Genomic DNA, 461,373 nt, shown 5'->3' with positions numbered 1-461,373 from the left:
TGACTGACCGATCTTCATCATGAATACCGTCTTTATGAAGATCGGGGAAAATTTTTAGTTGATTTGGATCAAAGTACGAGTCTGGCCGATTGTCTACCAACTTAGAGTACGTATTAAAATATAAAGGGCTAAATCTTTCATTATTAGAATTACAGATCCGGCAATATTCTATGTCTGCCTCGTCCATTATCTCGTCCTGCCATTTGATAATATGTTCTAACTCCTCTTTTGACACAATGTCCTCCTTAATGGTGCTAATTGCCTCGCCAACAATTTTGTAAAACCGACTACCTGCATTATTAAATTCATCAACAAGGTCAGGATGCAAATGTTTTTTTCCCTCCTTATTCTCACAAAAATCATCGGTATTGTATGAGATGAACATACTTTGCTCAATTTTGTTGCTTTTTACGTACTCCAAAAAGCTAAAAAGGATAACGGCATCAGCGAAGCTGTTCCTCATTTTAAAAGGGGCTTTCTTTGCTAAGGCATACTTTCCCGCCTTGACAAAAACACTGTCACTAATCTCAATTACAACACATCGTTCCCGAAAAAGCTTGTCGATTATACCGATGTTATTTGCAACTGCCTCCTCAACTTTCTCTCTACTTGTCTTAAAGCCGCTAACCAAATCAGCAAATTTATCAATATGATCATCAACTTTGTCGAACAAAAAGTTTTGGATCTTCACTTGTTTCTTGTCGCCAAACAGTTTAAGAATTCTCTTCAAATCCGATGTTACATCATTAAAATGCTTTAAAATTCCTTGCTTGACAGTTTTATCCTTATGTGTATTCCACTCATCTTTGACTGTTATGGGAAGAAGTACAGTTATGTTGGCTTTTTCGACCTCATGAACTATGTAGTGCAAAATCCTTACTGGTTCAGTCCCATTGGCAAGATAAATCCAAGTATTTGTATCGAGTGTAATATGATACATGAATTATATGGAATTAAAATAAGATATAATTGACAGTATTGCATGATCTTTCGCACCAAACATTTCACGGATCCTAGAAATCGCAAAATTAAATTTGAGTATTATCGGATTTACCCTTCAATATATCGTTAATCGCATCACGCTCATATAAAGTATTGGCACAAAATTCGAACATATCACCATCGTTACAATCAATTGATTTATGAACCTTCGTAGGAATATATAACAACTCTTTTATAGTTTCAGATATAGGATCAATATCCCATATTAATTCCTTGGTTACATCAAAGTGGCTGTCATCTAGACTATTCCAAACATGGGCAACTGCTATGACCGACTTATCATTTTGGATTGATATTAACACTCCCTCTATAATATCAACGTTTTCATTCGCTTTGGCTATCAAACAAGAATTTATGAAACACTCACCAGATTTAAACGTTGGATTACTAATAATGACGTTAGCAGGAGTTTTTCCTACGTTAAAATATTTCATTCTAATATTCTATTTAAACTATTGTCGAATAATCCGTTGCGATCATCTAGTAGTAAGTCGATAATTATTTCAATCTTCTAAATATCGAAATGATTGCGGAGGAAAATTAATATTAAAATCCTTCTTCAAACACAAAGGTTTTGGGTATTCAAAGGTTTCTGCTACGCGTATGGCAAATCCGACTTCTCTTTCGCCAAAATACTCATCAAAATATTCCTCTGAAATTCCTGAATCTTGTTTGGTCATTTTCCACAATGTTTTTGGACTCTTTGAAATAATATAACTAACCTCAAATTCTCCTATCACTTTTTGTACGGGATATGATGCATACACCACAATAGTCTTTATATTCTTATCTTTATAAATCGCCTTTCGAAATTCATACTTTTTAGTTCCGGCAAATATCTTTTCAGCGAACTGCGGCTTAATCGACAATAATACTTTCATCTGTGTTGGTTTTTTCAATTATTGATAAAAAATGATCGGTGCTAATCTTTTCAAAGCCGCGTGGAACATTATAAATACTAGATATTACTCCAATTTCTAACAACTGTTTTAAATTAATTCTTTTTGGAAACGAATAAGTGTATAGAAAGTTCACGATAAATGGCCTACTATTCTGTTTATGGTTCCATTGAGCTCTTAGTTGATCGTCTGTAAAAACACTTCGTTTTCGGCATAATCTAACAAAATCGTTTTCGTCGGCGATGTTTGTTACGACCGACTCAACAATCCCTATTGTGCTTATCACACTTGTGTATAACTTCGGATCAGTGTCGCCAGTGCGGTAAAATATAATATTATCTCCAACTTTCAATGACCGATTTCTTCCTCTTGACACGTACACTTTGCTTATGGAATTCCTATGTGGCTCATTCTCAACAAATTCAAGTGGGCTTTCAGTCTTTAATATTGAATCTGGAAGCAAATCAGTATGATAAGATCCATAGATAGGGATAATGTATGTATCTGAGCGCACACTGATATTTGGGTAGGAACGCTTCGGGTTTTTTGAATCATAGGCTTTCGAAAAATTTCTTACGTAAACATTTTCTTCGCCTGATCCTGACTTCTTTGTGCCCCAATGATCAAATCCCCACTCTTTCAGTAATTCTATCAACCTTTTCTGTTCCTGGGTATTTTCAAAAATGGTGACGTAAATCTCTTCCACCCTTTGACTTACAGCATTATCAAATATGATCTTTAAGAAACGCTCACCAAGTTTGAATCCATTTAGTGTAACCTTAAATGTCCCAATTTTCAAGCGTCTCTTCCGGGGAAATTCTGGCGTTATATCCTCATAATTTTCGCTTTTTTCTTCCACTTTAAGGAAAAGAAAGGCCATAACCTGATCTTCCTCGTAACATATATAAGCGATCTCATCAGATTTTTTCCCAAACCATTTATCAAACCCGTCATAGTCTCTTCTGAAGGAATCAAAAAAATGATCATTTATATCAATATTGCCGAAATATTCCTTTTTGACGGCCAGCACTTTATAATTTACAAAGTCAGGATTTTCACTGTTCATTTTTTCGAGGTATCGTTCGATAGTAAATATTTTGTTTGCTATCTCTTCTCCCAGCTTTTTGCCCTTTTTATGGATGTTCTTATCCTCAGTGATCAAAATATCCACGCGGTCAGCTAACAGCTCGTTGAGCAATTTTGAATCATTAATGTCATTATCTGTCTTATCTGACTGACTCATAATGTCTTGAATTCTCGCATCCAGCGGCGCGAGAGTTTTTAACAAATAGTAATTGTCAAGCTTCACAGACATCGTTTTAACAACATTCTCATCTTTATGGGTCTGAATTTCTTGAACTGTCAGTGGGTGAATTGACTTTCGATGACCAAACTTGTCAAACCAACCGAATAACTTTCCTATTCCCGGGTTGACTATCTTGCTTGTTTCTCGGTGAATAACAATATTGGTGTCTAATAAAACTCTCATTGAATATTTAGAAGGATTTCGTGAATGTCAGATCTATTATCCGCGGGATGGATGTGAATTGGTATGCTTAACTTTGCTGACAATATTTTAGCATACTCAATTTCCTCTTGCTGCATTTCAGCCAGATTGGAATCAATATACTGTCGATTGTCTCGCTGTTGAAGCCTAGTCGCTATTACTTTGGGATCATTCACTACTACAAGAAAAGCAGCAGGGTTCATTTGAACAAAGGTAGACTCGGGTATTCTTGTAACTATGCCACTGGCGTCAAACAAACAAAAATGCCCGTCGAGAATATAAGTCTTATTCTCTTCAATAATATTTTTCAGTCCTGTCACAAGTCTATCCTGCGTAAAACTTACGTTCTCGACATTCTTGTTTTCTACACTGGTTGAGATTTCCTTCCAGCGGAGAACTTCACTGGCAGAAAGATATTCTATTCCAAGGATTTGAGCTTCCGGAATACATAATGTACTTTTCCCGACACCATGAATCCCGCCAACAAAGATGATATTTTTGAACATTGCAGAGGGTTTTCTGCCATCAAGTCATATCTTCTGACTTTTTACTTAAAACTTCAAATCCATTTATTATTCGGTAAGAATTCGAAAATATTCGGTTAAATACTTAGTTCAAGAATTACGTGCTCGCTATCTAATCCAAATTGTCCTCCGTAAAGAATATGTTCGATTCTCCTCTCCAACTCTCTACCCAGATAGGAATTTTTAGCTAAATCGTACTCTTGAAGTACTATCCTATCCCCAATCTGAAAATCTCTGTCATTCAGCCTAATTTCATAATTTTTCAGTCCAGAAGCGCTTCTGTTAAAGTGTTCAGTAAGACATTTCAGGTAATGGGTCGTCATCGTTGTTGTTAGTATTGGTAAAATCATCGAATACAAAGCTACCACTCTTAGAGACATGAATCGCAAAAAATTGTCGATCATCGGCAGACAAAAAAAATACATTTAATAGGTTCCAAATGTGTTATTCAGCTTGCGATATAATTGTACTATTCCACCAAACACCTTCAACATCAGAAGAACTTACTCCTCCACACCAGTTCCGCTAAACTATTGACACACAACCTGCGTTTATAACTTTGAGCGACTAATACAGCCGCTTCAAAATTTAAAACATCTCCGTTCATTTATAACTTTTACAACAAACAAATGAACAGCATGCCGAACGGAGATATAAACACAGCAATCATGATAAGATTAAAAAATTCCCTCAGAGAAAATAAGAAGCAAGCGCGAGGAAACGGATTGACAAAAAACCGTTACTCCGTTCTTTACACACTAAAAGGCCAGTATCAGCATGTTGGATGTTCGTCGGAGGAAGAGGCGCAGCAGGTGCTGGGGATGTTGATGACGGATGGGAACCGTATTCCGGTTGGAATTTATGATGCTCACGAGGATTCTTTTGAATGGGAGATCATTGGTCAGTATTTGCATAGCCAGGATTTGATGAGCGATCCGGAAAAACGTTTGCAAGAAGTCCTGACGGTTTCACGTTCACTCCGCAGAAGAGATTCTAGCTGGGAGCCTGGTTACCTGCAAAAACCTAGCTTTTTTGCTTGAACAAAATATCATAACGTGCGGCGTAATTGTTTACGCCCACGTTAAAACCATTATAGCACACAAGGATTAGTTATTTTAGCTGTCTGCTAGGCATTCCGCGGAAACCAATTTTCTATTTTTAAACCATCCAAGCGCACAAAATCTTTTCCGTTATCGGTGATCAAAACCAATTTGTATTGAATAGCGGTGACGCCAATTAATAGATCAAACTCGTCATTGATAGGCTTACCTATTTTTCTGAGCCGGACTTTCTCTTTTGCGTAAAGGCGAATTGAACCAAAGATTGGAATAATGGAAAGGCCAGCGACAAAGGCATCTACGGCCTTGTGGGATTTTGTAGGATTCGCACTATTTTCCGCGCCAAAACGGAGTTCAAGGATTGTGATTTCTGAGATAAAACAGTTTTCTCTGCCTTTCGACCGTATAATTTCGTCAAGGTTAAGCTTACCTCGGAGGAAGAAAATGCAGATATTTGTGTCCTGCAGATATTGCATCAGAAACCCAGATCCTTCTTTCTAAATTTTCGGCTGGCTTTGATTTCAGCTGCAATTTCTTCCGGAGATTTTTCTGCCGAAAAGGCTCCAAAGGATTTGAAAAACTTTTCATCCTTTTCATTACTTTCCGTATCGAGCGACTTTGTAAGTGACTCAATCAGTTCCCTTTTGCCAGAAGAACTAAGTCCTTCGAACAAGCCTGAATATGTTTTCACAATATGTCTGTCTGTGTAGCTCATCATAACGCAAGTTATGAAATTTGACTATCAAGAGGCAACATTCGAAGCAAAAAGTGTCTGCCTAATGTAATTCGTATAAAATTAAAAGTGCAACACCACCAAAGCCACAATCGCCGGCAATGCCTGCACGTAAAATATCTTTCGGCTTGCTGTAACGGCCCCATAAATGCCGGCGACGATTACGCAGGTCAGGAAGAAAATGGCAATGTGGAATGCCCAGTGACCTTCGAGAAAAAAGTACCAAATCAGGCCCGCTGCGAGGAATCCATTGTACAGTCCCTGATTGGCTGCTAATGTTTTTGTAGGTTTAAACAATTCCGGGGCGAGGGAGCCTTTGAATATTTCCTTCCCTTTGGTTTCCCAGGCGAACATTTCAATGTAGAGAATGTAAAGATGTTCGAGCGCCACGAGGCCGACGAGGATTTTGCCGAGGATTTCCATGAAGGATTGGGTTAGATTTATGACTTTTTATTCTCAATATTAACGAAAAAAGAGCTGACCATTCTAATGTAGGAATTGGCCAGCTCTTTTCTTATTTCAATGTCTGATTGCTATTTCAAGCCCTTCCCAGTAGCAGCCCAGTAAATCCCGCCATATAGGTGGTCGAGAAACGATTGATCTGAGTAAACCAAACCAATGTGGCCCAGGCCGGTGTAGAATGCGCGGCCGCCGTCGTAGTTGTGATACCAGGACATAGGGTGTTCGGCGCCCATGCCGGTGCCTTGATTGGTTTTTGGATCGTAGGATTTTTCGTCCAGGGTGATCAGGATTTTAAGGTCGTCGGCGTTGTATGGTTTTTTGTATTCATACCATTCGTCGGTCCAAAGCAGCCGTTTTGGGAAGCGTTCCAGGCCTGGGAAATTGCTGTCCTTTACGTCCAGAAATGCTGTTTGCTGTGCAGGGTGGGTTTTGAAATACATCCCTACCAACTTGCCGTACCAGGCCCAATCATACTCTGTATCAGCTGCGGAGTGGATCCCTACATAGCCTTTTCCGCTTTTAATGTATTTTTCAAATGCCGCCTGCTGCGCGTCATTCAGCACGTCGCCGGTGGTGTTCAGGAAGATAACGGCTGCGTAGTTGGCCAGGCTTTTGTCGTTAAAAACATCTGCGTTTTCCTGCCAGTCGACCGAAAAATTGTGGCGGGAAGCCAGATTGCGGATTCCGGACACGCCTTCGTGGATGGAAACGTGGTGAAAACCAGCTGTTTTGGTAAATAATAAAACTTTAAACTGCTGCGCCTGGGCGTATGCCGCGCTCACGATGACAAGAAGCAGTGGCAGTAATTTTTTGAACATAATGTTTTGAGATTCGTTGTTTAAACGGGGAATTTGTAATTACTATTAAAACAAAAAGCGCACCGAATATACTTTCAGCGAGCGGTCAAATCTTTCCAGACAATGCGCGTGTCGTAATCCGTATAGTGCACATATTTCCGGTTTTGCATCCATAAAAGCACATTTTTGTCGCCTTTCTTTTTATAGCGCGGGATAATAGGACGAACATTGTCCAGCTCTGAATTTCGGGTAACGGGCGTTATTTTCCAGGTTTTACCAAGATCGCGTGTTTCGCCTTTTGAGATCTCAAAGACATTACCGACCTCGTGCGAAAAATAAACAATGGAAGGATCCAGCGGATCAATTGTCAGGCCGCCGGAGTAGTTTTCTTCGCGCTCCTTTTTGCCTTCGAGCGTTTGTGGAAACCACTTTCCGGAGTCGATCAGATGATGGTCGTTCCATTTTTTACCATCAAAAACGGTGTAGTAATATTGATGATTTTCATTAGTAGGATAGCGCGTGTAAGCGACTACGGGCCTTCCTTTTGGATCAATCACCATGTCGAATATCCAGGCTTTGCCCGTTTCGGGTGTGGCTTTGTAAACAACTGTGGCATCGGACGGATGAAAGGGCAGCTGATCAATGTCCGCAATCTTCGTGCCGTCTGCGCGCCAGAATGCGCCTTTTTCGTAATAACAATAGTAAACCGAATTCAGCGGCTCTGCGTTGGGGTGGCCATCTGTGAAAAGAAGATGGATCTTTGATTTGCCATCGGAAAAATATTTGACGTAAGGCCGGTTATTGGTGTCCAAAGCCTTGGAAGTGATCACCACCTTGGGGTCAGACCAGGTTTTACCATTGTCAGTTGATGTGATAAAATTGGGCTTAAAGCCTATCCAACGGCCAAAACTATAAATCTTATTGTTTTCTGCACTTAACAGGAACGGATTGGCATATGTGTAAGTCTCGCGCTTAAATCTGGCGAGTAATTCGGGCGTTTGCGGTTTGAAAATAACGGAATCAGAGAATGTTGTGATATCCAGAGGTTTCAATGTCCTGTTCTGAATCACACCCATGCCGTCTTTGCTTCCGCCGTGCCAGGTGTATTGGGTCAAAATGCGGTTGTCGGGGAGTTGCAGGAATGCTGGATTGTCGTGATCGTCTATTTCCAGCTTGGTATAAAGCGTTTTCTGAGCGGTTTTTCCGGATTTCAGATTCAGGGACGCGGCAACAATATCTCCCGACTTCGTGACCCAGCCTGTGACAATCTGGCCGTTTTTATCATTTGTATAAATGGCCCGCGGATCGCTGAACCAGCACCAGGCACCGTCTTCGGTCAATGTGGACACGTTCTGCGCATTGAGCTTGACCGACAAGCACACAAATGCCAGTAATAGGAGGCGGATTTTCATCTTTTATTTTTATTAAACAACTTAAACAAACGCTTGTCTCTTCATATCCTTAAAAGCCCACTCTGCCATGGCCTGGATCACGGGTTGGAGGTCCCGGCCAGAATCGGTGAGCGTGTAAGTTACAAAAGGAGGCACAACCGGCCGTGCTTCGCGGATAAGTAATTTGTCATTTTCGAGCTGTTTGAGATGCTGGATGAGCATTTTTTCGGTAATGTGCGGCATCTCCTTCTTGATCTCCGAATAGCGCTTGCTGCCCGCCAGTAAGTGATACAATATAATGGGTTTCCAATGTCCACCAATCTTGTTCATCACATAAGTGACCGGGCATTCCTGCATCACGATTTCCCGGTTGGCATTGTACGTCGAGCTTTCTTTGACCTTTGTCATGGATACATACTTTGGGGTAAGTACTTGTAGAAAAGTAAGTACAAATATAGCTTTGCAACATCATTAAACAAAAAAACAACATGAAATATATCATCACAGGATCACTCGGAAATATCAGCAGACCCGTTACAAAAAACCTGGTTGCTGCCGGACACGACGTAACTGTTATCAGCAGCAGCGCCGCCAAAAAATCAGAAATCGAATCCCTCGGCGCAACAGCCGCTATTGGTTCTTTGACTGACTCAGCATTTTTGAAAGACACATTTCAAAACGCAGAAGTGGCTTACCTGATGATCCCAAGCGATTTCGCCCTTACTGATTATGCCAAATTCCAGCTAGAAGTGGCTGACAAATATGTGGAGGCACTAAAAGGCAGCAACATTAAGCACATCGTGCTCCTCAGCAGCCTGGGTGCACAAATGCGGAAAGGTGCAGGTCCGATCGATGCATTGGGTTATCTCGAAGAGAAATTGCTGGCACTGCCAGGCCTGCATGTAAATTTCCTCCGCCCCTCCTACTTCTTCTCCAACCTGTTCAGCCTCGCCGGCATGATCAAGCACGCGGGCATTGCAGGCAATAATTTCGGAGACACGGATGAAAAGCTGGTTCTAACCCATACCGACCACATTGCTGAGGTTGCAACAGCAGCATTACTAAACCCCACCGAAGAGATTACCGTCACCAACATTGCCAATGACGAGCGCCATCCAAGCGAAATTGCTGCAATCCTGGGCAACGCAGTCGGTAAAGAAAACACGCCCTGGATCACATTCTCAGACGAAGACGCCTACAACGGAATGCTCGGTGCGGGCCTGAACGAAAGCTTCGCGAAACTCTACAAAGAAATGGGCCAGGCTCTAAGAAGCGGGCAAATGCAGGAAGAATACTGGAAAAACCGCCCCGAGCAGCTGGGCAGCTACAAACTGGAAGACTTTGCGAAGGAGTTTGCCGGGGCGTATGCGGGAGCTTAGTAATACTTAAAAAAGCGCCTGAAATCCTGGAAGCAGTAACACAAAAAGCGACCCTGAACATCCCAGGGTCGCTTTTGCATTTTAAACTAGATATTACTTCCCTATCATTTCCCCATCCGCAACCGCGTCTGTGCTCCGCCATCTGCGTCTTTTAATGCTATTTTCAAACCTCCATCTTTTACCGCGCTACGGTCGATGACCAGGGTAACTTGGTGGATGCCCGGGGTTAGGTTGGTTGTAATGTTGTCGCCAGACATTTTTACGGGTTTGTTGGCGATGTAGGCGGTGACTCCGTTTGAGATGTTTGAGGTTAATGTTACGCTGCCTTTTGTTAAAACTTCAATTTCAAAACGGACAACGCTGAACGATTTACCGGCCGTGGTTTCCACAACGGGCACTTCGTCGAGTGGCAGCTCTCCTGAGACTTTGCTGTAAACGGGTGCGTATATGACCTTTGAACTCTTTGTTACAGTAAATGCACCTTCGCTCATTCTGTTGGCAGTTTGTTTATCAGCTGTGACACTTTCCCAGCGTCTTACGAACCTGGTGTTGGGCACGCGGAAGTCTCCGGATTCTCCCATTTTTGTTAAGAAGCCGACTAAATTGATAAACTCAGTCTGGTCGAGGCTGGCGGTGAGGCCGGGAGGCATGAGGGAACCCGGGACTTTTTCCATCACTTGCAGCTGGCTCTTGGCAATGGAAACCTCCTTGCCCGTCACGTCACGTATAATCACCTCCGATGCACCGTCGCTGGCCAGGTAACCCAACATTTCGGAGCCATCTTTCTTCACGACACGTTTCAGGTCATAACCTTCTTTGATCGATAAATTTGGATAAAGAATGGAGCGGATAATGGTTTCAGGAGGTGAGCTGGTTCCCAAGCTGCTCAAATCCGGCCCGATCAGACCACCTGCGCCACCAATGGCATGGCAAGTTGTGCAGCTTGCCTCAGCCCTGCGGAAAATTTGCTCCCCTTTCGCGGGATCTGCCTTTTCCCGCACAAGTTTGGCAAGGCCAGCGATTTGGTCATCATTCAGGTCCTGTGGCATTTTCTGTGTCGGCATTGAGCCGCCTGAGGCTTCCAGTGCTTTTTTGAGTGCAAGCATCTCATCAATGTTCTGACGCGTCCATCCGGCGCGCGTTTGTACAAGGCGGCGACCGGCTTTGGCCGTGGCTTCCGGAATTTTCTTGGCAGCTATCGCGTCAGCTAATGCGGCAGCTCCGGGGTTGGTTGAGATAAATGCCATAAAAAGATCGCTCATATCGGTGTCGGCTGGCAATGTCCGCATCAGTTCTGATCCGATGCGTGCTGCCTCTTTGGGATCCAGTTTGGCCAATTGCGCCGCGGCGATCATACGCACTTCCGGCGCATTCCTTGCACCGGTCATATCCACTGTTAGTTTTGTCGCCTTTTCCTTATCAATGGCTGTTAATGAGGCCAATGCTGCCTTTTTCGTACTTGGCGTGCCTGACTGGATCAGGCCGGTCAGACGCTCATTCAGCTGCGTCAACTTCCAAAGACCGATCAACCGGATTGCGCTCAGGCTTACGGCTTCGTCGTCGTTACCAATGAAATCCGCGATTCGCTCGGGTGATTTGTCAGGTTTCACATTCCGCTGGCCAGCAGCATCTTCCAATGCGGCCAGCTGGGCAGCAGCGTTTTTATCCTTGCTGGTCAGTGCCAGATCCAGCAGCATATTAAGGTCAGACGGCTGCCCCAGCCTTGCAATGCTGGTGAGCACATCTTTCTGATATTCCTCCGGAACCTGGCCTTTTTGATAAAGCTGCACCAGCAGCGACGCTGCCTCAGGACTTGTTGCCGACTTCAATGCATAAGCCGTTTTCTTGGCATCGCCCAACAAATTCGGTTCCGTTTTCATTTTAGCAAGCCACATCGGCTCCAATTCTCTCACCGTTTGCCATAATGCAAAATCCAGAAATTCATCCATTTGCCCGTCCAGAACAGATAATGCATTTTTTGCGGCATCAGCCGTTTTGGTCTTACGCAACGCAATCACCGCTTCCATTCTCACCTGTGCATGTTCATCTTTTACTGCCTTAGCAAGCAATGCAGGCACATTCTGCACTTTTGGAAACCATAATTCCAACGCACGCAATGCTGCTGCACGCGCGTTATGACTTTTTGCATTCAGCAATTCAAGTAAAATCGGCTGGTTAAATGTTTCAAGCGTCTGATAAACCCAAAGCGCTTCCAGCAGATTGTGCTCGTAATTCGCATCATTTTTATCCAAACCTTGCACCCATTTTTCCAAAGCGGGCACCACTTCTTTGGCGCCTTTTGCCTTCAAAACCTGCTTAGCCTGCAAGCGTGTCCATTCTTCGGGTAATTTTAATGATTCCAGCAGCTCCGTGGTGCTTGCTTTTGTTAATTGCGGCTTGGTAACCAGCGGACGGTTTTTTGCGACGATCCGCCAGATGCGGCCATGCTGCTGATCGCGGCGTGGGTCGTGAAAATCCACTTCTCCATGCTGGATGATTGGGTTATACCAGTCGGCCACGTATATCGCGCCATCGGGACCCACATTGATATCCACCGGACGGAACGCCACATTGTCTGTCCACATCAGGTCGTCTGCCTGTTTTGAAGCGTAACCTGCGCCTTGTTCCTCGAGTTTGAAGCTATTGATCCGGTTGGCGCGGAAGTCGTTGGTGATCATTCTGCCTTGCCATGTGTCGGGCAAATGTTTTCCTGAAACCACATCCAGACCACTGTGTTTAGGCTGACCGGGATTAAGGCCCCGCATAATGCGTGCTGCGCCTGGCGCTGTCACAAATGTTGCTCCCGGAAACCCGTAGTTAATGCCCTCTCCGCCTGCTCCGTCCGTAAGAAACGATTGTCCCCAACGGTCAAATTGCAGTCCCCAGGGGTTAACCAGCCCTCTCGCATACACTTCCATGTCCAGGTTACGTGTGTTAAGCGCCCATACGCCGCCGCCTTCCAGACGTTTTATACCAAAGGGCGTTTCTACGTGGCTATAAATGTAGATCGACTGGTTGAAATACATTCTTCCTTCCGGTCCCCAGCGGAATGTATGGATCAAATGGTGCGTATCACCCGTTCCGAAACCGTTCAGCACGCGGCGCTTTTTGTCTGCTTTGCCATCGCCGTCCGTATCCGAAAAATGCAGGATCTCGGTTGAATTGGCCACATATACACCACCGTCACCCGGCAAAATTCCGGTGGGCTGGATAAGTCCTTCGGCAAAAACGGTTGACTTGTCAGCCTTGCCATCGCCGTCCGTATCTTCCAGAACAAAAATCTTATCATTAGCCGACTCACCCGTTTTTAAATGCGGGTAAACTGTGCTGCTCACCACCCATAGACGCCCTTCCGCGTCCCAGTTCATCTGAATAGGCTTGGCCACCATCGGGTCGGAGGCAAACAATGTGACCTCGAAGCCATCCGCAACCTTGAAGGAAGCGAGTTCTTTCTGAACATCCGGATCGGGATCTTCTTTAACGTTCTGAACCTTATTGGAAGAGGTTGTCAGCAGGATCGTTGCCATAAGCGTCGCTCCATATAGTAACTTGGTTGCTTTCATATTTTTGTAGGCAGCTAGCACCGCCCTTATATCTTTGTAAGTATATCTAATAGTTTGTCAGCCCGAGCGGAGCCGGGGCTAATCCATTTTTCTCAACTCATACACCACTTCCTTCGGCTCGCTGTTGAGGATGATCTGGCCTTCGAGCCATTTGATCAGGATGTTTTGCTCTTCGAGACCTTTCACATGACGGCCTTGTTCGTAACGGCGGAAACCAATGATGTAAGTCTGGTTCAAAGGACGATATTGAAAAAAGTGTAATTCGTTCTTTTTCAATATCATATTACGGATTTCAGCAACCTTGGCAAATTGAGGGCCTTGCTTTATCTCAACACCTTTTTCCCAATCCTTCGCTGACGCCGATGCTACCTGATCGTTTTCTGAAAACAATGCGTAGTAGCCCTTTTTCAAACCTGATATCCTGACTGTCCGGGCATTATCTGTGATCCAGTCAGCGGATTTGGGTGAAGGCAGTGGCAGATATTTGTTGTCAACCGCAAATCTCGCCAAAACACCCTCCTTATCCGGGGTTAATGATCGACCATTCGAAACGTCCGCTTTATTGTTAGCGATACTGACGGCTGTTGAGGCTTTTGCAGCGTCCAGGCCCAGCGCTTTTTCAAGTGTCGTGGCCAGATGGTAGTAACCCAGCTCATTCAGATGCACTGTATTTTCAATGATAGAATCCTTTTTACTAGCGTTCAGGATCGGGTTGTAAATGTCGATAAACTGCTTTTTGCGCTGCGCTGCTACTTCCGAAATGGCTTTGGAATACAATTCCAGATCTGCATTGCGCTGGCCGATGCGTTGCGCCGTGTCGCTGGAAACGACCGGGATCGTGGATAGCAAAATAGCCTGTGCACCAAGAGCTTCGATCTTGTCCAGAAGCTTGTTCAAACCTTCTTTGAAGTGCGGCAAGCCTGCCTGTCCGTCCTGCGCTTCCACGCCGCCGTAACCCAGGAAAACAACCGTTGGCTGGGCCTTGGTAATGTCCTCCATCAAATGTTCGTAAGGCGTGGGCGGGTTGGTATAAGTGCTTCTTCCCTCTCCCCAAACATTATCGCCCGTCCAGCCCAGGTTCCTGAATGTCACGCCCTTATCTGCAAAACGTGTGGTCAGGGCGAGTTCCAGATAACCATACTGAAAATCGTTTTCAAAAATGGAACTGCCCAGGAATACGACCCGGTCGCCGTCTTTCAATGTAAAGGCTGTTGCGGGTTTTGTCTGGGCGTAAAGGGAAGGGATTGGTAATGTACTGAACAGGAATAAAATATAGCCAAATACAGCGGCTATCCGGGTCTTTCTCATGCATTCTGGGTTTAGGATTATTATTTTATAATCTATAAAGTAGAATGCGGAGATAAGTTAACCGTTGAGGGGCATAAATATATGCCCGCACAGCTTTCCAACGACCGTCGAAAGTCTGGCTGTGCGGGCATTGCATTGAGGATCAGTTGAATGACTGCCTGAATTCCAGCGGGGATAGCGCCGTCTTGCGTTTGAAGATTTTGTTAAAAGACTGCGGATGCTCGAAACCCAGCTGATAGGCGATCTCGGCAATAGAAAGATTGGTGGTGCTCAAAATGCCTTTTGCCTTCTCAATAAGCTTGTTATGAATGTGTTGCTGCGTATTAAGTCCTGTGTAAGTGCGCAGCATATCGCTCAGGTAATCGGGCGAGACATTCAGTTTTAAGGCTACATCTTTCACAGTCGGCAATGCCAGATTTGCGTTGTTGCTGAAATGTTCGTCGAGCAATTCTTCGAGCTTTACGAGCATGTCGTTATGCGCGGCTTTACGCGTGATGAACTGCCTATGATAGAAACGATCCGCATAGTTAAGCAGCACTTCTATTTGCGAAATGATAACGCGCTGGCTGAAATTATCAATGTTGGCTTTATATTCCTGTTCAATATTTTCCAGAATGTTATAAATCACATTCTCCTCTTTTTTGGATAAATAAAGCGCCTCATTCACAGCATAGGAGAAGTATTTGTAATTTTTGATCTCCTTTGCAAGCGGGTAGCCCAGGAGGAAATCTGCATGGAACATCAGCATAAACCCCGAGCAAGGCCTGTCGTTCCGTTCCTCCCAGCAAAGCTGGCCGGGCGAAATAAAGGACAAGACGCCCTCATCAAAATCATAATAACTCTGCCCATAACGGACCTTGCCCTGAAAGTCCTTCTTCACCGCGATCATGTAAAAATCGAGCACACAACCGTCGCTGAGGTCGATGGGAGAATTGTAGATCTCGTCAAAGCGCACAACGCTCACCATCGGGTGCTCTATTTCCTTGATGCCATACATGCGATGGAGTTCACCAATGGAGCTGATTACCAGCGGACTATTCCTTTGCTTTTTCATATGTTATTCGTCAATCCAGCCCATTCCGGCTTCGTCGTAACGTGCGCCTGTAACACCCAGCGGCACAATGCTTTCCAGATTTGCAACTTCCGCTTCTGTTAATACAATGTTTGCGGCCGCAATGTTCTCTTCAATGTATTTAACGCGCTTCGTTCCAGGAATCGGAAGATGCCCTTTTGCAATGACCCATGCAATGGCAAGCTGCGACGCGGTAACGCCTTTTTCCAAAGCCATCTTTTCGATCGCATCGGCGAGTTCGAGGTTTTTGTAAAATTGCTCTCCCTGAAAACGCGGGATCGAACGTCTGAAATCATTGGCAGGGAAATCGTCCGGGCTTTTGATCCTTTCACCAGAAATAAATCCACGTCCTAGCGGCGAATAAGCGACGAAACCAATGCCTAACTCCCGCAAAGTATCCAAAATTCCGGCTTCTTCCACCGTTCTTTCAAACAAAGAATATTCTGTTTGCAATGCTGTGATCGGATGCGTAGCATTTGCTTTCCGAAGGGTTTGAGAAGAGACCTCTGAAAGGCCCAGATAACCCACTTTTCCTTCCTTAACCAGCTGTGCCATAGCGCCAACTGTGTCTTCGATAGGCACTTCGGGATCCAGGCGGTGCAGGTAATACAGGTCAATGTAATCCGTTCCCAGATTTTTCAACGAACGCTCAACGGCTTTCCTGACATAATCCGGCTTTCCATTGAATTTCCAGGTAAGCTGCTCATTGTCATCAATTTCAAAACCAAATTTCGTGGCGATAATGTAACTATCCCGGTTGCCATGAATCGCTTTTGCAATGAGCCTTTCGTTCAATAGCGGGCCGTAAAGATCGGCGGTGTCCAGGAAATTCCCGCCTAGTTCCAGAGAGCGGTGAATGCTTCTGATCGCCTCACCTTCGTCTGCTTTTCCGTAAATATCAGCGCCCGCAATCTGCGTCATGCCCATGCAACCCAGTCCTATATTGGGCACTACCAGGCCCTGGCTTCCTAAATTTACTGTTTTAATGTTCATCTTTTTTTGCTTTTAGTACAATACAAAACTACCGTAAACTAAAAATCGGGCTGTATCCAAATCAGGGAAGGTTGTATCCAAAAGCCGGGACGCCATTTTTACATGAATTTTCCGACATTCGTCCCTTGTCAACCGATACACTGCATACATTATACAGCATGAGATACTGCTATGTTTTCCTGATCATTCTCGTTATGAAATCCACTGCCGCACACGCCCAAACGGAAGCGCCCATCCAATCGCTGAACCATTATGTGACCTTCCTGGACAAATCGTCCGAATCGCTCATCACACGTTTTAAAATGCTGGCCGGCTACCAGGACGCAGTAAGCCGGTATAGCAAAAGGCCCGTTTCGGAGCTGAGATTATCCTCTTCGGGACCATTGGAAGATTATTATTTCAAAAAAGCAATGACCGTAAATGGCTTGCCGGCCGCGGAAATGGATCATTTGAACAAAAAAGCAAAGGAGATCTGGGATTTGCTTAATGAGGTAGACGTTGCTTTCAAGGAGCTGGAAACGCATGTGCGCCTGAAAGCCTATCAAAAAGATAATCTCAAACAATCCGATGAATATGTAGCTAAAATCCAACCTTTATTTGAACGCTTCGGCCATGAGAAAGATGCCCTTTACAAGCAAGTGCAACACATTTACGAAAATCACCAATCCTCCTCCGCGACGGACCCGTATTTGGTTACCGAAAAAGCAATGGAGCAAGTGATCCTCAGTCAACGTGCACTACTCGATTCATTACCCTACAATTTAAAAGAAGAAACACCTGCCGACTGGCCGGTAGAAACGATCCGGCAAAGCATGCTGGCCGACGAAGAATTTCTCGAAACCATTTATAGCACCTTGCACATGCTCGAGTATCCGGCTGATGATATGTTAATCGCATTCAAAGCGGCCATCCTTTCGATGCAATCATTAAAAGGCAGGGCAGTTGATGACTACACGTTTTCGGCAAAGCAATCGGCCGAGCATGGAAATCGCTATTATGTGCTGCTCATGAACCAGTTTAATCAGGACCTGCTGGCATTTCACAAATCTTTCGTCACTTACAGCCTAACCAAACGCAGGCTGCTTTACTATCCGGCGTTCAGCCCGGCATTTGGAAAACAAAAAGTGTTGAAAGAAGATAAAAATACGTCCGGCACAGCTCCGTTTGAAGACCAGCCGCTCCTGTCTTTTAAAACAAAAAGGGCGACCGGGCCTGCGCCGCCAGCATTGCTTCGGACATTGAATGATTACATTGAATTCGTGAATGAGTCGCTGCGGCAGATGCATTTGCTGCAGCTGACGCTTCGCCAATATCAGTCTTCTGCTGAGTATTACCGCAATCCGGTAAAGAGCAGTTCGCGCGCCAGCCTGGAATATTCGCACGAGAAATTTATAATTCCCACCTCCGCATATGCCTTGCTGATGACGGCCAGCAAATCCGTTCCCGAGCCCTACCGCGCTTCTATTAATACACAAACAGAAGTGCTCATGGATGTGCTGAAAGAAATGGATGGTTTGAGCATTGAACTGATCGCTTATACAACCGAAAAGCAATATCTGAAAGACCAGTTACAGCGTTCGGATGCCATTCTGGATCGCTACCTTACACTTTTCGACACATTCGATAAAAAGAAAGAACAGCTTTATAATGACGTTCGCCGCATTTATGAAATGTATCCGCATGCGGACCCCGCCAGTTCATGGATTGTTGCCGGGAAGGCATTGCAGGCAGCCATGGACGATGATCGGGATGTTTTGTTTGGTATAAAGGCATGGCTAAGACACGAAACCGCAGACATTCCTTCGACGGCCAAAATCGAAGATCATATGCAGCAGCTGATCAAGGACGAATATGAGAATCTGAAGGGATTACGGCGATACGGCCGCAGCAATGGCCTTTGCCCCTACTCTCCTTACGAAGATCTGGCGGCGAATTCGGGTCGCTTTGCAGAATTGACCCAAAAGCTGACGAACGTTTCGCCGGGAGTGAAGCGAAATCCTTTTGAGTCGTTTTATTATTTCTATAATAATGAGCTGGTTTATCAATACAACAAGTTTGTAGAATTGGCCAAAGGAGGTTTGCTCAAAGTAATTAACCAGCCGGATCTTTTTGTTTTTTCAAAATTGGATCAGTCAAAAAAAGATCAATCCAGTGCGACAGTTCCGGCAAAAACGATGGCACCGGAGCCTGTTGTTACCCGCTCTCTGGACGGCTATGCGGCAAATAACATGGTGCTTTTGCTGGATGTGTCTTCTTCCATGAACTCACCTTACAAAATGCCGCTTTTGAAACGTTCTATCAAATCCCTCCTGACATTGCTACGGCCCGAAGACCAGATTTCAATTGTGCTTTATTCAGGAAAAGCCCGCGTGGTCCTGAAACCAACTTCCGGCGCTCAATCCGCTGAAATCGCCCGGATGATCGATTTGTTACAATCTGATGGGGATACAGACGGCAATGAAGGGATTAAGCTGGCATACAAAACGGCCAACAAACAATACATTCGTGGCGGTAGTAACCGGATCATTCTGGCTACCGATGGCGAATTTCCGGTAAGCGACGAAGTAATGCAAATGATCAGCCAAAATGCCCGGCAGGACCTTTATTTAACAATTTTCACATTTGGCAGACACGCCAACATTGGTCAGAAACTTAAAAAGCTTAGCCAGGCAGGTAAAGGAACATATGCGCACGTGACCGAGGAAACGGCTGATCTGCAACTTATTATTGAAGCGCAAGGCAAGCGGCTTGCTACTGAGTGACCCGCGCTGAACCGCAATTTGAGCCTGTGAACATTTACTCATTACCGAGCGCCTCCACCGGATTGCCAGTTGCCGCCTTGTAGGTTCTGGTGCTGATAATCAGCCCGCCTAGCAACAAAAGGACGCCGAAGCAAAGGCCTAATGTTTCGAAACCAATGCTGACATGGTAGGCAAAGTTGAATAAAAATGCATACCCAGCCAGATATCCGAGTGGCAATGCAATGGCGCCAGCAATGGTGAGCAATTTTACGAAATCGCGGGACAAAAGCCAGATGATCTGTGCGACTTCTGCGCCCATCACTTTTCGGATGCCCACCTCCTTAATGCGGGTTTGGGTGTTATAGGTAACCATTCCGAGAAGTCCGAGGCAGGCGATCGAGAAAGCAATGCCAAGCAGTAAAGCCATGAAGCTGATGTCGTCCATGTGCGCGTGGCGCTCGTACAGGAAGTCGTCAAACCATTTTCCCTCGAAAGTTTCGTAGGGTTTCAGTTGCTTAAAGATGCGCTTTGTTTCTTCCAAAACCCTATCCTTCGAACCAGGTGTCACTGCCACGTGCATGTAACGCAAGCCGGACGTTTGCGGGCGAATGATTAGCGGCCGGATATGCCAATTGAAGCTGGTAAAGCGGAAATCTTTAACCACACCGGCAATCTGAACTTCTGTGCTGTCATTGAGCCAGATCGATTTGCCAATGGCCGATCTGTTATCTAAAAGATTAAACTTTTTGACCGCTTCTTCATTGATCAGTATGTGCCTGCCGGATGCTGATTTTTTCGATAAATCCTGTCCTGATACCAATGTTAATTGCAGTGTTTTGGTAAAATCGGGTGCCACGTCGCAGATAAACGAAGGAATCGTCTGCTCATCTCCACGTTTCATTCTAATTCGCTCCGTGGCGCCGTGATGGCCGAATGGTTCAGATATGCCCGAAACGTGTTCTACGCCGGCCAGCTTGCTTACTTCGTTGGATAATCTTTCATATGAAATGCTGTTTAACGGAATGTTCAGTACGTTTTTTGTCCGGAATCCGTAATCGCCGGTTGCCATGTAATATTGCTGTCGCATCATGGTCACGAGCGCGATCATCGCGAGTAACGAAATACTGAATTGTAAGACAATCAATGTCTTACGGAGTGAAATTCCACGAATCACTTTCAGGCCGTTGCGGCTGCGGAGCACTTCGGCAGGCTGGAAATTGGAAAGGACTTTGGCGGGGATCATGCCTGCCAGTAACCCTGCTGCAATGCTGAAAATGATAAAGGCAGCCCAAAGTTTCCAGTCCCAGACCACGCCTCCAATCAGCCATTGCTGTACAAATGCCATCGGCTTCACGAGTTCGAGCATCATATAAGCAAGCATGAGCGCGAGCAAGGAAAGGATCACCGACTCCGCCATGAACTGGCCTAAAAGCTGCCAGCGAAGCGCGCCGGAAGTTTTCCGGATCCCAACCTCACGCGCGCGACTCATGGACCGGGCTAATGTAAGGTTAATGTAATTGAATGCAGCCATCAGCAATGTTACCAGCCCGACGGCCATTTCGAGCATCAGTCCGCTGATCTGAGGCTCATAAGTGCTGTTCATTAACTCCTCCATAGCCGGAGAAATATCGGTGAGTGGTTGTGCACGAAAATCAAGAGACTTTATGCCACCGGGGGCCAGTTTAGCACTTTCCCGCTTGCCGACGGACGGCAGCGTTTCTTCCAGCTGGCCTTCTGCAATGCCCTCTTTTAACAAGATATAGGTGTAACTTTTGCCGAAATCATTCCAGCCTTTTCCCTCATCGAAAAGGCTCATTTTGTCTGCCGGCAGCGCAAAGAGGATATCAAATTTCAGATGGCTGCGAAAAGCGGTGTCGGGAACTACGGCCGTAATCACGGATGGTGCGATCCCCTCCTGCTCCAAAACCTGCCCAACCGGATCCTGTGTGCCAAAAATCTTTTCCGCCGTCGCCTGACTGATCACAGCCGTACCCGGCGCAGCTGGGAATTGTCCTTTCAAAACAGGATAGCCAAACATTTGAAAAAACGATACATCAACAGCGAAAGTGAGAAAATCCAGCCGCTTATCGTTGCCTTTCACTTCGGCATAGGTCCTGACAACGCGTGCGGCGTTCTCTACAAAACCGTAATCCTTTTTTAGTGTTTCTGCCAGCGGCAATGGTGTTGTTGCGAAGGCGGTCTTGTCGTTTTCATTGCTGATCACATCTGTGATAATCCGGTAAATGCGTTCGCCTTTCGGATGAAAATGATCGTAGTCCAGCGCTCCTTTGATATGGGCAATGGCAAGAAAACAGACCATCAGTCCCGAAGCCAGGCCGAATATATTGATGAAGGAAAAAAGCCGGTGTTTCCAGATGTTTCTTACCGCAATTTTGAAGTAGTTCTGTAACATATGATCGGTTTAGGTCAAGGATGTTATTTGTTTGCAAAACATTTGTTCCATTGCCAGCAGGTGCCTTTTCAGCTTCCAATGCTATATTTTGCTATGCTAAACTGTACGCTTTCGGACGGAAGATGTTCGTTTTATGGTAACACGGTAAATAATTGAAACCAGCCGGTGACACATTCGTTTTGCTTTTTGATAGCCTAAATTCCTTGTTGTGGCATCATAAATGCTTAGGTCAATGAGGCGCGCTTCCTTTTACATTGTTTACTTTCTGATCCTGTTCATTTTCACAGAGCTTATATTGAGATCCGCTCTGGCGTTTTTGGGCTATCCTTTTTTAAGGCCTTCTGATTTTCTCTACAAAAAGTTCTATACAAATATGGATGTCCTGAATTCCATGAAGATCAGAAATAATGATGAAATCAAAGATGTGCTGATTCTCGGGGGATCCGTGATCAGCACGGGATATCTTAATCTGGAACCCAGGCTTGACTCACTTTTAAAACAAAAATATGGAAGCCATGCAAAATTCGCATTTTACAACATAGCAGCTCCTGCCCACACCGCGCTGGATAATCGGATCAAGTACGATCTGCTGGACAAGCAAAAGTTTGATCTCGTCATTTATTACGAAGCCATTAACGACAGCCACGCGAACAACATTCCGCCAATAAATTTCAAAGAAGATTACGCGCACATTAAATGGTATGACGACATTTACCTGCTTTTAGCCCACCCTGAGATCAATGTAACCGTTATTCCCTACTTGTGTGATAAGGTGATACATTATGTGAATGATAAGGTTAACCATAAGATTTATCTCAGTCAATATGGTGTGGATCCGGCGTTTGCAAAGTTTGGAGCCCGGGTACGGAGCGGGCGGGTGTATGAGCGTAACCTGAACAGGATTATCGGGAAAGCGCGCAGCAAAGGCGAGAAACTAATTCTTTTGAGTTATGCCTCTCATTTTCCCGCCAACTATCCGCTTAAAGGCGATACAAGCGATGTGAAGCACTTTGCCAAATGCAACTTCGCGACCCCTGTTACCATGTGGGGAAGTCCTGAAAATGTTAGAAAGGGAGTGGACAGGCACAATCAGATACTCCGGAAATTAGCCCAAACTTACTCTGTAACACTCATGGACATGGAAAAGCGCCTGCCCGCTGACTCTTCGTTATTTTGCGATGTCTGTCATTTGAGCGAAGCCGGTGCGACGCGCTTCGCGCAGGAACTTGCCGCATTTATGATTAAGGAGAAATTACTCGAATAGCCGGGGATAATGTTCTAAACCCTGAGCGAACCGCGGAAACCCCTTGCTGCATAATAAGAATCGGCGCCGTTATGGTAAATAAAAACGCGGTCGAAACGTCGGTCACCGAAGATTGCGCCTCCCAATTTTCTGACGTTAGCAGGCGTTTTCAACCAGCTGGATGTTTTCAGATCGAACTTGCCTAATGCCTGCAATTGCTGATATTCTTCTTCTGTCAGCAGTTCCACACCCATTTCGGAAGCCATATCCATCGCGGTGTTTTCGGGTTTGTTGGCTTTTCTCGACTCCCAGGCTGCCCGGTCGTAACACAGGCTTCTCCGGTCTTTGGGGGTTTCAGGCGAACAATCAAAGAAAATGAATTCGTCTGACTTTTTATCGTAACCTACTACATCCGGCTCACCACCAGTCACTTCCATTTCGTCCAGCACCCAGAGCTTTTCAGGATCGGCTTCCAGTTTTGCCTTGATTTTATTCCAATCCAGACCTTCGTGGCGGCTTTTATTCTTTTCAAAACGGACTTTTAATGTTTCCAGTAATTCGCTGGTCTGTTGCTCGGATAACTGTTTTTTATCTTTCATAGTAGTTTTAAATGCCACGGATGCACGGATGCACACGAATTTTTGAATATTAAAGCGATGATAATTTATATTCTAATTTCGGTTGGGGGAAATAACTTATCTGATGATACGTGTTAATTTATTGCCGGCAGCTTCCGCGACGCTGGCCTGAAATACCAGGAAACAACTGTCAGGACAATTAATAATATGGGTCCGAAAAATTCCTTAGCACCGTCGCCAGCCGCCATGTGAGAAAAGACAGCACCGGACATGGTGAAGAAGAAGCCTGCATATGCCCATTCTTTGACCAATGGCAGCCTGGGAAGCAGCACTACAACCACACCAAGCATTTTCCACACACCAATGATCGTCAGAAAATAAACCGGATAACCCAGATGCGTCATCATGTCCACTTCCTCTTTGAGTTTGATGATCTGCACAGCACCGCTGGATACCATGCCTAATGAGAGCCATACAGTTGCAATCCAGTAAATAATCTTGTTTCTCTTTGTCATGATAGGCTTATTTTAAATGATATACAACTTCCTGCAATCTGTTGTGCGCCATATTAATACCTTGTGCGAATGGCATTTTCAAGGTTTGGTCGCGCAGCGCTACTGTTTTATAGACCAGATGCATGGTCAGCTTGCTGGTTTCGTGTGTGATCTTTTCGAATTCCAGGAATTCGAGCTGAACGGCAAACTGGAACGGAGAGCCCGGCGTATTTTCCATTTCAAATGTCCGGGTAATTCTTTGGTTGGGAATATATTCCGGAAACACACCATTGGCCCTGAATACAACATTGCCCTGCGCATCGGATGTCTCGAACTCGTAGGCGCCATGTTTCCTGTTCTCCATTTTCACCACTTTTGTTCCCATCCATTGCGCTACGATCTCCGGCTCCGTGTAAGCTTTGAAAAGTAAATCCAGCGGCAGATCAAACTCCCTGGTGATGAAAATTTCCTGCTTGCCGTCTTCGGCGTGAACCTTGGTTTTGCGTTCCATATCATTTATTTGATTGATAATTTTTCATAATCGCTTCCAGCTTGTTAAACCGGTCGTCCCACATATTGCGGAACGGTTCGATGAAATCGGCCACTTCTTTCATCTTCTTTGCATTAATGTGATAGTAAATCTCCCGCCCATTCTGGTGCTGTTCGAGCAACTCACATTCGGTAAGAATTGCCAAATGTTTGGAAACCGTAGGTCTGGCCGTATCGAAATTGGCCGCAATGGCGCCAGCTGTCATGGTCTGCGTCGCAACCAAAAGAAGGATGGCCCTTCTCGTCGGATCTGCTATGGCCTGGAAAACATCTCGTCTTAAATTCATTGTGTAGCTATTTGGCTACGAATTTAAGTGTAGTCATTTAGCTACGCAAATTTTTCATTAAATTTTTTTTAAGCCTGCTTTGTTGTTAGCTTCCGTCGCTCAAACTATCACTCTATTAATGATGGATTACTTCTATCAGCTTACTTTTTTGAACAAATACAACATTATTCTTGCCGGGCTTCTGCTAATTCTTGGTTTTACAGGCTGCAAAACATCAACAAAAGGGGATCATGAACAAGTTATGGACGCATGGATTGATAGCCTGGACCGCGATTCTCGCAAGATTGGGATTAAAAAATGCATCGTGACATTTGACTCGCTAATGACCACAATTGACGATCAGACGTTAAGTGACCGCATGCGCTACTACAAATTCATGAAGGTCCTCAGCCACAGGGATTCAACATTGACGGAAAATGCGCTGAGTTACACGGATAGCTTACTACAACTGTTTCCGACTGCGCAGATCCGCCAGCAATTTCCTGCTGAATACTCCAAAGCATTGCTTTTGAAAGGGGATGATTTGTTAAAACAGAAAAGATTTTACCAGGCCTACCGCAACTATTATCACGGCAAATCCTTTTTGACCAGTCTCGGCGAAACGTGTGAATGTGCCCGATATAGCAGCCGGATCGCCAGCATTTCCTTTAAAGAAGAAAACTATTACCAGGCCATAGAATATTGGAAACATGAACTGAAAGAGTTGGCTGAATGTAAGCAGTCGGGCAATTTTCAGCTTGAATTTATTGAGATGCAAGGCAGCCTGAGGAACATTGGGATAGCGCATCTTTACCTTAATGAGCCGGATATTGCCTTGCAATATTTTCAGCAAGCCAGTGACTTTATTAATAAACACTCGTCAGAGTTTCCAAAAGAACAGAACTATATCCGGTTCGCGCGGATTGTGATGGTAAGGAACGAGGCGGAGGCCTATTTCTTAAAGGGCGATATGGAAACTGCTGAAAAGCTCATCAAAAAATGCCTGATGCATGACCCGGAAATTGACTGGTCATTAGAAGTAGAACAGGAATCGCGGCAGTTGCTTACCAGAATTTTTATTAAGACCAAAAAATTTGACAAAGCCGCAGAGGAGCTTACAATACTGAAAAAGTTGCCGGGCGCATTGAATCATCCTGCTAATGTGATTCTTTATCAAAAAATGGAAGCCTCTATCTTGTTTGGACAAGGAAAATTTGAAGATGCAGGAAAGATGCTCATCGCAGGTATGGAAGCCGACCGGGTGATGAAATTGAAAAAGAATGTGGAAAACAGAAGCGATGTAGGGCAACTGCTGCAACAAATCCAGAATCAACACGAAGAAGAGCTCGTCGAGGAACAAGATACGCGTAAGGCTCTGCTGCTCGTATTCAGCATTTTGCTATCTGTCACCCTGGCGGTGATTGCCTACCTGATATGGCGCATTGCCCGAAAAAGTTTAAATAATTTGCGCGCTGTTACTGATTTGAACAAAGTAATCACGCAAAGCAACATCGTATTGCAAGACACCGTAAATGCGCTGGAACAAGCTGAGATTGAGAATGAACACGTTTTGAAGATCGTCGCACACGATTTGCGCAACCCGATCGCGGCCATTACTTCCGCTTCTCAACTTGTGTTTTGGGATGAAAAGCCAACAGAAGAACAAACAGAACTCATCACTAGCATTCAACAATCGGCCGGTAAGGCCAATACGCTGATCAGTCAGATTCTCCAATCCAGCTCTGATCGCAAACGGGTTGCGAAAAGTGAGGTTGCATTACAGGAGATCGTCCAGTCCTGTATTGATATGCTCAGCCACAAAGCCATTGAAAAACAGCAAAGGCTGGATTATCATTATGAGCAGGTTATGGTGCCGGTTGACAGGGAAAAGATCTGGCGCGTATTCTGCAATCTTCTTAGTAATGCCATCAAATTTTCACAAAAAGGTGGGACGATCCGTATTAATCTTAAAAAACAGGATGAAAAGGTCCTGTTAACCATCGAAGACAATGGGATAGGCATACCGGAAAGCCTGAAAGACGAAGTATTTTTGCCTTTGGGCAGTGCTAACAGATCCGGGACGGCTGGTGAGCAATCGTATGGAATCGGACTTTCCATATGCAAGCAAATTGTAGAAGCGCACGATGGCCGGATCTGGTTTGAATCCGGGAAAGAGCGGGGAACTACGTTTTTTGTGGAATTGCCAATTTGATTTACAAAACATAAAATAAATAAAAAGGGTCGTCCCGGCTAACCGGCACGACCCTACCTTTATAAAAAGCTAGCTGGATAATAACCAGACTGGCTTACTTGGCCAGATCAAATCTGTCAAGATTCATCACTTTTGCCCATGCCGCCACAAAATCCTTTGCGAATTTGGCACCTGCGTCGGCACTTGCATATACTTCTGCAACAGCCCTTAACTCAGAATTGGAACCGAAAACAAGATCCGCGCGGGTTGCCGTCCATTTAGGCTGCCCTGTGGAGCGATCGCTTCCGAGATACACTTCCTTATCCTCTCCCATGGCTTTCCAGGAAGTGTTCATATCCAAGAGGTTGACAAAAAAGTCGTTGGTTAACTTACCCGGACGTTCTGTGAACACACCATTTTTGGAGCCGTCGAAGTTGATGCTCAATGCGCGCAATCCACCCACCAGAACGGTCAGCTCCGGTGCTGTCAATGTCAGCAGTTGTGCTTTGTCAATCAGCAATTCTTCCGTTGAAACCGCATAAGTTGTGCCCCGGTAATTACGGAAACCATCCGCAGTAGGTTCAAGATAACTTACTGATTCAATGTCTGTTTGCTCCTGAGAAGCATCCATGCGGCCGGGTGTAAAAGGAACCGTAACGGCATGACCCGCTTCCTGAGCCGCCTTTTCCACAGCTGCCGATCCTGCCAAAACGATCAGGTCCGCCAGGGACACTTTCTTGCCGCCCGTCTGCGTGCTGTTAAACTCGCCTTGAATGCTTTCCAAAACGCTAAGCACTTTCTGCAATTGTACGGGATTGTTCACTCTCCAGTCTTTTTGCGGGGCCAAACGAACGCGTGCACCATTGGCACCGCCGCGCTTGTCGGAACCGCGGAATGTAGAAGCCGAGGCCCAGGCTGCGGAAACAAGTTCAGAAACCGTCAGACCTGATGCAAGGATATTCGATTTCAGAGCGGAAATGTCGCCGGCATCAACCAATGTATGGTCCACCGCCGGAATAGGATCTTGCCAGATCAGCACTTCCTCGGGCACTTCCGGTCCCAGGTAACGCGCACGCGGACCCATATCACGGTGCGTAAGCTTGAACCACGCACGGGCAAATGCATCTGCAAATGCGTCCGGATTTTCCAGGAACTGTCTTGATATTTTTTCGTACTCGGGATCCAGCTTTAATGCCAGGTCCGTGGTCAGCATCGTCGGAGCGTGCTTTTTGCTGCTGTCATAAGCATCGGGGATAATGTCGCCCGCATTTTTGGCAACCCACTGGTGCGCACCTCCCGGGCTTTTTGTTAGTTCCCATTCGAATGCAAACAGGTTTTCAAAGAAATTGTTGCTCCACTGCGTAGGTGTGGTTGTCCAGGTTACTTCCAATCCGCTGGTAATCGTATCCGCGCCACGGCCCGAACGGAAGCTGTTGCTCCATCCTAATCCCTGTGCATCTACATCCGCCGCCTCAGGCTCGTTGCCCACGTGATCCGAAGGTGCGGCGCCGTGGGTTTTACCAAAACTGTGTCCACCAGCGATCAGTGCAACCGTTTCCTCGTCGTTCATTGCCATGCGGCCGAATGTGTCGCGAATATCTTTTGCTGCTGCAATAGGGTCTGGATTTCCATCCGGCCCTTCCGGGTTTACATAAATAAGGCCCATATGCGCGGCGCCAAGCGGTTTTTCTAGCGTACGCGAGTGGATTCCTTCTCCTGGATTCTCGTCCGATGATACAACACCATGTCCTGCAACGCCTGCTACACCTTTTGCATAACGGTGATCATTGCCCAGCCAGGTAGTTTCCGCTCCCCAGTAAACGTCTTCATCGGGCTCCCAAACGTCTGCACGACCGCCTGCAAAGCCAAATGTTTTAAAGCCCATGGATTCCAGGGCGACATTACCCGTAAGAATAAGCAAATCCGCCCAGGAAAGCTTCTGTCCGTATTTTTGTTTGATAGGCCAAAGCAAACGACGCGCTTTATCCAGACTCACATTGTCCGGCCAGCTGTTCAGCGGCGCAAAACGTTGCTGTCCAGAACCACCGCCTCCGCGGCCATCGAACACGCGGTAAGTTCCTGCACTGTGCCAGGCCATCCGGATAAAAAGCGGCCCGTAATGTCCGAAATCCGCTGGCCACCAGTCCTGTGAATCCGTCATAAGCGCTGTCAGGTCCGCCTTTACAGCTTGCAGATCAAGACTTTTGAAAGCTTCCGCATAATCAAAGTCTGCTTCGAGCGGGTTGGTCTTGGACGAATGCTGGCGCAGTACACTCAGCTTCAATTGGTTAGGCCACCAGTCGCGGTTTCTGGTGCCACCGCCGGCAGCATGACTGTCCATAGAGCCGTTCAGAAACGGGCATTTGTCAATGTTATTCAGGTCCTTATCCATTTTATGAGGTTATAGTTGAAAAATCTCACGCATCTTAACTTGTGATTGGCAAGTTATGCTTTTGGAAAGGATAATCACAATCGATTAATTCTATAAATTAATAGGAAAAATCTATTCTATGATTTAGTCTTCAAGCAGGAAAACAATTTCTGTCTGCCATTTTTCAGGATTCGGTTCCAACTCCGGATCGACCAAATAGAATTCCGTACGTCCACCCCACTCCGTTCTGCCGCCCTCTGTTGCCGACTTTTCGACAAGTCCCTGCTCCTTAATGTAATTTTCCAGCGCGACATGCGCCTGCATCATATCTTTAAAGTCTCCCGTATAAATGATGCTTGCATAATTTCCCGCTGGAAAAACACCGGCGTGAACGTAACCATCGCCCTCAACAGTCTCGTTTACAGGAAAACCAGCCTCACAATCCATCTCGCCGGATCGGGCCATTGATTTATAAAGAAAAAAATCCGGCCCGGCGGCTTTAATGCCGCGATCCTCCATGTATTGCTTGACCACGGGAATCAACGGCGGCAGCACATCCGGGATCTGCTGCATTTGAATGGTTTCTGCAATGGCCAGGTAATGCAGTTCACCACGGCGCTGAATGGTAGGTTCTGAAAGCATGATGGTTTCTATCGTTTGTTTATCCTACAAATTTACCTATCCATTTATGACCACGAAGGGCTAATCACGACAAATAAAAGGGCAAATCGCGACAAAAACCCTGTTCGCCAGCGGCTTACTTTGCGCATTCTAGATTTAGGACACTCGTCGCCGACATTCAATTCCTGATAACGTCTCAGTTAAAAGACTGCCGGAATTCCATTGGAGAAAAATTGGTTTTTGTTTTGAAGAGTTTGCTGAAAGATTGAAGATGTTCAAACCCCAACTCGTAAGCGATCTCACTGACAGACAGGTTAGTAGTGGAAAGCTTCTGCTTCGCCAGTTCGATCAGTTTGTTGTGAAGATGCTGTTGCGTATTCTGGCCGGTCAGCGATTTAAGCAAACTGCTCAGGTAACCTGGTGAAATGTTGAGGTTTTCAGCAATGTACGTAACGCTCGGCAGGCCTTTCTCAACAAGCGCACCGCTGGTAAAATAATGGGTAAGCAAGTCTTCGAGCTTGGACAAGATCTCGTGGCTGGTAACCTTCCGCGTGATGAACTGGCGCTGGTAGAACCTTTCCGAATAGGTCAGCAATAATTCCAGCTGCGCAATGATCACGCTTTGACTGAACCGGTCAATATTGCCCTGATACTCCTGTTCAATGCTCTGCGCGATTGTGTTAAGCATTGTTTCTTCCTTGTCTGATAAAAACAGTGCTTCGTAAACCGAGTAGTTAAAAAACTCGTATTGCTTGATGGTTTTGGCCAGGGGGGTGTTCCATAAAAAGTCCGGGTGGATCAGGATCATCCATCCTTCGCGTTTGTAGCTCCCACTTCCTTTCTCAATTTCCACCCCAAAAACCTGGCCTGGCGACATAAAGAAAAGCACACCCTCATCAAAATCCTGAACCTGCTGGCCGTATTTGAACTTAGTATTTGTCACCCTTTTCATGGCTATGGAATAAAAGTCATAGATCATACTGAATGCATCTTCGGCCATCGGCTTGCTCAAATCCTCCATGTGCACCAGGCTGATCAGCGGGTGAGTCGGCTTAGGCAGGCCCGCGGCACGGTGGTATTCAGTAATCGTATGAAAATGAAAAAGCTGTTTACTGTTCATAGCACTGATAAAGTTCGGGATTATTTGAGTTGCAAACCGCCTGTAACTTAGTTTTTCGTATAAATTCCGCTTTCAATATCGGCAAGCAAGGTCGAATGCGTCGGATGCCAGTTCAATTGCTCCTGCGTGCGCTTGCTTGATGTCGGGCAATCGATAGCCGCCATATGAGCGAACCAGCCAAAATGTTCGCCCGCTGCCTCATGGGCAACCGACACGACGGGCATATTCAGCTGTTTGCCAATTGCTTCCGCTATGCTTTTAACCGGAATCGCCTCTTCCGCAACACCATGAAACCGGGCAGCAGCATCAGATGTGCCATGCTCCAAAGCAAGTCTGTACAGCGCAGCCGCATCAAACCGGTGAACCGCATTCCATCGGTTTAGCCCGTCGCCAACATAAGCAGAGACTCCTTTTTCACGCGCTATATTCACCAAAAAGGATACAAAACCATGACTATCATCTTCGCCATGTACCGAAGGCGATAGGCGGATAACCGCAGTATTAACGCCCAATGCCGCTACGGCATCTGCCGCTTGTTCGGACGCCCGCGGCCAGGCCGGATCGACCGGCGCGATGATATCTTCGGTGGCTACCCTTCCCGGACTTACCAGTGCGGAACCGGACGTTATGATAAAAGGTCTGTCGGAACCCGCCAATACATTACCAATCGTTTCAATCGCCACACTATCCGCCCGACAAACTTCCGCAAGCCGCGTAAAGTCGTGGATAAAACCCGCATGGATTACGCCGTCGGCCTGCGCCGCACCGCTGCGAAGGCTATCAAGATCTTCCAAATCGCCCCGGTGAACTTCCGCACCAGCATTAATAAGCTTTTGAGACGAAGCCTCCGAACGGGCCAGTCCCAAAACCTGATGCCCCGCTCCTATTAATTTCCGCACAATGGCTGTGCCAATGAAGCCCGTGGCTCCCGTAACAAATACACGCATAACTGATCTTTTTTGTTTATGCAAAGATCGCTGGCGCCAGTCGCCCACATTTAGCCAAATCTGCTTTTGATTTAGCCAAAAAGCGGTTGTTGGGATTATGGCTAGGTTGGCGGGCCGTATTGGTTCAGGGAGGCTTGCAGATCTTCGAACTAACCGAATTACTCACCAAAAATTTGTAGAAAATTGAATCTTTTGGCATATCCGGCAAAGAAAAAAGCCTGCTAATCTGTTGATTTGCAGGCTTTTGATGCTTTTTGTTATTTCTTCAAGTGATCCCGCTGGGATTCGAACCCAGGACCCATACATTAAAAGTGTATTGCTCTACCAGCTGAGCTACGGAATCCTATTAGTGATTTTGACTGTTCACTTTCAGTTTTTTGCTTTACTTGTAGAAAGGCCCAGGACCCATACATTAAAAGCGGACGCCGCGCGGTGTATTGCTCTACCAGCTGAGCTACGGAATCGGTTGGTTATGTTTTGCTGCTAAACCTCAGCTTCTTTCCTCCTGTCCTGTTCCTCAATCGTGGTGCAAAGGTACACTTTAAAAATATCCTTCCAAATCATAGACAAAAGTTTTTGTTCCACACAAATTTTAAGAGGAACTAACGGTCTGTTTACAAGACAAATGACAGCTTAAAAAAAAATTTCTGAGCTGTTCTAAATTTGTAATAACCGGAAAAATAGGCTCCCGGGCTGCCAGTGCAGATTACAGGCAAAAATAATACGTAGCTGAGCTGGAACTTTTTATTTAAAGGTTGTTATAACTTCTTAATATTTTAGTTTTCCCTCTTGCTACTAACAAAATAATTACTACATTTCGACAGATTATACTTCTACAAACGTATTCTATTCGTCATATTAATTATTTCCAAAAGTCATTAACTACTCTTTTTCAACTAGTTGCACCCTCCAATCACAAGATTTTCAATATTGGGTTCGCCCCTTCAACTGAAAACGCCAAAACTCCATTTCCCGGAGTCCTCTCTTGTGCTTTTTTTAACTAACCCATTCATTTAATTCTTCAAACATTTACTTTTTAAACATTGATGAAACTTTTACAGAAGTTAATTTTCGCGAGCGGGTTGCTCGGCCTCATGGCGGCGACCTCGGATGATGCGTTACGGAAAAATCAATTGGCTGTAGCATCACAGGTTTATTGCGGGATCAAACCCGGGACAAATGAGCCTTTAAAGTGGACGCACGACGAATTCCTGGGTAATGTGGGTGGAAAGCCGGTTTACACGATTATCCATCAAAACAGGATTTACATCAGATGGGACGGTAACCCGGACCAAAGCCGTAAGAATGAGGCTTTTGAAAATACAGCCATTCTGCTGCACATGGACAACAACAAGTTCCCTAATAACACGGAGGGAAACCGGGTTGTTAACACGTGTATCAACTCCATTGACCCTAGTACGATGGGTAACAACTATCTGGGCACGCAGCAGGGAAATATGATTCCTTGTAACAATAAGCCTATCACAGATGGCTTAATGCTTGGAACGTATAAGGGTGGTGATGGTGTAAGAACATTTCAATATGCGATCATCAAGGATGGTTTGCTGCGTGTGAACTTTCACCGTGAAACAAACGGATACAGCAGGGATGCAATTTCAATGGGTTTGATCCGTCAGACGCTCGAAGGTGAGAACGGAAGTTTTATGAACCCCAATATGGGCTTTTCATTGAACTATAACGAGGTCCTCAGCTGCTTCTGGAACGAACTTCCTAAAAACCCTGATTCGGTAGTAAACCCTGAGCCTAACTGTCCCGGCGGCCCTACTCTGGGAACGATCACCAACATTTCGCAAACTGCTTTACGCTTTTCGTACTCAGGCAACGGCATTCCAAATATCGACTGGAGAATAAAATCTGGTAATAATGTTCTGAGATCTGGTAAAACAGGAAATCTGTCTTCTACAAATGTTGATATTTCATTCGGCTCAATGGCAGCCGGAAATTATACTTTGGAAATTGAAGGTGGTGATTGCGCATCATCAGTTAGCTCGCAGGCATTTACGATAAACCAGGCTAACTGCCCAAGCGGACCATCTATCTCAAATGTCAGAAACGTCTCTCCTACCGGCATTACAGTTGATTTCAATGGTTCAGGCGTTCCTAACTTGACATGGCGCGTGAAACAAAGCGGTAATGTTGTTAGAAACGGAAAAACAGGTAATCTAAGCTCAAACTCGGCATCGATCTCTTTTAACAGTCTGGGTGCAGGCACTTACTCGATTGAAATCGAGGGTGGTGATTGCCTTTCTTCTGTTAGTACTTCTAATTTCACTGTCGTTCCCGGAAGCTGCCCTGGCGGTCCTTCATTGGGCACGATCAGCAACATTTCGGCATCTGGTCTTCGTTTCCAATTTGACGGTAACGGCGTTCCTAACATTACCTGGAGAATCAAATCCGGCGCGGATGTAGTTCGTAATGGTAAGACTCCCGGCTTGACTTCTTCATTGGTTGATATTTCATTTGCAACACTTGGCGGCGGAAATTATACTTTGGAAATTGAAGGTGGTGACTGTATTTCAACAGTAAGTTCTAAAACGTTCTCAATCGGCTCGACAAACTGCGCAAGCGGACCGTCTATCTCTGGCATTACGAATGTCTCAGCTACCGGCTTGACATTCAATTTCAACGGCGTAGGCGTTTCCACAGTAACATGGCGCGTGAAACAAAATGGCAATACGGTAGCAAGCGGAAAAACGGGCACTTTGAGCTCCAATTCAGCAGCTATCACATTCGGAAGCCTTGGAGCTGGTGGTTACACATTGGAGATTGAAGGCGGCAATTGTACTTCTGCTGTTAGTTCATCTAATTTCACGGTGTCAACACCAAACTGCGCAAGCGGCCCTGCAATTTCAGGTCTCAGGAATGTTTCGGCATCTGGCCTGACTGTTGATTTTAATGCCGTGGGCGTTTCAAATATCACATGGCGTGTTAAGCAAAGCGGTAATGTGATCAGAAACGGCAAGACGGGTAATTTGGGATCAAACTCTGCTGCTTTGTCGTTTGCTACATTAAGTGCAGGCACTTATTCTATTGAAATTGAAGGTGGTGACTGCGTATCTACGGTAAGCTCTTCAAACTTTACGATTAACCCAGGCACTTGCCCTGGCGGTCCTACATTGGGCACGATCAGCAACATTTCGGCATCTGGTCTGCGCTTCCAATTTGATGGTAACGGCGTTCCTAACATTACCTGGAGAATCAAATCCGGTGCAGATGTGGTTCGCAACGGCAAAACGCCTGGCTTGACTTCTTCACTGGTTGACATTTCATTTGCAACCCTTGCAGGCGGAAATTATACTCTGGAAATTGAAGGCGGTGACTGTATCTCAACAGTAAGTTCTAAAACATTCTCAGTAGGCTCGACAAACTGCGCAAGCGGACCATCGATCTCTGGAATCACTGGTGTTTCTGCTACTGGTTTGACATTCAATTTCAATGGTGTGGGCGTTTCTACGGTAACATGGCGCGTGAAGCTAAACGGCAACACAGTGGCTAACGGAAAAACCGGAACTTTGAGCTCGAATTCAGCAGCTATCACATTCGCAAGCCTTGCAGCGGGTAACTACTCACTGGAAATTGAAGGTGGTAACTGTACTTCCGCGGTAAGTGCTTCAAACTTTACGATTGCTACACCAAACTGCGCGAGCGGCCCGGCAATTTCAGGTCTCAGGAATGTTTCGGCATCCGGCTTGACTGTTGATTTTAATGCCGTGGGCGTATCAAATATCACATGGCGCGTGAAGCAAAGCGGAAACATTATCAGAAATGGTAAAACAGGTAATTTAACATCAAATTCTGCTGCATTATCATTTGCTACATTGGGTGCAGGCACTTACTCTCTGGAAATTGAAGGTGGTAACTGCGTATCTTCGGTAAGCTCTTCGAACTTTACTATCAATGCAGGAACTTGCCCAGGCGGTCCTACATTGGGCACGATCAGCAACATTTCTGCATCCGGCCTGCGTTTCCAATTTGACGGCAACGGCGTTCCTAACATTACCTGGAGAATCAAATCCGGTGCAGATGTAGTTCGCAACGGTAAGACTCCTGGCCTGACTTCCTCACTCGTTGACATCTCATTCGCGACACTAGGCGGCGGAAATTATACATTGGAAATTGAAGGTGGTGACTGCGTATCGACTGTCAGCTCTAAAACATTCTCCATCGGCTCGACTAACTGTGCAAGCGGACCATCGATCTCCGGCATCACGAATGTTTCTGCTACTGGTTTGACATTCAATTTCAACGGCGTGGGCGTTTCTACAGTAACATGGCGCGTGAAGCTTAGCGGCAATGTAGTAGCAAGCGGAAAAACGGGCACTTTGAGCTCCAATTCAGCAGCTATCACGTTTGCCAGCCTTGCAGCGGGTAACTATTCTCTGGAAATTGAAGGCGGCAACTGTACTTCTACGGTTAGCACTTCAAACTTCACAGTTGCAACACCAAACTGTGCTAGCGGGCCTTCAATTTCGGGTCTTAGAAATGTTTCGGCATCTGGCTTGACTGTTGATTTCAATGGTGTAGGTGTTCCAAATATCACATGGCGCGTGAAGCAAAGCGGTAATGTGATCAGAAATGGTAAAACAGGTAACTTAACCTCAAATTCTGCGGCGTTAACATTTGCTACACTGGGCGCAGGCACTTATTCGCTAGAAATCCAGGGCGGTGACTGCGTATCTACGGTGAGCACTTCAAACTTTACTATCAATGCAGGAACTTGCCCAGGCGGTCCTACATTGGGCACGATCAGCAACATTTCGGCATCCGGCCTGCGTTTCCAATTTGACGGTAACGGCGTTCCTAACATTACGTGGAGAATCAAATCCGGCGCAGATGTAGTTCGCAATGGTAAGACTCCTGGTTTAACTTCCTCGCTGGTTGACATCTCTTTTGCAGCACTGGGCGGCGGAACTTATACTCTGGAAATTGAAGGTGGTGATTGTGTTTCGACTGTTAGCTCGAAAACATTCTCTATCGGCTCGACAAATTGCGCAAGCGGCCCGACAATCTCAGGCATTGCTAATATCTCAGCTACCGGTTTGACGGTTAACTTTAATGGTGTAGGCGTCTCATCTGTCACATGGCGGATCAAGCAAGGCGGAGCAATAGTGGCAAACGGAACAACTGGAAATCTTTCCAGCAACTCTGCTGCGATCACCTTTGCAGCGCTTAATGCAGGCTCTTACTCACTTGAAATTCAAGGTGGCAATTGCGTATCAACAGTTAGTTCAAGCACATTCAATGTAACCACGGTTGATAACCGCCTTCCATGCGAGTACGGACCGATTTTGAAATCTGTCTACAACCAAACTGAGACTGGCCTTATATTTAACTTCCATGGTAACAATGTTTCCAGCATCGACTGGAAGATCATGCAAGGAAATACGGTAATGCGTTCTGCACGGGTCAATCTGACCAGTGATCGTCCGCAGATCAGCTTCGCTGCACTTGAAAGAGGTGACTACACGCTTCAAATTGAAGGCGGTTCTTGCAAATCAACTGTTCAGACGATGGCATTTAAAATCGATGCAGTGCTTCCGATCTACATTGCCAGGTTTGCTGCTGCACCAGCGGAAGAAGGCGTTGAGCTTTCATGGAATGTGACTGACGAGCAGAATGGTAAAGGTTTTGAAGTGATCCGTTACGACAACCAAGTGAAGGTTCCGAATGTGATCGGCGAGTTGCCTTTGTCTGACAAGCGTGTTGGAGAATACAAATTCGTTGATAAATCACCGGTTTACGGCAACAACTATTACCAGCTGAAAATGGTCGACCGGGATGGTAAATTCCTTTCCAGTCGCATTGTTACAGTTCGTTATGAAGCTATTACGGGAGCATTTGTATCGCCTAACCCGGTTAAAGACGTTGTTAATGTTGAGTTTATTTCAAAATCTGCCGGAAAAGGAAGAGTTGAAACTTACAACATCAGCGGTATCAAACTGAATTCGGCTGAACAGGATGTGGTTGAAGGAAAAAATACTTTGCCGCTGAATGTAACAGGCTTGAATGAAGGTCATTATTTCCTGAAAGTATACTATGGCAATCAGGAGATGAACATGCGGTTCTTCAAGGTTCGCTAGTAATTTAATGTTTTGAGAAAAAGGGATGTGGCTCGCTGTCACATCCCTTTTTTGTTTGGTAAATAATTGAAAAAAATACTTACAGCAATGTCCTGTTCGTCCATACTCATTTGTAATGGGGATGTAAATTATTTATCATTAACCATAAATTGAGAACAACATGGAAGAGTACATTGTAATTATGCGGTTGGATTTGTTGACCAAGGAAGCGCAGCCCTCGCCCGAACAAATGGAAGGCTACATGAAGCAATATCATGACTGGGTTGGCGGCATTGCGGCCCAGAACAAATTCAGCGGCGGAAAGGGCTTAGCTGTCGAAGGGAAGGTGCTTAAACCAAACAATGTGATGACCGACGGGCCGTTTGTCGAAATAAAAGAATCTGTTGCGGGCTTCATCATCATTAAAGCAGCCAGCCTCGACGAGGCCATTGAAATGGCACAAGCCTGCCCGATCCTGCATGGTGAAGGCAATAGTGTTGAAGTCCGGAAAATCATTTCTGTGCACGAAAGCTAAAACAATGCCCGACCACGGACCCGTCATCCCACATTTGTTCAGGACCGAATACCGGAAAATCGTGTCCGTGCTTTGCCGGCATTTCGGGTTTCGGGAGATTGAGGTGGCCGAAGATATTGCTAGTGAAACGTTTCAGGCAGCCATGCAAGCCTGGGGCATAGAAGGCCTCCCGCCTAATCCGGCGGGATGGCTTTATAATACCGCTAAGAACAAAGCCAAAAACCACCTCCATCGGGAGTCCATTTTCCGGGATAAAATCGCGCAGGAACTGCAAAAGACCGCGCAACAATCGGACAGCACCGACATTGACCTTTCATTTCAAAACATTACAGACAGCCAGCTTCAAATGATGTTTGCGGTTTGTCATCCTTCCATCTCCCACGAATCGCAGATCTGCCTCTCGCTCCGCATTCTTTGCGGGTTTGGAATCGACGAAATAGCGAGCGCTTTTATGACAAATAAAGAAGTGATCAGCAAACGCATTTTCAGGGCGAAAGAAAAATTGCGCGAAGCTAAAGTGGCTATCGAAATGCCGCCTTTACCGGAAATTGAAGCCAGGCTGGAACCGGTTTTGAAAACCATTTACCTGTTATTTAATGAAGGTTACTATTCAGTTAACCAAAACAATACATTAAGAAAGGACTTGTGTCTTGAAGCAATCCGCCTTTGCACCATGCTGATCGAGCATCTCGAAACCAACAAACCGAAAGTAAATGCACTGCTGGCGCTGATGTGTTTTCATGCTTCGCGCTTCGATGCGAGAATGAATGACAACGGCTCCCTGATTCTTTATGACGATCAGGATTCAAGCCTTTGGAACACAGACCTGATCAGTAAGGGTGCTTATTTTCTAAAAATGGCCGGGAAAGGAAATGATTTGTCCAAATATCACCTTGAAGCCGGCATCGCCGCCTGGCACACGCAACAGGCAGACAGCCGTGAAAAGTGGGACGGGATTCTGCATCTATACAATCAGTTATTACAGCGCGAATACTCCCCTATCACGGCGCTCAACCGCACCTACGCTGTTGCAAAAGTCAGGGGAAAAGCGGCCGCAATCGCAGAAGCAGAAAAATTGCAGATGCCTGAAAACCACTTCTATTTTGCCCTACTGGGAACGCTTTATACGGGTCTGAATGATCAAAAAGCAATGATGCACTGGCAAACCGCATTGTCCCTTGCAAAAACAGAAAGCGACAAAGAAGCAATCCGCAAAAAACTGGCTGATTAAGCGAAGAGTCCTTGATTGCCCTAATGAAACTGCCCAAATGGAATTACTCCAATCGAATTGCAGCAATCGAATTACTCCAATCAAATTGCGGCAATCGAATTGTCGCATTGTACCCTCTAATTCGTCGTATTTACACTGCGTCCGTCGGCTGGATGTGCGGTAGATTTGTATCAACAAAAACAAACTCAATCATCAAACATTTACTGTCATGAAAACGACCCGCATTATTTTCTGGATTTCAACAACATTGATCTTTTTGTTTGAAGGCGTCATGCCCGCGCTCACTTCCCATACTGAAATGGCGCGCGAAGGAATCCGGCATCTGGGTTACCCTGATTATTTTGGCCCGATGATCACAGCCTTCAAAATTGCCGGCACAATAGCATTAATGCTGCCGCAAGTTCCGCCGCGCCTAAAAGAATGGGCTTATGCCGGTTTCGTCTTCGACTTCCTCTGTGCAAGCATCAGCATCACCGTCGTAGACGGATTCGGCTTCAACTCCATATTCCCGCTGATCGTTCTAGCCGTTCTCATGGTGTCATATTTCACTTATCACAAACTTCAAGCCCAGCAACACGGCACGCATGCGTTTTGATGCGCTGCATTTGTCTATAAACTAAATTAGAAAGGAACACTCCTTTCTAATTTGCCTTATAAAATGAAATCAATGTAAATACAAAGGCTGCAAACGCGCAGCAAGTGCGGACGGTATGAAGATTATTCCATGGCTGTTCGAACAATAAGCGGTGTCTGGCAATCTCGCTACTAGTCGCTGTACTAATATCAAAGTTAGCCAGTGCGTCATTCAGTGGCACATTTCCGAAAATAGTAATTCCTAAAACGCCTACGACATAAATGCAGGTTGCCGTTAACAGCATTTTGAGTTGAAAAACATGTTGTAAGGAATAGCTAAGCCAGCTCGCCAGGATCAGCACCAGAACTGAACCCATGAACGAAGCGAAAAATGCAGGATTCAGGATCGCTTTGTTAATCTGCTGCATTGCACGCAAATATTCCGCATCAGGCAATTTATTCAACCCCAAATTAACCGAGCAGGAATAGGAATAGAATAAACCAGCAGATAACCCCGTCAATAACGCAGAAATAACCAGGCTAGGGAAGTAAATGAAGTTCATGTGTTAATGGAATAGCAAGATGTAGTCATCATTTTTTAAACATGGGCAAAGTTAGCATCCTCATTCTCATTACAATAGAACAACTCCGACATTGAACGACGAAAGTCTCCATAAAAAACACTCAAAAAACATTTCCAGAGCCTTGCGGCATATCATTTAAATAGTACTTTTGCAAAATCCTCGGCCAGGTGGTGAAATTGGTAGACACGCTACTTTGAGGGGGTAGTGCCTTCGGGTATGGGAGTTCGACTCTCCTCCTGGTCACAACCTGCGCTGCATTCCGGCGCAGGTTTTTTTATGGCATTCCTTTTTAAAAAATTAGCATATATTTACTATTAATTGGACGACCCCTGATTTTTCTTAATAGTTTGAAGGACTACTACCACATGAAGGTGATTACGCTGCTTGGCGTTGTTGGGCTGGTTTTTGCTTCCCAGTCTGTCTGCTACGCTCAGTGCCTGACCAAAGTGAGCCGATCCACGAACAAGACGGAATATTATCAAGTTGTTCAGCTGGTGGATAAAAAGGAATATCTGAGCTTGTCGCGCACTGGAGAAGAGAAGATTTTTACCTATCACAATGAAGAAGTAGAACTCATTTTTCACGTTCAAATGTTCACGGAAATAAGGTTTACAACCAAGAGTGGCACTTTTTCACTTTTTACAACCACTTCCGACCGCAATTTCTGGAACAAGTCATTTATGCTTTCATCGCCGGTTACGCCGCAAGAACTGGAGAAAATGAAAGGCACATCCAAGATCGAAATCATCCTTCCCGAGGAGCGCAAGATTTATACATTCAGCCCCAAAAGCAATCAGATCCTCAACAAGGCATTAGCATGCGTGCTTTAATCAGCATTTATTAATGATCTGATTTTCAGATATAAAACAACTCCTTGTTTAACCTGGAAACGATGTAGTTGAAATCGTCTGGATTGGAAGCAAAGTCCATTTGGTTCACATCAATTTCAATGATTTTGCCATGATCGTAATTTTTGACAAAATCATCGTAATAATGGTTGAGCGCAGTCAGGTAATCGGTTGAAATGTCGGCTTCGAAGTCCCTGCCCCGCTTTTTGATTTGCGAAACCAGCTTGGGAATGTCTGCTTTGAGGTAAATCAACAGATCCGGTTGCGAAACAGTCCGGATAATGGATTCAAAAAGCAAAAGATAAGTCTGGTAATCCCGCTCGGTCATCACGCCGGACTCATGCAGATTTCTTGCAAAAATAAATGCATCCTCGTAAATGGTCCTGTCCTGAATAATGGTCGAGTAAGTGGTTTCGCGTATTTTCTGAACCTGTGCGAAGCGGTTATTGAGGAAAAAGATTTGCAGGTTAAATGCCCACCGATCCATATCCTGGTAAAAATCAGCGAGATAGGGATTGCCTTCTACGGCTTCGTACATGACGTCCCACTTGAAATATTCACCCAGCCTTTGGGTTAATGTCGTCTTGCCTGCGCCGATGTTGCCGATGATTGCAATGTGCATAATGTGAACGGAGTAATGCCTGGGAATGCGTTGGTTTCAGTAAAAATATAGAAATCATTTCAATAGTTTGCTTCGTGCAAAAGTCCAATTCGCGCATTTTCGTTAAAGTGTGTTTCTTCGTATATTTGCAGCTGATTTGGGGGAAAGAGCTGCGTGGACATATCTTTTTCCTCTTTGGAATACATCAACTAATGCAACAATGAAGCCTTTCAAGGTAATTTTATATTATTTCTATGCGTCCATCGAAGACACGGAAACGTATCGCGATGAGCATCATTTGTTCTGCGTGCAGCACAATCTTCTGGGCAGGATCATCATTGCGCCGGAAGGTTTGAACGGAACCGTTTCAGGCACACCGGAAGACTGTGAGGCATATATGAATTACGTGCGTTCCGACAGCCGGTTTAAGGATGTGCAGTTTAAAGTGGAAGAGCATGATAAAGTGGCTTTTCAAAAATTGCATGTTCGCGTGAAGGACGAAATTGTCAATTCCGATCTGGGTGTTGATCCGCTGGTCCGCACGGGTAAGCATTTGGAACCTTCTGAATTTAAGGAAATCCTTAATGATCCGAATGTGGTGCTTGTGGATATGCGCTCGGATTATGAGCATGAATTGGGCAAATTCAAGGGTGCGATCACCTTTGATATGCATAACCTCCGCGAGCTGCCCGATCACATTCACGAGATCGAACATTTGAAAGATAAAAAGATCGTCACCTATTGCACGGGCGGCATTAAATGCGAGAAAGCAAGTGCATATCTGCTCGAACAGGGTTTTCAGGACGTATATCAGTTACATGGCGGCATTATCCGTTACGGGCTGGAAGAAGGCGGGGAAAATTTTGATGGTAAATGCTACGTTTTTGACAACCGCATTGCCGTTGAGGTTAATAAAGTCAACCCAACCGTTATCTCCCGATGCTACATCTGCGACGAACCTTGCGACCGCATGATCAACTGCGCCAATGCAGAATGTAACACGCACGTGCCGGTTTGTCACAAATGCGGTGAAGAAATGGAGGGTGCATGCTCACCTGAATGTAAGGCGCACCCGGACAAACGCACGTATGACGGAACGGGATATTATGTGAGCAACAGCAACCATTACCACCCGCTGCAAGGCCTGAAAAGTCAAAAGAAGAACATTAAAAAAATGAAACTGGCCCACAGAACTGAACCGGCTCAATAAGTCAGTTCAGTTCTTTTTCCAACACATAGTCGTTCATCCAATAAGGACCAATGGGAATGTCCTCCTGGCCTGTCACCGAAAAGCCCATTTTTTCATAAAATCCCTTTGCCTTATTGTACCGGTTGACATTTAAACCTAATTTTTTCCCACCGGCCGACTTTACATAATTTTCAACCGCAGCCAGGAGATATTTTCCGGCACCCGTTCCCTGCGTGGAAGGAAGTACATATATTTTATGTAACTTAAACTTTTCCCGGCCTTCTTCGGAAGCGGATGCAAAACCTTCCGGCTTGCCGTCGTTTAGCAAGATCAGGAAAGAATGCTGCTCAACGGTAAACTGACGTTCGAGAGACTCCGGGGAATATATTTTTTCAAACATATAGTCAATCTGTTCTCTCGTAAGTATTTCACTATAAGTTGCTTCCCAGGTCTGTTCCTGGATTGCGATGATGGTCGGGATGTCGGCTGTGGTTGCAGGCTTTATTGAGAATGATGGCATAATGCTTAATTTTGGCTCATAGCAGTTACAAATAAATCTTTTTTCAACCTAAAAACCGCATTACTTCATTCGCCAGTCAGAACTTTTCAACCCCTTAATGTGACCGGCGATAAGTAGAATTATATGAGACCCCTTATTTTAGTTACAAATGACGACGGCATAACGTCCAAAGGAATCCGGACATTGGTTGAAGTGATGCAAACCATTGGAGAAGTGATCGTTGTTGCGCCAAACAGCCCGCAATCCGGGATGGGCCATGCTATCACGATTGGCGAACCGCTAAGACTTTATTCCACCCATATTTTTGAAGGCGTTGTTGAATATGAATGTTCAGGAACACCTGCCGACTGCGTAAAACTGGCTAAAAATTACGTTTTGCAGGATCGCAAACCGGACCTGGTCGTTAGTGGGATCAACCACGGAAGCAACAGTTCGATCAGCGTGCTTTATTCCGGGACCATGTCCGCAGCCATTGAAGCTGCGATAGAAGGCATTCCGGCGATTGGGTTTTCATTAACGGATTACCGGGAAGATGCGGATTTTGATCATGCCATTCCATTTATCAAATCCATTACTGAAGAGGCGCTCAAAAACGGCATACCAAACGGCATCGCACTGAACGTTAACATTCCTGAGAAGACCGACCTGCCTTTAAAAGGTGTAAAAGTTTGCAGGCAGGCGCACGCAAAATGGCAGGAAAAATTTGATTACCGCGTAGACCCGAACGGAAGAGGTTACCTGTGGATGGCAGGAGAATTCGTGAATTTCGACACCGAAAAGGAGGATACCGATGTCTGGGCACTGGATAACAACTACATTTCGGTTGTGCCGTGCCAATATGATCTGACAGCGTATGAGGCAGTAAAACAGCTTTCGACCTGGGATTTATAATTTTAAAATTCAGCTATGGCATTAGTAGGGAGTTTATTAAAAAAAGGAATTCATATCAGCAACATTGTTGCTAACCGCAGAAAAGCAAGTCTTCACATTCAGCAAAAAAAGACGCTGGCGAAATTGCTGGCCAAGGCGCGCTACACAGAGTTTGGAGAAAAATACAATTTTGACGAGCTGCTTTCATCCATATTGTTCAGTGAAAAGGGCGCTTATTACGAATTATACAAGAAAACAGTTCCGGTTTACGACTACAACAAGATCTTCAACGAATGGTGGCACCGTTCGCTTGAAGGCGAAAAAGACATTTGCTGGCCTGGGCAGATCAAATATTATGCATTAAGTTCAGGAACTTCCGAGGCTGCTACGAAGCACATTCCGGTCACAAAGGCCATGTCGCGCGCGATCCAGAAGACCAGCATCCGCCAGATCCTTTCGTTGGGACATTATAAGGATCTTCCCAATGATCTGTACGAAAAAGGCTTCCTGATGCTCGGCGGCAGTACAAATCTGAATAATCAGGACAAACATTTTGAAGGCGATTTGAGCGGCATCACGGCCAAGCAGATTCCCTATTGGTTCAGACCTTACTATAAACCCGGGGAAAAAATCGCGGCGCAAAAAGATTGGGGCTTGAAACTGGAAGAAATCACAAAGCAGGCGCACGAATGGGACATTGGCTTCATTGTGGGCGTTCCGGCGTGGATCCAGCTTTTGATGGAAAAGATCATTGCGCATTATAATGTAAAGACCATTCACGATATCTGGCCTAATTTGCAGGTTTTCGCGCATGGTGGTGTCTCGTTTGAGCCTTACAGAAAGGGTTTCGAAAAGCTGCTGGCAAGGCCATTGATCTACATTAACACGTATCTTGCCTCCGAAGGATTTATCGCCTACCAAACCCGCCCGGGCGCACAAGGCATGGAGCTGGTTTGTGACAATGGGATTTTCTTCGAGTTTATTCCTTTCAACGAAAAAAACTTTGACTCAGAAGGTACCTTAATGTCTGATCCTGAGACATTAATGATTGATCAGGTTGAAGAGGGCAAAGAATATGCATTGCTGTTGTCGACATGCGCTGGATCATGGCGTTACCTGATCGGTGACACAGTAAAATTTGTGGACAAATCGAAAGGTGAAATTGTCATTACAGGACGCACGAAGCATTATCTAAGTCTTTGCGGGGAACACCTTTCGGTCGACAATATGAACAAGGCCGTCGATCTGGTTTCGGATGAGATGGGGTTAACGGTTAAAGAATTCACAGTTTGCGGCATTGAATACGGTTCTATGTTTGCGCATCATTGGTATATCGGCGTAGAAGAAACGGATGTGAATGCAGAAGAGCTCAAAACCAGACTGGACGCCAAATTAGCAGAGCTTAATGATGACTATGCTGTGGAAAGGCGTCATGCATTGAAGGAAGTGTTTGTTACTGTGCTGCCGAACAAAGCTTTTTACGACTGGATGAATTCCAAAGGCAAAATGGGCGGCCAGCACAAGTTTCCGCGTGTTTTCAAGAATTTCCTGATGGACGATTGGAAGGGATTTTTGCAAAAGAACGGCTACATAACGGAACTTCCCTCGCATTAACGCAGAAAATTGACATAAGCAATCTGGCAGGCGATCAGGATAAAAACGACGCCTGTCACTTTGTTAAATATCGTGACCACTTTTGGCGTAAAAACGCGTTTCAACCTGTGCGCGAAGATCGCAATGCCACATTCCACGAGGAACACAGCTACCACACTCGCCGCAAAAAAAACAAGCACCTGGTGATAATTGTAATGCAGATTGGTACGGATATAGGAAGCAATGGTGACCCAGCTGATGAAATTCACCGGATTCAGCCCATTCAAGAAGAAACCAGTCGTAAAATAGTAAAGCAAATTGCCGAACCGGGTTGTCGGATAGGCGATTTTCGGCTGGCCTTTAATCAAATTTGTCAGCCCGAGTGCGATCAGGAAAAATACGCCTGCACCAGCCATCCACTTCTTGAAATCGGGAATATCGGGCAGTAATGCAGTTCCGTAAATAGCGAAGAAAACAAAAATAATGTCGCAAACGAAAACGCCCAGTGCGATCTTCACGCCGGTTTTATAACCATTATCAACACTGTTTTGGACCAATGAGAAAAACACGGTCCCAAAAGTCAGGCATAATCCTATTCCCGTAAGCGTTCCATAGTAAAGCGATTCCAGCATATCAGATTCCCTTCAGTCTGGCGGTCATTAAAATGGCGCATACAGACAGCGAATCAGTAATTTCGGAACGCATGCACATATCGACCGCTTCCTGCAAAGACACTTTCCGCACTTGCAGATCTTCGGTGTCCTCAGGTTCTGCTTCCTGTTGCGTCAGTTCTTCGGCGATGAACAGGAAACCTTCTTCATTGGTGGCCGAATTGGAAGTATGAATGCGCGCAAGCTTGGTCCATTTTTCAGCCAGCAAACCGGTTTCTTCTTTCAGCTCCCGCTTGGCCGCGTCCAGCGGATCTGCATTTAAAGCGCCGCCGCCTTCCGGAATTTCCCAGGAATATTCATCAATTGCATAGCGATATTGGCCTACCAGATAAATGTTGCCCTCAGCATCCAGTGGAATAACGCCAATGGCTTGATTCTTAAATTTTACCAGCCCATAAATGCCCTTATTTCCCGACGGGTTGATCACATCGCGATGGCTCAGTTCGAGCCACGCATTTTCGTAGACAGTTTCGGTTGAAAGTGTTTTCCAATTATTTTCTGTGGTTATAACCCGCATTTTCTTAGTATTTTTGGCCTCTGAATTTCAAATCGCAAATGCAAATAAACCAAAATAAGCTTAAACAACGTCTCATACTGCTGTCTTTTATAGCCAGCATCATCCTGACGGGTTTGAAATTCTTCGCTTATTATCTCACCTCCTCCAACGCCATCCTGAGCGATGCGCTGGAATCGATCATTAATGTTATAGCGAGTGGTTTTGCGTTTTACAGCATTTATCTTTCGGCGCAGCCCAAAGACAGGAACCATCCATACGGACACGGCAAAATAGAGTTTTTCTCCGCTGGTTTTGAAGGTGCATTGATCATGATCGCTTCGCTTTTTATCATCATCGAAGCGGTGAACAGGATCCTGGATCCCGCTCCTATTGAAAACCTGCTTCAAGGTTCCGGGTTTATACTTTTTACCATCATTGTCAACACTGCTATCGGTTATAAGCTGTTAACCGAAGGCAGGAAAATGAATTCGCTGGCACTTACCGCCGATGGACGCCATTTGATGACGGACAGCATCAGCAGTCTGGTCCTGATTGTGAGCGTCGGACTCATTATGCTAACTGGCTACGTCTGGATTGATAGCGCTGCTTCCCTCCTGTTCGGTTTATTTCTTGCTTATAACGGCTTCCTGCTTGTTAGTAAATCCGTAGCCGGGCTTATGGACGCTGTGGATGACGCGTTGTTGGAAAAAGTAGTGCAGACATTAAAGGATAATAAAAAAACAGAATGGATCGACGTGCACAACCTGCGCGTGCAGCAATACGGCTCTGACCTGCACATTGATTGCCATTTGACATTGCCATATTATTGGGAACTGCAGAAAGTGCATGAAACAATTCATAATTTTGAAAACATACTGAAAGACAGCCATACCGGAGAAACCGAGATTTTCGTTCATGCAGACCCGTGCTTATATCAATGCTGTTACTTTTGCCGGGTCGAAAACTGTCCCGTTCGGGCGCATGCATTTATCAAGGACATTGACTGGGACGCAGCAAGTCTGGTGAAAAATGAGAAGCTGTATAATGAAGCAAGAATTCACATTCCATAATAAATATAAATCTAAATTCTAACCAAAATGTACGTTTCTCGTCGCAATTTCCTTAAAAAAGCCGGTGCTACGGCCTTCGCAGCAACCGCTTTTTCCGACTTACTAATGGCAGATCCTGCCAAAAAACTATGGTTCGATATTTCACTCGCAGAATGGTCTTTGCACAAAGCACTTTTCAAAAAAGAACTGACTAACCTCGATTTCCCGGCATTGGCGAAAAAAGAGTTTGGCATTTCTATCGTGGAATATGTAAACCAGTTCTTCAAAGACAAAGCGGAAGACAAAACATATCTGAATGATTTGATCCAAAGACAAAAAGACAACGGCGTAACTGCGCATTTGATCATGATCGACGGCGAAGGCGGCCTGGGAGAATTGGATGCTGCGGTTCGTAACAAGGCCGTTGAAAACCATTATCGCTGGGTGGAAGCTGCGAAATATCTGGGTTGCAAAACCATCCGCGTAAATGCATTTGGAAAAGGTAGCTTTGAAGAAATAGCAAAATCTGCCGTAGACGGGCTTGGTAAGTTAGGGGAGTTCGCTGCGAAAACAGGAATTAACGTAATCGTCGAAAACCACGGAGGGTCATCATCCAACGGACAATGGTTGTCGGGCGTAATGAAGCAGGTTAACCTAAAAAATGTAGGAACATTGCCAGACTTCGGTAACTTCTGCATCACCAGAAAAGACGGCGGCTGCGCAGAATCATACGACAGATATCAGGGAACGAAAGAGTTGATGCCCTACGCAAAAGGCGTAAGCGCAAAAACATATGACTTCGACGAAAAAGGAAACTGCATTGAAACGGATTATACAAAAATCCTGAAAATCGTTAAAGACGCAGGCTTCAAAGGAATCGCTGGGATCGAATATGAAGGAAGCAAGCTTTCTGAGTATGATGGGATTAAAGCGACTAAGGCGTTGCTTGAGAGAGTTGGACCAACGGTTTAGTAGGAGGTTTTGAGTCGACTGACTTTGTCATCGTGAGTGGACCAACCCTGTCCCCTGAGCGGAGCCGAAGGGACGTGTAGGATGCTTGCTGGCATGCTGCATGTCCCTTCGGCTCCGCTCAGGGTGACAGGGCTGGTCTTTAAGGAGCTAACGAATCACATCCCCAAATAACTTAAAAACTCCTTCTTAGTACTCTCCTCCTGAAACTTCCCGCCATAAAACGCGGTAACAGTGGAGCTTCCCGAATCCCTTATTCCGCGGGACTGAACGCACATGTGCTGCGCATCAATTACAACTGCCACATCTTCCGTTTCCAAGGCTAATTTCAGCTCAGTAGCAATCTGCACGGTGAGGCGTTCCTGAACTTGCGGACGTTTTGCAAAGTATTCTACAATGCGGTTCAGTTTGGAAAGTCCGATCACTTTACCGCTTGAAATGTATGCAACGTGCGCTTTTCCGTAAATGGGGACGAAATGGTGTTCGCAGTTGGAGAACACCGATATATCTTTTTCGACCAGCATCTGGTCATACTTATATTTGTTTTCGAACAAAGTGACCGCCGGCTTATTCTTTGGATCAAGGCCGCTGAAAACCTCTGTGATAAACATTTTGGCAACCCGTTTCGGTGTGCCTTTCAGGCTGTCATCGGTCAGGTCCAGGCCCATGATTTCCATAATGTGGCGGAAATGCTTTTCAATCAGCTCCATCTTCATGTCGTCCTCCATTGCAAAGGCATCTTTACGCAAAGGTGTGTCGATCGAAGAAAATACATGATCGTTTCCAACTTCCTCAACCTCAACCATTTCAGTCGACGGGATATTCGACAAAGTTCCGTTCTGTTTCATATAATCTAACTTTCAGGTCAAGGCCTGAGTCAATTTTTGATCTTAATATGGTATAAATAACGATCGCGATATTTTCCGCGGAAGGGTTGAGTGATTTGAATTCTTCGACGTCGAGATTAAGGTTTTTATGGTCAAAACGATCGAGCACAAATTCTTTTAAAACAGAACTGAGTACTTTCATATCCAGCACATAACCGGTTTCAGGATCAACTTCCCCCGTCACCTGAACGATCAGCTCATAATTGTGCCCGTGAAAATTGGGATTATTGCATTTGCCAAACACGCTCTCATTCTTTTCAGCCGACCATTCCGGATTATGAAGACGATGAGCCGCATTGAAATGTTCCTTCCGGAACACCGCCACCTTTTGAGCCATATGATGATTTACTTAAAATAAAATTCGCTTTAAATGTCGTTACAAAGTATGTGTCCAACACACTTAAAGCCTTCGAGCCTGGACGTAATGCTCTTTCTGGGGTCACTTGTGTTGGGTTAACGCTTTGCAATTCCAATTTGTTCATTTTTTAAAATAATCGTCACCACTTGCAGGAATTTCCATTTCATCTGAATTAATAAAAAAAATTAAAAAATACGGTTATTGAATGTAAATTGCGATCTTGGAAACCATTGTGCCGATGGCAGGCCAACCCCATCCTGAACCTTTAAATGGACAACGTCATGAATAGACGCGACTTTATTCAACAAGCCTCAATGGCCGGACCCGCCATCGGGATATTGCCGTCATTGTATTCCAACGAAGCGAAAGCGGCTGACAAAGTGCGGCTGGGGTTTATTGGTGTAGGACTTCGCGGCCGCAGTCACCTTGAACAGGCACTTTTTCGTCAGGATGTGGAAGTGAATGCAATCTGCGACATTGACCCGGCTGCCATCAACGCTTCCCTGGCACAAATCAAGAAATCGGGAAGAAAAGCGCCGGCGGTTTATGGGAAAGGTGACGAGGACTTTCTGAATATGGTTAAGCGCGATGACCTGGATGGGATCCTGATTGCAACGCCCTGGCAATGGCACGTTCCTATGACGCTGTCTGCCATGAGAGCTGGAAAGTATGCAGCGGTTGAAGTTTCTGCCACGGTCACTTTACAGGAGTCGTGGGACCTGGTGGACACATTTGAAAAAACCGGCTCGCACTGCATGATCCTCGAAAACGTGTGTTACCGCCGGGATGTCATGGCGATATTGAACATGGTTCGCAAGGGAATGTTTGGCGAAATGACCTATGCGCATTGCGGTTACCAGCACGATCTGCGGTCTGTTAAGCTGAATGACGGCAAAAGCAATGGCGGTGTAGGCGTAGAATTTGGTGAAAAAGGATTTTCAGAAGCCAGATGGCGCACCCAACATTCCGTCGACCGCAACGGCGACATTTATCCAACGCACGGCCTGGGCCCGGTGGCGCACTGGATGGACATTAACCGCGGCAACAAATTCTCTTACCTGACTTCCACGGCCACCAAATCGAGAGGTTTACACAAATATATCGTTGATCATGGCGGTAAAGATCATCCTAATGCCAAAGTCAATTTCAAGCTCGGCGACATTGTTACGACCGTAATCCAATGCCACAACGGCGAAAATATAGTGCTCGTTCATGACACCAATTCGCCGCGCCCCTACTCGCTCGCTTTCCGTGCGCAGGGGACCAACGGCATCTGGATGAACGACGGACACAGCATATATATAGAAGGTGTTTCTCCAAAAGAACACACCGCCGAACCTGACAAGGCCTATCTCGACAAGAACGACCATCCGTTATGGGCAAAATATGCGAAAGATGCAGAAAGCGCAGGCCACGGCGGCATCGATTATTTCGTATTAAGAGGCTTTATTGAATCTATTAAAAGAAAAACCGCACCGCCCATTGACGTGTACGATGCGGCCACATGGAGCGCCATCAGCCCATTATCAGAAATGTCCATTGCAAAAGGAAGCGCGCCCATTGAAATTCCGGATTTCACCCGGGGCAAATGGAAAACCAACAAGCGCATTTTCGGACTGAATGACGAGTATTAACAGCTATTTTTCATTTTTAAACTGCATAACCCTTACCAATTAATTTAAACCTAAATGGACAACAAAAAAAGCTACCTTGGCCCTCTCTTTATGATTGGCGTTATATTCTTTGTGATGGGTTTCATCACCTGGGTAAACGGCACATTAATTACCTTTTTCAAAAAAGCATTTTCCCTTGATAACACCAGTTCCTACCTGGTAACATTCGCCTTTTTCATTTCCTACACGATCATGGCGATCCCCTGTTCTTATGTTGTAAAAAAGACGGGTTTCAAAAACGGAATGTCGCTGGCCCTGCTTGTGATGGCGGCGGGAACGCTGATCTTCATTCCAGCCGCTGAAATGGCTTCCTATCCGGTATTCTTGGTGGGACTTTTCACGATCGGGATCGGTCTGACGGTTTTGCAAACATCTTCCAATCCTTATGCAACGATCCTGGGACCACGCGAAAGTGCTGCTCAGCGGATCAGTATCATGGGAATTGCAAACAAATCGGCAGGGATCCTGAGCCAGGTGATCATCGGTAAATTGCTCTTATCCGGTGCAAGTTCAACAGACCCACAGGAAGAGCTTGACAAAGTGGTTGTTCCTTATCTCGTTTTGACCGCGATTCTGGTCGGTTTGGCGATTTTGATCCGCATGTCCAAAGGCTTGGTGGAAGTAAGTGAGGAAGAGGAAGCGCCGGTTGGATCAGCACCGGTTGTAGAAAAAACGAGCGTTTTCCAGTTTCCTAACCTTGTGTTGGGCGTGATCGCATTGTTTTGTTATGTAGGTGTTGAAGTAATTGCGGGGGATACGATCATTAATTATGGTGTTTCGCTCGGTTTCGCAGAAGAAGAAGCGAGGCTTTTTGGAACATATACATTGGGTGGGATGATGTTTGGCTATGTTCTGGGCATTGTTTTGATTCCTAAATATGTATCTCAGCAGGCATATCTGATGTTTTCGGCCGTTCTCGGAATGGTAGTAACCATTGCTGCAATCTTTACAACGGGCTTTGCATCAGTGCTTTGCATTGCAATTTTAGGTTTTGCCAATGCGGTGATCTGGCCTGCACTATGGCCTTTGGCATTGAGCGGACTGGGTAAGTTTACCAAAATAGCGTCTGCATTACTGGTAATGGGGATTTCCGGGGGCGCGGTGATGCCATTGGTTTACGGCGGCATTGCGGATTCAATCAAAAGCACGCAGCAGGCTTACTGGATCATGGTTCCGTTGTATATTTTTATCCTTTATTTCGGTCTGGTAGGCCATAAAAAGAAAAGCTGGTAGTTCATGAAGATTTCGACTCCGGGCCGTATATGTTTATTTGGTGAACATCAGGATTATCTTGGATTGCCTGTCATTGCAGCGGCCATTTCCCGCCGGATCAGCATCGACGGGCGCTATCGGGATGATGACAAAATCATCCTGCATTTGCCCGATCTTGGGCTGAAGGAGGAGTTTTCTCTAAACGATACATTTCCATACGTGGTGCAGCGGGACTATTTCCGCAGCACCATTAATGTTTTAAAACGAAAGGGTTTAACTTTTTCAAAAGGTTTTGAATGTGTCATACACGGCAACATTCCGATCAATTCCGGAACGTCGAGCTCATCGGCGTTGATCGTTTCCTGGGCGCATTTTCTGGATAAAATGAGCGATAAGCCGGTTGGTTTTTCTCAAAAAGAATTGGGAGAAATTGCCAATGCAGCCGAAGTGCTCGAATTTGGCGAACCCGGCGGCATGATGGACCATTATTCTACGGCCATCGGCAATGTGATTTACCTGGAATCAACACCCGTCATTCATGTTGAAGCGCTAACACCGACCTTGGGAACATTCGTTTTAGGTGATTCTCTGGAGGCAAAAGACACATTAGGCATCCTCGCACGCTGCCGTTATGGAATGGAAGATGTGATCAAAAAAGTCACGAACTACGACCCTGAATTTTCCATTTTTAGCACGCCTTTTGAAAAAGCTGCTGAATACCAATCAAAGCTGACCGACGATGAGCTGAGCCTTTTAAAAGCCAATCTCGAAGACCGCGACATACTTCTGGAAGGTAAAGTGCTGTTAACACAAAGCATTAATAGTCCTGTTAATGAGGAGTTTGACAAACATTTTGGCGGACTTTTATATAAACATTACAAAAACCTGCGCGACCATAAAAGGACGTCAACGCCCAAGATAGAACGCATGATGAATGCAGCTTTATCGGCGGGTGCATTGGGCGGTAAGATCAATGGCTCGGGCGGTGGCGGCTGCATGTTTGTATATGCGCCCACGAAAGCTGAGGAGGTGGCCGAAGCCATCGAAAAACAAGGCGGAAAAAGTTACATCATCACAGTTGATTCAGGAACGCGGATCGAAAACTGAGGCATTAAAATGCACGATTGTAATTCCGATTGTGTTTTTGTTTTAAGACCTTTGCCAATATCATAACAACTCCATGGCAGTAGTTACAGCTTCTGAAAAAACGACAAATCTTTACTGTCCTTCTCTGACAGCATATAAAAGACGCGAAACGATCACCATTAATATCGGCGACCTGCCTATGGGTTCCGACTATCCCATTCGCGTTCAGTCGATGACGACGGTGGACACGATGGATACGCAAGGATCTATTGATGAGGTGATCAGAATGGTGGATTCGGGTTGCGAATATGTGCGTATTACGGCGCCCAGTGTGAAGGAAGCGCAAAATCTTGAAAACATCCGGAACGGCCTGCGCAAGCTCGGTATTAATGTTCCGCTCATTGCCGACATACATTTCACACCCAATGCAGCCGAACTGGCAGCAAGGATTGTAGAAAAAGTAAGGATCAATCCTGGAAATTACGCCGATCGCAAGCGTTTTGAAGTTATTGACTACACCGATGCTTCCTATGCCGCGGAATTGGAACGGATCCGTGAAAAATTCATCCCGCTGGTGCGCATATGTAAGGAATATGGCACAGCGATGCGCATTGGCACAAATCACGGCTCGCTTTCAGACCGGATACTGAGCCGTTATGGCGACACACCGCTGGGTATGGTGGAATCGGCGCTGGAATTTCTACGGATCTGCGAAGAATTCAATTATTTCAACATTGCGCTTTCCATGAAATCCAGCAACACGCAGGTGATGGTGGAAGCATATCGGTTGCTTGTGCAGCGTTTGGACGAAGAAGGCTTAAAGCCTTATCCGTTGCACCTTGGCGTAACAGAAGCAGGCGAAGCGGAAGATGGCCGGATCAAGTCGGCTGTCGGAATTGGCACATTACTGGAAGATGGGTTAGGCGATACGGTCCGTGTTTCATTAACGGAAGCCCCTGAAAAAGAAGCACCTGTGGCTCGTGCATTAATCCAGCGTTATGTTAACAGAACACCTCACGATTTCATCGAGCCGGTTGAATCTTGCCCTATCAATCCATTTCAATACACAAGAAGGGATACAAGAGAGGTTTATAATTTCGGACATTTGAATGTGCCGCGTGTGATTGCGGATTATTCCAATATCGAAGTTACCCAGCTCGAAAACTTGAAAAGCATCGGACATTTCTTTTTGCCAGTGCCGGATAAATGGGCTATGAACGATCAGGGAGCTGATTTTATATATTCCGGAAAAAACCCTATTCCGTTCATGCTGCCAAACGGTTTGCGTGAGATACTGGATTTTGAGCAATGGCAACAACATGAAAATGCTGCAAACAAATTTCCGCTTTTCGAGGCAGAACAATGGCTTGAAACCGATAAGACACTCGTTTCAACGCAGTTGAATTTTATCAAAGGCACCATACATTCACTGAATGATGCGCTGCTGGAAAATGTCAGAGAGGCGACCAACATTGTCCTGCTGATACACACCGACAACGCACATGCAATGCCGGAACTGCGCCGGTTCTTTTATAAGCTGGTTGAAAAGGGAATTAAAATCCCGGTAGTCGTCCAGCGCGAGTACGCAACCGATTCGGGCGATGAGCTTACATTATATTCAGCTACGGACGTTGGTGGTTTGCTCGTCGATGGTTTTGGCGATGGCGTGTTGTTACAGCCATCTTTCCCAATGCACATCAATCACACAGACAAGCTGAAAGTTGCCGCCTCGTTCAACAGCATAGCATTCGGCATTTTGCAAGCCGCCAGAACCCGGATGTCGAAAACAGAATACATTTCCTGCCCATCCTGCGGACGAACGCTGTTTGACTTACAGGAAACAACAGCCATGATCCGAAAGCACACCGAACATTTGAAAGGCGTGAAAATCGGCATTATGGGCTGCATTGTAAATGGACCAGGTGAAATGGCCGATGCGGATTACGGATACGTGGGTATGGGAAAAGACAAAATTGCTTTGTATCGTGGTCAGGAAGTGATCAAAAGATCAGTAACTGCGGCGAAAGCAGTAGAAGAATTGATCGGGTTAATTCGGGAAGACGGTCGCTGGATCGAGCCGGACGAGCGTGAAATATTGGTTTAGCAGGGTTGGTAAAGATAGAAACAGCAAAATTTATGAAAAGATACTTTCAATTAGGCGACGTGTTTGGTTACTTCTTTCGCGTCTTCAAAAAAAGGGATCCTAATGCCCCCGATTCCTTTAACCTCCGCATGATGCATGGTATTAACCGCATCTCCATCGTCATGTTTTTGATTTGCGTTATCATTATGATCGTTAGAGCATTAACAAGATGAACCTGGAATCGCTGAGAGACTTTTGCCTGCAACTTCCAGGCGTAACAGAGGAACTGCCCTTTGGCCCGGATACACTCGTATTCAAGGTAAAAGGCAAAGTATTTCTCCTTACCCCCATGGACTCAGCGTCCCACCAGTTCAACGCCAAATGCGATCCCGAAAAAGCAGAAGAGCTAAGAGAAAAATATCCGGACGTAAAGCCCGGATATCATATGAATAAGAAGCACTGGAACACGGTTTACGTCACCGGTAACATTCCTAGTGAGACGCTGTTTGGCTGGGTGAAGGACTCTTATGATTTGATAGTTAAGAGTTTGCCGAAGAAGGATCAGGTGGGGCTGGCCTTATGACTTGCAGGCTGCCATCGTGCTAGCCCTTCGGCTCCGCTCAGGGTGACAGGGGCAGTAGCGAGCTGCGAAGCCACTTTGTAAGTCTGAGCAGACCGGGCCGCCGGGCGGCCGAAGACACATCCACAATGCCCTGTCAGTCTGAGCGGAGCCGAAGACACAATCGCCAAGCCCGAGCGAACCGCAACGCCCTGTCAGTCTGAGCGGACCGGGCAGCCGGGCGGCCGAAGACATGACCGCAACGCCCTACTTCGCAGCCTTCATCTCTTCATCGAGCTTCTTGCTCAATGTCTCACAAACCCCTTCAATCGCATCTGCCATTACATTATCATTCGTAGCAGTCAGCAACGTATCCGCGATGCCGCTCATGAGTTCGATGTAGAAGCGTTTCATTTCGAAAACTTCCATATCCTTGGTCCAAAGGTCAATTTTTAATGTGCCTCTGTGGTAATGATCCCAAACGGCGATGGCGATGGCGCGGGTGTCGTTGATGCCTTCGTTGGGGTTGTCTGTCGCATTCCAAAAAATCTTTTCCGGTATGTTCTTGTCGTCGAGTTCAACACTAAAATGTATTTCCGATTTTTTCATATGAGGTGTTAATATTTAGACAAAAGTAACCAATTGAGGAAATTTATAGTTCTGAAAGATTACTTTGCTGCCTGCTTGAACACCTTTTTCAAAAGATCGGTAACACGTGCTTTCGGGTCTTCGCGGATTTTCTTCTCTTCCTGTGCGATCAAAATGTATAACCCGTCGATAGTCTTTTGCGTAGCATAACCTTTTAAATCCGGATTCACTTTCTTCACCAGAGGAATTTTGTTATAAGTGTCAACGATTTCCTTGTAATAGTCCGTCGCCTTGTTCAGATTGAGCGTAGAGTCTACAACAGGGAAGAATGTTTTATACAAATCCTCATTCGTCGTCTTCTTCAAATATTGCGTTGCCGCATCGTCCTGGCCTTTTAATATGCCCAGGGCATCAGGGACGGTCATGGACGTAATGGCCTTTACAAAAATAGGCTTTGATTTCTTTGCGGCATCTTCTGCTGCGCGATTGAGTGATAATGTGAATTTATCCACCTGATCTCCCAGTCCCATCTTCCTTAAAGTCTCTGCCACTTTCTGCGCTTCCGGAGGGACGGCAATTTTGATCAGCTCATTTTTGAAAAAACCATCCACTTTGGAAGCTTCCGCAGAACCATTACTAATCCCGACATTCAAGGCCTCTTTCAAACCCGATACGATTTCATTTTCGCCAAGTCCATCCGATTTCCCGCTCACCTTATCAAGCACTTTTCCTAAGTTGAACTGGGCCTGTGAATTAGTAGCTGCCAGGAGTGAAAATATTAATATTGCTAAGATTTTGTGATTCATTATGATTGTGTTTGTTAAATTCCGACTACGCCTTAAACGTACTCAATAACGATTAATTTTACTTATTTTTGGGAAAATAACGGTCTTAATCAACCAATTTCAAACTATGGCTCCCATAATCCGGGCTGAAATTTTAACGATCGGTGATGAAATCCTTTTTGGACAAATTACGGATACAAATACGCAATGGATTGGCTCTCAACTGACTGATATAGGCATTCGGCCGGTTAGAAAGACTTCGGTTGGAGATAACAAAGCCGACATACTGGATGCCTTTTCGGCAGCCAGCCAGCGGGTGAACGTTATTATTGTGACCGGAGGCCTCGGCCCTACCCGCGATGACATTACCAAGCATACATTTTGCGAATATTTTGGGACTGAACTTGAAATCAACCAGGAGGCACTGGAACTGATTACGGCGTTTTTTGCAAAACGCGGACGCGCCATGACTGAGCTCAACATCCAGCAGGCTGCACTTCCCAAAAATTGTACCTACATTCCAAATCTTTGGGGAACCGCGCCGGGAATGTGGTTTGAAAAAGACGACGTAATTTACGTTTCGCTGCCCGGCGTGCCGTACGAGATGAAGAGCCTGATGGAGTTTGAGATCCTCCCCAGGCTGAAATCAAGATTTGTTTCAAACATTATTCAACATAAATCGGTACGGACGATCGGCATAGGAGAATCTTTTCTGGCCGAAACGATCGCACCTTGGGAGGACGTTCTTCCTGAACATATAAAACTGGCATATCTGCCTCACTTCGGGCAGGTTAAGCTGCGCCTGACAGGCACCGGAACAGTCCAGGCCCGGCTGGATGCCGACCTTGCAGAGCAGGTTGCGTTACTGATGCCGTATATTGAAGAATGGGTTTTTGGATTTGATACGGATGAACTGGAAACAGTGATCGGATCGTTACTTGTTCAGCACAACGCGACAGTAGGAACGGCGGAAAGCTGCACGGGCGGTTTTGTTGCCAACCAAATCACGAGTGTGCCTGGCGCTTCGCAATATTTTCAGGGTTCGGTGGTGAGTTACAGCAATGAAGTCAAAATAAATGTGCTGGGTGTTTCACCTCAGACATTGGAAGCATTCGGGGCGGTAAGTGAGCAGACTGCGCGAGAAATGGCCGAGGGCGCCCGCAAAGTGCTAAACACCACATTCGCGATTTCCACAACGGGCATTGCCGGACCGGATGGAGGCACGGCCGAGAAGCCGGTTGGAACCGTCTGGATTGCCTGCGCAACGCCGGAGGAAACATTCACCCAATTACTTACCTTGCGCAACAACCGGAAGATCAACATTGAACTTACCGCTTCTTATGCACTGAATTTGTTGCGCAAAACCATTTTGAAAACCAATCTTGCCGTCAAAGGCTGAGAAGAACATTAATATACATTCGGCAACAAAATAAGCTGCCGCGAATGAAAGATACCAGTTATGAAAATAGTTGAAATGGTAATGCCTCCAATGGGCGAAAGTATTATGGAATGCACTGTCCTTCATTTACTTGCAAAAGCAGGTGATAAGGTTTCGGTGGATGATTCGATATTGGAGGTTGCCACGGACAAAGTGGATACGGAAGTCCCCTGCCCTTTTTCCGGCGTGCTTACGGAATGGCTTGTTGCTGAAAACGACGTTGTGCCCATAGGAAGCCCGGTTGCAAAGATTGAAGTGGAGAATGATGTGGATGAAAGCGATCAGCAGCCAGTGGATCAACCTGTCCATGAGCCCTTTAGCGCCGCATCGGAGGTGGAAGCAACGGCGGCTGTATTGGAAAAGGAATATGAGGAAGTGCTTACCAAAAAAGCACAGCCTGCGCTGGAATATGCCAAAAATAGCCCGGAAAACAATGCATTCTATTCCCCGTTGGTTCTGAGCATTGCGCGTGAAGAGCACATCACGGAAACGGAGCTGGCCACCATTCCGGGAACGGGCATGGAAAACCGGGTCACCAAAAACGATATTATTTCCTTTCTGGATAACCGCAAAAAGTCTCCTGCAACGGCAATGCCAATTGCAACTTCACTGAACGGCAGCAACGAGATCATTGAAATGGACCGGATGCGGAAGATGATCTCGCAGCGGATGGTTGAGTCGAAGCGAATTTCGGCGCATGTTACTTCCTTTATTGAAACTGATATGACGCCGGTGGTTCAATGGCGGGAGCATACGAAAGCTGAGTATAGAAGGAAAACGGGCGACAGCATCACTTTTACGCCTATTTTGATTGAAGCTGTCGTAAAGGCGATCAAAGATTATCCGATGATCAATATTTCAGTGGATGGCGACCGGATCATTAAGAAGAAGGAAATTAACATTGGAATGGCCGTAGCTCTGCCGGATGGAAACCTCATTGTCCCGGTTATCCATCGCGCAGACCAGTATGATCTGCCTGGATTGGCAAGAAAAGTAAATGATCTCGCCAAGAGAGCGCGGGAGAACAAGTTGAAGGCAGACGATCTGGCCGGCGGAACTTACACGATTTCCAACATTGGCGCATTTGCAAATCTGATGGGCACGCCGATTATCGTTCAGCCGCAGGTTGCGATCATGGCTTTTGGTGCAATAAAAAAGAAACCGGCCGTGATTGAAACGCCGCAAGGCGATTTGCTCGGCATTCGCAGCCTGATGTTCATCTCACATTCGTATGACCACCGCGTTGTGGACGGCTCGCTGGGTGGACTTTTCTTGAAACGCGTACACGATTATCTTGAAAATTTCGATACGCACAGAACTATAATGTAATGCTCAGACTCACCTTGGACATGGATGATGTGATGGCGAACACCCACAAGAAGCTCGCCAACATTGTTCACAATGATTTTTCAACGGTATATAATGAAGAACAGCTGAGAAAAAGCGCTTTCAGAGATATTTTACACCCCAAGCAACTTGTAAAGCTGCATAAGATCATTGATACGCCTGGCTTTTTTGCCGATATTGAAGTGATGAACGGGGCGGTTGAAACAGTCTACAAGCTGTCAAAGTTTTACGAAATATTTGTGGCCACCGCATGCATGGAATTTCCGACGTCGTTCAACGATAAATTTGCCTGGCTAAAAAAGCATTTCCCGTTTATTCCGTGGACTAATGTTGTGTTCTGCGGTTATAAAAGCATTATCCAGTCCGATTACCTGATTGACGATCACGTGCGAAACCTGAATGCGTTCAAAGGCACGGGCATCCTTTTTACAGCGCCGCATAATGTTAAAGAAACCTCATATAAGCGTGTTTCCAATTGGAAGGATGTTTCTGAATTATTCCTACCCATCGCATGAAGCTACTACTTATTGAAGACGAACCGAAAACGCTGCAATCCATTAAACAAGGGCTGGAAGAAAACGGATATGAAGTGGACATTGCCTATGACGGCCTGATCGGCAGGCAGCTGGCCAAAAATAACACTTATCAACTCATTATCAGTGACATTATCATTCCCGGGATCAACGGGATAGAGCTTTGCCGGGAGATCAGGACGTGGGGTGATGAAACGCCTATTTTAATGTTAACTGCGTTGGGCACGACAGATGATAAAGTCACGGGTCTGGATGCCGGCGCGGACGATTACCTGGTCAAACCGTTCGAATTTAAAGAGCTTCTTGCCCGGGTGAGGGCATTAACGAAGCGTGGCACAACCGTTTCTCATACCGCGCAGCTTCTGAAATTTGCCGATCTCGAAATATCGTTGGACGCGAAAACGGTTTATAGGTCAGGAAATAAGATCAATCTCACGGCAAGGGAATTTAACCTGCTCGTTTACCTGATCCGTAACCAGGGCCGGGTCATTTCCAAAGTGGAGATTGCTGAGCAGGTTTGGGATATTGGTTTTGATACGGGCACCAATGTCATTGAAGTTTATGTAAATTATCTTCGGAAAAAAATCGATAAGGATTATCCTGTCAAGCTGATCCACACCCAGTTTGGTATGGGCTATGTGCTTAAAGTAGAGTAAATTATGCAGATCCGCACCAGACTTACAGTTCAGTTTTCCCTGCTGGTGAGCGGAATCCTTCTGATCACTTTTCTGGCGATATACTTTTTTTCCTATTACAATGTTAATGAGGACTTTTACGATCGGTTAAGGTCCAAAGCCAAGTCGCAAGCCGAACTTTTGCTGAAAGTCCCGCAAGTAAATACCGAGGTTCTGAAAGCGCTGGATGAAACCAACCGCGATTTGATCTACGACGAAAATACATTCATTTTCGACGAAAAGAACCGCCTCATTTACAGCAACCCAACCAGCCCTCAGTCCAAATCCATTCACGTATCCAACTTCTGGCTGGACGAGATCCGGAAGGCAGGACAGATCCGCTATACGGATGGCGATTATAAAGTTGTAGGGTTGTATTACAAATATCCGTTTAATCGGGCCGTGGTTTTGTTAGGGGCAAAAGATTTGTACGGACAGGCCAATTTATCCAATTTAAGCACCCTACTCACGGTTTTGTTCTTTATCGTGACCATTATCGTGGCACTCGTTGGCTGGATTTTCTCGAAACGTGCATTAAGGCCAATTTCCAAGGTGATGAATGCGGTCGAAAGAATTTTGCCTCAAAAACTCGACACCAGACTGGACGTTCCGAACCAGAAAGACGAAATTGGCCGCTTAACGACAACATTCAACAATCTTCTTGACCGAATCGAAACTGCATTTCAAATGCAAAAGATTTTCGTGGCTAATGTTTCGCACGAGCTTAAAAATCCTTTGACCAAGATCCGCTCGCAGCTGGAAGTCAGCATGCTAAAAGAACGAAATACCGCCGATTACCAGCTTACTATTCAATCCGTTTTGGAAGACATTCAGGAGCTGGCGCAGCTATCGAATACATTGTTAGAACTTGCGAAAGTGAGCGAGGATCAAAAAGATCTGCTCACAGAAATCATTCGCGTTGATGATCTTTTACTGGATTGCCGACTGGGCCTCGCACAAGCAAACCCTTCCTACAACATTCAGCTCAATTTCGACGAGTTGCCCGAAGACGACACCTGGCTTGAACTGACCGGAAACTCGACATTATTGAAAACCGCGTTCCTGAACCTGATGGACAATGCGTGCAAGTTTTCGGAGAACAATACAGTAAATGTGAATCTGAAAACATCTGCCAGGAGGTTGACGTTAAGCTTTTCAGATAATGGGAAGGGAATTCCGAAAGAAGATCAGAGTCTGGTTTTTCAGCCATTTTACCGCAGCGACAACACGGCAAACATTAAAGGATATGGAATCGGGTTGTCACTGGTGGAGCGGATTGTGAAGCTGCATTCGGGCAATGTTAACATTTTCTCCAATCAACCGAAGGGCACAACATTCGTTGTAACATTTTCGAAGCTCTAAGCAAATTCTAACTTTTTATTAACGCCCTTTTAAGTATTGTATGATTTATTTGTATTGTCTTAATAAGACATGCCGATAAAACGGCAGTTAAAAAGGATTTCATTTTTTGTGGTGTTAATAAGCAAACTTGGCAGGTGTATCTCACACCTGCCAAAGTTTTTTTGTGGCCCTCTGGTCTGTTCGGTCTACCTAGGGAGCAAGCGTTAGGAATTTCACTTCGACTCCGCTCAGTGTGACAGGAAAAAAAAATCCACTCAGTGTGACAGGAAAAAAACTCCGCTCAATGTGACAATCATCTGTCACACTGAGCGGAGCCGAAGTGAAAGTAGCAAGATACTTACCTAGTTCTTCTTTCGTATCTCAATAATCTTCAACTTATTCAACATCTTGATCACCGGATAAGTCGGATCAACTTCATACCATCTTGATCCGAAATTAATCGAATTAGGTCTTTTATGATGATTATTCTGGAATAACTCACCCATCATCAAGAAATCGAAGATGAGAGAATTCTTTGATTTGTCTTCATTATCGAAGTTCTGGTAACCATATTTATGACCACTCCAGTTTACGATTGCGCCGTGGATCGGGCCCATTAGGAAGTGGATCGGCAAAAGGAAGAAAAACGCCCAGTGCATATCCAGATAAATGTAAGCCAAAATGTAAAATGCGGTATACAACAACGCCCATCCAGAACGTGAAAGCCACGAATCTCCCAACTTTTCAATAAAGCGCCATTCCGGATAATTCCTTTCGAATTGGGATTCAATTGCACGCTTGCGGCTTAGCACTGCATTATAAATATTCTTCGTTTCCCACATCATCGTAAACACGTTTTTGGTATGGTGCGGCGAGTGCGGATCTTTTTCCGTGTCACTGAAAGCATGGTGCATGCGGTGAAGAATCGCGTAGGCTCTCGGACTTAAATAGGAAGACCCCTGGGAAAGATAAGTCAGTAAATAGAAGAACCGCTCCCATGGCTTGCTCATAATGAACATTTTATGCGCAGAGTAACGGTGTAGGAAAAAGGTTTGACAAAAAAGGGATAAATACCAATGTACAACAAAAACGATAAGGACTATATACATGGAACGAGATGAAATGATATTATTTTAAACTTTGTACAAAAGTAAGGCTAAGCGCTTACAAAACCGAAATTCAGAAAACTAATTTGGAATTATTTTATATTACCTGCGCCTGTATTTAGAGAATCATGAAAGCATAACTAAGCAGGTTAGCGCCCATTTGCAGCGCCTTTCTTCGCATTTCCTCAGGATCATTGTAAACACTCTGGTCTTCCCAGCCATTGCCCAGATCTGTTTCGTAACTGTAATAACAAACCAAGCGTCCTTGCCAGATAAGCCCGTAACCTTGCGGCTGCTTGCCATCGTGCTCATGAACTTTCGGCAGCCCTTCCGGAAACAGATATTTGATCCGGTAAACCTGGTGGTCAAAAGGCAATTCGACAAATGAAAGCTCAGGAAAAACCTTTTTCATTTCCCGTCTCACAAACTGATCGAGGCCATAGTTGTCATCGATGTGCAGAAATCCGCCCGAGAGCAGATAATTGCGAAGGTTTTGAGCCTCAGCATCGTTGAAAACAACATTGCCGTGGCCCGTCATATGCACAAACGGATAAGTGAAAATGTCTGCGCTACCCACTTCCACCACGTCTTCTGTGGGGTTAATGTTCATTTTCAGCTCCGTATTGCAGAATTTGATCAGATTCGGAAGAGAGGTTTTATTGGCATACCAGTCGCCACCGCCGCCGTATTTAAGTTTTGCAATCTTTAATGATGATTGCGCCAATGTTACCGTGCTTATCAGAACGAATGTGACCAGCCCTAAAAACTTTCCAAAACGCACTACTGATCGGTTCATATGCATTGATGCTTTTATAATATGTTCTGTGCCAGATTAATGGCATGGCAGCCCGCTACGGCCGCTGTTTCTGTTCTTAAACGGGTTGGGCCGAGAGAAACCGTTGAAAATCCGTGATCAAATGCCAGCGAAACTTCCTTTTCACTGAAATCTCCTTCCGGACCTATTAATAAAGTGGTTCCCTGGCCTTTTTTTACTTTACTAAAAACGTGCTCAACCCTATTATGATCTGGCACATAGGCAATTAATTTTACAGAATCTTTCACATCCTTCACAAACGCTTCATATTTATTGCCCACCGTGATGATCGGCAGATAATGTTGCTGTGACTGTTTCATCGCAGCGGCAGCTATCCGGTTCAGCCTTGTGAGGTTTACGACGCGGTTGATCGTGTCTGTATTGGTATGTTCGGTGATTACAAAATCAATGCGCTCAACGCCTATCTCGGTCATCTTCTCCACCATCCACTCATTGCGCTCAGCCTTGCGCGTGGGCGCGATCACCATATTTACGGCGAAGGGTCGTCTTTCGATCTGCTGTGATTCCAAAACTTCGTAACCCGCCTTTCTGCCCTGAACATTCAACACGCATTTCTGCAATGTGCCTTTGCCATTGGTAACATATATAATGTCACCGGAGCCGAGCCTCAGCACTTTGGAACTGTGCCTGGCCTCTTCTTCATCCAATTCAAAAATTTTCGAGTCGGGCTGGTAAAATAGATGCATCTGAAAAGTAAATAGGAATTAAGATAAGAGAACCGTCGAACATTATCAAAGCGACGCTCAAATTTACGTGTATGATGCACATAACCATCAAGGCAGCCTTATATTATTCCGCGAATGCAGAAAAACGTGATTTTTGCATTTTGGCAACATTTCGACATGAACTATGTCTGATTGACACGTGGATTTACAGTTTTTGCAAAAATATTCTCCGGATGCATCCATTTATAATTTCACCCGTTTTATGAGAATAGTACATCTTTTACTGACAATACTACCACAAACCCAATAATATTCTGTGTATGGTTAATTTTTCTTAGTTTTTATTTTTTGGAAATACATTTTTGCATTAATATTGTGCCGTTATAATAATTCGTCACCACTTTATCTAGTACTATTATGTCAAAATCCAAGCTGGAATATATTTGGTTGGATGGCTACAAGCCGACCCAAAGTTTACGTAGCAAAACCAAAATTGAAAGCGATTTCAGTGGAAAATTGGAAGATTGCAGCAACTGGTCATTTGATGGTTCATCTACTGAACAGGCGCTTGGCGGTTCTTCTGACTGTTTGTTAAAACCAGTTTATATTTGCCCGGATCCATTGCGCAGAGATGCTTATCTGGTTATGTGCGAAGTGCTTAACGCAGATGGAACTGCTCACGTATCCAATGGCCGTGCGACAATTGAGGATGATGACAACGATTTCTGGTTCGGTTTCGAGCAAGAATATTTCCTTTGGGATGTTGATACAAACAAACCATTGGGCTTCCCGGCAAATGGTTACCCTGCACCACAAGGACCATACTATTGCTCAGTAGGCGCGCAGAATGCATTTGGCCGTGAGATCATTGAGGAGCACCTTGACGCATGTCTTGATGCAGGCCTTAATGTTGAAGGTATTAATGCAGAGGTTGCAGCAGGACAGTGGGAATTCCAGATTTTCGCAAAAGGCGCGAAAGAAGCTGGTGACCAGATCTGGCTTGGCCGTTATTTGCTTGAAAGAATTGGTGAAAAATATGGTGTTGCTATCAACTGGCATTGCAAGCCCCTGGGCGAGCTTGACTGGAACGGAAGCGGAATGCACGCTAACTTCTCAAACTCTGCTTTGAGAACGGCTGGAAGCAAAGAAGTTTTTGATAAGGTTTGCGAATCTTTCCGTCCTGTTGTTAAAGAACACATTGACGTTTACGGTGCTGACAACCACCTTCGTTTGACTGGAAAGCACGAAACTGCTTCTATCCACGATTTCAGCTACGGTGTATCTGACCGCGGTGCATCCATTCGTATCCCTGTTCTTGTTCCTCAAAAAGGATGGAGCGGATATTTGGAAGATCGTCGTCCAAACTCAGCTGCTGATCCTTACAAAGTAGCAGCACGTATTATCAAGACTGTTAAATCTGCGCTATAATACTTGCAGAACCGATATAATGTTAAATGAAAAAACCGCCCAATTGGCGGTTTTTTCATTTAAGACCAATCCCGGAGGGATGTAATATCGGTAGCCGCAACGCGGCGTCAACGGCGATTGCATGGTTAATGCAAAAATCCCGGAGGGATGTAATATCGGTAGCCGCAACGCGGCGTCAACGGCGAATTGCATGGTTAACGCAAAAATCCCGGAGGGATGTAATATTGGTAGCCAAAAACGCTATGATATCTGCAGAACCGATATAATGTAAAATGAAAAAACCGCCCAATTGGCGGTTTTTTCGTTTAAGATCAATCCCGGAGGGATGTAATATCGGTAGCCGCAACGCGGCGTCAATGGCGATTGCATGGTTAATGCAAAATCCCGGAGGGATGTAACGTCTTGCATGATGTTACATCCCTCCGGGATTTTTTGTATTCGGTTGAACTTTGTTTGCTACCGATGTTATATCCCTCTGGGATTTTTTATTCGGTTGAACTTTGTTTGCTACCGATGTTATCCCTCCTGGATTTTTCATTCGGTTGAACTTTGTTTGCTACCGATGTTATATCCCTCCGGGATTTTTATTCGGTCACATTAATTGCTACCAATATTACATCCCTCTGGGATTTTTTATTCGGTCACATTATTTGCTGCCAATATTGCGTTGCCTGCGGCTAATCAATCCTGCTCTTCGCTTCCGGAGAAGGAATAGAGCGTTGGATCTAACTGGATGCGGCCGGCGTTAAAGCGGAGGATGAAATCGTTGATGGTTTTATCATTGATCTCTGTTTTGTTCAATCCCACTTCCAGACCGATTCCATAGTCAAACGTTTCGTCCGTTTCGATGTGCTCGCGGACGGTTATTTCCTCATTTTCTTCGATCTCCTCGATGAATTCGGTCAGCATTAATTCTGCCTCCTCGTCTTGCTCATCGTCACAAACGTAATCGTCCGGGCGCTCGTCGAGGGAAACGTAGTTGGGCATCACTTTTTTCAGCCTTTCCAAAGCAGCATCGTACACCAATGTCGAATGGTGCAATCTCAATGTATAGATCAGCGCGTCGTAGATGACTTCTTTTTCATTATACATTCCTACAAACTGAACGTGCGCGTGTTCGTTGTTGTCTTCTTCATCATCTTCCAGCTCGTCCTCAACATGTATAAAGCTTGATCGCTCCGCCTTACATTCTTGTTTCAGCACTTCAATTTCTTCTGGATCAAATCCCGGATTCATAGTCTCGATAGTTTATTGAATAAAGCGTTTGCTTTAAAATTATTCCAAAAATAACATTTCACGGTATTTTGCCAAAGGCCAGTCTTCATCGTCGATTAATAATTCCAGTTTATCCACGTGATATCTGATCTCTTCAAAGAAACCTTTTACTTCCGAGCCATACATTTTAGCCCTTTCAAAAAGGTCGTCAATGTTGTTGGCAGTCTTGCGCTGATCCGTCATTTCCTGCACCAGCTTTTTGATGACGACAATGTGCGTCGAAATGTCTTTGATGATTTCCTTGATAGGCGCAGCCTCTTCCAGCATTTCCAGATCCGTCAGCGACCGGGCGGTTTGCGCGAGTTTGAACTGATATTTTACAACCGTGGAAACGATGTGGTTCAATGCAAGGTCGCCGATGACACGCGATTCGATCTGCAATTTTTTGACATAATTTTCCAATTCGATTTCATAGCGTGCATGCAACTCACGCGAGGTAAGCACGCCCATTCTTTCAAATGCGGCAATAGTGCGTTCGGTTTTATACGCATGCAAGGCCTCGTAAGTCTCGCGGATATTGGTAAGCCCCCTGTTTTTGGCCTCCTCCACCCATTCCTCAGAATAACCGTTTCCTTCGAAAAGAATGTTTTTGGATTCTGTAAAATAGCGTTTCAGGATCTCTACCGTTGCTACTTTCTTTTCCTCCCCTGCCGCAAGGCGTTCATCCATTTCTTTTTTGAATTCCAGCAACTGGTTTGCTACGATGGTGTTCAAAACGATCATTGGCGACGCGCTGTTTTGCGAGCTTCCTACGGCGCGGTATTCAAATTTATTTCCTGTAAAACAGAATGGCGAAGTGCGGTTACGGTCCGTGTTATCGCGCTGCAAATTAGGGATGCGGGTGATTCCCAGTTTGTAATAAAAATTTTCCCCTTTTTCAAGCGTGATTTCGCCTTTATTCACCAGTTCTTCAAGCATATTCGTCAGCTCGTTTCCTAAGAAAACAGACACAATCGATGGCGGCGCTTCGTTGGCACCCAGCCTGTGTTCATTACCGGCAGAAGAAATAGAAGCACGGAGCAAATCTGCGTGATCGTGAACAGCTTTGACCACATTCATCAGGAATGTTAGGAAGCGCAGGTTTTCTTTTGGCTTGGAGGTCGGTGCGAGCAGGTTAATGCCTGTGTCCGTAGACAGCGACCAGTTGTTATGTTTCCCGCTTCCGTTAATTCCGGCAAACGGTTTTTCATGAAAAAGCACCTGGAAATTATGCTTGTCGCCCACTTTCTGCATTAGATCCATCAATAATGCATTGTGGTCGATGGCAAGGTTTACTTCTTCAAATGTTGGGGCACATTCAAACTGGCCCGGTGCAACCTCATTGTGTCGCGTCCGAACGGGAATGCCCAGTTTCAATGCTTCAAATTCGAAATCCACCATAAATGCATTCACCCGAGGTGATATCGAACCAAAATAATGGTCGTCCAGCTGCTGGCCACGCGCGGGGCTGTGTCCAAAAACGGTCCTGCCGGCCATTAACAGGTCGGGACGGGCATAGTATAGTGCTTTATCAACCAAAAAATATTCCTGCTCAATGCCCAATGTTGGCGTTACTTTATCCACGTCGCGGTTGAAAAACTGGCAAACCGAAGTGGCAGCTTTGTCCAACATTACCAGCGATTTCAGCAATGGCGCCTTGTAATCCAGCGCTTCCCCTGTGTATGAGATAAAAACTGAAGGGATACACAATGTCTTCCCTCCTGCCCCATTATCCATTAAAAACGCTGGGGAGCTTGGGTCCCACCCCGTGTAACCGCGCGCTTCGAATGTTGCACGCAAACCGCCGCTCGGAAAAGACGATGCGTCCGGTTCCTGCTGTACCAATGCGCTGCCTTTGAATTTTTCGACGGCTTTTCCGTCTATCGTCAGGTCAAAAAATGAATCGTGCTTTTCTGCCGTCGTTCCGGTGAGTGGCTGGAACCAGTGCGTATAATGCGTTGCCCCTTTGGAAACTGCCCATGATTTCATTGCCGCCGAAACCTCATCTGCAACCTCCCGGTCAATCGTCGAGCCGGAGCGTATTGCATTGGAAATCTTGGTGTACGCCTCAGCGGAGAGCAGTGTTTTCATTACATCATCGCTGAATGTGTTACTACCATACAAGTCGGTAATTTTTTCTGATGGAGGGGAAAGTGAGGGGGCAACCCGGCCTTGAGCAATTTCAAACGCTTTGGAACGAAAAGTCATTTTATTTCTTGATTTATATTAATTCTGCCCAAAATTATTTATTTAAAAGTACGAACAACAATTCCGGGCGACATTTTCACATTTAACCTCATTCCATACGGCAGGTTGGCGCATTTTTCAGAACTTTGCAGATTCTCTCTGACACAATGCGCAAAAGATTAGAATTTATTGCCCTTTACGGGATCACCTGGATCATACTCTTCCAGTTTTTCCGGATCATATTTCTCGCTTATCATTTTAAGAAAACCCTTGAACTGCCTCCTTCTCTTTGGGTCAGCAGTGCCGCCCACGGATTACAAATGGACATTTCCTTTGCCGGCTATATATTGCTCATTCCCACGTTACTGGTCATGTTTACGGCCAGGAAATGGCGCTGGTTTGCCAAAACCCTTTCTATATACAGCTTCGTCGTCTCATTTGCAATCGTTTTGCTCGTTGTTACCGACCTGGAACTGTTCAGGGCATGGGGATTCCGCATTGACGGCACATCCTTACATTACCTGAAAATGCCCACGGAAGCCATGGCATCCATGGGTGCCGCGCCGGTGGTTCCGCTGCTAATGCTGTTTGTGTTGCTCTTTGTATTAGTCTGGAAGCTGTTGCAAACGATTATCAGGCGAAGCACTTCGGCCTTTCGGCAAACGGGTTTCATTTATACCATTCCGGTTTTTCTGGTTTTAACTGCCAGCCTGATCATTCCTATTCGCGGCGGTCTTCAGCTGGCGCCTATGAACGAAAGCGCTGTGTTTTTCAGTGATAAAAGTTTTGCAAATTATGCCGCCGTGAATGTTCCATGGAACTATATGAGCTCGCTGATCAATGCGACTTATCAAAAGAAAAACCCTTTCAAATACTACGAAGGAAAGCAGGCCGACGACATGGTGAAAACGCTGTATCACGCCGACAGCACTTCGGAATGGGTTGTTAAGGAGGGAAAAATTAATGTGGTGGTGATCATTTGGGAAAGCCAGACAGCCAAGATCGTTGGCAGCTTGAATGGTATTAAAAACGTGACGCCGCAGTTTGATCAGCTTGCGAATGAAGGACTGCTCTTTACAAGAATGTACGCAAGCGGAAACCGCAGCGACAAAGGAATGGTCGCGATTTTGAGCGGCTATCCGGCTCAGCCAACCACTTCCATCATTAAGATTCCGAAAAAAACGGCAACGCTGCCGTCATTGCCTAAAATGTTTCATAAAAACGGCTGGTCCACTTCCTTTTATTATGGAGGAGAAACCGAATTTGCCAACATGAAATCCTATTTTCTGCAGCAGGAATTCGACCGGATCATTGATAAAAATGATTTTGACAAAAAGGACATGAATTCCAAATGGGGCGCACACGACCACATTGTTTTGAACCGCTTACTGGACGACCTGGACAAGCAGAAAGAGCCTTTTTTCTCCACGCTTTTCACATTAAGCAGCCACGAGCCGTTTGAAGTTCCGGTCAAAACCGCCATCCCTGGCAATGATCCCGAACATTTGTTTTTAAATGCGCATCATTATACGGATGCCTCAATCGGGGATTTTATAAAAAAAGCAAAAACAAAATCCTGGTGGGATCACACGCTGGTGATCATTATCGCCGACCACGGTCACCCGCTTCCGGAAACAGACAAATCAAAACCCGCCGAATTTCACATTCCCATGCTCTGGCTGGGCGGGGCGCTGGAAAAACAAAGTGCAAAAGTGGATTCGCTCTGCTCGCAAACGGACCTCGCCGCGACGTTATTGAACCAGTTGCATCTACCTTCGGGTTCTTTCGATTGGAGCAACGATATTTTTGCTAAAAACCGCACGCCATTTGCCTACTTCGCATTCAACAATGGTTTAGGCTGGATGAAACCGGGCGGGTTTTTGGTGCGGGACAACATTGGTGGCAACATTACCGAGAAATCAGGGGCGCTGACGCCGGAAGAAGAAAAATTGGGAAAAACATATTTACAGTCTTCTTTCAACGATTATTTAAAGCGTTGAAACTAAAAGGTGTAATTTTGCAGAATATTTGAAAACAATGAAAAAAGTCGCTTTCTATACATTAGGCTGTAAACTGAATTATTCCGAAACATCGTCCATAGGAAGGATGTTTGAACAAAAGGGATATCAAAAGGTTGAGTTTAATGAAACACCTGATATTTTCATCATCAACACATGCTCCGTTACAGAGAACGCGGATAAAAAATGCCGCAAGATTGTCAGGGAAGCCCAGAAGATCAATGCGGATGGTTATGTGGCCATCATCGGTTGCTATGCGCAATTGAAACCAAGGGAAATATCTGAAATTCCGGGTGTAGACGCTGTTTTGGGTGCAGCAGAGAAATTTCGCCTGGTCGAACTTATTGACACATTTGAAAAGACGCCATTGGGCCAGCCTGCTCAGGTGATTGCGTCTACCATCGACCATGCCATTGAATATCACACGTCCTATTCCCTGAATGACAGAACGCGGACGTTTCTCAAAGTGCAGGATGGCTGCGATTACCCTTGCTCCTACTGCACCATTCCATTGGCCAGAGGCAAAAGCCGTTCCGACAGTATAGCGAACATTGTGAATGCTGCGCGGGAGATTGCCGCCAGGGGCGTGAAGGAAATTGTTTTGACAGGCGTCAATATTGGTGATTTTGGTATACAAAATGGCGAACGGAAAGAGACATTTCTGGATCTGGTGAAAGCATTGGACGAAGTGCAAGGCATTTTACGTTTCCGCATTTCGTCTATCGAACCAAACCTGCTTACGGATGATGTCATTGAATTTGTGGCTCGCTCCAAACGTTTCGCGCATCACTTTCATATTCCGTTGCAATCGGGTTCCAACACCATTTTGGGGTTAATGAAGCGTCGCTACAAACGCGAACTTTATGCAGAGCGCGTTGCGAAAATCAAATCGCTAATGCCTGAATGCTGCATTGGCGTGGACGTTATAGTAGGCCATCCTGGCGAAACGCAACAGCTATTTGAAGAAAGTTATCAGTTTTTGAATGAGCTGGATGTTTCCTATTTACACGTATTCACCTATTCGGAAAGAGAAAATACGGCGGCTTTAAGCATCAGGCCGGTTGTTGCCAAGAATGTAAGAGCGGATCGCTCGAAAATGCTGCATATTCTGTCAGAAAAGAAAAAGCGCTTCTTCTATGAGCAGCAAGTCGATAAACAGGGATTGGTTTTATTTGAAGACGAGATTCAGAACGGTCAGATGCTTGGTTTTACAGACAACTATGTGCGGGTCGCAGTGAAATATGATCCGTTACTCATTAATGAGACAAAAGCCGTGCGATACGACCACATTAATGATGCAGGCTTGATGGAAGTGACGGAATCGGAAGAAGAAGTTTTGATCCATTCCTGAATATTAGGTCATAACAAAATCCTTATAAACAACAAAAGCCCGGAACATTCCGGGCTTTTGTTGTTTATAACGTTGAGAAAAATTATGCTTCTACAAGAAACTCGTCATGCTGACTTACATCCAATCCAGCTTTTTCGTCTGATTCAGATACACGTAGCGGCAAGATAAGGTCTGTGATTTTAAGCAATAGCAAGGAACCTCCGAATGCGAACACAGATACACCTACCAAAGCAATCACGTGGTTGATGAATAATGTTGTTTCGCCGAAAGCAAGACCTTGATCCGTAACCAGTGAGTTAACACCGCTTGTTGCGAACACGCCTGTCATCAGCATACCAACCATACCGCCTACACCGTGGCAAGGAAACACGTCCAATGTATCATCCAAAGTAGAACGGGTGCGCAGGTGAGCAACGTAGTTACTGATCACCGCAGCAATTGTTCCGATGAAAAGAGAAGCAGGAACCGTTACGAAACCAGCAGCAGGCGTGATAGCCACAAGACCTACAACCGCACCGATACAGAAACCAAGCGCTGACACTTTTTTACCTCTTGCAACATCAAACAAAACCCATGAAAGACCAGCGGCACCAGCAGCAGTGTTAGTAGTAGCGAAAGCAGAAACGGCCAATGGAGAAGCTGAAAGCGCAGAACCTGCATTGAAACCGAACCAACCGAACCAAAGCAGACCTGTTCCCAAAAGAACAAAAGGAATGTTAGCAGGAGGCAAAACATGATCTTCCAATAATGACTTACGTCTTTTCAGATACAGTGCGCCAGCCAAAGCAGCCCAGCCGGCAGACATGTGAACAACAGTTCCACCCGCGAAGTCAAGCACGCCCATTTTGAAAAGGATGCCATCTGCATGCCAGGTCATGTGTGCCAATGGAGAATAAATAAAGATGCAGAACAAGATGATGAACAACACATAAGAACGGAAGTTTACGCGCTCAGCCATAGAACCCGTTACCAGTGCAGGCGTGATAACCGCGAACTTCATCTGGAACATTGCGAACAAAGCAAAAGGAATTGTGCCCCAAACCGGACCATCCAATACGCCTTTGAACATGAAGTGCGTCATTGGGTTACCAATAAACCCGCCGATGTCGTCACCGAATGCAAGACTGAAACCAATAACAACCCAAAGGACACTGATAACACCCATTGCGATGAAGCTTTGAAGCATTGTCGAGATAACGTTCTTGTTATTCACCATTCCGCCGTAGAAGTAAGCCAGACCGGGGGTCATGAGCAATACAAGCGCAGCAGACACAAGTAACCAGGCGGTGTCACCGGAATTGATCCCCTCAGTAACGATCTGAGTTGGAACATTGGGAATGAAGGCGCCGAGAATGCTGATGGCCAGCAGGATAATCAGCGGAATGAAATTACGTTTTTCCATTTTAGTAAATTGTTATTATGGGTAGATTAAGAAGGTATGTGATTGAATTAGAATTTGTAAATGAATGCTAGTCCGAAGGTAGTCTGACTGTTTTTTGTAAATGAGCCGTTTTCGTCTTCAAACTGCTGCAATTCGTTTGCACCGCTAACTTTTGGATAAGCATCCAGACGGAACTCAGGTTTTACAAGGATATGTCCGTCAGCGAGGCTGATGTTTCCTGTTAAAGTAATGGAGTTGACACTTGTTCCCATGCCGGCAGGTGTAAGCAAGCCGCGCACGCCGCTGTCATTGTTGAAGTATTCGTAACGCGCACCGATTCCGAAATTGTCAGTTAATGCAGTGTTGGCATAAACAGCTACACCACCCCAGGTCTCTGTGTCGGCAGGTCCGCCTGCACCCTGGTAATCTCCCTTTTGGCTTCCGTAAGCAGCATTTAATCCAAGCAGGAATTTCTCAGTGATCTGGAAGCTTGTAGTCAGGTCAAAAACCTGGTAGAAAGCAGATGGCTCTTTGAATGTAACCGAATCCGGATTAGCCTCGTTGCTTCCGATGTAGTTCACATATACGTTCCAGTTTGCGACAGGCTGGAAGTAAAACTGACTAATGATCCCTTTTTTACGGTTGTTATCTCCTAGTCCGTCCACATTGTTCACTACCCCTACCATTAAAGAAGCCTTGTCTGAAAAAGCATAAGTTGCTTTCAAACCGGCGTGGTAGAATGGTCCGTTGTTGAAAAGGTTAGACAGCGAGTAGTTGAAGTTGGCCGGTGCGTCGATCACTTCATATCCGATGTTGGTTCCGAATTGTCCGGCCGTCATCGAAAATTTGTCTGTGAATTTGTAAGTAAAATAAGCCTGCTTGATAGCGAGTGCGGTGCTGAACAAAGCATTTCCATAATTACCCATGTTTGCATTAGGACCGAATGTCAGGTCAACAACGGCTTCTGACTTCGCATTGGTGTAAGCAACTCTTGTTTGTACAAGTCCCAAAGAAAACTGACCTGAACGCTGATCAAAAACCCGTGCATTGCTTCCTCCCATGTTAGAACGTGAAGCGGGTTTATTGAAATTGGCCATGTAATAGGAATCAAGATATCCCGAAAACGCAAACGCGCCCTTCGCATCCTCCTCATCCTTCGCCTCTGTAACCATTAATGTATCAGCCTTGGCAGCTTTCTTGTCTTCATTTGACTTTGCAAAACCCAAAAATGATACCATCAAAGATAATACTGTACAATAGACTTTTCTCATAATTATATTCTGTTTAAGTTAATATCACTATCCGGCTCGATTGATGAATCAAATATTATATATAAATTGTATTAATCAAATAACAGAACCAAAATTTATCTAAAAAAACACAATTATCACATTTTTCTACCCAAAATTCTTGTTTTATGAACATAAAATGAAGCGTTTTGCAAAATTTAATTAATAATTTTAATTCTGTAAAAATATAGATATACAGAATTTTATAAATTACGCTACACCGGATTTACATTGCTTTTTTATGATAAAAGTGCCATTTTCATTTGGTCAGGGCACAAAAAAAGCCCCGCTGTGGGCGGGGCTTCAAAATCTTATTTGGTTAGCAGTTGCTACTCACCATGCATCCATGCCTTTTTAGCAAGTAAAGTGTCTTCTTCCTCTTCGTTATCAGGATCCGGAACGCAGCAATCAACAGGGCAAACCGCTGCACATTGCGGCTCTTCATGGAAACCTACGCATTCGGTACATTTATCTGAAACTATATAATAGAATTCGTCAGAAACCGGCGACTGCTTTTCCTTACCGCTTACAATGGTTCCATCGCCGAAATCCACCTCGTCCAGACTTGTCCCATCTCCCCAGGTCCACTCCACACCTCCTTCATAAATTGCTGTGTTAGGGCACTCTGGCTCGCACGCCCCACAATTTATGCATTCATCGGTTATCATTATAGCCATATCGCCGGATTGTTTATATTTGTTGCTATTTCTTCTGTTTAGAGTAACAAATATAACTATTTATAGTTTCCCAACAATCAGAAAAATAAAAACGAATACCTAATTTAACTTTTCAGCGTTCAGTCAGAATGATATCGAGAGCCCAGCGGATCAATGCATTTATATATCTTGGAAAATTCATCACAAACCCTCAACACGAACCGGTAATTGAAGAGTGGATCGCCCGCGCCAACAGCAGGAACAACTGGTTCACCCCCGAAAACGTAGCACGTTCCCTTAATGCGATCGCCCACCAATTTCTAAATCCGGACAAGCTGAATGCCTGGACCGCACAATATCCGGAGCCCGTATCTTTTCAAAAAATAGGCGTTGTAATGGCCGGCAACATTCCGGCAGTGGGATTTCATGACGCATTATCCGTCATCATCAGCGGACATATATTAATGGCGAAACCGAGCTCAGACGACCATATGCTTATTCATGCCCTGCTGGATAAGCTTATGGAGATTGAACCTGGACTTAAAGAACACATTCAATTTGTAGAGCGGCTCAATGATGCAGATGCTTACATTGCCACCGGAAGCGACAACACGGCGCGTTATTTCCATTATTATTTTGCCAAAAAACCCAACATTATCCGCCGAAACCGGACATCCGTAGCCATCCTGACCGGTAAGGAAAGTACAGAGGAACTGGCGGCGCTCGGCCGTGATGTGCTGCAATATTTTGGCCTGGGATGCCGCAATGTTTCCAAGCTTTTTGTTCCCATCGGATATGATTTTACCAAGTTTTACGAATCCATTCAAGACCTGGATAAAACCTATTTGCATCACCACAAATACTTCAACAACTACGAGTACAACAAGTCGATCTTCCTGGTGAACCGGGTGCCGCATTACGATAACGGTTTCCTGCTGCTGACGGAAAGCAAAGCGCTCGTTTCCGCTATCAGCGTGTTGCATTACGAAACATATGAATCACTTACGGATATTGAGGCGCCATTGAATGACCAGGCGGAAAAGATCCAGTGCGTGGTGACCAATGCCGATATCGCATTGCCAGGACTGATCCCATTTGGTAAAACGCAGGAGCCGGGTTTGTACGATTATGCGGATGCTGTCGACACCATGGCGTTTTTAGCAGAATTCTAATTTTCTGTTTTCTTATTAAAGCAAGCGATTCTTCTCCGAAGCCCACCTCAGAAAACCGGGGAGCGCTTCGGACCAGGTTTTGAGGTTATGCTCGCCAAAAGCGATCTCAGTGTAAAATACATCGCGGTTCCAGGCGCAACCTTTCTTTTCCAGCTCGGCAATACATTCCAGCGTATCCTGAATCGAATCAATGACGCCGTCACCATCGCGATCGTCGTATTCATCCAGCGAACCACATTGAAACCAGAATTTCAGATCCGGTTTAATGCTGGCAATACGAAGCTGCGCGTGCATGATGCGGTCGGAATCGCTGTAATCGTCATTCAACGCTCTTCTTCGCCACCACAATGCACCTGAAAATATGCCTGCTTTGGCAAAAATCTGCGGATTGTTCCAGACAATGTCCAAAGCCATCAACCCGCCCAGCGAAAACCCGCCATAAGCAATGCGTTCTTGCGAAATGTTGTACTCCGCATGTAAATGCGGGATTAATTCTCTGACTACAAAGTCCGAAGTGGCATTCGCCCTGTCTCCCCGCCCTGCATAGTCCGCCTCAGCGGCAACACCATATTCAAAAATGCGGTTTTCATTGGCATGGATACCCACAACCAGTACAGGATCGAATTCCCCGCTCGACTGCAAATCTGTCAGGATCGATGCCATCCCAAGTCCTTCAAAATCCTGGCCATCATTGAATAAGATCAGCGGATAATGCTTCGAGCGATCATAATCTGCGGGCAGAATGATAGTAATCACCACCTCTCTTTCCAGAAAGACAGAAAATACATTTTTGACAATGGTATGAACAGGATTGGTGTCGAAACTCAAATCAGCGCGATTAAAATAGTTGTAATAAGAGCGCGCAAGTTAATAAATGCCCATAATTTGCTTCCGTTAATTTGTTTTGTATATTTCAATATCAATGGTTTTACCTAAATAACCTCCTTTTGGAAGAGAAGCATATCACCTATTATTCGCATCATCTGGACAGGAATGTGGACATGCTTGTCTATGGTAACTGGGGCTATCCGCTCCTGCTCTTCCCTACTACGCTCGGGCGCTATTACCAGGCCAAAGACATGGGCCTGATCGAAGCGGTAAGCGGATTGGTGGAATCTGGAAAGTACAAGATATACTGTGTGGACTCCATTGATGCAGACTCCTGGTATGCCAAACATTTAAATCCGCAATACAGGGTGCTGAACCACATTCAGTATGACAAATTCCTGCATAATGAACTGGTTCCCTATATAATGAGTGAGTGCCATGTCGGCAAAATCGGTGTGGCCGGATGCAGCTTTGGCGGGTTTCATGCTGCAAATTTTGCATTCAAACATCCCGACCAGGTTGCCTATATGATCAGCATGAGCGGCGCATTCGACATCCGGAGCTTTACCGATGGCTTTTACGACGACACGGTTTACTTCAACAACCCTGTTGATTTCATGCCGAACGAACAAGGATGGCGCTATGGCCATATGAAAATCGTTTTGGGGACTTCGGACTGGGATATTTGTCTGGATAGTAATTTAAAGATGTCCAAAATCCTCAATGACCAGGGCATAGAACATTGGCTCGATATTAGAGGGTGGGAAAAACATGATTGGCCGCTGTGGAACAAAATGTTCCCTGACTACCTCTCGCGGATTATGTAAATACAAAACAAAAACCGGATATGAAAAAAATTGGCATTTTGTTTGGAATGGAAAACACTTTCCCGAACGCATTTATTGAAAGAGTGAATAGCAAAGACAGCGGCTTCATCGCAGAAGCCGTGACGATTGACAAAGTAGTACAAGCCGATCCGACCGAGTACGCGGTGATCATTGACCGGATCTCACAGGATGTGCCTTTTTATCGTGCATATCTGAAAAACGCCGCATTATCCGGCACGGCGGTCATTAATAACCCTTTTTGGTGGAGTGCCGACGAGAAATTTTTTAATAACGCACTGGCCCAGAAGATTGGAGTTCCTGTGCCAAAAACGGTGCTGATCCCTTCCAAACAGCGCCCCGAAAACACAACCGAAACCTCCTTCCGCAACCTGGCATTTCCGATGGCCTGGGAAGAAATATTTGAATACATTGGCTTTCCAGCCTATATGAAACCGCACGACGGAGGTGGATGGAAAAGCGTTTATAAAGTGGTTAATCCGCACGATATGTGGCATAAGCACGAGGAAACGGGCCAGTTGGTGATGATGTTGCAAGAAGAAATCGAGTTTACCGATTATTTCCGTTGCTACTGCATTGGCCAGAAAGACGTGCTGATCATGCCTTATGAACCCAGAAACCCACATCATCTACGCTACGCAGCCGAAATGAAGGCAACCGGCGAAGAAGGGGAAAACTTATTGGCAACAATTAAAGACTATACATTAAGATTAAACATTGCGCTGGGCTACGATTTCAACACCGTAGAATTTGCCGTGCGGGATGGCATCCCCATCGCCATCGACTTCTGCAACCCTGCCCCGGATGCCGACATTTATTCCGTAGGCCGCGATAACTTTGAATGGGTGGTAGAAGCTGCTGCCAACCTGGCCATTGAAAAGGCCAAAGCCCATGTGCCCGGCCAAACCAACCTGACCTGGGGAACATTTATTAAGGATGCAATAGGTGCTCCCGCAAGCACAGGCGCTCCTACAAGCATAGGTGCTGCTGAGAACACAGGCGCTTCTGCAATCAATGACGCTCCTGCAGACAGCATTCCGGTAAGCGATACTGCATCCGCAGAGACTCCGCTGGCAGCGCCGGCTTCTGCCAAAGAAGTGAAGGTGAAAGCCATTACGCCGAAAAAATCGCCAAAGCTTGTGGAGGACAAAGGCAACCAGCCCGTTCCGAGCGAGCCGACCCCGAAAATTCCTACCAAAAAAGCGGCTGCTACCAAAGCACCTGCCGCCAATTCTAAATTGAAAAAACCTTAAACTAACCACATACGCACGCTTTATGGCCACTTTCACGCTGGGAATTGAAGAAGAATTTCAGACCATCGATCCTGTCACGAGGAATCTCCGGTCACATATGTCAAAGCTTGTTGAGGACGGAAAAATTACGCTGAAAGAGCGTGTGAAAGCCGAAATGCACCAGGCTGTTGTGGAAGTAGGCACCAACATTTGTCATAACATTCAGGAGGCGCGTGAGGAAGTTACCTATCTGAGGAAGATGATCCTGGACCTGGCCGACAAGCAGAATCTGCAGGTGGCCGCCGCCGGAACACATCCGTTTGCAGACTGGGTTGAACAGCTCATCACGCCCGACCCTCGTTATGACGAAATCATCGATGAAATGCGCGACGTAGCACGCGGCAACCTGATTTTCGGGTTGCACGTGCACGTTGGGATTGAAAATCGGGATGAAGCCATTCAGATTATGAATGCGGTGCGATATTTCTTGCCGCATATTTATGCATTGTCAACCAACTCGCCGTTCTGGTGCGGTCGTAACACAGGTTTTAAGTCCTACCGGTCCAAGGTTTTTGATAAATTCCCCCGAACCGGCATACCAGATTCGTTTTCAAGCGCAGCCGAATACGACGAATATGTCAATCTGCTGATCAAGACCAAATGTATTGATAATGGTAAAAAGATCTGGTGGGACATTCGCGTCCATCCGTTTTTCGACACCATTGAATTCCGCATGTGCGACGTGCCAATGCGTACAGATGAGACCATTTGTCTGGCTGCCATTATGCAGGCGCTCGTCGCTAAAATCCATAAATTGCATCGAATGAACCTGACATTCAGGCCCTATCACCGCATGTTAATCAATGAAAACAAGTGGCGGGCCGCCCGTTATGGCATCCACGGCAAGCTCATCGACTTTGGTAAACAGGAGGAGGTGGAATACAAGATGCTGGTCGTTGAGCTGCTGGAATTTATAGACGATGTTGTGGATGAGCTGGGAAGCCGGAAAGAGATCGACTATATCCATCAAATAATGGCCATGGGAACGGGAGCTGACCGTCAACTGGCTGTTTTTGAGCAAACTGGAAGCATGAACGCGGTGGTGGATTACATCGTTTCTGAAACCAGAATCGGGTTAGATTGAGGCATCTTTTTTCTGCTCGCGGCGAACTATTAGCGGGTCAGGTTGTTAACCATATTTACCCTATTTATTAAAAATAATGCTAACGGCTGACGTTAAATAAGCAGCTTTTTAAGATGAACGATAACAAAAAACATTTCCGGATTGCCATTCTGGATATGTACGATGGCTTCGAAAATGAAGGAATGCGTTGTATTAAAAAAATTATAACTGCATTCGGTGAGCAGGAATCCTTGGACGTTGCCTACACTGTTTTCGACGTCCGGCAAAAATTGGAGATTCCCGGAATGGATTTCGACGCATACATTTCAACTGGCGGCCCCGGTAACCCTTCGCCGGTCGGCGCGGCTTGGGAGAAGAAATTTTTTGGATTTTTGGATCAAATGCTGCGGTTCAATGCCAGCCGGCATAACAAGGTCAAAAAACACCTCTTCCTGATTTGTCACTCATTCCAGATGGCCTGCATTCACTGGCAATTGGCGAGCGTGAGCAAGAGACGGAAAACTTCCTTCGGCACATTTCCTGTATACAAATCTGCTGCTGGGCGCAAGGATCCTCTTTTATCAGCGTTGGCAGATCCGTTCTGGATCGTTGATTCACGCGATTATCAGGTTACACAGCCTAACCAATTCGCTTTTGATGATCTGGGCGCTAAGCTGCTTTGCTTAGAAAAAATCAGACCGCATGTGCCGCTGGAACGTGCTATAATGGCCATCCGTTTCTCCAAAGAGATCGTAGGAACACAGTTTCATCCGGAGGCAGATGCCGAAGGCATGCTCCGATACTTTTTACGTGAAGACAAAAAAGCCGCCATCATCGCCAATCATGGCGAAGCAAAATACAATGATATGATCATGCATTTGAATGATCCGGATAAGATTATGATGACTGAATCTGTGATCATTCCCGCGTTTCTTAAAAATGCTTTGAACAAAACTTTTCTGCCTGCCTATGCATAAGCAAGCACGCAAAGCATTCAATGACTCTTTCACGGAGGATAAATATGAAAAATTCGTAAAGTCATTCGAGCTCGATTTCCCCGGGCAACTTGATTTTCGCGTAGCCGAAACGCCGATTTTCGTTCCGAAAGATTTGCTTGAGAAGATCAACATCGCTTCGGAGCAAATTATCAAAACATTGCGCTCTCCCGAATTTGTAAAACAAACAGAAAGGGCCGTTCCAGTCGACCAAGCTGTGCCTAATGAGAATGGGCACACATCTTTTCTGGCTATCGACTTCGCCATTTGTAAAGATGATACGGGAAATCTCGTTCCGCAATTGATTGAATTACAAGGCTTTCCTTCCCTATTCGGCTATCAGGCTTACTTGTCCGAAAACTTCAAAAAGCATTTTGACATTCCTGAAAATTTCGGCTACTGCTTCGGCGCCGATTCGTATGCAGCTTATGTTGAGAAATTGAAAGAGCTGATCCTGGCTGGTGAAAAACCTGAAAATGTCATTCTCTTAGAGATCTTTCCGGAAAAGCAAAAGACGCGCGTCGATTTTGCGGTAACAGAAGCAATGCTGGGCATCAAGGCTGTTTGTTATACCAAATTAATTAAAGAAGGAAAAGATCTATTTTACGAAGACAATGGCAGAAAAATCCAGGTTAAAAGGATCTATAACCGCCTTATATTCGACGATTTGCTTAACTATCCCGACCTGCGAACGAGTTACCGTCTTACGGACGATGTAAATGTAAGCTGGGTGGGTCATCCCAACTGGTTTTTCAGGATCAGCAAATTTTCGATTCCCTTTCTCCAAAGTCCATACATTCCGGAAACACGTTTTGTAAGTGATTATAAAGGCAATTTTCCTGCTGACCTGGGAAATTACGTTTTAAAGCCACTTTTTTCATTTGCTGGCTCAGGCGTACAATTGCACATTACAAAAGCAGATTTAGCATCATTGCCAGATCCGGAAAACTATATTTTGCAAAGAAAAGTGACCTACGAACCAGTCATTCAAGCGCCGGATGGGTTGGTTAAATGTGAAGTCCGCATGATGTACTGCTGGAATGACAATGCGGAAAAACCGGAATTGTTCATCGCGTTAAGCCGGCTGAGCCGGGGCGAAATGATCGGGGTCCGCTATAATAAGGATTTCACGTGGGTTGGCGGAAGCGCAGCCTTTTTCGAAAAGTAAATTAAGTTTTATAAAATTAAACAATAAAATACTTTTCAAAAGTATTGAACATTTAGAATGCATATATCCCACCGTCAACACTTCTTTGATCACCTCGCCCAGACATCCGATTACCCGCTTGCCCTGGAAATTGTGAAAGCCGAGGGCGTCTATATGTACGGCCCGGATGGCAGGAAATACATGGACCTGATTTCCGGAATCGCGGTCAGCAATGTTGGTCACAGGCATCCGAAGGTGTTAGCAGCTGTCCATGAGCAACTTGAAAAACATATGCACTTGCTTGTGTACGGAGAATATGTACAAAGCACGCAAGTGCAGCTTGCAAAGGCACTTACTGAAACATTACAATTATCGAGCGCAAATCCTTCGCCATATGGCTTGATTGATAATGTATACTTTACAAATTCCGGGACGGAAGCAGTCGAAGGCGCGATGAAACTGGCCAAACGATTTACCGGTCGTGATGAATTTATTTCTTGCTTTAATGCTTATCACGGGGCTACGCAAGGTGCATTAAGTCTGGCCGGAGCAGAGTTTTTCAAGCGAAATTTCCGCCCGCTGCTTCCCGGCATTACGCACATTCAGCATGGTTTTTTGCCCGATATTGAAAAAATAACAAATAAAACGGCCGCGGTTATCATTGAAGTCATTGGCGGAGAATCTGGGGTGCGTGTGCCGGGTGATGACTATTTTCCGGCACTTCGAAAAAGATGCAATGAGACAGGCGCGCTTTTGATTTTTGATGAAATTCAGTCAGGATATGGCCGTACGGGAACGTTCTGGGCCTTTGAACAATTTGGTGCCTACCCTGACATCTTGCTCAGTGCCAAAGGAATGGGTGGCGGCATGCCGATTGGTGCATTCATGGCTTCTCAGGAAATTATGCGTGTTTTCAAAAACAATCCAATACTTGGCCACATTACCACATTTGGCGGCCATCCGGTAAGCTGCGCGTCTTCGCTGGCGGCACTCCAAGTAACATTAGAGGAAGGCCTGGCAGCGTCCGCCGTTGAAAAAGGAGCACTTTTCAAAGCATTGCTGGTCCATCCGGCCATAAAGGAAGTAAGGGGAAGAGGATTGATGCTCGCGGCGGAAATGGAATCATTCGCAAAATTGAAGGACACCATTGATCGCTGCATTGAACGCGGCGTAGTTACCGACTGGTTTTTGTTTTGCGACAACGCCATGCGCATTGCCCCGCCGCTTACCATTACCGAAGACCAGATCCGCGAAGCTTGCGACGTAATATTATCCGTTTTGAACGATAGCAACATATGAACTACTCAGTCGAAAATCATTTTCTAAAAATTTCCGTGCAGGAAAAAGGCGCAGAACTTTGCCAGATCCAGTCAGCCATTACAGGGAAAGACTTTTTATGGGACGCCGATCCGGACGTTTGGGCGAGTTATGCCCCTGTGCTTTTTCCCGTAATCGGAGCGATTAAGGATGGTTTTGTAAATTACAAAGGCAAGCAATATGCAGTCCCGCGCCACGGTTTTATCAGAAATAATGCGGACGTAAAACTTGTCGACCAAACAAACGACAGCCTGACATTTGGACTTAAATTCAGTGAAACAACATTAGAAATTTACCCATTTGAATTTGAATTCCGCATTACTTACAGCCTGCAAGAAAAGCGGATTATTGTCAATCATGAAGTGATCAATCATGGAAATGACGAAATGTTATTCTCGCTGGGTGGACATCCCGCATTTAAATGTCCTATGCATGACGATGAGGTTTACGAGGATTACTATCTTGAATTCTACGCTGTTGAAAATGACGCAACCTGGCTGTTAGAGAAGGACGGCCTGGTCGGCAACACCACAAAGCCTGTTTTCGAAAACACCAATATCCTTCACTTAAACAGACATTTATTTGATAATGATGCGCTGATTTTCAAACATTTAGTTTCAAAACAAGTAAGTCTCCGAAGCACAAAATCCGCACAAGTTATCACCCTGCATTACGACGACTTCAAATATCTTGGCATCTGGGCAAAACCCGGCGGCAACTTCGTTTGCATCGAACCCTGGCTAGGGATAGCCGACAGCGCCGACTCGGACCAGAACTTTGAAACCAAAGAAGGCATTTTAAAGCTGGCTGCCGGCAACAAGTTCGAAGCGAAGTTTGAGATCGAAATTAGCGAATAGACTGATCGCTACAATTTCAACGCCAGAAGCTCACTGCCCAGTTGGTGCAGTGCAGCTTCAATCTTTTTCGCTTGCGCGGGACGGGGCTTTTTCAAACCGGAAGCATAGTGGTTTAAGAGCTTTTCATTGATTCCAGTCAAGCGCGCAATGCCCGTTTGGCTAAAAATGCCTTTGTAATATTGCAAAAAGCTGCCTACATCCAGCCGCCACTCAATTTCATACTCGCCTTTTAAGGCAGCTGGGATATTTTTGTCATCAAAAGTCTTGATGATCTCAATGCATTCCATCACTGACTTCTTAACATCTTCGATAGTCTCCCCGCCACCATTGATGCCTTTTACATTCATAGAATGCGCACCGTAAAAATCTTTACTTCGCCCTATGAGCACCTTAATGATTTTCATCTTTTTTGTATGTCTAAGCCCATAATTTTGATTGCCGCCAAACGCGTAGGCTCCGCCATCTCTTTGGAACCGTGATTGGCCACAGCATAAGTAACGCCGTCTTTTTTATAAAGACAATGACTGCCTCGCGTCCTGACAAGCAACCAGCCATTACGCCGTATGATACGGTGAAACTCTGAATATTTCATTGATAGTGTGAGCAAAGTGTTGAATCCAAAGGTATATAATTATATACCATTTCCAAACTAGTGCTCACAAAAAAAGCTTCCGGATGGAAGCTTTTAGTCTTTCTACAAAACGCTTACTACTAAACAGTAGCCTCGATTTGTGCGTTTAATTTATCTTCCAAAGTTGTTTTTGGCACAACACCTACAACTTTATCTACTAATTGTCCGCCTTTAAAAATCATCAATGTTGGGATACTGCGAATACCGAATTTAGCTGGTATCGAAGAGTTCATATCCACATCCATTTTACCAATAACTGCTTTGCCCTCGTATTCGCCAGCCAATTGTTCTACAACCGGTCCGATCATCTTACAAGGACCGCACCATTCAGCCCAAAAGTCAACAAGTACTGGTTTATCTCCTTGGATGAGATCTTCAAAGGTGCTATCGGTAATTTCAAGTGCTTTTCCCATGTCGAAAAAATGTCTAATGTTTTTTTATAAATCTGATATAATAAGGATTATAAGTAACTAAAAGTTCCTGATTCTCCCTGCATCAGGTTAGTTTAAAAAGAATTTTACCCCATGAAATCCATTGAGCACTTTGAACAGTTCATTCGTAGGCGCAACCCGGTAACCGCGCGACACCATTTCCACTTCCAAATGCGTTTCGGGATCTACAACGGTCATATTTACCGCGCACGCACCTGGGTGATTACCAAAGGTTTCGTTAAGCAAATGAATAAACTGTGCGTCAATCTGATCCAATGTCAGGTTAATACGGATCTTGCGGCACATCTTCTCACGGATTTCGGTCAGCAGCTGGATCTGAGAAATTTTAAATTCAAACTGATCTTCCTGTTTCCAGCGGTTCTGCACCTTGCCTTTAATGTATAGGAACTGGCCAACCTGTAAGTAATTTTTGAAACGAATGTAATCCTCTCCACCCAAAAGCATTTCCATCGACCCGCGGTAATCCTCGATCTTGAAGATCATAAACAAGCTGCCATTCCGCGACATGCGTTCCTGCGCACTCGTTACAATTCCTCCCACATTGATTTCCTTTCCAAAGTATTTCGGTGCCCGCTCATTTTCACCGATCTCCATCACCTTGTCTACCGTGCAGTTACAGAAGTTGTCAAGCTCTACCCTGAATGTATCCAGTGGATGTCCGGAAATATAAAAGCCAACCACATCCTGCTCGTAACGCAGCTTCGCCAGATCATCCCAAGGCATAACCTCGGCTGCCTTCGGCTTAGACATCAATATTTCATTTCCACCAAATGCACCAAAAAGCGACGACTGTGCCGAGGCCTTTTCTGCATGATAATTATTGGCGTAACGGATCAATTTTTCAATAAATGTTCCTGACTCTCCCGGCTCGGTTGCAAAATACTGCGCACGGTGATATTCTGGAAAACAGTCGAATCCACCTGCATAAGCCAGACTTTCTATCGTCTTCTTATTAACGGTTCGCAGATTGACGCGAATAATAAAATCAAATATATCTTTGAACGGCCCGTTCTGATTCCTCTCCTCAATAATAGATTCCACTGCGGCGTCGCCGCTTCCCTTCACACCTGCCAGTCCAAAACGGATCTCACTTTTCTTATTCGCATTGAACTGCCTGTCGGACTCATTAATATCCGGTCCTAAGACCTTCAATCCCTGCGCTTTACATTCCTCCATGAAGAATGTGATCTTTTCAATGTTGCCCAGCGAGCTCGTCAATACAGCAGACATGTATTCTGCGGTATAATGCGCTTTCAGATAGGCTGTCTGGTAAGCAACGAAAGCGTAGCATGTCGAGTGGGATTTGTTAAATGCATAAGATGCGAAAGCCTCCCAGTCCGTCCAGATCTTTTCGAGCTTTTTGGTGTCCAGGCCTTTCTCCGCGCCGCCTTTCATGAAGTCGCCCTTCATTTTGTTCAGCGTTTCTATCTGCTTCTTACCCATTGCTTTACGCAATGTATCAGCTTGTCCTTTGGTGAATCCGCCCAGCTTTTGGGACAGAAGCATTACTTGCTCCTGGTAAACCGTAATCCCGTATGTATCCGCCAGATACTCTTCCAGTTCCGGCAAATCATATGTTACTTCCTCCAATCCATTTTTACGGCGGATGAAGTTTGGAATGTAGGCGATCGGACCCGGGCGGTATAATGCGTTCATGGCAATCAAATGCTCGAAACGATCGGGGATCAGGTCGCGCATGTATTTTTTCATCCCATCGGATTCGAACTGAAAAATCGCGTTGGTTTCGCCTCTCTGGAACAATTCAAACACTTTCGGATCGTCCAGCGGAATGTCGTCGATCACTATATCAACATTATGGTTCTGCTTGATCAGCCGCAATGCTTCCTTAATGATCGTCAGGTTACGCAGACCCAAAAAGTCCATCTTAATAACCCCCGCATCTTCAATAATCTTCCCCTGATATTGCGTAATCAGGAAGTCGGAATCCTTGGATGTGCTTACTGGAATGATTTCAGTTAAATCACTTGGAGCGATAATGATCCCTGCTGCGTGAATTCCCGTGTTTCGCACAGTTCCTTCCAGCCTTCTTGCTTCTTGTAAAACGCTTGCCTGCAAGTCGTTGCCTAGTGCAATAGCGCGCATTTTCTTCACATTATCCAACTCCTCAGGCGCAATTCCTTCTTTCTTCGTCAAACTCCCCTCTCCTTCCAGCGGCGCTGTAAAAATCCGGTTAAGCGTCATATTATAAGTAGGCTTGTCCGGAACGAGTTTCGCGAGCATATTAGCATCTGCAAGCGGCAGGTCCATCACACGCGCTACGTCCTTGATCGCCGATTTGGCGGCCATTGTGCCGTATGTTACGATTTGCGCAACCTGGTTATAGCCATATTTTTTAACCACATAATCGATCACTTTCTGACGGCCTTCATCATCGAAATCCGTATCAATATCAGGAAGTGAAATACGGTCCGGATTCAAGAAACGCTCGAAAAGCAGGTCGTACTTGATCGGGTCAATGTTGGTGATCCCTGTACAATAGGCCACCACCGAGCCAGCTGCCGAACCACGTCCTGGACCAATGAAAACGCCCATTTTGCGGCCTGCATCAATAAAGTCAGCCACAATCAGGAAGTAACCTGGAAAACCCATGTTCCGGATCGTTTGCAGCTCAAAGTTCAGGCGGTCTTCTATCTCAGGCGTTATCGTTCCATATTTGAACTTCGCCCCTTCGAATGTCAGGTGTTTGAGATATTCCCACTGGTTTAACACATCGGCCGTAAGCTCCTTTTTACCAAACATTTCCGACAAAGTATGCGTCTTAAATTCTTCGGGAATCGGGAAATTAGGCAGCAGAATATCTTTCCGCAGATCCAGGGCTTTTATTTTATCTACAATTTCATTCGTATTGTCCAGCGACTCGGGCAAGTCGTTGAACAGCTTCATCATTTCGCTGGTGTTTTTGAAATAAAACTGATCATTGAAAAACGCGAAACGCGAGCCTTTCGGAATGCCTTTATCATCGTCAAAATCCTTTGCCGAAGGCGTGCTTTGCTTATCACCCGTATTGATACACAGCAAGATATCATGCGCATTCCAGTCTTCCTGATCCACATAATGCGAGTCATTGGAGGCGATAATCTTAACATTATATTTCCTGGCAAATTTAACGAGAACCTGATTCACAATTAATTGATCGCGGATCTCATGGCGTTGCAATTCCACATAGAAATCGTCGCCGAACAAATCCAGCCACCATTTAAATTCCCTCTCCGCTTCCTCTTCACTCTTTTTTAAAATGGTCTTCGGAATAATAGCTCCGATGCAGCAAGTCGTGGCAATAAGTCCCTTATGATACTTGACAATCAGCTCTTTATCAATACGCGGATACTTGCCATACATTCCCTCTATAAAGCCGAGCGAACACATTTTAACCAGGTTTTTGTATCCCTGTTCGTCTTTCGCCAGCAGCAACTGGTGATGCCGGACGTCCTTTTTATCTTTTGTAAACTGTCGGATATGCCGGTCTTCCACCACATAAAATTCGCATCCTACAATCGGCTTAATGCCCTGCTTATTGCCTTCCGCCACAAATTCGAACACGCCAAACATGTTTCCATGGTCCGTGATGGCAACGGCAGGCATATTGTCTTCCTTGGCCTTTTTGAAAAGCTTTTTTATATCCGCCGCACCGTCGAGAAGTGAAAATTGGGTGTGGCAGTGCAAGTGTGAAAATTGCATACGCTAAGATGTAAATTGGAATTGTGGACTAATCAGAAAGGCAGGCACTCAAATTCAGGACTCCGCAGGCTGTTCATATATAACATAATTCATATAATCCGTAAAAGGTTTAAGGATCGAAATGCCTTTTACGACCATTTTTCCAAAGTCCTTGGAAGCCACTTCTTTATCTGTGAAAGTGTGAGAGAAAAAAAGTTGCTTCTGTTTCAGGAGCTCAATCTCCGGATGATCTTTGGCGTAACCTTTTGGCGTCGTTTTCAAAGCCTCGCCTTCGATGTTCGGGTAATAGGCATGAAATTCTTTGTCATGGATAATCTGCTTCAACTCATCCGCATTGTAATCGATCTCCTGACGAAATCTGGCCAGCTGCTCGGGTGTGGTTTCCCACATGCCGCCGCCCAGAAACGTCTTGTTACCTGGCTGTATTTGAAGATAATAGTCAATTTTCCCGGAACCCTTGCCACCCGGGCCGATGCCCGCGCTCAGGTTATTTTTATATGGTGCTTTGTTTTTTGAAAACCGGATATCGCGGTTGATCCTGAAAATGCATTCTTTGACTTGCAAATTGCCCAGATCCTGAAACTTGCCTACTTCCTGGATCAGGTAAGCGACCAGTTGCTCCAAATCCGCCTTTGCCGCATCGTAATCCTTTCTATTTTGCTGGAACCAATCCCTGTTATTATTTTCGGCTAGTTGACTTAAAAAGTGAAGTGTTTTGGATTCCATCGTATCTTGGTGAAGCTATAAAATTCAAATTTACTACGTTTTGTGATTCAATTTAACGAATTTTGACAAATTAGAAATTGCAAAATCTCTTAAAAACTGATAATCAGGAGAAAGCTATGAACCGTCCATTTTTATTGAAGGAGTATACAAAAAAAACCGCTGTCGTTGTTCCAAATGAAGAATGGGAGCAATTACAAGCTAAGTTGAGGAAGCAAAAGATACTTGATTCGCTAGCCCGGGGATTGAAGGAAGTGAAACTCATGAAGGAAGGGAAATTACCAAAACCTCACATCAACGATTTATTCAAAGATTAGCACATTTATCAATGATTGAAATCACTTACACACACGAATTTAGACGAGAATACAAAAGGCTAGCAAAAAAATATCCGTCTCTATACACAGACATTCAAAAACTTATCATAAATCTGACGGAAAACCCAACTACTGGAAAGCCGCTTGGTTCTGAAATTTTCAAAATCAGATGGCCAGTAAAAAGTAAAGGGAAAGGCAAAAGTGGAGGAATTAGGATAATTACACATTTCATGTTCACTGACAACGAGTTAGTGTTAATTACCATTTACGATAAGTCCGAAAAAGAAACGATTCCTATTAAGGAAATTCGTTCTATAATTGATTCAACAAAATAATACCAGTAACAAACTATAAATGGCCAGAATCCTAACAGGCATCCAAAGTAGTGGAAGGCCCCATCTGGGGAATATTTTGGGAGCTATCGTTCCCGCTATTGAACTTTCAAAAAACCCTGACAATGAATCCTTCTTTTTTATCGCGGACCTTCATTCGCTTGTTTCTATTAAAGATGGGAAATTAAGACATGAATATGCACGTGCTATTGCGGCAACCTGGATAGCATTCGGTTTCGATTTTGAGAAAAACGTTTTTTGGAGACAATCCAGGATTCAGGAACACACGGAATTAGCCTGGTATCTCAATTGTTTTACGCCGTTTCCAATGCTGGCGAATGCGACGTCTTTCAAAGAAAAATCGGAGAAATTGGCAGATGTGAATGCTGGCTTGTTTACTTACCCGGTTTTGCAGGCTGCGGATATTTTGCTTTACAATGCGAACATTATCCCGGTAGGAAAAGACCAGAAGCAGCATCTGGAAATGACAAAGGACATTGCCACACGCTTCAATCAGATCGCAGGAGAGGAGATGCTGGTGTTGCCCGAACCGCAAATTGACGAGCGCATCATGACGATCCCGGGCGTCGACGGCCAGAAAATGAGTAAGTCTTACCACAACTACATTGATATATTCGTTCCGGAAAACGAGCTGAAAAAATCGATTAAAAAGATTGTTTCTGACTCCACGCCCTTGGAAGAACCAAAGGATCCCGAAACAGACATTACATTTAAGCTGTACAGCCTCATCGCCTCCGAAAGCGACGTTGCCACCATGCGTCAGAACTATCTGAATGGCGGTTACGGCTACGGGCACGCCAAACAAGCATTATTGGAATGTATGCTGGAAAAATTCGCTGAGCCGCGCCGCATTTTCAACTATTATATGGAAAACGACCAGGAGCTGGAAGCCATCCTTGTAGCAGGCGAGACGAAAGCGCGCGCTATTGCGCAGGAAACGATTGTGAAAGTCCGCAAAGTTCTCGGTTTCAGCTCATGACAGAAAGCGTTGACATGCTGATCAATTCCGACCAGGATCTTTTTCTCTGGTTGAACGGTCAGCATGTACCCTGGCTCGACACTTTAATGTATTGGATCACATACAAATACACGTGGATTCCCATGTACATTGTCCTGATTGCAGTCCACTTAAGAAAGGATTGGAAAAAAGGACTGGTAGAGCTCGCCGTTGTGCTGATTGCAGTGATCATTGCTGATAAGATCACTTCCGGGTTTATGAAGCCTTATTTCGTTCGGTACAGGCCTTGTCACGAACCCGAATTGCAGGGTTTGGTGCATCAGGTCACGGGTTGCGGCGGACTTTATGGTTTTGCATCATCGCATGCTTCCACAAGTTTTGCTGTGGCAATGACCTGGTTTGCTTTTTTAAGGACAAAGTTGCCGTACATGTGGTTCCTGTTCATCTGGGCCGCTATTTATTCGTATAGCAGGGTCTATGTTGGCGTACATTATCCCGCAGATATTGTGATCGGCTGCATGATCGGCCTGACGGTCGGGTGGCTTTGTTTGAAACTTTACCATACTTTTTTGACCAGATATTACCGTATCTGATCGATTTTATTTAATTTTGCGCAAATTTCAGTTTGGCCAATGGGTTCATTTAATACAGTAAAAATATTTTCGGGAAGTCAATCCGAATATTTGGCCAAAGACATTGCCAGGTATTATGGCAAGGAGCTGGGAGGTTATACATTAAGGAAATTCAGTGACGGAGAGCTTTCGCCCAGCTTCGAAGAATCGGTTAGAGGGTGCGACGTTTTCCTGATCCAATCCACTTTTCCTCCGGCTGACAATCTGATGGAATTGCTTTTAATGGTGGATGCCGCACGTCGCGCTTCTGCTCATTATGTGACTGTGGTAATTCCTTACTTTGGTTACGCTAGGCAGGACCGGAAAGATAAGCCACGTGTGGCGATTGCTGCGAAAGTGGTTGCTAACCTGCTTACTTCTGTTGGCGTGGATCGTCTGATGACAGTTGATTTGCACGCAGGACAGATTCAGGGCTTTTTTGACCTCCCTGTTGACCATTTGGAAGGAACGTCTATTTTCGTTCCCTACATTAAATCCCTGAACCTCAAAAACCTGCTGATTGCATCGCCGGATATGGGTGGAGCAGCCAGAGCGCGTAATTTTGCGAAGTTTTTAAATGTTGATATGATCCTTTGCGATAAGCACCGGAAACGGGCGAATGAAATCGCAAGCATGCAGGTGATCGGGGATGTGGAAGGCATGGATGTTGTACTGGTGGATGATTTGATTGACACCGGTGGCACACTTTGCAAAGCTGCTGAATTGATTATCGAAAAAGGGGCCAATTCTGTGCGGGCCATTAGTACCCACGCGATTATGTCGGGTAAAGCGCACGAAAATATTGCCAATTCTGTTTTGGAAGAGCTGATTATCACTGATACGATTCCTTTGAAGCAACAGAATGATAAAATACGCGTGTTGTCGGTTGCAGAATTATTCGCAAAAGCCATCGGGCGTATCCGTGATCATGAATCTATTAGTTCTTTGTTTATAAATTATCAGTAAATTTTTTTATTTTTTATCTTCTTAATTAAATATTCTTATGAAAACGCATGAGATTGTAGGGTTTAAAAGAGCGAATCTCGGCAAGACGGAAGCGACCGAACTACGTTCACAAGGTTATGTTCCGTCTGTGCTGTATGGTGGAGCTGAGCAGGTTCATTTTTATGCACCGGCTATGTTGTTCCGCGAGTTGCTTTTCACACCGGATATTTTTAATGTTACGCTCAATATCGAGGGTACTCTATATAATGCCATTTTGCAGGAAAGACAATTTCACCCTGTTAACGACTCATTGATCCACGCGGATTTCTTGCAGATCGTTGACGGCAAAGAAATTAAAGTTGACGTTCCCGTTAAATTGACTGGTACATCATCTGGTGTTATGAAAGGTGGTAAAATGAACCAAAAATTGCGTAAATTGCGTGTACAAGGTTTGGCTGAGAACATTCCAGACTACGTAGATGTTGATGTAACTGAGCTGGATTTAGGAAAATCTGTTAAGGTTGGTGCAGTTAAGGCTGAAAATTTCGTTATATTAACAGCCGCAAGCAACCCGATTGCTTCAGTTGAGATCCCACGTGCACTGAGAGGTACACTTGGTAAGTAAGTATTTTATTTTTCATGGCTAATAGATGCAAACGTGCCGACCTTTGGTCGGCATATTTGTTTATAGCCACTTCCGTTTTGACTGTGACAGCCGCTGTTTGGTTTGTTGAGAGTCGCTGTTTTCGTCAGATCGAGCTCCGGATTTGTTCAATCAACACTTCATTAATACGCACGTAACTCTCATGTGTCCAGCCTGCTATGTGCGGCGTGAGCACTACATTATCTGAGGCCCGCAGGTAATCGAATGTCTCCTGTTGCGCATCCGTCAGTTTGCTGATCTTTTCATTTTCCAACACATCCAGACAAGCACCCAGGATCTTACCGGACTTTAATCCATTGACAACTGCGTCAAGGCTCACAGTTTCGCCCCGTGAAAGGTTTACTAAGTAAAATGGTTTGGAAATATTGTTTACAAAATCATCATCGACGATATAACGCGTAATCTCAGTTAATGGAATGTGCAGGCTTATAACGTCCGCTTGCCGCATAATCTCTTCCAGACTGGATTCAGTGGCGTAGGCGTCGCTGTAATTGTCACGATATTTGTCATACGCAAGCACGCGGCAGCCAAATCCGCTCAGTCGCCGGGCAGTGGCAGCACCATTGTTTCCGTAGCCAATAATTCCCACGGTTTTTTTCATAAGCTCCACGCCTCTATTCCCTTCCCGGTCCCATATTCCGCTGCGAACCTGGCGGTCGGCCCGTAATATGTTGTTAAAAAGGGCAAGCAGCATTCCAACTGCATGTTCAGCCACGGCATCGCGGTTCCCAGTTCCGGCGTGGAAAACTTCTATGTCGCGTTTTGCAGCGGCTTCCAGATCGATGAGGTCGAGCCCTGCTCCTGCCCTGGCTATAAAGCGCAGCTCGGTGGCCGCAGCAAGCATTTCTTCGTCAACATTCGTCTTGCTGCGGATCATGAGCCCTTCGTAACCCGCAATGTTGTCTAATATATCTTCCCGGCGGAATTCCGGGTGATAGGAATAATCCCAGCCTTCATCCCGTAACATTTCAAAAAGCGAGGGATGCATAGAGTCTGCGATCAGGATTTTCATAGGAGCACGGGATTTTTTGTAACTTGCCGGTCAGACATTGCGCAAAAGTAATACAGAATTACTCAGAAGAACAGTTACAACAGCATTAAACCTACATGAGCGATCAAATCAGCGATAAACCTGTTATAGGAATTACATTAGGCGATTACAACGGAATCGGGCCGGAAGTTATACTCAAAGCACTAGAAGGGAATCAGTTAGCAAAATTGTGCACACCCATCATTTACGGATCGTTGCGCGTGCTCAACCAGTATCGCAATCTGTTTGAAATGAAAGAATGGACTTTACACGGCATTCAAAAAGCAGATCAGGCCAATCCGAAGCTTACCAACGTCATCACTTGCTGGCACGACCATCAAACCGAAATCCAACCAGGAAAGATAACCCCAGAGGCAGGACAAGGATCTTTTGCATCATTGAAAAGAGCCGTCGAAGACCTGAAAGAAGGAAAAATCCAGGCGCTGGTAACAGGGCCGATCAATAAGGACAACATTCAGAGTGAAGATTTCAAATTTCCGGGTCATACGGAGTTTCTGGCGCAGTCTTTCGGCAAAGAAGATGCGTTAATGTTCATGGTCTCCGGCGAACTTCGGGTTGGCGTTCTGTCTGGGCACATTCCGCTTGACAAGGTCAGCACTAATGTTACAACCGAGAAGCTGACGGCTAAAATTGAGCAGATGCTGCAATCGTTGAAAGGCGATTTTGGAATAAAAAAACCCAAACTGGCCTTACTGGGGCTTAACCCGCACGCAGGGGAAAATGGTTTGCTGGGAAACGAAGAAATAGATGTCATTACGCCCGTAATCAAGAATTTTAAAGAAAAAGGCAACCTTGTTTTCGGTCCTTTCCCGGCAGATGGCTTCTTTGCTGCCGCTACTTACAAGCAGTACGACGCCGTCTTGGCCATGTATCACGACCAGGGTTTGATTCCTTTTAAAACCCTTGCATTCAATGAAGGTGTGAACTTCACAGCCGGGCTTTCGGCGGTAAGAACTTCACCGGATCATGGAACGGCCTACAACATTGCAGGCAAAAATATAGCAGAACCCGGCTCATTGCTTCAAGCCATTTACCTGGCATGCGACGTTTCCAGGTTCCGGGTGGTGAACGAGGATATTAATAAGCATGCATTAATTTCAAAACCACAACAATCTGAAAGCCAGCATCCTGCCAAGTCCGGGGGAAAGCAGCGGTTTAATAACTAACACTCGGCGGCCAGCTTACGGGGCGGTGCTTTACATCCATTTTACCTAGATCAAAAACCAATGTTAAAATCAATGACCGGATACGGTGTATCCAACATCGAATCCGATTCCATAAATGTTACGGTTGAAATAAAAACGCTGAATTCTAAGTTTCTGGACATTTACTGCCGCATTCCAAGGCAGTTTTCTGAACGCGAAATCGAGATCCGCAACTTGCTCACCCAGTCGCTTGAACGTGGTAAGGTTGAGTTTACATTAACAGTTCAGCCGGTTGGAAAAACAGTTGCTTCAACTTCTGTTAACAGAGCGCTGGTAAACGCCTACTATACAGACCTTTCTGATACTGCGTCAGCCATTGGGTTCAGTCCGGATTTTACGGAATTGTTCCGCATTGCGTTGCAAATGCCTAACGCTTATAATAACGAAACGGTTGATGATTCCAGCAAAGAAAATGACTGGACGCAGATTAAAGTGGCTGTGATGGAAGCGATCCGCAAATGCTCGGTTTTCAGGGAGCAGGAAGGCAAAATGACCTCTGACAAGTTCACAGAGTATATTAACACCATTCAAACTTTGCTGAACAGCGTTTCCGAGCAAGACAAATTAAGAATTCCGGCTGTTCGCGAGCGGCTTGAAAAGCAGATCAGGGAGCTTCTCGCGGATGATAACTTTGATACCAACCGATTTGAGCAGGAGCTGATCTATTATGTAGAGAAATTTGACATTTCAGAAGAGAAAATCAGGCTTGCCAACCACCTTACCTATTTCACAGAAACATTGCAATCGCCTGAAAGCAACGGTAAAAAGCTGAACTTCATAGCACAGGAAATTGGCCGTGAGATCAATACAATCGGCTCGAAAGCGAATGATGCTACGATCCAGCATTTGGTTGTTCAAATGAAGGATGAGCTTGAAAAGATTAAGGAACAAACCATGAACATTATCTAACCGGTGCCGGATAGCATACTGCCGTTATCTTTTTACGCTGCTTATGACACGCGCTCGCTGGCAGAGAAATTACTGGGCTGCGAGCTCGTTCATGAGAGTCCGGATGGCGTTACCAGCGGGATTATCGTAGAAACCGAAGCTTATCTTTCCGATGATCCAGCCTGTCACGCATACAACAGGCGCACGGCGCGTACGGAACCGATGTATGGGGTTGCGGGCACGAGCTACGTATATCTGATCTACGGTATGTACGAATGTTTTAATGTGGTCAGCAACCACGAAGGCATCGGCGAGGCAGTGCTGATCCGCGCGTTGCAGCCAGTAAAAGGCATTGAGCTGATGGAATTGCGCCGGTCGCTGATCCCCGGCAAGACGGCCCCGAAAATCCGCACAAAGCAGTTGAAAGTAAATGAGTTGTGCAAAGGACCGGGAAATCTGGCAAGGGCCATGGGCATAGAAAGGTCGTTGCACAACAACATATTATTGACTGGCGCGCCGCTGTACATTCAGGATCGGGAAGTGCAGGATCTTGAAATCGGATCGTCTGTACGCATTGGAATCAATGTCGGTAAGGAGTTGCTTTACCGGTTTTATATAAAAGACAACCCTTTTGTAAGTAAATTGTAATTTTTTGCGGGAAATATACCACATCCCTCACTTTTAAGGCCCGATAGTCCTGCGCTTTTATAATTACTTTTTATCTTTGGATCTCTAATCTACACTCGACGACCTATATGAAAATCTACACTTGCTGCTTCTGGTGGCCCATTTTACCCGTAGCGGCAGTTTAGTCTATGGGTAATTTATACAGACTATTAACGATCCTGTCTTTGGCAACGCTGGTAAGCGGGAGTCGTTGTACTTCTGTTTCTGACCATAATGATAGTGTTGGTGCAAAGAAAGACGTCGTTGAAGCTGTCCCCGTCGAGGGTTTTGCAGAAGATACCGTCCTGATCTTAAAATACCACCAGTTCGCGAAAGAGTATTTGTTTCAGGATGCTGAAAAGGCCATGTTTTATTCCAAACATGTGTTGAGACTTTCACAGAAACACCGGTGGAGCAAAGGTAAAATACTCGCTTACAACTTATTAAGCACTTACTATCTGATGGATGGCAGTTATGACGTGCTCCGGGAGCTCTCTAACGAAACCATGTCGCTGTCCAAAGACCTGCCGTTTTACACAGCTTACTCAAAGTATTTCCTTGCCGAAAGCTATTCCGAATACCGGCAGTGGGATTCCGCACAGATAAATTACCGGCAGGCCATCGCCATTTTTGAAGAGCTTGGCGAGGATAGCTCGGCTGCGACTTGCATCAATGCGCTGGGAAATTCTTACCGGGAAAAAAGCTTGTTTGCAGAGGCGATCCCTTATTATGAGCAGGCTTATGCGCGTTTTGACAAGATGGACTCGGATTGGGGCCGGGCTACGGTGCTCCAAAACCGGGGTTACCTGCACGTCATCCGGAAAGAACGCGAACAAGCGGAGGATTTGCTGAAACGCTCGCTTGTGCTGTTTCAGAAAATAAACAACCGTTACGGAGAGCTTAATGTACTGAATGATCTGGCCAACATCTATTGCCTGAGCAATCAGAATGAGCTGGCGATCACGACTGCCGCGCGCGCCCTGGATTATTCGACAATATTCCACTCTTCGCAGCAGACCAACTGGGCGTTACTATCGCTCGCGCGGGCTTATAAGAACAAGAAAATGTTCCGGGAAGCGCTGGATTACATGGAAAAGGTGATCTTCAACCGGCGTATGCTTCACACGGAATATGTTCAGAGACAGTACACCATGTTCCAGCTAAGCTATGACAATCAGATCATGGACTCGCAAATTCAGAATAAGATCATTGCCGAGCAGCGCACTGTGCAGCGGTTTCTGATTGGTTTTTCATGTCTGATCATTGCATTTGCTGCATTTCTCTGGTTTAACAACAAGAAACTGCGCAGGAAGAATGCGGAGATCAGCGAAGCGATGGCGCGTGGGCAAGCGATTGAGCGTAAACGTGTTGCAGCCGAACTTCATGACAACCTGGGCGGAACGCTTGCCTCATTGAACTGGTATTTGTTTGGTATTGATAAAAAAGTGCTTTCACCGGAAGAGCAAAAAATCTACGAAAGCGTACATCAGATGGTAGGCGCAGCTTACCGGGAAGTACGCAGCCTGTCACACAACCTGATGCCGCCCGAACTGGAAGAACACGGACTCGTGATGGCAATGCACCGGCTGATCGACAAGATGAACGAGAACAAGAATATTGAATTCAGTTTTAATGTTTCCGGCATGTCGCATCGTTTGAATAACAAGACGGAATTTGAGCTTTACAGCATTGTTCTCGAACTCACCAACAACATTATCAAGCATTCCGGCGCGAACAAGGCAAGCATTAACCTCACCGAAAACAAGAACATTCACCTGACGATCATTGACAATGGCAATGGCATGGTGGAACCTTCGCGGCAAGGTGTAGGACTCAAAAATGTGAAGAACCGAGTAGAAAGTCTGCGCGGGAAAGTGCAGATCATCAGTCAGCAGCCCAAGGGACTGAAAGTTGACATTGAAATCCCGAAGACCCTGATTTAACGAACAAGAGCATCCCCATCTATGAATATCTTGCCAAAAGTAGAAGAATTTATTAACGCATTTGAACAGAGTATTTCAAACAATTCCTTTATAAAGCTCTCCCTCGGGAATTACAAGGGATCTGAGGAGAACCTGAAAAACATTTATGTGAGAAGGGTTCTGATAAAAAAAGAAGAGAAGTTCAGTTTTACTTACCGATATAAAACAAGGGACATTGTCAAAAATTATAGTCTGGACGAAACCAGAACACTTTTTGAAACGCTTGTTGCAAAGGACTTCCACGTTGGCACACTCTTCACCGAAGCAGAAGAATTGCAGTTCGAGATTTTGAAAAACAACAAAATTACCCTTAAAAAGAAAGTTACCGATACAAAGGAAGTGCCTCTTCCTGAACACGATCACAGCAAAAGCAGGCTGATCAGCAGCGAGAATAAAAGCTATTTGCATGAGCTGAACATTACCGACAAAGACGGGAATGTCTTCAAAAAGGCGCAGGACAAATTTCGGCAGATCAATCATTACATTGAAATTCTCAGCGCGCTGATTAAAGAAATACCTACCGATAAGCAGCTTAATGTTGCCGATATGGGCTCAGGAAAGGGTTATCTCACATTCGCGCTTTACGATTACCTGAAAAACGTCCTGCATGTCGACGCGCATGTTACGGGTGTGGAATTCCGGCAGGACCTTGTGGCATTATGCAACGAGATCGCGCAGCATTCAAACTTTGAAAATCTGCATTTTGAGGAAGGGACAATTGAAAATTTTGACAGCAAGGACGTCAATCTTCTCATTGCGCTTCATGCATGTGACACAGCCACGGACGATGCCATCTTCAAAGGCATTTCCGCCGGCGCAGACCTGATCGTCGTCGCGCCTTGTTGTCACAAACAGATCCGCCGGGAAATGGAAAAAAGCAAAACCGGGAACGATGTTCAGTTTCTTACCCGATACGGGATATTCCTCGAACGGCAGGCTGAGATGGTTACGGACGGGATCCGGGCAATGATCCTGGAATACTTCGGATATAAAACCAAAGTTTTTGAATTCATTTCTGACGCCCACACACCGAAAAACGTCATGATTGTTGGCACAAAAGACAAGCGCAACATGCCCGATCAGCCGGGAATACTTAAAAAGATTCAAGAGGCCAAGCAGTATTTTGGCATTGGTTACCATCATCTCGAAAAAATTGCCGGTTTGCAAAGTCACTAAATGTCAATTGGATCGTCTTTTGTAAACATCTTCAAAGCCGGATATATCTCGTGAAAAGTCTCACTTTCGCTTCCCTGTCCGTATATTTGCACCTTTTTGTGGAACTGACTAATTTATTATGTGGAATAAAATAGCAACTTACATTATCCGCTACCGGCTTTTGTGGGTTGCACTGGTATTTGTTTCAACGGTTTTCATGGCATATCAGGCCAGCAAGATCGAACTCTCTTACAATTTTGCACGAATATTGCCTTCCAACGATCCGGTTGAAAAAGAATATCAGGATTTCAGGAAACTCTTCGGAGAAGACGGCAGCGTGATGGTGATCGGCTGGCAGGATCCGCAGCTTTTTGAGATCAATAAATTTCGCGACTGGTGCAAGCTAACTCAGCGCATTAAGGACACCGAGGGCATCAAAAATGTGCTTTCACTTGCAAATGTCTATAAGATCAACCGGAATGACAGCCTCCGAAAGTTTGACGTCGCGCCGGTTATCAAGCAAATTCCATCCACGCAGGCCGAGGCGGACAGCATTCAGAAAGAAATTGCCAACCTGCCGATTTACGAGGGACTGGTCCTCAATAGTAAAACCAATGCAACGCTCATCGTTGTAACATTCAACGACAAAGAACTGAATTCAAAGCGCAGGCTTACTATTGTCAGCGACATTGAAGCAATGGCCGAAGAATTCGGGACGAAATATCAGGCGGATCTGCATTATTCCGGGATGCCTTATATCCGCACAGTAAACATGAAAAAGATCTCCGGCGAAATGGAGTTATTCATGGGACTGGCAGTTTTTGTGACATTACTGATCCTTTGGGCGTTTTTCAGGTCGCTCAGACTAACATTGTTATCCATTGTTGTGGTGCTGATCGGGGTTGTGTTTTCTGTCGGGATTTTGCACGTTTTTAATTACAAAATCACTGCCCTTACCGGCCTTCTTCCTCCGCTTTTGATCGTAATTGGTGTTCCTAACTGCGTTTTTTTAATCAATAAATACCAGGCAGAGCTCCGATCGCATAATAATAAAGACGAAGCTTTGCTCGAAATGATCCGGCAGATCGGCTTGTCGACGTTCCTGGCCAACATGACCACCGCGATTGGATTTGGCGTATTTTACTTTACAAACAGCATTTTGCTTGTCGAATTCGGCGTTGTGGCGGCGATCAGTGTAATGGCTACTTATGTGCTTTGCCTGCTGCTTTTGCCGATCACATTGCATTATATGAGCGTTCCGAAAGCGCGCCATCTGAAACATCTCGATGGAAAATGGGCCTCCGGTTTCCTTCGAAAAATCGATTACCTGGTGCACAATCGCCGTAAGGAAATTTACATGGCGATGGTTTTGCTGATCATCATTTCGGCTTTTGGAATGACGAAAATAAAGACCATCGGTTACGTTGTTGACGATCTTCCCAAGAAAGATGTCGTTTACACGGATTTAAGATTCTTTGAGAAAAACTTCAATGGTGTGCTGCCGTTTGAAGTGATGATCGATACCAAACAGCCAAACGGAATTTTTGCTGACCAGGCCGAAGTGCTTTATAAAATAAAGGCATTCCAGAATGAGATGGCGAAGTTCCCTGAGTTTTCCAAACCGCTTTCGGTGGTGGAAGCTTCAAGGTTTTTATACCAGTCTTACCGGGGCGGCAATGCTAAATATTATGCATTACCAGGCGTTTTAGAACTTAATAAGCTTACTGGTTACGTGCAGGACCAGCAGGGCGCGGCGAAGCAGTTGAATGCATTTTTGAGTAAAGACAAAAGCGTTACACGTGTCAGTTTTCAAATGGCCGATGTTGGTTCTGAGCGCATTAAGGAGCTGATGCAAAAAATCCGCCCCAAAGTGGATTCCATATTTAGTCCTGAAAAATACAAAGTGAGCCTTACAGGTCATAGCCTTGTTTTCCTTAAAAGCAATGATTATCTGCTTAGTAATCTGTATGAAAGCTTGCTGATCGCGATCGTTCTGATCGCCATTGTCGGCATGGTGCTTTTCAGGTCCATCCCGATCATTTTGCTTTCCAAGCTGCCTTGTTTGATCCCATTGGCCCTCACGGCCGGGATTATGGGTTATTTTGGCATTTATTTCAAGCCGACCACTATTTTGATTTTCAGCATTACATTCGGCATTGCGTCGGACGGAACTGTCTATTTCCTGACGCGATATCGCGAGGAGTTGCATAAGAACGGCCTTACGCCGTCACAGGCTGTAACGCAATCTCTTTTCGGAACCGGGCTTAGCATGATTTACACGGCGGTGATCTTGTTCTGCGGATTTTCTATTTTTGCAGCATCCAGCTTCGGAGGAACGGCGGCGATGGGTGTGATGGTTTCCATAACCCTGCTGGTTGCCATGTGTACAAATCTAATTCTGCTGCCCGCATTACTGCTTTCCATCGCCAAACGGCAAGGAAAGAATGTGAGGCCTACCTAATGTCCGGGTTTACAAATATCCCTTTAAGAAATTCACAATGACCTTATAAACAACAAAGGCTGCTCACATGGGCAGCCTTTGTTGTTTATACTATTTTCTCGAAACTCTGATCCATCCATTCTTCCGGAATGTCGTCGAGCGCTTGTTTCAGCTTATCGGCCCAGATGTCTGAAATCTGTTCCAGATCTTTCTTTTCATAACGATGTTCAACAATTTTGAAGCTGTCCTTTTTGTAAAGGACCACGTCAATGGGAAAATCGACATCATTATTACTAACGCGCGTCGAGTCAAACGAGAGGAAACCAGCTTTCAAGGCCTGCTTCATCGTCGATTCGCCGTTCAACACGCGGTTCAGGATGGCTTTTCCCTGGCCGGAGTTTCCGATGATCACATAGGGTGAACCTTCGTCGAGTTCCACCCAGTTCCCTTCGGAATAAAGCAGAAACAGTTTGTGATCCGTATCGTCCTTCAATTGCCCACCAACGATGGTGTTCAGGTTAAATTTCAATCCTGCACGTTCCAGCGACGCCCTATCCTCTTCTGCAACACGCTTAATCTGCTCTCCAAACGCATTCACAGCTTTGTAAAGCTTATTGTAAACAACGCCTTCGCTGATCAGCTCTTCGAAATAATGCACCGCCTTGTCCCGCACGGAACGCAATCCGCTGGTCATGATAAAAAGCGAATAATTATCCTTTTGCGTTACATACATCTTCTTTTTTACAGTCGTATTGGTGCCAGCTGTAATGCGGGTGTCGGCCAATGCCACAAGCCCTTCTTTTACTTTTATCCCTAAACAATAAGTCATTATCTGCTAAAATTAAATCGCCCGAATCACCGTTCTGAAATGGTCATAAGCGGCTTCAACGAGATTAAATACGCTCAAAAGTACCAAAATGACCGATGGCACGGGCAAAAAACATACATTTAATGGCGATTTTTTTGAATGGAACCACTCCAAAGCACTCCTGTAAACAAACGATCGAGATGAAGCTTCTTCAAATATTCTTTTTATACACCGCGCTGCTTACCGGTTGCAGCAAAAAAGCGGATCCCGGTAATGCATATAATCCGGGCAGTACCGAGCCTGGTGCAAAAATGCTTGCCTTAGGCGATTCCTATACGATCGGGCAGAGTGTTACGGAAGCCGAGCGTTGGCCGATTTTATTGGTTAAAAGCTTGAAAGAGAATGGAATTCAGTTTCGTTCACCGGACATTATTGCCACCACAGGCTGGACGACGCGGGACCTTATTTTTTCAGTTGATAATGCCAAACCCGCGACGGATCATGATCTGGTTTCGCTGATGATAGGAGTCAATAACCAGTTTCAGGGCAAAAGCATTGACGAGTACAGGACCGAATTTCGCACTTTGCTAACCAAAAGCATTGCGCTAGCCAGCGGCAAAGTGGATCACGTTTTTGTGCTGTCGATTCCGGATTGGGGCACAACGCCCTACGGAGAAAGTGACCGTGCGAACATTACCAAAGAAATTGACGCGTTCAATCTGGTTGCAAAAGAAGAGTGTGATAAGTTGAAAGTCATTTTCATTGATATAACCCCCATTTCCAGGCAAGCATTAAAGGACCCTACCCTGCTGGCGCGTGATAACCTTCACTATTCTGGCAAAATGCACCAGCTTTGGGTTGATAAGGTTGTGCCGCTGATCAAGTCTAGGATATAAATACACTTCAAACTAAAAACCTCCGCTTTATGAAGGCGAAGGTTTATGCACTATATTCCAAAATTCTATAACCTTTAATTACGCTTCTTGCAAGGCTTTCAGCCTGATCACCAAGCCGTTCATCTGATCATTGCAGCGGAGCTGGCAGGCCAGGCGGCTGTTTGATTCGGCGTCCGGCAAGGTATCCAGCGTTTCCAGCTCATTGTCGTTCAGTTCGGGCAAACCTTCTCCTCCTTCCAGCACGGCAATGTGGCAGGTTGCACACAGTCCCATTCCGCCGCACGTCGCCTGAATGTCGTATTCATATGCTTTAAGCATTTCCATCAGGTTTAGTCCCATATCCACAGGCACTTCCAGCTCCTGACGGTCTCCGTTGTTATCTTCTACTTGAATATTTATCATGGCTAAAAAGCGTTAACTCCGTTGACAGTTGTGTATTTAAAACTTAATTTCTGATCCGGATACACATATTTAAATGCGCTCTGCATCATAATGGCCGCCTCGTGGAAACCGCAGAGAATCAGTTTTAATTTGCCCGGATAAGTGTTAATGTCGCCTATGGCATATATACGCGGGACGTTGGTGGAGTAATCCAGTGTGTCGACTATAACGGCCGATTTTTCAACACCCAGATTCCAGTCGGCAATCGGGCCGAGCTTGGGACTTAATCCAAAAAGCGGGATAAAATGGTCGGTAGGAATGGTGGTTACGTTCTTATCATTGCCTGTAATCGAAATTTCTTTCAGAACACCATTTCCGCCCAGGCTGCTTACCTGGGATTGCAGGATTAAGTCGATCTTTCCTTTTTCGGCAAGCTCAAAAACCTTTTCGGCTGAATCCGGCGCGCCCCGGAATGTGTCTCCTCTATGAACCAGTGTTACGCGTGAAGCAATGTCGGCAAGGAAAATGGTCCAGTCCAGTGCAGAGTCGCCGCCACCCGCCAGCACCACATTCTGGTTGCGGAACTGTTCAGGTTTTTTGACCATATAATGCACGCCTTTGCCTTCGAAATATTCCAGTTTTTCAACGGCTGGTTTTCTGGGCTCAAAGCTTCCGAGGCCAGCTGCAATCACCACAACTTTGCAATGCACAGCAGTTCCCTCATTCGTACGGACAATATAACTTTCATCTTCCTGCTTTTCAAGCGCTTCCACGCGCTCGCCCAATGTGAACCCAGGCTTGAACTCCTCGATCTGCAACATCAGGTTTTTAACTAGATCTTCGGCGATAATGCCCGGCGCACCAGGAATATCGTAAATAGGTTTTTGAGGGTAAATTTCGGCAAGCTGGCCTCCTACTACGGGAAGCGCATCAATTAAGTGGCAGCGCATTTTCAGCAAACCCGCTTCAAAAACTGCGAACAAACCGACGGGACCGGCGCCTATTATGCAAATATCTGTGGTAATCATGAACGTGATGAGATTGAACTTTGGAATAATTTAATGTTCCAAAATTACCTCCTCACCGCATGTTATGCCAATCACATTTGCTTATCCACCATAACCAAAAGTTATTGGTCTGCGCGTTTTGTTATCAGAAACTGCAACATGTTAGGTTGAATTTCAATGCGGACCTCAGCGGGGTTTTCGAGCTTGATGCGCTCATCATCAATATGCATATCCTTACCTTCCCAGCGCAGCGTAATATTCTTTGCCCTTACAGTCGTGAAGTCAAACTCCTTATCCTCGCCATTGATCAGCGCCAGAATGTATGTTTCCAACTTCTTCCTTTGCGTTTCCGGGATCATGACGATTTCCAGCTCTCCGTCTCCCGGATCCGCCGCAGGTGCCAGAACCAGATTGGGGCCGATAGACCTGATGTTCATGACTTCCACCATCAGGTATTTACCCGAATATGAAACGCCATCTGCTTCCACCCTGCATTCCTTTGCATCGTAGTTCAGCACAACATCGTAGAGGACCGCCAGTGCCGCTTTCAGCTTTTCCTCCACCGTATCACCGATCTCATCCTCTATTTTCTCCATCACTTTCATCAGGCGCGGAAATACGCCGTAGCCAAAGCCCTCCAGGAAAAAACGGTCGTCCTTTAAGCCGTATACTTTACCAATGTCAAAAGGCTGCAAATGCACCTCGTGCCAGCGTTTTGCAATTTCTTTGGGTTTGCCGCTGATCTGCAAAGCCGTAGCAATGTTATTGGCCGTTCCATGCGGCAACAGTGCAAGCGGATATTGCTTGTCCAGCCGCTTCCGGGCCATAAGCGCTTTGGCAACGCGCCTTACAGTACCGTCGCCGCCTGCAATGATAAGAAAATCTGTCTCTGTTTTGAACTGGTCCCAGCCTTCCTCTTTTACAGAGGAATATTCGCAATTAAAACCTTCCGCCTCAATCTGTTTCACTAGCTGCTTTTCGGAAAAATCATTATCCCCGGCTGTGGGGTTATGCAAAAGGTTTGCGTTTTTCATAGAAAGTATTTAGGATAACCTACCAGGCATAAAAAACATACCAGGCATAATTTTATTACCCTGAACCCTAAAAAAGATATCATTATGAAAATCCTGGTGACAAACGACGATGGAATATACAGTCCCGGACTCGCTGCCCTGGCAAAAATTGCGGCGCGGTTTGGAGAAGTTAAAGTGGTAGCCCCCGATGTGGAACAATCATCTATGGGCCACGCGATTACAGCTTCCCGGCCACTTTCTTACAAAAAATCCCCGATCGAATTTGACGGCATCGACGCCTGGCGCGTCAACGGAACGCCCGCAGACTGTGTGGCGCTGGGCCAGCACTTATGGGACAAGCCGGATGTGGTGCTTTCGGGCATCAACATGGGGCCGAACCTGGGAAACGCCATGTGGCATTCCGGAACGCTCGCTGCCGCCAAACAAGCCGTATTATTTGGCATGAAGGGAATTGCCCTCAGCACGCCAACCGATAAGGAGCCTGATTTCGACGCATTAGATCCTTTTGTTGAGAAAGCACTGGCCCTTTTATTTCAAAATGAACATTTGAACCTGGTGAATGTCAACTTCCCGCATGATCCGCAAGGTGTGCGCTGGACAAGGCAGTCGGTAAGGCTATACGACAACCAGATCGTGCCTGCGCTTGATCCTATGGGTCGGAAACATTACTGGTTTACGGTAATTCCAATGGAGCCCGCAGAGGAAGGAACGGACCGTTGGGCGATTGAAAACAATTTTGTTTCCATCACGCCGCTCCGCCTCGACCTCACCAATGAGGCCGACCTGGAAAAAGCACAAAAGGACTATCCTGTCAACTAGTTAAATGTTTCGATAAAGTTTCTGAAAAATACATTCTCCCGTCGCTACAAGCCAGCTTGTTAGTGGCGGGAGTCTTTTTTATTGGCCGCCGCACAATGATTTTAAGGGGTAGAATGATTAAAAAACAGTCTTCTTTTCGAACAAACAGTTTTTACATCCTGAATCCGAAAAAATCGATTTACCTCTCACTATGGAAAAATCCAAAATTGGCAATTACCGTTGGGTCATTTGTGCATTGTTATTCTTCGCCACCACAATCAATTACATCGACAGACAAATCCTGGGCTTACTGAAACCCACGCTCGAAGTGGAGTTCAACTGGACCGAAACTGACTATGCGAATATTGTCATGGTATTTGCCGGATGTTATGCCTTGGGTTATATCATTTTTGGAAATTTCATCGACAGGATCGGTTCTAAATTAGGATATTCTATTTCCATCATCATTTGGAGCATTGCTGCCATTGCGCACGCATTTGTCAAAAGCACATTCGGTTTTGGAGCGGTTAGGGCACTTTTAGGCCTTGGGGAAGCCGGTAACTTTCCGGCTGCTGTAAAAGCGACAGCCGAATGGTTTCCCAAGCGCGAACGCGCATTGGCAACCGGTATATTCAACTCCGGAACGAGCATCGGCGCCGTTGCAGCGCCCATAATGGTTCCCTGGTTACTTGGCGCTTACGGCTGGCAGGAAGCATTTCTGATTACAGGTGCGCTGGGTTTCGTGTGGCTGATATTCTGGTGGTTGTTCTATGAAATCCCTTCCAGACATAAGAAAATCAAAACGCCTGAATTTGAATACATTCACAGCGATAGCGAAGACATTGCTACACCGGATCAAAAACCGATCAAGTGGGCCAAGTTGGTCCAACTTCCCCAGACATGGGTTTTTATCAGCGGAAAATTGCTCACCGATCCCATCTGGTGGTTTTTCCTCTTCTGGCTTCCCTCCTACTTTGCTACCACGTTCGCACTGGATCTTAAAAAACCAAGCTTGCATTTGGCAGTCGTATATACGGCAACAACATTCGGCAGCATTGGCGGCGGTTATCTTTCGTCCTATCTGATCAAAAAAATGGGCTGGGCACCATTGCGGGCGCGGAAAACCACATTGCTGGTCGTTGCAATCGCTGTATTACCGATCATTCTGGCACAATTTGCGACTGATATCTGGGTAGCCGTGGGCATTATCAGCATTGCGGCAGCAGCGCACCAGGCTTGGAGCGCGAATATTTTTACGATTGTTTCCGACATTTTCCCAAAGCGCGCGGTAAGTTCCGTCGTGGGAATCGGCGGCATGGCCGGGTCCATTGGCTCCACGCTGTTTCCATTGCTGGTGGGTTCTTTACTGGACTATTATAAGGCAGCGGGGAACATTGGTGCAGGGTACAATATTTTGTTCATTATATGCGGCCTGGCCTATCTCGTAGCATGGCTCATCATTCATTTCCTTACCAAAAATATGAAACCGGTTGAAGAAGCGTTAAGAGATTGATTGTTTGGTTCTTCCAACCTGCTATATTTAATTTCATCATTACTGCAAAGAGGTTATTCATTGAAATGAAAAAGTCCCGATTCTATATTCTTTTCCTGACAATTTCGGTCACATTGTTTTATTGTAAGTCCAATAAGCAAACCGGCTCACAGCAGGTCGTTACCGAAAAAGTGGAAAAAGAAGTGCCTGCCAAGGCTGAGGTTTCAGCATTGTCACCATTTATTTCACCCGAAAAGACCATTGCAAAAATGCAGGTGGAAGATGGTTTTGAAGTAAAACTGATCGCCGCCGAGCCGCTCGTAAGTGCGCCCGTTGCCATGCAGTTCGACGACAAGGCCAGAATGTGGGTCGTGGAAATGACGGGTTATATGCCCGACACCATCGGTACAGGCGAAGATATTCCGAACGGGAACATTGTGATCCTGGAGGACAAAAACAAAGACGGCGTGTATGACGACCGCACAGTAGTGATCGATTCCCTTGTGCTTCCACGCGCGATCTGTCTTATTGAGAATGGCATACTCGTGGCAGAACCAACCAGCCTTTGGTTTTATGAGATTAAAAATGATAAGGTCGGAAAAAGAACATTAGTCGATCCGAAATACACCGAAGGCGGTAATGTTGAGCACCAGCCTAACGGGCTTTTCCGGGCGCTGGACAACTGGATTTACAACGCCAAATCAGACAAGCGTTACCGCAAGCGCGGCAACAAATGGGAAATTGAACATACGCATTTCCGCGGCCAGTGGGGCATCAGCCAGGATAATTACGGACGCCTTTATTATAACAACAATTCGCAAAACCTGATCGGCGACTATTTTCCGGCAGGACTTGGTGCTTCCAACAAAAACCAGAAGAATGTGGCAGGTTACAATGAAAAATGGGTGGCCAATAACCGCGTTTTCCCATTGCATCCTACACCCGGCGTGAACCGCGGCTACATGAAAAATGTCCTTGACGACAGCCTGCGCCTGACCAACTTCACTGCAGCAGCAGCGCCAGTAGTTTACCGCGGCGACCTGTTTGGCGACAGCTACGCATTTAACGCATTCGTTCCCGAACCTTCGGCAAACCTCATTAAAAGGAATGTACTCAGCGAAAACGGCTATGTTGTTAAAGGAGAACAGGCATACAAAAACAAAGAATTCCTGGCGAGCACAGATGAGCGTTTTCGCCCGGTAAGCCTGTACAATGGACCGGATGGCGCCATGTATATTCTGGACATGTATCGCGGCATCATCCAGCACAAAACTTATCTGACGCCCTATCTGAAAGACCAGATTGGCAAGCGAAGCCTTACACAGCCACTTTCCAGCGGACGTATTTATAAAATTGTCCCGAAAAACGCAAAGGCTAAACCGGTAATGATTCCCTCGGGCGCCGATGACCTTATAAAATTGCTGGGCCATGCCAATGGCTGGGTAAGAGACCGCGCACAACAGAAGCTGATCGACGGGAAATATAATCAGACCGTTCCTGCCCTGCGTGCCGCTATTAAGCAGACAACAAATCCGCTGCTCGCTATTCATGCATTATGGACATTAGAAGGCCTTAATTCCCTTAAAACTGAGGAGGCTTTGGCATGGCTTAGACAGGCTGACTGGAAGTTCCGGATGCAAGGGCTTGCCGTTTCGCCAGCCTTGATGACGCCCGGTTCCTATCAGCAATTTGCTTCGGCATTCAATACTATGGTGGATGCTAATGACACATTAGCAGCACCTTACATTGCGCTTGCAGCAAAAACCATCCAACCATTTGACACAACCGCTGCCCGCGGACTGCTTACCAAGCTGGCTGCGAAATATCCGAACAACCGTTACGTCAGCGACGCCATTATCAGCAATTTACAGGATCAGGAAGAAAGTTTCCAATCCGAAATTTCCGCTTCCCTATCCAATCCCGACTTTCTGTTGAACAAGCAATTGCAACGGGTTATCAGCACAGTCCAGAGCGCGCGCGGCAACCGGAATCCCGACATGCTGAAAAAGGAATTTCCCAAAGGCGAAGCATTGTTCACATCCATTTGCCAGACCTGCCACGGCGCAGATGGCGCTGGGATCAAGTCGCTCGCTCCGCCATTGAACCAGTCGGAATGGGTTACGGGGAATAAGGACAAGCTCATTTCCATCATTCTTTATGGCTTAACCGGTCCTGTTAAAGTAAATGGCCGCGTGTACCAGACGCCCGAGGTAAGCGGCGATATGCCCGGCATTGGCTACGATAAGGATATGCCTAGCGAAGACATTGCTCAGCTGCTGAGTTTTATCAGAAAATCATGGCGCAATGATGCGGACAAAATCACTACTGAGGAAGTTGAAAAAACGCGCCAGAAGTTAACCGGGCGTGAAAAAGCATTTACGGAAAGTGAGCTGAACGGAATATAGGCGGTTAAGGCAGAAAGCACTAAGTTTGTTCTTTTAAAATAAACAAAAGAGCTGACCGCCGAAAGCTCAAATTCACGCATGTCATATTTCACAACACCTTCCCGCGTTATTATCACTTGTCACAAACGCCTTGCGCCCTATCTGGAACAAGAGGTTAAGAACCTTGGATTTGATATCGAGGAAGCATTTGTTACCGGATTACGGATCAAAGCATCTATCAATGAGTGCATTAAGCTAAACCTTAATCTTTATTGCGCAAGCCAGGTTTTGTATAGTCTGGGTTCATTCACAGCGCACCATCCCGATGACGTTTACCGGTTTCTGCTGCAAATGCCCTGGGAGGATATCATTGCCGACGAAGGATATTTTTCCGTCACCAGCAATGTTCAGAACCCGACCATCAACAACAGCATGTTCGCGAACCTGCGTGTTAAAGATGCCATCGTAGACCGTTTCCGCGATAAAAAAGGCACGCGACCAACCACAGGTTCGGATTTGATAGGCACGGTGATCCATTTATTTTGGAAGAATGATTCTGCTGAAATTTTCATAGATACGTCCGGCGACTCGCTTGCCCGGCATAGTTACCGCAAAATTCCGGGCAGGGCGCCCATGCTCGAAGCGTTGGCCTCCGCCACAATTCTGGCCAGCCGTTGGGACCGGAATTCGACTTTCATTAATCCGATGTGCGGGTCGGGAACATTGGCCATTGAAGCTGCTTTGATCGCTACTAACAGCCGCCCGGGCCTGTTCAGGGATAACTTCGCATTTATGCACGTGCTTGGCTACGACCGGGAAATATATTACGCTGAGCAAGATAAGCTGGAACAACAGATCAGGGAAGTGCCTGGCTTACGGATCATTGCAACAGATTACAGCAATGTGGCCATCGCCAATGCAAAGAAAAATGCCATCGCAGCCGGCGTAGCCGAACTCATAGACTTCGAATGCTGCGACTTTGCCGATACAGAAGTGCCGAAAGAAAATAAAGGCGTATTTTTTATTAATCCCGAGTACGGCGACCGGCTAGGCGAAATCGCAGAGCTGGAAGAAACATATGCGCGTATTGGCGATTTTATGAAACAAAAGTGTGGCGGATATTTCGGATACGTATTCACCGGAAACCTGGATCTTGCGAAAAAAATCGGGCTGAAAGCCAAGCGCAGAATTGAGTTCTACACCAGCACAATCGACTGTCGTTTACTGGAATACGAACTTTACGAAGGAACCCGAAGAGAATTTAACAAGGAGCCCGCACCGCTGGCATAGTTTTTAAAATGTAAGGTGCATAACCAAATAAAGATTGTCATGAAACAGTCACAAAATTCGGGATCGATGCAACAATCGCAGAGCAACCGCAAGCCTGACAATAAAGACAATATCGATAGCAGGCATAAGGAAGAGGAAATGGTTAAAGGAGACCATATTACAAATAATCACAAAGAGGAACATAGCAATTCAAAACAGCAAAAACAACAGCAATAGCCGCTGCACAAATGCAGTTTTGTGAAAGTAGGCCAGGATTCATTCCTGGCCTTTTTTGCAATATATCATTTCAAATGTCAATATAAATATGATCGTTAATTATCAGGAAAATGGCTGGCAGATCATCTCTCAGCGCGCGCACGGTCTGCTTTCCGGGCAAATCTGCTTTCACTGGAAACAGGACCTAAGGCCGGAACGATGGCTGGAAACGATCATTGCCACAACAGAGCATGACGACGCATTCAATGAATTCTTAAACGACAACATGCTCCTGAATGAAAATGGCGGGCCTGTGAACTTCAAGATGCGGAAATTTGATGAGGACAAATGTGAAGAACTCCTGCAACTGGCCATGTCCAAAAGCCGTTACATTGCTTTGCTTACATCACAGCATTTGCAATTTTTATACGAAAAAGAAACTGACAAAAAGATCGCTGCATATTGTGCCAAACTAAAAACATACGATCGGAAATGGCTTAAAGAGGCACAGCTGGATGCGAAAGAGATCAAAACAGCTTACGCTATCCTCGAATGGTGTGATGCATTTTCTTTGTTGCTATGCCAAAACCTGGTTCCGCCCGAAGGCCGCAAAATCGAGATCAGCGCCGGGCCGGATCAGCAGAACTATGAGCTTTGGTCGCCTGCCGAAAACGAACTCAGCGTTACACCGTGGCCATTTGATGTGGACAGTTTTCAGATTAATTTTGAATCAAAAACAATGACACAACTGCAATTTAACAATGTGGAAGAGTTTCGGGAGAAATTGAAAGACGCGCCGCTCACATTCCATACTTACATGATTGCGAAACACTGATCACACTTTGCATCTTATTCAATTTTAAGCTCAACCATTCGTTCATTAGCTGATTATCGGTTAAACTTTGCCGGTAATGCAGCACATTCTTATGAGAACCGCCTTTTTTTGTGTCATTCTTTTGATTGCCACCATTTCCTGCGACTGGATTGGCAACACACCCAGCTTCGGTGACGATTTTATTACTTACACCATTAAAGCCGGTGACCATGAGGTCGAGAAAAATGCTAATACGCCCTTCACAGCCAGCTCAATGCGTTTTCAGGTCGTTTTCGGCAGCTCCTGCATTTATCAGACAGCCATTCCTGAAAACCAGTTTGACATCAATAAGCTTTATGGCTTTTCTGATTGCAGCTCCCAACATCAAAACAATAGTGCAAGATTCGGCTGGAACTGGTTGGAGGGCAACATACACATCTATGCTTATACCTACGCAAATGGCATCCGGGAAGTAAAAGACCTGGGTACTGCGGAGCTGAACGAGACCAACAGCTTCAAAATAGCCTTGGAGGATAACGCTTACATATTTTCTTACCATGGGGTGGATACAAAAATGCCACGCCACTGTTCAGGCGGCGTGGGCATTGCTTATAAGCTCCTTCCCTATTTTGGCGGCGACGAAGTGGCGCCGCATGAAATAAAGATTAAAATACGGAATTTGTAAAAATAGCAAAGCTCTCCGGCGGCAGCATAATCAGTCGCTCAGCCGGTGGCTCGGTAACATTCCCCAATCCATTCCAAACTTCGTCTGAGGACGCGATCAGTTTCTTCCATCCGCCTGCCTGCTCTGGTAACCACATTTCACGCACCGTTTTAGAAAAATTCAGGACGGCAATAATCTGCTGTTCCGAAGTCCAGCGACGAAGGGTAATCGTTTCATTTACCGTGTTCGGCTCGACCTCCAATGCTTTGCGATCATTGCTGCGTAATGCTGGCTGTGATTTTCTCAGACGAATCAGCTCTTTGTAAAACTGCAACATCGTCTTATGCTGTCCTTCTTCAGGCAGTGACCATTGGAGTTTGGAGTTATTAAAAGTTTCCTCAGACATCGGGTCCGGAGCTTCGCCATCCAGATGGAATGCTGCGAACTCCCGCTTCCTGCCTTTTCTGACAGCTTCCGCTAGTTCAGGATCGGTATGGCTCACAAAATACTGAAATGGATTGCTCTCGCTGTATTCTTCGCCCATGAAAAGCATCGGCAGATAAGGGCTCACAAAAACAGCGCCGGCCAGCAATTTCTGCATTTCAAACGAGACAAGCTGACTTGTACGCTCACCCAGCATCCGGTTTCCTACATGATCGTGATTTTGAGAAAAAACCACAAATTGCTCACCGGGATGCCCGTCCGCCTTCACACCAAACTTACGCTTGCGATGTTCAGAAAACCCTCCGTCATATACGTAGGCATCTTTATACGATTTAGCCAGAGATGTTATAGGCTCAAAATCAGAGTAGTAACCGCTTCGCTGCTGGCCCGAGGAAACGCGCAATGCGTGGTGAAATTCATCTATCCACTGTCCGTCCATTCCGTAACCGCCATTTGCGATTGGCTTAATGTAACGTGTGTCATTCAGGTCCATCTCCACGATCAGGTAATGACTTTTTCCAGTCTGCTTAGCCAGCTCATCAACTTGCGTCCTCATTTCCTGCAAGATATGGACAGGACTCATGTCCTTTATGGCATGAACCGCATCCATCCGCAGCGCATCAATGTGGAAATCCCTGAACCACATCAGCACATTTTCGACAAAATATTCCCGGACACCATCGCACCAGGAAGAGTCAAAATTGAGCGCATCGCCCCAGGGTGTGTTGTATTTATCCGTAAAATAAGGGCCGTACTGCGGCAGCACATTGCCTTCCGGGCCAATGTGATTGTAAACGACATCCAAGATAACGGCGATTCCTTTCTCATGGCAGGCATTTACAAGATGCTGTAATGCCTCCGGCCCGCCATAGGAATCGTGGACACAATAAGGAAGAACCCCATCATAGCCCCAGTTACGCGCGCCTGCAAATTGCGAGACAGGCATGATCTCAATCGCATTAATGCCGAGTTCAACCAGATAATCCAGCTTGCTTTCCATTGCTGCAAATGTGCCTTCTTCTGTAAAAGTCCCGGTATGGAGCTCATATATAATGTAATCTTTCAGCGCCGGTTGCGGCAGGTCCTTATCGGTCCATTTGAAATTACGAATGTCGTAAGCAGCGGAAGGTCCGTGAACGCCCTGAGGCTGCCATAGGGATGCGGGATCCGGCTGTGGCTTATCTTTTACTACAAACTGGTAGAGATTACCCGATTTCAGCGCATCGGTCCTCAGCAGCCAGTAACCCATTTCCTGCTTTTTTAGCGGAAGCTGCTCCTGTGTGTTTTCCAGAAGCAGTGAAATCTCTTCTAATTCGGGAGCCCACACAACCACTTGCGCTTCACCGAATTCGTTGAACCGTACACCCGGTATCAATTTTTCGTTATCACTCATATTTTCTGTTGTTCCAATGCATGTTTAAATACAATGATCGACCTGCTATCCACCGTTACCGATGTATCTGGTCCGAATTTTTCGCCTTCTTCGTTCACTGTGCCTTCACTCGTATCAATTACTTTTCGCCATTCCGTTCCGTATTTTTTGGGAGGCAGCGTGTATTCAACGGGTTCATAATGCGCATTGAAGATCATATAAAAGCTATCATCATAAATCGGCTCGCCCTTTTTATTTACGTGGCGGATCCCCTTACCATTCAGGAAAACGGCCAATGACTTGGCGTAGTCGTGGTTCCAGTTTTCTTCCGGCATTTCGCTTCCATCAGGCAGGAACCATGCAATATCCTCCAATCCTTTTCCCTTAATCGGTAACCCGCGGAACCAGTCCCTTCTTCTGAACGAGCGGTGCGCCTTACTGAAAGCAATTAGCTTTTGCGAGAATGTCAATAATTCGTTATCCGCCTTGTCCCAGTTGAGCCACGATATTTCATTGTCCTGGCAGTAGGCATTGTTATTCCCGCCCTGGGTCCTGCCCCATTCGTCGCCGGCAACCAGCATAGGAACACCTTGCGATAAAAACAGGGTTGTCAGGAAATTACGTTTTTGTTTGTTTCTCAATGCATTCACTTCCGGGTCATCGGTTGGTCCCTCTATGCCGCAATTCCAGGAACGGTTATGGTCGTCCCCGTCATTGTTATTTTCGCCATTGGCTGCATTACGTTTGTCATTATACGACACAAGGTCATTCAATGTAAAACCGTCGTGTGCGGTGATGAAGTTAATACTCGCGGTTGGCCTGCGGTATTCCCCTTTGTATAAATCCGAACTTCCCGTAAACCGTTCTGCAAATTCGGCAAGCATACTGTCGGCGCCACGCCAGTAATCGCGCATGCAATCGCGGTATTGCCCGTTCCACTCGGCCCATCCGATCGGAAACTTACCTACCTGATAACCATTGAATCCAATATCCCAGGGCTCAGCGATAAGTTTCACCTGTGAAATGATCGGATCCTGGTGAATGATATCGAAAAATGCGCTCAACCTGTCCACTTCATGCAATTCCCTGGCAAGCGTAGAAGCCAGGTCGAACCGGAAACCATCCACATGCATTTCGGTGATCCAATAACGCAGGCTGTCCATGATCAGGCGCAGCACGCTCGGAAGCCGGGCATTCAAGGTGTTACCGGTTCCCGTGTAATCCATATAGTAACGGCCTTCCATAAGCCGGTAATAAGACAAATTGTCGATTCCCCGGAACGATAAGGTCGGCCCCATTTGGTTTCCTTCACCAGTATGGTTATAAACCACATCTAAAATCACTTCGATGCCTGCCTTATGCAGCTCCTTTACCATATTCTTGAATTCAACCACTTGCTCACCCAGCGTCCCGGAACTGCTGTAACGCACATCTGGCGCGAAGAAACCAATGGAATTGTAACCCCAATAGTTGGTCAGTTCACGCTCTTTCAGATGCCGGTCGGCAATAAAATGGTGAACCGGCATCAGCTCAACTGCATTTACGCCGAGTTCTTTGAGATATTTGATGGTGGCCGGATGCCTCATAGCAGCATACGTTCCCCGTATTTCCTCAGGAATCTGTTCATTCAACACCGTAAACCCTTTTACGTGCGTTTCGTAAATGATCGTATCATGATATGGAATCTCGGGTGCCTGTACGCCTTCCCAGTCAAAACCCGGATCGATCACCACCGATTTAGGAATGTAGGGAGCGCTATCCAGCTCGCTGAAACTGAGATCTTCATTTTCATCACCAATCACATAGCCGAAAAGCGCGTCATGCCATTGGATTGTTCCGGAAATGGACTTTGCATAAGGATCGATGAGAAGTTTATTGGGATTAAATCTGAACCCTGCTGTGGGGACGAAAGGTCCGTGGACACGGTAACCGTATAATTGACCAGGCTTCAAACCAGGCACATAGACATGCCACACATGGTGTGACGCTTCTTGTATTTCAATTTTGATATGCTCCCGTTCGCTCTCCTGGCTCTCGAAAAGGCAAAGCTCAACCCCGGTGGCATGCTCGGAATATAATGCGAAATTAACTCCTTCACCATCATATGTAGCGCCCAGTGGATAGGGTTCGCCCGGGTATACTATGACATTAATATGTTCGGATTTTTTGACAACGGTATTATTGGATACTTTTTTCATTTTTTAAATTTTTATTACAAATTTCCCTTTCGGCCACGCGGAAAAGCCCGCCTGAACACACATTACGCAGACCATCTTCGCCGGAATTTTTGTTTGAGAACACAATTTGCTATAAAATTATGCCAGTACGGCACTGATGGATTCGGGAAAATATTCCACAAAGCCTTTAATTTGAAGGATAACAATGATGATATGGACAAAAACACGCCCTTCATTCATCCCATGATCACCATTCAGAAATGGTCAGAAGAACTCAAAAGAATTGTGAGTGAAGCATAGCATTGAGAAAATGCTATTATTCAATAAATAGTGCCTTTTAATGCGAATTTGGTATGATTTTTGTGTTAAATCTATAATATCGATTACCTTACATTGAATTTTTTGACTTGTTGCTATCACTCTATCTTAACTAATTGAATTACAGCGTATACACATGCAGGTTTAATTTAAGGATACTAGATCACTTCACAGCTGACATTAGCAAGGATTTGAATGGATAGTTTTTTACCCATATTATGATTCTGATTGTCGACGACAGGCCCGAAAATATACTTCCACTTAAAAAAATCCTGGAACTGCACGATTTCAAAACGGATAGTGCAGAGTCAGGAGAAGAGGCATTAAAAAAAATACTGAAAAACAGCTATTCTGTGATCATTATGGACGTCCAGATGCCCGGCATGGACGGCTTTGAGGTTGCCGAAGCAATTTCGGGTTTTGGGAAAGCAAAGGATACACCCATCATTTTCCTTTCTGCTGTTAACAAAGAGAAGAAATTTATTACCAAAGGCTATTCTTCCGGCGGCATTGATTACCTCACCAAGCCCGTGGATGCGGATATTTTGCTGCTTAAAGTAAAGACTTTCTACAAACTTTATGAACAGCAGCAGGAGCTGAAAGCAATTCAGCATTCACTTCAATATGAAATTGAAATAAGAAAAAAAGCCCAGGAAGAACTCGCCGGACGAATGGAGGAGTTGCGGGTTATACTTGAATCGCTTCCACAGATCGCGTTCACCATTGGTGTGGATGGAAAAATAGAATTCGTAAATGAACATTGGTTTCAGGTGTCGGCGGACGCAAACGTATTTCCCGAATCGCATCCCGAGGACAACCTGTATGAGCGCTGGGAAACATCATTCAGGAACGGACAGGAATTTACCGGCGAAGCAAGGTTAAAACATTTAGAAACGCAGGAATACAAATATTTTCTGATCAAAATCATCCCAATCCTTCAAAATGGGCTGACTATCCGCTGGGTAGGCACATTCACAGACATCCACCAGCAAAAAATGGCAAATGAGCTGCTCGAACACAAAGTTGAACTCCGCACGAAGGAGCTGCTTGACAAAAACTCGGAACTCGAAACGACGAACCACGAGTTGCAGCAATTTGCCTGGGTTGTTTCACATGACTTGAAAGAGCCATTGCGTAAAATACAGACTTTCAGCCATTTGGTAAAAGACAAGTATTTGAATGAAAATGCGGAGGCCGTTTCGTATCTCAACCGGTCCATCAGCTCGTCGGCCAGAATGTCCCGCCTGATCAGTGACCTGCTCGATTATTCCAGGCTTTCGGTTAAAGCCCGCTTCCAGCCCACGGACCTGAATTCTTTACTGGATGATTTGCTTTCCGACTTCGATGAAATCATCCTGAACAAGAAAGCAGAGATTAGGATCAGCAAGCTGCCCATTATCGATACCATACCGAGCCAGATTCGTCAGGTTTTCCAAAACCTGATCAGTAATGCGCTCAAATTTTCCAAAGAAGGAATTCCGCCGGTCATAAACGTGACATCCACGATCATTGCCGACAAGCACGTGGACGCAGATGAGCACTATGAAGGGCAATATTGTAAAATCGTGATCGAAGATAACGGCATCGGGTTCGACGAGAAATTTCTGGACAGGATATTCGTCATTTTCCAGCGGCTCAACAATATGAACAGCTACGAAGGGACGGGAATCGGGCTGGCGATTGCCAAAAAAATTATGGACAAGCACAATGGCGTCATCTCCGCAAGAAGTGCGGAGAACCGCGGCGCCCAATTTATTCTCATCCTGCCTCTCGTCCAGGAGCAGGCTTTAAACGATAACAAAACTGAAAAATCAGCTATAAGCGCAGATGAAAAAAACCTCTAACTCGATAATTCAGCAATTACAAATTGTATTCTCCTTTTCCATTCTGCTGCTTATATTCAGCCTTTTGGCCTCCTATTACAGCACTCAGAAGCTTATCAATAATTCAGAACTGGTTAACCACACCAACCAGGTCCTCATAGAAGCTGAATCCATTATCTCTTTCGTTAAGGATGCGGAAACGGGCCAGCGAGGATATCTGATCACCTCAGAGGCAACATTCCTGGACCCTTATAATGATGCGTATGCAAAAACAACCAACAGCTACAATAACCTTAGCGAACTAACCGCTGACAACCCGGCACAGCAAAAAAACCTGCGGGAAATTAAAGCATTGTACGAAGCCAAATTCGGGCAAATGCAATACATTATTGACCAGACACGCCGGAACAGCAACTTTGCAGACGATCAAAACGGTCGGCTGCGTGAAATGATCAAAGGAAAAAAGATCATGGACGACCTGCGGCTGACCACAGAACGTATCAAGTCTGAAGAAAATAAAATTCTCCAGACCCGCCTGGAACAGCAGCAGATCTACATTCAATATACGCCTATCCTCCTCATTGTGGCCGCATTGATCTCCATTCTGATTACGGTTTTTGCATATATGCGCATCAAGAACGATATGGACAAGAGACTTGCTTTGCAGCTTTTAGAAGAGGAAAAATACAGAACCACAGAACGCAGGATTAACCGGATAGAACAGATCACAAGACAGGTTTCGGAAGGCGATTATGCCGTAAGATCCCAGGATGAAAGCGATGACGACATTGGCCGCATTTCAGCCGCACTGAATAAAATGACTGCTTCGCTCGAACAGACATTCAATGATCTGAACACCAGGAACTGGATGCAAACCGGAATGGTGGAGATCAGCGATGCGATCCGCGGCGAACGAATTTTGAAAAAACTGGCGGCGAACCTCATTGAAACGATTACGCGCTATTCCAAAGCCCACCTCGGCACGATCTATATCCAGGATAACGACTGGAACTTCAAACTAGCTAGCAGTTATGCCGTGGAGAATGCACCGGAAAACATCACTCCCGGCGCCGGCCTCGCTGGACAGGTGATCCATAGTAAAAAGCCGGTCGTAGTGTATGATGTACCCGAAAATTACCTGAAAGTAACTTCGACGCTCGGCGAAACCAAGCCAGCTGCGCTGGCGATCCTACCGCTTATTTACGCCTATGAATGCATCGGGGTGATAGAATTGGCTTTTCTTTCCAAACCGGACAAGCTTGAAATCCAGTTTTTGGAAGGCAGTCTGGAATCCATCGCTACGGGCGTTAACTCAGCATTGGATTACCTGAGATTGCAGAACTTCCTGGAAGAGACACAGGCCCAGTCGGAGGAATTGCAGACGCAGCATAATGAGCTGGAAAATCTGAATGCCGAGCTCGAAGCACAGTCGCAGAAATTGCAGGCATCCGAAGAAGAGCTGCGCGTGCAGCAGGAAGAACTGCAACAAACCAACGAAGAACTGGAAGAACGCAGCGGACTGCTGGAAGAAAAAAATGCAGAGATACAAAAGAAGGCCGAGGAACTGGAATTGACGACGCGTTATAAGTCCGAATTCCTGGCCAATATGTCCCACGAGCTGCGCACACCGCTAAACTCTATTTTACTACTGAGCCGGTTATTGTCCGAAAATGACGAGAAAAACCTGAGCACTGAACAAGTGGAATACGCAACCGTGATCCAATCTTCAGGAAACGGATTGCTCGGGCTGATCGACGAGATCCTGGACCTTTCTAAAATTGAGGCTGGCAAAATGGAGCTGGACTATGTTAATGTTACGGTAAAGGAAATTGTGGACGATCTGAAAGGTTTGTTCGCCCCGGTTGCTCGGGAAAAAGGACTTGATTTCGTGGTTGACATTGAAAACGGTGTTCCCCTGGTGATTGAAACGGATAAGATGCGTTTGGAACAAATACTTAAAAATTTGATTTCCAATGCGTTGAAATTCACTTCACAGGGTTCCGTCCGCATTGATATCAAGCGCAAATCCGGCTCGGAGAATATGCTCAGCTTTGCGGTAACAGATACGGGCATAGGCGTGGCGCCGGAGAAGCAACTGCACATTTTCGAAGCATTCCAGCAAGCCGACGGTTCTACAAAAAGAAAGTACGGCGGAACCGGACTGGGGCTGTCCATCAGTCGTGAGCTTGTTAAACTGCTGGGTGGTGAGATTGAACTATCAAGCAAATTAAATGAAGGCAGCGTTTTCACCCTCTCCATTCCTGTTGCAAAAGCTTTTGCCGGAAACAGCACCGAGCCAAAAACGTATTTCCTGAACCACAGCGAAGAAGCATTAAAGACCAAGCCGGAAGGAAACGATGCACGTTTCATCAGCACGGTAATCCCGGCCAGCATTGCCGACGACCGCGACAACATTCAGGCCACAGACAAAACGATCCTGATCGTGGAAGATGACACCATGTTCGCCAAGTCCCTGCTCGATTACACCCGGAAGCAAGGCTATAAAGGAATCGTGGCCGTTCGCGGAGATGAGGGGCTGGAATTGGCACAAACCTTCAAACCGATGGGTATTTTGCTCGACATTCAGCTTCCTATCCTGAGTGGCTGGGAGGTCATGGACGAATTGAAATCCAAGCCGGAAACAAGGCACATCCCGGTGCACATTATGTCATCGCACCGCATGAAAAATGAAAGCCTGCTGAAAGGCGCCGTGGACTTCATTGACAAGCCGGTTGCCTTCGAGAAGATGGAAGAGATCTTCAAAAAGATTGAATTTGTAGTCAGTAAGCAGAGCAAGAAAGTGCTTATCGTGGAAGATAATTCCATGCATGCCAAAGCGCTTGCTTATTATTTGTCCTCTTTCAACATTAACTCCCAATTGAAAAGCGACATTGACGAAGGGCTGCAAGCTTTGCAAAATAATGAGGTCGACTGCGTGATCCTGGATATGGGCATTCCCGACAAGAAAGCCTACGAAATGCTGGAAATGGCAAAAATGAATCCAAGCTTCGAACATATCCCTATTATCGTATTTACGGGGAAAAGCCTTTCGATGACTGAAGAGCTGCGTATCAAGCAATATGCAGATTCCATTGTAGTAAAGACTGCCCACTCCTACCAGCGTATGCTGGACGAAGTTTCGCTTTTCCTGCATGTGGTTGAAGAGAGCAAAAAGGCTCCGCAAAAAGCTTCGGACAGGCAGAAACTGGGCGGCCTAAGTGAAATCCTGCAAGGTAAAACGGTGCTGATTGCCGACGACGATGTGCGGAATATCTTCTCGCTTTCCAAATCTTTGGAAAACTATAAAATGAATGTGCTAACGGCACTTGACGGAAAAGAAGCATTGCAGCGGCTGGAAGAAAACCCGGACGTGGACGTGGTGCTGCTGGACATGATGATGCCGCAGATGGATGGCTATGAAACCGCCAGACGTATCCGGGAGAATTACCAGTGGCGCAACCTGCCGGTAATTGCCGTAACGGCCAAAGCAATGACAGGTGACCGCGAAAAATGCATTAATGCCGGCGCGTCCGACTACATAACTAAGCCTGTGGACATTGACCAGCTGATGTCACTATTGCGCGTGTGGCTTTATGAAAAATCCTGAACCTGGGAGATGGCTTAAGATCCGGATCCAAAGAAAATGACCTTCCATATGAATAAGAAAAAAGTGCTGATTATCGATGACGATTCCAGGAACATATTCGCCCTGAAAGCCACATTGAAATCCAAATCCTATGATTGCATTTCCTGCACGGGCGCTGCCGAGGCATTAGAATTGCTTAGGACAAATGAACCTGTCGATGCGATCCTGATTGATATGATGATGCCCGAAATGGATGGTTATGAAGCTATCCCATTGATTAAGAACATAGAAAGCAGAAGAAATACGCCTGTGTACGCAGTGACCGCGCAAGCCATGGTAGGCGACCGCGAAAAATGCCTCAAAGCTGGTGCGGACGATTATATCTCCAAACCGATCAACGTCGATAGATTATTGCAGGTTTTAAAAGACATTTAGACGAAAATGATTGAGGACGAGGAAGTTGAGATACTGCTGACAGACTTATTGGACATTTATGGCTACGACTTCACGAGCTATTCCAGGGCGTCCCTGAAAAGACGCATCGTGCGGCTTGTCTCAATTGACAAATTTCCGAGTTTTGCCGAGTTCCGATACAAGGTCAGGACGGATGAAAATTACCTGAAAAGGTTTGTTGAAGAAATTACGGTGAATGTGACAGAGATGTTTCGCGACCCCAGTTTCTACAAGTCGCTACGGGAAGATATTTTGCCGGTTCTTGGCACAAAACCATTTATAAGAGTATGGCATGCAGGCTGTTCCACTGGTGAGGAAGTATTTTCAATGGCCATTTTGCTAAAAGAAGCCGGACTGTTGCGGAAATCGCTGCTATATGCGACCGACCTTAACCCAAGCGTGCTGGAAAAAGTGCGGAAAGGGATTTTTCCAATGCACCAAATGAAGCAGTATTCGGAAAGTTACATTGAATCGGGCGGCCTGAAAGACTTTTCGGAATATTACACAGCCAACTACGGACAGGCGAAATTTGATAAAGAACTGTCTGAAAAAATCATCATTTCCACGCATAATCTGGTGTCGGACAGCTCTTTTAATGAGTTTGACCTGATACTATGCCGGAATGTGCTCATTTACTTTGACAAAGACCTGCAAGACAGGGTTTTGAAGCTCTTCGATGCCAGCCTGGGAACACTGGGATATCTCGCATTGGGAACAAAGGAAACATTAAAATTTTCGGTGATACAAAACAAGTATAAGCAGCTTAACCGGGAAAAAATATGGAAGAAAGTGATGTAAAAAAACCTGTCAAGGCGCTGCTGATCGGAGGATCTGCCGGAAGCTTGCAGGTGCTCTTCCATCTGCTTCCGTTGTTGAACAAAACGCTTCCGTTCGCCATCATTGTGGTGCTCCATCGACGCCATTCGGCAGATTCATCACTTTCTGAGTTACTATCTACAAAAACTGCATTGCCTACCCATGAAGTAGACGACAAAGACGTGATCCTGCCAGGGCATATATACCTCGCGCCAGCGGATTACCATCTGCTGATCGAAAAGGGTGAGACTTTTTCACTGGACTATTCAGAAAAGGTCAATTTCAGCCGGCCTAGCATAGACGTTACATTTGAATCTGCGGCGGAAGTATATGGTTCTTCACTGGCTGCATTGTTATTGTCGGGTGCTAATGAGGATGGGACAAAAGGTCTTTTAGCTGTGAAGAAAACAGGGGGAATCACCCTCGTTCAAAACCCGGAAACAGCCCAGATGCCCTACATGCCGAACTATGCCTTGATGCACGCCGTAATTGACCACGTGTGCGACATTCCACAAATGGCACATTTCATTAACACCTTGCACTAAGCTCGGGCCGGTTGTCCGGAAAATTGGCACGGGTTTTATGGGCGATCGTTGATCTGTACCACAAAACATACCATCAGTCTTTCTTTCTGAGCTGATTTCTCGCGTAATTTGTGTTAATCCAAAACTTCAACACCATGGCAAAGCCAAATAAACTATATAGCGTCCTTTTCAATAAATGTCCAAGATGCGGTGTGGGCGATTTTTTTATTTCCAAAAGCGCCTATAACCTTAAAACCTTTGACAAAATGAATAAGCACTGCCCCCATTGTGGCGAAAACCTGGTTCCCGAGCCCGGCTTTTACCAGGGCGCGCTGTACATGAGCTACTCTTTTTATGTAGCCTTTATGGTGATCTATTTCCTGATCTTCGTCAACTTTTTCGAGGAATATCTGGACTACTTTTTAATGTCGATTATTCCTGTATTGATCATCCTGACACCCTATTTTTACCGGTTGGCGCGGCGTTCGTGGCTGGCTTTATTCATCAAGCCAGCGAATCAGGAAACCGTTAAGCGCTAGGCTTTAACGGAGTGATTGGCAGACTCAGCCCGAAATGCTTCCGGTGTCATACCGGTTTCTTTTTTAAAAAAGCGGGAAAAATAAGAGTTGTCATTAAAATTAAGCTTGTAGGCAATCTCGGACACTGTAAAATCCAGATTGATCAATAATCGCTTCGCTTCCAGCGCAATGCGGTTTCGGATGACCGCCCCTGCTTGCAGGCTTAAATGTTCCTTGCTCAGCGCATTCAGGTGATTGGGCGTAACATGCAGCATTTCAGCATATTCACCCGGCTGCCTGATTTTGATGAAGTTTTTCTCAACGAGTTTTTGAAAGTTTTTGATCAAAGGATTCTGCTGGTTTTTGACCTCTTGCTTTTTCTCTTGCGCCTGGCCCTGTTCGAGCAGAAGGAAAATGTGCAGCAGTAAAACCCTGATGATATCTTGCCGGAATTTGGCCTTCTTTACCTGCAACAACAGGTCTTCAAATAGTCCCACAACATTCTTCTGAATATCATACGGAACGGTGATGACGCTATTGTTGCTGTCCCCGTCAAAAAACGAAAAAGATTCCAGATAATCAGGTTTTAGCAGGAACGAACGGAAAAAAGCCTCGGAAAAATTCACGACAAATCCTTCCATTTCGCCCTCAAAATGCCAGGAATGCACCTGACCCGGTGTCATGAAATAGATCTGTAACGGGTTTACTTCAAAGTGGTTGAAATCAATGGTATGAAAGCCCCCGCCCTTCGTAAAAAGGACCAGATGGTAAAAGCCATGCCGGTGCGGGAATACCAGGTTCTGGTGCTCCGCCAGGTAATCCTCAAACCGGCTGATCATTACATCATTCTCCTTATACTCAGATAGCGGGCCAATGTCAAGCCGCGGGAAAGTTGTCTGCATGCAAAAATAGATCGGACATTATCTTCCCCGCAATTTAACAATATAGTGTCTCACTGCCGACCAATCTTAACAACTTTCCTGTCCTGGTGAACGGATGACATATTATCGATCATATCGGCGCAGGTAAGATCCCAGGAGATTGTGCTCAAAAACTTGTCAACATTTCCTAACCATTCCTTTTTATCCTGCATAGCAATCCAATACGCAATCGCTTCCACGAAATCCTTGCTGTTGTTGCCAATAGACACCAGGTTTTTGGTTCCATATGGATTTACGACATCGCGGATGGGTGTGGATACAACCGGCTTTCCGGCGCACAGATATTCGGGCGTTTTTGTCGGGCTGATAAATTGCGTGGATTCGTTCAGCATGAATGGCACCAATGCGACGTCCCATCCGGAAAGATAAGCGGGTAACTGCTCATAAGATCTCGCTCCCAGATAATGAATGTTGGCCTGACGCGGCAATGTAGCCGGGTCAATTTTCACTACGGGACCGATGAGGATAATGTTCCAGTCGGGCCGTTCTGCGGCGATGTCGCGAATGAGATCAATGTCAAAACGCTCGTCGATCACGCCATAGAAACCAATCTTTTTTCCTTTGATCTTCGCCTGATCGGCTGGCTCATAGTTTCGTTTTCTCGCCTGTCCGAAATGCTTTTTATCAATGCTGCTCGGGAACGGATAAATGTTTGCGTGCTGATGGCGTTTGGATTCAAACAGAGAATGTCCTCCCGTGAAAACAACATCTGCCCGCGTCATTAATTCCTTTTCCAGGCTTTTCAAGGATTCCGGTGCAAACTTGAATGCCGAAAGCTCGTCCATGCAATCGTATACGGTAAGGCCCGGAGACAGATGCGATGAAAATTCAAGCGCCATGGGTGTGTAATACCAGAAGATGAATTCGTCAAGCTTTTTATTGATGAAAAATACCCGGATCAGTTCCCGCAGCTGTGCGTTCACCTCGTCCTTGGTAAGACCATCGGCCAGGTGCGGCACGCAGACCCAGAGTTCCGGAAGGCGCTGGGAAAAAGTTAGATATGGAACATCGGTCTTACCGAATATCGGCTCCTCCAAAAAGTAAACCGCAGCAATGTCCGAAAACCGCGTGAGCAAATGCTGTGGACGTTGGTAACAAAATCCCATCTGAGATGAGAAAAACAAAGCAGGTTTCTGGGGAGCGAATCCTGCTCCTCATCTCCCGCCAGGGTCAGGTGCTGCAACTGTTTTGCGGAAAAATCGTTGCTGATTGGGGTATCGATCATTATACAAATGTGAATGTTGATGAATGTGCGATCCGCTTTCTTTTTCTGTAAAAATCCAGATACTAAAACGAACCAGAATGTGCCCGTAACATAAATTACTATGCCAGAAGCTTTGCTGGAAAATCGCCCGGTCATAAAGCGGAACGTGTTCAACTATACGCAATACAGCCCGGATAGCGGGAAAAACTGATTTTTTCTGTAATATTATATGAGCAAACTGAACCCGTTGCCGATGCCCAAAACCTTTACCCTCCTGCTTCTTGCGTCCCTTCTGATACTTGCTTTCAACCGAAGAACAGCGTCTGGTAAAATAGGTGTGGAGCAAAGCATTGCGCGGTTCAGGGTCGATTCCAAATCTTATGCATCAAGCCTGGCAGATTTCAAACAAGCCGTTGAGGATATGGTCCCCGGTGCGCCTGAAACAACTGCTAATGTCAAGACCAAATTGATATACAGCAGGTTGGCTTACAAACGGATCGAATATTTTCTCGAACATTTTTTCTACACTTCATCCCGGATTTACAACCGCGCACCCAAAAACGAAATTGAAGAACCCCATCTGGAATACATGGAACCGGCCGGTATGCAGTATATGGAGGCTATTTTATTTGACAGCATTACAACCGATTCCAAGAAAGAATTGCTGGTTCAGGCGGAGTTGCTGACGAATGCAGCGAATGACCTGCACGCATTACTATATAAATTTGAAACTACTGACAAGCAATTGCTCGCCGCCGTCCGCCTTGAATTAATCCGCATAATCGCACTCGGCATATCGGGTTTTGACGCACCCCAGTTGAAGAGCGGCATATGGGAATCTGCGTCTGCCATGGAAACAATTGCCCTCACATTGAAACCTTACCTGGACCACAGCAAGCAGGACAGCGTGAGGCATTATCTTGAAAGTTCGGTCCGCTTCCTCCGCGTTAATGAAGAATTCGATTCATTTGACCGGCTGAAATTCCTCACCGGGAATGCGCTGCCGCTCCAAAAGCATCTAAACCTGATGATCCGCGAAATGGGCCTGGACACGGCAGCGCCCGGGATGTTACGCTATAATGCGCCGCATATGTTCAGCCCCGGGGCGTTACAACCGGCCGATTCGGTGCGAGATGAGGGTTTATCTGCAAAGCGGGCTGCGCTTGGGAAAAAGCTGTTTTTTGAAACACGGCTGTCCGGCAACAGTTCCAAAAGCTGCGCATCCTGTCATAATCCTGCCAACTATTTTACAGATGGCCTTCCAAAAAGCATGGGCATTAAGGCGCATACAGTCGGAAAAAGAAATGCCCCTTCGCTATTTTATGCAGCAGCGCAGCATAACCAGTTCTGGGACGGACGCGCGAAAACACTGGAAGCGCAAATTGAAACCGTAATGCGCGATTCGTCCGAAATGAATGCGAGTCCGGCGGGTAGCATGCAAATGTTGCTCAAAGACAAGTCGTACAAACTTTTGTTTAAAAAGGCTTTTCCAAACACAAGCAAAAAGAAGCGGGATGAGCAGCAGATTTTTTCAGCACTGGCGGAATTTATCAAAACATTAAATCCCTATGCATCCGATTTTGACCAATATATAGCAGGAAACCGGCAAGCCATGACCGACTCCCAGATCAGCGGATTCAATTTGTTTATGGGTAAGGCCCAATGCGGGACCTGCCACTTCGCGCCCCTGTTCAATGGTCTCATCCCACCTTTCTACGCACTGACAGAATTCGAGATCATCGGCACAACAGCCACAGACGATTTTTTGAAGCCGAAAAAAGACACGGATAATGGTCGCATGGATATCCGCGCGACGCCTTATTACGAAGCCGCATTTAAAACACCGACGGTCAGGAATGCTGCGGTAACCGGCCCCCACATGCACAACGGGGCATTTACATCGCTCGAAAAAGTAATTGATTTTTACGACAAAGGCGGCGGCGCAGGGCTCGGGCTGGACATTCCCAAGCAAACACTTTCAAAGCTTCCGCTCAATCTCACAGATCAGGAGAAACAAGACATTATCGCTTTTATGCATGCCTTAACCGACAAAATATGAAGAAATATTTACTCCTCATTGTACTCATTTACATGGTGCCATATGTGCAGGCGCAGACCGCGTTGCTGCGTGGACCATACCTGCAATCGGCCACGTCCACCAGCATGGTCATACGCTGGCGCACGGACATAGCGACCACGAGTACGGTTCGTTATGGCCTTTCATCTGCTGCATTGACCATGCTGGTTAACCTTGCCGCAAAAGAAACGGAGCACGAAGTAAAATTGTCGGAACTGGATCCGGCCACTCGTTATTATTATGCGATTGGTTCTGGGACTGAGACCCTCGAAGGTGGTGAAGACAACTATTTCGAAACTGCGCCAGAACCGGGTACAAAAGGAAAATACAGATTCGGGGTGCTGGGCGACTGCGGGACAAATTCAGCCACGCAGGACATGGTGCGTGAAAGGATTTCCAGTTATCTGGGGCAAAATTACATGAACGCGCTGCTGCTGCTCGGCGATAATGCATACGCTTTTGGAAAAGACGCCGAGTATCAATCCAATTTTTTTAATCATTACAAAAGCAACTTCCTGAAAAAGAACCCGGTTTTCCCCACTCCGGGAAACCACGATTACAACAACGACAATTCGGACCGCCAGAAGGATCATAATGTTCCCTATTACGACATTTTCACTTTGCCCACCCAAGGTGAAGCAGGCGGTGTAGCGTCCGAAACGGAGGCTTTCTATTCCTACGATTACGGCAATGTGCATTTTCTGTCCCTCGATTCCTATGGAAAAGAAGACCAAACGACGCGCTTGTATGACACGCTCGGCAGGCAGGTCCAGTGGATCAAAAAGGACCTGGCGGCTAATCAGAACAAGGATTGGATCGTTGCCTACTGGCATCACCCACCCTATTCCCAGGGCTCGCGAAATTCGGAAACCGAACTTGATATGATTAAAATCCGTGAAAATTTCATCGGCATCCTGGAAAGGAACGGCGTTGATCTTATCCTTTGCGGGCATAGCCACGTATACGAGCGCTCGCGGCTTATGGAGGGACATTATGACAAAGCAGACACGTTCGATCCGGCAAAACATAACGTCAGCAACTCCTCTGGCCGATATGACGGATCACAAGAATCTTGTCCTTATTTAAAGAAATCGGGGATCAATAAGGGCACCGTATATGTGGTTTCGGGCTCGGCCGGACAGCTGGGATCGAAAGCGGCCGGTTTTCCCCACAAAGCCATGTATTATTCGGACGCAGAACGCTCGGGCGGCATGGTGCTGGAAGTGGAAGGAAACCGCCTCGATGCCAAGTGGATCGGCGTTGACGGAATAATTTATGACCAATTCACTATTGAAAAAGATGTAAACAATGAGACGACCATTGAAGTTGATGCCGGAGAAAGCATTGAATTAAAATCTTCCTTCATAGGCGAATACGTTTGGAACAACGGTGCCAAAACATCCTCCATAACCGTTTCCCCGGACAAGACAACTGATTATAATGTAAAGGACGCCCAGAATTGCATTACTGATGTATTTCATGTGAAAGTAACGCTTGCCGACCCCGTTAAGCTCATTAGTTTTTCCCGCGAAGCGGACGCTGCGAACGTGGTTACCCTGTCCTGGGCGACCGAGTTTGAAAATGCGTTTTCACATTTTCTGATCGAGCGAGCACAGGATGACCTCAAATGGGCAGAAGTAGGCCGCGTGCCCGGCGGGCCTACTTCTACCACCATCAAGAATTATAGTTTCAAAGACGAGCAAAGCCCAAAACTTGATCTGAACCAGTCGATTTATTACCGCCTTAAAATGGTGGCGCTCGATGGCCGGATTTCCTATTCACGTATTACGAGCATTCGTTTGCAGGAAATCATTCTTGCTGTAAATCCCAATGCAAAACCGTTCGACATAGAAGTGATTCCGAACCCTTCCTCGGCTCGGCAAATGCAGGTCAAGCTTTCCGAAAGAGCTTCATTGAAAGCCGAAATGCAATTGATGGACGTTTCCGGAAGGATCCTGGTTGAGAAAACAATTACCCTAACAGAATCGCCCGCGCCCTTCTTGCCGGATAATGTTGCTGCCGGGACCTATTTATTGAAGGTCACCGTAAATGGCCGGAGCGTTGTGCGTAAGCTGGCAGTTTACTAGTCTGGTTGTAGCAGAGAATGGTAAGCTGCTTCCATTTCCTTGATTGCAATCGCAATGTCGGCGGATGTGGTGCGGTAATTAACAAATGCCGCACGCACTGCGCTCTCGCCATCTAACATTGTCGGGGTCATAAAGACCTTACCATTCTGGTTCAGTTTTTCCAGGAAACCAGCCACCTCATTCGATTTTTTCAGGCGGAAACTGACCACATTAAGCCTTACGGGCGCTGCCAGCTCGAAAAGTTCGCTTCCTATAATATAATCACCCAGCTCATGTGCGCGAGCAATGCTGTTTTCCACGATCCACCGAAATCCGGCCCGTCCGTAAGCCGTCAGCGAAAACCATGCGGGTAAAGCACGGAACCGGCGCGAGTTTTCGGGCAAACGATTCAGGTAAGAAAAATTCTCGAAAGTGTCTCCCAAATACGGTGCATTACTATTCTGGAAAGTCTCCACCTGCAATCGATCATGTTCTTTCCGCACCAGGATCACGGCACTGTCGTAAGGCACATTCATCCATTTGTGACAATCAATGGTAATGCTATCGGCCTGCTCCCAGCCTTTAAGCAAGTGAATGTGTACTGGCGAACAAGCCGCAAAGCCACCAAAAGCAGCATCAATGTGCAGCCAGAAATCGTACTTTTTCTTCAATGCAATGATCGCAGCAATGTCATCAAAATCTACTGTATTAACGGTTCCGGCGCTGCAATTCACGATGGTCGGTTTTCCTTTATTCTCATTTAATTTCGCTTCCAGATCCGAAATGTCCATCGCCTCCCGGCCCGACAATGCATTGACCTTCACCAGATTATTGCTGCCAAATCCCAGCATAGCAATCGATTTGATCACCGAAGAATGCGGCGTTGCGGCCATTACAACAAGGCCAGACGACATCCCTTCTTTGGAAATATCAATCCCCAATTTCTTACCAGCCCACTGCCTGCCCACAGCAAGGCCCGTGAAATTGGACATGGTCGCACCCGTGACAAAACCGCCGTTGAAATCCTCAGGCAAGTTGAACAGCTGGCATAACAAACGGATCGTTTGCTTTTCAACGATCGCAGAAACATCGCCTGTTCCGCTCGTGCTCTGTGTGTTTTGATCAAAAACAGCTGTCAGCCAGTCACCCGAAATGGCAGCTGGGGTCGCACCTCCGGTAACGAAGCCCCAAAATCTCGGCCCCGAACTTGCCACCATCAGTTTCTGATATTTTTCTTTGAACCGTTCCAGGCTTTTCTCAACGCCTAATCCATTCGTCCCCAAAAGTTCAGCATCGGCTTTCTGATCTTTTACATAGGTAGGCAAGTCACTCAGTTGCGAAAAAAAATCAAGACTTGTGTTCTTGACATTCTCTAAAATCTGATCCAGCTGCGCCAGATCTTCCTGTAATTCAATGTTCATATTAATCGTTATAATGCGCTTTTACTATTGATTTTTCCGGTTTTATCAAACTGCTTAAAGTGTCGAGATCCATCTTCGGTGATAATTGATCTGGCCCAAGTGGTAAGATAAATGGGTTAGTAAATGGGTAAGGACCAAGGCTATGGTTTGATTAGCAAACATATCCAGTACATTCCGGGGATATTCGGCATCGAGCTGCGCATCCGAAAGGCTATCCACGGATTTCACTACTATGGGAAGCAGTTCATCCAACTCAACGAGCAATTCTGTTTGTGTAAAAAGTCGCTCAGTAAACTCTGCGTCGCGGTTCCTCACATAATGCACCTGGCCGAGTGCAAGCCCCACGTAGGTTCGCAAATTCCCGATCAAATGCTGGCAAAGGTTGCCGCCCGTATTGATCGTCCCAGGCAACCGGACCCATAGTGAATCATCGGAAGGATATTGTTGAATTTCGTCCCGTAATTTTTTAAGGTCTCGTTCGAAAAGTTGGACAAGGATCTCAGTTTTCATAGCTAACAGTTTTATTAATGTGCAGCGTAATGTAACAAACATTCCGGATAAGGCACTTATGGAGGCCATTCGCGCCCGGCTATCGCGTGGGCTGGTGCATTCCGGCGAATTTTCGGGATAAAGTACTCACCAATAAGATCACACAAACCGTTTCCTCGGCAACCCCCACACACGCTGCTATCGGAAATTTCTTCGAAACAGGCCGTTATGAAAAGTCAGGCGAATAATGCCTTAAGTATATCCAGCACGCCTTCGGAAGTCTCGGCGTCCAGGATGCCGATCTTCTTGCTGAGCCTCACTTTATCAACGGTCCTGAGCTGATCCAAAGCGATCTGCCCGGCTTTATTTGCTACGGAACAGGCAATGCGTGTAGGGTATTTTTTGATGGTGGATGTAAGCGGTGCTATAATGACCTTGTTGAGCGACCGGTTGACTTCGTCGGGAGAGATCACGACGCACGGCCGCGATTTCTTTATTTCACTTCCGACGGTAGGATCAAGAGAAACAAGATAAATTTCAAATCTTTTGATCACCATGTCCACTCGGCGTCATCGAATTCATTGGAAAACCCCTCCATCAAATCTTCCTCACTCCCTTTATTAGCCAACTCAAATTGCTGTTCCCAACCCGCGCGCGGACTCTGCATGGCAGGTTCAATGACAATGGAATTTCCTTTGACCTCCACATTCACAAGGTCCTTGATATCGCACTGTTCCATCATGTTTTTTGAAAGGATAACGCCCTGGGAATTTCCGATCCTACGCACTCTGACCAACATATTCCAAAGTTATAATATTGTTATAACAAATCAAATTGTCAACTGAAATTCAGCCGGATGCAAAAAATCCGGTGTTCTGCTGACCGGATCAAACGCATCAATTCCACTGCAACAACATTGCAATTAGCTGATTTTCAGGACTTGTAACCCTGTTGCACGGTGTTAGCGCATATATTTGCTATGTTGTTATCGAATGCCGGTTACAAATGATTGCGATAACGCAAACACCTTTTGATTATAATGCAATGAAGATTGACACAGATAAAAAACATATACATCAGGATAGCAAGGATTGCTGTTCGGCAGATATGCCGGTTTTGATAAACCATAAAAAAGAACATTCTCACGCAGCACATGACGGGCATGACCACGGGGATAACGATGACCACGACCACGATCATAGCCACGACCATGGCAGCGGCTCAGATGCGGGACTGCTGAAAAGCCGCTGGATGCTCTGGGTGAGTTTGGCCATCTTATTTGGTTTTCTTTTTGCCACGTTTATTTTAAAAATCGAGGTTGACCGGAATGCTGAGATCGTCCTCATGCTGACTGCATATGTGCTGGCTGGAAACAAAACCATTGCAACTGCCTTCCGTCGCGTGATGCGCGGCGACTTTTTCAATGAATTTACATTGATGACCATTGCGACCATCGGTGCTTTCTATATAGGCGAATTCAGCGAAGGCGTTGCGGTGATGATCTTTTACGAGATCGGAGAATTGTTTCAGGATCTGGCTGTTAGCAGGTCCAAGCGGTCAATTAAGGCGCTTCTGGACATCCGGCCCGAGCAGGTTACTGTCATCCGCGATGGTAAAGATATTCAGGTTGCTCCCGGTTCTGTGGCCGTTGGCGAGACGATTGTCGTGAAAGCGGGCGAAAAAGTGGCTTTGGATGGCACATTAAAATCGCTTAACGGCACATTCAACACAGCCGCTCTTACCGGCGAATCCGTTCCCGACCAGAAAATTCAAAATGAAGCTGTTCTGGCTGGAATGATCAACACGGAGAAGTCGGTTGAAGTGGAGGTTACAGCGCTTTTTAAAGACTCAAAACTTTCGCGGATCCTGGAAATGGTGCAGGAAGCAACCGGGAGAAAAGCGCCTACTCAATTGCTGATAAGCCGGTTAGCAAAGATTTATACGCCTATCGTTTTCCTGTTGGCATTGCTGATCATCCTCCTGCCCTACTTTTTTGTAAGCAATTACGTTTTTGACCAATGGCTTTACCGGGGCATGGTGTTCCTCGTGATCGCATGCCCTTGTGCGCTGACAATTTCAATTCCGCTGGGCTATTTCGGCGGGATCGGGCTGGCGTCCCGCAATGGAATTCTTGTAAAGGGAGCGAATTTCCTCGATGTCATTACAAAAATTGACACGCTGGTTTCGGACAAAACAGGCACATTGACCAAAGGAGTTTTCAAGGTGCAGAAAGTAGAGACCATACTGAATATCAATAACTTTCTTACCAAAACGGCTTCGCTGGAAAGTTATTCCACCCATCCTGTGGCAAAGGCCGTCGTTGCGCATGCTTCCGGTCTCAGATTGATTAAACCAACCGACGTCGAAGAGATTTCGGGTCACGGTCTCAAAGGGAAAATCGGCGAAGACTTAATGCTGGCCGGAAACTTGAAATTGCTGGACAAATTCCAGGTCGCTTATCCCAGTGAGCTAGCCAGCATTGCCGAAACCATTGTCGCCGTAGCGATTAACAATGCCTATGCCGGCTACATTACCATTTCCGACGAGATCAAAGAAGATGCGTTGGAGGCGGTTTCAGAGTTGAAAAAGCTTGGAGTTGAGATGATTATGCTTTCGGGAGATAAGGAAGCGGTTGTTTCGCATATCGCCGGACAGCTGCAAATCGGTCGAAGTTATGGAAATTTACTGCCCGAGGACAAGGTCCGGATTGTGGAGCAGCTGAAAGCGGAGGGCAGGCACATTGCCTTTGCGGGCGACGGCGTGAATGATGCCCCTGTGATTGCACTGGCCGACGTGGGCATTGCTATGGGCGCTTTGGGCTCAGATGTGGCAATTGAGACGGCCGACATTGTGATCCAGAACGATCAGCCTGTAAAAATTGCTTCCGCCATCAAAGTCGGGAAGATTACCAAAAGCATTGTATATCAAAACATTTCGGCCGCCATGGGCGTCAAAGTGCTCGTGATGATCCTCGGCGCCGGAGGAATTGCAACATTATGGGAAGCGGTTTTTGCAGATGTTGGCGTAGCTTTGCTGGCGATCCTGAACGCTTTCAGAATACAGGGAAAGAAAATTTAGGCAAAAAAAACACATTCAATGAAGTTTCTGGCCATCCTGCTGTCTGCCTATATGCTCCTGCTGGCGCTGCTTCCCTGCGGCGACGAGGTGGAATGCATGGACGATGACCGGTATGAAACGGCTTTCAACAATAACACGCAGCAGGATCACGAAAATCACTCGGAAAATTGCTCACCATTCTGCATTTGTGCGTGCTGCGGGCAGGTTTTGAATGTGTTATCAACGCCTTATTTTGCATTGCAATCGCATGTTCGGGCTGCATTTCAAACCGCTTTTTACAAAGATCCCTATTTCGAAATAATCCCCATTGCCATCTGGCAGCCGCCCAAGCTGGTTTAAATCAGTAATAACAATCCTTTTTTTTTTACTTTGATTTAAATCTCACAATGCAGAAATTTTTCTTGCTTGTGCTGGTTGTGCTATATGCCGGCCGAATTCAGGCACAAGATAAAACCGATACAACGTCTGTTTACCAAACAGACAAAACCCAGGAAATGGAGGAAGTCACTATCTCCTCCACCCGCAGCTCTCGCACAATCCGCGACATTCCTACCCGCGTGGAATTCATTGCCGGCGAAGAACTGGACGAAAAAGCAAACATGAAACCAGGCGACATCCGCATGGTGCTCAGCGAAAGCACGGGCATTCAGGTGCAGACCACTTCGGCCACAAGCGCCAACGCCAGCATTCGTATCCAAGGCCTGGACGGCCGGTATACACAGATTTTGAAGGATGGCTTCCCGCTTTATTCGGGCGCTTCGAGCGGGTTGGGCTTGCTGCAAATTCCACCGCTGGATCTCAAACAAGTGGAGGTGATCAAAGGTGCCGCATCTACATTATACGGAGGTGGCGCGATTGCCGGTCTGGTAAACCTGATCTCGAAAACGCCCAAGGACGAGCAGGAACTGAGATTTCATTTGAATGGGACAAGCGCAGGCGGCTTTGACGCCAATGGTTTTTATTCCAAAAAATTTGGGAAAACGGGTGCCACCATCTTCGCTGCGCATAATCGCAATGCAGCCTATGACCCTTCCGGAAATGACTTCTCAGCCATTCCGAAATTTGAGCGTTTTACATTCAATCCACGTTTTTTTGTGTATCCCAATCAGAACACAACGATCAGTCTGGGTGTGAACACAGCATTTGAAAATCGGATTGGCGGGGATATGCATTTGATTAAAAACCAAAACGAGCCGGGTCACACCTATTTCGAAAAGAACAAAACGGAGCGCATCAGCACGCAGTTTTTGTTCGATCACATCTTTGGAAACCACGAGCACTTTATCGTGAAAAACAGCGTCAGCTATTTCAACAGAAAGCTTACGACGCCCGGGTACACATTTGACGGAACGCAATATTCGACATTCACGGAAGCGTCCTATGCCAATCATGGTGAAAAACTGGAATGGATCGCGGGAGCCAATTTGTGGACGGACCAGTTCAAAGAAAAGATGCCTGTTAATGCTCCAAAACGCGACTATAACCTCAACACATTCGGCGCATTTGCACAAAATACCTGGAAAGCAGCTGAATGGATGCATGTGGAAACCGGTTTGCGTGCCGATTATGTGATGGATTACGGCGTGGCTTTTCTGCCCAGGATTTCGGCATTACTGAAATTTTCGCCTGCCTTTAATTCCCGGATCGGTGGCGGCATGGGCTATAAAGCGCCCACAATTTTCGCGGAAGAGAGCGAACGAATTCAGTATCAGCGTGTTTCAGGAATTGATAAAGACAGAAACCGCCTCGAACACAGCTATGGCGGAAACTGGGATCTGAATTATCAGACCATGCTATTTAATGACCAACTGAGCCTGAGCATTAACCAGTTGTTCTTTTATACTTACATTAACAAGCCCCTGATTCTGAAACCGGACCGCGACGGAGGATATCTGTTTCAGAACATTAACGGGCACATCGACACGCGTGGAACGGAAACCAATTTAAAACTGGGTTACAGCGACTTCAAACTGTTTCTTGGCTACACCTATACGGATGCCAGAATTTCAGAAAACGGCCGTCATCAGCAGAATTTCCTGACGCCCAAACACAGGATTAACTCTGTGTTGTTTTATGAAGTAGAGGAAAAATGGAAGGCCGGATTGGAAGCTTATTATTTTAGTAAACAAAAACTAAGCGACGGCAAAACCGGCAAAGAATATGTTATCCTCGGTTTCATGGTGGAGCGACTGTGGGAACGATTTTCCATCTACATTAATTTTGAAAATTTCCTCGACGCACGGCAAACGCGCTTCGACAGCATCAACTCAGGTTCAATCACTAATCCCGTTTTCCGCGACATTTACGCACCATTAGACGGTTTTGTATTCAACGGCGGCATCAAAATTAATTTGTAAAAAACCCAGGAAAAGGAGTTGGAAAGCCGCTCCTTTTCCTGGTTATTACTTCATGCTTTTTGCCTGATCCTACGACCTGAATTAGAGTAATTTTTTAACCAAAAACCCTTTTCTCAATTCCAAAAGAACATAAAAAGTCAATCAACGATAAACAAAACCGCGAGGAACGATGTCCAGAACCGATGCATTATCCCCTGAACAACTTCGGGAAGAACTAGTAGAAAACACGCAGAACCAAGCCGTTGGCGATACTTTGCTTTTTGAGAATGATAAAGTGAAAGTATGGCACATTAGCCTGCAGCCTGGCGAGCGCATCCATTATCATCGTCACAACTACGATTATTTCTGGACGGTTTTACAGGACGGCCAGGGCGTTTCCAACCAGGAGGACGGCAGCCAGGTAAGTTTTACATTCAAAAAAGGGCAAACCTCTTTTCAAAATATCATTGAGCAGGGCAGCTCCATTCATGATCTAAAAAATACCGGCACCGGCGTTCTGGAATTCATTACTACGGAATTAAAGTAACGGTTAGGTTACACAACGTTAACCGGCTTAATGCCTGCAATTTTTTCGAGCGCAACTGTTACGCGCTCAATGCGGTCGACATTGCCGCGACTACTGTCTGACACTGCCTGGGCGACGGAGGTTAAATAATCTCCGCCCAGCTTGGTGTTAAAAAAGGGATCGCGGGAGGCTAACACGCCGCGCCAGTTTTTGCCAACAACATTTCTTGACTTGATGAACCGGAGGAGCAGGCGCTCTTTGATTGTCATACAACCGTACTCTTTCACCCTGGTCTGGTGTTTTTCCATTTGATACAGCGATAATGTGTGAGAGTATACTTGCTTTTTTGTAATTTGTGCGTTACTGAAAGCGATATACAAAAGTACAATAAAAATATATTATTATCAAATTAACTGCACTAAATTCTAAATAAATGATTAGTATAGGCCAAAGAATAAAGCAGGGTCGCGAAAAATTAGGTTTGAGCCAGGAACAGCTGGCGCTAATTATGGCGAAAAAAGGAAAGGGAACGATTTCAAATTGGGAAACAAATAAGAACGAACCCTCCATTGCTGAATTCAAAAAACTGGCAGAACTATTCAGCACAACCGCAGCCTACCTCATCGGTGAAAGCCCCCAGTTTGAAGAGCCTCAGGAAAATTATGTGATGGTGAAAAAAGACGATCTGATCGAACTGCAAAAGAAGGCCCTGGAACGGGAAGCTGAAAAAAATAAAGAATTGCTCGACCTGTTGGAACAAGCACGAAAATCAGAAGAAAATGAGGCTTAACCGAGCCCCATTTTTTCTTGAAAAAGCGTTTTGAACCCTGCTGCGCACACGAGGCTGAGAAAAATCAATGCAATCCACAAAACATTATAGCCCCAATGCGCCGCAATGTAGGCACCTGCTGCCGGGCCGATAATCTGCGCAACCGACTGGGAAACGGAATAGGCGGCTGAGTATTTCCCTCTGTTAAATTCCGAAGCGCGGGCAAGCACGAAAGTGCTGATATAAGGCAATGCGAGCATTTCCCCGATCGTAAAAAACAGCACCGCAGCACCCGCCAGAATGATCGGCGTAATCACCGGAACAACCAGCATACTGAAAGCCAGTGCACTGAATAGTGTTCCAGCGATCATATAGTATGAATCCGGACGTCGGTTTGCCAGATTCTGGATCAGGACCATTTCAAAGAGCGCAATAATCAACCCGTTCATTCCCAGCAAGATGCCGATCGTTGCTTCATGAATGTGCATCTGTTCTTTCCAATACACCGGCACCAGCCTGAATAACAGCACAAAGCAGATCATATACAACATTACAATCACCATAAAGCGGACAAACAGCATGTCTTTCCACGGCGATGGCCCCGATTTGGCATTGCTATCCTCACGACTAACAGAGCGAACCAATTTTGCATTCGGGAGCAAAAACAGGATTAATACGCCAGCCATTGCATACACGATTCCGTCCACCCAAAACAGCAAGCTGTAATTAATGGCCGCCAGGATTCCACCCACAGAAGTGCCGAAACCAAAGCCAATGTTCGTTGCAAGCCGGTTCAATGCATAAGACCGTGTAAGATTTTCCGGAGAGGAATAAGCGGCAACCGCCGTGCTGTTCGCAGGCTTGAAAGCCTCCACGAAGAAACTGAGCAACACAATCAGAAAACAAAGAGCAGTGAAATCGGTGACCATTCCGAAGAGAATGAAGAGTATTCCGCTGATAATGAGGCAAACTATTTGTACGGGCCGGAAACCCCAGATGTCCGTCAGGTAACCGCCCGCCATGCCGCCGAGAACGGAACCCGCACCAAATAAGGTGATGACCAAACCTGCGTCCGCAATGCTGCGATGCAGGCTTTGGGTAATGTACATACTCATGAAAGGGACTGCCATGTAGCCGCAGCGGTTAACCAGAATGACCAGACTTAGCAACCAGGTTTCCCGGCTTAATCCGCTAAATGAGACGCGATAACTTTCAATGATCTTATTCAGCATACTTTATTTTCAAGGCTAATTGGCTCACAAATTTCCCAATAAATTCCTGATTATCTCAACACTTTCTTCCAATTCCTGTGCATTGGAAGAGGCAAAACCGAGCCGTATAGCGCTGCCCGGTGGCTCGTCGTAAGCATTTCCCGCCGGAATTCCGGATGTTCCACTGGACATATACAAATCTTTTTGCAGCGCTTTCTCCGCAAGTTTGACAAGGTTAATGTTAGGATCAAACTGCGTCCAAACCGCCATACCGCCATCGGGAACCTGGAACGTTACGTGATCGCCGAGCTGGCTCCGCAGCAGGTCACAGAATAAGTCTCTGCGCTGCTTGTATATCCGCACCGACTTGCGTAAATGCCTTTGAATGACGCCTGTATGCAGCAATTCTGCAATGGCATTTTCCAGCATCTGGTCCCCCTGCCGGTCGATGATCCGCCTCAATTTGGCCAGGTGGGAGATTACATCCGCCGGCCCGACCAGATAACCGATGCGGAAAGCGGGTGAAATTGTTTTGGTAAAAGATCCGCAATACATAACCATTCCTGCCGGATCTGCGCCTGCAAGGGGCATGAGTGGCTTGCTTAAATAATGAAAATCGCAATCGTAATCGTCCTCAAATATGATAAAACCATATTGCTCGGCCAGTTTCAGCAGATTAAGGCGCCGGTCGGCACGAAGCGCGACGGTGGTGGGATAATGGTGATGCGAGGTCACATAAACCAGCCTGATCTTTTGTTTTTGACACATTTGTTCCAATGCGGCCACATCTATCCCGTGTTCATCCGCAGGCAGCCGCAGCACATTCGCACCGGCCTGCGTAAAATTCATATTAGCGCCAAACCACCCCGGTGCGGAAACCACCACATTATCCCCAGGTTCCAGCAGGGCCGTACTCACGAGATACAAACCCATGATCACTCCCCGGACGATCAATATGTTGTCGGGTGAGGTTTTCATCCCGCGCGTCTCATTGAGGTAGGCAGAAAGCTCTTCCCTGAGCCAGGAAGCACCTTTTGTATCACCATAACCCAACCTTGCATACGGATTCGCGCCTAATAGCTGGCTGCGGTAAGCCCTCGATAGGTCTTCCAGCGGTGCAAGCCGGGGATCGGGAAAACCATCGTCCAAATGCAAGCGCGTGCTATTGCGAAGGACCGCCCGGTCGAGGTGCGGTGCCTGCTTGAAATGAAAACCTGCTTTCGAAGCAGGCATAATGGCCTTTTCCGCATGCATGTCCTTTTTGGCTGATTGGATTTCGGGCAAATGTTTGGCCACAAATGTTCCGTTCCCAGTGTGGCTTTCCAGCCAGCCCTGCGCCAGCAATTCGTCATACGCCTGCACCACGGTTCGTCGATGCACCTTCAATAATGTCGCCAATTGCCTGGTACTAAGCAATCTGTATCCTGTTTGCAATGTTCCGTTACGGATCAGCGCCATGAGTTGGTTGGCAATTTGCAGATATACGGGCTGCTTGCTGCCCTTTTCAACATGCAGCAAAGTGGAGAGAACCTGCACCATAATTGGACCACTTAATTTCTAAATATTGGACTCTTTCGAGCAGCCAATTTCAGCATATTTTTGTAAAAAACAAAAACACATGAGCACTCCTCCATCCCATCTTTTACCCAGCAGATTACCCAAAAGATCCACTTCCGACAATGAGGTGATCTACACGATTCTTGATGAAGCGTTATTCTGTACGATCAGTTACGCCGTTGACAATCGCCCCTTTTCTATTCCAACTGCCTTTGTGCGCTATGAGGACAAAATCTACATTCACGGCTCAGTAGGCAGTCATTTTATCAGGGAGATCGAGAAAGGGATTCCGGTTTGCATTACCGTTATGCTCACCGACGCGCTTGTTGTGGCGAAGTCTGCGTTCAGTCATTCTGTGAACTACCGCTCGGTTATAATATTTTCGAATGCCGAAAAAGTGGATGACTGGGATACGAAAAAAGCTGCATTTGAGTGGCTTACGACAAAGATCGTCCCGAACAGCTGGGATTATCTCCGTCCGATGAAAGACAGCGAAGTCAGGAAGACAACTGCATTAGCATTCTCATTGGAAGAAGCCTGTGCCAAAACGCGGTCGGGCATGCCTAAGGACGAAGAGGAGGATTTGGAGCTTCCGATCTGGTCGGGCCTCATTCCCATCCAGACGAAATATCTGGCGCCGGTCGCGGACGAGCTGAGCCAGAACATCCCGTTGCCAAAACATTTGGCTTAACCCATGCAACCTTGGGCAAATTTTGCGCATCTTTCGGTCAGATTGATACCAGATGAACCCAAACATTGCAAACCATGACAGGAAAGGAAATTTTTGACCGTTGCCAGTTGGCTGCCCTAAAAAACGGACTAGGTTCCCAGGAATTTCATTACGGGAATGTTTTATACCAAGCGCTTCAACTGGAAGGAGAAGAAAAAGTCTTTCAACTCCTGGAACAGGCCGAAAACACAGGGAAACGAGTTGGTTTGGGCTATTCTTCGGACACCTTTGAAAATTCGAACGATCCGGACATGGCAATTTTGGTTTGATTCGAGCATTTGTTCCCGCATATTAAGAACAGAAAAATCCTCCTGAACCCAGAAGGATTTTCTATTCACATTCACCAAAAAAACACTTATTTTTCAATCACTACTTTACGCGTACTTACGGAACCGTCAGCATGGGTGATCAATAAAATATAATTCCCCGCCGCAACATTCCGGACATCAATTTCCGTAACCGGAGCCAACGAGCGATAAACCGACCGGCCCGTGACCGTCAACATTTGAACACTTTTTATCTTATAAAGATCATCCGACTTCAACATCAACCGATCCGATGCCGGATTAGGATATACGTAAACTAATTCCCCTTCCCTTTCCGCCATCGTCTCCCCGACCTTCCTCCTTACGGTCTCCGACATATCATCCACAACATTCTCCGGAACCGGCGCAGCGCTGTTACCCGAAAGGTAAGCTGGCAAATAACGCCAGGGACCATAAAGCTGGCCGGTTAGTGCCAACGCCGGATCATATTTCACCCGCACACGCACCTTGGTCGAAGTCCCTTGCTTTGCAATCACACTTTTCATCTCAACCCCCGTCAACCCCAAACTCGCATAACCAATCCAAGAGCCCGAGGACATCGTACTATTCGTAATCACATTATTCGCCCCCTTAGAAAAACCCTGGCCTTTAGCCTTTGTCTCCCACACGAGTTTCCCTTTGTTTGTGCCAAGGAAAGATTTAGCATAAAAACCTACGCCGAAGTTGTTTTTAGCTTTTTGGGATTGGCTGATGGGGGTTGTGAGGTCGGAGTTATAGAGGCGTAGGTTGTTTTGGAGGTTCTTGTTGCCATAATAAATCAGAGCGTGACCATTGCCACTTATATAAGAGCATGCACTTAGTAAAATGTCACTGTAGCCATCCCCATTCACATCACCAGCAAAACTCACAGATTCCCCAAGCATTAGGTCTGTTTGATTCGACTCAAAATAAACTTTATTATCGTCACTAATGCCTATTGATGAACCAAAATGCAAGACAACCCTACCCTCGTTGGATTGGCCATTGTCAAATTGAACTATACCTACGAGAATATCACTGTAACCATCACTGTTGACATCTCCTGCCGAGGAAACCGCCCAGCCCATGTAAGAGTCACTTTGATTACTTTCAAGAATTATGTCTGGGATATCTTTAAGTGGTATTTGCGATCCATAATACACAAATGCGGCCCCTTCCTCCTTTTGACCATTCGAATAGTGGGGAACTCCAACTATATAATCACTTAAACCATCACCATTGACATCACCACCGCTCGATACCGACACACCCATATGTGCGTTAACAAGATTGCCGTAGACAACTTTGTCTGGGACGATACTAACTCCTTGAAATGTTCCCTTATAGACAAAAGCCGCTCCTTCATCAGACTTTGTTCCATCAAAAAGGTATGCCCCCACAATAACATCGCTAAACCCATCTCCATCTAAATCACCAGCGCAAGCTACTGAAATGCCAAATTCTGCCTCTGCCTGTTTGCTTTCAAGGACACTTTTTGATTCTGAGGTGATTCCTGCACTAGATCCATAAAACACAAACGCTGCGCCTGAATTAAATAACTGTTTAGCATCGTAAAGATATGACCCTACGATAATGTCTCCAAAACCATCGCCATTAACATCACCAGCATCAGCCACTGAGACTCCAAATTGGGCAAAATTTTGATTCACTTCTAACTGGACATAATTATTGGTATTAACTCCTAATTTAGAGCCATAAAAAACAAATGCTCCACCTTCTGCGTCCTGGCCATTCTTAAATCCGGGTGCACCAACAATGATATCTCCGTAACCATCACCGTTGACGTCACCAGCTGATGAGACAGAATGTCCAAAGCTGGAATTTGCTTGACTTACTTCTAAAAGAGTTTTTTGGTTATAATCTATTCCTTTCTGTGAGCCAAAATATACCAGGACAATTCCTTCATTACTTTGTCCATTGTCAAAATAAGGAGCTCCAATAATTATATCGTCAAAGCCGTCGCCATTGATATCTCCGGCGTTGGCAACGTCTTTACCGAATAGTGAACTTTCTTGATTCCCTTCTAATTTCACCGAAGCAACATTTTCAATCCCATCCGCCATCCCCTTCCAAACAAACGCCGCCCCTTCATCCATTTGCCCCTTATCAAAGCTATACGCCCCAATGACAATGTCGCTGTATCCGTCGCCATTTACGTCCCCGGCGCTGGCTACTCCGGTGGCGCTTCCCAGGAAGGCTTCGGCTTGGTCGCCTTCGAAAGTGCTGGAAGGTGTGTTTTGGATTCCTGTTGGTGAACCCAGGTGCAGAAAGACGACACCTTCATTGGTTTGGCCTTTATCGTACCTGGATGCTGTTAATAGCAGGTCGCTGAAACCATCGCCATTTACGTCCCCGGCATTGGCAACGGCCGCGCCCAGTTGGGCAGCTCCTTGATTGGAATAAATGATGGACGCAGGAGCGATAATTATGCCATTGGCAGAACCTTTATAAATGAAAGCAGCACCCTCATCGCCAAAATTTTTGTCATAAGCACTTGCACCGACCACCAGATCGCTGTAACCGTCGCCATTGATGTCTCCCGCACCCGAGACCGATATGCCAAACTGTGCGTTGGTCTGGTTGCCTTCTAGAATTGTATTTGCATTGTTGCTAATGCCAAGGGCCGAGCCGTGATAGATCAATGCAATTCCTTCGTTTGTATGGCCTTTATCATATGTATAAGCGCCGATTACGATGTCACTATATCCGTCGCCATTCAAGTCTCCAGCCCCAGCCGTTGCGTGGCCGAACTGACCGCTGGCTTGATTGCCTTCCAAGGTCATGGCTGCGATCGGGTTAACGCCGCTCGCCGAGCCGTGAAAGATGAATGCAGCGCCTTCGTCTGCTTGTCCTCCATTTTCGAATAATGGAGCGCCAATTAACAGGTCGCTGTAACCGTCCGCGTTGACATCACCAGCAAGCGATACGGACTTTCCGAAACTGGCATCGGCCTGATTGCTTTGCAAAACAGTAGCATTTACGACGATCCCATTGGCGGAGCCGTGGTAGACAAAGGCCGCACCTTCATTGGTTTGCCCCTTGTCGTAAAATCGGGCACCTATTACAACGTCGCTGTAACCGTCCTTGTTCACATCGCCGGCAGTGGAGACGGCATACCCATATTGTGCTTCGTTCTGGTTGCCTTCCAGGATTAACGCCGGGTTCGGAACCGGGCCGCTTGCTGAACCATGATAGATAAATACAACGCCTTCGTTCGTATGGCCTTTGTCAAACATCGGCGCGCCAACCAGCAAATCGCTGTACCCGTCGCCGTTTATATCCCCTGCGCTTGAAACGGCATAGCCCATCCACGCGCCGACCTGGTTGCTTTCGAATGCGGCATTGGCATTTGCTGGGTTACCGTTCACGACAATCGGGTCAATGGTGACCGGATAAGTAGCATCCTCTACTGCTACGCTCAGCATTACCAGGCCATTTTTGTAGCTTAATGTTGCGGGCAGTGTATCCCCTTTCGCATCCCAGCATTTAATATCTTTATAAATCAAACTGCTGACAACCTCGCTTCTCTTATTTTCGGCATAAAATTGCAGCTGGTTATTTTGAAGATCTTTGACTTTTAAGCCTTTGGCGGATAGCCTTACTTGAAGTTCTCTGGTCGCTTTTGGTGCGGAACTGATGATGAAGTTCTGGCGTACACCTTCCTCGTTATTTATGAACTCTTCGGTAAAGCCGTGATGCCTGATCTGCAATTTGTTATCTGTGTGGTGAAGCGCTGCATCAGTTTGAGGCCCTAGAATTTTTTGACCGTCTGCGTAAATGCCTTCGTTGATGAGTTTGAAGGAGAAGTTATGACCCGCCGAGTCAACGCGGTTGTTCACCGTCAGCTCGCCTGGCTTATAGTAAGCGCGCAGGCCCTGCTTGCGGTTAGGGCTTTGTAGTGATTTTTTTTCGTCGTCAAAAGAAATGTTGTATTCCCGTTTTGCCAGGCTTTGCTGAATGTTGCTGACGGTGCTGTCGTGGACGACATTGCTTTGGTCTGGGATATTCTTTGCTTTGATTTGCGTGGGAAGGTCCGGGATATGTGCGCCTGTTATCAGCTCGCTCATTTTCAATATGTAAGCCGCGGCCCAAAGCATAAATAGTATGAGATAAAGGCCCTTTTTGTAATGCTGTTTCATATTTTGAATCCTAGGGTTTACAAATTTGCAGGCGACATCAAGTCCCCATTTCGCAAATCTTAGTAAACCAAAATTTTCATCAACAAACCAATGAATGAACGGTGAAGTCTATTGAGCAGAAGGCAGTGGCTTGGTTTTTTCAGCTCATTTTTAAACAATAAAAAACACTATGAATACGGAACAGGACATGAAGAGAGATCTGGAAGAACGAATTCTTTCAAAACGGCAGCAGATTGAATTTGAACGGAAAAATTTGAGTCTTGCGACCGAATTTTCGCAGGAGAACAGGGAAAATCCGGAGGTGATGGAGGAATCAAAGAATTTTGACGATCCTGCTGAGAGCGTTTTGGATAGCGATGAAGTAAAAGCGCTTAGAACAGCTGAAAGGGACTTGAATGAATTAATTAAGCAGCTTCAAGAGCTTAATAAGAGTTAAAAAGATTCGAGCTTTTCTTCCAGGAATGTTTTGTTGCGAACGAGTTCAGAAACGACCTCGCTCCACTTTCCCGGATCGTTTTGAAAAGGATCGTAATTAATATGAAGGCGGCCAACCACGCCGAATAAATTGGAGGATTTAACACGCAATTTAGAAACCAGTCCCAGCACATTGAAGACATCCAGAATCTGGTGCGCAGTTGTATATGAATAACTGTGCGTGGTGCAAAAAACAAGTGCTCCGTCTTTGTAATGGCACTCAATATGATTTTTCATGGCTCTGATCAAAAGTTTTTTCTAGAATCAAAATATCATACCACAAAGTCTGGAAACCGGTGCACAGTTGCATATTTGCCGATCTTAAAACTAGATGGACATTTTTTGTAGAATTTCTTAAAAGCTGTGGAAAAATGATGGGCATGCTCATATCCCAGTTTATGGGCTACTTCTTCCACAGATAGCGAACAGTCCAGCAAAAGTTTGCGGGCATATTCCATTCGTTTTTCACGCAGATAATTAAAAATAGTCGTCCCAAAAAGCAGTTTGAAGCCTTTTTTTAGCTTAAACTCGTTGAGAATACAAATGCGGCTTAGCTGCGTCAGGCTTAGTTCATCCAGGAAGTGAGCGTCGAGATAGGCTCTCAGATGATACAATTTTTCTGCTTCATCGGGCTTGATATCTTCATGGACGAAATCGGAATTCCGAAACTGGCTGATCTGGTGACCAAGCAATTCAAGCGTTTTTGATTGGATCAACAGATTCCGGAGCGGGCCTGCCGACTGGCAGTTCCTCACATCATTAACCAATAGCTGCATGGTAGGCGTAAGCTCAATCGTTCCCTTCACGCCGGAAAAAGGCTTGTTCCGAGCCAGATTATTTAAAACTTTTTCACTCCATGCATCATCGCAGCCAATGATATCGGCGAAAAAAGCTTTGTTAAAACTTATGTGAAACATTTCCAATTCTGCATGCGCCTCGACATGGTTGATATCCCCGTCATTAGGCGAAAAAACGAGGTTATGCGTTGCGGGACGCATTTTCAGTTCCTGGTTCAAACCCTTAAAATGGGTATTCAGCTTTCCCCGCATATGGAAATTGATGTTAACATTATCGCCTACATCATTTCCTTGAATGCAAATCTCCTTATTGGTGCTCCAACGCAGATCCATCACATGCATGTGCGGGAAAAGCGCATTCTTAAACCGAAGTGTTCCTACTTTTTCTTCCCGGAAACAAATGAAACCGTCACCCTGCGAAGCATAATGATCTGCTCCGACATATTGCGGCTTGGGATAATTATTGAATTCAAGAATGTCAGTTGAGTTAAGGACATAAGCACCCATTTCGCGCGTTTTACAGGTTTAGTTTGTTTCGTTTTTTAACCAAAACAAAAATAACCCGTTTGACCACACCCGCTCATTTCAAGTTACTGAACGGAGGCAAAAAAGCGTCGTACCATCCTGTTAAGCCTATACAACCTAATTTCCGGTCGCCACAGGACGGTCATTGCGCGACCATTCGCTCCACGACCCCACGTAAAGTGCCGCGCCATCCATACCCGCATCGGTGAGTGCCAGCAATGTATGACAAGCCGTCACACCGGATCCGCAATGCACGATTATATTCTTCGGATCCCGTGAACCCAATGCACTTTTATATTTTTCGGCCAATTCTTCGCTCGGCAAAAAATTTCCGTCCTTATCCAGGTTTCCGGCAAAAGGAATGTTGACAGCACCGGGAATATGCCCGGCAACAAGATCAATCGGCTCGCTTTCACCTACATACCGATAATTTTCACGAACATCAATCACCATATAGTCAGGATTTTCCGCTGCCTCGGAAACTTCATCGGCATCCGCACGGCGCAATCGATAATCATCGAATGGATATCTTGATGCAGCAACCGGGCTCGGAGATTCGCCCTTTACCGTCTGGAAACCTGCTTTTTGCAGCGCTTCAATTCCGCCGCTCACTACAAATATTTTCTCATGCCCAGCAGCTTTCAGCATCCACCAGAACCGGGCAGCAGCATTTGCACCCTTTTTATCGTCGTAAACAATCACGACGGCATCCGGAGTAATGCCCAATTTTCCCAGCGTTTCACCAAAGACTTCCGGCGCTGGCAACGGATGCCGGCCACCATGGGCAGCATTGTCTGACTTCTGCGAAAGATCCGTTTCCAGATTTACAAAAAGAGCGTTCTCAATGTGTGCAGAGCGAAAACGTTCCCACGCATCCGGACCGCCCCTGGCATCGACAATGATGGTTTTCTGATCTTCGATGAGCTGTCTGACATCTGCGGCTTTTATGATCTCCATAGGTTTCGGATTTGGAATTGATTGCTAAAAATATAAATATTTATGACCTGCCGTCAATTCCGAAAAGGATTTTTAACTATTTAGCAGCTCGAAAAAGTTATTAGCCAACCATGAAGAGTTCCGAATTTCTACCTGCGGACTTAGCACAATTGTCTGCATTACAGCCTCCTGACTGGGGCAGTCTGATCCCCAGATTCGAATATTTTATCAGTTCACCACACTGCCATCCGATCAAAATTTCGGAACAGGGAGAGCTTGTAGCCATCGGAACCTCTATTCTGCATGCGGATACGGCCTGGCTTGCCTGTGTTGTTGTGCATGCCGGACATCGGAAAAAGGGCCTTGGAAACGCGATCACGGAAGACCTTATAGCCAACATTAACCGGACTAAATTCAAGACCATTTATCTGGATGCGACCGAATATGGATATCCTGTCTATCTGAAATTAGGGTTTGAAGTTGAAACCACTTATACGCATTTAAGAAGCACCAGCAATTTGCAAGCTGCTTCTTCATCTGAATTCATTGTGCCGTTTGAGGCACATTATCTTCCGCAGATTCTTGCAATCGATCAGCACATTTCAGGAGAAGACCGCAGCGGCGTGCTTTCCGATTTTATTGATTCAGCATTATTATATGTTGCTGACAATCAGGTGCAGGGATTCTACATTCCGGGTTGGGGCGATGGACCGATCATGGCCATTTCGGAAGCGGCGGGAGCTGCATTGATTAAACGACGGGCACAGGACGAAAGCGCGGCCGTATTACCGTCCGATCACATTTTTGCGATCAATTATTTAAATGAACTGTCATTTCAACATTACAAATTGTCGAGACGCATGTTTCTGGGAGAAAAAAGAAAGTGGCAACCCACCGGGATTTATAACCGCATTAGTGGACAATTGGGCTAAAAACAATCAATGAACATCAAACATTTAAAGCAAAAGTCATGAGAAAATCCTGGTACACCCTGTTACTTGTTTTAAGCTGTGTTACATTCTCAAATGCACAAGGGAATGTCGAGTATAAGGCCAAATTGAAACAAATGTTTGAAGCCTCGGGCTCAGAAAAATCCTACAAAGTTGCGATTGAGCAAATGTTCACGATGTTCAAACAGCAGAAAACCACCGTTCCGGACAGCATATGGAAGCAATTTGAAGGCGAATTCTTAAAAACGTCACTGGATGATCTGGTGGAAATGCTGGAACCGGTTTACATTAAAAGCCTGACGCAGGATGATTTACAGCAACTCATTGCCTTTTATGAGACGCCTGTTGGTAAGAAATACGCTTCCAAAACGCCCATTATCATGCAGGAATCCATGCAGGTCGGGCAGCAGTGGGGACGGAAAATTGCAATGGAATTTCAGGAAAAGCTGAAAGCCAAAGGTTACTGATCATCTGAGTACTAAATCGCTGATCGAGGAAAACTCCGTATGCGGAGCCATCGCCTTAATGTTTCCTTTTTTGTCTAATAAAATGAAAAAAGGCGTCTCACTGATTTTGTAGCGCTGATTAAAACCATACGATTCCGGAACGGGAATGAAACCACAGTTCCGTTTCGGGATCGCATCCAAACATTCCTCTTCCGTGTTCAATGTAGTCCCTAGTGACACGATGTCAATCCCTTTTTTCTTGTTCTCATTAATAAAATCAGAGATCACTTTGGTGCTGGCGAACGTATAAAGAGGCTTTTCAAATTTGACCCAAAATCCGAGCAGCACATATTTTCCTTTCAGTTTCTCCGAATTATATTCCCTCCCGTCCAGGCCCTGCATAACAAACGGCGGGAGCGGCTCCCCTATTTCGGGCATCAGATCCGAATTTTGCATGACCGATCCATTGTCCTGGATCAGTAACTGGCTCTTTTTTACTATTTCAAAAGACGATGCTTTCCCGAATTTATCGAATATCGGCTGAGTCCGGTAAACGCCCGGATTTTTTCGCAGCATTTCGTCATACACAGCATAGCTGATCCGCTTGCCGGAGGCGTGATCGTAGATCGGTGAATCCCTGGTCATAACGATCTGCTGGCTCACTTTCCCATTGTAACGGGTAACCTTTGGCTCCTGCGGCTGAGCATAAGCGATGGAGCAGACAGTGAAGAAAAAAATGTGTAAAAAAATCTCAGTACGACCGAAATTCATCTGGAACGTTTTTATTAATTAAGATTCTGTGAGTATCAAATATTTGATACTATATTGCACTATCAAAACGCAAATATCGTTGTTATAACTGGTTAGTGCTTCACAATATTTTAGAGGAAGTCCACTTATTCAAAAAAATATATGTTCGAGAGGATTCGTGAGAAGTTGGAAATTTTGGCGGATGCAGCTAAGTATGACGTATCTTGTTCATCCAGTGGCAGTAATAGAAAGAATGAAAATAAGGGACTGGGCGATGCGGAGGGAACGGGGATTTGTCACACCTACACCGAGGATGGGCGCTGCGTATCGCTGCTCAAAATCCTGCTCACCAATCACTGCATTTACGATTGCGCATTCTGCGTTTCGAGGCGCAGCAATGATATCAAACGAGCGGCATTTACGGTGGATGAAGTGGTGGAGCTGACGATGAATTTTTATCGCCGCAACTATATTGAAGGCCTTTTCCTGAGCTCCGGTATTTTCAAAAATGCCGATTATACCATGGAGAGGCTGGTAAGGATTGTAAAAAAGCTGCGGAACGAGCAGCGTTTCAATGGCTACATTCACCTGAAAACCATTCCCGGAGCAAGTGAAGAGTTATTGAAAGAGGCGGGCATGTATGCCGACAGGATGAGCATTAACCTGGAAATGCCGACTGAATCGGGATTGAAATTGCTGGCTCCGGAAAAATCGCATGAAGATGTGAAAAAGCCGCTGAACTACATTCAACAGACTATTACGCAGTTTTCGAGCGAAAAAGGGCTTATTAAGGCAGTCCCGAAGTTTGTGCCGGCCGGTCAGAGCACGCAAATGGTGATTGGCGCAACGCCGGAATCAGACAAGGAGATTATGCATACGGCAAATACATTCTATAAAAATTTCTCCCTGAAAAGGGTCTATTATTCAGGCTATATCCCCATCAGCCAGGATGCCCGATTGCCTGTTATAGGCTCGCAGCCGCCGCTGATCAGGGAAAACCGGTTATATCAGACAGACTGGCTGATGCGCTTTTATGGATTCGATGTCAAGGAAATTTTAAATGATGCCCATCCCAATCTCGATGTGGACATTGATCCAAAACTGAGCTGGGCATTAAGGCACCTCGAAGATTTCCCTGTTGACGTCAATACGGCCGATTATAAGATGATCATGCGTGTGCCGGGCATCGGCGTGGGTTCGGCTTTGAAAATTGTTCAGGCCAGAAAATTCGGCAGGCTTCACCAGGACCAGCTTAAAAAGATCGGGATCTCATTCAATAAGGCCAAACATTTTATCCGCTATGCCGATAGTCCGCTGCAACTGCGAGACTATGAAGCAGGGCACATTAAGGCGGTGATCTTGTCGGAAAGTAGCAGTAAGTACACGAAGGTCCCCAAGAACCAGCTTTCTATTTTCTGATGGAAATATTTGTGTTTGACGGGACTTTGGAGGGTTTGCTAACGGCAATTTTTGAATGTTATCGGAAAAAATCTGAGGCCGTAAAGCTTGTCAGCCAAACGCATTACGTGCCTGATGTTTTCAAGGAAGCATTCACTGTCATTAGTGACGATGCGAAAGCAAACCGGGTGTGGAAGGGTTTGACCAAAAAGCTGGATAGCAACTGGATGAAATCTATCTATAAAGCATTTCTTTCCGAGCAGCCCGCGACATTTCAGGATCTGTTTGAATTTATCCGTTACATTATCGACAGTCCGCCGGGCGCCGAGGCTAATTTCGGAAACAAGTATGTTTTAGAAATCTCGCAGATGAGCCATAAAGTTCACCGGGAAAAGCATCGGATGGAAGCCTTTATTCGCTTTCAAAAAACGGCCGACCATATCTTCTACGCGCACATTGAACCCGATTTTAATGTGCTGCCCTTACTCATAGATCATTTCAAAAACCGCTACGCCGACCAGAAGTGGATTATCTACGATTTGAAACGGAAATACGGGTTATTCTACGATCTCGAAAAAGTCGAAGAGATCACTTTTGATTTCACAGCGGAAATGTCGCCGGCCCTCAATGCGCTTCCCGTGAATGTGCTTGATCCGCAAGAGGAGCTATATGCGCTGCTTTGGAAAGATTACTTCCGCAGTGTCAACATTCCGGCGCGGAAAAACATGAAACTGCACATCCGCCACGTGCCGAAGCGTTACTGGAAGTATCTTTCAGAGAAACAAGAATGACGACTGCCATGCTCATTAGAGACAACATCTTTTTAGCAATCTCTACAAAATTATTCTATCTCAACACAGGAATTTATTTGATAATATTTGGATTAACGGCTGGTTTTTGTAATTAAACGGTGGTTTTCAGTTATTATTCGGTAAGGTTGTAGCATGTAAATATATTAAGTTTGAAATGCACTATCCGAATATCGGTTAGCATTTTATACACAAAACTTAATATGATGAAAAACCTCTTTTACTTAACCTTATTATGGGTTGTCTCACTAGGTGCGCACGCCCAAATTCCCGCGGACAATTACAGGTTTTATGTAGACGAGGGGCGCAAAATGATTGTCTGTAACCAGGTTCCAACCCCGTCCCAGATAACAGGCTCTCCTATTCAAATGCAGTTCGCGGCGAAAGTCTTTACATTTTCCGGAAGTGTTACGACACTTACACATGGAGTGAAATACCTGGTGACAAACGGCGGACAGCAATATAGTTTATACTTCACGCAGCTCCCATTGGTGAACCTGGACGTGCCGGATCCCACTCAGATCAACTTGGAAGAAGAGATTCCTGGCGGCATATCGATTGCGGAAGCCGCAAATTCTCCGCTGATTTCCAATATGGCGATCCGGATCCGTGGTAACAGCTCGTCATTTTTCCCAAAAAAGAATTACCGTGTCCAGTTCAAAGATGCACAGGGAAAGAACAAAGATGAATCCATTCTAGGGTTGAGAAGCGATAAGCGCTGGCTGTTTTTTGGCATGTGGAATGAGGAATTGCGCTCTACAAACAATGTTTCGCACAACCTTTGGATTGATATGCATAAGCTGTATTACGCTTCATCGGAGCCGTCTGCAGTGTCTTCAATCCGCACCAGATATGTGGAGGTTTTTATGAATAAATCCTACAAAGGTGTATATATGATCGGTGAGGATATGGACCGCAAGCAACTGCAATTGAAGAAGAATGATGGCGATGTGATCAGAGGCGAATTGTTCAAAGCGGATGACTGGTCGCTTTCCGCCGCATGGGAAGGAATTGGTGTGGCCAGGCCTTCGCCCGGCGCGGAAGAATGGCAGAGCTGGGAATTGGAATATCCCGATTACAGCGACTGGAACAATCATCAGAATTTGTTGAAAGGCGTTATTGAATCATCCGACGATGAGTTCCGTGCTAACATCTGGACGCTTTTCAAGCAGGAAAATGTTATTGACTATTTCATATTCCTAAACCTGTTGTCAGTGGAGGATAACATGGAAAAAAATTATTTTATCGGTCGCTATGACAAGGGACAGCCCTGGTTTTTTATTCCCTGGGATCTGGACGGGGCCTGGGGCTACTTTCCGGATGGGGTAAGAAGTAATAAAACGCAGGGCGACAGGCAAAACGGACTATTCAAAAAGCTCTTTCGTACCAATCCTGATGGCTTCAAAAACAAACTCGCCACCCGATATTTCGAGCTCAGGCAAAATATTCTTGCGGAAGCCAATCTTAAAAACCGTTTCCAGGCAAATTATAATTTGCTCAATTCCAATCTTATTTACGAGCGCGACGCAGCCGTTTCACAAGACAATTACGGCGGTGCCAATCGTTCGGGAGGTTTGGCATACGTCAACAATTACATTACGCAAAGACTCAGCTGGCTGGATGCTTATTTCTGCCCTATGAAAGATGGAGGCTGCAATGGTCAACCAACCTGCGTATTTGATATCGCAGCGAATGCTTCCAACACCAGTCCGGCTTGCTCTGCAAATGTATCATTATCAGCCAATTGCACGGGCACAGATTGTTCCGGCGTAACGTACACCTGGACAGGAAATGGCATTAACCAAACGGGAAGCTCGATTAACATCGCAGCTCCGGGCGCAAACGGTTCCTTTGTTTACACTGTAAAAGCATCTAAAAGCGGCTGTGCCGATAAAACGGCGACAGTGACTTTAAACATTGGCAATTGTATCCCGCCAGTGGGCAACGATCCATTCAGTGCTTGCCTGGAAGCAGAGAACCAAAGTGGAAATGGCCCTATAACTGGCGATCCGAATGCTTCAAATGGCAGCACGCGGGGTGATAAAGATAATTACAATCATTACGTGGACTACGCTATTAATGGTGTGAAAGCAACCGGGGCGCATCAGGTGAAAGTTCGTTATTATGCCAACGCATCAGCGCAGGCCAGTTTTTCTGTGAATGGAAATGTGGTTACACCATCCGCCAGTTTTCCTCCCACTTATTCCTGGAACATTGTTTGGCGTGAGGAAACATTCAATGTAACATTGAATCAGGGCAATAATACGCTCAGGATTCAGGGCTTGCCGGGAGCCAGTATTCGGCAGGATAAAATATGCGTGACCGGCCCGGGCGGACAAAACCCGCAACAACCGACTTGTGCATTTGACATTACTGCAAACGCTTCCAACACAAATCCTGCCTGCTCTGCCAATGTTACATTATCATCCGGTTGCACGGGTGCAGATTGCTCGGGCGTAACGTACACCTGGACAGGAAATGGCATTAACCAAACAGGAAGCTCGATCAACATTGCGGCCCCTGGCGCAAACGGTTCGTACGTTTACACCGTAAAAGCATCAAAAAATGGCTGTGCGGACAAGACCGCAACGGTAACATTGAACATTACCAATTGCGCCCCGCCGGTCGGTGGTGATCCATTCAGCGCATGTCTGGAAGCGGAAAACCAAAGTGGAAATGGGTCGATTACCGGCGACCCCAATGCCTCAAATGGCAGCACGCGGGGTGATAAGGATAACTACAATCATTACGTGGATTACGCCGTCAACGGGGTGAAAGCGACCGGTTCGCATCAGGTAAAAGTGCGCTATTATGCCAATGCTGCTGCTCAGGCGAGCATTTCAGTGAATGGCAGTGTGGTTTTATCTTCGGCCAGTTTCCCTCCTACCTATTCGTGGAACATTGTCTGGCGTGAGGAAACATTCAATGTAACATTGAATCAGGGCAATAATACGCTCAGGATCCAAGGACTGCCGGGAGCCAGCATTCGGCAGGACAAAATATGCGTGACCGGCCCGGGCGGACAAAACCCGCAACAACCGACTTGCACATTTGACGTCACGGCAAACGCTTCCAACACAAATCCGGCCTGCTCTGCCAATGTTACATTATCATCCGGTTGCACAGGCGCAGATTGCTCCGGCGTAACTTACACCTGGACAGGAAATGGCATCAACCAAACCGGAAGCTCGATCAACATTGCGGCGCCGGGCGCAAACGGTTCATACACTTACACCGTGAAAGCATCGAAAAACGGCTGCGCAGATAAAACGGCAACGGTAACTTTGAACATTAGCAACTGCACGCCTCCGGTCGGCGGTGACTTTGCATTGTGCCTGGAATCGGAGTTGCAGGCCGGTAACGGCGCGATTTCCGGCGATCCCAATGCTTCCGGCGGCAGCACACGGGGATTGAAGGAAAACTCCAACCATTATGTGGATTATGCAGTGAATGGCGTGCCGAGTGCCGGGACTTACCAACTGAAATTGCGCTATTCTGCGAGTTCAAATCCTAACGTTTCGATTTCGGTAAACAATGCTACGGCAATTGCAGCGGCTAATCTGCCTGCCACATATTCCTGGAACATTGTATTTCGTGAGGAGGTGTTCAATGTGACGCTTGCTGCAGGCAATAACACGGTGCGTATCCAAGGATTAAATGGCCCGAGTATCAGACAGGATAAGGCATGCTTCACCAGCAGCGGGCAGAACAATGCAAGGTTAGGCGCGCCGGAAGCCATGTTCAATCCAGGCGGAGCTGACGAACGCCTGAATGTGTTCCCTAATCCGGCACCCGGAGAGTTTAATGCTAAATTCAACCTTTCCAGCCCGGATGGAGCAACCATTACCGTTACTGACATTCGCGGTCGCGTTTGGCATACTGCGAAAGTAAAAGGAACTGGCAAGCAGGAAGCAAAAATTAAGTTACCTGATGCACCTGCGGGGGTTTATTTGCTTCAAATTAAAAATGGAGAAACAACGGAAACGAAAAAGTTGGTGATCACGCATTGATGAAACCGTTATCAACAGCAAAAGCCGGGCATAACCCGGCTTTTGCTGTTTTTTTCAATCACTATGCAGTTACTTGATCTTCGTTCCGAGCCAGTCTTTGCGGAACTTTTTCATTTCTTCTGTCACAGGCATGCCGGCCGTTTCATTTAGTTCTACCACCCATTTCGGGTTCTCCATGAATGTGATCATGCCAAGTTTGACATCCTCACGGTGACGGTATTCAATGCCAATTTCCTCTCCCGGCTTGTGCGCATTAAGGATGACATTTAACTCAGCTTGCGTTGTCACCGTTTTTCCATCCACTTTCAATATCTGGTCGTCAATGTCCATGCCTGCCTTGTAAAGGGGTGAATTAATGATCGTGTTGGATAAAATGGTAAGCTCCGTTCCTTCCTTATACCGCACATCTCCGATCCATGCTTTGCCGGCAAACTGTCTTTTCAAAGTCAAGCCCGCCATTTGAAGCAATGGCGCATAGTCGAAGGATTCGTGGCCATTGATATATTTTGCAAAAAAACCTTCTGCAAACGTTTTGTCCTTGCTGTAAGCCACAAGCACATCCGCCAGGTCACTCACTAGATAGGCTATTTCCGGTTTTCCCAGCTTTTGCCAAACGGCTTGCATATATCCGTCCAAAGTGAGCCCCCGCGCACGCAGTTGAAGATCAAGCGCTAATGCGATAGACGCGCCGTAGGGATAGTAGGAAGTGTAAATGTTGGGATAATTTGTCTTGTCAATCGAGACACCAGCATCCACGAAAACCGCATTGTTACTAGCCTGGACTGGCGAAATGCGCTTCGCACCAGCTGTATTTTCTTTGGTATTGACCAAAAAACTCAATGTCTGGCAATATCCCTCAGGTGAGTCAAAGCCGGCACGGGCCAGAATAAGGTCGCCGTAATATTGTGTAAAACCTTCGGCGAACCAAAGCTCGAAACTCATGTTGCTCTTTTCAAAATTGAATGGTTCGAGCGATTTCGGGCGGATGCGTTCGACATTCCAGGCATGAAAAAACTCATGGGAAAATACGCCCAGCAAATTATTTGCCCCAGTGAAAGCAGTGGGAATCGAGATCATCGTGCTGTTGCGGTGCTCCATGCCGTCACCCCGCACATAGGGATTAATGCTGGCAAGAAATGTATACTGGCCGAAATCGAAAGCCGGAAATTCGCCGAATATCATCTGGCTTTCCTGTGTAATGCGTTTGATCTTCGCTGTAAAACTGTCTGCCAGTGAATCACTTCCGGTAATTTCCAGCGCAAGTCTGAATTTCACGGGCTTCTTATCCGGATTGTTCAATGTCCACTCCTTCATGATCAGCTTCCCGATCTTGATCGGAGAATCCATCAAATATTGCAGATCGGCTGCGCCGAATGTGTTTGGCTGGGCGGCAGGTTTGAGCTGTGTGGCAATGGTCCATTTTCCTTCTTTGGGCAAATCGAATTTTACCTCAATCGGTGCATTCTGCAATTCCTTTACCCATAGAAAAGTGGCGGGTGCATTCAAGTGAATGCTGTTCTGATCCAAACCGGCGTAAGTCCCGTCGGCATGATTGGCGTAAAGCGTGTATTGTACTTTTACAAAACCATTCAATCCTGAAACTTTATAAACATCACCGTCGACACGTTGGATTGCCATGTCGCGCCCTGCTTTATCCATTGCTTTTACGTCGTACACATTCTTTCCGTACTCGTGTGTGGCATAGCGGCCGGGAGAAGAGCGGCTCATGCGGAATGTCAGTTCTTTCTGAGGCGCGTCGGTGACCGTTACGGCAATGCTGGCTTCGTGGTGGACGAGATTGGGGAAAGAAATGTCATAATTAATCTTTTGTGCAAAAGCGTTGCCCGCAAAGCATGTGAGCGAAAACAGGTAAATGAGTTTTTTCATAGCAGCTTTAAAAATAAAAACGGAAGCGGCCAATTTAATCTTAATCTTCTACATTTAATACGGCGGTGATTGCACTGCGCCGATAATTGCTTAATTTTTCCGTTCTAAATGATATCCTAACCTGAAATAAGCTCATTGATGAAACAAATACTTTTGCCCTTCTGCATCCTTTTCTTTCTTAGCGTTTCCCACCAATCACAGAGCCAGACAAAAACACTTTTCAACGGCAAGGACTTAAAAGGCTGGCACATTGACGTGCCCGATATGGATAAAAATCCTGCGCTGAAAACACCGTTCCTTGTGCGTAATGGTCTGTTGGTAAGCCTTGGAACGCCGGGAGGACATTTGATTACGGATGATCAGTATGAGAATTTTCGTTTCACATTTCAATATCGCTTTGCTGGTAAGCCGGGCAATTGCGGCGCGCTTGTTTTCGTTTCTACGCCCAGGGCGCTTTATGAAATGTTTCCAAAATCCATCGAGGTGCAGCTGATGAATCAGAATGCCGGTGATTTCTGGTGTATTCAGGAAGATATTACGGTGCCTGATATGGAGAAAAGGCGGGGCCCCAAAGAAAAATGGGGCGTCAACGGCGATAAACTAAGAAGAGTCCCCAACCTGACGGACGGCACGGAAAAGCCGCTGGGTGAATGGAACTCCATGACGATCGAATGTGTAAAAAATTCGATCAAGGTGTGGCTGAATGGCGTGATGGTTAACTACGGTTATAATGCGACTGCACAGAAAGGACAGATTGCTTTGCAGTCGGAAGGATCGGAAGTTGAGTTTAAGGAAGTGAAAGTTGCATCTATTAAATCGTTTTCGAAATAAATGTTTGATATAAAATCGGACCGGCTGATCAGGAATATAGCCATCTTTTTGATCCTTATTTCCAACTTCGGCTGCGACCAGATATCGAAGAATGTCGTTCGCAAAAATGTCGGTTTTTATCAAACGATAAGCGTTGTGGAAGACATTGTGACGATCACTTACGTCGAAAACACTGGTGCTTTCCTTAGCATTGGTGCCGGGCTTCCGCATACAATGAAGGTCATTTTACTCTCCGTTATTCCGCTGATCGTGCTCTTTTTTGGCGTTGCCTACATATTGTTGAAAAGAAACCTCACGCTTATGAGCGCGCTGGCGCTGAGCTTTGCCATTGGCGGCGGCATAGGAAATATTTATGACAGGCTCATGCACGGTTCGGTAACCGATTTTTTGCACATTAACCTTGGCTTCTTCCAAACCGGCATTTTTAACATGGCCGACGTGTCGATCATGATGGGCATGTTCATCTTTTTCATCCAATCCTACACCAGGCAAAAAGCCAGGATATTAAGGTGAATGTCAAATCCCGGCGGGATAAAATATCGGTAGCAAAAAGGTCGGTTAGCGTCAAATCCCAGAGGGATAAAATATTGGTTCTGTATTCATTTGGTGATTACTCTTTATGCAAAAAAGGCCTCCGTATGGAAGCCTTTTTTTTGCGTTTATACATGAATGTCAACAAGACTACGCTGCCGCAACCGATTTGCGAATAATGTTCAATGCCGAACCTGCTTTGAACCATTCGATCTGCTGCTCATTGTAAGTATGGTTTACCGGAAACTCTTCGCTTGTGCCATCTGCATGGTGCAAAACGATGGTTAACGGCTGGCCTTCTGCAAAAGTTTGCAGTCCGACAATGTCAATCGTATCGTCTTCCTGGATTTTATCGTAATCACCTGTATTAGCGAAGGTTAATGCGAGCATTCCCTGCTTTTTCAGGTTCGTTTCGTGGATACGGGCAAATGATTTTGTCAAAATAGCCCGGACGCCAAGGAAACGCGGTTCCATCGCTGCGTGTTCGCGGGATGAACCTTCTCCATAGTTTTCATCACCTACAACGATCGTTCCAATCCCATGCGCTTTGTAATCACGCTGCACAGCGGGGACTTCCGAATATTCGTAGGTAAGCTGATTTTTGATGGTGTTGGTTTTTTCATTGTAATAATTTACCGCACCAATCAGCATGTTATTGGAAATATTATCGAGGTGACCACGATATTTCAACCATGGGCCAGCCATTGAAATATGGTCTGTCGTACATTTTCCTTTTGCCTTGATAAGCAGTTTCAACCCTCTTAGATCTGTCCCTTCCCATTCAGCAAACGGTTCCAGCAATTGTAAGCGGTCCGAAGTTGGGCTTACCAAAACCTGAACCTGGCTTGGATCTTCCGCAGGAGCCTGGTAACCGGCGTCTTCTACGGCATACCCTCTTATCGGCTGCTCTAAACCGGTTGGCTCGTCCAGCATTACTTCAACACCTTCCGAGTTAACCAGCTTATCTGTTCGCGGATCAAAAGTAAGCCTACCGGCGATGGCTAGTGCAGTTACGATCTCAGGCGAAGCTACGAATGAGTGCGTGTTGGGGTTACCATCCGCACGTTTCGAGAAATTACGGTTGAAGGAAGTGATAATGGAGTTTTTCTCTCCTTTTTCAGCCCCATGACGCGCCCACTGACCAATACAAGGTCCGCAAGCATTCGCAAGTACAACACCGCCGATTTTGGCAAATGTATCGAGGTATCCATCGCGTTCCACCGTATAGCGAACGAGTTCCGAACCTGGCGTAATGGTATATTCCGAGCTTACAGTCAGTTTCTTATCCACAGCCTGCTGCGCAAGAGACGCAGCGCGGCTAACATCCTCATAACTTGAATTTGTACAGGATCCGATCAACCCAACCGAAAGTACTTCCGGCCAGCCATTTTCTTTCACCGCAGTGGCGAATTTAGACAAAGGCCAGGCCAAATCCGGTGTAAAAGGTCCGTTTACGTGCGGTTCCAGTGTAGAAAGGTCCAGTTCGATCAACTGATCATAATAGGTCGCAGGATCTGCATAAACCTCTTCATCAGATCGCAGATATGACTTAATGTTGTCCGCTGCATCTGCTATTTCAGCCCTTTCGGTTGCTCTCAGATAAGCAGCGCTTCTTTCATCATATGCGAAAATCGATGTAGTAGCACCGATTTCAGCTCCCATATTACAGATCGTCGCCTTACCTGTGGCTGAAATGCTTTCTGCACCATCACCGAAATACTCGACAATGTAGCCGGTTCCGCCTTTTACTGTCAGCTGGCCTGCAACCCAAAGAATAACGTCTTTCGCAGCAGTCCATCCGCTTAGCTTACCAGTTAGTTTAACGCCGATCAAACGAGGCATTTTAAGCTCCCAAGCCAAACCGGACATGACGTCACTGGCATCCGCACCGCCGACACCTATCGCGATCATGCCCAAACCACCTGCATTAGGCGTGTGTGAGTCCGTCCCGATCATCATACCGCCCGGAAATGCATAGTTTTCAAGCACAACCTGGTGAATAATACCAGCGCCTGCGCGCCAGAAGCCTAAGCCGTATTTATTGGAAACGGAAGAAAGGAAGTCATAAACTTCTTTGTTCTTGTCAACCGCATTTTTCAAATCCTGCGTCGCCCCAACCTCTGCCTGGATCAAGTGATCACAATGCACGGTTGAGGGAACTGCAACCTGCGGCCGCCCGGCCTGCATGAACTGCAACAGCGCCATTTGGGCGGTGGCATCCTGCATAGCAACACGGTCGGGAGCAAAATCCACGTAGGACTTGCCGCGCTCGTAAACCTGTGTAGGGGTTCCTTCCCACAAATGGGAATATAAAATCTTTTCTGCAAGCGTTAAAGGCCGCCCCTCTATCTTACGAGCAGCTTCCACCCTTTCCTGCATACGGGCATAAACGCCCTTAATCATGTCTAAGTCAAAAGCCATAGTAATTATTATTTATGCTAATACATTCACACGCGTCAACAACTGTGCCAGTATCGATTATCTCGCCAATTGTTTAACTGGCGGTGCAAACTTCGTCAGGTCGATGCCAACCACCGCCGCTTTGTATTCCTCAATGTTCGGAATGCGTCCGAGGATTGCGGACAAAACGACCACCGGCGTAGATGCCAGCAATGACTCTCCTTTTTTACGATCCGAATCTTCAACAACCCTTCCCTGGAAAAGACGGGTCGAAGTAGCCAGAACTGTATCGCCTTTGGCGGCCTTTTCCTGGTTACCCATGCAAAGGTTGCAGCCCGGACGTTCCAGATACATCATATTTTCATATTCCGTACGCGCCGCTACTTTCGGAGCGTTATCGTCGAATTCAAACCCTGAGTATTTTTGCAAAACATCCCAGTCACCTTCTTTTTTCAGCTCTTCTATAATATTGTAAGTCGGCGCGGCCACAACCAGCGGAGCGAAGAATTCAACTTTGCCTTTTTGTTCTTCCAGATTACGGAGCATTTGAGAAACAATTTTCAAATCCCCTTTGTGAACCATACAAGAGCCTACGAAACCAAGATCAACTTTTTTGTCCTCTCCATAAAAAGAAAGCGGACGGATTGTATCGTGGGTGTAACGCTTTGAAACCTCTTTATTATTTACATCCGGATCGGCAATCATCGGTTCAACGATCGCGTCGAGATCAATGACAACTTCTGCATAATATTTAGCATTTGCATCAGGAACCAAAGCAGGTTTTTCACCGGATTTGATTTCAGCAATGCGCTTATCTGCTTTGTTGATCAGTCCTTGAAGAACCTGCTTGTGGTTCTCCATGCCCTTATCAATCATGATCTGGATCCTGTTTTTTGCAATTTCCAGGGATTCGATCAACGTGTCATCTTCTGAAATACAAATGGAAGCTTTCGCCTTCATTTCCGCAGTCCAGTCGGTAAATGTAAATGCCTGGTCGGCTGGTAATGTTCCCAGATGCACTTCAATGATGCGGCCCTGGAAAACGTTCTCGCCGCCAAATTGCTGCAACATCTGCGCCTGTGTGGCGTGAACGACATCACGGAAATCCATGTGGCCTTTCATGTCGCCTTTGAATGTTACCTTGACGGATTCGGGGATTGGCATGGAAACTTCACCGGTTGCAAGCGCAATGGCAACAGTTCCCGAGTCAGCACCAAAAGCAACGCCTTTGGACATTCTTGTATGTGAGTCGCCACCGATGATGATTGCCCATTCGTCAATAGTAATGTCGTTAAGGACTTTGTGGATCACATCGGTCATCGAGTGATATTCGCCCTTCGGGTCACGCGCTGTGATGAGGCCGAAATCATTCATAAACTTCATCAGTTTCGGAATGTTAGCCTGCGCTTTTTTATCCCAAACCGATGCGGTGTGGCAACCAGATTGATAAGCCCCGTCCACAATCGGCGAAATGGTTGTCGCAGCCATTGATTCCAGTTCCTGAGCGGTCATTAGCCCCGTCGTATCTTGCGAACCGACAATGTTAACCTCTACGCGAACATCAGAACCGGCGTGCAAAACTTTACCCGGCGTTGTCCCAACTGCGTTTCTGTTGAAGATCTTTTCAACCGCAGTAAGGCCCTGGCCTTCATTTGAAATTTCTTTAGAAGGTGCGAAAACAAGCGTAGGTTCGATACCTAAAATTTTTGCCGCAACCGTTTGTATTTTTTTACCAAAAACAATGGCATAGGAGCCGCCTGCTCTGATAAATTCCTTTTTCTGTGGCGTAAGCGCTTTGGAAATGTCAATCAGTTCCTTGTCGCCATTGTACAGTTTTTTTGTTTTTGTATTAATGGTCAAAACAGTGCCCGTAGCAACCGAATAAACCTCTTCCAAAACCGGATCTCCGCTTTCGTTACGAACAACGTTTCCGTTCTCGTCCACTTTCTTCACCCAGTTTTTCAAATCTATTCCAATTCCCCCTGTAACATCAACAGTGGTTAGGAAAATAGGTGAAATACCATTCGTTCCACCCACAATAGGCGCAATGTTAACGTAAGGGATATACGGACTTGCTTGTTTACCAGTCCAAAGCGCCACATTATTCACACCGGACATGCGCGAAGAGCCCACGCCCATCGTGCCTTTCTCAGCAATCAACATCACGCTTTTGTCAGGATGCTCTTCCTGTAATGCTTTAATTTGCTTCTGGGCGGCGGTTGTGATCATACATTGACCATGTAGTTCGCGGTCAGAGCGTGAGTGCGCCTGATTACCAGGAGAGAGCAAATCGGTTGAAATGTCCCCTTCTCCGGCAATGAATGTTACGATCTTAATTTCTTCCGGTATTTCAGGCAGCAATGTGAAGAAATCCCCGCGGGCATAGCTTTCAAGGATTTCCCGGGCGATTTCGTTGCCGCTTTTAAATGCTTCTTTCAGACGATCTGTGTCTGCATCATATAAGTAAACCTGCGTTTTAAGCACCGCAGCCGCTTGTTTTGCAATCGAATAATTTTCGCCCAATGCAAGATCCAGCAATACGCCAATGGAAGGACCGCCCTTCATGTGCGACAGCAGTTCAAATGCAAAAGCGGGTGATATTTCTGAAACGATGGATTCGCCAAGAATGATTTCTTTCAGGAACCTGGCTTTCGCACCGGCAGCGCTTGTTGTTCCTGGTAATGTGTTGTAGATAAAAAACTTAAGAGAATCTTCGCGATACTCGTTTTCCGTATCCTTTATCTGTGCGATGATTTCTCCCAGCAACTCGGCGCCGTCTATCGGCTTAGGATGAAGTCCCTGGGCTGCTCTTTCTTCAATTTCCTTGATGTAATCCTTATAAATGTTCATAGTGAAAAATACAATATACGCCTCAATTAGGTGGAAGATTTTTGATCATTAAAACACGCGAAAGTACGAATTTACGGCATAAGCTGAGGCTTGCCTGCCGCTTTTCACTACTATTTAGCATCATTATATACTAAGGACGCATTTAAATAACCTCGCCCTTAAAGTTTTTGTTCTTACAGCCGGGATATTTGAGAAATTATTTCAAATACGCCCAACAGGGACTGCCGCATTATCGGCGATTTTAGATTACCTTTTCAGCAGCGCTTTGATTTTTTGCAGGATTGTACCCTATATTTGGACATTCAAAGTGCTACAAGATCCCTTAAATCCAAAGTTATGTCAAAAAATCTGGTGATCGTAGAGTCACCGGCGAAGGCCAAAACCATTGAAAGTTATTTAGGAGCAGATTTCACCGTCAAGTCAAGTTTCGGGCACGTTCGTGACCTTCCGGAGCATGATATGGGTGTGGATGTTGAGCATGGTTTCCAGCCTTCTTATGAAATTTCCGCTGATAAAGTAAAGGTGATATCCGAGCTTAAAAAACTCGCCAAGGGCGCAGAAGTATGGCTCGCAACGGATGATGACCGCGAAGGAGAGGCGATTTCGTGGCACTTGAAAGAAGCCTTGGGGTTACCCGACGACACTAAAAGAATTGTGTTCAGGGAGATTACGAAAACTGCTTTACAAAATGCGATTTCCAAACCGCGTATAATAGATGTAGATCTGGTGGACGCGCAGCAGGCGCGCCGGATCCTGGACAGGCTCGTAGGTTATGAGCTTTCCCCGGTGCTCTGGAAAAAAATAAGAATTGGTAAATCAAACCTTTCGGCCGGACGTGTGCAATCGGTTGCGGTCCGTATCATTGTTGAAAGGGAAAGGGAAATCGATGCGTTCAGAAGCAAAAGCAGCTTCAAAGTGACTGCGCATTTTGATCTTGGAAATGGCAAAGTCCTGAATGCAGAATTGGCGAAGAACTTTCCGCAGGAAGAGGATGCGATGAAATTCCTCGAAAAATGCATCGGCGCACAGTTCTCAATTAAAAGCCTTGAAGTTAAACCAGCCAAAAAAACACCAGCACCGCCATTCACAACTTCTACATTACAACAGGAAGCATCCCGTAAGCTGAGCTTTTCCGTAGCGCAGACCATGACCGTTGCACAGCGGCTCTATGAGGCAGGTAAAATTTCCTACATGAGAACGGACTCCACGAATTTGTCGGAGGAAGCATTGGAAAAAGCACGGGTTCAAATTACGAAGGAATACGGACAGGATTATTACAATAAAAGGATATTCAAGACCAAAAACGAGTCGGCGCAAGAGGCTCACGAAGCCATCAGGCCAACTGATTTTTCTACATTAAATGGCAGCAGCGACCGCAATGAGCAGCGCTTGTATGAGCTGATCTGGAAACGTGCCATCGCATCACAAATGTCGGATGCGCAACTGGAACGCACAACAGCAACCATTTCTATTTCAACTACTTCCGAAGAACTCGTTGCACAAGGTGAGGTGATCAAATTCGAAGGTTTCCTGAAAGTATATATGGAATCCAGCGACGATGAAGGCGATGAAGAGCAGAAAGGAATGCTACCTCCGCTAAACATTAACCAGATCCTGAACCTGGCAGACATGAAAGCGACGGAACGCTTCACAAGAAACCCGCCCCGCTATACTGAAGCAAGTTTGGTCAAAAAACTGGAAGAAATGGGCATCGGACGTCCATCCACATACGCACCAACGATTTCTACCATATTAAGGCGCGAATACATTGTAAAAGAAGACCGCCAGGGAACGGAACGCGATTTTAAAGAACTGACGCTGGCTAATAACCAGATCAACAGCAAGGTAAATAAAGAAATTTACGGCTCGGAAAAGGCAAAACTCTTTCCTACCAGCACCGGAATGGTCGTGAATGACTTCCTGGTAAGTCATTTTAATGACATTATTGATTACTCTTTTACGGCTAATGTTGAGAAGGATTTTGACCACATTGCCGAAGGCCAGCTCGAATGGCGCCAGATGATCAAGAACTTTTACACGCCATTTCAGAAGAAAGTAACCGAGGCAAACGAAGAAGCCATCGACCGCAGCCTCACGTCGCGCGATCTGGGCGAAGATCCTGCAACGGGCAAAAAAGTGTCCGTAAGGATTGGTAAATATGGCCCTTATGTGCAGATCGGTGATGCGGAAGATGAGGAAAAACCAAAATTTGCGAGCTTGATGAAAGGTCAGCTGATGGAGAACATTACGCTGGAAGAAGCTTTTGAATTATTTAAACTGCCACGCGAAGTAGGTTTGTACGAGGAGAAAGAACTGATCGTCAACATCGGAAAATTCGGTCCATATGTAAAGCACGACGGCAAATATTATTCTCTGGCAAGAACAGACGATCCAATGGCTGTCACCGAAGACAGACTGATCGAAATTATCACTGAAAAACGCTTACAGGACAGCAACAGGACCATTAAAGAGTTCGCCGAAGATCCGGACGCGAAAGTGCTGAATGGTAAATACGGACCTTACATTGCTTTTGGAAAAAAGAATGTTAAAATTCCGAAAGGAACAGAACCGGCATCGCTTACTTATGAAGAAGTGGTGAAGCTGGCGGCAGAGACACCGGACAAGCCTGCGGGAAGATTTGGCAAGAAACCGGCGGCTAAGGCGGCTGTTGTAAAAGCACCGGCAGAGAAAAAGGTGGCGGAGAAAAAACCGGCAGCCAAAAAACCGGCGGCTAAAAAAGCAGCGGCGAAACCGGCGGCTAAAAAGCCCGCAGCACCCAAAGCAGCGAAAAAGAGCTAATATTAAATCAGTTACACACTAGAAAATAAAGATCATGAAAAAACTTGTAGTGCTGTCCGGAGCGGGCATCAGTGCCGAAAGCGGGATCAGCACATTCCGCGACAATGGCGGTTTGTGGGACAACTTCCGCATTGAGGATGTGGCCACCCCGGAAGCCTGGCAGCGTAACCAGGAACTTGTGCTGGACTTTTATAACCAGCGCAGAAAGCAGGCTGCGGACGTGAAGCCCAATGCTGCCCATTATGCGCTCGTGGAGTTGGAAAAGGATTTTGACGTAACCATCATTACCCAAAACGTCGATAACCTCCACGAGATCGCCGGTTCTTCAAACGTAATTCATTTGCATGGCGAGCTTTTCAAATCCAGAAGCACGAAGAACCCTGACCTGGTTTATGAAATGTCATCCTGGGAGCTAAAAACGGGTGATCTCTGTGAACTTGGGAGCCAGCTGAGGCCGCACATTGTTTGGTTTGGAGAGGAAGTCCCGATGATGGAAATCGCGATGGATGTTACGGAACAGGCTGACATCTTTGTGGTTGTCGGCACGTCGCTGGCAGTTTATCCGGCAGCCGGACTCGTGCATTACGTCGGCGCGGACAAGCCCATTTATATTATCGATCCTGCAAAACCCGATATCAGCCTTAAACCCAACATGACATTCATTCAGGAAAAGGCGACTACGGGAATGGAAATTCTTATCAAAAATATTATCAGTCAATAATGCAGTTACTAGACGGGAAAGCGATTTCATCCCAAATTAAGTTTGAAATAAAAAACGAAGTGGAAGCCTGGGTGGCCGGTGGTGGCAAAAAGCCGCATTTGGCCGCCATACTCGTTGGTGCAGATGGCGCAAGCGAAACCTATGTAGCATCCAAGATCAGAAGCTGTGAAGAAATTGGTTTCACATCAACATTACTGAGATTCGGGCCTGAAATAAGTGAAAAAGAACTTTTGGATGCAGTAGAAGGATTAAATAATGATCCGGACGTGGACGGATTCATTGTGCAGCTTCCCCTACCCAAACATATTTCTGAAAACACCATTATGGAAGCCGTTAGTCCGGCTAAGGACGTGGATGGTTTTCATCCGGTGAACGTGGGCAAAATGTGCAAAGGCTTGCCTGCTTACATTTCGGCAACTCCGTTCGGGATATTGGAAATGCTGATTCGCGCCAAGATCGAAACCAGCGGAAAACATTGCGTAGTGATCGGCCGCAGCCAGATCGTGGGGTTGCCGATGAGCATATTAATGCAGCGTAATGAATATCCGGGCAATTGCACGGTAACCATTACACATTCAAAAACACAGAATCTGAAAGAAATTTGCCAAACCGCCGATATTTTGATCGTTGCCCTGGGCCGACCAGAATTTGTGACCGCTGATTACGTTAAAGAAGGAGCAGTAGTGATTGACGTGGGCATTACGAGAGTTGTGGACGAGACCAAGAAAAGCGGTTTTGCGATCAAGGGTGACGTTAACTTTAATGACGTGGCGCCAAAAACGAGCTACATTACGCCCGTTCCGGGAGGCGTTGGTCTGATGACCATTTGTGGGTTGCTAACCAACACTTTCAAAGCTGCTAAGAAGGAAATTTACCAATAACCTGAAAGGCATTCATCATGAGCATCGTCAGCAATAATATCAAATATCTCAGGAGGCTGAATGGCCTGACTCAGGAGCAATTTGCAAGAAAGATCGCGATAAAACGCTCTCTGCTTGGCGCTTACGAAGAGGCCCGTGCCAATCCAAACCTGACCAATTTAAAAAATATGGCGGCGGCGTTTGGCATTACAGTGGATAACCTGCTCAAAAATGACCTCAGGAAATTAAGGGAAACGCCGGATATGTCCTTGCCCATGAATGCCGGTCGGCCTATGACGGTGTCGCATTCGGGCAATGCGCCTGCTCCATCGCAGATCCGCATCCCGGCTTTTTCGGAACCGCAGCCTTTGTCAAAAATCATTGAAAAATATCAGCAGCCTGAACCGGAGATCAGAATGGTTTCCAAGCAGGTTAATTTTAAGCCTGTAAATGGCGAGCCACAGAACCAGCCAGCTATACAAAACACGGCAGCGAGCGCTCGTCCTGATTCACAGCTGCCTGTTTTTAACAACCAATTCCAGGGCAGCCAGTTTAATACACAGGTTGAGGAAAAAGTAGTTAACTATCCTACCATTCAATGGGTTGCAAAAGATTTACAGCAGGAATATCTTGCTAACTTTCAAAATCCGGGCTACCTGAACCAACTTCCCGTTTTCCAGCTTCCTAACCTGCCTATGGGCTATTACCGGGCCTTTGAAAGCGGTACAGACTTTGCCTACCCGGGTTCTATCCTGGTGGGAACATTCGTGAGGAATTGGTATGACATTAAGGATGGTATGCAATACATGTTTGTCCTGCGTGGCCACGGATTCGTTTACAGGACTGCATTTAATCAGGTTAAAACTTCGGGAATGTTGCTTCTGACATCCGATATGGCCGAGTTTGAAGAATTAGAGGTTCCTTTGCAGGATGTGCAGGAAGTTTGGGAAGTGAAGGCATTTGTAAGTTTGCAACTGCCTACACCGCAGCCTTCACTGGAAAGGGTCAGCCTGCTGGTAGATGAGTTGCAGCAGGAACTGAACCAGTACAGATCTTAATAATTTGAACAACAATTATTTGGATAAAGAATTGAACAAAGCTTCAATTTTGTCTAAATCCCGGCTTTTTGAGGTTGTTTCAAGGATCGCCACGCCCATTTGATACCAAAGTCCGTCTCCGGCAGTAATGTATTTTCCCTTTTTAGAAGGCTTTTTGTCCGAAGCATTATCAGGAACGAACTCGGCCTTATAAACCGTGTCCATAACCTTTTGCAATTGCGACCATTCCAGTTTCCGGGCCGGCGCTTTATCCTTTACCAATGTGAACGATTTTTCTGCGAATGATGCGCGCAGGTCCAGCTGCTTCTGATTATCGCCGTCAATTTCGAGGTAAGTAAGCTCAAATGGCATCTCTCTCCCACCCGCTTCAAAAACTGCCTGCATAAACTCCTGTAAGAAGTACGACCAGCGTTCCTTATCGACCGGATAAATAGTAACCATTTTACCATTCTCGTCGAGCTCAATTTCTACAAAATCCTCAAATTCACTTTCTTCTCTTTTTCTGATGATTTTGGAAGAAGTCATAATGTCCTGAAACTGCGCGATCCAGATCGCGGGAACATTACCTTTCCAGGCGTAATCATCATCCGGTGAAAAACCTTCGTCCAGCAGATCGTCCTCATCCAACTCATCGCGATCCAGATATTTAATGTCAAAATCCACCGTAAGCTGGTCCTTCGCAACGATATCGAGTTTTAATGTATAAAAATGCGAATAAGGGGCCGGAACGACGGAGGCTGTTTGAAAACGAATGATGTAGTAACCGGGGATCTGAATATTCTTATCCATTTTGAGATGCTAAAAGTTGTTGGACCGTGCGCCGCTTATCGACCTTGTCCGTGGTTGTTTTATTAAAATGCTGCACAAAGTAAACATGTTTCGGCGTTTCATAGGCGGAAAGGCTTTTTCTAATTTCTTCAATCATGTCCTTTGCCTGAAAAGTATTCGCGGTTCCCTCAACAACCAGGATCAGTTTCTGCCCCAGTTTTTCATCCGAAACGAACCAGTTAAAAAATGCATTCCCGATCTTTAAATCATAAAACACTTTGCCTACGGTCGCGTCCACTTTGTCAAGAACGATCTTAACGCCTCCCGAATTGATCACATTATCAGCCCTTCCGATCCATTTGAATGTATCTCCGGCAATCTCAACCAGATCATTCGTCTGGACAACTTCACCATTCGTAACCGGCCCGGAAATGTGCAGGCAGCCGCGATCGTCTGTGCCATAAACAATGTTGGGCAGGAATTGGTAATCTTCGGAAAAATTTTCTCCGTTCAACTTGCGCAACGCAATGTGCGAAACCGTTTCGGTCATCCCGTAACTTTGGTAAACCGGAACGTTCAATGATTCAATTTTTCTTTGCAGCGAAACATTGACAGGCGCTCCGCCCAAAAGCACTGTTCCTAATCTGTTCACCTGATTTTCTGTCTTTGGATTTTCAAGGATAGCGCCCAGTTGCAACGGCACCAAAGGAGTGAAATCGAATGTATCAAGCCTGTTAACGTCCAGCAACGGATTGGCGGACGGTTCAATGACCGTCAGATCCCAATCCAGCTCCATCCCGCGGACAAGCATCATCAGGCCCGCTATATAATGTACATTCAGACAAACGAGCGCGCGCGTCCCTGAACGAAGGCCCAGCGCCTTGCCCGTCATGTTTGCACTTGCGATCAACTGGCTTCGGTGAATTAGGATCGGTTTGGGCGTCCCGGTCGAGCCGGAAGTCTGTAATGTGAAGGTTTGCTGGCCATTCATCCAGGATTGCATGAAATCATATGCCTCGGCAAAGTAGGAATGCTCCGGCCTTTCCTGCGTTTCAATTGCGCTTATACTTGTGTTCCAGGGCATTGGAAAGTTATTCATTTGTTTTTGAAGGAAACCCAAACAATCTGTAATTTCGCAGATTGTTGCGAACGAGTTAACGGCCGTTATAGTTAACTTTTTAACGCCAGATTATTCATTTACATTCCGAATTTATGTCAAGCTCAATCCAGTGGGAAACCATTAAAGAATACGAGGAAATCCTTTTTACGCTTCACGAAGGCATTGCAAAAATAAGCATAAATCGCCCGCATAAACACAACGCATTCACGCCGCTCACCGTTACCGAAATGATCGACGCGATGCACATTTGCCGCGAAGACACGCGTATCGACGTTATTATTTTAACCGGCGAAGGCGGAAAAGCATTCTGTTCCGGCGGCGATCAGTCCGTTCGCGGGCATGGCGGTTACATTGGCGATGACCATGTGCCGCGTTTGAATGTGCTGGATCTGCAACGCATGATCCGCTCTATTCCTAAGGCAGTTATCGCTATGGTGGCAGGCTGGGCCATAGGCGGCGGACACGTGCTGCACGTGATCTGCGACCTTTCTATTGCGGCTGAAAATGCGCGTTTCGGACAAACAGGCCCAAAGGTTGGGAGTTTCGACGGCGGCTTTGGTGCATCTTATCTTGCACGGGTTGTGGGACAGAAAAAAGCACGCGAAATCTGGTTCCTATGCGATCAATATGATGCGCAGGAAGCATTGCAAATGGGTTTGGTAAATAAAGTCGTTCCTTTGGAAGACCTGGAAACGACAACGGTTGAATGGTGTAAGAAAATCCAGGAAAAGAGTCCATTGTCTATCCGGATGCTGAAAAGCTCGTTCAATGCGGAACTGGATGGACAAGCCGGAATTCAGGAATTGGCTGGCAATGCAACATTGCTTTATTATCTGAGCGAGGAAGCGAAAGAAGGCCAGAAATCGTTTCTTGAAAAAAGAAAACCCGATTTCAGCAAATACCCGAAATTTCCCTGATCGCAAGATCCATCTCTGAAACCAACAAATTCGTTTAAAACCTAACTGAAATTCATGAACCATTGGCTTGTAAAAAGTGAACCGAATAAATATTCCTGGGACCATCTTGTAGCAGAAAAGGAAGGCATGTGGGACGGCGTCCGGAATTTCGCCGCACGTAACAACCTGATGGCCATGAAGAAAGGCGATCTGGTGCTTTTTTATCATAGCAACATTGGTAAGGAGGTTGTGGGTCTGGCCAAAGTTTCAAAAGAACATTATCCCGATCCAACGATCGATACGGGTGACTGGGTGGTTGTTAACGTGGTCCCGGTGGAGCATTTTCCTAAAACGGTCACGCTCGAACAGATCAAGAAGCATGATATTCTCAAAAATATGGAACTGGTGCGCTTGTCCAGACTTTCGGTAGTGCCGGTTAAGCGTGAAGAATTCGACATTATTGTTGCATTGGCACATGAATCTTAATTCCATTTCTGCACTTCGTCAGATCTTGTTGCTTTTTAGCCTTGTTACAGCATCATTGCTGGCTGCTGCACAAGGTGTTAAGAGGATAGAGTTGCCTTTATCAGGTAATATGGCTTACCAGACGGTGCCGCTCGGCGCGCAAGGCGTCTTGCTCATTTCCAAACCTGAGAAAGGCACATTCAATGTTCAAAAATTTGATACAAACCTGGAACGCGTTTGGTCGATTGACGGGCCTATTGAATCCAATCTGGACTATATAACCTCCTCCTACGATGGCCAGGCTGTGTTTTTGCTTTTCAGCAAATACCGCAGTTCCTTATATCAGATCGTGAAAGTGAATGTCGGGCCGGGCTTTGTGGAAACATTTACGATCAACACACTCGATCGTTTCGAGATCACTGATTTCAAAACATTGGGTTACTCCGTTTTCATGGCCGGAATGGTCCGCAATGAGCCAGTTTTAATTCTAACACAGCTCAGGACATCCCAAACGAAGGTTTTGCCCTCGGCTATCAAAGGCTCTAATGCCATTCAGACCGTTGAAGTGGACACGGCGCATCATTTGGTGAATGTTTGTTTCGCAGTAAAAAAAGGAAGGCAGACCCGCATTGTGGCTCGTTCGTATGAAGAAACCGGTGAGCTTTATGCGCAGGTTTCCGTGGATCCCGAGGATGATTATTCGTTGCTGAGCGGCAGGTTACAAGTGCTCAACGACTCCGTAAGGGTCGTAATCGGCACATATGGCTACCGGAACATGCAAAGCACGTCCAATGCGGCTTCGCAAGGACTTTATATCAGCAAGATCGTGGGGGATGAGCCGGTTTTTACGCGTTACCACAGCTTTACCGAGTTTAAGAATTTCTTCAATTTCATGAACGAGCGGCAGCAGGAAAAGATGGAAAAACGCATTCGCAAGAAGAAAGAAAGCGGCGATGATCTGAAACTGAATTACCGATTACTAGTGCATGACATTGTTCCGAAAAACGACAATTTCCTGTTGGTAGCAGAGGTTTTTTATCCTGAATACCGTTACCAGAACCCCATGATGATGGGCGGCATGGGTTATGGCAGCATGATGGGTTATCCCTTTGGAATGGGCCTTTATAATCCTTACCTATGGAACCCGATGTACGGCGGACGCGGCGGCTATAACCAGCAGGTTTTTGATGGCTTCACTTACACACATGCTGTGGTGGCCGATGTGGATGAAAACGGAAAATTGCTTTGGGACAACAGCATTAATTTTGATAATGTGAAAAGCATGGAGCTGCGCGAGAAGATCAAGGTGCAGACTTTTACCAATGGTAACTCACGCCTGGTTTATAGCCATAACGGCGCCATCCGGAGCAAGATCATCAAAGGGAACCAGGTGGTGGACGGCGATCGTGTTATCCCGAACGAGACCAATGTCGAAGGTGATAAAGTAAGAAAAACCAGCACCGACGACATCGATTACTGGTATGAGAACTTTTACCTGGCATGGGGCGAGCAACGCATTATCAATGCAGCCGGCGATCCGCAGTCCAGAGGAAGGCGCAATGTATTTTATTTAAACAAAATCGCATATTAAAACCATTGCCCCATTGCCCATTCCCGTAGGCTTAAGCCAACGGAAATTTTTTAAAAATTTATATTTTCATGATTCTATTATCTCCGGAGCAACATACAGATTACGAATTGATTGATACCGGCGGCTTTGAAAAGCTTGAACGGTTTGGTCCATACATTTTATCGCGCCCTGAACCACAGGCGATTTGGGATAAAACCCTTTCTGAGGCTGAATGGGAAAAGCGTTCAAATGCGGTTTTCAAAAAAGATAAAAATTCTCAGGAAAAAGGTCAGTGGATTGCAAAGGACGGCATGCCGGACAAGTGGGTTTTTCAATATCGGACCAAAGAACTGCACTTGCGCTCGAAACTGGCATTGTCCTCTTTTAAGCATGTCGGCGTGTTTCCTGAGCAGGCAACAAACTGGGACTACATTGCCAAAAAGCTGAAACAGATCCCGGAAACGAAGCCTTCTGTCCTTAATCTGTTTGCTTATACAGGCATTGCCTCACTTGCAGCAAAAGCTTCCGGCGCGGATGTTACCCACGTGGATTCGGTAAAACAGGTGATCAGCTGGTCGCGGGAAAACATGGACCTGAGCGGATTGGATAACATTCGCTGGGTTGTGGAAGACGCATTGAAATTTGTGCAGAGAGAAGTGCGCAGAGGCAATCAATATAATGGCATTATTCTGGATCCGCCCGCCTATGGTCGCGGTCCGGATGGCGAGAAGTGGCTTTTGGAAGAAAGTCTGAATGAGATCCTGAAACTTTGCGCGTTACTTTTGAAGAAGGAAAATTTCTTTTTTATCATCAATTTATATTCTTTGGGCTTCTCGGCGCTCATCGTGGAGAATTTGATCAAAGCACATTTCGGGACGCAGATTCACCATGAATTTGGCGAGTTGTTTATCCCGGATTCTTTTGGCAAAAACCTTCCATTAGGCGTATTTTCAAGATTCTCGGACCAGAATGTCTAAAACTTTCGAACGCATATTACTGTTGCTTTGCATTGTGCTGACCGGGCTAATTCAATCCTGCCAGAGCGATGCCAGAAATTCCACGCGCATTCCGCCCGTAGTGAAGAAATCACATGAGCAATGGCAAAATGACGCTTTACTTTCTCTTACCGAGCTCATTAACCGCAGCATTGATACGGATCAGAATTATTTCAAACGGGCCCGCATCTATTTTGAAAGAGAACAATATACGGAAGCGCTTGACGACATTAACGAATCTATTTACGAGCAGGAAAATGTAAGTGAATATTTTTTGCTACGTGGAAAAATTAACCGCGAGCTTGGTGAGATCGATAAGGCCTTGGAGGATGCACAGCGTGCGGAAGCGTTACAGCAAAGCAGTCCCGAGTTGTATGTGTTGCTAGCAGACGTCCTGCAAGCCAAGGGACGTTTCCGGGAAGCGGTTAATTATCTGAACCAAGCATTGAAAATGGCTCCTTATGATGGCTCTGCCTATTATGTCAAAGGCATGTTGCAGGCGCGGCAGGGAGATTCGCTGGCCAGTCTTTCCAGCTTCAAATACGCCATGAATGTGAATCCCAAGCTTTTCAGGGCTTATGAGCAGAGCATTATTATATTAAGAAAACTAAAAAATCCCGCTGAAGCACTTACCATCAATGATAAGGCCATAAAGCGTTTCCCTAATGTGCCCGGCCTTTATTTTGAACAGGGGGAAATTTTCAATGCCCTGGCGAGACCAGATACGGCATTACTTAGTTACCAGAAGGCAGTCGCGCTGAAACCGACCTATGAGGAGGCGCTGATGCGCGTCGCGACAGTTGGAACGCAATTGAAAGAATATTACAAGGCGATCCGGGCATTAGAGCAGCTTTTGAAAATAAAGCCTAAGTCCAAGGATATCAATAATATGCTGGGTTATGCCTATGAAAAAGCAGGCGATTATACCAAAGCTGTGGACTATTATTCTACCGCGCTCGTGCTAAGCCCGGGTGACCAGAGTGCCCGAAATGGCCTCTGGCGCATCAGAAGAGAGGAGAATACAGACATTTACTCCACTTATGATCCCAATGAAAGCGCCAGCTCCGGCTATAAGCTGCTGGACACATCCCGGGTTAAAATTAACGTTATAAGGCCGAGAGGAACTACAAATATCCGTGTAGACTCGTCTCGAAAAGCTAAAATTGAATAGATTTGTACTTTGTGGCCCTCACAAGCCTTTGATTAATTGTCATTGAATTAAATTTTTGAATGGAAGACGCGTCTCAAGTAAAAATTACCCTGCCCGACGGAAGTGAACGGTTTTACCCAAAAGGTATAACTGCCATGGGCATTGCGCTCAGTATCAGTGAAGGTTTGGCCCGTAATGTAATCGCAGCCAAAGTGAACAATGAGGTTTGGGACCCTACGCGTGAGATCACGCAGGATTCCCTCGTGAAATTGCTCACCTGGAACGACGAAGACGGTAAATCAACATTCTGGCATTCTTCTGCCCACTTGCTGGCGGAAGCATTGGAAGCATTGTATCCGGGTGTAAAATTCGGGACGGGGCCGTCGATAGAAAAAGGTTTTTACTATGACGTTGATCTGGGCGATAAATCGATCTCACAGGATGATTTTCCAAAGATCGAAGCAAAGATGCTTGAACTGGCGCGTCAAAAAAATGAATATGTCAGAAAGCCCATCAGCAAGGCGGATGCTCTGGAACTGTTCACCCAAAAAGGTGACGAATACAAACTTGAACTCATTGATGGCCTGGAAGATGGTTCCATCACATTATACGAACAAGGCGGCTTTACCGACCTTTGCCGCGGGCCGCACATTCCCAACACCGGCTTCATTAAAGCAGTTAAGCTAACCAACATAGCTGGTGCTTACTGGCGTAACAAGCAGGAAAACAAAATGTTAACCCGCATTTATGGGATTACTTTTCCGAAGCAAAAAGAATTGGAAGAGTATGTAACATTGATGGAGGAAGCAAAAAAACGTGATCACAGAAAACTGGGAAAAGAGCTTGAACTATTTGCTTTCTCAGAAAAAGTGGGTCAGGGACTTCCGTTGTGGCTGCCCAAAGGCGCTATGCTTCGCGAGCGTCTTCAGTCGTTTTTGAGCAAAGCGCAATCTCGTGCGGGTTACCTGCCGGTGATCACGCCCAACATTGGCAGCAAAGAACTTTATGTTACTTCCGGCCACTGGGACAAATACGGCAAGGATTCTTTCCAGCCAATCAAAACACCTAATGTGGGTGAGGAATATTTGTTGAAACCAATGAATTGCCCGCATCACTGCGAAATATACAAAACCTCTCCCCGCTCCTACAAAGATTTGCCATTGCGGTTCTCGGAGTTTGGAACGGTTTATAGATACGAGCAAAGCGGTGAATTACACGGACTTACACGCGTTCGCGGATTTACACAGGACGACGCACACATTTTCTGTCGGCCGGATCAGGTGAAGGAAGAATTTGTTCGCGTAATTGATTTGGTATTATATGTTTTCAAATCACTTGGTTTCGAGGATTACAGCGCGCAAATCTCGCTCCGTGACCCGGACGATAAAGTGAAATATATAGGAAAAGACGAAGATTGGGAAAGAGCTGAGAATGCGATCATTGAAGCCGCTCAGGAACGAGGGTTAAGCACCGTAACCGAACTTGGCGAAGCAGCATTCTACGGCCCGAAACTCGATTTCATGGTGCGTGACGCATTGGGCAGAAAGTGGCAGCTGGGCACGATCCAGGTAGATTACCAGATGCCGAAACGTTTCGGCCTCGAATACACCGGTTCTGATAACCAGAAGCATCAGCCGGTTATGATTCACCGTGCACCGTTCGGTTCAATGGAGCGTTTCATTGCGATCCTGATCGAAAACACGGCCGGGCAGTTCCCATTGTGGCTTTCACCGGATCAGATTGCTATTCTGCCGATCTCTGAGAAATTTGCGGATTATGCGGAAGACGTTTTCTTCCAGTTGCAGGATCACGACATTCGGGGTTTTGTGGATCACCGCGATGAGAAGATCGGTCGCAAGATCCGGGACGCGGAAGTTACCAAGGTTCCTTTCATGCTGATCGTCGGCGAGAAAGAGGCAGCAGAGGGCAAATTGTCAGTCCGCAGAAAAGGCGAAGGCGACCTGGGAAGCATGACAATAGCGGATTTTGCGAGCTTTTTCAAGAAAGAGGCTGCCATAATTTGATGATTTTCTAACTTTTTGTTATTATTCCGGCACTAAGGCACTATTTTTGTGACAGCAGTGTTAACTTTTTTGACTTTTACCAACAAAACCCAAAGTACACCAAACCAAGTTATATGGCATTAAGACCCCCGAGTGGACGGTTAAGAGTTCCCGAAGAACCTTATAAAATAAACGAACGGATTACAGCAAAAGAAGTACGTCTGGTTGGAGAAAATATTGAACCAGGTATAGTTGATATCAATACAGCCCGAGCTCTTGCAAAGGCGCAAAGCCTTGATTTAGTTGAAATTGCGCCAACGGCAGTTCCGCCAGTTTGCAAAGTGGTAGACTATTCAAAGTTTAAATACGAGCAGAAGAAAAAGCAGAAAGAGATCAAGGCGAAGGCAATGAAAGTTGTCATCAAAGAGATCCGCTTCGGCCCTAATACGGATGATCACGATTTTGATTTTAAATTAAAGCATGCGATAAATTTCCTTAAAGAGGGTTCGAAAGTAAAGGCTTATGTGCATTTCGTTGGCCGTACCATTGTATTTAAAGAAAGAGGTGTAAATCTGTTGAACAAATTCTCAGAAGCGCTTTCAGAATATGGTAAGGTTGAAATGGAGCCAAAACTGGAAGGAAAGAGAATGACGATCATTCTGGCACCTGCTCCTGCTAAAAAATAGATTTTTAAATTCGGTTACCGAACCGGTGTTTTGTTAACCCGGAAGGAATTTACTGATATATATAATGTTTGACTGGATCGTGTCTTTGACTTTGTCAGGGACACGATTTTCATTTATGAAACATTTTGGCTAATTTCGCGCGCTGTTTTATATTTTATCAATTAATAATTTTTTGAATCATGCCTAAAATGAAAAGCAACTCTGGTGCTAAAAAGCGTTTCGCGCTGACCGGCACTGGAAAAATCAAACGTAAACACGCGTTTCACAGCCACATCCTGACAAAGAAATCAAACAAGCGCAAGCGTGGATTGGTTAAAACTGGTCTGATCGATGTGTCTAATGTTAAGCAGGTGATGGCTATGCTCGCGAAATAAGTCGCAGCCATTAATTAGAATACCAATTCTGGTTTTTTGTTCAACCCGATAGAAGGCATTTCAAGACTCATCAGAGCGCCGACCATCAAAAACAGTTAAATTATGCCACGTTCAGTAAATCACGTTGCGTCACGTGCAAGACGTAAAAAAGTATTAAAACTCGCGAAAGGCTATTTCGGCCGTCGTAAAAATGTATGGACAGTAGCTAAAAACGCAGTAGAGCGCGGTTTGGCATACGCATACAAAGGTCGTAAGCAAAAGAAACGTAATTTCCGTGCATTGTGGATCCAGCGTATCAACGCGGGAGCACGTCTTCACGGTTTATCATATTCTGCTTTCATCGGCAAGCTAAGTGCATCAGGCATCGAGCTGAACCGTAAAGTTCTCGCTGACTTGGCGATGAATCATCCGGAAGCATTCAAAGCGATCGTTGATCAGGTAAAATAAAACAGCATCCCGCCTTAACGGCGGGATTTTTTTTGCCCTTTCGGTCCGCTCTTAACATTAAAATAATTCTTCGAATCCAAATCGGTGGTACTTTAGCAGAAATAAGCGGTAATATAAAACGTTACCAAAACCTATTCCTGATAACACCATGGACTCTAGAAGAGAATTTATAAAAAAGGCAACCATGCTCACCGGAGCAGCTGGCATGTTCAGCGTGTTGCCGGCTTCCATACAAAGGGCACTCGCTATTGATCCCAAAAAAGGAAGCACTTACCTCGACGCCGAACACGTGGTGATCCTGATGCAGGAAAACCGTTCTTTTGACCATTGCTACGGCTCTTTGCGAGGTGTTCGCGGCTTTAATGATCCCCGCGCAATCACTCTTCCCAATAAAAATCTGGTCTGGATGCAAACCAATGCATTTGGCGAAACCTATGTTCCGTTCCGGCTGAACATGCGCGAATCGAATGCAACCTGGATGGGTTCCCTACCCCATTCCTGGCCCAACCAGGTGGATGCGCGCAATGATGGAAAATATGACAAATGGCTCGTTGCGAAGCAGCCGGGCCATAAGGATTATGCCAAAATGCCGTTGACACAAGGTTTCTATAACCGGGAAGACATTCCATTTTACTATGCACTGGCGGATGCTTTCACCGTGTGCGACCAGAATTTCTGTTCGTCACTTACTGGCACGACGCCAAACCGGCTTTATCTGTGGTCGGGGACTGTACGTGAGAAATCGGGGCCGGAACATTATGCCAATGTCAGAAACGAAAATGTGACGGATGATAAGGAAGCATCATGGATGACATTTCCCGAACGCCTCGAAGACAATGGCATTTCATGGCGCATTTATCAGAACGAACTTAGTATAGATACAGGCTTGACGGGCGAGGAAGATTCCTGGCTGGCCAATTTTACGGATAATCCGATTGAATGGTTCAGCCAATATCAGATCCGTTATCACACAGGTTATCAGAAATACCAAAAAGCAAGATTAGCTGCGCTTCCGAACGAAATTAAAGAAACGGAGGCGAAACTGGCGAAAGCTGAAAAGGGAACAAAAGCAGCGACGGATCTTGAAAAGTCCCTGACTGCAAAGCAAAAGGAGCTCACGTTTGCAAAAGAAGAACTCGAAAAATGGACGCCTGAGAACTATGAAAAGCTCTCACAACGCGCCAAGAACATTCACGAGAAAGCCTTTACAACCAACAAGAATGACCCGGATTATCGCAAGGTAACCACCGTAAAATATCACGACGGCGACATTGAACATGAAGCCAAAGCACCGCAAGGCGACATCCTGCACCAGTTTCGAAGCGATGTAAAAAGCGGCAAACTGCCAACCGTCTCCTGGCTCGTGGCACCCGAAAATTTCTCCGACCACCCCACCTCCCCCTGGTATGGAGCCTGGTATGTTTCGGAAGTAATGGATATCCTGACCGCTGATCCCGAAGTTTGGAAAAAAACCATTTTCATCCTTTGCTACGACGAAAATGACGGCTATTTCGATCACGTTCCGCCTTTCGTGGTTCCCAATCCTTATAAGGAAGACACCGGCGCAGTTTCCGAAGGCATCGATTGCAAAACGGAATTTGTGACGATGGAGCAGGATATGACCCAAAAAGAGAAGAAGGAATGCCGGGAAAGTCCGATCGGACTCGGCTTCCGGGTTCCGCTGGTCGTGGCCTCGCCCTGGAACCGTGGGGGCAATGTATGTTCAGAGGTTTTTGATCACACTTCCATTTTGCAGTTTTTGGAAAAATTCACGAGTCATAAGTCCGGCAAAAAGATCGAAGAAACCAACATTAGCGCATGGCGCAGGACGATTTGCGGCGACCTGACTTCAACATTCTCGCCTTATGAGGGTGAAAAAATTGCTTTGCCAAAATTCCTCGCCCGCAATGAATTCATGGAGGGCATTTATAATGCACAGTTTAAAAAGCTGCCCAGCACTTACAAAGCATTGTCCAAGGCAGACATCGAGAAGATCAACAAAAACCCGTTGAACTCGTCCCTGATGCCAAAACAGGAAAAAGGAACGCGTCCCTCCTGCCCGCTTCCGTATGAATTGGCGGCTGATGGTAACTTCAACTCTGCCAAAAATGCATTTGAGATCAAGCTCGAAGCCAAAAATGGCATATTCCGCGACAAGGCTGCTGGCGCTCCTTTTATGATTTATGCGCCTGGAAAATACAAAAATGAAGATGTTAAGGTCTGGAATTATGCAGTAAAAGCCGGCGATGCGCTTACCGGGTCGTGGAAACCAGAGGATTTCGAGGGTGGGAAATATCACCTGCGCGTTTATGGCCCTAACGGCTTTTTCCGGGAATTTCAGGGCAGTAAGGCCACGGGCAATCTAAAAGTTGGATTTAACTATCAACTGGACAAAAACGGCAAACCAACCGGCAGCATCGAGCTAAAAATAGAAGGCGATAAGCAAACAGCGAAAAGTGCTTTCCTGATACAGGATAATGCTTATGGCGCTAATAATCAACTTGTAACATTAAATAATGATGGCCTTGCAGGAATGTTTGAAAAAATACTAATCCTGAATCTTGATAAAAGCTTCCAATGGTATGACTTCTCGGTCACGCTGGAAGACCAGCCCGATTTCCTGGTGCGCCTTGCAGGCCACGTTGAAACCGGCCGAATCAGCACGAGCGATCCGCTTATGGGCGACCTAGCCTAAGCAACTTCAACCTCAGGAAGTGTCAGGCATTATTCAGCCTGACACTTTGTCACTCCCCTTTTATTCATTTGTTTCTGGTACGGGCTTTTTAGTAAAGCCTCTGAGCAACTGTTGCGGCAAGCGTCAAGCAATAACCGCGGCAGCGAATTAGTCAGAATCAAATTATACTTAACTTTAATATAGAACAATGGGAAAAATTATTGGCATAGACTTAGGAACAACGAACTCCTGTGTGGCTGTCATGGAGGGTAACGAGCCGGTTGTAATTGCAAACAGCGAAGGTGCCCGTACAACCCCTTCAGTGGTTGCATTCATGGATAATGGTGAACGCAAAATCGGTGCACCAGCCAAACGCCAGGCGATCACGAATCCCAAGCATACTATCAGCTCCATAAAAAGATTTATGGGCAAAAAATACGATGATGTAACAAGTGAGCAAAAAACTGTTGCATACACCGTTGATAAAGGTCCAAACAACACGCCTCGTATCCCCATCGGAGACAGGTTATATACGCCACAGGAAGTGTCTGCATTCATTTTGCAGAAAATGAGACAAACTGCCGAAGATTATCTTGGTCAGGAAGTGACAGAAGCGGTTATTACAGTTCCTGCTTACTTCAATGATGCAGAACGTCAGGCTACAAAAGAAGCAGGTCAGATTGCAGGTCTTGATGTGAAACGTATCATCAACGAGCCTACTGCTGCTGCACTTGCTTACGGTTTGGACAAGCAACACCTTGATATGAAAATCGCTGTGTTCGACTTAGGTGGCGGTACTTTCGACGTTTCGATCCTTGAATTGGGTGACGGCGTTTTTGAAGTAAAATCTACGGATGGCGATACACACCTTGGTGGTGACGACTTTGACCAGGTAATCATTAACTGGCTTGCAGGCGAATTCCAAAAAGACGAAGCTGTCGATTTGAGAAGAGATGCAATGGCTTTGCAACGTTTGAAAGAAGCTGCGGAAAAAGCAAAAGTGGAATTGTCAAGCTCAACACAAACTGAGATCAACCTGCCTTATATATTCCCGGTTGATGGCATTCCAAAACACCTTGTACGCACATTAACCCGTGCGAAATTCGAGCAGCTTGCTGATTCATTATTCCTGAGAATGATGGAGCCTTGCAAGAAAGCAATGAAGAATGCAGGTTATACCAATAATGATATCAACGAGGTGATTCTGGTTGGTGGATCTACGCGTATTCCTCGTGTGCAGGAAGAAGTTGAAAAATTCTTCGGCAGAAAACCTTCGAAAGGCGTTAACCCGGATGAAGCTGTGGCAATTGGTGCTGCAATTCAGGGTGGTGTTTTGACAGGTGAAGTAAAAGATGTACTTCTTTTGGACGTTATTCCATTGTCATTGGGTATCGAAACATTAGGCGGTGTATTTACCAAACTGATCGAAGCCAACACGACAATTCCGTCTAAAAAGACAGAAACATTCTCTACTGCTGCTGATAACCAGCCTTCTGTTGAGATCCACGTGTTGCAAGGTGAGCGCCCGATGGCAAATCAGAACCGTACATTAGGACGTTTCCACTTGTCCGACATTCCACCGGCACAACGCGGAACACCACAGATCGAAGTGACATTTGACGTGGATGCAAACGGTATCCTGCACGTTTCTGCCAAAGATAAAGGCACAAACAAAGAGCAGAAAATCCGTATCGAAGCTTCAAGTGGTTTGACAGATGCAGAAATCACCCGTATGCGTGAAGAAGCTAAAGCAAACGAAGCAGCGGATAAAGCTGAACGTGAAAAAATCGAGAAAATCAATGCTGCTGACAGCCTGATCTTCTCTACTGATAAACAACTGAAAGAATTTGGCGACAAGCTTTCTGCTGGAAACAAATCAGCGATTGAAGGAGCATTAGCCGAATTGAGAACTGCGCATCAAAGCCAGGATCTTGCAGGAATTGACTCTTCAATGGAGAAACTGAATGCCGCATGGCAAGCTGCTTCTCAGGAAATGTACGCACAAGGTGGTGAGCCTCAGCCGGGCGGACCAACTGGTGAACCGCAAGGTAACCCAGGCGCCGCAAACGGAAGCAGCGCAACCGACGACGTGACGGACGTTAATTTTGAGGAAGTCAAATAATAAGGCAACTTTAAAATCCCCGTCTTTAACCAGATGGGGATTTTTTTTACACGCAAATTTTTTAAAAGTGTGTAATTAAGACCTGCTTGAAGAACAAAAAAGACCAGTCGTTTCTGGCATTAATTTTTACCCTATCCAATCAGCATATCGTCAGACTAAAAACCACTTGAACCTAAAATTCAACATTCCAATGGACAACAGAATCGCATTACCAGAGTTGATGTATTTGTCTCCTACGACCCGAGAAAAGGCGGTCACCATTGCTCAGGAGCTTTTAAGAACAAACAATATTTCTCCTCGTGAGGCGGTTGCAAAAGCAATTTTAATTGCTAAAAACTGGGCGGTAAAAAATGTGAACCGTCGGGTGTGGAAAAAATTGAAATCATTCGAAAAAGAGATCATATGATAGGTTCAGATCTGAAATTCAAAGATCAGGTTGCGATCGTTACAGGTTCTAGTTCAGGAATTGGTAAAGCATGCGCCATTCATCTTGCCGAGCTTGGCGCGAAAGTGGTTGTTAATTACAGCTCTAACCTGGAAGAAGGCGAAAAGACGTTGAATGAGATTATCTCAAAAGGCGGATCCGGGATCCTGGTTAAGGCTGATGTAAGCCGTGAAGAAGAAGTGAAAGCGCTGTTCAACGAGACCATCAGCAAATATGGACGTCTGGACATCGTTGTCAGCAATGCCGGGCTTCAAAAAGACTCATCGTTTTTGGAAATGACATTGGAGCAGTGGCAGAAAGTAATTGACGTGAATTTAACAGGTCAATTTCTGGTGTGCCGTGAAGCTTCGAGGCAGTTTGTGGCGCAGGAGAAAGGAAAGACCGATGTTGATCACAGTGAGCTGTCAATTGGTAAGATTATTTTGATGAGTTCTGTGCACGATGTGATTCCCTGGGCCGGACATGTTAATTACGCCGCCTCTAAGGGAGGCATCATGATGTTCATGAAATCCATTTCTCAGGAATTGGCACCATATAAGATCCGTGTCAATTCGGTCAGTCCCGGCGCGATCAAAACGTCTATCAATAAGGAAGTTTGGTCCGATCCTGACAAGTACAAAGGACTTTTACAATTGATTCCATACAAGCGAATCGGAACCCCGCAGGATGTAGCCAAGGCTGTTGCCTGGCTGGCATCAGACGATTCAGATTATGTCAATGGAGAAACGCTCTACATTGACGGTGGAATGACATTATACCCGGAATTTGCCAATAATGGTTAATATTCCAAGTTACACTTCATCATAACAGAAAAGCGCTGGGATTCACTTCCGGCGCTTTTCGTTTGTAGTCAGGCTTTCTGAAAGTAACTTGCGCGCTGAAACAGAACATTCAATGATTGCAAAACTATTTAAAAACACAAGCGAGCTGCTCGCAAGAAACCAGTGGGTCGCATGGTTATGGACATTTCTGATTCTGCTGGCCTGCACATGGCCGGGAAAAGATATTCCTGCCGCGCCTATCGTCGGTTTTGACAAGCTTGTTCATGCAGGCCTTTTTATCGTTTGGATTACATTGTGGACATTGGTTTATTCAAAAAAAGCAGCACTGTTCGTGCTGCTCGGAATGGCTTATGGCCTTGGTCTCGAATTTTACCAGCAACTCCTGCCCTTCGACCGCACATTTGACTGGTGGGACGCAGTGGCAGACGCTGCTGGCGTATTAATCGGGTTTGCGTTCAAAACAATCGTGATCGATCGTTACCGCCACCGTTTGTATTGATTGATCAGACCATTGGTTGAGCTGTCGTGGTTTGAAACCGGCCAGTCGTTTTGAAGTTCAGGATAAATTTTGTTTGCCAGCTGCTTACCAAGCTCCACGCCCCACTGGTCGAAACTGAAAATGTTCCAGATAATGCCTTGTACAAAAATCTTGTGCTCGTACATCGCTATCAGGCTTCCCAGTGTCTTAGGTGTGATTTTTTTGACCAAAATCGAGTTGGTAGGCCGATTACCGGAAAACACTTTGAATGGCGTCAGGAATTCTATTTCCTCTTTGGACTTCTTCGCAGCCACCAGTTCCGCTTTCACTTCCTCCTCTGTTTTCCCATTCATCAATGCTTCTGTCTGTGCAAAAAAGTTAGACAAAAGCATCTTGTGATGCTCGCCAAGTGGGTTATGGCTGGTTGCCGGCGCGATAAAATCACACGGAATCAGCTTTGTTCCCTGGTGTATCAATTGGTAAAACGCATGCTGACCATTCGTGCCCGGCTCTCCCCAAATCACCGGTCCGGTCTGATAACCAACCGGCTTACCGTCACGACCTGTGCTCTTGCCGTTGCTTTCCATATCGCCTTGTTGGAAATAAGCTGCAAAACGGTGTAAATATTGATCATAAGGCAGGATTGCCTGAGTCTGCGCATCAAAAAAGTCATTATACCAAACGCCCAGCAGCGCAAGAATGACCGGAATGTTCCGTTCAAACTTCGTCGTCCTGAAATGCTTGTCCATATCATGCGCGCCCGCAAGCAGCTGCTCGAAATTCTGGAATCCAACAAAACAAGCAATAGAAAGTCCGATCGCAGACCACAAAGAATAACGGCCTCCAACCCAATCCCAGAATCCGAACATGTTTTCCGGATCAATACCGAACTTCTCAACCTCAGCCTGATTCGTTGAAATCGCCACAAAGTGCTTTTTCACATGCTCCTTATTCCCGGCTGTTTCCAAAAACCAGGAACGCGCGCTATGCGCATTCGTCATTGTTTCCTGCGTCGTGAATGTTTTAGAGGCGATCATGAACAATGTCGTTTCCGGGTTCAGCGACTTGATCGTTTCAGCAATATGCGTTCCGTCCACATTGGAAACGAAATGTACATTCAATCCCGGCTTACCGTAAGCTTTCAATGCTTCGGTCACCATCACCGGGCCCAGGTCGCTTCCGCCGATGCCAATGTTCACGATGTCGGAAATCTCTTTCCCGGAATAACCTTTCCAGCTTCCCGACCTTACCTTTCCCGAAAACTCCTTCATTTTAGCCAAAACTGCATTTACGTCCGGCATCACATCTTTTCCGTCAGACAAAATCGGTTCGTTGGACCGGTTGCGTAAAGCAACATGCAGCACCGAGCGACCTTCCGTCGCATTGATCTTCTCGCCCGTAAACATCTGCTCAATCGCATCTGCCAGCCCTGCTTCTTCCGCAAGCTGAACAAGATAAGAGCGTGTCCGGGTGGTAATGCGGTTTTTTGAATAGTCTAAAAGAATGTCACCAAACCGGATTGAAAATTTCTTGTGACGGTCCGCATCTTCCTCGAAAAACGACTTTAAATGTTTCTGAGATATGGTTTTATGATGTGTTTTCAGCTTTTTATAAGCTGCCAGCTGGTCAAAGGGCACGGTTTTGAGCATTTCTTATGGCGTTTTGTTTATAAATCAATTTTCAGGACCGCATAGGGCGGCCGCAACATTAATTCGATGCAAAAATATGATTTTACACCAGTAACAAGCCCACCCAATCCTTTTTTCACAAAAGGTTTTCGTGTAGCTATTGAAATAAATTAAGATTTGGGTTTGATGATGCAATATGGATTACAAAGCTTCTCCTCACCAGAAATATACTGACAGTGGGCATATGTTGGATTTTAAGCTCAAAACATATGACCGTTCAATAACTACCACTCGCCGGAGAATCAACGAATTTTGTTAATCGCCTATACTTTTGTTTTTTGTACAAAAAGCGAAAAGAATATTATTATTCGATAAAAACTGTAACCGTACTCAGTGCTTTGTAACTGGCAATATGATATCTTAGTATTGCAAAATCCCTTAGATTATCTGATATATGAAAAGAACATTTACTCTTATTCTGGTACTATTTTGCTTTAAGGCCATTGCGCAATGTCCGTCCACAGGAATAGTAAGCTTGGAGGATCAAGCCGACGTTGATAATTACTTTGCAAATGGCGGATGCAGCGTTGTCCAGCATTTAATAATTGGGGATGGATCTCCCAATATCCTGAATCTCAATGGTCTGAATGGAATTACAACGGTAACTGGATTTATGTTTGTCGGTTGGGGTCCACTTGTAGACTTTACCGGATTGGAGACATTAACCAGCGTTGATACACTGGCTATCGAGTGGAGCCCTTCACTCAAAAACTTCAAGGGACTGGAGAATGTTTTGACAATCAATCACTTGTCAATAAACGAATTGAGCAGTCTTGAAAGTTTCGACGGCCTGGGACAAGCAACTGTTACAGGCAGCATCTATATTGCTGGTTGTCATTCCTTGACGAGTATAGATCTCAACATACCCGCATCGTTACCTGACGGTCTAATAATAGGAGATTGTCCATTACTTGATGATTTCAGCAGTTTTGCAAACTTGCAAAGCACATCAAGGCTCATAATAAGTAGGCTGGACAAGATGCAAGACTGTCAATGGTTGAATTCTCTTGAAGTAGCTACACAATTGAATATCGAGGCTAATGCCAACTTAACCAGCTTAAAAGGGCTTGAAAACCTGCACACTGTCGAACAAATTCAAATAACTTATAATCCCTTACTTACCTCTATCGATGGTATGGGAAACATTAAATCCCAACTTTCCCGATTTGTTGTTCTTTTCAATCCAGAACTATCAGATTGTGCAATAGATGCTGTTTGTTGGATGCTTTTGGACTCCGCGCCAGAAGAGATATTCTTATATCAAAATAAAGGAATTTGTTCGAATACCGATCTGCTCAAATCGGCGTGTAAAGAAAGTTTGCCGGTCACATTACTTTCCTTTGATGCTGTTCTGGAAAATAAGGTCGTGAATTTAAACTGGACAACTTCCGAAGAAGAGAATAGTGAGAAGTTTGAAGTGCAACATAGTACAAACGGAAAGCAATGGTCCGTTGTCGGGGAGGTAAAGTCCTCCGGAATCGGTGGTTTGGGAGCTGTCTATCAATTTATACATCAAACACCCAGCGATCGCAATAATTACTATCGATTGAAAATGATAGACTTCGATCAAACCTATGCATTAAGCACAATATCGCATGTGTATTTTAATGGCAACATTGAGACCGTATATCCCAATCCAACTTCTGGAAGCATCAATATCGTTTCAACTGACCCAAGCGAAATTGCGGCATTTGAATTAATCAATAGCAAAGGAAATATCGTGATGAAGCGCCGGGGAAGCTTATCTGATCGTATAAACCTGGAAAAATTCGCTTCCGGTTCTTACACATTAAGAATTATCAAGAATAATTCGACTTTTTCAAATCACAAGATAGTTGTCACAAAGTAATATCCTTCCTGGTTGAACTTTTGGCAAAGACTTTCAGGCACCATCAGATCTTCAGCCTGATCCCGCCGCGATTAATGATCCCGGTTAAAATGATGACCAGCAATGCAAAGCAGAATGATTTTATCAGCCCGATGATTCCGGTCCTCAGAAACTCGGGTAAGCTGAACCCGACCAGCGTTAGCACCGCGTACCAAATGTAAGGCACCAGGTAACAGGTCAATGTCGCGGTTCCTGCGGGTTTTATAATGGTTGCCCAGGTTTTGACTTTTTTCAAATCCACCAGCCAGAACAGCATCGCGAAAACGATGAAGGCGATCCCGCTGCAAATCCCAACCCAGGCCGGCGTAGCCCTGATCTTCGAAATTCCCCAAAACGGGCGCGTCCCGAAGCCATAGAGCAGACAAACGATGCCAAACACAACCAGGATGGCTAGATATGTCGCCTTAACACCATTTTTCTTGCTATAAAGCCGATAAATGACCGATGCCACGACGCCCGCCATCGTAAATGCAGGCATTGCACCGCTCCCTACAATCCAGACGTAATCTCTCACCGGATCCAAAAAAGAGAGCATCCCCGCGAAATCTGCCAGATTGAATAAAATGAGAAAAAGCCAGCCGGCCACATTCAATGTCAGGTTGTCGCCAGCCAGAAAGTAAATAACCGCGCAGACCAGATAAGCCCAACCGATCAGTCCGAGGATGCCGTACCAATGTGTTCCCATCCACGAAGGATTCGCCGCGTCACCACCTTTGTAAATAATCGCCAAGCCCACCAGCAAAAGATAGCCCAGCACTTTCAGCCCTGTATATAAGGGCTTTTTCTCAGGCCGGTCAGGATACACATTCCAGATCAGGAAAAATGCGATTACCATGAGAATTTCCCAGACATACTTACTAACGATCATGCCCGAGCTCACTGCATTTTCATAATTCACAATGAAAATGCCCATTAACAGTAATGCAAAAGTGCGCTCGGCAATGTGGTAAAGAATTGTCGCGTTGCTGTCCCCTTTTGATTTTCTGTTGGCAATGGCAAACGGAATGGACAGTCCTACAATAAATAAGAAAACGGGAAAGACAACGTCTGAAAGTCCCATAGCGTCCTCTGGACCTTTGCTATGTTGCATCCATTCAGGAACCCCTTTCAAGGTCCAGAAATCATTCACAAAAATCATGATCAGCATCGTGACCGCGCGGAAAATATCGATGGAGTCCAGGCGCAGTGAGGCGGGCAGTAAAGGTTTCATCAAAGAATTCAGGAATGAAGGTTTAGGAACCCAATATACGGGAAATTAGCTATCTGCAAGCTGCTTTTTACTCGCGCATACAACTCAGCACCGCTTTTAGCTGTCTTACCGTTCGATTTTGCTGCTTAGCATATTCGGTTTCACCATATCTTATTTAAGTAATTAATTTTAATTGAAATATCCTACCTTACCCTCTTATCATTTTGAAACCGAATACACTTCTGTTTGAAATTGCCTGGGAAGTCTGTAACCAGATCGGTGGGATATACACGTACGTGAAGTCCAAAGCACCGACGATGACGGACACTTACGGGGATAACTATTTCCTCGTTGGTCCCTATTTTCACGAAAAAGCAAAACTCGATTTCCGCCCGATCCGTGAGCTGGATAACTCCCCGCTTTCCCGGGCAATCCTATACATCAGAAGCCTTGGATATGACATACATTTGGGTTACTGGCTGTTGGAAGAAGCCCGCCCGAAAGTTATCCTGATCAACCCCATTATCCCTGCCAAAGCGCTGAATGAAGTGAAAACTGCATTGTGGCAGCATCAGGAAATCTCGGCTTTGGAAAGCAATGCATTACTAGATCAAGTCCTTGGTTTTGGGGAGGTTAGCAGGCTTTTCTTCACGAAACTCATTGAAGAAACGGATATTAACCAGGACATTATCGCTCATTTTCACGAGTGGATGTCGGCTGCCGCGCTGGCCGAATTAGCGCGTCAGCAAGTACGGATCGCAACGGTTTTTACCACACATGCCACATCGCTGGGCCGCTATCTTGCATCCAATGAAGATCAGTACTTTTGCAAAATCCCTACCTACAACTGGCAGCAAAAAGCGCGGGAATATGGCATAGAAGCACAGGCACAATTGGAGAGAAACGCCGCAAAGTATGCCAATGTGCTTGTTACAAATAGCGAATCTACGGCAGCGGAATGCGAGGTGTTTTTGGGGCGCAAGCCGGATAGTATAGTGCATAGCGGTATCCATCGTAAGCCAGGCGTTGGTTATGAAGTTTTTGAGTGGCACTTGCAAAACCGGCAAAAGATCGATGCATTTGTCAAGGCGCTGTTTTCGCCCAGCTACCAGCTCAGAAGTGACAAGACGCTCTATTTCTTTACATCCGGCCGTTATGAATTTTATAACAAAGGTTTCGACGTCACCTTGCACGCCATTGCGCGGCTGAATGAGGAACTCGTGCGCAGGAAATCGGAAACGAATGTTGTTCTTTTTATTATTTCAAAACAGCCTTTTCATAACATTAAGCCGGATGTTCTGGAAGCACGCCAGCGTTTTCAGGAGTTGCAGCGAATCTGTAAAAAGATCAGCGCCAAGCTAGGGCCCAGGATTTATGCCAATGTTACAGGCTCGGAAGGCCGCAAACTTCCTGATCTCAATCAACTCATCGATGACGATCTGCAAATGACCTGGCGCCAGGCATTGGCCAACTTCAAAAGAAAAAGCCTGCCGCCCACTACCACCCACCATCTAACCGGCCAGGACGACATTTTAGCATTTTGTCAGCAAGCAGGCTTAACCAATAAAGAAGAAGATAATGTAAAAGTGATTTACCATCCCGATTTCATTGAAAGGGTGACATCGCTTTTTTCCATGGAATATCTGGAATTTGTAAGAGGCTGTCATTTAGGCGTTTTTCCATCACTATATGAGCCTTGGGGATACGCGCCCATGGAAACTGTCCTGCACGGAACGCCGGTCGTTACCAGCGACGTTTCCGGGTTTGGACATTTCGCGAGACAAACTGCCGAAATGGAAGGAAACAATGAAGTCAAAGTTGTAAAACGACGGGAACAATCCAGCGAGCAAGCAGTCATTCAGCTTACCGAAATCTTCCTCGAATTCATAGAAGACTTTGAAAGTCACCAATACATCCCCCGTGCCACCCTCCCCAAATCCGTTCTGGACTCCCTATGCTGGTCCGAGCTCCAAAAAAGATACGAAGAAAGTTACAAGCTGGCACTGTTAAGATACCAGCCTGTTGCGGGGTTGTATTGAAAAAAATCAATTCCCCAGATACCGCAGCGAAAGCATGGTGATATCATCGAATTGCGTTGCGGCTCCGATGAAATCTATCAGGCTTTCTAATGTTGATTCGTTCATTTCTTTGGCGGTTTCTTTGGTAGAGCCTTCGCCGGTTGTGAAGAAATCTTGAAGATAATGCAGGCCATACCGTGCGCCTGCCAGGTTATTGGCATCGGTGACGCCGTCGGTATATAGGACGAATTTATCTCCCGGGTTCAATGTTAAAGTATGCGATTCGAATTCGAATGTCGGGTCGAAGCACAAGGCCATGCCTCCCTCCTTTTTTACCAGCTCGGTTTCACCATTGGCGCGAATGATTACGGGCGGTTCGTGGCCGGCATCTACATATTCAACAACGCCTGTCTTGACATTTAATATACAAACAAAGGCCGTAACGAACATATATGAAGAATTGTCCTCACTCAGAAACTCATTCACAATCTTTACTTTCTCCGTGATCGAATCACCATTGCGGTTGGAAAACTGGCTTTTAAAAATAGCCTTGCTGATCGCCATAAACAATGCTGCCGGCACGCCCTTATCCGAGACATCACCGATCATGAAAAACAGTCGCTCGGAATCCATCATAAAATAGTCGTACAGATCTCCGCCGACCACTTTTGCAGGATGAATAAATGCATGCAGATCCACCCCCGCTTTGCCAATGTTGGCCGGGACGGTTTTCGGCAACATGGACATTTGAATTTCCTTAGCAACGCTCAGATCGTTCTGGATCGCGATCAGCTGCTCGCGGCCTTTTTCCAGGCTGGCCAGCATTTCAATGTGCTCCACGGTTTTGGAAATGGTAATTTCCAGATCTTCAAAATTCACCGGCTTGGTCACAAAGTCGAAAGCGCCACGGTTCATAGCCGTCCGGATGTTGTCCATATCGCCGTAAGCAGAAACCATGATCGATTTCAGCAACGGATTTTGCTTCTCATTTACCTTCGACAGAAACGTAAGACCGTCCATGCCGGGCATGTTAATGTCGGATAGTATAAGTGCAATGTCATCAGATTCTTCCAGCCGCTCCAATGCTTCAATGCCGTTGTTAGCAAACACAAATTCGTATTTCTTATCCCGGATCTGCTTTCGGAACAATTGAAGAATCAGCATCTCCATATCCTGCTCGTCATCTACACTTAATATTCTGATAGCCATTATCTATAATTTTTTAAATTGATATCTGTTTTAAATAAATCTCAACCGGGAATCACAATTGTGAACTCCGTTTTTTCGCCGACCACAGAGGTTACATGAATGCTTCCTTTGTGCGTGTCCGTCACGCTGGTGTACGTGAGCGATAAGCCCAGTCCTGTCCCTTTTCCCTGCGGTTTTGTTGTAAAGAACGGCTTAAAAAGCTTGGCAACAATGTCTTCCGGAATGCCGATGCCGTTATCGCAAATTTTAATTTCCACTTCCTGGCCAATTCTGGATGTTGTAATCTCAATGACAGGTTCATAGCCTTCCGCCTGCCGCTTCGACTTTTCATTCACCGCATAGCACGCATTATTGACCAGGTTGACAATCACCCGACCAAACTCCCCTTTCGCCACTTTCACGCAGCCAATCTCAGGATCGAAGTTAAATTTGAGCATGACATTGAAGGCGATGTCCTCTGCCCGGACGCCCTGGTAAGCCAGCTTGCTGTATTCTTCAAGCAGCTGGTTGAGGTCTGTGGATTCCAGGATAGCAGCGTCGGAGCGGGTTTGTGCGAGCATTCCCTGGATGATCCGCTCAATACGTTTGCCGTTTTCGTTGATCTTGATGAGGTTTTGCGAAAGCGTTTCCAGCAGATCTTTTTCATCGGCGATGTCCGTCTCGGTCATTTCGGACAGCGGTCTTTGGCAAATGTCCAGGATCTCGCCCACCAATCCCTGCGAAAGTCGGGAAAAGTTATTGACAAAACTCACCGGATTTTTTATTTCATGTAAAATACCTGCACTCAGTTGTCCTATTTCAGCGAGCTTGTTGAGCTCAATGATCTTTTGCTGATACAGTTCAATGTCTTGTTCCGTCGTTCCGGCTCCCATAGTCATGGTTTTTAAAAATTTGCAGCATTTAGCGTATTAAGCAACAACCGGCAGGAAAATTTCTATTTCGGTAAACACCCCTTCCAATGAATTTACCGACATGCGCCCTTTGTGATACTCAATAATGTCCTTACTCATATATAAGCCCAGCCCGGTTCCTTTGGACGTAGGTTTTGTTGTAAAAAATGGGTTAAACAGCTGCTCCTGCTCTTTGGCCGGAATGCCTTTCCCATTATCACGTACGGTAATGCAAACGCCGCTTTCCACAAGCTTGGACGAGATAATGATCTGAGGCTCAAATGTTTTATCGATCCTGGCCTTTTCCAGCAAGGCATAGCAGGCATTGCTGATGAGGTTCGTGATCACCTGTGCAAATTCATAAGGCAGCACACTGACTTTAACCGGATTGCCATTCAAAGCCAAATCCAGCTTTACAGATGCATCTTTATATTCGGCCAGCGCTTCCTGAATGGCGGTTTTGGCCTTCGCTTCCAGGAAAGGATTCAATTCTGTGATGATAAAATCGCTCGATTTTCCTTTCAGCAACTTTTGCATATCCTTTACGATACGCGTTGTGCTGTTGCCATGTTCATAAATTTTTTCCAGGTTTTTTTGAAGCATACTGAAACCGCTGTCCAGATCATCCTTCTCATCTTCCGACAAGCCATCCTGGTGTTTGTCAGTGACTTCGGTAATTTCCTTTAAAAGCTTCCCGGACGATTGCGAGAAGTTGTTAATGTAGTTCAGCGGGTTTAAAATCCTGTCCACAATCCCTTTGGTAAGGCTGCCCACCGAGGCCAGCCGCTCCTGCCGGATCAGTTCTTCCTGCGTCGATTTCAGGTTGGACAATGTATTTTCAAGATTTTCAAGAATGTTTGTTTTAATATAAGCCCCAATCAAATGCTCTTTCAGGTTTTTAACGACATTGAAATCCCGCTCCGAAAATGCATTTTCACGGTCCGTATTTTCCAGCGTAATGTAGCTTTTCACCACGCCGTCAACCCGTATCAAGATCGTAATCAGCGCCTTAGGAGAAAAAATTTCACTGATGGATGCATTGGCGTTTTGCTTTCGAAAATCATTTTTAAGGAAAATATCTTCCAAAATTTCTTCGCCATTTTCGATATACCGCTGCTCGGCTTCCTGAGCCGTCAGTCTGACATCTTCTACATTGGCAGTTTCCACTGCACCCGCCAGCGCTATAAATTGATAATTGTCGGTCGCGGCGTTATAAACCAGTGCAGACGCTCCGTTGACGTTTTGAAATTCGCATAGTTTGTTTAAAACCAGCTGAAACAGCCGCCCCGTATTTACCTCGCCATTAATTGACTTCACAAACTCATCGATCCTTTCCAGCTGATCGTTTGTTGCTGAAAGTTCTTCGGATTGCAATTCCAGTTCTTCTTTCTGGTTCACAACCTCTTCCGTACGTTCGAGGATCCGCGTTTCCAGTTCTTCCTTTTCTCTCAAAATCCTTCTCAACCGCCAGCGGACCACGTAGTAGATCATGGCACCGAATAAGATCAGGTACAAGGCGATCATATACCACTGTCTGAACCAGGGCACGCGGATCTTAAAGGCCAATGATGTTTCCTTTGAAACGTGGTCATAAACGTCCCTTGCCCGGACTTTAAAATTGTAACTTCCCGACGGCAAGCCGCTGTATTCCTTACGCGTCAGCGGTCCCCAGTCAGACCATTCTTTGTCATAATTTTCAAGAAAATATTGGTACTGAACCTCCTGATTCGTGTGATAGCTCGGTAATGCAAACTCAAAAATCAGATTATTCTGACGGTGGCTGAGAGGCTTGGTAATCATTCCGTTTTGTGCAAATTGCAGCAGACTATCCTGCGTGGCAACACTCCTCAGCATGACCGGATATTCGTAGACATATTGGTCGGGCACCCGCATGTCGAGCCGGAAGAGCCCCTGATCTCCGCCCAGCCAGGCGCTGCCATTTTCATCCGGAAAAATGATCTCAAACGGAACGTCCGCGATGGGCATCAATGGTGTTTCCAGCAGTTCGAAGTCGCCGGAAGGTTTTTTCTTGAAAAATGATGCTGATTTTTTGTCGCCGCGTGTGGTCCAGACATTGCCCTTGTCATCCCCTTGCACACGATCAAACCAGGTCTTTTCTGCATGCAGCCAAATCGCACGGGTAAAACGGTCCGACTGAGGCTGATACTCGAACAGGCCATCCTTATTGGAGACTATCAACCTGTCCTCATACAAAGACAGTTTGTTGTATAATGGGCTGGAAATGCCTTGGGCAGCAGAAAAGCGTTTAATGGTTCCTGATTTCCCATCCAGCTTTATAATGCCATTGGAAAGCGTTTCGAGCCAGAAAGTCGATGGGGAGGATTCGGTAGCGCCTACTATTTGTTCGTTAACTGCCTTTACCCGCTCCGTCCGCCATTCGCTGCCTGCCCGCGTTAACTTTGTTAAGCCGTCTTGCAAGCCAACAAAGAGCTCATTACCAGTGCTTGAAGCGGTTACGCTCAATGAAAAAACCGAATTTATTCTCGAAATTCCGGAGCCTTTAGTCCATTGAAAAAGCCCTTTATTTGAAGCAATGTATAGCGTGCCATTCGCTTCATCCAGGCCCAGACAGCTTCCGGAAAAGCCGTTGACGTGAATGATCTGGTTGTTTTCTACATAATATAATCCGTTCAATGTGCCTATCACAACCCGTCCCTGAAACCGCCGGATAGCAGTTACGGAACCTCTCAGACCATCCCTGCTGTCAAAAAGTGAGATCGGTGAAGGCAGGTCGAAGCGGGCGATACCGTCGTTGAGTGCAACCCATAGATTGTGCTCACGGTCGGTGAACATGGCCGATACTTGCGTTTCCTGTAAATCCGTATCGGCTGCCACAGGATATTGCACATTTCCGTCCGCATTCACCACCAGCATGCCGCCCGTTGCCATGCTGATCGCAATTGTTCCATCCTGTAATTTGGTTGCATAAGTTGCCTGATTGCGTACAATCACGGGATTCACATTGCCGCCAATGACCTCAATGCGGTTATTTTTTAATTTAAAAATGCCCTGGCTTGTTGTTACCAGAAGCGCAGAACCATCCCCAAGCTGTACCACCGACGTAAGGTCCAGCAAAGCAGGCACGTCACTATTTTGCTCGATTTGGGAGATCTGATCACCATTGATCCGAATCATCCCTTTATTCTTTGCATAAACCAGCATTTCCTCTTTGAAAGGAAATGCCGCCTGAATTTTCAGGTTGTGCTTGAATGGCTTCACCGTTGTGCCATTCCAAAAAAAGTTGATCTGATCCGTTACAAACCAAGCTCCGGCTTTGGTAGGGATAATCTGAATAATTTGTCCAAAATTTTCTTTCAGTTTTACTGACAGATCCACAAATCGCTGAACACCGAAAGCGTCCTTGCCCAGATAACCGAATTCTCCGTTCGCTCCTACAAGCACCCGGCCTTTTGCGTCCGTCGCCAGGGCAGATACGCGTGTGATATTTGTAGTCTGGATCGTTTTCCACTCTACGCCGTCAAATTCAAGTACACCCGCAAAATTGGCAAAATACATCATGCCTGCCCTGTCCTGGGCTATGGCGAAGTTTTGGTCGTGTGCACGATATTCGGCAGAAGAATAATAGCCCGACAATGGCCTTCCCACGTCCGGCTTTGCCACATTTGCAAGCTGTGCCCAAAGCTTTTCCGAGCCGGTCAGACAGATCAGAATGATTAGTAACTTAATGGATCTCAACACTTTCCTCCACATTTTGCCTGATATTAAGATCTTTTAAAAGAAAATTTTCAATGATATAGAACTCCGTGTCTTCCAGCACATTTGGGATCATAGCGACACCCATTGCCGTCAGTTCCGCCACATTGCGGATGTTACCGGCTTCCAGTGCGCCGATTTTGGAGAAAAACAATTTTCCATAAGTCACAAGGATGGAAACGTCGCCGTCGCTCAGGTGTTTCCGCAGATCCACCACTTCGCCGCTCTCTTCCTGGAAATAGGCCGAAGTCAGCAACACTTTTTGCAACTCCCCGCTTAGCAGTCCGCCTAATGCATGCGTTTCGCGCAGGCGGCGGAGCTTGGAAACAAGCAGATCTTCTTCGGTCGAAAGCCATTCAAGCGGCTTCATGATCTCAATGTGAAAAGCATCATTTTTCCTGGTCATTGCTTCCATTAAGGAGCGGAAACGGGCCGGATTTACAATTCGGAGGACGTAAAATGATGTTTCAGAAATAATCTTAGACCTGGAAACTGCATTGGCAACCAGCACAGGCGTCACAATTCCGGCATCAAAATGACGCAACTCTTTGATCGCGACCGCCTTCGTCCAGCGCGAAATCCTGGTGTAATCTTTATTAATAATATCAATCAGACGCTCTTCCACGGACAATGTTGCCAGCGGGTAAATTTCCGCATAGCGGCGGCGCATTTCGTCCAGCGAGTCGCTATCGAGATATGGCAGGACTTTGTTTTTAATGTTTTCGGGCAAAAGCAGGTCACAGATCTCGGTCAGGTAGTCGCGTGCATCGGTTGCCTGATCGCCTTTGAGCAATGTTACGGCGTGAAAACGGGAGCCATAAACGGCTTCCAGAACAATGAAAGCTTTACGCATGATCCGCATCCTCTCCCGCTCCAGATTCAGCATCAGCTGGCTTTCCGGCTCATAGGCATCCGAAAGATCGTGCTGCGCCGAGAGCAGCCAGGCGAACGTTTTCAGATGTTCGTCCAGCTCGTTCAGCATGAATGTTTGCTCCGTGGTGTTGCAGGTGTAACGCAGGTTCCGCAATGCTTCCAGCACCTTGTCTTTTACAAAACGGTTGGGATTTTCCAGGTTTCTGCGCAAAAACCGGATCGCTTCCGGACCACCGATCTGCTCCACGATTTTAAGCAAATGCAGCTGCCGGTAACGGTTATCCTCATTGCTTAAAAATGATTTTTCAATGTATTTCAACAAAGGCGGCCCCGACTTCACCAGCGCATCGAAAGCGACGGTAAAGTAACGATCGGTCTCCATTTGCTCCATTAAAAACGGCCACAACTCTGCCCTTTTCAACTCGCCGGCCGTGTATATGGCCGCTTCACGCACCCGTTTGTTGGGATCCTGTAACAACGGAATGAGATATTTGTACGACAGGAACCGGTTCGTGGCACCCAGTCCCAGCGCCGCTTCAATGCGGTCTTCTTCTTTGGGTGAAAAAATCTGGTTGATAAGTTGTTCAAATGGCTTTTCAGAAATAGCCTGCCCTGGCGTATAGGAAGCGTTTTTCTTCGATTTTTCGGGGAAATTAAAAATCTTGTCGCGCACCATTTTCTTGTAAGAGTTCTCCCCTACGAATGCCACAAACGTCCAGCAAACTGCCACCACCAAAAACAAAATGGCGAGCTGCAAGGCGTCCATCCGCGAAATGTTGACCAGCACAAAAAGCAGAACACCAGCCGCCAAACCACCCATCGCCTTGGCACGGCCTTCGATCCGGCCCTGGACATTCAGTCTGAAACGCGCCTGAATGGGCTGATATAAAACCTGGTATGCCGGCTCAGCAATGGCCTTGCGAACCGCACTCATGAAAAACCGGGAAAGCGCAATACAGGCAAAAAAGATGGCCGCCGTGTCATAACCCAAACCATAGATCACAGAAACGGCAAAGCTGAAAACAAGGCTCAAAGGCAGGATCAGAATGCCTAGCTTCAAGCCGTATTTACTGATGAGCTTATTGTAGAAAAATGTTTTGATAAAAAATTCAAGAATGGCACTGATACCAAAGAAAAATCCAAGAAAGCTGGCCAGCGATTCTTTATTGGGGAACACATTGCGCGACTCCGTGAAGAAAATATATTCAACATAAAACAAAGCGAAAACGGGCAGCAATGCGAGCAGGAAAATGTTGCGGAAATATTTGGGATCCACAGCATCCGTCGCCACATGCTCGGCCGGTTTCGGTTTTATTTCAATGCGTGTGTGGTCCGTTGTTACGTGGCGTTTGTGAATTTTTCTCAATAAAACGGCGCAGATGATCAGGAAACCAACAGCCAGGATCAGTAGCGAGTCGATCGGCAAAATCTTGACCAGGGCCGGAACCGCCAGATACATAATGACAGAGGAAAAAACTTCTCCGCTGTTGATGAGCGAGGATAACCTTTTGGATTGCTGAAAATTGAACAGCTTCACAACCACTGCCCAGAACGTGACGCCATTGACCAGAACAAAAATCCGGTTCCAGATAAAGAGAAAAAAGAAAACCCACTTACTGCCTGTAAGATGATAAATGACCAGGAAAACGGCGATGGAGACGATCAGGAAAAGCAATGCATTTTCGCCTAACCGATTAAAAGGAATGCGTTTTTGAATGCGGGTTAAGCCCAACCCTAGCAGGTAAACGAAAACGCCGCCGACCACGTAAACCTGGGGCAACATTAAGCGGTCGAAACTCATCAGGAACGACGAAGCCACCACGGTGTAGAACAATGCCGTTGCGCCGCCCATAAAAAAAGAATAGGCCATCAGCAGGCTCACGAGGCTTCCCTCGTCCTTTCTGATGTTGAGCATCCGCGATATGTCCTTGATTTTTTTCACCAGTTAAACTCCTAATTCTTTAATCATAAAATAGATCTGACGTTCAGGCATTTGATATAATGGCCTGATTTTCCCCAGATAGAAAAATCCAAGATCTTCCAGCGGCTTAATGCGTGACGCAACGGGCTGGGCAATGATCAGCCTGGCGCCAAGGATGGCTGCATACTGAATGCGGGCTTCGTCGAGCAATGTTGAAAAGCCGTTGCCGCGATATTCCGGCGCAACCACCAGCCTGTTCAGAGATGCATAAGGGCCATTTCCAAAACCTTCCAGGATGGACCCGTCGAACAAATCTGCGTGCGGGACCGATTTGTAATCCGTATGGAAAGTCATGCGCGCAGCGGCCACGATTGTCTTATTATGCAAGATAACCCAATGGTGCGCTAGCAGATCCTCATCATCCAGCCAGGCTTTATGTGAGAAAAAATCCTGGCTTATGCCCTGCTCGTCCTTCCAGGCCAGCACCCGGAGCGCCCCCATTTCGTCCAGGCGTTCGGGATGGTCCAGCTTGATGAGCAGGAACTCCGAATTTCTGATTTCAAACCTTGTTTCCATTAAGCGAGGAGGATTTATATGCATTAATTCCATTTCGAGAAGCCGGTTTTTATTTGCGGTTTGTGTCAAAAAGCAGCCCGACCGAGAACACGCGACCTTCCTGCGGGTAACGCGACGCGGACGTAACGCCCTCGGCCGCCCGAATGCCCGGTACAAAATATTCGTGATTAAACATATTGGAAACCTGAACCTGTAAGCTGAACACATTCAGAATGTTATGATAGGTCAATGTCGAGTTCAGCAAGTAAATCGGCTCAAAACGCGTGATCGGATTGCTGCTTCCCGAAGTTCCTACGCCAGATTTTCTTGCGCTCACATAATTGTTGGTGACACTGATGCTCAGGTTCTTAACCGGCTCATATACAGCTCCCAAATTAGCCGACCAGGGCGCAATGTCGCTGATAGGAATCTTCTGCCCCTCGACTTTACTAAGATCGCGCGGCTTACTGTAAGTGAAATTGCCCCAGACATTCAGTCTTTTCACATCATAACGCGCTTCCGACTGAATGCCCATAATGCGCTGCTTGCCCAGTGCCTGAAACTGCTGCGTAGGCAAGCCCGCCGGCGTCGTGGCAGCCGCAAGCCCTACGGCATTGCTGTAATTGGCTACATAACCTGCTACATTAAAGGACATTGCTTTATTGAACCGGACTGAAACGCTCCCTTCCACATTCTTCACGCGCTCGGGCTGCAAAGTGGGATTATTCAGCGCGCGCTCGCGGTTCGTGGCGTATTTTTGAAGATAGGAAGCATCCTTAAATGCCTCCGTGTAAATGCCTTTGAATACAAATTTACCTTTGGAATAAATCAAACTGACCCGCGGATTGAACACGAAGCCATAACCGCCCTTTGAACGGATCTGATTGTGATCGAGCCGGGAACCGAGCACCATTTTCAGGCTTTCGGTCCAGTTGTAAGTGGCTTGTGTGAATATACCAATGTCAAAAACACGGAAGTTATCGCCGCCTGCCAATGTGGAATCCGGGCGTCCGGTTTCGTCTGCGTTTTCGGTTTGCGAAGTAATGTAGTTGGCCTGGATAATACTGTTCCTGATCTCAATGCCGCTGTTAATGTCCAGCTTCGGCAACGGCGTGAGCAACACGCGGAATTCGTTACGCAGCTGGTTGGAAACACGATACCAGTAAGGGATCGAATAGGTTGGCTTGCGCTGGTTAAGCAGATCGATAATGCCGTAACTGCCATTGAAATAACCTCTGTAAGTGGGCAAATTGGTTGCACCATTCAGCTCATGGAGCCGGTAGGAAGTCAGGTTCAGGATCTGGACTTTTTCAGAAATGAATTTATTGTAGGTCAAAGAAAACGCCTTGTTGTTGGCGACCCAGCGCGAAACTTCGGGTGTTACGATGCGGGAGCGATTGGTATACCAAGGTGTTGCGCCTTCGTCCGTTTTCCAGCTCATGAGCGAGATCATGAAATCTTTAAATTCGATTTTTGCCCGGATAAAAAAGTTTTTTGAATCATCATTAAAACCCACCGGACTTCCGTTCACATTCGCCTGGAATAAATTAGCATTATCCAGTTCGGCCGCCTTTGCCTTTCCGGCATTAGTCAGGCTCAATGCATTGGCATTGCCGTTCGCATCATAGCCAACCTGATAAAGATCGTTGTTAGGGAAAAGCGTGTTGAGCTTGTTGGTAGTAATGTAAGTCTGCGCGGCGGCGCCGTTGATATTCTGCTGTGCAGGATAGTTATCAGCGGTTCTCGGATCGTAATTCCATTCGGGATACCGGCTGTAATCCAGCTCGTTAGAAGCGAAATAGCGCGACGTTAACGAAACCGCAACGTCCTTTGTCCGCATGGTCACCACACCATCAATGAGTTTTGTATTTAAAGATCCATAGCGCACCTGACCGTTCGTAGAAACGACCATTTTCTTACCTTCCGGCATTTCGCGATCCAGGAAACGCTTGGTAATGAGGTTAATAACGCCTACAAATGCATTTGCGCCATACATAGTCGAAGCCGGGCCATAGATTACTTCCACGCGCTCAATGTCGGACAAGGCATATTGCCGGGAAATGGGGATGTTGTCTGAATTCAGGTCGTTTTCCTCGACGCCGTCCACAAGGAGAATGGTGCGGTCGTTGGAAGTGGAGCGGTAACCGCGCTGGTAGAATGTGACATAAGAGGGCCCGTTCCCTCTGATGACGTCGAAGCCCGGAATGTCATTCAGCATTTGGGTCAGGTCTTTATAACCTCGTTTTACAATGTCAGTTTGGGTCAAAACGGTTACGGTGGCGGGCACTTGCAGAAGGTTTTCCGCTTTTTTGGAAACGGAAGTGATCTGAATGATGCGGTCCATGAGATCGCGCTGCTGGGCAACGAGGTCTTTGAATTGCGGCAATGCAGAGAATTCCGGCTCGTAATTTTGGTTGGCTATCAAAAGATTACGGACAGCCGTGGCCGCCTGTGGCAAAGAATCCAGCGCGAGATATGTTAATGCAATGATCTTATATGCCTGCACTTGCGCATTCGGCGAAAATCTGGTTTTAAGGCAAGGGTTCAGGATTTGAAAAACCTCATCGAAATTCCCGGTCCTGTATTTTCTGTCAGCCTCGGGAATGATCACCGTTGCATCGCAATCCTCTTGTGCATAGGCTGCTGTGCCTGCAAAAGCAACAGTTAGGAGGATCAAAATGGGTAAAATTCTTTTCATATTATCTGATGTTCCGGGACAGTTTTTCGTAAGGAATATCCTTTCCAATGTATTGGTCCCACTCTTCCTCGGTCAGTTCGCGTTTTACCTTTTTAGAAACTTCGGCAAACAATGCAGCCGAATTAATGTCCCATATCCGGACCGTTTTATCCGCACCGGCAGCCAGCAATTTGTTACCATCCCGGGTAAATTGAATATCCATCACCCAGTAATCGAAATCGCTCAATAATACAGGCTGTTGTTTGGAAATATCTTCTTTTGCATTCCAGATGCGTATTTTCCAGTCATAGCAAGCAGTGGCAATGCGGCTTCCGTCCGGCGCGAAAGCAATGCTGGTTATGCCCGAAGTGTGCGTTCCCTGTGTTCCGTTCATTGAGTTTGGAACGGGCTCGTTATTGTTCATGCGCACATTGTAAAGCATTCCCGAGCTGGTGCCGAAGTATAAATGCTTCTGATCAGGCGTGAATGCCATTGATAGCAGCCTGCCGCGGATGCCGGGGAGATTGTATTCTGCCGGTTTTGCATCCGGTTTGGTCAGGTCCACACGGATGAGCTCGCCCGTTCCGGTTGCCAGGAACATATACTGGCCGTCAGCCAGTATTTCAACTGAGGCGATCTCGGTGCCGACATTGATATTTCTCACGACATCCAGCTTTTTGTCGCTCACATCCCAAAGCCTCACCTGCCCGGAAGAACTTACAGAGAGCAGATGCGGCCTGTTATTAATGTTCTTCACCGTCAGCGAAAACACGATGCCGTCATGCCCTACGATGGTTTTAGCAGGCGGCACGCCCGGCATAAAATTGTCCCAGCGGACGATCTGACCATTGGACGAGCCCGTAAAAAACGTTTTTCCGTCAGGCGTAAACGCGACGGAACGAATGCTTTTGAAGGTTTGCTTCGGATTGCGCAGCAAAAGCGGCTTGGCCGCAGGCGTGAGATAATTCCAGAGGCTGACCACACCATCGTCCCCTGCCGTTGCGAAAACCGAATTGCCGGCTTGCGGCTCGGCGACGACGCGCACAATGTCATTATGTGCAATTAATGTTGCCTTCGCGCCCGCCGCTTTGGATAGTGCATTAAAAATATCCGGATTCTCGCGTTCCCCGCCATTTTTTATATTAAAATCATATGCTTTCAAAGCCAGTAATGCAGTCAGTTCATCCCCGGCCGGCATTTGAAAGGACTGGATCGCAATGAAGCGGGCCACTGCTTTGGAGCGCTGTTTCAATGCATCATTCCGGGAGCTTTCTGCTTCTTTCTGGGCCGATTGCGCATACACTTTTTGCCTGTCCGACTCTTTCTGTGCGCTTACCGCGTATTCTTTTTGAATTTCTGTTTGTTTCTGAGATTCGACCGCTGCTTTTCTGGCATTATCGGCCTGGATCTTTTGTTCCTCAGCGATTTGCTTGGCGATTTTTGCGGCAATGCTCTCTTTCACGGCTTTCTCCTGTTCCCTTACCGCAATGCCTTTTTGTTCTTCGGTTAATGTCTTCTGCAGCTCGGCAAATGTGCCTTGCTGCTCTGCGATTTTCTTTTGCGCAATGGCTTCACGTGTCTGATCCTCAGCCCGTTTCCGTTCCTCCAATGCCAGGCTTTCCTTTTCCAGGGCCGTTTTCTCACTCTGCTGTGCCTGCGTGCGCAACACAAGTGCAACAACCAAAAATAGTAATGATACTAATGAGCTGATCCCGAGCACCGAAGCGAATATTCTGGCTTTGCGCAGCTCGCGTTTCTGGCGGTCTTCTTTCTGACGAACTTCCAGTTCGTATTGTTTTTTACTGTAATCTAAAAAATTGGTCGCACGTTCGAAAAACGGATCATAGCGCTGCGCCCATTCCAAAGTCGGCTCGCTTTCTTTCAGCCATTTAAGTCCCAGTTGCAGCTCGGGATTAACCCAAAGTCCTGTACGGCCTTCCTGGTAAAGTGAAGCCGAGTAACTGAGCTGCTTGTAAAGCTTTGCAGATTCCAGCTCCTCTTCTATCCACTTTCTGCACCGCTCCCAGAATGTGAGTACTTTTTCAACCGAAACATCAATGATCGAGTCGTGATCGATCTTTACGCCTGGTTTTGGCGTCAGGATAGAGACACCATTTTCGCGGAAAACCATGATGACGTCGATCAGCAGATAATCGGGAATGCCGGTGATCTGGATGATCTCGCGCAAGACGGTCGGGTGCAGCGAGGAGGTGTCGCTGGGGCCCAGGACAATGAGGGATTTGAAAAGTTTGGCTGCTGCATTCCGCCTTTTTTCATCCAGCCGCTGCGTGTAAATTTCCTCCGCATGCATGGTGATCGACTCCTGCATGCCGCCAATGGCTTCATAATCAACACCCGAAACGGGAGACGAGAATGGTTTGGTCGATTTCCAGCGATCCCAGGTGCGCATCAATGCATGTTGCAGAATGGGCAGAAAATCCGGGTTATCCGCCAATTCTTTAAGCAAACCTGCAACAAGTTCAGGCTCAATGCTGGCGCCCACCGACTCAACAGGCCCCACAATGACTTGCTTTACTTCCTCCGGGTTCATTTTCGGAAGCAGATAATAGCCCTTGTTAATGATCTCGGTCAGGCCGTCGAATTCCGTGCAATGGTCCAAGTAGTCCGACCGCATCGTGATCACCGCGTGCACCGGAAGCTCACGCTGGTTAATGAGGGTCAACAGCAGTTTTACAAATGCATTGGTTCTGTTTTTACCCGAAAAATCTTCCGAAAGCTCATAGCGGAACAGCTCCTCAAACTGATCGATCACCAGCAGAATTTTCTGGTCACGGATCGCCGAAAGCAATGTTAAGGCAACTTTGGGATCTCTGCTAAGTTCTTTTTCCACAGCCAATGGATCGCGGCTGTCCCAAAGCGGATCGATGTCCCGCAGGGCCACTTTCAGGGCCTCTACGAAATTTCGCACGGGATTTCCCCCCGGCCGGAAAATGATCACTTTCCAGCGGCCTGCCGCCCAGCGGTCTGCCGCCCAGCGGTCTGCCGCCTCGCCTTGTTCCAGCGATGGAATGAGGCCCGCTTTGATTAAAGAAGATTTACCACTTCCCGAGGATCCGATCAACGCAAGAAAACGCCCGTCCAGGAGTTTGTTTTTCAACTCCCGGATGTGCGCGTCCCTGCCGAAGAATAGAGCATGATCGTCATAATCATAACTTCTAAGGCCGGGAAATGGATTGGTAACAGTAGAATTCTCAACCATAGGACTCAGGTTGCGGCAATTTTCATTACAAATTTGTTACGGTTCTTTCCATCGGCATATTCATAGGAAAACTCATCTACACCATTGATTGTCAGGAAAATACCAAGACCTCCAATGCCGCGTTCTTCCAGCGAAAGCGTCAGGTCCTGCGCATTGGGCAGGTCTTTCGCGAGCGGGTCAAACGGCGCGGCAATGTCTTCCAGGATCACCACGAGCTTATCAGGCATGATTTCACTCACCACCTGAAAATCCGCTTCGATCCCTGGTTCCTGGTAACCATACAAAATGATGTTCGTAGCAATCTCATCAACCGCCAGTTTGAGACTGTAAGTTGGTTTTTTGGCCAAACCAGCCTTTTCCGAGAGCTCACCAATGTATTCCCGCAGCGAATCGAGAGAATCAACAGTGCCGGGAAAACTTTTCGATTCCATTATCAGGAGATGTTAAACTGGATATTGATCAACGATGGTAACGCTGTGCTGCAGACCCGTTTTGGTAAGCGTGTCCACGATCAGTTCCTGGGGTTTCACAATGTAAATGGATAATTTCGGCCCGATTTTTTGTTTTGAGTAAATCAAAACGCGGAGCCCGGCAGAGGACATAAACTTAAGGTCCTCCATATCAAGCACCAACGAATCGATCGGCTGATTTGCAATTTTCTCAATCTCGGTCTGAAACACCCGCGCCGAAAGCGAATCCAGCTCACCATGCAATGTAAACCGCGCCTCCTGATTCTCTATTAAAGATTCTATTTGAAATGCCATGATGTTGTTTTATAAGTTTTTGAAACAATTATTTTAGGTTTAAATCTTACTTTTTGTGTTGCTGTCGTATCGCACTTATTGTGCTTGTGAGCCGCGTCTCGGACGTGCCTTCGACTCCGCTCAGGCTGACAGAGCATGCTACGCTCAACAAACTACTAACAAAGCCAACCAGCACTGTCACCCTGAGCGGAGCCGAAGGGCGCTACTGCTAGCCCCACCGCCGAAGGGCTACTTCCCAACCAACACCACCGTCGCTCTCCCGCCAACCAGAAACCTCCCCTGATCCTCCAACTTCGGCTCCTTACCGATCTCGTAAATGTCTTCGCCTGACGGCATGTCCGTATTCACGGCCAGGTGCCAGCTTTGTCCATTCGGGAGTGGTGGGAGTTCGTAGTACAGGCCGTCCCAGTGGGAGTTCATCGCTACGTAGATGGAGTCGTCGACAATGGTTCCGCTTTTGGCGTGGGCACCGTCCAGCATAAATGCCAGGCAGCGGCTGCTGGGTGAAAAATCGGGTTGCCAGGCTTGGGTTCCGTGGAATGTGATGTCCGCAAAACCGCTTCCTACATAGTCCCTGTGCTGGAAATGCGTCCTGCTCCTCAGTACCGGGTGGGCACGGCGGAAGCGCATGATGCGTTGCGCAAAGTGATAAATATCCGCGTTTTTTTCCATCAGGCTCCAGTCGAGCCAATTGAGCTCGTTATCGTGGCAATAGGTGTTGTTGTTCCCGTTTTTGGTAACCCCAACTTCATCGCCCGAAAGGATCATTGGCACACCCTGACTCACCATCAGGATCGACAATGCATTCTTTATCTGCTTGTGACGGAGCTGATTAATGTACGCATCATCTGTTTCACCTTCGACGCCGCAATTCCATGAATGATTATCATTACCACCATCATTGTTATTCTCTCCATTCGCTTCGTTGTGTTTTTCATTGTAAGCGAAGAGGTCATAAAGCGTGAAACCGTCGTGGCAGGCGATGAAATTGATGCTGGCCGTAGGGCCGCGATAGTAATACAAATCAGGCCATCCCTGGATGCATTGTGCCATTTCTCCAACCAGGCCTTCGTCGCCTTTCAAGAATTTCCGGATCGAGTCGCGATATTTTCCGTTCCATTCGGCCCAGCGTCCGTAAGCCGGAAATGAGCCGACCTGATACAATCCGCCCGCGTCCCATGCTTCTGCTACGAGCTTGCATTTGGCAAGGATCGGGTCGTAAGCGAGCGATTCCAGCAATGGCGGGTTGCTTAGCGGAGCGCCGTTCTGGTCGCGGCCGAGAATGGCAGCGAGGTCGAAACGGAAGCCATCAATGTGGTAATCGGCTGCCCAGTAACGCAGACAGTCCAAAACCATGTTCCGCACCACCGGATTGTTGCAGTTCAATGTGTTGCCGGTTCCTGAGAAATTGAAATAATAACCCTCAGGCGTCAGCATGTAATACGTTTTGTTATCTATTCCCCTGAACGAGATTGTGTGACCGCGGTGATCGCCTTCGGCTGTGTGATTGAAAACCACGTCCAGCATCACTTCAATGCCGTTTTTATGGAGTTCCTTCACCAGCGTTTTCAGCTCGTCCACCTGCATGCCAAACTTCCCTGTTGCGGCATAACCTGCCTTTGGAGAGAAGAAATTAACCGTGCTGTAACCCCAGAAATTGACGATCAGACCGCCTGTAACCGGGTTTTCCTTGCTGTTTTCCCATTCATCAAACTCATAAATCGGCATCAGCTCCACGCAATTGATCCCCAAATCTTTCAGGTAAGCCACTTTGCTGCGGATGGCCGCAAATGTGCCTGGATTTTTAACATTCGATGAGGGATGCTGCGTAAAGCCGCGCACGTGCATTTCATAAATGACCAGATCCTCAATAGGCGTTTCGAGCGGGTGGTCATTTTCCCAGTCAAAATCCTCGAAAACGAGGCGCGAGCGATACGGGTAAATGTTATCCCAATTCGGCTTGGCCAACCAGGAATCCCGTCCGCCAATGGCTTTGGCGTAGGGATCGCTGAGTATAATGCTTTTGTCGAAACGATGACCTTCTTCGGGCTTGAACGGGCCGTCCATGCGGTAACCATATTCCAGGCGCTCGTAATCCAGATCAAATACGATCATGGAATACACATTGCCCGTGCGGAATTCCTCCGGGAAACGGATTTCTGCAAATGGTTCGGCCTCGCCCCTTTCGAACAATACGAGCGTACAGTCGATGGCTTCGCTGGAATAAATGCTGAAATTGATTCCGTTAGGGACCATAGTCGCACCAAATGGCAATGCATGTCCCCTTCGGAATTTGATCCCCTGCTGCTCGTGCGTCGGGTAGTAATCAATCCTGATATCTGTTGCCATGGATTAGTCTTGTTTTAGGAATGCAACTCCGTCTTCCGGCTTTTCCACGATCGTAAAAAAGTTGATAAAACCCGTGGTTGACATGACGTCCTGGATTTCTTCCGAAACCCCCACCAGCACCACTTTCCCTTCCTGCGATCTGATATTCCTGTAAACCATCAGCAATACGCGCAGCCCGGCGCTGGACATGAAGCCCACTTCGGTGAGGTCAATCGCGATGTTCTTGCTTTTGTCCATGGCCACCTTTGCATTTCTTTCAAATTCGGGCGCCGTTTTGCTGTCTATATCGCCGGAGACCGCAACCACCGTAATTTCTTCCTGATCCGTAATGGTAACTTTCATCTGAATAGTTTCTTAATGTGGTTCAAATTACTTGGCCGAACTGATCTGGACTTTCACGCGGATGCGTTCCTCTGTTTCAGGGAGCTTCACGGTAAGTGCATAGGCATCGAAATCTGTGTAAGGCTGATCGTCAATGAAAACCTCGCTGATGTACACGCTTCCCGGAGGCAAAATGTCTGGCGAAACGCGCAGAATGTTGTCTTTCCAGCCGTTTGGATAAGGCTTGAAGTAGAAATAAGTTGGCTGCTTGGTGATCAGCAAATTGATATAAACAGCTGACAGATAGCATAGTTCTGTGCTGTGATACGCACTCATCGAGTGGCTTCCTTTGAAACGCTCTGTTCCCAAAAGATACGGCATACCATTGCCCAACACATTGAAATACACCCCACCATCATCATTATCCAGGAAGAAAGCATTGTAAAATGCTGCTGCCTCACGCGCTTGTTTTTCGTATTCTTCATCACCCAAAACCCCGTACATGATCAGGTAAGCGAGGATAGCCTGCTCCTGCTGCCACCATGCTTTCCGGTCGTGCCATACAAACTGGTGCTTGTCGCCGGTTTTCTGCACGCGTTCAACCACGTCATACCAGCCGCCGCGCTGCTGATCGGAGCCAGCCGCTGGCATCAATTCTGCGATTTTTTTGGCAAATGCCAGATATTCTTCTTTTGGTGTCAACGACTGCTGACGGATCAAGTTCCACGCAATTTTCAGGTTATGGCCTACTACTGCACGGTTCTGCTGCCATCCCCAGGTTTGATCTTTGCTCCAATCCTCAAAGAATTTCTCCTGAACAAACGGGCTGTTTTCGTAGTCCGGGAAATGCCTGGTAATGGTGTCAAATGTATATTCCAAAAAGTCTGCATGCTTCTGCTCGCCGCTGGCCAGCCAGAGGTTGATCAGGTAAGCCGGTGCGTGGTCCCCTACCGAGTTCCAGTTTTTGCGGGCTTTATTATGTGCCAAAGATTCCTCGTGCGCATCCAGTGTGATCGGGTGCAAATGTGAGAAATAACCTTCGCCATCGTGGTCTTTGAAATATTTTTCAAAAAGATCAATGGTCTTGTCAATGTCGTCGCGGATGCGTTGATCGCCGGTGATCCGGTAAGTTTGCGTCGGGCCTGCCAATGCGTAGATCTGCTCGTACATAGGAAGCGAATCCAGGTCATCGCCAAATTCCGAAGTCAGCAATTTGGTTTCTTTCTGGCCTTCCACTTTCAAGCCGTGATACCAGTAAACGAGGTCATCGTCCTGGTCAAAAAATCGCATGTGGTCGCGCAGATATTCTGTTCCAAGTTCCGCACCTTCCAGGAATTCGTCTTTTCCAGTTAACAGATAAGCTGACGCAAATCCGTAAACCATTCTTGAAATCGTGTCCGTTTCCTGCAAGTAATCTCCTTTTTTGGAACCTCCCAAATGGAGCATTGTGCGGTAATTTTTGTAATTGATCTCCTCCTTTGGATAATCAAATTGCCATTTCAGATAGCTGGAAGCGATCGAGCTGATCTGCGTGATCCAGTAATTCTGCTCCTCGTGGCGATAGGCTTTCGGCTCCTTGCCCGGGAAAATCAGCTGCTGCGCTTCAAACGTGCTTTCATCTGCGCCAGCATTGGGATAAAATGTTCCGTAAGCGAAAACGTACTGGCCGTTCGTAGACAAAAACGGAGCGATATCGCCCGGATCCTGCCAGCCTTCTGTCAGGTTCTGCACACCGCGTGCATAGGTGGAAGCGATCAGGTTGATCTTAAAAGGACGCTTGTCCGACGTCTCCACGGTAAACCAGCGTTCCTCTGCATTATATCCCGTGATATACCCTGCAATGGTATCTGAAAAAGTGAAATTTATATTCATGCGTTAGTTGGTAAAGGTGTTTACTGAATGGTTTACGTTTTTGCTCCTTCCCTTCGACTCCGCTCAGGGTGACAGGACAGGGCCACTGTCAGCCTGAGCGGACCGGGCCGCCGGGCGGCCGAAGGCCGCCACTTACGAAGGCGTATTGCACCCTGTGGCGATCGCGCGGAGGGCGGCTTGGGCCGACAGCTATGCCACAAGATCCTCCTGATCCTTATAGCCTTGGGTGATTTCTATGATGTTCCCTTCCGGGTCTTTGAGCCAGACGGTTTTCCAGCCTTCAATTACGTCGTCGAAATGGAGCGGGCCTAGGGTGATTACGGCGTCTTCTCCCATGCTTTCTACTTTGGCATCAATGTCGTCCACGGAGAATGCAATGTGCCTTAATCCCGGATAGTGCGGGCCGTCGGCTTCGGACATCGGGTAAGGGCGGTCTTCTTCGGGCGGGAAGATTTCGAAATAAATGTTGTCGTCGTTTTTGAGGAAAACCAGCTCGGCGTCGTCGCCCAGACTGATGACCCTTGCTCGTCGAAAGCCAAAATATTTGGAATAAAACTCCTCGAACTTGGCGAGGTTCCGAACGGTTAGTGCCAGGTGAAAAAATGTCGCGCTCATGTTAATTCTGGTTAGCTGCTGACAATGTTTCGATGATCTTTTTGGCAAACAAATGCGCGTGTCCGCCCGAGCGTCCGGTGATCAGGTCGCCGTCCACAACCACATCTTCATTGGTATAAATGGCTCCGTAAGCTTTGGCATCACCGATGAGGTTATTGTGGCACACCAGCCTGCGGCCGCGAACGAGCTCAGTTGCGGGTGCAGTAAGCCATAATCCGTGGCAGATGATGCCTTTCAAAATGCCTGGTTCTGCAAAAACGCGTTTCAGGAATTCGGTTGCGGGCGGGATTTTTTCTACGTCTTCGGTGTAACGCAGCCGGTCAGAAACCATGCCGGAAGGAACGATAATGGCATCGTAAGTGCGCAGTTCTTCGTCGCTCATGTTTTCGAACGATTCCCAGCAGTCCATCGGCGCACGATATTCGTGGCCAAGGAATGTTAGTTTATCCTGTCCCCATAACCTTGTCAGAAAATGCAGGTCAGCGCCTTCCTCGGGAAAGCGGAATTTGTAATAGAATATTTCATTTTCAAAATAATCGGCCTCCAAGAGCACGCCGATCTTTTTTCCTGCCAGTTTCATGAGGAAAGTGTTATGGGTTATGTTTTAATTAGGCTAATGTTCCGTCCGGATGCTGCACCATTCCGGCAAAATGGATGGCGATTTTTCCGTCCTGCAGCACCCAGCTGTCGGCGAAGCGCATTTCGCTTTTCTGGCCTCCTACTGTCATCGTGATCTGTTCGGTGATCATCAATGTTTCCGGATTTTCTGTTTCGGCCCAGAAAACAATGTCTGTTTCCAATCCGTCGATTCCCAAAATGCCTTGCATATGCTCGTTCACCTGATCGCGGCCTTTGTAGATAACCGGCGATTTGGAGAAGCTGCTGATCAATGTTGCGTCCTCTGTGTATTGGTCCAAAAGCGCGTCAATGTTCTTATCTAGGATGTGCTGGATGTGTTCTCTGTACATCCTTCCCAGCTTGGTATCCGGAACGTTTTTCATGATTGTAAAAAATAGAGAAGGGTTAATAACCTGATTTATAGCGTTGCAGAGCCTTCATGATATTCAAGGCCGTCGACGATGTATTTGGTAATGATCACATTTCCGGCATCATTCAATTTCACTTCCCATGTTTGGAAAGCATCGCATTTGATGCGCTTGCTGAATGGCTCAGGGGCATTCCAGACGCTGGCTTCCCATTGCACCACCACCTTCACCACAGCCGTGTTGCCTGTAATGACCGGCTCCACCACTTTCACGGTGTGCACTTCGTCGAAAAAAATGCGGATTACGCGCTGAAACCAGCCTTCAAATCCTGCATAACCATAAACGGTTGCTTCCGGGAAAACCATTTCGAGTTCGGCATCCGCAAGCAGCGGCAAAACTTCAACCATCGGGACATGGACATCCAGCTTCTTATACCAGTCAAGAGCCAGTGCTTGTATTGCTTCCTGCGTTAGCATTATGTTGTATTTTTAGGTTAATTATAATTCACTCAATCGATTAGACTCTTTTTGAGATCGGCAACAGGATGTGCTGCCAGGATCATATCGGCTGCCTTTTCACCAATCATGAAACAGGCCGCCACAGTATTCCCGCTCGTAACCGTAGGCATAACAGACGCATCGGCTACGCGCAGATTTTGAATGCCGTGAACCCTTAATTCTGCGTCCACAACGGACATTGCGTCGGTGCCCATTTTACAAGTTCCGGCCGGATGCCAGATCGTGGTGCTTTGGCTTCTCACAAATGCTTCAATGTCCGCATCCGCACCAGGCACCATCTCCCCGCCGTTCAGTTCGAGAAATTTAGGAGTATTAGCAAGCTTTCTGACCAATTTAACGGCCTTGGAAAGCACTTCCACATCCGCTTCCTGATCCAGGTAATTCGGATTAATTACAGGCTTGTCTGCCGGATTAGCGGAGCGCAATGTCACCTCTCCGCGACTTTTAGGCTGCACCAGGATGGGAAGGAAAATACAGACCGGTCCGCCCAGGTCGGGAAGCACAGGCGCCAGTGGTCCGGGTAAGCTTGGTGTAAAATTGATTTGCAGATCTACGACGCTGCTTTCTTCTCTTACTTTAACGAACAATGCATTACCTGTCAAAAGCGTCGTGTTGGGCATCGCGATTTTGGAACGGTAAATCATGGGAAGCTGCAAATGATCTTGTAAGTTTTTCCCAACACCAGGAAGGTCAGCAACCAATGGAATGCCGTTTTGTTCCAATTCATTTGCTGGTCCTATACCCGACAAAAGCAATATTTTCGGCGTATGCAATGCGCCCGCAGAAAGGATTACTTCTTTACTGCAAAAAACCTGCTCTGTATTCCCCGCGCTGGCAAGAAACTCAACACCGATTGCTTTTCTATCATCGATCAGCACATTGGAAACGAGCACATTAGTGTAGATCGTCAGGTTCTTTCTTGCTGAAATATTATGCAGAAATGCAGACGCGCTGCTGTCACGATGGTTGTTCTTATCAATGTGAAACTGCAACAATCCGGCGCCATTTTCCTGGCGTGCACCATTGTAATCCCAGTTTGGGCCATCATAACCCAGCTGTGTAGCACCGATCAGGAAATGATCGGAACGCATCACATCGTCCGGACACTCGCGAATGCTCAGTTCACCGCCTGTTGCGTGAAACTCCGAAGCACCGTTTTCAAAATTTTCTGATTTTTTGAAATAAGGCAAAACAGATTGGTAACCCCATCCTGTTGCACCCATGGCTTCCCATTCATTGAAATTGGCGGGGTTGCCGCGAACATACATCATGGCATTGATCGCCGTTCCGCCACCCAGCACTTTGCCCTGGTTGATGGTAATAGCCCGGCCGCCCAACCCGGGCTGATCCGTGGTAGACAAGTTCCAGTCGAGATCTGATCCCCATAGACTTACAAAGCCGCCCGGGTCGTGGATCGCAGGCTCCGTATCCTTGCTTCCTGCCTCAATAAGCAGCACCTGAATCTGCGGGTCAGCGCTTAGCCGGTTGGCTAAAACGCTGCCTGCGGCTCCGGCACCCACTATAATGTAGTCAAAACCAGGTTGTTCCATTTCAGAAATGGTGGAGAGTTTATGTATTACTGTGAACAGTTTGTCTTTACCCAGTCCGACTTGTGGCTGCCTTCCAGCACCAGGTCGATCAAAAAGGGCTTATCGTCGGCCAGCATTCTTTCGATAGCAGGCAAAATTTCCTCTTCTTTTTCCACTCTTACCGCCTCTACGCCCATGGATTGCGCCAGGATGTCAAACCGGATGGCAGGATAGGAAAGGTCAAATGGCAGCGGATGATCGTGTTTTGGAATTTCGCGTTCCTGCCAGTATTGGTCAATGTTGAGTTGCAGCAGTTTGTAAGAACCATTGTTGCAAACCACAAACTTGGCTCCCGTATTATGCCGCACCGCAGACCATAATGTCTGGATGGTGTACATGCTGCCGCCGTCACCGGAAAAGCCGATCACGGTCTTTTCAGGATTAGCGATTTTTGCACCGATCGCACCCGGAAAACCAACGCCTAAGGAACCGCCTCTTGTGAAAAAGTACTGCTTGGCAAGCTTCGGTGGCAGGTAACGACTTACGGCTGCTGAGCTGGTTAATGCTTCATCGAAAATGATCGTTTCATCCTGGTTCAGCTTCTCAGCCAGCACTTTGGTGAACTGCGACATATGCAGCGGCGACTTGCCTTGCTGCTGATCGTCTGCGTCTTTTTCGGCTGTGATCCTTGCATTTTTAGCATTACCGATCTGCTCTATACGTTGCTGAGCCTTCGCCTTTTGCTCAGCTGACATTGCAGCCTCAATTTCTTGCGCCAATGCGGCAAGCGAAAGCTTCGGATCGCTTACCACACCCAGATCGACGCGGTGATTTTTGGCAATCTCATAAGCATTGAGATCGAAATGGATCACTTTCGCTTCCGGCGCATAAATTTCTCCCAATTCAGGAAAAACTTCAGGCATCATATAAGTGCCTACAATGAGGTTTGCATCTCCTTTGGTTGTTATCGGATGGCTGAACGAACCGAACATGTGGCCCGTGGTGCCCTGATACAATGGATGCGTATTGTCCATGACGAGATCCCCGAATTCGACACCGTAGACTTCCGCGCCCAAAAGCTCGGCAACATGTGTAAGCTCAGGGATTGCATCTGAATAGGCAATGCCGTCACCGACGAAAATTATCGGCTTTTCGGCTGCCAGCAACATTTCCGCTGACTGCCTGATCAGTTCCGGCGCAGGCGAAACCCGCGTGGAAGGAATGCAGCTTGGAAATACGGGCTCATCGTTGATCTCGTCGAGGACATCCATGGGCAGGCAAACGTAAACCGGTCCCATAGGCGGCGTCGACGCTATTTTTACAGCGCGGCGCAAAGTGCGAAGCAGCGATTTCGAAGAGGTGGCCATAGTCGAATATTTGGTCACCGGCGCCATCATGGCTACAAGGTCATTGGCCATTTGCGCATCCATATTCATGTATTGCACACCGGCATCCGAGCCAATTACCACTAAGGGCGCATGACCTCTTTTAGCCTGATACACAGCGCCTACCGCATTGCCAATGCCCGGCGAGCTATGCAGCTGAACCAATGTCGGCTTTTGTGTGGCGCGGGCATAACCGTCTCCCATCATCACCGCAATGGTTTCCTGCAAGGTGAGGATGTATTTCATGTCGGGATACTCGGCCAGGGCGTCAAGGAAACCTTGTTCCACCGTGCCGGGATTGCCGAACATATAATCCATGCCATCCGCAAGGAATTGCTCAATGATCTTCTGATTCCCGGTTTTACCAGCCATAACGTGTGAGGCCGTTGTCCAAAACGTTCACAAACTGCTCTCCGAATTCGAATGAACATTGCAATGAACGGCCTGTGATAAATGGATAGTCAACGATAACGGAAGTTTCTTTACCAAAATTTCCATGATATTGTCCTTCCGGTCCTACGGCGTCGGAAAGAATGTATTCCAGCACATATGGTGGGGGCCCCATGTTCAGATCGGTGTGCAGGAAGCCGGTTCCGTCGTGGTAATCGTATTCAATGCAGTGACCCGTCACGTGTTTTCCTTTGATGATGGAATTGCGTTCGTTGAAATCTCTTGCAAAAACCAGTGGCGCAACGCCATAGCAGATTCCGGCAACAGGCATTTGTTTTTTGTAAAAAGCAAGGATTACATCATGCACACGCTGGTTGTTCACCATGTCGATGATCGGGCCGCTGCCGCCTACCAGGAAAACCGCGTCGTATTCTTCGGTCAATTTGTCCTGTGCGATTTTGAGGTCGCTATAATATTTTTCAAATGCGCGAAGGAAATCCGGTGTTGAGAAGTATGGACGCTGCGGGATCACTTCCGACAGGTTCATCGTGTTTGCCAAACGGTTTGTCGCTTCAAATGCATTTACTTTATCAGCTGCGAGCTGCGTGGTAACACACACGCCCAGAGGAGGATCTACGTAAGTGGTATCATAACTTGGCGGCAGCGCTTCTGCTTTTTTGCCGTTTGGCGTAATAAAATCTACGGTGTAACCGGCTGCTTCCAGTTTTTCGAGCGGGCCTACCAGCTCAATGCCCCAATATCCGTATTCCGATAAAATGGCGAGTACTTTTTTAGACATAAAATTCGGGTTTGAATAATTTTAAAAACAATGTCGAGGAGGATTTACAAATGCTTTATCAGTGTGCTCCTGGTGCCGCTCCGGAAGGAGGAGGAGGAACTACGCCTAGCTGTTGCAAAAGGCCCAGTTCATCCACATTGGCCCAGCGCTCAGCGATTTTGCCATCTTTCATGCGGGCTGTGGTTGTGCCTGTTAATGTGATGGATTTTCCGGATGGCGGCATGCCCATAACGCCGCCTGTGTCGGTGCCGTTGAGTCTCCATCTGTGCACTACTTTATCGGCTACATATATCTGATCTTCAATGCTAAGCTTTGCATCCGGCATAGCGCCGCGGAACATGCCCACGATGCCTTTAAAACTGGCCGAACCAGGCTCAGAAACCGTTTTACCGCCCACTTGTGAATGGTCTATCGCGTCGGATGCCAGTAAGTCTTCGCGTACAACACCTGTGTTCCAGGCTGTTTCGAAAAATTCAACACAAATCGCATTGTTTTGTTCTGCTGTAAGTGACATGCTTTCTTCTTTTAAGGGTTAAAATGCTGTTCAATTCACTGTATAAGGTCTTCCGCCCAAAAAGGCTTCTACTATTTCTGCTGTATTAACGTGGTTATGGATCGACGCTACTTTCCCGTCTTCATTCACGACTACAATGTGCACAACGCTCGTATGAAAAGGCAATCCGCTTGCTTTGGAAACGCCCGGCTCATCGATCAAAACAGCTGCAACATTGTCCTGGTAAAGCATCCTGACTGCCTTGAAACGGTCAAAACGCATGGTTTCAATGATCTGCTTTGCCGATTCCACGGCCGCAATCGGTCCGATGCGCTCCCCCGACCATGCAATGATGTCCCTCGGCCCAAACATATGCCACACTACATTGGGCGCAAATGCTTTACGGATGTCTTCGGGTTTGAATCCTTGTAGTGCGCCATACATGGCCCTGGCCGATTTTACCGTTGCCGGTGCATTGTCAAAAATAGCTTCGTCGAATACAATGCTGTCCGTTGTGCGCAGCGATGTGACCGATTTATTGGTATAATGTGCTGATCCAAAACCATTTGCTGCTATCGTGAACGGCCTCCCACCCTGCATGGCCTCGATGATCGGAAATGTATCGCGGTAACATTGCAGCTGGCTGATCCTGCCATTTTTTACAATAATCCAATGCACCACGCTGCCTGAAAAAGCTTTCCCGGTTCTGGCTTCACCGCTTCCTTCGAGCACGACGGCCACTGTATTTCCCTGGGCTACAAACCGGGTCGGATTCAGTTTTTCAAAAGCCAATCCTTCTTTTTGTAATTGGAAAAATTGCCTTACTCCTGCTTTTCCGTCCCAGGCACCTGCCCAGGGAATCAAATCCTGCGGGCCGCCCATTTCCCATAAGACATCCTCAGCCAGAAACGATAAAATTTCCTCTATATCATTCTCCTGCAACGCCTTATAGAACTCTTTTAAAAACGGGAGCGGGTCCAGATCAATCGCATCCACATTTTCCAGCGAGGCGAGGATCATAAATGAATCTGCCAGTCTGACCAATGTATTGTCGCCGTCCTGCTCAAAAACCAGGTCTTTTCTGGAAAGCTCGGGCTCATCAATGATCAGCACGTCCGTATCCGCATCGAAGCCTGAAATAATTGTAGGCTTCACCGGAAGCTGCCCGCCTCTGTTAACATAATGACGGACAACTGCTTTTTCCATTTTATTGAATCACTTTCAATTGTTGCAACAAACCCAGACTATCCTGGGCAACCCACATTTCAACGATCTTGCCGTTCTCAATGCGGAATATGTCAATTCCCTGGTCCTGGACCCGGATGCTGGTCGTTTCGCGTCCCAGGAAATTTCCGGTATTGGTGGCTTCGTATGACCAGCGGCTTACCACTTTATCGCCTTCTGCCAGTTCGTCGTGCAAGGTAAAAAACACGTCGGGGAATGCTATCAGGGCAGTTTCGAACCACTTTCTTAATGTAGGTGGCTGATGTGCCTGGCCGGGAGGAAAGTGAAAAACCACATCTTCCACTGCGATTTCGTCCAGGACTGCTACATTCTTTTCGTTCCAGAAATCGAACCAGTATCTGCGTACTATTGCTTTATTTTCTTCCAATGTCATGATGGGATTGCTCCAAGTTGCTGCATTAATCCGAAGTCATTTTCATTTACATGAACCGAAAGGATTTTGCCGTTTTTGATTGTGAAAATGTCGATCCCGTAATCCTTCACGTGGTTACCCGTTGGCGCGGCGCCCAGGAATTCTCCCTGGTGTGTGCCCTCAATGTTCCAGCGTGTGGCGACTTTATTGCCTTCTGCGGTCTGGCGCATTACCGTGAATTTGATGTCCGGAAATGCATTGCGCAGATAGCCTACGAAATTTTTGAATGCGGGATATCCGGCGATCGGCTCGGGCTGGGTTGGGATGATGAACGCAAATTCAGGATCCAGGATCTCTTCGATCACTTCCAGTTTGCCCTGGCTCATGATCTCGTCGAAATATCTGGTCGCTAATGTTTGGTTGTGTTCCAGGTCTGCGGGTACAGGCTCGTTTTCGGAAGGCAGGACGCCCAGTTGCAGCATTAGTCCCAGTGTATCTTCGTGACCGATGGATTCGGTGATCTTGCCGTCCTTAATGGTGTGCCAGGTCATGCCATCGATTTCGAAGAATTTTCCGGTTGCTTCCACATTTCCTTTCACGGTAAGCAGTGGTCCGCCTGTGTGCGTGCCGCCGCCTCTCCAGCGCGTTACAACCCAGTCGCCGCCAGCCACCATTTCTTGTGGGTTAATGTAAAAATCAGGAAACGAACCGTGCAGCATCTGGACCAGTCCGAAAAATCCGTCCGGGCCGTGAAATGGCTCGGGATGTGTGGGCAATGTGAATACGAAATCTTCGGATAAGATCTCATGAGCGACCTGCTCATTCTTGCCATTCATGATTTGATAAAAATAGCGTCGAGAGAGTAACTTATTAGCATTCATCTTTTTAAATGTTCTGTTTGAAGGGTTCGACTTTTCTTAAATCCATGTGAGCAGGGTAACAAAACAAAATTTCGCGTCTGTGTCCCTTTTCTTTCATAAATATCCCAATAACACTCGCGAAGCATTTCGAATTTTAACTGAAACTGAAAAATGTAAAGGTGAACCTGTTGTTTCCCGACCTCAAACCGACGACGTTAAACCTGGATTTTTGGGGTACTATTTTTTCTGACCTTTAAGTTCGGAATGGTAGTATTGTTTCTACTTTAGTTTGTATAATTGCAATACTAAAAACGTTTATCTCATGAAACCCTTAAACCTCCTCATCGTTGCCATCCAAAAGGAATATCTCGCTCTGCTTGAAGATTCTCTTGGCTACGCTGGTTACAAATTCAGTATCCGGCAAGTTGCTTCCAAACAACTGGCTATTGAAGCCTTTTACGAGTCCAAATACGATCTGCTGATTTCCAATTGCCTCCTTCCGGACGGTAAGATTACCGACCTTGCCAATGTGCTCGGCAGCCAGCTTCCCTGCTTGGTTATGACAGAAGGACATTGCCCGGTTACGGCAGAAAGAGTGCTGGCAGTGACAGAAACAAGCTATTATATCAATTGCTCTAACAAACTGGGCTGGATCCCTGCACTGGAAAACACGCTGGCCAAATGGAAAAACAACGCCCGCAAAAAGATCGACCAGCATAACCAAAACCACGAATCGCTCTATAAGAAAGTGCTTGCGCGTTGCGAAGATGAGCTTGCTTCTGATTCGCTTTCCAATGCATTCTCATTGTTATTGGAAGTGATGGACCTGAGCAGGATTTATTTATATATCAAAAATCAGCCTGCATCCGGTGATGCGCAGGACCTGACATTAAAGATAGAGGTTACTGCACCCGGCGTGCCCGCTAAGCATTCAGGAAAGACTATCAAGATTCCGGGTTTCAATCGCTGGAATGCATTATTTGATGCCAAAAAACCAGTTTTAGAACCGTCTGCAAATATGACCGGCGCTGAAATTCAATGGCTTAGTCAGCAGGATGCCCTGTCGTTGCTGGCCGTTCCGATTCAGGGAAATGTAGGCTGGCTGGGTTTCATAGGGCTGGAAGACACCCTGAACAGCCGGGAATGGACGCAGGCAGAAATTGGCCTGATCGAATCTGTGGCGTCGCTCATCCAAAAAAAGAATACTACTTCTGCAAAAACTTCAAGGAATAGCAAGCTTCTGACAAGCCTGGCATGAACCCCGACTTAAACTATCGGAATGGGATGTCATTAGGTTGGCGTCTCTGTTTCATCCTAAGCTTATTTGCCACAATTCCGCGCCTGATCTTCGTCTGGACATCATTATTTGACCCCGACACGATCGGTTCTGGGTTGCTGGATATTTGCATTCAGTTTATAATAAGCTTCGAATTTTCGTGGATATTCGTCTATATCTGCCTTCAAAATACTTACAATATGCCCAGCTGGTTCAACAGCCAGAAAACCTGGGTGCAGATCGTCCTGTTGTTTGTCCTTTTTATGGGGATCAATGAGATCCTTTTTCAGCTTAAACTGGCCCTGGACGCAGATAATTCGGATATGCTGATCTTCCGGGTGGTGTATTACCTGTATCACATTCTGCTGCTGCTGGCCATTCTCGGCTTCCGGAATTTTCTACTGACGACGCAGGAAAACCACCAGATCGGACTTGAAAATGAGCAGCTTAAACGCGAGCAGCTGAAAGCGCAGCTCGAAGCATTGCAGAATCAGCTGAACCCTCATTTTTTGTTCAATGCACTAAACATCCTGAACATTTCGATCGCTACCAATCCGGACCAGGCTCAGCGCATTGTGCTGGATCTGTCGGACATTCTGAGATACAATCTTAAAGTTCAAAACCAGAGTCTCATCCTGCTTAAAGACGAGCTGGACGCTGCGCGTGCATATCTTGACCTATATAAGGCGAGATTTGGTGAGAAACTGGCTTACTGCTTTCATGAAGTGGAAACGGCCAGGAGTTGGTACATCATTCCACTTTCCCTTCAAATCCTGATCGAGAACGCAATCAAGCATAATGTGATCACTTCCAGTCAGATACTGATGATCGAGCTCAGGCTGAGCGAGCAAGAGAAGCACATTACGGTTTCCAATTCCGTCAACAAAAAAAATTCACCCGGAACCGGGATCGGCCTGCAAAACCTGGATAAACGTTACAAGATCCAGACGGGCCAAAAACCATTGTTGCTGCAAGATGAGCAGCATTTTACAGTTAAAGTTCCATTGATTGAAGCTCCATGACCAAGATCCTTATCATTGAAGACGAACAGCCAGCGGGCGAGTATCTGACGCAATTAATACAAAAAATTGATCCTAAAACTGAGATCCTGAATGTGCTCGACAGCGTAGAAACCGCCGTTGATTGGCTCAGCGATAATTCTTGCCCGGATCTGATTTTCCTTGACGTACAGCTCGGAGACGGCACTTGCTTCCAGATTTTCGAACAAATTTCCATCGGCTGTCCGGTGATTTTCACCACTGCGCACGACGAGTATGCCATGCGTGCCTTCAAGCTCAACAGCATCGATTATCTGCTGAAACCCATCCGCCAGGAATCCCTGAAATTCAGTCTTGAAAAATACTATCAGCTTAATGAGGAGAATGCCATTAGCAAGGTAAAATATCTGGAAGAGCTGATGCATAACCAGATCCTGAACCGAAAAAGCCCCCGCAGGAGCTTCCTGGTGCCTTATCGTGACAAGCTGATCCCGTTAAAGGATTCTGATTTCGGGTGGTTAACCATTAAAAACGGAGTCGTGGTGGCCACTTTGCATGATGACAGGAATTTTGTTGTCGACAAATCTTTGGAAGAGCTTGAAAATCAACTGGACCCTACGAATTTTTTCCGGGCCAACCGTCAATTTATCATATCGCGCGAATGCATTTCGGAGATCGAATTGTATTTCAATGGAAGGCTGCTCGTCCGCACGACGCCATCCTCGTCCAACCAGATCCTGATAAGCAAAGAGCGCGTGCCCGTTTTCAAAAAATGGTTTGAAGAATTGTCTTAAACTACTTTAACGTGGCGATTTAAAAAATCAGTAATAAACTCATCATCAATCAAATGCGCATATGCTTGCGTGACGCGCGTGATCTCCTCAGCTTGGCCGGGTGATAGCGTTTCATTTGGGTTTAATGTCCAGATCCCTTCCATAAGTCCCTGCCTTTTCAGCACTTCATGCACGCCTGTGATGCAGCCGTGAAAGTTGTGCGCCGGATCAAAAATGGCCGCGTTCATGTCGGTCACTTCAATATTCAAGCGTAAAACATCAGCTGCATTTGTATGTTTGTTTTTTACAAATTCCTTTGCCGCCGCGAGCACCTTCACTGCCTTTTCTGTCCACACTGCCCAATGTCCCAGTAAGCCGCCCACGAAGGTCTTTTCAATCATTTCACCATTGACTTCAAACCGGTAGGGCGTGATCAGGTCGGCTACAATGTTATCGTCGTTACCCGTGTAAAGTGCTATTTCATTCACCCTCGAACTGTTGCAAACCGCGCGGACAACATCCAGCGTCTGGTAACGGTTAAATGCGGCAATCTTGATCGCCAGCACATTCGGGATCTCGGCGAACTGCTGCCAGAATTGATACGAGTAAACCCTGCCGCCAATGGCCGATTGCAGGTAAAATCCAAAAACCGGGATGATCTTCGCAATGGTTCTGATATGTTCGATAATGTCATCTTCCGAATGATTTTTGAATGCTGCCATACTCACCAGCCCAAGATCATAACCGTATTTCAAAGCGATGTTTGCTTCCTTAACAGCCTGATCTGTAAGCCCGACAATGCCGGCTACCTTGATAAAAGGACGGTCCATATCTGCATTAGCAATCTCCTCTGCCGCAATCCTGAGGACTGTTTCATAAAGGTTTACCTCAGGATCACGGATCTCGAATTGCGTGGTATGCACGCCGACGGCAACGCCTCCTGCCCCACTGGCCATGTAATATTGCGTCAATCCGCGCTGCCTGGGCTCGTCCAGTTGCAAATTCCGTTGTAAAGCCAGCGGGTGGGCTGGAATTACGGTGCCCTCGAACAACAGTTTCCTCGTTTCTGTGTTAAGCATTTTTCCTGTTTTTTTTATTCCAAAATCTCTTAAAATTGTCCCTTACGCTCCTGAAAGTGAGTGGGTTTATTAATAGTCTTTCCACCTTCCTGCAACCACTGTGCAGTGATTCCAATCATTTGCTTCAATGTTGTGCGCGGATAGCCGAACAACCGGAAAGACTCAGCCGCATTGCTTAATAATGCCGTAGGCTGCTCCTCATTTACAAATTGCGGTTCGGTATTGAATATACGTCCAAATTCGGCTGCCAGCCAGCGAAGTGAGACCGTTTCGGGTCCGGTAATGTTCAGGATCTTCGATGGCGACTCGCAATGCAGCAGCGAACGGATAGCCATTTCATTGGCATCGCCTTGCCAGATTACATTCACGTGGCCTGTCCGCAGATCCACCGGCTTGCCCGCCAGAACCGATTTTGCCACTTCCAGTAACACGCCGTATTTGAAATCAATGGCATAATTGAGCCTGTAAATCAGGATCGGTGTGCCATGTACAGATGAAAAATATTGAAATAACCGCTCCCTACCCAGGCAGGACTGGCCATATTCACCCACCGGATCAGCGCGCATTTCCTCCGTAGCACCACCGGATGCGACCGTCGTGAACGGATAAACATTGCCGGTTGAATAGACGACGATTTTTGAATTCCTAAATTTCTCAGCTACCCGTCCCGGCAGATACGTATTCATTGCCCAGGTGTAAGGTTCATTATTGGAAGTGCCAAACTTGGTCCCAGCCAGATAAAGCACGTTTTCCACTTCCGGCAGCGCCTGCAACTCAGCATCATTCAAGATGTTAGCAGTTATGGTTTCGATGCCTGCCGCATTCAGCTCTTCGGTCAACCCTTCCTCACTAAACCTGGAAACGCCGATGACACGCTTGTCCAGGCCGGCTCGTTCGACAGCCTGTTTTGCAAGTTTCGCAATGCTTGGCCCGATCTTACCACCGGCCCCCAGGATCAGGATATCGCCTTTTATTTGTTTTATATCGTCAATTAAAGCGTCCGATGGGCTCAGCCATTTTTCTTCCAGAAGTTCGAAACCAGTCATTATTTAAATAGCGGATTGTTGAAAAATAATTCTTTACTATTAATGATCGCAAGAGAGAAAATGATGACCAGCCCCACGCCCGCAACCACTTTCACGAGCGGACTGTTTACCTTGTCGCCCATCAGCTCCTTGTCATTACCGACCATATAGAGGGCAGTTCCAATAAACGGAACGATGAAAATGGTAACGCTTTGTGCAAATACGATCAGCTCCAATGGCAGCTTACCAAATTTAACAGCGATAGCCGCACCGACAACCATCACCAAGGCAACCAGGTAACGCACTGATTTAGAGCTAAAATTACTCCCTACTCCCAACGCATCGCCCAACAATGTGCCGCCAACAGATGCATTACCGATCAATGAAGAAAATGCTGCACCAAACAGGCCCACGAGGAAAAGTGTGGATGCATTGTTACCAAAAAGTGGTTCCAGTGCCTTGGCCATATCCGTTGCAGAATTGACCTTAATGCCTTTCGGCTGCAAGATGGCCGCCGCACAAATGATCACGATCGAGCACATGACACCGAGCACGATGATTCCCGTCGTACTGTCATTTTTGCCATTCCTGACCTCTGGCTTCACCCGGATGCGCTCCTGAATGAGGTAACATTGATATAATGCACCCACAATAGAAAAGCAGGAAGCCACAAAAGCAATGATCAATCCTTGTGAACCTGCCGGGATGACCGGTGTGGTAAAGCCCTTGACAATTTCGGAAGCATCAGGTCTCGCGTAAAAAAATGTGGTAATAAAGGAAAACAACATGACAAGAATCAGGAATATCATCGTCTTTTCCAGCACAGAATAGAAGCTCCTGAAAAATAGCAAGCTGATTCCCACCACATTAAAAATTATGATCCAGGGAACGGGCGACGTATGATAAAGCTCCCCAACAGAAATACCCACGCCAATGGAATTGCCTGCCTGGAATGATGTGCTCACCAAAAAAACACCAATCCCCATGGCAACGGAAGCCGGCCTGCCCCATTTATGTTTTACCGACGCCAGCAACGATTGATTCGTAGCCAGGCCGATCCGCGTGGCCATAGCCGTGAAAACAGCCATGAAAAGGATCGCAGCAATCACGACCCAAAGGAGTGAATAACCGTAAACCGCTCCTAGTTTGGAAGTAATGGTCAGCTTGCTGGGCCCGAAAACCAATGCCGCGGTGATCATTCCCGGCCCTAACGAGCGAAGCCATTTAAAAATAGAATCTTTCAAAATGTGAATGTTTAAAGGGTCCGGGATTTCCCGCCGCGATGTAAGATAACATGAAACGGGCACGTGCCCGTAAATATAGAAAAGAAATATCTAACATTGATAACGGACTAGATAATAAAGTTGCAGAACTGTAATATGCCCGTTTATTAGAAATCAATTTTGATAAAACTCGTAATTTTCTTTTGTCACAATGTCAATGGGCATGTAGTTCAGCTTGGACACGTTTGCGTTCATGACCAGCGTTTGGTACAGTGCCATAATGCCCCGGTAAGCCTGGTCTTCCGGACGGTGGCAGATCAGGAAATCGATGACATTGCTTTCAAGATATTTAACATTGTCCTTCACAAAATCATAACCGATCAGCGACACCTCGGTGCGGTGGCTGTTTTTAAGAAAAGAGGCCACGGTATGCACACGTGAATTCGTCACGAATGCAGCCCCGATGTCCTTATTAAGATGAAAAACATAGGTTAAATGCCGCGCAACAGATTGGTAATCGGTCTCACGAATGTCAATGCGGACGATCTCATTGGGATTCTGATTGTCCGAAAAATAGGCGCGGAAACCTTCCTCAATAGTCTCGTAATTGAAGTTGTCGATTTCCTTTGAAATGTTGATGATCAACACTTTCTTTTCCGGTTGCAGCCTGTAAGTGAGCAACTTCGCTCCTACGTAACCACTCTTATAAAGATGCGGGCCAATGTAGGATAGGTTTTTCAGATCCGGAATGTCCGAATCAATGAAGACAAATGGGATTTTTCTTTCAGCACATTCTTTTGCGAATTCTTTTGTTTCTGCAATAAATGAGGGTGCTATTAAAATGCCGTGGACATCGAGCGCAAGGATCTCGCGCGCTTTTTGAACATAGGAATCTTTATTATTAAGGTCAAAGAAAAACGTAAGTGTCTGAATGCCATATTGCCTGATTTCGGCTTCTGCCCTCCGCACGCCATTCAATGGCGCCTCCCAAAAATCAGTTTCCTCGGAAACCTCGGGAACCAGAATGGCCAGTGTAATGATCTTTTTGGAAGCGAGCCTGCTGGCCAGGATGTTAGGCTGATAATCGAGCTCCTTAATGATGTCATTGATCCGCTTTTTGGTCTTTTCCGAAACCCCCGTCCGGTTATGCAGCACACGGTCCACCGTGGCCGTGGATACATTAGCCCTTCTCGCAATCTCCCGCACGCCAAACAAAGTATTCTCTTTTTCCATTAACGGATCAGGTTTGTATATCGGGGTAAATATATAACGCAATGACCAAATTGCCTGATTTTCTCAATAAACTGTCTGCCGGACCCGCAGTGCCTCGAAAGAATGTGGTGGATTGAGATCAGGCCGGAAAACGAAGTGCTTGACCGGCCTGATCTTGCTAAACAATGATTATCCCAACTCTGGCTCAGGCCCGTGCAATGCAGCATTGGTCTGGGTTGAGTTGATTTTCACAGGTTTGCCTTCGCGCGCAGACTTGTAAATCGCTTCCATGATAATATGATCCTGCAAGCCTTCTTCACCCGGTGTGAATGGCTTTTTGTTGTTGATCACACAGTCGGAAAAGTGATCCATCTCTGTTGCAAACTGGTTTACTTCCGCCATACCAATGTTTTGGTGCAGTTCTAAGCGGCCGTCGGCTTTGGCGCTGCTCAGGTCCTGGCCTTTGTAAGCGTAAGCTTTGTCCATATTCAGCCAGCCCTTCTCACACAGGACGCGATAGCGGCGGCTTTCGTGTACATTATAATGTGTGGTGCAATTTGCAATGATGCCATTGGAAAAGCGCATTTGCCATGACACAAATTCCTCAACCTCAGTGAATAGCGGGTTACCCGGGGTGCTGTACTGATATGCAAAAACTTCGGTTGGTTCTTCTCCCAGAATAAACCGGGTCGTGTTGAGGCAGTATAGGCCGATGTCCGGGAGAACGCCGCCGCCAGCGAGTTTTAGCTTGTGACGCCAGTGATCCGGGTTTGCGGTACTCTGGCAATTCGAAGCCTCAACCACTTTAACAGGTCCAAATTCCTTTTTCTGTAAAATTTCCCTCAATTTGCGGTTATGCGGCTGATATTGAATGCGGTATGCAACCATCAGTTTCACATTCGCTTTATTGCAGGCAGCAATCATTTCCTTACATTCTTCGGCAGTGTTGGCCATCGGTTTTTCGCACAAAATATGCTTTCCTGCCTTAGCGCCACGCACCACATATTCCTTATGCAAGCCATTTGGTAACACAATGTAAATGATGTCGACCTCCTTGTTGTTTTTCAGCTGATCATACGTTTCATAACTGTAACAGCTCTCTGTTTTGACTCCATATTGGGCAGCGACCTTTTTCATTTTTTCCGGACTTCCACTCACAAGTGCTGCCAGTTTCGATTTTTTGCACATTCCTAACACTGGTAGGATCTCTTCCAGAGACAAGTGACCCAATCCTACAACAGCATAACCCACGCGCTGATCAGGCGGAAGCGGCGTTGGTGTAGGCGCGCTTTGCTGGTCATATTGGGACTTCCACTTCTCTAAAACGATCGGATCTTCGGGCTTGGCAGGCACGCGCGCTGGCGGTGAAGTGGCTCTAAGCGGCGCTTGTGCAAAAGCGTCTTTTGAGCTTTGGATTGCCAATCCGCTCATAGCCCCGATGGCCGCATATCTGCCCGTTAATGTTAAGAAGCCCTTGCGCGAAATCGGCGGCTGGGCTGTTAATGGCTCTCTCATTTTCAGTTTGTTGATTGTTTTTCGAAAGCCTGATGAAGGCAATTATCATACCGCAGAGCCACAAAATGCCTGCCGGATTACCGAAAAAGAAATATTGGCTTTATATTTAAATGATCCGTCAGGCACATTAGCTACTTAAAATGAAAAATCTTTCCCTCTCTTTTTTATTGCTTCCCGTCATTGTGATAACAGCTCTGTTACTGCGTTTCAATGTATTTGAAGTTTTTAAAACCCAAATTCCGGAACAAACCAACATTGCCGTTTGCGGCGCTGTCAGCAGCTCGGAGGTGGAGGCAGCGGCCAACGGAAAGTTCATTTCAGCAATGCCCGGGTGGGGCAAATATTCATATCCGATCTCGACCAGGAATGATAGTGTCCAGTTCTATTTCGATCAGGGACTGACCATGTATTATAGTTACCATATGAAGGAATCGCTGGCATCTTTCCAGGAGGCAGCCCGGCTCGAACCGACGTGTGCAATGGCGTACTGGGGACAGGCGCTGGCGATGGGGCCATATTATAATGCTGCGCATTTGTATAAAAAACCAGAGGGCATTCCGGCGGTTTTAGAGCAAATGAATCAGTTTGCAGCCAGCACAACAAAGAAAGAACAGGCACTGATCGCTGTCATGAACCAGCGCTATTCAGCGGATGCGTCTGATGCAGACAGAAAAGCCCTTAACATTGCCTATGCGCAAAAAACGCGCGGGTTGCTATCTCAATTTCCGGAAGATCAGGACATTAAAATGCTTTTCGTGGATGCGGTGATGCTCATACACGCGTGGGATTTTTGGAATAATGATGGTACACCCAAAGCCTGGACCAGTGAAGTCGTTACTCTGAGTGAACAGGTTTTGCAGGAAAACCCCAATCATCCTGCTGCATTGCATTACCACATTCATCTAACAGAAGCTTCGCGGCACCCGGAAATGGCGCTTCCCAATGCGGATAAATTGAGGGATCAGCTGCCCGGCGTGGCACATATGGTGCATATGTCGAGTCACGAATATGAGCGAAATGGTTATTTCCTTAAAGGCGTGGATGTGAATGATCGTGCGGACGCAGCCTTGCTTCAATATGATTCCCTTGCCAAAAACCTCAATCTCGTAAAACACAGTCCGCATTATTTTGCTGTGCAAACCTATTGCGCCATGAGCGCCGGCTTGTATAAAACGGGCATGCATGCGGCAAACAGGTTAAGGAAATCGGTAGCGCCGACATACGAAAGTCCATACGATCAATATCTCTTCATGCTCCCTGAACTTACATTGGTAAGGCTGGGAAAATGGGATGAAATCCTGAAAGACACCACCAAACTGGATCCTAAATGGACATACGCTGGTCTGCTCCGCAACTTCGCAAGAGGAATGGCCCTTGTAAATACCGGCGCTGCCGACAAGGCGAAATCGGAATTAAAGTCACTTCTGGAAAAAGCAAAAGATCCGATCCTGACCAAAAGACGCATTCCCTTTAACGCATTTACACCCATCGCAAACATTGCCGGAGAAATCCTGACAGCCGCCATTGCATTTGAAAACAAAAATTATGACGAAACGATCGCCAGCCTCAACAAGGCAATTGGGATTGAAGATGGCCTCATCTACACGGAGCCCAACGATTGGCCGATTCCAGCGCGGCAGTTTTTAGGTGCTTATTTATTGAAGATGAACAAACCAGCCGTTGCTGAGAAAATTTACAGGGAAGATCTGATATGGAATCCCGGAAACGGCTGGTCAGCCATCGGTTTATCCCAAAGCCTCAAAGCCCAAAAGAAAACGAAGGATCTGGCCAAAATCGAGAGTGGTTACAAGCAATCATTTTCCGCCGCCGAACGACTGCCGACAGGCTCTGTGTTCCTGCGGTGATTTTCACGACGAAAGTCCGGCTCCCGTGTGGTGCATATTCCGCGGAGCGCTCCCCCGTCAGCTGCACCGCTGATGGCGGAAAGTTTTCTTCCCGCAGCTGTTCCATTGCACCCGGATGTGTCTGAAAGTTTCGCTTGTACCGTTTATTCATTGAACCTCACCGTTAGGACAATGGCCTTGTTATATTTTGTTTTAAACAATTTTTTGGGTAAAATTTGTTACTAAATCATCATTACTCATCTTAAATAATATGCAATGAGACAGTCAGCTGAGAAGAAAGTGGCAGAAGTTGCTGATGGTATGCAGAAGGCGGGTAAGTCGAGCCTTTTTCAAAAAATGCTTGACGACCAACGAGCCGTCTCAGACTATTTTCAGGGGAAGGTAACGATTGAAGAAATAAATGCGCGAGGAATTAAATTGGTTAAACCCTTATAAGATTGTCAGACAGAGTCCTGAACGATATTCCTTCGTTACCAAATGCAACATAGTTTACATTGCATACTTTACAAATTCCAAAGGTTACTTCAACGCACATCCCGAATTCAACGACGATATATTAGGCTTCACATTTCCACCCACGGGTGAAAAGCGTGAAGCTTTATATTTGGGAGTCAGTGTATCCAAGATATTATCTCAAAGCAATGACAAAAGAATCATGGAAACTGTTTTAGCGATTCTAATTGAGTTTTTTAACAAGAATACAAACAAATCTATTGTTATCATCTGCGAGTCTGCCGACAACCTGGCTAAATGCAGAAACAGACTGTTTGATCAATGGTATCGAAAAATAAGCAAACTATCTGCTAATCAAGTCAAGAAATACGACCTGACCATTACGGAAGAAGGTTATGCTTCGCTTTTAGTTCATTGCAAAAATCAATTTCATAATGACATAAGGGATGCATTCTTTGACATTCCAAACAGGCTAGCCGAGAAAGATCCTCCGGCAATTCATTGAAAGACTACTATAATGCTTATTTGTACAGCAAGCTTACGGCATCTTGTAATTTTTGGAAGCATCGTCTAGAACAAGAATCCAATCCTGTCCGTAACCCGAAGTCGGCGGCGTGTATTGCTTTACTGCTTTGGCGTCCACTTTTCCAATGTCTTTGGTTTTGCCGTTTCGTGGATCGAACCAGAACGCATTGAGCTGACTGCCTGAGATTTTGCCGGGATTTACGGAGAATGATTTGCCTGTTGATGTATAAATGAAAATGAAGTCCGCACCGCGCGTCGCCTGGATTCTTTCGTAGGAAGCCAAATCATTTTCAACCACAATGGATTGATCCGGAACGCGGTCCAGGATGGGACGTGATTCCATGAGCTTGCGAACAAATTGCATTTCCTTCGCGCCTGGCAAGTCCATCGCTTGTTGCCAGTAAATGTGCGGGCCATTTACCGCTTCGCGGTTCGGTGCATACATTTGCCAAATATCGTGGCAGCCATACGTATGGCCGAAAGCGCCTGAGAAAAGATCCAGATACGCTGCTTTTCTTACGTCATAAGCATTGGAAGTGCCTAGCTCGTTGGCATTGAAACAAACGGGATGGTCTTCGTAAATCGGCTCTGCGTCCAGCACGGGTTTGGTAGGCTTGCGGTCGTATGCTCTTTTTATATTGTCATAAACGGCTGCATCCCGGCAATGACCATTCTGAAACATATTGAAATCCAGCCATTGATCATCATGAAACCATTCGCCCGATCCTTCTTTATTAGGCTGCGGATGAAAGGTCATCATCGCATTATCCTTCCCTCCCACGCCCGCAACGACGCCAGCAGCCATCGCCCGCCAAACGCCTACATCATCCACGTCTTTTCTAGGCGTGCGGTCGCCGCCCAGGACCCAGATGATGTTTTTGCGGTTTTTATAGCGGTTACCCAGCCATTTACCATAAGCCTCAGCATTGGTTTTATTGAAAACTTCCGGCCCTTTTCCCCAGGTTGATTTAAAAACTTTATCGCCCCAGGTGGGCAAAAAAGCAATGGTTAAACCCAGCTCCGCGGCTTTGTCGATGATAAAATCAACATGCTTGAAATAAGCTTCATTGGGCTTGGTAGGATCATTATCGATCAATGGTTTGTCACCGTAAGTGTTAGGCACATTCAATCCGTCGAATTCCGCCAGCGCGACGGCCTGGATGACCGTAAATCCTTGTCCGGCACGTTTTTGCAGATAATAGGTAGCATCCTCACGGTCGAGGCGGTGAAAGAGTTCCCATGCCGTATCGCCCATCCAGAAAAACGGCTTGCCGTCCTTTAATAAGTAACGCTGGTTGGGGCTTACCTTAAACGACTGCGCCACAGCGTTAGAACCGATAATCGTAAGCAAAAGGGCGTAACAAAGGCTGCGAAAGCTCATGGATAGTTGAAACATTTTACATTTATAATGATACAAATGTAAAAAAAGGAAGCAAACTAATTCCCCCGCAAAGCCAGACTAATCAACTCCGCTGTGTTTTTTACATTCGCCTTCTTCATAATGCTCGCGCGCTGGTTCGCAACGGTGTTGGAACTGATGTCGAACTTCTCGGCAATGTCTTTGCTGCTCATGCCTTCGGTGAGGCATTTCAGGATCTGTTGCTCACGGGGCGTGATCATTTTCCAGATCGACTTATCATTGTCTGCTTCGAGCTCGACTTTGGGCTCGGGATTTCTGGCAATTTGTTTCAATAAATTTTTGATGATCACCGACGAAGCATAGGGAGGAAAATAGAGCTCACCTTTGGCAATACTGCGGATCGCTTTGAGCATTTCGTCGCGGCTTGTGTCTTTTTGCAAATAGCCCGCAGCGCCGCTGGTGGCGGCTGAGATCATGTAATCCGCATTGTTGTGCATGCTGAAAACCAGGATCCGGACATTCGAAAACGCAGGCGCGATCTGCTTAATGACTTCAATGCCTGACATTTTCGGCATGGTGAGGTCGAGCAAGATCACATCCGGGCTCACCTGCTCGATCATATCCCAAACCTCGTCCCCATCCGCCGCTTCACCCGCTATCAGCAGGTCCTCCTCGTCTTCAAGCAGGGTTATAATGCCTTGTCTTACAACTGAATGGTCGTCAACGACCAGGATCCGGATGGGCATGCAGGTGTGTTTTTTTGGATTGATAATTTAAAGATCCACCCGCACGATGAGCTGTGTTCCGCTGTCGACTTCGGAGACGATCTCCATTTCGCCATTCAGCAGCTGGGTTCGGGTTCGGATATTTTCCATGCCGTTTCGGGTCAGGAAAATGCCGTCTTCTGATTTCAAATTACTAATTAAAAATCCTTTTCCGTCATCCGCGATTTCCAAAACAATCCGATTCTTATTTTGTTCCAATTTAATCTTGATCTTATCCGCATTGGCATGCTTAACCGCATTATTTAACGCTTCCTGTGAGATCCTATAGAGCCCTATTTCGGTGGGACGGCCCATTTCAACACGCTTTTGCGCATCGCCGTCAAACTCTATTTCGATCCCCGAGAGCTCGGCAGTTTGCTCGCATAGCAGGCGCAATGCGGCGCTTAACCCAAAATCACTCAATACGGAAGGCATCAAATTGAACGAAATCTGCCGTGTGGTTTGGATAATGTCCTGAATCAATGTCACCAGCTGTTCGAAACGCTTTTGGTTTTTCTCGTCATGAAACTGGACGGATTTCAGCTTTTCTGCGTGCAGTTTCAGGCCGGTGAGCATCTGGCCGATGCCGTCGTGCAGTTCCAGTGCAAAGCGCTTTCGTTCCTCCTCCTGCCCTTCGATCAAGGCGCTGGCGCGGATGCGATCTTCGGCCAGTTGCAGCTCGTATTTCTCTTCTTCCACACGCAGCAATTCGTTCTGCGCTTCCATGAGCTGGTGATTCGCTTCTTTCAGTTTCTGGTTCGAAAGCTGCAATGCATTTTCTGATTCGGTCAGCATTCGCACGACGCGCCTGGTGGTGTTTACAACTGGCCTGAAAATCAGCAACCCTTCTGCAAAAAGCACGAGGATGGTCATAATGTCCAGGATCCATTCAATGCGTTCGAGGTTTTCGAGTCTTTGAAAACTTTCTTTATCAAACTGAAAAACGATCTTATCCATTTTGGCAAGAAACAATGGTTCCTTATCCAGAATGAGGTTCAGTGCCTCAGCTTTTGCCGACGCGGGCACTTCTGAATCATTAACCAATGAAAAATTGGTATAAATGCTGTCAAAAATGGGCGTCAGATCCAGAAACATCGAGTCTAGTGCAGCGCTTTTCCAGGTTACCAGCCCATTTTCAACGGGTAATTTCTTGTTGGCGAGATTCTCGTGACTTTCTTTCCAAATCGTTAAAAGCGAATCGAACTGAGCGGAGTCGCTGTGCTTCATCTGCCCGACATTCAGGATCGCAAGTTTGGTCAGCCGCTGGCTCAGCATCCGCTGCCTTCCGGCTACATTTACCATGCGGCTGTCATGGTTCAGGTTATTGATAGTCCTTCTGATCAAAAATAAACCGCTGATTGTCAGCATCGCCACCACGCACAATGCTACAATGTAAAACCGCGTCAGACTGCTTGCTACGCTCTTATCGAGTCTCTCCATTCGCTCATATTCCGATGTAAACGAGGTTTTCTTTCACCATCACCGGAAAGGTATTGATTTTATAGGAATCATCATTGAGACACTGCCCGCTTTGCAATGAAAAGGTTTTTTTGTGAAAAGGGCAGGCCACTTTCGGCTCCCCCTCATGGCTCCCGATCATCCCCCGCGACACGGCCATCTGCTGGCGGTGCGGACATTGGTTATCCGTTGCATACCATTCACCGCGACGGGCAAAGTTGAAAATCGCAATCTGTTTCCCATCAATCAGCGCGCACCCGCCGCCATCTTCCGGAATGTCGTTGACGTGGCAGGCAATGTGCCAGGTTACTTTCGTTTGTGTTGTTGTTTCCATTGGGGTTGTAAGTTAGCGTTGTGATCCCCGGGCTGAAGCCCGGGGTTAAATATGTACTGCCGGTGACCCGGCTTGGCATTTCTCTTTTATCAGCCCCGGGCTTCAGCCCGGGGCTGGGGATTGGCCGCCGCGATGCGGCTCACTAGCCAGATGCCAAGCCGGGTCACCGGCGATCCATACCCTCGCCAGGGATTTTAATCCCTGGAAAAAAAAGCCAGAGCTGGCCAAAGCTTTGCTTTATTTTTATTCTCTCTATTCTCTTTCTCTTTGGATCCCCAGGCTGAAGCCTGGGGCAAAGAATCGACCGCCGCGATGCGGCTTACTAGCAGGATGCCTAGCCGGATCACCGGCGATCCATATCCTCGCCAGGGATTTCAATCCCTGGAAAAGAAAGCCAGAATTAGCCAATCCCAGCCAGCTAAGCCCATTCTTTGGCCCGTTTCTGGTCTCTCATAGTTTCAAAAGCAATCGAAGGATCTTTCACAGGTGCATTCACAAAATGCGAGAAGCGTTTTCTCAGCTCTGGATTTTGAACCACTTCTTTCCACTCGCATTGATACACGTCGATGAGCTTTTGCATATCCGATTCCAGTTCCGCCGCGATGCCCAGAACATCATCCACCACCACCGCTTTGAGGTAAGACATGCCGCCTTCCATCTTGTTCAGCCAGGTAGCAGTGCGGGTGAGTGGATCAGCCGTTTTGATATAAAACATTAAGAACCGGTCGATTAACTTCAAACAAGTTTCCTTATCCGCATCCGTCGCGAGGAGTTGCGCGTGCTGCGGCTTGGAACCTCCGTTGCCGCAGACGTATAAATTCCAGCCTTTCTCCGTAGCGATGATGCCAAAATCCTTGCTCTGCGCCTCCGCACATTCCCGCACACAACCCGAAACCGCCGATTTTAGCTTATGCGGCGAACGCAAACCTTTATATCGATCCTCCACTTCAATAGCAAATGTTACCGAATCCTGCACCCCAAACCGGCACCACGTCGACCCTACGCAGCTTTTCACCGTTCTCAACGATTTGCCATAAGCATGACCGCTTTCAAATCCGGCATCGATGAGCTGCTCCCAGATATCCGGCAGATCATTCAAATGCGCACCGAACAAATCAATCCGCTGTCCGCCCGTAATTTTTGTATATAAATTATATTGCTGCGCCACCTGGCCGATAATGATCAGTTTTTCTGGCGTTATCTCTCCGCCCGGAATCCGCGGCACGACCGAGTAAGTTCCTCCTTTTTGAATGTTGGCCAGGTAACGATCATTCGAATCCTGGATCGTCGCGCGGTCTTTTTGCAAAATATTTTCATTCCAAAGGCTTGCTAAAAGAGAGGCCACAAGCGGCTTGCAAACCTCACACCCATCCCCTTTTCCAAATTCATCCAACACCGCACCGTACGTTTTGGCACCATTCATTTTGACCAGATCCAGCAATTCCTGCCGCGAGTAATCGAAATGCTCGCACACCACATTGCGGACGTAAATGCCATTCTGCTTCATCACGCCTGAAATGATGTCTTTTACCATCGGCACGCAGCCACCGCATCCCGTTCCGGCTTTGCAGGATTTTCTCAAAGCGTCCATCGTGTGGTTGCCTTTTTCGCTCACTTCATGGCAGATCATGCCTTTGGTAACCGCCTCGCAGGAGCAGATCAGCGCGTCGTCGGGGAAGCCCATCACGCCTGCGCCTGCCTCTTCGCCCCCACGCGAGCCCAGGATCAGATCTTCGGAATCTGGTGGCAGAATGGTCTTGCTTTTACACGTTTGCAAAAGCATATTATATTGTTCGGCATCGCCAACGAGGATGCCGCCAAGCAAGGTTTTACCATCTGGACTCACATTAATGCGCTTGTAAATGCCTTTCGCTTTGTTTTCGTAACGAATGGTTTTACAAGCCGGCTCTTCGATAAACGGATCACCAAAACTCGCCACGTCCGTCCCGATCAGCTTTAATTTGGTAGACATATCATAGGGCAAAAACTCCTTTTCACCGCCCAGAAGCAATGTTGCCACCACTTCGGCCATTTCATAACCTGGTGCAATGAGCCCGTAAATCATATAGTGCGCCAATGCACATTCGCCTATCGCAAAAATGTTCGGGTCAGAAGTTTGCAGCTGGTTGTTTACGACGATGCCGCCTCTTGGATGCGTTTCCAATCCTGCAATTTTGGCCAGCTCATCACGCGGCCGGATGCCCGCAGAAATGACCAGCATATCCACATCGAGCAAAGTGTTATCATTGAACTGCATCCCTTCTATGCAATCACCGCCCACAATCTCCTGCGTGCTTTTTGCTAGATGAATCTGTAATCCCAATGATTCAAGCTGGCTTTGCAGAATGCGCGAACCGGCGTCGTCAATCTGCCGGGGCATCAACCGCGAAGCAAATTCCACCACATGCGCTTCCTCTAATCCTAAATCCAGCAACGCCTTCGCCGCTTCCAGTCCCAGCAATCCGCCGCCGAGCACCGCGCCTTTTCTTGCCTTGCGGGCATAGGACTGTATCAGTTCCAGATCTTCGATGGTCCGATACACAAACACCCCGTCTTTCTCCACACCCGGAATAGAAGGAACGAATGCGCCGGAGCCGGTGGCCATGATCAGATAGTCATAGTGTACTATGTGTCCATGGTGTGATCTTACCAGCTTTTCGTCGCGGTCAATGTCCACCACCGGATCGGAAAGGAAGAGCCGGATCCCGTTGTCCGCATACCAATCTGCACTTGCCAGGGTGAGATCGTCGGCTGTTTTGCCAGCGAAATATTCACTCAAATGCACGCGATCGTACGCCACACGCGGTTCTTCACCAAAAACAGTGAGCGTAATCTGCTGATCACTTTTTTTTCTGGCGAGCAACTTTTCACAGAATTTGTAGCCTACCATACCATTGCCTATCACAACAATATGGGTGTTTGTTATTGCATTCATAGTAAATAGTAACTATTAATTTGTGAAAACATTATTATTATATTGTATTATTTCAATATTTGAGCTTAATTTCTTCGTATTTGACAGAACAAACATAAATCGCATTTTATGCATTTCCTAATTTTATATTCGCATTTATAGCTAAAAAGAAACATAATTATTGGCAAAAGCATTGTTTTATAAAATATTGATCCTAATTTTGAACCAACAAATGATATAGTTACAAAATACTATATATAGTACATTTCTAATATTCACTCTATTATATATATAAGAGATGGAAGCAAGACTAACACTTGTAGGCGCCGGACCTGGCAACGGAGAACTGATCACATTGAAAGGGATCAGGGCGATAAAAGCAGCAGATGTGGTTCTTTATGATGAGCTGGCCAATGTGGAGATCCTCGACTTTGCTCCTGCTCATGCATTGAAAATGTATGTGGGAAAAAAAGTAGGTAACCCCTCTTTTTCCCAGGAAGAAATCAACGGCCTGATCGTGCGCCTGGCCCGCAAACGCGGACATGTCGTTCGGTTGAAAGGCGGCGACTCATTTGTATTCGGTCGCGGACATGAAGAAATGGAATATGCGCGGGAGCATGGCGTGGCCAGCGAAGTGGTCCCCGGCGTTTCGAGCTGCATCGCGGTTCCGGCTTCGATGGAAATTCCGGTGACGCGTCGTGGCGTGAGCGAGAGTTTTTGGGTAATCACAGGCACTACGCAAAATGGTGAACTATCAGAAGATCTGCGCCTTGCAGCCCAATCCAAAGCGACGGTGATCGTGCTGATGGGACTGAGCAAGGTGAATGAAATATGTGCACTATACAAACACTTCGGGCGCGGACATTTGCCGATGGCGGTGATCCAGAATGGCACGCGCTCCGATGAAAAGAGCGTGATGGGACAGGTTTGGGAAATCCCGCGCCTTGTGAAAGAAAATAACATCGGCACGCCCGCCATCATGATCCTGGGCGACGTGGTGGCTTTGCATCCGTCGTACGCGATGGAATATCTGCAAAGCATGCATTTGGTTTCCTGAAATACCGGCTTACGCAACTAACCTTTCACTCCATGAAAACAAATTTCTACTTCCTAATGCTCTTTGCAGCAGGTTTTTGCCTGCTCTGTTCGCCTCGTGCGCACGCGCAGTTCAGCCTTTCGGGCCAGTTGCGGACGCGCTCGGAGCTGCTGCACGGACAAGGTTCACCCCTGTCCAAAACGGATAAGCCCGCGTTTTTTACTTCGCAAAGAACCCGGCTGAATGCAGGCTACAAAGGTTACAGAACGCAATTTTTCGTTGCCGTTCAGGATGTGCGTGTTTGGGGACAGGATGCCTCTACCAACAACCGCATTACTACTCCGGCGCTGAATGGGTTAATGTTGCACGAAGCCTGGGGCGAAATCAGTTTGCTGGATACGAATCAGACCAAGCTGGGGAAAGAATTTGCGTTAAAGATCGGACGGCAGGAATTGCTCTATGACGACAGCCGACTGCTGGGAAATCTGGATTGGCTACAACAGGCTCGCCGCCACGATGCAGCATTATTGAAATACGGATTCAACGGATTCGCCGCGCACATCGGTGTTGCGTATAACCAAAACCGTGAGCTTCGCACAGGCACATTATATGATGGTGTTCCCGATGGTTATGCGGCCGGAACGAATGGAAACGGCACGATGTACAAATCGATGCAGTTCGCTTATTTAGGTAAAAAATTAAAACAAGGAAATGTCTCCTTCCTCGTCCTGAAAGATGATTTTCAGAAATATGCATTGGATACGGCAGGTGTGAGAACTGTCAAAAACGGCACAAACAAACGCGTAACATTCGGTCCTTACCTGCAAACAAAACTCGGCAAAGCCTGGAATCTCACGGCCAGCGCGTATTACCAGGCCGGAAAAGACAAGGATGGCAAATCGCTGAATGCGTATATCTATTCCGTGCGCGGTTCATACGCAGCGAGTTCCATCTTTTCCATTGGTCCGGGCTTCGATTACACTTCCGGGACTACGAACGGTTCACGCAAAAACAGCACATTTGATCCACTATACGGCACGCCGCACAAGTTTTGGGGGCAAATGGATTACTTCTATGCGGCCAACGGCTTCGGCAAAGGCGGACTGGCCGATTTTTACATAAACAGTGTGATCATGGCTTCCGAAAAGCTGTCTATTGCCATTGATTTGCACCAATTTTCGAGCGCGGCCAACATTCGCAATGCAAAAGACGAAAAGCTTTCGGCCAATTTCGGGGAAGAGCTCGACATCATTGCCACTTATAATCTCACCAAAACCATCAGCTTCCAGGGCGGTTACTGCACATTCCTGCCCACCAGCAGTTTAGCGCAAGTGAAAGCCGTAAAAGATCCGCAGAAAATGGCAAACTGGGCTTATCTGATGATCAATATCAAGCCTGAATTTTTGAAATAAGCATTCCAAAACAACTATTAAAACTCCTATTTACTATGGAAACGACTAACAAGCCGCTTGAAAAGTTGCATATTTTCAGTTTCAAAGGCGTTCAGATGCGCACTTTCCACCTTACGTGGATGGCCTTTTTCCTTTGCTTTTTCGGCTGGTTCGGACTCGCGCCGTTGATGACCGTGGTGAAAACGGACCTAGGCTTAACAAAAGGTCAGATCGGTAACATTATCATCGCGTCCGTGGCCGCAACTGTCGTAGCGCGCATTGCCATTGGAAAGCTGTGCGACACCTGGGGGCCGCGCAAAACGTACGCCGCATTGATGGGCATTTGCTCAATTCCCGTGATGACCGTTGGCCTGGTGCATTCCTATGAAGGGTTTTTGTTGTTCCGGCTCGCGATCGGTGTGATTGGCGCGTCGTTTGTGATCACGCAATATCACACGTCTGTCATGTTTGATAAAAAAATCGTCGGCACGGCCAATGCGGTGGCGGGCGGCTGGGGTAACCTGGGCGGCGGCATTACAAACATGGTGATGCCATTGGTTTTCGCAGGTTTTGTAAGCATGGGTTACCTGCCCGAATCGGCTTGGAGAATCGCAATGGTGATTCCGGGCGTGCTGCTTTTCGTTTTTGCTTTTGTCTATTACCGTTTTACCAAAGACACCCCTGCCGGTAACTTCGAAGATTTGGAGATAACTAATCCTAAGGCCGTTAAGACGAAAGGAACATTGAAACTGGCGATGAAAGATCCAAGAACCTGGGCGCTTTTCCTGGCATACGGAGCTTGTTTTGGCATAGAAATCACCTTCGACAATGTAGCTGCGCTTTACTTTTTTGAAAACTTTGAAACCTCACTGGCAACCGCCGGGATCCTGGCAGGAACATTCGGTTTTATGAACATTTTTGCGAGAGCGGTTGGTGGGATTGTGGCGGATAAAGTTGGAAATAAATACGGCATGATCGGCAAGGGAAAGCTGCTGGCGCTTTTGCTGGCCTGCGAAGGAATCGGCATAGCATTGTTTGCCCAAAGCGGCAGCATTGTAGCGGCGGTGGTTACCATGCTTTGTTTCGCGATGTTTTTAAAAATGGCCAATGGCGTTACTTATGCGATTGTGCCTTTTATTAATCAAAAAGCGATCGGTTCGGTGAGTGGCATCGTGGGTGCGGGCGGCAATGTGGGTGCTGTTTTAGCAGGATTTCTTTTCAAATCCAGCGACATCACTTACTCAGAAGCATTCATGTACATAGGCGTTGCGATTGCCTGCATCGCAGCTGTGGTGGCGCTCATTAATTTTGATAAAACGAGAAGCGTCGTTACAGAAGGGGCGCTGGAACCGGCAGAAGCATAGTGGTAGTATGCCCCCACCCCCTGAAGGGGGCTTTTTTTACTATTTCGGTAAACTGTAAGCCCCTTTAGGGGTTGGGGCCCCAAAGCACTACGCTCAAAATTCAACTGCTAACTATCACCTATGAAAACATTCAAATCAACTTGCTGTTACTGCGGCGTGGGCTGTGGGGTTGTGGTTACGAAAGAGGGGAACGGGCAACTGAGCTTGGAGGGCGATAAGGAGCATCCGTCTAACAAGGGCATGTTGTGTTCCAAGGGCATGAACCTGCATTACACGGTAATGGACCAATCGGACCGGCTGCTGTATCCACAAATGCGGCTTAACCGCTCGATGCCGATGCAGCGTGTGAGCTGGGACGATGCTTTGGAGCGGACGGCTGCGGTTTTTAAGGCATTAATCAAAAAATTCGGTCCGGATTCGGTGGCGTTCTATGTGTCGGGGCAATGTCTTACGGAAGAGTATTATCTGGTTAATAAGCTGATTAAGGGCTTCATAGGCTCGAATAATATCGATACCAACTCACGGCTTTGCATGAGCTCGGCCGTGGTGGGTTATAAGCTGGCACTGGGCGAGGACAGCGTGCCGGTTTGCTATGACGACATCGAGGCGGCCGATGTCATTTATGTGACCGGCGCTAATCCAGCCTGGTGCCATCCCATTATCTGGCGCCGTGTAGAGGCGCATAAGGCGGCCAATCCTGATGTGAAAATCATCTGCGTCGATCCCCGCAAAACCGACACTTCCCGCTCCTCTGATCTGCATCTGCAGATCGCGCCGGGAACCGACACTGTGCTTAATAACGCCATTGGCAGGATATTAATCGAGCAAAATTACATTGATCAGACGTTCATGGCCGAACATACGGACGGTTTCTCAGACTTCCGGGAAAAGGTCATGCAGCGCACGATCGCCGAAGCCGCCGAACTTTGTGGAATTAATGCAGATGACATCTACACAGTCGCGGGATGGATTGGCCGGTCGAAAGGATTTTTATCGTTCTGGACAATGGGGCTGAACCAGTCGGTGATTGGGGTAAATAAAAACCTATCGCTCATTAACCTGCATCTGATCACTGGCAAAATTGGCAAACCCGGAAATGGTCCTTTTTCACTTACCGGTCAACCTAATGCCATGGGCGGACGCGAAACGGGCGGACTAGCCAACATTCTTCCGGGACACCGCGAAATTTTGAACGCCGAACATCGCGCCGAGATGGAGCAATTCTGGAACACGCCCGTAAAAATCGCCAACAAACCCGGCCTGACAGCCACGGAAATGTTCGAAGCGCTGGCCGATGACAAGCTCAAAGCCATCTGGATTATTAATACTAACCCGCTCGTGAGCATGCCTGACATGAATGTTGCCGAAGCCGCGCTGAACAAGTCGCGTTTTGTGGTGGTGCAGGATGTCTCCAATCGCGCGGACACCGTGAAATTTGCCGATGTAGTGCTTCCCGCCGCTGCCTGGCTCGAAAAAGAAGGCACGATGACCAATGCAGAAAGGCGCATTACGCATTTGCCCAAAGCCATCGACGCACCCGGCGAAGCATTGCCGGATGCAGAAATCATCTGGCGTTTTGCAGCCAAAATGGGCTTTGGCGATGCATTTAATTACAAAAACACTTCCGAAGTCTACGACGAATACACATCCTGCACCGCCGGGACAAGCATTGACGTAACAGGCGTCAACTACACGCTTTTGAAAACAAACAGAAGCATCCAATGGCCCCTAACAAAATATGAAAACAACACCAACACACCAATAACCGGCACAAAAAGACTCTTCACAGACCACCAATTCCACACCAAAAACAAAAAAGCCCAGATCCACTCCGTCCCCGACGAAAACACCAGCGAACCCACCAACGAAGACTTCCCGTTGGTTTTAACCACCGGAAGAATCCGAGACCAGTGGCATACCATGACCAAAACGGGTCGCGTTGCCAAACTGAACCAACACACACCACAACCTTTTTTACAACTCCATCCCGAAGACGCAAAAAACCGAAACATTAAAGAAGGTCAATTAGCCGTAATCCAAAGCCGCCGAGGCGAAGTTCGGGTAAAGGTCAACATTACCGAAGACGTAAGGCCCGGCCTGTGTTTTTTACCTATGCATTGGGGCAAAATCCTGGGCAGCAACCTGGCTCGCGCCAATAACCTGACCAATAATCTGGTCGACCCGAAATCCAAAGAACCCGATTTCAAGTTTTCTGCTGTGCAGGTTTCTTTGTATAAAAAACCTGTTGAAAAGATCATTATCATCGGCGCTGGCTCAGCCGGGCTGGGCTTTATCAACTCCTATCGTGCTTTAAATCAGGAAGATGAGATCCATGTTTTTTCCAAAGAAATTTATCCATTCTACAACCGCGTGATGCTGCCCGATTACATCAGCGGTGTGCAGCAGTGGGAACAGTTAGTGAAATTGCGCGAGGATCAGTTTGAGGAAAACAACATTATCGTCCACAAAGGCATTTCCATTGCGCACATTGACCGGAACAACAAAACCGTGGTCGATTCCAACGGCCACGAACACACTTACGACAAGCTGATCCTGGGCATGGGCAGCAAGGCTTTTATGCCCAAAGGCGTCCCCGACCTGCCGGGTATTTTCAATATGCGTTCGCGGCTGGATGCGGATTCATTGCTCCCTTTTCTGAAACAGCCTGAGCCGCACGCGGTGATTGTCGGAGGGGGGATTTTGGGCCTTGAACTCGCTGCATCTTTTCGGGAAATGAATGTAAAAGTGAGCGTGATACAGCGCAGCGGCCGTTTCATGGAACGCCAGCTCGATCCGCTGGCGAGCGAATTGCTGTATCAGGAATTAGCGGAGCGCGGCATTGAAATTTACTTCAATGACGAGGTTGCGACATTCAGCGGTCAGGAAAAAGTAGATGGCATCCGCCTGAAATCGGGCCGGAAGATTGCTTGCGATGTCGTGGTGCTGGCGATTGGAACGGTGCCCGTGATCGGGCTCGCGCAACAGGCGGGACTGGATTGCAAGCGCGGCGTGGTGGTGAATGATTATCTGCAAACTTCCGATCCTGACATTTACGCGGCGGGCGAAATCGCCGAATGGAACGGGCAAATGTGGGGCATTACGCTGGCGGCCGAGCAGCAAGCCGAGGTCATCGCCAAATACATGGCTGGCGACATTTCGCAGCCATACAAAGGCAGCACATCCATGAACATCCTGAAAATGGAAGGGTTACAGCTTTGCAGCATCGGCCTTACCGACGTCCCGAACAACGATCCGGCTTACGAGCAGATCGTTTTTATAGACAAATCCAAACGTTATTATAAGAAATGCATCGTCCACCGCGACAAGCTGGTGGGAGCCATTCTGATTGGGGATAAAAATGAGTTTTTGGAATACAGGGATCTGATATCCAATTCGATAGAACTTTCTGATAAGCGTCTGCAACTATTGCGGGCGAGCCAGAAAGTGGAGCCTTTGGAAGGAAAGCTGGTGTGCTCCTGCAATAATGTGGGCCAGGGAAATCTGGAACGCGCAATTGCAGGCGGATGCAGTGATTTCCAGTCGCTATGCCAGCGCACGGGTGCGGGAACGGGCTGCGGCTCATGCCGGCCGGAAGTAAGGAGTATTTTGGAAAAAGTTGCAGAAGCAACATTGGTTTAAACCTTATGAGAGACTACTATAATGTTAAAATCAACCTGCCAGGCGGGATTGCGTCGCCGGGTTATCTCAACGATATCCTAACAGCAGCGTGGAATGCGAATGTGCGCAAAGTGCGCTTCGGTTCCCGGCAACAGTTGCTGATGTCGGTGTTTTACGAGGATATGCGTTTTTTGGAAAAAGACCTGAAAAAGGGTGGCATTTTCTATGAAATGAACACCGACCGGCAACCCAACATTGTAAGCTCCTATTGCGGAGAAGAGGTTTTCCGGACAGGCCAATGGCTCAATGCGAACGAGTATCATTCCGTGCTGGACACATTCGATTACGATCCTGCATTGAAGATAAATATTTCGGATTCCAACCAGAGTTTTACGCCGTTTTTTACGGGTAACCTCAACTTTATTTCCTCGCCTGAGCCGCATTTCTGGTATCTGTATGTGCGTAACAAACAGACGAATACGGTTTATAAATGGAATGACCTGGTCTACACAAACGAGATCGGCAGGCTGGCCAAAGTAATGGAAAATTGCATGCTTTCGGGCGATTGCTGCGGGGAGGAAAGCTTGTATGAAGCTGTGGAGAAAAAAATCCGTTATGTGTCGCAGCCCGCGTCCCAGGATCTTGAATTGCCTTCGTTCACGCTTCCTTACTATGAAGGTTTTAACCGTTACGAATCGCGGACCTGGCTTGGTTTGTATCGTCGGGATGAGCAGTTTCCGATTGAATTTTTGCTGGATGCCTGTGCATTATGCCTCAAAACTCGTATTGGCGAAATATGTATTACGCCCTGGAAATCACTGGTTATCAAAGGAATTGAAGACCAATATCGTACCGATTGGAGCAACATTCTTGGCAAACACAACATTAACGTCCGTCACGCAGCGAATGAACTGGCCTGGCAAACCGAAGATCATAACGAAGACGGTGCAAGCCTGAAAAATGACCTGATCCATTATTTCGATAAGCACGATATGCGGACTTTCGGGCTTTGTTTTGGCATTCAGACCAAGGCGAAATCGGAAGTTTTTGGAAGTGTCTTGATCAAAAAACGGCCCTTGTTGCAGATCGGGCAGTTGGCGATGTTTCATGTGTACGACATCTATTACACCGAAAACTTCAACCCCAACAGCCGGACACAGCTGCTTTTTGAAAAAGGTTTATACAAAATTCACCTGGGCGCCCAGCTCGAAAAACTCTGCCGCCGCTTCAATAACCAGCGTTCACGTGAGAACTTCAAGGTAACCACACCCGAAGCAGATGAGGCAAAAATGACCCTCAAAATCGTCGAGCTCATCTACCAATGCCCCGACTGCCTGACCGTCTACGACCCGGAATACGGAGACGTAACTCAAAACATCGCCCCGGGCACCCCCTTCGACGAACTCCCCGAAACCTACTGCTGCGCCACCTGCGACGCCAGCAAGAGCGAAATGATTGTTACTGAAATGAATAAAATTGCATTACCTGATCAAGCGGCGTGATGGAAGACACTTGAAATAAGCTCGTAGCGCACGGTCAAAAGCTTTTTCCCGCTCGCCAGTCATAGCTCAGCGGTTTTCGCCGGCCAATGCGTTGTGCGGTGTAAATGCCGCGATGTCCCGAGAAAAAATAGGCGGTAGTGCAAGCGAGCGCAACAAAAATCCCGCACGAACTGCCAAACAGCTCAATCGCCATGATGGTGCATGCAAGGGGCGTGTTGGCTGCACCTGCAAAAACGGCTACGAAGCCCATTCCGGCTAGTAATGCAGTTGGTAAAGGAATAAAAGTAGAAAGAAAGCTTCCCAATGTCGCCCCGATAAAGAAAAGCGGCGTCACCTCCCCGCCTTTGAATGCGGCGCCCAGCGTTACCGCCGTGAATAGGATTTTTAAGACAAAATCATAAGCGGGCAGCTGCTCCGAAAACGATTGCAATATCACCGGAATCCCCAATCCAATGTAACGCGTCGTGTCCATTCCGAAAACTGCTAACGCCACAAGTGAGCCACCGATCAATGGCCGCAGTGGCGCGAATCGCACTTTCGATTTAAAAATAGATCCTATATAATGTGTTAGCGAAGAAAAGGCAACGGAGCAAATGCCAAAAATACAGCCCGCCAGCACTGCATAAAGGATATGTACCAGCGAAATTTCCGGAACAAAAGGAATCTCATAATGCGTATGCCCCACCTGCCAGGCCCGCGTCGTCATGTCGGCAACGACGGAGGCGATCAATGCAGGAACCAACGCATCGTAACGCAATCTGCCAATGACCAAAACCTCAATCCCAAAGATCGCCCCGGCAAGCGGCGTCCCGAAAACCGACCCGAAACCTGCGGCAATGCCGGCAATAATAACCAGCTTCCGATCGCTGGAATTCAGTTTAAAAATCCGGGTAAACTGGTCTGCAATCGAGCCGCCCATTTGCAGCGCCGTGCCTTCCCTGCCTGCCGAGCCGCCGAACAAATGCGTCGCAACCGTGCCAATCAGCACGAAGGGAGCCATTTTTAATGGGATAATGGTTGCGGGCTGGTGAATGTTTTCTAGCAGCAGATTATTTCCTGCCTCCACATCTTTGCCCAGATAATGATACATACATCCGATCACGAAACCGGCAACAGGAAGCAGTGCAATGATCCAATGATGGCTTTCCCGAAATTGCGTGGCCCAATCCAGAGAAACCAGGAACAAAGCCGAAGCCGAGCCGGCAAAAACGCCGATCAGACAAGCCAGCAAGACCCATTTAATGGAGATAAAAAGGGTGGGAAAGTTTTTGAAAAGCTTTGCGTTCCCGCTCATTAAGGCCTAATTATTTTATATTTAGCGCAGCAATACCGCCACGCAGAAAAACAAAGCTATGAAAGACCGGGAAATAATAATTACGAATTACGTAACTGCCTACAACAACTTCGATGTAGACGGAATGGTCGCCGACTTCGACGAAAACATTGTTTTTGAAAATATGGTTAATGACGAGGTGACCATGGAGCTGAACGGCATCGAAGAATTCCGGAACCAGGCCGTCCAAGCCATCGATCTTTTTGCCTCCCGCCAGCAAACTATCAACAAGTTCATCCACAACGAAGACTGGTCAGAAATCGAAATCGAATACTTCGCCGTCCTGGCCATGGACCTCCCAAACGGCCTGAAAAAAGGCGACGAACTCGACATGACCGGCAAGTCCATCTTTGAATTTTCACAGAATAAGATCGTGCGGTTGACGGATATTAGTTGAGATGACGATGTGGGTGCGGAGATAAGAAAAATATTTCGCTCAAAAGTTGGCCGTTTACCAACTTTTGTTTACGTTTGTATTGTCAACATGTTCCAATCACTATGAAAAATGATCAATTAATAATGGAGCATGGTAATCATTCAGTTACGCAAAATATCCGATTTCGCCCGGAAACATTCTGACTCAGGGAAGAGCTTGTCTGTTTGGAAGACTGTTGTTGAAGAGGCAAATTGGCAGAGAAGCAGCGACGTTTTACAAGACTTCCCGCGAGCGAAAATTTTGAGCAACAAGCGGGCGCGGTTTAAAATTGTTGGTAATAAATACCGTCTTATTGTTGAAGTCGATTTTGAAGATCAGATCGTTGAAGTCAGGTTCGTTGGAACGCATTCCGAATACGATCAGATTAATGCGGAAACAGTTTAATATCAAATACACAACTATTTATGAAAACACAATGGTTTTTAATCGAAAGTGATAGCGACTATGCGCTGGCGCTGGCGCGTTATCAGGAGGTGAAGAATGCGCCTAAAAATAGTGATGACCATAAGGAAAAGCTTCTGCTTGTTCACCTGATTTCGGAGTATGAAAAGATTGGAGCGAATTTGCCTGAGGTTGATCCGATTGAGCTGATTAAGATCCGGATGGATGATTTTGGATATAAATCAGCCGACTTGGCGAAAGAGTATGGAGATAAGGGCACTGTTAGTAAGGTGTTGAATTACAAACAGGCACTTTCGTTAACTATGATCCGCAAGTTCAGCAGGCTGCTGCGTATTCCTGTCGAGGCGTTGACGCATGAATATGAATTGCGCTGATTGTTTAGGCTGTTCGGTTAGCAATACGGCACGGATTACCGTGATAATTGAACGATATTCACTTCGCTAGTTCCGCCTCAATGGCATTCTCCAAATCTTTACCATGCAGATTCACCCCTACGATCGTTCCTTTTTTATCCAATAACACATTAAAAGGCAGAGCCTCAATTTCATAGGTTTTAGCCACGGGTGAGGTCCAGAATTTTAGGTCGCTTACCTGGATCCAGTTGATTTTGTATTTGCGGACGGTTTTTTCCCAGGCGGGTTTCTTGCTGTCGAGGGAGACGCCGAAGATTTCGAAGTTTTTGGTGTTGTTGCCTGATTTGTTGAATTGGCTGTAGAGCTTGCGGAGTTCGGGCTGCTCTTCCACGCAGGGGGCGCACCAGCTTGCCCAGAAGTCGACCAGGACGACTTTTCCCTTTTGTGCCGAGAGTGAAATGTTGTCTCCGGTTAAAGATGGAAGCGCTATTTCCGGCGCTTTTCTACCTATTTTAATTTGACTTTCCTGCGCAATGACATTTGCGCTAATGAACAATGCAAAAACTACAATTAATCTCCTCAAAACCAACGTCATTTACTTAATACTAATTAACAGGGTAACCCGGATCGATCCAGTTTGTCTTGATATTTTTGGGCACGTCCAACAACTTTGCTTTCTTAAAACCCTTTTCCTTGATCAGACTGAATGCAGGGCGAATGTTAGGGCATTTATCGAAGGGGCAGCAGCCGCAGTAGAGGACTACTTCGCGATTTTTGTCTTCCTTGGAAAGCATTTTTTCCAGTTTCTTAATGTTGTCCTTTTCCTGTCCCGGGCCTACGTCCACAGAACCCTTGATAACCGCTTGCGGCCCAATGTTGATGATCAGCGGTTTCTTAGCAGTCGGATCGTTGATGAGTGCGGCCAGTTCGCTGGTTGGCATGAGTTGTGACGCTGTCCAGGGCTCGGCTTTTTCCTGCGCACGAAGGCCTGCCGAGAGCAGGATGAGGGAAAACAGCAGCAGATATTGTTTGATGTTTTTCATTTGTTTTAAATTATTTGTTTAAACCTTAATCTCAAAAGCATTAATAGCCGGTTGCAACTCATCGCACTTCAATCAGCGGCCCATCGCGTTTGTCTTCCAGCCAGCCGAAAGATATCAAGTTATTACCCAAAACAGCCATGGACATTTCGAAATCCTCAGCATGTTCTTCACTTACTGCAACGAGCAAACCGCCGCTCGTCTGCGGATCGGCGAGGATATATTTTTGAAGATCGGTCAATGGGCCGACTTTGTGGCCGTAACTCGCCAGATTCCGTTTTGTGCCTCCCGGAAAACATTGCTGTTCCAGATAGAACGATAATGAGTCGATGACAGGCACTTTCTCAAACTCTATAACCGCCGACAATCCGCTTCCCTCACACATTTCGGAGAGGTGGCCCAACAAGCCGAAACCCGTAACATCCGTCATGGCTTCAACGCCGTCCATTCGGGAGAAAGTTTCACCGAGTATGTTGAGTTTTACCATGCTTTGCAATGCGATCTCGGCGTCTTCCGGCGCGAGAATGCCCTTTTTCTGTGCTGTGGAAAGGATTCCTACGCCTAGTGCTTTGGTCAGATATAGGCGGCAGCCGGCTTTTGCAGTGGAGTTTTGTTTAAGATGCTCAATACTGACTAACCCGCTGACAGCCAGCCCAAAAACGGGTTCGGGGCAATCAATGCTGTGGCCTCCTGCTAATGTGATGCCAGCTTCTGCGCAGATCGCCCGTGAACCTTCGAGCACGCGCTGCGCTACTTCGGGCGCAAGCTTGTCGATGGGCCAGCCAAGGATGGCGATGGCGAGCACGGGGTTTCCGCCCATGGCATAAACGTCGCTGATGGCGTTGGCGGAGGCAATGCGGCCGAAGTCATAGGCGTCGTCCACAATGGGCATGAAGAAGTCGGTTGTGGAAATTAATGCGGTTCCGTTTCCCAGGTCGAGCACAGCGGCGTCGTCGCGTTTGTCGTTTCCTACCAGCAGGCGCGGATCGGCTTGTGCGATAACCGGACTATGCAGGATCTTGTCCAGAATGGCCGGGCTGATCTTACAGCCGCAGCCTGCTCCGTGAGAATATTGGGTTAATTTGACAGTGGTTGTTGTGTCCATTTGATTGACTATGCCAATGTTTTGGCGGAAATATTTTTGATAAAAATTAAAATCTGCTTTGCATTTTCTGCGATTTCAGCGCTGGTTATGTTCATGCTAAACACGTTTTCAGCGTTTCTTTTTCCCAGGTCTTTGTGGTAAGTCTTATCATAGTAAACGAGCACGATACGGATAAATTCTTCCATATTTCCCTCATTGATGGCTGCTATGGCCTGTTTTGTTTGCACCGGCCCAAGTCTTTTGTGAATGCGGCTGGTGCAGGTTGTCAGGAATTCTTTGTCCAGCAGGCCGTATTCCAATGTTAATGCACGAACGCGTTGTTCCAGATCTACATGGATGTCGACTAACATGGCCTGGCTCATTTGATTAAAAACAGGTGTCGGAATCGTAAGTCGGCCGATGTTCCTGCTCTCGTCCTCTAACCATAACCGCTTAGTCCCGTCTATATCTTTTAACTGGAAGGCAAGATTATTTTCAAACTGCTCCTGCGTGGGCTGGATCAGTTTGTTCATGGTTCCATAAGACGATCCCTGATGCTGCGCAAGATCTTCCAGATCAATTACCTGCTCACCAAGCAATGCCAATTCTTGCAAAATCCTGGTCTTGCCCGAACCCGTTCTCCCTCCTAAAACCACCACATTTGCCGGCTGCTGAAACTGATCGAGTGCCCACCTTCTGAAATTTTTATACCCACCCTGAATTAAATAAACCTCGAAACCATACAGATCCAATGCCCAGGCCATGGCACCGCTTCGCATGCCCCCGCGCCAGCAATGCACGGCAATTTTCTTATCCGGAGCCACTTCCAGCGCTTGTTTAATGAAGCCCGACCACTTAGGACCGGTCAGATCGAATCCCAGCAGGATCGCCTCTTCCCTACCCACCTGCTTATAAGTGGTTCCCACCACGACCCGTTCCTCATTACTGAATAACGGCAGATTAAAGGCGCCCGGAATGTGCCCGTGCGCAAATTCGGCCAGTGTCCGCACATCAGCCAGCGGAGTACCGATGGGTAAGAGAAAAAATTCGTTGATCGTAATTGTTTTGATCATGTTGGCACAGGCTTTGCTTGGTTTACTTCATATTATTCAAATTACCATCTCCATCATGACAAAGACATTGCAAATAGCGAATATACTGGCACTAATCGTGACTGTAATAATGAATTATCTTTCCAATACAGGCATTTTCAATGATAACACAATGGCCACAGTTTCGGCCGAATATCAGAATTTTTTCACGCCGGCAGGTTACGCTTTCTCCGTTTGGGGTGTGATCTACATTGGCCTTGCGGCTTTTGTAATCCATCAAAGCAGGGGATTGTTCAATGATAAAAAGGCTCCGGAAATTGTTGATAAGATCGGTTGGCTGTTTATAATTTCCTGTATTGCCAATTGCCTTTGGATCGTAGCCTGGCTTTATGATTACACTGGCGCTTCGGTGCTGATTATGATCGTGTTACTGATTTCATTGCTCGGCATTGTGCTTCGTACCCGAATGGAACTGGATTTGATCACCATGAAAAAAATTGCCCTGGAATGGTGGCCTTTTGCACTATATCTGGGATGGATCACTGTTGCATTAATTGCGAATATGGCGGCTTATCTGACCAAAATAGGCTGGGACGGTTTTGGAATTTCTCCTGATACATGGACAATCATTATGATTTGTGTAGCCGGATTTGTACAGCTATTCCTGACCTGGAACCGGAATTTACGCGAAGCTGCAATGGTTGGTGCGTGGGGGTTGGCAGCAGTTGCCGTTGCGAATTGGAATGAAAATCAAGCCATTGCGTACACAGCGGTGGCCGTGGTTGCCGTTATCCTCATCAGCAATGGCGCGCATGCCTATGTGAACAGAGGCAAGCATTATCTGATCAATAAAAATGGCACAACGGTGGCTAAATAACTTTGTTCACGCCTGGGATTTTCACAACAATGTAACCCAGAAGGAAACTCAAAACGATGCCAAGCGGAGTTACAATGAGCAATTTGAAGGCCGGATCAACGCCCCAGCTGCGCAGCAGAAGCGAAATGGAGATCAGGACAAAAGGGTGCAGAATGTAAACGGCAAACGCACAACGTGACATTTTGCTAAGAAATAAAGAAGGCGTATTTAATCTTTTTCTGCCATATATAAGCAGGGAGACCATAATACAGGCACCTGTGATCTGCTCCCAAAAAGCATAAAAAGCCGCTTCACCGTGCAATCCGCCGCTGAACCATTCCAGCGGATTGTTGAAGACAATTTTAACAGCATATATAAGTGGAAAACCGATAAAGATCATGCACAACGCAATGATCTTTATTGTTTTATAGCGTTCCGAATCCAGCTTTTCGAGCCAGTTGCTTTCTGCCGCAGCGATGCCAACCATAAAAACCGCTATGTATTGAGGAAAATGGCCCAGCTGAAAACCGACCGGATCCAAGGTCCACCCAACCGGAAAACCGAGTCGCACAATGAAACTGACCACACCAAGCGCTATCCCGAAACGTAAAACATTTTTCACGGCGGGCACAGGCCACACATCGGGCTCCGATTTCGAAAAGCTCTTCCAGGCCGCATAAGCCAGACTAAAAAGCAGCAAGGCAACAACAAACCATAAAACGCCGACACTAATCCAGGAATCGTAGCCGGAAAGAAATTGCAGGAATGTAATGTGATGCGCACCGGCGTGGTAGTAAACCATATAATTCATCACCGGCGCCAGAATAAACGAATAGAAGAGTAGCGGGATCCCGAGCCGAATGAACCGGTCTTTGATAAAAACAGCCGCACCTTTCTTTTTGTAAGACGAAGGAATGAATAGTGCCGAAAGGAAAAAGAAAAAGCCCATAAAAAAGGACTGGTTCACCGCCACAAACATGGTCATTGCCATTGTTGCGCTCAGCAAAGTCGTTTTTTCAGAATAATACCAACCGCCCGGCGCGCCGTAAGTAACAAACGCATGGTGTGCAACCACAAGCGCTGTGAGCAGCACTTTCAGGTAATCAATGTAAACGATCTTGCCTTTGGGATGGTCGGGAATAAGGGCAGAAGAGGTAGTTTGCGGTGACATTTTTCATGGTTATGGCTAAAAGTTTAAATTAATAAAAGCTTGTGATCTTTCAGACATCCGCACTTACCGGGAGCTGATAAATCTTTTGATAAGCCCTTTTGAGCACTTCTTTGATCACATCCAGCTTCATCGGCTTAGCCATGTAATCGTCCATGCCATGATTGAGGCAGTTGTTGCGGTCTTCGTTCATAGCATTGGCAGTCAATGCAACAATGTAAGGAACCGTGCTGTGATCCTTGCGGATAATTCTGGTGGCTTCCAAACCATCCATAACCGGCATTTGCAGGTCCATCAGAATCACGTCATAAGGCGTTAATGCTAACCTTTCAATGGCCTGCAAGCCATTCTCCGCCATGGCTATTTCATATCCCAGCTTTTTCAGCACATAATCGATAAACTTCTGATTTACGAGATTATCCTCGACAACTAATATTTTCAACGGAAAATCGGATGAAAATTCGGTTTCCAACATTCTTTTTTCGGTTTCTGGTTCGGATGGAAGGTTTCTTTGATGCGCTAATTTTGCATTATTTTCGGTATATCCCGTCGTAATGTGGAAATGAAAGGCCGACCCTTTGCCATATTCGCTTTCCACACGGATGCCGCCATTCATTAAGCGCACCAGCCGCTCGCAGATCACCAGACCGAGCCCGGTGCCGCCATACATGCGGTTTACGGACGAGTCCACTTGTGAAAACGGTTTGAAAAGATTGTTCAGATTCTCTTCCTTAATGCCAATTCCCGTATCACGGACTATGAAGCCGACTTCCATTTCACCATGTGCCGCCGGTGCATACGGATAAACTTGCAGGAAAACTTCTCCGCTGCTCGTAAATTTCAGCGCATTATTGATGAGGTTGGTCAGGATTTGCTTCAATCTCGAACTGTCACCGATCAGAAAATCCGGCACGCCTTGTTCAATATGATAACGGAGCGCAATTTGCTTTTTCGATGCCTGCAATGAAAACAGGTCCATCATCTCCTCTATTGAGTTCCGCAGCTCGAATTCGTGCGCTTCCAGGTCGATTTTACCAGATTCTATTTTTGAAAAATCCAGAATGTCATTGATCACATTCACCAATGTTTCACCGCAGGCCGCAATGGTTTTGGTATAATCCTGTTGTTCCTCAGTCAGTTCCGTTTCAGCAAGCAAGGCGGTCATGCCGATGACACCATTCATAGGCGTCCGGATCTCGTGGCTCATCGTGGCCAGGAAAATGCTCTTGGCCTGGTTCGCCCGTTCGGCCTCTTCGCGTGCAAACTGCGCCTGCTCATGCTGCTCGTACAATTCTTCCGTCTGCACACGCAACTCCTCCGACTGCGATTGCAATTCCTCATTCAAAGCTTGCAAATGATCCGACTGCGCATGCAATTCCTCCGCCTGTTTCTGTACCATCGCAGTGCGCTCTTCCACCAGGTTTTCCAAGGTTGCTTTCTGCCTGATGATGGTGTTGACGCGGTAACGATAAAGCGCGTAAATAGTTCCTGCAACGGCAATTAATGCCAATATCCTGAACCACCAGGTCGCCCAGAACGGCGGTTTGACGATGATGGTCAGGTTGTTCTTTGCTGATATCCAGGCCCCTGAAATGTTCTGCGCTTTGAGCTTGAACGTGTAATTTCCGGGAGGCAAATTGGTGTAAATGGCTGTATTAGCGTCACCTACATAATTCCAGCCCTGATCAAACCCTTCCAGACAATAAGCATAACTTTTTTGGGCAGAAGTGAAATCAAGCGCGGCATAATCCAGCGAAATAAATGACTGGTCATATGCCAGAGTGATCGTTCTGGCCTCGGAAATTTCTTTTGGTAACACAAGCGCATAACCATCCGGCTTGGCAGCTGCTTCATCCCGGTTGAAAACTTTAAAATTGGTCACAATGATAGGGTAAGAACCACTCCGGGGGCTGATTTGCCTGGGGTTAAATTGATTAAAACCATTTACTCCACCAAAATACAATGTGCCGTCCGCATCCTTATAAGCAGATTTCTGCTTGAATTCCCTTGCTTGAAGCCCATATTCCAAAGTGTAATTCTCAAATCGCTCAGATTTCGGGTCAAACCTCGAAAGCCCGTTTACCGTACTGATCCATAGCATCCCCAAATCATCCTCAATCAGCGCCTGAGTCACATTATTTACCAGCCCGTTTGTCGTCGTATATTTTTTTGTCCTGCCTGTCCGTGGATCGAAGCGGATGAGCCCACGTAAGGTTGCCAGCCATAAAATTCCGTTTTTGTCCTCCACCATGCAATTGATCGCGCTGTTGAAAACGCGCTCGCTGTCACTTACTTTAAAACGTGTAAATGTATCGGACGCTTTATCATAGCGGTTCAGCTGCCCTTCATCTGTCCCCAGCCAGAGGTTGCCGCTGCGATCGGTCAGAAAGCAGTTGACGGTGTTGTCGGAAAGCGTTTTGGGATTATCCGGTTCGCTCAGATAGTGCCTGAAAACTTTGGTTTGCGGGTCATAAGCGTCCAGTCCTTCGCCATAGGTGCTCAGCCACATCGTGTTGTCATGCGTCCTGGCTATGGCATATACATTATTGGAATACAAAGAGTTAACAGTGTTTTCCTGATGTTTCAATACGGTAAAGCGTTTGGTCCCCGGATCAAAAATATTCAGACCGCTCCCCCAGGTCCCTATCCACATTTTACCTGCCTCATCCGGAACAATCGCCAGCACATAATCACCGGAAATGCCCGAATTCTGATGTGTAAACGCACTGAACTGATGCGTGTTACGGTTCATTAAATTCAAGCCGCCGCCATCCGTGCCCACCCATATACTGCGATCGCTATCCTCGTAAAAACAGAGAACGAAGTCATTGGAAAGGCTATTTTTGAGTGAATTGTGCTGGTAATGTGCAAATCTGTTGTCACTTTTATAAATGCTCAGCCCTGCACTGTAAATGGCCAGCCACAAGTTATTCTGCCGGTCTTTGTAAATGCAATCCACCGAATTCCCGCCAACACTGCTCCTGTCCACCTCATCATGCACATAAGATCTGAATGTCCAGTTTTGTGTATTCAAAATATTCAGCCCGCCGTTTTCGGTGCCGATCCAGATCTCACCCTGGTTTTCATTAATGCTGGTAATGTTGTTGTTTGAAAGCGAGGCGGGATCCAGCGGATTATTTCTAAAACGCCGGAATGTGCCCTCACCAGGCTGATAAAGATTAAGGCCCGCACCATACGTGCCCACCCAAACCCTGGCTTTGCTATCCTGAAAAACGTAACGGATATCATTGCCCGACAAGCTGTTCACATTTTCCTCAGAAAGAAACCTCCGGAACAAGCCCGACTTTCTATCCAGCAAGCTAAGCCCGTTCCCGGTTCCGGCCCAAATGTTGTTTTGCGCATCACAATAAACCGTATTCACATTGTTATCCGCCAGGCTCCGGACATTCGTTGTGTCGGATTTGTAATGTGTTACAATGCTTCTGCTGACCGGATCGAACACGTCCAGACCGCCCGTGGTCGCGATCCATACCTTATCATTTTTATCAAAAACAATCTTATTAACGTAAGCCCCGGAAATGGTTTTGGGATCGTGGTCGACGGCGGTATATTTTGCAAAAACACCTTTATTTTTATCAAAAACATTCACACCCCCGCCGCTGGTCGCGATCCAGATATTGCCTGATTTGTCTTCGGCCAGTGCCGTTACGAAATCATTGCTGATGCTGTTTTTATCATGCTCATTATTTTTGTAAATTTTGAATTCATGGCCGTCGTACCGATGCAATCCCCCGTTCGTGCCGATCCAGATAAAACCTGTTTTGTCCTGTAAAACACAATTGACGTTATTATTGGCAAGGCCGTTTTCAGCGGAGATGTGTCGGAAGTGTAAGGGTTTGCTTTGCGGGAAGGCAGGTAATGCAATAAATTGCATTATTAAAATATAGATACAATAGTAAAAGTTTAACTTCATTATCCCGAAGGCGTAAAACTAATTTGTGATTTTTGTAGAAATATACATTTAAAATATAACTAACTAAAAATTTTGTGAAGAGAAAAACAGAAACTTCGGAACCGCGGAAAGGCCTGTTAATCATTGACATGCAGAATGGTTCATTTACCGCTGATTCCAGACGTTACGATCCCGAAGGCGTTGTGGCGCGTATTAATGCACTTGCCGCCGCATTTCGTAAAAACGGCCTGCCGGTGATCTTCATCCAGCACGACGGCACCAAGCTGGACGAGTACATTCCCAACACACACGATTGGCAATTACTAGCCGATCTGAACGTAGAAAAGCAGGATCTGATCTTGGCAAAAGAAGCGCACGATGCCTTTTACAACACCGAACTGGAAACAAAACTGAACGAGATGAATGTCGGCGAACTGGTCATTACCGGCAGTGCAACCGATTTTTGTGTAGAATCGACGGTGCAGGTGGCCTTGTCGAAAGATTATGTTATTACCGTCGTTGAAGATGGCCATACGACGGGCGACAAGCCGCATTTGTCTGCGGAGCAGATCATTACGCACTATAATTTTATATGGGGCAATATGATCCCGACGGAAGGCAGGATCGAGCTTAAAAAAAGCGAAGCAGTGATCGCTTCGCTAGTCTAATAGCTCATAATCAAGCTTTTTGGAATTTCATGACTTCGTCCACCATGCTCGGTGATCCTGTTTTAATGTTGAGAACTTATGCGGCAGGATTTAGGATTAATCATTTTTAGAGCCCGACTTATCAATAATAACAGCGATCAGGATCACCAGGCCTTTTACAACTTGTTGCCAGAAAGGCGACACATTCAGCAGTACAAGGCCATTATTAAGCACACCAATGATGATGGCACCCTGAACCGTCCCCAGAATGCTGCCCCGGCCACCCGACAGCGAAGTGCCGCCAATCACCACCGCAGCAATGGAGTCCAGCTCATAGCTGATGCCCGCATTTGGCTGTGCAGAATCGAGACGAGAAGTTACCATGATGCCCCCGACAGCAGCCAGCGCCCCTGCAATGGTGTAAACGATAATTTTGACCTTGTTAACCTGGATACCAGACAGTCGCGAAGCGCTTTCATTGCCGCCAATGGCATAAATGTAACGCCCGAGCCGGGTTTTATTCGTGACAAAAACCGCGATAGCCACAATGATCGCCGATATCCAAACCGGCACAGGAATGCCTAACAACCAGCCAGTTCCGAAATACAAAAATGTGTCCCCCAGCCCGCTGATCGGAAACCCTTGTGTCCAGAGCATAGTAAGTCCGCGCGCTACGGTGAGCATGGCCAATGTTGCAACGAATGGCGGCACATTGAATTTGGTGATCGTCCAGCCGCTGAATGCGCCCAATGCCGAGCCGGTAAGCATCCCGGCAAGGATGGCACCCAGAATCGTGAAGCCAATGTACAGATTGCTATCTGGCAATTCGATGCCGTTTTTCAGCAAACCGGCCGTGATGGCCCCACAAAGTGCTAATACAGAGCCTACTGACAAATCAATTCCAGCCGTCAGCACAATCAGCGTCATGCCCGTTGAGATACAAATATTCACCGAGATCTGCCGCATGACATTCCAGAGGTTGGAAACGCTAAGGAACTTGTCCGACAAAATACTCAGTCCAAGACACAGTAAAAAAAGTGCGATGAGGGACTGGAAACGCAGTAATTTCGATCGGTCTAATGCTATGTTCATGCTTGTTTTTCAAAATTGGATTGCGGGATTGCGGCCCGCAAAATAGAATCTTCGGTGGCGTCCGCAATGGAGAAACCTGCTGTTAATGCGCCCTCTGCCATCACCAGCACACGATCGGAAACGGCCAGGATTTCGGGCAGCTCAGAGGAAACGACCACGATGCCGAGGCCTTCTTCGGCGAGTTTAATGATCAGTTTGTAAATTTCATTTTTGGCATTGATATCGATCCCGCGCGTTGGTTCGTCGAGGAGGAGTAGCTTGGGTTTTGTGGCCAGCCATTTGGCGAGGACAATTTTCTGCTGGTTTCCGCCGCTGAGGTTACTCGCTTTCTGTTTTTGGGAAGATGTCTTGATTTTGAGCTCGCTAATGTATTTATCTGCCAGCGCAACTTCTTTTGCGTCGCTTAATGTGCCCAGTTTTTCAAGGTCTGCAAGGGTGGTGAGGCTGATGTTCGTTTTTACGTCCAGACCAAGCACTAAGCCATCCTTTTTGCGATCCTCAGGCACCAGGGCGAGTCCGGCCGCGATGGCTTCCGAGGGCGACGCGCATTTCAGTTCGGTCCCTTCCATCAGGATATGGCCGCTGATGCCGCCGGCGTGCAAACCAAAAATCGTTTCCAGCAACTCTGTCCTTCCAGCACCCATCAAACCAAAAATCCCCACGATCTCGCCTTTGCAGATTTCAAATGAAATGTTCCTTAACAAATCCTCTTTCGGCCGGATGGGATGTTTCAATGTCAGATTTCGGACTTCCAGCAATTTCTCACATTTGGCCTCGCCCGTGCTTTTACGCATGATTTCGATCTTCCGGCCCACCATTTTAGCAATAAGCTGATCCTGCGTGATGCCTGCCATAGACCCGGATTCGATGGATTTCCCATCCCTTAATACAACATAGTTATCTGCAATGCGAAACAGTTCGTCCAGCTTGTGAGAAACATAAATGATCGCTTTGCCGTCTGCGCGGAGGTTTTCAATGATATCAAAAAGCAGGTCCACTTCGCTGCCTGTTATAGCCGAAGTTGGCTCATCCATGATGATTAGTTCCGCGTCTGTGAGCAGGGATTTGGCGATTTCTACGATTTGCTGTTGTCCCACTTTCAGTTTCACCACCTGCGTTTCGGGCTTTACTTTGAGTTTCAGCCTGTCGAGCAGTTCCTGCGTTTTTTTGCGCATCCGCGTTTTATCAATTGTCCCGAACTGCGTGAGCATTTCCCTGCCGAGAAAAATATTCTCCGTAATGGTCAGATACGGGATCAGGTTGAGTTCCTGGTGGATGATAGCAATGCCTTTTTGCTGTGCGTCTTTCGGGCCTGAGAATTTTGCAGGCGTGCCTTTGAAACGGATTTCCCCTTCAAAATCCTGGTAAACGCCGGAAAGTATTTTCATCAACGTGGATTTCCCCGCCCCATTCTCACCAATCAATGCGGTGACCTTACCAGCTTCAATGGAAAGGCACACGTTTTCGAGCGCAATGACGCCGGGGAATCTCTTCGTAATGTTGTTAACTTCCAGCATAGGAAGATTGGATTGGTTTACAATTCCTTTATTGTCAAGCTGATGGGAATGATTTCAATGTTATTCAGCTTCAAATGTTCCTGATTCAGCTCTATCGCCCCGGCAAACTCGATGACATCGCCTTTCTTTACTTCGGATTTAAATGGCGGGATTACTTTTTCGCGGATGATCTTATTGATCTCCGCCGACACATTATTGAAATCCATGGAATTGGAAAATTCATTGATATCGATCGTCCCGGAAGCATCGCGCACGGCATTACCAAACACATATTCCGTAGCAAGGCGCATTTGAGGCTTTTCGTTTTCAGATTCCAACCTGATAAGCACCTGGTTTTCCTGCACTTCCGTCACTTTTCCGGAGCCTTTAATAAGGAAATATTTAATGTTACCGATGCCCAAGGCATGCGCATGCTCTTTAAAAGCCTTGTCTTTATCGGTCCGTAAAAGCGACAAAAGTTGATCGGTGTCAGTCGACTTGGCAAGCGCTGGCGTCAGCTTTTTAGCCCAGAAATCCACAGCATATTTTTTGGCATTGAAGGAAGCTGTTCCCGCTTTCACCTCATCCAGCTTTTTGAAATACAGCGAATGATAAGCCAGGAAAGCCACAACCAGCAGGAACACACCATATCGGACCATTTTATTCATTGCTATTCCTTTTTGCCGTAGGCGGCGTAATTTTCAATGTTATCCTTCACAACCAGTTCCACAGCCACCGGCATCTTCCTGGGAAAATCGCGCTTACCTTTGAAATATTCATCGGCAAAATTGGCGGCCGTCTGAGCCATTACCTCGGGAAACTGCATGCCCGTCGCCAGGATTTTTCCATCCTTGATAGAATTGACAACATCTTCGGCACCATCAAACCCGAAAACTTTCACCCTATCCGCCTTCCCGGCAGCGACGAGGGCCTGATAAGCGCCCATAGCCATCGCATCGTTGCCACAAAAGACCGCATCAATGTCGGGATGAGCCTGTAAAATCGATTCGAGCACTTCCATTGCCTTATTTCTATCGAAATCAGCGCTTTGCTGGGCCACCATTTTTAAATCGGGATAATGGTCAACCACGCTGTGAAAGCCCTTGGAGCGGTTCCAGGTGTTGTTATCGCCCACCATGCCAAGAATCTCGACGTATTTCCCTTTTTTATTCAATGTTTCCACAAAATAACGGGCAATCGCCACGCAGCCCGAATAGCTGTCGGACAGGATTTGCGAAGTTGCAGCCTCATTGGAATTCACTTCCCTGTCCATGCAAAAAACAGGAATGCCCGCTGCTGTGGCATTTTTAACATTGACAATTGAGCCGTCCGCGTCTGTCGGATTAAATAAAATTGCATCATAACCGCTCGCCATTGCATTTTCAAAATGATCCGTTTCAAGCGATGTATTGTTTTGGGAATCAAACACTTTTGATTCGTAACCCAATTCCTTCGCTTTGGCCTGCGCCCTTTCCGCCAGGAACACAAACCACGGGTTATTCAATGTTGAAACCACGATCGCCATTTTCTTGGGCTCTTCGGAACCGTCATTAGACTGGCAGCCCGCCAGCGCAATGATGGCATAAAATAGAATGCTGAATGTTTTGATAAATCTCATAAACCGATCCGGTTACTCAGGATAAACTGTTACGATCACACGCTGATAACGCGTCAGCGCCGGAACGCCTTTGTCCGTTACGGCCAGGATAATGTGGATCGTCTCCGGTTTTTCAACCTTAGGAGCCGTAAAAAATGTGTTTTTAGCTTGCCAATTGTTGATTCCCAGCGGGTCTTTCTGGTTATAAGAGCCGGGCTCTGGATAGTAGATCCATTGGTAAGTAAGCTCGTTTCCATCCGGGTCCTCGGAACCCTCGGCGCTTAATGTTACTTTCTCGCCGGTTTTGGCTTTGATGGCATTTGCATGCTTTAATGCGGCTTTCGGTGGATGATTTGCTTCTTTGTAAGGTTTGATCGTCCAATCCATCCGCGCTGCAAAATCGTGCTGAAAAGCTTCCCGCCATCTCCATAATGTTGCCTTATTGCTGGTGTGAAACAAGCTGTCAGCGCCCTTCACTTCGTCCATGGCATCCGTGTAGATGGGGCGGGTTTCGGGCTCATAAAAATATTTCAGCGTATGCGGCGTGTAAAGTTCATACCGGCCGCCCCATCCTCCGTATTCAGGATGTTCGGGATCATTTAAACCGTTGTTGATCAGCCCTAAAAATGAGGGAGTGTCGCCTTCCATCAGGAACTTTGTGAACGGATATTCTGCGCCCAACGGCCCGTGGTTCCGCACGTTTTCGTCGAGCCAGGGATTGTCTACAATGGTAAAATTGGCGCCAGCGAACCGGCCGTGAAACTTATCACCGCTAATGCCCGACCAGGTTGCATAATGGTAAGCGCCAGCGGCATGGTAACCAGGACTGCCGACGTAGAACAAATCAGGAAAATTCTTACGGATCCATGGCCCGGTATCGTCCTGGTCGGAAATGGTATACATCCGGATTTTGGAGACAAACTTTTTAAGATCTTCCGGCGAGCGGGTCATTTTTACTTTCCAAAGCGCCTGTGCAAGGCAATTGGCCCCGCCCCAAACGGGAATCCAGACCGGGCGGTCGTCTTTCTTATCAACAACCTTAATGATCCACTCCGAGCCCTCAGAGTCTTTTCCTTTGCCCACCGCATTCAGGCCAAATTCGGGAAAACTGCTTTTGGTAATGCTGAGCAGATATGCTGTTTCGGGAAAACCTTTCTCGTGCAGCAACAGGTTGTTCCTGACTTTGCCATAAGCATTTATTAATTGTTTGATTTTTTCAGGAGCGATGCTTTTTTGCTGATGTATGGAAGTCGTTGCGATCAATCCCTCTACATCCCAGTGATTGGAATAAGTAAGAAAACGCACCATGGATTGTGTGTCATCAGGTTCATTTTCAATGTCTGTCAAAATCAAAACCCTGTGCTTCTGAGCAGCGGGCTGGGCTTTGGCTAATGAAAATCCAAGCATTAAGGCAGATATGGCAATGTATCTTGACAACTTCATAAAAAATTCGCGATTTAGCATATTTGAGAGAAGCGGCTTATTTCCTGACTTATCACGGAAAACTTTACCCCTACCTGATTTTATTTATTCACCCAAAAGGGCAAGTGCAGCCTGCGTAATACCCTCCTTCGAAATCCCATAATGATTGAAGATCTCCTGCTGGGAGCCTGTAACCGTATATTCATCGGGTATACCGATGATTCTGAAAGGGTTACGAAAGTTATTCTGGAATAAAAATGAAGCACAAGCCTCCCCTAACCCGCCATACACACTGTGTTCTTCTACGGTAATGATGGGTTTTCCCGAAGCAGCGATCTCAGCTAACAGATTGTAATCCAGAGGCTTGATCGTGTGCATACTCACAATGGTCGTGGTAATATTAAATTCCTGTTCGAGGTTTTGTGCTGCGGCGCAGGCATGTTCTACAGTTTCACCCGTGGCAACGATGGTCAGGTCGCTTCCCTCCCTGATTATGCGGCCTTTTCCAAATTCAAATGATTTTTCGGCAGACAGTAAAGGCATTGATTTTTTACCAAAGCGAATGTAAACCGGCAGGTCGGTTTCTGCTGCGAGCTTCACGGCCTGTTCCGCTTCAAAATTATCGGCCGGGGCCACGATAATGAGGTTATGAATGGTCCTTAACACCGCAAAATCGTGCAAACTGTGGTGCGTAGAGCCTAATGCGCCGTAACTCACACCGGCACTGATGCCCACGAGCGTTACGGGATTATTGGAATAAGCAACGTCATTTTTGATCTGTTCCAAAGCGCGGGCTGTGAGAAAACAAGCTGGCGAAACCGCAAAAACCTTTTTTCCAGTCGATGCAATGCCGGCCGCAACTCCTACAAGATTTTGCTCCGCAATGCCAACTTCAATGATCTGCTCCGGAAATTTCTGGCCAAAAGGAACAAGCTTTCCCGACCCCCGCGAGTCGCTGGTTACGACGATAATGTCCTTGTCCGTCTCTGCCAGCAGCTGCAAAACGCCGGAAAAAACTTCCAGGTTGGTCTGTTGCGCAACCGCAATGTTTTCAATAGTCGCATCCACCGTGCTATCCATTTTGATTATCAATCTCTTATTTTAAGCCGAAGCCAGCGTTTCTCCATACAAATCGAGTTCCTGCACGGCATCCGCGTACTGCTTGGGGTCTGGAACGCCATGGTGCCATTTAAGCTGATTTTCCATGAAACTGATGCCCTTACCCTTTACCGTATGTGCAATAATGAGGCTTGGCTTGCCCTTCGCAAAAGGCAGCGCATCAAATGCCTCAGTCAATTGTTTGATATCATGCCCGTCTACATGCCGCACTTCCCAGCCAAAAGCCTCAAATTTTTTATCGACCGGGTCCGTATTCAGGACATCGGCCGTCGGCCCCGAGATTTGCAATGTATTTTTATCCAAAATCGCGCACAGGTTATCGAGCTTATAGTGCGCTGCCGACAATGCTGCCTCCCAGTTGGAACCTTCGGGCAGTTCGCCGTCGCCCAAAACCGTGAAAACGCGGTAATCTTTTTTATCCAGTTTGCCCGCAATGGCAGTGCCCACGCTCAGCGAAAGACCGTGACCCAATGCGCCCGTATTCTGTTCAACACCATGCACTTTACGTGTCGGATGTCCGATGTAATGTGATTGATATTGACAAAGCGTTTCCAGATCGGTTTCCGGAAAAAATCCCCGGGAAGCCAGCACTACATATAGTGCTTCCACCGTGTGCCCTTTGCTTTGAATGTAACGGTCGCGGTCGGGAGAAGTGAAATCGGTTGCGTCCACCTGCATCGTGTGGTTGTAAAGCACATTCAGGATATCAATACACGACAGGCTGCCGCCGGTGTGCCCGGCTTTGGCCTGGTAAATGTATTTGAGGATTTTCTTGCGGTACTCCACCGATTTCTGCGCTAACTCCTTTTCCGACATGGTTTTTCTTGACTACTAATTATCAAAAAGCTGCACTTCCCAGCCCATATAATTGCCTAATGCTTCTTTGAGAATGCCCGCTGTTTTGGATGCGTTCATCACCACATGGTGTTCAAAACCATTGCGGCAGATGTATTGCATTAAATTTTGCAGGTTTGGGATTTCGGCAACGGCCCGGTTACCAAATGTTTTTAATGTATCATCCGTTAGCCTGCCCTCACCAATGTATGCCTTCATTACGCCGCGCGGATCGTCGGTACTGATGCGGCCGAATGTAAGCGGCATAGCAGGCGTGCGCCCCGACAATGCGCCAAATGTATTTTCCTCTCCCACAGACGTTCCTAAAATCGGCGCGGTGCTGATTTCAATGTCGGGCAGGAAGGATTTCGCCCAGTTTCCGCAGTGGAAAAGGACACATTTGTTATCGTCATCTGCGTAATTGTTATTCCAATCCACTAGTGCGCTCGGCGAGCCGGATGCAAGCTGCAAAGCGTACATGCTTAATGTTCCGGTTACATCCACTTCACAGCCGCTCGGGAGCATATTTTCGCTCATTATGCTCATGCTCGTACACACGTTGCAGCCATAATTCTTTTGCACGGAAGTCCAGCACTGGATGGCCGTTGCGTCCAGTGAATTTTCCTGCATAAAATCCGACAGCACCACATCGAGCTTAGCCATCTGGATCAACGCTTCATTGGGCGTCAGCCCTGTGGAAGCATAATCGCGGATTCGCTGCAGACGCTGCTGCACGCTTGCATCCTGGGCGGTGAGCTTGTTCGCATTGCCCAAAATCTCCGAGAGGTCGACCGTCACAACGGAAATACCGTTTCTTTGCAATATTTTCTCGCTGTAACGGACGGTGTTGAATCCTCCGGGACGTGCGCCGATAGCGCCGATACGAACATTGCGCAACCCTTTGGTAACACGGCAAACGGCCGTAAAATCCAATAGGTCCTTCACAAAAGTGGGATCCGACGGATGCACCACATGCTTGGTGGTCAGCGTATATTTGATGCCAAATTGATATAAATTGTTACAAGCAGAAATCTTTCCGCACCAGGAGTCCCGTCGCCGGGCCACATCGAGCTTATCCAGGTCGTCGGGATAGCCCTGTACCAGCACCGGCACATTGAGTTCGGCCAGTTTTAATGTTTCTGCAATTCCTCTTTCGTCACCGAAATTGGGCAAAACCACGAGTACGCCGATGATTTCATCCCGGTGTCTCCGGAACAATGCTGCACATTTCTGTGCATCCTGGAACGTTTCGACGCCGCCGAGTTTGGTATCCTCGGTATCGAGCATAATGCTGTTGATCTTCAATTTTGCCAGCAGGTCAATAATTTCCACACGCGCCTCCGCGACCAGCCTGTCCGGAAAAAAATCCCTGTTCCCTATGATCACCCCTATACTTCCTTTTTCGCTCATTTTGATTTTTTTATTTCCCGCCAGGTTGAAACCTGGGGCTAGGATATTTATGCCCCTGATGGGGCTTTTTCTTTTGATCCCCGGGTTGAAACCCGGGGCCATTTTATTGATCAGCCCTATGGGCTTTTTACTTACTACTGACAACCAAAGCCCATAGGGCTGAATCATATCATGGCCCCAGGTTTCAACCTGGGGATCTTATGAGCCAGGATATTTTTTGCCCCTGGGGGGCTTTTCTTTTTCTTTATCTCTTGATCCCCGGGTTAAAACCCGGGGCCATTTTATTGATCAGCCCGATGGGCTTTTTATATACTACTGGCAACAAAAGCCCATCGGGCTGAATCATATCTTGGCCTCAGGTTTCAACCTGGGGATCTTATGAGCCAGGATTTTTTTTGCCCTTTGGGGGCTTTTTCTTTTTCTTTTGAGCCAGAATGTTCTTTATCCAGCTATGATTAATTCAATTTCATTGTCGTGAAAAAGCTGTTTGTGTTTTTCTTCGATTCCTGCGTCGGTGATTACATAGTCTATTAGGGACAGGGCTCCTAAACTTGCGAAAGCGCTTTTGCCTACTTTGGTGGAATCTGCTACCAGGTAAGTTGTGTCAGCCGCGTCGATCATTGCCTTTTTTACTACTAAATCACTGATACTGGGGTAAGTAAGGCCCGATTTCAGCGATAAGCCAGCCGTGGCCAAAAACAACTTCTGCACATTAAGCCCTTTGAAAAAATCTGCGGCCTTCTGCCCTGTAAGCGACAATGTCGGCGGCTTGAACTCGCCTCCTGTCATAATCACTTCTATCCCCGTTTCCGCGCCGAGCAGCAATGCAATGTTCAATGCGTTGGTAATCACGGTCAGATGCCGGTTGCTGCCTCTCAGCTTTTTAGCTATTTCCGTCGTTGTTGAACCCGAATCCAGGATAATGGTGTCGCCATTGGCAATGTATTCCATGCACTTTGCCGCGATCGCTTCTTTTTTATCCAGATGTTCCTGGTTAGCCAGTGAAAAGTTGCGAACCTGGTCTTCTACATTCTTCAAAAAAGCACCGCCGTGTTCTTTGGTGACCAGCCCATCCTTTTCCAGCTTGTCCAGATCCTGCCGGATTGTCACTTCGGTTACTTTGAAAAGTTTGGCCAGGTCAATCACTTTCGCCGAGCCGTCCTCTTTAAGTAATTCCAGTATTTTGTCCCTTCTCTGATTTGCGAGCATTTATGTTATAGTTTGTAGTCCTTATGGTTTTTACCTAAAAATAGAAGGAAAACTATTAAGTAATCATATCGGAACAGAAAATAAACATAAAGATTGCACAAATAGATAGGTTTTACATATCAAAAGCAAATTTGCGAAAATAAAAGAAAATAAAAAATAATAACAGAAAATAAAATACTATAATTGTAATACTATTTCCTGGTAAGTGAATACAAGACTTCAATGATGCCTATCCCAATATTCGCCAAAAAGCTCCTGTCAGCGGTTTTGATTTTGTACGCACCGCTCGCCTTCGCGCAATCCGACACACAAAGCCTTCCATTCGATACATTAAGGCTGGATAATCTGGAACAATTCGGCAGTCCGGATAATAATTCCTGGCATATCGCGGGCAATGTGTCCGCCGACCGGAAGCAAACAGGAAACCTTGACGAGACGAAGGGAAAGGGAATTTTGGTTTATAAACCTTTGAAACAGAATCATCCACTCACCAGCAAAGCACAGTTTGGTAATTCCGATATTGAGCTGGATTTCCTTTTGTCTAAGGGCGCATCTTTCCAAATTCTGCTGCATGATCGCTATGGCATCAAAATAACAGATGATTGGATGAAGGAAGTCAATCCCGGAGCCAAAGCGCCTGGTCTGTGGCAACATTTAGCGATCCAATTTCAAGCGCCGGTTTTAGATAAAGATGGAAAAGAAAAGCAACCGGCAGGATTCAAGAAGATCTTGCTGAATGGCCAGGAATTTGTTAATAGGGCTGAAAAACGAAGCATTAATACGCCTGGGAAAAATTCAAATTACTCATTGACATTCATTGGAAACGATCTGCCCTTTGCGATCAGGAACATTCGATATAAAACCTACAACGGGGATTTGATCCGCATATCAGATACGAAATTCAAGGTTTATCAGGGCCTGCACAAAAATCCTGACACACTGGCATCGCTGCAACCCAAACGCACCGGCACGACGGACACTCTTTCGCATTTGGTTGGCGACCGCAAATCGCAGCTGGCGATGGAAGGCATAATGGACATTCCACGCGACGGAGATTATCTGTTCAAAATGATCGCTGGTGGCGGCGCATGGTTTTACCTGGATGGAAAACGGATCATCGATAATAAAGGGACTCGGGATTTTGAGCGTGCGTTTTATGCCAAACATCCGCTCAAAAAGGGAAAATACCCATTCAAAATCATTTACTCCAATTCGGACGAATGCCTCGTTCTGCATTATGAAGGTCCGCAAATTCCCTGGCAATCGCTTACCACACCGGCTTCCATGCGTGTGAGCGAACGCTTTGAACCGCTGGAATATAAAGTCAAAAACAAGCCTGCGATGCAACGCGGATTTATGATGCATCGCAATGAAATCAATCCCTACACGGCCTCCGTCGGCATTCCGGCCTCGACTTCTGCAAAGGAAAAGAACGGGAACAATTATGCGTACGATATGAAGCGTTATAATTTGCTGTCGGCGTGGCACGGACGGTTTATTGATGTTTCCAATATGTGGACGGAACGCGGTGAAAAGCAACTCGAAATACCACTCGGCGCCAAACTCGAACTGGCCCAAAAGCCCCTGCTGGCCAATTTATCATCTCCGAAAGCGCCATGGCCAGATTCAGCCCAAACAGCGGAAGGCGTTTTCACAAACCGTGGTTATAAACTGACTAACAGTGGATTACCCATTTATTTTTATACACTTAATGGGACTACTGTTGAAGATCTTATCAGTGCAGACAATGATAATGCAGGGTTAACAAGAGAAATAAAAACAGCTTCAAAACCCGGAACGACTGCCTATCTCTTGCTGGCGGAAGGAAGGGTGATCGAGCAGACAAATGGCGGCGGATATGCCGTGGATGATAAGAGCTATTATATAGAAAATCTGCAAACGGGAGGCGTGAAGCCGATTCTCCGCCGCGATAATGGCCGCCAACAACTCATTCTGCCGGTTCAAAAAGATACACTTACGATTAAGTACAATATAATATGGTAAGGTGCGCAATTATTGCATTGTTGTTCATCTGCGCGGTGAATGCTTTTGCTCAGAATGTTTTAGAAAATGAAAGTAAATTTTACAAAATATCGACAGTGCCTGTGCCCGACAGCATTATGCTGGAAGTAGGCGGACTGGCATTCACCGATGATGACAAACTCGGCGTGGCCACAAGGCGCGGCGAGATCTGGGTGATTGACGATCCTTATCAGAAAAGGAGTCGGACGCCACGTTATTCGCTCTTTGCCAGCGGCTTGCACGAACCGCTTTGGCTGGCTTACAAGAAGGGCGCTTTTTATACTACGCAGCGCTCCGAGCTCACCAAAATGTCGGACAGCAACGGCGATGGCCTGGCGGACCTGTTCCAAACCGTTTACTCCTGGCCGATCTCCGGAAACTATCACGAATACTCATACGGCCCGCTGATCCTGCCGAACGGCGAAATGTTGGTGACGCTTAATCTGAGTTGGGTGGGCCGCGGCGAAAGCCTTACCAAATGGCGCGGATGGATGCTTAAAATTACAGAGGATGGCAAAATGACGCCCTTTGCCACGGGTATGCGTTCGCCGGCAGCCTTTGGGCTGAATGCTTACGGAGACATTTTCGTGGCAGAAAACCAGGGCGACTGGATCGGCTCAGGGCGCATCACGCACCTGAACGCAGGCGATTTCGCAGGGCATCCGGCAGGGTTGAAATGGGCATCGGAACCAGGTTCACCTATTGATTTGGAACGCTCCTCTTTTACCGATTCCATTGGCATTATGTACGATTATGCAATGGGGAAACCGCATTTCAAAGTCCCGAGCATTTGGTTTCCACACACGGTGATGGGCATTTCCACTTCTGCGATCGTGTCCATGGATTCGGAAGAAGCCGGGCCTTTCAAAGGGCAGCTGCTCGTTGGTGATCAAGGGCATAGCAAAATTATGCGTGCATTTTTGGAAAAAGTGAATGGCCAGTATCAGGGCGCTTGTTTTCCATTTCGCGAGGGCTTTGCTTCTGGTATTTTGCGCATGGCCTGGGGAAGCGATCACTCCCTATTTGTTGGCATGACGAGCCGCGGCTGGGCGTCGACCGGGAAAGAGCTTTTTGGTTTACAAAGACTGATTTTTCCAGAACAATTCCCATTGGAAATCAAGGCAATGCGCATTACAACAACCGGTTTTGAACTTGAATTTACCAAACCCATAGACAAAGCGGTTGCTGGTGCCACAGAGAATTATAAAATGACCGGTTTTACTTACAGCTACCACAAAAAATACGGCAGCCCGGTTATCAATTCAGGAAATTGCCATGTGGAAAAAGCGGAAATTTCAGAAGATGGGACAAAGGTGAAACTGACTGTTAACGGGCTTCGTGCAGGCTACATTCATGAGTTAAAAATTGCAAACCTGGCGACACCGAAAGGCGAAAAGTTGCTTCATCCCGAGGCCTATTACACCATTAATTCATTCCCAGAAGGCACCAGCCATACGCACCATGCCATGGCACATTCGCAAGCACCCGCATCAGCGACAGGCTGCGGGACTGATCCTACCAAATCCATTCACGAGCAGCCCTCAGAATGGAAAACGGGAGCTGATGTGACGATCAATATGGCCACCAAGCCGGGGTTGAAATTTGACAAAGAAATTCTGGAAGTGAAGGCAGGCAGCAAGGTGAAGCTCGTGTTCGATAACAATGATGACATGCTTCATAATCTGGTGGTTATCACACCGGGAAAAGGCGAAGAAGTGGGTCAGCTGGCCATGGATATGGGCCTCAACGGCACCAATGCCGGCTACATCCCGGACACTAAATCCGTCCTCTTCCACACCTGCCTCATCCAACCCGAAACCTCCCAAACCATCTATTTCACCGCCCCAAAACCAGGCGACTACCCATTCATATGCAGCTTCCCCGGGCATTCGTTCGTGATGAAAGGGGTTATGAAGGTGCGGTGAAATGCTTTTCTCATCAAGTCGTGCCCCTTTTTGTAACACTAATATGAAACATCAGCAAATTTCTGCAATCCTAGTTTTAAATCTGCTGCTGAACGTGGTAGCGCCCGCCCAAACCCTCCCACCCGCTTCTGCCACGGAAGACTGGTCGGTGAAACCGCCGGTTGTGATGCCTGGGGAGCGGGATATGCCGCCTTCTGATGCAGTTGTGTTATTTGGCGGGAAGCAGGATTTGGGTCAGTGGGTGCACCTGGATGGGTCGGCCGTGAAATGGGAGGTTAATGCGGAGGGAATGACGATCGTTCCTAAGACGACGGACATTCAGACGAAGCGGAAATTTGGGAATGCGCAGGTTCATGTTGAATGGAAGACGCCCGATCCAAAAGAAGATAAAGGCATGAACCGGGGCAATAGCGGTGTGTTTCTGATGGGACTCTACGAATTACAGATCTACGAATCCTACAATTACGAAACACGGATCTACTACAACGGACAGGCCGGAAGCGTTTACAAACAACACGTTCCGCTGGTAAACGCGGCGCGCAAGCCGCAGGCCTGGCAAACCTTTGACATTGTTTTCACTGCGCCGGTTTTCAATGCCGACAAGACATTGAAAACACCGGCCTACATGACGGTCCTGCACAATAATGTGCTGATCCTCAATCACGTGGAACTGAAAGGACCAATGGTTTACCAGGGCTATCCCAAATACGAATATCACGAATCGAAGCTGCCATTGCGGTTGCAGGAACATGGCAGCCGCGTGAGTTTCCGCAACATTTGGATACGGGAATTTTAAGCAGCTAACTTGTCGCTAATATTATTCAAACAGCCAGTCCAATGTGGTTGAAGCGTTTGCTTTTGCGTCGTTCTGCATTGCTTTTAAATCCTGGTTTGCCTCAATGAATCCGAGTACAAGAACCCTTCCCTGGCCTAAAATAAGTGTATTTTCTCCTGCTGGAAACCGGTAACTGTGCACATTCACTTCCGGCAGGTCCGATAGCTTTACAGCATTGGCAATGCGGACCTCAGCTTCGCCGCGATCATTCGCGCTGGCGTCGGTTTCAAGGTTGGGCGCTGCCAAAAACTTTTTGTCCTTATCCTGGAAATATCCTACAAGCACGTCAACCGGCTTGTCATTCGTGAACGTAATCCGCGTCTGCTTACTTTCCCGATCCTGCGCTGAAAACTGAATTCCCTGCAACGGCTGCAAAGCTTGCGCTATTCCGGAAATTTTGGTGGCGCGATCTGAGAAGACTTTCTGGCCGGTTTCCCAGCTGATCCGTTTCAGACTTTTGTCTTTTAATGTAACGTCAGCGACTTGGAGCATTGCTTGTGCTGCCGCTGCGACATTTGCACCAGCGCGTAACTTTGAAACATTGCCCTTAAAATGTTCCAATTCCTGTTGGTAGTAGGGCAGCAATTCCACCCACGTTTTATTTTTGCCATCGTCCCCGCCCACCGGTACGCGTCGCTGGGCAGTTTGCATGCTGTTGGCATACAAATAGGTATTTTTAGTCAGATCAGCGAGCCGTTGGAAATGTACTACACTATTTTCCAGGTATGGAATCGCGTTTTCAAGATCATTAATATTATTGGAATTTTGATATTTCAAAACCGACGCTGCTGCTTTCACTTTTTCAGCAAAGAAATCGGCTAGCGCCTGATTACAATACATGTCATTTTGTACGCGTGCGAACTCTTCCTTGTTTTTACTCACATGCGGCGCTGCTTTTTCAATGGCCGCAACGGCTAACTTTCCGTGCTCCGCCACTTCGTCAATGATCTGCACCGGCGTTTCCCCCACGTGCTTTTCGCCACGCGATTCCTTTCGGACATATTCCGTAAGCGTTTCACCCTCAGGTCCGTCGGAATTATAAAGCTCCGCCCATACCCTGTATTTTTTGGGGTTAACCAGCTGGCTCATGGTCATGCCTAATGTGAGCGTCTGCCGGTTTCCGTTTGTGATCCCAAACCTCCGCAATAACTTTGGCGCGATTTCGCCTGCCTGCTCATAGGCTTCCAACACCTCTTTTCCGTGATTATTTATGCCAAAATCATCACCCAATTGTTTGGTCCAATAGACAATTTCCTCATTCCGGCCGCGGCGGCAATTCCATGCGTAACGTGCCCAGGCTTTGTACCAAACCCAATCACGATCCATTTGAAGCTGGCGTGGTGTAACATTGTCCGCTGAAAAAGGCCAGTCCCAATAGGATGCTTCGGGATACAAATGCAGTCCGTTGGCACCGTGAACGTCGTGCATCGCCTGGACACTTTTTTGAATAAAATCCGCAGAACCATACCGAAATGGCTCTAAATTGGCCAAAATGTGCACATTATCAATGTGTGTAGAACCCAGCTCGCTCATTTCCCGGTGCATTTTCGCCCATGGCCCGCGGGGCTGGTAAGTCGTTAAAGCCTCGCCGTTGTATTTATTCATCGTGTACAGATTTTTGTAAAGCGGCAGTGCGGCTTTCATCACGAGCTGCGGGTTCGTATCATGCCCGCGAAGGACAATCGGCGGTTGGATTGCGTGCTGTGACAAACCTTCCTTTACACCTGGAATAATGGTTTTTGTAAACCATTCCACGTCCGTATCATCCCCGTCCATGGCCTCCCCAAGCGTAATGAGCAAGCCAACATTCGGATACTTTTCGACAAAAGCGGCGATGGATTTTCGGGTGTAGTCGGCGATTAGAGGGGTGATCGGACGCTTTCTGTCCTGCGTTTTGATCCCGTGCTTATCGGCAAATGGTTTCGAAACAATGATATTGTAAAACATCTGGATCACCCAAATCCCACGCTTGTCGGCCTCCTGGGTGAGAAAGCTGAAAATCTCTTCATTTTTACGAAATGTCTCGTCGTCCACCTCAACCGCGTAGGGATAATCTTTGAGCTTAACCAATGAAGCAAAAGGATGCCCATTCCAAAGATAAAGGGAGTTCATCCGGTTCTCGACGAGCATATCCAGATACTTGATCCATAGTGCCTTATCATAGAACCAGGGGAAATTCTCAGGCGTGTAAGGATATTCATACACCGTGCGACCAGGAAGATAAACGGGCTTTTGAATGCCGATGCAAGTCCCGCGCAGCACCATTTCAGGCTGGTCGGAAATCGCCAGGTTCTCCGGAATTTTGCCTTCATTTTTTATCCGTTCAGCCAGTTCCAGACAGGCATACAAAGCACCCGACGCGTCGGAACCGGAAAGGATCACTTTGCTGCCGGACGATAAAATTTGAAAACCTTCCTTACCCGGACTTTTTGCCGGAGTCTCAGGCAAATCCTTCATGTTCATTTCCATTAACTCATCGCTGGAAATGCCAATGAAAATAGTTTTCACTTTGCCCGAACGCGGCATTTTACGAGATTTCGGCAACATGGTCACTGCAAAGCCATTCTGCCTGAGCGCTTCGGATAGTTTCATGGCACCAAACGCTATGCGGTTGCTGACCGGACCGGCCAGGTAAATGTTGATCTTTTTACTGCCTGCATCACCGGATTTGACTTGCGCCAGCGATGCAAATGCAAACAAAAACAACCCGAGCATTAAACTATACTTTTTCATTCCGTTTCAATTTTGAAGACATAAGCGAGGTCAGAGGGAATCCTGGTTTTTGCAGGAACTGTGAGTGTTAATCCGCTGGCAGATAGTGTGTTTTCGCATTTCACCAGATTTTTCAGGCCCAGCAGATGTACGCTTTTTAGTTTCCCGTTAACGCTTTGTGAAGTGAGGTTTTTGAGTTTGACAGCCACATTATCACCCGGCCAGTCCAGGAAAATGGCATAAAGGGTCTTTCCTTTTTTAGTATAATAAACCTTTTGATTTGCGGCCGTGGTTTCGCCAAAAACACTGAATGGCCGGGTGTCATAAATAGCCTCGCCAAACGACCACATCCAGCGCCCAACCTTATAAACCACTTCTTTCTGGTCGTCCGGAAATGTGCCGTCAGCCTTAGGTGAGAGGTTCAAAAGCATTTGCCCATTCTTGCTGACCACTTCAATCAATGTATGAATAATCTCTTTGGGCTGGCGAATCTCCATGCCTTCGGTGTAGCCCCAGGAGTAAGAGAGGCCCGTTCCGATGGAATAATCGCATAGCCAGGGCTTTGCTATGATGTTTTTGGGATTTGAATTTTCATGGTCTTCCATGCCAACGCCGGCGGGAATATCTTCGCCCTTATACGTCACAATCACGTCCTGCTTGCGTTTTTCCGCTTCGTTAAAATAATGTGCAAGATACGTTTGCAGGTTTTTTTCAGGCACCTGTTCGAGCCAGGCGTCGTGGTAAATCACGTCGGGATGGTATTTGTCGATAAGCTCCTTGCATTTGTCCATCCACATCTGGTCCCATTCCTCCTTTTTCATGGTCGAGCCATAGAGCTTCGCATACTTTGGATCCGAACCTGCCCAGCCGGGTTTCATTTTTACATTGGTGTAATTCAGTTCGTGGTGCAGGGAGGTGAAAAACTTCATCCCCCGCTGTCGGATCGCCTTTTCCAGCTCACCCACAACATCCCTTTTCGGCCCCATATCCTTCGCGTTGAAAGGCGTAAGATCACTGTCCCACATCGCAAAACCATCGTGATGTTCGGCAACCGGGCCGGCAAACCGCGCACCGCCTTTCACAAACAGGTCCGCCCACTCATTCGCATTGAAATGCTCGCCCTTGAACATTGGAATAAAGTCGTGATAATCGAACTTTTCCAAAGGCCCGTAAAGCGCGAGATGCCGCTTATAAGTCCCCAGCTTCGAATAATCCGGGCTGTCGTTATGCATATGCTGAATGTAATGCTCATTATTATAAGCCGGCACCGCATACACGCCCCAATGACAATAAATCCCAAACTTCGCATCCCGCATCCAGTCCGGGACTTCATTGTGATTTTCAAGTGACTGCCAGTTGGGCTCATAAACTTGCTGCGCCTGAACCCCATGGCAAAGCAAAACGATTAACAAGGAGTAAAATGCAGGCCTAATGTCCGATCCGAATAATTTCATATTTTGAAACAATGTTTTTATTTCGAAAACAATATTATAATTTTGGGAATATTTAATTTTGGCGTTTTGGTAATTGTTTCGCACAAGGCTATCAGGGAATTTTGCATCAAGAATCCGGCTTGGCAGCAGGCTCTGGAAAAGTGGTATAAAGAAACGGCCGCCTGCGATTGGTCAAATTTTAGCGATATCAAAAAGACATTTAACTCGGTTGATTCAGTTGGAAATGGGCTTTTTGTGTTCAACATTGCTGGTAACAATTGCCGGTTGGTAGCAAGGATATTTTTTAAGAAACGGACATTATTTATCCGGTTTGTTGGCACACACAAACAATATGATCACATAGATATCTCAACATTATAAGCGTTATGAAAAAATTAAAAACCGAGCTTGAATATCAGCATGCTTTGCATGATCTTGATGTTCTGATGAAAAAAGGTGAAGACCATATCTCTGATCAGGAAGCCGAAATGATTGAGTCGCTTGCGCTGGCAATTCAAGCATTTGAAAAAACTTATTACCCTTTCCCTATTCCCAAAACCATCCCTGAAATGGTTGAATTAAAGCGCTTTCAGCTGAAATTGACACAGGCGGCGCTGGCGGATATGTTAGGGCTGGGGAAGCCTAAGCTTTCCCAGATCCTGAATGGAAAGCGCGAGCCGGACGTTCCTTTTTTGAAAGCCGTATACCAAAAACTGGGCGTTGACCCGGGCTTTCTGCTGGATAATGCCTAGCTGCTTTTACCGCGCCAGCGGCAGCCAGACCGACATATCATTGTGCCCGCGGTTGCCCCAGGCGTAATATGGGACCAGGCGGACGGGGATTGTTTTTGGCGTTTCTGTGGAAACTTCCCGGTATAGTTTTCTGGTCCAATCCGTGTTATCCACCAGCATCGCATCGCCTTGCAGGCCCATAACCGGGCTGTTTTCAATGGTTAATGGTGTCGGTTTTAAATTATTTTTTACACTGATGGCCACGTCGAAAATGGTTCTTCCTTTGGGCAAATCCACCGATTCCAGGCAATACACAACCGGGCCGCGCTTCACGGCGATCTGGTTGCGTGTTTCCTCCACCAATGAGTTTGATTCGATCAGTTTTACAGGCATAGGAAGCATTATTTCGATCTTGTCGCCTGTTTTCCAATTGCCCTTGATTTCTGCGTAAGTTCCTGAAACCAGCCTGCTGTTATGCGCTTTTCCGTTTACCAATATCTTCGCATCGCTGCACCAGCCGGGAATGCGGAAAAACATGGTAAACGGGTCTTTGGGTGCTGCTTGCAAAGTTATATTCACCTTTCCGTCCCAGGGATAATCCGTGGTCTGGGTCAGCTTTAATGCACCCGATTTGAGCTTTGTATCCAGATGATTGCCTCCATACAGATTAAAAAACACACCTGCATCCGACAGGCTGTAAGCATACTGGCTCACTTCTGAAACGGTGCGCACAACGTTAGGCGGGCAGCAATTGGATTTTGAGATATAACTCACCCGATCCTTCGACCAGCGTTGCGCAAAAGGAAGTGAGTCAGAATAGCTTAATGGATTGGTATACAAAAATTTATCCCCTTTCAAATTAATGCCTGACAACACACTGTTGTATAAGGCGAGCTCTACAATGTCCGCGTATTTTGCATCGCCCGTGATTTGCAGCATCCGCCAGTTCCAGAGCACATTGCCAATGTTGGCGCAGGTTTCGTTGTGGGCGGTGTAGTTGGGAAGCTGGTAATCCCGGCCGTAAGCCTGATGCACTTTTTGAACCTCGTCGGGCTTATAGGAAGTTCCGTCCGGGGAGACGCCGTCGTAAAGCGAGCCACAGGCGCCGGTAACATACATTTTATGCTGGGTAACATCGTCCCACATGACGTGAAGCTGGTTCAGCAGCGCGGCGTCACCTGTCTCGGCATACACATCTGCTACGCCTGCATACAGGTAATTGGCGCGCACGGCGTGACCCATGACTTTGGTTTGTTTCAAAAACGGGATCCGGTCCTGGTTGTCATCGGTGCCTTCGGTTGCGCCTTTGATGGAGATCAGATGCTTGACCAATGTTAGGTATTTTTCATCTCGCGTGGTGCGGTAAAGCTCCGATAAACCCATGTAATGTGACGGGCAAATGGCATTTCTGGATTGCTCGGGCGTGGCCGTGTTGTAAAAACCAATCAAAAAATCGGCTGCTTTTTTAGCAACATTCAGCAACGACGTTTTTCCGGTTGCGCGGTAATGTACGCAGGCGGCGGTCATCAGGTGGCCAAAATTGTAGGCTTCAAAACTGAGCCTGTCGGCGAACATTTGGGCTTCGCCGTTCTTCTTTTGATCTATAATCGCTTTGGTATAAATATAGCCATCCTCACGCTGGGCCTTGGCCATAACGGCGATGGCCTTGTCCATCATTTCATCCAGCTTTTTGTCCTTAGTAGCCGCATACATGCTCGCGACGGCTTCAAATGTCTTGTAAAAGTCACCATCATGAAAAGAAGGCCCTTTGAAGTTCCCTTTTTCCAAGCCGGCCGCAATTTCGAAGTTGCGGAAAGAATGGCTGATAGTCGGATCGGTGTAGGTTTTCCAAAGTTCGGGGACCATCGTTTCGCGGCAAACTTTGAAGCGATCGGCCCAGAATCCTTGTGTCCATTGCACGGCGTTCAGGTCGGTGCCGTGGAGTTTGGCGAAGGAGCTTTTTGACGTGTTTACCAATGCATTATCCTGTGCGTAAAGCATTTGTGCAAGGAAAAATGCGGAAATCGTAGTGATTATTCTCTTATTTAAATTCATATCTCGTTCGTTGAGAAGTTATTCTGACTTGCTCGTTACATATCGGACGTTATAAGCCGCTTCCCGGTCTTTTCCGCCTGCATTGGGAAGGTCGTACATTTGATCTGTGGGCGTGTCGGCATTAGGGAATCGTCTGGTGTTTCCGGTCCGGAATGTGATGCGACTCACGGATTCCAGCGGGGCAAAAAGAATGTTATTGCCTAGATTTTTGCCATTGACAGTCACGCTGTAAAGCCGCGTTTCCGTGTTGAGCCTTACCGTGATCTCGTATTTTTCACCCGGCTTATAGGTCATCAGATTTTTGTTCCTATAACCTGCTTTCGTCCTGAAATTACCCGTCGAATCGAAGGAAAGTCTGATCCCGGGTGTGCCTTTTGCATCCTGGAACTCAATATCCAGCAAACCGTGGTCATTTTGTTTTGGCTCAACAGCAATTTCAGCAATCAGCTGTTTAGTAGCCGGTATTACGCGTTCAGCTTTTGCATAATCAAATGGATCTGAGTCCTTTAAAGACAGAAATTTGGTATTATCTGCACCTTTTTCAATGCCGACAGCGGCCCAAAGGGGACTGTAAATGTTCCATTCCGAAAGTTCCTTTCCGTTTGGCAGCTCATTAAAGCGGTCTGTTGCGTGTTTCTCGGCCACGGACCTTACAGGCACAGGCACGGATGAGACCCAGATGTCTTCTTTGTTCATACTATAACTGACCCAAAGCTTTCCATCCGGAGGAATCCCGTTCGATGGGCCGCCTTCACCCTCACTGATGCCGCGCGGATATTGCGGGCCGTAAGACTTGTAATTGCCGCCATAACGCATGGACGTTATCTCGCCATTTACCAGGAGCAGATTTTTATAATTCAGTCCATCATCACTTACCGAAATGGCGAGCGGCCAGCGGAATTCGGATGGATTGTAAACCGTTGCATATTTGCCGTCGGAAGTTTTTTGCCCCCATATTTTAGCATTACTATTGACGAATCCTGGCGCACGCCTGGGCTTGTACAGCCAAGTGGCGCCATTGTCTTTGCTTATGCTGGTTAAGGCATTTTTCCAAAGGCCCACCACCCTGCCATCTGGCAAATGATAGGCACTAAGCGCTTTATATTCTCCTTTCAATGAGATCAAGGGATCATCGCGGTCGGCTTCCTCTACCCATTGCTGCGTTGCAAGCTTATTAGCCAGCAACTCTTCGCATGCTTTGACAAAGTCCTTATCCTTGCTTTCCGTATACAGCGGATAACCCGATTTTTGGTTCCAGGAAGCATTAGGCCGGATGAAGTAAATAGGCCCGAAACCGCCATCCTGCTTGATTTCCCGCACCACCCGGCCAATCCCATTTCCATCATTGGGATCATCTTTGGCATCCAGGGCAATGCCATAATAGGCAAGCGTCAGCAATTTTTTGCTTTTGGAAACATAAAAACCCATGCGCTGGTGCATGACTGCATAAAGGTCTTTTGCCGTTCCGGGATGCGTCTTTTTCTTTGTCCCGTCGGGAATTTTATAGGGCGGAAAGAGCGTAACCGGTTTCGTCCAGATGCGGCCATCTTTTGAAGTCTGAAGTAATGTTTGCCCCGGCGGAATGTGCTCACCCACAGGATTGCTCAGGTAATTGAGATAAAATTTATTGTTCCAATAAACGAGATTGGGTGCATGATTATAAGTCCAGGTTATAGCCGTATCCTTGCCCGGATCTTCGCGGTTAACCCGTAATGTCTGGTAGGAATGGACGCCGATCGCCGGCGTAAGCGCGCCATGGTGATAATCTATATTCACCAAAGTTTTACCAGTATAACGGACCGTGTCCTGCGCGTGCGAAAGCTGCACGCACAGGACTGCCACCAATGTTGTTATTTTCAGTTTAATATCCGGCATTCTGTGTTATTCTAGAGTTCTGATCGCGGACAATGTTCGGGATCGGCAATAGTAATTTGGGTTCGGAAACATTCTTTCCTTTGGCGGTCAGGACCGGAATCGCACGGTTTGTTCTCTTTAAATCAAACCATCTGTGAAATTCAAAAGCAAGCTCCATTCTGCGCTCGTGTTCCAGTGCCAGCGCCACGGTGTTGTATTTGGCAGGATAACCCGCTGTTCCGTAAAGCGGTAATGCTGCCCTTTTGCGAACTTCATTGAGATAGAAAACTTCCCCGGTTGCTTCTGTCAGCATCAACAGGACATCCGCATAACGCAGCACGATAAAGTTGTTGTTGGCTGCAATGTTCTGATTGATAAGCGGTGCCGTTTTATCTGTCCATTTTTTGGGAAATTTCGCAGCCGTAAAAGCACCTTTGGCATCCACAAAACCGGTATCAATGCTGGCTTCCCTGCGGGAATCGCCTTTTTCATATTCGTTCCAGATGTCGTCAACGACCTGGTTCATGCCCGCTCCGTAAAAGCCCAGTGCGATCGAATTCGGGAAGAATTCAAGATAGTAATTGCTGTAAGGGTTCGTCGCGCTGCCTCCCAGGAACTGGATTTCGAAGATGGATTCTTTCGTATTCTTATTTTTCACGTCCCAAAGCGAAGCATAGGAAGGCAACAGCTCATATTGTTTGCTGTCGTAAACCTCTTTCAGCTCTTTCGCCGCGTTGGCCTTATCACCGGCTGTGAGGTATATTTTGCCTAAAAGCGTTTGCGCAGCGCCCTTGGTTGCCCTGCCCACAATGCTGGAAGTGGCGGGTAATTTTGCTTTGGCTTCGTTCAGGTCTTTGATGATCTGCGCATAAATTTCTGTCGATGGAGAACGCAAAATGTTGTAAGCTTCCGCAGCAGTTACCGGCTTGGTTACCAGCGGCACATCACCCCAGATCCGCACCATATTGAAATAGTATAGCGAACGCAGGAACAGCATCTCACCTTGCACCTGCGACTTGTAAGCGGCGTCAATATCGGCCGTGGCAATCTTGTCCAGGATAATGTTGATGTTGTAAAGCGACTTGTAGAAATCCTGCCAGAACTGATAAACCATTGTGTTCGCAGGAGCCAGTGAATAATCCCGGAACTGCCATTTGTCGGCCTGGTTGCCTGAAATGTTAAAGATCGTAACATTGTCGCCCATCAATTCACCGGCGTAGGAAACCGGACCCTGCGGATGATAAACGGTTACCAAAGTGTTATAAGCCGCATTGGTAGCGAGGTCAAAATCGGTTCTGGTTTTATAGAAGATCTCGGCGTTCGGGTTTGAGATCGGTGCAAGTTCCAGGAAGGAGTCTTTGCATCCCCACGTGGTGGCCAATATGCTGGCGGCCAGCGCTATTTTTAATATATTTTTCATTTTTGTTTCTAATGTTTTGGGTTTGCCACGAATGCGCCGCAACAGCAGCCGCGAATTGATTCGTTAGTTTCTGATGCTATGCTGCATTAGAAATCAGCTTTGATGCCTACTGTAATGGTTCTTGGCAATGGATAAGATCCGTAATCTACGCCCTGGAATGCTCCCGGAACAGGCGCATTTCCGCTGCTGTACGAGCCTGCTGTTTCCATGCTGCTGCTATATGACGTCGTTCCGTAAGTTGTATTTTCGGGGTCATAACCTGTGTATTTGCTGAATAAATGCACGTTTTCGGCATTCACGTAAACCCTGGCACTGCCGATTTTGAGCTTGTTGGTCCATTTGGCAGGCAATGAATAGGAAACCCGCACATTTCGCAACCGCACGAAAGATGCATCTTCCACCCAGTAGGACGAGAATTGCTTTTGAAGACCCAGATAATTTACCGACGGCTTGAAATGTTTGCCATCGCCAGGCTGGGCTTCCGAACGCCAGTAATTGTACATGCTTTCAAAGAAATTACGGCCATTATCCCAAGTGCCCAGATAGCGCACATTGTTGTTGGCAATCTCTCCGCCAAACGATCCCTGAAACAAAAATGAAAGCTCAAAACCCTTATAACCAACCGTATTGGTGATCCCGGCCGTGAAATCGGGCTGGTAGTTGCCCAATATCGTCCGGTCCGCATCTGAGATTTTCCCATCTCCGTTCACGTCGCGCACCCTTGGGTCGCCCGGTGTGGTGCTGGCGTGGTGCGGGTAAGCATCAATTTCGCCCTGGTTGTTGAAAACACCATCAAAAACATATCCGTAAAAATTCGAAACAGGCTGCCCTACTTCCGTGCGGACGGTCACCACATTATCCACATACTGGATCGGCGCATTGCCCGGGCCCAGTTGCAGCACTTTATTGCGGTTTCTGGACACGTTGAAATCGGTTGTCCAGGTAACGGGACCTGCCAGGTTTTTGGTGGAAATGTTTAGTTCAACACCCCGGTTGCGCATCTTGCCAATGTTTGTGAGCTGGGAAGAAAAGCCGGTAATGTCGGGAACAGGCACGAAAAGGAGCATATCACGGGTGATCGAATTGTAATATTCTGCCGATAGGTTTACCCGGTTATTAAAAATGGCCAGGTCGACGCCCACATTGAACTGGTTTGTCTTTTCCCAGCGCAGTCCGGAGTTAGCCAGGTTACTCACTTTCAAGCCATTCGCAATCGTTGTGCCGTTCACATAAGGAGCCGATGCCAGCAAGCTGATCGATCCGTAATTAGGGATCTGATTGTTGCCGGTCACGCCGTAGCTGGCGCGGAGTTTCAGACTGTTGATCGCATTCACGCCTGATAAAAAGCTCTCGTCAGAAATGAGCCAACCTGCTGATACAGAAGGAAAGTAACCCCATTTATTATCTTCTCCAAAACGCGACATACCATCGCGACGGATCGCACCTGTCAGGAAATATTTGTTCTTAAAATTGTATTGCACCCGCGCGAGATACGAAAGCAACGACCATTCGCTCGCCGTGGTGTTCCCGGCTGTGACCGTTCCCGCATTGAGCGTGTGAACCAGGTCATTAGGGAAATTATTGGCAGCCACATACATGGTCTCGTCACGCTGTTTCTGGCTTGTATAACCCAGAAGTCCCGTTAATGCATGCTCTCCGATCTTTTTCTCATAGGTTAACGTGTTTTCGCTCAGCCAGTTGAACATATAAGCGTCTCCTGCATTGCCTTGCGCTGCCAGCACCGCCGAGTAACCGTATTTTTGTTTATCATTCCAATAAAATGCATTGCGAGAGTTGTAAAGGTTACCGCTAAGGCTCGTCCTGAATCTCAGATTATCCACGATCTCATATTCCAGAAAGCCCGTTGCCAGCGTATTGAACGACTTTCTGGACTTATCCACTTCCCTTGTAAGTGAGTAAGGATGCCATAAATTCATGTCACCGAATGAGGTGAACCGGAACCAGGCTGAATTGGGATCACGGAACCCCAGGTTGCCATTTTCATTGTAAACCGGAAAATGCGGGTTGCTTTGTAAACCCAGACTGATGACATCGCTTTTCCCCTGCGTGCCTTCCGTGCGGTCAAAAATAGAGGTGATACCCAGATTGAGTCCGACACTTAACCGCTTGTTGATCTGCGTTTTAACATTGGATCTTACGGACAGGCGTTTGTAATAGTTCGCATCTAAAACTGCCGTTTGATCCAGGTAAGCGGCCGAAAACATGTATTGCGTTTTTTCCGTGCCGCCGGAAATCGTCACCTGCGCATTATACGACGGCGCTGTGCGGAACATGACATCCTGCCAGTTGGTGCCTTTTCCGAATTGCTGCGGATTATTTGTAAAGTCTTCCGGTATTTTTAATGTTGCGGGACGCAAACTGTTCGGGTCGCTGGCCTTCCCGCCCTGCGCTATCCACGCATTGTTTTTTGCATCTTTATAGGTTTCAATGTATTGCTGTGCGTCCATCATTTTCACGCGACGGACTACTTTTTGCGATCCGTACTCCACGTTGGCGCTAACGCTTACTTTTCCGGGCTTGCCCATTTTGGTCGTAACCAAAATCACCCCGCTGGAACCTCTCGAACCATAAATCGCGGCCGAAGAAGCATCTTTCAAAACCTCGATCGACTCGATGTCCTGCGGGTTAATGAGGTTCAGATTGAAGTTTTCAAGCGGAACGCCGTCCACAACGATCAGCGGGTTTGTGCCGGCTGTAATGGAGCTGACCCCACGGATCTTGATCACCGGCGAAGCGCCTGGCGCGCCTTGCGATTGGGAAATGTTAACCCCGGGCAAGGTTCCGGCAAGCGACTGCGTCACATTGCTGAAAGAGCGGTCTTTGAATTTATCATAGTTAATTGAAATCACTGCCCCGGTAACAGCGCGCTTGCTTTGCGATCCATAACCGACCACCACCATTTCTTCCAATGATTTGCTTTCTGAATTCAGCTTTACCGAAATCTCCGTGCGGCTTCCAACTGTCTCTTCAACAGACTGGTAACCAACGAAACTGAAAACCAGCACTGTTTCCTGACTCGGCACTTCGATCTGGAATTTTCCATCCGCGCCCGTTGTCGTTCCCCGCTGCGTCCCCTTGATCACAACACTCACACCCGGTAACGGGTCCGTGTCATTAACGCCTGTCACGCTGCCTTTTACAGCGAGATTCTGCGCATTCACCACCGGCACAGCCAGTATCAATGCCAGAATGATCGGTAAGATTCTCTTCATATGTGATTTTTCTTTTACTTTCTTTTTTATTCTATTTTTTACGAAAAATAGGAACATTTTCACATACAAAAAACAATTCGCTAATATTTATGTCTTATTTCGATAAAAAATTGTTTAAAACCGTCCCTATCACACATTTCGGCTCTCAAAAGGGTGTGCAATCGAAATATTGTCTGGAAAAATAGAAGAAAAATAAAAGCCCGTGTGTTGCACACAGGCTTCATCGATTGATAAAATGCTGATAATAATCAACCAATCGCTTCCTGCCAACCTTTATAGCCAGCCCGTGCGATCGCATTGTCAGGCGAGGGAAGCAGCATTGTATGGTTGGTGTTCAAATTTTTGAGAAAAGCAATGTCCTTATATACACCAGCTTGCAGGCCAGCCAGATAAGCCGCGCCCAAGGCTGAAACCTCCGGAAAGCCAAGATTCACCACCGGCTTTTCCAGCAGATCCGCCAGGAACTGAACGACGAATGTGTTGGCGGTGAGGCCGCCATCAACTTTCAATTCCTGCAACAAAATGCCCGTATCCGACTCCATAGCCGTAATTACATCCTTGATTTGATAGGGAATAGATTCCAGGGCAGCCCTTACCACGTGATTTTTATTACAGTCAAAAGTCAGCCCGGTGATGGAAGCTTTGCGGCTCATATCCCAGTGCGGCGCGCCTAGTCCGCTGAATGCCGGAACCAGATATACGCCATTGTTATCCCGGACCGAATTTGCCATTTCCTGCGTATCTGCAATGTCGCCAAACATGCCAAGATTATTTTTCAACCATAAAACCGTCGCACCGCACGTGACGATAACGCCTTCCAGTGCATATTCTACGTGATCGCCTGTACTCCACCCAATAGTCGTTACCATGCCATTTTTGGAAGATTTTGGCTCTTTTCCAATATTCATCAGGATGGAAGAACCCGTTCCCAATGTTGCTTTCGCCACGCCCGGCGCGAAACATCCTTCCCCAAAAGCAGCGGCATGTGAGTCGCCGATCATACCGGTGACATTGATTTTGGTCTGTAATAATCCTTCAAAATCGGTTGCGCCAAAGAATGAAGATGACGCTTGAATATCAGGAAGTTGCAGGTTTTGCAGATCAAATTTGCCAAGCAAGTCGCGGTCCCAATCCAATGTTTTAAGATTGAAGAATAAGGTCCGCGAGGCATTGGTATGATCGGTGAGATAGGCGGCACCGCTCGTTAATTTGTAAAGCAACCAAGTGTCGACTGTCCCGAAAAATGCCTTTCCAGCTTCGATAGTGGCTTTTACGGCTGCATTGTGCTCATTGAGCCAAATCACTTTTGAGCCCGAGAAATAAGGATCGATCAGCAGTCCGGTTTTCTCCCGGATCTCACCTTCCAGGCCGGACGTTTTAAGTTTTTCACAAACAGCAACCGATCTTTTACATTGCCAAACCACGGCAGGGCACAAAGGTTTTCCATTCTCATCCCACAACACGAATGTCTCGCGCTGATTCGAAATCCCGCAGGCCGTTATCTCAGAAATGATTCCCCCCTTTTGCTCAAAATCGGCGAGGCACTTGCGAACCGATAGAAGCACATTTTGATAAATCTCCTCAGGATCCTGCTCTACAAGCCCGCCATCCAGATAATGCGTATGAAGAGCTTCCACACCGCGTGCGACAGCAGCGCCCATTTTATCAAAAACGAGTGTTTTGGTACTGCTCGTGCCTTGGTCAATCGCCAGTATAAATGGGCCGTTCATATTATTCAAAATTCAGAAAGGAAATAAATAAAAAACATTCGGAAGTAAAGCTAAATATGGGGCAGGTTTACTGTAATTGAAGATCCGCATTCAATTTATAATGTTTCCCTTTCACCGTATCAAATGTCACACGCTTGGATCCATAGCGGACATGGCAAGGGTTACCCGCCTTCGAAAGGACGTCAACACGCTGTAACTGACCGTTTTTCCATTCCATCGTAATTTCAAATGCACCTCTTGCCACCAAGCCGGACACTTTTCCCTCGGGTAATGCTTTGGGAAGAGCCGGCAATAAGTGCAGTTCTCCAAGATGGCTCTGCGCCAGTAATTCCAGGATGCCCGCTGCTCCGCCAAAATTCCCATCGATCTGGAACGGTGGATGAGCGTCGAAAAGGTTGGGATAGGAACCTCCCCCGCCCTTTTTAACGGACGCATCCATGATGGGGTTGAAAAGCTTTCGGATCATCGTGTAAGCGTGCTCGCCATCCAGGAATCTCGCCCAGTAATTGATTTTCCAGGCAAGGCTCCACCCAGTTCCGTCATCGCCGCGGAAACCGAGCGATTTCTTTGCGGCCTGAATGAGCTCAGGCGTTTTTTCAGGCGTGATTTCCTCGCCCGGATACACGCCCCACAGATGCGAAACGTGCCGGTGATGGCTCGTTGTATCATCAATATCCGTCATCCACTCTTGCAACTGACCTGCCTTACCTACCTGATTCGGAGCAATTTGTGAGGAAAGTTTCTCTAATTTGGCTGCAAAATCCTGATCTGTTTTCAGCACATCCGCACTTTCAATGCAAGCTTTGAACAAGGCCCTGATAATTTGGTGGTCCATCGTCGGTCCGGCTACCAGGCCCCCGTTTTCAGGGGAATTGGAAGGCGAGCTGATCAGCATGCCGGTCTTAGGGTCTTTGACCAAAAAGTCAACAAAAAACGCCGCTGCGCCCTTCATGAGCGGATAAGCTGTTTTTTCGAGAAAAGTTTTGTCCTGTGTAAAACGATAGTGTTCCCACAAATGCAGGCTCAGCCACGCACCGCCTGTAACCCAGATTCCGTGGTTGGAAGCATTTATGGGTGCTGCGCCGCGCCAGACGTCGGTGTTGTGATGCACCAGCCAGCCATTTGCATTGTAATGTTCCTTTGCCACCGCTGCGCCGGTTTTGGACAGATCGGCTATCATCGCGAAAAGCGGCCGATGACACTCCGGCAGATTGCCCATTTCAACCGGCCAGTAATTCATTTCCGTATTAATGTTCACCGTGTATTTGCTGTCCCAGGAAGGTTTCAGCTGGTGGTTCCACTTTCCCTGCAAGTTCGCCGCATGCGTACCGGGCCGACTGCTCGCAATAAGCAAATAGCGCGCGTACTGCACATATAAGGCCAAAAAAGCCGGATCATCCGGGTTATCCTTGAATTTGACAAGCCGCTCGTCTGTGGGCAATGCGGAATTGGCTTTCACAGGAAGATGCAATGCAAAACGACCGAAAAGCCGCTGATGATCTGCAATGTGCTCTTTCAAGGCTTTATCAAAAGGTGGTGCATTTTTGAGGATAGCGGCAGATTTCGCAGCAGCATTGCCGTTTACATTCTGATAATCCACATAGTTCGTTGCTGCTGAAAGTATTAATATTGCTGCCGTGGCATTTTCAACGTTAATTTTACCATTCTCATGACTAACTTTTCCATCGGTAACGACCTTCATTTTCGCCACGCCTTCAAGCACACCATTTTCAACCTTCACTTGCAGTGTCAGCTCATTGGCATGCCCGGTTATGTTTTTTTGCGCATGAATGGCGTCCATGCGAACGGCGAAATTTAGCTTTCCGGATTGATCGGCTGTAAGTTTTATGTAAATGGCCTTAGCGGGATAACTTGCAAAAACTTCCCTTTTGAAACCGACATTACCATTCTTATAGTAGACCTGCGCAATCCCTTTTTCGAGATCCAGCTCGCGGCGATAGTCGCTCACGTTCCTATGCTCCGGAAAATCAATGTGCACATCGCCGAATGCCTGATAGGCCATCTGCCGCAGCGGAACGCCCATAAAATGCTCACTGGCAAGTTCTTCCGCTTCTTTTTGCTTACCCTCGTTCAGCAATGTCCGGATCTGAGCTAAATACTGGCTTGCGCCTTTGTGCGCATAACTCCGCGGCTCGCCGGTCCACAATGTCTCCTCGTTGAACTGGATCCGCTCATTTTCCACACCGCCAAACACCATCGCCGCCAGGCTTCCGTTGCCAACAGGAAGGGCGTCTTCCCATTGCTTGGAAGGTTGTTTATACCAAAGTTTCAGATCCTGCGCATGGCTGGGAGTCATACACAGACTGATCACAAACCCGGCCAGTAATGTTGCTTTGGAAAGTTGTAAGAACCTGAAAATCATTTGTAAACATTTAAATTAAAAACTAAACTGCTCTACTGCGCTCAATATGATTTCGCCCATTCGGCCATCACCACGTCCTTTTTCCGTGCCTCCGGGATCACTTTCAAATGATGGACCTTTCCATTTTTCAGTTCTCCCTCAACCGTTGTGTTATGAGGCGCATGAAGCTTGAAATGCACATCCCAGTCCTGCGGCCAGGCCGGGAAAAGGTGGATCGAGTCGCCGACGGTTTGCATCAGCATTTCCTGCAAGCCGATCATGCCCGAGCCGCCCCAATTGTGGTCGGGAACCCAGTCATGGCCCGGCCCCCAGAATGCCGGAAACCGGCGGCCAGAATCTTGTAACTTCTTGATGGTAAGCGCTGCGGCTTCCTCGGTCAGCCCTAGTCTTGCGCAAAAAATATTGTCCTGGTGCCAGCTCGTATAGTTCCTGTTTTTGATGGCTTCGGTGTCATATTTCCAGGTGTTCACCGCCACTTCCAGGTCGGGCAGGCCCACGCCGTACATGCCGAACGGGAAAACAGGGTAAAGCTGCGGGATCTCCGTGTTCTGGATCCGCTCCCAGGCTTGGGCCGGCGCAATGGTCTGATATCCCTGCATTTGACGAAAACTTAACGGCGGCACCCTGCTTAGCCTGCTTTCCCAATCTTTTCGCTGATCCGGTGTTCCGTATATTTCCGGCAGGGCAAGCAAGCGCGAAAGCACTGTTTTCAGGCCGGAAATGGTTGTTACGGAGTTATAAGTCATTTTGTACGTCTCCGCTGCCGAGCCTGGGAAAATGATGAGATGACCGTTTTGATTAAGCTTTTTCGCTCCGCGTTTTTCAGCCAGATATTGATAATGTTCGTCGAAAAAGACAGTGCAGCTTTCGATCAGCGGAAGATATTTGCTAATGTCGGAGCCCGTAAAGCGCTCGATATCAAGCATCATCAGGCAAAATTCTAACGACGTGTCCCAGAGATATTCCAGCCAGGCATTGTATTCCAAACCCGGATCAAAATCCTTCGGGCGTTTTTGTCCGTATTCTGCATAATTGGGCAAGCCGAAATTTTCAATTTGCTCCGTAAAAGAGGCGCCCTTGTGGCCCCAGTAATGTTTTGTGCGTGCTTCTGCAGTGCCCAATGTGCGCAGGTAAAAATCAAATTGTGATGACATCATATCAAAATCGCCGCTTTTCAGCATCGGCCAATAAACCAGCCGCTGGTTCTGGGCCGTGAATGTCCCGCCGCCCCAGCTCCGGTAATCCGGCCCGAATTTCAATGTGGAATCGATAAAAACGGGGTCGTATGTGAACAATCCGCCATTGAATTTTGTGGGATACGAGCCATAAGCATTGCAACCCAGCATATATCTGAAAATCTGATAATTACGCCCCACTTGCCAAATTAGAGAAGCCGCATCCGGCTTGCTGACATTAATTGCAATGTGGCTTTGCTGCCAATAAGCTTTCCACCAATCCAGCGTTTTCTTCCGAGCTGTTTGTTCTTCTTTTTTGACTTTTGAAACAACGACCGCCAAGCCGCTTTTCCACTTTTCGGCATGGCTGTTGTTGTCAATATGAAGGAATACATTCAGTTGATGCGTTCGGGCTGCGGCTTTGCTTCTCAGACCAAATCCCTGAAACGGAGCATTGACATAATTTCCGGAAACTGCCTTCAATTTCCCTTTGTCAAGGTCGGGAACCATATTTTCACCCTGCATCCAGCCGCCATAAACCATCCCTTTCAGTGGATTCCATAACGCCGGTTTCAAAGGTTCGAGCTGCTGCTGTTTCACTGCCAGATCGAACAAGGTTGAATCTTTATTTTGATGGTAAAAAAGAATCCCGTTTTGATGTGTATGGACAATATCCTTTGAGGCGATCACTTTGTCTTTCAGCCATTTGAAAGAACTCGCATTCTTTTCCCGCGCCTGCACTTCGCGGTCCTCTGTCCGCCAGCTTTCATACCAGGCGCTCACGTTAACAGGCTTGTTACCAGACACATCTACATGCACAACCGGATTAAAAACATCAACCCAAACTTTTAAAGTAACTTCCTGATTTCCAGACTTGCCGGCGATCTCAATATATCCTTCCTGCAATTTCAACTCTTGCCTGAATTCGGACCCATTTTTGAACGGATTCGGAGATATACGAACCCGCACGCGCCCTAATTTTGGGAAAATATTATTCTCGTCAAATACCCCGCTTCGTGATAAATAAAACAGTACATCCCCATTTTCAACCCACACATTCAGCCCGATGTCACCGCCGCCACAGGGCATGGATTCTCCCGAATTTCTGCTCTGGCTTGTCCACTTCACATTGTATATCTCAGGTGAAAATGACTGCGCATATACACTCTTTATGAGGCATATATGGACGAAAAACAAGAAAATACATCGTGACAAAAATGACATGGATCAGCCGTTTGATTTGGATGCTTTCTGGCGCGCTTCCCAGTTTTTCCGCTCCTGCTGAATGTCGTAGCCCCGACTTGAAAGATAGTTATTAATTCGACCCTTGTATTTGCCAAAGACCTTATGCTTTTCTTCGGAAGATCCGCCGTCCATCGCCAGCTCCCGGGCTTCTGTTAACCAACTCATAATCTGGGCTTTCTCATCTGCTTTCAAAGTTGGGATCATGTCGGTATAAGCTTTGTAAGTGATCGGAAGAACGCCATAAGTCATGCCATCCTTGATCTTTTCGACCTGCGCAGGCGTAAGCTGAGCCGAAAGTTTCGCCATGTATTGCTTGTGCAGATCAGTCCTTTTCTGAGCCGCCTGTTCGCCGTTTTTGTCTTTTTCAAGATCACTCAAATCAACATATTGCTGCACCATAATCTCTTTCACTTGCTTGTATTTCGCCGAATCAGCAATTTGCAGCCCGGCGAGTATTTTATCGGAACGCCTGGTGACAGTTGTGATATAAGCTTTGTCGTTATCAGGGTTGCTTTGGGCGTTTGCCAATGCGGGAGTCAGCAATGCAATGCTAAGCAGGAATAATTTCAGGTTCATAATGGTTGCGTTTTATGCGTTTTGAAAAATAGATTTCATGAATCTGGTGTTGGCGCCGAAATTCCCTTTTACGTCGCGCGGTTTTGCTGCATCGCGTGAGCGTTCTATCACCAGCCAGCCTTTCCAGCCCATTTTATCCAATGTTGCCTTCACCTTTTTCATGTCAAGCCGGGTGTTGTTTTCGAGCCAAACGCCGTCCTTATCCGTGCAATGGATCTGGCAAATGCGGTTTTTGCCCAAAATCTTCAATTCCTCATTCACATCCCGGCCAGCTTCCAGCGCATTGGAAAAGTTGAAATAGATCTGAATCGCTTTTGAGCCAACTTCGTCCAATAACTTCACCTCTTCTGCTGCACTGAGCGCGGTTTCAATGCCAATGACAACGCCCGCTTTCTCTGCCATGGGCGCGATGCGTTTCAGCCTCTCGATGATCTGAGGCCGCAATTCCGGACTTTTAACGAGATCGCCCTGCACGCCCATCGGCAGGAAAGCGGTTTTGATGCCCATCTGTTTCATGGTTTCAATGCAATCGCCAACCGTCTTTTCAATGCCGTCGCGTTTAGCGAATGATTGCGAATAAAAACCGGTCATCGCGAGCGAGCAAATTTCCAGATTAAGCTCCTTAGCTTTGTCTAAATATTGTGTTCTTATTGCCGGCTCGGCCAGTTTGTTATCAAATGTCGGCCTGTCCCCCAGCCCGCCCATATCCACTTCCAAACCATCCGCCCCGATCTCCTTAGCCAATGGTAAGGCGCTCAATTTCTGACGTTTCAGGATCATCAGATCAATGACCGCAACCTTATAGCACTGCTTTTTTCCTTTTGCCAAAAGCGGCGGTGCCCAGTGCGAGAGCGCTCCGGAGAGGGTTAACAGGCTTAAAAATGTCCTTCGTTTCATGTTGATCTTGGTAAAAATTCAGGCTTAACCTTCCTAAGCAGCATTCATGTCAGTCCAGCTTTACTGCGGCCATTTGCCGTCGGTAATGGCCTTTTCTTTTAATTTCGTCGGATCAATTTTCACATATTTGATCCGCTCACGACGCCACGTGTAAACAATGTGCACCATGCCATCCGCCGACTGAATCACAGACGGATAAGAATACTGGCTGATAGGCGAATCTTCCAAAACCAGCACGGCTTCCCACTTTTTACCCTCTTTTGAAATCGCCACATTCAATGGCGTCCGCGGGCCTTTTGCTTCGTTGCCCGGAGGCAGCACGTGGTTGTAAACGAGCAATTGCCGCCCATCTTTCATTGTCACCGCATCAGTCCCGGAGTTGTTATTAGGCAGATTGGACGCCTTCATTTCGGACCAAGTTTTACCGCCATCCTTTGACCACGATTCAACAATGGCGCGGTTCCGGCTGCGGCACAAGATCTGCATATCTCCGTTTTTATAAGTTAAAAGGCTCGGTTGAATGGCCTGGATCGTTTTTCCATCATTCAGCGGGCCAACTTTTCGCCATGTTTTCCCAAAATCGGGCGTCACTTCGAAATGAACGCGCCAGCCGCCCTTGCCCTCCGTGCTCGACGGGCACCATAGTTCGCCATTCGCGAGCAAAACAGGTTTGTTTTTGATAGGGCCGAGAAACCCTTCCTGCAATTCCCTGGGTTTTGACCAGTTTTTGCCATTGTCCTTCGAGGTGATCAGGAAACCCTTCCATCCCGGCACATTCGGCCCTACTTTGTAAAAAAGCATCAGTTCACCGTTTGGAATCTGATATAGAACCGGGTTCCAGCAGGCATAGCGCAATGTGTCGTTGACGATGCCGTTGGCCACCTCCACGGGCGCGGTCCATTCGCCGCTTTCGAGGCGGCTTACCCAGATTCCTACATCGGGATTGCGTTCTTTTGTCCCGCCAAAAAACGCGCTTACCAGTCCGCCGGGCGTTTCTACAATCGTGGAAGCGTGACTTTCCGGGAAGGAGGTTTTTTCGAAAATAAATTCGTCGGTAATGATGCCGTCTTTCCAGGTTTGGGCCTGAACATGACTGGCGAGACATAACAGGAATGCGGCGATTGGGATGAGGTGTTTTTTCATATTTGTTTAATCAATAATCTTTCGATGTTTTCTGATGATCCTGCTTTTTTTCCGTTGACCAAAACTTGTAATCCTTTTCCTTTTTTGTAATGATCTCCGTTCTTATCCCATATGATTGTCAGTATCTTACCGTGATAGAGCACATTATCGAGGCAAAACCAGTCCCACTTTTCCTGCGGGATCAATGGGTTGACTTCAATCATATCATCTTCTCTCGGCCGCAGCCCGACCAAACCAGAAATAATGAGATCATTGAATGTTGAATGATTGTAATAGCGGCTTCTTTGCTGGTCACCTTTGAGCCAGTAACCCGTCGTTTCGTCCAGATATTCGCCTATGTAAGGCTTCCCGCGATAATATTGTGATTCTACATACAGCTCCATTAACCGGAAATACGTGGTGTCCGTTAGTGGCTTTGCTTTGTCGGTATTCATCCTGTTGGCCATGCCGGTTAATGTCTGCGAAGTGGCGAATGGCCAAACTGCGCCGTCCCACTCACATTTGCAGCAGCCATGCGTACGGAAATCAGGGTGGCGGCGCTCTGCGGTGGTGAGGCCAAATGGCGCCCGAAAGCCCTTTGGATCAATGACTTGCTGCCAGGCTATATCATGTTTCCCATCAGCTAAATTGAAATACCACGGAATATAACCGATGGCCTCGCGAACGCCTGCAAATTCTCCTGCGCCGCCCTTTTTTACTGTTTCAAAAAAGTTGTTTTCCGGATTCCAGAGTTTGCTGGTAATCAATGTTTTGAGTGTATCTGCCTTGGCGTTATACAGGCTTTTGGTCGTTGAATCGCCCTTTAAAGCGGCGATTTGAGCGATGGCCCGGGCGTTGCCATACATATAACTGTTGATGGTAGGCCGGGCATTCTGCTCCCGCCTGCCTCCGCTGAGCGATTCTTCCATGCCGTCCTTGACATCCGTTTGCCAGAAAAGTCCGGTGGCTGTGCGGCGGTCTTTTTCCCACGCCTGATATTCAGATTGCAGGTCGGGCAACATGTTCAACACGAATGCTTTATCCCTGTTAACCTTGTACCTGTTGAAAAGCGCATTAGCCGTCCAACTGCTGAATGTAAGCAGTTTTTTCATCCTACCACCTGCATTTCCGCGAAACCAGACATTGACGTAATCATTGATATACTGCTGGTTATGGAGCCAGCGGCCCTCATAAATGTGATGCCCGAGCGCGCAGCTGATCATGTTGTATTTATCCGCATAATTACGGTCGACCAGGAATTCGGTGATGATAAAACCCTGCGGCGTGTTGTGAATGTGCTTGCGGAATGTCCACCAGCGATAATAATAGATCTCCTGAAAATTGTCCTGCGGGCTGTCAAACAAGGGAATGTTGGCCTGCATCCAGTCCCACGATTGCGCATTGGGAATGGCATTCACCTTGTTTTCGTCCTCCATCCGGTTGAATTTTTCCACGTGATGCCGGAAGTTTTCCGCTTTCAGCACCGCAGGTCCAATGCTTCTTTTGGAACACGCACTTATGGCGACGAGGAAAATCAGCAAAATAAATAGTCCGTTTTTTGTACGCATAATCAATATTTTGAAACCCAGATTACCATAGGAGCGGTCTTTGCTTGCGCAGAAGTCACCGCCTGAATTATCTTTCCACCCTTCACTTTTTCGCTTTTACCAATCCATGTTCCAGTGGCCGGATCGATGCGGCGAAGCACATAATTTCCTTTGAAACCAGTCAGATCAATGTTCAGATCAACATTGGCCTCCTTATAAAAAACGGCAGCCACACCCGGATTCACCAGTTTATAATCGCCAGATGTATCCGGCTTCATCCTGGAAACGTCCGCTAAAAATTCACTCGAAACGCGTGGGATTGCGCTGATGGATCCGCCCGCCATAAGCACCGCCCAGGCATTGGAATCGTAATTTCCGGCTGAATATAGGACCGCTTTCCCGGGATATTTTTGTCTGTATCCGAGCACAGCTTTGTAAATGGATGCAAAGGAAATTTTGCCCGTTTTCTGTAATCTGGCGTGTTGGCGGGGAGCCAGATTTTTGCCGCCTTCCGGCGCATAAAATGTGCCATCCTCGCGCAAATGCCAGTAACGGATGTCGATAATGTCTACGATTTTGGCATAATTGGGCTCTGCCAAAATTGCATCCTGAACGTCCTTCGTGGTGCTCAATGCGATCAGCGCGTTTTTGCCCGTTTCCTTTTCCCAAACCGCAATCACATCCAGCCAGAACTTTACAAAGTGCAGCGGACCCGTGTATTCTGCACCAATAAATTGAATGACGCCGCTTTGATCTGCGAAGTTTTCGAGGCATTTACGGATGTAGGCCGTGTGGATGGCCCGGCGTTGCGGATTAGCAATGTCGTAAAACTGCTCAGCCATGAAAATCCGCTTGTCACCCGCGTAAGGCGGTGGTTCGGGGAAGCCTGTGTTGTTGACATTATTGGCTGTGCGCCATGGAAAATCGGCATAATGTGCGCCCGCTTCGAGAATGTTGTGCTGAAAATAATTTTGATGATAAAGGACAAGGCCTTTTTGGTCAGCTAGTTGTACAAATGTTTTGAGCCGCTGCCAATACCAGTGGTTGTATTTTGTGAGATCGTATTTACTGAGGTTGTCCCAGGCCGCATCTTTGCCGCTTCTGGCAAAAGGCTGCTCATAAAATGGCGGCCACACCTCGGCGTCGATCCGGCGAATGCGCTCGTGATCGTCTCGGCGGCGGTCGTACCAGAGTCCGTAATTGTGGTCGAGTACCGTGATGTTTTTGGCTAATAAAGAATCTGTCATTGCTTCCGGAACGTCGGTTAATCCCGCACCTGACCGACCCGGAACGAAGCGGGTCATGTGTGGTTTGGCCTGCGCCACATCGTGCGGACGAATGCTTCCGCGCCACCACGGCACTTCCTGGCGGTTGCCGGTAACCACTTCCTCGCCACGCACCAGCCATCCATTTTGGATGGTTAACAGTGATAGATTTGTCTTTTGCGCTATTTGTTTTATACCAATTTCGTCAATGGTCTTCACATTGGTGAAGGCAGTGGGAATCGGATTTCTTTTCGAGGCGGCATCAATCCAGTCTGCTAATGAAGCTGCCGGAACATTCGATTTTGCGGTTAGTTCTTCCGCCTGTGCAATGCTCGGACTGCTGGATGCCTCGGATTCTTTTGGCATAAGCGCAGCATGTACGATTGCTTCATTACCAACCCTTTCCGCTAGCTGCGCAGCATACAAACTGCGCGGTTTGATGTGCTCATTCACATTTTCCCAAAAACCGTCACCCGCAAATTCTGCCCAGATCCCGAATGCAAAATTCGTCGCACCTGGCGGGCTGAAATTCTCCACACGGGAGGCAGCACATTGCCACATAACACTGTTAGCCGCAGTCCAGCCGGCACCATGGCCGTCCTGACCGCGATTTTTGAAGCTCAATGCCTGCCCATCGACATTTACATTATCAAAAAGAACCCCGGAAGCCCAGCTATCCGCAGCGCCACTGAACCCGAATGGCTGGATTGACTCGCATTGGACGAATGCATTAGGTCCCGCCGCGCGGTAACCCGTGGTGAAATCGTGATAGCCGTTTTCGGCATAACACCTTTGAAAAAGCGTTAACTGCCCTTGTGTGTAAAATGTATTCCGCCGCTGCCCCGCTATTTCAGAAACAGGCATCACCGACTTGCAATCCTCAACAGTAACCTGCGAAGCCGCCTCAAAAAGCGCCACCGCCGAACCCGCAAGACCTTTAAAATGAACCTGCCGTACCCATGCATTTTCGACATTATCCATTGTTACACCCATCCAGCGATGGTCTTCGTCTTTTGGATTAGCCGGATCAAATGTGGATTCAATGCAAAGATTTTCAATCCCGACCTGACTAATGCGTCCAGGCCATTGATATTTGGTTATAAAAGCGCCGCCATATTTATTGTTCAAAGCGGTCGTTAAAGGTGCTTGAATGGTGATCTGGTTGCCCGAAATGGCTGTAATGGTGCGGTCCCAGACAACGTCCCGCTGCCCGGGCTTCCATCCTAGCCAGCCCGTTTCGCCACCGAATTCCTCCATTCTCAGTAGTTGAATCCACGCTCGGGTCGATGGAAGATGGATTTGGATCCGGTCACCCGCTTTAAGATTATCTGAATTTGACACATTAAATGTCAATGCATTAACCGGGACGTATTCATCTGCTACTTCAATGGATTTGCTTTTCTTTATATCATTCGCACCTGAAATCTGAATGATAGTTTCCCTGGAAAGTCCGGCTGCAAGTAGTGTTGTTTTGCCTTCCCGCGTCCCATTTCCCCGGATAATGATTCCTGATTTTTTAACCAAAAGACTTCCCTGGATGGTATGGACGCCTTTTTCCAAGAAAACCACCCCTCGAATCCCATCCCGATCTGCCGGAAAGGTTCCCACATAATCGATTGCGGACTGAATCCGTAATGTAGCATCACCCGGCTTGGTAGGCACGACAACCCGGATAGCAACATTGGGAATTGGCTTGTTTCCCGACATATAACCGGCATAGGAGAAGTCGACAATGCGGTTCCCCAGCGAATCCGGCGCGTAATGCAGCTTTCCGTCCTCGCCCATGGCAACGGGAGATGGTACTTTGATTTTTTTCTGGGCCAGGGCATAATCAGGCATAAATAAATACAATCCCGTCAGCGACAGGATTGTATTCTGCACAATCACCCTTTTTATATAGTCCTTAACCTTCAAAATCTTATTTTCTGTTAGACGTTTCCTTTAATGAAGCCAGCGTATCGCGGTTATTCTTAGGGTCTTTCCAATTTGTTTTCTTTTTCGGATCGATGCCGTTGATGAATTTTTCAATGTTGGCATAACCGTCGCCGCTCATGTCCTTTTGTGCGTCCGAAGCGTCGTTTGGGTTGAGGCTGTATTTGATTTCCCAATCGTCCGGCATGCCATCATCGTCGGAATCCTTATAAGGCGTTCCCTTGTATTCCGGATAGCCACCAACTTGCGAAATATCAGTAATAATCCCGTTTTTGTATGAATCAATCGGCAAGCGACGGTGCTCAAACTGGGTTTTTGGCAAAGTAACACCATCAATCGGATTGATCTTTCCTGTCCTGACCTGTGTGGTCACCCGCGTATCTACCGGATCGCGCCTGGGCAACGTTGCGCCTGCGTGAGTGAGCACATAATCAAATGATTCTTTGGCACTCATGATCGGGAATTGAGGCATAGGCAATGGCTGGTTCCACTTCATTTTATCCTTGTATTTTCCAGTATTAGGAAGCTCTTCCACCTGCACACCGCCGTTCCAATTGTCTTTGGTTACCGCGTCGAAACCCTCCATAATATTGCCATGCACATAAGCACGGCCATAAACCTGATAACCAAGTTTGCTCCTGCCTGCTTCGGGTTTGACGATCCGATGCGCGATCGGGCCGTCTTTCGGCGTTTGCGGACCGGGTTTGAAATAGTTATTTATAATGTTGTACATCGCACGGTAATCGCCGCCATCAATAGAGCGGTGGACCCAGTTGAAGACCACATTATTTGTAAAATTAAATATACCAAACCAACCGATGGAAGGATTTCTACCAGCGTTATTTGCCCATAGATTGCGCATAAACGTACAATTCTCCCCACCGAGCGTGCTCCCGAAGGAGTGGTTCCACGTATCCAGTGTTTCTGAAAAAATGGAATTCTGGATCGTAATATTCACCGTAGGAAGCTTCGCTTCGGCAGCACCCGTGCTGTCGTTATACATATGCCGATACATCGACATATTCTCATCCAATCCCCAGCTAGCCGAAACGTGGTCGATCATAATATTGCCGATCGGGTTACCACCAATCGAGTCATCGCGGCGTCCCACAAACGTTTCGCCCCGGCGGAAACGCATATGCCGGATCACCACGTCATGCGTATTGATCCAGACCGTCTCGCCCGCCACGCATACACCATCGCCCGGCGCCGTTTGTCCCGCAATAGTAATGTAAGGCGCACGAATAATCAGCGGTGTTTTCAAACGGATGATGCCCGCCACATTAAAAACAATGATCCTTGCGCCGCCCTGCTCGCAGGCATCACGCAATGTGCCTGGTCCGCTGTCTTCCAGACTTTTCACCACATAAACCTTCCCTCCACGACCGCCAAAACTATAAGCACCACCACCTTCTGCCCCCGGAAATGCCGGAATATCGGACTGCGGCAGATCAACCGGCCGCGCCGCCCACGGAATGTAGGGCTTCCCGTTCCTGGCCTCCTGCTCTATAACCGGCCAAGCCTTCTGCCAGGCAATCTCCGATTTCCACATTGCCGCTTTGAGAAGCGAATCGCTGGTTTTCTGCGCTGCCGGTGGGATTTTAGGATACTGCGCCTGTGCGGCTGGCGCCAGGATTGATAAGGCTGCTGTTAGGAGTTGGAGTGAGATTGATCTTTTTGATATCATGTTTGTTGTTGGTTTTGCATTTTGGTTGTTTGTTGTCGTTGTGGCTTCACTTCGGCTCCGCTCAGTGTGACCGGCTTCACTTCGGCTCCGCTAAGTGTGACAGGGCTTGGTTTTTGTCGTTGTGCCTTCACTTCGGCTCCGCTCAGTGTGACAGGCTTGGTCTTTGTCGTTGTGCTTGCACTTCGGCTCCGCTCAGTGTGACAGGACTAGTAATTCGTCAATAGGCCCTGTCAGTCTGAGCGGAGCCGAAGACCGACCCTTACTACTTCAACGGATCAAACGTCCCTGATGGCCACCCGATATTTTGTTCGAGCCTGGCATTATTAGTTAACGCTGTGCTGGGGATGGCGAAGAAGTAGTATTCGGGCAGCCATTTGATTGTGTATTTAGTGTCCAGGTCTTTGGGTATAATTTCCATGTAGTTGCGGTAGACGGAGTCCAGGCTCATGCCGTCTCGGCGGGCGCCGAAGTCTTCGGGTGATATGGCGGATGTTTTCAGGTTGATGGTTACGCCGGTTCTGCGTTTTCCGTTTAGTTTGGTTTCGAATTGTTTCCAGCGGCGGATGTCCCAGAAGCGTTTACCTTCGAAGGCGAGCTCTATTTGTCTTTCGTGCAGGATGGCCTGGAACATTTGTGCGCGGGTCATTTTTGGGCTCAGGCCGTAGAAGCCGTCGGCTCCCGGGTCAATGCCGGCTCTTTGGCGGATTGCTTTGAGTTGCGTGTAGGCTTCGTCCAGCTTGTTGATGCCGCAGGCAGCTTCGGCGAGATTGAGCATTACTTCGGCGTAACGCATTTCTATCCAGTCGGTTCCGCTGTTGGCGACTGCGCCGGTGGGCAGATTTGGGTCAATGGCTTTGCGGACGTAAAAGCCGGTTACTGTGGCCTTTTGTTCAACGGTTTTGTTGTTTACAAAATAGGTCCATAACCTGTAATTCGTGTTGCCGTTAATGTGCCAGGTTGCGCCGTTGTAGGCAATGGTGTTGTCAAATCTTGGGTCGCGGTTTTTGTAAAACAGCTTTGGATCGTAGCCTGAACCTTTTTCTTCAATATTTTTACCATTCTTCATTGGGAAAGCCTGCGCCATTTCCCAGGTCGGCTGGTTGGAGCCGCTTCCTGTACCCAGGTAGGAAGGCCGCGTATTGTTGTCCCAGGTTTGATTTTTATTGATCTGGTCCCCTACTTTATTGTTATAGCTTGTCACCCACACAGCCTCCGGGTTGTTGGCCTCTGTAAACCACAGGTCTTTGAAACTCTGGTGTAACCCAAAACCATTTGCTTTCAACAGCTCAATGGCCTGTTTATTAGCATCATAAGCTGCCTGCCAGCGCTCCGGCAGGTCAGTCGGATTGAATTGCGGACTTGCATAATGTAGTAGAATCCGGCCCTTGAAACCAGCGGCTGCTCCACTCGTGATCCGGCCCCAGTCGTTGGAATCGTTCCATTTCCCCGGGAGGTTTTCGATGCTGAAATTAAGGTCCGTTACAATTTGCTGAATGCTTTCCGACGTGCTGCTTCTTGGAATAGCGGCCTGCTGTTTCTCCTCCTCACCTATCGCACCAAGCGGTTCCAGCACCAAGGGCACGCCGCCGTAAAGCTGTACAAGATCGAAATAGCGGTAAGCACGGAAGAATGTGACTTGCCCTATCAATTGCTTTTTATAACCCTCACTGAGCGCACTGGCAGGCATTTTGGCTAAAAACTGATTGATAGAACGGATCTTTCCATAATTGTTTGTGGCATTTACAGAAGTCCCGAAATCCGCGACGGTGTTCACCTGCACGGTCCCTTCAAAAAATCGCGTTTCGCCGGAGATCTCGTCTGTGGCTTTCAGGAAGTCACCGGTTGGCCATACGGGCAGGTTTTGGTCATACACATAATCGACATAACCCCTGGCCAGCAGTGTGTCATTGAAAACCTGCTCCTCATTGAATGCCGAAAGGTCGGTTTTGTCAAGCACTTTTTCGCAGCCCGAAGTCAGTAAAACAGCTGCCAGTAAAAGAATATGTTGCGGTTTCATTTCAGTCCGTTTTAAAGTGTAAGATTTAATCCCAATGACCAGGTTTTCATCAGCGGATACACGTTATAAGCGCCTACCGAGCCTTTGTAATCGTATGGATTGTAGAAATTGAACGGGTTCATGGCCACGCCAATCAGTTTGAGGCCGCTCACGCCGAGTCTTTTGGAAATATTCTGATTCAAACTGTAAGACACATTCATACTGCGCATGCGGAACACAAATGCGTCGCGGAACCAGAATGATGATGCCACTGAATAAGTGTCGTCGTAATAAGGGTCGGGATAGGCTGCATTAGGATTTTCGGGCGTGTAATGGTCGGCCCAGAAAACAGGACGGGAAACGTCTACGGCTGCTTTTTTCCGTGCGTCGCCATCTACAATGCCTTGTCCGCCAAATGATCCTGCGGTAACAACATCCAGCCTGAACCCTTTGAAACCAAAACCCAGCGAAAGACCGAAATTGTAATGGTTGTTCTCCTTGTTAGACAGGTAATCCATATCATCTTCGGTGATTTTGCCGTCGGGCGCTTCGTAGCTGCCATCTGTCTGGCGCGGGCCGCGGATATCCTTATAGTAAAGCATGCCGGGCATGGGCGCTCTTCCAAAGATTGTGTAACCATTGTTTTGTTCAAGGAACCGATCCACTTCGTCCTGCGAACGGAACATGCCAAGATATTGGTAACCCATAATTCCGCGGTCGCCCGAACGGCCCGTCGGGTCCAGCCAAGTGCCTACATTCGACGGCGCTACATCCACGAGCACATTCCGGTTGTCGTTCCAGGCGAGGAATGCATTTACATTATAATCAATGCTCTTGCCGATTTTGCTGCTCCAGCCGGTTGAAAACTCGAAACCGAAGGAATTAATGGTCTCATAATTTTCCGAAGGCATCACCGAACCGATGGTTAGCGGGACGGATGAGGATAATGTCGTGAGCAGGTTGTAGCCGTGATCGTGGTAAAAGTCGAGACCCGCGGTCAGTTTGCTGTTCAGGAAGGATGCGTCCAGACCAATGTTCTTTTTGGTAACATCATCCCAGCGGCCAAAGTAGTTGGGCAGTTTTTCAAGCTTGATCCCCACCGTGCGGTCGCTGTTTCCTCCGAAAACTGCTCCATTGGAAGCCTGGGGCGTGTAACGCTGCAGCCATTGCCAGTTGGCCGTGCGGTCTCCCCCCAGGAATCCGATGGATGCGCGGAGTTTTAGGAAGTTGATGAAGCTGAGTTTTTCTTTAAATAAATTTTCCTCCGAAAGCACCCAGCCGGCCGAAACCTGGGGGAATGTGCCCCAGCGATATTCGGGAGCGAATTTCGTGGACGCATCGCGACGGAAGGAGACTTCAAACAAATAGCGTTCTGCAAAACTGTAATTCAGCCTGCCGACATAGGATAGCACGCCGCTTTCATTTGCTGTGTTCGGGCCGATGTCCTTGGCTCCCAGTGCGGACATTAAATAATCATTTCCGCCTTCAAAAATGCCTTCCTTGAATGTGGCAATGCTTTCCGAGTAAATCTCCGACTGCTCCACCAACGCAAGCGCGCTCACCGAGTGCCGGCCAAAATCGCGTGCATAACTGAGGTTCACATTCATTTGATAGGATTCGGAGTAACCGGGATTGAATCTCAGGCGGTCACCATTGTTGAGCCGCGTGGGCGCATTGGGCGTCCCTCCGTAAATGTGCCGGTTTTCGCCCTCCATCGAGAAGCCGTAAGTCTTATAATAGGTGCCAAATTGTTTTCCCCAATCATTGCCCAGGTTTTTGTTGTAAACCCCGCGCACTTTCAGGCCCTGAACAAACGGCACATTGTATTCCAGATACGCATTGATATTCAGCACCACATTTCTGGCGCGTGTGTAGTTGTTGAGCTTTTGGGCTTCAAAAAAATGAAAACCGGTTGTAGAAGAACCGCCGGGAAGCAGAACGGGCAAACCATTGACGTAAGGCGGGATAAATTGGGGTGTATTTAAAAGATTTGTTACGTCTTTCTCCACATTCTCACCGCCCTGTTTGAGATAAAATAATTTGTTATCAGACAAATTTCCGCTCACGCCCAATCCTACTTTCAGATTTTTGGTGATCTTGACGTCGCTGCTGGCTCGGAAATTCCATTTCTTGTAACTGATGTTGTCTACGTTTCCGTTTTGTGCAAAATAGGTGGCGCCGGCAAAGAATGTGGCCCGCTCCGTTCCTCCGCTGATGTTGATGGCATGCCTTGTATTGAAGGAAGGTTTCCAGGCCATATCAAACCAGTCGTAGTTGTTGTTTCTGAAATGTTCGAGCTCGTCGGGTGAGTAAAATTCGGGATCAGTTGCTGCCAGTCCTCTTGTCCGGTTGAAATCGTTGAGATAAGTGGCGAGCTGGACGCCGTTCATCATTTTGGAGCGGTCCGTAGCTTCGGATACGCCAAATGTGGTGGTGTAATTTACCTGCGGCTTGCCCGCTTTGCCGCGACGTGTGCGCACCACGACCACGCCTAATGCGGCACGTGCCCCATAAACAGCCGCCGCTCCATCTTTGAGGATTGAGAGGTTTTCTATTTCAGAAGCATCCAGCAGCTGGAAATCAGCCTCGGTGCGGATCACATCATCTATAATGTAAAGGGGGGAATTGCTGCCCCCGTCTTTCGAGGCTTTGGTAGGGTTACGGATCACGATGGAAGCAGGCGTTCCCGGCCGCGCCGAACCGCCGCTTACCGAAACACCCGGTAATTTGCCCACAAGCGCCGACGAAATGTCGCCGACCGGCAGCTCGTCGATCTCATTGATCTTCACCGTTGCCACAGCGCCTGTTAAATGCGAGCGCTTTTGTTCGCCATAACCCACCACAACCACATCTTCCAGCGCCTTCACGTCCGGCTCCAAAGCCACTTCCACCATTGAGCGGTTGCCGATCTCGACGGTTTGTTTCATAAAACCGACATAGCTGATAATGATCGATTTCCCATCCGCCGGAAGGCTGAGTGAAAATTTCCCTTCGCCGTCCGTAGTGGTGCCCTGCGTCGTTCCTGCAACAAGAACGGAAACGCCCGCCATGGCTTCTTTGGAAGCTGCATCGGTCACGACGCCCTTCAACTGGCGGTTCTGCGCAGTTCCGGAAAAGGACACGGCCAAAAGAAATAGAAAAAGTAGAAAAGCCCTTGCCATATTCATCGAACGATTTAAAATAGAACTATTTCAATACAACTTCTATTGTCCATTGATAAAGTACAATAGAAACCCTGTTCAAGTCTATTTATACAGAATCTGGTAAGCAAGATAATTTTCGATTTTATTTCTGCACACGTTACCGGGAACGATTGCAAAGGGTAAAAGTAAATGTTCGAAATTAAACGAAAGTGTTAAATTGACACAATGTGTTATAATGCAAAATATCCAAAAGTGACGAAAAGTAAACGTTTGAAATTGCACTTTCTTTATAAAGACAATCCGGGATGAAACAAAGGTTTTCTAAACCGGATCTTCGCCGATAGATTTGAACGCTGTCTTCCTTATAGGGATAATGTAAAATCAATCCTATGCAAAAATTTACAAAGCCATCGTTTCATACATCTGCCAGAAGGTGGATGATCTGTTGCATACTGTCTGCCAGCTACTTAGCATCTGCGCAACAGCAAGCTGCCAACCGCCCGACGATGGTTGCCGGTTTTCCGGTCAATTATTCCGAAGATTCAGCAGGCACTTACACCCTGCCCGATCCGCTGAAAACCAATGACGGGCAGAAAGTGACCAGTGCTGAGGTTTGGACAAAAAAGCGTAGGCCAGAAATTGTGAAGTTGTTTGAAGAATCACAATTTGGTAAAATGCCCGGACGCCCGGTGGATATGCACTTTACCGTTTTTGATAAAGGAACGCCTGCATTCAATGGGAAAGCGACCCGCAAGCAGGTTACGGTTTACTTTACCAAAGACACAGCAGACCATAAAATGAACCTGGTCATATACACACCGGCGGCGGCGACCAAACCCGTTCCGTTGCTGATGAACATTTCATTTATTGCTTATAATCAGCTGATTGATGATCCAGGATTAATGATAGGCAATGTCTGGAATAAAGAGGGCCAGCGTGTGAAAGCGGATAAGCCTACGGCATTCGGAAAAATGAATGTAGAGCAGTTTATGGATGCCGGCTTTGGGTTTGCAACGGTTTATTACGGCGATATCGAGCCCGATTTTAAAGATGGCATCAAGCACGGAATCCGTAGCGTCTATTTAATACCCGGACAAACACAGACTGCACCCGACGAATGGGGCGCCATAGCAGCATGGGGCTGGGGACTGAGCCGTGCTATGGACTATTTCGAAACGGACAAAGCTATTGACAGCAAGCGTGTTGCATTGCAAGGTGCTTCGCGTTTGGGCAAAACAGTGCTATGGGCGGGAGCGCATGATCCGCGTTACAAAGTCATTATTGCCAGCATTTCGGGCGAAGGCGGCGCGGCCCTCAGCAGGCGGCATTATGGCGAAACAATTCAGCACATTTCTGATCCGAGCCGGTATTTATATCAGTTTGCGCCCAAATACCACGACTACGCGGCCAATGTAAACAGCTTGCCCGTGGACGGACATATGCTGATATCTCTGATTGCACCCAGACCATTGCTGCTCCAAACCGGCAGCACCGATTACTGGTCGGATCCGAAGGGCGAGTTTTTAGCGGCTGTTGCGGCGGCTCCGGTTTACAAATTATTTAAGGAAAAAGGCCCCGAAACGACGGTTATGCCTGCCGCGGGTGACACCTCCTTACTCATGAATGAGCTCGGTTACTTCATGCACGACGGCGGACACAGCGTGCTCCCCGGCGACTGGACGCATATTATTAATTATATGAAAAAGTATTTGTAAGAGCGGTCGCTTCCTAAGTATTGAAAGCTCTTTTGATGAAACCGCCCAAAAAACTGGCAACGAATGTCAGGATGAGCGAGCCGTACAGACTGAAATTTTCGAGCTCTTGCCGGGCTGTGTTTTCGGGTAAACTGGTAAAGAGGAAGTAACCTGCCAGCATAAGGATGCATTGTAATAATGCTAAAAACCAGCCTTTGCGGGGTTCTGCAAATCCCAAAGAAACGGCGGTCAGCACGGCAACAATGTAGGGTAAATGAATGCTTTCCGCGCCCTTGATAACCGCAACAACAATCGCGCTGCCAGCAATCACGATCATGGAGCCGATCATTAGTTTCTTATCAAAAAAGGATGCTTTCGTATTCATGTGCTTGTTGCTATTGCATTAATTCCAGAACATTATAGCGCCTGTTTTCCAGGTCAGTTTTCAATATCAAATCAATAATCTGCCTTACGCCGGCTGCATAAGGCGCATGGCCAAGCACTTTTGTTTCAATGGTCAACGTATCATTGCCATCCTGGATTCTGATTTTATGATAAGCGTGTTTACCAAGAAATTCATCCGGAATACCGATTTCGATGGATTGTGTTTCAGGTTCCCGTACGGAAACGATCTGATTAACCGGAAATGCGAGCGAGTTGGCAAAATTATATGCCGTCCCGGGCTCGGTCTGTTTCGCGGCCTGATGCGATTCTGTAATGGATATCTGGTAATCCTTGAAATGCCTCCCAAACTGACCTAACATAGCCATGGTCCGGAGCATTAGCATGGAAGTATTCGGGCAAATAATGAGTGGAAAATTGGGTGTCATATGTTCCGTTTCCAGGCCAGTGGAGAGCTCGATGAAAGCAGAACCTGTTTGCTGACAGAACTTTATGCATTCAGCAATCTGTCGCCCGGAACCGCAATGCAGGATCATTGCCTTTTCGGTTGTTTGCTGAAATTCCGGTTCCCAGGGAATGAGCCCGGAGTTTTGAAAGGTCGCAGCGGCCGAAAGAATTGCACTTGCCAACTTACCCGAACCAACAACAAACACTTTCATTTTCTAAAACTATTTAAACCTTAATTTCTTCCCGTTGCCTGGTCCATGTGCATATGATCCAGGCAACGAATATTCAGAAGAAATGGTCAGGAATGCAAACGAAACCCTGGTTAGGAAAGCTAAAACCAGGATCTCGATGCGTATTTATACATTGGTTACTCTGTTACTGCCGTTTTCGCCAGCTGCTTGCGTGTAGAGTCGGTAAGCTTGCGATTGGCAAGTGCATGGCATTCATAAATGGCATCGCTGAACATCATTTGCTCGGGCGGTGTTTTTTGGGTTGAAGCGGACGGACCTCTTAATGCACCCACAAGCCCCATTTCCCGCGCAACATACACGTAACGAATGGCATCAATGACCACGCCCGCTGAGTTGGGTGAGTCCTGAACCGAAAGCTGCGCGTCCAGGATCACAGGCGCTCCCATGAATCCTTCGAGTTCCAGCCGAAAATTGGCCACTTTGTTATCGCCATAATAAGCAATGTATTCCGACGGTCCCGCGTGCAGGAAGCTGTCCTGCGTGGAAATGCCGCGAATGTCGTTTTGCGCGCGGATGACATTCTCTTTGGAAATTTTCTTTGATTTGAGACGCGCCTTGTCTTCCATATTCAGGAAGTCGGTGTTGCCGCCTACATTGCGCTGAATGTGCGCTTTCACATGATGTCCACGCTCGAAAGCCAGTTCCTGTAACATTTGAGAAACAATGCTGGCGCCAAACTGGCTGCGCATATCGTCACCAATGATCGGAATGCCTGCATCAACGAAACGCTGTTCCCACTGCGGATCGGAAGCAATGAAAACCGGAATGCAATTCACCAGCGAGATGCCCAGTTCAAGGCAGATCTCAGCATAAAATTCGGTTGCCAGCTGTGATCCAACCGGCAGATAGTTAATCAGCACTTCGGCTTCATGCTGCCTGAGTTGCGCTACAATTTTACTGCGCATGGAGGCTACCAGATCCTTATTATACTGCTCGCTTTGCGCCAGGAAATCCGTTTCTGCCAACTCACTCTTGATCACAAAACGGTTCTCAGCCGGGTATGCTGCCATTTGCGGTGAAACACCATCCAGAACGGGCGACGGGTACACGGGCGCATCGGATTTGATGTCACTATTGAGGACAATTGTGCAGTTGGGTTTAGCAAAAATGGCTTCTCTTAAAGGCAAGCCGATCTTTCTCTCATCCACTTCAAAAGCGCAGACAAATTCAATGTCAGCCGCTTTATAACCCCCGATATCGTCTGCCATTAACCCCGATTTAAGTTCGGAAAACGTGGTGTAATATTCAACGCCCTGCACCAATGAACTCGCACAATTTCCAACGCCAACAATGGCAACCTTGATTCGTCCAGATTTATTCGACATTTGTATTTTTTGTTTAAATTATACTTTTTCAAACCGGGCATATCTTTTCAGTTTAATCTTGAAATAAATAGGCCCTCCAATACAAATAAAGCAGTTTTATCGCGTATTTTAAACTTTTTAAGAATTTTATGCAAACGTTTGCAATTTTATGAACCAGTTTGCACTATAACAATAAACCCTAGCCATCCTTTTCTGTATTCTTGATCTTCATGAGCAATGCATAAGCGTTTTTCACAACGAGCCTGGTGCTGTCGTCGATGCCGGTTGCTTCGATTTGTTGCTTGCCCTGGTTAATGACGCCGGGTTTGACGTGGATCATTTCAAAATTGCCGCTGCCGTTGTCGGTAAAAACGTAAAATTTGTTCTCCCAGCGCACGAGTGCATCCTCAGGAACGGTTAGTGCTTTTTTATTGCTGACCGACACCTCGCCGTTCATGAACATACCCGGCACAAGCGCCGAATTGTATTTTGTAAAATGGCAGTGCACCTCCGCCATCCTGTCCTGGTCGAGGCTTTTGGTGATCAGGATAATTTCAGCCTGGAATTTCTTCGACGGATCGCCATTGGTAAATGCGGTAACGCGCTGGCCTACCGACAATGCGCCGAGGTCCTTTTCAAACACATTCAAAACCAGATGAATGTCGCTCGGATTCACAAGCTCAAACAGCATATCCGTAGGCGCGGTGTATTTGCCCACATTGACATTGACTTTGGAAACGAAACCATTGATAGGCGATTTAATGGACACACTTTTGGAAATTTTGTCGGCTCTAAGGTGGGCCGGATCAATACCGATCACTTCGAGTTTTTGTGCCAATGCGCTCGCTAGTATGCGCTGGGTTTCCATTTCGGCCCTGGCTTGCTGAAAGACGCGGTCACTGCTGGCCTTGCTCGCATTCAGGTCGCGCTGGCGGTTGAACTCGGATTCTGCCAGAAGCAGCTTTTCCTTGGCGGTGAGATAATCCTGTTGTAGCTGGATAAACTGCATATCCTCCAATTCGGCAAGCACCTCGCCCTTGCGCACGTGCATGCCCGGAAGCATTTTAGTGGATTTCAAATAACCGCCCAGCGGAAAGCTGAGGCTAATCGTGCTTTGTGGCGGAACATCGATTTTCCCTTGCAGCGACAATACGCCGCTGATATCTTCCATTGCAGGTGTACCCACTTCTATGCCCACGCTTTTCTGCTGCGCATCGCTGATGGACACCATTTTTTCCGTTTGTGCGGAATCTGAAGCGGTGCTTTCCGGCTGTTCGGTTTCCCTTGAAGTCTTATCCGTGCAGGAAAACATGAGCAGCAAGCTCAGGCAAATAATGATATGATTTTTCATTTTCATGTTATAAGTTGTTCAGTTTCAACCATTCGATTACAGCCAGGTTATAGCTGTTCAATGCATTGATATATTCGTTTTTGATCGTGATCGCCTGGTCGGCGACAAGGGCCCATTGTAGAAAATCAATGTCGCCTTCCTGGAACTGCTGGTCGGCGGTGGTAATGATCAGGTCTGCGTTTTTGAGGCCCTGGCCTTCGTAATATTCCAGGCTCTGCCGGAATTTCCGTATCTGCTGACCGGCATTATCGAGCTCATTACGCAGCCTCAAACTGATCAGGTCCGATTGCTTTTGATTCCTTTCCCAATCGAGTTTTGCAGCAGCCACACGGGCATTGTGGGCTTTGAAAAACAACGGTATACCAATGCCCGCACTGACATAACCAAACCTTTTCCCCGCACCGTAATTAAGCTCCTGCCCCCGCACGACCTGCGGCCCGATGAGCGTCTGATTGTTATAGCCAATGGTGAAATCCGGCAGGAGTTTCGACTTTTCTGTTTGCCAGCGATAACGGGCTGCATCCTGCTGATGACGGGCCAGTTCCATCAACGGCAGCTCTTGCATAGCAGTCGAGTCGGATAGTGTCAACGGGTCATTTATCTTGGCACGATCCGCTTTTGGCACGTAAGATTTTGAATCCTGCAACAAGAAATCGAACTGTCTGGCCACGATTTCCAAGTCATTGTTGATCAGGTTCAATTGATTGGTAATCTGTTGCCTGCGTGTTTCGGCGGCTGTTTTTTCCAAAACATTGGCAGCTCCTTTCTCAAAACGAAGATTGGATTTTGTCTCAAATAACCGGTAAACACTATCTGCGTAAACGAGTAACCGCCTGCGTTCGGTGAGGGAAGTATATTCAAAATACAGTTGGCGGACATGGGCACGGATTTCCTGTTCGGTAAGCTTTGTGGTGGCCCGGGTGGCGAGAAAATTAGCTTCCAGCACTTTTCGCTGATTGGCATAAACGGTTGGAAAACTAAATGTTTGACTAATCCCGATGCGGTTGTCCTTATTAATGCTGTTAACCTGGCCGTAATCTGCACTGACATTCGTTTTGGCCATATCAAACGAGCTGGATTGCAGGCGTTCGCTTGCGTTTTCAGCCAGCCGGTCGCTTTTTATCTGCAAATTTTTATTCAGGGCCAACTGAATGGCAGAGTCCAGACCAATGGGCGTTTGCGCGGTTTGGGAGAAACCAATGTGGGCAAAGCAAATGAGCAGCAATGTTAATGCTGGTTGAAGCCCTTTGATCTTTGGTTTTTTATCAAACAACAAATACAAACCTGGCAGCACAAAAAGCGTGAGCAATGTGGCGCTGATCAGCCCGCCTATCACCACCGTTGCCAGCGGGCGCTGCACCTCCGCTCCTGCACCATTGCTGAGCGCCATTGGCAAAAACCCGAGCGAAGCAACCGAGGCTGTCATCAACACCGGGCGAAGGCGGTTGCGCGTGCCGGTCATCACCACTTCCCATGCATCATGGATCAAGCCTTCCTTCCGGATCCTGTTGAACTCGGAAAGGAGCACAATGCCATTGAGCACTGCTACGCCAAATAATGCGATGAAGCCGACGCCAGCCGAAATACTGAACGGCATCCCGCGCAACGCAAGCCCGAAAACGCCGCCGATTGCCGAAAGGGGAATGGCCGTGTAGATCAGCAAACCGTCTTTGACCGAAGAAAATGCAAAATAAAGCATGATGAATATCAATAGCAGCGCGATGGGAACGGCGATCATAAGCCGGGATTTTGCTTGTTGTAGATTCTCGAACGCACCACCGTAAGTAATGCTGTACCCAGGCTCGAATTTCATTTTTGCGTCCACCTTCTCCTGCAACTCTTCCACAATAGACTGCACATCTCGCCCCCGGACATTGAAACCGACAATGATCCGCCTGCGCGTATTCTCGCGCTGGATCTGGTTCGGGCCTTCCACTTCCTGAATGCTGGCGACCTGGTAAAGCGGGATCTGAACCCCGCCGGGCGTGGTGATAAGCAAGTTTTGGACATCCGTAATGTTCCTTCGGCCTTCGTTACCTACCCGTACGACGAGGTCAAATTTCTTTTCACCTTCATAGATCTGCCCTGCGGCGGCTCCGGCGAAAGCTGCGTTAATGGTGCGGTTTACGTCGTCAATGTTCATGCCGTACTTGGCAATTTCATCCCGGTTGAATTCAATCACGACCTGTGGCATCCCGGTCACTTTTTCAATGTACCAATCCGCCGTTCCGGCGACGGTTTTGGAAATGCTGCCGAGTTGTTCGGCATAGGCAGCAAGCTTGTCGAGGTCTTCGCCGAATATTTTACAAACCACATCCTGCTTGGCTCCGGTCATCAACTCGTTGAAACGCATTTGAACCGGATACTGAAAGCCTGTTGTCACGCCGGGCATCACTTCCTGCGCCGTAGCGGCCATTTTGCTGGCCAGGTCAGGGAATGTTTCCGCACTTTTCCACTCGGCTTTATCCTTTAACACAATGATCATGTCACCGCCTTCAATGGGCATGGGATCGGTGGGGATTTCGGCGCTTCCGATGCGGGACACTATTTTTTCGACCTCGGGATAGTCGGCTTTCAGCTTTTCGGAAATGACTTTGAATGCGTCAATAGTCGTGCTGAGGTTAGTGCCGACGAGCAGTCTCGTTTCAGTGGCGAAATCACCTTCTTCGAGTTGCGGGATAAATTCTCCACCCATTTGTGTAAATAAAAACACGGCAAATCCGAACAATGCAAAAGCGGAAACGACAAGCGTTTTCCTGATCCTTAATGCGCCGGAAAGCAAGCGGGCATAACCGTTTTCCAGCCGTGTCATAATGCGGTCTGAGAAATTTGGTTTGTGCACGATCTTTTTGCTGATAAGCAATGCACTGATCATGGGAATGTAGGTCAATGATAAAATGAATGCGCCCATGACTGCGAATGCAACCGTCTGTGCCATAGGCTTGAACATTTTACCTTCGATGCCGGAAAGCGAAAGAATGGGCAGATAAACGATCAGGATAATGATCTGCCCGAACACCGCGGCATTCATCATCCGTGATGCCGAGCCCGTAACCTCCTCATCCATTTCTGCCTGTGTAACCCTTTCTGTATTGAGATATTTTTTGGAGAAATGCATGTGATGCAAAATCGCCTCTACAATGATCACCGCGCCGTCCACGATCAGGCCGAAATCCAGCGCGCCCAGGCTCATCAGGTTTCCGCTAACGCCGAAAAGATTCATCATTGTGATGGCAAACAGCATGGAAAGCGGGATTACGGAAGCCACAATCAGCCCCGCACGCAGGTTACCCAGGAAAAGAACGAGTATCAGAACCACGATGAGGGCACCTTCCAGCAGATTGTGCTCTACTGTTCCAATAGCGTTATTCACCATCTTGGTCCGGTCCAGAAACGGCTCGATTTCCATGCCTTCGGGCAATGTTTTCTGGATTTCGGCTACACGCAACTTTACATTTTTGATCACCTCGGAAGAATTTCCGCCTTTCAGCATCATCACAATGCCACCTGCGAGCTCACCTTTGCCCGCCATCGTGAGCGCACCATAACGAATGGCTGAACCGAGCCGCACATCTGCCACGTGGCTGATGAGCACCGGCGTGCCGTTATTCGTATTCTTCACCACAATCTTCCGAATGTCATCCATCGAACCGGCCAGCCCGACGCTTCGTATATACATTACAGTGGGACCTTTCTCTATATACGCGCCGCCTGTATTCTGGTTGTTCCGGCTTAGCGCAGTGAAGACGTCGCTGATTGAAATGTTCAGCGCTTTGAGGTTGGCGGGGATCACGGCGACCTCATATTGTTTCAGGTCGCCGCCGAATGTGGACACGTCTGCAACTCCCGGCGTGCCGAGCAATTGTCTGCGTACGATCCAATCCTGCGTGGTGCGCAGGTCGGCGAGTGAATATTTTTTCTCAAAACCATCTTTGGGTTTCAGTACATACTGGTAGATCTCCCCCAGCCCGGTTGTGGCCGGCGCAAGCTGCGGCGTGTTGGCATCATCGGTGATTTCTACTTGCGAGAGCCTTTCTGTAACCTGCTGCCGCGCCCAGTACACATCGGATTCGTCATCAAAAACAATGCTGATGAGCGAAAGCCCGAAGCGGGACATGCTGCGACTTTCTTTGAGGCCGGGAATGTTGCTGATGGCCTGCTCGATGGGAAAAGTAATGAGGCGCTCCACGTCTTCGGCGCCTAATGACGGTGCGGTGGTAATGACCTGCACCTGGTTATTGGTAATGTCGGGAACGGCATCTATGGGCAACTGTGTAACTTCATACGCGCCGTAAATAACCCACAGCAGCATGAATATCCCAATTACCAGTTTGTTCTTCACAGAGAACCGGATAATTCTGTTCAGCATATCGAATCAAAATAAATATATAGCAAATGAGGCCATATGCGCCCGGATAGAGCACAAATGGAGTTCAGGAGCGGGTCCTGGACATTGATATATATTTAAACTCGGGGCGGGCGGAAGAGGGAGCCCAGCGTGGTGTTGTACGCGACCTGAGGCTGGTCGGGGCCGTAATCGGCCTTGCTGATTGGTTGTGAATGGTGTACAAATGTGAACCGTTCCGGGTGGGCAACGAAGAAGAAACTGGCATGGTGCATTTCAATCTTCTTGAAAGGCAGCTGCATATCCTTTTCGTCGTCATTATCGTTCAGATCTTCGCCCCAGTAATGCATGGAAAGGAAGTCCACGAAACTCACATTCTGATCCAGTGATTTGTGTTCGAGAAAATGCTTGATAAGCGACGGCGCCTTCATCACCTGATACAAGGATGTTGTATCAAGAATGACAATCGTCAGGAGCATATTTCGGATAAACCTTTTCACGGCCTAAAAATAGCCCCCGACGACTGTAATCACAAGTAAAATGATTTTTATTGCGCCAGCCTGCCCACGATGGTCACAATACTTTTTGCCTCGATCGACACCGGACTTCCGGCTATAACCGATACGGGTTCAAGGTCAGCGGAGGCGGATGTTTTGTAGATTTTAACGTTGGAAAGCTTGTTTGCCGACGAATTCAATGTTATATCGGTTGCTTTGGACTGGTCATTGATGATGATCGTTACAAGCTGGTTATCCGTGTTTTTATACGAAGAAATCAACAATCCTTCGCTGGCAGCAGAAGCCGAAACTTCGGTCCTTACTGCACCCGGACGCACGAAACGGCTGTAATTACCCAATGCCCACAGCATTTTGGATGACTGGTAACTGCCGTCAGTTTTGTTTTTGTCTATATAAATCAGGCCGTCTTTGTAATCATAGGGTGAAATCGCAATCCACCAGTGCCAGGCCGAAGCATTGGCATTCACCAGATCATTGTGGATCACTTTGGCTATGTAAATTCCTGCATCGATCCCCAGGTCACGCCCCGAACCCTGGATCTCGCCTTCATTATCTCCCAAAATACAATATTCCGACATCCAGTATTTCAGTCCCGGCGTTGCTTGCGATGCTTTCGCAATTTCCTGTCTTTTTGAGGCAGCCTTGGCATAAGGAGAAGTTGTGAAATAACTATGTCCGGAAATGGTTTGGGTCAGATTAGGCAGGTTACCAATGTAATCCGGCGATGATTTATCAAAGAACGCGTGGATCTGGTTACCTCTGCCCTGCTTGTTGAATTCAGAATAGAGATAATCAATCTGCCCGGCTTCGGCCACGTCGATCTTGGTAGACAGCTTGTTTTTGAGCAATGCTGCACTCAGCGATCTGGTGATGCCTGCAATCTCATTGTTATAAAACGGCGTCCCTTCCTGCCCGCCATCGCTCCAGTCCCACTGCGGCTCATTTACCGGACTAATGTGGTTGAAAGTGATGCCCGTCTTTTCGCGCACGCCGCTCACGACATTGGCCATAAATTCGCCGTATTTATTAAAGTTTTCGGCCGTTAAATTCGGCTTTCCTGCATTGGCATAACCCTTTTTGTTCACGGTAAATTGCACCGGCGGGCTGTTCGGGAATGCAAGAAACTCGTTGACGCCACGCTCTTTCGCAGCTTTCAGAAACCAGATCTGCCCGGCCTGCTTATTCCAGTTGTAAGTGCCATTGTCATTTAAAAACGACTCAGCACGCCGCCATTCGTCCTTAATCCCGCTTGCATCGCCCTGCTCAGCCGTTCCGGCACCAATGTTGAACCGCCATAATGACAAGCCGATGCCCTTCGGCTTCCCGCTACCAAGCGTATCGCTGCTGAAAAGCAAATCGGCAATCCCATTCCGTTTCGCATCCGGCCACTTGCCCACAAACTGGCAGGACCACGCATCCGAAGCTCCAAAATGGTCAATCGTCTGGAAAGTTTTGGCCGGGTTAACCGTAATAGCAACAGGCTCCGCTTTCCCACCAGGACCATTAACAGTCCCCGGCGTTGCTGAGGAGCAGGATGTGAGTGTCAGGGCCAGGAGAAGTGTTGGGAGAAGTTTGTTTGTTGGGTTCAAGGTGTTTTTGGGGTTGGGTTAGTGATGTTCATTGGAGCTTGGGGCTTTTGGGGTGCCCAGCGACTTAGTGCTAGCCCTTCGGCTCCGCTCAGGGTGACAGAGCAGATGACCTGTCACCCTGAGCGGAGCCGAAGGGCTTCCACCCAAGCTACCGGCTAGCACAACGCCCCGTCACCCTGAGCGGACCGGGCCGCCGGGCGGCCGAAGGGAAATCAATACCCAGGATTCTGTTCCAGCTTATTGTTCGAAGCCTGGATCTCGGCTCTTGGGATTGGCAGCCAGTATTGCTTTTCGGTGAATGCTTTGCCGGTTAGGGCTTCCTTTACCTTGTAAGTGAAGGCGTTGCCGCTTTTACCGATTTCGATGCCGTTTGCTGGTGCATTTTCTGTTACGTTGGCAATTTTCCAGCGGCGGACGTCGTAGAAGCGGTGCTCTTCGAAGGCTAGCTCGATGCGGCGCTCGTTACGGATTTTTTCACGCATCTGCGCTTGGGTCAGCCCTGCTTTCAATACGGGCATCATTACGCCTGGGCGTCGTCTGATTGCGTTGATGGCTGCGTATACGGATGCATCCGGGCCTACTGCTTCGTTTTGCGCTTCTGCGTAGTTGAGCAGGATTTCGGCGTAGCGGAAGTAGATCCACGTTTGTGTTCCGGCGATGTCCCATGGATTGTCAATCGGCAGGGCGTCGTTCATGAATTTTTTCAAATAGTAACCAGTCTTGGAAGTGTTCCAGTTGGATGGGCCATCCTTGCTGTCTTTTCCACCCGGCGTGAAGGTCTGGATTGTGCTTCCACGATAGGGCGCGCCGTTGTAGAGAATGGTTTCGTAAAAACGCGGATCTCTTCCTTTGTAGGGATCTTGCGGATTATAGCTGGTTCCGGTTTCTGTAATTCTGGTCCCGTCCATCATCTCGTAATCATTTACCAGGTTTTGAACCGGAACATTGCCGCCCCAGGCATTGTAGCTATTCGGGCCGTTGGCAATTTCAAGCGCCACGTGGCGTGCTCCCTGTGCGTAAAGACGGCCGAAAATGATCTCAGAATGGTCGGCTACTGTAAATATTTTGCCATAACCGCCTGTATAAAGGCTGTATTTATTCATATCCATTACTGCTTTGGAAGCGGCGGCTGCCTGCGCCCATGTTGCAGCGTTGTACAAAGGACTCGCACCGTAAAGCAACAATCTCGCTTTCAAGGCCAGAGCGGCTCCTTTGGTAGCGCGGCCCAGCTTCCAGGATCCGTTGTCATTGTCCTTGGGCAAAAGCGCCGTGGCTTCGTCCAGTTGTGCAACTGCATATTCAACTCCCGCCTTGATTTCCGAGCGGGTGAAAAGGTCCTGACTTGTGAGGTCGTCGCCGAGTTCTGTCACTTTATCGCCCATTAAAACCACTTTTCCATAGTTTCGGATCAGGTCGTGATAGCGGAAGGCACGAAGGAATTGGAGTTCTCCTTTTAATCTGTCCTTTTTACCCTGACTCATCGGAACCTTGTCCACATTGGCCAGCGCATAGTTGATCTCGCGAATGCTTCTGTAACTTCTGCCCCAAAGAGTTCCGGCGATGCCTGTGTTTTCAGGTGCAAGCTGTCCACGCTGGATCACCCAGGTGTTGTCATCGTTGTTGTAAATGGATTCGTCGGTAAGTGACGACCACATGGCGTATTCGAAACCGCGTCCGAAACCTGGCAAAGTGCCTTCCGCTTCTTTATCGGTAAGGCGTGTGCCCATGTAGCGGTTGATCACGTATGCCTCAAAAAGGACCGAGTCGGATAAGATGGATGCATCGGAAACACGGTCGGTAGGAACCACATCCAGGAAATTTTCCTGGCAAGCCACAACCACGAGCCCGCAAGCTCCGCAAACGGCTGTGATCAGTATATTTTTTAATTGCTTTATCATTTCAGTAGTCTTTAAAACTTAATGTTCAAACCCAGGTTCAAAATCCTCTGCTGCGGATAAAACTGTCCGCTCGTGCTGTTTCCTTCGGGATCGTAATCTTTTACACCGGTGATTGTAAACAGGTTAAATGCGCTGGCATAAATTCTCAGGGAAGCTATCTTGATCTTCGACAATGCGTCTTTTGGCAATGTGTACCCCACTTCAATATTTTTCAAACGCACAAAGGATGCGTTATCAAGCCAGAATGTGTTGGCATAAAGCCCACCATTGATCGAAGACGAAGCGCGTGTATCCACTCTCGGATAAGAACCTTCGGGGTTAGCAGGGCTCCAACGGTTGTCGGCCCAGCTGCTGTAAAAGTTTCCTACCTGGCCCGATTCGGGAAGCACATACTGGCTTACCATGCCTTGTCCGGAAAAAACAACCGACGCATCAAACGCTTTGTAACCGCCATTCAAAACCAATCCGTAAGTCAGCAAAGGCACATTTCCGTAAGGTGTCCGGGTCTGATCGTCGGCTGTGATCTGGCCGTCGCCGTTGTAATCTTCCAGGATTAAATCTCCCAGTTGAGCGCCCTTCAGGTGCGGATATGCGTCCAGTTCTGCCTGCGTGCGGAAAATGCCAATTGAGTTATACAGCAGGTTGGTGTAGAGTGGGCCGCCTGTCTGACGCTGATAATCCAATGTTCCCGGTGCTTCGTCTATAAACACGACCTTGCTTTTTGCATAAGTCACGTTACCTGAAATGTTGTAGCGGAATGTGCCTGAATGGTTATAGCCCAATGTAGCCTCAAAACCCGCGCTGTTGACCTTTCCAATGTTCTGATCGGGCACCAATGGCGTGTTATCATTCGTTTTGAACGGGTTAACTATACCGGAAGTGTTCGGAATGGAAGCATTTCTGGCAGCAAGGATATCAGATCTTTTTTGTTGGAAATAAATTACTTCCAGACTGAAATTTTTCAGGAAAACTGCATTCAAACCAATGTCCATTTTCTTGGCAACTTCCCATGTAATGTTCGGGTTGGCAAGTTTGGTAAGGTCGATACCCGGCGTGATCACATTGGAACCCAGCACATACTGATTTACAAACGAGTAATTGTTGTAATACTGGAATTGACCCACATTATCATTACCCAGTGAACCATAGGAAGCACGGATTTTCAGATCATTGATAAAATTCACGCTGTTTTTAAACCAATCCTCTTCCGAGATACGGTAACCTGCTGATATAGAAGGAAAAAAGCCAAATTGCTTTCCTTTCGGGAATACGGATGAACCATCGATACGCGCCTGCACTTCGGCCAGGTATTTTTCGCTGAAATTGTAAGCGATACGCCCGATCACACTTTTACGGGTGAAGTTATAGCTGCTTCCGGAGTTGTTTTTGTCCGTTGCCGCTGCACCTCCCTGCGAAAGTTCCGGTGTGGAAACCGTCGGATAGTTGATGCGGGAAGCGTCGAATTTCACTTCGTTGCGCTTGTTCTGCTCGTAAGCGACGAATGCATTTACATTGTGATTGCCTAGTTGTCTCAAAAAGCTCACACGGATGTTCTGGGTAATGTTGGTAATGTTCAGTTGCGATTGCGTGAGTGAAGCAAGGCCCGCAGAACCACCCGTTACCACTGCATTATAAGCGCCGGTGTCGCCATTGTAATTATAAAGCGTGTAAGGCGTGCTGAAACTTTTGGAAAAATTGAATGATTTATCCACGGAGTAAAACCCGTCAGCAGACAGCCCTTCTACAAACGGCATGTTGTAGCTGGCACGAACGATCCCGTTGAATACCGAAGTCGGGTTGCTGGTGGTTCCACCCATATCCGTTCCTAACACGACCGGATTGCTGTTTTCCACGCCTGTCGAGTAATTTCCGTTCGGGTAGCGCGAGATAACGGTTGGGTAAGCGCGGTAAATGGAGCGGAAAGTGTTCCCCGCAGACGAAATAGGAAATTGTCTGTTCTCCTGACGGCCTGATAAAGAAAGGCTTACTTTAAAATCCTGCGTTACATTAGCGTCAATGTTCGATCTGAAATTGTATTGCTTGTATTTCGTAGCGCCGTTTTTATACAAACCATCCTGGTAAATCGTCCCCAGCGACACATAGTATTTTACATTCTCCGTTCCACCATTGATGCCCAGATTGTGCTGATTTTGCAATGCAAAACTTTTCAGCGTCTCTTTCTGCCAGTTGGTGTTCGGGTAATTCAATGGGTCCGATCCGTTCTTGAACTTCTCAATTTCTTCGGCTGTATAAAACTGGTTCATGCCGCCGGCAGGGTTGTTATAGTAGTCGATTTCGTTCAAAATCGATGCGTATGTCGGGGCGTCGGCCAGGTTTGGAAGCCTGGTTGGTGATGAAAAACCCTGGTTGAAGCTGTAAGAGATCACCGGCTTGCCTGTTGTTCCCCTTTTGGTTGTAACCAGGATCACACCGTTGGCAGCGCGGCTTCCGTAAACAGCTGCCGAAGCGTCTTTCAGTATTGAAATGCTTTCAATGTCATTGGGGTCCAAACGTTCCAAACCGCCCACCTGGCCAGGAATCCCGTCGACCACGATCAGCACGTCGTTGTTTCCTGTGGATGCGAAACCGCGGATGGTGTAGCTGGAACCGTCATAACCCGGCTCTCCGCCTCTGTTATTGGCCACAAAACCCGAAAAACGACCTGCCAGTGAGTTGGAAAGGTTTGGCTGCGGACTTTTCACAATGTCAGCACCCTTTACTTCCGACACCGAGCCGGTCAACGTTGCTTTTTTCTGTGTGCCGTATCCTACCACCACGATCTCCTGCAATGTTTTGTCATTGGTCACGAGTTTTACGTCGATTTCACTGCGGTTAGCCACAGCAACTTCCTGGTTGATATAGCCAATGTAGGTAAATACGAGCGTGCCGTTGGCGTCGGGAATGTTGAGTGAATATTTCCCGTCTGCGTCAGTCGTGGTTCCTGTCGAGGTTCCTTTTAAGATTACGCTGGCGCCCGGAAGTGCGTCGCCGTTGTCGGCAGTAACCGTTCCTTTTACCGTGATTGCAGACTGCGCGACAGCAACCTGCGTGTAGCCGAAAAACGCGATAGCGGCCAGGAACACAGTCAGCCGGATATGCTTCCACATCCTGCCCTCAGTTTCGTTAAGCATTCCAGGCAAAGCCCACTTGCTTCGAAAAGATTTTATCATAAATCGATGTTTAAAATAATTAAGGTGATTGGTTGTCAGCACAAAAAAAGCATGTCGCCCTTTTTATGAATTGATCAATCAAAAGTATGATTATTTGTATTTGACCGACAGGGGTCATTTTCACATTAAGAAGGGGGTATATCAATAAAAAGCGCCCGATTCGGGAAAAATCGGGCGCTTCGAAAAGAAATTTTGTAACTGAATCGGCTAATTGTCCAATTTATTTTGAAAAACACCCCTGTTTACCTGGAAATTCTCATGGAACGGATTTCGGTATTTTTTGACATATTCCGAGGGCTTCATTTCGAAAAGCTTGTAAAATTGCTCCCTGAAATACTTGATATCATTGATCCCGACCTGGTAAGCCACCTCTGAAATCGTGATGTCGGTCGTGATCAATATCTGGGCTGCGCGGCGCAGGCGGATGAAGCGGATGAAGCTGTTGGTGGATTGCCCGGATATGGATTTGATGCGATTATACAAGGTCGAATGGCTCATGCCGATCTCGGCGGCGAGCACCTTAATGGAGAAGTCCGGATCGGTCAGATGGTTCTCGACAACCCGGATACATTCTTTCAAAAATTCTTTATACTCGGAGGAGATTTTGGAGTCATTGGCCTGCAGTGTGATTTCATTGTAAAAGTATCGCTGCAGGTCATTGCGGCTTTTCAGGATCGCGTCCACGCGTGCCATTAGTAATGCTTTGTCAAACGGCTTGCTGATGTAATCGTCCGCGCCGCCTTCAATGCCTTTCAGCCGCGATTCCTGGGAAGTGCTGGCAGTGAGCAGAATAACGGGAATGTGGCTCAATGTGATGTCGCTTTTGATCTGGCTGCACATGTCGATGCCGCTGATGCCCTCCATGAAAACGTCGCTGATGACAATGTCGGGTAAATGTTTTCTGACCAGCAGGATGCCTTCTTCCCCATTCTCCGCCTGCAGAAGCTTGAATTTTCCTGCGAAAGCCTGGCCGATATACTGCCTGATATCCGCGTCGTCCTCCACGATAAGCATGGTCTTTACATCAGAACTCAGCTCTTCCACCACCAGCTGGTGACGCGAAATGGCCGATGGTGTGAGCATTACGCCATCTTCCGAGAGTTCTTCCAGCAACACAGAATTGCCTTCTTCCACAATGGTCAGCAGATCGGCGGACACCAACTGCGGATGCGCTTTCCAGAGCAAAACCTTGAAAACAGTGCCGCTGCCAACAACCGATTCGTAATGAATGCTCCCGAAATGGCTTTCAATAAAAGTTTTGGTTAAAAATAAACCAATGCCAAAACCGCCCTTGGAAGGAAACCGGCCGTCGTGGAATTGATGAAAAACGGAGAAGATGCTGTCGCCTACATTTGTAGGAATACCCGGGCCCGAATCGCTTACGGTAATCTGCACCTGATCGCCTGTTTCGCCGATTTCCAATGTCACACTTCCGTTTTTGGGCGTGTATTTGACCGCATTTGAAACGAGGTTGAAAAGCGCAATTTCTATTTTTTCACGATCTGCAACCAGTTCCAGGTCTTCGTTCGGGCTGATAAACTGATAATTAATGTGCTTCTGCTCAGCCTGATGCGTGAAACATTGAAAAACTTCGAGTGCCAGTTTGGTAATGTTCTGAATGGCCGGGTTCAGCTTGTCTGCTTCCCGGTCGGCCTTGCGGAAAAGCAGCAATTGATCCACCATACTCAGCAGACGTTTGGCATTCCGGTATACAATGTTGAGGCTGTTTTGATCGGGATGGCGGTTCTCTGCTTTGAGTAAGAGCTCTTTTACAGGGTTGATAATCAGCGTTAATGGTGTCCGGAACTCGTGGGAAATGTGTGTAAAGAAGGAAAGCTTCTTTTCGTTAAGCTCTTTCTCCTTCTGGGTTTCGAAATGCGCCATCTGCACCTCATATTTCAGGCGCGCCTGCCGGATCTTATATTGCTGGTAGTAGTAAATCACCAGCGCTGCGATGCCCATATAAAGCAGATAAGCCCACCAGGTCTGATACCACGGCGGCAGCACGCGCACATGCAGACCCGCCTCATTCTCAAACCATACACCATCCTGATTGGCCGATTTGACCTTGAACACGTAATCACCCGGCGGAAGATAACGGTAAGTCGCCGAGCGCTCGTTTTGCACATAGTTCCAATCCTGATCGAGGCCTTCCAGCTTGTAAGCGAATTGGTTACGGTCCGGATAAGCGTAGTTCAATGCGGTGTATTGAATGGTAAAAACCGACTGACTGGGCTGCAAAACAATCTCCTCCTGGTCAGCGATCTGTTTTTCCAGAATGACCTTTCCATCTTTTTTGGCACCCACGGCTACGCTTTGCCCGAATAATTGAAGCCCGGTGATCATTACTTTCGGCTTGTAATCAGATGGTTTAATGTCCGTTGGCACGAAGAGGTTCCAGCCTTCGGTGCCGCCAAAAACCATGGCATTGCTGCTTGCAATGTAGAGGGTGGAATTGGGATTGAACTGCCCGCCCTGCAACCCGTTGCTCTGGTCGTAATGGTCGATGCGGTTGCTGGGGAGATTGATCCGGGACACTCCCTTATTGGTACTAAACCATACATTATCAATGCTTTCCTCCTGAAATGCGTAGATCACATCATTCGCCAGGCCGTTCTTTTCGGTGAAATGTTTTGTTGTTCCATTTTTTGTGTCGTAAACCAAAAGTCCGTTTCCTTCCGATCCGATCCATAACCTCTCTTTGGCGTCGTAATGCAGCGAGAATATGATACGGTTTGACAAATATCCTGGTTTCCCCGGCTCGTTGAAAAACGACCTGAACTGCATCGTACTAACATTCAAATAGTTAAGCCCGCCGCCATAGGTTCCGATCCAGAGATTTCCCTGACTATCCTCGTCGATCGCCCTTACATCATTGGAATTAATGCTGCTGTTTGTGGTTACGAAGTTCCGGAACTTGCCGGTTTCACGGTCGAGCAGCGCGAGCCCGCCGCCATTGGTGCCTACCCACAAGTTGCGCTTGCGGTCTTCATAAATGACACGCACATCATTCTTGCCCAGGCTGGTCGGATCCCCGGGAATGTTCGCGAACTGTTTGAATGTATCTTTTTTAGGATCATACTGAAAAAGCCCGCCCGAATATGTGCCGAACCACAGATATTCGTCGCGCCCGCGATGCGCCGCTATGACGGCACCATCGGACAGCCCGCCCGGGGCGTTGGTAACCGCATAATGTTTAACGGTTTCTCCTGAGTTTTTGGTTTTATAAATACCATCTCCATCCGTTCCCAGCCACAGATAGCCATCTTTGTCCACGCACATTCCGTAAAATCGCAGGTAACTTTCGGCACGGGAGTCCTGTATTTTCTTTTCAAAACTCTTAAATTTTTCCGGAATGCTGCTGATCAGGTAGACGCCCTCGCCATAAGTTCCCAGCCAGATGTTGCGATCGGCATCCATATAAATCGTCTGGACCGAACGCTGCGTGATGCCTTCGTTTTGTGAGTTATTGACCTTTTCAAATGAGTATGCTTCCGGCTTATGGTCAGCTAATTGCGTCAGGTCAAGGCTGTACAGGCCGCCGTCCTGAACGCCTACCAGCAGCTGCCCGCGGTGGTTTTCGCGTAATGACAGGTAAATGTCGCTCCGGTGGTTTCCAGGAAGATGGATCACATAGAACCTGGCTTCATTCCGCTTAAAGAGAATCAGGCCTCTGGCCGAAGCGATCCAAATGTTGCTTAAATGGTCCTCGTAAATGCTGTTAATGCGGGTGGCTGGCAGACTTGCCAGGCTTATGTCCGCTTTTGAAAGCTTCCTGTTTTGACCTACTTCCAAAACATCAATTCCCGATTCCCGCGTGCCGAGCCATAGCAATCCTTTCGAATCCTCGAATGCACTCAGGATGGCATTTGTATTGAGTTTAGGGAGATTCTGCTTGTTATAGTAAGTGAACCGCTCTGCTTTTTTATCAAACAATGCAAACCCTGCTCCATTCAGTGAGATCCATAGGTTACCGTCCCTTGCCTGGGAAATATCACTTACGTCTGTGCCCGAAACGCCCTTATCAGGCATAGGCGTGTGGCGTTGGAAGATCTCTTTTTCGGCAATGAATTTATTAAGACCATTGCGGGAGCTGGTCCAGATGGTGCCGTCCCGGTCGCAAAAAACGGATTTGACATAGTTTCCGGAAAGACTTTGCTTGTCGTCGGGACTGTTTTTGAAGACTTTGAACGATGTGCCGTCGAAACGGTTGAGCCCGTCACCGGTTGCGAGCCACATCAGTCCCTGCTTATCCTGGACAATGCTGTTGACTATGCCAAATGACAAGCCTTCTTTCAGGGAATAGCGCAGCACTCTCCCATTCTCGGCCGCTAAAACAGGGAACATGCCCAGGTAAAACAAACCCAGGCTTATCAGATTTTTAAGGAACGTCCCCTTCATTTAAGTCACTCGCAGTTTACTTCAACCAACCCGCCTCTTTTGCCAAAAATAGCAATTCAATCACAACAACGATTCCCGTCACGGCAATTACCGCATATTTAATCTTGTTCTTTCTGCTGGTTGGTTGTTTTGGCTGTTCGACTTTTTTTTCAACAACTACTTTTTCAACAGGTTTCCTCATAAGCGGCATATCTGTGCCTAATTTAGCCTTATGAAGCTCAAATAGTTCCCTGCGCTTGTCGTCTAAATTTGAACTCATAAACCAAAGTATTTTTTACCTGACAAATAGATTCACAGTGTTTTGTAAAAAACGTAAACTAATGGTTTTTAGTTGAAAAAAGACATGGGTTATTTAGAAATTATTACTTTAATGTCAGGCTTTTATCTTGTGCACCGTTACTCAATTCTTTGGTTTTTTGCGCTTTGGAGAAGTCCGTATTATCCATTTTAATGTCCGCACTTCTCTCTCCGTTCACTGAAATGAGAACATCGCTTTTGTCATTATAACTGATCTTGTCAAAACGGATCTGCGTGCCATTTTCAATGAAGATAACCGGCTTGGTATGCTCGGTAATCAGCTTTACATTTTTGAACCGGATCTGATCGCCGTCGGTGAGCTCAATGCCCTTTTCGGCTTTTAAGACCATATTCTCCATAACAATGTTCCGGACAGGCATTTCGGCAAGTCCCCGGATGAACACGCCCTTTGTGGCGCCATTGCAAACAATATTCTCAAAATGCATATCGCGGAAAACCGGCGTTCCTTCGTTCACCACTTCCCGCATGTCACGAGCGCCATCTGTAGCAAATTTCACAAAATAGAACAGATCAAAGAACACCGCTTCCTGCGCAATGTCCTTCATATAAATGTCCTTCGCATAGATTTTCTCGACGACGCCTCCCCGTCCCCGGACGGATTTGAAACGCAGCCCCTTGTCGGTGCCCATGAATGTGCAGTTCTGAACAAAAATATTCCTTGCCCCTCCACTCATTTCGCTGCCTACGACAAAACCTCCGTGCCCGTTGTAAACAATGTTATTTCTGATCAAACCATTTTCGGTAGGCATACCGCGCTTCCTGCCTTCTTCATCTTTGCCCGATTTGATACAAATGGCATCATCGCCAACGTCGAGCGTGCAGCCTTCAATTAAAAAATTTTTGCAAGACTCGATATCCATTCCATCGCCATTATGCGCATATTCCGGATTTTTTACGCGCACGTTTCGGATTGTCAGATCCTCGCACATGAGCGGGTGGATACACCAGGCGGCCGAGTTCTGGAATGTTACACCTTCGAGCAACACGTTTTTGCAATTGTTGAAAACAACGAGGTTAGGCCTCAGGAAATCCTTCATATCAGCAAAATCCACTGGCTTTTTGCCGGCAGTGAGCAACATGCTTTTATTTCCGGTGCTGGCATCCTTAAACTGCTGGCTTGGATACCAGGTTTTGCCATCATCTTTGAGTACGCCTCCTGACGCCACTTTTTCTTTCCATTGGCTTTCGGTCAACTGGCTTTTATGCACCGCGCGCCAGACGTCACCATTGCCATCCACAATGCCCTTGCCCGTAATGGCGACATTTTCGAGGTTGATACCCGAAATGGGCGATTGGTTACGGGCTGCGCTTTTCCCCTCATAAAATCCTTCGGTAAGGGCATATTGCGTTTTATCGGGCGTGAAAAGCAGCGTTGCATTTTCGCTTAAATGCAGGTTAATGTTGCTTTTCATGACGATAGGTCCGGTCATCCAGAGTCCCGCTGGCACCAGCACGACGCCTCCACCTTTTTTGTTCACGGCATCAATGGCTTTATGGATGGCTTCTGTATTCAATGTATGGCCATCCGGTGTTGCGCCGTAGGCTGTAATACGGACCGTATCTTGCTTGAACACAGGCTGCCGGGCTTTCGGCAAGTTTGTCCAGCTATAATTTTCACTGCTCTGGGCGGCAGCGCCTAAGGAGTAAAGCGCCATTAAAGCAATGTTCGCGAATCGTAATTTGAATGTCATCATGTATTTAAGTTGGTATAAATCTGCTGAATATGGTCGCCGGAATATAACTTTTCGACGATCCCATGCGCCTCATAGTTTTAGTGTCAACTTAATTTGACGGCATTTAACATCACGAGCAACGCATTCTCACAATTTTTTTATGCATACGTTACCGGCAACGTTCTCAAAGCGCCGGATACAGGTTGAAATATTCCCTCTTTATACCAAAATCAGCATACATCTCAATTTCTTGCAAAAGCATAATTTGGAATATAACAAGATTATTTTGCCTCAAAACCTATTTGAAGATTTGCCGCGTGAAATAGTTGGGCTTTTCAACTATTTTCGACCTGACTTACATGCTTAACTACCGCAGTAATGACGGGAATGACCATTTACAAGACAGCTGAAACAGATCAGGAGTTTGAACAGGCGAAAGAGCTTTTTGCAGAATATGCCAACTCGCTCGACATTGATCTGTCATTTCAGAATTTCTCCAAAGAACTGGAGTCCATCCGCCAGCAATACGACCGGCCAACCGGCGCTCTTCTGCTCGTTTATAAAGACGACTTGCTGGCCGGGTGTACGGGAATCAGGCGCTTGGACGACGAGACCGCGGAATTGAAACGCATGTATGTCCGCCCGGATTTTCGGGGATTTAATTTTGGCAGATCATTACTCGAAAGCGCAATCCTGTCGGCAAGCAGGCTGGGTTACAAAAAGATCCGGCTCGACACTTTGAGCAGTATGACCAAGGCCAGGAACCTTTACGAATCCTTTGGCTTTCAGGCCATCGAGCCTTATTATTTTAATCCAATTCAAGAAACGATTTATATGGAGCGGGTCATTTGATGTGGCGTGTCTTGCTGCTGGTTTTCGGATGTTGCTGCATCCTGAATTTGCCTGTTTTCTCACAGGATAGCGATTCGGTTAAGAAAGAGCTGATCATTGATTTCGAAGTAAGGCCGCGTGCCGAGTTTCGGGATAATTTCATGCTTACACCCGCTGATTCGGTCATGCCGGAATTGTTCGTCACGCAAAGGAACAGACTAAGTATCAATTACCTGACCAAGCGTTTCAGGTTTCACGCCTCTCCTCAGGAAATTCACGTCTGGGGGAAATCGGGTCAGGTTTCGCGCATTGGCAGCGTTAATGCGTATGAGTTGTATGCCGAAGGGCTTATTAACAAACACATTTCTGTCCGCGTTGGCAGGCAGGCGTTGACTCTGGATAATGGCCGGATCTTCTCGGCAGCGCCATGGAGTCAGCAGGGCCGGGCACATGAGGGCATCCGGTTTTTCTTCAATAAACAGGTGAATACGGATTTGACGATTGCATTCACCCGGCCCTATGGAAGTGCTTTTGATGCGGCCTACTCGCCCGTAGCATCGCATCAGTATAATCTGCTTTTTGTCCATCATCTGAAATACACTTTTAAAAACCATATTACACTGACCACCATTAATACGTTGGAGGATTTTGACAAAAGCAGCAAGCAGCAGCAACATTATCAGCGCATTACAAACGGCGGACGACTGGAATATAGCCAGGGCTGGCTTTACGGAACGGTAAATGCATATTACCAGTATGGCGAAAATGCTGCCGCTAAGAAAATCAGGGCGTATTACATTCAGCCCGAGATTAGCGCTGTCGTGAACAAAGCCACATTACGTCTGGGCGCTGAAATACTCAGTGGCGACGGGAAAACGGTTGCCAAAAACGTTTCTAATTCGTTTGTGCCGCTGTATGGTGTTGCATGGAAATTCATGGGCAATATGAACCTGTTCACCCGGTTTCCCGCCGATCTGAATAATAAAGGGCTGGTTAACCCTTATCTTTTTATTTTATATCAAATCAATAAAAAAATTAGCGTGCGTTCGGATTTTCACCTGTTTTATTCCAAACATCCGCTTAGCGAAAGCAAAAACTTATCCGGCAATTATCTGGGTTTCGAAAAAGACATTTCCATCAATTACAGGCCTGTGAAAAGGTTGGAACTTATTTATGGTCTATCCTCGACCTTTGCTACCGAACGCATGGAACTGCTCAAAAAAGTCCCTGATTCGGGCAAAGTCCCGGTTTGGAGTTATCTGATGATTTCTTACACGCCCCGGCTGCTGCACAGGAAGCAAAGTGCTGACTAGCAAACGTTTCAGAACAGTCAGGAAGCCTGGCCTGGCGCGAGAACAATGTGCTATGAAGGCCATTTCAATCGGAATATGTATTTTTGTTGGCACATACGCCGGTTATTTCCGGCCGCTTTTAATATTCCAGCATCCGCCTGTCTATTGTCAACTTCATTAACCGCCATTTCAGAAGATTATTTCACGCCGTTCGAGCACGCGGAGCGGTATGTGTTACCTGAGAAATTTACATTCCCATTCAACTATAAACCGCATCCATTAAGCTTACTGGCCGTTTCCATGCTGCAATCACATCTGGAAACACAGCAGGAATGGGCACATAATTTCGGCTTGTCTGATGATCCTGAGAATATTATTGGTAAAATGTTCGGCGTGCTGGTGGTGGAAGCAGAGCAGCGTCAGATCGGCTATCTCGCTGCCTTCTCGGGAAAGCTGGCCGGGGGAAATCACCATGCCAAATTCGTCCCTCCTATCTTCGACGGCGTTGCAGAAGGCGGCTTTCTGAATGCAGGCATGACCGAGCTTTCACGCATTAACGAAGCGATTAGAGTGCTGGAATTCGACAAAGGCGAAGCATTTGAAACAAAGGTCCAGAACTTGAAGGCGATTAGGAAAGCTCACTCGCTTTCCTTGCAAAATGCGATTTTCGATCAATACAGCTTCCTAAACCAGGCAGGCACGCGCAAGAGCTTGCGAGACATATTTGCCGATGCTTCCTACAAAAACCCGCCCGCCGGCGCAGGTGAATGTGCTGCTCCTAAATTACTTCAACACGCCTTTCTCAATAAAATGAAACCGCTGGCTATGGCCGAATTCTGGTGGGGAATGTCTCCTAAATCTGCGTTTTGGAAACACGGCCAGTTTTATCCGGCGTGCCAGGAAAAGTGTGCGCCTATCCTTGACCATATGCTGGCAGGCATTGCTATGGAAGCCAATCCCGAGCATTCCGGCGCTATTTAATCCGGAACCATTTGTAGCCGTAGCCATCAAGCTTAATGCTGTATTTCCCATCGGAAGCCTTCTGATCGTCTTCATCAATCAGATCAACCAATAATTTATTTCCGGGAATGTTAATCCTCGACTGTGTCGGCCGGTCGCTGAAATTGTGCAGCACCACCAGCGATTTCCCTTCATGCTCATACTGAATCGCAAAGACAGCGGCTGAACCGGCATCCAGGATTTTATAGGTTCCTAACCCGATTTCCGGGCAGGATTTGCGGAGTTTAATCAATGCCGTCGTCCAGTTCAGCAAGGATGCTGAATCCCGGGTTTGATCTTCAACATTGATTTTCTTATAACCATGATCCCCGAAATCAATCACCGGACGGAAGGCTGTATCGGCTGTTGTGAAGCCAGCATTTTTTTCCGCTGTCCATTGCATAGGCGTGCGCACGGAAATCCGTTCTTTTAAACGAAGGTCGTCGCCCATCCCGAGTTCATCGCCGTAGCGGATCACGGGAGTTCCGGGAAGTGAGAATAACAGGCTGTAAGCCAGCTCCATATGCTTGCGGTTGTTGCCCAGCATGGTTGCCAGCCGCCGCCGGATGCCCCGGTCGTAAAGCTGCATGCTGGTATCCGGGCCGAACCTGGCATAAACTTCCTGTCGCTGTTTATCGGAGAGCCTTCCCAGGTCTACTTCATCGTGATTGCGCAGGAAATGTGCCCATTGCGACGCGTCCGGAATGATCTGCGTTTCGGAAATGGCTTTCTTGAAAGGATCTATGTTGCCGGTAGCAAGCGCATAAAACAAATACTGGTTGGCAAAGAAGTTGAACATCATTTGCATGCCCTCCCCATTTTTTCCAAAGTAATTCTGATTTTCCTCAGGCACAACATTAGCTTCGCCAAGAATGACGACATCAGCTCTGCGCGTTTGTGCAAACTGCCTGATATCCATCAGGAATTTGTAGTCCAGCTTGGGTTTTCCGCTGCCCGTTTTAGGTATCTCAATAATAAATGGCACCGCATCCAGGCGAAAGCCCGAAACGCCCTGACCCAGCCAGTAACCGATGATCTTCTGGCTTTCTTCCACGACGGCGGGATTTGCAAAATTAAGATCGGGCTGAAAAGGGTAAAAACGGTGGTAATAATATTGCCCGGCCAGTGTATCCATATCCCAAACTGCCTTTTGCACGCCTGGAAACACCATTCCTTTGTTATAGTCTTTCGGCAGCTTGTCGGACCAGATGTACCAGTCGTGATACTTAGAATCCTTACTTTTTCGGGCTTGCTGGAACCAGGAATGCTGATCGGATGTGTGGTTGATCACGAGATCGATAATTACCCGTATGCCTCTTTTTTGTGCCTGAAAAACAAATTCGGCAAAGTCACCGCTTGTCCCCAACTTCTCGTCAACACCATAAAAATCAGCTACATCATACCCATCATCCTTGCCCGGCGAAGGCTGAAAAGGTGCCAGCCAGATTATATCCACACCCAATGCACGGATATAGTCCAGCTTCTCGATCAGACCCTGAAAATCGCCGCGGCCATCTCCATCGCTATCCTTAAAAACCCCTACTTCGAGATTATATATAATGCTGTTTTTAAACCAGATGTGGTTTTTCAGATCGACCGGCGCGAGTTTGTCCTGCGCGTGGCCGTATGCAGGCAATACGAGTAAAATGAAAAGCAAAAATTGGTTGAGCTGCTTCATTGAGTGCATTTTATGTTCAAATATTTTTTGTTCCGGTCCGGATCGCGAGCTGTTTAAAAATTGTGCCCGGTAATGATGCTGCCCTAAAATATTTGTCTGGCGACCCGATATGTATTTGCGTGCGCATTCAAAATGGTCCTGAGTTGGGGAGAATAACCGCCGCCCATGCTGCATTGCATGGGAATGCTGTGCTTGTGGGCCAGCTGCATCACCATTTCGTCCCTTAACTGGCACCCCCGCTCCGTGCACGACATCCGCCCGATCTTATCGGTTTGCAGAATGTCAACACCTGCCTGGTAGAAAATAAAGTCGGGCTTTACCTGCTCTATTAGTTTGGGGAGCGTGTTTTCCAATATCTTTAAATAAATATCATCACCGGTTTTATCATCCAGCGGTACATCCAGATCGCTCTTTTCTTTTCTGAAAGGATAGTTATTTTTCCCATGCATGGAAAATGTAAAAACCAGCGGCTGATTTGTGAAAATCTGCGCTGTTCCATTGCCCTGGTGTACATCCAGATCAACAATTAGGACTTGCCTGCACAACTTATGATCAATTAAATACTGGGCCGCAACGGCGTGGTCGTTGATCATGCAAAATCCTTCCCCGAAATCGCGTCCGGCATGGTGGGTGCCGCCTGCAATGTTGAATGCGATCCCTGTTTCCAATGCTTTCAGCGCGCCTTGCACCGTTCCGTTGGTGATCCGCAACTCCCGTTCCGCCAGCACAGCCGACTGCACAAAACCGATACGCCGCATTTCCTGCTTGCTCAGCCTTCCCTGAACGATCCGGTCCGCATAAGTGCGATCGTGGACTGCATAAACCGACTGCATATCAACAGGTTCCGGACTGAAAAAATCCGATTCCACCGCAATGCCTTCGCGCAGTAGCTGCATAGGGAGCAGCTCATATTTATCCATCGGAAAACGATGCCCGTCCGGCACCGGGTATTTATATATAGGGTCAAACGCAATGGGGAACATTCAATGCTGTTTATGGAGGATTTCGATGGTTCTCTGATCCGGCTTACCATCAAAATATTTATCGAGGACAGCCTGGAAAACAGGATCTGCGTCGTCGGTCATACTAAATAAAGTCATACTGGACCGTAACTTCATATCGTCCGGGCTTCCAACGATCTGGTTGGCTGACTTGCCTTCGATAGCCAGGATCGCATTTGAGATCTCAATCAGTCTTTTCCCCAAAACCAGATTTTGCAAGTAACGGTTCGCCTGCCCGATATCCTGAATCGCATAATGCACCGAAGTGCTGCTCATACCCAACCCCTTAATCTGCGGAAAGACATACCATATCCAATGCCCCTGCTTCCGCCCCCGCCGTATCTCCGCCAAAGCCCCAGCATAGTCATGCTCCTGGGCGGTTATGAATTTATCAAGGTCCGTCGCATTCATATTACCAATAGTTGTTGCTATCTGCTTTTGGTTAAAAAAGTCAGTCCAGGTTGTGGTTATAGATTGATATTTTGAGATATAGTTTTTCATCCTTTTTTTGGAATTTCCAGTATAATGTGTTTTGTTTGTATCACGTAGGCCTGGTCAAGCCTCTTTCCTTCGTGGAAACGTAACCAGGTGAGTTTAGGGAGTTCTGTACAGAGCTCCCTTTTTTTGTGTCAAAAAAACAGGCAGTTGATCACGCCAATTGCCTGTTTTTTTGGAGCGTGAATATTCCGCGGATTCCTTTAAAAACAAGCTAGAATACAACGATATAAGTGTGACTTATACTTTTTTTATTGAAACGTTCTCGAATCAAAAATGAAGGGCATTATCTTCTCGATTGTCACTAATGAGGCCAGCTCATGCCGTGGATTTATAATGTAGTTGAATTCGTGCTCGACAATGCTTGAAGGCACTTTCATACATAAGAATTTGCCATCCGCAACCCAGGCTTCGCCAAACTCCTTGGTATACTGCTCATCGTTTTGCCAGCCGGGACGCAAGTCCGGAGCATTGCAGATATTGGATTCGGGGATCCTGATAAAAGCCAGGGCAAATGCATCATTCCTGGGTATAATGTTATTAGGTAAATGCACCCGCACTTCCCAGGCTGCCAGTGCAATACTGCTGGCTGCATACAGAAGCGGTGTGCCCGCGTAATTCCATCGACCGCCCTTCAATCGGGCACCCTCTCCTGATGTGTCTAAAATATATAATGGATTGGCGATCCGGTACACGCTTATCATCCTTCTTCTAAGCCAAAATGCCGTGAAGAATCCTGCCTAAAAGATCGCTGATCTTTTGAATATCGGAAGTGATATATTGTATCGGTGCGGTGCCGGAAAGGCCGGGATTGGGAGAGTCCAGCCATTTAACGAAGTCTTCCCGGTTTTGAAAAATCTTGTCAGCCCCTTCTTTGGTCCACAACTGGCTGATTTCAGATCGGAACTTTTTGGCAGTTGACATTGACCCGGAATTGTAATCTTTGTGAGACAACGGAGTAATTACTTTTTGGCTGACGCTCTTCATATCAATGTAAAATTTATAATGTGTGATCATGCAAGTTAAGATAAAAGAACAAATTCATACACACCAATACAATCTTTTCCCCTTCTGAAATAGACGCGTCCAAGCCCCGCTGCTCTCTTCCAAAATGGCCGTTGGTTTTATATGTTAATACAGAAAAAATAGAATCCATTATACAAAAAGAGAAGCCGCATGAAACGGCTTCTCTTTTACCTTATGAACCCTAACTAACTTATTACAAAGAATATCTCAGCGTTACTCCATAAGTTCTCTGATCACCAACGATCCCGGCGTATTGTCCGTAACTTCCAGGCGCAGCAAGCAATTGTTCGTAGTAATTTTTGTTAAACAAATTGCGTCCCCAAAGGAAGAATGTAATGCCGTTGGAAGCTCTGAAACCCGCTCTTGCGTTTGTCAGACCGTAGCCATCAATGTTCAGATATTGAGATGGGGACGGGCTTGAAGAGAACTCTGAGCGATAATATTCATCCACGCTCAGGAAATAATTACCTTTTAAGCCAATCAACTTTCCCTTCGCAATCACTTCACCACCCACAGAGCCTGACCATTTAGAAATTCCCGGCAGACGTCCGCCCGAAACATCTTTGAAAGCCTGCGGCCCGCCTACTTCTTCCAAAGGAACCGGAGCATTGGTGAATTTCACGTATTTGCCATCTGTATAAGCCACCGCAGCATTCAACGTCAATGCGCCAAAACGAATGTTACCATCCAATTCCGCACCTTGTACACGAACGTTCTCAGCATTGGCCAGGTAACCGCGGTTTACGCCAGGCTCAGGCGTTTGCACCTGTGTCTGAAAATCATCGATGTCGGAGCGGAAGAATGTCAGGTTCAATACCGAGTTGCCTGTTGGCCTTGTTTTGATACCAAATTCTTTGTGCTCGACAAATTCCGGTTTTACTTTCGCCAGATCAAGCAAAACGGCCCCGTTTGCTGTTGGTAACCCACCCACATTCACACCAATTGGCTTAAATCCAACCGAATAGGTGGCATATGCATTGAAACGTGTGCTGGCCCTGTATTGGACCGATAACTGCCCCGAGAAATTGCCCTCAGCATAATCCGTATTGAAAGCCTGGTTGCTGTAAACGCCGTTTTTCAGTTTCAACAATTCCGCATCGGTTGTCTGCAAGCCGCCGTAAGCCACCCTGCTGTAATCCACCACTTTCTTATCATAATTGTAACGAACTCCTGGCAGAATGTGGAACTTGTCGGCCACAGCCCAGTCAGCTTGTGCAAAAACGGCTAAACTTGTGCTTTTGATGCGGTTTGTTGTTCTGATCCCGAAGTTATCGAACAATCCTGGTGTTTGCCATAACGGGCTGGTAGAGCTTTGCGCGAACCTCCATTGTGCAGAACCCGCTTCTTCTGTTTGAACGGGGTCAGAAGTCAAGTCTTGCCAAAGGCCGAATACGCCGATCACACCACTCAGCTTCGGAGAAATTTTTCCTGAATAACGCAGTTCCTGTGACCATTGATCATGTGCGGAGTTACCCGAAGAAATTGTAAATACAGGAAGTCCGATATAGTCGCGGTCATTCAAAGGCGTCCATTTCCAGTAACGCCACGCAGAAGTAGAGGTCAATGTTCCGTTCCCGATTTTGATATCTGCATTCACAGAAACACCACCCAAACGGTTATCTGCTTTGGACGGAGTGTCCAAGTCCAATCTGCGCTCGAAAGCACTTTTGTAAGGAAGCGTGTAGCCCAGATCAGCAATAATGCTGTTAAATTGTCTGTAACCAGCCCTTTTGGTTGTTACAACCCCGGCCACCGGCCAGCCATATCCCGTAGGTTTCTGATCTGAAACATCTCCGATTACCGTAATGTTGACCTTTTCCGAAGGCGTGTATAGCAGCTGCCCTCTTACACCAATGTTGTTGATATCATTGATTGGCAGTTGCGTATGCTCATTGAAAAATGTGCCGTTACGCTGCGTTCCTGTAAAAGACACCCGGGCGGCAAGCTTTTTGCTCAATGGACCCGTTACCGAAGCTTTTGCCTGGATATATCCCAGGTTACCATAGCTTAGTTCGAGGTTGGCACCGGTTGTAAAACTTGCGGCGCGCGTTGTAATGTTAAATGCACCCGCTGTTGTGTTTTTACCAAAAAGCGTTCCTTGTGGTCCGCGCAAAACTTCAACGCGCTCAATGTCAATAAAATCCAATGCGGTTGCCGCCGGACGGGCATAGTAAACGCCATCTACATAAAAACCTACACCGGGGTCAATCCCGTCATTGGTAAGTCCGTAAGTAGAGCCCAATCCACGGATGTTCAAGGTTGTGTTTCTTGCGTTGGAAGCGTAAAGCTGCACGGTAGGCACCAGTTCTTTCAAGCGGTTCACATTAAATGCACCCGCATCCTCAGCCCTGGTTCCGCCAATCACCGAAATAGGGATGGGCACTTCCTGGGCAGATTCCTGACGACGACGGGAGGAAATCACCACATCATCCAGCTGCGTATTATTCACGGCGAGTTTTATCTCGACTTTACTTTCATTGATCAGGACTTCTTTTTTTACATAACCCACATAGGTTACGATTAATGTAAATGGCAGGATCTGGCCGGTAACGAGACTGAATTCACCGTTGGAATCCGTAACACTTCCGTTGGTTGTCCCTTTAATGGTAACTGTGGCGCCGATCAAGGGCTCGTCTGTGCCGGCATCCAGCACTTTCCCGGTTACCGTGGCATTAACGGTGGCATCCTGCGCGAATAAATAGAGGGGAAAAAGCAAGGCAATTGTCAGAATGGCTGACTTAAAACGATTTTTCATGCTTACTGCAATTAGCGGTATAATGGTTGTCTGGATTTAATTGGAGTCAGAAAGTTGAAAAGCAACCTCCTGGTTGTAAAGCAATAATGTACCGCCAACAATAAGAGCCCTTACTTAGGATAACTGAATGCATAAAGGAGTTTGATTAGTTTGGCCACAAATATATAAAAACATAAACTATATAGAGTTAGTAGGTTAGTAAAAAAGTTAAAAAAAAACGCAATAGCGGGCTTGGAAAGCTACCATTACGTCTTTTTAATCCTATTCTTGGTTATTTATTCCACCAAAGTAAGGTGGTAATGTCGTCGTTTCCCTGTGCTTTCACCGCATTCTGGTAGTTGGCGAGGTTCACACTTTGTTCTTTTGGCGGATAATATAAGCGCAATGGAACTCCTTCACCAAACAGCGGCTGAAACTTATAATCCGTCGTCTGGCCATTCGCAGTCCTGCGCCACACCACATCGCCGGATTTTACCAGGAATGTGGGATAGCCCGTGCGGCGGATCTCGCTCCACGCTTCATCGCCCTGGGTGTAAAGTGCCAGGTATTTTTGGTTCAGCACGTTGGCCTTGTCGGCTTTCGGAAGGGCTGCGACATACGTTGTAATGTCCGCCGGAGCAACGCCCCATTTTTGCAGAGAGGCAGTAACGCCGTTGATGTACGCCTGCTGATCCCAGTTTTTATACTCTGAAATCAAGAAAGAAACTTCTGCATATTCCTGCAAAACCTCACCATAATTGGCTGCATTAACTGCCGCTCCCGGAAGACTCACGTCTGTGGCTGTGAGTAAGCCGGCTGCTGCAACCGGCAATCCGTAAGGCTGGCCTACATACTCGCCCGCTGCATTCTTTGTAGCGTAGACTGGCAATCTCGGATCCTGCACTTTTACAGTTCCAAGTTCACCTTTCAGCACATTAATGAGCACGTGCGAAACAGCGAAGTCCTTTCTGTTCGCCGTTACAGTTGCACGGAAAAGCGGCGCCTCGTTGGGGGCCAGTGCCTGATATTTGAAAACCGCATTGTCTGCATTAGATGTGAAAACACCTTTTGCCAGGGCATCCTCAAAGTGTGCATTCGATTCTGCCGGAAGCTTGGTCCTGATCCGGGTGGCAATGCGCAGGCGGAGCGAATTCGCAAATTTTGCCCACAACTCATTTTTGCCTTTGTAAATCACATCATAGTTGCCGAATGTGTTGGCCGCTTTGTATTTGATCAAAGTGTCACCGGCTGCCTTCAACTCATTCAAAATGTCCTGATAAATCTTTTGCTGGCTCGCATAGGCAGGGCTCAGGTTCTCGGGCGTTTGCTGCAAAGCCTGAAACTCGGGGTCCGGATTGCCATACGATTGGTAAGGAACATTCCCGAAAACATCCGTCAAACCTTGAAAGGCATAGGCTTTCAAAATCCGCGCAATGGCGATCTGGTTTGCATTTGTACCCGCCACACCGGCAGCGGCAACATCCTTCTTAGCAGGATCGGAATTCAGGATGATGATCTCGTTCAGATTGTTAAGCGCCTTGTAAGCATTACTCCAATAAGTGTCTGAATAAGAACGCGGAATATCGTAACGCGACTGGTCGCTGTAAATGTTCTGACTGTAATACTGAGCGAACAGCTGCGTGCCGCGCAGGGAGCTGTTTTCGTTCCGAATGTTGTCAATAAGCTGTTTTTCAGCCGATAGCAGGATCGTGGTCGTCGTCGTATTCCCGGGACGGTTGGGATCTTTATTTATTTCCTCAAAATGGCTGTCGCTGCAAGAAGCAAGAAATGCAAGCGCGCCGATGGCAAGAGGAAGAAGGCTTTTTTGATATATGGACTTTTGCATGGTCTTCTCTTTTAAACTTTAAATTAAAACTTCACATTCACGTTCAAGCCGTAAGTAGCAGGCACCGGAATGCTTCCGCCTTCAAGTCCCTGAATGTTCCCGCCGCTGCTTGTGAATTCAGGATCAATGTATTTACTGGCGGTATAAATGTTGGCCAGGTTGCGGCCGTACAGACCGAAATAAATTGATTTCACTGTTTTGTTGGTCAATGGCAGGCTATAACCGAATGTAACTTCTCTCAGCTTTACAAATGTTGCATCGAAGATCGTCTGGGGCGTCGGGCCGCTGTATTCACCACGCGCCCAGGCTTGTGCAGTGATGCGTGTGTCGTTTTGTGTTGTGTTTGTAACTTCGTAGGAGCCGTCTGCATTGTATTTCACTGTTCCTTTCACACCTTCCAGCACCACACCGGTTTCACGCACATTGTTGGCAGCCGTTTTGTCCAGGACGCCGGCATACATACCCACCTTATAGGTTTGCGAGAAGAATTTTCCACCTACGCGGCCATCCACCAGGAAGCCCAGGTTGAAGTTCTTATAGGTAAAGCTGTTCTGGAAACCGAAAAGATATTTTGGTAAAACACTTCCCAGCGGCGTCAGTTGCTGGCCGCGGTCGTAAGTTCCGTCCGCCTTAATGACTTTCTGGCCATCGGATGCGTAAATGAAATCATTTCCCAATATCTGCCCGTAAGGCTGCCCTTCCCGTGCAACCAATGTTACCAGGCTGTTGGCTAGCTGGAATGTGTTTACACCCGGCGCAAGCGAAATCACCTTATTGCGGTTGCGCGACCAGTTCAGGCTCGAATTCCATTCAAAACCGTTCTGCCGGATCGGCGTGCCGGTTAATGTTACTTCCACCCCTTTGTTATTGATCTTACCTGCATTAATCACCTTGGAATCATATCCAAATGCCGAAGAAACGGGAATGTTAATGATCTGGTTGCGGCTGACATTATCATAATAAGTCACGTCCAATCCTACCCTGTTCTTAAATGCCTGAACGCTCAGACCGGTTTCCCAGGAGCTTGTGATCTCAGGTTTCAAAGCTTGGTTGTTGAGCTGTGTAGGCAGTTTGTAAGAAGCCAATCCGTCAAATGACTGCGAAGCTTCATAGGCACGCTGCAACTGGTATGGGTCCGTGTCATTACCCACCTGCGCCCAGCCCAGACGAACTTTCGCAAAGTCAAGCCAAGTCCAATCTTCGATCCCGTTCAGCTCGCTGAGGATCAAACTGGTTGTTAATGAAGGATATGCAAAGGAATTTCTGGCAACCGGCAATGTAGACGACCAGTCGTTACGCAATGTTCCGTCTACAAAAAGTAAACTTTTCCAACCCAGGGAGAAACTCGCAAAAAGTGAGTTGATCTGCTTGCGGTAAGCATTGGAATTCACCAGAACAGAGCTTGCATTTTTAAGGTTGTAATATTCAGGAATGATTAATCCACCTTGTGTTACAGCGTCGCTCACTCGGCGTTTCTGGCTCATAATGTTACCTCCCGCGTTCACATTCAGTGAGATATCACCCCAGCTTTTGTTAGCCGAAGCTAGCAGCTCATAGTTGAACTCGCTGAAATTATTGATATACTCCTGGTATTGCGACTGCGTCCGCGAATACACTGCAATGCGGTCCTGATATTGATAATTGTAAACATCCGCATTTACTTTTCCGCTCACTTTCAGCCAGCTGTTCACGTCGTAAACCAAGCCAACGTTACCATAGAAACGGTCGCGGTTTTCGTCCAGGTAACTTTCGTATGCCGACCAGTAAGGGTTATCGATGAACTTGGCAGCCTCTCCCGCAGGCGTGTTCTGATAGCCGCTACGGTTCCATAAAATCTGCGTTCCGTCGGCCCTCTTATAGTTTTTCAGCTTTTCGTAATCCACCTGCACAGCGCCCCACTGGAATGCTTCCAGGATAATGTTCCTATTCGTAGCACCCGTCCATGGCCGGCCCGTCGACTGGTTTTTGATATAGTTAAAATTGTTGTAAACCTTCAACTTACCCAGTTGCGTCGATCCTGAAAAGTTGATCGAATTTCTTTTCAACGACGAATTCGGCACCGTTCCCTTTACATTTTTATTGGTATAGGAAAGCCTGTAAGTCGAGTTCGCATTGCCACCGCTTACGGAAAGGCTGTTGGTATTGGCAACTCCCGTTTCAAAGAATGTATGGACGTCGTTTTTAGGATAACTCCATGGTTGCGGGTTCAGGTAATCCGCCGTATTTTCAGGATCAAGGTTATACCAATGCAGCACGGGCGTTCCGTCCAGCTTCGGCCCCCAGCTTTCGTCTACGGCATATTCTGCAATGTTGTAATCTTTGCCGCCAATGTTCGCCTGCTGAAATGTGCTTGAAAAACCGCCGCCATATAATTTCTGACGCTTGGGCAACCGCACGATCTGCTCAAATTCGATGCCCGTGTTCAGCGTAATGTTAACCTTACTGTTTTCTTTTCCTTTTTTGGTTGTGATCAAAATGACCCCGTTCGCCGCCCTGGTTCCATAAAGAGCCGCCGCCGAAGGTCCTTTCAGCACCGAAATGTTCTCGATATCATCCGGGTTAAGGTCCTGGATCATGTTTCCCACGTCCTTTCCGCCGCTTCCAGAGCTGGTAGCCGCACTGTTCAGGTCCGCATTGTCGATTGGCGTTCCGTCGATCACATATAATGGCTGGTTATTTCCAGAAATAGAATTAACCCCCCGCAAAAGCACACGAGACGAACCGCCCATGTTACCACCCGAGGTAACAACCTGCAAGCCAGCCACTTTACCGGAAAGCGCGCTCAATGCATTGGTAGGACGCGTTTGCAACGCCTCACCTTTAACTTCCTGGACGGCATAACCCAATGCCCGCTTCTCCCGCGAGATCCCGAGTGCTGTCACCACCACTTCGTTCAGGATCCGGGTGTCGGCTTTCAATGCAACGGCAATTTTATCGCCATTGCCAATCGCCACATCCTGGGCCAGGTAACCGATAAAAGAAACGACGAGGATAGCCGCATCATCGTTGACGCTTAAACTGAAAGCACCGTCTGCATCGGAAAGCGTTCCCGACGAGGTTCCTTTTACCGCCACCGATGCACCGGGAAGCGGCGAGCCGTCATTGGCATCCGTGATGATACCGCTTATGACCCTTTGCTGGGCAATGACAGATCCCGTCGCGAGAAACGTCAGGAATAATAGATATAGAAATCTTGTTTTCATGAATTGTATTTTAGTAAGATGAGTAATGTTAAGTTCAACGCACCAGGCGTTCACAATTCCTGCACAAATTTATTAAAAAGGGATTAAATATCTAATCTCTATCGAATTTATAGAATAATAATTTTATTTGTCTTATTCATTGATTGTCCCCGTCGATAACGAGGACAATATTGTATTGGAATTGTACAGGATCTATGCAAATCGGCGGCAGATCTATTTCGGTGAATTGACTTTTCGCCAATGATTTCCCAGCTTTGAAGCTTGTGCGAAAACCAAACCTTTATTATCCGATGAAAGGAATAAATCTGCTTAAAGTTGTAGCAGCACCACTTTGGCTTATATTTCAATGTTTGCCGGTTTTGGCGCAACCTCAGCATGCAGAAAAAGGAAAGTCGCGGCCTAACGTGATTATTATTTTGACCGACGATATGGGCGTCGGCGATATTGGCGCGTTCGGCGGCAGCATGGTTCCTACACCTTATATCGATAAACTTGCAGTCTAAGAGATGGAACCGCACCGCATACTTCATTGATAAAACATTGGATTTCATGAGTCGGCACCGAGACCAGCCCTGCTTTGTAAATCTCTGGCCCGACGATGTACACACGCCCTGGGTCCCGGAGCCGGGAGTAGGCGAAGAAACATTGAAACCTCAGTCAGAAGCCGCATTCAAACGCATGCTCAAAGAATATGACATCCAGATCGGCCGCCTCATCGACGGCCTGAAAGCGCGCGGACTCTTTGAAAACACTATTATCATCTTCACCAGCGACAACGGCATCCAGCAATATCAAGAAGCGGGACGAATTAACCAGGAAGTTACTGGCTTGGTGGAACGCGCTGCCGCGGTTGGGAAAATAACTTAATGAAGACGTGTAGGACAAACCTCACTCCAAACGAAGCACATTCGCCCCCAGCGGCTGTTCGGTGACGCGTTCCAGTCTTTTGTCATTGACGGTGATGATGATCTCGACGGAGCCGGTGCTAACTGTGGCGCCGAGCATATGGCCACCATGAGCGGTGAAGTCTTTTCCAGTGACGGTTCCGTGACAATGCAGGGACGGCTTTCCTTCTTTCCAGGCGAGGGAGCCGCTCATGGAGGCAAGCTCCACATCTTTGAATTCCTTTGGATCGTACTCCTTCGTATCAAAGTTGAAGAAACCGAATTTCACATTTACGAAACCCATTCCGCTCAGGTTTGCAGAAGGGACTTTTTCTTTCTCGGCTAGCTTTTCCAATTCAGCAAAAACATCATCCCCCTGCCGAAGGACCATTAGAAAGCCAGCTGGCACTTTCACGTATCTAGGAATTTCCTGGGCATGTGAATTGGTTTTTAAAACAGAAAAAAAGAGCAGCAGCGAAAGAAACGTTATGATCTGCATAGCTGAGATATCGGTTGGTTGAATACGTCCCGCCATCAAATAACTGTGCCGCAAACCGGCGTGAAACTATTATTTCCCACATTCATCGCGCCACCCAGAAGGTTAATTATTGGTTAATCCACCCTTAACACAGCCTTAACATTGCCTGTCTACTTTTGCGGGCGTTAAACCTCCCTGCCCTGACGAGGCGAATTTTATCCAATCACAACTATTACTCAATTAACTCACCAAAAAATGAATCGATTAATTACCGGACTTATTGTGGCATTCGCAATGATCTTCTGTTCGGCCGGCCTTTATGCGCAGGGGAACGAAGCAACCATCATTGGGAAAGTCTCTGAAGTGAATGCTGGCCCGATCCCGGGCGCGACCGTTCTGGTCAGAAATGAATCTACCGGCTTCCAGGCGGGTACGGTTACGGATATGAATGGCGACTACATTATCAAGCAATTACCGCTTGGCTCACCTTACTCCATCACCGTTTCTTTTATTGGTTTTGGAGAACAAAAGAAAACGGGATACGCACTCAACCAGGGCGATCAGCTGAGACTGAACTTCGCCATGGAAAGCAGCGCTAACGAATTGCAAGCCGTTGATATCAAGGCCAATTCGCTGAAAAACACCGTAGTAACGTTAGGTGCCTCTACACCGATCACGGCAAAGGACATTGCCAAACTACCTGTAAACGGCCGTAACTTTACTTCGCTCATCGACCTTTCTCCATTGAGCAACGGAAGCAGCCTGGGCGGACAACTTGCCTCTTCTACCAACTATACATTGGATGGTATGACATCCCGCGGGACCATTGCGGGAGGCGCAACACAGGGCGCTTACTCGATTTCTATGGAAGCGATCCGTGAATTCAAGGTGGTAACGAATGAATATGACGTAACAATGGGCCGTTCAGGTGGTGGTACAATCAGTACTGTGACCAAGTCAGGAACGAACAAGCTTTCGGGAAGTGCATTTACATTCATGCGTACCGACTGGCTTTCAAGCGGTTATGATTTGAGAGGAAACAAGAGAGTGCAGGATTTCTCTACATATCAATATGGTGCCTCTTTGGGAGGAGCGATCAAAAAAGACAAAGCTCATTTCTTCGTAGCATGGGATCACCAGGCTGACTCACGTCCTTTATACATTGCCAACATTCAGTCTCCGGCGGATGAAGCGGCAAATAAGGTGACGCAGGCAACCCTCGACCAGTTCTCGGCTATTGCCAGAGACAAATATGGTGTTTCGAACAACCCGCAGTTTGGTGCATTTGGAAAGAAAAAAGGAACGGACGCTATCTTCGCAAAAATCGACTGGCAGCTGAATTCGAAAAACCTTTTGACTTTGCGTAACAACATGGTGATCGAAAACGATGCGCTTTCAGAAGGTGACAACAGCGGTATCAATGCTTATGAATCCTACATCGACCGTAAAAGATTTGACAACAGCATTATGGCGTCATTGCGGACGATTGTGAATCCGAAAATCACCAATGAGCTGAAATTGCAGCATTTTTATGAAGATCAGGCTATCATTCCAAGCTCTGAACTTCCTTCGGACGGGATTCCCCGTGCGATCGTTGAAAACGTTCAGTCTGTTGCAGGATCCAGCACTTACAACACTTCTATCCAGATCGGTGGTCAGCGTTTCTCACCTGAATGGTTTAAAGGAACGGTGGTTCAGTTGGTGGATAACTTCTATTACAGCACAGGTAAGATCAACTTTACATTCGGCCTTGACCTGATGTACAACCGCATGAAATCGCGTTACGGAAGCGAGATGAACGGCCGTTTTTACTTCACAGGTCTTGAAAATTTTGCCAACCAGACTCCTTACCGCTATGCAAGGGAAATCAACTTACTGGACGATCCTAGCAATGTTGTTAATTCTTTGAGCACAGGTGTTTATGCACAAATGGATACAAAGCTGGCGCTTGGTCTTGAAATGATGGCCGGTCTGCGTCTGGATAACACACAATATCTGAACAAAGCGAATTTCAGCCAGGTGGTTTTTGACGAGCTGAGATTGCGCACGGATAATGTGATCAACACCACGCAATTGCAGCCACGTGTACAATTTACATGGGACGTAAATGAGCAAAGCAAGGATATCGTTCGTTTCGGTGCGGGTGTTTTTGGTTCGGCTTTGAACCCTTACTCGATGATCAACAATATGTTGTTTGACGGAACAAGGGTTGCTTCGGTCGAAATCCAGGGTGACCTGGTTCCAAAACCAAACTTCCCGGGCTACCGTGCAGATCCTTCAACGGCGCCAGGTGCAGAGCTTTTCAATATTCAAGGCATCGAGAGACTGGTGACAATCAACACGAACAGCAAGGACGCAAAAATCCCGGTTGTATATAAGACTAACTTCTCTTACAACCACTTTTTCAGCGATCGTCTGCGTGTAGGTGTGAGCGGGTATGCATCATGGGCGCGCAACAACTATATGTATGTAGACCGCAACATGGTGGAAGATCCTTTCTTCCGCATCGCAGCAGAAGCTAACCGTGGCGTATATGTGCCTGCCAATACGATTACTGAAAAAAATGGAGCTACCAACTGGCTGAACAGCCGCAAGACCAAAAACGTAGGTCGCGTGCTTGAATTGAACAGCGAAGGCAAGAAAAACCAGTATGCAGTTGTTATCGACGGAACTTACAGATATTTCAAAGACGGTCAGATCACTGCTTCTTACACATGGAATGACTCGAAAGACAACACTTCTTACAACGGAAACGTGGCCAACACAGCAACACTGGATTTGATGGTTGCCGATGATCCACGTGATTTGAGCAAAATGGCTTATGCCAACAACCAGTTCCGCAGCAAAATCGTATTCTACGGAACAGCGCCGAGCATTTATGGTGTAACAATCGGTTTGCGTTACTCTGGAATCGGTGGAACGCGTTACTCGATGGCAGTAAGCGGTAACATGAATGGTGACTTCGTATCATCCAACGACCTGGCTTACATTTATAATCCTAACAGTCCTGAAACGCCGGAATACATCCGCAAAGGAATCCAGACAATCCTTGACAACCCGGACGCAGAGCAGAGCATTAAGGATTATATCAAAAGGGATATGGGCAAAATGGCCGAGCGTAATGGTGGTATCAATGATTTCTATGGCGTGTTCGACTTGCGTCTTGCCAAACGTTTCAAACTTTTCGGTGACCACGGATTGGAAGCGTCTGTTGATATTTTCAACGTAGCCAACCTATTGAACCACGACTGGGGTGTAGGCAAAAACCTGGGTAAGCAAAATCTTTACTCAATCAAAAGCTTCGACCGCGCAAAAGAGCAGTTCGTATACAACATCGGAGCCGGAACAGGAGTATCCAGCCTGAACGGTAACCCCTACCAGATCCAGCTTGGGTTGAGATATGGGTTTTAATGTAAGATAAATGTTAATGTTAAATGCCCTGTCAGCCTGAGCTGACAGGGCTTTCCCCTTACTTAAACATCTTAGTCAGATCATTCAGATCAACATCTCCGTCTCCATCCTTATCGAGGCCTAGCTTGGCGCCCATGCTGCCCAGGTTTCCGCCTAAGCCGCCGCTGGATGATGTGGTGGTTCCGCCCATGCCTCCGCCGAATTTTCCGCCGGTGAGTGAGCCCAGAAGTCCGCCTAAGTCGAATCCGCCTGCTCCGCCCTGGCCGCCTCTGTTGGCCATTTTGGCAAGAACAACAGGAATGATTGCGGCGGCAATCGATGCCGCTGTGCTTCCGTTGATGCCGAACTTCTGCATGATATTACCGGAAAAATTATTTGTCATCTGCTGCACGGCCGGGTTGCTTTCCGCCTGCCCGCTTCGCACGGATTCGAACAGACTATTTACCTGATCCGGCTCCTTTATGTTACTCAAACCATCCACTATGGACGTCTGTGCCTCTTGCATTACGGCTTCGTTGTGCTCGTTGGGCACTTCGTTATTTTCAACAACCGCCTGTTGTCCGTTTTGTTTTATCAGATTCAGCAATTCATCAAACATAGTTTCTCAGTTTAAGATTTGAATTTTTGAATGTTAAACAAACCATGCCAATTCCACGCTGTTGATCTGCTTATCCATATGAGACTTGCGAGGTGCTGTCCGATGCGCCTAACAGTTTGTGCAAAGCCGTTGTCAGTCGCTGGTAGGAACTGTGGCCTGCGAATTTTAAGCCTTTTCCGGCTAATGTCAAGGTAATGGTCGGAAATGAACCGATGCGGTTATGGTGAAGGCACATTTAATGCAATTTTCGCGCCGCCAGTTAAAAATCCCACCCAGAGGCTTACTCCCAAAAGTTGTGGAACGATTTTTAATTGCAACTTTTCCGCATTGACGAAAATGCAAGACCAAATCAAAAATATCGACCGGCATGAAAGATATACAAATAGGTTACCACGCTTCCCACGAACAATTCAGACCCAGTCAGCTTACCGAGTTTGTGCAGCTGGCGCAAGCCGCAGGATTTACAACGGCGCTTAGTTCCGACCATTTTTACCCATGGAGCGAAGCCCAGGGTGAAAGCGGATTTGCATGGAGCTGGCTGGGAGCTGCAATGCAGGCGACCAATCTTAGTTTCGGGATTGTTAACGCGCCCGGGCAGCGTTATCACCCTGCCATTATTGCGCAAGCGGTGGCTACCCTTTGCGAAATGTTCCCGCGCCGGTTTTGGATCGCGACGGGGAGCGGCCAGTTTTTAAATGAACATATCAATGGCGAAAAGTGGCCTTCCAAAATGGAACGCAATCAGCGCCTGAAAGAGTCTGTGGACATTATGCGTGCCTTGTGGGCCGGCGAAACCGTTACAAATAACGGGTTGATTAATGTATACGACGCAAAACTTTATACGTTACCGGGATACATGCCAGATGTAATCGGCGCCGCAATTACTGAGCAAACGGCTGAATGGGTCGGCGGATGGGCGGATGGCATGATCACAACATCGCGCCCGCCCGCGGAGCTGGCCCGAATGGTAGAAGCATTTCACCGTGGAGGCGGGGAAGGCAAACCTGTTTACCTGAAAGTGCAGCTGTCCTATGATGTTACCCTTGAAAGGGCATTGTTAGGCGCGCACCAGCAATGGCGTAACAATGTCTTCCCATCCTCGCTCCTGGCTGACATCCGTTCCCCGGCAGGTTTCGATTCTACGGGCTTAATGGTCCGGCCGGAGGATATGATGCAGGCAGTAAGGGTGTCGGACAGTCTCGACCAGCACACGGAATGGCTTTCGCAGGACATTGCGGCAGGAGTTACGCACCTTTACCTGCATAATGTAAATCTGGAACAAAAGCTTTTTATAGAGAAATTCGGAAAAAATGTCATTCCGCACCTTGTCTGACAGTTCTGTTCCTCACTGAAAAATGCAGCCCGGCGATCCAGGAGTCCGGGCATACTTTTAATGGAATTTGCATAATACTTCTTGGCAATACATTAAAACAATAACCAGGGGAATCATTAGTATGGACACCGAATTATTTATAGTAGACGATAACCCGGATTTACATTTTTTGCTTTATAATATTTTCAAACAGTTTGATAAATCGTATCGTGTAAAGTTTTTCGAAGATGGCCGGTCCCTGTACCGCCATCTCGATGCTTTATCGCAGCGGCATGATAATCACCTGTTTCCCGGGCTTATCATTCTCGATCTAAATATGCCGGGTATGAGCGGAATGCAGCTTCTTACGCTGCTCAAACAGCCGTCCAAGCCGGAGCACGTTCATCTCAAAGACATTCCTGTGGTAGTAATGAGCAGCGATAACTCGGAAGAAAAGATCATACAATGTTACAAGCGCGGCGCGGATGCTTATGTGATCAAACCGATTGAACACGAGCTAATGAAGTCGACATTGCATTCTGTATGCAAGTTTTTTCTGAGAACGGTGGATCGAAATAACCAGTTAAGCATTTCACACTCTGATGTCACTTTCAGGGATTAAGGTTTCGAGCGCAGATAAAATCATTTCCGGCGTGGGATAAGGAATGTGTTCGGTGTATAGTTTTTTTGAAACATATTGAATGACGGTGTTACGGCTTTGCAAATGGGCGGGAACCGAAAACGGTAAGATCCGGTAATCCGACTTCCACGGCGTGTGCTGCGGGTTGGTTTCCGCATACAAAACAACCTGAGGCGTTTGCATTGCCGCTGCTATGTGGATTGTGGCAGTATTAACCGAAACGACGCAAGTCGCCTGCCCAATAAACGCTGCAAATTCCCCTATTGAAAGCATTCCCGCAACCGACACTGCCGGTTTCCCGATTCCCAGGCTGATCATTTCGGCCGGTTCCCGCTCAGCAGCAGATCCGGTTATGAAGATCTGCAAACCATATTTTTCCGCAATCTGCTTTCCCGCTTCTATCCAGTATTCTGTCGGGTATTCTCTTTTCGCTTCGGACACACCCGGATGCAGTATCATGTATGGCCGCTCCAAGGAACTGGTCACAATAGAAAGTTTACGAAATAAGGAAGCCCGATTCAAAGGTTCGATCCCGAGTAAAAGGCGGTCGTCCGCGGTAACGGCTCCCAATTGAGCAACCAGTTCAAGATCACGCTTAACCTGATGGGATATTTGCTGATAGGGCTCCGGATCTGGGAGCCAGTGTGTGAGCAGTTGATAAGGATTTTCCCGCGCATAAGCCAGGCGTACAGGGATATCGGCCATATACACGAGCATAGCGGCTGGCAGAGCACTTTGACTGTAAACGGTAAAAATGATAGCTGCATCAAAATTCCTGCTTTTTAACTCCTCAATTCCTGCAGCCAATGCACCGCTGCTGCTGCCCGCACTCTGCACCCAGGGCAGGTCGGATACGATCAGGTCATCGATGCAATCCAAATAAGGCCCGATGAGCGAGCCCGCTTTTGAGGTGAGCAGGGTTATGCGGCTTCCGAATGTCTCTTTCAATGCGCGAATGGCGGGTGCGGTCATGATGACGTCGCCCATATTGTCGGCCCGGATGCAGAGTATGTTTTCAAGTGTTTGCTCAGGCATGGGCAATGGTGTTTTCGTTTGCAATAATGTGGCTTGCAGCGTCCAGGAAGAAAGGTGTCGTGTAATCGGGCTCCCGGAAAGGGCCTTTCAGCCATTCCGTTTCATTTCCGTTATTGATTAAAATGCTTCGGCAACCAGCACGGTTACCCGCCTCTGCATCATTGAGAATGTCCCCAATCATCCAGGATCGCGCCAGGTCAATGTTCAAGTTTTCTGCTGCTTGAAATAATAACCCAGGCTGCGGCTTGCGGCATGTACAGGTTTCACTGCCTTCTGACGGTGCATGCGGACAATAGTAAAATCCAGAAAGTGCAAGCCCGTTCTGCTCGAAAATGAAATTGAAATGGTCGATCAGCTCGTGCAATTTACTTAGGGAAAACTTTTGTAAGGCAAGCCCGGATTGATTGGAAATGATCACAAGTTTGAATCCCTCTTCCTGCAACGCACCAAGGCCTTCAAAAACTCCCGATTCGAATGTTACTAGTGCAGGATCAACATTATAGGGAACGTCTTTTACAAGCGTCCCGTCTTTGTCCAGGAAAATGGCTTTGGCGGGAGGGGTTTTCGAATACTGCATGCATTATATTGGTTATAAGACCGCTTTTAGTAAAAAACAGTGCCACTGTGCCGGCTTTTCCAAAGCGCTGTTCAAAACTTGCAGAAGCACTGGCAAACTTTTTGATATGCCGCTATTTTACGAACGTAATAAGAACATAACCTTTCATATACCAAACACAAATGGGCCAGGCCAACAAGCAGCATTCATTTTTATACAGAAACGGCTTAGGCCTTCTTTTTGTGGCTCTTTTTATTATAACGCTCGGTGCGCAGGCTGTAACAGGCTGGCACGAACACAACTCAGAGCTTGAACAGGAACAGGCAGCGGCAATCACCTTCCTCAGTTATCTTCAGACCGGGCATTTTATTTCTGCAACTTTCGAAAATTTTGAAAGTGAGTTTTTGCAAATGGCCCTTTACGTAATACTTACGGTAGGACTTCGCCAGCAAGGTTCCGCAGAATCAAAATCCCTTGATGAGCCGGAAGAAGTGGATCGCGAGCCTAAGCCGGGACCGGATGCGCCCTGGCCGGTCCGAAAAGGCGGATTTATATTGAAGCTTTATGAAAATTCATTGTCCCTGGTGTTCGGGATCCTCTTTATCATCAGTTGGGGGCTGCACTTGTATGGAAGCTGGGTGGACCATAATGAGCAGCAGGTTTTACTTGGGAAGGCAAAAGATTCAATTGGTGATTATCTGCTGCAAGCCAACTTTTGGTTCGAAACATTCCAAAACTGGCAGAGCGAATTCCTATCCATAGCCAGCATTGTAATATTGACTATTTTCCTGCGCCAGAAAGGCTCCCCGGAATCAAAACCGGTGGATGCACCAAATTCTGAGACCGGGAAGTAAAGTTTAATAGTTTAAGGCGAAACATTCAGTGTTACTGCTCCACAATCCAGCGGTTGACCACATTGTATTTTCCTTCGACAACCACCTTGTAAAATCCTTTCGGGAATTTGCTGATATCTAATGATGCTTTTCCTTCCGACACGGGGAGTTGTTTCATGAGCATGTAAAGGTCGCTGCCGCCGGTTTCGAATTTGTTGGTTACTGCAAGCCAGATCTTCACCTCGCCATCTTTTTCCTGCGGCAGCCAGCTTAGAAGAATGTTGTCCGATTCCTTATTTACAGCCAGATCGGTGATGGAAATTTTGCCTGTTAAAGGGATGCCGTCCAGCTCGAAGCGCTGCTCTTTGGGGATTTTCAGATCCAGGTGCCGTGCCATGGTCGGCATAATGTCCACGATAGCCGGAATCTGCTTGTTTTGTGCAGATTTGGTAAAATAAGGGTTCAGTTCTTTGGCATTTGTGACAATCCAGGTGCTGCGCTCGGCATCGGACTGGCCGCCGTGGTCCTTGCCAGCCGGCTCTCCCCTTCCGTGATCCGTGGTGATAAATAGCTGCCAGTTTTCACCATGCTTGCTCTCTCTCTCTTTCACCGCTTCCCATAGCTGGCCCATTTGCGCATCCATTCTTTTTACAGCATCAAAAAACTGCGGACTATTGCCATAGCGATGGCCCATATCGTCCGTAAATTCCAGGTAAACCCAGGAAAGATCCGGCGCTTCACTTTTGATGTTGGCAGCTGCTTCGTCCACAACTTTCCCGTCGATCTTGCTGATGTATTGTGCGCCTTTATCGTGCGGAAAATTGATGGTATCGAGCTCAAAACCATCGAAAAAATAATCCATCTTCATCTTCCCCGTTTCCGGCAAACCCGTCCCGATCAGCTTCGTGCGGTTGTCAAGCCAGGTGGAAAAAATGGCTGTTTTTTTGGCAGGATAGGTTTCACGCAAAAACCTGAAAATAGTCCAGTACTGGTAATTGGGAGCCTTAATGTCGTTATCCCAGACATTATGCTTGTTCACCCACGTGCCGGTTAGCAGGCTATTGTAACCTACGGCCGAAATCGTCGGCGTTTGTGAATATGTCTTTTTCTCACCCCCCACATAGGCCCGCGTCATCCCTCCCACTTTCGCAATCGCATCCAGATTAGGCGTCGCCACTTTTTTCAACTGCTCATATGAAATACCATCCACGATGACGAAGAGGGATTTGTTCTTAGTCTGAGCAGCGGTCTGGTGGAAGATGAAGAGGGTTAGGATTATGGAAATGGCTTGTTTTGGGGACATTGGGTTTGTGGGTTTTTGGGTGGTTGGCCTTGTTTATTTAATGTGGTTTGTAACATCCTCTGTCACCCTGAGCGGAGCCGAAGGGGCGTTGCTGCCAAGTAGTAACGCCCCCTTCGGCCGCCCGGCGGCCCGGTCCGCTCAGGGTGACAGAGGAACTGACATCGCGGTTCTGCCCTTCGGCCGCCCGGCGGCCCGCTCCGCTCAAGGTGACAGGGTTGGTAACGGGCCAGTTGTCACCGCTTGCGCCGTCAATCTCGGCAGTAAGATAACTACTCCCAGCCAAAATACTGCTTCAAATTCGGGTTAAGCGTTACTTGTGACTTGGGTACGGGTCGGTAATAGTATTTTGGTTCCTGGAATGTGCCTCTTTCCGGGTCGGTAACGATGGTGCCGCTGGTTCCGTTTTTCAGGAAAAAGGATGCATCGCTGCCAACCGGGCCTACACGGTAATAGATCAACTTCTTGCCCAACGAATTGGATTCTTTGTTGGCCTCGGCCGGAATGGCTGAGGATACGGGGATCAGTTTTACATCCACGACACCATCGCCGGTAAGGTCGTAGTTGCCCAGGCCGGGAAAGTATAATCCTTCCGGTTCTTTTTCAATGAGCTTTCCGGCGTTCCAGCGCATAAGGTCGTCGTATCTGAAACCTTCCATAGCCAGCTCAACGCGCCTTTCGCGGCGTATTTCGAGCAATGCGCCCAGGGTGCTGCTGGTTGCGGATGGATATTGCGATTTCAATGTGGCATCCGCTGTGGCATTCAATGTCAGCTTAGGCATCCCGGCCCGGGCACGAACCTTATTTACAGAAAGATCCAGATCGGCTTGCGTCAGCTCGTTTAGTTCTGCTTTCGCTTCTGCGTAAGTGAGCAACACTTCCGCATAACGCAGCAATGGCGTGTCCAGGCTGTTGGCAACTGCCACTTCTTTTTGGTTTACAAAACCCTTTAACTGGTGATAACCCGACTGATTCTTGGCAAACTGCTGAATATAAATCCCGGCTCCCTGCGAATAAGTGGTCGCATTCACCAGTTCCCAACCTGGGTAAGCGAATGTCTGGTAGAGGCGCGGATCCCGGTTTTTGAATTCTTCGGTAAAAAGCTTTGCAGCATAACCGGCCTGGTTTGTGAAAGGCGTGCCATCCTTCATGAGATACGTTTGCAGCAAATCACGCGCGGGACTGGCTTCGTAATTCCCGAACATAAATGCACCCCACCAGCCGCTATTGATCTTATCCTGTTCATTAAATGTACCCAGGATCACCTCTGCATTACTTTCAAGACTGGTATTATTGAATAGCGAAGCGTAATCTTCCATTGGTTTGCCGGTGCTATGGACCGAGTAATCACCGCTGTCAATCACTTTTTTCGCAGCGTCCCTGGCAATTTGCAAGAAGCCGTTTGCAGAGGCTTGCAGGTTAAGCTCGCTATGATATTTGCGGAAAGTGCCTTCGTATAAAGCATGCCGGGCCTGGTAAGTAAGCACAGTGGCATTGTTGACCGCACCCGACCGGTTGTCGTCACGCACATGCCGCGCGGCGAAAGCATAGTCTTCAAATATTTTACCAATCACAAATTCCCGGTTATCCTGCGGCTTGTTAAGCGCTTCGTCATTGGTTGCGAGCACGTGGTCATACCAGGGCACATTGGAGTAACGCTTCACTTTTTCCATATAAAATCTGGCACGAAAAAATCGCGCGAGGCCTTCGTAATGGTTGAGCGCCTCTTCGCTGATCGGTGCTTTGCGGAAATTGTCCAGGAAAAAATTAATGTTGCGCAATGCTGTCCAATCCCAACCTGCATTGACCGTGGCCGATGAAGGGTTTCCTACCATAATGCTCTTGATCTCCGTTGCGCCGGTGGTGGCAGCATTGTCGGTAGAAGCATCATCGACGTAAATGCCAGTTCCGCCGAAATCGTACAGGCCCAGGATGTAGGTTTCGAGGTCCTGCTCGCTGTTGAAATATTTATCTTTTGAAATTTCCGTTTGCGGAACGCGGTCCAGGAACTCATCATTACAGCCCGAAACAACGGTTAGCAGACCGGCTGCCAGCAGCAATTGAATATATTTTTTCATTTTAAGATCTTATTTAAATTAAAACTGCAGTTCCAATCCGAATGAGAATTTCCGCTGGAACGGATAAGCATATCCCCAGCCGCTTGAAGTGCTTTTGGAAGGGTCTACTTTATCGACATTATCCGTTATGGATTCCGGGTCAAAGAACTTCTTCACCTGCGATAGCTCCGCCAGGTTTTCGCCGCTTGCATAAATGCGCAGTCTCGAAACCTTGATTTTTTGCAGCATTGCCGATGGGAATGTATAACCGATCGTAATGTTTTTGAGTCTCACATAAGCGCCGCTCAGCATGTAACGTGTCTGCGGAATGGCAAGCCCTTGCGACTGGTCCACCCGTTCGCCCAGGTTTCTGTCTGCAAGCCAGGATTGTAATACGGGGAACTTCGCGTCGGTGTTGGCATCGGCCAGGCCGGCGTTGATATAGGACTGCGAATGTTGTCCGCGCAGGACATCGCTATCAGCCGCGCCGCGGTAAAAATCGAGCAAATGCGCGTATCCGCCGGCATATGGCTGCTGGTAAAAGCCCCAATAGAGATAATTGAGTGGATAATAATCCATTTTACCAATGCCCTGGAAGAATGCGCGGAAATCAAAACCATTCCATTCTGCGCCCAGATTCAACCCAAAACGAAGCCTCGGCGTAACATTGCCGATCCTTGAAAGGTCTTTGGCATTATCCACTGTCGTCCCTTTTTCTATTTTACCATTGCCATCCAGGTCCTGATATTTAGGCCAGCCCGGCACAACCGACAATGCACCCCAGGGAATGATCTGCGTTTGGTCGAGCTTGCTGATCTCGTCCTGCGTCTGGAAAAGGCCATCGCTTTTCAGTCCCCACATTTCACCAAGCTCCATACCTTTGTAATATTGGGTCAAATTCTTGTTCGGGTTGTCGAAGCCCGTGATCGTTGAACGGCTGTCGCCCAATGTGAACTTGCTGTTGAAGCGCAGGTTTTTTCCGCCTACATTGAAATCTTCATCATAACCCACGGACAGTTCCCAACCTTTTGTTCTCAGGTCTGCCGCATTTTCTCTCGGCTCAGCCGCACCGAGCACGTCCGGAAGATCGCGGCCCTGCGTGAGCATTCCCTTAGTATCCCGGCTGTAATAGTCAAATGAAGCCGTGATTTTGTGTTGAAAAAAGCCAAGATCAGCGCCTATATTGGCGGACGTTACTTTTTCCCAGGTATAATTAGGTGAAACCGGTGCGTCCGAAGTTACCACTTGCGGCACGTTGCCGTCTACAATGTATTGGCCTCTCTTAGTCCCCATCTTGGCGATGTAGCCGTATTCACTCACAAACTGGTTACCCAGCAAACCGTAGGATCCACGGATCTTAAAATGGTTTACAACCTTCGACACTGGCTTCCAAAACTCCTCACCGTCTACTTTCCAGGCCGCCGACGCCGACGGGAAGAAACCAAAACGCTTGTCCTTCGGGAACTTGGAAGAACCGTCGTAACGACCATTGAACTCGACAATGTATTTGTCTTTATAAATGTAGTTCAAACGGTAAAACGCGCCCCGGATCGCCCACTCACGGATTCCCTCACCCACAAGTGCCTCGCCAGTTGCCAGGCCTATGCTTGGTAAGGAAGCAGAAATAACACCCGCTTTCTGCGCCTCGAAATACTCAGCCCGGTTTGACTCCTGGTTGTAACCTGCTATGGCATTCAGACTGTGAAATCCTAAGGCCTTGTTAAAGGTCGCATAAGCATTAAAAACAGTGTAGTTAACATTATCCGCTCTGCGGTAGGCAATATTATTGCCCTCTTCGCGAATGTCCGACGGCCCATATCCGATCCGCACTTTGGACTGGTTTCCCGCGTAATTAATGTTCTCTCTCCGCGTAGTGAAATCAGAATTAAATTTCAGCATATCTTCAAAAAAGGACATTTCCGCATTGAAAGTCGTCTGAAACATATTGTCCTTTTTGAGTGAACGACCGCCTTCCGTCAGCTGCGCCGCTACTCTGCCCACATCCGTATTGGCCCAGGTTCCGTCCGGATTTTTATCCACCGATGTAGGGAACAGGTCATAAAGCCTTTGGATCGAGAGTTGATACGGTTTGGCTCTTTCAGTCAGGGCAATGGAAGTGTTGTTTCCGATGGAAAGCCATTTGTAAGGCTGGAAGTTAACCTTGCCACGCGTGGTGTAACGGTCGAATTTGTCCTCTGCAATTTTCAACGCACCATTCTGAGAATCATACGCGCCTGATAAATAATAAGTTGTCTTACCCGATTTCCCGGCAAGCGAAATGTTGTGGCGCTGCGAAAGCGTAAAATTATCCAGGAAATATTTGGTCCAGTCCGTGTTACCCATGTATTCATAAAGCGAATTATCGACCGGGTTCAGGCGGATCGGATCGGTTCCGGAGGGGTTGTCTGAGCGGTCTTTGGCCCAGGCATACTGGCTCGCCGTGTAATTAACGTTGTCCCAGGGCGTGTTATCCGTCGAAGTTTCAAGCAAACGCATGTATATATACGGATCAATCACTTTGTTGGGAAGCACGGTGGGTTTACCGAATGAAAAGTTGTTAGAGTAGTTGATGCTCATCTTTTCCCCTGTGCCGGTTTTAGTCGTAATAAGGATCACGCCGTAGGCCGCACGCGCTCCGTAAATGGCTGCCGAAGAAGCATCTTTCAAAACCGAAATACTCTTAATGTCCGAAGGCGCAATGAAACTCAGCTCCGCCGCGTCCATCGGCACATTATCAACTAAAATCAGCGGGTTACCACCATTAATGGAAGTAAAACCACGGATGTTGATGTTGGGAGCCTGCCCCGGCTCGCCGCTTACGAAGTCAATGTTAAGGTTGGGAACTGCGCCTTGCAAACCCTGCGCTACATTCTGGATTGGCCTGGCTTCCAGCATTTTGCTGTCTACCACGTCCACCGCTCCCGAAAGGTTTTCCTTTTTCTGGGCACCATAACCCACCACGACCACTTCGTGCAGGTTGGCAGCATCCAGTTCGAGGGTAATGTCCAGGGATGTTGCCTTGCCTACCGTTGCTTCCTGCGGTTTGTAACCTATGAATGAGAAAACAAGAATGGCATCGGGCTGTAAACCGCGCAGGACATATTTTCCCTCGCCGTCGGAAACGGTTCCTTGCTGCGTTCCTTTCACCAGTACATTCACGCCGGGCAGCACGCCGCTGCCGTCAGCCGATTTGATCACTCCCCGCACCTCGCCCTGCGCAAAGGATTGGAGCGCCGAGCCTCCCAATAAAGCCGTCAGCAGCCACAACAGGCAAACCGACCGATGCTTTTTAAACAATTTAGATAGATTTTGCGCCATACAAATGATTTGGTTAAAATGATGACTACGGCCGAAAACGACCGTTTTATTCTTCGCAAAATTGCTGATTCAGGAGGACATACGTTTTAAGGGAATGTTAACAATTTGTCATTATTTTGATTGAACGTTCATTCAATAAAAATACGCGGGTATAGTATTCTACTCTAATGTTTTTCTTTTGTATTATCGCGGATTCAAATCAAAACTCAGGCATGGGAAGAAAAAGCCTCAAAGGGGCCCGACAGCAGGAAATTATTCTGGCATTTTATAAATTGGCAAAGATAGAGGGACTCGAAAATACGTCTATCGCCAAGATAGCCAAGGAGATGGATGTGAACCCGAGCCTTATCATTCATTATTTTCAAAATAAAGAAGAGCTGAGCTACGCCCTGATCGACTTCATTCTCGACCGCTACACGCCGATTTTCAATGTGCCGGGAAAATCTGCCAAGAATTCGAAAACCATTCTGCTGAAAGTGATCGATAATCTTTTTTCAAAAAAGTGGGATACCTTATTTGACGACGGGCTTTTTTACAGCTGCTATGCGTTGTCGTTTAGAGACGAGAAAATTAAAATGAGATACAAATCCCTCCTGGAAAGCCTCAGACATAAACTTTCCGAGCTGATTGAGGCATGCAATGAAGACGGAAGCCTTTCCGTTGACAATCCCTACGAATGCGCCGATCTTATATTTACGATCCTGGATGGCGCCTATTTTTATTTAAGCATGATCAAAGAACCCGCCATCGCCAAAGCAAAACTGGCCAGCTACAAGCAAAAGGCGTTGAATGTGGTGGGTTTGGAATGCTAATGTAACCGCGATATATTAAAAAATTCTTTCGGAGTCTGCCCGGTGAACTTTTTAAAGTTTCTGATAAAGTGCGATTGATCAAAGAAACCTGCATCCAGAGCTGAATTAAGAAGCGGCCCATTTTCCGATACCTGCCCGATGAGCGCTTTCATACGGACTATATCAGCAAATTGCTTCGGCGTTGTCCCGACGGTCTTTCGAAATCGTTTTTCAAAAACATCTAAACTAACGTGCAGGTTATCAGACAATTCCTTTACACTGAGCATTCCTTTGACAGCCTTTATTTTTTCAACAGAGTGCGTAATGAGCAGATCCTTTTTTTGACACCGAATCCTTGCAATAAAAAACTTCTGTACAATATTGACTTTGCCTTGAATGGATTCAGCTGCTTCCAGCTGTTCTTGCAAAAACATTAATTCGGAGGGCTTGAAAAAGTGATCTAATGATACATGCAGTTCAAACAATTCGTGAATGGGCAGATGGAAGAAGGCAGCAGCGCCGCCTTCTTTAAACTGGACAAGAATATTAGCACTGTTATGGCCGTATTCGGCAATCCTGAAAGATTTCCTCAGTCCGGATAGCGACAGCACAGGGAGGCAATTGTTGCCATTCTGCCCTTGATAATGGACATGACCCTGCAAGCGGATAGCTGCTACAACCGAAGTATCCGGCAACAAACGGTTCACAAAGGAGCCGTTGCTTTCCACAACCACAAATGCCCTGATAAATGGGCTCAGGCGAGCATGGCCCGCCTGTCTTCGCCGGGCTCAGAAAATGGGCGACGGTATTCCGCCATTTCTTTGTCCGACAATGTGCGCAGGATCGTTTTCGGCAAATTAAACTCTATGAATGAGTTCTTCATCAGCACCATTTCTTCGCCTTCACTGGTCCGCAGTTTTTGAAAAGTTTCGCGTGCTGCACCGGGTACTTCGTCCCAGGCGCGTGGCCTGGTAATGGCTTCCATATACACGAATCCTTTCACGGCACCAGGATGTTTTCTTGCCCAGTCAAAAGCGAGCGCCGAGCCCCAGTCATGCGCCACAAAAATGATATTTTCATGAATGCCGAGCGCGCTGAAAAGCATATCCAGATGCATCATGTTATTAACAAAATTATAATCCGAGGCATTGCTGAAATGTCCCGAATCTCCCATGCCCGGCAGATCAGGAGCTATGCACCGTCCCAGATCCTGTACATATGGAAGAACATTTCGCCAGATATAGCTTGACGTTGGGTTGCCGTGAAGAAAAATAATGGGATCACCTTTGCCATAGTCCAAGTAAGCCATTCGCAGCCCTTTGATAGTCTTATACTTTTTCCGAAGCTGAAAGGCAACTTCGATTTCCGTGTTTTGAGTTGTTTTCATTTTTTACTTTCCTTTTTTACACAAAATTCTGTGTATCCCAGGAAAGTAAATTGTATAAAATCATTGATTTGGTTTAAATGCTGCTTTCAAAATAAGCAGTAGCACAATGATATACAAGGACTTATATGTTTGCTTGAACCGCAGAGTCATCATCTATCCTGATTGGTTTTATAATGAAGCGACATCACCAAAAGTCACATCATGTTATTAAATACTAAAATGATGAAAACTATTGAAGCGAAGGGTTTTGTTACCTGCTAGTGAAATGCTTTCATTCGTGAGAGCATTACTATTTCGGATCAAATGCTCAATACGGACATTCATCTTATCCACTGTCCGAAATCGGACAAATTCTGTGGCAGCCATGGGCTTTACGACATAAAATCGATGATTATCGCAATGGCATAATACTTGACTTTGCAATCAGGAATACTGACCAACCTAACCGACCCACGCGATTGCTACGGAATTATATCAAAATGGCACTGCGGAGCCTGATCCAAAATAAATGGTACTCTGCAATTACGGTTACCGGGTTAGCCACCGCACTGACCATTACACTCTTTATTGGTCTCTACATTAAAAATGAGCTGAATTTTGATCGTTACAATGAAAATTCAGAACGCATATACCGAGTAAACAGCGACATTAGCTTCTCCCTACAAGGCCTGCAAACGGCTGCCGCTCCTACCCCGCTGGGCGCAACTTTGAAAACAGAATTCCCGGAAGTGGAAGAGGCTGTCCGGTTGGGCAAATATCAGAACTGCCTGGTGAAAAGCACGCGCGATAATGTCCGAGAGCAGGCTATTTTGCTTGCCGATTCTACTATATTTCGTGTTTTTACATTGAAGATGCTATCGGGCAATCCAGCAACAGCCTTAGCAAAACCCAATTCCGTGGTCATCACCGAGCGGATGGCCAGAAAGTATTTTGGCTCAACCCATGCCTTAAACAAAGTTTTGACTTTCAATAATAACGAGTCCAGGCAAGTAACGGCTGTCATCGGCGACATTCCGGCACAATCCCATTTCCAGGCCGACTTCATTCTACCGCTTTGGGAAACCAGGGACGCAAAAGCAGACAAATGGGGAAACCATATTTTTAACACCTACATTCTGCTCAAACCCGGAACCAGTCCAAAAGCCGTCCAGGCCAAATTTGAAAAAGTATTACAAACCTATCTTGATCCTGCCTTACGACGGTTTTTCAACACTACATTGGCCGAGGCTCGCAAGCAGGGCAACTACTTCCGTTATTCGTTAATCCCACTGACAGACATTCACTTACATTCCAACAGAGCAGGTGAACTGATGCCGAACGGCAGCATAGAGTATGTTTACATTTTCGCTGGCATCGCCCTGTTCATACTGATGATCGCAGTTGTGAATTTCATCAATTTGACAACGGCCCGCTCCATCAAACGTGCACGGGAGATCGGTGTCCGGAAAGTGCTGGGGTCCAATCGCATTGGTTTGATATATCAGTTTTTGTCTGAGTCCATGCTGATCGCATTTATCTCTCTGCTCGTTGCGATTGGAAGCTTGGTTAGCCTGCTGCCTGTTTTCAATTCATTAACCGGCGAAAGTCTGTTGATCTCAGAGTTTACAACGCTGCCGGTTGCTTTCTTTTTGTTCCTGGGCACAGTTGCTGTTGGCTTATTGGCAGGGATCTATCCTGCTTTTTACATTTCTTCGTTTCAGCCTGCAAAGGCCATTAAAAACGGCTCCGGTTCACATCCGAAAAGGCAAAGTCTGCGCAGTTCGTTGGTTGTATTTCAATTCTCCATGTCTGTGATCCTGATCATTGCGACTTTACTGATTAACCAGCAACTGCAATTTATTCAAAGCAAAAATGTGGGCTATGGTAAAGAACAGGTAATTGTCCTGAATACACCCGAAGTACCCGAAAACCAGCTTCGCACTTTTAAGGAAATTGCTTTGCAGGATGAACAGGTCAAGGCGGCGAGTATCAGCAGTTTTCTGCCCGTAACCTCCAAACGGAACGGTGACTACTGGTATCCCGAGAGTCAAACCGACCAGAAATATTCGATGGCCATGCAGGAGTGGGAAGTTGATGAAGATTACCTGGCGACGTATAAAATGGTGTTGGTTCAAGGCCGTAATTTCATAAAAGGCCAGGCGGCCGATTCATCCCGCGTTGTGATCAATGAGACTGCCGCGAAACAGCTTAGCTACAAAGAACCCATCGGAAAAAGCATTCACAAGCAAGGCGGTGAAAGATTAACAATTGTGGGTGTTGTCAAAGATTTTCATTACGAATCGCTGCGAACCCGAATAGAACCGTTGTGCTTCATGCTGGATGCTGATATTGTCTCGGGCAAAAGCAGTGATGCGCTGTCGCTGCGACTGGAAACATCGGATATGGCCGCCTCAATATCCGCATTGGAAAATAAATGGAAGAAAATTGCACCCGGTCAGCCGTTTGAATATTCTTTTCTGAATGAAAGTTTTGATGCAATGTACCGTGCCGAACAACGGACACAGGTGCTTTTTACAACGTTTACAACTGTTGCCATATTCATTTCGTGTCTGGGCTTGTTCGGTCTGGCGACATTTATGGCAGAGCAGCGTACCAAAGAAATCGGCGTTCGGAAAGTGCTCGGCGCATCTGTGAAAAGCGTAGTAACATTGCTATCAGGCGATTTTCTGAAACCCGTATTATTTGCCATCCTGATCGCCTCTCCTATTGCCTGGTACATGATGAGCCGCTGGCTGCAAGGCTTTAATTACCGGATTGAAATTGAATGGTGGGTTTTCTTCCTGGCCGGAACACTGGCGGTAAGCATTGCTTTAATTACTGTGAGTTTCCAAAGCGTCAGAGCAGCGCTTATGAATCCTGTAAAATCACTCAAAAATGAATAGTATTAGCCGCAGGAATTTCACAATTATTTCGACACAATTACGTGCGCTTTTAACGGCAGCCTTAATTTGTCCTGCTTCCTTGAACAACCGTTCATTTTCGAACAGCAACGCTGGTAAGCGCTGCATTAATTTCCTGATTTTCAATTTGTTAAAAACATGGCATAGATATTGATCTTTTCCAAATATATTTATTTAATGGATTATGATCGGAAGCTACTTCAAAACATCAGGACGTGGTTTATTGCGTAACAAACTCTTCTCGTCCATCAATGTTGTCGGTCTTGCTATCAGCATGTCCGTCGGCCTGCTGCTGATTGCATTCGTGCTTGACCTGCGTTCGTATGACAAGTTTCATAAGCATGGTAAACGGATCTATCGCATCACCAATGTGGCGACTTTCAAGGGCGAGCAAGGCAGCAGCAAGTATTCATCGACTTCCATTAAGACGGGTCAGCTAATCAGGGAAAAAGTGACTGGTGTCGAAGAAGTGGCGATTCTGCGGAATGACTTCCTGCAGGACGCTACAGTTGGTGACAATGTGCTTCCTATCAAGGGCTTCTGGGCGGAGCCTTCGCTGTTCAGGATATTTACATTTCCGATGCTGGAAGGCAACCCCGAAACAGCCCTGAAAGATCCCTACTCAGTCGTTCTTACAGAAACAGCGGCAAAAAAGTTATTTGGCAACAGACCAGCGCTCGGCAAGGCGGTCAAATTTGATACATTAGATTATCAGGTTACCGGGATCATAAAGGATGTTCCCTTTTTCTCACATATCAGTTTTGAGGCGCTGGTATCGTTATCAACGGCCCAACAGCTCAACAAGAATGACAGGGAGTTTGGTAAATGGGCAAACATGTTTTCCAACTCCGTGTATTTGATGCTGCCGGAAAATGCCAACCTGGCTGCCATCCAGACACAGCTCGACGCGATTGCAAACAAAGAAAATCTCGCCGAAGCGCAAACAAATATTCAGCTCGAACTGCTGCCATTGCACGACATTGTAATTGGCGAGGATCTCCACTCCGGCTCCATGAGCGGCTCGGTGAACCCGCATATGCCACCGATCGTACTTTGGATACTGAGTGGTCTTGCATTTGTTGTGATTTTGTCTGCTTGTTTCAATTATACCAATCTATCGATAGCACGTGCAACGCGCCGCTTTAAAGAAATAGGCCTTCGCAAGGCCATAGGCGCCCGCAAAGGCCAGATATGGCAGCAATTTTTGGCCGAGGCGATCCTGATTTCGCTTGCTGCCCTGGTTCTCTCCTATTTCATTTTCCTCGCCCTGCGGCCACAACTGATTAATATTGCCCCGCAAATGCAGCGCACGGTGAAGCTCGATCTCACGCCCACAACCGTAGCAGCCTTTATATTTTTCTCAGTTACTGTGGGTGTCATTGCCGGTGTCATACCTGCATTGTTTTTTTCGAAAGTAAGTGCAATCCATGCGCTCGGGAATGTTTCATCGATAAAAGTATTCAAGAATGTGACACTCAGGCGCGCTTTGGTGGTGGTTCAGTACACGGTCACATTGATTTTCATAACAACAACCGCGGTGGGCTATGTTCAGTATAAAAACATTCTTGCATTCGACCTGGGATTTAATACTGAAAACATCCTGAACATTAACATGCAGGGAAATAAGCCTGAGGCACTGCTGAAACAATTACAGGAAATGCCGGAAGTAACTGCGTTATCCAGATCGCTGATCATCACCGCCGTTGGCAATGCATGGGGCGGTTATATGAAATACAACGATTCGCAGGACTCTGCACTTGTCATGACCAACCACATTGACGAAAATTACCTGTCTTTACACAATTACAAGCTGCTCGCCGGTGACAATTTCGTGACGCGGCCCACCACATCAGAAGCAGCTAGCGAGGTGATTGTTAACCAGCAGGTTTTGAAGCGGTTTAACTTAGGTGATCCTCAAGAAGCAATCGGAAAACAGGTTATGTTCAACAGTTTTCGAATAAAAGACCGTAAGATGAAGATTGTCGGCGTCATTAAGGACTTTCACTATGGCAAAGTAGACAACCTTATCGAACCCGTAGCATTCATGTTCTGGACACCTGAGGACCGGGCAGTTATTAATGCCAAGATACAAAGCGCGGACATGCCGGCAACCATGGCCAAAATCGAGTCCGGATGGAAGAAAATTGATAGGATCCATCCTTTTAAGGCAAAATTTTATGACGAAGAGATTGAAGATGCTTACAGCGAATTTTCAACCATAATCAAGATCATTGGCTTCCTTTCAATCCTGGCCATTTCCATTGCCTCCATGGGATTGTTTGGAATGGTAGTATTCACAACGGAGACAAGATTAAAAGAAATCGGTATCCGGAAAGTGATGGGAGCCAGCTCCGGCAACCTCGTTTTCCTGTTGAGCCATGGTTTTGTCGTGTTGCTGTCAATATCAGCATTGATTGCTATTCCTGCTACGTATCTTTTCTTCGAATCGTTTGTGCTTACGAACTTCCCTTATCATACACCGGTTCAAATTGCCGAGCTATCCGCCGGCTTGCTGGTGGTATCGCTGATCGCTTGTATCATGATCGGCTCGCAGACTATGAAGGCAGCAAGAAGTAACCCGGTAGAGATCCTGAAAAGCCACTAAGGCATCAAACAGCTAATCAACATGCTTGCAAATTACCTCAAAATCGCCCTTCGGATTATCAGGAAAGACAACACGTTTACCGTGATTAATGTCGTAGGTCTGGCGACTGGATTGGCTGTGGCGTTGCTGATCATTCAGTATGTGCGGTTTGAATTGAGCTACGAAAAATCTTATCCGCTTTCGGAGCAGGTCGTGCGGATCTCTATGGATTATCTGAACAATGGCGCATTGGATGCACAGGACGCTGAAATGTATCCGCCAGTTGGGCCCAGGGCGATGCGCGAAATGAGTGAGGTTGTTAATTTCACGCGTGCTTACCCGTTGCGAAAGCCCAATGTGACCGTTCAGCTGGACGATAAATATTATCTGGTAAACAATGTCTACGCAGTCGACTCGGCCTTTTTTTCAATGTTCCATTATCCGCTGCTCAGGGGCAGCCGAAAAAATCTTTTTACCAAACCGCGGCAGGTTATTCTGACAGAATCATTGGCGCTGACTTATTTCAATACGCTCGACGTCCTGGGCAAAACATTAAAAATGCCGCGAAGAAATGGCACCATTCTGCTCGAAGTGGTGGGCGTGGTGCCGGATAGCCCGGCAAACACACACCTTAAATTGGACATGATCGTATCTTATCCAACCATGGTGTTAGATTTTGGCGAATCGGATGATAATTGGAACAACAATAACACATACACTTACCTTCAACTGGACGCAAATACGACTTACGAAGCATTTACAAAATCGCTGGCTGCCTTCAGTGACCGGCTGGTCAGCGAAAAGAAGATAGTCAATGAGCGGGTTGTTGCGCAGAAGATCAGCGACATCCATCTGCATTCTAACAAGACTTATGAGACTGAACCGGGCGGCGATGCGCAGTCGGTATATTTCCTGCTGGGCGTAGCATTTCTTGTGTTGTTGACTGCTTTTGTAAATTATGTAAACCTTACCACCTCCAAGGCGCTTGACCGCGCGCGGGAAATTGGCATGCGGAAAGTGGTCGGTTCAACGAGTGGTCAGATAAGGACACAAATTTTCATGGAAGCTGTGCTCATCAATGGGCTGGCGGGAATTGTGGCGGTCGTGTTGGTAGCAGCTTTTGCTTCGGTATATATTGAGATGGCGGGGCTGCCCGAGGGTTTTGTTGTTTTTGAAGATGCATTTTTTTGGGAGAGTCTCGGGACATTCTTGTTATTGAGTATTTCTTTATCAGGGTTTTACCCGGCCTTTGTTCTCTCTTCGTTTGATCCCGCCGCTGTGCTGAAAGGGCAGTTCTCCCGTTCGGCGAAAGGCGTATTCCTGCGCAAGGCTTTGGTCGTTTTTCAGTTTACAGTGACCATTATCCTGCTTGTCCAAACGTTTGCGGTATACCGGCAGGTGAAGTTTTTGAGGCAGCAAAATCTTGGCCTCAACATGGACCATACGCTGGTGGTTGAAGCTCCTGTGGCGAGTGACGCGCACAAGGATAATGTTGCGTTCAAGCAAATGCTGCTTGCTCAGTCTAATGTTAAATCGGTTTCATTTTCGGGAACGGTGCCAGGGCTGGGATCGACGCAAATGGGGACGACGACTGGCCTGAATCCATCCGGGGCCGCTAAGAAAACGTATTACAATTATTATATTACGGAGGCTGACACTTCGTTTTTTAGTGTAATGGGCGTTAAACTGCTCGCTGGAAAAAACTTCGATGCGCTGACAATTCACGGTTTTTCGGACACCACCAATAGGCAGCTGATCGTCAATGAAGAAACTATCCGGCTTTGGGGGTTTGCGACGCCCGAAGCGGCCATCGGTAAGGGTGTTGATATGTGGGGACGCAAGGCAACCATCCGGGGCGTTGTCAAAAATTATCACTACGAATCACCAAAAGCTGCCCACATTCCAATCATCCACCTGTATTCTCCATACTTCCGCTCGTTTGCAAGTGTGAAATTCACAACAGGAAATGCGGATGAACAGCTCGCTTCATTGAAAAAGGTTTATGAGGCCAACTTCCCTTACGCACCATTCAGCTATTTCTTTTTAGACAGCGAATACGACAAACAATATAAATCCGACGACCGCTTCCAGCAGGTTTTCGGCGCATTAACTGGCTTTGCCATCCTGATCTCCTGCTTTGGCCTGTTCGGACTTGCAACTTTCACTGTCTCAAAGCGAACCAAAGAAATCGGGATCCGCAAGGTAATCGGGGCAAGCACCACAAGCCTCATGCTTTTGTTGTCCAAAGATTTTATCAGGACTGCATCCATAGCCATACTCATCGGCTTACCGATCACGTTCTTACTGGTCAAAAACTGGCTGGCGCATTACGCTGTCCGCATTGAACTGAGCTGGTGGCTTTTTTCCGCTCCTGCCCTATTGGTGATGGTGTTGGTACTCATATCTATTGGCGGCAAAACGGTTGCGACGGCGTTGATGAACCCCGTCAAATCCTTACGCAGTGAATAGATTTTTCCTGTTTTTACCTATGGGCGTAAAGCCTTCCCTTCATTTTTATAATTCTTAATACTTCTTAATGAATGTTTAAAGCCTGGCCTGTCAGCAGACAGTAGTTTTGTCCGTCGCATCAATTACGGATTTCCAGCCATTTGTTTTAAACTTAAAAATCTACTCCAATGGAATTTAACTTCCAGTATTTACTCAGCCATTTTGAACTCAGAGAACTTAAAAGCGAGGCCGATTTAACAGACCACCTTGCCCTGAGAAGAAAGATTTACCAGAAAGAATATTCAGAAGAATATCTGGACAATAAATATGATCTGCTGCCAAGTGACTGGAAAGCAAACCTGATTGGAGTATTTTCCGAAGGGCGACAAATCGCCACGATCCGGGTGGTGAGAAGGCAGGTTAATACAGCGATAGAAAAACAGCTGGCAAGCATTAACCATAAGTTTGGCCTCGGAATCAAGCCCGACATGTCTGATTCTCTTCCAACCGAATATGCTTTTGATATAAAATCCGGCAATAACCTGCATTTCAGGGACGCTACCGTCGAGTTGAGCAGGGTTGCGGTTTCGGACGAGTTCCGGGGACTAGGGTTGTGCAGATTTGCTATGTTAGCGGCAATTGGGATTTCGATTTTAGATAATGCCAAATATTGCCTTTACTCGTGTTCGACGAATGCGGTGAAGTATCACGCGGATCTGCTGCCGATGATGGCAGGAATTTATGCAGAGCAGAATGACAATGGTTATCCAGGCTTTAAATTTCCCACTTCCTCGGCTGCTGTTCTTTCGGAAATCCATAGTATGTCCCAAAAACACATTAACCGCGCCATTCTCGCCGGAATTGTTTGCAGATACGGCATCGATGTCTTAGGCGATCATTTCTCAGAAAAAACTGGAAAAGCAGAGCCTGGAAGTAAAGCGCATCTTGCTGAATATAATGCCGTCAGCGCTTAATACACATTGATTTTACACAAAAAAACTCAAACCAAAATCCCGGACAGAATGTGTATGGATACATTAACAAAGCCCGAAGAAAGGACTTCTGAGCGACTGGAAGATACATTCAGACCGCTTTTCTTTCGCCTGCGTCATTTGGAGGACAAAAAAAGGCTGGAAGTTCTTATGGAGCGGAACCCAGGCATTATGCTGTTTGACACTATCTACGATCAGCTTTTTGAACTTGTAAAAATTAAAAATCCTTCCATCAGGCTCAGTCCGGAACAATCAGACGCCGGCATACAGGAACACCTCGGCGGACTGACATTTCAGGAATATGGTGTCTGGGTGTATTATCCTTGGAGCAGGAGGCTGGTACATTTGCTTGATAATGAAGAATTTGGCATGGTCAGGACCAATCGCAACTATTGTAAGATTACCCGTGAGGAACAGCAATTATTGTCTACCAAAAAGATCGGCATCATTGGTCTGTCGATCGGGCATGCGGTTGCCATGACGCTGGCGACCGAAAGGTCCGTGGGCGAATTGCGGCTGGCCGATTATGATCTCATTGAACTTTCAAACTTAAACCGCATTCAGACCAGTACGCACAACCTGGGCATGAACAAGTCTGTTACTGCTGCGCGCGCCATTGCGGAAATCGATCCGTTTATCCAGGTGCGGATCTATCGCAACGGGATTTCAGAAGGCAATATCGATGATTTTCTGACAGAAAACGGAAAGCTCGATATGCTCGTGGAAGTGTGCGATGGCCTCGATATTAAAGTGCTCGCACGGCACAGGGCACGACATCTTGAAATTCCTGTCGTTATGGACACCAGCGACCGGGGAATGATCGACATCGAGCGTTTCGACAAAGAGCCGCAGCGTCCCATCCTGCACGGCTTGCTTCCGGACATTGATCCCAGCAGTTTGAAAAACCTTTCAACACAGGAAAGAATACAAATTGTGGGAAAAATAATTAATACAAATGAAATTTCGGAACGTCTGAAAGCTTCGTTGCATGAGGTTGGAAAAACGATTTCATCCTGGCCGCAGTTAGGGTCCGCCGTTGCACTGGGTGGGGCGATCACGACGGACACCTGCCGCAAGATCCTGCTTGGGATGGATTTAGAATCAGGCCGGTTTTATGTTGATATCGACCGGATCATCGGGGCGGTATGACCATTATCGTTTTGTAAACTGACGACCATCACTTTTATCCGACCGATACTGATTTAGCTTTGCCGGAAAGCAGGTCACGCCTGCCGCAAACCTGTAAAGCCAAAAAAGATCTATGAAAACTTGTATCATCCTGATTTCCCTAGCATTGATTTTCCTCACCTCCTGTAACTCCGGGCCTACTGAAAATACAGGTCTTAACAGAAAAACATCGGATTCGGACAGCGTCTTCAATTCCTGCTACGCCTCCTTCGTCAAAAAAGACACGGTGCTGCTCAATGCACTTGTTTATGGAGACAGCATAAAGGGCAGCCTGGGTTACAAACTGTATGAAAAACAGCAGGATAACGGCCTGCTCATGGGAACAATGCACGGCGACACCATCTGGGGCCTGTACACATTCATGTCATCCGATTCCGAATATGTCAACGAAGTCACATTCCTCCGAAAAGACACATTACTCATAGAAGGCCGCGGCGAAAGAACATTCAAAGACGGCAAATTCGCCTTCAAAGACAGATCCAAAGTGCAATATTCAGGTGTTGCACTAGCCAAAACCGATTGCAGGCAATTGCCGGAACGTAATGAAGCAAAGCGCTAAAATAAAGGCAAACCGCGGCCATGCGGTTTGCCTTTATTTTAATTTAAATACAACCTTAATTAAGGAGCTGCAACGAAGATAGATGTTGTTGTGGCGTTCTTGGTGCCGTCGGAAAGTTCGATCGGCGCGCCGTTTTTCCAATATTTGGCGATGCTTGTAACGCCGTTCAAACCAGCGCCGGAAACATAAATATCATTGCCGATGATTGTGATTCCCGTTGCTGCTACGCCGCCTGGAAGTGGTGTGGCGATGCCGTTTTTCCAAATGTTGGCGGTGTAATGATTAAGGCTGTCGCCGACATTTCCAACAATATAAACGTCGTTCCCTGCCACTGCAACGTCTTCCGCATTTGAATGATATGATGAAGGACTAAGGACGGTTTCAACGCCATTCTTCCAATATTTAGCAACAGTTCTATACTTTCCTCCCGTCGTGCCCACAACGTGAACGTCAGTACCCGATACGGCTATTCCGCTTGGGAAAGTCTGTTCAGTTCCATTTGTTAAGTCTACATCAACGCCGTTTTTCCAGTATTTAGCAACTGTATTTGCTCCTGCGCCGTTGGAGGCAGTTCCGGTCACATACACATCTCCATTCGCTATGGCCATATCCCTGGCCCATCCGCTATATGAATTGTTCAGACTTACGGGCACCCCATTCTTCCAATACAGGGCATAGTAACCACCCGCATCTGCACCGGAGCCCGCAACATATACATCACCGCCCGATAACAGCACTTTACTAAGAACAGACGGAGCATACTGGCCCGAAAGGGATTGCAAAGCACCATTTTTCCAGTATCTGGCATGGGCTGTCAATGTGCTGTCCCCATCCCAGCCTACCACGTGCACATCAGCACCGGAGGCAGCTATTGAAGTTGCCACGATCCCATTGTTATTCGACATCAGGTCCACTGCCTGTCCATTTCTCCAGTACCTGGCCGTGTTGTTATTTTCTCCGTACTGATAACCCGCCACATACACATCCGGTGTTGTAGGTATGACGTGATCTTGAAGGTTGCATGAAAAAGTGAAAAGGCCTGCGGCGCCCAATACCAGGTAGGTGTAAAATTTAAGCATGAGTATTATTTAAGTTTCAATTAAAAATAAGCTGTTTGGTTACTCTCTGGCCTTTGCCGGTTACCTGGATGATGTATTTGCCCGATGGCAGGTGGCCTGTATCCAGCCGAACCCTGCTTCCGAAAGAATTGGGCGAAACTGACTTTAAGGCCCTTCCTTTGATATCAAATAAGGTAACCCGCGCATCCTGAATGTCGTCCTTTGACTCAATATAAACGAAATTGTTCAGGACCGGATTGGGATACACGACGACGTCAGTTTTCTCAACTTCCGTGATCTCTGAGGATGCTTTGTCGGAATAGCAGCTAAGTAAATTATTTTCCAGAGTGTATGCAACTTTTGCCCGGGCAGAATACAGTCCGGTTTTCAAAATTTTGACCATTTCGGCAGTCGTGTCGCTCTCTGATCCCGGTCTGCTCCACAAAAATTGCACCTTATTGCCCTCGTCTTCAACGCGCGCCATGAGTGAAAAAGGGCCGGATGGCTCGATAACTGGCGGCGCAACAGGTGGCCGGACCATAAGGGAAGAAGTGACGGAATTTTCTGAAACACAGCCGTATACATTTTGTCCTTTTACATAATAATCACCACTTTCTTCCACCTTCACAACCGTCCCCGTTGCAAATGGCGTTGCGGAACCTTCGCGATACCAGGTATACAGATCGGTTCCGTTGGAAATATTGAATTGAAATGAAGAATTGGCGCACGCTTGCTGCTGGCCTTCTTCTACAATGCCTGGACGCGCGGGCTTAGGGTCGCTTTCCAGCACGACGACGGGCGTAAGAATTGAGTTCCCAGATGCGTCTCTGACGGTTGCGCGGTAAGTTCCGGGGGAAGATATCTGAATCGTGTTGCCGCGCTCCCCATTAGTCCATTCATAGGACTGATAACCTGTCGGGAGCGAAACGGTAACAGCATTGTTTTCGGTAACGCAGCTGGTAGTGACCGTCGGCAGCTCTGCAGGATTGGCTGGCGTTACAGTTGAGAAAAAGTTGGCGTCCAGACTTGCATTCCATGCACTGGCCAGGATGGTTAACCCTTCCACACCTTCGAAATGCGTTCCATCGATCCGGTTTGGGACCAAAGGATCGGTTTCAGGCCCTGGATATGTTGGATAAAAGTCTGTATTCAAAACAGCATTCTGCGCGGCAATAATATGGGGATTGACTGAGGATGGTATTTCTTTCGCAGCGGACGCGCGCGATGTTCTGGCAATAACCCAGGTAATCCTTTTTCCGGTATCCATGCCCAGGCGATTCATGAGAAACTGCAAGTCGCGGCTGTAATTGGCCGAAGGTGTTTTGTATACAGCGTCCGTTTCTCCCTGCATCCAAAGCACTGCCCGGACCCCATATTGGTTGACATAGTTACGGGCAGCAATCCTCAGGTTGGCGTACGGCATATCCTTCGCATACACATGTCCGTATAAACTCGTAGTCGGGAGGCCGGCGGCACTTTCCGCCCAGTTTTTAATGGCTGTTCCCTCCCATGCAACATTGATGAATACAACGGGTACATCCAGATGCGCAACGAGCTGGTCACCAAGAATGCCCCAGCACCAGGCGGTTTGGCCGCGGGGCGACATTGTTTTCAGGTTACTGGTTATTTTTGAAAACGATGGCGGCACAGGATCAGTCAGCAAATCGGGATACTGGCCGAGCTCGTCGTTTTCGTAGTTATCAATGTAGAGCACGCGATCGTCCGTTGCGCCGGGAGGAGCAGGTTTGTCTTTAAGCCCTTGTGCATTGGATTGCCCTGCAATGATGAAGACCTCTCCCACCCCCATGCGGGTGAGAACGTCACGGCCTACCACGCTGCCATTGGTTACGCCCCTCACTTCCAGAGCGTACCAGCCTCCTTTTAGCTTTATATTCCCTAGAAAAACGCCTCCCTGCGGCTTCTGTTGCAGCTCCTGCCACGGAATGTCTACTTCCTGGCCTTTGCCAACCGGGACTGCCCTTACTTCTATTTTATCAACCGGCACCGAATATGTGCCGGAAACCGAAACGGTCCTCCAACCTTGAATATCCCTTTGATATACAGCCTGATAAACCGGCGACGTAATTTTAATTTGAGAGAAAACAACCGGCGAGACAAAAAGCACGAGCATAAGTGCTTTCGCCAGAACGCAAAGTATAGATTTATGCATTGGTATACTTGAAACTGTAGGGATTTGGATTTACTGCGGGGAGGAATAGGAATAATAAACGAGTGCTTTCTGCTCATTATAATGCATGCTCCAGCGCTCACGGTTACTATTATACAGTTCGAATTCATAGCACTTGAAATTCTCGAACTCGCTTTTAAAACTCTTGCCAAAATTCTGCTGGCTGTCCAGGTTGAAGCCGAAAAGATGAGATTGAGCCGCAAAAAGGTCCCGGAAATACTTGATTTCGCTCGTTTTCAAGTTGGAAATCCACGAGAGCGTAGTGAAATCCGTGTTAAATTGTCTGATCCGGTTAAACTGAGGAATAGATATCAGATTACCATCCTCATCAAATCGCATCCCCGACAATCCGGTGACACCCAGGAAATTGACAGTAACTGAGTAGATTTTTGAACCGTCCGGAAAGATGCTTACCACGCATTCCATGAAAGTAAGCTCATTATTTTCCATAATGTAATCCCTGCTTGGCTCATTCAAATTAGTCAGGCTGTTTACAAAGGCGTGGTTGGGCTTGTGCCTCGAATTGATAAATTGCCGGATCTTTTCGGGAAGATCATCGATGGATTTTGTGACGTAGGAAGTTTGTTGGTAAGGCCTGAGAATGACGCCGTACGCGCCACCTGTCAGCACATAATCCTTCCCATTCAGGTGATAATCATAGACATCTTCCTTATCCGGGCCTCCCGCATAGTAAGATTCCACGACCCTGTGGTTGCTGATGCGGCCACCTCTGATAGCCAGAGTTTCAAGCTTCGCAAGTAGCTTCTCAGGAATTTCTTCGTCTGCCTGCCTGGCCGTGTTTAAAATGCCTGCATTGTTGACAACCGATTGGTAATTAGCGCCTTTATACCGAAAACTGAGTTGATAAACCTTGCCCGGCTCCAAAACCTTCATCTTCGAGATTTCCGCAGCGGGATATTTTTGGTAAATCATGTGCCTTGCGCTGCCGGGAACATCCAAATGGGGTTCAATTTTTTCGCGGCTGCACCTGCTGATGAGCACAACGAGCATAAAAAATGTAGCTACAACGAGCGTTTTAGAGCCTGATAGCAAGGGAACAGCCTGATCCTTAGCCTGCATTCGGAGGTGGAGTTGAGTTTTGTTATACAGACGCGATTTCCCTATGTAACCGCTGCTTCATCTCTAAAAAAATTTTAAAGAAATTCTCCCAATGTCGCTCAGGATAATCCGACTCAATTATTGAATTTCAAACCGAGCGAAATCCCAACCTGATTCGTCCTGATTTTTACATTTTCTTCTGCTGTAAGCATGCGGATGATGTTATATTCGAAGAAAGGTCCGATCAAAATGATTGCTTTCGGGCCTGTAAAAATCCTTTTGCCGGCGGCTATTGTTGCTGCCAGCAACTGCTGATCCGAGCCCGAAACAGAACGGGAATACTCCATTCCTATTTGCGCATACAGCGCGCCCAAAGGTTTTGTCTCAAAATCGAAATGCTTCCTGGCGGCCAGTCCTACAACGTCGAATGCGCTTTTTACAACACGGGCCGCGCCCAGTCTTCGGAAATTGTAGCTTGCATTTGTCGGCACGGCGGTAAACTCTTCAAGTGCGTACACAAATTCCGTCTGATACTGCAAGTGACTGTAATTGAGCATCAATTGATAGCTTTTGACCTGCATCCCAACACCAATTTTATAACCAATGTTAGCAAGCGAATTTGGGAAAGACACCTTCAAGATACGCGAATGGGCGCTCGGCAGCAGATAGACACTCTGCGATGTGTTTGTTCCCGAGAAATTAACAAGCATAGCAGGTTTCCAGGAACCAGCGGACTTCTTGTCAGCCACATTTTGCGGAATACTGTCCGGCGTGGTTGCTAGCAGAGGCGCTGTGATCATGGGCAGCGGCAATGCTGGATATTTCAGAACATGATGCAGGTCGAGTTCTGTTACATGAATGTTGCCGATATGAGTCGGGGTGACCGGCTTGCCGTAACCCTGGTCATCGGCGGAGGCAATTTGTTGGGTGTTAAGTTTGGTATTCTGATGCAAATCCACTGTTCCGGACAGTGTTGCCGAAGGCTGATTTTCAGATTGAAAGATTGCCTTTTTCTTAACGGCGACGCGGTGTTCGGATACAACTTTGTGATCATCAATAATTGCTGAACGAGCTTCTGCAGTAGTATTTAAAACCGTTTCACTGCCGTGGTTTTTGACATTAATTTTTGCTTTATTTTGCTCAGGCAGTGCTTTGGGAGTAACATTTCCGGTTACCGGCTTTGTTGAGACAGCGCCTATTTCTTTCCGGCCAGCATTTACATACCATAGCGAAAGCACCCCCATAAGAGCCAGCAGGCCAAATGCAGCCCACAAGGGTTTGCGGCTTGGCTTATGGCCCAGTTTTTTATAAATGCGCTCGTCCAGAGATGCCCCGGGTTTTCGCTCAAAATTTCCAAGCGAGCTTTTCAGCGCATTTTTTATAGCATCATTTAATTCATCATCAGAGGATTTCATGCTGCTTGATTCCTTTTTGTTCTAATAATTTGAAAAGTAAGTTACGTCCACGTGCCAATTGTGAACGGGACGTTGCCTCCATAATTCCCAGCATCCGGGCGATTTCAAAATGCTTATAACCGTCGATAAAATAAAGGTTTACCACAATGCGGTATCCGTCCGGAAGTTCATTGATCGTTTCCAGTAAAATTTCCACGTCCATCCGATGCAAGACAGCGCTGTGATCGTCCACCTGCCATTCCATTTCCACATTTTCATAGGAGCTGCTCAGGATTTCTTTTCGCGTAACCTGATTATAGTAATCGATCGCATGCCGGATCATAATGGTTTTCACCCAGCTGTCGATGGATTCGGGGTTCGAGATCTCTCCTATTTTGGAGAAGATCTTCATGATTCCTTCCTGAAATATATCCTCGGCTTCGGCCACGGTTTTGGCATACCGCACACATATCCCGAGCAATTTCCCTTTGTACCGGTCATAAAAAACAACCTGAGCCCGTGAATCCTGCCGTTGGCAGGCCCTCACAAGCTCGGTCAGGTCCGTCTTTAATTTCGATTTAAAAAAGGCCATTCAGTAGTTTTTAATAATCCGCGCTGTTTGGCCTGAGAATAATATCCAACTATTTATAAACATAGGATGAATATTGTTCAAATATCACCTCCCCGGAATTTCCATTCACAAAGACTTCATGGGTTTCGCTAATGAAATCACGCGTGCCTTCGGGGCCGCTTTTTCTTTGAAAAACATATCTGATACTACTCAGATCATTATATGTTGCTTCGAAAGCCAGCGTGTTAGGCACATTGAAATCTGTAAAACCTCCCTTTATTTTATTAAATAGCTCGGCGCCGCCGACCTCATCATTCCGCTTGTCTTCCAGCGCCGACCCATCCGAATTTTTTGCGATCCACTTCACATTACCCTCCTGGTCAAAAAATATGGGAAACAGTGCTGCTTCGGGATGGATTATGTAAGTCTTTTTATTTGCCTGATCTTCATTGACGACTATTTGGGTACTATCAATGTCAATATTGGCCTGACTACAAAAAGACGCAATTTTTTCCGGCACCTCGGAAAGCTCCACCGTATATGACTCAACCGGATAAGGCGCGCTGAGTTTTACAATGTGCCAGTCGGCGAGCACATAATAGTTTAGAAGCTGAGCCTTTCCGTTCAGCATGTACTGCATCCGCGCTGCATTATCCCCTGCATTTTCCCGCAATTGTGCATTGGACAGTTTCCCTCCCGAAATTACAAGTTTGTCTGTCAAGCCTTTGTAAAGACTTACATCATTCGTATTTATGAACACATCACCCGAAATAGCTGAGGGGCTTACCTGCGTTTCATATGAATTAGCCCGGCTAAAAAATTTCGCTTTCCAAAGTTTATCCTGAATAAGCGTTTTGAAAACGAACTGCCCGGCATCCGGGTAACGCGTCTTGATCGCGGAAATAGCAGTTTCGGGCACCACTTCCGTATCCGGCTCTTGTACGTCCACAACATTGTTGCAACCGAAAGTAAATGCTGTAATGAAGCAGAGCAGTAAAATTTTCTTGTTCATTGAAAATTGTTATACAAGATTTTTAGCCTTCCAAGGTATGACTGATTATCGCCCCAAAACGCTGCTTGTAAACTTACATTTTTTATTTTAGCTGCAAAAAGTCAGTGAGGCAGTGCAAAATAATTGGCAGATAACAAGGCAATCATGGAGGAGCTAACGCAGGAATTGGTTAACGAAACGGGGAAATTCAGAAGCGTTTCCTGGTGCACGGATGATTTGAGGGTAAGCCACAATATATCACAATATCAAGGATCTGAACGTATCCCGATCAGCAGGCGTGATGATGTGGTGCGATTACATTTTGGATTGAAGGGGGATTATCAATTTACCCACCAGCAGCTAAACAAACGCTTTGATCTGGTTGGCAGTCACCAGAATATGATGTATTCGGAGGGTTTCGACATTATTTTAGAAAATAAAACCCCGCAGGTCGAAACGTTCGGGATACAGTTTTCGAAAGCTTCTTTTATTTCATTTGCCCAAAATGCGGATAATCAGCTCGAAGATTTTTGTGAGGCTGTCATATCCGGCAAAAGTATAATGCTTAGCAAGAATTGGGGCAGCATTAATCCGGCTATTGAGAATGTGATCCGGCAGGTCATTCATTGTCCATATAACGGCGGCATGAAGCAAATCTTCATTCTTTCCAAATGCCTGGAACTATTGGTTCTCTCAGCGGAGTCGTCATTGAAAAACGCAGGAAAGCGGGCGTATGTGCTGACCAGGCAGGATAAGGAAAAAATCATCGCCGTTCGTGATCTGATCAATGGGCGATTAGAATCGCCGCCGACATTGTCTGAAATCGGAAAGCTTGTTGGCATGAATGAGTTCAAGTTGAAACATGGCTTTAAGGAAATGTTCCAGACGACAATTTTTGGATATCTTACTGACCAGCGACTTAATACGGCTTTTCAATATCTGCGGGACACGCAAAAGACCGCAGCCGAAGTCGCTTTTGAGCTAGGTTATGCAACTCCTCAGCATTTTAATAATGCTTTCAAGAAACGATTTGGCGTAACTCCCAATTTGGTTAGAAACAATCCGTAATTGGCAATCCGGGACGCTACAATCTTGCCTATCATTGCAAAACGAAAAATTTAGCCATATGGACCAACCACTTTTTGTAACCAATTCAATAACTATCAATGCCCCCGCACCGACAGTTTGGGATGCGCTGGTAAACCCAGAAAAAACGAAACAATATATGTTTGGCTGTGCGGCTATATCGACCTGGCAACCGGGAGACGAACTACTCTGGAAAGGCGTAGCAGACGGACAGGAAGTTGTTTATGTAAAAGGGAATGTTATCAGCATAGACCCGGGCAAGCGCCTGGAATACACCACTTTCGATCCCAATGATGCCAGTATGGAGGATGTTGCTGAAAACCACCTGCATGTAATTTACGAGCTGCGGGAAGAAAATGGTCAGACCGTATTAACCGCAAGTCAGGGAGATTTTGCAACAGTAGCAAGAGGAAAAGAACGGTACGAGGAAGTTTTCAACGGATGTCTGGGATGGACACCCATGCTGGAAAAGATCAAAGCAATGCTTGAATCTTAGATTGACAAAAAAAAGGGATGGCCAACAATGTTAGCCACCCCTTTGAAACAACAAAACAAACTATCCAATGATATCCTTCACCTTATCAAAAAAGTCGGCGTCCGGTTTCACTCCCTGTTCAATTTGACCGTGGACTTCTTTGTCACCGGGTGCCAAGGAAGGCATTCCGCCTGTGGGAACCGCTTTCTCAAAAGTAAAGATGCCTTTGCCATCGATTGAAGTCCCTTCGGTCCAGCGCCCTCTTGCATTTGTATTTCCGTCCACGCTCGTGCTAATAAAGCTGTAAGCCACGTTTTCGTTTTGAAGGTTCGAAGGAAAACTGTTCGGAATCGGATGGGTATCCGGGCCAAGTTCTTCAAGCACCGCCATCCACTGGTTTTGGTGCATCGTGTCCCGGGCGATGAGGAACGCGAGCATATCTTTCATTCCTGAGTCATCCGTCCTTTCGTAAAGCCGCGTAGCCAGCACCCGGCCTGTTGCTTCCGCCATTACATTGGCGTGCATATCGGCTGCAATGTTGCCGCTGCTCACAACCCATGAACCGTTGAAAGGAACGCCATTAGCGTCCGTCGCCATCGCGCCAAGCCCGCCTGAAAGAATGTGACGCGGATCGCGACCACCCATCACCGCTTCCACCATCGGGTTGGCTTTCGCCATTTCGTCTTTCAATGCACTCGAAGAGCCTTCCAGGTTCAAGCAAACCGCCGTCGCCAGCATTTCGATATGCGCAATTTCTTCCGTTCCGGTTTCCATCAGCATATCCCTGTACTTTTGAGGCCCGCGGGAGTTCCATGCCTGAAACAGATATTGCAAGCATACCCGTATCTCCCCTTCTATCCCACCGATCGCCTGCTGAAGAAGCTTTGCAAATTGGGGATTGGGTTTGTCAACCCTCACATTGTACTGCAGTTTTCCATCATGATAAAACATACCGAAAAAATTTAAGGTTATAGAATGGCGAGCGGGCGTATAAAAACTATACCAGAAGCGTATGAATATCAGAAACCGCTAGCCATTGAAACGATAAGTCCTGAGAAACTCCCAAGGCCCGCCAAGATATCTCCACAAGTGCACGCCCCCGGCAGCAAAGCTGAATGGTTCGAAGGTCGCCCTGAGTTCGGCTTGCAAGCTTTTGGCAACAGCAGGCTCCACCTTGTTCTGGACAGTGATATGGAAATTCCTTTTCTGTTTATCCTGATTAGTAAGCACCTCCTGATAATGTATCTGCAAATTCCGGTGAAGCAAGGCCAACTGGGGTGACACAATCTTAAATGCCGTCCCGCCGCCGAGCGACATTACCTGATCGGCCTTAACCTCGAACGCAACCTGACTTCCCGTAAGCGTTTGCATCTTTTCAAAGATCCACGCTTCGTCGGGCAAGGCGTTGAACAAAGTCAGATGGGCATTCAGATGATTCCTCTCCTTCGGAAAATGCCGCATCCGCAAATCGTCGAAATAAGCCTGTGCCGCCGGGTCGATTGATAGTGTGGCTACTAACGGTGGGTTCATTAACTCAGGTTCAGGGTTCGGAAAAGCGATTGAATTGGACATACGTAAATACCAGGAGAACTAACGTTGTCATTATCAGCCAGGGCAATTGAGATGCATCCGCCAAACAATCGAGGAATAATTTTCCTTACAATCAATACTTTCTTAAATATATACTTCCTCCACGTCCGTGTTGATTATAGTTTAGCATATTTAAAAGTATCCCCTGCTTGTGGAAAGACTGCATGAAGTCGTTAAAGAGGATAATTTTATATTGGCTTTGGTGAGATAAAAAAGCACGAAGTATATAAGCTTCATTCCAACCAAACCGTCCGTTTCCATAAATCACCCATTCTTTTGGATATTCAAACGGATAAAATATGTCATGAATATGGATAATAACACCACTTTTAAGTATTGGAAAAATATTAAACAATAAGTAATTCACATCACTTCCTGTTTTCGACACATGGGTAGAATCAATAAATAATATATCATCCTTTTCCAGCTGCTCAAAGTATTTGGTATCAACGTCCTGTAAATCGCTCACTATAACGTCTGTATTTTTCCTTTCACTATGTTTCAAAAGTGAGTGCAAGCGATCCGGATATGGCTCTATAAAACTTAGTTTCATGGCATTGTCAAAAAAACGCTCATTAACGTCCAACATCACGGCTGAAGAAAATCCAGAACCAACTTCAATTATTTTTTTAGGATTAAAATGACGAATCATAAAATATAGGGAGGTGGCGTCTGCGTGTCCGAAGTACTTATTGTTATAATAATAACGTCCTCCGGAATTAATATTGTCAGAAAATGCTAACTCCTGATAATAACTATTGAAGCAATAAGTAAATAGCGCAATTTGCTCTTCTTCGGCCAAATCTAATCCCTCCAACTTGTTACAAGGCAGAGGATATACCTGTTGCTCTCTACGTTTAATATCTTTTACTGAAACGATTGGGCTATAATAGTGTCCAGCAGGAACCCTCGTTCTATAAGTATTGAATTTACGAACCCATTTTCCTAGGACAGGAAGGTTTTTTACTACTTCTTTTAGTTGAGACATAGAGTTTGAGTTATATAGTACTTTTTGAAAACCTACTCCTACAATTAAATAAAGTCTGATAGAATGAATCAAATATCCGGCAGTGAGGAATAGTACTCCACTTTATAATTATAGTATTAAAGCAAGTTATATTATAAATATATAAACACTCGTATATTCTTAGTTAACGGTAATTTCTACAATTCGCCGACGGAACCTCGGAGCGCTTTGTGAAATAATCAAAGAATGAGGATAATGAGCCCGGTCTTGTGCTGGGTTCATTATCTTAGTGCACAGAAACCTGGTCGATTTGCTACGACAAGTCCAATTACATTCAGTCCAACATTATGATTCATCGATTTACCTTCCTGATCAGCCTTTTTCTGAATATTTGTGTCGCTTACGGACAAGTGACAATCACCAACATTTCCACACCGGAACATATACCCGTCGCCGGAACAAAAGTAAGTCTCATACCACCGAAGGGCTTTGAGAAGGCAGCTAACTTCGCTGGCTTCCAGCAAACACAAAGTGGATCGAGTATAATGGTTATGAGTATTCCGGGTCAGTTTGAAAAACTTAGCGAGGGATTAACGAAGGAAGCATTTTTAACCCAGGGCGTTGAAATCAGCGAAATTGAAACGCTTAAACTAAATGATATGCCGGCAGCATTTTTCACCGGCACGCAAAACGCGCACGGAAATGTATATACAAAATTCATTCTTTGTTTTGGAAAAAATGACGAGTCTGTCATGATCAATGGTGCTTTTCCACAGAACTTGCAAGAAGTTGGAAAGGGAATCAAGCAAGCAATTCTTGGCGCATATTTCGATGCCGACAGAAAAGTAGATCCCTTTGAAGCGATTGATTATGAAATAAGTACTACCGGAAGCAAGTTAATTTTTGCGAAGAATGTGGCCAATTCATTGATCTATACCATGGATGGGAAAGTTCCGACCGAATTGGCAGATCGGACTTCCTATATTCTCACGAAGTCGTTTTCAAAAATGGAAATTGAAGACAAAAAGCTCTACTGTTTGAACCGTGCGAAACAGCTATATCCGGAGATCAGAATAGATTCAGTGGGTCAGTTAAGCGTTGACGGCATTGCGGGCTACGAATTGCTCGGTACTGCTAACAACAAAAAATTTGATCAAGAAGAGAAAGTCTATATGGCAATCCTGTTCAGCGACAATCTGTATTATATAATGATCGGCTCTTCGAACAATGATATGGCAAGCAACATGCAAAACTTCAAATCAATAACGAAGTCATTCAAACGTAAATAAATTTTTCACGACTGTTTACACATCTTATTGCTTGTTACCCTCCAGTAGCCAGCCTGCATATGCAATTTTCCACTGCCCGTTGTGTTTTTCCAGAAAACGGGTTTCCCGGCTGAGCCCAGGCATATCCAATAACGGCTCTCCTGTATCCGTACCATACTGATCGAAAGTGACCCAGGCGGCATCCTTAAAGATTCTGACATTGATGTTTTCCCGCCGCACATTCTGTGGGTTAGGCTTAGGAAAGTCCTTCATGTACCCTTTTGTCCTACTATCTCTTTCGTCCCATCCTTTAACTACTGTAACCCCGCCATCTTTCCACCAGCCCATTGTACGGATATAGGGCGCATGTACCCAGCAAGCTGCCCATTTGTTGTAGTCCTTGTCCCAGAAGGCTTTGGATTCTGTGTCGATCAGCTGTAAAATTTGTGTCTGCTCTTTGGCGTGGTCAGTTGCCAGGGGTTGTGTCTCCTTGCTGATAGCAGCCACGTACAGACTGGCTACAAAGAGTAGAATGATAATGAATTGGATGCTTGTAATTTTCTTCATAATAATTGATGGATTTAAAAAGTTTTCTTTTCCTCTTAGCAGTAATTATTGCTTGGCCTCTTATTTAAGAACAAATTTAGGCTTGGCCTGGCCACGAAAAAGTAAACGTATGTTAACAATTATAAAAGATTATAAAATCAAGAGGACGTATGCAACGCAGATTAGCGTCCAAGATTACCGGCAAAATGTGGATGGTTGCTCAGGCTGGATAATATTCCGATAAATTATTACTTTCATGGGAAATTGTAACCAACCTCTTACATGTTGAAACTTTCCGCATTATTAAGCTTAATTATTTTATTATCCTTCTCAAACGTTTCTGCCCAATCCCCCAATATCCTCATCAATAACGATAACTTTTCATGGTCGGGTTGCCTCGGGAGCACTTATCGGTTGCCGATCATAACTACCGGCACTTTTGGCGCGGGAAATAAATTTTCTGTTCAGGTTCGCAAATCTTCTGCTCCGGCTGTGGTCAAAGAAATTGCAGCGGTGCTGAATGATGGCTTTTTGGAATTTGTGTTTTCGGATTCACTGCTTTTCGCAAATACTGATTTACAACTGAAAGCTGTATCCTCAGCTCCCAAAGTGGAAAGCGCGTGGTCCAACAGGCTTGGCATTAATAGTAAAGGCACCATTACATTAAACAACGCGACCATTTCCGACACATTGAATAAGTTTGACCAGGTCAACATCAAATTTACCGGTTACGGTGCTGGTCAGATTAATGTAACGCTGGATGATAGCAGCCACTTTTCCATTTATCCGAATGGGCTAAACTTTGTATCAGAACAACCGCTTCGAGTTTCGAAAACTGAGCCTTACAAAATTGCGCATGCTGAAAACGTGTGCGGTGCTATGAGGGTAAGTGGAAGTTATCTGGCAAAGATCAACAGCACTTCGGTCAGGACGATTTCCTTTGCACCGCTATCGGTCTGTGAAAATGGGGAGGTGAATGTTACAATTTCAACTTCGGGAACTCCCCTAACCGCTCAGACAAAATATAAGCTACGATTTACGGAGGCTATTTTCAACGACAAACCCAAAGTAGCAGAAGTCGCAGCGACGCTCAGCAATAATGTACTTACCGCGAAAGCTCCGGCCCAATTCGGAGTTGAAACTTTGAATGAAGTTTACATTCAGGTTGTTACCGACAATCCAGCCACTGTAAGTTCGCGTACGAGTGAAAGGTTATTCATTTGGGCATCACCCTCGGCTTATTTCAATACGCAAAGCAGCACTATTAATTTTGGAGAACCGGTGCAGCTGGATGTTCGGGTAAAAGGTATACCTCCATTTACGGCTGAACTAACCAATGGTGCCACGGTGAGCTCACCCAATTCCTCGCTTCAATTTTATTCGCTTCCGCTCAAAGACGAATCTTACACATTGAAATCAATGTCATCGGGCTGCGGGAAAACAGAAATAATGGACATTCAGACCGTTGAGATTAAGGTCCGGCCCGGCATCCGGATCGATGAAGATAAGACACCTCAAATCTTATGCGCTGGCGCGAAAGGCAAGATCAAGTTTTCATCGAATGCATCGCTGACCGAGGCGACGCGATTTTCCATCAGAATGACGAATGGTGTAACGGGCGAGACGTCGATCCTGCCTGCGTCGCGATCAGGTGATTTTCTGGAAGTGACGCTGCCGCAAAACGCGCAGGGATACAGAAGTTATACTTACCAGATTATCACTACTAATCCGGCTATGGAGTCTCAGCAATCGCATTTTATCACTGGCCAGACAATTCCTGATGCACAGTTTTCGGGATATAATTTTAAATACAATTATGACATTCCTTCCGACGCAAAACTGAGTTATATTCTCACTGGCGGTGCTCCTTATTCGGTGGAATATGCGGATGGTTCGGTTGCGACATATCCCAATGACGGCGACATTATAACGCAGGAAATGTTTTTGAAAGAGACTACTGATTTTAAAATCAAGTCGATAAGCAATACTTGTTTCAAAAATGAGAATGTAAGATCGGCCCGTTTGACAGTTACGCCTTCACAAAATCCCGGCATTTACCTCGAACCTGTGAAAAGGGCGATTTGCAATAATGATAGTCTAGAAATTGTTTTTGGAACCGTAGGCACATTCAATTCGGGCAATAAGTTTACGATTCAGGGACACATTAATTACTCTGAACTTCAAAACATCATTACCGTAGACAATGCTGGAAAATTTAAAATAAAAATGACTACGCAATCCTTTTATGAAGCGAATGCAGGCATACGGATTGCTTCAACGAACCCTGTACTATTTACAGAAATACGTCCATTCAGCGTTCAGGAGAAGCCTACAAATTTTTCTGTTTACCCGCCGTCCAAACCGGAAGACCCATATAGGATCCTGGAAATGGACATTCAGCGTAGTTTGACTTTGACGTCGACTTCTCCATCTATTTCCAAAATTGTTTACACTGAAAATGGGGTGGAAAAAACTTTTAACAACCTTGATCCAACTCCTACTGCAGTATACATGCCTATTTCGCCAAAATCGGGCGAGCTTACGACTTATGAAATCAAATCAGCAACTAATGTATGCGGAACCGCGGATGTAAATTTAAAAACCTACGTGGCCAAAATGCCTTACCGCATATCCATTTCGATATTTAACAGCATGCTGAAATTCTGTGCAGGCGCGCCGATTCAAATGCCTTTCGGCATCCTGGAAGGCACCGCCTCTGATGCCACATTTTCACTACAAATGGGCAGTGAAGGTTCTTCGGACTATCAAACATTGGTCAGTGGTGTGAAAGACCGGATTTTGAAAGGCGTTATCCCGGCAGCAACGCCGGCAGGGCCTTATTACGTCAGAATTGTTTCTTCGGATGGAAGTATTTCCGATTTGCTGCACATCACTATTACAACACCACCTACTGCGACCTTGCGGGCACAAGACCAAAGCGGGCCTATACTGGTCAATGCGGGCGAACCGGTGCGCCTGGAACTGATCCTGACCGGCACTTCGCCATGGGAAACTACTTGGACCGATGGCAGATTCAACCTTTTTTCGTCAGATAATCTGCAAATAGTGGATGTGCGCCCAAGCAGAAAGCAGGAGTTCGCAATCAGCTCAGTAAGTAATGAATGCGGATATGGTACTACATCGGGCTCCGTGGCCGTTTCGGTAAAGCCAAAACTTATCGTGTCTTCCTCATCAAGCAGTGTATGCGAAGGGAGTAAGTTCAAGGTAAATTACGAACTGCTCGGCGAAGTGGACATGGCTGACGACTACATTCGTTTTCTGCTTGTTAACCAAAGTACCGGAGCCATACAGACGCTGGATTCTGCAAAAACCGTTTCAGGAACAATTAACCTGCAAATGCCAAAAGTGCTGCCAGGAAGCTTTTATGAGCTGCGCGTTACCGCCAGGAAGTATTCTCTGTTCGAACCGGTACCTGTGTACGTGGCCATTCTTGCAGATCTTACGATAAAAGGAAGCACAACGATTAATAGCGGGGAAAACGCACAGCTTTCACTGAAATCCAACAGGCAAAATTTTGAAAGCGTGCAATATATACTGTCAGACGGCACGACCGGTAACGCCACGGGATCGCTTGGGGCGGTGTCTTACGTACGGGTTTCTCCAAAGCAAACCACCACATATACGCTTACATCTGTGACAAATGCCTGTGGAGCAGGCCAGGTGAGGGGATCGGCTGTTGTGGAAGTGAATCCAACTGCGACAAAGACGGTGAGCGTGACCAACTGGTCATCCCTAACCAGTGCCGGATTTTGTACCGAGGATACGATCAGCGTTGAATATAAAACGACCGGAACATTTTCAGCCGACAACAAAATGACAGTCCAGATTTCGGATACAACAGGACGCAACTGGCGGAACATTGTGACCACGGGAGCGGGAAATCCTTTGAAAGCCACACTTCCTTTGGACTTGTTTCCAGACAAACAATACAGCTTACGAATTGTAGCCTCGGACGGCGGCACGGCCAGCGGCGCCTACGAATATCCACTTACGGCGGGCAAGAAGGCGAGAGCGAAATTCGCCACAGAATCCGTTATTTATGACGGCAAGACCAATCCACGTGTTAAGGTTTTGCTGGAAGGCGGTGCGCCCTGGACCTATCATTATGGAACTTCTGTTCAGGACCTGTATCGTCGGACATCCAGCCCTATCGATGAGATTGAGCTATATAATGCCTCGGTAAATCAATTTTACATGTTGTTTCAAGTTTACAACAGTTGCGGTACGGGTATTATTAATAATCCGGCAACTGTCAGGATTGAAGTAATCACAGCCACAGAACCCAGAGCGAACTACCTAAAAGTCACCGTTTCACCGAATCCAACACAGGATTTCCTTCAACTTGCATTTGAGTCGGGTGAAGAGAAGCGCATCCAGTTAATCGATCTGAATGGCCGTATACTTCGCACTTTCTCCACAAAGCAATTGACTGAAACTATGGACATTCAAATGCTTTCTGTCGGGATCTATATTTTAAACATTGATTCAAAAGGTAAAAAAAGCACATTCAAGGTCGTGAAAAGATGAAGTTAGTTGGCGCAAAACCTACACCGTTAATGGCAGATAAACCGTCTTACCTGGATTTCAATAGTCAAGCTTACGAGTGGAAGCCTGACATCGATTATAAAAAACAGCCGGAACTTTATCGGGTTGGAAAAGGTGAGCAGGGTGTATTGATTTGTGAACCTTACAAATCAGAAATCGGACAATATTGGCGATTCAAAACAAAAGCCATTGCCGAGGAAAGCAGCAACATAATTTATGAACTGTTTTTGGCTTATCTGGAACTCGACGACTTTGTAGGCGCAGATATGGCACGCAAGTATTTACAAATGGGGTTTACCAGGGCGCGGCGTTACGCTAATTATAAGGGAGGAAAGAAATACGATAAAGACAACGATTATGCGCTGCTCGAAAAAGGCGCCGGGCAACAAGAGAAAGCGGAGGCTGCTGCTGTATTTTATGAAAAATGGAAGCAGGCAGAAAGTAATGAACAGTATACGCAATTAAAAAAAGAATGGAAAAGCAAACTGGGCTGATCCAAAATTTGAATATTGCATCATTGCCCCAATGGCTGTTTTTCCTGCCAGTTAAAATTTGCTTTTCTCTTGGCAATGAGCCAATGATTGTTTTCACGTACAAATTCATCCTGATAAATGACTCCAATCGTGGTTTTCATTTTCCTGCCATTTTCATTGGCAATCAATGTCACCATGCAGTATGAAGTTCCCGATGCCTTAGCACCATTCAGGCTGAATATTTGCTGTCCATTGAAGTGGTAAACGGTTTCAAAGTTTGCAAGAAATGCACCAAAAGCTTTTTCAAGCTCGTCACGGCCGGTTAGCTTGGAAACCGAGGCACCATTTACAAAAGTTTCTGATGTGGCATTGGGCGTAAAAAGCTGAACCTGCGCGTGGACTTCTTTGGTGTCTGCCAGATTGGAGAATGTATCAACGAGTTCTTTAAGCGCGGCCCGGTCTTTTAATTCGTTTGTATAGTCCATTGTCTGTGCGTTGGATGAAAAAATAAATGTGGGTAAAAAGCAAATTAATAGGACGGTTCGTTTCATGATCCGATTTATAAAAAGTTAGCAGTGTCAATTCATATGCTTGAAATTGACAATGCAAAATTAGCCAGATCCGAAAGGAGGCGATTACCTGAATTCCTGATAATCCTACCCGTGTTCCTGTTTTATGGAGGATGGCTGTTAATTAGGATTTGGAGGTGATAGATTTGTTAAAGCATCTCAGAAACAAGCATGAAAACAGTACAGCGTCTTTACACCGTCAGCGAATACAACGCGATTGCTGACCAGCCGACACTCCACCCGATGGTGAGTGTCATCGACTTTTCAAACAGCACCCCCAAACAGAGAAGCACCCAGATTTCAGCTTTACAATTCGGGTTTTACATTGTTTTCTTGAAAAATGACCAGAGTTGCAGGATCCGTTACGGGAGAGGCAAATATGACTACCAGGAAGGGACCTTAATATTTATCGCTCCGGGACAGGTCGTAAGTATTGAAGAAGACCCGGAATATTATCAGCCTTCGGGCCATGCATTGTTGTTTCATCCGGATCTGATCCGCGGTACTGCCATTGGTCAGCACATCAAGGATTACACCTTTTTTTCCTATGACGTCAACGAAGCATTACATCTTTCGGATCTCGAGCGGCAAATTGTTCTGGATTGTTTTTCTAAAATCAGCATTGAGCTTCACAGACCCATTGACCGGTACAGCAAGAAACTAATTGCAAGCACAATTGAACTCTTCCTGGATTACTGCATGCGATTTTACGATCGTCAGTTTATAACAAGAGAACACGTAAACAAAGGAATCGTCGCAAGATTTGAAAGTGTGCTGGATGCTTATTTCCAATCTGAGGAATTAACGAATTCAGGGCTGCCCACAGTTAATTACTGCGCTGAGAAACTGAATGTTTCAACGAAGTATTTTGGAGATTTAATCAAAAAAGAAACCGGCAAAACCGCGTTGGACTGTATTCAACTACAATTGATCGATTTGGCAAAAGAAAAAATGTTTGAACCCGGGAAGTCGGTGAATGAAATCGCTTACGAGCTCGGCTTTAAATATCCACAGCATTTTACGCGGTTCTTTAAACAAAAAGTAGGCTTTACTCCGAGTGAATATAGAATGATGAATTAGATAAAAACTACGATCTTCCCTCACCCACCAAATAATCGCTGTATTCCCTCATAGGTATCGCAGGCAAAAATGCATTGGGCTTCACATTCACGCTTGACAGTGGACTATACTCCAAGGTTTATCTTTGTCAAAAACGACATGAGAACACTGGTGATTAGCGGGCTCTTCTGGCTGATGTCCGTGGCCTGCTTCGGACAAATAACCAAGGATATGGAACAAACTGCAAAATTAAAACAGAAAATCGCTCTTGCATGTAAGCTGACAGATAAAGATCAAATCAAGCGCATGCAGCAGTTGCATCAGACACTCTTTAAAAAAATTGATAAAACTATTGAAAGCCCAACCAGCTACGAGCTGGTCTTTGACCATCCGGACAGCACCCTGAGTAAAGACCTTTTTGACTTCATTCAGTTTGAGCGTTTATGTTGTCCATGGTTAAATTTTCAATTGCCCTACGAGCCAGGCGATGGACCTGTTTCGCTAAAGATGGGCGACTCTGCCGAAACCAAGGAAATGGTATATTTGGTCATGGAGCTGGACAAGTTGACCCAAACCCGTTGAGCATTTCCAGGAAAAGGGTAAATGCCTATCTTTATCTGAAATTCAATCTTATGAAGTCCGCAGCGTACGACATGATTTCACAATCATTCAAAATTCCGTTTATGGTTTCTAATCGTAACTGGCTGTTTCTCCTGTTATTTATTATGATAGGAAAAAACAGCTATTCGCAGCAAATAAGAATCATCAAATATCCGGAGCTTCAACAGATCCTGGATCAAACAAGTGATTCCATCCTTGTTGTCAATTTCTGGGCAACCTGGTGTGCTCCCTGTGTGGCTGAGATACCGCATTTTGAAAAGGTGAGCACTAAATATTCCTCAAAAAAGGTGAAAGTCATCCTGGTGAGTCTGGACGCATTTACATATGAGCCTGGCTATCAGGTTGGAGACAAGGCCATGAGTTTTTCATTGAAGAATGTCAACGGCAAAATCATCTCCCTCGATGAGGACAAAAGCGCAAAAGGTACATTGTCGTTTTTACCTGCAATACTTGCCCTGTTGCGCAAGCCTACGAACAACGGGTGGTTGATCTTAATACGCAATTTGCGCCAAAAGGCTATCCTGTCATTGCCATCAATGCCAATGATGCACAACTCTCACCAGGTGACAGTTATGATGAAATGAAAAAAAGGTCCAGCGAGAAAAAGTACGCTTTCCCTTATCTGATTGATGAAACCCAAGAAGTGGCTAAAACATACGGTGCTAAGCACACTCCAACTGTTTTTGTTGTCCAGCGGCAGGAAAGTGATTTCATCATCAAGTACATCGGGGCAATTGACAATAACGCCCAAGATGGAGAACAGGCGAGTCAAAAGTACGTTCAGAACGCAGTGAACGCATTATTGGCTGATAAGCCCGTAGCCATTCCGACGGCGAAAGCAATCGGTTGTGGTATCAAGTGGAAAAAGGCATAAACGAGGGCGCCCCGATGATGGGGCGCTTTTTTCTAACACTATTGCCGGGGAGCATAGTAAATAATGCAAACGCCAATCAACGCGATTGCAGCTCCGATCAGATCATATTTGTCTGGTCTGAAACCGTCAACCTGCCAGGCCCAGATAAGTGCCATTACAATAAAAATGCCGCCATATGTGGCATATACCCTGCCAAAGCCAGCCGGTTGAAATGTAGCTACGACGCCATACATGGCTAAAATGATTCCGCCCAAAATTCCAAACCAAAGCGGCTTATCCTCTTTCAGCCATAGCCAAACCATGTAGCCGCCTCCAATTTCACAGAGTCCGGCCAAAATGAAAACCAATAGAGACTTTAAAACAACCATCTTGAATTAGTTAGCAGAAGCTTGACCTGCTCCGCACGGTTTAGATTTACAATTACAGTCTGTCGAGCAGGCAAAGATACCTAACCCAGCTATCCAAATTCTCGTTCTATTCTTCATAAGAGTTTTTAAATTGTAAAACTAAACCGTAGAGTATAGTCCACTGTCAAGAATCTAAGTCAAAAAATATATGCTGATTGGAGAATTATCGAAGCAAACCGGTTTATCCCGCGACACAATACGCTTTTACGAAAAGCAGGGACTAATTGCCGTAGGTCGAAAAGAGAGACGTTTCAATAACTACAAAGAATACTCCGAAGGAACAGGTGAAAGATTATTTCAGATCAAACGAATTAAAAGCTTTGGTTTCACGCTAAACGAAACGGCAGACTTTTTAACGATGATCGAAAATAAGGAGGCTTCCTGCGGTAATGTTTCGGCGAAGATTTCTGAAAAGGTAAGTCTGATCGATCAAAAAATCATGCAGCTCATCGAACTCAGGACTCTAATGCAGTCAGGCGTACAAAATTGCCTGACCTGCTGCACGCCGGAAGACGACCGTGAAAATTGCCCTATGCTCACGACCGACCTTATATCTGAAAGAATGTAGGCCTTTTGAGGACGCTGTGATATAAACCAGATGTCTTTCCGTTTACCCATTAATCAATTCATTACTTCCATCAGACCAACCGAACAAGAGAAGATCACCATTCCTGTCAAGCTTGCTGAGCAGCAGGTTCAATTTCGATTCAGGAATGCACAGCGCCGGCTGCCGGCTTTTGCTTTACCGGAGAGTCTTCGAGGTATTGGCGGAAGGAACTGGCGCAGGTTCTTGAAATGTACGGAGGCATTGCACTCGACTCAGTGACAGCAAAGCTTCATTACCTGGTGATATGCGACGTGCGGAACCCTGCCTGGGCATTTGAAATGTACGGGCGAAAGGCGGAGATGGCCATGAATATGAAAAAGAAAGGCGCCGGGCCGGAAGTGGTTTTTGAGGAGGATTTGTTTGCCGCGCTGAATGTGTTCGGATTTTCTCATTCCTGAACACCAAATGCATTGAAAATCAATTGCATCAAAATCAAGAAAGGCAACCAGCTTTGAGCTGATTGCCTTTCTTTAATCTGTCAAGGCTTCATCTTCCCAACATCCTGAAAGAAAAACACCAGCTGTTTGAAAGAAACAAACCTGTTGTGACCTCTCGGATCATAACCGGCTTCCTGGCTGAAAAAGGTGAAGCCCGTATACATATCCCAAAGGTCTTCGATCCAAGTCTCGGCGTCACTTTGGCTGAGAAGATCTTTAACTTTCCGGCCGTAGGCGCGATAGAGACGGTCGGCCGACTCCGAGTCTTCGGAATCAATGTCTGAGTGTGGACTATGCGTCAGCAGTTGTGTGTCCATTTTGTTAATGTTAAAAGTGTGGTAAAAATCTTGCATTTACGTTCTTTGCAAAACACTCACTCTTGCGGACAGTACGCAACACCATCGCCGCGGTAACATACATTACAATGCATGTAAGATATCCGAGCAGTTCCCGGGAGATTTATATAAATTGCTTTTTTTAACCAAACACCCTTTCCACATGGCACATACTACCTCCAATCCGAAGATTCACGAAGGCCGTAACTTGAAGAGATTCAGAGAAATGATGTCGGTGAAGCAGGACGCGCTCGCGTTTGAGCTAGGCGAAGACTGGAACCAGCAAAAAGTCTCTCTACTGGAACAAAGAGAAAAGATCGATTCTGATATTTTGGAGCAAGTTGCGGCGATTTTGAAAATACCGGCTGAGGCGATTCGGAATTTTGATGAACAACAGGCTATCAACATAATATCAAATAACACTTTCGATAATTGTGTTCAACCAGCCTCGGTTTTTAATAACTCTACAATCCACCCAATCGACAAAATGATTCAGCTTCATGAGGAGAAGATTGCTTTATATGAGCGGATGTTGAAGGAGAAGGACGAGATGATGGGGCGGTTAGAGCGGTTGATTGGAAAATAGTAAAAAATAGATAATCTCGATACGCCCCTGTCACCAGCGTAGCCGATCGGCAGTAAAATTCGCATCGAGATAACTTCTACAATTCAGAGCGATTTGTTCCCCTTACTGAAGATAAATACTCGTGGCAGATTTTGATTTTTCCACATTAAATAGTTCAGATCTCGAGAAGTTAGTGGGAGATCTCTTGAATGCTAAGCATCGAGCGCTTGGAGATCATATTGAATTCAAAACATTTAAGGATGGGAAGGACAAAGGAATCGATCTCTTATACTCCACAAAAGACTCCGAATATGAAATTGTGGGACAAGTAAAACATTACTACAGGTCCGGATATAAAGCCTTAGCAACACATTTAAAAAAAACCGAAGCGGAAAAGGTGAACCGTCTGAGGCCGAAAAAATATCTATTTGCAACTTCCGTCGATCTAAGTGTCGCCAATACAGAAGAAATTCGTGACATTTTCCATCCATATCTGAATAGTGCTGATATTCTCGGGAAAGCCCAAATCAACGCTCCTTGACTCTCACCCAGAAGTATTGACTAATCATTTTAAGCTTTGGTTTTCTGGTGCTGCTGTTTTACAAAAATTGCTTCACTACCATATCGTGGGGCGCTCGCAAGAATTCATTGAAGAGGATTTAAAAAGAAAGCTACGGCTCTATGTCGAGACGCCGTCCCTAGAAAAAGCCCGGCAACAACTTGCCGACCACAATTTTGTTGTAATAACTGGAGAGCCCGGTACAGGAAAGACAACGACAGCCGAATTATTGCTTTATGACCTTATTAAAGACGATTATAACCTTGTTTATATTTATGATGACATCAAAGAGATCGAGGCAGTCATTCGAGAAAACAAAAAACAAGTTTTCTATTTTGACGATTTCCTTGGACACAACATCGAGGAAATAAATAAGTCACGCGGCGCTGAAAGTGCGCTCGAACACGTAGTCAAAACTATTACGAGAAATGAAAATAAAAAATTAATATTAACTACCCGCACTTTTATACTCAACTCCGCATTAGAAGCATCCGAACGATTGCGACGATCACGTCTTAAGGATGGTGAAAGTGTCGTTGAACTTGCCGACTACACTTTTGAGCAAAAGGATCGTTTATTGTCTAACCATATTGAAGAAAGCGAGATAAGCGATGAATTAAAGGCCGTTTTGAACGAAGAGAATGTTAAAGATTTCATTATAAAGCACGACAACTTCACACCTAGATCGGTAGAGTTTATCACTACAATTGATCGAGTTGAAAGTTTTGCGCCTGAGGAATATCGAAATTTCGTAAAAGACAATTTCAATTTTCCAGATGAAATTTGGCGGCACTCATATGAGCAACAAATCTCAAATTTTGATAGGATTTTTTTGAACACGATGCTAAGCTTTGGTGATAGTGTTGACATCCAGATCTTAGAAAGAGCTTTTAATTCCCGCCTTAGGCTGGAACAACAGTTAGGTACAGCTGTACCTGCAACTAATGTTTTTGTACAATCGTTTAGGCATCTCAACGAAGGTTTCATTGTTCGAGAATTTCAGGATGACGAGAATTTTTTTAAGTTTATTAATCCATCACTCGTCGATTTCCTGTTGAAATATATTGAAGGTAATGTGCCAGAGTTTGAAAAAATACTGTTGTCATCTGTCCATTTATCCCAAATTACTAGCAGATTTTTACCAGTAGGATGGGTTCGAGAAAACGTACAAGAAACCACATCTATTATTCGTGACCGGCTTATTAAACAATCGGAATTTTACATATATGAAAACACGAAGCAACTGGATTTATTAGTGTATGCAATGCTACTCGCAATGTACTATAATGATGATGAAGCAATAAATAATGCTTCTGATGCACTTCGCAAAGTCGAGGACTGGTCTCATTTAGATGATGACGAAAAGATTTTAAATGATTTTAGATTCTTTTTGATAATAGTTGATAAGGAGGAGGTGGTAAATTCACTTAAAAGCTCAGTCGAAAAAATCGCAGAGCAATTGCTGGCCAATCAATTTGAAATAGATGAAACTATCGGTGAAATTAAATTGCTAATATCAAAATATGATTTACCAGTGCCCCTACCTTTTAATGAAGAAATCATCGACTTAATATCGGATCTAAATGAATCTTTGCTAAATGATAAAATTGAGAATTATATCGAGGAATGCCTTACATATACCTCACCTATGTCATTTATTGAAGAATTTGAAGTCGAAGCAGATGCAATTCAGAGCTATCTTAACGACGTTGGTTTAAACATCAATGCAAACTTCTCGCAGCTCGGAGACCATGATTGGCAGTCGATTGGAGCTGAAAATTATTTTAGGGAGCAGATGGAAAAAGACGATTAAGTTACATTGTTAATTAAAATCAAGTAGCAGTTCATAACGTTACTCATACCAGCTGTCTGTATCGACTTCAAGTTCATCAATTTCGATTTCAAAATCTTCGGGAATTTTGTAAGCTGATATTCGAACAGTACCTTTAAATGGAAACGTGCTGTTAATTGTGGCTCCTTCGCCACTTGCACGATCTGAACTTGATCCATAATCCTGTACAACCTCTAAATATCCCTTAATTGACACCACTATACTGTTGCTATCAATCTGCACCAAATTGCACTCCTCAACTTCTGAATGCTCGATATAATGATGTGTAGAGAGAATATCGATGTTATTAAACGTCTCCTGTGATATGTAGCCGTATACTCTTGACGTAATTCCGGATTCGACTTCTTCTTGAACGCTATCCCTACACTCTTCGATTTTATTTAACAATTCAATGAAAGACTCAACAACATTCGTTATTAATTCATCAATCTCAGGTTCTTGGACATTAAAGGTTTCTTCTTCAACGTGTGTATACTTGCTTCGCAACGATATTGAATCTAGAAGATCAGATATACGCTGAGGATTTCAAGATCCATTCTATCAACAAAATCTGGGTTAAGGCCTCCATAAATAATGTATTGAATTCTTTGCTTCCTGGTTATCTTAGCTTGACCTTTTTCTTTTGGCTCAACATACCACGTACAAGACATTACATCAGAATCCGGAGCGCGAGAGTGGAGTATATGCCGAGAAAGCTCACGCATTGAAAATGCAAAATTATTGAACCTCAGCTTATTTGAATGGTCAAATAGATTATCAAGACTAGCTTTAAGTAATTCTCTTTGAAAATCAGAACTAAGTAAGCCTTCAAGGTTGTTGAATAACAAGGCCTTTTTTGCAGAATTTGACATTAGCTTAAACTGTTTAAATTTCATGCATTTACATGATTTATTTAGAAAATGGTCTCATCGAAAGGTTCAAGCATAGGGATGCTCAATTAAAATCCCTGTTTTGGGATCGGCCGGAAGACAACCAAAAACTGATGAACTATTGTCAAGCCGGCCGAAAGAATTTGTCAATCAGTCAAAAAGGAATTAGTTCTCGCTAAATGAAGCCTTGCTTGCTAAGGAATGCTCATAGCGAGATTCCTTAGTTCACATGAGGCACTCATCCGTAAACGAGCAGAACCCTTCGGCGCTCACAATCAAATGATCCAAAACCCGGATATTCAGTAACTCACCAGCCTTTCTCATATTCTCAGTAATGTATTTATCAGCATCACTTGGCGCGAGCTGCCCAGAGGGATGATTGTGAGCTAAGATAATCCCTGTTGCATTGGCTTTCAAAGCAGCTGCAAAATCGATCCTTACATCAGCACTTGCTCCTGAAATCCCGCCTTTGGATACTTCAAAAATACCTAGCACGCTGGCATTGTTCAATAGCAGTATCTTGAACTCTTCAATAATTCAAGACGATTAGGATTCCAGCTTTGAATCAGCACCTTGTATGCATATTTGGACGATTCAATTTTAGCACGCTGACTTGCTTGTACATTGGTTTTGTAGATCAGCTCAATTTCTGCTACCTGATACAAGTTTGAGACATTCGCGAAGCTTTCCATAATTACCTTGATTGGGATAGTATTGAATGAACTATGGCGCTTCATTCTGGCACCAGGTAAGCAAGTAATGAAGCAACGGAATAGATAGCTGAAATCTTAGATATGAATTTCCGGCAGTTATTCTGAAATTGACGGGACTATGGAATCTCTTGTTCTAACCATACCACAGGTAAGGAAAATTATCCTGGAAGCAGCCGGACTTGCCCGCAAAGCGCAATTCGGGACTGGAATCGAAGCTGTTTACCGGATCATTGACCATTTGGGGTTTGTCCAACTGGATACTAATTACGTGGTTGAGCGGGCGCATCATCATGTGATGGCTGCCCGTATCCCCGATTATCAAACAGAATAGCTGGCCGAACTCTGCGAAGATGGAAGCATTTTTGAATATTTCACGTCAGACTCTGGTTTTCTTCCCATGCATGATTTCCGCTTTACGCTGCCGATTAAAAAGGCATTCAAAGCGCAGCGTAAACAACTTACACAGGCAGAGACAAACCTGATGAAACAGATTCTGGACCGGGCTGAACGCGAGGAGTCGCTCACGGTAGGTGATTTTGAAAACGATCGCGTAGAAGCTAGCTCCGGCTGGTGGGACTGGCGCTTGCGGGCGAGTTGAAAACAATTACCGTTGAAGGCTTAAAAGGTCCTCTTTATATGTTGCCCGATCAAAAGGTCGATATAGATTTATCAGACGAGGTTTTTATCCTTTCCCCATTTGATATTCTGAATGTATTTCGTCACCGGTTGAAAGATTTTTTTGATTTCGATTACCAGATCGAATGCTTTGTGCCGGCAGCCAAACGCCAGTATGGCTACTTTTCTTTACCAATTCTCTACGGCGACAAGTTTATTGCAAGAATGGACGCAAAAGCAGACCGAAAAGCGAAAGTACTGATCGTCCATAACATTCATTTTGAGCCGGTAGATATCAGCGAAACCATAATCGAAAAGTTGACCCGAGCGCTGAATGCATTTGTCCGGTTTAATAAATGTGATGATATTATTTTCAAGAAATCCAACAACGATTCTTATCTGGAAACGATCAGGGCGTCTATTTCTCTATTGTATTTCCGGAAATTTTAGCACGCTGACTTGCCTGCACATTGGATTTGTAGATCAGCGAACAAGCAATTAGTGGAATAAAAAATGCCGCCCGGAGATCCGAAACGGCATTTTGTGGAGATGCGGGGAGTCGAACCCCGGTCCAGAACAGGGAAACCCTGCGCCTTCTACATGCTTATCCTCGATTAGATTGTCGGGCCAGACAAGGTTCGCGGCGGACCCGCGTCATGACCTTAGATACTGGTGTCTCGTTGAATTTCCGTACCACTATTTCAACCAGCGCTGATTTGCGACACCCCGGAGCCCAACCATCAGCACGTAGGTTGGAGGGATGATGGCATTAGCTAAATCCTCCGGATTAGGCTGCCATGGCGTAAGTAGATTCGCCAGTTATTGTTTGAGACCATTATTTACGGGAGGTAATCTCAACTCCCGACATGCTTACACACAGACTTCCAACCCGCTGTCAATTCCAGTCACCCCCATTTGTTTGACTTCGCCAAAGAACCAGGTTGCAGTTCAATTGCATTGCTAGTTACACATTTTATAGCCCAAAAGTTCGCCAGGTTAAAGAGGTTTTCTTCAAATGACTGGAAGTAAATGGTTTAGATAGGAAAAAAGTTTGGTCATTCAGAAGTCAGTGGTTGTCTTGTCGTTGGTTGTTATAAACTAGAATTCCCATCGGTAGCTTAGGACAGGGATTAGGCCTAGTTGGGTTTGGGTAATGATTTCTTTCTTTAATGTGTCGTAGAACTTGAATGCCTGATTCTTGGTGCCGGAGACGTTTTGGAGGTCGAGGGCGAGGGTGCGGCTGTATTTTGCGTTGCTCTTTTTCCAGTAAATTCTCAGGTCCGGACGAAAGTAATCTTTCATTTTATACGAAAAATCTTCGTTTTGCAAATATACGGTCTGCTGAAATTCCCGCGAGGCGGCGAGGTTGATCGGTGTGTCGCGGAAGCCGCCTAGCCAAAGAATTTTAGCATTCACACCCCAGGTGCTCCGGTCGCCGGATTTGAACTCTTTGCCACCCGTGAAGCTGAATGTGTGCCTTCCATTGAACCGGCTATCGCGTCTCACGCCATCTTTGGCTACATATGTTGCGTCGTAGAGTGAGCCAGACAGCAACATATAATAATTGTCGGTCAGCAACTTTTGATATGAAACTTCCACGCCATAATTACGACCGGTCCCATCATTTTCCAGCCGCTTTGTGACATCGTTTTCAATAAGATTATTCGCAGAAAAATGATCTTCTTCATAAACTGCAATGGGAATGTTAAAATGTTCCTGCCAGTATGCTTCTACTTTTAAGCTCGCATTTTTAGCAAAACTCCTTTGATAACCTAACACGAAATGATGTGACTTTGATGGTGTTAAACCTGGATTCCCCCACGCATCGGTTGTTGAATAGGCTGCAAGATAGGTTTGCGGCTGTTGCATCTGACTGTGAAGGCCGTAGGAAAAATTGAACTGTTCCTTCTCTTTAACCTGCCATTTCAATGATGCCCGCGGTTCCACAGAAATGTTGGTTTTCGATAAAGGCAAATCCAGTTTGCTTATCAGTGAATGCAGACCAATTTCGGTCGTCACGCTGCTGGTGATCTGGTAATTCCAGGATGCAAAAGGCTGGACGATGTAACTGCCTACCCCGCCGTAATAGCGCGTCAAAATGTCTTTCTGCCAAGTGAGATAACCACCGGCGCGCATTCGGCTTCTCGTCCCGAACCTGGCATTTAAAATAGAACTGACCGAAAACATTCGTTTCTTGATCAAATCTTCGCCATTGCCGTCGGCTGGTGTGGATGGCGTATTGAAAACAGGCGCCGCGTCCCGGGACGTGCGCAAGCCCGAAGCCGCAACCACTGTCCTGAGCGACGCATTCCTACCCAGCGGCAGGTCATTGGTGACACCTATTGCACCCATTTTGTTTTTATAAATGATGTTATAGCCATCCTTTTGCGTTTCCCAGGTTGTGCTGTCGCCCTCGGATTTGAAATCATTGCTGCTTACACCGCCCATGCCAAACAATGTGAATGTACCAGCTTTCACAGTGGGAAGATTAACGTGGAACGATAAATCCTGGAACCGGATGTCCTCGCCGCCAAACTTCACGCCCAACGCGCCAAGCAATCCTGTGAACGAGTAGCGGTAATTAACGAGATAGGATGCTTTTGATTTCTTGGAAAATGGGCCTTCGGCTGCAAAATCGAGCCCTAGTAAGCTGGCCTGGGCGGTGAATTCGGTTTTCTGATCATTCCCGTTTCGCAAATGCATGTCCAGGATGCCGCCGTTGACATTGCCGTATTGAGCTGGAAATGGTCCTGAAAGAAATTGAGATGTGCCCAAAAGCTGCGTACTCAGAATGTTCACACCGCCGCCGGTCGATGTGGGCCGGTCGCTGAATGTGCCTGCGTTTGACAAATGGTTCGGGTTGACGATCTCTACACCTTCGAGCCGCCATTGCATGCTGTTGGGCGAGTTTCCTCTTATTACCAATCCATTCGCCTGATCATTCGCGGCTGCGACGCCCGGAAACGAAGTTGCGACCCTGGCCGGATCCATGTAAGTGGCTGCATATCTGAGTGTTTGCTCGATAGTTATTTCCTGGACGCTGTTGAATGCAACGGGCCGCGCGCCGGTGACGGTGGCTTCATTCAATTGTTTACCTGCCGGTGCGAGCCGAATCTGCTGCACATTTTCCTTGCCCGACTCCAAGAGCAGTTCGGAGATCCGGACAGTTTCATAACCTACGTAGGAAACCGAAAGCTGATAGCGGCCAGTCGGGAGGTTATCAAATCGGAATGCGCCTTGGGCGTCGGTGATGGTCCCGGTTTGTGGCGATATCAGGGCAACGGTTGCGCCTGCGAGCGGCGATTTCGTGTCAGCGTCCTGGACGGTGCCGCGGATCGTGGATGTAAAATTTTGGGCAAATCCGGCTTGGGCAAAAAACAGCAGGCAGAGTAAAATTCGGAGCATTTGAAAACGTGTCAAGTAATGTCCACAAAAATAGTTTCTTCCGGTTTACTAACTATCCTGCTTTAAAGTTTTCAAAAAATAAGCTGATCGCATAGGGGAATGACTTTGTTCAATTGTCACAGGGAAAGGTAATATTCTAATTTAACCACCAATTACATGAAAAAAGCACTCTCAATTTACTTTGTACTAATCCTTTTGGCCGTGACTGGCTGTGATAATGAGAAGGTTGTCGATGAAACCAGCTTGCCGCCGCAAGCCTCAGAATTTATCGAGGCCCACTTCCCAAATGCAAAAGTTGCCCGCGTGGTGCGCGACCGGGATGAGCTGCTCACCAACTTCGATGTGATCCTGGACAATCAGGTTGAGCTGGAATTTGATAAGCAGGGAGAATGTTTCAGTGTGGATGGCAATGCCAATGAAAAATTACCGGATAGCGTGATCCCGCTGAAAATCCTGGAATATGTTCAGAAAAACCATGCTGACAAATACATTACCGACTGGGAGAAAAACAAGACTACACAGGAAGTAAGCTTGTCGGATAACAAAGAACTTGTCTTCAATCTGAGCGGAACATTTCTTAGAATTGATGACTAAGTAATCCGATGGATGTTGAATAAAAAAGCGAGGGCGACCATTTGGCCGCCCTCGCTTTTGTTTGTTATGCACAGATCTTAGTAACCTGGGTTCTGCGTCAATGTAGGCTTACCATCCAGCTGGCTGTTCAGGATTTCATCCTGTGGCAGCGGATAGTAGTTGTTTTTCTCCGTGAAGGTTTTCCCAGCCATGTAACCTCTTTTGCTGAATGTCCGGCCAGACGGCTCTTTTCCGGGAAGCGCTTCTTCGGCTGCATATTTGTTCAGCACTTTGGCTGCAATGCCCCAGCGAACCAGGTCAAAGAAACGGTGTCCTTCCATCGCGAATTCGAGGCGTTGCTCCATGCGGACTGCGTTTCTGGCGTAGTCGGCACCTTTGCCTGCGAATGTTCCTGCTGGATAAGGCTCCACTTTGTAAGTAACCGATGCATCCTGAACAGAACCGGTTTTTGCGCGCAGACGGATTTGGTTCACATAACCTTCCGCAGCGGCCAGGTTTCCAAGTTCAACTTCACATTCAGCCAGCCACAACAATACGTGTGACAGCTTGATCATGCGGAAGTTGTTGTTCACATTACGCTTGCTTGTGGAGTGCGTTGTGCTGTTTTCCTCAGACAGGTAATACATCCATTTTTTACCTGTAAATGGTCCCGCATAAACCTGATCACGAATCCAGGCAGAACCCGGCATAGGGCCCCAATCCAGGAAGTTAACGCCGCGACGGCCAACTGTCCAGTCAAGACGAGGATCCACGGGCACTGTTTTGTCCAATGTAAATGCAGCGGAAGAAACGATTCCCTGGTCATTTGGAAGATCCACTTTGTTGTATGTATCCAAAGTACCATCGGCAGCAGTGCCAATCATTGGCAAACCATTTTCAGTTTTAAATGCATTCACAAGGTTGTGCGAAGCCTGGTAAAAACCGCAGCAGCCACGTCCCGGTGCACCTGCTGAATACGGCCAGTTGAGGTTATCCCCTGCATTACCATTGTTACCGTTTGTTCCGTCGTTTACAGAGAACTGTACTTCGAAAATAGACTCTGTGTTGTTGTTTCCGGTTGTTCTGTAATTGTCGTGATAGTTGGGCACCAATTTTTTACCAGAGTTTTTCACCACATCATCCAGCAAAGTTTTTGCCTCCGCCCATTTCTTTTGGAACAAAAGCGTTTTTGCGAGGAAAGATTTAGCAGCCCACTGTGTTGCCCTTCCTTTTTGCGCCTGAACTGCTGGCAAATTATCCGCTGCAAATTTGAAATCAGCCTCAATTTTAGGCCAAACATCTTCTGTATTAGGGACCTTGGTTGAGTTAGGATCCGCTGACACATATACAGTTTCGTCGATAAACGGAATCTTGTTCCACATTTTCTTGGCTTCAAAATGGTAGAAACCTCTTAAAAAACGTGCTTCTGCAACAACCTGAGTAATTTCAGCCTCCGTCATATCCTTTACCAAATCACTGGTAGCAATCTGGATTACTTCGTTACATCTTGCTACACCATCATATTGGTGCCACCATTTGCCCAGAAAGTAGGTGTTGTCCGAAAGCCAGTTGTACTGCTCGATGAAAGATTGTTCCGGCTGATCACCGGCATCGGTTCCTTTAACCGCGTCATCGCTGGCAATTCCACCGAATACATAGTTAGAAACGGTAGACTGACGGCCCGTATTACCGGAACCAACACCGTCAACAAGCGAGTAAGCGCCAATTAATAAGGCATTTACCCCATTCTTGTTACTGAGTTGCTCCACAGAAGCACGTCCCTGCGGTTTTAGATCGAAAAAGCTGTCAGAGCAGGAAAAGCTCAGTCCAATCAGAACGATTAATATGGTTATTTTTTTCATTGTAATAATATGAAATTTCGTGAATGTCAAAGGATTAGAAACCAAAACGCAAGCCCACCAGATATGATTTAGAAACCGGATAAGCACCTTCATCCACACCCATGTGCTTGTCTTCGTTGTTGTTACCAGATCTTCTCAGGTTAATGTCCGGATCAAGTCCTGTGTATTTAGTAAATGTGAACATGTTCTGTCCTTGCAGATAAACCTGCGCCGAGGCGATTTTCACCCTTTTCAGTAATTTGGCTGGCAAAGTGTAAGTCAGCTGAACATTTTTCACACGGAAATAAGAACCGTCTTCCAGGAAGTATGATGAAACTTGCTGGCTGGTTGCATCACCTGAGTTAAGGCGCGGCAATTTGGCGTCGTCACCTGGTTTTTTCCAGGAATTGTAAAGCATATCTTTTGATCTGTTACCCTGGAAAACGTTGAAATCCGTCCAGTATCTAACATAGTTGAAGATCTCATTACCCTGAACTCCCTGACCGAACACCGTCAAATCGAATGCTTTGTAACCAACATTCAGGTTAACACCATAGTTGAAATCCGGGTGCGGGCTGCCGATGATCGTACGGTCGGCGGCAGTAATAATGCCATCACCATTCACATCGCGGAATTTGAATGTTCCCTCACGTGTATACGAACCAAATTTAGGTGCTGCATCCGCTTCTGCCTGATCTTTGATTACGCCATCCACAAAATAACCATAGTAGCTCGCGATCGGGTAACCTGCTTTCGAAGCGGACATGGCCGGAAGACGCGTTGAGAAACCAAAGATCGTTGCATTAGGATCATTGTTCAGCTTAATCACTTCGTTTTTGTAGTGACCAAAGTTCACACCCGCTGCATAGTAGAAATCTCCTTTTTTGTCACGGAAGTTAAGACCGATGTCAAAACCTTTGTTGCTAACCTCACCAATGTTCGTGTAAGGGATCGTACCTGTTCCGGCTGTTCTCGGAATGGCGATCTGCGTTAACATATCGGTTGTTTTACGGTTGTACAAGTCGAGCACAAATTCCATTTTACCGTTCAGCAACACGGCGTCAAGACCAATGTTGGTAGAAGTGTTGGTTTCCCATTTACCATTGTTGTTACCAAACTGCACAAGGTCAAATCCACCTACGATGGAAGTTCCTGTTCCGTTGATATCGTAAGCATTGTTTTGAGGATCCGGCGCGTACAATGTGTAAGCATTGTAAACATTCGGGATCAGCTGGTTACCTGTTTTACCCCAACCGAAACGAATTTTGAGGTCATCCAGCACTTTCTTGGTAGGCTTCATGAATTCCAGCTCTGTCAAGCGCATACCCACCGAGAATGCAGGGAATATACCATAGCGGTTGGCTTCCGAGAAACGGGAAGATCCGTCGCGACGCAATGTAAAGTCAGCCAGCAAAAGCTCTTTGAAACCATAGTTGATTTTTCCAAACTGGGAGAAAAGTGCAGTTCTTTCCGCACCCGCTCCTGCATTGGCCAAACCGGACGCCGAACCTGCATCCAGGTAACGATAGTCTAGGTCATCAAATGCAAAACCACTCCTACTTGCCTGAAATCCAGCGAAATAGGTTTTAACAGCTTCTGTTCCCACCAGGAAATTGAAGTTGTGCACACCAAAGGTCTTGGCATAATTCAACGTATTGAACCAGGTGATGGAGCGGTCCAGGTTGTTGATCACGTTAAGGCTATTCGCATTTCTGGATTCTGCTGCTTCAATGTCGCGGTGGAAATATTCAGAGCGGTTTGTCTGATTGTATTCCAAACCGAAGCTGGTGCGTGCAACCAGTCCTGGCAAGATATCCACCTGCGCAAACATGTTTCCGAACACGTGCGTGCCTTTTGTAATGTTGTCCTGTTCACGATACAGACGTGCCAGCGGGTTTGGCGCATTACCCAGGTTACTGCCGCGGCTTCCTGCAAATCCATTATATGCTGAAAGGTTTGTTCCGCCCAATGCAGCAGGACCGCCTGTGATGTCAAAAACCGGAATAATCGGGTGAACGCGGATGGCAAACATGATCGGGTTACCCTCGTCATTGTTTGTGATTCCTTGTCTTTCATCATAAGAGAATGTAAGGTTCTCTCCCACAGTAATTTTACCTTTTGTAAACTCTGTGTTGGCCCGAACCGAATACCTTTTGTATTTGGTATATCTCAAAATACCGTCCTGCTTGAAATGGTTAGCAGAAATCGCATATTTAGCTGATTTTGAACCACCGCTCGCGCCGATCTGATAGTTGGAAATTGGTGCCGGATCGAATATCACGTCCTGCCAGTCTGTTCCTTCTTTGTTGGCCTTGGTAATGTTGAACGCTGTTTTACCCAGCGCCGGATCAGCAATGTCATTTGTATAAGTGTAATTGGATGGCAATTCACCGTACACGTTTGGATAAATGTAATCCGCGATGGTCTGGTTGCCGTTTTCATCAAACTTATATTGCACAGAAGGCGAAGTTGCAGAAGGGTTTTTACCAGCGCCCAGATCCGACTGATACAAATACTGCCCTAACTCTTTTGTATTCAGCAAATCCAGCATCTTACCAGGTCTTTGCGTACCTGTGTAGTAGTCGAATGTAATGCTGGGATCGCCTTGTTTTCCTTTTTTGGTCGTGATAATCACAACGCCATTCGCTGCGCGGGCACCATATATAGAAGCCGCAGAAGCATCTTTCAACACCTGCATGGATTCTATATCATTCGGGTTCAGCTGGTTAAGCGTTCCTTGTGTAGGAACGCCATCAATTACGTACAGCGGGCTGTTGTTATTGATAGACCCAAATCCGCGGATACGGACCATTGTTCCACCACCCGGAGAGTTGTCATTTCCAACCGTCACACCGGCCGCACGCCCCTGCAACATTTGCGTAACGCTTGCAGAAGGCACAGCCGTCAGTTCCTTGGTGTTGATAACCGTCACAGCCCCGGTAATGTCCTTTTTACGCTGTGCGGCGTAACCCGTTACAACAACTTCTGTGAGTGATTTCACATCGGCGCTCATGGAAATGTCAATCGAGCTTCTGTTTCCGATCTCAACTTCCTGGGTGAAATAACCGATGTAGGAAACTACAAGTGTTCCTGTTTTGGAGGGAGTGGCAAGCGTAAAACGGCCGTCAGCATCCGTCGTCGTTCCCGTTGTTGTTCCTTTTAAGAGAACGCTTACCCCGGGTAATGGCACATTTTCGGAGGCATCGGTAATGCGTCCGCTTAGCTGGTTTTGTGCCCAGACGTGCAGCACACAGAAACACAGTAAGAAAGTCAGGTAGAGATTTTTTTTCATTAACTGTTCGGGTTTGTTTAAATATTAATAAAAAAAGAAGTATTTGTAACCTACTGTCACATAACAGGCTGGGCAAAAAATGATGTCTGTGAATAAAATAGGCTATTACTGGCAAATTATAGAAAAAATCATAGATATCAAGAAATTCGCATGCGAATTAGCAACATTATCTTTCAAACGACGTTGTGAGCATTTTTTCGGTATTAAGTCACCTCTTGTTTACATTTTTATCACTATTCCGACCGAAAGTTTACTTAATCTAATTATTTCGACACAGGGTTTATGGCTCTCATGCTAAACCATGCTTGTTTTGCGGATGCGCCGGGGGACGTTTTAAGTTTTATCGTATTTTTGCCTGCTACGATAACGGTTAGGTATGAAGGTTGACGAAATAGAAGGTTTTTTTAAGGAATTACAAGACAGCATTTGCAGTGCCATTGCGGAAGCGGATGGGACAGGAAAATTCAAGGAAGACCTGTGGGAACACCACTCCGGCGGCGGTGGCAGAACGCGGCTGATCCAGCATGGCAGCGTGCTGGAAAAGGGCGGCGTTAACTTTTCCGAAGTGCAGGGCGAAGTGCATCCCCGGCTACGGCAGCAAATGAACCTGGGCGACAACGACGATTTCCACTTTACGGCCACCGGCGTTTCGATCGTCATGCACCCGTATAATCCGCACGTGCCTATTATACATATGAATGTGCGCTATTTCGAGTTAAGCAACGGCACATGCTGGTTTGGCGGAGGCATTGATTTAACACCACATTATATTAATGAAGCAGATGCCGCTTTTTTTCACAATTATCTGAAACAATCCTGCGACAAGCACCACATTGATTTTTATCCCAAATTTAAAACCTGGGCCGACGATTACTTTTTTATCCAGCACAGAAATGAAACCCGTGGCATAGGAGGCATTTTCTTCGACTATCTGAAACCCGGCGATGCGGGAAATGGAAATGGGTTGTCGAAAGAGGAGCTTTTTGCTTTTGTAAAGGAAGTCGGCAAATCGTTTGCGCCTATTTACACGACGCTTATGCAGAAACACCGCGACGAACCATTTACGGAAGCGCAAAAGCAATGGCAATTTCTGCGCCGGGGCCGCTATGTTGAGTTTAATCTGGTCTGGGACCGTGGGACAAAGTTTGGCCTCGAAACCAATGGGCGCACGGAATCCATACTAATGAGCTTGCCACCACAGGCCAATTGGGAATACAATCATGAGCCGGAAGCAGGCTCGCCGGAAGCTGCTACTTTGGAGGCGTTAAAAAAAGGGCTGAATTGGGCTTCCTGATTTGTCATAAGTAAGGTAACCATTTTGAACAACCAGCGGCGACTCGAAATTATTGGTGTAAAGCTGGCCCGTTCCCAAACCCTGCGGAAGCGGATTTTGATAGGAAGCCGTAAACTGTGCGATCGCGCTGAGGCCAATGTTGGATTCCAGTGCCGATGTGATCCACCAGCCAATGTTCAGGCGGTTTGCTATTTCGATCCATTCGGCTGTGTGCCGGAAGCCTCCGAGTAATGTGGGTTTTAAAATGATAAAAGGAGGCATCAGCTTTTTAAGCATAGCGAATTTCTCGCGGTAATCGAAAATGCCGATCAGCTCTTCGTCCAGCGCAACGGGGATGGGCGATGAGACGCACAATTCCTGCATAAGCTGATGTTGCCCCGGCTTCACCGGCTGTTCAATCGAATGCAGATCGAATTCAGCCAATCTTTTCAGCTTATCATCCACGTTATCTGCTTCGAACGCGCCGTTTGCGTCCACTCTTAATGTAATGTTCTCTTTATCAAAACGCTTGCGGATAGATTCCAGGATGCGGCACTCCTGATCAAAGTTGATCGCGCCGACTTTCATTTTTAATGTAGAAAAACCCTGCGCCAATTTGTCCTGGACCTGCTCCGACATATTTTCATAGGAACCCATCCAGATCAAGCCGTTCATAAGGATGCCGGTTTCACCTCTCGAAAAGGCATTTTTGAACTGAACCCTTTCCCCGCCGTTCATGATATCGAGCAAAGCCATTTCAATCCCAAACCGAACGGATGGCAAATGTTGCGGAATAACCTGATCGAGAATGATGCCAAGATTGAAAGGGAAAACATCCAGGTCCATGTCGTTAAAAAGATCACAAACGGCGGCTAGTTGCTGCTCGTAATCGGGCATGTCGTCGACGCTCAGTCCTGGCAGCGGGCCGCATTCGCCGTAACCTTCCACGCCTGGTTGTTCAGAATCGGTGATCTTGATGAGCCACGACGTCTTTTGTGTAAGAACCCCCCGGGAGGTGCGCGCTTCATTGCGAAAATGCAGCGTGTACGGTTTATACACAATTTTTAAAGGCATGTTTTTGAGGTGTCAGCGTTTTTCGGGGCACAATATTAGCCAAAAAATACGTAATTATGCACCAGTTATGAAAGAACATAATTGGATAAAAATCGCATTGACACCGTTTTCGTGGGTATATGGTTTGATCACCAACCTCCGCAATCTGTGTTACGATTACCGGTTATTCTCTTCCGGAAGGCCTTCCCAATTCGTTATTTCCATCGGCAATCTCACCGTCGGCGGAACGGGCAAAACGCCTGTAACTGAATATCTCACGAAGTTATTTTCCGATAAAATCCCCACAGCCATATTAAGCAGAGGTTACGGTCGAAAAACGCGTGGTTTTCTTTTAGCTGATCCCGCATCAACGCCATCCGGGATCGGTGATGAGCCTATGCAGTATTTTTTGAAATTTTATCCCAATGTTACAGTCGCTGTATCGGAGAACCGCTTCAAAGGTGCTGAGAACATTGCGGTATCCAATCCTGATAAAAAGCTGCTGCTCCTCGACGACGCGTTTCAGCACAGGGCCATTGCCCGGGATGTCAACCTGCTTTTAAATGATTTCCAGAGACCGTTTTATAATGATCTTCCCTTTCCGGCCGGCCGTCTCCGTGAAAACCGCAACGGCGCGCGAAGAGCCGATGCCATCATTGTGACCAAGACCCCTGCCCTGCTTGCAAATGATGTACGGAAAGACATTACCATGCAACTTCAAAGATACAGCCGCCCGGAAACGCCCGTCTTTTTTTCATTTATTGAGTACGGGCAACCCGAAACTTACGCCGGGGACCCATTATCGTTAAAGAAAGTTAAAATGGCGGCCGGCATTGCAAATCCTTTGCCATTCTCTGCACATCTTCGGGCCCGGTTTGACGTTACAGATGAGGTTGTTTTCCGGGATCATCATAATTACACTTCCGCAGACGTGGAAGAACTGATTAAGAACTTAAAAAACGATACTTTTGTGGTAACAACCGAAAAGGATATGGTTAAGTTGAAACCCCTGGTTGAAGCGTTGGGCGTGGCAGGAAAGTTTGCCTATATTCCTGTTACCGTGAGTTTCGGCAGTGATACCGGACGCTTCCATGAATGGATTTTTAAACAAACCGCTCACCTCTTTCAGGCAGAACGATAGTTGCTTCTATGAGAATTGCTTTTTATATAATACTGTGGGTTTTAGGCAGTTTCATTTTTTTTACTCCAACCATCCAGGCGCAGGTAAGGATGCCGGGCGGCATGCAAATGCCAGGTAATACAGGCAGCGGCGGCGCCCGGGGACAGCAGGGAAGTACAAGCAACACAGGCGGATCGCAGACGGGCGGCGTGATCCTCGACGACAGCACCAAGAACATCTACGGCCCGAGCACAACGCACCATTACTTCGAAAATGACATTCTAAATAACCGGGATTCAACACGTTACCGGGTAGATACGAGCTTAACGAATTTTCATCGCTGGACGCCGGTGGACCGGTCGTGGGGAAAGCTTACTGATCTTGGAAACACCGTAACTGCCACCCGGAACCTGCTTTTTGCCCCGCGCGAGGACATTGGGACGCAACTCGGTTTCAGAGCTTACGACGCCTATGCAATTAAGCCTGAGGAAGTTCAGTATATGGACACCAAATCGCAGCATACGGAACTTAATTTCATTTCCGGAGCTCGAAAAACCTCGCTGGGAAGCTTTTCTTATACACAGAATGTACATTCCCGTTTCAATTTCGGGCTTGGCTTCCGGAGGCTCACTTCCAATAAGCAATACGGATTTGTCAATACATTGAATTCGGGTGCATTTCTGGGACAAAACTGGACGCTTCTGGCGCATACCAGCTTTTTTTCCAAAAATAAAAAATACCTGATCCTTGCCCATTACCGCCACATGAACCAGAAAGTGCGCGAACAGGGAGGAGTAATACCAAATATCGGCGAGGACAGCATCGTTGAGAAATATTCTTACGACGGTGCGGCCAGAATCAGCGATGACGCCAACTCCTGGGAGCGAAGACAGGGACTGCACATTTACCAGCAATATCGACTCGTTAACGGGTTCCAGCTATTTCAGCAAGCTGATTATTCCACGGTGATAGACCGTTACACTGACCTCGACATTACGCGCGGGTTGGAAAAGGAGGTTTACCCAGCTGCAAAATACGATCTGGAAAAAACCAGGCAGGACATTTATTACAAGCTTTTTGATAATAAAATAGGGATCAAAGGCTTTTATTCCGGTTTCAATTACCGGGCTTATATCCGCCAACGCTTCTATGGCATGCGGGCGGCCACGCAGCTGGGAAACGAGATCGGCGAGACTTACGCCACGTACCGGACCGGTTTAAAATTTGACAACATTATCGGCGCATGGCTGGGTTACTATTTAAAAGACTCTGCTAATTATCTGACTGCCGAGGCCGACCTCAACCTGGCAGCCAATGTGGAATATCGCTTAAAAGGAGAACTGAACACGCGTTGGGGAAAGGCTGGTTTTCAAAGCATTCAAACGGCGCCTGATCTCCTGGTGCAACGTTATTTAAGCAACAATTTTGACTGGCGAAACAATTTTGACCCAACCAAAGTGCAGACCATTTATGCGTCCCTGCCCCTGAAAACGGATAAGATTTCCTTCGTACCTGAGATTCAGATCCATCAGGTGAATGATTACATTTACTACGATACATTAGCATTGCCAAAGCAGCTGAATTCGGGCTTCCGGTTGCTCAGGGTTGGTTTTAATTCGGGGATCAATCTCAACAAATGGAATTTCACAACGATGGGCTTCCTCACTTTGAACGACAATAAGGATGTGATCCGCATTCCTGCATTGTTTGCCAGCGGCGAGGTTACTTATGATTTTGTGTATGCCAAAGTCCTTTTTATACAGCTTGGTCTGGCAGCCCGCTATCGCTCGGGTTATCTGGCGGATAGTTACATGCCTATTACGCAGCAATTCCACATTCAGAACAGTTACAGACTGGGACAAAATGTGATTGTGGATGGCTTCGCGAATGTGCGCATCAAGCGCGTGAGGCTGTTTTTCAAAATGCAATACCTGAACCAGGGCGGTAATTTCGGTCTTTTTCCAAAAGGCTATTACATTGCTCCCTCCTATCTTGGGCTGGCCAGGTCCTTTTCTTTCGGCGTAAACTGGCCGTTATTTGACTAATTAATCCTGAACATTATGGCTGCATCGCTTACCACATTGGGACTTGAACTGCCAACCGATCCGCGTTGGACAGACATCGCGGCCATGCAGCTGGACGAAATCCTGATCGACCACGCCTACTGCGAGCAAAAAGCCGCTTCGACCTGCATTTCCATCATTGTACATTATCCCGAGCGAACAGAACTCGTAGAAACCCTGACACCGATTGTCGCGGAAGAATGGGGCCATTTTCAAAGGGTTTTGAAGGAGCTGAAAAAGCGTAATATTCCGCTGGGACGTCAGCGGAAAGATGAATACGTAGGCCAGCTCATGAAGCTGGTGCGCAATAAGGGCGACTACGAAGGCGCTATGCTGGACCGCCTGCTTATCAGCGGATTAATAGAAGCGCGCAGCTGCGAACGCTTCAAACTTTTATCGGAATCTCTGGAAGATGAGTCGCTGCAAAAATTCTATCGTGAGCTGATGATCTCGGAAGCCGGGCATTACCGCACATTCATTGAGCTTGCCGAAAAATATCTGCCGGTGGAGGAAGTAAGGGCACGCTGGAAGGAGTTATTACACCAGGAGGCCGAAATCATGCGCTCGATAACGCCCCGGGGCGACCGGATACATTAACATTTTTCACGAACACATTCGCATGCAATCCTTTCTTAATCTTGTTGCAAAACACATTCTTGGTAACCATGCAACGCTGGAGAGGGTAAATATCATTGTGCCCACGCGCCGGGCAGCCTTTTTTCTGATGCAGGAACTGGCAAAGGAAACGACGGAAGCCATCATGAGCCCGAATGTGGTTGCCGTGGACGACTTTGTGGAAAGCATGTCCACGCTCGAAATTGAAGATCCGGTGCATTTGCTGTTTGATCTTTATGAAACCTTCCAGGAGATCGATCCCGATGTGCAATTTGATCGCTTCATGGGCTGGGCTTCTGTGCTGCTCAATGACCTCGACCGCATTGACCAGTATCTTGTAAAAACTTCCTATCTGTTTGACTATCTGACAGAAGCACATGCGATCACCCGCTGGCAGGAAAGCATGCCTGCCGGAAAAACGCTTCAAACGGAAGGCGGAACAAAGCAATATTTTTCGCTTTTTGAAAATATAAACAGGGTTTACATTTCATTTCGCAGCCGCTTGCTGGCCAAAGGCAAGGCATACCGCGGCATGGCTTACCGCGAGGTGGCAGAAGATGTCGAGGGGATTTTGGTTGAAAAAAGTGATTTTGAAAAACTCTATTTTGCCGGTTTCAATGCATTCACAGAGTCTGAAAAAGTGATTGTCAGCGCATTGATCAAGGCTAAGAAAGCGGAAGTGCTTTGGGATACGGACCGCTACTATATGTCTGAAAATGCAGGCGTTGAAGCGGGAAAGAGTTTGAGGGAATATCAGAAAAGCAACGCATTTGGCGCCTGGAACTGGACCACGGACCATTTAATGTCGTCGGAAAAGCACATTACCATTTACGGCGTGCCCAATGCAACATTACAGACCAAGGTTGCCGGACAACTTTACAAGCAAATGCGGGAGCTGGATGCCCAGGGCGACGCTATTCCAACGGCCATTGTGCTTGCGGATGAAAACCTGCTTTCGCCCATGCTGTATTCCCTGGACGAAAACGTTAGCGACCTGAATGTTACCATGGGCCTCTCCATGCGTAACTCGCTGCTTTATACATTAATAGACAGCATTTTTGAGCTTCAACAGAATGTTGTTGAATTTAAAAATAAAAAAGGACAGCTGATCCGCATCCCGAAATTCGGGCATAAATCGATCAATAAGGTCCTTAACCACCCTTTTATCAGACATTATGAATATGTGGCGCTGAAACCGCTCAGCGACGGCCAAACGATCATTCAGAAAACACTTTGGGCCATAACCAGCGGCAACCAGGTGTTTCTGAGCCCGGAGGACCTGATGGCGCTGAGTGATGGTCATCCCCTGTTCAAAATCCTGTTCACACATTGGCAGAAAAACAATTCCCGGCAGGTTATCCAGACTTTCTACCAGCTGATTGAACTGCTCCGGGAAGTGTATAAGGATTACAAAAATGCGCTGGAAACAGAATATCTCTATCTTTTTTATACACTGCTCAAACAATTTGAACAGACAATCGAGGAAAAATCGGAGCTGATCACTTTGCGGACATTGCGTTCGTTTATGTTTGAGTTGATCCGCCAGACCAAAATCCCTTTCAGCGGCGAGCCGGTGAGCAATCTGCAAATCATGGGAATGCTCGAAACCCGTGCGCTTGATTTTGAGCGCATTATCATCCTTTCAGTAAATGAGGGAATGATTCCGCAGGCAAAAAGGCAGAACTCACTCATTCCGTACGACGCTGCACAAGCCGTTGGATTGCCTACGCACCAGCATCAGGAAGCGGTCATGTCCTATCATTTTTACAGGCTTTTGCAGCGTGCAAAAGAGGTGCATATGCTTTATACCAGCACCAATGATGCGCCCGGCGGCGGTGAAAAAAGCCGGTTCATCAGGCAGGTGGAATATGAGCTGTCGCAATATAATCCGCTGATCCGTATCGAGAATAAAACCGTTGTGCTGGAAAGCCGGAAGCAGGACGAGCTGGATGAAGTTGTGCATAAAGACGAGGCCATGCTGGTCGTTATCCGTAACTATTTGGCTGGTAAGGGCATTTTCCCGACACATTTGAATGAATTCATCCGCTGTTCCATGCAGTTTTATTTGAAACACATTGTGGGCGTGAAGGAGAAGGAAGAGGTGGAGGAAGAGCTTGGCATGGACAAGATCGGAACCTGGCTGCACGCCGCGCTGGAAAGGCTGGATAATGAATTTTTTCTTCAAAAAACAGATCCTTCGGAGGAACAGATCAAGGCTGTTTTAAGGGAAGAATTTGATGATAAATTCAAGGGTTATGTAACGGATATGGGCCTTAACCGGATCTATTATCAGGTGGGTGAAAACCAGATTCTTGTTTTCCTGAAACACCAAATGTCGCAGCGGCCGCGCCGGGAAATCCTTGCGGCAGAACAGCCACTGAGCACCAAAATCCAGCTCATATTGCAAGGCGCTTACACACCTGTGCGCATCGGCGGTAAAATCGACCGTATCGAACAAAGCGAAGACGGAACATTATATGTGATGGATTACAAAACCGGGAGCGTCGAGCTGACCGGAAAACAAAAGCTGGCCGATCCGGTGCGCCGTGAAGAAGTGATCCGCAATGATCCGGACCGGAAAATGGGTTACGTGCGGCAGCTTTGGATGTATGAATATTTGATGTACCGCAAAATGCTGGATGAGCAGGGGCTGAAAATTGCAGGAAAAAATTACGCTTTCGGCGACTACGCGGTAAAGTCAGGTTTCTACTCCTTCCGAGATCCTAAGAACCTGATCTCAAACCCGCTTGACCTGACAGAAGAACTGGCTCCCGCACAGTTTATTGAAAAGTCGGAAGTGATTTTGACGGATATTTTGAATGTGCTGCTGGACCCTGATGTCCCATTCCGCAAAACGCCTGACCTGAGCACTTGCCAGTATTGTGATTTTGTCGGGATTTGCGGCAGATAGTGCATTGTAAACGAAAAAAGCGATTGGGATCACCAACCGCTTTTTCATTTATCAAGTTCTCTTATTTCTTTTTGAATTCCAGGTAACCTTCGTAGGAAGTTTTTCCGTTATCTGGGTCAGCCAGTTTTATATTGGTATTCAACTGCGCCACGCCCGAAGCGCCAGCAGCTCTCGTCGCAATGCCCGTTACCACATGCCTTAACGGCTTTCCGTTGTCTTGTTTTACATCCACCGTTTCGTTGATCGTGAATGAATCTTTGGTAGTTTTTACGTCTTTCAGATTATATTCCTGAACCACATCTACTTCGGTGCCGGCAATTTCAACGTGGATATTTCTCGTGTAAACAATCGCCAGTTGATTTTTCCCGGTCGCCGTGATCACCCAGTCATTCTGAACCGAAGTAGGCCCGTCTACAACCAGCGTTCCGTAACTTCCAACGTATTCAGGTGCATAATCAACTTCTGGTTCCACATCGTCTTCTTTATCTTTGCAAGAACCCATTAAAACGACCAGGCAGCAAAAAATCAGCTTTTTCATACTTTAACTTTAAGATTAAATAACATCTAAATTAATAAGCCGGAGTGCGGCAATTTTCTACTAATAACGGCAATGAAGTGTTAACCGCATATTTAACCGCAACTAAATTGTAATCACTTACAAAAGTCGCGCCTGAACGCAGCTAAAATGGCAATTTTCCAAGATCTACATTTCCACCGGTCAGGATAATCCCTACCTTTTTCCCTTCAAATTGATCCTTATTTTTAATGAAAGCAGCTAACGGCACCGCACCTGACGGTTCCACGACGAGCTTCATCCGCTCCCACAAAAAGCGCATCGACTGAATGATCTCTTCATCGGATACCGTAAAAATATCGGTGACATGCTGCTTGATGATCGGGAATGTTTTGTCGCCCAGATAGGTCAGCAACCCGTCCGCAATAGTCTTAATATAAGGCGCTCTTTCGATCTTATCGCTTCTGAATGAAAGTACTGCGTCCGCTGCGCCTTCGGGCTCGCCTGCGTAAACTTTGGTTTCCGGGGAAAAGTAATGTGCTGCCAATGCAGTTCCGCTCAGCAAACCGCCACCGCCAACCGGGGCGAAAATAAGGTCCAGTTTTTCGCGGCTGTCTTCCATCAGTTCCTTCGCTGCGGTGGCCTGCCCGGCTATCACTTCGTAGTTGTTGAATGGGTGAATAAATGTTGCGCCTGTTTTCTTGGTTATTTCCTGCACCGTGCGCTCTCTTTCTTCGGGTGTGTTTTTACAAAAAGTAATTTCTCCACCGTAATCTTCCACCGCTTTGATCTTCACCAAAGGAGAATTGTCGGGCATAACAATGTATGCCTTCGCCCCCACTTTTGCCGCCGAAAACGCTATCGCCTGGGCATGGTTTCCACTTGAATGCGTGGTCACTCCGTTTTTCAGCTGTTCCCGGGAAAGCGAAAGAATGGCATTAAGCCCTCCCCTGGCCTTGAATGCACCTATTTTCTGCAAGTTTTCACATTTGAAAAAAATCTCTGCTTTACACAGATCATTCAGGAAGCTGGAAGTCAGAACCGGCGTGTGGTGAATGTATGGCGCTATAAGCCTGTGCGCCGCCTCAATTGTTTCCCTGTTTGGTACAGTATCAGACATTTGAAGGTTTGGTTTTAAGATTATTTGATTGCTCAAAGTAATCAGAAATTATAAAAAAAGAGCCCGTCGTACCGGACGGGCTCTAAAAATAATGCAATTCAACTGTTACTTGCCAGCGTTAGGCGTGTACAGGTTGAAGAATTGATCCAATTTCGGCGTAATGATAATTTCAGTACGACGGTTCAGGCTGCGGTTAGGTGCCGAATCATTTGCCACTTTGGGTAGATATTCGCCACGGCCGCCAGCAATCATACGAACTGGCTCAACACCATATTTCTTTTGAAGTGTACGGGCAACTGACGTAGCACGCAATACGCTAAGATCCCAGTTGTCGGCCACTTTATCTGTTGCGATAGGCACATTATCCGTGTGGCCCTCGATCAGGATTTCGATTTCTTTGTAGTCATTCAGGATCTTGGCAACTTTGCTCAACACCGACTCAGCTTGTGTATTGATAACAGAGCTTCCCGATTTGAACAACATTTTGTCTGAAAGTGAAACGTATACAACGCCTTTTTTCACTTCGATCTGAACATCTTCATCGCTAACATCAGCCAATGAACGTTTCAGGTTCAAGACAAGCGCCATGTTAAGCGAGTCTTTTTTCTGGATGCTGGAATTCAGATCGCGGATCTGCATGCCTTGTGCGTCCATCATAGCAAGTGATTTCTTAATGCTTTCCGAACCTTCCTTGCTGATAACCGACAGATCAGACATGCGGTCAAGCAGATTATTGTTGTTCTTTTTCAGGAATTCAACTTGTTCTTCCAGCTCTTTCAATTTTGCATTTTTGCTGGTAAGCTCATCATTTTTGGCCTTCAAATCATTATTTAATCCAGCAGTTCTGCTGTCGCAATCGTTAAGATCAGCACGCGCTTTGTCAAGTTGGATCTGGATTTCATTGGCTTGTTTCTGTGCAGACAGCATCTTTTTCTTGCTCGCGCAGGAGCCAAGAATAAAAAGCATGGCAACGGCCAAAATCGTTTGTTTCATAATAAAGGGTGGTTAATTAAATCAACAGTGGTTAAGTATAAAAATCGGTACGTTAGGAAATTTTCTAAAAATATCGAGCCAAACCAAAGCAGGCCCTGCCCGTTTCAAGTCGCAAAGGTACAAAAAAAGGGAAGATTGTTTGAGACAATCTTCCCTTTTTACGCTTTTTGGATAATTCTAATTAAAAACTAATATGGCATCGACCAGTATGGATTGCGATGCGCTTTCATGCTGTCACGAATATGCTCAGCAACCAGCTGTTCATATTTTAGTGTATCCAGCTTTTTTCCTTTCATCTTCTTCGGAAGCGCCATTTCTTCATCTTTTACCTCTCTCATTTTCACCTCTTTGGCCGTGATGACCACGTCTCCTTCATTAATATCCAGTTCAAGGATCAGGCCGGGCAAACCAGAATAAAGCTCCGGACCAGCGGAAACGGGAATGTTGTCTGCAAACCAGGCTGTGATTTTCTGACCTTTCGTTGTATCCTCGGTCACGGCCATCATGCACATATAGCCTGCGATTTCCTTGATCTTATTCATAACCTTCCATTTGGGCACTTTCAGCGAATCTTCGAGAATGTAAGTTTTGCCCAGCATAGCAATGATGTCCGTCCGCTTTTCCTTCTCAAAATCCCTGTATATTTTGTACTCATCTTTCTGCCAGGAATAGCCGCCTTCGGACAGGTCTTCTTTGGCCGGATAGCTGTAATAGCTTTGCTTTTCATTGAACAGCAGGACAAAATCCTGTTTCTGCTCATCATTGTTTGCCCATGTCGTAGCCGCACGTTCCTTTTCCTCCTTGCTTAAAAAGGTCATCCGGTTATTGATCCGTGACCAGGTTTTCACGCGTTCGTAACTGATTTCGCCCGAGGTTTTTTGCGCCGTTGCGGCAAATCCCAGCAACATGAATATGAGTAAGCTAACTGATTTCATAGGTGATAGTCTGATTTTTAGAAGTTGTTGCGTTTCACAGAAGCCGTTACACCGCGCATATTATACGTAAAGCTCAGCATGAAATACCGGGACAATGTCGCCACTTTTCGTTCAGTATAATAGTTCTGGTTGACATTTTGGGTGATCCCCAGGTTTTTCTTAAACACGTCATTGGCAGTAAGCCGGATCTCGCCTTTTTTACTTTTCAAGATAATCTTATAAACAGACAAGTTGAGGATCGGCAGTTTCTGATCAAAGCCAAACTGGTCATTTTTATAAATCCTGTAATTGAAACGTGCATTGAAATAAATGTCTCTCGGCCCTTTCGCATTCACATCAGCGCCGTAAGTCGCATTGAATATCTTCTGGTTCTGATTCGTATTGATGGAATATTCCGAGTTACTGAAACCCCAGTTGGCATTTCCATAGAATGTAAATGCATCGCTAGGCGTCAGATCCAGGCGCGTTCCGAAATTGTAGCTGTTTGTATTGGTTTCGTTTTCAACGTTGTTAATGTAAGTAATGTTGTTGTTCAGATTGACGCTCGCATTCAGGTTCATCGTAGCCTTTGTTTTCTTCAACGGAAATCCGAATCCGCCATAAGTGCCGTAACTGTAACCGCCTGAAACGTTGATCGGCTTTGTAGTTGTGATCAGGTTCTCGACATTCACCGTGCGGTTGTAGACGATCTGATTCACATTATAATTGTAAGAAAGACCGATATACACATTCATAAATGTAGCCGGATTGAACATATTATAACCCGCATAAACGCTGTGTGACGACGATGGAATCAGGTCCGGATTTCCTTCCGTGATGAACAGCGGGTTGCTGTTGTCAATGATAGGCTGCAAGTCGGTAATGGAAGGTTCGCGAACATTCAAACCATATTCCGCGTAGATATAGCGGTTGTTTTTAAGGTCGTAGTTGATTGACACATTGGGCACAAAAGTGAAATAGCTTTTACTGACCCGCATAAAATCGGCGGCAGCTTTGTCCGCAGCAAATTTTCCTCTGAGCTCGAACTGCACACCGGCAAGCCCGGCAGCGACATTGAATCCTTTGTTGGAGTAACGAACGCTGGTCCCAATGCGGTTATAAGTGAAATCGTTGGAATAAAAACGGGTCAGGAAAGGGTTAACCTCGCGCTCGGTGCCCGAAACGTTGAATACATCGCGGTCTACTTTGTCCTTTCGCATGCTGTAATTGTAGAATGTCTCCCAAAAGAATTTCTTGGCAAAAGGCTCGATATAGGACAAGCTTCCTTTAAAGTTGCCGCGCGTGCTTTCGGTCTCATTCAGCTGGTTGATAATGCTGTTCCGCGTCGAATCCTGGAAGAAAACATTGTCCGATCTAAGGTTTTTGTTCTCGTCGCCATTGTTGATGTTATAACCCACGCTGGCAGCAAAGTTCCGTCCTTTCTTTTTAAACTTATGGCGATAGATGAGCAGGTTAGCCATCGCGAAAGAGCTGTATTCGCTTACATTCCGCACGGTTGACTGGTTGGTAGCATTGCCCTCGTTCAGGAATGACTGCTGAAAACTGTTAAAGCTGTCGTCCCCCGAGTTGATCCGCGAATTGCTGATCAGGATAATGGTGTTCAGCGAATCAATGTTCTTTTCGAAACGCAGGCTTGGACGGTGGTTTCCTGTAAATCCGATTGTTTTGGAATTGGCGATCGAGCTGTAAGAATCGTTGGTCAGGAAATTCTCCGTGCGCGACTCCACATCCATAATTGCCTTTGTCTGGTTATAAAAATAGCTGGTGCTAAGCTTTGTCTTTTTGTCGTCATAATTATAGTTGGCGCCGCCCGCAAAGTTCTTCGTAAAACCTTCCGATCCACCTCCGCCCCAGTTGGGCTGAATGGTGATCTCATCGCCTCCGTAATAACGGCCGCTGTTGAACCCGAAATCCCCGTCATCGCCCCAGTTGAATGACTGGCTTCCCTTAAAATCCTGGTAATCGTTCCTGGCAATGCCCGATTGGTTCGTATTGTTTCCGAAACCAAGGAGCGCAAACTGCTGCTTGTCGTTAAAGCGGTTATAGCTCACTTTTCCTTCCAGGCGCTTATCGGTTCCCACACCGGCGATCGCCTTTCCGAAACCGCCCTTTTTATGGCTGTCTTTCAATTCGAGGTTCACCGTTTTCTCCCGTTTTCCATCATCCACACCGGTTACTTTTGACTGCTCCGTTTTACCATTGAAAACCTGGACTTTATTAATGGCTTCGGCCGGCAGATTTTTCGTCGCCATTTTAGGATCATCGCCGAAGAAGCGCTTACCGTCGACGGTTACACGTTTCACTTCTTCACCCTGCGCTTTAATGTTCCCGTCGGCATCCACCTGCATGCCCGGCAGCTTGCGCAGCAGATCTTCTACCGTCGATCCAGGCGGCACTTTAAACGCGCGGGCATCAAACTCCACGGTATCGCCCCTGATACTCAATGGCGCACGGGCGGTTTTGATCACGATTTCGTAGAGTTCCTGTTGCAGCACTTTCATTTTCATCCTGCCCAGGTCGGTTACATCGCCGTCTTTGGGATTGACTGTTTCCTGATAAGGAACAAACCCTACATAAGAAACTTTGAAAATGTACTGCGCACGTTTCAGGTTTTTCAACTCAAATGCGCCTTCTTTGTTGGTTCTTCCGAAATTCACCAGCGATGAATCTTTTGGAAGTAGAAGCATCACCGTAGCTTCGGGCAGGGTTGCGCCAGAGGTGTCTGTGACTACGCCTTTGAGCGTGAAGCGTCCTCCGGTTTGTGCTTGCACAAGCCCGATTTGAAGACATAAAAAGAACAGAAGTAGGATTTTTTTCAAGGCTGGTCTGGCGGTTAAATGAGTCGAAGTATGTAACTGATAAATTACAATACGCAATAATATAGAAAGTGCTGCAACTTTAAAACTAATAAATTAGTTTGCAAGCAGTTTTATATGATGTTAATAAAAAATTAACTTTAATTAAGATTTAAGATCCTAATATATGAAAAGGTTATATATAAGTTACTTTAATCTTCAAGAAAATAAATTAATTTATTTTGCGGTTACAAAATGCGGGGAATGTTCGCGTTAAAACGATATTTTATTTAAACAGAATGAAAACAATTGGCTTAATATCAGACACACACGGCTATCTGGACGAACGGGTTTTTGATCATTTTAAAAATTGTGATGAGATATGGCATGCAGGCGATATCGGATCGGTAACGATCATTGAACAGCTGGAAATGTTCAAGCCCTGCCGCATTGTCTTCGGGAACATTGATAATAATGATATCCGGGCGAGGACGGTGGAAAACCTGCATTTTGAGCTGGAAGGGTTCCGGGTCTGGATTACGCACATTGGCGGCGCGCCTCCGCGCTACAACCCGATGGTCATGCCCGAACTGAAATCACAAACCCCGGACATTTTCGTGTGCGGGCATTCGCACATCCTGCGGGTGATACGCGACAAAGCATTGAACAATATGCTTTACATTAACCCCGGCGCGGCTGGGCGGGAGGGTTTTCACAAATTCCGCACGCTGCTGCGGTTCAATATACATGAAGGATTGATCAGCCAGATGGAGGCTATTGAGCTGGGAAAACGCGGGGCGATGATCAGTTAGAAAGTGATTGAAACCTTTTTCGTTTCGGCTCCGCGTAAGAATTCTGCCTCTACTTTTTCTCCCTTTTCATGCTCGCTGAGCACATCCATGTAATCGTAAATGGATGTTATCGCTTTACCGGCAAGCTTTGTAATGATGTCACCGGCCTGTATCCCGGCTTTTTCGGCTGGACGGGCTTTGGAAACGCCGTCAATTTTCAGGCCTTTGCCCGAATAGCTGTAATCCGGCATCACGCCCAGGGTTACCTTGAAATCAGATGTTTTGTTGCCTGTATGCGGATTATCGGCTGTTATAAATTGTGGATCAGTTGTTTCTTTGTCTATATTTTCCAGCAGGCCGGCAATAATGCTCAGGATTTTGGCCTCACCTTCGAAATTAATGCGCTCAATGTCATCGCTAACCTTATGATAATCGCTATGAACGCCTGTAAAGAACTGCACAACAGGAATATTTTTCAAATAAAATGAAGTGTGATCCGATGCGCCTACGCCAGAGGAATCAACCGTATATTTCAGATTCTGCGCCTTGACAAGATCAGGAATCAGCTTTCCCCAGACCGGGCTTGTTCCCCAACCCGAGATAATGATCCCTTTTTCATCGCTAAGCCTTCCGATCATATCCATATTGATCATGCAGGAAACGGACTCAAGCGGAATGGTCGGATTTTCTGTAAAATACTTGGACCCGATAAGCCCAAGCTCCTCCCCCGAAAATGCCAGAAAGAGGTAATTATGCTTTTCAGTAATGTTGTTTTTTGCAAAATGCCTTGCCAGTTCAAGCAGCCCCGTTGTACCCGATGCATTGTCGTCGGCACCATTATGGATTTTGTTGCGACTATCCGTTGTGAGCGAACTTCCCTGAAAACCTTTTCCCAAATGATCGTAATGCGCACCGATAACGATTGTTTTCCTGGCACCATTATCTAAAAATCCAGCAACATTGCGGGCCGTAACCTGGTGCAAGTTGCCTTCAATGGCATATTTCACCGGAAATGGCTGAAAGAAACCGGCATCCGTTCCAGCAGGTTTCAGACCCAGTTCTCCAAAGATGGTGGCAATGTAGTTTGCTGACCGGATTTCCCCCAAACTCCCCGTTCCCCTCCCTTCCATGTCGTCCGATGCCAAAAATTCAATGTGCTTGCGGATGGCCGGCGCCTGAAATTTCTGTGCAGAGGATGAAAAAGAAGCACAGCCAAGCAGCAACAAAAGGAAATATTTCATGGGTATGGATGAATTAAAACAACGGAAAGTTACAATGTCTCCTGCAACTCTACGAGGAACTTCCGGACGCGCATTAAGCGCTGAATCAGCAGCTGTGATTCCTCTTTTCTTCGCATCTGCTCACGAGCGCCTTTGATCGTACGCCCCTGCTTGTCGCGCTGGTGCATGATCTTTTTGATGATCTCAATGTCGCGCTCCGTATATCTGCGCCTGTTTCGTGCGTCCCGTTTGGGGTTCAGCTGTGGAAATTTCTTTTCCCAAAAGCGCAGGGCAGATGGCTCGCAGCCAACCATTTCGGCTACTTCGTTGGTATCATAGTAAAGTTTGGTGTTCGGTTGCATGACTTTCGGCGGTGATAACTACAAATATACTCACCCCCGGAATTAAAGTCTGTTTTCCGCCAGATTTTTGATTTTCTCCAATGCCGTTTTTGCGAACTCCACAGAAGCGTCATAGTAACTCTGCCCGTCTGCCAACACCGCAAAATCGCCAATTTCCACTTGCAGCAAAACGCCGTTTTCATTTTCTGAGAGCCTGTATGTATACGCAATGTCATATGCAGCAGGCGACTGCTCCCACTTCTCTACGTACAGCGAAAGTTTCAGAAGCGCGTTAGGCTCGTGCGCCGTGACGGTGAGCCGCGACCGGCCCGACCAATCAATCACCCTTCCAAGTTCCAGGTAATAATCGCCAAAATCCGAAGGAAGCTCATCCCACTGCCTGACGTATTTCGGGGCTATCAATATTTCCCACACTTTGCTCAGCGGAGCTTCTATACTTATCTGATCCTGAACAGTTAACGCTTGATCCATCATATTCAATTACTTTTTGCAGTATACGTTTACAAGCGATGAACTAAAATTATGCCGACAAGGCCTGAAACGCACTGTTTCATGGAAAATCGCGCCCGGCTGCTCACAAATTACAACATGAAGCAAACTTTAACTTACTTTACAGCCGGATCCCAAACCGCAAAATTTTACTTAACAGAATGAATCAGGAGATAAAGCCGGTCAGCAATCCCTTCGAGTCCAAGATCAACAGTATACAGGTTCTGAGAGCGGCTGCGGCACTAACTGTCACCATTTACCATCTTAAAGACGTCATCGGAAAGGGTGAACCCTTCAAGCAGGAACTTGACTTTTTTTTCAATTCAGGCCCTTCCGGGGTTGCCTTGTTCTTTGTGATCAGCGGGTTCATTATGGTGTACATTACCAAACAAACCACATTTTCACTGCTTTCGGTTTATAAATTCATGGCGCGCAGGTTTATCCGGATCTGGCCCACCTATGCGATCATTACCCTTCTTTACTTTTTATTTCAAATGAAAGTCGGGCTGCAACCGGGCGCTGTGAAGAGTGTGATCTTGAGCTTACTTTTCATCCCGGTCACGCACACCGATCCGCCATTTTACGGATATGCCTTCCTTCCGGTTGGGTGGACGCTCAATTACGAGATTTACTTCTATGCGCTTGTGGCCATCTCCATGTTCTTCTCCCGGTTCAGATGGTATGTATTCTTCGTGATCGTGATCATCACATTGGTCATCCTTCCGCTTACATTGGGTTACATTACATTGGAAACCCAGCGAACTGCCGACTATGGCAACGGATATCTAAACATGATTGCAAATCCTATTATCTGGAATTTTGTATATGGCGTGATTATCGGCCTCATTTATACGAACGAGAAACTGTTTCCCATCCTCGCATCCGCGTTTGCAAGGGTCTGGCTTGTGTTTCTCTTCATTTCCCTTGCATTATGGCAATACTGGTCTGGCTTTTTTGGTGGCTTGGGACCTTCACAATGGGGATTTGGGTCCAGTCTGCTTTTTACCGCATTCATATTCTATAATGCGCGCCGCCCGATTAACTTTCCCGACTGGCTTGTCAAAATCGGCGATATGTCGTTTTCGGTTTATCTTGTACATATGCCTATTGTTGTCATTTTAGGTCAGTTTTTCAAAAGCCTGGGGTATCCGGTTTACAGCACCGGCACTTCCATGTTTTTCCTCGCGCTGTTCCTGACTATGGTGGCGTCTTACCTATCCTATCAATATCTTGAATTGAAATTGTCCAGCTATCTGAAACAATTCCTGCCCTTCATGAAAAAACGATAACGGATTTCAGGGAATCTTGATATCCTGAATGGTTTTCATATCCTCGACGGTTGTTTGCCGCAAGTCTCCGGACCAGAACCGCTTCATAAATTCGGCGTAACGGTTGGCGATATATTCCTGTGAGTAAGACAGAACGTGGCCTTTTCCAGGCTGGTAATTGAGGTCATAAGGCACTTTCAATGAATGCAGCCGCTCCGAAGCAGGTTTTGCTCCCAGCATCCAGAAGTATCTTCCGCATGAGAATAAATTGCCTTGTATATAAGGCAGCACACTGTCGCTGGTTCCCTGGAAAAACACGGTTGGCTTCGCATTGTTTCTGTTAACATAAGTCGTCTTAAAAACAGAGTAACCCATATAAGTCAGCAAACTGCGTACGCGAAACTCGGTGCCTCCCTTAGCATTGTCCAATGGTCCGAGCGTCTTGGAAATTCCCGGTTGTAAAGCCTCAAAATCAGCCTCATCCATGTAAACCAGGGCGGAAATGATCATGGAACCTGCGCTGCTTCCGGCTAGCATCATCTGGCCGGGATCTATTCCGAACTCGTTTGACTTGTCTGCAAAGTAATGTAAGGCAGTATACGTATCCTGAACGCCGCGGTAAATGGCCTGGATCACTTCCTTGTTATTGCCGCCACAGGTATTTGTTTCGCTTCCGCCTGCAAATCCAAGACGATAATTGATAGCAGCCGCTGCATAACCTTTCCTGGCCATGGATCTCGCTTTCCCCATTTCGCTGCCGAGATCACCATAGATAAATGCGCCTTCATGCACGAAAATCACAAACGGGCGATATTTAAGTGTATCGTTTTGTGGGGCGATAAAAGAATAATTGAGGTTCGCAGTGGCACCATTGTAGTCGGGCGCCTGCTTGTAAGTTCCGGTGATAATGCCCAGCTCCGATTCACTGTAAATGTTGGCAGTGCCGAAGCCCTTGGACAATGCCAAAAACCGATTGCTGTTACGGGGCTTTAATGTATCAATAATGACGGGGCCGGGATTCGAATGTCCCGTGGTGTCAACGCCGCTGGTATCGATAGGTTCCGGCTCTTCGCCGGGTTCTCCAATGGGCTCTTTAATGGGGGGCTCGAAGGGACTTGGCCCTTCGCATGCAGCGAACAATCCAACTAAAAGTAAAAAAATGCATTGTAGGTAGACTGTCCGCCACATTATCCAGGTAGAGTATTTATGCTTGATTTGCCTGGTAATCAGGCATTTTAGTTATTCATGCTCGATGCCAGCTGCCCTGCGGTTCCATCCGTGGCCAGTTCGCTTTGGTGGTAAAAATACCCTTCTGTTTTGTTATTCCCGGTAAGTTCGTCCTGTTTTTTTTCAGCGCCGAAATTTCTTTCCATCTGTCTGAAAAATTTGTTGAAGAAAACATACAACACAACGCCTGAAACTGCTCCTACTGCCAATATCTTTTTCATGATTGAATCGGTTTGATGAATTTTTGCTCACTTTTTATATTACAGTAAGCAAAAAGGATACCAACGCATCACGTCATAGGGTTTCAGGGCTGCTTTTTCATGCTGGTATGATTTTAACATATCAACGTCAAACACCCACTAAACACATAAGCAGATGGACTTTATCATATTTTTGAAAGCGATAGGCAACCTTGTATTTGCAGTCATTCTTTTCCTGGCAATATTTATTACGGCTGGCTTTTCAGTTGTGCTGAACCTGTTGAAACAGTTCGGGCATGCACAATTGTCAAGAAGGAACATCAGTTTCAGAAGAAAATGAATGTTGCAACCTGCTAGGAAAGCAGGTTTTGCCTGAGCAGGAATTCCAGCTGGCCATTCACTTCGATCAGCTTTTCAATAAGTTCCTTGTTCTTCTCCCGCAGATAAAAAATCTCATGCGCATTTTTAATGATGATCCGCAGTTGGGCCTCATCCCACGGCTTATTGAGATAGTAATAAATATGGCCCTTGTTCACGGCATCAATCACGGCCGAAACGTCCGTATAGCCCGTCAGCAGAATGCGGACTGGCTCTGCGTAATCCTTTAACACTTCTATCAGGAAGTCCACCCCGGTCATTTCAGGCATGCGCTGATCCGTAATGATCACGTGAACCACGTTATGTTTCAGCAGCTCCAAGCCTTCCCGCCCCGATGTGGCGATCAGAATATTAAAATCTCTTCTAAACGCAGCCTTGAATGAATTGAGGTTGTTGATCTCATCATCTACATACAGGACGCTTATTTTTTCTTTGGTTTCCATTATTACGTAATTCTTTCTTTTTTCGGAGGTTGTTTGAAATTTGAGTTCGATCCGATACGCTCAACTAATTGATAATATTATAATATTAATTCTATATTAGTATAAAAGCGCTAAGTGGTTTTTACAAATTAACTTTTTACCTCTGTGTAACCAACTACTTGTCAACGAATTTAGACGCTTTCCAATCAAATATTTTGTCCTGGATACAACCTGTGATAGTTTTAGAAAAATAATTTCAGCAATTTGTGTAACTATTGATAGACATAGGATCACTTGCCCGGTTACAAAGTTTCAGCGGCAGCGATTTTATAAAGATCAATACATTTCGTCGAATTTTAAATTTTACGTGAGTTCTTCTGGGAACCGTCCTCCTAATAGCTTAAAAATGTATCCCTATCCAGCAAACAATACGATCTATAAGCCGATTTTTATCTTTCACGAACAAAGTACTGACAAACAAAAGTTTAACGCAGTCCTTTCGGACTATCAACAAAAAATCGTCCTCGATCTGTTTTCTTCCCAAATGAAGGAGCTGATTAAGATACAAAATCCCAGGAAAAGGCTCACAAGTATCGAAATTGACGAAAAGTACGACGAATGGATTTCAGGCAAAGATTCCGATCTGCTGGGTTCGTGGGTCTATTATCCCTGGTCCAACCGGCTGCTGCACATTCTCAACAAGCACGACTTCGTAACATTAAGAACCAGCAGAAACCATTATAAGATTACCCCGCACGAACAGGCAACATTATCTGAACGCAGAATTGGTATCATCGGACTTTCGGTTGGTCATGCGGTTGCCCTCAGCGTTGCCACAGAACGCATTTGCGGAACATTAAAACTTGCTGATTTTGATACCATTGAGCTGAGTAATCTGAACCGGATAAAAACCGGTCTGCACAACATAGGCATCAACAAAGCGATAGTAACGGCCAGGGAAATTGCGGAGATAGATCCCTACCTGGAAATAGAATGTTATACGGAAGGAATTACAGAAGACAATATCACTTCATTTCTTACCGAAGGCGGTAAGCTGGACATTCTTGTTGACGAATGTGACGACCTGGAAGTAAAGATCAGCGCACGGCAGATGGCCAAAAGCTTTCATATTCCGGTTGTAATGGAAACAAGCGACCGGGGAATGCTGGATGTGGAACGGTTTGACAGGGAAACGGACAGGCCTATTCTGCACGGAATGCTGGCTGATATTCCCGCTGAAAAATTAAAGAACATTAGTCCCGCAGACCGCTTTCCGTTGGTAATGCGCATTATTGATGCAATGAACACTTCCACCCGCGGGCGGGCTTCATTGCTGGAAATCGGGCAGACGATCACCACCTGGCCGCAGCTTGCAAGTGCGGTAACCTTGGGCGGAGGCGTTGTAACCGACGTTTGCAGGCGCATCCTGCTGGATCAATTTACGGATTCAGGAAGATATTATGTAGATCTCGAAACCCTGATCAATAACAAACCAGACACTTCCACGGTCGCCGTTTATAGTAATCCGAACACGCCATTCGACCTGGATCGGGCTCTTGCCATCATTGATTCCCTACCCCAGACTCAGCCGGACGCTGTCCCGAACGAGGATGAAATCGGGCAGATTGTTAACGCCGCAACACAAGCATATTCAAATGGAAATGACCAGCCCTGGAAATGGGTTTTCCGAAATGGTCTGCTGCATTTATTTCACGATACATTCCGCTCGCATTCTTTTTCCAATATCAATAACATGGCCGCGCACCTCGCCCTGGGCGCTGCCTATGAGCATGCGTTGCTGAAGGCCAGTCAGCTTGGCTATCAGACCATTGTACAAAAATCCCCTGTTACAGATTCGAACGAGCTGGTTGCCAGCATTCAATTTATAAAAGACACCCAGCCCGGAAATCAAACACACAGGCTGGCAGAATCTCCGGAATCTTTCGCAATTCATCGGAATTCAAGCTTGTCTTATGCATTGCAAGAAGAAGAAAGGAATGCCCTGCGCAAGGCTGTGGAGGGCGTATCCGGTGCTGATGTTCAACTCATTACTGAAAAGGAACAGCTCGCTGGACTTGGAAGAGTTGTCGCAGCCTGCGACAGGATAATGATGCTTCATACGGAAGGTCATAACGACTATTTCAACCGCGACATCCGGTGGCCAGGCGCGGAAAATGCAAATGCAGGGGACGGTGTTCCTATCCAGGCATTGGCCTCAACGCCAGCGCATATGGCTGCATTATCGATCGTCAAGGACAAAAAAATCGCTGCTGCGCTGAGCGCATTTGGCGGTGGAAATGCTTTAACGGAACCTATCCAATTCAGCGTCGCAGATGCTTCTTGTATGGCTATTATTACATTGCCGGATGCAGCAGATCAGTACTTTCTGGGAGGGGTCGCTTCTCAAAAGCTTTGGATAACCGTTGAACAACTCGGTCTGGGCGGCCAGCCATTGCTATCACCCCTGTTTTTGTTTGAACGGCTTGATTCGGGCGTCGGATTAAGTGTAACGGAAAAAGACAAATTACAGAGTTTACGCAATGAGTTTCAAAATATCATATCTTTAAAAAATAACACAAAAGCAGTTTTTCTATTTAAGATCATCGAACCGGAAATGCCAGCAATTCCATTACCACGCCTTCCATTGAATGAAACCTTGTTTATTGTAAACGACGCAATTTGATGGTAGCAAAAATTAAAGCGTACAAGTCAACTGAGGATATCGAAACCTGTTACAGGTACATTGACGAGCACCGAAAAGTATTGGAAGCCTATGGCGTAAAGCAGGTGACTTCCGCAAGCCATGACTGGCTGAATGATGAAAATACTTATGTGATCATTGTTGAGTCCGAGGACGGTGAAAAGATTTATGGCGGCGGGAGGATCCAGGTCCGTAATGAGAAAATGAAAATGCCGATGGAAGATGCCATTGCCAAGAAGGACGAGCGCATTTACGGGTATGTAGACAATCTGAAAGAAAAAAAGATCGCCGAGTTCTGCGGCCTCTTCAATTCCAAAGAAGTGGCGGGTTACGGCATCGGAAGCATTTTTCTGGGAAGAATCGGCGTTGCGATTACTTCGCAGATTGGTGTTGACCATTTATTTGCATTGTGCTCTCCGCCTACCTTGCGCCAGTGCCTGCGGATCGGGTTTGAAATTATCCGTGACCTGGGGGACAACGGAACATTTTATTATCCCAAAGAAGGCCTCATCGCCACCGCCATTATCGTCAACGACCTGGACAATCTGCCCCAGGCGCATGAAGAAGAGCGCGAGCGCATCATGCACCTGCGCAAGCATCCGGTTCAGTTTGCGGTGGAAAAAGGCCCGAAGGGAGAAATTGCATTACATTATGATCTTGATATGAAGATTTAGGATTTTTATGAAATTTTTAAAGCACCTATTTGCAATCACATTTCTACTTTCCGCAAAGCTCGTTTACGGCATCCCGGTGAATTTTTACCAGGGCTCACAAATCATTGGCAAGCAGGTTGAAATTTTTGAAGATGTCACCAATGCGCGCAATTTTGAGCAGGTCCTGAAAACCAACGCTTTCGTTCAGAGTACGGACGACACGCCTAATATGGGGCTGAGCCAGTCCACATTCTGGATCCGGTTTTCCATCGCCAACAAATCGGCCAGCTCGCTGCTATATCTGGAACTCGCGCATCCGCTGATACATACCTGTGAGCTTTTTGAGATTGAAGGCGCAAAGGTCAAAGTTGAAACAAATCGTGAAAATGCGGACTTCAATGAACGACGGATCAAACACCAGAATCTTGTTTTTGCGCTTGATATAAGGCCGGGCCAGCAAAAGAACTATTATCTGCGGGTGAAGGGCTACAACCAGGTGATCCTGCCGCTCATCCTGCGCGACCAGGAAACTTTCTTCGAAGCCGCCCAGATCGGCGAGACCATCAATGGCATTTTCGCAGGGATCATTGCAGTAATGGTGCTTTATAATGTCTTCATTTACTTCTCCACCCGCGACAAGAGTTACCTGTTCTACGTGCTTTATGTGTTGTTTGTAGGATTGGCACAAACCGCATTGTCGGGTTATGGGTTTAAGTATATCTGGCCATTTGCACCAAAATTCAACTCCGTAGCAACTATTTACTTCTCGGGTGTCGCCGGAATCTTTGCCATGCTTTTCGTGAAAAACTTCCTCCAGCTTCCCGAAAAATGGCCGCCAGGGGTCTTCATCCTGAATGTGATCATCGCACTTTATTCGTCCACAGGCCTACTGAACCTGCTTGGGTTTGAATTGCTGAGCTTTCGCGCTGTCGATGTATCAGGAGGAGTTGGGGCGATCGGGCTTTTTATAATAGGGTTTAAACTTTCAAAGGAAAATTATCGTCCTGCCAAACTTTTCTTATTGGCCTGGAGTATTTTCCTGCTTGGTCTGTTCCTTCTTGTTTTGCGAAATATTAACATCCTGCCGTATAATATTTTCACAACTTACACCATGCAGTTCGGCTCTATTGCAGAAGTTGTACTGCTATCTATTGCACTGGCGGATAAGATTAATATATTTAAAAAGGAAAGGGAAGAATCGCAGGAGGAAGCCCTGCGCGTGTCGCTGGAAAATGAAAAGATCATTATGGAGCAAAACATTAATCTGGAAAGGAGTGTCAACGAGCGAACTGCTGAGTTGCAACACGCTAATACAGAACTAAATGTGACGCTCAATAAACTGAAAGACACACAGACACAGCTGCTGGATTCCGAAAAGATGGCTTCACTGGGTCAGCTTACAGCAGGGATCGCCCATGAGATCAACAATCCGATCAACTTCGTAAGCTCGAATATCAGGCCCCTTCGCCGTGACATTGACGACGTCCTTGAAATCCTCGATTCCTATAATGACATTCAGGGCGTTGACTCAATTGATCAGTTACAGGTTAAGATAAAAGAAATCGAGCGATTGAAAGAAGACCTGGATCTGGACTACATTAAAACCGAGCTGGGCACCTTACTGAAAGGCATGGAAGATGGCGCCAGCAGGACGGTTGAGATTGTAAAAGGGTTAAAAATATTCTCCCGCGTAGATGAATCCGACCTCAACGTCGTCAACATTAATGAGGGCATTGAGTCAACCCTTATTATTTTGAACTATCAAATGGGTAATTCCATACATTTGGTAAAGGAACTGGGGAATATCCCGAGTATCGAATGTTTCGCAGGCAAGCTGAACCAGGTGTTTATGAATATCCTCAATAACTCCATTTACGCGCTGCTAAATGCTAAAACAGAAGGAAAAACCCCGACAATTTGGGTCAGATCATGGCTGAAAGACCCGGACAATATTTCTATTTCCATCCGGGACAACGGGCCCGGTATGCCGCCCGCGGTCCGCGCGAAAATTTTTGAGCCGTTCTTTACCACCAAGCAGGTGGGAGACGGAACAGGCCTCGGATTATCCATTGTATTTAAAATAATTGAAGTTCACAGCGGAAATATCCAGGTAAATACCGAAGTTGGCGAGGGAACAGAGTTTTTGATCACCCTGCCCGTAAAACAGAAAGCACGCCCTATCCACGATTTCAATGAGTGAAAAACCAATAACCATCCTTTACATTGACGATGAGGAGCATAACCTTCATTCGTTCAAGGCTTCTTTCCGGAAGCAGTACGATATCACAATCGCCTCATCTGTAGTAGATGCGGAAGAGATTCTTGAAAAACAGGATTTCTGCATTATTCTCGCAGATCAACGCATGCCCATTATGACGGGTGTGCAGTTTTTTGAGAAAATCAGGACTAAATATCCCAAACCAATCCGGATTCTCATCACAGGCCACACTGATATTGGCGCCGCGATCGATGCCATTAACAAGGGAGAAGTGTTCAGGTTTATCGACAAGCCCTGGGATTACGGTTATGTAGAGAATGCAATTTCGCACGCATACGACATTTATAAAACGCGCGAAGATCTTAAAGAGCGGAATGAAGAGTTGCAAAAGGCGAATGAAGAGCTCGATAAGTTTGTTTACAGCGCTTCCCATGACTTGCGCGCGCCGTTGATGTCGGTGCTGGGGATCGTGAACCTGGCGCTGCTGGAAGACGATATTAAATCCCAGAACGAATATCTGGAACTGATCCGGCAGTCGGTTAAAAAGCTGGATACATTCATTATTAATATCATTGATTACTACAAAAATGCAAGAGGCGTTCCAGTCGTTACAGACATCAGCTTCGAAGAGCTTGTAACCGAAGTGCAGGCCACCATCCAGTATCTGCCCGAATACGGCAACCTGAAAATGACCACCGACATTGAGCAGGATGGTGTGTTCCGGTCGGATGTAATGAAGCTCCGGATTATATTCAATAACCTGATCAACAATGCTATAAAATTCCAGGATACGAACAAGCAGAACCAGTTCGTGCATCTGAAAATCAAGTCGACGCCGAGCTCAGCCAGGATCACCATCGAGGACAATGGCTCGGGCATCAAAGATTCGGATCAGGACAAAATTTTCAAAATGTTTTACCGGGCAGGCGCAACAAACAGTGGATCAGGCATAGGTTTGTACATTGTACATGAAGCGATTGCTAAACTCGGAGGTGAGATTAGCGTTTCTTCCAAAGTTGGCGAAGGAAGTATTTTCGAAGTCAACATCCCTTCTATCCATAAATAAGAAATACATGAAGCCACTTTTACACTTTTTCCTTATAGACGACAGCACATTCGATCTGTTTATATACGAAAAGTTATTGAAGAAAAGTGGCATAACGGACTCTGTCAGGACATTTAATTCCGCGCGCGATGCGCTCAAATATCTTGTCAGTGAAGCGGATAGCCTTCCTGACAGCATTATTCTGCTGGACCTGCAAATGCCCGACATGAACGGATTTGAATTTATAGACGAATTCGACCATCTTCCGGAAAGTCTCCATAAAAAGATTAAACTCTTCATGTTATCCTCCACCATTGATACCCGGGACATCGACAAGGCAAAGGCCAGCCGGCATATCATTGACCTCCTTCCCAAACCATTGGAAATCTCAACTTTGAAGCGAAAGCTCGAAATCTGACTTTTGTATTTTGGCGTGTTTCCGCCTGCTTTAATTGTTAAAAAGGCCTCGCTCTCAAATAAAGGAAGTAATCTAAGTTACTTAGGCATAGAACTTTAACATTGTTCTGCATAATGCCCCGGGACTAAATAAAAATTACGTTTGCAGGGTTCCAGTTAGTACAATTCCCAGTTTGTCCAATAATGTAACAAATTTTCTTCGGGAGAATCCACACATTTGCCATTAGTGGGAAAATTATGCCACATGATATGAACATATAAACTATTAATATAATTTTTTTAATTTTTTTAAAATTGCGCACTGTTGAGGAACAGCTTTATAGCAGGATTTTGGCATATAGTAATCTTTAACATCCCTTTTTAAATGAAAACTGATAGCAAAACCCTGTCTGAAATCTTAAAATTACACGCGGAGTACGTTAAGGAGGTTGAGTATAGCGGCATTAAGCCTCTATCTATGGAAATTTATAAAACCAATTCCAACAATTTCGTTCGCTGGATCCAGGATGATTTCAACCCCGGAAGCAAGTTGCGCAGAGGTGCGTGAGACTTATTAGCTAAAAAAGACATTCTTACTCAACGTTTAACTAGCATATGACTATCGGGAACACTTTCCTGATAGTTTTTTTTTACCCCAAACTTTTCTATGTTTGGTGAACGTTCATAGGAAAGTCATCCTTCAAATATTCAAATATGTTATTCGCTCTTTTTAACCTTTTCAAAGGTCGCTTTTCCAAGGAATCCATCAATGAAGCGAAAGCAAGCGAAAAACGCATGTCGCGCCAGGAAGCGTTGCAGCAAATGCGCAACATTGCCAGCAAACGCCCTGAAAATAAGAACTGATCAGCAACCCTGCCCGTAGTAAGCATCCTTTCCGTGCTTGCGAAAATAATGCTTGTCAATCAGGCCTTGCTTAATGGTCTGAGCAGAGGGGTTAATATGCATTGTAAGGTAAGCCATCTTCGCAATTTCTTCCAGCACAACGGAATTATAAACGGCCTTTGCCGGATCTTTCCCCCACGTAAATGGCCCGTGACAAGCCACCAGGACCATCTCCGTTTCTTCATAATTCAACTTATCATACCCGAATAAATCCAGGATCTGATTACCCGTCTCCAATTCGTAATCCCGCTGGATCATTTCATCCGACATTACCTCGGTAACAGGCACAGCCGAAGTTAAGTGATCGGCGTGTGTGGTGCCCAGGTTCGGGATTGCCCTAATGGCCTGCGCCCACGCCACGGCGTAAGTTGAATGCGTATGGCAGACGCCGCCAATGGACGGGAAATTTTTATAAAGCAATGTATGGGTTTTCGTATCCGAAGATGGCCGCATATTGCCTTCCACAACCTGGTTATCCAGATCCAGCAAAACAATATCCTCGACTTTCAGCTTGTGATAAGGAACGCCGCTGGGCTTAATAGCAATCACGCCCGCATTCCGGTCAATCCCGCTCACATTACCAAACGTAACAATGGCCAGGTTCTCCCGGGGAATCTCCATGTTGGCCTCGTAAACCTGCTCTTTTAAATAAGTGTATTTAGACATGCTTTTTCAATGTTATCTATACGAGGCCTCGCTCCATCTCAATTCATTTTTCAACTGCCTGAGCGACGTGTTCTTATCTATCACAACCAGCTCAACACCAGTCATTTCGGCCAGCATTTCAATGTGATCCGTGGTGAGATTCTGGCTGTAAACCGTGTGGTGTGCCCCGCCTGCGTAGATCCATGCCGCGCAACCCGTGGCCATATCCGGGGCTGGTTTCCATAAAACCCTCGCAACCGGAAGTTTCGGAAGTGCTTCGGTCACTTCCACCGCTTCCACTTCGTTCACCAGGATCCGAAAACGGTTGCCCATATCCACCAGGGAAACATTAATAGCAGGACCTGCCGCGGCATTGAAAACCAGTCTGACAGGATCTTCCTTTCCGCCGATGCCCAGGGGATGGATTTCACAGGACGGTCTGCCGGAGGCAATGCTCGGGCAGATTTCAAGCATATGTGATCCCAGAACGAGGTTATTGGCCGGGTCGAAATGATAAGTGTAATCCTCCATAAACGAGTTTCCCCCTGCCAGTCCGCTGCCCATTACTTTAAGCGCCCGCACCATGGCCGATGTTTTCCAGTCACCTTCGCCAGCATAACCATAGCCCGCCGCCATCATGCGCTGAGAACCAATGCCCGGAAGCTGCTTCATGCCGTGCAGATCCTCGAATGTGTTGGTATAACCCTTGAAATTTCCGTCTTCCAGAAAGTATTTCAATCCCAGTTCAATCCGGGCAGCATCCCAAAGCGCCTGATGCCTCCCGTCTCCCTTACGAATGCCGTCCGCCAGATCATAAAGCGATTCATATTCATCAATCAAAAGTCCGACTTCCTGTTCCGAAACCTGATTAATAACAGCAACCAGGTCTCCCACAGCATACGTATTTACCGAAAATCCGAATGTCATTTCAGCAGCAACCTTATCACCGTCGGTAACTGCCACTTCGCGCATATTGTCGCCAAAACGAACAAATTTCGCTCCTTTAATATCGTGCCGGGCAGCCGCCACGCGTGTCCATTTTGCCAGATCTTCTATAATGTGCTGCTCCTGCCAGTGTCCCACGATCACCTTCCGGTTCAGGCGCATACGCGTCATCATGAAACCAAATTCCCGGTCGCCATGCGCCGACTGGTTCATGTTCATGAAATCCATATCAATGTTTGCCCAGGGAATGTCGCGGTTGAACTGCGTATGCAGGTGGAGCAATGGTTTTTGCATGATCTGCAAACCACGGATCCACATTTTTGCCGGTGAAAAAGTATGCATCCAGGCTACTATACCAATGCAGTTTTTAGCCACATTCGCGTCCTGCATGATATTAAAAATCTCTTCCGATGACTTCACGACAGGCTTGAAAACCGCCCTGACCGGCATCTGAGCAGATTCGTCAAAATGCTTGCTGATGATCTGGGCGTGTTCGGCGACTTGTCTGAGCGTGTCGGCGCCGTACAGATCCTGACTGCCCGTAATAAACCAAATTTCAAATTGTTTTAAATCAACCATTATGATTGTGGAAAGGGTTACATTTTACAATGAAGCGGATAATATATTCTCGGGAGCCGGCTCCCATTTGCGCAGAAAGTCGTTTTCCAGGAATGCACCACACTGCGTGTATTTTTGATATAATGATTGATAAACAGCCGTTTGCGCCGGTCTGGGCGTATAAACAGCGTCAAAGCCAGAGTTCATGGCTTCCTGTGCTTCCGGCAGGGTCTTATGAATGCCCGAAGCAACCGCCGCGAACATTGCCGCACCCAGCGCACAGGCCTGCTCGGAAGCAGCGACTTTGATAGGCATATTAAGCACATCCGCCAGCGTTTGCATCACAAATGCCGATTTCTTGGCAACACCGCCAATCGCAATGACTTCATGAATCGGAACGCCTTCTTTCCTGAACCGTTCCACGATGCTTTTAGAGCCGTAAGCTGTGGCTTCCACCAGCGCTTTAAATATCCGGACGTGATCGCTGGCCAGGTTCAAGCCCAGTATAGCGCCTTTTAATGTATGTTTCGCATCGGGCGTCCGGCGGCCGTTCATCCAGTCGATGGCGATAATGTCGTTTTCGGTAACTGGCAGTTTTGCGGCTTGTTCGGCCAGATGCGGGATGAGTTCTTTGGACAATCTTTGCGCAGCTTCCTCGCCGAGCAATGTTCTCACAGGCTCAACGATCAACTTGGAAAACCACGCATAAATGTCACCAAATGCAGATTGACCTGCTTCCATACCCAGCATACCGGGAATAATGGAGCCGTCGACCTGGCCGCAAATGCCCTTGATCAATAAATGTCCGACTTCCTCGTTCGGAGCGATCAGCATGTCACAAGTCGACGTCCCGATCACCTTACAAAGTGAATAAGGCTCGATTAATGCTCCTACTGCGCCCATATGCGCATCGAAAGCCCCTACACCAATGACTGTGTTGGCAGGTATGCCCAGTTTTTCGGCCCATTTTGGCGAAATGGTCCCCATCGCTTCGTCCGAAGTTTGTGTCTGGGAGAAAAGCCGGTCGCGGATGCCATCCAGAAGCGGATCAAGCTTGGTCAGGAACTCATTGGGTGGTAAACCGTCGAAATCGCTGTGCCATAGAGCCTTGTGTCCGGCTGCGCACCTGGATCGTTTCAATGTCAGCGGGTCTGTGTTACCGGTCAGTTCGGCAGAGATCCAGTCGCAATGTTCCACCCACGAAAACGCTTTGTCACGCACTTCGCTGTCTACCCGCAGCGTCCGCAGGATTTTGGCCCAAAACCATTCCGACGAATAAATCCCGCCGACGTATTTGGTATAATCTGTTTCTAAACTGTGTGCCAATGTGTTGATTTCCTCCGCCTCGGCATTGGCCGTGTGATCTTTCCAGAGGATAAACATGCCATTTGGATTTTCGGCAAACTCAGGGAGAAGTGACAGAGGCGTGCCGTTCCGGTCCACAGCAACAGGCGTAGAACCCGTTGTATCCACAGAAATGCCCCGGACATTGTTCCGCGCATCTGCGGGTGATTTGTCCAGTGCTTCCAGCAAAGCAGCTTCCATGGCTTCAAGGTAATCCAGCGGATGCTGTCTGAACCGTGACGACGATGCATCGCAGTATTTTCCCTGCTTCCAACGGCTGTATTCCCGAACCGCCGTTCCGGCCTGATCGCCCGTATGCGCGTTCACAACCAGCGCCCGCACGGAGTCCGTGCCAAAATCAATCCCTATGACGTAACTTTCTCTCATGATCGTATTATTTCACTTATCACGTAACAAATATAAATAAATTTGTTTATGGTGTTATTTTGACACAATTAATATTACTGATTGACGCCAAACTAATCTCCTACCCTACGACTGCTTCATGCTGTCGGGCATAAAATTCCAGAACGAGTGAAACTTCTCCTTATATCTCACTTCGTCCAGCTTATACAAAGTAGCCTTTTTAGTCGTGCTGTTGCTGTTTTTGTTTCCGGTGTCGATCAGTAATCCCGTTGACAAAAGTTTGCGGCTGAAATTGCGCCTGTCGAGCGGGATGTTGTAGATGGCTTCGTAGAGTTTTTGGAGTTGAGGAATGGTAAAAAGCTCGGGTAAGAGCTCAAAACCAATGGGATGCAGTGCAGCTTTGTATTTTAAATGTTCAATGGCCTTGCAAACCATATCCTCATGATCGAATATCAGCGCCGGACGATTTTCCAGCGTAATCCAGGAAGCATTATGGCTTTTAACCGCGTCGGCGTCATGGTCGTCAATCTGGATGAGTGCAAAAAACACAACCGAAACAGTCCTTTCAGCCGGATCGCGGTAGATCTTTCCGAATGTTTCGAGCTGCTCGACGTAGATGTTTTTCAGCCCCGTAAGATTGTATAAGATGCGCGCTGCGCCATCCGAGAGGTCTTCATCCGCATTGAGAAAACCACCCATCAGCGACCATTTCCCCTTTTCAGGCTCAAAATTCCTTTTAATTAGCAACAGCTTGATATCCTTCCCGTCGAACCCGAAAATAATACAGTCTATTGCCAGCAGAATGCGCGAAGCCTGCGGATAATTATTCATTCAATTAATTGTGTAGGGATAAATAGTCGGCAATTTAAAGAACAGGCGGTTACAAAAAACATTTGCCGCCCGCGTCACTTTATATTAATGTTAAGAAAGTAAAAAAAAGAACGAGATTACTTAATCTGTTAAAAGATTCAATAAGGAAATATTGTCCGAATTTTGTGAGCTATTCCAATCCGGGCAGCCGGAATTCAAAGGAAATCTTCGTTATGAACGCCATCTATACTTCCTGTTCCGATGAAAATATCCTTGCGCTGATCAGCGAGCAGGACGACGAGCTGGCTTTTGCCGAGCTATATAACCGCTATTTTAATGTGCTCTTCAATTACGCTTACAGCAAAGTGAACGACCGGTTCGCTGCACAGGAAATTGTGCAGGAATTATTCGTAAACATCTGGCAGAAGCGTCGCGGACAGCAGATTCTTTGCTGCCGCACATTCCTTTTTGCTATCGCCAAGAAGCAGATCATTTCTTTTTACCGCAAAGAATTTACCCGAAAACAACATTACGATCATTGGGAATCACTGCATGCAGATCCCGTTGACTTTGCCGACCAGCATACATTAACAGCCGACCTGCAAACCCGCTACGAACAGGGTCTGCACTTGCTGTCACCCAAATGTCAGGAAGTGTTTGTGCTGAGCAGGCAGGGCGTTTCCAACAAGCAGATCGGCGACCGGCTTGCGATTGCCGAGAAGACGGTGGAGCAGCACATTTCCAAAGCGATCCGGATTTTAAGGGCGCATTTGAAAGACCACATAATCTCCGGCATCGTC

379 protein-coding genes, 2 tRNA genes, 1 other RNA gene and 1 pseudogene (2 of these 383 running past the window's edge) are annotated in these 461,373 nt (G+C 46.6%); 174 read left to right on the top strand and 209 right to left on the bottom strand.

The features are described 5' to 3' along the window. From LZG74_RS19420 to LZG74_RS26585, 6 genes are all read right to left on the bottom strand, one after another. Window positions 1-940, bottom strand: the 5' portion of a protein-coding gene (locus tag LZG74_RS19420; protein WP_233798170.1) for a PIN domain-containing protein. Its footprint begins 290 nt before the window's first position; only the first 940 of its 1,230 coding nucleotides appear in the window; the start codon lies at window positions 938-940; its stop codon lies off the left edge, out of view. A gap of 88 nt (window positions 941-1,028) precedes the next feature. Then, on the bottom strand, window positions 1,029-1,436 hold the full coding sequence (locus tag LZG74_RS19415) for a UDP-glycosyltransferase family protein (RefSeq protein WP_233798169.1): 408 nt from the start codon (window positions 1,434-1,436) through the stop codon (window positions 1,029-1,031). A gap of 69 nt (window positions 1,437-1,505) precedes the next feature. Then, window positions 1,506-1,883, bottom strand: coding sequence for a hypothetical protein (locus tag LZG74_RS19410; protein ID WP_233798168.1), 378 nt, complete (start codon window positions 1,881-1,883; stop codon window positions 1,506-1,508). Beyond that, on the bottom strand, window positions 1,861-3,390 hold the full coding sequence (locus tag LZG74_RS19405) for a PIN domain-containing protein (RefSeq protein ID WP_233798167.1): 1,530 nt from the start codon (window positions 3,388-3,390) through the stop codon (window positions 1,861-1,863). Before LZG74_RS19405 ends, LZG74_RS19410 begins: the two co-directional genes overlap by 23 nt. Next, a complete protein-coding gene (locus tag LZG74_RS19400) occupies window positions 3,387-3,914 on the bottom strand; it encodes an ATP-binding protein (RefSeq protein WP_233798166.1) in 528 nt (175 codons plus the stop codon). Before LZG74_RS19400 ends, LZG74_RS19405 begins: the two co-directional genes overlap by 4 nt. 95 nt (window positions 3,915-4,009) lie before the next feature. After that, a complete protein-coding gene (locus tag LZG74_RS26585; RefSeq protein ID WP_409014519.1) occupies window positions 4,010-4,255 on the bottom strand; it encodes a DUF3850 domain-containing protein in 246 nt (81 codons plus the stop codon). 345 nt (window positions 4,256-4,600) lie between these two features. On the opposite strand from LZG74_RS26585, the gene LZG74_RS19395 reads away from it, so the two are divergent. Then, window positions 4,601-4,972: a hypothetical protein gene (locus LZG74_RS19395; protein WP_233798165.1), complete on the top strand. Its 372-nt coding sequence runs from the start codon at window positions 4,601-4,603 to the stop codon at window positions 4,970-4,972. 86 nt (window positions 4,973-5,058) lie between these two features. On the opposite strand, the gene LZG74_RS19390 is transcribed toward LZG74_RS19395, so the two are convergent. From LZG74_RS19390 to LZG74_RS19365, 6 genes are all read right to left on the bottom strand, one after another. Then, complete coding sequence (locus tag LZG74_RS19390) at window positions 5,059-5,466, bottom strand: type II toxin-antitoxin system VapC family toxin (protein ID WP_233798164.1); 408 nt, start codon at window positions 5,464-5,466, stop codon at window positions 5,059-5,061. Then, a complete protein-coding gene (locus tag LZG74_RS19385; protein WP_233798163.1) occupies window positions 5,466-5,708 on the bottom strand; it encodes a hypothetical protein in 243 nt (80 codons plus the stop codon). The genes LZG74_RS19390 and LZG74_RS19385 overlap by 1 nt, the downstream gene beginning before the upstream one ends. 78 nt (window positions 5,709-5,786) lie before the next feature. Continuing rightward, window positions 5,787-6,146, bottom strand: coding sequence for a DUF1304 domain-containing protein (locus LZG74_RS19380; RefSeq protein ID WP_233798162.1), 360 nt, complete (start codon window positions 6,144-6,146; stop codon window positions 5,787-5,789). A gap of 110 nt (window positions 6,147-6,256) precedes the next feature. Continuing rightward, a complete protein-coding gene (locus LZG74_RS19375; protein ID WP_233798161.1) occupies window positions 6,257-7,003 on the bottom strand; it encodes a ThuA domain-containing protein in 747 nt (248 codons plus the stop codon). A gap of 74 nt (window positions 7,004-7,077) precedes the next feature. Then, window positions 7,078-8,394, bottom strand: coding sequence for a BNR-4 repeat-containing protein (locus LZG74_RS19370; RefSeq protein ID WP_233798160.1), 1,317 nt, complete (start codon window positions 8,392-8,394; stop codon window positions 7,078-7,080). 21 nt (window positions 8,395-8,415) lie between these two features. Further along, on the bottom strand, window positions 8,416-8,781 hold the full coding sequence (locus LZG74_RS19365) for a helix-turn-helix domain-containing protein (RefSeq protein ID WP_275978147.1): 366 nt from the start codon (window positions 8,779-8,781) through the stop codon (window positions 8,416-8,418). An 80-nt stretch (window positions 8,782-8,861) separates the two neighbouring features. On the opposite strand from LZG74_RS19365, the gene LZG74_RS19360 reads away from it, so the two are divergent. Further along, entirely contained in the window at window positions 8,862-9,752 is an 891-nt protein-coding gene (locus LZG74_RS19360; protein WP_233798159.1) for an NmrA family NAD(P)-binding protein, read from the top strand. A 104-nt stretch (window positions 9,753-9,856) separates the two neighbouring features. On the opposite strand, the gene LZG74_RS19355 is transcribed toward LZG74_RS19360, so the two are convergent. The 4 genes from LZG74_RS19355 to LZG74_RS19340 all read right to left on the bottom strand — a co-directional run bounded on the left by LZG74_RS19355 (window position 9,857) and on the right by LZG74_RS19340 (window position 16,688). Continuing rightward, window positions 9,857-13,315 (bottom strand): PVC-type heme-binding CxxCH protein, encoded by a 3,459-nt coding sequence (locus tag LZG74_RS19355; protein WP_233798158.1) that lies wholly within the window; start codon window positions 13,313-13,315, stop codon window positions 9,857-9,859. Window positions 13,316-13,393: 78 nt separating this feature from the next. Then, a complete protein-coding gene (locus LZG74_RS19350; protein WP_233798157.1) occupies window positions 13,394-14,623 on the bottom strand; it encodes a GDSL-type esterase/lipase family protein in 1,230 nt (409 codons plus the stop codon). Between the two features lie 142 nt (window positions 14,624-14,765). Continuing rightward, on the bottom strand, window positions 14,766-15,677 hold the full coding sequence (locus LZG74_RS19345; protein ID WP_233798156.1) for an AraC family transcriptional regulator: 912 nt from the start codon (window positions 15,675-15,677) through the stop codon (window positions 14,766-14,768). A gap of 3 nt (window positions 15,678-15,680) precedes the next feature. Next, entirely contained in the window at window positions 15,681-16,688 is a 1,008-nt protein-coding gene (locus LZG74_RS19340; RefSeq protein WP_233798155.1) for an aldo/keto reductase, read from the bottom strand. A gap of 158 nt (window positions 16,689-16,846) precedes the next feature. Here LZG74_RS19340 and LZG74_RS19335 point away from each other — a divergent pair, with 158 nt between their 5' ends. Further along, window positions 16,847-19,450 carry a VWA domain-containing protein gene (locus LZG74_RS19335; protein ID WP_233798154.1) on the top strand — a complete coding sequence of 868 codons (2,604 nt, stop codon included), beginning with the start codon at window positions 16,847-16,849 and terminating at the stop codon, window positions 19,448-19,450. Between the two features lie 34 nt (window positions 19,451-19,484). Here the strand turns inward: LZG74_RS19335 and LZG74_RS19330 are convergent, their stop codons facing one another. Further along, the gene (locus LZG74_RS19330) at window positions 19,485-21,842 is read right to left on the bottom strand and encodes an ABC transporter permease (protein ID WP_233798153.1); all 2,358 of its coding nucleotides are present in this window, start codon (window positions 21,840-21,842) and stop codon (window positions 19,485-19,487) included. 232 nt (window positions 21,843-22,074) lie between these two features. Between LZG74_RS19330 and LZG74_RS19325 the strand changes: the two genes are divergently transcribed. Then, window positions 22,075-23,106 (top strand): hypothetical protein, encoded by a 1,032-nt coding sequence (locus tag LZG74_RS19325; RefSeq protein ID WP_233798152.1) that lies wholly within the window; start codon window positions 22,075-22,077, stop codon window positions 23,104-23,106. Between the two features lie 14 nt (window positions 23,107-23,120). Here the strand turns inward: LZG74_RS19325 and LZG74_RS19320 are convergent, their stop codons facing one another. The 4 genes from LZG74_RS19320 to LZG74_RS19305 all read right to left on the bottom strand — a co-directional run bounded on the left by LZG74_RS19320 (window position 23,121) and on the right by LZG74_RS19305 (window position 24,993). Next, complete coding sequence (locus tag LZG74_RS19320) at window positions 23,121-23,684, bottom strand: DUF4256 domain-containing protein (protein ID WP_233798151.1); 564 nt, start codon at window positions 23,682-23,684, stop codon at window positions 23,121-23,123. Window positions 23,685-23,797: 113 nt separating this feature from the next. Then, window positions 23,798-24,178: a DoxX family protein gene (locus LZG74_RS19315; RefSeq protein ID WP_233798150.1), complete on the bottom strand. Its 381-nt coding sequence runs from the start codon at window positions 24,176-24,178 to the stop codon at window positions 23,798-23,800. A gap of 7 nt (window positions 24,179-24,185) precedes the next feature. Then, the gene (locus tag LZG74_RS19310) at window positions 24,186-24,668 is read right to left on the bottom strand and encodes an SRPBCC domain-containing protein (RefSeq protein ID WP_233798149.1); all 483 of its coding nucleotides are present in this window, start codon (window positions 24,666-24,668) and stop codon (window positions 24,186-24,188) included. A 1-nt stretch (window position 24,669) separates the two neighbouring features. Further along, the gene (locus LZG74_RS19305) at window positions 24,670-24,993 is read right to left on the bottom strand and encodes a helix-turn-helix transcriptional regulator (RefSeq protein ID WP_233798148.1); all 324 of its coding nucleotides are present in this window, start codon (window positions 24,991-24,993) and stop codon (window positions 24,670-24,672) included. Between the two features lie 118 nt (window positions 24,994-25,111). Between LZG74_RS19305 and LZG74_RS19300 the strand changes: the two genes are divergently transcribed. Further along, window positions 25,112-27,184, top strand: a complete 2,073-nt coding sequence (locus LZG74_RS19300) for a HAMP domain-containing sensor histidine kinase (protein WP_233798147.1) — start codon at window positions 25,112-25,114, stop codon at window positions 27,182-27,184. A gap of 94 nt (window positions 27,185-27,278) precedes the next feature. Here the strand turns inward: LZG74_RS19300 and katG are convergent, their stop codons facing one another. From katG to LZG74_RS19275, 5 genes are all read right to left on the bottom strand, one after another. Beyond that, complete coding sequence (gene katG, locus LZG74_RS19295; RefSeq protein ID WP_255699418.1) at window positions 27,279-29,555, bottom strand: catalase/peroxidase HPI; 2,277 nt, start codon at window positions 29,553-29,555, stop codon at window positions 27,279-27,281. 123 nt (window positions 29,556-29,678) lie between these two features. After that, on the bottom strand, window positions 29,679-30,176 hold the full coding sequence (locus LZG74_RS19290) for a GyrI-like domain-containing protein (RefSeq protein ID WP_233798146.1): 498 nt from the start codon (window positions 30,174-30,176) through the stop codon (window positions 29,679-29,681). A 175-nt stretch (window positions 30,177-30,351) separates the two neighbouring features. After that, the gene (locus LZG74_RS19285; protein ID WP_233798145.1) at window positions 30,352-31,275 is read right to left on the bottom strand and encodes an AraC family transcriptional regulator; all 924 of its coding nucleotides are present in this window, start codon (window positions 31,273-31,275) and stop codon (window positions 30,352-30,354) included. A 47-nt stretch (window positions 31,276-31,322) separates the two neighbouring features. Then, window positions 31,323-32,222 (bottom strand): SDR family oxidoreductase, encoded by a 900-nt coding sequence (locus tag LZG74_RS19280; protein WP_233798144.1) that lies wholly within the window; start codon window positions 32,220-32,222, stop codon window positions 31,323-31,325. A 270-nt stretch (window positions 32,223-32,492) separates the two neighbouring features. Continuing rightward, window positions 32,493-32,565 (bottom strand) — tRNA-Lys (locus LZG74_RS19275). Window positions 32,566-33,268: 703 nt separating this feature from the next. On the opposite strand from LZG74_RS19275, the gene LZG74_RS19270 reads away from it, so the two are divergent. The 4 genes from LZG74_RS19270 (at window position 33,269) to LZG74_RS19255 (ending at window position 40,663) form a co-directional block, all read left to right on the top strand. Further along, window positions 33,269-38,323, top strand: coding sequence for a T9SS type A sorting domain-containing protein (locus tag LZG74_RS19270; RefSeq protein ID WP_233798143.1), 5,055 nt, complete (start codon window positions 33,269-33,271; stop codon window positions 38,321-38,323). A gap of 160 nt (window positions 38,324-38,483) precedes the next feature. Continuing rightward, on the top strand, window positions 38,484-38,837 hold the full coding sequence (locus tag LZG74_RS19265) for a YciI family protein (protein ID WP_233798142.1): 354 nt from the start codon (window positions 38,484-38,486) through the stop codon (window positions 38,835-38,837). Window positions 38,838-38,841: 4 nt separating this feature from the next. Continuing rightward, window positions 38,842-40,068 (top strand): RNA polymerase sigma factor, encoded by a 1,227-nt coding sequence (locus LZG74_RS19260; RefSeq protein WP_233798141.1) that lies wholly within the window; start codon window positions 38,842-38,844, stop codon window positions 40,066-40,068. A gap of 208 nt (window positions 40,069-40,276) precedes the next feature. Continuing rightward, complete coding sequence (locus LZG74_RS19255; protein WP_233798140.1) at window positions 40,277-40,663, top strand: DoxX family protein; 387 nt, start codon at window positions 40,277-40,279, stop codon at window positions 40,661-40,663. Between the two features lie 46 nt (window positions 40,664-40,709). On the opposite strand, the gene LZG74_RS19250 is transcribed toward LZG74_RS19255, so the two are convergent. After that, window positions 40,710-41,204, bottom strand: coding sequence for a DUF1772 domain-containing protein (locus tag LZG74_RS19250; RefSeq protein WP_233798139.1), 495 nt, complete (start codon window positions 41,202-41,204; stop codon window positions 40,710-40,712). Between the two features lie 182 nt (window positions 41,205-41,386). On the opposite strand from LZG74_RS19250, the gene LZG74_RS19245 reads away from it, so the two are divergent. Together LZG74_RS19245 and LZG74_RS19240 are read left to right on the top strand one after the other, a co-directional pair. Next, window positions 41,387-41,468 (top strand) — tRNA-Leu (locus LZG74_RS19245). 104 nt (window positions 41,469-41,572) lie between these two features. After that, the gene (locus LZG74_RS19240; RefSeq protein WP_233798138.1) at window positions 41,573-42,055 is read left to right on the top strand and encodes a hypothetical protein; all 483 of its coding nucleotides are present in this window, start codon (window positions 41,573-41,575) and stop codon (window positions 42,053-42,055) included. Window positions 42,056-42,080: 25 nt separating this feature from the next. On the opposite strand, the gene LZG74_RS19235 is transcribed toward LZG74_RS19240, so the two are convergent. After that, window positions 42,081-42,695, bottom strand: coding sequence for a deoxynucleoside kinase (locus tag LZG74_RS19235; protein ID WP_233798137.1), 615 nt, complete (start codon window positions 42,693-42,695; stop codon window positions 42,081-42,083). A gap of 199 nt (window positions 42,696-42,894) precedes the next feature. On the opposite strand from LZG74_RS19235, the gene LZG74_RS19230 reads away from it, so the two are divergent. After that, entirely contained in the window at window positions 42,895-43,884 is a 990-nt protein-coding gene (locus LZG74_RS19230; protein ID WP_233798136.1) for a rhodanese-related sulfurtransferase, read from the top strand. Window position 43,885: 1 nt separating this feature from the next. On the opposite strand, the gene LZG74_RS19225 is transcribed toward LZG74_RS19230, so the two are convergent. After that, window positions 43,886-44,383 carry a GNAT family N-acetyltransferase gene (locus LZG74_RS19225; RefSeq protein WP_233798135.1) on the bottom strand — a complete coding sequence of 166 codons (498 nt, stop codon included), beginning with the start codon at window positions 44,381-44,383 and terminating at the stop codon, window positions 43,886-43,888. 123 nt (window positions 44,384-44,506) lie between these two features. Here LZG74_RS19225 and surE (LZG74_RS19220) point away from each other — a divergent pair, with 123 nt between their 5' ends. Both surE (LZG74_RS19220) and LZG74_RS19215 read left to right on the top strand, forming a co-directional pair. Further along, the gene (gene surE, locus LZG74_RS19220; RefSeq protein WP_233798134.1) at window positions 44,507-45,274 is read left to right on the top strand and encodes a 5'/3'-nucleotidase SurE; all 768 of its coding nucleotides are present in this window, start codon (window positions 44,507-44,509) and stop codon (window positions 45,272-45,274) included. A 15-nt stretch (window positions 45,275-45,289) separates the two neighbouring features. Continuing rightward, entirely contained in the window at window positions 45,290-46,867 is a 1,578-nt protein-coding gene (locus LZG74_RS19215) for a GH3 auxin-responsive promoter family protein (RefSeq protein WP_233798133.1), read from the top strand. Here the strand turns inward: LZG74_RS19215 and LZG74_RS19210 are convergent. Next, the gene (locus tag LZG74_RS19210) at window positions 46,864-47,478 is read right to left on the bottom strand and encodes a LysE family translocator (RefSeq protein WP_233798132.1); all 615 of its coding nucleotides are present in this window, start codon (window positions 47,476-47,478) and stop codon (window positions 46,864-46,866) included. The genes LZG74_RS19215 and LZG74_RS19210 overlap by 4 nt on opposite strands. A 1-nt stretch (window position 47,479) precedes the next feature. Further along, window positions 47,480-48,034 (bottom strand): NUDIX hydrolase, encoded by a 555-nt coding sequence (locus LZG74_RS19205; RefSeq protein WP_026632953.1) that lies wholly within the window; start codon window positions 48,032-48,034, stop codon window positions 47,480-47,482. A gap of 38 nt (window positions 48,035-48,072) precedes the next feature. Here LZG74_RS19205 and LZG74_RS19200 point away from each other — a divergent pair, with 38 nt between their 5' ends. After that, window positions 48,073-49,083 carry a cation diffusion facilitator family transporter gene (locus tag LZG74_RS19200; protein ID WP_233798131.1) on the top strand — a complete coding sequence of 337 codons (1,011 nt, stop codon included), beginning with the start codon at window positions 48,073-48,075 and terminating at the stop codon, window positions 49,081-49,083. A gap of 27 nt (window positions 49,084-49,110) precedes the next feature. Further along, the gene (locus tag LZG74_RS19195) at window positions 49,111-50,034 is read left to right on the top strand and encodes a sugar phosphate isomerase/epimerase (RefSeq protein WP_233798130.1); all 924 of its coding nucleotides are present in this window, start codon (window positions 49,111-49,113) and stop codon (window positions 50,032-50,034) included. 155 nt (window positions 50,035-50,189) lie between these two features. Here LZG74_RS19195 and folE read toward each other — a convergent pair whose 3' ends face one another. Further along, window positions 50,190-50,879 (bottom strand): GTP cyclohydrolase I FolE, encoded by a 690-nt coding sequence (gene folE, locus LZG74_RS19190; protein ID WP_026632950.1) that lies wholly within the window; start codon window positions 50,877-50,879, stop codon window positions 50,190-50,192. Beyond that, entirely contained in the window at window positions 50,839-51,255 is a 417-nt protein-coding gene (locus tag LZG74_RS19185; RefSeq protein ID WP_233798129.1) for a 6-carboxytetrahydropterin synthase, read from the bottom strand. The genes folE and LZG74_RS19185 overlap by 41 nt, the downstream gene beginning before the upstream one ends. Window positions 51,256-51,590: 335 nt before the next feature. On the opposite strand from LZG74_RS19185, the gene LZG74_RS19180 reads away from it, so the two are divergent. From LZG74_RS19180 to LZG74_RS19155, 6 genes are all read left to right on the top strand, one after another. Further along, entirely contained in the window at window positions 51,591-52,910 is a 1,320-nt protein-coding gene (locus LZG74_RS19180; RefSeq protein WP_409014518.1) for a Gfo/Idh/MocA family protein, read from the top strand. Window positions 52,911-52,964: 54 nt separating this feature from the next. Further along, a complete protein-coding gene (locus LZG74_RS19175) occupies window positions 52,965-54,182 on the top strand; it encodes a sugar MFS transporter (RefSeq protein ID WP_233798127.1) in 1,218 nt (405 codons plus the stop codon). Window positions 54,183-54,185: 3 nt separating this feature from the next. Next, complete coding sequence (locus LZG74_RS19170; RefSeq protein ID WP_233798126.1) at window positions 54,186-55,268, top strand: galactokinase family protein; 1,083 nt, start codon at window positions 54,186-54,188, stop codon at window positions 55,266-55,268. A gap of 73 nt (window positions 55,269-55,341) precedes the next feature. Continuing rightward, the gene (ispG, locus tag LZG74_RS19165; protein WP_233798125.1) at window positions 55,342-57,351 is read left to right on the top strand and encodes a (E)-4-hydroxy-3-methylbut-2-enyl-diphosphate synthase; all 2,010 of its coding nucleotides are present in this window, start codon (window positions 55,342-55,344) and stop codon (window positions 57,349-57,351) included. A gap of 32 nt (window positions 57,352-57,383) precedes the next feature. Next, window positions 57,384-57,563 carry a DUF6728 family protein gene (locus tag LZG74_RS19160; protein ID WP_084439924.1) on the top strand — a complete coding sequence of 60 codons (180 nt, stop codon included), beginning with the start codon at window positions 57,384-57,386 and terminating at the stop codon, window positions 57,561-57,563. Next, window positions 57,560-57,913, top strand: coding sequence for an MmcQ/YjbR family DNA-binding protein (locus LZG74_RS19155; protein ID WP_233798124.1), 354 nt, complete (start codon window positions 57,560-57,562; stop codon window positions 57,911-57,913). The genes LZG74_RS19160 and LZG74_RS19155 overlap by 4 nt, the downstream gene beginning before the upstream one ends. 243 nt (window positions 57,914-58,156) lie before the next feature. Here the strand turns inward: LZG74_RS19155 and gldC are convergent, their stop codons facing one another. Then, window positions 58,157-58,498: a gliding motility protein GldC gene (gldC, locus tag LZG74_RS19150; RefSeq protein ID WP_026632943.1), complete on the bottom strand. Its 342-nt coding sequence runs from the start codon at window positions 58,496-58,498 to the stop codon at window positions 58,157-58,159. Window positions 58,499-58,557: 59 nt separating this feature from the next. Next, the gene (locus tag LZG74_RS19145) at window positions 58,558-59,283 is read right to left on the bottom strand and encodes a DUF4197 domain-containing protein (RefSeq protein ID WP_233798123.1); all 726 of its coding nucleotides are present in this window, start codon (window positions 59,281-59,283) and stop codon (window positions 58,558-58,560) included. A gap of 106 nt (window positions 59,284-59,389) precedes the next feature. On the opposite strand from LZG74_RS19145, the gene LZG74_RS19140 reads away from it, so the two are divergent. The 5 genes from LZG74_RS19140 to LZG74_RS19120 are packed head-to-tail and all read left to right on the top strand — an operon-like array spanning window position 59,390 to window position 64,616. Next, a complete protein-coding gene (locus LZG74_RS19140; protein WP_233798122.1) occupies window positions 59,390-60,661 on the top strand; it encodes a competence/damage-inducible protein A in 1,272 nt (423 codons plus the stop codon). 60 nt (window positions 60,662-60,721) lie between these two features. Further along, window positions 60,722-62,029: a dihydrolipoamide acetyltransferase family protein gene (locus LZG74_RS19135; RefSeq protein WP_233798121.1), complete on the top strand. Its 1,308-nt coding sequence runs from the start codon at window positions 60,722-60,724 to the stop codon at window positions 62,027-62,029. Then, window positions 62,029-62,562 carry a 5' nucleotidase, NT5C type gene (locus LZG74_RS19130; RefSeq protein WP_233798120.1) on the top strand — a complete coding sequence of 178 codons (534 nt, stop codon included), beginning with the start codon at window positions 62,029-62,031 and terminating at the stop codon, window positions 62,560-62,562. Before LZG74_RS19135 ends, LZG74_RS19130 begins: the two co-directional genes overlap by 1 nt. Next, on the top strand, window positions 62,559-63,236 hold the full coding sequence (locus tag LZG74_RS19125; protein WP_233798119.1) for a response regulator transcription factor: 678 nt from the start codon (window positions 62,559-62,561) through the stop codon (window positions 63,234-63,236). Before LZG74_RS19130 ends, LZG74_RS19125 begins: the two co-directional genes overlap by 4 nt. A 3-nt stretch (window positions 63,237-63,239) precedes the next feature. After that, window positions 63,240-64,616 (top strand): HAMP domain-containing sensor histidine kinase, encoded by a 1,377-nt coding sequence (locus LZG74_RS19120; RefSeq protein WP_026632937.1) that lies wholly within the window; start codon window positions 63,240-63,242, stop codon window positions 64,614-64,616. Window positions 64,617-64,957: 341 nt separating this feature from the next. Here LZG74_RS19120 and LZG74_RS19115 read toward each other — a convergent pair whose 3' ends face one another. The 3 genes from LZG74_RS19115 to LZG74_RS19105 form a co-directional block, all read right to left on the bottom strand. Then, window positions 64,958-65,704 (bottom strand): acyl-CoA desaturase, encoded by a 747-nt coding sequence (locus tag LZG74_RS19115; RefSeq protein ID WP_233798118.1) that lies wholly within the window; start codon window positions 65,702-65,704, stop codon window positions 64,958-64,960. A gap of 115 nt (window positions 65,705-65,819) precedes the next feature. Beyond that, window positions 65,820-66,497: a DUF4159 domain-containing protein gene (locus LZG74_RS19110; protein ID WP_233798117.1), complete on the bottom strand. Its 678-nt coding sequence runs from the start codon at window positions 66,495-66,497 to the stop codon at window positions 65,820-65,822. Window positions 66,498-66,511: 14 nt separating this feature from the next. Then, the gene (locus tag LZG74_RS19105) at window positions 66,512-67,222 is read right to left on the bottom strand and encodes a 16S rRNA (uracil(1498)-N(3))-methyltransferase (protein ID WP_233798116.1); all 711 of its coding nucleotides are present in this window, start codon (window positions 67,220-67,222) and stop codon (window positions 66,512-66,514) included. Between the two features lie 396 nt (window positions 67,223-67,618). Between LZG74_RS19105 and LZG74_RS19100 the strand changes: the two genes are divergently transcribed. Beyond that, complete coding sequence (locus LZG74_RS19100; protein ID WP_233798115.1) at window positions 67,619-68,629, top strand: glutamine synthetase beta-grasp domain-containing protein; 1,011 nt, start codon at window positions 67,619-67,621, stop codon at window positions 68,627-68,629. 681 nt (window positions 68,630-69,310) lie between these two features. Here the strand turns inward: LZG74_RS19100 and LZG74_RS19095 are convergent. Together LZG74_RS19095 and LZG74_RS19090 are read right to left on the bottom strand one after the other, a co-directional pair. After that, window positions 69,311-69,865 carry a hypothetical protein gene (locus LZG74_RS19095; RefSeq protein ID WP_233798114.1) on the bottom strand — a complete coding sequence of 185 codons (555 nt, stop codon included), beginning with the start codon at window positions 69,863-69,865 and terminating at the stop codon, window positions 69,311-69,313. A 39-nt stretch (window positions 69,866-69,904) separates the two neighbouring features. Continuing rightward, window positions 69,905-72,091, bottom strand: coding sequence for a glutamine synthetase III (locus LZG74_RS19090; RefSeq protein WP_026632931.1), 2,187 nt, complete (start codon window positions 72,089-72,091; stop codon window positions 69,905-69,907). A gap of 146 nt (window positions 72,092-72,237) precedes the next feature. Between LZG74_RS19090 and LZG74_RS19085 the strand changes: the two genes are divergently transcribed. Together LZG74_RS19085 and mtaB are read left to right on the top strand one after the other, a co-directional pair. After that, the gene (locus LZG74_RS19085) at window positions 72,238-74,070 is read left to right on the top strand and encodes an LTA synthase family protein (RefSeq protein ID WP_233798113.1); all 1,833 of its coding nucleotides are present in this window, start codon (window positions 72,238-72,240) and stop codon (window positions 74,068-74,070) included. Between the two features lie 37 nt (window positions 74,071-74,107). Then, window positions 74,108-75,439, top strand: coding sequence for a tRNA (N(6)-L-threonylcarbamoyladenosine(37)-C(2))-methylthiotransferase MtaB (gene mtaB / locus LZG74_RS19080; protein ID WP_233798112.1), 1,332 nt, complete (start codon window positions 74,108-74,110; stop codon window positions 75,437-75,439). Between the two features lie 82 nt (window positions 75,440-75,521). Here mtaB and LZG74_RS19075 read toward each other — a convergent pair whose 3' ends face one another. From LZG74_RS19075 to LZG74_RS19065, 3 genes are all read right to left on the bottom strand, one after another. Beyond that, on the bottom strand, window positions 75,522-76,841 hold the full coding sequence (locus LZG74_RS19075) for an ammonium transporter (RefSeq protein WP_233798111.1): 1,320 nt from the start codon (window positions 76,839-76,841) through the stop codon (window positions 75,522-75,524). 47 nt (window positions 76,842-76,888) lie between these two features. Continuing rightward, window positions 76,889-78,091 carry a porin gene (locus LZG74_RS19070; protein WP_233798110.1) on the bottom strand — a complete coding sequence of 401 codons (1,203 nt, stop codon included), beginning with the start codon at window positions 78,089-78,091 and terminating at the stop codon, window positions 76,889-76,891. A 347-nt stretch (window positions 78,092-78,438) separates the two neighbouring features. After that, window positions 78,439-78,786, bottom strand: a complete 348-nt coding sequence (locus tag LZG74_RS19065) for a 4Fe-4S binding protein (RefSeq protein WP_082216484.1) — start codon at window positions 78,784-78,786, stop codon at window positions 78,439-78,441. Between the two features lie 128 nt (window positions 78,787-78,914). On the opposite strand from LZG74_RS19065, the gene LZG74_RS19060 reads away from it, so the two are divergent. Beyond that, window positions 78,915-79,937 (top strand): acyl-CoA reductase, encoded by a 1,023-nt coding sequence (locus LZG74_RS19060; protein WP_233798109.1) that lies wholly within the window; start codon window positions 78,915-78,917, stop codon window positions 79,935-79,937. A gap of 15 nt (window positions 79,938-79,952) precedes the next feature. Here LZG74_RS19060 and LZG74_RS19055 read toward each other — a convergent pair whose 3' ends face one another. Then, complete coding sequence (locus LZG74_RS19055; RefSeq protein ID WP_233798108.1) at window positions 79,953-80,765, bottom strand: esterase family protein; 813 nt, start codon at window positions 80,763-80,765, stop codon at window positions 79,953-79,955. A 119-nt stretch (window positions 80,766-80,884) separates the two neighbouring features. Between LZG74_RS19055 and LZG74_RS19050 the strand changes: the two genes are divergently transcribed. The 7 genes from LZG74_RS19050 to LZG74_RS19020 all read left to right on the top strand — a co-directional run bounded on the left by LZG74_RS19050 (window position 80,885) and on the right by LZG74_RS19020 (window position 88,281). Further along, window positions 80,885-81,592 carry an esterase family protein gene (locus LZG74_RS19050; RefSeq protein WP_233798107.1) on the top strand — a complete coding sequence of 236 codons (708 nt, stop codon included), beginning with the start codon at window positions 80,885-80,887 and terminating at the stop codon, window positions 81,590-81,592. 20 nt (window positions 81,593-81,612) lie between these two features. Then, window positions 81,613-82,863, top strand: a complete 1,251-nt coding sequence (locus LZG74_RS19045; protein WP_233798106.1) for a RimK family alpha-L-glutamate ligase — start codon at window positions 81,613-81,615, stop codon at window positions 82,861-82,863. A 22-nt stretch (window positions 82,864-82,885) separates the two neighbouring features. Beyond that, the gene (locus LZG74_RS19040) at window positions 82,886-83,986 is read left to right on the top strand and encodes a carboxylate-amine ligase (RefSeq protein ID WP_233798105.1); all 1,101 of its coding nucleotides are present in this window, start codon (window positions 82,886-82,888) and stop codon (window positions 83,984-83,986) included. Window positions 83,987-84,099: 113 nt separating this feature from the next. After that, window positions 84,100-84,942: a type 1 glutamine amidotransferase gene (locus tag LZG74_RS19035; protein WP_233798104.1), complete on the top strand. Its 843-nt coding sequence runs from the start codon at window positions 84,100-84,102 to the stop codon at window positions 84,940-84,942. After that, on the top strand, window positions 84,935-86,128 hold the full coding sequence (locus tag LZG74_RS19030; protein WP_233798103.1) for a hypothetical protein: 1,194 nt from the start codon (window positions 84,935-84,937) through the stop codon (window positions 86,126-86,128). Before LZG74_RS19035 ends, LZG74_RS19030 begins: the two co-directional genes overlap by 8 nt. Before the next feature lie 57 nt (window positions 86,129-86,185). Beyond that, window positions 86,186-87,406 carry an aspartate aminotransferase family protein gene (locus LZG74_RS19025; RefSeq protein ID WP_233798102.1) on the top strand — a complete coding sequence of 407 codons (1,221 nt, stop codon included), beginning with the start codon at window positions 86,186-86,188 and terminating at the stop codon, window positions 87,404-87,406. Then, window positions 87,403-88,281: an aldose 1-epimerase family protein gene (locus tag LZG74_RS19020; RefSeq protein WP_233798101.1), complete on the top strand. Its 879-nt coding sequence runs from the start codon at window positions 87,403-87,405 to the stop codon at window positions 88,279-88,281. The genes LZG74_RS19025 and LZG74_RS19020 overlap by 4 nt, the downstream gene beginning before the upstream one ends. An 8-nt stretch (window positions 88,282-88,289) precedes the next feature. On the opposite strand, the gene LZG74_RS19015 is transcribed toward LZG74_RS19020, so the two are convergent. The 5 genes from LZG74_RS19015 to LZG74_RS19000 all read right to left on the bottom strand — a co-directional run bounded on the left by LZG74_RS19015 (window position 88,290) and on the right by LZG74_RS19000 (window position 93,789). Further along, window positions 88,290-88,685: a type II toxin-antitoxin system HicB family antitoxin gene (locus tag LZG74_RS19015; RefSeq protein ID WP_233798100.1), complete on the bottom strand. Its 396-nt coding sequence runs from the start codon at window positions 88,683-88,685 to the stop codon at window positions 88,290-88,292. After that, window positions 88,682-88,873 carry a type II toxin-antitoxin system HicA family toxin gene (locus tag LZG74_RS26580; RefSeq protein WP_235164649.1) on the bottom strand — a complete coding sequence of 64 codons (192 nt, stop codon included), beginning with the start codon at window positions 88,871-88,873 and terminating at the stop codon, window positions 88,682-88,684. The genes LZG74_RS19015 and LZG74_RS26580 overlap by 4 nt, the downstream gene beginning before the upstream one ends. Window positions 88,874-88,992: 119 nt before the next feature. After that, entirely contained in the window at window positions 88,993-89,325 is a 333-nt protein-coding gene (trxA, locus tag LZG74_RS19010) for a thioredoxin (RefSeq protein WP_026632915.1), read from the bottom strand. Between the two features lie 87 nt (window positions 89,326-89,412). Beyond that, window positions 89,413-93,063 (bottom strand): DNA polymerase III subunit alpha, encoded by a 3,651-nt coding sequence (gene dnaE, locus LZG74_RS19005; protein WP_233798099.1) that lies wholly within the window; start codon window positions 93,061-93,063, stop codon window positions 89,413-89,415. A gap of 54 nt (window positions 93,064-93,117) precedes the next feature. After that, on the bottom strand, window positions 93,118-93,789 hold the full coding sequence (locus tag LZG74_RS19000; RefSeq protein WP_233798098.1) for a DUF2461 domain-containing protein: 672 nt from the start codon (window positions 93,787-93,789) through the stop codon (window positions 93,118-93,120). Window positions 93,790-93,866: 77 nt separating this feature from the next. Between LZG74_RS19000 and LZG74_RS18995 the strand changes: the two genes are divergently transcribed. The 6 genes from LZG74_RS18995 to LZG74_RS18970 are packed head-to-tail and all read left to right on the top strand — an operon-like array spanning window position 93,867 to window position 97,595. Further along, the gene (locus tag LZG74_RS18995; protein WP_233798097.1) at window positions 93,867-94,103 is read left to right on the top strand and encodes a hypothetical protein; all 237 of its coding nucleotides are present in this window, start codon (window positions 93,867-93,869) and stop codon (window positions 94,101-94,103) included. Window positions 94,104-94,114: 11 nt separating this feature from the next. Beyond that, window positions 94,115-94,438 carry a type II toxin-antitoxin system RelE/ParE family toxin gene (locus tag LZG74_RS18990; protein ID WP_233798096.1) on the top strand — a complete coding sequence of 108 codons (324 nt, stop codon included), beginning with the start codon at window positions 94,115-94,117 and terminating at the stop codon, window positions 94,436-94,438. A 19-nt stretch (window positions 94,439-94,457) separates the two neighbouring features. Next, window positions 94,458-95,435, top strand: coding sequence for a tryptophan--tRNA ligase (gene trpS / locus LZG74_RS18985; RefSeq protein WP_233798095.1), 978 nt, complete (start codon window positions 94,458-94,460; stop codon window positions 95,433-95,435). After that, window positions 95,432-96,007, top strand: coding sequence for a phosphatase PAP2 family protein (locus LZG74_RS18980; RefSeq protein ID WP_233798094.1), 576 nt, complete (start codon window positions 95,432-95,434; stop codon window positions 96,005-96,007). The genes trpS and LZG74_RS18980 overlap by 4 nt, the downstream gene beginning before the upstream one ends. A gap of 39 nt (window positions 96,008-96,046) precedes the next feature. Then, a complete protein-coding gene (locus LZG74_RS18975; protein WP_026632910.1) occupies window positions 96,047-96,991 on the top strand; it encodes a ribose-phosphate pyrophosphokinase in 945 nt (314 codons plus the stop codon). Window positions 96,992-97,028: 37 nt separating this feature from the next. Further along, window positions 97,029-97,595, top strand: a complete 567-nt coding sequence (locus LZG74_RS18970; protein WP_233798093.1) for a 50S ribosomal protein L25/general stress protein Ctc — start codon at window positions 97,029-97,031, stop codon at window positions 97,593-97,595. Between the two features lie 124 nt (window positions 97,596-97,719). Here LZG74_RS18970 and LZG74_RS18965 read toward each other — a convergent pair whose 3' ends face one another. After that, window positions 97,720-98,646: a 2-hydroxyacid dehydrogenase gene (locus tag LZG74_RS18965; protein ID WP_233798092.1), complete on the bottom strand. Its 927-nt coding sequence runs from the start codon at window positions 98,644-98,646 to the stop codon at window positions 97,720-97,722. Window positions 98,647-98,741: 95 nt separating this feature from the next. Here LZG74_RS18965 and pdxA point away from each other — a divergent pair, with 95 nt between their 5' ends. The 6 genes from pdxA to LZG74_RS18935 all read left to right on the top strand — a co-directional run bounded on the left by pdxA (window position 98,742) and on the right by LZG74_RS18935 (window position 107,042). Continuing rightward, window positions 98,742-99,851 carry a 4-hydroxythreonine-4-phosphate dehydrogenase PdxA gene (gene pdxA / locus LZG74_RS18960; protein ID WP_233798091.1) on the top strand — a complete coding sequence of 370 codons (1,110 nt, stop codon included), beginning with the start codon at window positions 98,742-98,744 and terminating at the stop codon, window positions 99,849-99,851. A 60-nt stretch (window positions 99,852-99,911) separates the two neighbouring features. Further along, complete coding sequence (locus LZG74_RS18955) at window positions 99,912-100,799, top strand: YicC/YloC family endoribonuclease (RefSeq protein WP_233798090.1); 888 nt, start codon at window positions 99,912-99,914, stop codon at window positions 100,797-100,799. A 3-nt stretch (window positions 100,800-100,802) separates the two neighbouring features. Then, window positions 100,803-101,426: a DNA-3-methyladenine glycosylase gene (locus tag LZG74_RS18950; RefSeq protein WP_233798089.1), complete on the top strand. Its 624-nt coding sequence runs from the start codon at window positions 100,803-100,805 to the stop codon at window positions 101,424-101,426. 167 nt (window positions 101,427-101,593) lie between these two features. Continuing rightward, complete coding sequence (locus tag LZG74_RS18945; protein ID WP_233798088.1) at window positions 101,594-103,387, top strand: tetratricopeptide repeat-containing sensor histidine kinase; 1,794 nt, start codon at window positions 101,594-101,596, stop codon at window positions 103,385-103,387. Between the two features lie 21 nt (window positions 103,388-103,408). Then, window positions 103,409-104,602, top strand: coding sequence for an SAM-dependent methyltransferase (locus LZG74_RS18940; protein WP_233798087.1), 1,194 nt, complete (start codon window positions 103,409-103,411; stop codon window positions 104,600-104,602). Between the two features lie 118 nt (window positions 104,603-104,720). After that, window positions 104,721-107,042 carry an RND family transporter gene (locus LZG74_RS18935; RefSeq protein ID WP_233798086.1) on the top strand — a complete coding sequence of 774 codons (2,322 nt, stop codon included), beginning with the start codon at window positions 104,721-104,723 and terminating at the stop codon, window positions 107,040-107,042. 85 nt (window positions 107,043-107,127) lie between these two features. On the opposite strand, the gene LZG74_RS18930 is transcribed toward LZG74_RS18935, so the two are convergent. Then, on the bottom strand, window positions 107,128-107,850 hold the full coding sequence (locus LZG74_RS18930) for a peptidase (protein ID WP_026632901.1): 723 nt from the start codon (window positions 107,848-107,850) through the stop codon (window positions 107,128-107,130). 179 nt (window positions 107,851-108,029) lie between these two features. Between LZG74_RS18930 and LZG74_RS18925 the strand changes: the two genes are divergently transcribed. Next, window positions 108,030-108,725 (top strand): SGNH/GDSL hydrolase family protein, encoded by a 696-nt coding sequence (locus tag LZG74_RS18925; protein WP_233798085.1) that lies wholly within the window; start codon window positions 108,030-108,032, stop codon window positions 108,723-108,725. 78 nt (window positions 108,726-108,803) lie between these two features. On the opposite strand, the gene LZG74_RS18920 is transcribed toward LZG74_RS18925, so the two are convergent. The 3 genes from LZG74_RS18920 to LZG74_RS18910 form a co-directional block, all read right to left on the bottom strand. Beyond that, window positions 108,804-109,127 (bottom strand): 2Fe-2S iron-sulfur cluster-binding protein, encoded by a 324-nt coding sequence (locus tag LZG74_RS18920; protein ID WP_026632900.1) that lies wholly within the window; start codon window positions 109,125-109,127, stop codon window positions 108,804-108,806. Between the two features lie 2 nt (window positions 109,128-109,129). After that, a complete protein-coding gene (locus LZG74_RS18915; protein ID WP_233798084.1) occupies window positions 109,130-110,134 on the bottom strand; it encodes an NAD(P)/FAD-dependent oxidoreductase in 1,005 nt (334 codons plus the stop codon). A 101-nt stretch (window positions 110,135-110,235) separates the two neighbouring features. After that, the gene (locus LZG74_RS18910) at window positions 110,236-111,147 is read right to left on the bottom strand and encodes a diacylglycerol kinase family protein (protein ID WP_233798083.1); all 912 of its coding nucleotides are present in this window, start codon (window positions 111,145-111,147) and stop codon (window positions 110,236-110,238) included. An 84-nt stretch (window positions 111,148-111,231) separates the two neighbouring features. Here LZG74_RS18910 and surE (LZG74_RS18905) point away from each other — a divergent pair, with 84 nt between their 5' ends. The 7 genes from surE (LZG74_RS18905) to LZG74_RS18875 all read left to right on the top strand — a co-directional run bounded on the left by surE (LZG74_RS18905) (window position 111,232) and on the right by LZG74_RS18875 (window position 118,805). Next, on the top strand, window positions 111,232-111,966 hold the full coding sequence (gene surE / locus LZG74_RS18905; RefSeq protein WP_233798082.1) for a 5'/3'-nucleotidase SurE: 735 nt from the start codon (window positions 111,232-111,234) through the stop codon (window positions 111,964-111,966). A 190-nt stretch (window positions 111,967-112,156) separates the two neighbouring features. Beyond that, window positions 112,157-113,458 (top strand): MFS transporter, encoded by a 1,302-nt coding sequence (locus LZG74_RS18900; RefSeq protein WP_233798081.1) that lies wholly within the window; start codon window positions 112,157-112,159, stop codon window positions 113,456-113,458. Window positions 113,459-113,523: 65 nt separating this feature from the next. Further along, window positions 113,524-115,842, top strand: coding sequence for a c-type cytochrome (locus LZG74_RS18895; RefSeq protein ID WP_233798080.1), 2,319 nt, complete (start codon window positions 113,524-113,526; stop codon window positions 115,840-115,842). A gap of 78 nt (window positions 115,843-115,920) precedes the next feature. Continuing rightward, on the top strand, window positions 115,921-117,111 hold the full coding sequence (locus LZG74_RS18890) for a class I SAM-dependent RNA methyltransferase (RefSeq protein WP_233798079.1): 1,191 nt from the start codon (window positions 115,921-115,923) through the stop codon (window positions 117,109-117,111). A gap of 39 nt (window positions 117,112-117,150) precedes the next feature. Further along, window positions 117,151-117,327, top strand: a complete 177-nt coding sequence (locus LZG74_RS18885) for a hypothetical protein (protein WP_233798078.1) — start codon at window positions 117,151-117,153, stop codon at window positions 117,325-117,327. A gap of 88 nt (window positions 117,328-117,415) precedes the next feature. Further along, window positions 117,416-118,141: a DUF3891 family protein gene (locus LZG74_RS18880; protein WP_233798077.1), complete on the top strand. Its 726-nt coding sequence runs from the start codon at window positions 117,416-117,418 to the stop codon at window positions 118,139-118,141. Window positions 118,142-118,217: 76 nt separating this feature from the next. Next, window positions 118,218-118,805, top strand: coding sequence for a hypothetical protein (locus tag LZG74_RS18875; RefSeq protein WP_233798076.1), 588 nt, complete (start codon window positions 118,218-118,220; stop codon window positions 118,803-118,805). On the opposite strand, the gene treZ is transcribed toward LZG74_RS18875, so the two are convergent. Then, entirely contained in the window at window positions 118,786-120,621 is a 1,836-nt protein-coding gene (gene treZ / locus LZG74_RS18870) for a malto-oligosyltrehalose trehalohydrolase (protein WP_233798075.1), read from the bottom strand. The two genes, LZG74_RS18875 and treZ, sit on opposite strands and share 20 nt — an antisense overlap. Further along, the gene (gene glgX / locus LZG74_RS18865; RefSeq protein ID WP_233798074.1) at window positions 120,618-122,798 is read right to left on the bottom strand and encodes a glycogen debranching protein GlgX; all 2,181 of its coding nucleotides are present in this window, start codon (window positions 122,796-122,798) and stop codon (window positions 120,618-120,620) included. Before glgX (LZG74_RS18865) ends, treZ begins: the two co-directional genes overlap by 4 nt. Window positions 122,799-123,313: 515 nt before the next feature. On the opposite strand from glgX (LZG74_RS18865), the gene LZG74_RS18860 reads away from it, so the two are divergent. The 6 genes from LZG74_RS18860 to LZG74_RS18835 all read left to right on the top strand — a co-directional run bounded on the left by LZG74_RS18860 (window position 123,314) and on the right by LZG74_RS18835 (window position 130,836). Beyond that, the gene (locus tag LZG74_RS18860) at window positions 123,314-124,939 is read left to right on the top strand and encodes a response regulator (protein ID WP_233798073.1); all 1,626 of its coding nucleotides are present in this window, start codon (window positions 123,314-123,316) and stop codon (window positions 124,937-124,939) included. Continuing rightward, the gene (locus LZG74_RS18855; RefSeq protein ID WP_233798072.1) at window positions 124,923-128,525 is read left to right on the top strand and encodes a response regulator; all 3,603 of its coding nucleotides are present in this window, start codon (window positions 124,923-124,925) and stop codon (window positions 128,523-128,525) included. The genes LZG74_RS18860 and LZG74_RS18855 overlap by 17 nt, the downstream gene beginning before the upstream one ends. Before the next feature lie 48 nt (window positions 128,526-128,573). Beyond that, on the top strand, window positions 128,574-128,939 hold the full coding sequence (locus LZG74_RS18850) for a response regulator (protein WP_233798071.1): 366 nt from the start codon (window positions 128,574-128,576) through the stop codon (window positions 128,937-128,939). Between the two features lie 6 nt (window positions 128,940-128,945). Next, a complete protein-coding gene (locus LZG74_RS18845) occupies window positions 128,946-129,755 on the top strand; it encodes a protein-glutamate O-methyltransferase CheR (protein ID WP_026632886.1) in 810 nt (269 codons plus the stop codon). Next, window positions 129,737-130,318 carry a chemotaxis protein CheB gene (locus LZG74_RS18840; RefSeq protein ID WP_233798070.1) on the top strand — a complete coding sequence of 194 codons (582 nt, stop codon included), beginning with the start codon at window positions 129,737-129,739 and terminating at the stop codon, window positions 130,316-130,318. The genes LZG74_RS18845 and LZG74_RS18840 overlap by 19 nt, the downstream gene beginning before the upstream one ends. Before the next feature lie 245 nt (window positions 130,319-130,563). Beyond that, the gene (locus LZG74_RS18835; protein WP_229204307.1) at window positions 130,564-130,836 is read left to right on the top strand and encodes a DUF983 domain-containing protein; all 273 of its coding nucleotides are present in this window, start codon (window positions 130,564-130,566) and stop codon (window positions 130,834-130,836) included. Here LZG74_RS18835 and LZG74_RS18830 read toward each other — a convergent pair. Further along, window positions 130,833-131,717 carry an AraC family transcriptional regulator gene (locus LZG74_RS18830; protein ID WP_233798069.1) on the bottom strand — a complete coding sequence of 295 codons (885 nt, stop codon included), beginning with the start codon at window positions 131,715-131,717 and terminating at the stop codon, window positions 130,833-130,835. The two genes, LZG74_RS18835 and LZG74_RS18830, sit on opposite strands and share 4 nt — an antisense overlap. A 50-nt stretch (window positions 131,718-131,767) precedes the next feature. After that, a complete protein-coding gene (locus LZG74_RS18825; RefSeq protein WP_233798068.1) occupies window positions 131,768-132,832 on the bottom strand; it encodes a glycosyltransferase in 1,065 nt (354 codons plus the stop codon). Between the two features lie 35 nt (window positions 132,833-132,867). Here LZG74_RS18825 and LZG74_RS18820 point away from each other — a divergent pair, with 35 nt between their 5' ends. The 3 genes from LZG74_RS18820 to LZG74_RS18810 all read left to right on the top strand — a co-directional run bounded on the left by LZG74_RS18820 (window position 132,868) and on the right by LZG74_RS18810 (window position 137,124). Beyond that, a complete protein-coding gene (locus LZG74_RS18820) occupies window positions 132,868-133,032 on the top strand; it encodes a hypothetical protein (RefSeq protein WP_233798067.1) in 165 nt (54 codons plus the stop codon). Between the two features lie 157 nt (window positions 133,033-133,189). Then, window positions 133,190-135,019 (top strand): cytochrome-c peroxidase, encoded by a 1,830-nt coding sequence (locus tag LZG74_RS18815; protein ID WP_233798066.1) that lies wholly within the window; start codon window positions 133,190-133,192, stop codon window positions 135,017-135,019. Continuing rightward, a complete protein-coding gene (locus tag LZG74_RS18810; protein WP_233798065.1) occupies window positions 135,016-137,124 on the top strand; it encodes a metallophosphoesterase in 2,109 nt (702 codons plus the stop codon). Before LZG74_RS18815 ends, LZG74_RS18810 begins: the two co-directional genes overlap by 4 nt. On the opposite strand, the gene LZG74_RS18805 is transcribed toward LZG74_RS18810, so the two are convergent. The 4 genes from LZG74_RS18805 to LZG74_RS18790 form a co-directional block, all read right to left on the bottom strand. Beyond that, window positions 137,121-138,524 (bottom strand): pyridoxal-dependent decarboxylase, encoded by a 1,404-nt coding sequence (locus tag LZG74_RS18805; RefSeq protein WP_233798064.1) that lies wholly within the window; start codon window positions 138,522-138,524, stop codon window positions 137,121-137,123. The two genes, LZG74_RS18810 and LZG74_RS18805, sit on opposite strands and share 4 nt — an antisense overlap. Window positions 138,525-138,578: 54 nt before the next feature. Continuing rightward, window positions 138,579-139,034, bottom strand: coding sequence for a DUF1572 family protein (locus LZG74_RS18800; RefSeq protein WP_233798063.1), 456 nt, complete (start codon window positions 139,032-139,034; stop codon window positions 138,579-138,581). A gap of 215 nt (window positions 139,035-139,249) precedes the next feature. Next, entirely contained in the window at window positions 139,250-139,570 is a 321-nt protein-coding gene (locus LZG74_RS18795; RefSeq protein ID WP_255699404.1) for a type II toxin-antitoxin system PemK/MazF family toxin, read from the bottom strand. Next, a complete protein-coding gene (locus LZG74_RS18790; RefSeq protein ID WP_233798062.1) occupies window positions 139,564-139,812 on the bottom strand; it encodes a hypothetical protein in 249 nt (82 codons plus the stop codon). Before LZG74_RS18790 ends, LZG74_RS18795 begins: the two co-directional genes overlap by 7 nt. A gap of 245 nt (window positions 139,813-140,057) precedes the next feature. Here LZG74_RS18790 and LZG74_RS18785 point away from each other — a divergent pair, with 245 nt between their 5' ends. The 4 genes from LZG74_RS18785 (at window position 140,058) to LZG74_RS18770 (ending at window position 144,974) form a co-directional block, all read left to right on the top strand. Beyond that, window positions 140,058-142,091, top strand: coding sequence for a heavy metal translocating P-type ATPase (locus LZG74_RS18785; RefSeq protein ID WP_233798061.1), 2,034 nt, complete (start codon window positions 140,058-140,060; stop codon window positions 142,089-142,091). 18 nt (window positions 142,092-142,109) lie between these two features. Beyond that, window positions 142,110-142,430 (top strand): DUF6660 family protein, encoded by a 321-nt coding sequence (locus LZG74_RS18780; RefSeq protein WP_233798060.1) that lies wholly within the window; start codon window positions 142,110-142,112, stop codon window positions 142,428-142,430. 47 nt (window positions 142,431-142,477) lie between these two features. Next, the gene (locus tag LZG74_RS18775; protein ID WP_233798059.1) at window positions 142,478-144,448 is read left to right on the top strand and encodes a TonB-dependent siderophore receptor; all 1,971 of its coding nucleotides are present in this window, start codon (window positions 142,478-142,480) and stop codon (window positions 144,446-144,448) included. Window positions 144,449-144,617: 169 nt separating this feature from the next. Then, a complete protein-coding gene (locus LZG74_RS18770; protein ID WP_233798058.1) occupies window positions 144,618-144,974 on the top strand; it encodes a hypothetical protein in 357 nt (118 codons plus the stop codon). Between the two features lie 8 nt (window positions 144,975-144,982). Here the strand turns inward: LZG74_RS18770 and LZG74_RS18765 are convergent, their stop codons facing one another. Next, the gene (locus LZG74_RS18765) at window positions 144,983-145,261 is read right to left on the bottom strand and encodes a hypothetical protein (protein ID WP_026632877.1); all 279 of its coding nucleotides are present in this window, start codon (window positions 145,259-145,261) and stop codon (window positions 144,983-144,985) included. 125 nt (window positions 145,262-145,386) lie between these two features. Between LZG74_RS18765 and LZG74_RS18760 the strand changes: the two genes are divergently transcribed. Next, window positions 145,387-145,743, top strand: coding sequence for a helix-turn-helix domain-containing protein (locus tag LZG74_RS18760; protein ID WP_026632876.1), 357 nt, complete (start codon window positions 145,387-145,389; stop codon window positions 145,741-145,743). Here LZG74_RS18760 and LZG74_RS18755 read toward each other — a convergent pair. After that, on the bottom strand, window positions 145,740-146,954 hold the full coding sequence (locus LZG74_RS18755) for an MFS transporter (protein WP_233798057.1): 1,215 nt from the start codon (window positions 146,952-146,954) through the stop codon (window positions 145,740-145,742). The two genes, LZG74_RS18760 and LZG74_RS18755, sit on opposite strands and share 4 nt — an antisense overlap. Window positions 146,955-146,978: 24 nt before the next feature. Further along, a complete protein-coding gene (locus LZG74_RS18750; protein ID WP_233798056.1) occupies window positions 146,979-148,472 on the bottom strand; it encodes a PLP-dependent aminotransferase family protein in 1,494 nt (497 codons plus the stop codon). Window positions 148,473-148,551: 79 nt separating this feature from the next. Between LZG74_RS18750 and LZG74_RS18745 the strand changes: the two genes are divergently transcribed. Both LZG74_RS18745 and LZG74_RS18740 read left to right on the top strand, forming a co-directional pair. Further along, window positions 148,552-149,181, top strand: a complete 630-nt coding sequence (locus LZG74_RS18745; protein ID WP_233798055.1) for a pyridoxamine 5'-phosphate oxidase family protein — start codon at window positions 148,552-148,554, stop codon at window positions 149,179-149,181. A gap of 74 nt (window positions 149,182-149,255) precedes the next feature. Then, a complete protein-coding gene (locus LZG74_RS18740; RefSeq protein ID WP_233798054.1) occupies window positions 149,256-149,489 on the top strand; it encodes a hypothetical protein in 234 nt (77 codons plus the stop codon). Window positions 149,490-149,575: 86 nt separating this feature from the next. On the opposite strand, the gene LZG74_RS18735 is transcribed toward LZG74_RS18740, so the two are convergent. Continuing rightward, complete coding sequence (locus LZG74_RS18735) at window positions 149,576-153,664, bottom strand: T9SS type A sorting domain-containing protein (RefSeq protein WP_233798053.1); 4,089 nt, start codon at window positions 153,662-153,664, stop codon at window positions 149,576-149,578. 169 nt (window positions 153,665-153,833) lie between these two features. On the opposite strand from LZG74_RS18735, the gene LZG74_RS18730 reads away from it, so the two are divergent. Further along, a complete protein-coding gene (locus LZG74_RS18730; protein WP_233798052.1) occupies window positions 153,834-154,100 on the top strand; it encodes a hypothetical protein in 267 nt (88 codons plus the stop codon). Here the strand turns inward: LZG74_RS18730 and LZG74_RS18725 are convergent. The 3 genes from LZG74_RS18725 to LZG74_RS18715 all read right to left on the bottom strand — a co-directional run bounded on the left by LZG74_RS18725 (window position 154,097) and on the right by LZG74_RS18715 (window position 156,417). Further along, on the bottom strand, window positions 154,097-154,375 hold the full coding sequence (locus LZG74_RS18725) for a hypothetical protein (protein ID WP_233798051.1): 279 nt from the start codon (window positions 154,373-154,375) through the stop codon (window positions 154,097-154,099). The two genes, LZG74_RS18730 and LZG74_RS18725, sit on opposite strands and share 4 nt — an antisense overlap. Window positions 154,376-154,410: 35 nt before the next feature. Beyond that, window positions 154,411-155,442 carry an AraC family transcriptional regulator gene (locus LZG74_RS18720; RefSeq protein ID WP_233798050.1) on the bottom strand — a complete coding sequence of 344 codons (1,032 nt, stop codon included), beginning with the start codon at window positions 155,440-155,442 and terminating at the stop codon, window positions 154,411-154,413. 135 nt (window positions 155,443-155,577) lie between these two features. Continuing rightward, window positions 155,578-156,417: a sulfurtransferase gene (locus LZG74_RS18715; RefSeq protein WP_233798049.1), complete on the bottom strand. Its 840-nt coding sequence runs from the start codon at window positions 156,415-156,417 to the stop codon at window positions 155,578-155,580. Window positions 156,418-156,527: 110 nt separating this feature from the next. Here LZG74_RS18715 and LZG74_RS18710 point away from each other — a divergent pair, with 110 nt between their 5' ends. Further along, the gene (locus tag LZG74_RS18710; protein ID WP_233798048.1) at window positions 156,528-157,328 is read left to right on the top strand and encodes a GNAT family N-acetyltransferase; all 801 of its coding nucleotides are present in this window, start codon (window positions 156,528-156,530) and stop codon (window positions 157,326-157,328) included. A gap of 38 nt (window positions 157,329-157,366) precedes the next feature. Beyond that, complete coding sequence (locus tag LZG74_RS18705) at window positions 157,367-157,813, top strand: DUF2059 domain-containing protein (RefSeq protein ID WP_233798047.1); 447 nt, start codon at window positions 157,367-157,369, stop codon at window positions 157,811-157,813. Here LZG74_RS18705 and LZG74_RS18700 read toward each other — a convergent pair whose 3' ends face one another. Further along, a complete protein-coding gene (locus LZG74_RS18700; protein ID WP_233798046.1) occupies window positions 157,814-158,563 on the bottom strand; it encodes a thioredoxin family protein in 750 nt (249 codons plus the stop codon). Window positions 158,564-158,704: 141 nt separating this feature from the next. Here LZG74_RS18700 and LZG74_RS18695 point away from each other — a divergent pair, with 141 nt between their 5' ends. The 3 genes from LZG74_RS18695 to LZG74_RS18685 all read left to right on the top strand — a co-directional run bounded on the left by LZG74_RS18695 (window position 158,705) and on the right by LZG74_RS18685 (window position 164,759). Continuing rightward, window positions 158,705-159,961 (top strand): putative DNA modification/repair radical SAM protein, encoded by a 1,257-nt coding sequence (locus tag LZG74_RS18695; protein WP_233798045.1) that lies wholly within the window; start codon window positions 158,705-158,707, stop codon window positions 159,959-159,961. Then, window positions 159,961-160,731, top strand: a complete 771-nt coding sequence (locus tag LZG74_RS18690) for a TIGR03915 family putative DNA repair protein (RefSeq protein WP_233798044.1) — start codon at window positions 159,961-159,963, stop codon at window positions 160,729-160,731. Before LZG74_RS18695 ends, LZG74_RS18690 begins: the two co-directional genes overlap by 1 nt. Window positions 160,732-160,952: 221 nt before the next feature. Then, window positions 160,953-164,759: a CotH kinase family protein gene (locus LZG74_RS18685; protein ID WP_233798043.1), complete on the top strand. Its 3,807-nt coding sequence runs from the start codon at window positions 160,953-160,955 to the stop codon at window positions 164,757-164,759. A gap of 69 nt (window positions 164,760-164,828) precedes the next feature. On the opposite strand, the gene LZG74_RS18680 is transcribed toward LZG74_RS18685, so the two are convergent. After that, window positions 164,829-166,646, bottom strand: a complete 1,818-nt coding sequence (locus LZG74_RS18680; protein ID WP_233798042.1) for a M61 family metallopeptidase — start codon at window positions 166,644-166,646, stop codon at window positions 164,829-164,831. 138 nt (window positions 166,647-166,784) lie between these two features. Here LZG74_RS18680 and LZG74_RS18675 point away from each other — a divergent pair, with 138 nt between their 5' ends. Further along, window positions 166,785-167,477, top strand: a complete 693-nt coding sequence (locus LZG74_RS18675; RefSeq protein ID WP_233798041.1) for a DUF1080 domain-containing protein — start codon at window positions 166,785-166,787, stop codon at window positions 167,475-167,477. Beyond that, window positions 167,478-167,990, top strand: coding sequence for a signal peptidase II (gene lspA, locus LZG74_RS18670; RefSeq protein ID WP_233798040.1), 513 nt, complete (start codon window positions 167,478-167,480; stop codon window positions 167,988-167,990). A gap of 168 nt (window positions 167,991-168,158) precedes the next feature. On the opposite strand, the gene LZG74_RS18665 is transcribed toward lspA, so the two are convergent. Next, window positions 168,159-170,429 carry an aconitate hydratase gene (locus LZG74_RS18665; RefSeq protein WP_233798039.1) on the bottom strand — a complete coding sequence of 757 codons (2,271 nt, stop codon included), beginning with the start codon at window positions 170,427-170,429 and terminating at the stop codon, window positions 168,159-168,161. A gap of 57 nt (window positions 170,430-170,486) precedes the next feature. Continuing rightward, window positions 170,487-173,258 (bottom strand): bifunctional aconitate hydratase 2/2-methylisocitrate dehydratase, encoded by a 2,772-nt coding sequence (locus tag LZG74_RS18660; protein WP_233798038.1) that lies wholly within the window; start codon window positions 173,256-173,258, stop codon window positions 170,487-170,489. 336 nt (window positions 173,259-173,594) lie between these two features. Between LZG74_RS18660 and topA the strand changes: the two genes are divergently transcribed. The 4 genes from topA to LZG74_RS18640 are packed head-to-tail and all read left to right on the top strand — an operon-like array spanning window position 173,595 to window position 178,696. Beyond that, window positions 173,595-176,057, top strand: a complete 2,463-nt coding sequence (gene topA, locus LZG74_RS18655; RefSeq protein ID WP_233798037.1) for a type I DNA topoisomerase — start codon at window positions 173,595-173,597, stop codon at window positions 176,055-176,057. A gap of 34 nt (window positions 176,058-176,091) precedes the next feature. Further along, window positions 176,092-176,778 carry an NAD-dependent deacylase gene (locus LZG74_RS18650; RefSeq protein WP_233798036.1) on the top strand — a complete coding sequence of 229 codons (687 nt, stop codon included), beginning with the start codon at window positions 176,092-176,094 and terminating at the stop codon, window positions 176,776-176,778. After that, a complete protein-coding gene (locus LZG74_RS18645; RefSeq protein ID WP_233798035.1) occupies window positions 176,778-177,659 on the top strand; it encodes a bifunctional 5,10-methylenetetrahydrofolate dehydrogenase/5,10-methenyltetrahydrofolate cyclohydrolase in 882 nt (293 codons plus the stop codon). The genes LZG74_RS18650 and LZG74_RS18645 overlap by 1 nt, the downstream gene beginning before the upstream one ends. 17 nt (window positions 177,660-177,676) lie before the next feature. Then, the gene (locus LZG74_RS18640; protein WP_233798034.1) at window positions 177,677-178,696 is read left to right on the top strand and encodes a helix-turn-helix transcriptional regulator; all 1,020 of its coding nucleotides are present in this window, start codon (window positions 177,677-177,679) and stop codon (window positions 178,694-178,696) included. Window positions 178,697-178,711: 15 nt separating this feature from the next. Here the strand turns inward: LZG74_RS18640 and LZG74_RS18635 are convergent, their stop codons facing one another. Both LZG74_RS18635 and LZG74_RS18630 read right to left on the bottom strand, forming a co-directional pair. Continuing rightward, the gene (locus LZG74_RS18635; protein ID WP_233798033.1) at window positions 178,712-179,485 is read right to left on the bottom strand and encodes a hypothetical protein; all 774 of its coding nucleotides are present in this window, start codon (window positions 179,483-179,485) and stop codon (window positions 178,712-178,714) included. After that, window positions 179,478-180,563: an AMP-binding protein gene (locus tag LZG74_RS18630; RefSeq protein WP_233798032.1), complete on the bottom strand. Its 1,086-nt coding sequence runs from the start codon at window positions 180,561-180,563 to the stop codon at window positions 179,478-179,480. The genes LZG74_RS18635 and LZG74_RS18630 overlap by 8 nt, the downstream gene beginning before the upstream one ends. Window positions 180,564-180,676: 113 nt before the next feature. On the opposite strand from LZG74_RS18630, the gene menB reads away from it, so the two are divergent. The 14 genes from menB to LZG74_RS18560 all read left to right on the top strand — a co-directional run bounded on the left by menB (window position 180,677) and on the right by LZG74_RS18560 (window position 195,692). Beyond that, window positions 180,677-181,501, top strand: a complete 825-nt coding sequence (gene menB, locus LZG74_RS18625) for a 1,4-dihydroxy-2-naphthoyl-CoA synthase (RefSeq protein WP_082216399.1) — start codon at window positions 180,677-180,679, stop codon at window positions 181,499-181,501. Window positions 181,502-181,555: 54 nt separating this feature from the next. Further along, window positions 181,556-181,966, top strand: a complete 411-nt coding sequence (locus LZG74_RS18620; protein ID WP_026631514.1) for an EVE domain-containing protein — start codon at window positions 181,556-181,558, stop codon at window positions 181,964-181,966. Next, window positions 181,956-183,536 (top strand): hypothetical protein, encoded by a 1,581-nt coding sequence (locus LZG74_RS18615; RefSeq protein ID WP_233798031.1) that lies wholly within the window; start codon window positions 181,956-181,958, stop codon window positions 183,534-183,536. Before LZG74_RS18620 ends, LZG74_RS18615 begins: the two co-directional genes overlap by 11 nt. A 68-nt stretch (window positions 183,537-183,604) precedes the next feature. Then, a complete protein-coding gene (locus LZG74_RS18610) occupies window positions 183,605-184,492 on the top strand; it encodes a class I SAM-dependent methyltransferase (protein ID WP_233798030.1) in 888 nt (295 codons plus the stop codon). Next, window positions 184,485-185,681 carry a lipopolysaccharide assembly protein LapB gene (locus tag LZG74_RS18605; protein ID WP_233798029.1) on the top strand — a complete coding sequence of 399 codons (1,197 nt, stop codon included), beginning with the start codon at window positions 184,485-184,487 and terminating at the stop codon, window positions 185,679-185,681. The genes LZG74_RS18610 and LZG74_RS18605 overlap by 8 nt, the downstream gene beginning before the upstream one ends. A gap of 59 nt (window positions 185,682-185,740) precedes the next feature. Next, complete coding sequence (gene thrS / locus LZG74_RS18600; protein ID WP_233798028.1) at window positions 185,741-187,684, top strand: threonine--tRNA ligase; 1,944 nt, start codon at window positions 185,741-185,743, stop codon at window positions 187,682-187,684. A gap of 113 nt (window positions 187,685-187,797) precedes the next feature. After that, window positions 187,798-188,349 carry a translation initiation factor IF-3 gene (gene infC / locus LZG74_RS18595; protein WP_051350250.1) on the top strand — a complete coding sequence of 184 codons (552 nt, stop codon included), beginning with the start codon at window positions 187,798-187,800 and terminating at the stop codon, window positions 188,347-188,349. 179 nt (window positions 188,350-188,528) lie between these two features. Next, window positions 188,529-188,723 carry a 50S ribosomal protein L35 gene (gene rpmI, locus LZG74_RS18590; protein ID WP_026631509.1) on the top strand — a complete coding sequence of 65 codons (195 nt, stop codon included), beginning with the start codon at window positions 188,529-188,531 and terminating at the stop codon, window positions 188,721-188,723. Between the two features lie 102 nt (window positions 188,724-188,825). Next, window positions 188,826-189,170 carry a 50S ribosomal protein L20 gene (rplT, locus tag LZG74_RS18585; RefSeq protein WP_026631508.1) on the top strand — a complete coding sequence of 115 codons (345 nt, stop codon included), beginning with the start codon at window positions 188,826-188,828 and terminating at the stop codon, window positions 189,168-189,170. A gap of 148 nt (window positions 189,171-189,318) precedes the next feature. After that, window positions 189,319-191,865, top strand: coding sequence for a phosphocholine-specific phospholipase C (locus LZG74_RS18580; RefSeq protein WP_233798027.1), 2,547 nt, complete (start codon window positions 189,319-189,321; stop codon window positions 191,863-191,865). A gap of 187 nt (window positions 191,866-192,052) precedes the next feature. After that, window positions 192,053-193,966, top strand: coding sequence for a molecular chaperone DnaK (gene dnaK, locus LZG74_RS18575; protein ID WP_233798026.1), 1,914 nt, complete (start codon window positions 192,053-192,055; stop codon window positions 193,964-193,966). 190 nt (window positions 193,967-194,156) lie between these two features. Further along, window positions 194,157-194,372: a hypothetical protein gene (locus LZG74_RS18570; protein ID WP_035361740.1), complete on the top strand. Its 216-nt coding sequence runs from the start codon at window positions 194,157-194,159 to the stop codon at window positions 194,370-194,372. Next, the gene (locus LZG74_RS18565; protein ID WP_233798025.1) at window positions 194,369-195,193 is read left to right on the top strand and encodes an SDR family oxidoreductase; all 825 of its coding nucleotides are present in this window, start codon (window positions 194,369-194,371) and stop codon (window positions 195,191-195,193) included. The genes LZG74_RS18570 and LZG74_RS18565 overlap by 4 nt, the downstream gene beginning before the upstream one ends. A gap of 112 nt (window positions 195,194-195,305) precedes the next feature. Continuing rightward, window positions 195,306-195,692, top strand: a complete 387-nt coding sequence (locus tag LZG74_RS18560) for a VanZ family protein (protein WP_233798024.1) — start codon at window positions 195,306-195,308, stop codon at window positions 195,690-195,692. On the opposite strand, the gene pgi is transcribed toward LZG74_RS18560, so the two are convergent. Next, window positions 195,671-197,320 carry a glucose-6-phosphate isomerase gene (gene pgi, locus LZG74_RS18555; protein WP_233798023.1) on the bottom strand — a complete coding sequence of 550 codons (1,650 nt, stop codon included), beginning with the start codon at window positions 197,318-197,320 and terminating at the stop codon, window positions 195,671-195,673. The two genes, LZG74_RS18560 and pgi, sit on opposite strands and share 22 nt — an antisense overlap. Window positions 197,321-197,753: 433 nt before the next feature. Here pgi and LZG74_RS18550 point away from each other — a divergent pair, with 433 nt between their 5' ends. Further along, complete coding sequence (locus LZG74_RS18550) at window positions 197,754-199,208, top strand: T9SS type A sorting domain-containing protein (protein WP_233798022.1); 1,455 nt, start codon at window positions 197,754-197,756, stop codon at window positions 199,206-199,208. A gap of 43 nt (window positions 199,209-199,251) precedes the next feature. Here the strand turns inward: LZG74_RS18550 and LZG74_RS18545 are convergent, their stop codons facing one another. Then, window positions 199,252-200,457, bottom strand: coding sequence for a DUF5009 domain-containing protein (locus tag LZG74_RS18545; protein WP_233798021.1), 1,206 nt, complete (start codon window positions 200,455-200,457; stop codon window positions 199,252-199,254). A gap of 203 nt (window positions 200,458-200,660) precedes the next feature. On the opposite strand from LZG74_RS18545, the gene LZG74_RS18540 reads away from it, so the two are divergent. Beyond that, on the top strand, window positions 200,661-202,475 hold the full coding sequence (locus LZG74_RS18540; RefSeq protein WP_233798020.1) for a glycosyltransferase: 1,815 nt from the start codon (window positions 200,661-200,663) through the stop codon (window positions 202,473-202,475). Window positions 202,476-202,481: 6 nt separating this feature from the next. On the opposite strand, the gene LZG74_RS18535 is transcribed toward LZG74_RS18540, so the two are convergent. The 23 genes from LZG74_RS18535 to LZG74_RS18425 form a co-directional block, all read right to left on the bottom strand. After that, a complete protein-coding gene (locus LZG74_RS18535; protein ID WP_233798019.1) occupies window positions 202,482-203,663 on the bottom strand; it encodes a PP2C family protein-serine/threonine phosphatase in 1,182 nt (393 codons plus the stop codon). Between the two features lie 41 nt (window positions 203,664-203,704). Next, complete coding sequence (locus LZG74_RS18530) at window positions 203,705-204,535, bottom strand: sensor histidine kinase (RefSeq protein WP_233798018.1); 831 nt, start codon at window positions 204,533-204,535, stop codon at window positions 203,705-203,707. A 36-nt stretch (window positions 204,536-204,571) separates the two neighbouring features. Further along, the gene (locus LZG74_RS18525; RefSeq protein WP_233798017.1) at window positions 204,572-208,273 is read right to left on the bottom strand and encodes a sensor histidine kinase; all 3,702 of its coding nucleotides are present in this window, start codon (window positions 208,271-208,273) and stop codon (window positions 204,572-204,574) included. Continuing rightward, the gene (locus tag LZG74_RS26415) at window positions 208,257-211,103 is read right to left on the bottom strand and encodes a HEAT repeat domain-containing protein (protein ID WP_233798016.1); all 2,847 of its coding nucleotides are present in this window, start codon (window positions 211,101-211,103) and stop codon (window positions 208,257-208,259) included. The genes LZG74_RS18525 and LZG74_RS26415 overlap by 17 nt, the downstream gene beginning before the upstream one ends. A gap of 3 nt (window positions 211,104-211,106) precedes the next feature. Then, window positions 211,107-211,658 carry a GNAT family N-acetyltransferase gene (locus LZG74_RS18515; protein WP_233798015.1) on the bottom strand — a complete coding sequence of 184 codons (552 nt, stop codon included), beginning with the start codon at window positions 211,656-211,658 and terminating at the stop codon, window positions 211,107-211,109. A gap of 49 nt (window positions 211,659-211,707) precedes the next feature. Continuing rightward, a complete protein-coding gene (locus LZG74_RS18510; RefSeq protein ID WP_233798014.1) occupies window positions 211,708-214,335 on the bottom strand; it encodes a TonB-dependent siderophore receptor in 2,628 nt (875 codons plus the stop codon). Window position 214,336: 1 nt separating this feature from the next. Then, window positions 214,337-217,534: a hypothetical protein gene (locus tag LZG74_RS18505; RefSeq protein ID WP_233798013.1), complete on the bottom strand. Its 3,198-nt coding sequence runs from the start codon at window positions 217,532-217,534 to the stop codon at window positions 214,337-214,339. 5 nt (window positions 217,535-217,539) lie between these two features. After that, on the bottom strand, window positions 217,540-217,965 hold the full coding sequence (locus tag LZG74_RS18500; protein WP_233798012.1) for an ATP-binding protein: 426 nt from the start codon (window positions 217,963-217,965) through the stop codon (window positions 217,540-217,542). A 12-nt stretch (window positions 217,966-217,977) separates the two neighbouring features. Beyond that, window positions 217,978-218,298, bottom strand: coding sequence for an STAS domain-containing protein (locus LZG74_RS18495; protein WP_233798011.1), 321 nt, complete (start codon window positions 218,296-218,298; stop codon window positions 217,978-217,980). 228 nt (window positions 218,299-218,526) lie between these two features. Beyond that, on the bottom strand, window positions 218,527-220,647 hold the full coding sequence (gene glgX, locus LZG74_RS18490; RefSeq protein WP_233798010.1) for a glycogen debranching protein GlgX: 2,121 nt from the start codon (window positions 220,645-220,647) through the stop codon (window positions 218,527-218,529). A gap of 3 nt (window positions 220,648-220,650) precedes the next feature. Continuing rightward, window positions 220,651-220,989: an STAS domain-containing protein gene (locus tag LZG74_RS18485; protein ID WP_026631488.1), complete on the bottom strand. Its 339-nt coding sequence runs from the start codon at window positions 220,987-220,989 to the stop codon at window positions 220,651-220,653. A gap of 27 nt (window positions 220,990-221,016) precedes the next feature. Next, window positions 221,017-222,840, bottom strand: a complete 1,824-nt coding sequence (locus LZG74_RS18480) for an AGE family epimerase/isomerase (protein WP_233798009.1) — start codon at window positions 222,838-222,840, stop codon at window positions 221,017-221,019. Window positions 222,841-223,029: 189 nt separating this feature from the next. Next, window positions 223,030-223,455 (bottom strand): VOC family protein, encoded by a 426-nt coding sequence (locus LZG74_RS18475; RefSeq protein ID WP_233798008.1) that lies wholly within the window; start codon window positions 223,453-223,455, stop codon window positions 223,030-223,032. Between the two features lies 1 nt (window position 223,456). Next, window positions 223,457-224,035 carry a DJ-1/PfpI family protein gene (locus LZG74_RS18470; RefSeq protein WP_233798007.1) on the bottom strand — a complete coding sequence of 193 codons (579 nt, stop codon included), beginning with the start codon at window positions 224,033-224,035 and terminating at the stop codon, window positions 223,457-223,459. 28 nt (window positions 224,036-224,063) lie between these two features. Next, on the bottom strand, window positions 224,064-224,456 hold the full coding sequence (locus LZG74_RS18465) for a nuclear transport factor 2 family protein (protein WP_233798006.1): 393 nt from the start codon (window positions 224,454-224,456) through the stop codon (window positions 224,064-224,066). 35 nt (window positions 224,457-224,491) lie between these two features. Next, window positions 224,492-224,917 carry a hypothetical protein gene (locus LZG74_RS18460; protein WP_233798005.1) on the bottom strand — a complete coding sequence of 142 codons (426 nt, stop codon included), beginning with the start codon at window positions 224,915-224,917 and terminating at the stop codon, window positions 224,492-224,494. Between the two features lie 32 nt (window positions 224,918-224,949). Next, complete coding sequence (locus LZG74_RS18455) at window positions 224,950-226,509, bottom strand: GMC family oxidoreductase (RefSeq protein WP_233798004.1); 1,560 nt, start codon at window positions 226,507-226,509, stop codon at window positions 224,950-224,952. A gap of 26 nt (window positions 226,510-226,535) precedes the next feature. Next, the gene (locus tag LZG74_RS18450) at window positions 226,536-228,245 is read right to left on the bottom strand and encodes a thiamine pyrophosphate-binding protein (protein WP_233798003.1); all 1,710 of its coding nucleotides are present in this window, start codon (window positions 228,243-228,245) and stop codon (window positions 226,536-226,538) included. Beyond that, the gene (locus LZG74_RS18445; RefSeq protein ID WP_233798002.1) at window positions 228,235-229,062 is read right to left on the bottom strand and encodes a type 1 glutamine amidotransferase domain-containing protein; all 828 of its coding nucleotides are present in this window, start codon (window positions 229,060-229,062) and stop codon (window positions 228,235-228,237) included. Before LZG74_RS18445 ends, LZG74_RS18450 begins: the two co-directional genes overlap by 11 nt. Before the next feature lie 58 nt (window positions 229,063-229,120). After that, window positions 229,121-229,576 carry an ester cyclase gene (locus LZG74_RS18440; RefSeq protein WP_233798001.1) on the bottom strand — a complete coding sequence of 152 codons (456 nt, stop codon included), beginning with the start codon at window positions 229,574-229,576 and terminating at the stop codon, window positions 229,121-229,123. A 30-nt stretch (window positions 229,577-229,606) separates the two neighbouring features. Beyond that, entirely contained in the window at window positions 229,607-230,761 is a 1,155-nt protein-coding gene (locus LZG74_RS18435) for a nuclear transport factor 2 family protein (RefSeq protein WP_233798000.1), read from the bottom strand. A 1-nt stretch (window position 230,762) separates the two neighbouring features. Beyond that, window positions 230,763-231,173, bottom strand: a complete 411-nt coding sequence (locus LZG74_RS18430; RefSeq protein WP_233797999.1) for an ester cyclase — start codon at window positions 231,171-231,173, stop codon at window positions 230,763-230,765. Then, window positions 231,170-232,033 carry an ester cyclase gene (locus LZG74_RS18425; protein ID WP_235160670.1) on the bottom strand — a complete coding sequence of 288 codons (864 nt, stop codon included), beginning with the start codon at window positions 232,031-232,033 and terminating at the stop codon, window positions 231,170-231,172. Before LZG74_RS18425 ends, LZG74_RS18430 begins: the two co-directional genes overlap by 4 nt. 301 nt (window positions 232,034-232,334) lie before the next feature. Here LZG74_RS18425 and LZG74_RS18420 point away from each other — a divergent pair, with 301 nt between their 5' ends. The 3 genes from LZG74_RS18420 to LZG74_RS18410 are packed head-to-tail and all read left to right on the top strand — an operon-like array spanning window position 232,335 to window position 235,080. Beyond that, a complete protein-coding gene (locus tag LZG74_RS18420) occupies window positions 232,335-233,270 on the top strand; it encodes a GAF domain-containing protein (RefSeq protein WP_233797997.1) in 936 nt (311 codons plus the stop codon). A 26-nt stretch (window positions 233,271-233,296) separates the two neighbouring features. Next, window positions 233,297-234,310, top strand: a complete 1,014-nt coding sequence (locus LZG74_RS18415) for a sensor histidine kinase (RefSeq protein WP_233797996.1) — start codon at window positions 233,297-233,299, stop codon at window positions 234,308-234,310. Continuing rightward, the gene (locus tag LZG74_RS18410; RefSeq protein ID WP_233797995.1) at window positions 234,307-235,080 is read left to right on the top strand and encodes a LytTR family DNA-binding domain-containing protein; all 774 of its coding nucleotides are present in this window, start codon (window positions 234,307-234,309) and stop codon (window positions 235,078-235,080) included. The genes LZG74_RS18415 and LZG74_RS18410 overlap by 4 nt, the downstream gene beginning before the upstream one ends. Here LZG74_RS18410 and LZG74_RS18405 read toward each other — a convergent pair. The 5 genes from LZG74_RS18405 to LZG74_RS18385 all read right to left on the bottom strand — a co-directional run bounded on the left by LZG74_RS18405 (window position 235,077) and on the right by LZG74_RS18385 (window position 241,113). Next, complete coding sequence (locus tag LZG74_RS18405; RefSeq protein ID WP_233797994.1) at window positions 235,077-236,138, bottom strand: dihydrodipicolinate synthase family protein; 1,062 nt, start codon at window positions 236,136-236,138, stop codon at window positions 235,077-235,079. The genes LZG74_RS18410 and LZG74_RS18405 overlap by 4 nt on opposite strands. A 29-nt stretch (window positions 236,139-236,167) precedes the next feature. Continuing rightward, window positions 236,168-237,184 carry an NAD(P)-dependent oxidoreductase gene (locus LZG74_RS18400; RefSeq protein ID WP_233797993.1) on the bottom strand — a complete coding sequence of 339 codons (1,017 nt, stop codon included), beginning with the start codon at window positions 237,182-237,184 and terminating at the stop codon, window positions 236,168-236,170. Then, complete coding sequence (locus LZG74_RS18395) at window positions 237,184-238,407, bottom strand: Nramp family divalent metal transporter (protein WP_233797992.1); 1,224 nt, start codon at window positions 238,405-238,407, stop codon at window positions 237,184-237,186. The genes LZG74_RS18400 and LZG74_RS18395 overlap by 1 nt, the downstream gene beginning before the upstream one ends. Before the next feature lie 153 nt (window positions 238,408-238,560). Then, entirely contained in the window at window positions 238,561-239,619 is a 1,059-nt protein-coding gene (locus LZG74_RS18390; RefSeq protein ID WP_233797991.1) for a substrate-binding domain-containing protein, read from the bottom strand. 168 nt (window positions 239,620-239,787) lie between these two features. Next, window positions 239,788-241,113, bottom strand: a complete 1,326-nt coding sequence (locus LZG74_RS18385; RefSeq protein ID WP_233797990.1) for a Gfo/Idh/MocA family protein — start codon at window positions 241,111-241,113, stop codon at window positions 239,788-239,790. A 140-nt stretch (window positions 241,114-241,253) separates the two neighbouring features. Here LZG74_RS18385 and LZG74_RS18380 point away from each other — a divergent pair, with 140 nt between their 5' ends. The 3 genes from LZG74_RS18380 (at window position 241,254) to LZG74_RS18370 (ending at window position 243,936) form a co-directional block, all read left to right on the top strand. Further along, window positions 241,254-242,978 carry a M48 family metallopeptidase gene (locus LZG74_RS18380; RefSeq protein WP_233797989.1) on the top strand — a complete coding sequence of 575 codons (1,725 nt, stop codon included), beginning with the start codon at window positions 241,254-241,256 and terminating at the stop codon, window positions 242,976-242,978. A gap of 255 nt (window positions 242,979-243,233) precedes the next feature. Then, a complete protein-coding gene (locus LZG74_RS18375) occupies window positions 243,234-243,413 on the top strand; it encodes a hypothetical protein (protein ID WP_233797988.1) in 180 nt (59 codons plus the stop codon). 220 nt (window positions 243,414-243,633) lie between these two features. Next, window positions 243,634-243,936, top strand: a complete 303-nt coding sequence (locus LZG74_RS18370) for a DUF6169 family protein (RefSeq protein ID WP_233797987.1) — start codon at window positions 243,634-243,636, stop codon at window positions 243,934-243,936. A gap of 33 nt (window positions 243,937-243,969) precedes the next feature. Here LZG74_RS18370 and LZG74_RS18365 read toward each other — a convergent pair whose 3' ends face one another. The 5 genes from LZG74_RS18365 to nirB form a co-directional block, all read right to left on the bottom strand. Further along, entirely contained in the window at window positions 243,970-245,337 is a 1,368-nt protein-coding gene (locus LZG74_RS18365) for a glycoside hydrolase family 140 protein (RefSeq protein ID WP_233797986.1), read from the bottom strand. A gap of 56 nt (window positions 245,338-245,393) precedes the next feature. Further along, the gene (locus LZG74_RS18360; RefSeq protein WP_233797985.1) at window positions 245,394-246,062 is read right to left on the bottom strand and encodes a response regulator transcription factor; all 669 of its coding nucleotides are present in this window, start codon (window positions 246,060-246,062) and stop codon (window positions 245,394-245,396) included. A gap of 27 nt (window positions 246,063-246,089) precedes the next feature. Then, entirely contained in the window at window positions 246,090-247,520 is a 1,431-nt protein-coding gene (locus tag LZG74_RS18355) for an ATP-binding protein (protein WP_233797984.1), read from the bottom strand. A 4-nt stretch (window positions 247,521-247,524) separates the two neighbouring features. Then, window positions 247,525-247,872 (bottom strand): nitrite reductase small subunit NirD, encoded by a 348-nt coding sequence (nirD, locus tag LZG74_RS18350; RefSeq protein ID WP_026631460.1) that lies wholly within the window; start codon window positions 247,870-247,872, stop codon window positions 247,525-247,527. Window positions 247,873-248,290: 418 nt separating this feature from the next. After that, entirely contained in the window at window positions 248,291-250,807 is a 2,517-nt protein-coding gene (gene nirB, locus LZG74_RS18345) for a nitrite reductase large subunit NirB (protein WP_233797983.1), read from the bottom strand. A 277-nt stretch (window positions 250,808-251,084) separates the two neighbouring features. On the opposite strand from nirB, the gene cobA reads away from it, so the two are divergent. From cobA to LZG74_RS18320, 5 genes are all read left to right on the top strand, one after another. Continuing rightward, complete coding sequence (cobA, locus tag LZG74_RS18340; protein ID WP_233797982.1) at window positions 251,085-251,843, top strand: uroporphyrinogen-III C-methyltransferase; 759 nt, start codon at window positions 251,085-251,087, stop codon at window positions 251,841-251,843. A gap of 32 nt (window positions 251,844-251,875) precedes the next feature. Continuing rightward, on the top strand, window positions 251,876-253,234 hold the full coding sequence (locus LZG74_RS18335) for an alginate export family protein (protein ID WP_233797981.1): 1,359 nt from the start codon (window positions 251,876-251,878) through the stop codon (window positions 253,232-253,234). A gap of 35 nt (window positions 253,235-253,269) precedes the next feature. Continuing rightward, window positions 253,270-254,577 (top strand): MFS transporter, encoded by a 1,308-nt coding sequence (locus tag LZG74_RS18330; protein ID WP_233797980.1) that lies wholly within the window; start codon window positions 253,270-253,272, stop codon window positions 254,575-254,577. 120 nt (window positions 254,578-254,697) lie between these two features. After that, a complete protein-coding gene (locus tag LZG74_RS18325; RefSeq protein WP_233797979.1) occupies window positions 254,698-258,216 on the top strand; it encodes a nitrate reductase in 3,519 nt (1,172 codons plus the stop codon). Window positions 258,217-258,221: 5 nt separating this feature from the next. Beyond that, window positions 258,222-259,697: a rubredoxin gene (locus tag LZG74_RS18320; protein ID WP_233797978.1), complete on the top strand. Its 1,476-nt coding sequence runs from the start codon at window positions 258,222-258,224 to the stop codon at window positions 259,695-259,697. A 34-nt stretch (window positions 259,698-259,731) separates the two neighbouring features. Here the strand turns inward: LZG74_RS18320 and LZG74_RS18315 are convergent, their stop codons facing one another. Continuing rightward, window positions 259,732-260,991, bottom strand: a complete 1,260-nt coding sequence (locus tag LZG74_RS18315) for a voltage-gated chloride channel family protein (RefSeq protein WP_233797977.1) — start codon at window positions 260,989-260,991, stop codon at window positions 259,732-259,734. 58 nt (window positions 260,992-261,049) lie between these two features. Between LZG74_RS18315 and LZG74_RS18310 the strand changes: the two genes are divergently transcribed. The 3 genes from LZG74_RS18310 to LZG74_RS18300 all read left to right on the top strand — a co-directional run bounded on the left by LZG74_RS18310 (window position 261,050) and on the right by LZG74_RS18300 (window position 262,242). Continuing rightward, window positions 261,050-261,427: a nuclear transport factor 2 family protein gene (locus tag LZG74_RS18310; RefSeq protein ID WP_233797976.1), complete on the top strand. Its 378-nt coding sequence runs from the start codon at window positions 261,050-261,052 to the stop codon at window positions 261,425-261,427. Window positions 261,428-261,556: 129 nt separating this feature from the next. Continuing rightward, window positions 261,557-261,850 (top strand): type II toxin-antitoxin system HigB family toxin, encoded by a 294-nt coding sequence (locus LZG74_RS18305; RefSeq protein ID WP_233797975.1) that lies wholly within the window; start codon window positions 261,557-261,559, stop codon window positions 261,848-261,850. A 20-nt stretch (window positions 261,851-261,870) separates the two neighbouring features. Continuing rightward, entirely contained in the window at window positions 261,871-262,242 is a 372-nt protein-coding gene (locus LZG74_RS18300) for a type II toxin-antitoxin system HigA family antitoxin (protein ID WP_233797974.1), read from the top strand. Window positions 262,243-262,300: 58 nt separating this feature from the next. Here LZG74_RS18300 and LZG74_RS18295 read toward each other — a convergent pair whose 3' ends face one another. The 4 genes from LZG74_RS18295 to mnmH are packed head-to-tail and all read right to left on the bottom strand — an operon-like array spanning window position 262,301 to window position 265,418. After that, window positions 262,301-262,804, bottom strand: coding sequence for a peroxiredoxin (locus LZG74_RS18295; protein WP_233797973.1), 504 nt, complete (start codon window positions 262,802-262,804; stop codon window positions 262,301-262,303). A 22-nt stretch (window positions 262,805-262,826) separates the two neighbouring features. Next, window positions 262,827-263,264: a rhodanese-like domain-containing protein gene (locus tag LZG74_RS18290; protein ID WP_233797972.1), complete on the bottom strand. Its 438-nt coding sequence runs from the start codon at window positions 263,262-263,264 to the stop codon at window positions 262,827-262,829. Window positions 263,265-263,322: 58 nt separating this feature from the next. Continuing rightward, complete coding sequence (gene selD, locus LZG74_RS18285; RefSeq protein WP_233797971.1) at window positions 263,323-264,366, bottom strand: selenide, water dikinase SelD; 1,044 nt, start codon at window positions 264,364-264,366, stop codon at window positions 263,323-263,325. A gap of 8 nt (window positions 264,367-264,374) precedes the next feature. Beyond that, window positions 264,375-265,418 carry a tRNA 2-selenouridine(34) synthase MnmH gene (gene mnmH / locus LZG74_RS18280; RefSeq protein ID WP_233797970.1) on the bottom strand — a complete coding sequence of 348 codons (1,044 nt, stop codon included), beginning with the start codon at window positions 265,416-265,418 and terminating at the stop codon, window positions 264,375-264,377. A gap of 55 nt (window positions 265,419-265,473) precedes the next feature. On the opposite strand from mnmH, the gene LZG74_RS18275 reads away from it, so the two are divergent. After that, entirely contained in the window at window positions 265,474-266,274 is an 801-nt protein-coding gene (locus tag LZG74_RS18275) for a tryptophan-rich sensory protein (RefSeq protein WP_233797969.1), read from the top strand. On the opposite strand, the gene LZG74_RS18270 is transcribed toward LZG74_RS18275, so the two are convergent. Together LZG74_RS18270 and LZG74_RS18265 are read right to left on the bottom strand one after the other, a co-directional pair. Then, on the bottom strand, window positions 266,267-267,424 hold the full coding sequence (locus tag LZG74_RS18270; protein ID WP_233797968.1) for an acyltransferase: 1,158 nt from the start codon (window positions 267,422-267,424) through the stop codon (window positions 266,267-266,269). The genes LZG74_RS18275 and LZG74_RS18270 overlap by 8 nt on opposite strands. Before the next feature lie 49 nt (window positions 267,425-267,473). Next, window positions 267,474-271,316 carry a hybrid sensor histidine kinase/response regulator gene (locus LZG74_RS18265; protein WP_233797967.1) on the bottom strand — a complete coding sequence of 1,281 codons (3,843 nt, stop codon included), beginning with the start codon at window positions 271,314-271,316 and terminating at the stop codon, window positions 267,474-267,476. A 113-nt stretch (window positions 271,317-271,429) separates the two neighbouring features. Here LZG74_RS18265 and LZG74_RS18260 point away from each other — a divergent pair, with 113 nt between their 5' ends. Next, window positions 271,430-272,002: a cysteine hydrolase family protein gene (locus tag LZG74_RS18260; protein WP_233797966.1), complete on the top strand. Its 573-nt coding sequence runs from the start codon at window positions 271,430-271,432 to the stop codon at window positions 272,000-272,002. A 96-nt stretch (window positions 272,003-272,098) separates the two neighbouring features. Here LZG74_RS18260 and LZG74_RS18255 read toward each other — a convergent pair whose 3' ends face one another. The 9 genes from LZG74_RS18255 to LZG74_RS18215 all read right to left on the bottom strand — a co-directional run bounded on the left by LZG74_RS18255 (window position 272,099) and on the right by LZG74_RS18215 (window position 282,160). Next, window positions 272,099-273,073, bottom strand: coding sequence for an ABC transporter permease (locus tag LZG74_RS18255; RefSeq protein ID WP_233797965.1), 975 nt, complete (start codon window positions 273,071-273,073; stop codon window positions 272,099-272,101). Next, window positions 273,070-274,590 (bottom strand): sugar ABC transporter ATP-binding protein, encoded by a 1,521-nt coding sequence (locus LZG74_RS18250; protein WP_233797964.1) that lies wholly within the window; start codon window positions 274,588-274,590, stop codon window positions 273,070-273,072. The genes LZG74_RS18255 and LZG74_RS18250 overlap by 4 nt, the downstream gene beginning before the upstream one ends. Before the next feature lie 17 nt (window positions 274,591-274,607). Next, entirely contained in the window at window positions 274,608-275,237 is a 630-nt protein-coding gene (locus LZG74_RS18245; protein ID WP_233797963.1) for a DUF2291 domain-containing protein, read from the bottom strand. 2 nt (window positions 275,238-275,239) lie between these two features. Next, on the bottom strand, window positions 275,240-276,187 hold the full coding sequence (locus LZG74_RS18240; RefSeq protein WP_233797962.1) for a D-ribose ABC transporter substrate-binding protein: 948 nt from the start codon (window positions 276,185-276,187) through the stop codon (window positions 275,240-275,242). 12 nt (window positions 276,188-276,199) lie between these two features. Beyond that, window positions 276,200-277,609 carry a DUF1593 domain-containing protein gene (locus tag LZG74_RS18235; protein WP_233797961.1) on the bottom strand — a complete coding sequence of 470 codons (1,410 nt, stop codon included), beginning with the start codon at window positions 277,607-277,609 and terminating at the stop codon, window positions 276,200-276,202. 84 nt (window positions 277,610-277,693) lie between these two features. Beyond that, window positions 277,694-278,668 (bottom strand): transketolase family protein, encoded by a 975-nt coding sequence (locus LZG74_RS18230; RefSeq protein WP_233798819.1) that lies wholly within the window; start codon window positions 278,666-278,668, stop codon window positions 277,694-277,696. Between the two features lie 21 nt (window positions 278,669-278,689). Next, complete coding sequence (locus tag LZG74_RS18225; RefSeq protein WP_233797960.1) at window positions 278,690-279,523, bottom strand: transketolase; 834 nt, start codon at window positions 279,521-279,523, stop codon at window positions 278,690-278,692. Between the two features lie 15 nt (window positions 279,524-279,538). Then, a complete protein-coding gene (locus tag LZG74_RS18220; RefSeq protein WP_233798818.1) occupies window positions 279,539-280,951 on the bottom strand; it encodes an L-fucose/L-arabinose isomerase family protein in 1,413 nt (470 codons plus the stop codon). Window positions 280,952-281,392: 441 nt separating this feature from the next. Continuing rightward, window positions 281,393-282,160: a DeoR/GlpR family DNA-binding transcription regulator gene (locus LZG74_RS18215; RefSeq protein WP_233797959.1), complete on the bottom strand. Its 768-nt coding sequence runs from the start codon at window positions 282,158-282,160 to the stop codon at window positions 281,393-281,395. A gap of 222 nt (window positions 282,161-282,382) precedes the next feature. Here LZG74_RS18215 and LZG74_RS18210 point away from each other — a divergent pair, with 222 nt between their 5' ends. From LZG74_RS18210 to LZG74_RS18200, 3 genes are read left to right on the top strand one after another with little or no spacing between them, the layout of a single operon-like run. Continuing rightward, a complete protein-coding gene (locus LZG74_RS18210; RefSeq protein WP_233797958.1) occupies window positions 282,383-284,164 on the top strand; it encodes a PA14 domain-containing protein in 1,782 nt (593 codons plus the stop codon). Beyond that, entirely contained in the window at window positions 284,158-286,107 is a 1,950-nt protein-coding gene (locus LZG74_RS18205) for a plastocyanin/azurin family copper-binding protein (RefSeq protein ID WP_233797957.1), read from the top strand. The genes LZG74_RS18210 and LZG74_RS18205 overlap by 7 nt, the downstream gene beginning before the upstream one ends. 43 nt (window positions 286,108-286,150) lie before the next feature. Continuing rightward, window positions 286,151-286,903 carry a DUF1080 domain-containing protein gene (locus LZG74_RS18200; protein WP_233797956.1) on the top strand — a complete coding sequence of 251 codons (753 nt, stop codon included), beginning with the start codon at window positions 286,151-286,153 and terminating at the stop codon, window positions 286,901-286,903. 21 nt (window positions 286,904-286,924) lie between these two features. On the opposite strand, the gene LZG74_RS18195 is transcribed toward LZG74_RS18200, so the two are convergent. Further along, window positions 286,925-289,675, bottom strand: coding sequence for a hypothetical protein (locus tag LZG74_RS18195; RefSeq protein WP_233797955.1), 2,751 nt, complete (start codon window positions 289,673-289,675; stop codon window positions 286,925-286,927). Further along, complete coding sequence (locus tag LZG74_RS18190; protein ID WP_233797954.1) at window positions 289,672-291,108, bottom strand: alpha-L-fucosidase; 1,437 nt, start codon at window positions 291,106-291,108, stop codon at window positions 289,672-289,674. The genes LZG74_RS18195 and LZG74_RS18190 overlap by 4 nt, the downstream gene beginning before the upstream one ends. 3 nt (window positions 291,109-291,111) lie before the next feature. On the opposite strand from LZG74_RS18190, the gene LZG74_RS18185 reads away from it, so the two are divergent. Both LZG74_RS18185 and LZG74_RS18180 read left to right on the top strand, forming a co-directional pair. After that, window positions 291,112-291,468, top strand: a complete 357-nt coding sequence (locus tag LZG74_RS18185; protein WP_310589345.1) for a type II toxin-antitoxin system HigB family toxin — start codon at window positions 291,112-291,114, stop codon at window positions 291,466-291,468. Between the two features lie 5 nt (window positions 291,469-291,473). Then, entirely contained in the window at window positions 291,474-291,839 is a 366-nt protein-coding gene (locus LZG74_RS18180; RefSeq protein ID WP_233797953.1) for a type II toxin-antitoxin system HigA family antitoxin, read from the top strand. A gap of 6 nt (window positions 291,840-291,845) precedes the next feature. Here the strand turns inward: LZG74_RS18180 and LZG74_RS18175 are convergent, their stop codons facing one another. From LZG74_RS18175 to LZG74_RS18105, 15 genes are all read right to left on the bottom strand, one after another. Beyond that, the gene (locus LZG74_RS18175; RefSeq protein WP_233797952.1) at window positions 291,846-293,873 is read right to left on the bottom strand and encodes a glycoside hydrolase family 127 protein; all 2,028 of its coding nucleotides are present in this window, start codon (window positions 293,871-293,873) and stop codon (window positions 291,846-291,848) included. A gap of 18 nt (window positions 293,874-293,891) precedes the next feature. Further along, window positions 293,892-295,748, bottom strand: coding sequence for an exo-alpha-sialidase (locus LZG74_RS18170; protein WP_233797951.1), 1,857 nt, complete (start codon window positions 295,746-295,748; stop codon window positions 293,892-293,894). Continuing rightward, a complete protein-coding gene (locus LZG74_RS18165) occupies window positions 295,735-297,147 on the bottom strand; it encodes a RagB/SusD family nutrient uptake outer membrane protein (protein WP_233797950.1) in 1,413 nt (470 codons plus the stop codon). The genes LZG74_RS18170 and LZG74_RS18165 overlap by 14 nt, the downstream gene beginning before the upstream one ends. A gap of 86 nt (window positions 297,148-297,233) precedes the next feature. Beyond that, window positions 297,234-300,380, bottom strand: a complete 3,147-nt coding sequence (locus LZG74_RS18160) for a TonB-dependent receptor (RefSeq protein ID WP_233797949.1) — start codon at window positions 300,378-300,380, stop codon at window positions 297,234-297,236. Between the two features lie 248 nt (window positions 300,381-300,628). After that, on the bottom strand, window positions 300,629-302,110 hold the full coding sequence (locus LZG74_RS18155) for a glycerol kinase GlpK (protein ID WP_233797948.1): 1,482 nt from the start codon (window positions 302,108-302,110) through the stop codon (window positions 300,629-300,631). Window positions 302,111-302,177: 67 nt separating this feature from the next. Next, entirely contained in the window at window positions 302,178-304,493 is a 2,316-nt protein-coding gene (locus LZG74_RS18150; RefSeq protein WP_233797947.1) for a glycosyl hydrolase family 95 catalytic domain-containing protein, read from the bottom strand. A 41-nt stretch (window positions 304,494-304,534) separates the two neighbouring features. Beyond that, window positions 304,535-306,796: a DUF5703 domain-containing protein gene (locus LZG74_RS18145; RefSeq protein WP_233797946.1), complete on the bottom strand. Its 2,262-nt coding sequence runs from the start codon at window positions 306,794-306,796 to the stop codon at window positions 304,535-304,537. 99 nt (window positions 306,797-306,895) lie between these two features. After that, window positions 306,896-307,489 carry a DUF3826 domain-containing protein gene (locus tag LZG74_RS18140; protein WP_233797945.1) on the bottom strand — a complete coding sequence of 198 codons (594 nt, stop codon included), beginning with the start codon at window positions 307,487-307,489 and terminating at the stop codon, window positions 306,896-306,898. Between the two features lie 12 nt (window positions 307,490-307,501). Next, window positions 307,502-308,386, bottom strand: coding sequence for a sugar phosphate isomerase/epimerase (locus LZG74_RS18135; protein WP_233797944.1), 885 nt, complete (start codon window positions 308,384-308,386; stop codon window positions 307,502-307,504). A 60-nt stretch (window positions 308,387-308,446) separates the two neighbouring features. After that, the gene (locus LZG74_RS18130) at window positions 308,447-309,529 is read right to left on the bottom strand and encodes an exo-alpha-sialidase (protein WP_233797943.1); all 1,083 of its coding nucleotides are present in this window, start codon (window positions 309,527-309,529) and stop codon (window positions 308,447-308,449) included. Then, entirely contained in the window at window positions 309,526-311,076 is a 1,551-nt protein-coding gene (locus LZG74_RS18125) for an MGH1-like glycoside hydrolase domain-containing protein (RefSeq protein ID WP_233797942.1), read from the bottom strand. Before LZG74_RS18125 ends, LZG74_RS18130 begins: the two co-directional genes overlap by 4 nt. Before the next feature lie 2 nt (window positions 311,077-311,078). Continuing rightward, window positions 311,079-314,201 (bottom strand): DUF6298 domain-containing protein, encoded by a 3,123-nt coding sequence (locus LZG74_RS18120; protein ID WP_233797941.1) that lies wholly within the window; start codon window positions 314,199-314,201, stop codon window positions 311,079-311,081. Window positions 314,202-314,238: 37 nt separating this feature from the next. Continuing rightward, complete coding sequence (locus LZG74_RS18115; protein ID WP_233797940.1) at window positions 314,239-315,939, bottom strand: polysaccharide lyase family 1 protein; 1,701 nt, start codon at window positions 315,937-315,939, stop codon at window positions 314,239-314,241. 262 nt (window positions 315,940-316,201) lie between these two features. After that, entirely contained in the window at window positions 316,202-317,956 is a 1,755-nt protein-coding gene (locus tag LZG74_RS18110) for a RagB/SusD family nutrient uptake outer membrane protein (RefSeq protein WP_233797939.1), read from the bottom strand. A gap of 11 nt (window positions 317,957-317,967) precedes the next feature. Next, complete coding sequence (locus tag LZG74_RS18105; protein WP_233797938.1) at window positions 317,968-321,096, bottom strand: SusC/RagA family TonB-linked outer membrane protein; 3,129 nt, start codon at window positions 321,094-321,096, stop codon at window positions 317,968-317,970. A gap of 371 nt (window positions 321,097-321,467) precedes the next feature. Here LZG74_RS18105 and LZG74_RS18100 point away from each other — a divergent pair, with 371 nt between their 5' ends. After that, window positions 321,468-322,793 carry a S9 family peptidase gene (locus LZG74_RS18100; RefSeq protein ID WP_233797937.1) on the top strand — a complete coding sequence of 442 codons (1,326 nt, stop codon included), beginning with the start codon at window positions 321,468-321,470 and terminating at the stop codon, window positions 322,791-322,793. A gap of 13 nt (window positions 322,794-322,806) precedes the next feature. On the opposite strand, the gene LZG74_RS18095 is transcribed toward LZG74_RS18100, so the two are convergent. From LZG74_RS18095 to LZG74_RS18040, 12 genes are all read right to left on the bottom strand, one after another. Next, window positions 322,807-323,157 (bottom strand): hypothetical protein, encoded by a 351-nt coding sequence (locus tag LZG74_RS18095; RefSeq protein ID WP_233797936.1) that lies wholly within the window; start codon window positions 323,155-323,157, stop codon window positions 322,807-322,809. A gap of 10 nt (window positions 323,158-323,167) precedes the next feature. Continuing rightward, window positions 323,168-323,833 (bottom strand): dihydrodipicolinate reductase C-terminal domain-containing protein, encoded by a 666-nt coding sequence (locus LZG74_RS18090; protein ID WP_233797935.1) that lies wholly within the window; start codon window positions 323,831-323,833, stop codon window positions 323,168-323,170. A 155-nt stretch (window positions 323,834-323,988) separates the two neighbouring features. Next, entirely contained in the window at window positions 323,989-325,197 is a 1,209-nt protein-coding gene (locus LZG74_RS18085; protein WP_233797934.1) for an inositol-3-phosphate synthase, read from the bottom strand. A gap of 178 nt (window positions 325,198-325,375) precedes the next feature. Beyond that, window positions 325,376-326,527, bottom strand: coding sequence for an efflux RND transporter periplasmic adaptor subunit (locus LZG74_RS18080; protein WP_233797933.1), 1,152 nt, complete (start codon window positions 326,525-326,527; stop codon window positions 325,376-325,378). Between the two features lie 7 nt (window positions 326,528-326,534). Beyond that, on the bottom strand, window positions 326,535-330,896 hold the full coding sequence (locus LZG74_RS18075; protein WP_233797932.1) for a CusA/CzcA family heavy metal efflux RND transporter: 4,362 nt from the start codon (window positions 330,894-330,896) through the stop codon (window positions 326,535-326,537). Between the two features lie 95 nt (window positions 330,897-330,991). Then, a complete protein-coding gene (locus tag LZG74_RS18070) occupies window positions 330,992-331,351 on the bottom strand; it encodes a hypothetical protein (protein WP_233797931.1) in 360 nt (119 codons plus the stop codon). Between the two features lie 68 nt (window positions 331,352-331,419). After that, window positions 331,420-332,979 carry a glycoside hydrolase family 30 protein gene (locus LZG74_RS18065; protein WP_233797930.1) on the bottom strand — a complete coding sequence of 520 codons (1,560 nt, stop codon included), beginning with the start codon at window positions 332,977-332,979 and terminating at the stop codon, window positions 331,420-331,422. 212 nt (window positions 332,980-333,191) lie between these two features. Then, complete coding sequence (locus LZG74_RS18060) at window positions 333,192-334,877, bottom strand: RagB/SusD family nutrient uptake outer membrane protein (protein WP_233797929.1); 1,686 nt, start codon at window positions 334,875-334,877, stop codon at window positions 333,192-333,194. A gap of 11 nt (window positions 334,878-334,888) precedes the next feature. Beyond that, window positions 334,889-338,047, bottom strand: coding sequence for a TonB-dependent receptor (locus tag LZG74_RS18055; RefSeq protein WP_233797928.1), 3,159 nt, complete (start codon window positions 338,045-338,047; stop codon window positions 334,889-334,891). A gap of 207 nt (window positions 338,048-338,254) precedes the next feature. Continuing rightward, window positions 338,255-342,448: a two-component regulator propeller domain-containing protein gene (locus LZG74_RS18050; RefSeq protein ID WP_233797927.1), complete on the bottom strand. Its 4,194-nt coding sequence runs from the start codon at window positions 342,446-342,448 to the stop codon at window positions 338,255-338,257. Between the two features lie 16 nt (window positions 342,449-342,464). Further along, window positions 342,465-342,707 carry a hypothetical protein gene (locus LZG74_RS18045; RefSeq protein ID WP_026631396.1) on the bottom strand — a complete coding sequence of 81 codons (243 nt, stop codon included), beginning with the start codon at window positions 342,705-342,707 and terminating at the stop codon, window positions 342,465-342,467. A 103-nt stretch (window positions 342,708-342,810) separates the two neighbouring features. Beyond that, entirely contained in the window at window positions 342,811-344,460 is a 1,650-nt protein-coding gene (locus LZG74_RS18040) for a glycoside hydrolase family 28 protein (protein ID WP_233797926.1), read from the bottom strand. Between the two features lie 357 nt (window positions 344,461-344,817). Between LZG74_RS18040 and LZG74_RS18035 the strand changes: the two genes are divergently transcribed. The 3 genes from LZG74_RS18035 to LZG74_RS18025 all read left to right on the top strand — a co-directional run bounded on the left by LZG74_RS18035 (window position 344,818) and on the right by LZG74_RS18025 (window position 347,543). After that, window positions 344,818-345,291, top strand: a complete 474-nt coding sequence (locus LZG74_RS18035) for a GNAT family N-acetyltransferase (RefSeq protein WP_233797925.1) — start codon at window positions 344,818-344,820, stop codon at window positions 345,289-345,291. After that, window positions 345,291-346,583 carry an alginate export family protein gene (locus LZG74_RS18030; RefSeq protein WP_233798816.1) on the top strand — a complete coding sequence of 431 codons (1,293 nt, stop codon included), beginning with the start codon at window positions 345,291-345,293 and terminating at the stop codon, window positions 346,581-346,583. Before LZG74_RS18035 ends, LZG74_RS18030 begins: the two co-directional genes overlap by 1 nt. Window positions 346,584-346,727: 144 nt before the next feature. Continuing rightward, on the top strand, window positions 346,728-347,543 hold the full coding sequence (locus LZG74_RS18025; protein WP_233797924.1) for a pseudouridylate synthase: 816 nt from the start codon (window positions 346,728-346,730) through the stop codon (window positions 347,541-347,543). Here LZG74_RS18025 and LZG74_RS18020 read toward each other — a convergent pair. From LZG74_RS18020 to LZG74_RS17985, 8 genes are all read right to left on the bottom strand, one after another. Next, window positions 347,536-349,239, bottom strand: a complete 1,704-nt coding sequence (locus tag LZG74_RS18020; protein WP_233797923.1) for an alpha-amylase family protein — start codon at window positions 349,237-349,239, stop codon at window positions 347,536-347,538. The two genes, LZG74_RS18025 and LZG74_RS18020, sit on opposite strands and share 8 nt — an antisense overlap. Before the next feature lie 83 nt (window positions 349,240-349,322). Then, window positions 349,323-350,222: a histone deacetylase gene (locus LZG74_RS18015; RefSeq protein WP_233797922.1), complete on the bottom strand. Its 900-nt coding sequence runs from the start codon at window positions 350,220-350,222 to the stop codon at window positions 349,323-349,325. Continuing rightward, window positions 350,223-350,741, bottom strand: coding sequence for a DUF1810 domain-containing protein (locus tag LZG74_RS18010; RefSeq protein WP_233797921.1), 519 nt, complete (start codon window positions 350,739-350,741; stop codon window positions 350,223-350,225). Window positions 350,742-350,986: 245 nt separating this feature from the next. Beyond that, window positions 350,987-351,439, bottom strand: coding sequence for an RES family NAD+ phosphorylase (locus tag LZG74_RS18005; protein ID WP_233797920.1), 453 nt, complete (start codon window positions 351,437-351,439; stop codon window positions 350,987-350,989). A gap of 7 nt (window positions 351,440-351,446) precedes the next feature. Further along, window positions 351,447-351,722, bottom strand: a complete 276-nt coding sequence (locus LZG74_RS18000) for an MbcA/ParS/Xre antitoxin family protein (protein WP_233797919.1) — start codon at window positions 351,720-351,722, stop codon at window positions 351,447-351,449. A gap of 232 nt (window positions 351,723-351,954) precedes the next feature. Further along, complete coding sequence (locus LZG74_RS17995; RefSeq protein ID WP_233797918.1) at window positions 351,955-354,516, bottom strand: TonB-dependent receptor; 2,562 nt, start codon at window positions 354,514-354,516, stop codon at window positions 351,955-351,957. 271 nt (window positions 354,517-354,787) lie between these two features. Beyond that, the gene (locus LZG74_RS17990) at window positions 354,788-356,341 is read right to left on the bottom strand and encodes a SusD/RagB family nutrient-binding outer membrane lipoprotein (RefSeq protein WP_233797917.1); all 1,554 of its coding nucleotides are present in this window, start codon (window positions 356,339-356,341) and stop codon (window positions 354,788-354,790) included. A 23-nt stretch (window positions 356,342-356,364) separates the two neighbouring features. Continuing rightward, a complete protein-coding gene (locus tag LZG74_RS17985) occupies window positions 356,365-359,544 on the bottom strand; it encodes a SusC/RagA family TonB-linked outer membrane protein (protein WP_233797916.1) in 3,180 nt (1,059 codons plus the stop codon). A 290-nt stretch (window positions 359,545-359,834) separates the two neighbouring features. On the opposite strand from LZG74_RS17985, the gene LZG74_RS17980 reads away from it, so the two are divergent. Together LZG74_RS17980 and LZG74_RS17975 are read left to right on the top strand one after the other, a co-directional pair. Then, window positions 359,835-360,047, top strand: coding sequence for a sulfatase-like hydrolase/transferase (locus tag LZG74_RS17980; RefSeq protein ID WP_233797915.1), 213 nt, complete (start codon window positions 359,835-359,837; stop codon window positions 360,045-360,047). 46 nt (window positions 360,048-360,093) lie between these two features. Next, on the top strand, window positions 360,094-360,411 hold the full coding sequence (locus LZG74_RS17975) for a sulfatase-like hydrolase/transferase (RefSeq protein WP_233797914.1): 318 nt from the start codon (window positions 360,094-360,096) through the stop codon (window positions 360,409-360,411). A 21-nt stretch (window positions 360,412-360,432) separates the two neighbouring features. On the opposite strand, the gene LZG74_RS17970 is transcribed toward LZG74_RS17975, so the two are convergent. After that, window positions 360,433-360,927, bottom strand: coding sequence for a PPC domain-containing DNA-binding protein (locus tag LZG74_RS17970; RefSeq protein ID WP_233797913.1), 495 nt, complete (start codon window positions 360,925-360,927; stop codon window positions 360,433-360,435). A gap of 234 nt (window positions 360,928-361,161) precedes the next feature. On the opposite strand from LZG74_RS17970, the gene LZG74_RS17965 reads away from it, so the two are divergent. Beyond that, entirely contained in the window at window positions 361,162-364,317 is a 3,156-nt protein-coding gene (locus LZG74_RS17965; protein ID WP_233797912.1) for a TonB-dependent receptor, read from the top strand. Window positions 364,318-364,375: 58 nt separating this feature from the next. Here the strand turns inward: LZG74_RS17965 and LZG74_RS17960 are convergent, their stop codons facing one another. Then, complete coding sequence (locus tag LZG74_RS17960; RefSeq protein ID WP_233797911.1) at window positions 364,376-364,915, bottom strand: hypothetical protein; 540 nt, start codon at window positions 364,913-364,915, stop codon at window positions 364,376-364,378. A gap of 367 nt (window positions 364,916-365,282) precedes the next feature. Here LZG74_RS17960 and LZG74_RS17955 point away from each other — a divergent pair, with 367 nt between their 5' ends. Further along, window positions 365,283-366,248, top strand: a complete 966-nt coding sequence (locus tag LZG74_RS17955) for a TIGR03885 family FMN-dependent LLM class oxidoreductase (protein WP_233797910.1) — start codon at window positions 365,283-365,285, stop codon at window positions 366,246-366,248. A 121-nt stretch (window positions 366,249-366,369) separates the two neighbouring features. Next, entirely contained in the window at window positions 366,370-366,849 is a 480-nt protein-coding gene (locus LZG74_RS17950) for a response regulator (protein WP_233797909.1), read from the top strand. On the opposite strand, the gene LZG74_RS17945 is transcribed toward LZG74_RS17950, so the two are convergent. Beyond that, the gene (locus LZG74_RS17945; protein WP_233797908.1) at window positions 366,820-367,902 is read right to left on the bottom strand and encodes a glycosyltransferase family 9 protein; all 1,083 of its coding nucleotides are present in this window, start codon (window positions 367,900-367,902) and stop codon (window positions 366,820-366,822) included. The two genes, LZG74_RS17950 and LZG74_RS17945, sit on opposite strands and share 30 nt — an antisense overlap. Next, window positions 367,895-368,479, bottom strand: coding sequence for an HAD-IIIA family hydrolase (locus LZG74_RS17940; RefSeq protein ID WP_233797907.1), 585 nt, complete (start codon window positions 368,477-368,479; stop codon window positions 367,895-367,897). The genes LZG74_RS17945 and LZG74_RS17940 overlap by 8 nt, the downstream gene beginning before the upstream one ends. Before the next feature lie 161 nt (window positions 368,480-368,640). On the opposite strand from LZG74_RS17940, the gene LZG74_RS17935 reads away from it, so the two are divergent. After that, window positions 368,641-369,312 carry a DUF6766 family protein gene (locus LZG74_RS17935; RefSeq protein WP_233797906.1) on the top strand — a complete coding sequence of 224 codons (672 nt, stop codon included), beginning with the start codon at window positions 368,641-368,643 and terminating at the stop codon, window positions 369,310-369,312. A gap of 31 nt (window positions 369,313-369,343) precedes the next feature. Here the strand turns inward: LZG74_RS17935 and LZG74_RS17930 are convergent, their stop codons facing one another. From LZG74_RS17930 to LZG74_RS17920, 3 genes are all read right to left on the bottom strand, one after another. Beyond that, a complete protein-coding gene (locus tag LZG74_RS17930) occupies window positions 369,344-370,594 on the bottom strand; it encodes an alkaline phosphatase family protein (protein ID WP_233797905.1) in 1,251 nt (416 codons plus the stop codon). A gap of 269 nt (window positions 370,595-370,863) precedes the next feature. Then, window positions 370,864-372,669, bottom strand: coding sequence for a RagB/SusD family nutrient uptake outer membrane protein (locus LZG74_RS17925; RefSeq protein ID WP_233797904.1), 1,806 nt, complete (start codon window positions 372,667-372,669; stop codon window positions 370,864-370,866). An 18-nt stretch (window positions 372,670-372,687) separates the two neighbouring features. Beyond that, the gene (locus tag LZG74_RS17920; protein ID WP_233797903.1) at window positions 372,688-375,966 is read right to left on the bottom strand and encodes a TonB-dependent receptor; all 3,279 of its coding nucleotides are present in this window, start codon (window positions 375,964-375,966) and stop codon (window positions 372,688-372,690) included. A 212-nt stretch (window positions 375,967-376,178) separates the two neighbouring features. On the opposite strand from LZG74_RS17920, the gene LZG74_RS17915 reads away from it, so the two are divergent. Then, complete coding sequence (locus tag LZG74_RS17915; protein ID WP_233797902.1) at window positions 376,179-376,778, top strand: TetR family transcriptional regulator; 600 nt, start codon at window positions 376,179-376,181, stop codon at window positions 376,776-376,778. Here the strand turns inward: LZG74_RS17915 and LZG74_RS26410 are convergent. Beyond that, on the bottom strand, window positions 376,775-377,485 hold the full coding sequence (locus LZG74_RS26410; RefSeq protein ID WP_233797901.1) for a helix-turn-helix transcriptional regulator: 711 nt from the start codon (window positions 377,483-377,485) through the stop codon (window positions 376,775-376,777). The two genes, LZG74_RS17915 and LZG74_RS26410, sit on opposite strands and share 4 nt — an antisense overlap. Window positions 377,486-377,511: 26 nt before the next feature. Next, window positions 377,512-378,144, bottom strand: coding sequence for a haloalkane dehalogenase (locus tag LZG74_RS17905; protein ID WP_233797900.1), 633 nt, complete (start codon window positions 378,142-378,144; stop codon window positions 377,512-377,514). A gap of 479 nt (window positions 378,145-378,623) precedes the next feature. Between LZG74_RS17905 and LZG74_RS17900 the strand changes: the two genes are divergently transcribed. The 6 genes from LZG74_RS17900 (at window position 378,624) to LZG74_RS17875 (ending at window position 388,815) form a co-directional block, all read left to right on the top strand. After that, a complete protein-coding gene (locus tag LZG74_RS17900; protein WP_233797899.1) occupies window positions 378,624-381,026 on the top strand; it encodes an ABC transporter permease in 2,403 nt (800 codons plus the stop codon). A gap of 202 nt (window positions 381,027-381,228) precedes the next feature. Continuing rightward, window positions 381,229-383,649 carry an ABC transporter permease gene (locus tag LZG74_RS17895; protein ID WP_233797898.1) on the top strand — a complete coding sequence of 807 codons (2,421 nt, stop codon included), beginning with the start codon at window positions 381,229-381,231 and terminating at the stop codon, window positions 383,647-383,649. Between the two features lie 21 nt (window positions 383,650-383,670). After that, a complete protein-coding gene (locus tag LZG74_RS17890; RefSeq protein ID WP_233797897.1) occupies window positions 383,671-386,097 on the top strand; it encodes an ABC transporter permease in 2,427 nt (808 codons plus the stop codon). A 167-nt stretch (window positions 386,098-386,264) separates the two neighbouring features. Continuing rightward, complete coding sequence (locus LZG74_RS17885; RefSeq protein ID WP_233797896.1) at window positions 386,265-387,050, top strand: hypothetical protein; 786 nt, start codon at window positions 386,265-386,267, stop codon at window positions 387,048-387,050. Window positions 387,051-387,104: 54 nt separating this feature from the next. Beyond that, window positions 387,105-388,217 carry a ThiF family adenylyltransferase gene (locus LZG74_RS17880; protein ID WP_233797895.1) on the top strand — a complete coding sequence of 371 codons (1,113 nt, stop codon included), beginning with the start codon at window positions 387,105-387,107 and terminating at the stop codon, window positions 388,215-388,217. A 112-nt stretch (window positions 388,218-388,329) separates the two neighbouring features. Beyond that, window positions 388,330-388,815, top strand: coding sequence for a hypothetical protein (locus LZG74_RS17875; protein WP_233797894.1), 486 nt, complete (start codon window positions 388,330-388,332; stop codon window positions 388,813-388,815). A gap of 59 nt (window positions 388,816-388,874) precedes the next feature. On the opposite strand, the gene LZG74_RS17870 is transcribed toward LZG74_RS17875, so the two are convergent. The 6 genes from LZG74_RS17870 to LZG74_RS17845 all read right to left on the bottom strand — a co-directional run bounded on the left by LZG74_RS17870 (window position 388,875) and on the right by LZG74_RS17845 (window position 396,097). Beyond that, a complete protein-coding gene (locus LZG74_RS17870) occupies window positions 388,875-389,894 on the bottom strand; it encodes a hypothetical protein (RefSeq protein ID WP_233797893.1) in 1,020 nt (339 codons plus the stop codon). Window positions 389,895-389,910: 16 nt separating this feature from the next. Then, on the bottom strand, window positions 389,911-392,043 hold the full coding sequence (locus LZG74_RS17865) for a sialate O-acetylesterase (RefSeq protein WP_233797892.1): 2,133 nt from the start codon (window positions 392,041-392,043) through the stop codon (window positions 389,911-389,913). Between the two features lie 30 nt (window positions 392,044-392,073). Next, window positions 392,074-393,141, bottom strand: a complete 1,068-nt coding sequence (locus LZG74_RS17860) for a hypothetical protein (RefSeq protein ID WP_233797891.1) — start codon at window positions 393,139-393,141, stop codon at window positions 392,074-392,076. 113 nt (window positions 393,142-393,254) lie between these two features. Next, a complete protein-coding gene (locus LZG74_RS17855) occupies window positions 393,255-394,535 on the bottom strand; it encodes a hypothetical protein (protein ID WP_233797890.1) in 1,281 nt (426 codons plus the stop codon). Then, window positions 394,522-395,106 carry an RNA polymerase sigma factor gene (locus LZG74_RS17850; RefSeq protein ID WP_233797889.1) on the bottom strand — a complete coding sequence of 195 codons (585 nt, stop codon included), beginning with the start codon at window positions 395,104-395,106 and terminating at the stop codon, window positions 394,522-394,524. The genes LZG74_RS17855 and LZG74_RS17850 overlap by 14 nt, the downstream gene beginning before the upstream one ends. 49 nt (window positions 395,107-395,155) lie before the next feature. After that, window positions 395,156-396,097: a hypothetical protein gene (locus LZG74_RS17845; RefSeq protein ID WP_233797888.1), complete on the bottom strand. Its 942-nt coding sequence runs from the start codon at window positions 396,095-396,097 to the stop codon at window positions 395,156-395,158. Window positions 396,098-396,241: 144 nt separating this feature from the next. Between LZG74_RS17845 and LZG74_RS17840 the strand changes: the two genes are divergently transcribed. Together LZG74_RS17840 and LZG74_RS17835 are read left to right on the top strand one after the other, a co-directional pair. Further along, window positions 396,242-397,144, top strand: coding sequence for a helix-turn-helix transcriptional regulator (locus tag LZG74_RS17840; RefSeq protein ID WP_233797887.1), 903 nt, complete (start codon window positions 396,242-396,244; stop codon window positions 397,142-397,144). Window positions 397,145-397,202: 58 nt separating this feature from the next. Then, window positions 397,203-397,658, top strand: coding sequence for an SRPBCC domain-containing protein (locus LZG74_RS17835; RefSeq protein WP_233797886.1), 456 nt, complete (start codon window positions 397,203-397,205; stop codon window positions 397,656-397,658). A 60-nt stretch (window positions 397,659-397,718) separates the two neighbouring features. Here the strand turns inward: LZG74_RS17835 and LZG74_RS17830 are convergent, their stop codons facing one another. The 3 genes from LZG74_RS17830 to LZG74_RS17820 form a co-directional block, all read right to left on the bottom strand. After that, window positions 397,719-398,588: a manganese catalase family protein gene (locus tag LZG74_RS17830; protein ID WP_233797885.1), complete on the bottom strand. Its 870-nt coding sequence runs from the start codon at window positions 398,586-398,588 to the stop codon at window positions 397,719-397,721. A 78-nt stretch (window positions 398,589-398,666) separates the two neighbouring features. Then, a complete protein-coding gene (locus tag LZG74_RS17825) occupies window positions 398,667-399,167 on the bottom strand; it encodes a 2'-5' RNA ligase family protein (protein WP_233797884.1) in 501 nt (166 codons plus the stop codon). A gap of 133 nt (window positions 399,168-399,300) precedes the next feature. After that, entirely contained in the window at window positions 399,301-400,215 is a 915-nt protein-coding gene (locus LZG74_RS17820; RefSeq protein ID WP_233797883.1) for a class I SAM-dependent methyltransferase, read from the bottom strand. A gap of 326 nt (window positions 400,216-400,541) precedes the next feature. On the opposite strand from LZG74_RS17820, the gene LZG74_RS17815 reads away from it, so the two are divergent. After that, window positions 400,542-401,483, top strand: a complete 942-nt coding sequence (locus LZG74_RS17815; protein WP_233797882.1) for a hypothetical protein — start codon at window positions 400,542-400,544, stop codon at window positions 401,481-401,483. 24 nt (window positions 401,484-401,507) lie between these two features. On the opposite strand, the gene LZG74_RS17810 is transcribed toward LZG74_RS17815, so the two are convergent. Then, window positions 401,508-402,029: a nuclear transport factor 2 family protein gene (locus LZG74_RS17810; RefSeq protein WP_233797881.1), complete on the bottom strand. Its 522-nt coding sequence runs from the start codon at window positions 402,027-402,029 to the stop codon at window positions 401,508-401,510. Between the two features lie 261 nt (window positions 402,030-402,290). On the opposite strand from LZG74_RS17810, the gene LZG74_RS17805 reads away from it, so the two are divergent. Then, complete coding sequence (locus LZG74_RS17805) at window positions 402,291-406,556, top strand: T9SS type A sorting domain-containing protein (RefSeq protein WP_233797880.1); 4,266 nt, start codon at window positions 402,291-402,293, stop codon at window positions 406,554-406,556. A 29-nt stretch (window positions 406,557-406,585) separates the two neighbouring features. Next, window positions 406,586-407,068, top strand: a complete 483-nt coding sequence (locus tag LZG74_RS17800; RefSeq protein WP_233797879.1) for a DUF4385 domain-containing protein — start codon at window positions 406,586-406,588, stop codon at window positions 407,066-407,068. A gap of 20 nt (window positions 407,069-407,088) precedes the next feature. On the opposite strand, the gene LZG74_RS17795 is transcribed toward LZG74_RS17800, so the two are convergent. Next, a complete protein-coding gene (locus LZG74_RS17795) occupies window positions 407,089-407,532 on the bottom strand; it encodes a nuclear transport factor 2 family protein (RefSeq protein WP_233797878.1) in 444 nt (147 codons plus the stop codon). 255 nt (window positions 407,533-407,787) lie between these two features. Between LZG74_RS17795 and LZG74_RS17790 the strand changes: the two genes are divergently transcribed. The 4 genes and pseudogenes from LZG74_RS17790 (at window position 407,788) to LZG74_RS17775 (ending at window position 410,170) form a co-directional block, all read left to right on the top strand. Further along, window positions 407,788-408,696 carry an AraC family transcriptional regulator gene (locus LZG74_RS17790; protein ID WP_233797877.1) on the top strand — a complete coding sequence of 303 codons (909 nt, stop codon included), beginning with the start codon at window positions 407,788-407,790 and terminating at the stop codon, window positions 408,694-408,696. A 138-nt stretch (window positions 408,697-408,834) separates the two neighbouring features. Continuing rightward, entirely contained in the window at window positions 408,835-409,257 is a 423-nt protein-coding gene (locus LZG74_RS17785) for a hypothetical protein (RefSeq protein WP_233797876.1), read from the top strand. 50 nt (window positions 409,258-409,307) lie between these two features. Next, window positions 409,308-409,553: pseudogene (locus tag LZG74_RS26405) on the top strand (TlpA family protein disulfide reductase); the annotation flags it as partial. 170 nt (window positions 409,554-409,723) lie between these two features. Beyond that, complete coding sequence (locus LZG74_RS17775; protein WP_310589373.1) at window positions 409,724-410,170, top strand: thioredoxin family protein; 447 nt, start codon at window positions 409,724-409,726, stop codon at window positions 410,168-410,170. A 38-nt stretch (window positions 410,171-410,208) separates the two neighbouring features. On the opposite strand, the gene LZG74_RS17770 is transcribed toward LZG74_RS17775, so the two are convergent. Then, window positions 410,209-410,538: a YnfA family protein gene (locus tag LZG74_RS17770; protein WP_233797875.1), complete on the bottom strand. Its 330-nt coding sequence runs from the start codon at window positions 410,536-410,538 to the stop codon at window positions 410,209-410,211. Window positions 410,539-410,725: 187 nt separating this feature from the next. On the opposite strand from LZG74_RS17770, the gene LZG74_RS17765 reads away from it, so the two are divergent. After that, window positions 410,726-411,145, top strand: coding sequence for a MerR family transcriptional regulator (locus LZG74_RS17765; RefSeq protein WP_233797874.1), 420 nt, complete (start codon window positions 410,726-410,728; stop codon window positions 411,143-411,145). Window positions 411,146-411,399: 254 nt separating this feature from the next. Then, window positions 411,400-411,582 carry a hypothetical protein gene (locus LZG74_RS17760; protein ID WP_233797873.1) on the top strand — a complete coding sequence of 61 codons (183 nt, stop codon included), beginning with the start codon at window positions 411,400-411,402 and terminating at the stop codon, window positions 411,580-411,582. 80 nt (window positions 411,583-411,662) lie between these two features. On the opposite strand, the gene LZG74_RS17755 is transcribed toward LZG74_RS17760, so the two are convergent. Continuing rightward, the gene (locus LZG74_RS17755) at window positions 411,663-411,938 is read right to left on the bottom strand and encodes a hypothetical protein (RefSeq protein WP_233797872.1); all 276 of its coding nucleotides are present in this window, start codon (window positions 411,936-411,938) and stop codon (window positions 411,663-411,665) included. 181 nt (window positions 411,939-412,119) lie between these two features. Between LZG74_RS17755 and LZG74_RS17750 the strand changes: the two genes are divergently transcribed. The 3 genes from LZG74_RS17750 (at window position 412,120) to LZG74_RS17740 (ending at window position 414,893) form a co-directional block, all read left to right on the top strand. Beyond that, on the top strand, window positions 412,120-412,542 hold the full coding sequence (locus LZG74_RS17750; protein ID WP_233797871.1) for a helix-turn-helix transcriptional regulator: 423 nt from the start codon (window positions 412,120-412,122) through the stop codon (window positions 412,540-412,542). 121 nt (window positions 412,543-412,663) lie between these two features. Then, entirely contained in the window at window positions 412,664-413,062 is a 399-nt protein-coding gene (locus LZG74_RS17745; RefSeq protein ID WP_233797870.1) for a restriction endonuclease, read from the top strand. A gap of 16 nt (window positions 413,063-413,078) precedes the next feature. Further along, window positions 413,079-414,893, top strand: a complete 1,815-nt coding sequence (locus tag LZG74_RS17740; protein ID WP_233797869.1) for a hypothetical protein — start codon at window positions 413,079-413,081, stop codon at window positions 414,891-414,893. A 39-nt stretch (window positions 414,894-414,932) separates the two neighbouring features. Here LZG74_RS17740 and LZG74_RS17735 read toward each other — a convergent pair whose 3' ends face one another. From LZG74_RS17735 to LZG74_RS17720, 4 genes are all read right to left on the bottom strand, one after another. Next, the gene (locus LZG74_RS17735) at window positions 414,933-415,418 is read right to left on the bottom strand and encodes a hypothetical protein (RefSeq protein ID WP_233797868.1); all 486 of its coding nucleotides are present in this window, start codon (window positions 415,416-415,418) and stop codon (window positions 414,933-414,935) included. A gap of 11 nt (window positions 415,419-415,429) precedes the next feature. Next, window positions 415,430-415,807: a hypothetical protein gene (locus tag LZG74_RS17730; protein ID WP_233797867.1), complete on the bottom strand. Its 378-nt coding sequence runs from the start codon at window positions 415,805-415,807 to the stop codon at window positions 415,430-415,432. 219 nt (window positions 415,808-416,026) lie between these two features. Continuing rightward, window positions 416,027-416,296, bottom strand: a complete 270-nt coding sequence (locus tag LZG74_RS17725; RefSeq protein WP_233797866.1) for a JAB domain-containing protein — start codon at window positions 416,294-416,296, stop codon at window positions 416,027-416,029. A gap of 11 nt (window positions 416,297-416,307) precedes the next feature. Beyond that, the gene (locus tag LZG74_RS17720; protein WP_233797865.1) at window positions 416,308-416,538 is read right to left on the bottom strand and encodes a hypothetical protein; all 231 of its coding nucleotides are present in this window, start codon (window positions 416,536-416,538) and stop codon (window positions 416,308-416,310) included. A gap of 94 nt (window positions 416,539-416,632) precedes the next feature. Between LZG74_RS17720 and LZG74_RS17715 the strand changes: the two genes are divergently transcribed. The 3 genes from LZG74_RS17715 (at window position 416,633) to LZG74_RS17705 (ending at window position 417,579) form a co-directional block, all read left to right on the top strand. Next, window positions 416,633-416,845, top strand: a complete 213-nt coding sequence (locus LZG74_RS17715) for a hypothetical protein (RefSeq protein WP_233797864.1) — start codon at window positions 416,633-416,635, stop codon at window positions 416,843-416,845. Window positions 416,846-416,911: 66 nt separating this feature from the next. Then, window positions 416,912-417,112, top strand: coding sequence for a hypothetical protein (locus tag LZG74_RS17710; protein WP_233797863.1), 201 nt, complete (start codon window positions 416,912-416,914; stop codon window positions 417,110-417,112). A 38-nt stretch (window positions 417,113-417,150) separates the two neighbouring features. Next, window positions 417,151-417,579: a DNA glycosylase AlkZ-like family protein gene (locus LZG74_RS17705; protein ID WP_233797862.1), complete on the top strand. Its 429-nt coding sequence runs from the start codon at window positions 417,151-417,153 to the stop codon at window positions 417,577-417,579. 91 nt (window positions 417,580-417,670) lie between these two features. On the opposite strand, the gene ssrA is transcribed toward LZG74_RS17705, so the two are convergent. Continuing rightward, window positions 417,671-418,042: a transfer-messenger RNA gene (gene ssrA, locus LZG74_RS17700) on the bottom strand. A gap of 185 nt (window positions 418,043-418,227) precedes the next feature. Beyond that, window positions 418,228-420,534, bottom strand: coding sequence for a TonB-dependent receptor (locus LZG74_RS17695; protein ID WP_233797861.1), 2,307 nt, complete (start codon window positions 420,532-420,534; stop codon window positions 418,228-418,230). A gap of 156 nt (window positions 420,535-420,690) precedes the next feature. Here LZG74_RS17695 and LZG74_RS17690 point away from each other — a divergent pair, with 156 nt between their 5' ends. Further along, entirely contained in the window at window positions 420,691-421,128 is a 438-nt protein-coding gene (locus LZG74_RS17690) for a PepSY-like domain-containing protein (protein ID WP_233797860.1), read from the top strand. A gap of 77 nt (window positions 421,129-421,205) precedes the next feature. On the opposite strand, the gene LZG74_RS17685 is transcribed toward LZG74_RS17690, so the two are convergent. Together LZG74_RS17685 and LZG74_RS17680 are read right to left on the bottom strand one after the other, a co-directional pair. After that, window positions 421,206-422,969 (bottom strand): RagB/SusD family nutrient uptake outer membrane protein, encoded by a 1,764-nt coding sequence (locus LZG74_RS17685; protein ID WP_233797859.1) that lies wholly within the window; start codon window positions 422,967-422,969, stop codon window positions 421,206-421,208. A gap of 34 nt (window positions 422,970-423,003) precedes the next feature. Then, a complete protein-coding gene (locus LZG74_RS17680; protein ID WP_233797858.1) occupies window positions 423,004-426,240 on the bottom strand; it encodes a TonB-dependent receptor in 3,237 nt (1,078 codons plus the stop codon). A 376-nt stretch (window positions 426,241-426,616) separates the two neighbouring features. Between LZG74_RS17680 and hemF the strand changes: the two genes are divergently transcribed. Further along, the gene (hemF, locus tag LZG74_RS17675) at window positions 426,617-427,534 is read left to right on the top strand and encodes an oxygen-dependent coproporphyrinogen oxidase (RefSeq protein ID WP_233797857.1); all 918 of its coding nucleotides are present in this window, start codon (window positions 426,617-426,619) and stop codon (window positions 427,532-427,534) included. On the opposite strand, the gene LZG74_RS17670 is transcribed toward hemF, so the two are convergent. Then, complete coding sequence (locus LZG74_RS17670; RefSeq protein WP_233797856.1) at window positions 427,505-428,587, bottom strand: o-succinylbenzoate synthase; 1,083 nt, start codon at window positions 428,585-428,587, stop codon at window positions 427,505-427,507. The two genes, hemF and LZG74_RS17670, sit on opposite strands and share 30 nt — an antisense overlap. Before the next feature lie 67 nt (window positions 428,588-428,654). Between LZG74_RS17670 and lpxK the strand changes: the two genes are divergently transcribed. Genes lpxK through LZG74_RS17650 form a run of 4 tightly spaced genes read left to right on the top strand, consistent with a single transcriptional unit; the run spans window position 428,655 to window position 435,275 of the window. Continuing rightward, entirely contained in the window at window positions 428,655-429,707 is a 1,053-nt protein-coding gene (lpxK, locus tag LZG74_RS17665) for a tetraacyldisaccharide 4'-kinase (protein ID WP_233797855.1), read from the top strand. An 8-nt stretch (window positions 429,708-429,715) separates the two neighbouring features. Next, window positions 429,716-431,731, top strand: coding sequence for a putative porin (locus LZG74_RS17660; protein WP_233797854.1), 2,016 nt, complete (start codon window positions 429,716-429,718; stop codon window positions 431,729-431,731). Window positions 431,732-431,746: 15 nt separating this feature from the next. Continuing rightward, entirely contained in the window at window positions 431,747-432,346 is a 600-nt protein-coding gene (locus LZG74_RS17655; RefSeq protein WP_233797853.1) for a tRNA-(ms[2]io[6]A)-hydroxylase, read from the top strand. Between the two features lie 22 nt (window positions 432,347-432,368). Beyond that, complete coding sequence (locus tag LZG74_RS17650; RefSeq protein ID WP_233797851.1) at window positions 432,369-435,275, top strand: PD-(D/E)XK nuclease family protein; 2,907 nt, start codon at window positions 432,369-432,371, stop codon at window positions 435,273-435,275. A gap of 61 nt (window positions 435,276-435,336) precedes the next feature. On the opposite strand, the gene LZG74_RS17645 is transcribed toward LZG74_RS17650, so the two are convergent. The 5 genes from LZG74_RS17645 to LZG74_RS17625 all read right to left on the bottom strand — a co-directional run bounded on the left by LZG74_RS17645 (window position 435,337) and on the right by LZG74_RS17625 (window position 441,656). After that, a complete protein-coding gene (locus LZG74_RS17645) occupies window positions 435,337-435,813 on the bottom strand; it encodes a hypothetical protein (protein WP_233797850.1) in 477 nt (158 codons plus the stop codon). 142 nt (window positions 435,814-435,955) lie between these two features. Further along, a complete protein-coding gene (locus tag LZG74_RS17640; protein WP_233797848.1) occupies window positions 435,956-436,909 on the bottom strand; it encodes a threonine/serine dehydratase in 954 nt (317 codons plus the stop codon). Between the two features lie 105 nt (window positions 436,910-437,014). After that, entirely contained in the window at window positions 437,015-437,902 is an 888-nt protein-coding gene (locus LZG74_RS17635; RefSeq protein WP_233797847.1) for an OmpA family protein, read from the bottom strand. Window positions 437,903-438,090: 188 nt separating this feature from the next. Further along, window positions 438,091-438,837, bottom strand: coding sequence for a GLPGLI family protein (locus LZG74_RS17630; RefSeq protein ID WP_233797846.1), 747 nt, complete (start codon window positions 438,835-438,837; stop codon window positions 438,091-438,093). Window positions 438,838-438,854: 17 nt separating this feature from the next. Continuing rightward, the gene (locus LZG74_RS17625; protein ID WP_233797844.1) at window positions 438,855-441,656 is read right to left on the bottom strand and encodes an outer membrane beta-barrel family protein; all 2,802 of its coding nucleotides are present in this window, start codon (window positions 441,654-441,656) and stop codon (window positions 438,855-438,857) included. A gap of 275 nt (window positions 441,657-441,931) precedes the next feature. On the opposite strand from LZG74_RS17625, the gene LZG74_RS17620 reads away from it, so the two are divergent. Then, window positions 441,932-442,444: a metallophosphoesterase gene (locus LZG74_RS17620; protein WP_233797842.1), complete on the top strand. Its 513-nt coding sequence runs from the start codon at window positions 441,932-441,934 to the stop codon at window positions 442,442-442,444. On the opposite strand, the gene LZG74_RS17615 is transcribed toward LZG74_RS17620, so the two are convergent. From LZG74_RS17615 to LZG74_RS17605, 3 genes are read right to left on the bottom strand one after another with little or no spacing between them, the layout of a single operon-like run. After that, window positions 442,441-443,664 (bottom strand): M20/M25/M40 family metallo-hydrolase, encoded by a 1,224-nt coding sequence (locus LZG74_RS17615; RefSeq protein ID WP_233797841.1) that lies wholly within the window; start codon window positions 443,662-443,664, stop codon window positions 442,441-442,443. The genes LZG74_RS17620 and LZG74_RS17615 overlap by 4 nt on opposite strands. A gap of 29 nt (window positions 443,665-443,693) precedes the next feature. Beyond that, window positions 443,694-444,005: a MerR family transcriptional regulator gene (locus tag LZG74_RS17610; RefSeq protein ID WP_026630025.1), complete on the bottom strand. Its 312-nt coding sequence runs from the start codon at window positions 444,003-444,005 to the stop codon at window positions 443,694-443,696. A 42-nt stretch (window positions 444,006-444,047) separates the two neighbouring features. Then, window positions 444,048-444,479 (bottom strand): SRPBCC domain-containing protein, encoded by a 432-nt coding sequence (locus tag LZG74_RS17605; protein ID WP_233797840.1) that lies wholly within the window; start codon window positions 444,477-444,479, stop codon window positions 444,048-444,050. Between the two features lie 176 nt (window positions 444,480-444,655). Between LZG74_RS17605 and LZG74_RS17600 the strand changes: the two genes are divergently transcribed. Beyond that, window positions 444,656-445,783: an acyltransferase gene (locus LZG74_RS17600; RefSeq protein WP_233797839.1), complete on the top strand. Its 1,128-nt coding sequence runs from the start codon at window positions 444,656-444,658 to the stop codon at window positions 445,781-445,783. 6 nt (window positions 445,784-445,789) lie between these two features. Here LZG74_RS17600 and LZG74_RS17595 read toward each other — a convergent pair whose 3' ends face one another. Both LZG74_RS17595 and LZG74_RS17590 read right to left on the bottom strand, forming a co-directional pair. Continuing rightward, entirely contained in the window at window positions 445,790-446,902 is a 1,113-nt protein-coding gene (locus tag LZG74_RS17595; RefSeq protein WP_233797838.1) for an alpha/beta hydrolase, read from the bottom strand. Between the two features lie 95 nt (window positions 446,903-446,997). Further along, window positions 446,998-447,210 (bottom strand): hypothetical protein, encoded by a 213-nt coding sequence (locus LZG74_RS17590; RefSeq protein WP_233797837.1) that lies wholly within the window; start codon window positions 447,208-447,210, stop codon window positions 446,998-447,000. Between the two features lie 154 nt (window positions 447,211-447,364). On the opposite strand from LZG74_RS17590, the gene LZG74_RS17585 reads away from it, so the two are divergent. Next, on the top strand, window positions 447,365-447,529 hold the full coding sequence (locus LZG74_RS17585; RefSeq protein ID WP_233797836.1) for a hypothetical protein: 165 nt from the start codon (window positions 447,365-447,367) through the stop codon (window positions 447,527-447,529). A 13-nt stretch (window positions 447,530-447,542) separates the two neighbouring features. Here LZG74_RS17585 and LZG74_RS17580 read toward each other — a convergent pair whose 3' ends face one another. Then, a complete protein-coding gene (locus tag LZG74_RS17580) occupies window positions 447,543-448,010 on the bottom strand; it encodes a response regulator (RefSeq protein ID WP_026630021.1) in 468 nt (155 codons plus the stop codon). A gap of 385 nt (window positions 448,011-448,395) precedes the next feature. Between LZG74_RS17580 and LZG74_RS17575 the strand changes: the two genes are divergently transcribed. The 7 genes from LZG74_RS17575 to LZG74_RS17545 all read left to right on the top strand — a co-directional run bounded on the left by LZG74_RS17575 (window position 448,396) and on the right by LZG74_RS17545 (window position 455,866). Next, window positions 448,396-450,672 carry an Rv1355c family protein gene (locus tag LZG74_RS17575; protein ID WP_233797835.1) on the top strand — a complete coding sequence of 759 codons (2,277 nt, stop codon included), beginning with the start codon at window positions 448,396-448,398 and terminating at the stop codon, window positions 450,670-450,672. After that, the gene (locus tag LZG74_RS17570) at window positions 450,672-451,364 is read left to right on the top strand and encodes a hypothetical protein (RefSeq protein ID WP_233797834.1); all 693 of its coding nucleotides are present in this window, start codon (window positions 450,672-450,674) and stop codon (window positions 451,362-451,364) included. Before LZG74_RS17575 ends, LZG74_RS17570 begins: the two co-directional genes overlap by 1 nt. Window positions 451,365-451,371: 7 nt before the next feature. Next, window positions 451,372-453,543 (top strand): 7TM diverse intracellular signaling domain-containing protein, encoded by a 2,172-nt coding sequence (locus LZG74_RS17565; RefSeq protein ID WP_233797833.1) that lies wholly within the window; start codon window positions 451,372-451,374, stop codon window positions 453,541-453,543. Beyond that, window positions 453,536-454,627 carry a hybrid sensor histidine kinase/response regulator gene (locus tag LZG74_RS17560; protein ID WP_233797832.1) on the top strand — a complete coding sequence of 364 codons (1,092 nt, stop codon included), beginning with the start codon at window positions 453,536-453,538 and terminating at the stop codon, window positions 454,625-454,627. The genes LZG74_RS17565 and LZG74_RS17560 overlap by 8 nt, the downstream gene beginning before the upstream one ends. 7 nt (window positions 454,628-454,634) lie before the next feature. Beyond that, entirely contained in the window at window positions 454,635-455,024 is a 390-nt protein-coding gene (locus LZG74_RS17555) for a response regulator (protein ID WP_233797831.1), read from the top strand. A gap of 363 nt (window positions 455,025-455,387) precedes the next feature. Further along, entirely contained in the window at window positions 455,388-455,570 is a 183-nt protein-coding gene (locus LZG74_RS17550) for a hypothetical protein (RefSeq protein ID WP_233797830.1), read from the top strand. 146 nt (window positions 455,571-455,716) lie between these two features. After that, complete coding sequence (locus LZG74_RS17545; RefSeq protein ID WP_169720023.1) at window positions 455,717-455,866, top strand: hypothetical protein; 150 nt, start codon at window positions 455,717-455,719, stop codon at window positions 455,864-455,866. Here the strand turns inward: LZG74_RS17545 and LZG74_RS17540 are convergent, their stop codons facing one another. From LZG74_RS17540 to LZG74_RS17525, 4 genes are all read right to left on the bottom strand, one after another. Beyond that, window positions 455,867-456,571, bottom strand: a complete 705-nt coding sequence (locus LZG74_RS17540; RefSeq protein ID WP_233797829.1) for an L-ribulose-5-phosphate 4-epimerase — start codon at window positions 456,569-456,571, stop codon at window positions 455,867-455,869. 12 nt (window positions 456,572-456,583) lie between these two features. Continuing rightward, window positions 456,584-458,074 carry an L-arabinose isomerase gene (gene araA / locus LZG74_RS17535; protein WP_233797828.1) on the bottom strand — a complete coding sequence of 497 codons (1,491 nt, stop codon included), beginning with the start codon at window positions 458,072-458,074 and terminating at the stop codon, window positions 456,584-456,586. Window positions 458,075-458,098: 24 nt separating this feature from the next. Then, on the bottom strand, window positions 458,099-459,784 hold the full coding sequence (locus LZG74_RS17530) for a ribulokinase (RefSeq protein WP_233797827.1): 1,686 nt from the start codon (window positions 459,782-459,784) through the stop codon (window positions 458,099-458,101). 105 nt (window positions 459,785-459,889) lie between these two features. Continuing rightward, window positions 459,890-460,594 (bottom strand): NrtR DNA-binding winged helix domain-containing protein, encoded by a 705-nt coding sequence (locus tag LZG74_RS17525; protein ID WP_233797826.1) that lies wholly within the window; start codon window positions 460,592-460,594, stop codon window positions 459,890-459,892. Window positions 460,595-460,806: 212 nt separating this feature from the next. On the opposite strand from LZG74_RS17525, the gene LZG74_RS17520 reads away from it, so the two are divergent. Continuing rightward, window positions 460,807-461,373: the 5' portion of an RNA polymerase sigma factor gene (locus LZG74_RS17520; protein WP_233797825.1), read on the top strand. The gene runs 18 nt beyond the window's last position; only the first 567 of its 585 coding nucleotides appear in the window; it begins with the start codon at window positions 460,807-460,809; the stop codon falls past the right edge of the window.

This window comes from Dyadobacter sp. CY327 (assembly GCF_021390415.1).
In the GTDB taxonomy this organism is placed as follows: Bacteria; Bacteroidota; Bacteroidia; order Cytophagales; family Spirosomataceae; genus Dyadobacter; species Dyadobacter chenhuakuii.
The sequence above is the reverse complement of the archived record's forward strand: the minus strand, read 5'-3'. Positions and strand labels throughout refer to the sequence as shown.

What these genes read in the sequence shown, in the direction of transcription:
- LZG74_RS19415 (WP_233798169.1), bottom strand. Translation starts at nt 1,436, where the DNA reads ATGAAATATTTTAACGTAGGAAAAACTCCTGCTAACGTCATTATTAGT.
- LZG74_RS19410 (WP_233798168.1), bottom strand. Translation starts at nt 1,883, where the DNA reads ATGAAAGTATTATTGTCGATTAAGCCGCAGTTCGCTGAAAAGATATTT.
- LZG74_RS19405 (WP_233798167.1), bottom strand. Translation starts at nt 3,390, where the DNA reads ATGAGAGTTTTATTAGACACCAATATTGTTATTCACCGAGAAACAAGC.
- LZG74_RS19400 (WP_233798166.1), bottom strand. Translation starts at nt 3,914, where the DNA reads ATGTTCAAAAATATCATCTTTGTTGGCGGGATTCATGGTGTCGGGAAA.
- LZG74_RS26585 (WP_409014519.1), bottom strand. Translation starts at nt 4,255, where the DNA reads ATGACGACCCATTACCTGAAATGTCTTACTGAACACTTTAACAGAAGC.
- LZG74_RS19395 (WP_233798165.1), top strand. Translation starts at nt 4,601, where the DNA reads ATGATAAGATTAAAAAATTCCCTCAGAGAAAATAAGAAGCAAGCGCGA.
- LZG74_RS19390 (WP_233798164.1), bottom strand. Translation starts at nt 5,466, where the DNA reads ATGCAATATCTGCAGGACACAAATATCTGCATTTTCTTCCTCCGAGGT.
- LZG74_RS19385 (WP_233798163.1), bottom strand. Translation starts at nt 5,708, where the DNA reads ATGATGAGCTACACAGACAGACATATTGTGAAAACATATTCAGGCTTG.
- LZG74_RS19380 (WP_233798162.1), bottom strand. Translation starts at nt 6,146, where the DNA reads ATGGAAATCCTCGGCAAAATCCTCGTCGGCCTCGTGGCGCTCGAACAT.
- LZG74_RS19375 (WP_233798161.1), bottom strand. Translation starts at nt 7,003, where the DNA reads ATGTTCAAAAAATTACTGCCACTGCTTCTTGTCATCGTGAGCGCGGCA.
- LZG74_RS19370 (WP_233798160.1), bottom strand. Translation starts at nt 8,394, where the DNA reads ATGAAAATCCGCCTCCTATTACTGGCATTTGTGTGCTTGTCGGTCAAG.
- LZG74_RS19365 (WP_275978147.1), bottom strand. Translation starts at nt 8,781, where the DNA reads ATGACAAAGGTCAAAGAAAGCTCGACGTACAATGCCAACCGGGAAATC.
- LZG74_RS19360 (WP_233798159.1), top strand. Translation starts at nt 8,862, where the DNA reads ATGAAATATATCATCACAGGATCACTCGGAAATATCAGCAGACCCGTT.
- LZG74_RS19355 (WP_233798158.1), bottom strand. Translation starts at nt 13,315, where the DNA reads ATGAAAGCAACCAAGTTACTATATGGAGCGACGCTTATGGCAACGATC.
- LZG74_RS19350 (WP_233798157.1), bottom strand. Translation starts at nt 14,623, where the DNA reads ATGAGAAAGACCCGGATAGCCGCTGTATTTGGCTATATTTTATTCCTG.
- LZG74_RS19345 (WP_233798156.1), bottom strand. Translation starts at nt 15,677, where the DNA reads ATGAAAAAGCAAAGGAATAGTCCGCTGGTAATCAGCTCCATTGGTGAA.
- LZG74_RS19340 (WP_233798155.1), bottom strand. Translation starts at nt 16,688, where the DNA reads ATGAACATTAAAACAGTAAATTTAGGAAGCCAGGGCCTGGTAGTGCCC.
- LZG74_RS19335 (WP_233798154.1), top strand. Translation starts at nt 16,847, where the DNA reads ATGAGATACTGCTATGTTTTCCTGATCATTCTCGTTATGAAATCCACT.
- LZG74_RS19330 (WP_233798153.1), bottom strand. Translation starts at nt 21,842, where the DNA reads ATGTTACAGAACTACTTCAAAATTGCGGTAAGAAACATCTGGAAACAC.
- LZG74_RS19325 (WP_233798152.1), top strand. Translation starts at nt 22,075, where the DNA reads ATGAGGCGCGCTTCCTTTTACATTGTTTACTTTCTGATCCTGTTCATT.
- LZG74_RS19320 (WP_233798151.1), bottom strand. Translation starts at nt 23,684, where the DNA reads ATGAAAGATAAAAAACAGTTATCCGAGCAACAGACCAGCGAATTACTG.
- LZG74_RS19315 (WP_233798150.1), bottom strand. Translation starts at nt 24,178, where the DNA reads ATGACAAAGAGAAACAAGATTATTTACTGGATTGCAACTGTATGGCTC.
- LZG74_RS19310 (WP_233798149.1), bottom strand. Translation starts at nt 24,668, where the DNA reads ATGGAACGCAAAACCAAGGTTCACGCCGAAGACGGCAAGCAGGAAATT.
- LZG74_RS19305 (WP_233798148.1), bottom strand. Translation starts at nt 24,993, where the DNA reads ATGAATTTAAGACGAGATGTTTTCCAGGCCATAGCAGATCCGACGAGA.
- LZG74_RS19300 (WP_233798147.1), top strand. Translation starts at nt 25,112, where the DNA reads ATGATGGATTACTTCTATCAGCTTACTTTTTTGAACAAATACAACATT.
- katG (WP_255699418.1), bottom strand. Translation starts at nt 29,555, where the DNA reads ATGGATAAGGACCTGAATAACATTGACAAATGCCCGTTTCTGAACGGC.
- LZG74_RS19290 (WP_233798146.1), bottom strand. Translation starts at nt 30,176, where the DNA reads ATGCTTTCAGAACCTACCATTCAGCGCCGTGGTGAACTGCATTACCTG.
- LZG74_RS19285 (WP_233798145.1), bottom strand. Translation starts at nt 31,275, where the DNA reads ATGAACAGTAAACAGCTTTTTCATTTTCATACGATTACTGAATACCAC.
- LZG74_RS19280 (WP_233798144.1), bottom strand. Translation starts at nt 32,222, where the DNA reads ATGCGTGTATTTGTTACGGGAGCCACGGGCTTCATTGGCACAGCCATT.
- LZG74_RS19270 (WP_233798143.1), top strand. Translation starts at nt 33,269, where the DNA reads ATGAAACTTTTACAGAAGTTAATTTTCGCGAGCGGGTTGCTCGGCCTC.
- LZG74_RS19265 (WP_233798142.1), top strand. Translation starts at nt 38,484, where the DNA reads ATGGAAGAGTACATTGTAATTATGCGGTTGGATTTGTTGACCAAGGAA.
- LZG74_RS19260 (WP_233798141.1), top strand. Translation starts at nt 38,842, where the DNA reads ATGCCCGACCACGGACCCGTCATCCCACATTTGTTCAGGACCGAATAC.
- LZG74_RS19255 (WP_233798140.1), top strand. Translation starts at nt 40,277, where the DNA reads ATGAAAACGACCCGCATTATTTTCTGGATTTCAACAACATTGATCTTT.
- LZG74_RS19250 (WP_233798139.1), bottom strand. Translation starts at nt 41,204, where the DNA reads ATGAACTTCATTTACTTCCCTAGCCTGGTTATTTCTGCGTTATTGACG.
- LZG74_RS19235 (WP_233798137.1), bottom strand. Translation starts at nt 42,695, where the DNA reads ATGCACATTGCAATCATCGGCAACATCGGCGCAGGCAAGACGACATTA.
- LZG74_RS19230 (WP_233798136.1), top strand. Translation starts at nt 42,895, where the DNA reads ATGAAGCCTTTCAAGGTAATTTTATATTATTTCTATGCGTCCATCGAA.
- LZG74_RS19225 (WP_233798135.1), bottom strand. Translation starts at nt 44,383, where the DNA reads ATGCCATCATTCTCAATAAAGCCTGCAACCACAGCCGACATCCCGACC.
- surE (WP_233798134.1), top strand. Translation starts at nt 44,507, where the DNA reads ATGAGACCCCTTATTTTAGTTACAAATGACGACGGCATAACGTCCAAA.
- LZG74_RS19215 (WP_233798133.1), top strand. Translation starts at nt 45,290, where the DNA reads ATGGCATTAGTAGGGAGTTTATTAAAAAAAGGAATTCATATCAGCAAC.
- LZG74_RS19210 (WP_233798132.1), bottom strand. Translation starts at nt 47,478, where the DNA reads ATGCTGGAATCGCTTTACTATGGAACGCTTACGGGAATAGGATTATGC.
- LZG74_RS19205 (WP_026632953.1), bottom strand. Translation starts at nt 48,034, where the DNA reads ATGCGGGTTATAACCACAGAAAATAATTGGAAAACACTTTCAACCGAA.
- LZG74_RS19200 (WP_233798131.1), top strand. Translation starts at nt 48,073, where the DNA reads ATGCAAATAAACCAAAATAAGCTTAAACAACGTCTCATACTGCTGTCT.
- LZG74_RS19195 (WP_233798130.1), top strand. Translation starts at nt 49,111, where the DNA reads ATGTACGTTTCTCGTCGCAATTTCCTTAAAAAAGCCGGTGCTACGGCC.
- folE (WP_026632950.1), bottom strand. Translation starts at nt 50,879, where the DNA reads ATGAAACAGAACGGAACTTTGTCGAATATCCCGTCGACTGAAATGGTT.
- LZG74_RS19185 (WP_233798129.1), bottom strand. Translation starts at nt 51,255, where the DNA reads ATGGCTCAAAAGGTGGCGGTGTTCCGGAAGGAACATTTCAATGCGGCT.
- LZG74_RS19180 (WP_409014518.1), top strand. Translation starts at nt 51,591, where the DNA reads ATGGCCGGACCCGCCATCGGGATATTGCCGTCATTGTATTCCAACGAA.
- LZG74_RS19175 (WP_233798127.1), top strand. Translation starts at nt 52,965, where the DNA reads ATGGACAACAAAAAAAGCTACCTTGGCCCTCTCTTTATGATTGGCGTT.
- LZG74_RS19170 (WP_233798126.1), top strand. Translation starts at nt 54,186, where the DNA reads ATGAAGATTTCGACTCCGGGCCGTATATGTTTATTTGGTGAACATCAG.
- ispG (WP_233798125.1), top strand. Translation starts at nt 55,342, where the DNA reads ATGGCAGTAGTTACAGCTTCTGAAAAAACGACAAATCTTTACTGTCCT.
- LZG74_RS19160 (WP_084439924.1), top strand. Translation starts at nt 57,384, where the DNA reads ATGAAAAGATACTTTCAATTAGGCGACGTGTTTGGTTACTTCTTTCGC.
- LZG74_RS19155 (WP_233798124.1), top strand. Translation starts at nt 57,560, where the DNA reads ATGAACCTGGAATCGCTGAGAGACTTTTGCCTGCAACTTCCAGGCGTA.
- gldC (WP_026632943.1), bottom strand. Translation starts at nt 58,498, where the DNA reads ATGAAAAAATCGGAAATACATTTTAGTGTTGAACTCGACGACAAGAAC.
- LZG74_RS19145 (WP_233798123.1), bottom strand. Translation starts at nt 59,283, where the DNA reads ATGAATCACAAAATCTTAGCAATATTAATATTTTCACTCCTGGCAGCT.
- LZG74_RS19140 (WP_233798122.1), top strand. Translation starts at nt 59,390, where the DNA reads ATGGCTCCCATAATCCGGGCTGAAATTTTAACGATCGGTGATGAAATC.
- LZG74_RS19135 (WP_233798121.1), top strand. Translation starts at nt 60,722, where the DNA reads ATGAAAATAGTTGAAATGGTAATGCCTCCAATGGGCGAAAGTATTATG.
- LZG74_RS19130 (WP_233798120.1), top strand. Translation starts at nt 62,029, where the DNA reads ATGCTCAGACTCACCTTGGACATGGATGATGTGATGGCGAACACCCAC.
- LZG74_RS19125 (WP_233798119.1), top strand. Translation starts at nt 62,559, where the DNA reads ATGAAGCTACTACTTATTGAAGACGAACCGAAAACGCTGCAATCCATT.
- LZG74_RS19120 (WP_026632937.1), top strand. Translation starts at nt 63,240, where the DNA reads ATGCAGATCCGCACCAGACTTACAGTTCAGTTTTCCCTGCTGGTGAGC.
- LZG74_RS19115 (WP_233798118.1), bottom strand. Translation starts at nt 65,704, where the DNA reads ATGTATATAGTCCTTATCGTTTTTGTTGTACATTGGTATTTATCCCTT.
- LZG74_RS19110 (WP_233798117.1), bottom strand. Translation starts at nt 66,497, where the DNA reads ATGAACCGATCAGTAGTGCGTTTTGGAAAGTTTTTAGGGCTGGTCACA.
- LZG74_RS19105 (WP_233798116.1), bottom strand. Translation starts at nt 67,222, where the DNA reads ATGCATCTATTTTACCAGCCCGACTCGAAAATTTTTGAATTGGATGAA.
- LZG74_RS19100 (WP_233798115.1), top strand. Translation starts at nt 67,619, where the DNA reads ATGTCAAAATCCAAGCTGGAATATATTTGGTTGGATGGCTACAAGCCG.
- LZG74_RS19095 (WP_233798114.1), bottom strand. Translation starts at nt 69,865, where the DNA reads ATGAATCCGGGATTTGATCCAGAAGAAATTGAAGTGCTGAAACAAGAA.
- LZG74_RS19090 (WP_026632931.1), bottom strand. Translation starts at nt 72,091, where the DNA reads ATGACTTTTCGTTCCAAAGCGTTTGAAATTGCTCAAGGCCGGGTTGCC.
- LZG74_RS19085 (WP_233798113.1), top strand. Translation starts at nt 72,238, where the DNA reads ATGCGCAAAAGATTAGAATTTATTGCCCTTTACGGGATCACCTGGATC.
- mtaB (WP_233798112.1), top strand. Translation starts at nt 74,108, where the DNA reads ATGAAAAAAGTCGCTTTCTATACATTAGGCTGTAAACTGAATTATTCC.
- LZG74_RS19075 (WP_233798111.1), bottom strand. Translation starts at nt 76,841, where the DNA reads ATGGAAAAACGTAATTTCATTCCGCTGATTATCCTGCTGGCCATCAGC.
- LZG74_RS19070 (WP_233798110.1), bottom strand. Translation starts at nt 78,091, where the DNA reads ATGAGAAAAGTCTATTGTACAGTATTATCTTTGATGGTATCATTTTTG.
- LZG74_RS19065 (WP_082216484.1), bottom strand. Translation starts at nt 78,786, where the DNA reads ATGGCTATAATGATAACCGATGAATGCATAAATTGTGGGGCGTGCGAG.
- LZG74_RS19060 (WP_233798109.1), top strand. Translation starts at nt 78,915, where the DNA reads ATGATATCGAGAGCCCAGCGGATCAATGCATTTATATATCTTGGAAAA.
- LZG74_RS19045 (WP_233798106.1), top strand. Translation starts at nt 81,613, where the DNA reads ATGAAAAAAATTGGCATTTTGTTTGGAATGGAAAACACTTTCCCGAAC.
- LZG74_RS19040 (WP_233798105.1), top strand. Translation starts at nt 82,886, where the DNA reads ATGGCCACTTTCACGCTGGGAATTGAAGAAGAATTTCAGACCATCGAT.
- LZG74_RS19035 (WP_233798104.1), top strand. Translation starts at nt 84,100, where the DNA reads ATGAACGATAACAAAAAACATTTCCGGATTGCCATTCTGGATATGTAC.
- LZG74_RS19030 (WP_233798103.1), top strand. Translation starts at nt 84,935, where the DNA reads ATGCATAAGCAAGCACGCAAAGCATTCAATGACTCTTTCACGGAGGAT.
- LZG74_RS19025 (WP_233798102.1), top strand. Translation starts at nt 86,186, where the DNA reads ATGCATATATCCCACCGTCAACACTTCTTTGATCACCTCGCCCAGACA.
- LZG74_RS19020 (WP_233798101.1), top strand. Translation starts at nt 87,403, where the DNA reads ATGAACTACTCAGTCGAAAATCATTTTCTAAAAATTTCCGTGCAGGAA.
- LZG74_RS19015 (WP_233798100.1), bottom strand. Translation starts at nt 88,685, where the DNA reads ATGAAAATCATTAAGGTGCTCATAGGGCGAAGTAAAGATTTTTACGGT.
- LZG74_RS26580 (WP_235164649.1), bottom strand. Translation starts at nt 88,873, where the DNA reads ATGAAATATTCAGAGTTTCACCGTATCATACGGCGTAATGGCTGGTTG.
- trxA (WP_026632915.1), bottom strand. Translation starts at nt 89,325, where the DNA reads ATGGGAAAAGCACTTGAAATTACCGATAGCACCTTTGAAGATCTCATC.
- dnaE (WP_233798099.1), bottom strand. Translation starts at nt 93,063, where the DNA reads ATGCAATTTTCACACTTGCACTGCCACACCCAATTTTCACTTCTCGAC.
- LZG74_RS19000 (WP_233798098.1), bottom strand. Translation starts at nt 93,789, where the DNA reads ATGGAATCCAAAACACTTCACTTTTTAAGTCAACTAGCCGAAAATAAT.
- LZG74_RS18990 (WP_233798096.1), top strand. Translation starts at nt 94,115, where the DNA reads ATGATTGAAATCACTTACACACACGAATTTAGACGAGAATACAAAAGG.
- trpS (WP_233798095.1), top strand. Translation starts at nt 94,458, where the DNA reads ATGGCCAGAATCCTAACAGGCATCCAAAGTAGTGGAAGGCCCCATCTG.
- LZG74_RS18980 (WP_233798094.1), top strand. Translation starts at nt 95,432, where the DNA reads ATGACAGAAAGCGTTGACATGCTGATCAATTCCGACCAGGATCTTTTT.
- LZG74_RS18975 (WP_026632910.1), top strand. Translation starts at nt 96,047, where the DNA reads ATGGGTTCATTTAATACAGTAAAAATATTTTCGGGAAGTCAATCCGAA.
- LZG74_RS18970 (WP_233798093.1), top strand. Translation starts at nt 97,029, where the DNA reads ATGAAAACGCATGAGATTGTAGGGTTTAAAAGAGCGAATCTCGGCAAG.
- LZG74_RS18965 (WP_233798092.1), bottom strand. Translation starts at nt 98,646, where the DNA reads ATGAAAATCCTGATCGCAGACTCTATGCATCCCTCGCTTTTTGAAATG.
- pdxA (WP_233798091.1), top strand. Translation starts at nt 98,742, where the DNA reads ATGAGCGATCAAATCAGCGATAAACCTGTTATAGGAATTACATTAGGC.
- LZG74_RS18955 (WP_233798090.1), top strand. Translation starts at nt 99,912, where the DNA reads ATGTTAAAATCAATGACCGGATACGGTGTATCCAACATCGAATCCGAT.
- LZG74_RS18945 (WP_233798088.1), top strand. Translation starts at nt 101,594, where the DNA reads ATGGGTAATTTATACAGACTATTAACGATCCTGTCTTTGGCAACGCTG.
- LZG74_RS18940 (WP_233798087.1), top strand. Translation starts at nt 103,409, where the DNA reads ATGAATATCTTGCCAAAAGTAGAAGAATTTATTAACGCATTTGAACAG.
- LZG74_RS18935 (WP_233798086.1), top strand. Translation starts at nt 104,721, where the DNA reads ATGTGGAATAAAATAGCAACTTACATTATCCGCTACCGGCTTTTGTGG.
- LZG74_RS18930 (WP_026632901.1), bottom strand. Translation starts at nt 107,850, where the DNA reads ATGACTTATTGTTTAGGGATAAAAGTAAAAGAAGGGCTTGTGGCATTG.
- LZG74_RS18925 (WP_233798085.1), top strand. Translation starts at nt 108,030, where the DNA reads ATGAAGCTTCTTCAAATATTCTTTTTATACACCGCGCTGCTTACCGGT.
- LZG74_RS18920 (WP_026632900.1), bottom strand. Translation starts at nt 109,127, where the DNA reads ATGATAAATATTCAAGTAGAAGATAACAACGGAGACCGTCAGGAGCTG.
- LZG74_RS18915 (WP_233798084.1), bottom strand. Translation starts at nt 110,134, where the DNA reads ATGATTACCACAGATATTTGCATAATAGGCGCCGGTCCCGTCGGTTTG.
- LZG74_RS18910 (WP_233798083.1), bottom strand. Translation starts at nt 111,147, where the DNA reads ATGAAAAACGCAAACCTTTTGCATAACCCCACAGCCGGGGATAATGAT.
- surE (WP_233798082.1), top strand. Translation starts at nt 111,232, where the DNA reads ATGAAAATCCTGGTGACAAACGACGATGGAATATACAGTCCCGGACTC.
- LZG74_RS18900 (WP_233798081.1), top strand. Translation starts at nt 112,157, where the DNA reads ATGGAAAAATCCAAAATTGGCAATTACCGTTGGGTCATTTGTGCATTG.
- LZG74_RS18895 (WP_233798080.1), top strand. Translation starts at nt 113,524, where the DNA reads ATGAAAAAGTCCCGATTCTATATTCTTTTCCTGACAATTTCGGTCACA.
- LZG74_RS18890 (WP_233798079.1), top strand. Translation starts at nt 115,921, where the DNA reads ATGTCATATTTCACAACACCTTCCCGCGTTATTATCACTTGTCACAAA.
- LZG74_RS18885 (WP_233798078.1), top strand. Translation starts at nt 117,151, where the DNA reads ATGAAACAGTCACAAAATTCGGGATCGATGCAACAATCGCAGAGCAAC.
- LZG74_RS18880 (WP_233798077.1), top strand. Translation starts at nt 117,416, where the DNA reads ATGATCGTTAATTATCAGGAAAATGGCTGGCAGATCATCTCTCAGCGC.
- LZG74_RS18875 (WP_233798076.1), top strand. Translation starts at nt 118,218, where the DNA reads ATGCAGCACATTCTTATGAGAACCGCCTTTTTTTGTGTCATTCTTTTG.
- treZ (WP_233798075.1), bottom strand. Translation starts at nt 120,621, where the DNA reads ATGAGTGATAACGAAAAATTGATACCGGGTGTACGGTTCAACGAATTC.
- glgX (WP_233798074.1), bottom strand. Translation starts at nt 122,798, where the DNA reads ATGAAAAAAGTATCCAATAATACCGTTGTCAAAAAATCCGAACATATT.
- LZG74_RS18860 (WP_233798073.1), top strand. Translation starts at nt 123,314, where the DNA reads ATGATTCTGATTGTCGACGACAGGCCCGAAAATATACTTCCACTTAAA.
- LZG74_RS18855 (WP_233798072.1), top strand. Translation starts at nt 124,923, where the DNA reads ATGAAAAAAACCTCTAACTCGATAATTCAGCAATTACAAATTGTATTC.
- LZG74_RS18850 (WP_233798071.1), top strand. Translation starts at nt 128,574, where the DNA reads ATGAATAAGAAAAAAGTGCTGATTATCGATGACGATTCCAGGAACATA.
- LZG74_RS18845 (WP_026632886.1), top strand. Translation starts at nt 128,946, where the DNA reads ATGATTGAGGACGAGGAAGTTGAGATACTGCTGACAGACTTATTGGAC.
- LZG74_RS18840 (WP_233798070.1), top strand. Translation starts at nt 129,737, where the DNA reads ATGGAAGAAAGTGATGTAAAAAAACCTGTCAAGGCGCTGCTGATCGGA.
- LZG74_RS18835 (WP_229204307.1), top strand. Translation starts at nt 130,564, where the DNA reads ATGAATAAGCACTGCCCCCATTGTGGCGAAAACCTGGTTCCCGAGCCC.
- LZG74_RS18830 (WP_233798069.1), bottom strand. Translation starts at nt 131,717, where the DNA reads ATGCAGACAACTTTCCCGCGGCTTGACATTGGCCCGCTATCTGAGTAT.
- LZG74_RS18820 (WP_233798067.1), top strand. Translation starts at nt 132,868, where the DNA reads ATGAGAAAAACAAAGCAGGTTTCTGGGGAGCGAATCCTGCTCCTCATC.
- LZG74_RS18815 (WP_233798066.1), top strand. Translation starts at nt 133,190, where the DNA reads ATGAGCAAACTGAACCCGTTGCCGATGCCCAAAACCTTTACCCTCCTG.
- LZG74_RS18810 (WP_233798065.1), top strand. Translation starts at nt 135,016, where the DNA reads ATGAAGAAATATTTACTCCTCATTGTACTCATTTACATGGTGCCATAT.
- LZG74_RS18805 (WP_233798064.1), bottom strand. Translation starts at nt 138,524, where the DNA reads ATGAACATTGAATTACAGGAAGATCTGGCGCAGCTGGATCAGATTTTA.
- LZG74_RS18800 (WP_233798063.1), bottom strand. Translation starts at nt 139,034, where the DNA reads ATGAAAACTGAGATCCTTGTCCAACTTTTCGAACGAGACCTTAAAAAA.
- LZG74_RS18795 (WP_255699404.1), bottom strand. Translation starts at nt 139,570, where the DNA reads ATGGTGATCAAAAGATTTGAAATTTATCTTGTTTCTCTTGATCCTACC.
- LZG74_RS18790 (WP_233798062.1), bottom strand. Translation starts at nt 139,812, where the DNA reads ATGTTGGTCAGAGTGCGTAGGATCGGAAATTCCCAGGGCGTTATCCTT.
- LZG74_RS18785 (WP_233798061.1), top strand. Translation starts at nt 140,058, where the DNA reads ATGAAGATTGACACAGATAAAAAACATATACATCAGGATAGCAAGGAT.
- LZG74_RS18780 (WP_233798060.1), top strand. Translation starts at nt 142,110, where the DNA reads ATGAAGTTTCTGGCCATCCTGCTGTCTGCCTATATGCTCCTGCTGGCG.
- LZG74_RS18775 (WP_233798059.1), top strand. Translation starts at nt 142,478, where the DNA reads ATGCAGAAATTTTTCTTGCTTGTGCTGGTTGTGCTATATGCCGGCCGA.
- LZG74_RS18770 (WP_233798058.1), top strand. Translation starts at nt 144,618, where the DNA reads ATGTCCAGAACCGATGCATTATCCCCTGAACAACTTCGGGAAGAACTA.
- LZG74_RS18765 (WP_026632877.1), bottom strand. Translation starts at nt 145,261, where the DNA reads ATGGAAAAACACCAGACCAGGGTGAAAGAGTACGGTTGTATGACAATC.
- LZG74_RS18760 (WP_026632876.1), top strand. Translation starts at nt 145,387, where the DNA reads ATGATTAGTATAGGCCAAAGAATAAAGCAGGGTCGCGAAAAATTAGGT.
- LZG74_RS18755 (WP_233798057.1), bottom strand. Translation starts at nt 146,954, where the DNA reads ATGCTGAATAAGATCATTGAAAGTTATCGCGTCTCATTTAGCGGATTA.
- LZG74_RS18750 (WP_233798056.1), bottom strand. Translation starts at nt 148,472, where the DNA reads ATGGTGCAGGTTCTCTCCACTTTGCTGCATGTTGAAAAGGGCAGCAAG.
- LZG74_RS18745 (WP_233798055.1), top strand. Translation starts at nt 148,552, where the DNA reads ATGAGCACTCCTCCATCCCATCTTTTACCCAGCAGATTACCCAAAAGA.
- LZG74_RS18740 (WP_233798054.1), top strand. Translation starts at nt 149,256, where the DNA reads ATGACAGGAAAGGAAATTTTTGACCGTTGCCAGTTGGCTGCCCTAAAA.
- LZG74_RS18735 (WP_233798053.1), bottom strand. Translation starts at nt 153,664, where the DNA reads ATGAAACAGCATTACAAAAAGGGCCTTTATCTCATACTATTTATGCTT.
- LZG74_RS18730 (WP_233798052.1), top strand. Translation starts at nt 153,834, where the DNA reads ATGAATACGGAACAGGACATGAAGAGAGATCTGGAAGAACGAATTCTT.
- LZG74_RS18725 (WP_233798051.1), bottom strand. Translation starts at nt 154,375, where the DNA reads ATGAAAAATCATATTGAGTGCCATTACAAAGACGGAGCACTTGTTTTT.
- LZG74_RS18720 (WP_233798050.1), bottom strand. Translation starts at nt 155,442, where the DNA reads ATGGGTGCTTATGTCCTTAACTCAACTGACATTCTTGAATTCAATAAT.
- LZG74_RS18715 (WP_233798049.1), bottom strand. Translation starts at nt 156,417, where the DNA reads ATGGAGATCATAAAAGCCGCAGATGTCAGACAGCTCATCGAAGATCAG.
- LZG74_RS18710 (WP_233798048.1), top strand. Translation starts at nt 156,528, where the DNA reads ATGAAGAGTTCCGAATTTCTACCTGCGGACTTAGCACAATTGTCTGCA.
- LZG74_RS18705 (WP_233798047.1), top strand. Translation starts at nt 157,367, where the DNA reads ATGAGAAAATCCTGGTACACCCTGTTACTTGTTTTAAGCTGTGTTACA.
- LZG74_RS18700 (WP_233798046.1), bottom strand. Translation starts at nt 158,563, where the DNA reads ATGAATTTCGGTCGTACTGAGATTTTTTTACACATTTTTTTCTTCACT.
- LZG74_RS18695 (WP_233798045.1), top strand. Translation starts at nt 158,705, where the DNA reads ATGTTCGAGAGGATTCGTGAGAAGTTGGAAATTTTGGCGGATGCAGCT.
- LZG74_RS18690 (WP_233798044.1), top strand. Translation starts at nt 159,961, where the DNA reads ATGGAAATATTTGTGTTTGACGGGACTTTGGAGGGTTTGCTAACGGCA.
- LZG74_RS18685 (WP_233798043.1), top strand. Translation starts at nt 160,953, where the DNA reads ATGATGAAAAACCTCTTTTACTTAACCTTATTATGGGTTGTCTCACTA.
- LZG74_RS18680 (WP_233798042.1), bottom strand. Translation starts at nt 166,646, where the DNA reads ATGAAAAAACTCATTTACCTGTTTTCGCTCACATGCTTTGCGGGCAAC.
- LZG74_RS18675 (WP_233798041.1), top strand. Translation starts at nt 166,785, where the DNA reads ATGAAACAAATACTTTTGCCCTTCTGCATCCTTTTCTTTCTTAGCGTT.
- lspA (WP_233798040.1), top strand. Translation starts at nt 167,478, where the DNA reads ATGTTTGATATAAAATCGGACCGGCTGATCAGGAATATAGCCATCTTT.
- LZG74_RS18665 (WP_233798039.1), bottom strand. Translation starts at nt 170,429, where the DNA reads ATGGCTTTTGACTTAGACATGATTAAGGGCGTTTATGCCCGTATGCAG.
- LZG74_RS18660 (WP_233798038.1), bottom strand. Translation starts at nt 173,258, where the DNA reads ATGAACATTTATAAGGATTACATCAAGGAAATTGAAGAAAGAGCAGCC.
- topA (WP_233798037.1), top strand. Translation starts at nt 173,595, where the DNA reads ATGTCAAAAAATCTGGTGATCGTAGAGTCACCGGCGAAGGCCAAAACC.
- LZG74_RS18650 (WP_233798036.1), top strand. Translation starts at nt 176,092, where the DNA reads ATGAAAAAACTTGTAGTGCTGTCCGGAGCGGGCATCAGTGCCGAAAGC.
- LZG74_RS18645 (WP_233798035.1), top strand. Translation starts at nt 176,778, where the DNA reads ATGCAGTTACTAGACGGGAAAGCGATTTCATCCCAAATTAAGTTTGAA.
- LZG74_RS18640 (WP_233798034.1), top strand. Translation starts at nt 177,677, where the DNA reads ATGAGCATCGTCAGCAATAATATCAAATATCTCAGGAGGCTGAATGGC.
- LZG74_RS18635 (WP_233798033.1), bottom strand. Translation starts at nt 179,485, where the DNA reads ATGGATAAGAATATTCAGATCCCCGGTTACTACATCATTCGTTTTCAA.
- LZG74_RS18630 (WP_233798032.1), bottom strand. Translation starts at nt 180,563, where the DNA reads ATGAATAACTTTCCAATGCCCTGGAACACAAGTATAAGCGCAATTGAA.
- menB (WP_082216399.1), top strand. Translation starts at nt 180,677, where the DNA reads ATGTCAAGCTCAATCCAGTGGGAAACCATTAAAGAATACGAGGAAATC.
- LZG74_RS18620 (WP_026631514.1), top strand. Translation starts at nt 181,556, where the DNA reads ATGAACCATTGGCTTGTAAAAAGTGAACCGAATAAATATTCCTGGGAC.
- LZG74_RS18615 (WP_233798031.1), top strand. Translation starts at nt 181,956, where the DNA reads ATGAATCTTAATTCCATTTCTGCACTTCGTCAGATCTTGTTGCTTTTT.
- LZG74_RS18610 (WP_233798030.1), top strand. Translation starts at nt 183,605, where the DNA reads ATGATTCTATTATCTCCGGAGCAACATACAGATTACGAATTGATTGAT.
- LZG74_RS18605 (WP_233798029.1), top strand. Translation starts at nt 184,485, where the DNA reads ATGTCTAAAACTTTCGAACGCATATTACTGTTGCTTTGCATTGTGCTG.
- thrS (WP_233798028.1), top strand. Translation starts at nt 185,741, where the DNA reads ATGGAAGACGCGTCTCAAGTAAAAATTACCCTGCCCGACGGAAGTGAA.
- infC (WP_051350250.1), top strand. Translation starts at nt 187,798, where the DNA reads ATGGCATTAAGACCCCCGAGTGGACGGTTAAGAGTTCCCGAAGAACCT.
- rpmI (WP_026631509.1), top strand. Translation starts at nt 188,529, where the DNA reads ATGCCTAAAATGAAAAGCAACTCTGGTGCTAAAAAGCGTTTCGCGCTG.
- rplT (WP_026631508.1), top strand. Translation starts at nt 188,826, where the DNA reads ATGCCACGTTCAGTAAATCACGTTGCGTCACGTGCAAGACGTAAAAAA.
- LZG74_RS18580 (WP_233798027.1), top strand. Translation starts at nt 189,319, where the DNA reads ATGGACTCTAGAAGAGAATTTATAAAAAAGGCAACCATGCTCACCGGA.
- dnaK (WP_233798026.1), top strand. Translation starts at nt 192,053, where the DNA reads ATGGGAAAAATTATTGGCATAGACTTAGGAACAACGAACTCCTGTGTG.
- LZG74_RS18570 (WP_035361740.1), top strand. Translation starts at nt 194,157, where the DNA reads ATGGACAACAGAATCGCATTACCAGAGTTGATGTATTTGTCTCCTACG.
- LZG74_RS18565 (WP_233798025.1), top strand. Translation starts at nt 194,369, where the DNA reads ATGATAGGTTCAGATCTGAAATTCAAAGATCAGGTTGCGATCGTTACA.
- LZG74_RS18560 (WP_233798024.1), top strand. Translation starts at nt 195,306, where the DNA reads ATGATTGCAAAACTATTTAAAAACACAAGCGAGCTGCTCGCAAGAAAC.
- pgi (WP_233798023.1), bottom strand. Translation starts at nt 197,320, where the DNA reads ATGCTCAAAACCGTGCCCTTTGACCAGCTGGCAGCTTATAAAAAGCTG.
- LZG74_RS18550 (WP_233798022.1), top strand. Translation starts at nt 197,754, where the DNA reads ATGAAAAGAACATTTACTCTTATTCTGGTACTATTTTGCTTTAAGGCC.
- LZG74_RS18545 (WP_233798021.1), bottom strand. Translation starts at nt 200,457, where the DNA reads ATGAAACCTTTACTGCCCGCCTCACTGCGCCTGGACTCCATCGATATT.
- LZG74_RS18535 (WP_233798019.1), bottom strand. Translation starts at nt 203,663, where the DNA reads ATGGCTATCAGAATATTAAGTGTAGATGACGAGCAGGATATGGAGATG.
- LZG74_RS18530 (WP_233798018.1), bottom strand. Translation starts at nt 204,535, where the DNA reads ATGGGAGCCGGAACGACGGAACAAGACATTGAACTGTATCAGCAAAAG.
- LZG74_RS18515 (WP_233798015.1), bottom strand. Translation starts at nt 211,658, where the DNA reads ATGGAAACAAGGTTTGAAATCAGAAATTCGGAGTTCCTGCTCATCAAG.
- LZG74_RS18510 (WP_233798014.1), bottom strand. Translation starts at nt 214,335, where the DNA reads ATGAAAAGAATTTTACCCATTTTGATCCTCCTAACTGTTGCTTTTGCA.
- LZG74_RS18505 (WP_233798013.1), bottom strand. Translation starts at nt 217,534, where the DNA reads ATGGTTGAGAATTCTACTGTTACCAATCCATTTCCCGGCCTTAGAAGT.
- LZG74_RS18500 (WP_233798012.1), bottom strand. Translation starts at nt 217,965, where the DNA reads ATGGAATCGAAAAGTTTTCCCGGCACTGTTGATTCTCTCGATTCGCTG.
- LZG74_RS18495 (WP_233798011.1), bottom strand. Translation starts at nt 218,298, where the DNA reads ATGGCATTTCAAATAGAATCTTTAATAGAGAATCAGGAGGCGCGGTTT.
- glgX (WP_233798010.1), bottom strand. Translation starts at nt 220,647, where the DNA reads ATGGCAACAGATATCAGGATTGATTACTACCCGACGCACGAGCAGCAG.
- LZG74_RS18485 (WP_026631488.1), bottom strand. Translation starts at nt 220,989, where the DNA reads ATGAAAGTTACCATTACGGATCAGGAAGAAATTACGGTGGTTGCGGTC.
- LZG74_RS18480 (WP_233798009.1), bottom strand. Translation starts at nt 222,840, where the DNA reads ATGAATATAAATTTCACTTTTTCAGATACCATTGCAGGGTATATCACG.
- LZG74_RS18475 (WP_233798008.1), bottom strand. Translation starts at nt 223,455, where the DNA reads ATGAGCGCGACATTTTTTCACCTGGCACTAACCGTTCGGAACCTCGCC.
- LZG74_RS18470 (WP_233798007.1), bottom strand. Translation starts at nt 224,035, where the DNA reads ATGAAACTGGCAGGAAAAAAGATCGGCGTGCTCTTGGAGGCCGATTAT.
- LZG74_RS18465 (WP_233798006.1), bottom strand. Translation starts at nt 224,456, where the DNA reads ATGAAAAACGTTCCGGATACCAAGCTGGGAAGGATGTACAGAGAACAC.
- LZG74_RS18460 (WP_233798005.1), bottom strand. Translation starts at nt 224,917, where the DNA reads ATGCTAACGCAGGAAGCAATACAAGCACTGGCTCTTGACTGGTATAAG.
- LZG74_RS18455 (WP_233798004.1), bottom strand. Translation starts at nt 226,509, where the DNA reads ATGGAACAACCTGGTTTTGACTACATTATAGTGGGTGCCGGAGCCGCA.
- LZG74_RS18450 (WP_233798003.1), bottom strand. Translation starts at nt 228,245, where the DNA reads ATGGCTGGTAAAACCGGGAATCAGAAGATCATTGAGCAATTCCTTGCG.
- LZG74_RS18445 (WP_233798002.1), bottom strand. Translation starts at nt 229,062, where the DNA reads ATGTCTAAAAAAGTACTCGCCATTTTATCGGAATACGGATATTGGGGC.
- LZG74_RS18440 (WP_233798001.1), bottom strand. Translation starts at nt 229,576, where the DNA reads ATGTCACTTACAGCAGAACAAAACAATGCGATTTGTGTTGAATTTTTC.
- LZG74_RS18435 (WP_233798000.1), bottom strand. Translation starts at nt 230,761, where the DNA reads ATGGAAAAAGCAGTTGTCCGTCATTATGTTAACAGAGGCGGGCAGCTT.
- LZG74_RS18430 (WP_233797999.1), bottom strand. Translation starts at nt 231,173, where the DNA reads ATGACATTGGAAGAAAATAAAGCAATAGTACGCAGATACTGGTTCGAT.
- LZG74_RS18425 (WP_235160670.1), bottom strand. Translation starts at nt 232,033, where the DNA reads ATGAATGCTAATAAGTTACTCTCTCGACGCTATTTTTATCAAATCATG.
- LZG74_RS18420 (WP_233797997.1), top strand. Translation starts at nt 232,335, where the DNA reads ATGAAACCCTTAAACCTCCTCATCGTTGCCATCCAAAAGGAATATCTC.
- LZG74_RS18415 (WP_233797996.1), top strand. Translation starts at nt 233,297, where the DNA reads ATGTCATTAGGTTGGCGTCTCTGTTTCATCCTAAGCTTATTTGCCACA.
- LZG74_RS18410 (WP_233797995.1), top strand. Translation starts at nt 234,307, where the DNA reads ATGACCAAGATCCTTATCATTGAAGACGAACAGCCAGCGGGCGAGTAT.
- LZG74_RS18405 (WP_233797994.1), bottom strand. Translation starts at nt 236,138, where the DNA reads ATGCTTAACACAGAAACGAGGAAACTGTTGTTCGAGGGCACCGTAATT.
- LZG74_RS18400 (WP_233797993.1), bottom strand. Translation starts at nt 237,184, where the DNA reads ATGACTGGTTTCGAACTTCTGGAAGAAAAATGGCTGAGCCCATCGGAC.
- LZG74_RS18390 (WP_233797991.1), bottom strand. Translation starts at nt 239,619, where the DNA reads ATGGAAAAAGAGAATACTTTGTTTGGCGTGCGGGAGATTGCGAGAAGG.
- LZG74_RS18385 (WP_233797990.1), bottom strand. Translation starts at nt 241,113, where the DNA reads ATGAGAGAGCCATTAACAGCCCAGCCGCCGATTTCGCGCAAGGGCTTC.
- LZG74_RS18380 (WP_233797989.1), top strand. Translation starts at nt 241,254, where the DNA reads ATGAAAAATCTTTCCCTCTCTTTTTTATTGCTTCCCGTCATTGTGATA.
- LZG74_RS18375 (WP_233797988.1), top strand. Translation starts at nt 243,234, where the DNA reads ATGAGACAGTCAGCTGAGAAGAAAGTGGCAGAAGTTGCTGATGGTATG.
- LZG74_RS18370 (WP_233797987.1), top strand. Translation starts at nt 243,634, where the DNA reads ATGGAAACTGTTTTAGCGATTCTAATTGAGTTTTTTAACAAGAATACA.
- LZG74_RS18365 (WP_233797986.1), bottom strand. Translation starts at nt 245,337, where the DNA reads ATGAGCTTTCGCAGCCTTTGTTACGCCCTTTTGCTTACGATTATCGGT.
- LZG74_RS18360 (WP_233797985.1), bottom strand. Translation starts at nt 246,062, where the DNA reads ATGCCCATCCGGATCCTGGTCGTTGACGACCATTCAGTTGTAAGACAA.
- LZG74_RS18355 (WP_233797984.1), bottom strand. Translation starts at nt 247,520, where the DNA reads ATGGAGAGACTCGATAAGAGCGTAGCAAGCAGTCTGACGCGGTTTTAC.
- nirD (WP_026631460.1), bottom strand. Translation starts at nt 247,872, where the DNA reads ATGGAAACAACAACACAAACGAAAGTAACCTGGCACATTGCCTGCCAC.
- nirB (WP_233797983.1), bottom strand. Translation starts at nt 250,807, where the DNA reads ATGAATGCAATAACAAACACCCATATTGTTGTGATAGGCAATGGTATG.
- cobA (WP_233797982.1), top strand. Translation starts at nt 251,085, where the DNA reads ATGGAAGCAAGACTAACACTTGTAGGCGCCGGACCTGGCAACGGAGAA.
- LZG74_RS18335 (WP_233797981.1), top strand. Translation starts at nt 251,876, where the DNA reads ATGAAAACAAATTTCTACTTCCTAATGCTCTTTGCAGCAGGTTTTTGC.
- LZG74_RS18330 (WP_233797980.1), top strand. Translation starts at nt 253,270, where the DNA reads ATGGAAACGACTAACAAGCCGCTTGAAAAGTTGCATATTTTCAGTTTC.
- LZG74_RS18325 (WP_233797979.1), top strand. Translation starts at nt 254,698, where the DNA reads ATGAAAACATTCAAATCAACTTGCTGTTACTGCGGCGTGGGCTGTGGG.
- LZG74_RS18320 (WP_233797978.1), top strand. Translation starts at nt 258,222, where the DNA reads ATGAGAGACTACTATAATGTTAAAATCAACCTGCCAGGCGGGATTGCG.
- LZG74_RS18315 (WP_233797977.1), bottom strand. Translation starts at nt 260,991, where the DNA reads ATGAGCGGGAACGCAAAGCTTTTCAAAAACTTTCCCACCCTTTTTATC.
- LZG74_RS18310 (WP_233797976.1), top strand. Translation starts at nt 261,050, where the DNA reads ATGAAAGACCGGGAAATAATAATTACGAATTACGTAACTGCCTACAAC.
- LZG74_RS18305 (WP_233797975.1), top strand. Translation starts at nt 261,557, where the DNA reads ATGGTAATCATTCAGTTACGCAAAATATCCGATTTCGCCCGGAAACAT.
- LZG74_RS18300 (WP_233797974.1), top strand. Translation starts at nt 261,871, where the DNA reads ATGAAAACACAATGGTTTTTAATCGAAAGTGATAGCGACTATGCGCTG.
- LZG74_RS18290 (WP_233797972.1), bottom strand. Translation starts at nt 263,264, where the DNA reads ATGAAAAACATCAAACAATATCTGCTGCTGTTTTCCCTCATCCTGCTC.
- selD (WP_233797971.1), bottom strand. Translation starts at nt 264,366, where the DNA reads ATGGACACAACAACCACTGTCAAATTAACCCAATATTCTCACGGAGCA.
- mnmH (WP_233797970.1), bottom strand. Translation starts at nt 265,418, where the DNA reads ATGATCAAAACAATTACGATCAACGAATTTTTTCTCTTACCCATCGGT.
- LZG74_RS18275 (WP_233797969.1), top strand. Translation starts at nt 265,474, where the DNA reads ATGACAAAGACATTGCAAATAGCGAATATACTGGCACTAATCGTGACT.
- LZG74_RS18270 (WP_233797968.1), bottom strand. Translation starts at nt 267,424, where the DNA reads ATGTCACCGCAAACTACCTCTTCTGCCCTTATTCCCGACCATCCCAAA.
- LZG74_RS18265 (WP_233797967.1), bottom strand. Translation starts at nt 271,316, where the DNA reads ATGCAATTTATTGCATTACCTGCCTTCCCGCAAAGCAAACCCTTACAC.
- LZG74_RS18255 (WP_233797965.1), bottom strand. Translation starts at nt 273,073, where the DNA reads ATGAACATAGCATTAGACCGATCGAAATTACTGCGTTTCCAGTCCCTC.
- LZG74_RS18250 (WP_233797964.1), bottom strand. Translation starts at nt 274,590, where the DNA reads ATGCTGGAAGTTAACAACATTACGAAGAGATTCCCCGGCGTCATTGCG.
- LZG74_RS18245 (WP_233797963.1), bottom strand. Translation starts at nt 275,237, where the DNA reads ATGAATAAAATGGTCCGATATGGTGTGTTCCTGCTGGTTGTGGCTTTC.
- LZG74_RS18240 (WP_233797962.1), bottom strand. Translation starts at nt 276,187, where the DNA reads ATGAGATTTATCAAAACATTCAGCATTCTATTTTATGCCATCATTGCG.
- LZG74_RS18235 (WP_233797961.1), bottom strand. Translation starts at nt 277,609, where the DNA reads ATGAAGTTGTCAAGATACATTGCCATATCTGCCTTAATGCTTGGATTT.
- LZG74_RS18230 (WP_233798819.1), bottom strand. Translation starts at nt 278,668, where the DNA reads ATGGATAGCACGGTGGATGCGACTATTGAAAACATTGCGGTTGCGCAA.
- LZG74_RS18225 (WP_233797960.1), bottom strand. Translation starts at nt 279,523, where the DNA reads ATGTCGGAAAAGGAGTTAGCGCAGAAATCGGTGGAGTACCGCAAGAAA.
- LZG74_RS18220 (WP_233798818.1), bottom strand. Translation starts at nt 280,951, where the DNA reads ATGAGCGAAAAAGGAAGTATAGGGGTGATCATAGGGAACAGGGATTTT.
- LZG74_RS18215 (WP_233797959.1), bottom strand. Translation starts at nt 282,160, where the DNA reads ATGCTCGCAAATCAGAGAAGGGACAAAATACTGGAATTACTTAAAGAG.
- LZG74_RS18210 (WP_233797958.1), top strand. Translation starts at nt 282,383, where the DNA reads ATGATGCCTATCCCAATATTCGCCAAAAAGCTCCTGTCAGCGGTTTTG.
- LZG74_RS18205 (WP_233797957.1), top strand. Translation starts at nt 284,158, where the DNA reads ATGGTAAGGTGCGCAATTATTGCATTGTTGTTCATCTGCGCGGTGAAT.
- LZG74_RS18200 (WP_233797956.1), top strand. Translation starts at nt 286,151, where the DNA reads ATGAAACATCAGCAAATTTCTGCAATCCTAGTTTTAAATCTGCTGCTG.
- LZG74_RS18195 (WP_233797955.1), bottom strand. Translation starts at nt 289,675, where the DNA reads ATGAAAAAGTATAGTTTAATGCTCGGGTTGTTTTTGTTTGCATTTGCA.
- LZG74_RS18190 (WP_233797954.1), bottom strand. Translation starts at nt 291,108, where the DNA reads ATGAAATTATTCGGATCGGACATTAGGCCTGCATTTTACTCCTTGTTA.
- LZG74_RS18180 (WP_233797953.1), top strand. Translation starts at nt 291,474, where the DNA reads ATGAAAAAATTAAAAACCGAGCTTGAATATCAGCATGCTTTGCATGAT.
- LZG74_RS18175 (WP_233797952.1), bottom strand. Translation starts at nt 293,873, where the DNA reads ATGAATTTAAATAAGAGAATAATCACTACGATTTCCGCATTTTTCCTT.
- LZG74_RS18170 (WP_233797951.1), bottom strand. Translation starts at nt 295,748, where the DNA reads ATGCCGGATATTAAACTGAAAATAACAACATTGGTGGCAGTCCTGTGC.
- LZG74_RS18165 (WP_233797950.1), bottom strand. Translation starts at nt 297,147, where the DNA reads ATGAAAAATATATTAAAAATAGCGCTGGCCGCCAGCATATTGGCCACC.
- LZG74_RS18160 (WP_233797949.1), bottom strand. Translation starts at nt 300,380, where the DNA reads ATGAAGAGAATCTTACCGATCATTCTGGCATTGATACTGGCTGTGCCG.
- LZG74_RS18155 (WP_233797948.1), bottom strand. Translation starts at nt 302,110, where the DNA reads ATGAACGGCCCATTTATACTGGCGATTGACCAAGGCACGAGCAGTACC.
- LZG74_RS18150 (WP_233797947.1), bottom strand. Translation starts at nt 304,493, where the DNA reads ATGATTTTCAGGTTCTTACAACTTTCCAAAGCAACATTACTGGCCGGG.
- LZG74_RS18140 (WP_233797945.1), bottom strand. Translation starts at nt 307,489, where the DNA reads ATGAACCTGAAATTATTCCTGCTTAGCATTGCATTGCTGACTCCCGCA.
- LZG74_RS18135 (WP_233797944.1), bottom strand. Translation starts at nt 308,386, where the DNA reads ATGAAACGAAGGACATTTTTAAGCCTGTTAACCCTCTCCGGAGCGCTC.
- LZG74_RS18130 (WP_233797943.1), bottom strand. Translation starts at nt 309,529, where the DNA reads ATGAAAAAACACCTCATCCCAATCGCCGCATTCCTGTTATGTCTCGCC.
- LZG74_RS18125 (WP_233797942.1), bottom strand. Translation starts at nt 311,076, where the DNA reads ATGCGTACAAAAAACGGACTATTTATTTTGCTGATTTTCCTCGTCGCC.
- LZG74_RS18115 (WP_233797940.1), bottom strand. Translation starts at nt 315,939, where the DNA reads ATGATATCAAAAAGATCAATCTCACTCCAACTCCTAACAGCAGCCTTA.
- LZG74_RS18110 (WP_233797939.1), bottom strand. Translation starts at nt 317,956, where the DNA reads ATGAAACCGCAACATATTCTTTTACTGGCAGCTGTTTTACTGACTTCG.
- LZG74_RS18105 (WP_233797938.1), bottom strand. Translation starts at nt 321,096, where the DNA reads ATGGCAAGGGCTTTTCTACTTTTTCTATTTCTTTTGGCCGTGTCCTTT.
- LZG74_RS18100 (WP_233797937.1), top strand. Translation starts at nt 321,468, where the DNA reads ATGCAAAAATTTACAAAGCCATCGTTTCATACATCTGCCAGAAGGTGG.
- LZG74_RS18095 (WP_233797936.1), bottom strand. Translation starts at nt 323,157, where the DNA reads ATGAATACGAAAGCATCCTTTTTTGATAAGAAACTAATGATCGGCTCC.
- LZG74_RS18090 (WP_233797935.1), bottom strand. Translation starts at nt 323,833, where the DNA reads ATGAAAGTGTTTGTTGTTGGTTCGGGTAAGTTGGCAAGTGCAATTCTT.
- LZG74_RS18085 (WP_233797934.1), bottom strand. Translation starts at nt 325,197, where the DNA reads ATGTCGAATAAATCTGGACGAATCAAGGTTGCCATTGTTGGCGTTGGA.
- LZG74_RS18080 (WP_233797933.1), bottom strand. Translation starts at nt 326,527, where the DNA reads ATGAAAAATCATATCATTATTTGCCTGAGCTTGCTGCTCATGTTTTCC.
- LZG74_RS18075 (WP_233797932.1), bottom strand. Translation starts at nt 330,896, where the DNA reads ATGCTGAACAGAATTATCCGGTTCTCTGTGAAGAACAAACTGGTAATT.
- LZG74_RS18070 (WP_233797931.1), bottom strand. Translation starts at nt 331,351, where the DNA reads ATGCTCCTGACGATTGTCATTCTTGATACAACATCCTTGTATCAGGTG.
- LZG74_RS18060 (WP_233797929.1), bottom strand. Translation starts at nt 334,877, where the DNA reads ATGATAAAGCAATTAAAAAATATACTGATCACAGCCGTTTGCGGAGCT.
- LZG74_RS18055 (WP_233797928.1), bottom strand. Translation starts at nt 338,047, where the DNA reads ATGATAAAATCTTTTCGAAGCAAGTGGGCTTTGCCTGGAATGCTTAAC.
- LZG74_RS18050 (WP_233797927.1), bottom strand. Translation starts at nt 342,448, where the DNA reads ATGAAGGGGACGTTCCTTAAAAATCTGATAAGCCTGGGTTTGTTTTAC.
- LZG74_RS18045 (WP_026631396.1), bottom strand. Translation starts at nt 342,707, where the DNA reads ATGAGTTCAAATTTAGACGACAAGCGCAGGGAACTATTTGAGCTTCAT.
- LZG74_RS18040 (WP_233797926.1), bottom strand. Translation starts at nt 344,460, where the DNA reads ATGATGACATTCAAATTACGATTCGCGAACATTGCTTTAATGGCGCTT.
- LZG74_RS18035 (WP_233797925.1), top strand. Translation starts at nt 344,818, where the DNA reads ATGACGGGAATGACCATTTACAAGACAGCTGAAACAGATCAGGAGTTT.
- LZG74_RS18030 (WP_233798816.1), top strand. Translation starts at nt 345,291, where the DNA reads ATGTGGCGTGTCTTGCTGCTGGTTTTCGGATGTTGCTGCATCCTGAAT.
- LZG74_RS18020 (WP_233797923.1), bottom strand. Translation starts at nt 349,239, where the DNA reads ATGAAGCAGCTCAACCAATTTTTGCTTTTCATTTTACTCGTATTGCCT.
- LZG74_RS18015 (WP_233797922.1), bottom strand. Translation starts at nt 350,222, where the DNA reads ATGTTCCCCATTGCGTTTGACCCTATATATAAATACCCGGTGCCGGAC.
- LZG74_RS18010 (WP_233797921.1), bottom strand. Translation starts at nt 350,741, where the DNA reads ATGAAAAACTATATCTCAAAATATCAATCTATAACCACAACCTGGACT.
- LZG74_RS18005 (WP_233797920.1), bottom strand. Translation starts at nt 351,439, where the DNA reads ATGATAAGCGTGTACCGGATCGCCAATCCATTATATATTTTAGACACA.
- LZG74_RS18000 (WP_233797919.1), bottom strand. Translation starts at nt 351,722, where the DNA reads ATGAAGAGCGTCAGCCAAAAAGTAATTACTCCGTTGTCTCACAAAGAT.
- LZG74_RS17995 (WP_233797918.1), bottom strand. Translation starts at nt 354,516, where the DNA reads ATGAAAAATCGTTTTAAGTCAGCCATTCTGACAATTGCCTTGCTTTTT.
- LZG74_RS17990 (WP_233797917.1), bottom strand. Translation starts at nt 356,341, where the DNA reads ATGCAAAAGTCCATATATCAAAAAAGCCTTCTTCCTCTTGCCATCGGC.
- LZG74_RS17985 (WP_233797916.1), bottom strand. Translation starts at nt 359,544, where the DNA reads ATGAAAACAAGATTTCTATATCTATTATTCCTGACGTTTCTCGCGACG.
- LZG74_RS17980 (WP_233797915.1), top strand. Translation starts at nt 359,835, where the DNA reads ATGAAAGGAATAAATCTGCTTAAAGTTGTAGCAGCACCACTTTGGCTT.
- LZG74_RS17975 (WP_233797914.1), top strand. Translation starts at nt 360,094, where the DNA reads ATGAGTCGGCACCGAGACCAGCCCTGCTTTGTAAATCTCTGGCCCGAC.
- LZG74_RS17970 (WP_233797913.1), bottom strand. Translation starts at nt 360,927, where the DNA reads ATGCAGATCATAACGTTTCTTTCGCTGCTGCTCTTTTTTTCTGTTTTA.
- LZG74_RS17965 (WP_233797912.1), top strand. Translation starts at nt 361,162, where the DNA reads ATGAATCGATTAATTACCGGACTTATTGTGGCATTCGCAATGATCTTC.
- LZG74_RS17960 (WP_233797911.1), bottom strand. Translation starts at nt 364,915, where the DNA reads ATGTTTGATGAATTGCTGAATCTGATAAAACAAAACGGACAACAGGCG.
- LZG74_RS17955 (WP_233797910.1), top strand. Translation starts at nt 365,283, where the DNA reads ATGAAAGATATACAAATAGGTTACCACGCTTCCCACGAACAATTCAGA.
- LZG74_RS17950 (WP_233797909.1), top strand. Translation starts at nt 366,370, where the DNA reads ATGGACACCGAATTATTTATAGTAGACGATAACCCGGATTTACATTTT.
- LZG74_RS17945 (WP_233797908.1), bottom strand. Translation starts at nt 367,902, where the DNA reads ATGCCTGAGCAAACACTTGAAAACATACTCTGCATCCGGGCCGACAAT.
- LZG74_RS17940 (WP_233797907.1), bottom strand. Translation starts at nt 368,479, where the DNA reads ATGCAGTATTCGAAAACCCCTCCCGCCAAAGCCATTTTCCTGGACAAA.
- LZG74_RS17935 (WP_233797906.1), top strand. Translation starts at nt 368,641, where the DNA reads ATGGGCCAGGCCAACAAGCAGCATTCATTTTTATACAGAAACGGCTTA.
- LZG74_RS17930 (WP_233797905.1), bottom strand. Translation starts at nt 370,594, where the DNA reads ATGTCCCCAAAACAAGCCATTTCCATAATCCTAACCCTCTTCATCTTC.
- LZG74_RS17925 (WP_233797904.1), bottom strand. Translation starts at nt 372,669, where the DNA reads ATGAAAAAATATATTCAATTGCTGCTGGCAGCCGGTCTGCTAACCGTT.
- LZG74_RS17920 (WP_233797903.1), bottom strand. Translation starts at nt 375,966, where the DNA reads ATGGCGCAAAATCTATCTAAATTGTTTAAAAAGCATCGGTCGGTTTGC.
- LZG74_RS17915 (WP_233797902.1), top strand. Translation starts at nt 376,179, where the DNA reads ATGGGAAGAAAAAGCCTCAAAGGGGCCCGACAGCAGGAAATTATTCTG.
- LZG74_RS17905 (WP_233797900.1), bottom strand. Translation starts at nt 378,144, where the DNA reads ATGAAAACAACTCAAAACACGGAAATCGAAGTTGCCTTTCAGCTTCGG.
- LZG74_RS17900 (WP_233797899.1), top strand. Translation starts at nt 378,624, where the DNA reads ATGGCACTGCGGAGCCTGATCCAAAATAAATGGTACTCTGCAATTACG.
- LZG74_RS17895 (WP_233797898.1), top strand. Translation starts at nt 381,229, where the DNA reads ATGATCGGAAGCTACTTCAAAACATCAGGACGTGGTTTATTGCGTAAC.
- LZG74_RS17890 (WP_233797897.1), top strand. Translation starts at nt 383,671, where the DNA reads ATGCTTGCAAATTACCTCAAAATCGCCCTTCGGATTATCAGGAAAGAC.
- LZG74_RS17885 (WP_233797896.1), top strand. Translation starts at nt 386,265, where the DNA reads ATGGAATTTAACTTCCAGTATTTACTCAGCCATTTTGAACTCAGAGAA.
- LZG74_RS17880 (WP_233797895.1), top strand. Translation starts at nt 387,105, where the DNA reads ATGGATACATTAACAAAGCCCGAAGAAAGGACTTCTGAGCGACTGGAA.
- LZG74_RS17875 (WP_233797894.1), top strand. Translation starts at nt 388,330, where the DNA reads ATGAAAACTTGTATCATCCTGATTTCCCTAGCATTGATTTTCCTCACC.
- LZG74_RS17870 (WP_233797893.1), bottom strand. Translation starts at nt 389,894, where the DNA reads ATGCTTAAATTTTACACCTACCTGGTATTGGGCGCCGCAGGCCTTTTC.
- LZG74_RS17865 (WP_233797892.1), bottom strand. Translation starts at nt 392,043, where the DNA reads ATGCATAAATCTATACTTTGCGTTCTGGCGAAAGCACTTATGCTCGTG.
- LZG74_RS17860 (WP_233797891.1), bottom strand. Translation starts at nt 393,141, where the DNA reads ATGCAGGCTAAGGATCAGGCTGTTCCCTTGCTATCAGGCTCTAAAACG.
- LZG74_RS17855 (WP_233797890.1), bottom strand. Translation starts at nt 394,535, where the DNA reads ATGAAATCCTCTGATGATGAATTAAATGATGCTATAAAAAATGCGCTG.
- LZG74_RS17850 (WP_233797889.1), bottom strand. Translation starts at nt 395,106, where the DNA reads ATGGCCTTTTTTAAATCGAAATTAAAGACGGACCTGACCGAGCTTGTG.
- LZG74_RS17845 (WP_233797888.1), bottom strand. Translation starts at nt 396,097, where the DNA reads ATGAACAAGAAAATTTTACTGCTCTGCTTCATTACAGCATTTACTTTC.
- LZG74_RS17840 (WP_233797887.1), top strand. Translation starts at nt 396,242, where the DNA reads ATGGAGGAGCTAACGCAGGAATTGGTTAACGAAACGGGGAAATTCAGA.
- LZG74_RS17835 (WP_233797886.1), top strand. Translation starts at nt 397,203, where the DNA reads ATGGACCAACCACTTTTTGTAACCAATTCAATAACTATCAATGCCCCC.
- LZG74_RS17830 (WP_233797885.1), bottom strand. Translation starts at nt 398,588, where the DNA reads ATGTTTTATCATGATGGAAAACTGCAGTACAATGTGAGGGTTGACAAA.
- LZG74_RS17825 (WP_233797884.1), bottom strand. Translation starts at nt 399,167, where the DNA reads ATGAACCCACCGTTAGTAGCCACACTATCAATCGACCCGGCGGCACAG.
- LZG74_RS17820 (WP_233797883.1), bottom strand. Translation starts at nt 400,215, where the DNA reads ATGTCTCAACTAAAAGAAGTAGTAAAAAACCTTCCTGTCCTAGGAAAA.
- LZG74_RS17815 (WP_233797882.1), top strand. Translation starts at nt 400,542, where the DNA reads ATGATTCATCGATTTACCTTCCTGATCAGCCTTTTTCTGAATATTTGT.
- LZG74_RS17810 (WP_233797881.1), bottom strand. Translation starts at nt 402,029, where the DNA reads ATGAAGAAAATTACAAGCATCCAATTCATTATCATTCTACTCTTTGTA.
- LZG74_RS17805 (WP_233797880.1), top strand. Translation starts at nt 402,291, where the DNA reads ATGTTGAAACTTTCCGCATTATTAAGCTTAATTATTTTATTATCCTTC.
- LZG74_RS17800 (WP_233797879.1), top strand. Translation starts at nt 406,586, where the DNA reads ATGGCAGATAAACCGTCTTACCTGGATTTCAATAGTCAAGCTTACGAG.
- LZG74_RS17795 (WP_233797878.1), bottom strand. Translation starts at nt 407,532, where the DNA reads ATGGACTATACAAACGAATTAAAAGACCGGGCCGCGCTTAAAGAACTC.
- LZG74_RS17790 (WP_233797877.1), top strand. Translation starts at nt 407,788, where the DNA reads ATGAAAACAGTACAGCGTCTTTACACCGTCAGCGAATACAACGCGATT.
- LZG74_RS17785 (WP_233797876.1), top strand. Translation starts at nt 408,835, where the DNA reads ATGAGAACACTGGTGATTAGCGGGCTCTTCTGGCTGATGTCCGTGGCC.
- LZG74_RS17770 (WP_233797875.1), bottom strand. Translation starts at nt 410,538, where the DNA reads ATGGTTGTTTTAAAGTCTCTATTGGTTTTCATTTTGGCCGGACTCTGT.
- LZG74_RS17765 (WP_233797874.1), top strand. Translation starts at nt 410,726, where the DNA reads ATGCTGATTGGAGAATTATCGAAGCAAACCGGTTTATCCCGCGACACA.
- LZG74_RS17755 (WP_233797872.1), bottom strand. Translation starts at nt 411,938, where the DNA reads ATGGACACACAACTGCTGACGCATAGTCCACACTCAGACATTGATTCC.
- LZG74_RS17750 (WP_233797871.1), top strand. Translation starts at nt 412,120, where the DNA reads ATGGCACATACTACCTCCAATCCGAAGATTCACGAAGGCCGTAACTTG.
- LZG74_RS17730 (WP_233797867.1), bottom strand. Translation starts at nt 415,807, where the DNA reads ATGAAATTTAAACAGTTTAAGCTAATGTCAAATTCTGCAAAAAAGGCC.
- LZG74_RS17720 (WP_233797865.1), bottom strand. Translation starts at nt 416,538, where the DNA reads ATGAAGCGCCATAGTTCATTCAATACTATCCCAATCAAGGTAATTATG.
- LZG74_RS17715 (WP_233797864.1), top strand. Translation starts at nt 416,633, where the DNA reads ATGGAATCTCTTGTTCTAACCATACCACAGGTAAGGAAAATTATCCTG.
- LZG74_RS17710 (WP_233797863.1), top strand. Translation starts at nt 416,912, where the DNA reads ATGCATGATTTCCGCTTTACGCTGCCGATTAAAAAGGCATTCAAAGCG.
- LZG74_RS17705 (WP_233797862.1), top strand. Translation starts at nt 417,151, where the DNA reads ATGTTGCCCGATCAAAAGGTCGATATAGATTTATCAGACGAGGTTTTT.
- LZG74_RS17695 (WP_233797861.1), bottom strand. Translation starts at nt 420,534, where the DNA reads ATGCTCCGAATTTTACTCTGCCTGCTGTTTTTTGCCCAAGCCGGATTT.
- LZG74_RS17690 (WP_233797860.1), top strand. Translation starts at nt 420,691, where the DNA reads ATGAAAAAAGCACTCTCAATTTACTTTGTACTAATCCTTTTGGCCGTG.
- LZG74_RS17685 (WP_233797859.1), bottom strand. Translation starts at nt 422,969, where the DNA reads ATGAAAAAAATAACCATATTAATCGTTCTGATTGGACTGAGCTTTTCC.
- LZG74_RS17680 (WP_233797858.1), bottom strand. Translation starts at nt 426,240, where the DNA reads ATGAAAAAAAATCTCTACCTGACTTTCTTACTGTGTTTCTGTGTGCTG.
- hemF (WP_233797857.1), top strand. Translation starts at nt 426,617, where the DNA reads ATGAAGGTTGACGAAATAGAAGGTTTTTTTAAGGAATTACAAGACAGC.
- LZG74_RS17670 (WP_233797856.1), bottom strand. Translation starts at nt 428,587, where the DNA reads ATGCCTTTAAAAATTGTGTATAAACCGTACACGCTGCATTTTCGCAAT.
- lpxK (WP_233797855.1), top strand. Translation starts at nt 428,655, where the DNA reads ATGAAAGAACATAATTGGATAAAAATCGCATTGACACCGTTTTCGTGG.
- LZG74_RS17660 (WP_233797854.1), top strand. Translation starts at nt 429,716, where the DNA reads ATGAGAATTGCTTTTTATATAATACTGTGGGTTTTAGGCAGTTTCATT.
- LZG74_RS17655 (WP_233797853.1), top strand. Translation starts at nt 431,747, where the DNA reads ATGGCTGCATCGCTTACCACATTGGGACTTGAACTGCCAACCGATCCG.
- LZG74_RS17650 (WP_233797851.1), top strand. Translation starts at nt 432,369, where the DNA reads ATGCAATCCTTTCTTAATCTTGTTGCAAAACACATTCTTGGTAACCAT.
- LZG74_RS17645 (WP_233797850.1), bottom strand. Translation starts at nt 435,813, where the DNA reads ATGAAAAAGCTGATTTTTTGCTGCCTGGTCGTTTTAATGGGTTCTTGC.
- LZG74_RS17640 (WP_233797848.1), bottom strand. Translation starts at nt 436,909, where the DNA reads ATGTCTGATACTGTACCAAACAGGGAAACAATTGAGGCGGCGCACAGG.
- LZG74_RS17635 (WP_233797847.1), bottom strand. Translation starts at nt 437,902, where the DNA reads ATGAAACAAACGATTTTGGCCGTTGCCATGCTTTTTATTCTTGGCTCC.
- LZG74_RS17630 (WP_233797846.1), bottom strand. Translation starts at nt 438,837, where the DNA reads ATGAAATCAGTTAGCTTACTCATATTCATGTTGCTGGGATTTGCCGCA.
- LZG74_RS17620 (WP_233797842.1), top strand. Translation starts at nt 441,932, where the DNA reads ATGAAAACAATTGGCTTAATATCAGACACACACGGCTATCTGGACGAA.
- LZG74_RS17615 (WP_233797841.1), bottom strand. Translation starts at nt 443,664, where the DNA reads ATGAAATATTTCCTTTTGTTGCTGCTTGGCTGTGCTTCTTTTTCATCC.
- LZG74_RS17610 (WP_026630025.1), bottom strand. Translation starts at nt 444,005, where the DNA reads ATGCAACCGAACACCAAACTTTACTATGATACCAACGAAGTAGCCGAA.
- LZG74_RS17605 (WP_233797840.1), bottom strand. Translation starts at nt 444,479, where the DNA reads ATGATGGATCAAGCGTTAACTGTTCAGGATCAGATAAGTATAGAAGCT.
- LZG74_RS17600 (WP_233797839.1), top strand. Translation starts at nt 444,656, where the DNA reads ATGAATCAGGAGATAAAGCCGGTCAGCAATCCCTTCGAGTCCAAGATC.
- LZG74_RS17590 (WP_233797837.1), bottom strand. Translation starts at nt 447,210, where the DNA reads ATGAAAAAGATATTGGCAGTAGGAGCAGTTTCAGGCGTTGTGTTGTAT.
- LZG74_RS17585 (WP_233797836.1), top strand. Translation starts at nt 447,365, where the DNA reads ATGGACTTTATCATATTTTTGAAAGCGATAGGCAACCTTGTATTTGCA.
- LZG74_RS17580 (WP_026630021.1), bottom strand. Translation starts at nt 448,010, where the DNA reads ATGGAAACCAAAGAAAAAATAAGCGTCCTGTATGTAGATGATGAGATC.
- LZG74_RS17575 (WP_233797835.1), top strand. Translation starts at nt 448,396, where the DNA reads ATGTATCCCTATCCAGCAAACAATACGATCTATAAGCCGATTTTTATC.
- LZG74_RS17570 (WP_233797834.1), top strand. Translation starts at nt 450,672, where the DNA reads ATGGTAGCAAAAATTAAAGCGTACAAGTCAACTGAGGATATCGAAACC.
- LZG74_RS17565 (WP_233797833.1), top strand. Translation starts at nt 451,372, where the DNA reads ATGAAATTTTTAAAGCACCTATTTGCAATCACATTTCTACTTTCCGCA.
- LZG74_RS17560 (WP_233797832.1), top strand. Translation starts at nt 453,536, where the DNA reads ATGAGTGAAAAACCAATAACCATCCTTTACATTGACGATGAGGAGCAT.
- LZG74_RS17555 (WP_233797831.1), top strand. Translation starts at nt 454,635, where the DNA reads ATGAAGCCACTTTTACACTTTTTCCTTATAGACGACAGCACATTCGAT.
- LZG74_RS17550 (WP_233797830.1), top strand. Translation starts at nt 455,388, where the DNA reads ATGAAAACTGATAGCAAAACCCTGTCTGAAATCTTAAAATTACACGCG.
- LZG74_RS17545 (WP_169720023.1), top strand. Translation starts at nt 455,717, where the DNA reads ATGTTATTCGCTCTTTTTAACCTTTTCAAAGGTCGCTTTTCCAAGGAA.
- LZG74_RS17540 (WP_233797829.1), bottom strand. Translation starts at nt 456,571, where the DNA reads ATGTCTAAATACACTTATTTAAAAGAGCAGGTTTACGAGGCCAACATG.
- araA (WP_233797828.1), bottom strand. Translation starts at nt 458,074, where the DNA reads ATGGTTGATTTAAAACAATTTGAAATTTGGTTTATTACGGGCAGTCAG.
- LZG74_RS17530 (WP_233797827.1), bottom strand. Translation starts at nt 459,784, where the DNA reads ATGAGAGAAAGTTACGTCATAGGGATTGATTTTGGCACGGACTCCGTG.
- LZG74_RS17525 (WP_233797826.1), bottom strand. Translation starts at nt 460,594, where the DNA reads ATGAATAATTATCCGCAGGCTTCGCGCATTCTGCTGGCAATAGACTGT.